Genomic DNA, 361,295 nt, shown 5'->3' with positions numbered 1-361,295 from the left:
CAGGTGGAACAACTCGCGTGTAGGGGCGACAGGTCATCCCGCAGTGCCGGGGGGCAGCGCGGGGTGGAATCCATGGGGTCGGCCAGACTACCACCGGTGCCGGGACCCGCCAACGATCCTGTGCATAAGATGTGGATGACAGGACGAACGGCAGCGCGGTCAGGCGGTTGCGGGGAGATCCACATCGAAAGCACGCGGGGAGTTGACCGTAAGCCGGCGGTTCCTATAGAATTTCCGGTTCTTTCCACCCGAACACGCCCGAGGGCCCCATGGCCACCAAGCGCACTTACCAACCCAGCAACCTCAAGCGCAAGCGCGACCATGGTTTCCGTGCCCGTATGGCCACGGCCGACGGTCGCAAGATCCTGGCCCGTCGCCGCGCCAAGGGCCGCAAGCGCCTGACCGCCTGATGGCCTGGCCGCATCGCGGCCATGCTTCCATGCGTTCCCTGCATCAAAAGGAGCCCGCCCGTTCACGAGCGGGCTTCTTGCTGAGATGAGCACGGCATTCCCGCGCAGCGCGCGGGTACGCGCGAGCGCCGACTATGCGCGCGTGTTCGAACAGGCGCGCCGCACCTCCGATCCGTTGATGAGCCTGCACTGGCTGCCGGGCGACGGGCCTGCGCGCCTGGGCCTGGCGGTGTCCCGCAAGGTCGATACGCGGGCGGTCGGCCGCAACCGCATCAAGCGCCAGCTGCGCGAACACTTCCGTCGCCTGCGCACCACGCTGCCCGGTGGCGACTATGTCGTGGTCGCGCGTCCGCCCGCGGCGAAAGCCGATTCCGGGCTGTTGCGCGCAACCTTCGAACGCGTGTTGCTGCGCGCTGGCGCATTGCCCGCACCGGCACCGGGCGGCACAATGCCGCCGGGCTTGAATTCCCCCGCGCCGCCTCCCACTCCTTCTTCTCCGACCAAACCGGTTTCCGACGCCGGTTGAGACTGCCTGCCTGATGAACCAGACCCGTGTATTCCTGATCTTCGCCTGGCTGATGGTGGCGACCCTGTTGTGGCTGGAGTGGAACAAGGACAAGGCGGCACCCGCCGCGCCCGCCGTTGCCGCGCAGACGGCCACGACGCCCGGCAGCACCGTGCCCGCCGCGGTCGTGCCGGCCTCGCCCTCGTCGGGTACTGTCCCCAGCGCGCCGACGGTCGCGCCGATGCCCGCTGCGTCCGCGAAGAACGCCGCGCCCGCGCGCGTCACCGTGAATACCGACGTGCTGAGCCTGGTGCTGGACGGCGGCAGCGTGCTGCAGGCCGACCTGCTCCACTATCCCCAGAGCAAGACGCCGGGCAGTGGTCCGGTCCGTCTCTTCAGTGAGGATCCGCAGCATTTCTATGCGGCGGAAAGCGGCTGGGTGAGCAGTGGCTCGAAGGCACCGGACCATCACGCCTTCGTTCCCGAGAACGGCGCCGGGGACGTGAGCCTTGCGCAGGGCGCCGACAGCGTCAGCGTACCGTTCGTGTGGCAGGGTCCGGATGGCGTCACCATCCGCCGCACCTATACCTTCAAGCGCGCCAGCTACGAGATCGAGGTAAGCGACCAGGTCGTCAACGCTGGCACGGGCACGTGGCAGGGCACGGTCTACCGCCAGCTGCTGCGCACGCCGCCGCAGGTCAAGAGCGGCATGACCAATCCGGAATCCTTCAGCTTCAACGGCGCCACCTGGTGGGACGGCAGCTACCAGCGCCGCAAGTTCAACGAGGATTATCTGGAAGACGGCCGCGTCAACGCGCAGGTGAAGGGTGGCTGGATCGCCATTCCGCAGCACCACTTCTTCAGTGCGTGGATTCCGCAGGCCGACGACACCACCACGATCTCGCTCGACAATCCGGACAACGGCACGCGCGCGCTGATCCGCGAAATGGGTCCGGGCGTCAACGTCGGCCCCGGCCAGCAGGCCACCACCACCGCGCGTCTGTGGGTGGGCCCGAAGCTGGTCGACAAGATCCATGCGATCAAGGCGCCGGGCATCGACCGCGTCGTCGACTACAGCCAGTTCGCCATTCTCGCGCTACTGGGCCAGGGCCTGTTCTGGGTGCTCAACTTCCTGCACGGCTTCATCGGCAACTGGGGCTGGTCGATCATCGGCCTGGTGATCCTGGTGAAGCTGGCGCTGTATCCGCTGTCGGCGGCGCAGTACAAGAGCTTCGCCAAGATGCGCAAGTTCCAGCCGCGCATCCAGCAGCTGAAGGAGCGCTACGGCGACGACAAGCAGAAGTTCCAGGTCGCCATGATGGAGCTGTACAAGAAGGAGAAGATCAACCCGATGGGCGGCTGTCTGCCGATCCTCGTGCAGATGCCGGTGTTCCTGGCGCTGTACTGGGTGCTGGTGGAAACCGTCGAGCTGCGCCAGGCGCCGTGGTTCGCGTGGATCCAGGACCTGACCGCGCGCGATCCGTACTTCATCCTGCCGGTGCTCAACATGCTGGTGATGTGGCTGACGCAGAAGCTGACGCCGGCGCCGGGCATGGATCCGATGCAGCAGAAGATGATGCAGTTCATGCCGCTGGTGTTCGGCGTGATGATGGCCTTCTTCCCGTCGGGCCTGGTGCTGTACTGGGTCACCAACGGCGCGCTGGGCCTGCTGCAGCAGTGGTGGATGACCAAGCGCCACGGCGAATCCGCCACGCCGCCGAAGACCGCGGTCGCGAAGTAATCCGCACCCACCGCGACGCCACGAAGCCCGCCCTCCGGCGGGCTTCGTGTTTCCGCTACGCTAAAAGCTCCTGCGAGCACTACCTCATGACGTCAGCCCACGACACCATGGTCGCGATCGCCACCGCACCCGGCGCCGGTGGCGTTGGCATCGTGCGCCTGTCCGGCCCGCGCTCGCAGGCGATAGCGGAGCAGATATGCATGCGTGCGCTGTCGCCGCGCCGCGCGCACCACGTCCATTTCCGCGACGCCGATGGCGACACGCTGGACGACGGCATTGCGCTGTCGTTCCCCGGCCCCGCGAGCTTCACCGGCGAGGACGTCGTCGAACTGCAGGCGCATGGTAGCCCCGTCGTGCTGCAGCAACTGGTCGCGCGTGCCTGCGCGCTCGGCGCGCGCATGGCGCGGCCGGGCGAATTCTCCGAACGCGCCTTCCTCAATCACAAGCTCGATCTCGCCCAGGCCGAGGCCATCGCCGACCTGATCGCCGCCGCCGATGCACGCGCGGCACGCGCGGCACGACGCTCGCTCGACGGCGTGTTCTCGGAACGCGTCGACAGCATCGGCCAATCGTTGCTGGGCTTGCGCGTGCACGTCGAAGCCGCGATCGACTTCGCCGACGAATCGATCGACACGCTGGGCGGCGAACAGGTGCGCGCGCGCCTGGCGGACGCGCGGCAACGCCTGGATGCGCTGATCGCCGATGCCGAACGCGGACGCAAGCTGCGCGATGGCGTGCACGCGGTGATCGTCGGTCCGCCGAACGCGGGCAAGAGCTCGCTGCTCAATGCGCTGGCCGGCAGCGACCGCGCCATCGTCACCGACGTCGCGGGCACCACGCGCGACACGCTGCGGGAAACGATCCGCCTCGATGGTCTGGAACTGCACCTGGTGGACACCGCCGGCCTGCGCGACGGCGGCGACGCGATAGAACGCGAGGGCATGCGGCGCGCGCGCGCGGAACTCGCACGCGCCGACGTGGCGCTGGCGGTCGTCGACGCGCGAGATCCGGAAGCGGGGCGTGCGGCGGTTGCCGACGGCATCGAGGGCGTGGGCACCATTCTGTGGATCCACAACAAGACCGACCTGCTGGCCGCCGTGCCGCCGGACGACGACGACCGCGTGTACGTGTCCGCGGCCCAAGGCATCGGCCTCGACCGCCTGCATGTACGGCTGCGAGCGCTCGCGACGGGATCCGCCAGCGATGGCGGCGATGGCGAGTTCTCGGCGCGTGCCCGCCATGTGGAGGCGCTGCGTCGCGCCGCGGCGCATGCCGCCACGGCCACCGACCAGCTGCGGTACGAACAGCTGGAACTGGCGGCCGAGGAACTCCGCCTGGCCCACGATGCGCTGGGCGAGATCACCGGCCGCCTGAGCGCGGACGACATGCTGGGCCACATCTTCTCCACGTTCTGCATCGGCAAATGACTGCGCCGCGGCGCAGTCCGCCAAAAGTGTGACAGACATCAAGTGTGGGTCCCGATGCGCCGACGTACTCTGGCGACCGGGTAGGGGTACCCGGAAGGCATCGCGCCATTCCAGCCCGGACGGGGCCTGGCAGGTTGCGGGTCCGTACTGATTCGCGACACCCGGCGCCGCGCTCACGCGCGGTCGACGGCGTGCCGACACCATTAGAAACGTACTTGGGGGAGTTGAAACGATGTCCTTGATCCAGACCACCGGGCGCCTGCGCTACGCCGCACCGCTGCTGCTGCTCGTCGCGCTGGCGGCGTGTTCCAAGCAGGACGAAGCCGCTGCGCCTGCCACCGCCCCCGCTGCCGCGCCTGCCGCACCACCGCCGCCGGCCGTGTCCGCCGAAGTCCAGGCCATGGATGCCGACAGCCTGCGCGACGCCGCCACCAAGGCCCTGCGCGAGAACCGCATCTATGCGCCGGGCGGCGACAACGCCATGGAGTACTACCTGGCCCTGCGCGACAAGCTGCCGAACGACCCGGGCGTCACCAGCGCGCTGACCGACCTGATGCCCTACACGCTGATCGCCGCCGAGCAGAGCATCGCGCGCGAGGAATTCACCGAGGCGCAACGCCTGTCGGCGATCATCCAGAAAGCCGATCCCAAGGCCCCTGCGTTGCCACGCCTGCAGCAGAGCATCGCCGCCGCGCAGCAGGCCGTCGCGCAGCGTGCCGTCACCGACGAGGCCGCCAAGACCAAGGCCGCCGAAGATGCACGCCTGAAGGAACAGCAGCGACTGACGCAGGTGGCGGAGCAGCAGCGCGCGACCGAAGCCGCCGCCGCCCAGCAGCTCGCCCAGCAGCAGGAAGCCGCCCGTGCGGAAGCCGCGCGCCAGGAAACCGAACGACAGGCCGCCGCCCAACGCGAGGCCGCGGAACGCCAGGCTGCGGCGGCCCGCGCCGCCGCTCCCGCCGCGGCGCCGTCGCAGGCCCTGCGCGCGGTGAGTACGCCTGCTCCACGGTACCCGCCGGAAGCCCTGCGCTCGGGGACCCAGGGCGAGGTGCTCGTCGAGATCACGGTCGGCACGGATGGCTCGGTCACCAACGCCCGCGTGGTGCGCGCGACGCCGGCGCGCGTGTTTGATCGCGAAGCCTTGAATGCCGTGCGCCGCTGGCGCTTCGAACCGGTGGATGCGCCGGTGACCACGCGCCGCACGATCGGCTTCAGCCCCGGCTGATCGCGGTCGCAGGGATGGCATGCGAAACGCCGGCCGCAGCCGGCGTTTCTTTTTTGCGTAAGGGATCTCGCCTAACAATAGAAGGCCAACGCTGGACCAGAACACGGACGACGATTACTGTGCCGCCGCCCGCATGACGGGCGCACATCACAACAACACGGAAGGATTCCATGAAGCGATTCACTGTTGCCGGCGCCGTTGCGCTGGCATGCCTCACCCTCTCGTCCACCGCCGCCGCCACCGAAGCGGGCCAGTGGTACGGACGCCTGGAGATCGGCCACAGCGACCTGAAGGTCGAGGTCGACAACCTGAGCGCCGACGACACCGATACCGTCTACGGCCTGCGCATCGGCCACTACTTCACCCCGAACGTGGCCGTCGAAGGGTTCTACTCGATCCTCGGCGACCGCTCCATCCAGGGCATTTCCTACGACATGGATGCGGTGGGCCTGGGCGTGGTGGGCAAGAAGGCGTTCGGCGCCGACAACACCGGCTTCTTCATCGCCGGTCGCGCCGGTGCGCAGAGCGTCAACACCAGGCTGAGCGCCGACGGTGTGTCGCTGCGCGACCGTTCCACCAAGCCGTACGTGGGCGTTGGCGTGGGCTACGACTTCGACCACAACAACGGCCTCAGCCTGAACTACGACTACAACACCGGCGACCTGTTCAACGCCGACGTCACCGCGCAGACGCTGACGCTGGGTTACGAATACCGCTTCTGAGGCGAAAAAAAACGGCCACCGCGAGGTGGCCGTTTCCGTTGCGGCAATCGAGGACGATCAGCCCGCGATGGCCAATTTCTCCTGGTGGTAGCGGCGCACCGCCGCGAACCACAGCAATGCCGCCACGCCGAACGCCGCAGCGATGTAGATACCCCAGGTCTGCGCGCCGATGTACTCGTTGCGGATGACCTTCAGCAGCAGCTGGTTCTGCGCCAGGAACGGCACGGCGAACTGCCAGGGCTGGCTCTTCAGCGGATTGGCCATCAGCGCGAAGGTCGGGATCATCGGCAGCAGCATCAGCCAGGTCATGTGGCTCTGCGCTTCCTTCATGCTCTTGGCCGAGGCCGCGAGATAGGTCAGCAGCGAGGTGCCGATGAACAGCATCGGCAGCAGGATCAGCAGCATCTTGCCCATCGACAGGAACGACACGTTCAACTGACGGCCCAGCGTGCCCGCGAACTGCGCACTGAACTTGAACGCGAGCAGCGTCAGCAGCAGTGTGGCCAGGCCGATCACGCAGGCGGCGGCGATCTTGCCGCTGACCACGGCGCTGCGTGGCGCCGGCGTGGCCAGCAAGGGCTCCAGCGATTGCCGCTCGCGTTCGCCCGCGGTGGCATCCAGGATCAGGTAGGCGCCGCCGATGAAGGACGTCAGGATCAGCAGGTAGGGCAGCAGTATCGACAACAGCATGCCCTGCTTCGCTTCCGGCGTGGCCAGGTCCTGCATACCCACGTTCACCGGCCGCGCGACCGACGCATCCACACCACGCGCAAGCAGGCGCAGCGCACCGACCTGCTGGCTGTACGCGGACAGCGCGGCGTTGACGCGTTGGGTGGGGATGTCGGCATCGCGGCGCGTGCTGTCGCGCAGGATCTCGACCAGTGCGGGACGGCCGTTGCGCCAGTCCTCGGCGTACGCGGGATCGATGCGCAGCGCCACGTCGATCTCCTGCGAGCGGATCGCGGCATCCAGGTTGTCCGGTGCCTTGCCGGCGGTGATGCCGTTGGTGGCGAGGAACTTCACCAGGTTAGGTGCGTGTTCCGCACCCACCATCGGGATCTCGAGCGTCTTGTCGACCTGGGTGCGGATGCGGTTCTCGGTCAGGTAGCCCATGCCCAGCATCAGCGTGGGATACAGCAGTGGGCCGAGGAACAGCGCCAGTGCCAGCGTGCGGCGGTCGCGCGACAGGTCGCGCAGTTCCTTGCGCATCACCGTGAAGACGGTACGGAACATGTTCATGCCAGCAGGCCCTCCTCCGAACCGATCACCTTGACGAAGGCGTCCTCCAGGTTGTCCTCGCCCGCCTGCGCACGCAGTTCGTCGGCAGTACCTGCGGCGACCACCGTGCCCTTGGCGATGATGACGATGCGGTCACACAGCGCGGCAACCTCCTGCATGATGTGGCTGGAGAAGATCACGCAGCGGCCTTCCTCGCGCAGCTGGCGCAGGAAGCCGCGCATCGCGCGCGTCGTCATCACGTCCAGGCCGTTGGTGGGCTCGTCGAGGATGACGTTGCGCGGGTCGTGCACCAGCGCGCGGGCGATTGCGGTCTTGGTGCGCTGGCCCTGGCTGAAGCCTTCGGTCTGGCGGTCGAGGATGTCGCCCATGTCCAGTGCCTCGGACAACGCTTTCGTGCGTTCGGCGATCTGCTTCGACGACAGCCCGTGCAGCTCGCCGAAGTAGGCGATGTTCTCTCGCGCGGTCAGGCGCTTGTACACGCCGCGCGCATCGGGCAGCACGCCGAGTGCGCGGCGCACCGCGACCGGATCGCGGGCCGTGTCCAGGCCGTCCACGCGGACTTCACCGCGGTCGGGCGTCATCAGCGTGTAGAGCATGCGCATGGTGGTGGTCTTGCCGGCGCCGTTGGGGCCGAGCAGGCCGGTGATCTGGCCGTCGTGGGCGGTGAAGCTGACGCCGTCCACGGCGGTGACCGTTCCGGTCTTGGTCTTGAAGGACTTGTGCAGGTCGTTGGCGATGATCATTCGGTCATGTCCATTGAAAGTGGCGGGCGCGCGGTGCGCGGCTCACGGCTCCCAGCCGTTGAAGCTGGTGAAGGGCGGCACGTAGTCCAGGCTGTCGAGGCAGGTCGCATCCAGATCCTTGGCGTTCGCGGTCTCCAGGAAGCGGCCCAGCAGCTTGGGCATGCAGCCGACGGCGAACGTGCCGTGGCCCTGGCCCTTCAGCGTGAGGTGGCGGCCGGCGGACAGTGTCTTCAGCACCTGCTCGCCGTAGCGCGGCGGCGTGACCGGGTCCAGCTCGCCCGACGTGATCAGGGTGGGAATGTCCGATGTCCATGCGGTGTGGAAGTCGGCAGGACGCTTGCCGGTGGGCCACGCACCGCATTGCGCCTTCAGGGTGTCGCCGAGCATGCTGCCCAGCACCGTGTCGGTATCACCGGGATCGGCCTTCAGCAGGTCCGCATCCTCGGCGCAGATCACCGACAGCTGCATGCCGTGCATGAACTGGTCGCCGACCTGCGTTTCCAGCATCTTCGACAGCGACATCAGCGAACCGTAGCGGCCCTGCTGCGCTTCGTTGAGGACCAGCGGCAGCAGGGCAGCACCCTGCGGGTAGTACGAGTACATGCGGGTGATGCCGGCGACCGCACCGGCCGTCGCTTCGCCGCTGAGCAGCTCGCCGGTCGACGGATCGCGGTAGTCGGTCTGCACAGGTGCTGCGGCGAGGCGTGTCATCAATGCGCGCAGCTGCCCGCGCAGGTCGTCGCCGAAGCGCGCCTTGCACGTCGGCGTCGCCTGGCAGCGCTGGAACTGCAGCGCCAGCGCAGCGTCCAGGTTGCGCGCATGCTCGCTGCCCAGCACCAGTTCGTTCGGCACCACGCCGTCGATCACCACGGCGCGGGTGCTGTCGGGATGGCGCATGGCGTACTGCTGCGCGACGCGCGTGCCGTACGAGCCGCCGACCAGGTTGATCTTCGCCGCACCCAGCGCCTTGCGCACGCTGTCCAGGTCGCGCACGGCATCGGTGGTGGTGTAGAAGCGCGGATCGGCCTGCAGCGACGCGGCGCAGTCGCGCGCGAACGCGACGGCCGCCTCCTCGCTCAGGTCTTCCGGGTCGCTGTAAGCGTTGCGGCCCTCGTCATCCTTGCAGGCCAGCGGGTTCGACTTGCCGGTGCCGCGCTGGTCGACCAGCACGATGTGCCGCGACTTGCGTACCTCGCGGAACGCCGCGTCGATGGCCGGCCAGACCTGTACCGCCGCCTGGCCCGGACCACCGGCGAGGAAGAACACCGGGTCGTCGGTCGCCGCGCCTTCGTTGGTGGCCGGCAGCCACGCGATATTCAAGGCGACCTTGCGGCCCTCGGGTTTCGCCGGGTCCTCGGCCACGTCGTAGGTCGCGCATTGCGCTTCCACCGTCGTCGTCAGGTAGGGCGCGGTCAGCGTGCAGGGCTTGAAGGCGATGTCGCCGTAATGCCGCACCGCCTGCTGGTCGGGGCCGGTGGCGGTGCCATTGCAGCCTGCCAGCAGCAGCGCGCCGAGGGCGGTCGCGAGTGATCGATGAAGAAGTGCCATGTATCAGTTCCGTTGGAGGCGGGTCCCAGCATGCCATGACGATGCGGCGGGACGGATGTGACCAACGATCTGTACGAGGCGGGCGTTACTTGCTCGAGACGTATTTCTCGCGCCGGATCTGCGGAATCGGCAGCCCATGTCCTTTCAGCGCGTCGAAGCAGGCATCGACCATGTCGGGGTTGCCGCACAGGTAGGCGATATCGCGCGCGGCATCGGGTGCGAATTCGGCCAGGTGTTGCTGCACATAGCCCTGGCGGACGTCGGGATGCGGATTGGCCGGCAGCTCGCGCGACAGGCACGGCACGTAGCGGAAGCCCGGATGCGCGTCGGCGAAGGCACGGAAGTCATCGCCGTACAGCAGCTCGGTCGGCGTGCGTGCGCCCTGCAGCAGCACGACCTCGACGCCGCGCTCGGCCATCAGCGCTTCCAGCTGCGGCAGCATCGAACGGTACGGCGTGACGCCGGTGCCGGTGGCGATCAGCAGGTAGCGTGCGTTGCGGTCGCCCGGCATCAGGCAGAAGCGGCCGAACGGGCCACTGGCCTCGACATGGCCGCCTTCCGGCAGGCCCTCGAACAGCGCGGTCGCCGCGCCACCGGGCACGTAGCTGACCGCGATCTCGACCGCTTCGCCCGGTCCCATCGCATGGTCGTGGATCGTGGCCAGCGAATAGCTGCGCTTGGTGGCCGTGCCGTCCGCGTAGCTGAAATGCACCTGGATGAACTGGCCGGGGATGAAGTCCAGCGGCTGGCCATCGTCGCGCACGAAGCTGTAGTGGCCCACGCTGGGCGCCAGCATGCGGCGGCCGACGAGCTTCAGGGGAAAGGGAGCGATGGCCAAAGCGGCTGGAACACTGTGTGGCCCGGGGCGGTCCCGGCGGGACGCCTATAATAAGCGTTCGCCCTCCCACCGCGCCCCGCGCGCATCGCAAGGCTCCCATGGCGTCTCCTTCCGCGGCCTCCGCCGCACCCCCCGCGCTGGCCATCACCGACCTGCGCAAGGTCTACGACACCGGCGTGCAGGCCCTCAAGGGCGTGTCGCTGCAGGTCGAACCCGGCGATTTCTTCGCCCTGCTCGGCCCCAACGGCGCCGGCAAGTCCACCCTGATCGGCATCGTCAGCTCGCTGGTCAACAAGAGCAGCGGCCAGGTCGGTGTGTTCGGCGTGGACATCGACCGCGACCGCGACGGCGCGATGCGCCTGCTGGGCCTGGTGCCGCAGGAAATCAACTTCAACATGTTCGAGAAGCCGCTCGACATCTGCGTGAACTACGCGGGGTTCTACGGCATCCCGCGCGCCGAGGCGCTGGTGCGCGCCGAAGAGGAACTCAAGCGCGCGCAGCTGTGGGAGAAGGCCAACGTCATGAGCCGCACGCTGTCCGGTGGCATGAAGCGCCGGCTGATGATCGCCCGCGCCATGATGACCCGGCCGAAGCTGCTGATCCTGGACGAGCCCACCGCCGGCGTCGACATCGAGATCCGCCGCGGCATGTGGAAGACGCTGAAGGACATCAACGCCGCCGGCACCACGATTATCCTCACCACGCATTACCTGGAAGAGGCCGAGAGCCTCTGCCGCAACCTGGCCATCATCGACCGCGGCGTGATCGTCGAGCAGGGCCCGATGCGCGCGCTGCTGGCCAAGCTGGACGTGGAAGGCTTCCTGTTCGACATCGACGGCGACCTGCCGGCGCAGCTGCCGGTGATCGAGGGCACCACCCTCGTCGCCACCGACGCGCACACGCTGGACCTGGACATGCCGCGCGCGATGGACCTCAACCGCGTGTTCGCCGCGCTCAACGACGCCGGCATCCGCGTGCGCTCGATGCGCACCAAGAGCAACCGGCTGGAGGAACTGTTCGTGCGCATGACCGGCAACGGCGACGGCGCCAAGGAGAAGGCGGCATGAGTCATCCGAACCTGGTCGCGCTGGGCACCATCGTCCGTCGCGAAGTCGCCCGCATCCTGCGCATCTGGGGCCAGACCCTGGTGCCGCCGGCCATCACCATGACGCTGTACTTCCTGATCTTCGGCGGCCTGATCGGCAGCCGCATCGGCGACATGGGCGGCTACAGCTACATGGAGTTCATCGTGCCGGGGCTGGTGATGATGAGCATCATCCAGAACAGCTACGGCAACATCTCGTCCTCGTTCTTCGGCGCCAAGTTCGGCCGCCATGTCGAGGAACTGCTGGTCAGCCCGATGCCGAACTGGGTGATCCTGCTCGGCTACGTGGCCGGTGCCGTGCTGCGTGGCCTGATGGTCGGCGCCATCGTGCTGGTCATCGCGATGTGCTTCACCAAGGTGCGCATACCGCACCCGCTGGTGACCATCACCACCGTGCTGCTGGGCGCGACGATCTTCTCGCTGGCCGGCTTCGTCAACGCGGCGTACGCGAAGAAGTTCGACGACATCGCCATCGTGCCGACCTTCATCCTGACCCCGCTGACCTACCTGGGCGGCGTGTTCTATTCGGTCAAGCTGCTGCCGCCGTGGGCCGAAGCCCTGACCCACGCCAACCCGATCTTCTACATGGTCAACGCCTTCCGCTACGGCCTGCTCGGCACCAGCGACGTCCCGCTGTGGATCGCCTACGCGCTGATGCTGGCGTTCGTATTCGGCCTGGCCGCGCTGGGTCTGTGGCTGTTGAAGAAGGGCGTGGGGCTGCGCAGCTGATGCGGCTGCTCGTGCTCGGCGCCGGCGGAACCGGCGGCTATTTCGGCGGTCGCCTGGCACAGGCCGGCATCGACGTCAGCTTCCTGGTGCGTCCCGCGCGCGCGGCACTGCTGCGTGAGCGTGGATTGCGCCTTCGCAGTCCGCTGGGCGACGCCGACGTAGCGGTGCAGGTGTTGACCGCGGACGACCTGTCGGCCGTCGTGCCGTTCGACCTGGTGCTGCTGAGCTGCAAGGCGTACGACCTGGACAGCGCGATGGATGCCATTGCACCGGCCGTGGCGTCCGGGGCTGCCGTGCTGCCGCTGCTCAATGGCCTGCGCCACTACGAAGCGCTGGATGCACGCTTCGGTTTCGACAAGATCCTGGGCGGCCTGTGCTTCATCAGTGCCACGCTGGGTGCCGATGGCGAGATCCTGCACCTGGGCAAGCCGGCGTCGACGACGTTCGGCGAACGCACCGGCCAGTCGCCGGATACTCGCCTGCAGGCATTGGCCGCCGCCTGCACGCAGGCGGGCGTCGATCACGCGCACACGCCCGACATCGCGCAGGCGCAATGGGTGAAGTACAGCTTCCTCACGGCCCTCGCGGCTGGCACGTGCCTGATGCGCGCGCCGATCGGCGAGATCGTGGCGGGCGAGGATGGCGTCGCGTTCATGGCCGGACTGTACGACGAATGCCTGGCCATCGCCGCGGCCTCGGGCCAGCCGATACCGGCCGCCGCGCAGGCGTCCGCGCGCGACACGCTGACCGCCGCCGGCTCGCCGATGAAGGCCTCGATGCTGCGCGATCTGGAATCCGGCCAGCGCGTCGAAGCCGCGCACATCGTCGGCGACATGGTGCATCGCGCGCACGCACACGGCGTCGATGTGCCGCGCCTGCAGGCTGCCTGGGTGCACCTGCAGGCTTACGAAGCGCAGCGCGCCGCGTGATGCCGGCTTTCACGCGGCCCTGACGCCGCGTGCCTCCATCCTGTGCCAGCTTTCCGGTGGCGCAGCCATGAAGCACCTGCACAAGATCTTCCTCGCCGGCCACCTGGCCATCATCGCCCTGTTCTTCGTCGCCGCCGTCGCGCTGATCGTGCTGGCCGCGAGCGAACTCTGGCATGGCGTCATGATCGCCGGCAGCGACCTCGGCCTGCGCAGCCGCTTCGACAACATACTCGAGAGCATCGGCATGCTGACCATCGGGCTGGTGGCGCTGGAGCTGGCGCAGACCGTGTTCGAGGAAGAGGTGCAACGCGACGTCAAGGTCAGCGGACCCACCCGAGTGCGCCGTTACCTGTCGCGCTTCCTCGTGGTCATCGTCATCGCGCTGTCGATCGAGACGCTGGTCGCGACGTTCGAACTGATGCACGAGGATCCGCGTCAGCTGCCGTACGTCATAGCGATAGGCGGCTCGGCCGCCTTGCTGCTGGTGGCCTGGGGCTTGTTCGTCCACCTCAACCGCAGTGCGGAAGAGCTCGAACCCGAGGCCATGCAGCAGGCCAAGTCCGAGGACAGCAAGGTCGAGTAAGTGCGCAGGGCTTCAGCCCGCCTCCGGCAACCGGAAGAACGCCCGTGCCGTCGCCGTCGTGGTGGCGGCGGTCACCTCGATGTCCTCGCCGCGGTCGCGCGCCAGCTCGGCGACGATGTGGGCCAGGTACATCGGCTCGTTGCGTCGGTGCGACGGCTGTGGCTTGACCGTGCGCGGCAGCAGGTAGGGCGCGTCGGTTTCGATCATCAGCCGGTTGGCCGGGATGTTCTTCACCAGTTCGCGCAGGTGCAGGCCGCGGCGTTCGTCGCACAGCCAGCCGGTGATGCCGATATGCCAGTCCTGGTCGAGGCAGTCGAACAGTTCCTTCTTCGTGCCGGTGAAACAGTGCACCACGGCCGGACCCAGCTTGCCGTCGAAGTTCTTCATCATCGCCACGAAGTCGTCGTGCGCGTCGCGCTGGTGCAGGAACAGCGGCTTGCCGGTGTCCACCGCGATCTGCAGCTGGCGCTCGAACGCCTTGCGCTGCGCGGGGCGCGGCGAGAAGTCGCGAAAGTAGTCCAGCCCGCATTCGCCCACCGCCACGACCTCCGGATGCGCATGCAGCGCACGCATCTCGGCATCGCACTCGTCGGTGTACTCGGTGGCGTGGTGCGGGTGCACACCAGCGGTGGCGAACAGCTCGCCCGCGTGTGCCTGCGCCAGCCGCAGCGCGGTCGGCGAGTGCTCGCGGCTGGCGCCCGTGACCACCTGCTGGACCACGCCGGCCTCGCGTGCGCGCTGCAGCACCGCGTTGCGGTCGTGGTCGAAGCTTTCGTGGGTGAGGTTGGCGCCGATGTCGATGAGATCCATGGTAGCCATTTTAGCCGGTGTAGGCGCCGGGTTCCGGGATGTGCGATGTGGGGTGTGGGAGCGACGTCAGTCGCGATGAACTACCGTGGAGGACACATCGCGACTTACGTCGCTCCCATATCCATGTGCATGAGTTCGACCGGGAAAGCCTTATCCTTCCCACCGCATGCCGTCTCCCACGTTCCCGATCACACCCCTGCTGCCGGACATCGTCCGCAGCCTGTCCGATCACACGCGCCTGGTGCTGGAAGCGCCGCCCGGCGCCGGCAAGACCACGCAGGTGCCGCTGGCGCTGCTGGACCAGCCGTGGCTGCAGGGTCGCAAGATCGTGATGCTGGAACCACGTCGCGTGGCCGCGCGCGCGGCCGCCGGGTTCATGGCGAAGCAGCGTGGCGAAACCGTCGGCGGCACGGTGGGCTACCGCATCCGTTTCGAGAACAAGGTCGGTCCCGATACGCGGATCGAGGTCGTCACCGAGGGCATCCTGACGCGGATGATCCAGGACGATCCGATGCTCGAGAACGTCGGTGCGATCCTGTTCGACGAATTCCACGAACGCCACCTCGCCGGCGACGTTGGCCTGGCGCTCGCGCTGGACGTGCAGGCGCAGCTGCGCGAGGACCTGCGCCTGGTCGTCATGTCGGCCACGCTCGATGGCGAGAAGCTGGCGCGCTTCCTCGATGCGCCACGGCTGAGCAGCGAGGGCCGCGGTTTCCCCGTGCAGGTGGCGCACTTCCCGGCACGCCGTGCCCTTCGACAGGCTCAGGGCGATCGGGACGAGCCGCTGGAACTGCATGCGAAGCGTGCGATCGAACACGCCCTCGCACAGCATCCCGGCGACGTGCTGGTGTTCCTGCCGGGCCAGCGCGAGATCGTGCGCGTGGAGGCGATGCTGGCGGACGTGCTGCCGCGCGACATCGTGGTGCTGGCGCTGCATGGCGAACTACCCGTCGAAAAACAGTCCGAGGCGCTGCAGCCCGATCCGCAGGGCCGGCGCCGCGTGGTGCTGGCGACCAACGTGGCCGAGTCGTCGGTCACCCTGCCTGGGGTGCGCGTGGTCGTCGACAGCGGCCTGGCGCGCGAGCCGTCCTACGATCCGAACAGCGGGTTCTCCCGGCTGGAAGTCGCGAGCATTTCGCAGGCGTCCGCCGACCAGCGCGCCGGTCGCGCCGGCCGTGTCGCCGATGGCTGGGCCTATCGCCTGTGGCCGCAGTCGCAGCGGTTGGACCCGCAACGCCGCCCGGAGATCGCGCTGGTCGAACTCGGGGCGCTGGCGCTGGAGTTGGCCGCGTGGGGCAGCGACGCATTGCGCTTCGTCGACGCACCGCCGCCGGGCGCCATGAACGCAGCCCGCGACCTGCTGCGCCGTCTTGGCGCGTTGACGGTGACGAATGCCATCACGCCGCTGGGCAAGCGCATGCTGGCGCTGGGCACGCATCCGCGCCTGGCCGCGATGCTGCTGTCGGCGGGCGAGGGCGAGGACCTTGCGCTCGCCTGCGATCTCGCCGCGCTGGTCGAAGCACGCGATCCGCTGCGGATGGGAGGCGATGCGCTGGCCGTGCGCTGGCGTGCGCTGGCGGCGTTCCGCAATGGCCGCGCACCGCAGGACGCGAACCGTTCGGGCCTGGCCGCGATCGACGCCGCCGCGAAGCAGTGGCGCCGCCGCGTACGTGAGAACGCAGCGCCGCCATCGTCCGTTGAAGCGCATCGCTTGGGCGACGTGCTGATGCACGCCTTCCCGGACCGCATCGGCTTCCAGCATCCGCAGGACGCGCGTCGCTACCTGCTGGCGAACGGGCGCAGTGCGCGGCTGTTCGACGACAGCGCGCTGGTCGGCGAACCGTGGATCGTCGTCAGCGAGCTGCGCCACGAGAACCGCGACGCGCTGGTGCAGCGCGGCGCGCCGGTGGACGAACGACGCCTGCGCCGCGATTTTGCCGACCGCTTCGTCACCGAAGACACCGTGCGCTGGGACGCGGCGCGGCGTGCGCTGTCCGCCCAGCGCGAATCGCGCTTCGACCAGATCGTGTTCGACGCGCGTCCCGCGGGCCGCGTCGATCCCGCGCTCGCTGCCGCGGCGCTGACCGACGCGGTGCGCGACCTCGGACTGGAGGCGCTGTCCTGGCCAGAATCGCTGCAGCAGTGGCGCGAACGCGTGCGCTGCCTGCGCGAGTGGATGCCGGATCTCGGCCTGCCCGACCTGTCGGACGACGCGCTGATGGCCACGCTCGACGACTGGCTGAAGCCCGCATTCGCCGGCAAGACCCGGCTCGACGCGCTGGGCGAGGACGACCTGGCGAACGCGCTGAAGTCCGGCATGGAATGGTCGCTGCGCCAACGCATCGACCAGCTGGCGCCGACCCGCATCACCGTGCCGTCCGGCATGGAGCGCCGCATCGACTACGCGCATGGCCAGCCGCCGGTGCTGGCGGTGAAGCTGCAGGAGCTGTTCGGCCTGGCCGACACCCCGCGCGTCGCCGATGGCCGCGTGCCGCTGCTGCTGCATCTGCTGTCGCCCGGCGGCAAGCCGCTGCAGGTGACCTCCGACCTGCGCAACTTCTGGAACGCGACCTATGCCGAGGTGAAGAAGGAAATGAAGGGGCGGTATCCGAAGCATCCGTGGCCCGACGATCCATGGAGCGCCCAGGCTACGCATCGGGCGAAGCCCCGCGGCACCTGACGTTTCGTTATCGCCTGCCGCGGCGGCGGCGCATGCTTCACGTCGCGGGGAGGTTCCACTCGGCGCGGCCCGACGCTCCGTGGAGCGCGCAGGCTACGCATCGGGCGAAGCCCCGCGGGACCTGATGTTTCGTTGTCGCCTGCCGCGACGACGGCGTATGCTTCACGTCGTGGGCAGGTTCCACTCGGCGCGGCCCGACGATCCGTGGAGCGCGCGGGCTACGCTGCCGTTCAGGTGCGGGGCGCCGAACTAACGCCGCGTAAACACCACCGCCAAGACACTGGCGGCCTACCCACTTCTTCCAGGGAAGACACATGAGCAAGCTGACCACCATCACCGACCGTGCACTGGAACTGGCGAGCCAGGCCGGCACCAGTCTCAAGCACGCTGTGCCGAGCGCGGACAAGCTGTTGCAGACGGGGGCGGCGCTGGGCGTCGCCAAGACCGGCGGGAAGCTCGCGGTGAACTTCGTGCGGCGCAATCCGGCCGTGGCGGTGGCGACGGGTATCGGCGTGGGCCTGCTCGCGCTGGTGGCCTACCGCAAGCGCAAGCAGGGTCAGGCAACCGGTGCGATCGAAGGCAAGTCGCGCCGGGTGGAAGCCCGCAAGGTCAACGGCAAGGCATCCACCGCGCGCAAGACCGGCACGCCGCGCAAGCCGCGCAGTACGGCCCGTTCCGCCGAGAGCTGATCGCCCGATACCGGCCGGCGCGCCTCGTCAGAGCGCGCGCCAGGCACCGGGCGCGAGGTCGCCCAATCGGGTGTCGCCCATGGCGACCCGCACCAGCCGCAGCGTCGGCAGGCCGACGGCTGCGGTCATCCGCCGGACCTGGCGGTTGCGTCCTTCGGTGATCGTCATCGACAACCAGGCGTCGGGCACGGACTTGCGGAAGCGGACCGGCGGATCACGTGGCCACAGGGTCGGTGCGGGCTCCAGCGGCTCCACACGCGCGGGCCGCGTCGGCCCGTCGTTCAACGCCACGCCACGCCGCAGCCGATCCAGTTGCTCGTCGGTCGGCGTGCCTTCCACCTGCACCCAATAGGTTTTCGGCTGCTTGTGGCGCGGATCGGTCAGCCGGTTCGCCAAAGCGCCGTCGTCCGTCAACAGCAGCAAGCCCTCGCTGTCGTAATCCAGCCGGCCGGCGGCGTACACGCGCGGCGGCAGGCCGAACTCGGCCAGCGTGCGCCGCGGCGGCTCGCTCCGGTCGGTGAACTGGCAAAGCACGTTGAACGGCTTGTTGAACGCGATGAGCATGGGGCGGCGGACTGCAACGCCGCGACCCGGTGAGGATCGCGGCATATCCAGCTGCGCAGGATCAGTGGTGCGGCTTCACGAACCGCAGCGTCATGCGGTCGCTTTCGCCGATGGCCTGGTACTTCGCGCGGTCGGCTTCCGGATGATTGTTGGACGGCGGCAGCGTCCACACGCCGTTCGGATGATCCTTCGTGTCCTTCGGATTGGCGTTGATCTCGCTCTTCCCGTCCAGCCGGAAACCCGCGGCCTCCGCCATCGCGATCACCTGCGCTTCGCCGACATAGCCGGTCTTGTCGTCGGCCGCGACGTCCTGGTTGGCGCGGTGCTCCACCACACCCAGCACGCCGCCCGGCTTCAGCACCGCGAAGAAGCCCTTGAACATGCCTTCGGCCTGGTTGGCGCTGCGCCAGTTGTGCACGTTGCGGAAGGTCAGCACCACATCGGCCGAGTCGGCCGCGCCGAATACCGGCTTGGCGGGGTCGTACTTCACCATCTTGGCCTTGTCGAACTGCGCCGGACCGTCGGTGAATTTCTTCTGCAGGCCATCCACGCTGCGCTGGTAGTAGCCGCGGCTCTTCTCGGACGCGGACGCCGGGTCGACCACGGCGGCGACGTAGTGGCCGCTCTTCTTCAGGTAAGGGCCCAGCACCTCCGCATACCAGCCGCCACCGGGCGTGATCTCCACCACGGTCTGCGTCGGCTTCACGCCGAAGAAGGCCAGCGTTTCCTGCGGGTGGCGATAGACATCGCGCGCGGTGTTCTCCGCATTGCGCCAGTCGCCTTTCAGGACGGCATCGAGCGCGGCGGCGTCGGCGGCGGCCAGGGTGGGCGATGCCTTGGCCGGCGTCGCCGGTGTTGCGGCTATCGTCGGCTGCGACGCGGCGAGGGCGGCGAGCAGCGCCAGGGAAAGCGGGACCATGCGGATCGTCATCGGAAAGACCTCCAGAAAGGTGCGCGGAGCCTAGCACGCGTCTTGTTCAGGCGGCATGGCGGTCGCCGCACGCAGGACACGCTTCACCGCATCCTCCCGCATGGTCGCTAGACTCGCCGCATCCACGCACCGGGAACCGCTTCGCCATGAACGACGACCGCAACACCCGTATCGTGCTGGCGGCGCGGCCGCAGGGCGAGCCGACCGCAGAGAACTTCCGCCTGGAGCACGCGCCGCTGCCCGCGCCCGCTGATGGCCAGGTGCTGCTGCGCAACCGCTACCTGTCGCTGGACCCATACATGCGTGGGCGCATGAATGCCGGGCGCTCCTACGCGAAGCCGGTGGAGATCGGTGAGGTGATGGACGGCGGCACGGTGTCGGAGGTGATCGAATCGCGCCATCCCGATCTGCAGGTCGGCGACGTCGTGCTGGCGCATGGCGGCTGGCAGACGCATGCCGTCGCCGACGGGCGGACGTTGAAGCGCAAGCTGGACGCGAACGTCGCGCCACTGACCACCGCACTGGGCGTCTACGGCATGCCCGGCTTCACCGCCTACGTGGGCCTGCACGAGATCGGCCAACCCAAGCCCGGCGAAACCGTCGTCGTCGCGGCGGCCAGCGGTCCCGTCGGCGCGACCGTCGGCCAGATCGCGAAACTGCAGGGCGCGCGCACGGTCGGCATCGCCGGCGGCGAACAGAAGCGCGCCTACCTGCGGGACGAACTCGGCTTCGACGTCGCACTCGATCATCGTGCGGCTGACTTCGCCGAACAACTGCGCTCGGCCTGTCCCGACGGCATCGACGTCTACTTCGAGAACGTCGGCGGCGCCGTGTTCGACGCCGTCGTCCCGCTGCTCAACGATTTCGCCCGCATTCCGGTCTGCGGCCTGGTCGCGCACTACAACGACAAGGCGCTGCCGTCCGGACCGGACCGCATGCCCTGGCTGATGAGCCAGATCCTCACCCGCCACCTGACCGTGCGCGGCTTCATCCAGCACGACTTCATCGCGCTGTATCCGCAGTTCCTGCGCGAGATGGGCGGCTGGCTGGCGGAAGGAAAGATCCGCTGGCGCGAGGACCTGATCGAAGGGTTGGAAAACGCACCGCGCGCGCTGATCGGCCTGCTGCGCGGGGAGAACTTCGGCAAGGTGGTGGTGAAGCTCTAGACCTTCGTCCCCGCGAAGGCGGGGACCCAGTGACGTTCCATGGATAAAGAAAGACACTGGATGATCGGCCATGCGGCCGCTGTGGAGCGCTTCCCGCCTTCGCGGGAAGACGATGGGCGTGAGTCGAAGCCGGACAGGCCGACATTCGTCAGCGCTCGATGCCGTTCTCGGCTTCGTACTTTTGCATCGTCGCGATCGCGTCCAGCATGTACGCGTACCATGCTTCTTCGATCTCTCCGATCTGTCCGATCAGGCGCTCAAAGTCGGGCGTCGATGCACCGCGCGCCAGTAACCGCTTGTAGGCCGAGGCATACCTGCCGTTCTCGTAGTGGAACAGGAAGTGGGTCAGGCCCCAGTAGTGCAGGTAATACAGATTGACGTGCCGGTCGATGCCGGGGCCGCGGCCCTCCAGCAACTCGCGCAATGGAATGAAGCGGACGGCGTCGACGTCTGCGTGCAGGCTGCCGGTCAGCTTCATCCGTGACAGCCACCAGATCGGGTAGGTGTCCGGGTCGCTGCGGCCCGGCGTCAGCACGCCGTCCTCGAGCCAGCTCGCGCCCAGATAGCCAGCGACGCCTTCATTGGCCCATGCGGGAAGTCGCCAGCCGGCGACTTCCGTGTTCAGTTGATGCACGGTCTCGTGCAGCATCCAGTGATGCGGGTTCTCCTTTCCGCCACCGTAGTAGGCGTAGCAGGCGGGCCGCAGGTAGTACGCCTCGGCCCATGGCCGACTTTGGTTGTTGCGCTGGAATTCCTCGCGGTCGGCGAAAAGCACGAGCGTCATTCGCCGAGAGGTTGGCTGGACGTGGGCGGCGAACAGTCCCATGTATGCCGCATGCAGGCTTTCCACCGCCTGCGCGACCTGCTGCGTCTGCGTCGCCGTGGCGGTGCTGTGGATGCGGTAGTGCGGTGTCTCCAGCAGTGTCGCGTTGGCGGGAATCCGTGCGACGGGTGTCGCCGCCGCCCCAGACACAGGCTCCGGCCGCGTCCGCTGCCATGCAACGAGGCCGACGGCCAGCGCCAGTGACGCCACGATGGCGGAGGTCAGGATGCTACGGCGTGTCATGTCGCCGGCGGCACCGGCAGGCTGACATGCATCAGCGTGGGATCGTCGGGATCCAGCTTGACCCGGAAGCCCAGGCTCTCGCACATGGCCAGCATGGTGCGGTTCTCGCGCAACACCTGGCCTTCGATTGTCTTCAGGCCCAGCCACTGTGCGTACTCGATCATGATCTGCATCAGTTTCCAGCCGATGCCGTGGCCCTTGAGGTCCGAGCGCACCAGGATGCCGTACTCGCCTGTTTCGTAGTTGGCATCGGCGTGCAGGCGCACTGCGCCGAGCATCTCGTGCGTGCCCGGATGCACCGCCACCAGCGCGATCGAGCGGGCGTAGTCGAGCTGGGTGAGGCGGGCGATGAACTCGTGGCTGAAATGGCGCACCGACTGGAAGAAGCGCAGGCGCAGGTCTTCGTCGGTGATGTGGGTGAAGAACGCGCGGAACATCGCGTCGTCTTCCGGCCGCACCGGTCGCACCAGCGCGGGCTGGCCGTCGGCGAGTTCGATGGTCCGTTCCCATTCGGTCGGATACGGGAAGATCGCGAAGCGGGGATGGCCGCGGCCCTTGTGCAGCGCGCGACCGCGCGCCACCGCGATGCGCGCATCGACCGCGACCACGCCATCGCGGTCGGCCAGCAGCGGATTGATGTCGAGCTGCTGGATCTCGGGAATATCCGCGGCCAGCTGCGCCAGCTTCACCAGCACGAGCGCGACCGCGCGCTCGTCGGCCGCCGGCACATCGCGGTACGCCTTCAGCACGCGCGACACGCGGGTGCGCGCGATCAGCTCGTGCGCCAGCCGCAGGTCCAATGGAGGGAGGGCGACGGCCTGGTCGTTGATGACCTCGACCGCCGTGCCGCCGCGCCCGAACGCGATGACCGGGCCGAACACGGGATCGTCGGCGATACCGGCGATCAGTTCGCGCGCCTTCGGCCGCAGCAGCGTGGGCTGCACCAGCACGCCTTCGATGCGCGCGTCCGGCCGACGTTCGCGCGCGCGCTGCAGGATGGTCGCCGCCGCCTCGCGGACGGCGTTCGCGTTGGGCAGGTTGAGGCGCACGCCGTCGACGTCGGACTTGTGCGGGATATCGGGCGACAGGATCTTCACCGCCACGGTCGCACCTTCGGCCAGCAAGGGCGCGGCGATGCGCGCCGCATCGTCGGGATCGACCGCGCGCCAGACCGGTGCCATCGGAATACCGTAGGCGGCCAACAGCTGGGTGGTGGCGAGGGGATCCAGCCAGGTCTGTCCGGCGTCCAGTGCGGCATCGACCAGCCTGCGTGCGGTGGCGAGGTCCGGACTGAAGTCCTCCGGCAGGCTGGGCGGCGTCTCCATCAGCGCGGCCTGCACCTCACGATGACGGACCAGGTGCATGAAACCGGCGACCGCGTCGGATTCGTTCGGATAGCGCGGGATCTGGGCGGCATCGAGCACGGCTTCGGCCTGCGGATCGTTGCCCAGCCAGACGGTGAAGACCGGCTTGCGCGCGCCGTGCGCGGGCCGCTGCGACAGCACCCGGGTGACCGCATGCGCGGCTTCCGACGAGGACGACAGCACGGTCGGCACGTTGACCGCGAGCAGTGCATCGTTCTCCGGATCGGCGAGCAGCGCCTCGATCGTGGCGGCATAGCGGTCGGCGTCGATGTCGGTCAGCAGGTCGACCGGATTGGTGCGCGACCAGCCCACGGGCAGGATGCGGTCCAGCGCATCGCGGGTGGTGTCCGACAGCGTCGCCAGCGTGCCGCCCTGTTCGTACAGGTGATCGACCGACAGCGCGCCGACGCCGCCGCCGTTGGTGAGGATCGCCAGGCGACGGCCCTGGAACGGCCGCACCTGACCCAGCGTGCGCGCGGCGGCGAACAGTTCGTGCAGCGAACGCACGCGCAGCAGGCCGGCACGGCGGAAGGCGGCGCCGTACACCGCATTCGGACGCGCCAGGTTCTGGGTATGCGTGCTGCCGGCGGGCGTGACCTGTGCGCGACCGCTGTGCCCTGACTTCACCACGACGACCGGCTTCGTGCGCGCCGCCGCACGCGCGGCCGACATGAACTTGCGGGCGTCGTGGATGGCTTCCACGTACAGCAGGATCGCGCGCGTGCGATGGTCCGTCGCGAAGTAGTCCAGCAGGTCGGCGAAGTCGACATCCAGCGCATCGCCCAGCGACACGACGGCCGAGAAGCCGACCGGCTGGCTCATGCTCCATTCGACCAGGCCGCCGGAGATGGCACCCGACTGCGAGATCAGCGCGAGGTCGCCGGCCTTCGGGAAGCGGCTGGCGAGGCTGGCGTTGAGGCGTGCATGCGGCGCGATCACGCCCAGGCAGTTCGGCCCGAGCACGCGCAGGCCCTTTTCGCGCGTCAGGGTTTCGAGCTGCACCGCGGGCGAGCCCGGACCGCTGCCCATCGCCGCGGTCAGCACGACCACGGCACCGGCGCCTTTCTCTGCGGCTTCCGCGGCGAGCTGCGGCACGGTCGCCGCGGGCGTAGCGATGACCACCAGGTCCGGTGTCCATGGCAGGTCGCGAAGCTGGCGCACGGTCGTCACGCCGTCCATCGGCGTCGGATGCTTGTTCACCAGTCCGATGTTTCCGTCGAAGCCGGCCGCCAGCAGGTTTTCGATCACCGCACGGCCGACCGAGCGCGGCCGCGACTGGCTGCCCACCACCGCGACGGCGCGAGGCCGGAAGATGGAATCGAGACGGTACGTGCTCATGACGGGACAGCGTCCTCCGGATGCCGGCAAGGGTAGCGCGACGCGCGTTGCGTCCGCATGCGCGCCATCACGCCAGCTTCAACGCATCCGGATACGGGGCAGTATCCGGGTATTCGCCGGCGGCGAGATGCGACTGGAGGTCGCGCCACCACGCCGGCCGGAACAGGTCGCCGTGCGCCGCCTTCAGTGCCTTCGCCTGCGCGTCGGGAAGGCCGAGGAACTGCGGGAAGCGTTCGGGGAAGACGTCGCCGGCATCCACGTGGAACCACGGGCCATCGGCCATCTGCTCCTCGTACGTGGTCGGTTGCGGCCAGTCGCGGAAGCGGCAGTCGGCGACCAGCCGCAGTTCGTCGTAGTCGTAGAACACCACGCGGCCGTGGCGCGACACGCCGAAGTTCTTCAGCAGCATGTCCCCGGGGAAGATGTTGTTGCGTGCCATGTCCTTGATCGCCTGGCCGTAGTCGAGCGCGGCGGTGCGTGCGGCCTCGGCCTTCTGCTCGCGCAGGTACAGGTTCAGCGGACGCAGACGCCGCTGCACGTAGCAGAGGTGGATCACCAGGTCGTCGCCGTCCTCGCTGAGGCTCTGCCCGCAGCTTTCGCGAAGTTCCCGCAGCAGCTCGGGCGAGAAGCGCGCGCGCGGGAAGCGCAGGAAGCGGAACGCCTGCGTGTCCAGCAGCCGGCCGACGCGGTCGAGGTGGAACACCAGATCGTACTTGTCCTCGACATCCTGTCGGCTCATCGCCTTCGGGTAGGCGAAGCGGTCGCGGATCACCTTGAACACCAGCGGGTAGCTGGGCAGGGTGAACACCGCCATCACCATGCCGGGCGTACCCTCGGCATGTACCAGCCGTTCGTCCGGATGCGCGTGGAAGTGGTGGAAGAAGGTGCGGTAGCGTTCGGTCTTGCCCTGCTTGGCGCGGCCGAGCACGGTGTAGATCTCGTCGATGGGCTTGCCCGGCAGCAGCGAACGCAGGAACACCACCGCATCGCCGACCGTCGACAGGTCGGCGTGGAAGTAGCTGCGCGAGGTACCGAACAGGTGCGCCACGTCGCCGCGATGGGTCAGCACCGCTTCTGCCTTCAGCTGGCCACCGTCGTTGACCAGGGCGATGACGCAGGGCGAGAACCGGTGTTCGCCGAACACACGGCCCACCAGGTAGGCGCGGCGCTCGCGGTAGAACACCGTGTCCAGCAGTTCTATGCCGCGGACGGGATTCGCGCCCCAGTGCGCCAGGTCGTCCTGCAGGCGCACGGCGATGGCCGCGGCGCAGCGGGTGCGGTGGGCATAGGGCACGTCGAACCCGTAATCGCCGAGCACGCGCGCGAACGTATCCGTCGGGCGCTGCTCGGACACGGCATAGCTGTGGCGCGCGACCGGATGGGTGATCGCATCGGTGGGTTCGACGTCCAGCGCGACGAACTCCAGCGCCGGGTCCACGCCGCGGATGCGCAGGAAACGGCGGCAGAGCGTGTTGTAGAACGTCTTGTACAACTCGCGGTCGATCTGTCCCGCGACCAGCGTCTCGAACGCCGCCCGTGCGGTGACCCATAGCGTCCGGTCGTGCGCCTGGCCCAGCAGCGCTGACTGCAGCCGCAGCGCGCATTCGGCGATGCACTGGTCGTACAGCTCGATGCGTTCGACGGCGTCGGCGCGCGCGCCGGCCCAGTCCATCGTCTCGAACCGGCGCTTCGCGCGCTGCGTGATCTCCGCGAATCGCGCGTGGTAGTCCGCGAAGGCGTCGTGGATCAGGCGGGCGATGGCATCGTCGTGGACCATGCGACCGATGTTAGCCGGCACGCGCTGGAGTCATCGCTCCACCGCGATGCCGGCCTGCTCCAGCAGCCAGGCGCGCACCTTGCCGAACCCGGGGTGCGAGAGGCTGCGTTCGGGATAGACCAGGTAGTGCGCGAAGTCGGCCTGCAGCCGCTGCTTCGTCAGCGTCACCAGGCGGCCGGCCTTCACCAGCGGCTCGGCCAGCGTCCAGCGCGCCAGCGCCACGCCGACGCCCTGCGCCGCGGCCTGGTGCAGCGTCTCGGTGTCGTCGAACTGGGCGACGTAACGCGCGGGCGGTTGGCCGCCGAAATGCTCGAACCAGTCCTTCCAGCGGTTGGCCGGATCGCCGAGCAGCGGAAGCTTGGCCATCTGGTCCGGCGACGGCTTGCCGTGCTGTTTCACCAGTGCGGGACTGGCCACGGGCGTGATCCATTCGTGGAAGAGGAACTCGGCGTGCACGTTCGGCCAGCGGCCGCCGCCGAGGCGCAGTGCCAGGTCCACCGGCTCGCGTTCGAAGTCGACCACGTGCGTGCTCGACTGCAGGTTGAGCCCCAGCTCGGGATGCGCCGCGAGGAACGCCGGCAGTCGCGGCACGAGCCAGGCGGTGGCCATCGATGGGATCAGGCTGAGCGTCACGGTGTGGTCGTTGCGCAGCGTAGCGCGCCGCAGTGCGTGCTCGATGGTGTCGAGCGGGCCCGAGATCGCATCGAACAGGCGCTGGCCGTCCGGCGTCAGTTCCACGCCGCGCGGGCCGCGCGCCAGCAGCTTGTGGCCCAGCCGCTGCTCCAGCAGCCGCATGCGGTGGCTCAACGCACTGACAGTGAGGTGCATGGCCTCCGCCGCACGCGTCAGGTTGCGCAGGCGGGCAGCGGTGACGAAGGCGTCCACCTGGTCCAGCGGCAGCCGGCTCATCTTGAATGCACCTCAAGGCTGGGTTGCGGAGCTTTCGCTTTTTCAGGGCAGATCATGCCCCTACCTTGGGAGTCCTTCAAGCCGGACACCGGCGCAACGGAGCAGTCCCATGCAGACCGAGACCAGGAAACAGTGGTGGCAGCAACTGGGTGGCATGAGCCAGGGCATGTTGTTCCTGCAAGGCCATGTCGCCCATCACGACAGCACTTGCCGGGTATCCGCCGAACGACCACACCATCAGCACGATGCCGCCGGCAAGGTGCGGCACCGTCGGGCCCTGGAACGTCTGAGCGCCCGTCGCCTGCGCGCGATGACGTCGCTGTCGTTGTTCCGGTAAGGCAGCGGTTCCCTCGTTCGTGGGAGCGACGTCAGTCGCGAACAGGCTGCCGCGGCGGTTCATCGCGACTGACGTCGCTCCCACACCGATTCCCACGCTGGCTTCAGGCCTTCACGTACACCCACGCATCGCGGCCGGATGTCAGGCGCACCTGCACGCGCACGTAGTCGGCGACTTCGTAGCGGTCCGCCGCTGCGAGTTCGTCGGCGGTGATGCGGAACACGGTGCCGCCGACTTCATCGGACGGATCGCCGCTGGGACTGACGATGGGATGGAAGCGTTCGCCGCTGGCGGCGAGCACGTCGGGATCGGTGATCTCCACCATCGTCCGCGCGTATCCGGTCATCGCATCGGGTTCGCCGTCGAGCCGGCGGCCGAACGAGGAGCGCTGCACGCTTTCCAGCTGCAGGGTGCCGTAGGAGAACAGCAGGATGTCGGTGGCGTCGGTCATGGCGGGAGGCATCGGATAGCGGCGGCACGCACGATGGTCGCCGAAAACACAACGCCCGGCACGAGGCCGGGCGTTGGAGTCGGCAGCAAAGCGATCAGCGTCAGGCCGACAGCGTCGCCAATGCGTCGTTGAACGTCTTGCTGGGACGCATCGCGGCGGAGGTCTTCGCCAGATCGGGGTGGTAGTAACCGCCGATGTCGAGTGCCTTGCCTTGCGCGCCGTTCAACTCGCCGAGGATGGTGGCTTCGTTGTCGGCCAGCACCTTCGCCAGCGGGGCGAACCTCGCCTTCAGCTCGGCGTTCTCATCCTGCGCGGCGAGTGCCTGCGCCCAGTACAGGGCCAGGTAGAAGTGGCTGCCGCGGTTGTCGAGTTCGCCAACCTTGCGCGCGGGCGAGCGGTTCTCGTCGAGGATGCGGCCGTTGGCCACGTCCAGCGCGTTGGCCAGCACCTTGGCCGGCGTGTTGAGGTAGCGCTGGCCCAGGTGCTCCAGTGATGCCGCCAACGCGAGGAACTCGCCCAGCGAATCCCAGCGCAGGTAGTCCTCTTCCAGGAACTGCTGCACGTGCTTCGGCGCGGAGCCGCCGGCGCCCGTCTCGAACAGGCCGCCACCGGCCATCAGCGGTACGATCGACAGCATCTTCGCGCTGGTGCCGAGCTCCATGATCGGGAACAGGTCGGTCAGGTAGTCGCGCAGCACGTTGCCGGTCACCGAGATGGTGTCCTCGCCCTTGCGGGTCCGCTCCAGCGACACCTTCATCGCCTCGACCGGTGGCAGGATGCGGATGTCGAGCGCATCGATCGTGTAGTCCTTCAGATACTGCTCGACCTTGGCGATCACCTGCGCATCGTGCGCACGGTCCTTGTCCAGCCAGAAGATCGCCGGCGTCTTGCTCAGGCGCGCGCGGCCGACGGCCAGCTTCACCCAGTCCTGGATCGGCGCGTCCTTGGTCTGGCACATGCGCCAGATGTCGCCGGCCTCGACCTGCTGCTCGAACACGACCTTGCCCGCATCGTCGCTGACGCGCACGCTGCCGTCTGCCGGAATCTGGAAGGTCTTGTCGTGGCTGCCGTACTCCTCGGCCTTCTGCGCCATCAGGCCGACGTTGGGCACGCTGCCCATGGTGGCCGGGTCGAACGCACCGTTCGCACGGCAGTCGTCGATCACCGCCTGGTAGATGCCGGCGTAGCAGCGATCCGGGATGACGGCCTTGGTGTCCTGCAGCTTGCCGTCGGCGTTCCACATCTTGCCGGAGTCGCGGATCATCGCCGGCATCGAGGCGTCGACGATCACGTCGCTCGGCACGTGCAGGTTGGTGATGCCCTTGTCGGAGTTCACCATCGCCACGGCGGCGCTGTCGGCGTAGACGGCCTGCAGATCGGCCTTGATGGCTTCCTGCTGGTCGGCCGGCAGCGTGCCGAGGCGTGCGTACAGGTCGCCGATGCCGTTGTTGGCGTCGAAGCCGATCTGCTCCAGCACGGCCGCATGCTTGGCCAGCGCGGCCTTGTAGTACTCGTTGACCACCACACCGAACATGATGGGGTCGGAGACCTTCATCATCGTGGCCTTGAGGTGCAGCGAGAACAGCACGCCCTTGGCCTTGGCATCGGCGATCTCGGCGGCGACGAACGTGGCCAGCGCCTTGCGGCTCATCGAGGCGGCGTCGACGATCTCGCCAGCCTTCACCTTCACCTTGTCTTTCAGCACGGTGACCGTGCCGTCGTTGGCGACCAGCTCGATCTTCAGCGCGCCGTCGGCCGCCAGCGTCGCCGACTGTTCGCTGCCGAAGAAGTCACCGGCGGTCATGTGGGCGACGTGCGACTTCGAGTCGGCACTCCATGCACCCATGCGGTGCGGATGCTTGCGGGCGAAGTTCTTCACCGACAGCGGGGCGCGACGGTCGGAGTTGCCTTCGCGCAGCACCGGGTTCACCGCGCTGCCCTTGACCTTGTCGTAGCGCGCCTTGGCGTCCTTCTCCCTGTCGTCCTTCGGTTCGTCCGGGTAGTCCGGCAATGGATAACCCTGCGCCTGCAGTTCCTTGATGGCGGCCTTCAGCTGCGGCACCGAGGCGCTGATGTTGGGCAGCTTGATGATGTTGGCTTCCGGCTGCGTCGCCAGCTGGCCCAGCTCGGCCAGGTCGTCGCTGATCTTCTGCGCGTCGCTCAGGTATTCCGGGAACTGCGAGAGCAGGCGGCCGGCCAGCGAGATGTCGCGGGTCTCCACGGCGATGCCGGCCGGCGCGGTGAACGCTTCGACGATCGGCAGCAGCGACTGGGTGGCGAGGAACGGGGCTTCATCGGTGAGGGTGTAGATGATGCGGGGCGTATCCGACATGGCGATCAGGACTCTCGACAAGGGGCGATGGGAATTCAGCGCGCCATTGTCGCGCGCCATCGCACGCAGGGCAAAACGAGGGGGTATGGATGCAGGTGCCCGCCCTGCGTTCCTGTCCCGGGACAGGGTCGCGGCGCCGTGCGTGCAGAGGGAACGATCCGGCGACGGATCACGCGCAAAAAAAAGCGGGCGTGGATCGCTCCACGCCCGAGCTTGCCCCACACACGTGGGAGAGAGCCTTGGTCTTGCGGGATTACTTGACTTCGATTTCCTGCGTCATGCCAACCGGCTGGCCGTTCAAGGTCACGTCGACCTTGTACTTGCCGGCAGGCCAGTTGGTCGCCTTGGTGAACTCGATGTTGGTGGTGTCGGCACCGCCGGCGACTACATTAGCGGTCTGCTGAGCGGCTACTTGGCCATCCTGGAACGTCAGCTTGGCGTCGATCGCGGCATTGGCCGGCGTCGCCGCATCGGTCTTCACCGACACGATGATCTTGTCCTTCACGCCGAACATGCCCACAGCAGCCACGGACTTATCGGCGGCGGCCGTATTGCCGACGGTGACGCTGGTAGCGCTTACCGGCATCGGGGCAGGTACGGGTTCAGCCGGCGCGGGTGCCGGCTCAACGGCGGCCGGCGGCGCGACAACGGGTTCTTCCTTCTTCTTGCAGCCGACGAGCGCGACGGTGCCGACGAGCGCGGCGGCCAGAGCGTATGAAATGCGGTTGTGCTTCATGGGTTCGATCCTTGTGGATGAGGTGGAGAGGCGATCAGGCGTCGGCAGGCTTGGGCGGCAGCTTGATGACCTGCCCCGGGAAAATGCGGTCGGGGTCGTCGATCGTGTCGCGATTGGCTTCGAAGATCTGCTTCCACGCATTGGCGCTGCCGTAGTGCGTCTTCGCGATCTTGGAAAGCGTGTCGCCCTTCTCGATGGTGTAGCTCTGCTCGCCGATGATCTCAGCAGTGCTGTCGACACGTGCAGTCACGTCGGAGAAGTCCGCAGCCTTCTCGGCAGTGGAATCCACCTTGGCTGTAACGTCCGAGAAGTCGGCCTTCTTTTCTGTACTCATTGCATCCACCCTTCCTGGCGGGCTGTGGGATGCGCAAAGCGTTGCACGCGCCCTGTTAAGAATCCATAGCGCGCGCGTGAAACGGATCTATTGTTACCTGAGTAACTTTATTGGCGCAGGTCGCGCTTCATGAGCGGGACATTCATGTCGGCCGTCGCGCGCCACGGATTGATGTCCAGGCCACCGCGACGCGTGTAGCGCGCCTCGACCGACAGTGAGGTCGGGCGGCAGTGCGCCAGCAGATCGTGAAAAATCCGTTCGACGCACTGCTCATGGAACTCGGCGTGGTCGCGGAAGCTGACCAGGTAGCGCAACAATTCCACGCGGTCGATGCGCGGGCCGCGGTAATGGATCACGACGGTCGCCCAGTCCGGCTGGCCGGTGACCGGGCAGTTGGACTTCAGCAGTTCGGACGACAGCACTTCCTCGACGCTCTCTTCCGGATCGGCGGCCAGGAACTCGGCACGCGGCGGACCGTAATGGTCGATTTCCACATCCAGTCCGTCGATCGACTCGCCTTCCGGCGTCTCCGCCATCGGCGGCAGACCGAACACCACCTGCACGTCCGCCCCGGCGCGCGCCGACAGGTCGGTGGCGATGCGTTCCAGCACGGCGGCATCGCTGTTGAAGCGCGTGCTGTTGAGCGAGTTGAGGTAGAGCTTGAGGGACTTCGATTCGATCAGGCAGGGTGACGTGCAGGGCACGGTCAGTGTGGCGGTCGCCACGCGTGGCTTGCCGCGGGCGTCCAGCCAGCTCAGCTCGTAGCCGTGCCAGCGGTCGTGTCCGATGAAGGGCAGGGCATCGGCGGCGATGCCGATCTCGTCGCGCGCGCCCTGGCGCGGGATCGGGAACAGCAGGGTCGGGTCGTAGTGCGCGGGATACGCGACCTCGCGACCCAGCGAGGAATCCTGGGGGGTGTTGTTCATGCCGCCATTTTACGGACGGGCCCTAAAGCCGGGGTGTATAACGGCGGCGTCTCCCGAGAGGACGCGACCATGCGATCACTGCTGCTGCCCGGCCTGTTCGTGCTGCTGTCGGCCTGCGCCAGCGACCCCGCCAGCGGCGGTGGTCCACCGCCGGCGACGTTGCCGGACGACGGGTTGGTCCGTCCGCAGGGCGAGGGGCCGGTATTGATGAAGGTCGGCCAGGTGTTCGAGATCGCGCTGATGTCCAACGCCAGCACCGGCTACCAGTGGGAATTCACCTCGGACGGCACGCCCGTGCTGTCGCGGACCACCGGTCCGGCCACGCCGCCGCCGATGGACACGCAACCGCCGATGCCGGGCGCGCCCTCGCTCGCGCGCTGGTGGTTCCGGGCGGAGACGCCGGGCGAGACCACCGTGCGGATGGTCTATCGGCGGTCGTGGGAAACGGTACCGCCGGTGGAGGTGGTGGAGTACCGCATCCAGGTCAAATGAGGATGGCGACAATGACGGCAGGAAAAGGACTTCTCATGGCGAGCTGCCTGCTTCTGGTGGCGCTGCCCGGAATCGCAGCCTCAGCTTCCGATCCGTCGGACGGGTGTGCAGAGCCGACGTTGCGTCGCGAACTCCTGCAGCGACGCGATGTCGACCAGTCGGCACGCAATGCATTGACGGCATCGCCGACATCGAAGGAGGCGCTGGACAGCGTGCTGAGCGTGGATGCAGACAATGCGCGATTCATGCGCGGCATCCTCGCCGCGTGCGGGTGGCCGAAGCGCTCGCTGGTAGGTGATGAGGCCGCGAAGGCGGCATGGCTGCTGACCCAGCACGCGGACATGGATCCGCAGTACCAAGTGCTGGCGGGCCAGCAGATGAAGCTGGCCGTGCTGGAAGGCGAGGCTGACGCCAGGCAACTGGCCTCGTTGGTGGACCGGAATCGGCGCCTCAATGATCAGCCTCAGGTGTACGGCATGCAGTACTTCGCCAGTGCGCAGGGCGTCATCGAGTTCTACGACATCGTGACGCCTGCGCAGTTGGATGAGCGGAGGCTGGAGATCGGACTGGAAAGCTTCTACTGCTGGGTCCAGCGGCTGTCATCCGGCAAGAAGGATGCGGCGTTGGTGTGGCCCGCTGGCGTCCTGTTCGTGCCCTCGACGTGCAAGGCCGATTGAAGCACGTTGCTCCCACAGGCATTCACCAGACAAGGGCCCGCCTGTGTTCGGCTTGGCTTCGCTGGCCCCGCAAGGCAAAGTGGCCGCTCCCCCGAAGGCCAGGGAGGCCGTCATGACCTCGCACGCATCCATTCTCTGGCTGGCGCTGATGGCCGCAGTCCCTGCCGTCGCGCAGACATCAGTCGCGCAAACACCATTGGCCGCACCTGCACCTGCACCTGCACCTGCACCTCCTGCCTCCGCAACACCGGTGCCCGATCCGGTGTTTGCTGCCTGCATGACCAGCCTGCGAAGCGTCGCCGAAAAGCAGGGCGTCACGACGGTCAGCTTCGACACGTACACGAAAGACCTGGCCGCCGACATGAGCGTGCTGGACCTGCTCGACGCGCAACCCGAATTCACCACGCCGCTGTGGGATTACCTGGCCGCACTGGTCGACGAGCAGCGTGTGGCAGATGGGCAGGCCATGCTGACGACGCATGCCGATCTGCTGGGCCGGGTATCGCAGGCCTACGGCGTGGACCCTGCCACAGTGGTCGCGGTGTGGGGCGTGGAGAGCGACTACGGACGCGTGTTCGGCAAGCGGCCGCTGCTGGTGTCGCTGTCCACGTTGTCGTGTTTCGGTCGGCGCCAGGCGTTCTTCCGCGGTGAATTCCTGACCACGCTGAAGCTGCTGCAGGCGGGCGACGTGCGCGTGGACGGCTTGAACGGGTCCTGGGCCGGCGCGTTCGGCCATACGCAGTTCATGCCCAGTACGTACCAGCGCATCGCGGTCGACTTCGATGGCGATGGGCGGCGCAACCTGATCGACAGCATTCCCGATGCGCTGGCCTCGACCGCGAACTACCTGGTGAAGTCCGGCTGGCGCACGGGTGAGCCGTGGGGCTACGAGGTGAAGTTGCCGGCCGGATTCAACCTCGCACAGGCCGGGCGCACCAACCGCAAGCCGCTGACCCAGTGGGTGTCGCAAGGCATCGCCCGCGTCGATGGCCAACCGTTGCCGGCCGACGACCGCAACGCCGCGGTGCTGGTGCCGACCGGCGTCAATGGTCCCGCCTTTGTCGTGTTCAAGAACTACGACGCGATCTATTCCTACAACGCCGCCGAGAGTTACGCCTTGGCCATCGCGCTGCTCGCGGATCGCCTGCGTGGCGGCACGGGGCTGGTCGTCGCCTGGCCGACCGACGATCCCGGGATCGGGCGCCCGCAGCGGCGCGAACTGCAGACCCTGCTGCTCGCCCGCGGCCACGCTATCGGCAGCGCCGACGGCATGATCGGAACGCAGACGCGGCGGGCCGTCGTCGTCGAACAACAGCGCCTGGGCCTGTTGCCGGCGGATGGCCGGGCCGGCACGAAGATCCTCGCGGCGTTGAAGGCGGAAGGTCCGCCGGTCGCGCCACCCGCGGCGGACAAGCCATGAATACGCTTCCCGACGGCGTCACCCGCGAAACCTGGCAGGGCATCGACGTGCTGCGCGTGGAGACGCCGTTCTCCGTCGCACGCATCAGCCTGCATGGCGGGCAGCTGCTGTCGTTCACCCCCAACGGCTTCGATGACCTGCTATGGGTGTCGCCGACGACATCGCTGCCACCGAAGGCTATCCGCGGCGGCGTGCCCGTCTGCTGGCCATACTTCGGCAAGCAGGGGCAACCGGACGGTGCCGTCCAGCACGGCCATGCACGCATCTCGCGCTGGCCGTTGACCGAGGTGAAGCGCGAGGCCGACGGCACCGCCGTGCTGAAACTCGCGCTGCCGCTGCGCGACGGCGTGCCGCTGGAATTGCAGATGTCGCTGCACATCGGCCGCGAACTGCGGCAGAGCATCGACACCCTGCATCGCGGCGACGCGCCGTACCGACTGACACAGGCGCTGCATACCTATTTCCGTGTCGCCGACGCCATGCAGGTACGGGTTACCGGGCTGGACGGCCTGCGCTACGACGACAAGTACGACGGCGGCACGCATGTGCAGTCTGGCGACTGGTCGCTGCACGATCCGCACGATTCCGGCCGCAGCGATCGCATCTATATCGGCACCGGGCATCGGTTCGACCTGCTGGATCCGGCGGGCGGTCGCCGGATCCGGCTGGACACCTTCGGCAGCCGCTCGCTGGTGGTCTGGAATCCGGGCGAGGCCGGCGCCGCGGCCATCGGCGACATGCCGGACGACGGCTGGCGGACCTTCGTTTGCCTGGAAGCCGCGAACGCCAGCGACGACGCTATCGAGCTGGAGCCGGGCCAGAGGCACCGGTTGAGCCAGGTGATCTCGGTGGCCGCGTTGTAGACCCGCCCTGTGGGAGCGACGTGAGTCGCGATCGCACGCGTGCCGCCATACACGGTGCCAACGGTGCGGAAGTGCTTCAGACATCGATACCGAACATCGAGGACCGCCATGGTCTGCGATCGCGACTGACGTCGCTCCCACAAAGAGACTCCACCACCGCGGTTGGCATGCCCTACACTTGCGCACCTCTCGCCGGTTCCGCCCGTGAACGCCGAAACTCCCGCATCCGCAGGCCGCCGCGCGGCCCTGTTCTTCATCTTCATCACGGTGCTGATCGACATCCTGTCGTTCGGCGTGATCATTCCGGTGCTGCCGGGGCTGGTGCGCGAGTTCACCGGCGGCGACTTCGTGCAGGCCGCGTGGTGGGTCGGGACGTTCGGCATGCTGTTCGCCGCCATCCAGCTCGTGTGCACGCCGATCCAGGGCGCGCTGTCGGACCGCTTTGGACGACGCCCGGTGATCCTGCTGTCGTGCCTGGGCCTGGGCATCGACTTCGTGTTGATGGCACTGGCGCAATCGCTGCCGTGGTTGCTGGTCGCGCGCATCTTCTCCGGCGTGTTCTCGGCCAGCTTCACCACGGCGAATGCCTACATCGCCGACATCACTGCGCCGGAGAAACGCGCGCAGGCGTTCGGCATGATCGGGGCGGCCTTCGGCGTGGGTTTCATCATCGGTCCGATCATCGGCGGCCAGCTCGGTGCCATCGACCTGCGGCTGCCGTTCTGGTTCGCCGCCGGGCTTGCGCTGCTGAACTTCCTGTACGGCTGGTTCGTGCTGCCGGAATCGCTGCCGAAGGCGCGTCGCACAGCGACGTTCGACTGGTCCCATGCCAATCCCATCGGTTCCATGGCGCTGCTGAAGCGCTATCCGCAGGTCTTTGGGCTGGCCGCGGTCGTGCTGATCGCCAACCTGGCGCACTACGTCTATCCGAGCGTGTTCGTGCTGTTCGCCGAGTACCAGTACCGCTGGAACGAGCAGCAAGTTGCGTGGGTGCTGGCGGCCGTCGGCGTATGCAGCGTGATCGTGCAGGCGGGCCTGGTCGGTCGCGTCGTGCCGCGATTCGGTGAACGCCGCACACTGCTGTTCGGGCTGGCGTGCGGCGTGGTCGGCTTCTGCATCTACGGCACCGCCGATGTCGGCTGGATGTTCCTGATCGGACTGCCGATCAGTGCGTTGTGGGGTCTCGCCGGTCCGGCGACGCAGGCACTGATCACGCAGCAGGTGGGCGCCGACGTGCAGGGCCGCGTGCAGGGCGCATTGATGAGCCTGGTCAGCCTGGCCGGCATCGTCGGCCCGATGATGTTCGCCGGTACGTTCGCACTGTTCATCGGCAAAGCCGCGCCGGCCCATGTGCCCGGCGCGCCGTGGTTGCTGGCGGCGGTGCTGCTGGCCATCGGCTGGCTGGTGGGATGGCGATTCGCACGACCACCGCAGGCATCGACAGCGGGATAGGAGAAGGCCGCCCGAGGGCGGCCTTCTTCATGGCATAGACGTAGTGGCGATCAATCGTTCTCGACGTGGATGATCTCGCCGGTGTTGGCGGCCAGGTGGATCTCGACATCGTTGCCGTCGGCACGCTCGGCTTCGGCCTTCCACACGCCGTCGTCAAAATCGACGTCATGGATCTTGGAGTAACCGGCGGCGGCCAGCTTCGCCTTGACGTCGTTTTCGCTGAGGTTGGACACCAGCTTCTCGGCCATCACGTCGCCGGTGGCCGGATTGATGCGGACGTCGACGCGGTCGCCGTTGGCACTGGTGGCGTCGGTTTCCCACATGCCGTCTTCGAAATCGAGATCGTCGATGTTGGTGTAACCCTTCTCGGCCAGCAGCGCGCGCACCTGCGGCTCCTTCATCGCGTCCTTGCCGGCGGTCGGCGCGGGCGCCTGCGCGAACGCGGCGCCGGACAGGGCGGCCAGCGTGGCCAGGGTCAACAGGCGATGGCGGAGGCGGATGGTCTGCATGGGAATCTCCTGCAAGGATGGAGCGCCGATCCTGCCGACGCCCGCATCACCGGTCGGTGAATCCCGCGCGTTGGAACTGAACGCTCCACACCGTGTTCACCTGCATGAGCAATGCATCAACGCGACTCAGCGGCGACGCAGCACCAGCAGCGTCACCACACCCGCGACCAGCCCCCAGAATGCCGACCCGATGCCGCCCAGCGACAGCCCGGAGGCAGTGACGAGGAAGGTCACCAGCGCCGGCTCGCGATCCGCTTCCTCGCGCAACGCGGCGGCCAGACTGTTGCCGATGGTGCCGAGCAGAGCGATGCCGGCGATGGCGAGGATCAGTTCCTTCGGGAACGCCGCGAACAACGCGGCCACCGTCGCACCGAACAGGCCGACGATCAGATAGAACACGCCGGCTGCCATCGCCGCGACGTAGCGACGCGATGCATCCTCGTGCGCCTCGCGGCCCATGCAGATCGCCGCGGTGATCGCCGCCAGGTTCAGCGCGAACGCACCGAACGGCGCCAGCAGCAGGTTGGTCACGCCGGTCCAACCGACAACGGGGGAGATCGGGATCGCGTAGCCCGAGGCCCGGATCACCGCCACGCCGGGCACGTTCTGCGAGGCCATGGTCACGATGAACAACGGCAGCGTGATGCCGACGATGGCGGCGAACGAGAAAGTCGGCGCGGTGAAGATCGGTTTCGCCAGTTGCAGCGACAGGCCGTCCACATGCAGCAGGCCGAGCGCTGCGGCGAAGACGATGCCGACCAAGAGCGTCAGGATCACCGCGTAGCGCGGCAGCAGCCGGCGGGCGAGCAGGTAGACAGCGAACATCGTCAGCACCATGCCGAGCTGCGTCTTCATCGCCGCGAAGGCATCGATGCCGAAGCGCAGCAGCACGCCGGCCAGCATGCCAGAGGCCAGCGACACCGGGATGCGGCTGATCATCCGCTCGAAGAAGCCCGAGAAACCGCACACCGCGATCAGCAACGCCGACAGCAGGAACGCACCGATGGCGTCCGACAGCGGCAGTCCGGCCGCACTGCTGATCAGCATGGCGGCGCCCGGTGTCGACCACGCGGTCACCACCGGCATGCGGTAGCGCAGCGACAGCCCGATGCAGGTCAGGCCCATGCCCAGGCCGAGTGCCCACATCCACGAACTGATCTCAGCCGGCGACGCGCCCAGAGACTGCGCCGCCTGGAATACGATCACCGCCGAACTGGCGAAGCCGACCAGCACGGTGACGAAGCCGGCTGCGATGGCGGAGAGCGAGAGGTCCTTGAGCAGATGGCGGGTTGGGATGGAATTCATGCGGTCATCCATGTCGTGGGAGCGACGTAAGTCGCGAACGCTTTCTCACCGAACTTCGATCGTCACTACCCTGATGGCCCCACCTTGGATCTTCGCGACTTACGTCGCTCCCACGACAGCAACACGTTTGCCGACCGCCTCGCACCAGCGGTGCGCGACCGCCAGCGACGTCGTGCACACCGCTTCATCGGTCACCGTCGTCACCGCGCGCTCCAGCAACTGGATGTCGGCTTCGTGCTGGCGCGCGACGTGCGGATCCTCGAAGAAGATCACCCGCTGGCAGCGGTGCTCCAGCACGCGGTCGGCGATCTGCGCGTCGCCGCCGAGCGGACCGCTCTGGAAGCGTTCCACCCAAGGCGTGTCCTGCGGCCAACCGCGGCTCCAGGCCAGCTCGTTGAGGCGCGCGCCGGTGGTGCCGGTAGCCATGCGATGCGCGAAACGCGACAGCACGTCGAAATGGGTATCGGCGAAGTCGAGCATCCGCGGCTTCATCGCATCGTGCGCGATCAGCGCCAGCGTCTGCGACTCCAGCGCATGGAAGCGGTCCGCGCCGCGGTCCGGCGCGAGGCCGGCATGGATGCGTTCCATCTCGACCCAGTCGCGCGCCGAGGCGACCGTCGACAGGAACGGTTTGCCGTGGATCACGCACTGGCGCTTCAAGGCAATCGCTTCGGGAAAGATCGAGGACGGATCGACCGGATCGATGAAGTAGATCGCCCCGTCCAGGCTGCGCTCCGCGCCTTCCAGCCCGACGACTTCCGCCACCAGTTTCATCAGACCGCCATCGCGGCCGTAGGGATAGCGCTTGAGCGGCTCGTAGCCGCGCAGCATCCCGGCGGCGGCGATGGCGTCGTGGGTGCGGCCCACCACGTGCAGACCCAGATCGAGCTCGCGGATGCCGGGTTCGCAGGCACGCAGCCAGCGGAACAGCGCGGCGTCCTCGGTGTGGTGGTGCAGGCGGTTGGCGGCCAGGCCCAGGCGCATGTTCGATCGGATGAGGGCGGAGCAACGAGTCTAGCGTAGAGCCGAGCTTGCCCGGCTCATGGAGATCGCCGAATCAAACGCAGCGGAGCAAGCTCCGCTCTACGAAAGCAAGAGCGTCGCGATGCTGCCTGCCGCGTCGCGCCCTTCCGCCACCGCGGTGACGACGAGGTCAGCGCCGCGCACGGCGTCGCCACCGGCGAACAGTTTCGGATGCGTGGTCTGGAACGGCAGGCGCTCGCCGCCGCCGGCGACGATGCGGCCGTTCGGCGTGCCTTCCACGCCGACCTCGGCCAGCCACGCCGGCACGGTGGGCGAAAAGCCGAACGCGATGATCACCACGTCCGCTTCGAGCACCGATTCGCTGCCTTCGATCGGCACCGCATTCTGGCGGCCACGCTCGTCGGGTTCGCCGAGCTTCGTTTCCACCACCTGCACGCCGGCCACGCGGCCGTCGTCGCCTGCCACGATGGCAAGCGGCTGGCGGTTGAACAGGAAGCGCACGCCTTCCTCGCGCGCGTTCGCCACTTCGCGCGCGGAGCCGGGCATGTTGGCTTCGTCGCGACGGTAGGCACAGGTGACCTTGGCCGCGCCCAGGCGGATCGCGCTGCGCACGCAGTCCATGCCGGTGTCGCCGCCGCCCAGCACGACCACGCGCTTGCCCTGCAGCTCGGGCAGCTGCAGCTTGTCTTCCCAGCCGGCGATCGCGCGACCCCAGGGATCGCTGCCGCTGACGATACGGCCGTTCTGCACCAGGAAGGGCAGGGCCGGCAGCACGCCGTCGAGATCCTGGCCGGGCAGGCCGCCGTCGGTGTAGCGGTAGGCGCCGGTGCCGAGGAAGACCGCGTCGTACTCCTCGAGCAGTTGCGCCAGCGTCAGGTCGCGGCCGATCTCCACGCCGAGGCGGAACTGCACGCCCATGCCTTCCAGCACCTCGCGGCGCTGCGCGATGACGCTCTTGTCGAGCTTGAAGCTGGGAATGCCGAACTGCAGCAGGCCACCGATCTGTTCGTAGCGGTCGTAGACCACCGCCTGGATGCCGGCGCGCGCCAGACGGTCCGCGCAGCCGAGGCCGGCGGGACCCGCGCCGATCACCGCCACGCGCTTGCCGGTCGGCTGCACGTCGCTGAGGTCGGGCCGCCAGCCGTTGGCCAGCGCGGTGTCGACGATGTACTTCTCCACCGCGCCGATGGTGACCGCGCCGAATTCCTCCAGCGTGCAGCTGCCTTCGCACAGGCGGTCCTGCGGGCAGACGCGGCCGCAGACTTCCGGCAGCGGGTTGGTGGAGTGGCACAGCGCGGCGGCTTCCTCGATGCGGTTCTCCTGCACCAGCTGCAGCCACTGCGGGATGGCGTTGTGCACCGGGCACTTCCAGCTGCAATAGGGATTGCCGCAGTCCAGGCAACGACCGGCCTGGTACTGCGCGTCGTCCTTGCCGAACTTGCCGTACAGCTCGCCCCAGTCGCCGCCCGTGCGCAGCTCCAGCGGAATGCGCTGCGGCATCGTCCGCGGCAGGTCGAGGAACTGGAATACCTGCTTCTTGCTCATGGGGACAGTACCTGCTTCCCCTCTCCCTTGATGGGAGAGGGTGGCCGAAGGCCGGGAGAGGGTGAGCCGGAGCCCGCTGCGGCGAAGCGCCACGTCATCGCATCGAGTGCATGGAAGCAACCGCACGCGTCGCTGCGCTCGCGCCCCCTCTCCTGCTCTGCGGGCATCCTCCCCCGCGAGGGGGGAGGAGAAAGGCGAAGCGCACTCATGCCGCGCGCCTCAACGTCTCGTTGAGCGAATCGATGCTCGCCGCCTTCGGCTTCACCAGCCAGAACTTGCCCACGTAGTCGCGGAACTCGTCGAGGATCTGCTGCGCCCAGATGCTGCCGGTCAGTTCGCGGTGCCGGCTGATCAGCGTGTGCAGGTGCTGGCGGTGGCTCTCGAAGCCTTCCGGGCTGATGCGGTGGATGTCGATCAGCTCGTGGTTGTAGCGGTCGACGAAATCGCGGTCCAGGTCGAGCACGTAGGCGAGGCCGCCGGTGAAGCCGGCGCCGAAGTTCAGGCCCACCCTGCCCAGCACCAGCACGATGCCGTCGGTCATGTATTCGCAGCAGTGGTCGCCGGCACCTTCGATGACGGCCAGCGCGCCGGAATTGCGCACGCCGAAGCGCTCGCCCGCGCGGCCGGCGGCGAACAGCTCGCCGCCCGTCGCGCCGTACAGGCAGGTGTTGCCGATGATCGGCGTGTTGCGCGCTTCGAAACGCGCACCGCGCGGCGGGCGCACTACCAGCCGGCCGCCGGCCATGCCCTTGCCGACGTAGTCGTTGGCTTCGCCTTCCAGCTCCATCTGCAGGCCGCCGGCGTTGAACGCGCCGAAGCTCTGGCCGGCGGTCCCGCGGAAGCGCAGGTTCAACGGCGCGTCGGCCATGCCCTGGTTGCCGTGCTGGCGCGCGATGGCGCCGGACAGGCGGGTGCCGATGCTGCGGTCGGTGTTGTGGATCAGGAAGCGGTGGTCGCCGCCGCTCTTCCTGCGGATCGGCTCGGCCAGCAGGCCGTCGAGCTGCGTGGCGAGACTGTCGGGCGATTCGTACAGGCGCTGCGCCGCGCAGGCGCTGCTGTCGAACTGCGCGCCCTTCAGCAGCCGCGAGAGGTCGACGCGAACGCCTTCGCGCGGCGATACGTCGATCTGCTGCAGCAGGTCGGTGCGGCCGACGATCTCGTCCAGCGAGCGTGCGCCCAGGTACGACAGCCACTGCCGGACTTCCTCGCTCAGCAGGCGGAAGAAGTTCTCCACGCGTTCCGGCAGGCCGGTGAAGTACTGCGTGCGCAGGCGCTCGTCCTGTGTGGCGACGCCGGTGGCGCAGTTGTTGAGGTGGCAGATGCGCAGGTACTTGCAGCCCAGCACGATCATCGGGCCGGTGCCGAAACCGAAACTGTCGGCGCCAAGCAGCGCCGCCTTCACCACATCGAGGCCGGTCTTCAGGCCGCCGTCGGTCTGCAGCACGGTGCGGTCGCGCAGCTGGTTCACGACGAGCGCGTGGTGCGCCTCGGCCACGCCGAGTTCCCACGGCACGCCGGCATAGCGGATCGAACTGACCGGGCTGGCGCCGGTGCCGCCGTCGTGGCCGGAGATGGTGATCAGGTCGGCGCCCGCCTTCACCACGCCGGCGGCGATGGTGCCGACACCCGCATGGCTGACCAGCTTCACCGAGACCAGCGCCTGCGGATTGACCTGCTTCAGATCGTAGATCAGCTGGGCGAGGTCTTCGATCGAATAGATGTCGTGGTGCGGCGGCGGCGAGATCAGGCCGATGCCGGGCTTGGCGTAGCGAAGCCGCGCGATCAGGTCGTTGACCTTGTGACCGGGCAGCTGGCCGCCTTCGCCGGGCTTGGCGCCCTGCGCGACCTTGATCTGCAGCACTTCCGCATTGACCAGGTACTCGGGCGTCACGCCGAAGCGGCCAGACGCGACCTGCTTGATCTTGCTGCGCTTCTCGGTGCCGTAGCGCGCAGGATCTTCGCCGCCTTCGCCCGAGTTGCTGCGCCCGCCCAGGCGATTCATCGCGATGGCCAGTGCCTCGTGCGCTTCCGGCGACAGCGCGCCCAGCGAAATCGCGGCGCTGTCGAAGCGGCGCAACAGGTCGGACGCATCGGCGACCTGGTCGAGCGGCGTCGGCACGTCGGCCTTCTTCAGCTGCAGCAGATCGCGCAGCGCGGACGGCGGACGCGTGTTCACCGCTTCCGCGTACGCCTGCCAATCGCGGGCGTCGCCGCTGCGCGTCGCGCGCTGCAGCGTCATCACCACGTCCGGGTTGTACATGTGGTACTCGCCGCCGTGCACGTATTTCAGCAGGCCGCCGACGTCCGGCGCCTCGCGGTCGTTCCACGCACGCGCGTCCAGCTGGCGCGCTTCCAGGTCGAGCCGTTCGAAGCCGACGCCGCCGATGCGCGACGGCGTCTCGGCGAAGCACAGGTCGACGACATCGGGGTCGAGGCCGACGATCTCGAACAGCTGCGCGCCGCGGTAGCTGCTGATGGTGCAGATGCCCATCTTCGAGATGATCTTCGACAGGCCCTTGTAGACGCCCTTGCGGTAGCTGCGGCCGATCTGCGCCTGCTCGCCGCCCTTCTTGATCTGCAGGATGCCGCGGCGGCCAAGGTCGAACAGCGTCTGGTAGGCCAGGTACGGATACACCGCCGTCGCGCCGACGCCGATCAGGCAGGCCATGTGGTGCGGGTCGCGCGCGGTGCCGGTCTCGACGATCAAGTTGGCGTCGCAGCGCAGGCCGACCCGGCACAGGTGGTGGTGCACCGCGCCGGTGGCGAGCAGCGCGTGCGCCATCGGCCGGCCCGGCTGCGGGTAGCGGTCCGACAGCAGCAGCATGACGTCGCCATCGCGCGCGGCCTGTTCGGCTTCGCGGCAGATCCGCTCCAGGCCGGCCTTGAGGCCTTCCTCGGGCGCGTACGACAGGTCGATCAGGCGGTTCTTCTCGACGTACTGCGGCATCTTCAGCAGCTGCCGCAGCTTGCGCTGGCTCAGCACCGGCGAGTTGAGGATGACGTGGTTCACCGTCTCCGCGCCGGCATGGAAGATGTTGGTCTCGCGGCCCAGCTGGGTGGTCAGCGACATCACGCAGTCTTCGCGCAGCGGATCGATCGGCGGGTTGGTGACCTGCGCGAACGCCTGGCGGAAGTAGTCGTACAGCGGACGCGTCTGCCGGCTCAGCACCGCCATCGGCGTGTCGTCGCCCATCGAGCCGGTGGCTTCCTGCTCGGTCTCCGCGAGCGGGCGCAGCACCTGCTCGACTTCCTCGGTCGTCAGCTGGAACAGCTTGTGGTAGCCGCGCAGCGTTTTTTCGTCGAACGGCTCCTCGACCAGCGACGGGTCGATCAGTTCGGTCTGCAGGTAGGTGACGCCCTGCTGCAGCCATTGCTTGTACGGCGCGCGGCCGCGGTTGATGCGGTCCACCGCCTCACTGTCGAGCAGGTCGCCACGGCGCAGGTCGATCGCCATCATCTCGCCGGGGCCGAGCTTGCCCTTGCGGGTCACGCGCTCGGCCGGCACTTCCCACACGCCGGCTTCGCTGGCGACGATGAAGTGGCGGTCGCTGGTCAGCATCCAGCGCGCGGGGCGCAGGCCGTTGCGGTCCAGCGTGCACGCCGCATAGCGCGCATCCATCGAGACGATGCCGGCCGGGCCGTCCCACGGTTCGGTGTTGAGGCCGTAGAACTCGTAGAACGCGGCGAGGTCGGCGTCCTTGAACTCCAGCGACTGCGTGGCCGGTGGCACCAGGATGCGCAACGCCTGGATCAGCTCCATGCCGCCAGCGACCAGCAGTTCCAGCATGTTGTCCAGGCTCTGCGAATCGGAGCCGTGCATCGAGATGACGGGGTCGAACTCGGCGATGTCGAAACGCGGCGTCTTCCACACCTTGCTGCGCGCCTGCGCCCAGCGGCGATTGCCTTCGATGGTGTTGATCTCGCCGTTGTGCGCCAGCAGGCGGAACGGATGCGCCAGCGGCCAGCGCGGCAGCGTATTGGTCGAGAAGCGCTGGTGGAACACCACCGCACTGCTGGCCAGCTCGGCACGTTGCAGGTCGGCGAAGAACACCGCCAGCTTGTCCGGCAGCACCATGCCCTTGTAGCCGATGGCATGCGGCGACAGCGTGACCACGTAGAAGTCGGGGACCGGCACGCGCAGCTGCTGTTCGCTGCGGCGGCGCGCGAGGAACAGCGCCAGCCCGAAGGCTTCGTCTTTCTGCTCATCGCCGGCGTCGACGAACACCTGTTCGATGCGCGGCAGCGTGTCCTTCGCCAGCTGGCCGCACACGCTGTCGTTGGTGGGCGGCGCGCGCCAGCCCTTCACGGTGACGCCGGTGCGGAACAGTTCGGCTTCCAGCGTGGCGCGGCACTGAGCGGCCTGCGCGTCGTCGTGTGGCAGGAACACCAGGCCGGAGGCGAAGCGTTCGCCCAGCGCGATGTTGGACTCCGCGGCGAGCGCGCGGAGGAAGGCATCGGGTTTGCGGATCAGCAGGCCGCAGCCATCGCCGGTGAGTCCGTCGGCGGCGACGCCACCGCGGTGGGTCATGCGCGAGAGCGCGGCAATGGCGGTATCGACCAGCGCGCGCGAGGGCTGGTCGTCGAGTTGCGCGATCATGCCGAAGCCGCAGGCGTCGCGCTCGTCGTTCGGATCGTACAGACCGTTGTCAAAGCCGCCTTGGCGATTGCGAGGGGCCATGTGTCGCCTCAAACCGGAGTGACGGCGACACCGTGCCCTGCCCACGCAGCGGCACTTCGAAATGTCACCGGAGCCCCGACTAGATCACAGTTGTTGCGATGCCGCAACAACACCTATTGCACGCCAGTGGTTGGTTGCAAAGGCAACTTTTTGCGGGGCGTGCAGTGCGATTCTTCATGCACGAAAAAGCCGCCTGTGCAGGCACAGGCGGCTCGTCGTCGCACCCTGTCGTGTGGCTGTCAGCCGCAGTTGACCGAGGTCGCCGCGCCCTTCTCGTCGAGGATGACGTTCAGGCGGTTCGGATTGAAGTCCATCGTCGCGGCATCGCCCGGCTTCAGTGCGCGCACGGCCTCGGACTTGCTGTCGGTCTTTGCCTGTTCGATCTCCTTCTCGCCGGCCGTCTTGCCGATGATCCACTGCGCCTGGGTATCGTCGCAGGTGCCGGCGAGTTCGGTCGGTGCCGGTTCCGCGGGCGCCGGCTCGGCGGCTTCGGTGGCGGCGGCCTGGGATTGTTCGGCGGCGGCGGTCTGCTCGTCGGCATCGGGCGCGGAACAGGCGGCAAGCGACAGGGTCAGCAACACGGCGGGAATCGCGGCTCGGATCATGCGGCACTCCGGAAGATGGGTCTGAAGCAGAGATTACGTATTGGACATTCGAGAGTCGTTAATCAGGGGCCGAACGGTGCCGCCGATCAGGCGCGACCGCCACGAACGGACCGGAAAGCCGGGCCTGCTCACGCCGCGATGGGACGCCGCCGTTCCAGCCACCACAGCAGACCCGCAGCGAACAGCCAACCGAGGAACCAGGGCCACGCAGGCCCACGGGGGCCTTCCGTTGCCGACGCGGCGGCGGCAGTCCGGGATCGCGATGCCAGCCGCTGGGTCTGTTCGCGCACCGCGGCCGCGTGCAGGTGCGGCGCATCGTCCTTCGCGCGGACGAAGAACGGAGCCGTCGTCCTGTCCGTTGCCAGATGGTGCCATCCCGCCGCGCGCGGCCAGTAGCCGCCGCAGCGGGTCGCGCCGGTGGCGGGATCGCGCTGCACTCGGGTGACGGTGCCATCCGGTGCGGTGACCCGGGCGTCGTCGGCGAGTCCGCATGGCGATACCCGCTGCGAAACACGCGCATCGTCGAGTGCGGCCAAGGTCGCGTCCGGGCTCGAACGTGCGAGCGTGCCCAACGCCTGCGACCACAGGGTGGCGTGCGTGTCGGCGTGGCCGGCCAGCGCCAGCGTGTAGGTATCCGTCGGCGTCCACGCACCGATGCGGCCGCGCCCTTCCGCGCGCCACCACGCGATCGGGGTGCCATCGGCCGTGCGCAGCAGCGGGATCGCGTCCGGCGACGCCGGGCGCAGCGCCTGCCGCGTCAGCGTCGGCAGTCCGGCAGGGACCGCATCCGCATCGACCGGCGCATCCGCCGTGCCGGCGCCGCGGCGCGCGCGCCAGGCATCGTCGTCAGGCGCGGGACGCGGCAGCTGGAATTCCGCTGCACCGTTGCCGGCCAGCGACACGCCGAGCAAGCGCTGCACGCCCGGCGCGAGTGCGCCATCGACGCGGACCAGTACGCCAAGGCCATCGCGCACGGCGGCGGCGAGTGCCGCGCGCTGCCCGTCGCCGAGCGCGGCGGCGCTGCGTGCGTCCAGCAGCACCAGGTCGAAGCGGCGCAGCGTGTCGGCCGTCATCGGCAGTGGCGCGTCGCCCAGCTGCAGGCCGCCGCCCAGGCTGACCTGCAGGTGCAGCGGAATGCCGGCGTCGGTCGCCCAGCGGCGCAGGTACTTCCATTCCGCATTCGGCGCACCGGCCAGCGCCCAGACGCGTGGCGCGGGTGTGGCCTGCGTCCATACCGGCACCGTCGCCGCATCCACCACCTTGCGCGTGGCATCCAGCACCTCGACGCGGAACGACGACGGCCCCGGCAGCCGTGCCAGTCCGTCGAGGCGGAAGCTGCCCTGGCGGTCGACGACGGTCGCGGCGATGCGCTGGCCGGCGGGATCGCGCAACACCACGGTCGCCTGCGGCACGCCATGCACGCGGCCCGTGACGGCGAAGGTGGCGCCCGGCACCACGACATCGACCGGCGCCAGCTGCACGATGCCCGTCGGCATCGGCGCCGCCGAAAAGGCGAGGTCGCGATCACCGACGGCGTCGCGATCGCGCGCTTCCAGCCCGGTGCCGACGACATGCAGCGCATGCGCTTCCGGATGCCGGCGCAGCGCCGTGCCGAGGTCGGGCACGCGCTCGGCATCGAGGCCTGCCGGTGCTTCGGGCAACGCGACGCGCGGCTGGCCTTGCAGCGTCGCCGGCAGGGCGACGCGGTCCGCCTGTGCGGTCATGACCACCAGCGTGCCGGTGGTGGCCGACTGGCGGGGCGGCAGCAGGGTGAAGTAGAGCAGCAGCGCGATCATCGGCTGCAGCAGGCACAGCAGCGCGAACCGCGTCGATGAACTGCGCCGGTCCTGCGGCGCGCTCTGCCGCCACAGCACGAGGCGCAGCCATGCCATCGCCACGGCGAGCGCCAGCAGCACGGCCAACAGCAAGGGCAACGACGCGGCGACGTTCATCGCGCCGGCTCCTGCCGCAGGGCATCCAGGTACCGGCGACCCGCGTCGTCCACCGCGCCACGCCGCGGTACCTGCGCCGGCGGTTGCGCGGACGCCGACCACAGGAGCGCACGTAGTCGCTGGCGGCAGGGCGCGCACGCCGGATCGCCGCGTACCTCGTCGATGGCGGCGAACAGGTCGAGCACGTCCGGAACGCGCGTCTCGTTGCTGCGCAGCCAGGCCTGCAGCGCATCGAGATCGGCGACGTCGGCCGGCACGCTGTCGTTCGCCAGCGCGGTCCAGGCGCGCGCCGGCGCCGGTGCTTCCTCGTCCTGCGCGCCCGCGAGCGGGCCGAGCGCGCGCGGCGCGATGCCTTTGCGGTCGCCGTCGAGTCGGCGCGTCTCGTCGATGGGCGGCAGTTCCGGCCCTACCCGCGCCAGGTAGATGCGCGTGGCCTGCTGCACCTGCTTGATATAGTCCAGCGCCTTGTAGGCGAACGGCAGCGCCCGGTCGGGATGGCCCTGGCGCAGGTGCAGTTCCGACTGCCACATCTGGTCCAGCGCCTTCTTCAGTGTCGCGCGCGTTTCCGGATCGAGCAGCGTCGCGGCCTCGGCGTGGTCGTGCGTGTGGCCGTAGGCTTCCAATACGTCGGCTTCGCGGCCGAAGCCAGCGCCGCTGGCCGACGTCGCCTGTCCGTGACCATGCCCGTCATCGGCCTGCGCGGTTTCGCCGGCATGGTCGTGGCCATCGTCGTCCGCATGCCCGTCGTCCGCATCGTTGGTCGGCGGCGGTTGCGGTTCGCCTTCGGCTTCCTCGCCGAGGAACTGGCCGTAGCGCAGGCGCAGGATGCGCTGGTCCACGCCGATCGCGTCGGAGCGCGTGACGAACGTGTCCGCCGGCAGGCTGCGCTTCTGCTTCTGCAACGCCTCCGCGTCGATGATGATCTGGCGCTGGCTGCGGAAGTACGCCGGCATCACCTTCTTCACCAGCCCTTCCAGGCCGGTGCTTTCCTGGCCGAGGTCCGCCGGCCAGCGCAGGATCAGGCCAGGACTCTGCGCGTGCTGCGGCGTGGGCGAACGCGTGTCCTGCACGGTGAGCTGCGCGATCAGGTCGTCGCCCACCGCCATGCCCAGCGCTTTCAGGTCCAGCGAGGCGCTGAAGCGGCGTGCCGTCGCCGGGCCGCTGCCGCGCAGCGTCATCACCTGTTCCTTGAACGCGATGTTCTCGCCGCTGCCCTGGGCGAGCGTCAGTTTCAGCGTGGCGGTCGGGGCGATGCCGTAGTCATCGCGCGCTTCGAAGGCGAGGGACCACTGCGTCTGTCCGACCGCCACCAGGCTGAGGCCGCGATCCGGTGCCAGCACCTTCACTTCCGGCGCACGGTCGGGGATCGCATCCAGACGGCGCAGCTTCGTCGGTGGCAGGCCTTCCGTGCCGGCCGCGACGACGCGATACAGCGTCGACTTCGCCAGCAGGTGCGCAGCACTCCAGGTATCTCCGTCGCGCGTCAGCGCGATCCGCTGGCCATCGTGGAAGACCAGCGTCGCCGCCGTCGGTTGCGGATCGAAGCGCAACGTCCAGGTCAGCCGCGAGCCGATCGGCGCCTTGGCATCCAGCGTCGCTTCCGCATGTGCGGCAATGCCGGTGTAGCCGGGGGGCGCGACATGCAGGCGTTGCGCGACGAGGTGCGGGATGCCGGGTGCGGCCGGCGCGGGTTCGTCCGACGGTGCGAGGGTGCCGGCGTCGTTCGTCAGTGCGGGCCACAGCAGCGTCGCTGCGATCACGACCGCGGCGGTGAGCCACAGCGCTGCCATGCGCGACCATGGCCACGGTGCGCGCAGGTCCGGCGCGGGCTGTGCGCGCAGCCGTTCGCGCACGCGCGCCTGCTGCAGCTGCTGCAACGGCGACGGGGAAACAGGCGGCGCCAGCAGCAGGTCGGTGCTGTCGTCCAGATCGGTGCGGCGCGCATCCAGCTGCCGCACCAGCCACGGCGTATCGAAGGCGCGCGTCCGTCGCCAGGCGAGGATGGCGAGCAGTGCGATCCCGACCAATGCCACCGCGACCGCGACGCCGGGCGATGCCGTGCGCCACAGCACCGCGCCGACGGCGACCGGAATCGCCGCGCCCAGCAACAGCTGGCCGAGCAACGCATGCCGGCGCGCCTGCGCGAGACGGTCGGTCGCCGACAGCGTCATGGCGCCACGCTCCGTGCACGTCGCGTCGCCATCCAGCGCTCGACCAACACCAGCAGTGCGATCAGCAAGGCCAGCCAGGGCTGCAGGTCGCGCGGCGCGACGGGATAGGTCGCGCCACCAGTCACCGGCGCGTAGTCGCTGGCGAGCACGCGCGCGGGGGCTGCGGCTGGCGCATCGAACAGGGCGCGCAGCTGCTGCGGGAAGTCGGCTTCGACCAGCGCCGGCATCGCATCCGGTCGCAACGGTCGGATGAAACGCAGCGCGCGACCCTTGCCGCGCGTCGCGAATTCGACCAGCGCGACGCCGTCGGCATCGCGCCACGGCGTCGCGTCGGCAGTGAAACCGTCGAGCGTGCTTTCGTTCGCCAGCAGTGCGGTGCCGCCGGATTCGATCCATTGCACGACCGCGGCGGGTAGCGGTCCCGGGACCAGCCACACTAGCGCGCGCGCGGACGCTGGCAGCGCTTCATCCTGCGTGCCGACCTGCAACCCCGATGGCGCGTCGACGCTCGGCTGCCAAGCAAGTACTGCTGCACGCAGGTAACGAAGTCCCGTGTCGTTGCCCGACGGGTGACGCACGACCAGCGACGGCGGTGGTAGCGCTGATGCCGACGCTACCGGCATCGCACCTTCGACCACGGTCCACGTCGCCGCACGCGACAGCACTGGGCGTTCGGCGTCCGCACCCTGCAGCGTGGCCGGTACCACCACGGTCAGCGGCGCACCTGCCGGCAGTTCGGCATCCAGCTGCCGCAGCAGGCTGGCGACGGCGGGTGTGCCTGCGGGTGCGGATTCGTCCAGCGACGGGAAGCCGGCCGCCAGCCAGTGCAGCTGCGCGTCGGTGTCTGTTGCCTGCGCACGCACCGCCGCCGCATCCACGCCCGGCACGGCGACGACCCGCGGGCGCGTGTCGTCCATGCCGGACAGCACCGGCTTCGCCAGCCACAGCGCCAGCAACGCGAGCAGCAGCAGGCGAAGCAGCAGCAGCGGCCACTCGTCGAAGCGGATCCGGTGGCGCGGCTTCGGCTTTTGCCGCAGCCAGCGCATCGCGGCGAAGTCGGTTGGCGTCTGTTCGTGGCGACGCGCCAGGTGCAACAGCAACGGCAACAGCAACGCCGCGAGTGCCGCGAGTCCCGCAGGCAGCAGCAGCGCAAGGTTCATGCGTACTCCGCTGCGTCGCGCGCACCGAACAGCCGCCGCAGCGGCAGGTCCAGCGGCTGGTCGGTGTAGTAGCGCGCGTGGCGGACGCCGCTGGCATCCAGCCGAGCATCGAGCAGGCGCTGCGCCTCGGAGAAGCGGGTCAGGTAATCCGCACGCAGCGCGACGGCGTCGCCCAACAGCTCCTCGCCTGTTTCCGGATCGCGGAAGCGGTGGCCGCCGGTGAACGGGAAGTCGCGCTCCTCCGCCGTCAGCAACTGGATCGCCAGCACCTCGCGGCGGGCAGCTGCAAGGCGTTCGATCAGCGCAACCATCGCCTCATCGAAGCCGTCGCTCAGCGCCATCACCAGGTCACCGGCACCGATGCGCTCCCACACCGGGGCCAGCTTGTCGGTCGCGGGAAACACGCCGCCAGCCGTCAGCCCATGCAGCGCCAGCAGCAACTGGTCGCGCTGGCGCGCGCCGTTCCCGGGCGACACCAGGCGCACGCCATCGCCGTGCAGCACCAGCAGGCCGAAACGATCGCCCTGGCGCAGCGCGAGTTCAGCGATGCAGGCGGTGAGCCGGCGCGCGGCATCGAAGCGCGTGCCGCGTTCGCCGTCGCGCTGGTTCATCGAGGCGGTGGCGTCGAGCACGATCCACACCGTCAGCGGACTCTCGCGCTCGGCTTCGCGTACGAAGAAGCGGTCCGAGCGTGCGTACAGCTTCCAGTCGATCTGGCGCAGTTCGTCGCCGGGCTCGTAGGCGCGGTACTGCGCGAATTCCAGGCCGGCGCCGCGGCTGCGGCTGTGGTGCACGCCAATCCCCTGCGCGCCGATGGCACGGCGCGCGGTCAGCCGCAGGTCCTTCAACCGGCTGCGGACGTCGGCGGGGATCAGGTCGTGCGCCACGGGCGGTCGATCAGCCGGCGAGCGGTACACCGCGCAGCAGCGCGGCGATCACATCGTCGGCACTCACCTGTTCGGCCTCGGCGGCGAACGACAGCAGCAGACGATGGCGCATCACCGGCTTCGCCAGTGCCGCGATGTCCTCGCGCGTCGCGGCCAGGCGGCCGTGCAGCAGTGCACGCGCCTTCGCCGCCAACACCAGCGACTGGCCGGCGCGAGGACCCGCGCCCCAGCGCACGTACTTGCGGATCTCCTCGGGCACGCCGTCGCCGGGACGGCTCGCGCGTACCAGTTTCGTGATCCAGCGCAGCAGGTCGTCACTGACGTGCACGTCGCGCACATGCTGCTGCAGCGCCAGCACCGCCTCGCCTTCCATCACCCGCGGCACCGCGCCGCCTGCACGGCCGGTGGTCTGCGCCAGGATGTCGTGCTCTTCCTGTTCGGTCGGGTAGTCGACGCGGATGTGCAGCAGGAAACGGTCAAGCTGCGCTTCCGGCAGCGGGTAGGTGCCGGCCTGCTCGAGCGGATTCTGCGTGGCCAGCACGAAGAACGGTGAGGGCAGGGCATGCGTGGTGCCGGCGTAGCTGACGGTGCGCTCCTGCATCGCTTCCAGCAGCGCGGCCTGCGTCTTCGGCGGCGTACGGTTCAGTTCGTCGGCGAGCAGCAGATTGGTGAAGATCGGACCGGGCTGGAAACGGAAATGGCGATGGCCGGTGCCATGGTCTTCCTCCAGCAGCTCGGTGCCGAGGATGTCGCTGGGCATCAGGTCCGGGGTGAACTGCACGCGGCGGAACTGCAGGTGCAGCGCCTCGCCCAGCGAGCGCACCAGCAGCGTCTTGCCGAGGCCAGGCACGCCTTCGAGCAGGCAGTGGCCGCCGGCGAGCAGGCCGATCAGCAGCTGCTCAACCACGTCCTGCTGGCCGACGATGGCCTGGCCGATGGCGGCGCGGAGTTCGCCCAGTTTGGAGAGCTGCTGCTGGAGGTCGGATTCGGTGATCGTGGTCATGGTGTTTCCTGGCTGACTCCAGTGCAGCGGGTCGCAGTAAGGATCGCCGTCATCCCAGCGAAAGCTGGGATCCATCGTGATCTTCGCGCTGAATGCGGACGGCCGGTGGAAGAGGCAAAGGCAAGATCAAACTGGATCCCGGCTTTCGCTGGGATGACGGCGGAGAGTGTCGGGTGGGCGGATACGGTCATGTCGTTAACGCATAGATCACGAGGTTGACGCCGAACTTCGTGTTGTCTTCGGCGAGGAAGCGCTTGTTGCGCCAGTCGTAGTCCCACTCGCAGCCGTAGTCCTTGTTGCTGTAGAGCACGCCGAGGCGGCCGTTGATCTCGATGCCCTGCAGGTACTCGTGCACCAGGTCGTCGCCCCAGCCGTTGAGTTCGAAGCTGGTCGCCGGCGGGCCGTCGAACTTGAAGAACGAGGAATAGATCGCGTGCGTGTTCGGCAGCTTCTTCATCGCCTTCGAGCCGAAGATGGCCGCCATCTGCGCTTCGAACGACTTGGCGAACAGGCCGTCGATATCGTGGTTGCAGTCGTCGACGAAGACGAAGCCGCCGTTTCGGACGTAGCGCTCGAAGTTGCGCTTCTCCGCAGGATTGAAGTCGACCAGCTTGTGCCCGGCCAGGTAGCAGAACGGCGCGGCCAGCATGCGCGGATCGGACAGTGCCAGCACATGCTCCTTCGGATCCACGCGCAGGCTGGTGTAATCGATCAGCGAGGTGATCAGGTTGGACGGCATGCGCGCGTCCACGTCCCAGTCGCCGGAGTCGTATTTCAGGCGGGTGAAGCGGAAGTCGTAGTTGCCCGATTGGGCGCGCGCCTGCCTGGGCAATGCAGCCGTCACCACGCCGCCGAGTATCAGGTGGAGGAACTGCGCACGCGTTAGCCGGGAGTGGAGCAAAGCCGGGGTCTCTGAAAGCCCCTCTCCCGACGGCGACCGCAGGAAGTCCCTGTGGGAGAGAGGGGTTGGGGAGAGGGGCGATGGTGTCCCGATGGTTCAGGCATCATGGACTGCGCTCGCCCCTCATCCGCCCTTCGGGCACCTTCTCCCGGGGGGAGAAGGAGAAGCGTTACACCGCATCCGACAGCGACGTGAAGGTGAAGTCGCGCAGCTTCATCGGCGGGATCATCATCACGAAGCTGGACTCGTCCCCGGCCACGCGCACCGGCTTGCCCAGTTCCTCGATGTTGTTGAGCATGATCACCGGCGATTCGTTGAAGCGGAAATTCTTCACCGGGTGCTTGATCTGGCCATTCTCGATGTAGAACGTGCCGTCGCGGGTCAGGCCGGTCAGCAGCACGGTCTGCGGGTCGACCATGCGGATGTACCACGTGCGCGTGACCAGGATGCCCTTCTGCGTACCCGCGACCAGCTCGGCGGTGGACTTGGTGCCGCCGGCGAACAGCAGGTTGCCCGGCGAACCGACCGCGCGCTTGCCCTGCTTCTGCGCCCAGAAGCGCGAGTACTCCAGGTTGACCACCTTGCCGTTCTCGACGATCGGCATCTGCTCGCGCGGCAGGCCTTCGTTGTCCCACGGCATCACTTCGGCGCCGGGGTGCCACGGATCGGCGCTGATGTTCACGCGCGGGTCGTAGACCTGTTCGCCCAGCTTGTTGCCGCCGCCCTTCTTCGACAGGAAGCTGCGGCCTTCGTCGGCCTGGCGCGCATCGAAGAAGTTCATCATGAAGGAGATCAAGCCGGCGGCCGCGGCGGGCTCCAGGATGACCGTGTACTTGCCCGGTTCCAGCGCCTTGGCCTCGGCCGATTCGCTGGCCTTGCGCATCGCGGTACGGATGTCGCTGTCGGCCTTGAACGCGTTCGCGTCCTTCAGATTGCGGCCGACCCAGCCGGAACCGCGGCCGTCCTCGGTGCGCACCGTGCAGGTGTAGTTGAACGCGGTGGCCTTCTGGTAGCCGAAGTTGCCCTTGCTGTTGGCGAAGGCGACGAAGCTCTGACCGTCTTCCAGAAAGCCGGCGGCGATCAGCTTCTCCGCCTTGCACGGCCCGATCGAATCGGCGGCGACCTGCGCGCGGAATTCCGGCGTGATGGCGGCGGTGGAATCGCTGAAGGTCGGCGAGGGCTTGTAGGTCTGCTTCTCGACGGCCGGCATGAACTCGGGGTTCTCCGGCGCCAGGCGGGCGAGGTCTTCGGCGCGGCGCACGACGCGCTCCAGTGCGGCGTCGTCGAACTCGTTGATGGTCGCCACGCCGGTGCGCTTGCCGAACGCGACCTGCACGGCCAGGTCGGTATTGCTGACGATGCCGCTAGTGGACACGTTGTTCAGCGCGAACCGGATGTTGCCTTCGATCGAACCGGTAAGGGAGGCGGTGCACTCGTCGGCGGTGGACAGCGCGAGGACCTTGTCCAGGATGGCTTTCGCCTGCGCTTCGGTGAGGATGCTCATGGAGTTTTTCCTTGTAGAGCGGAGCTCGCTCCGCTGCTCTTCGTTGTTTGGCAGGACCTACGATCCGGTGCAGCCGAGCAAGCTCGGCTCTACAGGTCTCATCCCAGGCTGCGGGCGGTGTTGATGACGTTCATGCCGTTGAAGCGCGCGGTCGAGGAACCGTGCGACACCGCGGACACCTGGCCGGGCTGGCCCTTGCCGTCGAAGAACGAGCCACCCAGGCGGTAGTCGCTCTCGTCGCAGATCGCGGTGCAGGCGTTCCAGAATTCCGGCGTGCGGATCTGGTAGGCCACGTCCTCGAGCTGCTGGGTGATCTTGCCGTTCTTGATCTCGTAGAACAGCTGGCCGCCGAACTGCGCGTTGTAGCGCTGCTGGTCGATCGAGAACGAGCCGTCGCCGATGATGTAGATGCCGTTCTCGACGTCCTTGATCATGTCGGCGACCGACAGCTTGGTCTTGCCAGGCGCCAGCGACACGTTGGCCATGCGCTGGAACTGCACGCTGCTCCACGAGTCGGCATAGCAGCAGCCGTCGGATTCATCCTTGCCCAGGATGTGGGCCTGATCGCGGATGGTCTGGTAGTCGACCAGCTTGCCTTCCTTCACCAGGTCCCAGCGCTTGGTCTTGACGCCTTCGTCGTCGTAGCCGACCGCACCCAGGCTGCCGGTCTGCACCTTGTCGGCGAACAGGTTGACGAGGCCGCTGCCGTACTGGAACGCCTCCTTGCGCTTGTCCAGCGTGGCGAAGCTGGTGCCGGCGTAGTTGGCTTCGTAGCCGAGCACGCGGTCCAGTTCGAGCGGATGGCCGACGTTCTCGTGGATGGTCAGCCACGTGTGCGAGGGATCCAGCACCAGGTCGTACTTGCCGGGCTTCACCGACGGCGCGGTCAGCTTGGCGCGCGCCTGCTTGGCGGACGCGATGGCGTCCTCCTTCATGTCGTAGGACAGGCCGTAGTTGATGACGCCGTTCGGCGTGGTGTACTTCTGCGACGCGTCGCCATCCAGGTACTCGTAGCCCATGCCGACCGGCGAGGACAGGCCGTCGCGGGTGCGGAACTTGCCGCTGGCCTTGTCGATGGCGGTGACCGTCATCGGCACCCAGATGCGGTGCACATCCTGGTCGATATAGGAGCCGTCGGTGCTGGCGAAGTACTTCTGCTCGTTGACCACGAACATCATCGAGTTGACGAAGTCGGCGCCGGCGTTGATCGCGGCGGCGTTGACGCCCAGCAGCAGGTCGACCTTCTCCTTGATCGGCACCTCCATGGCGTTCTTCCTGATCGGCGTCTTCCACGACACCTCGCCGAAGCCCGGCGCCTTGGCCAGCTGCACCGGCGCGGTCTGCGTCTTGCTGTTGGCGGTGGCGATCGCGGCGGCCTGGCGCGCGGCGGCGGCCACGCCCTCGGCGGTCAGCGTGTTGGTGGCGGCGAAGCCCCACGCACCGTTGGCGATCACGCGGATGCCGGCGCCGGTGGACTCGGTGTTCACCACGTTCTGCACCTTGTCTTCACGGGTGATCACGAACTGGCGCAGGTAGCGGCCGATGCGTACGTCGCAGTAGCTGGCGCCGGCCTGCTTGGCCGCAGCCAGCGCGGCGTCGGCCAGGCGCTTCTTGAACGCGATGTCGAGGGTGGACTGGAGCTGCTCGGCGGCGATCGCCTTGCCGAAGTAGGACGGCACCATCAGCCCGCCCACGGTGAGGCCGGTCAGGGCCAGGAAGTCACGACGTTGCAAGGCTGTTCTCCACCGTTGGGCCTGCACGGGGCAGGCGGGGACTGCGACGGACGCGTTGTGCCCGCGCCATGTGGGCCGCGCGGGTCGTCCCCGATTCTTGCGCCGGGGTGCAGACACCGTCAAATGACTTTCGGCATAGAAGGAGAGACGTCGCGCTCATCGCGGCGGGCAGGTTCAGTCCCGCCATCCCAGCGCACGCTGGGATCCATTGGCGCTTCGCTCTGGAGTGGGAATACAAAATCAGGAGCACGATGGGTCCCAGCGTGCGCTGGGACGACGGTCGATGGCCTATCCCAGGCTGCGTGCCGTGTTGATGATGTTGATGCCGTTGAAGCGCGTCGTCGCCGAACCATGCGAGACCGCCGAGACCTGGCTGGGCTGGCCCTTGCCGTCGAAGAACGAGCCGCCCAAGCGGAAGTCGCGGGCATCGCAGATCGCGGTGCAGGCGTTCCAGAACTCCGGCGTGCGGATCTGGTAGGCCGCATCCTCGATCTGGCGGGTGACCTGGCCGTTCCTGATCTCGAAATACAACTGGCCGCCGAACTGCGCGTTGTAGCGCTGCTGGTCGATCGAATACGAGCCGCGGCCGTGGATGTAGATGCCGTTCTCCACGTCCTTCACCATCTCCGCCACGGTCAGCGGCGCCTTGCCTGGCGCCAGCGACACGTTGGCCATGCGCTGGAACTGCACGCTGCTCCACGAGTCGGCGTAGCTGCAGCCGTGCGAAGCGTCTTCGCCGAGGATATGCACCTCATCGCGCGTGGCCTGGTAGTTGACCAGCACGCCGTCCTTGACCAGGTCCCAGCGGCGCGTCTTCACGCCTTCGTCGTCGTAGCCCACCGCGCCCAGGCTGCGCGGCTCGGTCTTGTCGGCGGTGAAGTTGACGATCGGGCTGCCCCACTGGAAGCGCTGCTCGCGCTTGTCCAGCGTGGCGAAGCTGGTACCGGCGTAGTTGGCCTCGTAGCCGAGCACGCGGTCCAGCTCCAGCGGGTGGCCGACGTTCTCGTGGATGGTCAGGAACAGGTTGGACGGGTCCAGCACCAGGTCGTACTTGCCGGGCTTCACCGACGGTGCGGTCAGCTTGGCGCGCGCCTGCTTCGCCGCCGCCACGATGTCCTCGCGCAGGTCGTAGGACGCGCCGTACGCCACCACCCCGCCGGGCAACGCGATCTTGTCGGCCGGGTTGGCGTCCAGGTACTCGTAGCCCATGCCCATCGGCGCGGACAGGCCGTCGCGGGTCTTGAACTTGCCGGTGGCCTGGTCCACCACCGTCACCGTGAAGGGCACCCAGATGCGGTGCACGTCCTGGTCGATGTACGAGCCATCGGTACTGGCGAAATACTTCTGTTCGTTGATGACGAACATGCGAGAGGCCGCGAAGCTGGCGCCGGCCGCCAGCGCGGTGGCGTTGGCGCCGAGCAGCAGATCCACTTTTTCCTTCACCGGTACCGCCATCGCGTTCTTGACGATCGGCGTCTTCCACGCGACCTCGCCCACGCCGGCCAGCGGTGCCAACTGCACCGGCTTGCCCTGGATGCGCGCATTGGCGCGGGCGATGGCAACCGCCTGCCGTGCCGCAGCCGCGACGCCGTCCGGCGTCTGGTCGTTGGTCGCCGCGAACCCCCAGGCACCCTGCGCGATCACGCGCACGCCGATGCCGGACGACTCGGTGTTCACCACGTTCTGCACCTTGTCCTCGCGCGTGATCAGCGACTGCCGCAGGTAGCGGCCGATGCGCACGTCGCAGTAGGTCGCGCCTGCAGCGGTGGCCGCTGCCAACGCCGCGTCGGCCAGACGCTTCTTTTTCGCCACGTCGCCGGGTTCCAGCAGGGCTTGGGCGGCGATGACGCGCGTGCCGGGCAGCGCCAGGCCGGCCAAGGTCAGGCCACCGAGGGCGAGGAAGTCGCGTCGTTGCATGTCGGGATCCTGGAGCGAAAGCCACCGGACTGTCGTCGGCATGCGGCGCAACGTCAAGTGACGCCGGTCATGCCACGGCGACGTAGTGCACAATGCGCCTCATCGCGCACAGGAGCCTCGCAGATGAAATCCCGTTCGGTCGCCCGGCCCGAGAACGACGACGAGCAGCCACGACTGGCGGTGCTGATCGACGCCGACAACGCGCAACCCGCCGTCATCGAAGGCCTGCTGGCGGAAACCGCCAAGTACGGCGTCGCCAGCGTCAAGCGCATCTACGGCGACTTCACCAGCACCCGCATGACCCAGTGGAAGCAGGCGCTGCTGAAGCACTCGATCAACCCGGTGCAGCAGTTCGCCTACACCAGCGGCAAGAACGCCACCGACAGTTCGCTGATCATCGATGCGATGGACCTGATGTACACGCGCCGGTTCGACGGCGTCTGCCTGGTCTCCAGCGACAGCGACTTCACCCGCCTGGCGCAGCGCCTGCGCGAGGAAGGGCTGACCGTCTACGGTTTCGGCGAGCGCAAGACGCCGGACGCCTTCGTGCAGGCGTGCGACAAGTTCATCTACGTCGAGGTGCTGCGGAGCGAGGCTTCCGCATCCAATATGCCGCCGTCGCCGCCGAAGCCTGCGAAGCCGGCCAGGAAGACCACCAAGTCCGCCGCGAAGAAGCCCGCCGGCCAGGCCGAGCCGACGGCAGCGCCGGTGGCGGAGGCCGGCAAGCAGGAATCGCTGCCGCTGCGGCTGATCCGCCAGGCCATCGAGGAAGCCAGCGACGACCAGGGGTGGGCTTTCCTGGGCGCCGTCGGCAGCTACCTCAACAAGGTGCGCCCCGATTTCGACAGCCGCCTGTACGGGCACAAGAAGCTCAGCGATCTGCTGAAGGCGCATCCCCGCCACTTCATCGTCGAGGAGCGGGCAGGCGACGGCGGCGCGAAGCGCTTCTATGTCCGGGCCGCGTAGCATGCGCCGTGCGCACGACCTCATGATGCTTCCGTCAACGCCTGGTCGTGCGCATGGCGCACGCTACGCATGACCAGACCATTCGCGCCATCATGCGAACGCAACCAGGGACCGATCCTTGAGGTCCTGCAGCGCCATCTCGCCGAGACCCGTTGCGTGCTCGAGATCGGCAGCGGCACCGGCCAGCATGCGGTGCACTTTGCGGCGGCGATGCCGTGGCTGACCTGGCAGAGCAGTGATCGCGCGGACAATCTGCCGGGCATCGCGGCGTGGCTGGACGAGGCGGCGTTGCCGAACACGCCGCCCGCCGTCGAACTCGATGTCGACGGACGCTGGCCCGCTGCCAGATTCGATGCCGTCTTCACCGCCAACAGCCTGCACATCATGGGCTGGCCGCAGGTCGAGGCGTTCTTCGCCGGTGTGGGCGGAATCCTTGAGCAGAACGGACTGCTGATCGTCTACGGCCCCTTCAACTACGGCGGCGACTTCACCAGCGACAGCAACCGCGCCTTCGAGCAGTGGTTGAAGGAGCGCGATCCCGCCTCCGGCATCCGCGATTTCGAAGCCGTCGATGCACTGGCGCGTGCGATTGGCTTGGCGCTCGTCGAGGACAACGCCATGCCGGCGAACAACCGCGCCCTGGTGTGGCAGAAGACCATCGAGAAGGAACAGGCAACGTAATCGCGGCGAAGGATGATCTTCAATGGTCGGCTGCCATGTCGCGCAATCTTTCGCTCGCGCGGCGAAGGCCGTCGAAGATGGTCTGCGCCACGACGCCAGGAAAATCCGCAGGCAGCCGTGCGGCGACCGACGCGATCACGGGTTCCACCTTCTCAAGAAGGTCTTGGATCCAGGGTTCGGCGCCATCGCGAACGCCGCACGCCCGAGCCGTCTCGTTCCAGTGGCGCCGGCGTACGTTCAGCAATTTCCGATGCTTGTTCTTGCCGACCACCGACATGGCAAGCGCAGCCTTGTGGGGATCCAGCTGTTGCGGACCATGGCCAAGAATGGGATACACGGACAACACATCGTAGAGGGGCGTCAGGCGGAATCGGCCTTGCGGCTCGATGTGCAGGCTGAAGTTCTTCGCGTGTCCGTCCGTTGCGGCGAGGAGCCAGAACAGGATCTGAGTCCTGAAGAAAGTCTCGCGGTCGCCGGGTTCGGCTGACTGACGCAACAGATCCATGATCTGCACGATTCCCGGCCCGCCATCGCTTTCGTACTTGCGCGAAGAAGGCAGGCCGAACACTTGGCAAAGGTCTTCCTGCGGCAAGCGGATCCACCAGGTGCCATCCTCGGACAATCGCCTGTCGAAACGCTCGACCACCAAGGCGCGCTGATCTTCGAACCTGCCGATGGACGTGTTTGCCACGGGCAGGCCGAACGCACGCAACAGTTGCATGCAAAGCCACTCGTTTTCCACCGACGAGGCCATGTCGGCGCGCATGTTGCCCACCAGTCCAAGCGGCAGTTTGAATATGTGCGTGCTGGGCGTGCTCCCCAGGGGAACGCACCATTGGCCGTTGTGTAACAGGAGCGCAGTCTTTTCCTGCGCGCCCGCCAGCGACAGTCGGAATTCATCGTCGTCGTGGTGTCCGGGCAGCGGAGGGGATGCCACGCCCCCGAGAAGGCGGGCGACACCAGATTCGTCCAGGGATCGGGCCTGGATGGTGCGTACTTCGTCCGGCGGGGTGTTCGCCGGCAATAGCTGGATGGCGCCTACGCAGTCACGGCCGATCTGTTCCAGCAGCGCGAAAGTGCTGTTGGAGGGAACAGTGAAGCGGTTTCGAAGGCGTGCACGGATGTTGGCGCTATCGGGCAGCAAGTTGTCGAAGTAGTGCTCCACCACATCGCCACGGTGCGACATGCCCTCCGGCAGCAGGGGCAGCGATAGGGACAAAGGGCGCGCCAACGGCGAGGCTAACCAACTGGAAGCGTACGTCAGGCGGGTCGGCTGGGCATCCTGCCAAGTGGCAGCCTCCACACCGTTCATCCATATCCGCAGCGCACCCATTGCCTACCACTCCACCGCGTCCAGCGAGGGCGAAGAGGGCGCGCGTGGCGCCAGCGACACTTGCAGGCCCAGCACAGCCCAGACTTTCATCAGGCGCTCGAATGTCGCGGCTTCCGGTCTGGCCTCCAGAGCGGTTACAGCTTGTCGTGTGATGCCGAGCTGATCGGCCAAGTCGGCCTGGGTCAAACCCTGCTTCTTGCGCAGGGCGCGCAACAAAGGGGCCAGCTGCTGAGGTGTCTGGATTGGATATTGGGCGGCAGTCATAGGTGTGCCCCTTTGAGTGGCATAGGCAACCTAACGTTTGCCTGTCCAAAATGCAAGCCATACATTGCATTTACCTTATGCAAGGCATAAGTTGCATTTTTACAGGACATACAAAGAAAAACCCCGCCGAAGCGGGGTTTCCTTTTTAAGCGGCCTGCACGATGTGCAGCGCCTTCGGGTTGCGCCACAGGCCGAGCAGTTCGGCCTCGCGCGCTTTCGCGGCGTGCAGGTGCTTTTCCTTGACGTGACCGTAGCCGCGGATGTGCTCGGGAATGCTCGCGATCTCCACGGCCAGGCCCAGCTTGCCGGCGTCCAGTGCGGCCAGCAGTTCGCCGGTGGTCTTCTCGTAGTCGGCGATCAGCTGGCGCTCGCCCTTGCGCTCGTCGGTGTAGCCGAACACGTCGAACGTGCCGCCGCGCAGGAAGCGCAGCTTCGCGAGCAGGCCGAACGCCTTGAACACCCACGGGCCGTATTCCTTCTTCATCAGGCGGCCGTGCGCGTCCTTCTTGGCGAACAGTGGCGGCGCGAGGTGGAAGTGCACCTCGTAGTCGCCGTCGAACTGCTGCTGCAGCCGGCGCTGGAACTCGCCGCTCGTATACAGGCGCGCGACTTCGTACTCGTCCTTGTAGGCCATCAGCTTGAAGAAGTAGCGGGCCACCGCTTCGGTCAGCGCGGTCGAGCCGGGCGCCCGGGTGTTCTCGGCGTTGCGCACCTGCGTGACCAGGTCGGTGTAGCGGCGCGCGTAGGCGGCATCCTGGTACTCGGTCAGGAACGCGGTGCGGCGCGCGATCAGTTCGTCCAGCGAGCGCGACAGGCGCAGGTCGTCCAGCGGCAGGAAGGCGACGTCCGCGTCGCCCGCGCCGTCTTCCGGCAGGCCGCGAAGCTCGCTCTCGTTGCCGGGATTGCGCGGTGCCGCGTTGGCGCCCCACTCGCTGCTCTCCCATTCGCCCGGCGGCAGCACCTGGAGGGCGCGCGGCGTGCGCTCGCTCTCGGTCTGCGTGTTGCGGATCAGGCCGGCGGCTTCCTGCACCGCCTGCGGATTCACCACGGCCAGGCGGCCCCAGGCGAAGGCGGTCTTGTTCATCTCGACGGCGGCGCCGTTGAGTTCGACCGCGCGCATGATCGCGTCGAACGAGATCGGCACCAGTCCCTGCTGCCAGGCGTAGCCCAGCATGAAGAGGTTGCTGCCGATGGCGTCGCCGATCAGCGCGGTGGCGATCTGCGTGGCATCGACCAGCATCGGCTCGCGGCCGCCCAGCGCGACCTTCACGCCGGCGATGATGTCGGTGGCCGGGAACTGCATATCCGGATGCGTGGTGAACGTGCCCGGCATCGCCTCGTAGGTGTTCAGCACCACCTGCGAGCGTTCACCGCGCACCTTCGACAGCACCCAGTAGTCGTTGACCACCACCATGTCGCAGCCCAGCACCAGGTCGGCCTCGCCGGCGGCGATGCGCACGGCGTGGATGTCTTCCGGCGTGCGCGCGATGCGGATGTGCGTGGTCACCGCGCCGCCCTTCTGCGCCAGGCCGGTCTGGTCGAGCACGCTGGCGCCCTTGCCTTCCAGGTGGCCGGCCATGCCGAGCAGCGCACCAATGGTCACCACACCCGTGCCGCCGACGCCGGTGATCAGGATGTTCCAGGGCTCGTCGAGGGAGGACTTGAATGCGGGCCCCGGCAGCGCAGCGAGCAGATCCGCGGCGTTCGCCTTCTTGCCCTTGCGCGGCGTGCCGCCGTGCACGGTGACGAAGCTGGGGCAGAAGCCGTCGACGCAGCGGAAGTCCTTGTTGCAGTTCGACTGGTCGATCTCGCGCTTGCGGCCGAACTCGGTCTCCTTCGGCAGCACCGACACGCAGAAGCTCTTCACGCCGCAGTCACCGCAGCCTTCGCAGACCAGCGTGTTGACCATCGTGCGCTTGGCGGGATCCGGCAGCTTGCCGCGCTTACGCCGGCGGCGCTTCTCGGTGGCGCAGACCTGATCGTAGATCAGGATGGAGACGCCCTTCACCTCGCGCAGGCGGCGCTGGACGTCGTCCAGTTCGGCACGGTCGAAGAACTCCACGCCGCTCGGGAACAGCTCGCGCTTGCTCCACTTGCGCACGTCGTCGCTGACCACGACGATCGTGTCCACGCCCTCGGACCGCATCATGTGCGCGATCTGCGGCACGGACAGCGTGCCGTCCACCGGCTGGCCGCCGGTCATCGCCACCGCGTCGTTGTAGAGGATCTTGTAGGTGATGTTCACCCCGGTGGCGACCGACTGGCGCACCGCCAGCGAGCCGGAGTGGAAGAACGTGCCGTCGCCGAGGTTCTGGAACACGTGTTCCGTCTCGGTGAACGGTGCCTGCCCGGACCACGTCACGCCTTCGCCGCCCATGTGGGTGAAGGTGTCGGTGTCGCGGTCCATCCACGTCACCATGTAGTGGCAGCCGATGCCGCCGAGCGCGCGCGAGCCTTCCGGCACCACCGTCGAGGTGTTGTGCGGGCAGCCGCTGCAGTAGTGCGGCACGCGCGGGAAGTTGGCGCGCGGCAGCGCCATCTCGGCTTCCTTCTCCTCCATCCAGCGCAGGCGCTGTTCGATGGATTCGGTCGTGAAGAAGCGCTGGATGCGCCGGCCGATCACGCCGGCGATCGTCGCCGGGGTCAACTCGCCGGTGGACGGCAGGATCCACTCGCCGCCCTCGTCGTACTTGCCGACGATGGACGGGCGCGTGCCGGCGCCGGCCGGCCAGTTGTAGAAGTACTCCTTCATCTGCCGCTCGATGAAGGCGCGCTTCTCCTCCACCACGACGATGTCTTCCAGGCCCTTGGCGAACTCGGTGATGCCCACCGGCTCCAGCGGCCAGGTCATGCCGACCTTGTAGACGCGGATGCCGATGTCGGCGCAGGCCTGTTCGTCCAGGCCCAGGTATTCCAGCGCCTGCAGCACGTCCAGGTAGCTCTTGCCGGTGGTGACGATGCCGAGGCGCGCGCGCGGCGAATCCAGCACGATGCGGTCGACCTTGTTCGCGCGCGCGAACGCCTGCGCCGCGGCGACCGCGTACTTGTGCAGGCGCATCTCCTGGTCGAGCGGAGGATTCGGCCAGCGGATGTTGAGGCCGCCGGCCGGCATGGCGAAGTCTTCCGGCAGGATGATCTCGCGCGCGAACGGATCCACCTGCACCGACGCCGACGATTCCACCGTCTCGGCGATCGTCTTGAAGCCGATCCAGCGGCCGGTGTAGCGGCTCATCGCCCAGCCCACCAGGCCCAGGTCGAGGATGTCCTGTACGCCGGCGGGGTTCAGGACCGGCATCATCGCGCTGACGAATTCGTCTTCCGAGCCGTGCGGCAGCGTCGAGCTGCGGCAGTTGTGGTCGTCCGCGGCCAGCGCCAGCACGCCGCCGAACTTCGAGGTGCCAGCCGCGTTGCCGTGCTTGAACACGTCGCCGCAGCGGTCCACGCCGGGACCCTTGCCGTACCACATCGAATACACGCCATCGACCTTGGCGCCAGGGAACAGGTTGGTCTGTTGCGTACCCCACACCATGGTCGCGCCCAGATCCTCGTTGAGGCCCGGGGTGAATTTCACGCCTGCCGTCTCCAGGTGCTTGCGCGCGCGCCACAGCTCCAGGTCGAAGCCGCCCAGCGGCGAGCCGCGGTAGCCGCTGATGAAGCCGGCGGTGTTCAGGCCGGCGGCCTGGTCGCGCAGCCGCTGCATCAGCGGCAGGCGGACCAGCGCCTGCACGCCGCTCAGGTAGATGCGCCCGTCGGTGCGCGTGTACTTGTGCTCCAGCGTGTAGTCGCTGTCGATCACCCCGATCTGCGGCAAGTTGGCGGACGAGGGCGAGGTGAGTTCGGCGGTGCTGGTCATGGCGGGCCCGTGAAAGCGGCTGGCGAGGCCCGAAAACCCCTCGGGCGTGAAGGCGCGCATTGTAACAGCGGCTTTTTCTGTGACGCGCATCACTGGGTTGTTGTGCGTTGCAGCGGTTAGGATGCGTCGGGGGGCTGTCGTAGTCCGGGGGAAACGTAGTGAGAGCAGGCAAACGCACACTGCTGGCCATCGTGCTGGCATCGGCGGTCTTTTCCGTGCAGGCACAGTCGGTGCCGAAGCCGAAAGAGTTCTACTTCGACGAAGACCGCGCGGCTGCGCCGGTCGTCGCCATCACCGGCGTGGAAGGCGACGCGCTGGTTGATCAGCTTGTGAAGGCGCGGGAACGCGGCCGCAAGACGGTCGAGGCCACCGCCCAGCTGGCGCATGTCGCGTTGAGCGATGGCCGCGCTGACCTGGGCCGACAGCTGTACCAGCAGGCGCTCGCCAGCACCCAGTCCGGTGGCGGACTGTGGCGTTCGATCAGCTGGAACTACGGTTGGGATCTCCATCGCCTCGGCGAACACCAGGCGGCCCTTGAGCAGTGGGTGCCGCTGATAGGCGCCGTGGGAGGTGCTTCCTGGGTGCCGCCGACCTTCGCACTGGTGCTCTGGAAACTGGGCCGCAAGGACGAGGCCGTGCAGTGGTACGGCGCTGCCGTGCGCACCGAGCCGCTGCTGTGGACCGATGCGCGCAACTACGCCTCGCTGTTGCCCGGCTGGCGCCAGGAAGACCGCGACACGCTGGCCGAAGTGCTCGGCGCCTGGCAGGCCAATCCGCCGGTCTGGCCGTAACGCGTAAGATCGGCGGATGAAGGCGCGCGTCGCGCGCCATCCTCAGTCCACGATGCGTACCCTTGCTTCGCTGTGCCTGGCGACGGCGCTGACCGCCGCCACCGGTATCCCCGCTTCCGCTGCCGACCGCATCACCGGTCGCGCCTTCGCCACCCGTTCCGACGTCATCGCACCGCACGCGATGGCGGCCACGTCGCATCCGCTGGCCACGCAGATCGCGCTGGACGTGATGAAGCAGGGCGGCACCGCGATGGACGCCGCCATCGCCGCCAATGCGGCGCTCGGCCTGATGGAACCCACCGGCAACGGCATCGGCGGCGACCTGTTCGCGATCGTGTGGGATCCGAAGACGAAGAAGCTGCACGGCTACAACGGCTCGGGCCGTTCGCCGAAATCGCTGACGCTCGACTACTTCAAGCAGCAGGGCATCACCGACATTCCCGCGCACGGCCCGTTGCCGGTCAGCGTGCCGGGTGCGGTCGATGGCTGGTTCGCGCTGCACGACCGCTTCGGCAAACTGCCGATGAAGGCCGTGCTGGCGCCGACCATCCGCTATGCGCGCGAGGGCCATCCGGTCCACCAGACCATCGCCTACTACTGGGAACGCTCGGTGCCGCGGCTGTCGAAGTTCCCCGGCTTCAAGGAACAGTTCACCGTCGGCGGCCGCGCGCCGCGCACCGGCGAGATGTGGAAGAACCCGTATCTTGCCGACACGCTGCAGAAGATCGCCGATGGCGGTCGCGACGCGTTCTACAAGGGCGACATTGCGCGCACCATCGATGCGTACTTCAAGGCCAGCGGCGGCTTCCTCTCGTACGAGGACATGGCGGCCCATCATGGCGAGTGGGTCGAGCCGGTCAGCACCAACTACCGTGGCTACGACGTGTGGGAACTGCCGCCGAACGGGCAGGGCATCGCCGCGCTGCAGATGCTCAACGTGCTGGAAGGCTACGACTTCAGCAGGATCCCCTACGGCAGCCCCGAGCACGTACACCTGCTGGTGGAAGCGAAGAAGCTGGCCTTCGCCGACCGCGCGCGCTGGTACGCCGATCCTGCGTTCCAGCCGTTGCCCGTCGCCCGCATGATCTCCAAGCCGTATGCACGCGAACGCGCGAAACTCATTTCGCCCGACAAGGTACTGCGCGAAGTGCAGCCCGGCACGCCGAAGGAGCTGGAAGAGGGCGACACCATCTACATGACCGTCGCCGACAAGGACGGGATGATGGTCTCGCTGATCCAGTCCAACTACCGCGGCATGGGCAGCGGCATGACGCCGACCGGCCTGGGCTTCATCCTGCAGGACCGCGGTGAGATGTTCGTGCTGAACGGTTGCGAGGGCGCCGCGCCGCATCCCAACTGCTACGCGCCGGGCAAGCGTCCGTTCCAGACCATCATCCCGGCCTTTATCACCAAGGACGGCAAGCCGTGGGTCAGCTTCGGCGTGATGGGTGGTGCGATGCAGCCGCAGGGCCACGTGCAGATCGTGATGAACCTGGTCGACTTCGGCATGACGTTGCAGGAAGCCGGCGACGCACCGCGCATCCAGCACGACGGTTCCACCGAACCGGTCGGCAGCGCCAAGGTCATGAGCGACGGCGGCGTGGTGCAGCTGGAATCCGGCTTCCCCTACGAAACCGTGCGCGCGTTGATGGACAAGGGCCACCACGTCGAATGGGCACTCGGCCCGTACGGCGGCTACCAGGCGATCAAGCGCGACCCGGACACCGGCGTGTACTACGGCGCTAGCGAGAGCCGCAAGGACGGGCAGGCGGCGGGGTATTGAGGGACTCTTTCGAGAGGTCTCATAGGTTGGCGTGAACGGAGCGAACCCCAACATCGCAGTGATGATGGGTCACCGTGTTGGGCTTCGCAGGCTCACGCCAACCTATCGCGCTGATGAGTGCCGCACGCGTACCGCACTGCCGGTAACATCCGGTCAACCAGGGAAGGGATCGGGCGCATGGAGCAGACACGGGTACCGGGATCCGAGCTGTCGTTGCTGGACGCCCTCGTCGTGTCCACGATCTGCTTCGGCCTGTTCATCGCGACGTCCTTCCAGGCCGTGGTGGGAGGCTATCCCGATGCCGAGTTTTCCGACGCCAGCAACGTCTACGGCATCCTGATCGAGTTGGTCCTCGCCCTCTGCGCGCTGCTGTACCTGCATGCCCGCCGTTTCGACCTGCGTCCTCTGTATCCCCATCCGCACCTGAGCGGCGCGTTGCAGGGCGTGGCGATCTACGTCGCGGCGGTCGTGCTCGCCTGGGTGGTGACGACGCCCTTCGTTGCGGACGACGGCTCGGTGCCGATCGTGGCGTTCTCGTTCGAGGGCGCGTCCCTCGCCTCGGTCGTCGCGTTCGCGATGGTCAACGGAACCTTCGAGGAGGTGTTCCTGCTCGGCGTGCTGGCGCGCGGGCTGAAAGGCCATGGCCTGCTGTTCGCGGGGGGGTTCTCGCTGCTGGTGCGCCTGCTGTACCACACGTACCAAGGGCCGGTGGGCGCCGTGTCGGTGCTCGCGTTCGGGCTGGTGCTGACCGTGTTCTATCTGCGCACGGGCCGCCTGTGGCCGGTGGTGTTCGCGCATATCCTCGGCGATATCGTTCCGGTCGTCTTCGGCGAGAGCTGAGCAATACGTAGGATGCATGGAGCGAAGCGGCTTTCAACGGCGAAGCCGGTCTACCCACCATTACCCTGCCAATTTTCGTTATGGAGCCCATGCGTCGCGATCCAGCCCTTCACCAACTGATTGCCGACCTCGCATCCGAACGCGGTCTGCGGGTCGAGTGCGACACGCACTACGATGCCTTCAACTGGGAAAACCGCTGGGGGACGGATGATGTACCGCATGTTCTGGATATCCAGCCGTATCCAGATGGGAGGATCGAGGTGTCTCGACGGCGTACACGCTATCCATTGCTATGGCGACTGATCGCGTGGGCAAGGAACGTCATTCCCATGCTTCCGGACCTGGGTCGGTCTACCCGTGAACCAGTAGCGACACTCAGGTGGCCTTCGGATCCCGCTTGCCTGCGCGATGTCATCGAGTCCGAGCTGGTGCAGGTAAGGTAACGTGGTTGCGGCTCAAGGCCTGCGGCGTGGATCATCGAATCCTTGCCGACAATTTCTTTTCGGCTGAAGGACAATCTCCGCCACGGTGGGCCAAGGCCCACCCTATGAATACGAGGCACCACCATGGCCACACTCCCCGCCATCCCCGAACTCACACCCGGCATATACCGCCACTACAAGGGCAACGATTACGAAGTTGTCGCGGTGGCGCGGCACAGCGAGACGCTGGAGCCGGTGGTGGTGTACCGCGCGCTCTACGGCGAAGGCGGCTTGTGGGTGCGGCCGTATGCGATGTTCTGCGAGGACGTCGTCGTCGATGGACACAAGGTGAGGCGGTTCGCGCTGGTGGAGTCTGCATGAAGCGTCTGTCCGTCGCGTGCGCATGCATCGCCTTGCTGCCGATGACGGCCAGCGCCATCTGCGTTATCGAGCCCCTGGAGTCCAAGTTGCAGGCGGCGGAGACGGTGTATGTCGGCACGGTGGTGAAATCGGCACTGGTCCCCAGGCTGGAACAGCTCCGAAGCGCAGCGACATCGAACGAGCGTCGGACGACGATCCGCCATACCGTGGAGCCGGAAATCGTCTTCAAAGGCGACCCGTCTACCGTGGGTGCTGTCATGTCGACATGGCACTACAGCGATCCCAATGCTGTCAGGCGTGCGGTCGTCTCCGAACTTACGACGCTTATGCCAGGCGATACGATCCTGGTTGTCGCCGAATCGAGCGGCCCGGCGCGCTACGAACTGTGCACGGCGAGCCGCATGTGGAGTACCGAAACCGAGAAGGCGGTTCGCGCCCATTTTTCGCCGAACCGCTGACTTACGTCCCGCGTCCGCTTGCATCGACACCACCAAAGCAACGACATGACGACCTACACCGCCCTGCTCCGCGGCATCAACGTCGGCAAAGCCAAGCGCATCGCCATGGCGGACCTGCGCGCGCTGCTGGAGGCGCTCGGCTACACCGACGTCGCTACGTTGCTCAATAGCGGCAACGTCGTCTTCAAGGCCGGCAAGGGAACGTCCGCAACGCTGGCGACCGACATCTCGAAGGCCATCGCCGATCGACTCGGCATCGAGGTGCCCGTCATCGTGAAATCCGCGAAGGATCTCGACGCCATCATGGCCGACAACCCCTTCGCCGACACCGCGACGGATCCGTCACGCCTGCTGGTCGCGTTCACGCCGGACGCCGCCACGTTGGCCAACCTCGACGCCATCGCGCCGCATGTAGTCGCGCCCGAAAAGTTCCTGGTCGGCACGCGCGCCGCTTACCTGCACTGCGCCAGCGGCATTCTGGAGAGCAAGGCCGCGGAAGCGATGCTGGGCAAGGCAGGCAAGGCCGCCACCACGCGCAACTGGGGTACCGTGCAGAAATTGCAGGCGCTGGTGGAGAAGATCGGCGGGTGACGTTTCCCGTCTCGTGGGAGCGACGTCAGTCGCGATGACCTACCGCGGAGGTGACAACGCGACTGACGTCGCTCCCACAGGAAAAGTGGCGACCTGCCGTCCCGCCTACAGATCGAAGCCCAGCAGCAGCGGGTCGTGGTCGGAACTGCGGAAAGGCACGCTGGCGTCGCCATCAGCGTAGCCTTGCGCGTCCTGTTCGTCGGCATTGATATGCCACTCCGCTGCACCGCGCAGCTGCTTCACCAGCGAGGGGCTGAGCAGGGCGTGGTCGAGGCGGCCGGTCAGGCCGTTGTAGACGTAGGAGTAAGGCTGCTCGACACCCGCCTGCTTGAACGCGTCGATCCAGCCGGCGTCGTCGCGCAGCCAGCGCACCGGGTCTTCCATCGCGTAGGCGTTGAAGTCGCCCAGCATCACCACGCGGTCGCTGCGCGTGCGGGTCGGGTCGGTCTTCAGCCATGCGTCCAGACGCTTCGACGAATCGAGGCGCAATGCATTCCAGCAGCCGGCGCCGTCCTTCTGGTCAGTGTCGGCGCCGGTGGCTTCCGAGCAGCCTTTCGACTTCAGGTGGTTGGCGACCACGACGAAGGGCTTGCCGTTGCCACGCACGAACGCTTGCGCCAGCGGGCTGCGGCTGCGTTCGCCGAACGGACCTTCCTGCAGCGTGGCGGGCTTGCCGCTGGGCCTCACCTTGTCGCTGCGGTAGATGAGGCCGACGCGGATGGTGTCGGGGCCGGGACCCTGCTTCGCGTCGACGAAGCGCCACGTGCCGCCGCCTTCATTCAGCGCGGCGACCAGCTGCGCCAGGCTGGAGTCGGCGCCGTAGCCGTCGTTCTCCAGTTCCATCAGCGCGGCGATGTCGGGGTCGAGCCCGCGGATGGTCGCGACCAGCTTGGCGATCTGCGCCTTCAACTGCTCGGACGTCTTGGCGCCGCGCTCGGTGGGAAAGCCGCCGCCCTTGCCGTCGCCGTTGAACAGGTTCTCCAGGTTGAACGCCGCCACGCGCACGTTGCCGGCGACCTGCGGTGCGGCCGGACGCTGCGGCGCGGCGATGGTCGGTGCGGCGGTGAGCTGCAGGCGCCAGCCACCGGCGCGCTGGTCGACGATGCCTTGCACGCCGGTCAGCACGGTGCTGGTGCGCAGCGGCTGGCCGTCCTTCACGTACCAGACGGTGGCGGGGTCGCGCTTGGCGCTGCCGTCGTCCAGCAGCAGGGTGCGGCGTGTGTTGTCGGACGCGAGGCGCTTGGCCTCCGCGCTGCCGGGCGTGGCGAGTTCGCTGGGTTGCCACAGGCGGCCGTCGAAGCTGGTGATCAATTCGCCGAAGCGTTCCAGCATGTGGGTGCCGCTGAGCGTGAGCGGGGCATCGATGCGGACGTGCATGCCTTCCAGTGCTTCCCAGTCGGTGGGCTGCGCGGTCAGCACCGTCGGTGCGACGTTGCCCTTGCCGCGCGGCTGGATCACCGGCGCATGCAGTGCGGTCAACGTGTCATCGTTGCCGGCTTTACGTTCGCCGACGATGCCGCGCACGCGCAGGCGGTCACCGACCGCAATCGTCGGTGGGGGCGCGCCTTCTTCCAGGGCGACGAAGAGGGCGTCGGAAGTCTTCGCATTGCCGTCGCCGGCATCCTGCACGAAGAAGCCGCCGAGGCCTTCAATGAACGCACCGGTGACGACGCCTTCGATGGTGACGGTCTGACCATCGAGCGGACTGCGTGCGCCTTCGCCCTGCACCTGGCCGATGGGAATGACGCGCGCCTTCGGCGTGGCCGCACAGGCAGGCAGCGACAGGGAGGCGAGCAGGGCGAGGCAGAGCATGGAGCGGGACGGCGTCATCGTGGGCAACCGGGAAAGCGAGGCGGCAAGGGTAAACGGATTGGGTGACGGAAGGTTTTCCATGCGAGGCGGACTGGCGCGCTTCCCCTCTCCCTGTGACAACGGGGAGAGGGTGCCCGGAGAGCCTGCCCCGTACTCGATACGGGGGCGGATGAGGGGCGAGCGCGGTACTAGCCCGTGCGCCGACGCATTCCCACTCCGCTCGCCCCTCACCCGCCTTCGGCACCCTTATCTCTTGCCGATCTGCCAGATTAGGTGCCGAGAGCCGGCGTGGTTGAGCGTCACACCTTGGGTGCTACGACCGCGGGAGAGCAAGCTCGCCACGCCGGAATCTCCCTGCACACGCCCGAACAGTTGCTCGAGTAGGCGCTCGTAACGATAAGGCTGGGCCGCAAGGGAGGACTCTCGACCCTGGCAGCTTACCGGAGATGGGCAATGGGATACGGCATAGGTCTTGATGTGTGCAAGGCATGGATCGACGCGCATGTGCACGGCATGGAGCGTCGGGCTCGATTTCCCAACACCGACACCGGGCTTGAGGCCCTGCGTCACTGGTTGGCCGAGGTGCCGGTACGCCAATGTGTGCTGGAAGCCACGGGAGGCTACGAGCAGCAGGCGCTGGATCGCCTGCATGCGGCCGGCGTGCCGATGGTGCGCATCAATCCCCGTCAGGGGCGTGACTTTGCCAAGGCCACCGGCCAGTTGGCCAAGACCGACGCGCTCGATGCCCAGATCCTGGCGCACATGGCGGCGGTGCTGGAACTGACGCCGTATCGCCCTGCACCGGCCTGGCAGCGCCGTCTGGCGCAATACCACCAGCGCCGCCTGGACGTGCAGCAGACCGTACAGCAGGAGCGCCAGCGACTGGAGCAGCTCACCGATCCCTGGCTGCGTCGGCAGACCTTGCTGGACCTGGGTCGTAGTGAAGCCATGCTCAAGGCGCTGGACGCTCGCATCGCTCAGCAGGTAGCCGAGCAGCCCGGCCTGGCCGTGCTGGGCCAGATCAAGGGCGTTGGGCCTGTGCTGCGCTCAGCCTTGGCCACGCAATTGCCCGAGCTGGGCCACCTCAGTGGCAAGGCCATCGCCAAGCTGGTGGGCGTGGCACCGCTGGCCTGCGACAGTGGCAACCTGCGCGGCGCACGCCGCATCTGGGGTGGCCGGGCAGGCCTTAGGGCCACGCTGTACATGGGCACGCTGACCGCCGTGCGCTACGAACCGACGCTGCGGTCCTTCTACCAATCGCTGCGCGATCGCGGCAAACCGGCCAAGGTCGCCTTGGTGGCCTCCATGCGCAAACTGCTGGTCATCCTCAACGCCCGCATGCGGGACCATCTGAACGCGTCCTGCTGCGCCTGAATCAAGACAGTTGCTCTCCCCGCACGCGGGGAGAAGGAAGCGGTCGTTTCGGGGTTGAAGCACCGCACAAACAAAACGCCGCCCGGAGGCGGCGTTCGTGGAAGGCCCGAAGCCTTACTTGCTGTTGGCCAGCATCCAGTCGACGGTGGCGTGGATCTGCTCTTCGGAGATGGCCGGGTTGCCGCCCTTCGGAGGCATGATGCCGCCGTCCGGACCGGTGAAGCCTTCGATGGCGTGCTTGTACAGGGTGTCGACGCCCTTGCTGGCGCGGGCGCCCATGCCGGCGGCGGTCAGCATCGGGGCCTTGCCCACGCCGTTGGTGTGGCAGGCGCCGCACAGGTTCTTGTAGATCTCGCCACCGTCCAGCGTGCCGCCGTAGGCGACCTGGGAAGCGGCGGCCGCCAGCGCGGCCTGGGCGGCGGCGGCCTGGGCGGCAGCACCGGTTTCGCCTGCATAGACAGCACCGGCCGGGGCGATGCGCGCCTCGGTGATCTGCACGGCCTTCGGGTTCACTTCCGGCGGAATGCTGTCGTGCAGGAAGTACGCGCCGACGATCAGGCCCGCGGTGACCAGCATCAGGAAGCCGATCACCATCGAGAAATGCTTGAGGAATTCGAGGTCGTAGTTACGCACTTTCCACCTTTGGCAGCACGGCCGTGGGCCGCGCATGGCTACGAAAACGGGGGTCGACGGGCACCGGGGTGCCGCGGACAAGACCACATTATAAGCAGGGCGGCCGGTTTTGCCTCAACACCGGCGCCGGGAGGCTCAGGCGGTCAGGTAGACCTGCAGTGGTGCGCGCAGCGCCTGCAGCACGTGGTGCATCGGGAACTGCGCCCCCGGGCCCTGGCCCGAGAGGGCCTGCTGGAGCACCTGCCGCTTTTCGCCGCCTTCGATATGCAGGTAGAGCCGGCCGGCATCGCGCAGGACGGGCAGGGTCAGGGTGATGCGGGGCTCGCCTGCGCCGGGTGCACGCATCGGCAGCACGGTGGTGCCGGTGGCCGTGTCCATCGCCTCGGCCAGGCGGTCGCCGCCCGGGAAGAACGAGGCGGTATGTCCGTCGCCGCCCATGCCCAGCACCACGACATCCAGCGTGGCCGGCAACCCTGCAGCGATGTCCTCCAGCACCTCGTCGGGCGTCGCCGCGGGCCGGTACAGGGGCACGAAGCGGGCGTCGGCGGCCGCGTTCTGCAGCAGGCACTCCTTCACCAGCCGCGCATTGGAGCGCTCATGGTCATCGGGCACCCAGCGCTCGTCCACCAGCGTCACGGTGACGTTCGCCCAGTCCAGTGCCTGCTGCGAGAGCGCCTGCAGGAAGCGGCGCGGGGTGGTGCCACCGGACAACGCCAGGCTGGCCTGGCCACGCTGGACGAGCGCGGCGCGCAGGTCGTCGGCCACGGCCTGCGCCAGGGCGGAGGCGACGGCGTCGCCATCGGGGAACGGGTGCAGCTGGATCTGCAGCGAGAGATCGGTGGGGGGCATGGCGGGTCTCGGGAGTGGGGGCTTCCCGGGGGAAGGCAGGTCGGCCGGCGGCCGGAATCAGGCCCCGCGTGTGCGGGGCCGGCAGCGTCAGACGGTGTCTTCGTGCCAAGTGCGGCCGTCGCGTTCGACCAGCGCCACGGCGGCGCTGGGGCCCCACGAACCGGCGGTGTACGGCTTGGGCGCGTCGCGCTGGGTCTCCCAGGCGGCGAGGATCGGGTCGATCCACGCCCAGGCGGCTTCGACCTCGTCGCGACGCATGAACAGGGTCTGGTTGCCGCGCACCACGTCCATCAGCAGGCGCTCGTAGGCTTCCGGCTGGTGCACACCGAACGCCTCGGCGAAGCTCATGTCCAGCGGCACGTGCTGCAGGCGCAGGCCGCCCGGGCCGGGGTCCTTGATCATCAGCCACAGCTTCACGCCTTCGTCCGGCTGCAGGCGCAGCACCAGCTTGTTGCCCATCACCGGGCCGGCGCTGTCTTCGAAGATGGAATGCGGGATCTGCTTGAAGGCGATGACGATCTCGGACACGCGCTCGGACAGGCGCTTGCCGGTACGCAGGTAGAACGGCACGCCGGCCCAGCGCCAGTTGTCGACTTCGGCCTTCAGCGCCACGAAGGTCTCGGTGCGCGAATCGGGCTTGCCGAGCTCTTCCAGGTAGCCGGGCACGGCCGCGCCGCTGCTGGCGCCGGCGCGGTACTGGCCGCGTACGGACAGGTGGGCGACGTCTTCGCCGCGCATCGGCTTGAGCGAGCGCAGCACCTTGAGCTTCTCGTCGCGCACGGCATCGGCCTGCAGCGCGGCCGGCGGTTCCATCGCCACCATGCACAGCAGCTGCAGCAGGTGGTTCTGCACCATGTCGCGCAACGCGCCGGAGGTGTCGTAGTAGCCGGCGCGCTTCTCCAGGCCGACGGTCTCGGCCACGGTGATCTGCACGTGGTCGATGCGGCTGGCGTTCCACAACGGCTCGAACAGGATGTTGGCGAAGCGCAGGGCCAGCAGGTTCTGGACCGTTTCCTTGCCCAGGTAGTGATCGATGCGGAAGATCTGGTTTTCGGCGAATGCGCTGCCGACGGCGTCGTTGATGACCGCGGCGCTGGCCGAATCGTGGCCGATCGGCTTCTCGATCACCACGCGGGCGTTGCCGGTGTTCAGGCCGTGCGCGCGCAGGCGGTCGCAGATGGCGACGAACAGGGTGGGGCTGGTGGACAGGTAGAACACGCGGATGCGGTCGCCGGTGGACTGCAGGCGGGTGGCGAACTCGTCCCAGCCTTCATCCTTGGTGGCGTCCAGCGCCAGGTAGCCGAGCTTCTGCAGGAAGGCGGGCAGCTTGGCCTTCAAGGTCTCGTCGCTGGCGGCGATGCGGGCCAGCGCTTCGCCGACCTTGGCCTGGTACTCGGCATCGCCCTGCTTGTCGCGGGCCACGCCGATGATGCGGCTGTCCTCGGGAATCTGGCCGTCGGCGTAGCGCCGCAGCAGGCCCGGCAGCAGCTTGCGCAGCGCCAGGTCGCCGGTGCCGCCGAAGATGACGAGATCGAAGGTGTCGACAGGCAGGGTCTTCGCGGTCACGGGCGTCTCGGTGCAACAGAAGTGAGTGTCCACAATACCACCAGGGTACCACGAGATGCCAACAGGTCCGCACTGCAACGGGATTGTTGCGATATTGGTACGGCACTGGTATCTTGATTCGCATGCAAACGAACCTGCTCGAGGAATACCAGCGGCTGCAGACCGGTGAATCCACCCGGGCCGTGGCTTACCTGCGCCTGCGCCGCGCGCTGCAGAACCTGATGGACGCCGGCGTGCTGCGGCCCGGACAGGCGCTTCCCAGCGAGCGCGACTTGGCGCAGCTGCTCGATCTCTCGCGGGTGACCATCCGCAAGGCGCTGGCCGGTCTGATCGAAAGTGGTCTGCTGGTGCAACGGCAGGGCGCCGGCACCTTCGTCGCCGAACGCATCCTTCGCCAGTTCTCGCGGCTGACCAGCTTCACCGACGACCTGCGCGAGCGCGGGTTGAACCCGCAGGTAAAGTTCCTGGAGCGTTCGGTCGGCGAAGTAACGCCGGAAGAGTCGATGGCGCTGAACCTCTCGCCCGGAAGTGGCGTGGTGCGCATGTACCGCCTCCGTCATGTGGACGGTTCGCCGATCGCGATCGAGCGGACGCTGGTGCCGTACGCGCTGCTGCCGGATCCCGACAGCGTGACCACTTCTTTATATGAGGCGCTGGACGCGTACGGTCATCGTCCACGCCGCGCCCTGCAGCGCCTGCGTGCCGTGGCCCTGGACGAGGAGGCGGCCCGCCACCTCGAGCTGCCGGTCGGAGCCCCGGGTCTGCTGGTCGAGCGCCGGGCGTTCCTGGAGGATGGCCGGGTCGTCGAATCCACCCGGTCGTACTATCGCGGCGACGCCTACGACTTCGTCGCCGAACTGCAGAGCGACTGATCGTCTGCCGGCCAAGCCGGCGCTTCCCCGCTGTTATCCCCTTCCACAGCCCCTGCCTGCCTGCACCCGGACCGGCGGGGTAACCGTCGTGGCCGGTCGATCCGCCGCCGCTGATCCGTCAGGACCGGCCTTCGGTCGGTCTTGGCGAGCTTTTGACGCCGCCTCGCTTCGCTTCTGTGATGAAGTTCACGTACTTACCTATTGACGTCAATGAGTTGACGTTAAATTAAAGTAAATGTGTAATAGGCATCTCACTTATTTGTGAGGGATGTCCGCTTCACCAAACGAAGTGCGATGTGTGACGTATGCCCGTGCAGGTTGGCCAATCGAGCCGCCGAGGGGTAATGCGACTTTCAAGACAGCCTTGGGGGAGGCAGTCCCGGCTGGCCGTTCTCCCGATCCAGCGTAAGGGACCACCGTGTACGTCTTCACTCACCTCCGTCGTTTGGCCCAGAAGAGCGCCTCCATTCTTGCGTTTGGAGCATTGGCTCTCTGCAGTGCGGCCGCGGCGCCGGTGCTGGCGCAGACCCAGGTCATCAACAGCGCCCGTGTGACGGTCCCCGTCGGCGTGGTGGATACGAACCCTGACAATAACGATGCAAGCGCTACGGTCAGGGTGGTGGTGCCGAACCTGTCGATCGCCAAGAGCGGTCCGGCGACGGCGGTGGTGGGCACGGCCTACAACTATGTGCTCACGGTGACCAACAACGGCACCGCGCCGACCACAAACATCGCCACGGTGGCCGATACGGTGCCGGCGGGGCTGACGATCAATTCGGCGGCCGGCTGCTCGATCAGTGGCCAGAACGTGTCCTGCCAAGTGTCGGCGGGTCTGACGAACGTGGCGCCGGGCAACACGGTGAGCTTCACGATCAACGTGACACCGGCGGCCTCGGCGGCACCCAGCGTGTCGAACACGGCGGTGGTGACCGGCGGTGGTGACCCGGACTGCGTGGGCACCGGTTGCACCACGCCGCCGGTAGTCACGACGGTGAGGCCGACCATCGACGCAGTGAACGATAGCTATAACGTTCCTGCCGCGGGTGGCACGACAGCCAGCGTCATCGCCAACGACACCACCAACAATGTGGCGGCGGTCATCGGCACCAATGTCACGCTGACGCCGGGTGCGGCGCCTGTTCCCGCGGTTGGCAGCATCACGATGAATGCCAATGGCACCATCACCGTGGTTGCGAACACCGCTGCGGGCAGCTACAGCTATCCCTACCAGATCTGCACCATTCCCGCGACGGTGCCCGTGACCTGCGACAGTGCCGTCGCGACCGTCGTCGTCGCCTCGGCGCCCGCGCTGACGATCGACAAGTCGGCTGGCGCGCCTAGCGGCGGCACAGTGGGCAGCACGATCGCCTATTCGTTCTTGGTGACCAACACCGGCAACACCCCCCTGACGGGCATCGTGATCAACGATCCGCTCCTGACGGCAGCAGCGGCGTGTGCGGTGACCACGCTGGCTCCGGGTGCGAGCACCACCTGTACGTCCAGTTATGCGATCACCCAGGCGAACATCGATGCCGGTGTGGTGAATAACAGCGCCACAGCCACGGGCACGCCTCCCTCCGGCCCGGCCGTGACCTCGCCGCCTGACACGACGACCACGCCGATCACGCAGAGCTCGGCTCTGACGGTGGCCAAGAGTGTGACCTCGACGGGTCCGTACGCGCTGGGCTCGACGATCAGCTACAGCGTGGTGGCGACCAACAGCGGCACGGTGACGCTGAACAACGTGGTGGTGAGCGATCCGCTGCTGGCGGCGCCGAACAGCACGACGTGCGCGACGCTGGCGCCGGGTGCGACGTGCACGCTGACGGGCAGCTATGCCGTGCAGCAGACGGACGTTGACGCGGGCCAGGTGGTGAACACGGCGACGGCGGACTCGAATGAGACCGATCCGGTGACCGGCACGACGACCACGCCGATCACGCAGACGCCGGGCCAGAGCCTGGTGAAGGCGCTGACCGGAGACAGCACCGGTGGTGCGGTCGCGGTGGGCGATGAGCTGACCTACACGATCACGCTGAGCAACACGGGCAACACGACGCTGACCGGCGTGGTGGTGAACGATGCGCTGATCACCCCGTCCAGCATCAGCTGCGCCAGCGTGGCGCCGGGTGCGACCTGCCAGCTGGTGGGTACGTACACGGTGACGCAGGCCGACGCCGATGCGGGCAACATCCGCAACACGGCGGTGGTGAGCAGTCCGGCCTGCCCGGCGGGCAGCACGAATGCGGGCTGCACGACCACGATCGACACCCCGGTGCCGCAGACGCCGGGCCAGAGCCTGGTGAAGGCGCTGACCGGAGACAGCACCGGTGGTGCGGTCGCGGTGGGCGATGAGCTGACCTACACGATCACGCTGAGCAACACGGGCAACACGACGCTGACCGGCGTGGTGGTGAACGATGCGCTGATCACCCCGTCCAGCATCAGCTGCGCCAGCGTGGCGCCGGGTGCGACCTGCCAGCTGGTGGGTACGTACACGGTGACGCAGGCCGACGCCGATGCGGGCAACATCCGCAACACGGCGGTGGTGAGCAGTCCGGCCTGCCCGGCGGGCAGCACGAATGCGGGCTGCACGACCACGATCGACACCCCGGTGCAGAACCCCTCGGTGACCTTCAGCAAGTCGGTCGTCCTCCCGGTAGGCCAGACCGAGGTCTCGGTGGGGGATACCCTCACCTACAACCTGCAGGTCGTGGTCGGCGATGCCGTGACCACGTCGCCGGTCACGCTGACCGACACGCTGGGCCAGGGCCTGACGCTGGGCACGGTGACGGCGGGCAGCCTGAGCTGCGGCGTGGGCAACCCGCTGGTGTGCACGCTGCCGGCGAATACGGCGCCGGGCACCTATCTGGTGACCTACACGGCCATCGTGAACGAGCTGGCGACCGGCTTCGTCCGCAACGTGGTGGTGGCGACGGGCGATGACGCCCCGACCTGCCAGGGCGCGTGCCAGACAGAAACCATCGTGACCGAGCCGTTGCCGGCCATCGTCAGCTACGGCAAGTCGGCCGTGCTGCCGGCAGGCAAGAACCGCGTGGTGGCGGGTGACGTGATCACCTATACGTTGACTGCGACGGTGGCGGCGGCACCGACCTCCAGCGTGATCACCCTGACCGACACGCTGGGCACAGGCCTGACGTTCGGTGCGGTGACCGCGGCGGGTGCCTACACCTGCGGCGCGACCAGTCCGCTGGTGTGCACGCTGCCGGAGGGCACGGTGCCGGGCGTCTACACGGTCACCTACACCGCGACGGTCAATGGCCAGGCAAGCGGCGTGGTACGCAATGCGGTGGTCGGTACGGGTACCGACAACCCGGTGTGCGCGAACGAGTGCGACGTCGAGACGCCGGTGGCGACGCCGACGGTGGTGGTGAACAAGAGCTCCGATCCCGCCAACGGCGCGACCGTGCAGCCTGGCCAGGTGATCACCTACACCTTGTCGGTGCAGGTTGGCCAGGCGGCCCTGGATTCCGCCGTGACCCTCGTGGACACGCCGGATCGCGGCTTGACGCTGGGCGCCATGCCGGCTGGTTGCGCCTACAACGGCACGACCATGACCTGCATCGTGCCGGCCGGTACGCCGGTGGGTACGCAGACGTTCACCTACACGGCCACCGTCAATGCCTCGGTGACGGGTCGCGTGACGAACGTGGTCGTAGCCAACAGCGCGGATCCGACCGATCCGCCGCCGACCTGTCAGACCTGCAGCACCGAGCACCTGGTCGGCCTGCCGGAGATCCGCCTGAGCAAGTCGGCCGGCGTGCGCGAAGTGCGCATCGGCGACCTGGTCCGCTACACACTGACGGTGGAGAACGTGGGCAGCACCGACCTGGTCAACGGCAGCATCGTGGACACGCCGGCGGCTGGCTTCAGCTATGTCGAAGGTTCGCTGCTGGCAGCCGATGCCGACCGGATGGTGACGGTCTCGGGTAACCGGCCGCTGCGCTTCGCTGGCGTGGACGTGCGTGCCGGCGAGACCGCCACGCTGGTCTACGTGCTGCGGGTGGGCGCGGGTGTCCGTCCGGGCGCCCACGTCAACCAAGCGCAGGTGCGTTCGTCGATCGATGAGCCGGTGTCGAACGTGGCCACGGCGGAAGTACTGCTGACCGCCGATGCGATGCTGGATGACAGCCTGCTGGTCGGCACGGTCTTCAACGACCGCGACGGCGACGGCTGGCAGGACAGCGCCACGCTGGGTGGCGTGAAGGTACAGGGCGGCTTCGCACCGGGTGCCTACATCGCCAACTCGACCACCGTCGACCACGGTGCGGGCCCGCAGCCCGAGCCGGATGCCAGCTCGCCGATGCTGCACGGCATCGCCGTCGGCACGATCAGCGGTCGCCAGTCGCCCGCGGATCCGGTGGATGCCCATGAAGTGGTCATCCGGCAGCGGTTGAGCGAACTGGCCTTCACCGACGACTTCGTGCTGACCAGCGACCAGGGCGTCACGGTGCGCATGGATGCCGTGGGCAACACGCGCGTCGAGCAGTCCGGCGATGCCGCCAAGGGCCTGACCGCGGCTGCACCGACCGTCGAGCGCCGCGTGGCGCAGGGCGAGGGCGGCTACGTGGTCGACTACGTCATCCGCAACACCGGCATCGACGAGCGTGGCATCCCTGGTGTGCGTATCGCATCGGTGGAAGGCCTGTTGATCGAAACCGACCAGTACGGGCGCTACCACCTGGCAGGCGTGTCGGGTGGCGCATGGGAGCGTGGCCGCAACTTCATCCTGAAGGTCGACCCGTCCACGCTGCCCTCCGGTGCCGAGTTCACCACCGACAACCCGCTGCTCCGCCGGATCACTCCCGGTGTGCCGGTCCGCTTCGACTTCGGCGTGAAGCTGCCGGAGCAGGTGATCGAGGGTGGCAGCGAGCAGGTGGAGCTGGAGCTGGGCGATGTGTTCTTCGCGCCCGGCAGCGCCGAGGTCCGCGCGCAGTACCGGCCGGTGATCGAAGCGATGGCGGCCCAGGTGCGCAAGCACGGGGGCGGCGAGGTGGTGATCAGCGCCAACGGCGATGCCGAGGCACTGGCGTTCGAACGTGCCAACGCCGTCAAGGCGGCGTTGCTGGAGACGCTGGAACCGGCCGTCGCGCAGGCGCTGGTGGTCAGTGCGCGCGGCAACGTCGACGACCCCGGTTCGCTGGTCGTCGGCGTGGATGAAGGCGGCGCGTTGCTGGGCACGGTGCTGTTCGATACCGACAAGGCAGCGATCCGCCCCGAGTTTGAGCCGTTGCTGGACAAGGTGGCGGCCGCACTGGAGAAGCGGGGCGGCGGCAGCATCGCCATCGTCGGCCACACCGACGTGCGGGGTTCGCATGCGTACAACACCGCCCTTGGCATGCGCCGCGCAAAAGCGGTCTACGAAGCCCTTGCCAAGCGACTGAGCCCGGAGGTGCGCGCACACGTTCGCGTGGAATCCAGTAACGATCCGACAGCCCCTGTCGGCGTGCGCAAGTGAAGGGGCGGATCATGAAGAAGCGTATGAAGATGAAGCTGCTGGACTACACGCTGATCGGCCTGTTGGCGGGTGCCGCTCCGGTCGCCGCCGCGCAGGCGCCCTCGCCGGCGCCGGTGAAGGCCGACGGTGCGGCGACGCCGGTGGAATGCGATGGCCAACAGTGCGCGGGCGAGGAGGGCCTGCTGTTCCGGCTGCGCACGCGCAGCTACGACAGGCCGGTCACCCAGGGCACCAATGAACAGTCCTCGTCCCCGGCCTTGCAGCCTGATCGCCGGGTCACTGTGGCTACCGAGCAGCCGGGCAAGGCGACGGCGATGGGCAAGTTCTCCATCGATCTGCCTGGCGGCGGCGCCATCTGGGCGACCGAGGATCCCACGCTCGGCCAGCCGGAACTGTCGGTGTCCGCGCCGACCATCGTGTCGTTCGACGGCCAGCGCATCACCAAGCCGGTGCAGTTCTACGTGCGTGGCAACTATCCGGCCTTCATCAAGCGCCTGGAGATCTCGATCTATCGAAGCAGCGATGCCGATCTGATCGAGCCGATCGCCACCGTACCGCTGGACGTGGCCGGCGTGACCCGGGCCGATTGGGATGGCGCCCTGCCGGCCAGGTATCCGTTCCGCAAGGGCGACGAGCTGGTCTATGTGCTGCGCGCCTACGGCGAGGGCGACAGCTTCGATGAGACGTATCCACGCACGCTGCAGCTGGTTTCTCCCGAAGAGGCTGAGCGCGGCGCCACCCTGCTGCGCGACAGCGCCGAGCGTGCCCTCGGCACATCGCTGTCGAGCGAGCAGGCGCAGGCGCAGCGCCAACTGGACGACGTGTTCGCCGGCAACGGGCTGCGCCAGCAGAACATCCCGATGTACGGCTCCCGCATCCGTATCCAGGGCCGCAACATCCCCGACGACGCGCAGCTGACCATCAACGGTGAGCAGTACCCGGTGGACCTGGAGCGCAAGTTCGTCGCCGAGTATCTGGTGCCGGTGGGTCGTCACCGCTTCGAGATCGGGGTGGGCGAAACCGGCGGTGGTAGTGATGACACGCGGCGTGCCGCGACGCATGCACTGGACGTGGACGTCACCGGCCGCTACTTCTTCGGCGTCGGCCTGGCCGACGTCACCGTCTCGCAGAACAAGGTCAGCGGCTCGGGCGCGGCGTTCGCCAACGACACGCGCTACCAGGACGACGTGATCAGCGACGGTCGCCTCGCGTTCTATGGCAAGGCCAAGTACGCGGGCAAGTACCTCGTCACCGCGCAGGCCGACACCACCCAGCGCGATCTCGAACGCCTGTTCGATGGCTTTACCCAGGCCGATCCGCAGGACATCTTCCGTCGCCTCGATCCGGACCTCTATTACCCGGTCTATGGCGACGACTCCACGACGTACCGCGACGTGGACACGATGGGCCGCTTCTACCTGCGCGTGGACTGGGACAAGAACCAGGCGCTGTGGGGCAACTACAGCACCGGTATTACCGGCACCGAGTACGCGCAGTACCAGCGCTCGCTGTACGGCGCGGCGCTGAACTGGCGCTCGAACGCGACCAACCGCTGGGGCGATCCCGGCACCGAACTGCGCGTGTTCGGCTCGCAGGCGGAAACCGCACCGGGCCACAACGAGTTCATCGGTACCGGCGGCAGCCTGTACTACCTGCGGCATACGGACTTGTTGCCGGGTTCGGACGTGGTGACACTCGAAATCCGCGATCTGACCACTGGCCGCACCGAAAAACGCGTGGTCCTGCAGCGCGGCACCGACTACGAGATCGACGAGTTGCAGGGTCGCGTGCTGCTGACGCGTCCGCTGTCGCAGATCACCCGCGAGAACACGCCCACGCTCACGCGCGACACTCCGCTGGACGGCTTCGAGCAGCGCCTGATCGTGGATTACGAATGGGTGCCGTCGGGCTTCGATGCCGACGATGTCACCGCAGGCTTCCGTGGCAAGCACTGGTTCGGCAACCATGTCGGCGTCGGCGCGACCTACGTGCAGGAGAACCGCGCGGGCGAGGATTACACGCTCGCCGCCGGCGACCTGACGCTGCAGGCCGGCAAGGGCACCTACGTCAAGGCCGAGTACGCGCAGACCGAGTCGTTCGGTGCGCCGGTGTTCTTCTCCGACAATGGCGGCTTGAGCTTCATCCAGCAGAACGACACCGCGCTGTTCCGCGAAGGCGAGGCCAAGTCACTCGAGGCCCGCGCCAACTTCAAGGAACTGGGCTGGACGGAGCAGGACTGGAGCGTGGGCGCCTGGTGGCGCAACACCAGCGCCGGCTACTCCATCTCGCGCTACGACACCGGCCGTCCGGTGACCGAATACGGCGCCGAGCTGCTCGGCCAGTTCACGCCCAACCTGGGTTTGTACACGCGCTACACCCGCGCCGAAAGCGGGGCGGAATCGCTGACGCAGGCACAGGCCACGCTGGAATGGCGCGTCGACGACGCCAGCACGTTCAGTGCGGAAGTCCGCCGCGTGGACCAGGAAGGCACCGCGGCCGACGCCGCCGGCACGTTGGGTGCATTGAAATACCTGCGCCGCCTCGGCAGCTCGCTGGAGCTCTACGGCATCGGGCAGGTGACGCTGGACGACGATGGCGGCCAGTACGCCGACAACAACGCACTGACCCTGGGTGGCAAGTACCTGTACGGCAACCAGTCGTCCGTGGGCGCCGAACTCACCACGGGCGACCGTGGCGAAGCCGCCACTGTCAACGCCGAGCATCGGCTGACCGCCGAACATTCGGTCTACGGCGCCTACACCTACTCGACCGATACCACCGACTACGATTCGGTGTTCAATCGCAGCGCCCAGAATGGCTGGACGCTGGGACAGCGCTGGCGCCTGTCCAACCAGGTGAACCTGTACAACGAGAGCCAGTTCCTGAAGGAGCGCAACGCCTCCGGCCTGGCGCACACCTTCGGCATGGATTTCTATCCGGCACAGGGCTGGAACATGGGGTTCACGCTCTCCGACGGCGAACTGACCAACACGGCCGGGGGCAACGTCGATCGCCGTGCGATCAGCGTCTCCGGTGGACGTACGTCGCCGGATACCGACTGGCAGAGCAAGCTGGAGTGGCGCGAGGACAACGGAGCCGAGCAGCGCGAGCAGTGGGTCAGCACCAACCGGCTGACGCACAAGTTCAACGAGAGCTGGCGCATCGCGGCGCGGTTGAACTACGCCGACACCGACGACCAGCTCGATCCGCTGGCCAGCGCCCGCTTCATCGAAGGCAACGTGGGCTTCGCTTACCGTCCCTGGGACAACCAGCGCTGGGGCCTGTTCGGCCGTTACACCCACCTGTACGACCTGGCAACGCTGGGACAGGTGGGTGGTGCGGACTACGACCAGAAGTCGCAGATCCTGTCGTTCGAAGGCGTGTACAAGCTGGACCAGCGCTGGGAATTCGCCGGCAAGCTGGCGCGTCGCGAAGGCGAAGTGCGCATGGGGCGCGGCACGGGCGTGTGGCTGGATTCGGCCACCACGTTCGGCGCGGCCCAGGTGCGGTACGACCTGCGGACGAAGTGGCACGCGATGGCGGAATACCGCTGGCTCGACGTGGACGATGGTGGCTCGAGGCAGGGCGTCCTGCTGGGCGTCGATCGCGACCTCAGCAAGAATTTCCGCATCGGCGTGGGCTACAACTTCACCGACTTCAGCGACGACCTGACCGACTTCGACTACGACCACAAGGGCTGGTTCCTGAACCTGGTCGGCACGTACTGACGCCAGGCCCGGCGCCACGGCGCAGGGCCTTCCGCGACGGGGCGTTACGGGGGCGATGATCGGGGCGCGGCGGCGGTAGCCTCGCCCGCCTCCGGCTGATAGTCCTGCACCAGCGTCGCGCGGATCGTGGTGGTGATGGCATGGCGCGCGCCGAAGTGCCGGCTCGCTTCCACCAGCGCGTCCTGCAGCAGGGTTTCGGCCTGGCGCCGATCCGCGACCGACGCCGGGCCGTCAAGGCGGGCGCGTTGCAGCAGCACCTGCGCCAGCAGGTGTCTGGCGCCGGGCGCGGGCCAGTGGCGCTGCCCGGTGGCATGGATGACTTCCTGCAGCAGCCCGGCTGCCTCGCGCAACGGCTGCGGGGCGGATGAGGCGGGCGCGCGGCTGGCGAACGCCAGCAATGCCATCGCCTGTTCCTCCTTCGCATCCAGCGTCACGGGATGACGCGGACCCAGCGTGCTCTCCAGCAACTGGACGGCCTGCCGCGCAAGCGACACGCCCATGCGTGCATCGTCGCGGGATGCGATGCGGGCCTCGAGCAGCAGCAACTGTGCGTACTCCGGATGCCGGGCACCATAGGTGGCGAGGATGGCGTCGCGTGCTGCCTGCACCGCGGTGGTCGCGAGGGGAGCGTTGCCGGGGGTTCGCGAGGCGACGTCGAGCTGCAGCCGCAGGCTGCGTGCCGTGTCGGGATGGTGCGGTCCCAGACGCTGGCGGCGCGCGTCGAGCAATGCGGTGGCCCGTTCGGACGCCTCCGCGTAACGCTCCTGCAGCATCAGCAGCGGAAGCCTGGCCTCGCTGACACTCTCTTGCACGGCCGGGGCACCGGCGGACGCCGCGCGGGCTGCGCTCCGCAGGTCGATGTCCGCGGCTGCCAGGTCCAGCAACTGGAGATGCCACTGTGCGCGCAGCACGAGCAGTTCCACCTGCATGTCGAGCGCCGCCGCCTGCGAGGATGTGCCGGCAGCGCTGCGCTGCGCGAATGCGAGCGCATCGAACGCGGCGTCGTGTTCCGACACTCCCCAGTGGGCGCGCGCGAGCTCGGCCAGCAGCGCGAGCGTGGACGGGTTCGCGTTCGTCTGCGTTGACGTCGAACGCTGCAGTCCCTGCGTGGCGACATCGCGCGCCTCTGCGTGACGCGCCTGCAGGTTGAGCAGCATCGCCAGCATGGCCCGGGTTTCGGTATCGCCCACCGTCTCGTTCGACAGCAGGCGATGGGCCTCGCCCGCCAGTGCCAGCGCATGCCGGTAGTCGCCCAGCGCTGCGTAGCTGCGCGCCAGTGACGCGAGCGCCCGGGCCTTGATGGCAGGGCTGGCATCCAGCGAGAGCGCACGCAGGCCTGCTTCGGTCCTTTCCAGCAGCGTGCGGGACGAAGGGCGCGTGTCCGCCAGTCCCGACAAGGTCGCGCTGCCGAGGGTCTGCTCGAACACGGAGGAGACCGCCTGGGTGTCGTGAAGCGTCTGCCGGTCCTGGCGATGCAGCCAGCCCAGCACACCGGCACCGGCGGCACCCACGACGAACACGCTCGCCGCCAGCGCGCTGGCGAGCGCGTTGCGTTGCAGGAAACGTCCGAGCACGTACGCACGCCGATGGCCGCGGGCGGTCACCGGATGCCGCGTGAGCCAGCGTTCCAGGTCGTCGATCAGCGCACCGACGCTGGCGTACCGGTCCTCCGGCTTCAACGCGACGGCCTTCAAGGCGATCGCGTCCAGATCGCCCTGCAGCCGCTTGCTCAGGTGGCGGAGGTCCTGACAGTCGCGCTTCACCGCCAGTTCCGGCGAGATCGACATCGCCAGCGCGGACGGAGCGCGGGCAGGTGCCACCGAAGGGCGTCCGATGAAGCTGGCGTGCAACGGAAGCAGGGGACGCGGCCAGTCGCCGACGAGCAACTGGTACAGCATCACGCCGAGCGAATAGAGGTCGCTGGCGACCGACGCCGCGCCGCCGGAAAGCACCTCCGGCGCGGTGTAGCCATTGGACACGGCGACCCGTGGGGCGACGGCGCCGTGCAGGCTGCCGGTCACCGCCGACAGACCGAAATCCACGAGGTGTACGCGGCCGTCGGTCGACACCAGCAGGTTGCCCGGCTTGATGTCCTGGTGCAGCACGCGGCGATCGTGTGCGTACCGCAGTGCCTGGCACGCCTGCAGCAGCAGGCGGATGCGTTCTTTGAGCCCCAGCCGCTGCTGGTCCGCCCACAGGTCCATGGCGGTGCCGTGCACGAGCCGCATCGCAAACCAGGGTCTGCCGTCGGCCTCGACGCCGCCGTCCAGCAATGGCGCGATATGCGGGTGATCGAGTTGCGCGAGATGGTTGCGCTCGCGCATGAACGCATCGATCAGCGCGGGCGACGACATCTCGGTGCGCATGCACTTCAGTGCGACCTGCTTCTCATATTGGCCGTCGGCACGACTGGCGCCGTATACGGTGCCCATGCCGCCCGATCCCAGCACGTGATCGATCCGCCACGGGCCCAGCCGGTTGCCGATGCGCGCCGACGCGTCGTCGGCATCGTCCTTCGTGGACACCTCGCCCAGGAGCTCGAACGCCGCGACTTCGAGCGGGTGTGTGGCCGCGTCGGCGGACAACAGGCGCAGCAACGCGTCGTGGAGCGCGGGTTCGCGATCCTTCAATCGTGCAAGAGCGGCGGAACGCTGCGACGGCGTGAGGTCGACGTACTTGTCGAACAGATCCAGCGCACGGGCTTCCAGGTCGGACATCGGCGACAGTCGGTCAAGGGCAGGACGTCGCGCGTACGGCAGGCGAGGCGGCCACGGACCCAGTGCCGCGAGGGTATCGCGCTTTCGCGACGGGATGGGCCCACCACGCAAAACGAGAGAAAAAGCCGGGAATTGTTGAGAGTGGCGCGATCCATCCCTAAGGCACTGAGATCAAAAGGGTTTGCCGAGATTACCAGCGTTGATTCAACCCGTGCGAAGCACTTCGGGTCCGCTTCAGGAGACAGAATCCGATGTCATTCCAGCCAACGAAACTTGTCTTGTGCAGTAGAGGATGACGTCGTGTCACGGAGAGAGGGTGATACGCTGGACCTGGTGCTTCATCAACCAGGAGTATCGAAGGATCCAACGTTCGTCCTGTCTTGCCGGGTGGCAGGCCGGCCCCTGCAAAGGACTGCAGACCATTAGGAAGCAGCACGCAATTGATTCCGGTGAGCTGAGCCTTACAGTGCTAGCGAAGCGGAGTCGCAGTCTTTCCTGTCGGTGCACCCGGTGCGGCTTTCGCAGCCCTGATCGTTAGTGGGTGTGAAGCGGAAGGGCAGCTTGGCGATAGCCGCAAGCCCAAGGTTTCGGATCGGCTACCGCGTATCGCCTTTTTTCACTTTCGCGGTGACGCCTGGGCCATTCGCTACCGATGAGCGTCGCACCAGTTGGTGGGGCAAGACGTGGTTGACAAGGATGCGGTCGGACGCGCCGCGCCTGATCTCGCGCAGAAGGATATCGATGGCCGTGTCCGCCATGGTGGCGACGGGCTGGTGGATGGTGGTCAGCTCGGGCCACACCATCGTCGCTGCGGAGGTATCGTCGAAGCCGACGACGGACAGGTCGCGGGGGACGTCCAGGCCCCGGCGATGGGCCACCGACACCACGGCGGATGCCATGTCATCGTTGCTGGCGAAGATGGCGCTGGGAGGACGACGCAGCGCGAGAAGGCGTTCTGCTGCGTCCAGGCCGGAGCGGTAAGTGAAGTGTCCGGGCTGGACCAGCTTGTCGTCGTACGCGATGCCCGCGTCGGCCAGTGCATCCCGATAGCCCTGCCAACGGTGCGCGCTCGCCGTCTGGTTGGGATCGCCCTTGATGTAGCCGATCCGCGTGTGGCCGTGTTCGATGAGGTGCGAGACCACCTCCCGGCTGGCGCAATAGTCGTCGATACGCACGCAGGAGATGGTGTCGCTGAAGTGGCCTGAGGCGATCGACACGACAGGCACGCCGGCCTGGGAGAACGCGGACACGATGGCCTTGGACTCGCACAGCGGAGGAGGGAGAACCACGCCCGCCACGCTGTTCGACAGCTGCCTGGCAGCGGCCAGGCATTCGGCGGCATCCAGGCCATCCCAGGTCGCGATCACCAGCTGCGCCGCCGCGCGGGCCGATCCACGCAGCGCGCCCACAAGCAGCTCGCGCAGGTAGCTGGAGCTTGGGTTGGTGTAGATGAGCGCGATGCAGGTGTGTTGCGCCGCCGCCAACGCGCTGGCGGCCATGTTGGGCCGGTAGCCGAGTTCGCGCACGCTGCGCATGACGCGATCGCGGTTGGCCTCGCGCACGCCTGCATGGCCATTGACGACGCGGGATACGGTCATCGGCGAGACGCCGGCGTGGTGCGCTACTTCATCGATGGTGACGGCCCCTCCCTTCCTGCGTATTGCCTTGTTGTTCTTCATGCCGATGCTTCCGAATGACGGGGCGAAATCGCGATTACTTGCGCATTGAAGCAGCGCGGAACAGGTTCAGTCCCCACCTTCGCCTGTTTACAGCGCCGCCATGGCGATTCGTAGGCGCTTTGTTGCGCTGCATGGTGACAAGCGAGAACACGCATGTTTAGTCTGCGCCCCAACGCAATGATAGCGCTACCACTCGATGTCGGCCAGTCAGGGGTGGCAGCCGTTTTCCATCGCGCGATCGTCGTCTTGCCACGCTTGAATCCGGAATGGGTAACGAGAGCCTTCGGGGGCAACTTACCGATCCGGCCTGGAAGACGGGCACTGCCCGTGGGCGCCCCCGGGAGGGGCGGTACATCACTAACGTATGCAGCGAAGGGGAAATCCATGACCGTGTGCAGTTTCCGTACCATCCCATACCCGAGGACACGTCAATGAGCCGGAAGTTGGCGAAATTCAGATCCCGGGCCATGTTCACCTTCGTCGGGGGCGTGCTGGTCATCAATCCCGCCTTCGGCCAGGACGCACCGGCGTCGGCACCTGCGACGCAGCAGGAGCAGGCCTCCTCGCAGGCCACCGATCTGGACACCGTCGTGGTGACGGGCATCCGCAACAGCCTCAGCCAGGCGATGGACATCAAGCGCGATTCGGCGGGTGTCGTCGATGCGATCAGCGCCGAGGACATCGGCAAGTTCCCCGACACCAACCTCGCCGAATCCTTGCAGCGCATCACCGGCATCTCGATCGAACGGCGCGACGGCGAGGGTGCGCAGGTCACCGCCCGCGGCTTCGGTCCGCAGTTCAACATGGTTACGCTCAACGGACGGCAGATGCCGGGCGCGGATGCGTTCGGCGCCTCCGGCCAGGTCGCCATCGGCGGCATCGATGGCGGCACGCGCGCCTTCAATTTCGCCCAGCTCGCGGCCGAGGCGATCAACGGCATCGAGGTCTACAAGACCAGCCAAGCCCAGGTGCCCAGCGGCGGCATCGGCGCCACCATCAACATCCTCACCGCGCGCCCGTTCAACTACGACGGCTTCGTCGCGAACGCGGGCGCCAAGGTGGTTTCCGACCGCAGCCAGCCGTTCGAGAACGACCTGACGCCCGAGTTGTCCGGCATCTTCAGCTACACCAATCCCGACAAGACGTTCGGCGTCAGCCTCAGCGCCAGCCAGCAGAAGCGCAAGGGCGGCTCGGTGCAGGCCACGGAAAACTACTGGAACGTCCAGCCGTGGACCGGGACCATGCCCGGCAACCCGACCGTGGTCAACGCGCCAGGCGTCGGCGACCTGTACGCGCGTCCCAACGACCTGCGCTACGCGTTCTCCGAGTTCGAGCGCGACCGCGTCAACGGCCAGGCGGTGGTGCAGTTCGCGCCGACCGACAGCCTGACCCTGACGCTGGACTACACCTATTCGACCAACGAGATCACGGAGAACCGTGGCGAACAGGCGATGTGGCTGCAGAACAGCAACTACACCAACGTCGAGTTCGACACCAGCGGCGCCGTCGCAACGCCGATCTACATCCGCGAGATCGCCGGCACCAAGGATTTCGGCCTCGAACAGCAGCGCAGCATGCAGAAGTACAAGCTGGGTTCGCTGGGCCTGAATGCGGTGTGGGACGTCAACGACCGCTTCCGCCTGAGCTTCGATGCGCACAACTCGAAGAACGAAAGCCGTCCGAACGATCCGCTGACCGGCGGCGGCTCGATCTTCATGAGCATCGCAGGCACCAACAACTGCACCACCGGTCCGCACTGCGGCGGTTCGTGGGTGCAGGAGCTGCGGTTCAACAACGGTCTGCCGGTCGGTACGCAGACGTGGTACCCGAGCACGGCGGATGCGATCGCCGGCACCAACGGCGTGGTCAATCCCGGATTCGTCGAAGGCGAGATCGGCTCGCAGGTGCTGCGCATCAATGCGCAGACCCAGGTCAGCGAGATCAAGCAGGCACGCATCGATGGCGAATGGAGCTTCGATAGCGGCCGCTTCCAGTTCGGCGTCGACAGTTCCAAGTCGTCGACGCACCGGCTGCAGGCCGCGGAGAACTACTCCACCCTGGGCGACTGGGGCGTGGGCAACGTCAACGGTGATGTCGCCGACGGGCTGATGGACCTGATCAGGCCGTACGACATCGCGGGGCTGTTCAAAGACTACAGCGTCGCGAGCAGCAATGGCGCATGGCGGGGCAATGCCGCCGAGCTGGCGCAGTGGGCCGCCGACAACTATGGCGCAGGCATTGGCGTGAGTCCGCAGCGCGCCGCCGACAACCGCGTTGAAGAGAAGACGCAGTCGGCCTACTTCCAGATCGAGCTGGACGGCGAACTGGGCGGCATGCGCACGAACACCCGTCTCGGCGTCCGCTACGAGACGACCGACGTCGTATCCACTTCGGTGATCGCCATTCCGGAGGCCATCGAATGGCAGGCCAACAACGATTTCCGGGTGGTGCTGTCCGACGAGCAGCAACCTTTCAGCGAACGGGCCAGCTACAGCTATATCCTGCCCAACCTTGACTTCAGTATCGACATCACTGATGAACTGAAGGGCCGCGCTTCGTTCGGCAAGAGCATCGCGCGGGCGCCGTACGGCAACCTGTATGCAGGCCCTGGTGCGCAGCAGCCGTTCGGTTCGGTCCTGATCGACCCATCGGTACGCGCGAGCGGCAATGCGCAGAATCCCAGCCTGAAGCCGCTTGAGTCCGACAATCTCGACCTGGCGCTCGAGTGGTACTTCGCCGACGCGAGCTACGTGTCGTTGACCTACTGGAACAAGTCGGTCGACAACTTCATCGGCAACACGGTCGGACAGGAGAGCCTGTACGGGCTGAGGGACCCCACGTCCGGTCCGGATGCGCAGACCGCGCTGGCATTCCTCACCAGTGCCGCCTGCGTCACCCAGGTCGGCGCGGCCAATGCGGCAGCATGCTCGGCCAACGACACCTCGCTGTTCACGGCGCTGGCGCTGCTGCGCAACAACCCGGCCGGACTGGCGGCATACAACGGCACCGATGCGCAGGTTCTGGCGACGGAGGCCGCCTACGACCTGTATGGCGAGGCCGACGATCCGCTGTACCTGTTCAACGTCAACCGTCCGATCAACCAGAACCAGTCCAAGCTGCACGGCTGGGAGATAGGCGGGCAGTACTTCTTCGGCGATAGCGGCTTCGGTGTCCTGGCCAACTACACCGTCGTGCGTGGCGATGTCGGCTACAACAATGGTGGCGATCCGGGCATCGACCAGTTCGCACTGACCGGCCTGAGCGATACCGCCAATGCCATGCTGATGTACGAAAAGTATGGCTGGTCGGTCCGGTTGGCGTGGAACTGGCGCGACGAGTACCTGATCCTCGCCAACCAGGGCGCCAGCCGCAATCCGTACTACGTGGAGGAGTACGAGCAGTGGGATCTGAGCGTGAACTACACGCTCAACGACCACTGGTCGTTCGGCCTGGAGGCGATCAACCTGACGGGCGAGGACGTGCGGTGGCATGCACGTACCGATCAGATGATCGTCAAGCTGGCCGACCAGAGCCCGCGCTACATGCTGGGCGTCCGCTACAAGTTCTGAGTTTGGCGGCGGACGACCTCTCCGTACGCCGCCGAGGGGACCGCTGCGCGAGCAGCGGTCCTTTTTTCCGGGCACAAGAGGGTTCCGTGCAGCGGCGCGGGCGGTAACATGACGGCGCACCTTGGGATGGGAATGCAGACGACGATGGCCCGGTACGAGCTCCTCAACAACGTCGCCCACCGCGACCTGCGCGTGGCGACCGGCTTCGGCCCCGAATTCGGCGACGACGTGGGCATGGTGCCGGCGTTTCCCAGCGAGTTCGCCGAACTGCAGCGCGAATATCCGATCTTCCTGCGCAAGGACGCCGCCACCGGTGAGTGGCAGTCCGTGGCGCTGCTGGGGTTCGAACAACGCGAGAATCTGTTTTTGCAGGACGGCGGATGGAATGCCACCTATCTGCCCGGTGCGGTGGCGAAGGGTCCGTTCCTGATCGGGTTCCAGGAGCAGCGCAGCGAGGGCGAGCTCCGACAGGAACCGGTGATGCACGTCGACCTCGAGCATCCGCGAGTGACGATGCGGAGCGGGGAACCGGTCTTCCTCCCCCAGGGCGGCACGACGCCCTATCTCGACCATATCGCGGGCGTCCTGCGTGGCGTCCATGAAGGCATCGCCTACGGTGCGGCGATGTTCGCGGCGCTCGACGCGGCCGGATTGATACAACCCGTGCAACTGGATGTGCAGGTGGATGAGCGGCACCGCGTCGCGGTCAACGGCCTGCACGGCATCGACCGCGAACGCCTGGCTGCGCTGGATGACGCGACGCTGTCGGCGCTGCATCGCGCCGGGTATCTGGAGGGCGTGTACCTGATGCTGGCATCGCTGCATAACGTGCGCCGCCTGATGGCCGAGAAGCAGCGTCGTCTGCGGCTACAGGATGCCGCCACGATGCCAGGCAAGGACTGACGCCGTGGCGGAGGGGACGCCGATACGCATCCTGGAGGGCATCCGCGCGGATGCGTTGCCACTGGAGATGCTGCTGGCGGAAGGCGAGCCGGTGGTGTTGAAGGGAATCGCGCGTGAGACGGGCCTCGTGCAGGCGGGCGCGCACTCCGTGCACGACGCGATGACCTATCTCCGCCGTTTCGACGCCGGCATGCCGGTGCAGTACTCCTTCGGCGGTCCCGGGATCGCGGGGCGCCCGTTCTACAGCGAAGATTTCACCCGCCTCAATTTCGAGGTGCGGCGTGCGCCGCTTGCCGAGGTGCTGGACGGGATCGCGGACCATCTCGAGGATCCCCATCCGCCGACGTATTACGTGGCCTCGCTGCTGGTCGAGCGTGCGCTGCCGGGCTTCGCACAGGACAACGGCCTGCCGCTGGCCGCGAACGGGATCGACGCGCCTGCGAGCATCTGGATCGGCAACCGGGTGGTGGCGTCCTGCCATTTCGATGCGCCCCAAAACCTCGCCTGCTGCCTGGTGGGGAGCCGACGCTTCACGCTGTTTCCGCCGGAGCAGATCGACAATCTCTACCCTGGCCCGTTCGATCCCACGCCCGGCGGGCAGGTCGTCAGCACGGTCGATTTCGAAGCGCCCGACTTCGATCGCCATCCGCGGTTCCGCGATGCGCTTGCGACCGCGCGCACCGCGCTGCTGGAGCCGGGCGATGCGATCTTCATTCCCAGCATGTGGTGGCACCACGTGCGCAGCCTGGCGCCCTTCAACGTGCTGCTGAACTACTGGTGGCGCAGCTCGCCCGCGTTCCTCTCATCGCCGTTGCCAGCGCTGCACCATGCGATGTGGACGCTGCGCGACCTGCCCGCCCGCGAGAAGCAGGCGTGGGCGAAGCTCTTCGAGTACTACGTGTTCGGCGACGCCGGTCAGGCCGGGGCGCATCTGCCGGAACAGGCGCGCGACCTGCTAGCGCCGATCGACGAAACGCAGGCGCGACGCATCCGCGCCATGCTGCTGAACCGACTCAACCGCTGACGGGGGCAACCGCATTGGATTCTGCAACCACACCAGAAGCACGCATCCGCAGGGTCGTGATCGCCGGCGGCGGAACCGCCGGTTGGTTGGCCGGGTGTGCGCTGTCGCACCAGTTCCGCGACCGGCTCGAGATCACCCTGGTCGAGTCCGAGCAGATCGGCACCGTCGGCGTGGGCGAATCCACCGTGCCGCCGATCCGTACGTTCCACCGCTTCCTGAAGATCGACGAGCAGGAGTTCCTGCGCGCCGTCGCGGGCACCTTCAAACTATCGATCTCGTTCGAAAACTGGCGCCGTCCCGGTGAACGCTACATCCATCCGTTCGGCATCACCGGGCAGGGCACGTGGGCGGCCGCATTCCACCATTTCTGGCTGGACAGCCTGCGCCGTGGCATGCCGTCGGAGTTGGGCGACTTCTGTCTGGAAACGCTGGCCTCGCGCGGCGACCAGTTCTCGTTGCAGACCCAGCCGCAGGTCAATTACGCGTACCACTTCGATGCCGGGTTGTATGCGAAGTTCCTGCGCCGCATCGCAGAGGGCCATGGCCTGCGGCGTGTGGAAGGCAAGATCCGCGAGGTCAGGCAGCATGCGGACGGCAACGTGCAGGCGCTTGAACTGGAGGACGGCCAGGTCATCGAAGGCGACCTGTTCATCGATTGCACCGGGTTCCGCGGGTTGCTGATCGAACAGACCCTGCATACCGGCTATGAAGACTGGAACGAATGGCTCCCGAGCGACCGCGCCGTTGCCGTGCAGACAGAATCGGTGGGCCCGCCGGTGCCGTACACCCGCGCCATCGCGCACGAGGCCGGCTGGCGCTGGCATATCCCGCTGCAGCATCGGGTGGGCTGCGGGCTGGTGTTCTCCAGCCGCCACATGTCCGACGACGAAGCGCGTGCCAAGCTGCTGCGCGATGTCGGCGCGCCCGCGTTGCGCGAGCCGTGGCTGGTGCCGTTCCGTACCGGGCGACGGTTGAAGGCATGGAACCGCAACGTGGTCGCGCTGGGCCTGGCCAGCGGTTTCATCGAGCCGTTGGAGTCGACCAGCATCCACCTGACGATCAGCGCCGTCGTGAGGCTGGTGCAACTGTTCCCGTTCGACGGTATCGCCTCGTCGCTGGCGGACCTGTTCAACGAGGTCAGCCGCGCAGAGATGGAGCACGTGCGCGATTTCATCATCCTGCATTACCACGCCACCCAGCGCGACGAGCCGATGTGGAAGGCCTGTCGCGAGATGGCGCTGCCGGATTCGCTGGAGATCCGCCTGCGCGCCTGGCGCGAGCGGGCGCACGCGTGGCAGGACCCGGACGAACTCTTCCGCGTGGATTCGTGGACCCACGTGCTGCTGGGGCAGGGCATCCAGCCCGGTCCGCCGCACCCGCTCGCACGCGGGCTGTCCGATGATGACCTGCGCACGTTGCTGGCCTCGATCCGCCAGCCCATCGAGCGCGCGGTCGCGCAGATGCCATCGCAGCAGGCGTTCATCGAGCAGTACTGCAAGGCCGCACCCGGCGTGTGGCCTTCGCGCCCGGTGCCGGCGTAGCGACCGACGACAGGCGCATGATCCTGACGCCGCATCCGGAGCTGCGGGTCCAGCATCGCGTCATCGGGCGCGAGCGTGCGCCGCTGCTGGTCGTCGACCATCTGGTGGCCGATCCCGATCGCCTGCTGCGCAAGGCCGCCAGCCGGTCGTTCGAGAAGATGCCGACCATGTTCCCCGGACTGCGTGCGCCGGCGCCGCCGTCGTACCAGCGGTTTCTGGAGACCGCATTGAACCCGCTGCTGCGCGAGGCGTTCGGCATGTCGCCGGGCCGCTTCGTGTTCCCCATGTGCCATTTCTCGCTGGTGACCCAGGCGCCCGAGAGCCTGCATTTCCTGCAGCGCGTGCCGCACATCGATTCGGTGAGCGGAGAGGGGTTGGCCACCGTGCATTACCTGTTCCGGACGCCGTGGGGTGGCACGGATTTCTACCGGCACCGGCGCAGCGGCTTCGAGTACATCGACGAGAGCCGGCACACGGCCTATTTCGCGTGCCTGTCGCAGGAGAGCCGCGAGGACGCCGCGCAGCGTGGTGGCTACATCGACGGCGATAGCCCGCTGTTCGAGCGCGTCGCCGACGTCGAAGGGGTCTTCAACCGGCTGGTGGTCTACCGGCGGAATTCGCTGCACTCGGGAAGGATCGGCAACGACCGGGCGCTTCCGACGGATCCGCTGCAGGGACGGCTGTCGATCAACAGTTTCATCGACGTTGTGCACTGACGCACGCGGCGGATGGCCGTGGGCCACGGCCGGTGGCGCGGCGCCGGCAGGCGGTTTTTGCGGCGCAGCAGGCTTTTTCCGCCGCTCGTGGTTACAGTGCGGCAACACGGCGCGGTCACCCCGCCGTGCGGGAGAAAAAGGGAGCGGCAGGTCGGTTCCCTTTTTTAAACGGCCAGAATGGTAGCGCTAACTTTTTGTGGGTCGGAGGCAGGTTCGATGGAGTTGGTCGCCGGTATCGACGCAGGCACGCAGAGCCTGAAGGTGGTGGTCTACGACCCGGCCACGCGCGGGCTCGTGGCGACGGCGAGCGTGCCGCTCGAGTTGATCAGTGGCGAGGACGGCCGCCGCGAGCAGCAACCGGCCGACTGGGTCGCCGCCATGCGGACCTGCTTCGACTGTATCGATCCCGCCGTGCGCGCGGGCGTCGTCGCGCTGGCGGTATCGGGCCAGCAGCACGGCTTCGTGCCTGTGGATGGACACGGCCAGGTGCTGGCCCCGGCAAAGCTGTGGTGCGATACCATCACCACGGCCGAGTGCACGCAGATCATGGACCGCCTTGGCGGTGCCGAACGCACCATCGAACTGGCCGGCAACCCGATCCTGGCCGGCTACACCGCCTCCAAGCTGCCGTGGACGAAGACGCACCGGCCCGAGGCCTACGCCCGGCTGGCGACCATCCTGCTGCCGCACGATTACCTGAACTTCGTGCTGACCGGCCAACGCTTCTGCGAGTGGGGCGATGCCTCCGGCACCGGCTGGCTCGACGTACGCACGCGCACGTGGTCGAAGGACCTGTTGCGTGCGACCGATGCGGACCGCGACCTGGCCGACTGCCTGCCGCCGATCGCCGCCCCGGACGCGCTGTTCGATATCGATCCGGCCATGGCGACGCAGCTCGGCCTGCCGGCCACGGTGAAGGTCGCCGTCGGTGGCGGCGACAACATGATGGCCGCCATCGGCACGGGGTGCGTGGAAGAAGGCCGCCTGGCGATGAGCCTGGGCACCTCGGGCACGCTGTTCGCCTATTCCGATACGCCGGTGGTCGATCCGGCCGGTGCCTGGGCCGCGTTCTGCTCCTCCACCGGTGGCTGGCTGCCGTTGATCTGCACGATGAACTGCACCGTGGCCACCGAGCAGGTGGCCAAGGCCTTCGGCTTCAGTACGCGCGAAGGCGATGCGCACCTGCACGCCACCTCGCCCGGCGCCGACGGGCTGGTGATGCTGCCCTTCCTCAACGGCGAGCGCACGCCCGACCTGCCGCTGGGCAAGGGCGTGCTGGCCGGGCTGGATCCGACGAACTTCTCGCCGGCGCATCTCTACCGCGCCGCGATGGAAGGGGCGACCTACAGCCTGAAGTACGGCTTCGATTCCTTCGTGCGGGCCGGCATGGCCTTCGATCGCATCGTGCTGACCGGCGGCGGCAGCAACAGCGCGGCCTGGCGCCAGCTGGTGGCCGATGTGTTCGGCCTGCCGGTCGATGTGCCGGCGCAGTCCGAAGGCGCGGCCTTCGGCGCGGCCTTGCAGGCGCTGTGGGCCATCGGACGCGCCGGTGGCGAGGGCGCGTCCATCGCCGATATCGCCCGCACCCACGTGGCCGTCGATCCCGCGTTGTCCACCACGCCCGATCCGTCCCGCGCACCGGCTTACGCGGCGGCCTATCGCCGCTTCCTCCAGTACCTCGATGCCGTCACCCCGCTGCAGCGCGGCTGACGTCCCCCACGCACACCCACAGGATTACGCACCATGAGCACCCAACCCTTCATCGGCGCCCAGGAATACTTCCCCGGCATCGGCCGCATTCCCTTCGAAGGGCGCGGCTCGGACAACCCACTGGCGTTCAAGGTCTACGACGCGCAGAAGAAGATCGGCGGCAAGACCATGCAGGAGCACCTGCGCTTCGCGGTCTGCTACTGGCACACCTTCTGCAATGCCGGCCACGACCCGTTCGGTCCGGGTACGCGCCACTTCCCCTGGGAAGCGGGCAGCCCGATGGCCACGGCCGAGGCCAAGGTCGATGCGGCCTTCGAGTTCTTCACCAAGCTGGGCGTGCCGTACTGGTGCTTCCACGACATCGACCTGGCGCCTGATGCCGAGGACATCGGCCAGTACCAGAAGAACCTCACGCACATGGTCGGCCTGGCCAAGGCGCGCCAGGACGCCACCGGCATCAAGCTGCTGTGGGGCACGGCCAACCTGTTCTCCCACCCGCGCTACATGAACGGTGCATCGACCAATCCCGACTTCGCCGTTGTGGCGCGTGCTGCCGTGCAGGTCAAGGCGGCACTGGAGGCCACGGTCGAGCTGGGTGGCGAGCATTACGTGTTCTGGGGCGGTCGCGAAGGCTATGCCTCGCTGGTCAACACCGACATGAAGCGCGAGGTCGCGCACTTCGCCCGCTTCCTGACCATGGCACGTGACTACGGTCGCAGCATCGGGCTGACCGGCAACTTCCTGATCGAGCCCAAGCCGATGGAGCCGATGAAGCACCAGTACGACTTCGACAGCGCCACCGTGGCCGGCTTCCTGAAGGAGCACGGGCTGGAGAAGGATTTCAAGCTCAACATCGAGGCCAACCACGCCACGCTGTCGGGCCATACCTTCGAGCACGACCTGCAGGTCGCGTCCGACCATGGGCTGCTGGGCAGCATCGACGCCAACCGCGGCAACGCGCAGAACGGCTGGGACACCGACCAGTTCCCCACCGACCTGTACGACACCGTCGGCGCGATGCTGGTCGTGCTGCGTCAGGGCGGGCTGGAAGGCGGCCTGAACTTCGATGCCAAGGTGCGCCGCGAGTCCACCGATCTGGAAGACCTGTTCATCGCCCACATCGGTGGCATGGACGCGTTCGCCCGCGGTCTGGAAGTGGCACATGCGCTGCTGACCGAGTCGCCGTGGGAGCAGTGGCGCCGCGAGCGCTATGCCAGCTTCGATACCGGCAAGGGCAGGGATTTCGAGACCGGCGCACTGGATCTGGCCGGCCTGGCCACGCTGGCCACGCAGCTGGGCGAGCCGACGCAGGTCAGCGGCAAGCAGGAGCGCTACGAGAACCTGCTCAACCAGTACCTGCTGCGCTGAGCGCGTGATGACGGCTTCCGCCCGCCTGATTCGGGCGGAGGCATTGGCAGCAGGTGGATTCGAAGCCTGGAGGGGCGCAACGAATGAACAGCACCACGCTTGAAGGCGGCCACGTCGCCGGTGGCGAGAACACCCGCTTCATCATCCTGATCAGCCTGGTGGCGACGATCGGGGGGTTCCTGTTCGGCTTCGACAGCGGGGTCATCAACGGCACGGTCGACGGACTCAAGGCGGCGTTCGGATCCGATGCGGCGGTGACCGGTTTCAACGTGGCGTCCATGTTGCTTGGCTGTGCGATCGGCGCCTGGTTCGCGGGTACGCTCGCCGATCGTTACGGACGGCGGACGATGCTGTTGTGGTCTGCGGTGTTCTTCCTCGTGTCGGCGTGGGGATCGGGCATCGCAACGTCATCGATCGAGTTCGTCGTGTACCGGGTCATCGGTGGCTTCGCCGTCGGTGGTGCCAGCGTGATGTCGCCCGCGTACATCAGTGAGGTTTCGCCCGCGCGTTACCGTGGCCGGCTGGCCACGGTGCAGCAGATTGCGATCATCTCGGGTCTGTTCGCGGCGTTCCTCAGCAATTACTTCCTGGCCAGGTTCGCCAGTTCCTCGCTGGCTCCGCTGTGGCTGGGCCATGAAGCGTGGCGCTGGATGTTCTGGGTGGAGATCCTGCCGGCCGGACTGTTCCTGGTGGCCCTGCTGTTCATTCCAGAGAGTCCGCGCTATCTCGTGGCCAAGGGCAGGCAGGCGCAGGCGCTGGCCGTACTGACACGGCTTTACGGTGGCGTCGATGGGCCGCGCAAGCAGGCCGAGATCGAAGCCTCGCTCGCGGCGGACCATCATGCACCGCGGCTGTCGGATCTGCTCAACAAGGCCACCGGCAAGGTGCGCCCGATTGTCTGGATCGGCATTGGCCTGGCGACGTTCCAGCAACTGGTCGGCATCAACGTCGTCTTCTACTACGGCGCGGTGCTGTGGCAGGCGGTCGGCTTCTCCGAGAGCGATGCGCTGCTCATCAATGTCATCTCCGGTGCACTGAGCATCGGCGCCTGCATCGTCTCGATGCTGCTGGTGGACAAGGTGGGACGCAAGCCGCTGCTTTGGGTCGGGTCGGCGGGCATGGCGGTGACGCTGGGCCTGGTGGCCTTCGCCTTCTCCACCGGCACCCTGGATGCGGCCGGCAAACTGCAGCTGTCCGACGACATGGGCGTGCTCGCGCTGGTGGCGGCCAACCTCTACGTGGTGTTCTTCAACCTGTCCTGGGGCCCGGTGATGTGGGTCATGCTCGGCGAGATGTTCCCCAACCAGATTCGCGGGTCGGGCCTGGCGGTAGCCGGCCTGGCGCAGTGGGGTGCGAACTTCCTGATCACCTGGACCTTCCCGATGCTCCTTACCGGCATCGGTCTGGCCGGCGCCTATGGCCTGTACACGCTGGCCGCTGCGACCTCGGTCGTCTTCGTCATGAAGTACGTGCACGAGACCAAGGGCAAGGAACTGGAGCAGATGGAAGGATGAAGACGATGACGAACCGGAGTTCCCTGCGCGTGCGCAGCGGTGTGCTGATCGCAGCGCTCGTGATCGCGCTCGGTGCGTGCAAGGGCGAGGACAAGGCAGCGGCTCCGGCGGCTGCGGATGCCAACCCATGGCCGCAGGTCGCCTGGCCGCTGGCCGAGGATGCCGCACTGGAGCAGCGCATCACCGAGCTGATGGCCACCATGACGGTGGAGGAGAAGGTCGGCCAGTTGGTGCAGGGCGACATAGCCAGCATCACGCCGGATGACATCCGCAAGTACCGCCTCGGCTCGATCCTGGCCGGCGGCAACTCCGACCCCGGTGGCCGCTACGACGCCTCGCCGGCCGAGTGGCTGGCACTGGCCGATGCGTTCTACGAGGCCTCGATGGACACCTCGCAGGGCGGCAAGGCCATCCCGATCATCTTCGGCATCGATGCCGTGCACGGGCAGAGCAACATCGTCGGCGCCACGCTGTTCCCGCACAACATCGGCCTGGGCGCGGCGCGCAATCCCGAGCTGCTGCGCCGGATCGGCGAGATCACCGCACTGGAGACGCGCGCCACCGGCATGGAGTGGACCTTCGCGCCCACCGTGGCGGTGCCGCAGGACGACCGCTGGGGCCGCACCTATGAGGGCTATTCCGAGTCGCCGGACGTGGTGGCCAGCTACTCGGCCGCCGTGGTCGAAGGCCTGCAGGGCAAGGTCGGCTCGCCGGACTTCCTCGATGGCCGCCACGTGATCGCCTCGGTCAAGCACTTCCTCGGCGACGGCGGCACCACGAACGGCAAGGACCAGGGCGATACGAAGATCAGCGAGGCCGAGCTGGTGCGCATCCACGCCGCCGGCTATCCGCCGGCCATCGCGGCCGGCGCGCAGACGGCGATGGCCTCGTTCAACAGCGTCAACGGCGAGAAGATGCATGGCCACAAGCCGTACCTGACCGACGCGCTGAAGGGCCGCATGGCCTTCGGCGGCTTCGTGGTCGGCGACTGGAACGGCCACGGCCAGGTGAAGGGCTGCACGAATACCGACTGTCCGGCCACCATCAACGCTGGCCTGGACATGGCGATGGCCTCGGACAGCTGGAAGGGCTTCTACGAGACCACGCTGGCGGCGGTGAAGGCCGGCACGATCAGCCAGGCACGGCTGGACGATGCGGTACGCCGGATCCTGCGGGTGAAGTTCCGCCTGGGGCTGTTCGAAGCGGGCAAGCCGTCCTCGCGTGCGGTGGGCGGGCAGTTCGCCCTGCTCGGTGCGCCGGAGCATCGCGCCATCGCACGCCAGGCCGTGCGCGAATCGCTGGTCCTGCTGAAGAACCAGGGCGGCGTGCTGCCGATCTCGCCCAAGCAGCGCATCCTGGTGGCCGGCGATGGCGCGAACGATGTCGGCAAGCAGGCCGGTGGCTGGACGCTCAACTGGCAGGGCACCGGCACCACGCGCAAGGACTTCCCCAACGCCGACACGATCTACGAGGGCATCGCGCAGCAGGCCAAGGCGGCCGGCGGCGAGGCGATCCTGTCCGTCGACGGCAAATACACGCAGAAGCCGGACGTGGCGGTGGTCGTGTTCGGCGAGAACCCGTATGCCGAGTTCCAGGGCGACCTGCAGACGCTGGCGTACAAGCCGGGCGACGAGGCCGACCTGGCGCTGCTCAAGCGCCTGAAGGCCGAGGGCATCCCGGTGGTCGCGGTGTTCCTGAGCGGTCGCCCGCTGTGGGTGAACCGCGAGATCAATGCGTCCGATGCGTTCCTGGCCGCCTGGCTGCCGGGCTCGGAAGGCGCGGGCATCGCCGACGTACTGCTGCGCAAGCCCGATGGCAGCGTGCAGCACGACTTCAAGGGCAAGCTCAGCTTCAGCTGGCCGCGCACGGCGGTGCAGTACGCCAACAACGTGGGGCAGGCGGGCTACGACCCGCTGTTCGCCTTCGGCTTCGGCCTGACCTATGCCGACAAGGGCGACCTGGCGGCGCTGCCGGAAGAGTCCGGCGTGACCGGCGACGAGGGCGCGAGCGGCGTGTTCTTCGCACGCGGCGATGCCGGGTCGGGCATGGCGCTGCGGCTGGAAACCGCCGATGGCCAGGGCGTGACGGTCACCAAGGTGCCGGACGCGCTGGACGGCGATCTGCTGAAGGTCACCGGCGTGGATCATCAGGCGCAGGAAGACGGACGTCGTCTGGCGTGGTCCGGCAAGGGCGAGGCGGTCGCGGCGCTGCAGTCGCATACGGCGCTGGACCTGCAGCGCGAGAGCAATGGCGATGTGATGCTGCTGACGACGCTGCGCGTGGACGCCGCCCCGACCGCCGAGGCCTGGCTGTCGGTCGGCTGCGGCACCGGCTGCACCGCGCGCGTGGCGCTGGCGCCGACGCTGGCCAAGCTGCCGGTCGGCCAGTGGACGCGTGTGGGCGTGCCGCTGAAGTGCCTGGCCAAGGCGGGTGCCGATGTCGCCAAGCTGGACCGTCCGTGGTCCATCGGTACGGCGGGCGCGATGACGGTCTCGGTGTCGCGCGTGGCGCTGGGTGCATTGAACGAAGCCGAGGCCACCGTCGCATGCCCGGACGCGTAACCACTGCGGCCTCGCCGTCCGCCCCTCATGTCCGCAGGGAGGGCTCGCGGTGATGACCCGTGGTGCGCTATCGGCGCTTCGGCGGCGCCGCCACCGAGTCGCGGGTGACCAGCCGGTGCGGCACCACGTGATCCATCAACACGCGCGTACTGTCGGACTTGCGCCGGATGCTGCGCAGCAGGATGTCGATGGCCGTATTCGCCATCGACGCGATCGGTTGGTGGATGGTGGTGAGTTCCGGCCAGACCGTGGTCGCGGCCGAGGTGTCGTCGAAGCCCACGACCGACAGGTCGCGCGGCACGTCCAGGCCACGCCGATGCGCCACCGAGATCGCCGCCGCGCCCATGTCGTCGTTGCTGGCGAAGATCGCGGTCGGCGGCTTGCGGTGCGCGAGCAGTTTCTCGGCGGCCTTCAGCCCGGAGCGGTAGGTGTAGTCGCCCTGCTGGACGAGGTCGCTATCCACTTCGAGTCCAGCCTCATGCAGCGCGGTGACGAAGCCATCGTAGCGGCGCGAACTGGCGCTCAGGTCGCTGCGTCCCCGGATGAAGCCGATGCGGCTGTGGCCCTGTTCGATGAGGTGTTCGGCCATCTCTCTGCCGGCGCGGAAGTCGTCGATCCGCACGCAGGAGATCTCGTCGCTGAAGCGGCCCGACGCGATGGCGACCACGGGAACACCGGCCTTCACCAGCTCCGTTACTGCTGCACGCGATTCGCACAGCGGCGGCGGCAGGATCACGCCGTCGACGCGCGCACCCAATGCATGGGCGGCCTTGCGCTCGGATTCGGTATCCAGGTCGTCCCAGTAGTCGACCACCAGCTGGATCGCGGTGCGGGACGCGACCCGCAGCAGGCCGACCAGCAGTTCGCGCAGGTAGGCGCCACTGGGGTTGGTATAGATCAGCGCGATGCGCGTGTGCTGCGCGGCGGCCAGCGAACTGGCCGCCAGGTTGGGCGTGTAGCCCAGCTCGCGCACGGCGCGCATGACGCGTTCGCGGGTGGCGTCGCGGACCTTGCCCTGGTTGTTGATCACCCGCGACACGGTCATGGGCGACACGCCGGCCCGGGCGGCCACCTCGTCGATCGTCACGCCGCTGGTCTTGCGGCGGATCGACTTCTTCGGCTTGTCCACTACACGTTCCCTTCTTCTACGGTGGCGCCGCCAGATGGCGGCCGGCCGGTCCGGCATCGGCATCTGGCGGGATGATGGAACAGTTCGCGCCCGCCTGTCCCCCGGACATTGGAATGTTACCGCTAACCTCCGGGTTGGGCGACCGGCGTCGAGGCTGGCGGCTGGCCATGGCATTGGCCCTGTGGGCATGCACCGGCACCGCATGGGCGGAAGACGGCTACGCGTTGTGGATGCGCTACGTGCCGGTCGACGCCACATCGGCGGGCGGGTATCGCGCCCACGCGAAGGAGATCGTCGCGCCCGACCGGACCGCTACCCAGCGCGTCGCGCGCGAGGAACTGGAGCGCGGTCTGGCCGGCCTGCTGGGCGTCACGCCCCGGTTGCGCACCACGCTTGGCGACGGTGGTGCGTTCGTCCTGGGCACGCCGCAGTCGTCGCCCTGGGTCGCACCGTTCCGTCGTGACCTTCAGGCACTGGGCGACCAGGGCTATCTGCTCCGGTCCGCACGGATCGGCGAACGCGATGTGATCGTCGTGGCTGCGCGCGACGACGTCGGCGTGCTGTACGGCGTCTTCCACCTGCTGCGCCTGATGCAGACGGGCGCGTCGCTCGATCGGCTGGAGGTACGCGAGTCGCCGGCGATCGCCCGACGCGTGCTCAACCATTGGGACAACCTCGACGGCTATGTGGAGCGCGGCTATGCCGGCGGCTCGCTGTGGGACTGGCATACGCTGCCGGACTGGCAGGACCCGCGCTACATCGACTACGCGCGGGCGAATGCCTCGCTCGGCATCAACGGCAGCGTCCTCAACAACGTCAATGCGAACGCGCTGAGCCTGTCGCCGGACTACCTGCGCAAGGCGGCGGCGCTGGCGGACGTGTTCCGCCCGTACGGGATACGCGTGTACCTGAGTGCGCGTTTCAGTGCACCCATCGAGATCGGCGGGCTCGCGACGGCCGATCCCCTCGATCCCGACGTGCAGCGCTGGTGGCGGAACAAGGCGGACGAGATCTACGCGTTCATTCCGGATTTCGGCGGCTTCCTGGTCAAGGCCAACTCGGAAGGCCAGCCCGGTCCGCAGGACTACGGACGTTCGCACGCCGACGGCGCCAACCTGCTGGCCGATGCGCTGGCGCCGCATGGTGGCGTGGTGATGTGGCGCGCCTTCGTCTACGCGCACGACGTGCCGGAGGACCGCGCCAGGCAGGCGTACAACGAGTTCGTCGGGCTGGACGGCGCCTTCCGCCGCAACGTGCTGCTGCAGGTGAAGAACGGGCCGATCGACTTCCAGCCGCGCGAGCCGTTCCACCCGCTGTTCGGCGCGATGCCGCGCACGCCGTTGATGATGGAGTTCCAGATCACCAAGGAATATCTCGGCTTCGCGACGCACCTGGTCTACCTGGGGCCGCTGTACGAAGAAGTCCTGCACGCCGACACCCATGCGCGCGGTCCCGGTTCGACCGTCGCGCGGGTGATCGACGGCTCGCTGGACGGCCATGCGCTGTCCGGCATCGCCGGCGTCGCCAACATCGGCGACGACCGTACCTGGAGCGGATCGCATTTCGACCAGGCGAACTGGTATGCGTTCGGCCGGCTGGCCTGGAATCCGCGGCAGTCGGCGCGCGACATCGCGGCCGACTGGGTAGCGATGACGTTCTCGCGCGATCCCGACGTGGTGGCGCCGGTCGTCGACATGATGATGGCCTCGCGCGAGGCGGCCGTGGACTACATGACGCCGCTGGGCCTGCACCACGTGATGGCGCGTGGCCACCACTACGGGCCGGGTCCGTGGGTCGATGGGGGACCGCGTGCGGACTGGACCTCGGTGTACTACCACCGTGCCGACCGCGACGGCATCGGCTTCGACCGCACGTCGCACGGCAGCGATGCCGTGGCGCAGTACGCGGCTGATGTGGCGGACGTGTTCGCCGACGTGGAGCGCGTGCCGGACTCGCTGCTGCTGTGGTTCCACCACGTGCCGTGGGAGCACCGTATGGGGTCCGGGCGTCCGCTGTGGGATGAACTGGTCCATCGCTACACGCGTGGTGTGCGCAGCGTCGAGGCGATGCAGGCGACATGGGACCGACTGCAGGGCCGGGTGGATGCCGAGCGCCACCGGCACGTCGCCGCCTTCCTGCGCATCCAGCGCAATGAGGCGCAGTGGTGGCGCGACGCCAGCGTCGCCTACTTCCAGTCGCTCAACGGACGCGCACTGCCGGCCGGGGAGGAGCCGCCCGCGCATCCGCTAGCGTACTACGAGTCGCTGCAGTTCCCGTTCGCGCCGGGGGATGGGCGATGAGTCGTGCTATCACGCTGGCAGGCAAGACCCTGGCGCTCGCGTTACTGTTCATCGGCGGTGGTGCACGCGCACAGGATGCGCCGCTGTTGCACGCGCTGTTCCAGGACCACGCGGTGCTGCAGCGGGAGCGCCCGATCCCGGTATGGGGTACCGCCGATGCAGGCGCAACGGTCAGCGTCACCCTTGCGCGCGAGACGGTCACGACGCAGGCCGGAACAGACGGTCGCTGGCGCGCGACACTGCGGCCGGCGGCGGCCGGTGGCCCCTACGAGCTCGTGGCCAGGGCAGGGCAGGCGATGCAGGTCGTGCGCGACGTGATGATCGGGGACGTGTGGCTGTGCTCGGGGCAGTCGAACATGGAACTTCCGGTCTGGCGGGCGCTCGACGCCAGCAGCGAGATCGCCTCGGCGTCGCACCCGCGGATCCGCTTGTTCACCGTGCCGCAGGTGGCGGCGGTGATGCCTCAGGCCACGTTCCCGAGTGCTACTGCGTGGAAGGTCGCATCGCCGGAGACGGTGCGCGACTTTTCCGCTGCCTGCTTCTACTTCGCACGCGAACTGCAGAAGACGGTCGATGTGCCGATGGGGCTCATCCAGGCCGCGTGGGGCGGGTCGCGCATCGAGGCCTGGACCGGTGCGGATGCTCTGCGGGCGGGCGGGGGCGCGGAGGAGGCGCTGGATGTGCTGGCGCTCTACGCACACGATCCCGCGGCGGCGCTGGCGCAATGGGGACGGCACTGGGAGCGCTGGTGGACCACGCGCCCCGGCGCCGTAGCCGGCGACAGGCCATGGCGGTCCGATGCCCCCGATGCCGGCTGGCGCGAGGCGCCAGCGTCGCTCGGCGCATGGGAGCGCTGGGGCGTCCCTGCGCTGGCGGACTACAACGGCATGGTCTGGTACCGCGCGCAGGTGACGCTGACGGCGGCGCAGGCCGCGACGTCCGCCACGCTGGAACTGGCGCCTGCCGACGAAACCGACATGACCTGGGTGAATGGCAGGGCGGTCGGCAGCGAGTACGGTGCGGGCGAGCCACGCCACTACCGGTTGCCTCCGGGTCTGCTGAAGGCGGGCGCCAACACGGTGGTGGTGAACGTGCTGGATACCTATCGCGATGGCGGACTTGCGGGGCCGGCGAGTGCGCACGCGTTGCGTTTCGACGACGGCACGCGCGTCGCCCTCGATGCGTCATGGCGCTACAAGCTCGCGCCCGGCGACGACGCGCCGCCCGGCGCGCCGTGGCAGGCCGCGAACGGCCTGTCGACGCTATACAACGGCATGATCGCGCCACTGGGCGACTACGGCCTGCGCGGCATGCTGTGGTACCAGGGCGAGTCCAACACCGGCGAGGGCGCCGCCTATGCCGCACGGTTGCGCACCTTGCGCGACGACTGGAGACGGCAGTTCGGTTCCCGCATGCCGCTGCTGGTCGTGCAACTGGCCGGCTATGGCATGCCGCCGAGCGCACCGGTCGACAGCGGCTGGGCGGAGCTGCGCGAGGCGCAGCGTCAGGTGGTCGCCGAAGACGCGCATTCGGGGCTGGTGGTCGCCATCGACATCGGTGATGCGTACGACATCCACCCCCCGAACAAGCAGGAACTGGGCCGACGCCTGGCACGCGTGGCGCGTCATGTCGTCTACGGCGAACGCGCGCTCGCGCCGTCCGGCCCGGTCGTGCATGAGGCGACGCGCGCCGCCGACGGCGTGCGTGTCGCGTTCGGCGGCGTCACCGGTGCGCTGACGACAACCGGCGCGAACGGCCCCATCGGCTTCGAACTCTGCGACGCGCAGGCGCGTTGCAGATACGCAGACGCCACGCTCGAAGGGAACACCGTCGTTCTGCGCGGCGCGGACCTAGTCGATGCGACGCGGGTGCGCTACTGCTGGGCGGACGGCCCGGTCTGCACGCTGCGCGACACCGCCGGACTGCCGGCCGGTCCTTTCGAACTCTCCCTCACGACGCCCGAGGTGCCCCGATGAAGCTGTTCTCCCTGCGCAAGCCACAGGACGACCACGGCGAGGCGCGCGCATGTCGCGGGCGTCACGTCGGTGCACGCGGCGTGCTGATCACGGCTCTGCTGTCGCTGGCCGCGCACGTACATGCACAGTCGCCCGCCGCGCCGCCGGTGTACTTCGACTGGTTCGAATACAGCGGTCGCGACAAGGCGTTCGAAGCGCCATTGCCCGCCGGCCACTACCGCAATCCGGTGCTGGCGGGTTTCCACGCCGATCCCAGCATCGTCGCGGCCAACGGCAAGTTCTATCTGGTCAACTCCAGCTTCACCTACTTCCCGGGCATTCCCGTGTTCGAGAGCACGGACCTGGTGCACTGGAAGCAGATCGGCAACGTCATCGACCGTCCCACCCAGCTGGACTTCGACGGACTGAGTGTGTCGCGCGGCATTTTCGCGCCCACCATCGAGTTCCACGACGGCGTGTTCTATGTGGTCACCACGGCCACCGACAGTGGCGGCAATTTCATCGCCACCGCGCGCGACCCCGCCGGCCCGTGGTCGGATCCGCACTGGCTGCCGACCATCGGCGGCATCGATCCGTCGCTGTTCTTCGACGACGACGGCAAGGTCTACCTGCTCAACAACGACGAGCCGCCGGGACCGGCGCGCTACGACGGCCACCGCGCCATCTGGATGCAGCAAATCGACCTGGCGCGCTTCCAGCCGATCGGTCCGCGCAAGGTGCTGATCGATGGCGGCGTGGAGCCGGAGAAGAATCCGATCTGGATCGAAGGTCCGCATATCTACAAGCGCCAGGGCTGGTACTACCTGTCCGATGCGGAAGGCGGTACCGGACCGCAGCATTCGCAGGTCGTCCTGCGCAGCCGTGAGGTATGGGGTCCTTACGTGCCGTATGCAGGCAATCCCATCCTGACGCAGCGCGACCTGCCCGCAGATCGACCGTTGCCGATCACCAATGCGGGGCACGCCGATCTGGTGGAAGGGCCGGATGGATCGTGGTGGGCGGTGTTCCTCGCCAGCCGCAACTACCAGCAGCGCCACTACAACACCGGGCGTGAAACCTATCTGCTGCCCGTGCAGTGGCGCAATGGCTGGCCGGAGATCCTGCCCGCCGACCAGACGATTCCCTATGTCGTGAAAGCGCCCTCGTGGATGCGCGGCGACGCCCCGCAGGCGCCGTCCACCGGCAACTTCGTACATCGCGACGAGTTCGATGGCCCGGCGCTCGCCTCCGACTGGCTGCGCGTGCGCGTGCCGAAGACCGCCTGGGCGGACCTTGCCGCGCGTCCCGGTTCGCTGGCGCTGACGCCGCTGGCGGAAGGCCTGGGCACGCTGCGCAACCCTGCGTTCCTTGGCCGTCGCCAGCAGCACCTGCGCTTCGAGGCCAGCACCGCGATGACAGCGCCTGTGCCCGGCGTGGCCGCGGGACTGGCCGCCTTCCAGAGCGAGGCCTACTGGTACTTCCTCGGGGTACGCCGCACGGCGGGCGATCGCATCGCCGTGTTCCTGGAAGCACGCGACGGCAGCGGCATCACGCGCACGCTGGCGACACACGAGGTCGGGGCCACCGGTGCGCTCCGCCTGAAGATCGAGGGCGACGAAGGCGACTACGGTTTCGCGTTCGATGCCGGCGATGGCCGCGGATGGCAGACGCTGGCCAGCCGGGTCGACGGCACCGTGCTGAGTACCGACCGTGCCGGCGGTTTCGTCGGTGCGCTGCTGGGACCGTACGCGCGCGACGAGCGCGCCCAGAGGAGCGAATGATGAAGACCATGATGTCCGTTTCCATCGCCCGGCGCGTCGCGCCGGTTCTGTGCGCGTTGGCACTGTGTGTGGCCACATGGATGGCACCGTCCGCGCACGCCGCCGACACGAAACCGTGGCTCGACACCTCGAACAGCTTCGAGGCGCGCGCCGCGGCGTTGGTCGCGCAGATGACGCTGGAGGAAAAGGCCGCGCAGATGCAGAACGCAGCGCCGGCCATCGAGCGGTTGGGCGTGCCGGCCTACGACTGGTGGAACGAAGCGCTGCATGGCGTGGCACGCGCCGGGCAGGCGACGGTGTTTCCGCAGGCCATCGGCCTGGCGGCCACCTTCGACGTGCCGCTGATGGGGGAGGTGGCCACCACGATCAGCGACGAAGCGCGCGCCAAGCACCACCAGTTCGTCCGCGACGGGCAGCACGGCCGTTACCAGGGGCTGACCTTCTGGTCGCCGAACATCAACATCTTCCGCGATCCGCGCTGGGGCAGGGGACAGGAGACCTATGGGGAAGATCCGTACCTCACCGCGCGCATGGGCGTCGCGTTCGTGCATGGCCTGCAGGGCGACGATCCCGTGTATCGCAAGCTGGACGCGACCGCGAAGCATCTCGCCGTCCACAGCGGTCCGGAGGCCGATCGCCACCACTTCGACGCGAAACCCAGCAAGCGCGACCTGTACGACACCTACCTGCCCGCGTTCGAAGCGCTGGTGAAGGAGGGCGACGTGGACGCGGTGATGGGCGCCTACAACCGCGTGTATGGCGAATCCGCCAGTGCCAGCAGGTTCCTGCTGCGCGACGTGCTGCGCCGTGACTGGGGCTTCAAGGGGTATGTAGTCTCCGACTGCTGGGCCATCGTCGACATCTGGAAGCACCACAAGATCGTCGCCACCCGCGAGGAAGCGGCGGCGCTGGCGGTGAAGAACGGCACCGAGCTGGAGTGCGGCGAGGAATACGCCACGCTGCCCGCCGCCGTACGCCAGGGGCTGATAAGCGAGGCCGAGATCGACGACGCGGTCACCCGCCTGTTCGCCGCGCGCATGCGGCTGGGCATGTTCGATCCGCCCGAGCGTGTGCGCTGGGCGCGCATTCCGTACTCGGTCAACCAGGCGCCGGCGCACGACGCACTGGCCTTGAAGGCGGCGCGCGAATCGCTGGTGCTGCTGAAGAACGACGGCCTGCTGCCGCTGTCGCGCGACCTGAAGCGCATCGCCGTGGTCGGCCCAACCGCCGACGACACCATGGCGCTGCTCGGCAACTACTTCGGTACGCCGGCCGCGCCGGTGACGATCCTGCAGGGCATCCGTGATGCCGCAAAGGGCGTCGAGGTGAGCTACGCCCGCGGCGTGGACCTGGTGGAGGGGCGCGACGATCCAGCGGCCACCCCCCTCATCGAGGCCGCCTACCTGCGGCCGTCGGCCGATTCTCCCGAGCGCGGGCTGCGCGGCGAATACTTCCGCACGCAGGACCTGTCCGGGCCGCCCGCCCTGGTACGCACCGATGCGCAGATCGGCTTCCGCTGGGATCGCGGTTCGCCGACCGACAACCTGCAGGCGCGTGGCGAGGCGGGTCCGGGGCAGGGCGTGCCGAGCGACCGCTTCAGCATCCGCTGGAGCGGGCAGCTGTTGCCGCCGGTGTCGGGCCGCTACCGGATCGAAGCGGCCGCGGATGACGGCTTCCGCCTGTACGTGGACGGCAAGCGCGTGCTCGACCATTGGACTAACAGCGATCGCCTGCGCAGCGATGACGTGGACCTGGACCTGGAAGCCGGACGCGCCTACGACCTGCGACTGGAGTACTACGACGCCGAGCGCGATGCCGGCGTGCGTCTGGCGTGGCGCATGCCGGGCGCCAAGCCGCCGTTCGAGGAGGCCCTCGACATCGCCCGCAACGCCGACGTGGTGGTCTTCGTGGGAGGCCTGACCGGCGACGTCGAAGGCGAGGAGATGACGGTCAACTATCCGGGCTTCGCCGGTGGCGACCGGACCGACCTGCGCCTGCCCGCCACGCAGCGCGCTCTGCTGGAAGCGCTGCATGCCACTGGCAAGCCGGTGGTGCTGGTACTGACCGGCGGTTCCGCGCTGGCGGTGGACTGGGCGCAGGCGAACCTGCCGGCCATCCTGATGGCCTGGTATCCAGGGCAGCGGGGTGGCACGGCGGTGGGCGAGACGCTGTTCGGCGATGCGAATCCCGCCGGCCGCCTGCCGGTGACGTTCTACACGGCGGACCAGGCGATGCCGGCGTTCGACGACTACACGATGGAAGGCCGCACCTACCGCTACTTCCGCGGCACGCCGCTGTATGCGTTCGGACACGGCCGGTCCTACACCCGCTTCGACTACCGCAACCTGCGCACCGATGCACGCACCGTCGCCGCAGACGGTCGCCTGCGCGTGCAGGTGGAGGTGGCGAACACGGGCAAGCGGACGGGCGATGAGGTGGTGCAGCTGTACGTCCGCCCGCTGACGGCCGGCCCCGACGATCCGCAGCAGGAGCTGCGCGGCTTCCAGCGCATCCACCTGGCGGCCGGCGAGCAGCGCACGGTCGTGTTCGAGCTTGAGCTGCAGCAGGCCCTGCGCCGCTACGACCAGGCGCGCGGCGCCTACACCGTGCCGCCGGGTCGCTACGAGGTGCGCGTGGGCGGATCCAGTGCCGATATCCGCGCGCATGCACCTTTCGAGGTCACCGCGCAATGAGCGAAACGCACCGCATAATCCCGCATTCTTTCTTTCCACGACGTCCAGGACAGCCGACGCATGGCCAGCACTGACCACACGCTATCGATCCGCGAAAAGCTGGGCTACAGCCTGGGCGACCTGGCGGCGAACCTGATCTTCCAGACGCTGATCACCTATCTCGCGTTCTTCTACACCGATGTCTACCGCCTGCCGGCGGCGACGGCCGCGACGATCATCTTCGTGGTCGGCCTGCTGGGCGCGTTCGTGTTCACGCCGTTGATCGGCATCGCCGCCGACCGCACGTCGACACGCTGGGGCAGGTTCCGGCCGTGGATCCTGTGGACGGCGGTGCCGTTCGGCGTGCTGTCGCTGCTGGCCTTCAGCACGCCGGACTTCAGCGAACGCGGGAAAGTCGCCTATGCGTTGATGACCTACAGCCTGCTGGTGCTCGTCTATGCGGCGAACAATCTGCCGTACTCCGCGCTCAGCGGCGTGCTGACCGGCAGCATGGCCCAGCGCAACAGCCTGTCCGCCTACCGGTTCGTGGCGGTGATGATCGCGCAGTTCATCATCCAGGTGCTGCTGATGCCGCTGGTGCTGATCCTCGGCGACGGCGACCGCGTGGTCGGCTTCGAGCGCGTGATGACCGTGTTCGCCGTGGTGGGTACGGCGTTCTTCCTGATCACCTTCGCCACCACGCGCGAACGCATCGTGCCGACGAAGGCGCAGTCCGGCGGGGTGATGCAGGACCTCGCGGACCTGGCGCGCAACCGCCCCTGGCAGGTGATGCTGGCCTTGACGGTGCTGGTGTTCATCAACCTGGCGCTGAAGGGCGGCACGTACATCTACTACTTCCAGTACTACATGCACGAAGCGGCGCTGGCGGGCTTCCTTGCCGACTCGGGATTCAACGGCTTCATCGCCGCCCTGAACGCGGCGCTGACCGGCGCGGGTCTGGCTGGCTTCACGTGGCCGGAAGATCCCGCCACCTCCACCTTCAGCCTGTTCAACGGCAGCGGCATCCTCTGCATGATTCTGGGCATCGGTGTATCGCGGAAACTGGCCGACCGCTTCGGCAAGCGTGACGTGTTCGGCGGTGCGTTATTCGTGTCGACGCTGTTCCTGCTCGCGTTCTATGTGTTCCCGCCCACCGCGGTCGCGCTGGCGTTCGGCGCCTTCATGCTGCATGGCTTCTGCTACGGCATCACCATCCCGCTGCTGTGGGCGATGATCGCCGACGTCGCCGACTACTCGGAGTGGAAGAACCACCGTCGCGCCACCGCCATCATCTTCTCCGCCATGCTGTGCGGCCTGAAGATCGGCCTGAGCGTCGGCGGTGCGCTGGTCGCCGGCATCCTGGCGCATTACGGCTACCAGGCCGGCGCCGACGAACAGTCGGCCGCGGTCGTCGATGGCATCCGCCTGACCGTCAGCGTCTACTGCTCCATTCCCTTCCTGGTCGCGGTGGCGCTGCTCTTCCTCTATCGGATCGACAAGCCGATGGAGACGCGCATCGAACACGAGCTCGACCAGCGCCGTCGCACCGCGGGCGCAGCCGCGTGACCTCCATGTCCTTGCCCATGAACGACACACCCGTCCACGACGACGCCACGCCGCGCGCCGTCGAACTCGACCGCCTCGCGGAACGCGCGATCTCCCGGCCGCTGGTCACCCACATCTACACCGCCGACCCGTCGGCGCACGTGTTCGAAGGGCGGCTCTACATCTATCCCTCGCACGACATCGACGGTGGCGGCGCCTTCGATGACGAAGGCGGGCACTTCGGCATGGAGGACTACCACGTGCTGCGCATGGAGTCGCCGGAGGGCGAGGTCACCGACTGCGGCGTCGCGCTGCATGTGCGCGACGTGCCATGGGCCGAGAAGCAGATGTGGGCACCGGATGCCGCGCATCGCGATGGCCGCTACTACCTCTACTTCCCCGCCAAGGACGGCGGTGGCCTGTTCCGCATCGGTGTGGCGGTCGCCGACCGGCCGGAAGGCCCGTTCGTCGCGGAGCCGGCGCCGATCGACGGCACGTACTCGATCGATCCTGCGGTGTTCGAGGATGACGACGGCGCGCACTACCTGTACTTCGGCGGCATCTGGGGTGGCCAGTTGCAGCGCTACCGCGACAACGCGTACGACACCGCGCATGAGGAGCCGACCGGCGACGCGCCCGCGCTCGGACCGCGTGTGGCGCGACTGGATGCCGGCATGAAGGCGCTGGCGGAGCCCACGCGGGAGATCGTGATCGTGGACGAGCAGGGCGTGCCGCTGCGTGCGGACGACCATGCCCGCCGCTTCTTCGAAGGCCCGTGGCTGCACAAGCACGAAGGTCGCTATTACCTGTCGTATTCCACCGGCAACACCCACCTGTTGTGCTATGCAGTAGGCGACAGTCCGTATGGCCCGTTTACCTACGGCGGCGTGATCCTGACGCCGGTGGTCGGCTGGACCACGCACCATTCCATCTGTGCCTTCGGCGGACAGTGGTATCTCTTCTATCACGATGCGTTGCACTCCGGCGGCGTGACGCACCTGCGCACGGCGAAGTGCACCGTGCTGCACCACGAGGCGGATGGCCGCATCCGCACGATCGATCCCTATGGCGGCTGATCCGCGTCACGCTGCCTGGGACGATGCGCTGGCACCGATGCCGGCAGGTCCGTTGCACTGGTTGCGCGCAGGGCGGCTGGAGGTCGCGCTTGCACCGGAAGCTGGCGGCCGCATCGCGCAGATCCGCCATGACGGCATGGACTGGCTGATCGGCCCCGATGACGGCTGGCCCGCGACCATCGCCTGGGGCTGCTATCCGATGGTGCCGTGGGTCGGACGCATACGCGCAGGACGTTTCGATCTCGACGGTCGCACCCATGCGTTGCCGGTGAACTTCGGCGGGCACGCGATCCATGGCATCGGCTTCTCGCGTCCGTGGCGGATCGAAACATTGGAGACGGACCACGCCACGCTGTCGCTGGCGCTTCCGCGCGATGGCTATTGGCCGTTCGGTGGCACCACGACACAGTCGATACGCGTGGAAGACCACCGCCTGCAACTGCAGCTCGCCGTGCAGGCGGACGATCAAGCGATGCCGGCGGTGCTGGGCTGGCATCCGTGGTTCCGCAAGCCCGACCGCCTGATCTTCGCCCCCACTGCGATGTATCCGCGCGACAGTGAGGGCATCGCGACGCTGCCCCGTGTGGCGCCCGTCCCCGGTCCGTGGGACGACTGCTTCGTGGCGGAGGGCGAGATCGCGCTGGCGCGTGATGGACAGCGTCTCGACCTGCGCGCCGATACCGATCACTGGGTTGTGTACGACGCCGCGGCGCATACGACCTGCGTCGAACCGCAGACCGGTCCGCCGGATGCCTTCTCGCTTGCGCCGCGCGTGCTCCAGCCCGGCCAACAGCATCGGCTTTCCTTCGAGCTCGCCTGGCGTACGGGCGGCGAATGACGGGAGCGGTGCCTGGTGAGCGTCACGCGGTTCGTTCCCGCCCCTGGAGAATAAAGATGCGCTCGAGTCAACCTCGCATGACCGCCTTCCGCGGCATGGCGCTCGCGGCGATCGCGTGGCTGGGCGCCACTCCGGTCCGTGCGCAGGGCGATGTCATGGTCGCCATCGCCACACCGGACCAGTCCACGAAGGGGGAAACACCATGAAGCCGCATCGCACCGCAGGCACGCTGTGCCTTTGCGCAGCGCTGATGCTGCCGTGGGCAGGGGAGTCGTGGGCGCAGGAGCCCACTTCGCCGACGCCACGGTCGAACCCGCTGATCCGCGACAAGTTCACCGCCGATCCGGCGCCGCTGGTGGTGGGTGATCGTCTGTACCTGTACGTCGGACACGACGAGGCGCAGCGCGACGAGATGTTCACCATGCGCGAGTGGCTGGTCTATTCGACGACGGACATGGCGACCTGGGTCGACCACGGTCCGATCATGCAGGTGGCCGACTTCGCCTGGGCCAAGGCCGATGCCTGGGCGTCACAGGCCATCGAGAAGGATGGCCGGTTCTGGTTCTACGCCGCGGTCGAACACGACGACACGCAGCCGGGCAAGGCCATCGCGGTCGCGGTGTCGAACCGCCCGACGGGACCGTTCGTCGATGCGAAGGGCGCGGCCCTCATCACTAATGCGATGACGCCCAAGGGCACGCACAGCTGGGAGGACATCGATCCGACGGTGTTCACCGACGACGATGGCACCACCTGGATCGCCTGGGGCAACCGGCATTGCTACATCGCCCGGCTGAAGCCGAACATGATCGAGATCGACGGCCCCATCACCGAGATCACGCCACCACACTTCGAGGAAGGCCCGTGGCTGCACAAGCGTGGCGATCTCTATTACCTCACCTATGCCTCGCTCGACCGTGCGACCCACCGCGACGAGAAGGTGTCCTACGCCACCGCCCCTTCCATCCAGGGGCCGTGGACGTATCGCGGCGAACTCACGGGTTCGGGGAAGTACAGCTTCACCATCCATCCCGGCATCGCCACGTTCAAGGGCAGGGACTATCTGTTCCTGCACAACGCCGCCCTCACCATCGGCGACCAGAACGGTGCCATCGGCAGGCGTGCGGTCACGGCCCACTACCTGCAGTACGACGAGGATGGAAGCATGAAGCCCGTGCTCCAGACCGACGAGGGAGTATCCGTAGTGCCTGAGCGGCAGCCTTCCGCTCGCTGAAGGGTGCGGCAAGCGAGTACGGGAGCGGGTCGCTGTCCGGATTCGTCTCTCGGGTGAGCGGGAAGCAACGACATACGGATGCGGTTCCGGCAGTATCCGGATTCATCCGTAGCCGCTGGACATCGGGAGTTCGCCAGAGAGCTCACGCCTCGCGTTCTTCCTGCTGAAGCCGCTTGAACCCCATGCGCCGGGCGATGAAATCGTCCCCTCTCGTCCACTGGTGGAACATCGCCGCGAGCATGTGGAGGCACACCAGTCCCAGCAGGATCCACGCACCGTACACATGCACGTACCAGGCGACGGCGCGTCCGGTTTCCTCGTCCGGCGGGACGAACAGCGCCGGCATCTCGAGACCGCCGAACAAGGTGCGATCCGCGCCCATCCATACCCAGATGACATGCCCGCTGAGCGGCAATGCCAGCACCAGCAGATAAAGCAGGCCATGGATCCAGGATCGCGCACGATGTAGGCCGGGTGGTTCCTCGGTGTCCACTGCCGGCATGGACATCACCAGGCGCAGACAGAGTCGTAGCACCGTCAGGCCCAGGATCAGCATGCCCAGCCGGAAATGCAGCCGCAGCAGTGCCTCCGACCACCGCACGACGCCGTACTCCGCCACGAAGCCGAGCGTGAACTGCACCGCCAGCAGCAGGGCGAGCAGCCAGTGCAGCACGCGCAGCGGCAAGGGATAGCGTTCCAACACGGGCTTTCTCACGGTGCGCATCCGGGATACCCCGGGATGTTCCGGCCCAGCACGATGTCGCGACGTGCGAGCCATCCTTCCGCGGTCCGCACCGGCGCCACGATGCCGCCACCCCCGCGTCCCTTGTTCGCCTTGCGTGCGGCCGAGGCCGTCAGGTGCGGGTCGTCGCGGAACAGCACGTCGTCGATGTAGTACAGCGCGCAGCCGGGCTCGATGACGTACAGGTGGATGTGCTGTGGCATGGTGCTGCCCGGGTAGCTGCCGGGACGGATTGTCAGGAAGGTGTACGTTCCGTCCGCATCGCTGGCGGCCCATGCGCGCAGGCGCCCGTGCTGGCGGATGCCTGCATCGCGGTCGCCCCCTTCGCCCGGGTAGAGGCCTTGCCGGTCCGTCTGGTGCGCGTACACCACCACGCCGCCGCGCGGCTTGCCTTCCGCATCAATCACCTGTCCGGTCAGGCGCAGGCGCTCGCCGGGTTCGTCGTCGGGTGCCAGTCGGGCGATGGCGGGCGGGTCCGGGGGCAGGCCGATCAAGGGGACGTCGCAGTCCTCGCAGGGCAGTCCGACGACGGGCGTCGCGGCGGTGTCCGGTGGTGCGCACGCGGCAACCAGCAACAGGACGCATGTGCGTGCGACACGCGGCAGGGCCAAGGGGGTGGAGCGCGACATGGGCGGTCTCCGGTGGGTGCAGAAGAGAAGAGCCGGCATCGCCACGCTCCGTTAACCGCGCCTGGCGTGTTAACACTTCCGCCCGGACCGCCCTCTGCTTCCACGCCACTCCGGACTCCATGGGCCATGAAGGCCACGATCGATCCCGCTGACATCGCCAGGCAGGTGCAGGACGCGCAGCGAGGCGCGCAGGCGGCGTTCGCGTGGCTCTACCGCACGTTCGCGCCACTGGTGCATGCCATCCACCTGGGCATGACCTCGCGCGCCAGGGCGGAAGAACTGACGCAGGAAACCTTCGTCATCGCGTTCGACCGGTTGGCGCAACTGCGCGATCCCGCGTCCTTCGGTGCGTGGATCGCGAAGATTGCCCGCCGGAACCGTCCGGTTTCCAGGGTCGAGGAACGGGTCCTTGCGGAAGCCGACGATCCTGCGTGGCCGGGTGCGGGTCCCGAATCTGTCGCCCAGGCGAACGAAGCCCTGCGTGCGATCCGGCGCTTGCCCGAGGCCTATCGCGAAACGCTGATGCTGCGACTGGTCGAAGGCCTGAGTGGTCCGGAGATCGCGAGCCTGACCGGGATGACGCCGGAGTCGGTCCGCGTGAACCTCCATCGCGGCATGGCCCGGCTGCGCGATGCGCTGGGCATGACCGCGCGGCACGAGGAGAGGGGTGATGACCGAACAACCTGATCCGCTGTGGGATCCGCAGCAGTCCGGCGACGAGACGCTGGCGCGCCTGACCTCGTTGCTGGGCCGGTATCGGCATGTGCCGGCACCCGAGCGCGTGTGGTCTGCGGGACCGCCGATCGTTCCGCGCAGGCGCACGCGCCGCGCCGTAATCGCAAGCGCCGTCGCGCTTGCGGCGTGCATGGCAGCCGTCGCCGTCTGGGTGCCCTGGCGCCTGCACTGGGACGAACGTCGGCAGTGGGCGGTCGACGCGGATGCCGGACCACTTCCGGCCACGCTGGGCGTCGGCAACATGCTGACGACCAGCGCCGGAGAATCGGCCACGGTCCGGGTGGCGCGCATCGGCCGCATGGACGTGCTGCCGGGAACGCGGATCCGGTTGCTGGACACGCGCGGTGGCCATCATCGTCTGGAACTGCTGGAAGGTCGCGTACGTGCGCGCATCTGGGCGCCTCCCGGGTACTTCGGCATTGCAGCGGGCGCCAGTGAAACCGTCGACCTGGGCTGCGAGTTCGAGATGAGCCGCAACCCGCAGGGCGAAGGGACGATCCACGTGACCAGTGGCTGGATCATGCATCGCGTGGACGGGCAGGAGACGCTGGTGCCTGCGGGATCGCGTCTGGACTTCGACGCGGCGCGCAGCGGCATTCCGCTCTCCACCATGTCGAGTCCCGCCTTCCGTGCCGCCGTCCAGCGACTGGACCTGGCGATGGCGGAGGGAAAGCGTCCGCCCGGGGCCGAGGAGGCCGTCGTCCGCGAGGCGACCGCATCAGACAGCTTCGCCTTGCTCAGCCTGCTGACGCGCTATCCCGCACTTGCCAGCGGCCCGGTCTATCCGAAGCTGGCAACGCTTCTCGACCTGCCGGTCGACGCCCCGCATCGGGACGCGTGGTCGCGTGGCAGCATGCACGCGATGAATCTGTGGTGGGAGCGTATTCCACGTCCCCCCAAGGCATGGTGGTTGAACTGGCAAGACGCGTTCCGGTAGTCGAGTCCGAGCATCGGAAAGGCGCCGGACCGGTCGGCCGGATGGTGATGGCGATACCTGGAGAATCCCTTTTGGATCTCATATCCCTCGGGTTCAAGATGGTCTGGGCGACGGTCGGACTCTTCTGGCTGTGGAGCGCCCGCGGCGTAAAGCGCTCCAGTCGTACCGAATCCCTGTTGCTCCAGCTTGTCGTCTACTGGGCACCCTTGCTCATGGCTTTCCTGCTGCTCGGGCCAAGCGACTGGTTCCAGGGCAGCTTCCTCAACGAGCGCTTCATTCCCAAGGCGTTGTGGACCAAAGGAGTGGGTCTCGCGCTCGCCGCCGCGGGTGCAATGCTGGCCTGCTGGTCGCGGCATATCCTGGGGCGCAACTGGAGCAGCGTCGTCCAGCTCAAGCAGGATCACGAGCTCATCGAGTCCGGCCCTTACCGGTACATCCGCCACCCCATCTACACCGGTCTTCTGCTCGCATTCCTGGGCACCGCGCTGAAGGTAGGCGACTGGCGGGGTCTCCTTGCCGTTGCGATCGTGCTGGCCTCCTTCTGGCGCAAACTCGGCGTGGAGGAGCGCTGGCTCAGCGAGGAATTCGGCGCTGCCTACGCGGCATACAGGCGGCGCACCAAGGCACTGGTTCCCGGGGTGATCTAGAGGCTGGCGTCGCAGTCGAAGCGAGCTTGCAGCGATCCGGCCGATGTCGGATTCCGACCGAGGCGGACGTCGTTCCGCGTCAGGCTCGGGCGATGGACGCGCCGCCGTCAACGAGAAAGGCCGTGCCGGTGATGAAGCTCGACGCATCCGATGCGAGATGCAGGACGGCGCGCGCAATCTCTTCCGGCGAGGCCATGCGTTTCAACGCATGAAGGCCCTCCACGAAGGCCAGCACCTCCGGCGTGGCGTCTGGCGCGTTGGTGATGCTGGCGGGCGTGTCGGTGCCTCCGGGGAGCACGGCATTCACACGGACCCCTTTCGCGCCGTACTCGGCCGCCAACGCCTTGACCAGGCCGATCTGGCCCGCCTTGCTGGCGGCATACGCCGCCATGCCGGGTAAGCCGGCCGTGTAGCCGACGAAGGAGGACGTGAAGATGAGCGAGCCTCCGCCGCGCGCCAGCATGGCCGGCACCTGGTACTTGGCGCCCAGGAACGCACTGGCAAGATTGGTGTCGAGCGTCTCGCGCCATTCGTCAAGCGACATCTCCGCGATGGGCTTCGTCTCTCCCACCACCCCCGCATTGTTGAACGCGACGTCAAGGCCACCGAAGCGGGTGACGGCCGCGTCGACCAGGGCCTTCGCCACTTCTTCGCGCCTGACGTCGCCCGCAACCGCGATGGCATGCCCGCCCGCCTCTTCGATTTCGCCGACGAGCGCGTCGAGTTCGGCGTGGCGGCGCCCACTCACCACGACGCTCGCGCCTTCTCTCGCGAATAGCCTGGCCGTCGCGCGTCCGATGCCGGAACTGGCGCCCGTGACGATGGCCACCTTCTTTGCCAATACATCCATCTGCAACTCCCGTCTCTTTGTGTCGGGAGAATCTATCGGCCCTTGTCGCCAGTCACTATCCGTTTCTTGCTTTCGTACCTTGCGGCGCAGCGTGATGTGCGATTTCGGGGCTGCTTGCGTCCGATGTGTCTGTTCCTGGCCGCGGATTCATATGATCGATGCAACACACGGATAGCTGCATAGGCAGTGGGAGTGTTGCAGATGAAGCGTAGGAAGAGGATCTACTACACCGACACCCAGAAGGCGCTGATGTGGAACCGTTGGCAGCAGGGCGAGTCGCTGCACCAGATCGCCTCCCTGTTTGACCGGCACCACAGCTCAGTGCGGAACATCTTGGCCGAGCACGGCGGCATTCGTCCGCCAGTGAGGCGTCGATCTCCGAGGGTGCTGAGCCTGGCCGAGCGCGAGGAGATCTCCCGCGGCTTGGCGGCGGGACGATCGATCCGCACGATTGCCGCATTGCTGGGGCGGGCGCCATCCACGATCAGTCGCGAGATCGATCGCAACGACGGCCCTGAAGGCTACCGCGCCAGCCAGGCCGACCATGCCGCCTGGGACCGGGCGCGGCGCCCCAAGCCCTGTAAGCTGGCGCTGCATCGAGCCTTGGCTGCTCGCGTGGCAGAGAAGATCCAGCGGCAGTGGTCGCCTGAGCAGGTGGCCGGCTGGCTCAAACGCACCTATCCCGATGATGCGAGCCGTCAAGTGTCCCACGAGGCCATCTATTGCACGCTCTATATCCAGTCGCGCGGGGCGCTGAAGCAGGAACTGCTCGTCCATCTGAGGCGCACGCGGGCGATGCGTCGATCACGACACCACACCCAGAAGACAGAGAACCACGGTCGGATTGCCGACACCGTCTCGATCAGCGAGCGGCCGGCAAGTGCCGAAGATCGGGCCGTGCCAGGACATTGGGAAGGCGACCTGCTGTTCGGTGACCGGAACAGTCAGATCGCCACGCTGGTGGAGCGACAGACGCGGTATCTGATGCTGGTGAAGGTGGCAGGCAAGGACACCGAGACCGTGGTCAATGCACTGATCAAGAATGCGCGCCGCCTGCCGAAGCAGCTGTACCGGTCGCTGACCTGGGATCGGGGCAAGGAAATGGCGGCGCACCGCCGCTTCACCTTGGCCACGGACATCCAGGTCTACTTCTGCGATCCGCATCATCCTTGGCAGCGCGGTACCAACGAGAACACCAACGGACTACTGCGGCAGTACTTCCCGAAGGGCATCAACCTGGCGAACGTCTCGCAGGCCAAGCTGGACGCCGTGGCGCGCCAGCTCAACGAGCGGCCACGCAAGACGCTGGACTACGAAACACCAGCAGAGCGATATCGAAAAACTGTTGCGTCGATCGGTTGAATCCAAGGCCGGAAGCAGACATAGGATCAAGTCTGAGTTGTAGGCGTGCGGATCACACCGGAATGCCGCTCAACAAGGTTTGCCACAACCATCCCACGCGCGCCACGCCGCCATCGCGCTACCGGGGAGGCTGTAGCTTGTGTTGGGGGTATAGCTCTCGCGGCCTGCGCAGTTGACCATCCGCGCCAAATTTGGATCGATTTAATGCGATGATCGCCGCCTGCGAATGATCACTGCCTGCAGGGGGAGCCATCAGTGGATGCCGTGCGGAGCCACGCCAAGGCCTGCCTTGTTGCCGACGTTGGCGGGACGAATGCAAGGTTGGGGTGGACCCGTGACGGTCAGGCGGTGCGGGACGTCGTGGTCTATCGCTGCAGGGACCATGTTTCACTGGCGCATATCCTGAACAAATATTTCAGCCGGATAGCAGGTGAACCAGGCGGAGAGACGGACTGGGATGCGGTCGTGGCCATTGCCGGATACCTGCACGGCGACCGCTTGGTCAACGCCAACCTGCCGTGGGAGGTCTCCGTCGTGGCAACCGCAGATGCTGCGCGGCTTGCTTCATTGGTCCTGATCAATGACTTCGGTGCAGTTGCCCATGCCCTTCCGGGGATCCAGCGGCACACGCTCGTTCCACTACTGCCGGGGCAGAGGGATGATGGCCTGCGGACACCCGCGCTGGTGCTCGGACCCGGCACCGGGCTCGGTGCCGCGATGTGCCTTGATCGCAGGGGCACAGAGGTGCTCTTGACCGAGTCGGGCCACGCCGCCCTGGCGGCGAATTCCCCGCTGGAGCTGGAGATCGTGCGCAGCCTCGCCGTGCGATGGCCGCACGTGGATACCGAGCGTGTGCTGTCGGGTACTGGGATGAAGAATCTGTACGAGGTCCTGGCTCGCATGCGAGGTGGGTCCCCGGCTCATCAGCACTCAGAACAGATTGTTGGCGCGGCGTTGGCCGGTGATGGGGTGGCTCGCGAGACGCTGGACGTTTTCTGCGCCTGGCTCGGCAGTTTTGTCGCAGACCTGGTACTGACGCTGGGAGCGCGCGAGGTCTATCTAGCAGGCGGTGTGACCACGCACATTGCCTCGTTTCTGCATGCCGGACCGTTCCAGCAACGCTACTCGACCAGATTCACGGCGGATCGGCTGTTGCCGCCCGTCTGGCGCATCGATCATGGGCAACTGGGCCTGGCGGGCGCCGCCATGTACTGGCGGGCGCATGCCTCGTCCCGCTATGGACATTCCATCGAGGAGCACGCATGAAGGGTAGGAGAAGGTTTCTGGGCCAGGTGGCCCTGTCGGCCGGGGCCATGGCGATGTCGCGGGCGACCGTCGCTGGAGCTGGCGATCGCGCCACCGTCGAGGGAGGGCGCGTGGTGTCCACGTGGGACTTCGGTGTTGGCGCCAATCAAGCGGCGTGGACGCGCCTGTCGGCGGGAGAAAGCGCACTGGACGCGGTCGAGCAGGGTGCACGGTGGGCCGAGACCGACCTGTGCAACCCGACGGTCGGACGCTGCGGCAATCCGGACCGGGACGGCGTGCTGACGCTGGACGCCAGCATCATGGATGGCGACGGACGCTGCGGTGCCGTGGCGGCGCTGGAGGACATCGACCATCCGATCAGCGTCGCGCGCCGGGTGATGGAGGAAACACCGCACGTGATGCTGGTCGGCGAAGGTGCGCAGCAGTTCGCCGTGTCGCAGGGCTTCAAGAAGCAGCGCCTGCTGACGCCTGAAGCGGAACATGCATGGAGGGAATGGCGCGGACGAGCGAAGTACGCACCCCAGATCAACGTCGAGCGGACCCTGAAGCCTGGCAACAAGGAAAATCACGACACGCTGGGCATGCTGGCGATCGACCGCACGGGCCGTCTCGCCGGTGCGTGCACGACCAGCGGCATGGCCTGGAAGATGCGCGGGCGTGTCGGCGACAGTCCTATCATCGGCGCAGGTCTGTACGTGGACAACGAAGTGGGCGCAGCGACGGCATCGGGCGTGGGTGAGGAAATGATCCGCAACGCGGCGAGCTTCCTGGTGGTGGAACTGATGCGCCAGGGCCGCACGCCGATGGACGCATGCCGCGAGGCCATCGAGAGGGTGGTACGTAAGCGTCCTGAAGCCAGCAAGTCGCTGCAGGTCTGCTTCCTCGCCATCAACCGGCATGGCGACGTAGGCGCCTACGCATTGCACGGTGGGTTCGTGTACGCGGTATGCGATGCGCGCAAGCAGGACGCTTTGTTGGCGTCGGACTCGGTCTACGGCGAGGGCGCGTGAACGTACTTGAGATAGCGGCAGGCTCGCTCGCCTCGGCTTTGGTCGCGCAGCATGCCGGTGCGGACCGTGTGGAACTGTGCGAAGGACTGGCATACGGCGGGACGACGCCGTCCTACGGCACGTTGGCGATCACGCGCGAGCGTCTGCGGATTCCCCTGTTCGTGCTCGTGCGGCCGCGCGCCGGCGATTTCCTATACGGCGCGCAGGAAGCCGAGGTGATGCTTCGGGACATCGAGAGCTGCGTCCGCCTGGGGTGCGATGGCATCGTGGTCGGTGCGCTCGATACCGATGGAAACGTCGATCTGTCCTTGTGCCGACAGCTTGTCTCCGCGGCGGGATCGCTGCCGGTCACGTTCCACCGTGCATTCGATGTCGCACGGAATCCTGCGGAAGCGCTGGAGCAGGTGATCGGGCTTGGCTTCGCACGGGTACTGACGTCGGGCGGATGCGCCACGGCCATGGAGGGCGCGGGGAATGTCGGCGCACGTGTGCGACAGGCGGCAGGGCGGATCGTGGTGATGCCGGGGGCAGGTATCGATGCCGGCAACGTCGCGGCGCTTGCGGTCGCCACAGGCGCCCATGAGTTCCATGCGTCCGCCAAGGCGCTACGGGTGTCGGCCATGCGCTTTCGCGCGACGGCGTTGGAGGGCTTGCCCTCCGACTGGACGGAAACCGATCCCGAACGCATCCGTGCCCTGCGCGCGGCGCTGGATGCCGGCGCGCAGCGGGGCTGAGCAGAATGCGCGGGTCTTATCGCGTCATCGAGTAAGGGGCTTGCAGCGCGGCACCCGTGCGCGCCTTGTCCGGCGCCGCCTGCATGGTGAAGCGCAGTTCGCCGCCCGCCAGGATCTCCGCGTGTTCCACATAGGTCCGGCCCAGCGGCTTGCCGTTGAGCGTCACGCTGCCCACGTAGGTGTGCGCAGCGTCGAGGCCGTCGGCGACGACGGTGAAGCGCTTGCCGTTGGGGAGATGCAGCGTGGCGCGAGGCAGGAACGGACGACCGAGCACGTACTGGTTGCTGCCCGGCGTGACCGGATAGAAGCCGAGCGCAGTGAACACGTACCAGGCCGACATCTGGCCGAGGTCGTCGTTGCCGGCCAGGCCGTCGGGCCGAGGCGCATACTGGGTGTCCATGATCTGCTTCAAGCGCGCCTGCGTGCGCCAAGGTTGCCCTGCATAGGCGTACAGGTAGGCGACATGGTGGCTGGGCTCGTTGCCATGCGCATACCAGCCGATCAGCCCGGTGATGTCTTCCATATGCTCGAACACAGACGGATCGACCTTGGCGTCGAACACGGCATCCAGCATGTTGAGCAACGCATCGCTGCCGCCATGCGCCGCCGCCAGTCCTGCGACGTCCTGGGGCACGTACCAGGAGTACTGCCAGGCATTGCCTTCCGTGTAGTCGGTGCCGTAGCCGCTGGCGGTCGGATCGAAGGGCTCGCGGAACGCACCATCGCGCTTGCGGGCGCGCATGAAGCCGGTGCCCGGATCGAACGCATGCTTCCAGTTGGCCGCGCGCCGGCTGAACTCCTCCGCCACATCGGCCTTGCCCATCGCCTGCGCCATCTGCGCGATGGTCCAGTCGTCGTAGGCGTACTCCAGCGTCTTGCTCGCAGCTTCGCCTTCTTCGTCGATCGGCACGTAGCCGAGTTCGCGATAGGCGGCGATGCCGTCGTAGGGGCCGTAGTTGGCGCTGGCGACCATGGCCTGCAGCGCTTCGTCGGCGTCGTAGCCGCGGATGCCCTTCATGTAGGCGTCCGCGATCACCGGGACGGCGTGATAGCCGATCATGCACCACGTTTCCAGACCGTGGAACGACCAGACAGGCAGCACCCCGTACGGACTTTCGCGGCGTGACGCCAGCAGCGAGTTGACGAAATCGTTGGTGCGTTGCTCCGGTTGGATCAACGTGGCAAGCGGATGCAGTGCACGATAGGTGTCCCACAGGGAGAAGGTGGAGTAGTTCGTCCAACCTTTCGCCTGATGCACGGCGTTGTCCGGGCCGCGGTAGCGGCCGTCGCTGTCCATGAAGAGCGTGGGGCCCAGCAGCGTGTGGTACAGCGCGGTGTAGAAACTGGTGCGCTGCGCGGCGTCACCCTTGGCTTCGACGGCGCCAAGTGCGTCGCTCCACTGCTGTTTCGCAGACGCGCGCATGCCGTCGAAATCCCAGTCCGGTGCTTCCGCATCGAGGTTGGCGATGGCGCCCTCTTCGCTGACCGGCGAGATGGCGACCTTCACCAGCAGCGGTTGGCCGGAAGCGGGTGCGATGTCGAACGCCGCCACCAACTGGCGCCCCTCGATCTGTGCGCGCTGGCCGGGATCCTTCTCGCCCGGCGGCGGGAACCCCTTGTAGGGAATGTCCTGTTCGGTGTTGTGCAGCTGGTGGCCGGTGATCGGCTGCGAGAAACGCATGGCGAAGTAGAGCTGTCGACCAGGTGCCCAGCCGCGCGTTTCGCGGAAGCCGGTCACCGTACCATCCGGCCGCACGCGCACCCGCGACCACGAGATCTTGCCGGGGTAGTCGTACATGCTGGTGCGCAGATCCAGCACCACATGGGCCGGCTTGTCCTTGGGAAACGTGTAGCGATGCATGCCGACGCGCAGGCTGGCGGTCAGTTCGGCGCGTACCTCGTGATCGTCCAACGTGACCGCGTAGTAGCCGGGCTGTGCGGTTTCGGTCGCATGGCGGAAGCGGGACGTGTAACCGCTGCGCGGCTTGTCAGGATCGCCCCGCTCGAGTTTCAGCTCGCCGGTGGTGGGCATCAGCAGCAGGTCGCCCAGGTCCGAGTGACCCGTGCCCGAGAAATGCGTGTGCGAGAAGCCGACGATGGTCGTGTCGTCGTAGCGATAGCCCGCTGCCCACCCGTAGCCATCCTTGCGCGGCTGGATACGCGTGTCCGGCGAGAGCTGGACCATGCCGTACGGCACGGTAGCGCCCGGGAAGGTGTGGCCTTCGCCGCCCGTGCCGATGAAGGGATCGACCGCCCGGTAGGCCGCATCGCCCACGCTGGATGGCGCCGCAAGTGCGTCGCCCGGCAGGAAAGTGGACGTTCCCGCGAGTCCCGCCAGTATCACCGCCGCCGCACCGAGCTGCTTCATCTCAACGCCTTTTGGATCGGTCGAATTGCGGGAAATTAGCATACGAAACCAAGGCCGGTGATCGAGAAAGGGCGGGAGCGCGCGCCCGATCATTCTTCCGGCGCGCTCCCTCGCTACTGCTGCGCAGCAGCATGCAAGATCCTGGATGGCGTGGTAAATCTGCACCGTAATTGGATCGATCCAAAACGCATCGCCCACGGCCGCGCCGGCCGTCGCCAGGGAACCCCGCATGCCTACCAGGTCCACGACGTCCTTCGCGGTAAGCCGGTTGGGTGCCCTCAGCGCCATCATGGCGCCGTGCTTTGTGATGGCGCTGATGATGCTGGCTGCCAGCGCCCACGCCATGGATCGCCGTGTCCTGCACGACGGCTGGGAATTCCGGCAGATGGCCCCGGCGACGGGCGACGCGGGTATCGGTTCTTCCTGGCGTGCCGCGAAGATGCCGGGCACCGTGCATACCGATCTGCTGGCGCATGGCCTGATCCCCGACCCCTATGTCGGTGCGCCCGAGGCCGGGCTGCAATGGATCGGCCTGGCCGACTGTGAGTACCGCACCACCTTCCAGGTGAGCGCCGGCGAGCGCGCTGCGGTGCGAAGTGAGTTGACGTTCGACGGCCTGGATACCTTCGCCGAGGTATTCCTCAATGATGAGAAGGTGCTGGATGCCGACAACGCCTTCCGCACCTGGCGCATTCCCGTGCAAGGGCGACTGCGCGAAGGTTCCAACGAGCTGCGTGTGGTACTGCGTTCGCCGATCCGACGCATGCTTCCGCACGTGCAGGCCATGTCGCAGCGCATCGCCGGCAACTATCCGTCCCCCTACGGCGATGAGCCGAAAGACGTCCTGACGGCCAACTTCGTGCGCAAGCCCGGGTACCACTATGGCTGGGACTGGGGGCCGCGCTACGTCACGGCCGGCATCTGGGGGTCCGTCCAGTTCACGAGCTGGAGCGCCGCGATGGTGGAAGACCTGCAGGTACGGCAGGATCGTGTGACGGCGTCCGTTGCGGAACTGACTGCGATTGCGACGGTGGACGCAGCACGCGCGGGCGACTACCAGGTGCGCCTGTGGAAGACCGGACCCGGTGGCGACAGGAAGGTCATGGCCACGCAACGGGTGACGCTGCCCCAAGGCAGAAGCCGTATCCCGCAGTCCTTCCGTATCGAGCGACCGCAGCGCTGGTATCCGACCGGGTATGGCGAGCAACCGCTGTACACGTTCGACGTGGAAATCGTGCAAGGAGCAGGTATCGTGGACGCGCGTCGCGTTCGCACAGGTTTGCGCAGCGTCGAGTTGCGACGCGAGCGGGATGCGGACGGCCGTGGTTTCGCCTTCATCGTCAACGATATTCCGGTGTTCGCCAAGGGCGCGAACTCCATTCCGTTCGACATGTTCCCGTCGCGCGTCACGCCGGCGCAGTTGAGGCGCGTCCTGCAATCGGCGGTCGACGCCAACATGAACATGGTGCGCAGTTGGGGCGGCGGCTACTACGAAAGCGATGCGTTCTACGACATCGCCGACGAACTGGGGCTGATGGTATGGCAGGACTTCATGTTCGGCGGCGGCATGCAGCCTGCCTACGATCCGGCCTTCCGCGCCAATGTGGTCGCCGAGGCGAAGGACCAGGTACAACGCTTGCGCAACCATCCCAGCATCGTCCTGTGGTGCGGCAACAACGAAGAAGAGATCACCTGGAAGTACTGGGGCCATGGCAAGACACTGAAGGAAGCCGATCCTGAGTTCGCGGCCAAGGTGTGGGACGGCTATGTGCAGCTGTTCGACCGTGACCTGCGCCGTGTGGTGGAAGAGGACGCGGGCGGGATCGCCTACTGGCCCAGTTCGCCCAGCGACGACATGGCCGAGGTGGCCAACACGCCCGCCAGCGGCGACATGCACTACTGGGAAGTCTGGGGGAACCCGGCGCACCCGCCATCGGCCTATCTCGGTGTCACGCCGCGTTTCATGTCCGAGTACGGGCTGCAGGCCTGGCCCGTGCGCAAGACCATCGACCACGCGATCGCACGGGACGAGCAGCGAATCGACTCGACCCAGGTCGAGGCGCACCAGAAATTCCTGGCCGGCAAGGGCAACGAGCGCCTGCTGCACTACATCCGCATGGAGTTCGGGGAACCGAGAGATTTCGACGCCTTCGTCTACCTGAGCCAGGTGATGCAGGCCGAGGGCATCGGGCTGGCGGCGCGGCACCATCGTGCCAGTCGTCCCCACACGATGGGCTCGCTGTACTGGCAGCTCAACGACGTGTGGCCCGGTGCGTCATGGTCGGGCATCGACTGGTTCGGGCGATGGAAGGCGATGCAGTTCCACGCACGACGATTCTTCGCTCCGGTCGCGCTGGCGGCACTGCGCAAGGACGGACGCACCACGGTGAGCGCAGTGTCGGACCGCACCACCTCGCGTAAGGGCGAGTGGCGGCTGCGGGTGATGGACCTGCATGGTCGTGTGCTGCGCGACGAGCGCACGCTGTTCGAGCTGCCGCCATTGTCGGCGGTGCGCCTGGCGACCTATCAGGATGCGGAGCTGCTCGGTGATGCCGACGCTGCGAAGACCGTGGCGGTCCTCGACATGAACGTGTCGGGTGAGCTCCCTGTGCGCGAAGTGGTCTACTTCACCGAAGCCAGGAACATCGCCTGGCCGGCGTCTCCCGTGCAGGCCGAACTGCGCCAGGGGCCGAAGGGCACCACGCTCGAACTCGGTGCCCATGCGATGGCGCGGGCCGTATGGGTCGACTTCGGGTCGCTGGACGCGGACATCGCCGACAACGCCCTCACGTTGTTGCCCGGCGAGCGCGTAACGCTGGGCGTCTCCTCGAGCGCCACGCCAGAAGCCCTCCGCACGGCGCTGCATGTCACTACCTTGGCGGACGTCCTGTCCGCACCTTCCTCTTCCCGGAGCACCGCGACCCCATGACCCCAAACGTCCCCGCACACGACGACTTCCGCAGCGAGCGTTTCCTGCGCGACCACATCCGTCGGACGATGGCCTTCTACCATCCGCGCTGCATCGATCCGGAGGGTGGTTTCTTCCACTATTTCAAGGACGATGGAAGCGTCTATGACGCGTCCCATCGTCATCTGGTCAGCAGCACGCGCTTCGTCTTCAACTACGCGACGGCGGCCCTGGAGTTCGGTGATGAGGATGGTGCACTGCGCGAGGACTACATGGCGGCGGTGCACCACGGACTCGCATTCCTGCGCGAGAGGCACCTGGATCCGGTGAGCGGCGGCTACTTCTGGACGCTGCGCGACGGCATGCCTGAGGACACGATGCAACATTGCTACGGTGCGGCGTTCGTCCTGCTGGCGTACTCCATCGCATTGAAGGCCGGCGTCGAAGTGTGCCGCGCGTGGATGGACGCACACTGGAACCTGCTCGAAACCCGCTACTGGCAGCCGGAGCACGGTCTGTACCGCGACGAGGCCACGCGAGACTGGCAGTTCAGCGATTACCGCGGGCAGAACGCCAACATGCACATGTGCGAGGCGATGCTCGCGGCCTACGAGGCGAGCGGCGAGATGCGCTACCTGCAGCGAGCCCTGCAGCTCGCCGACCACATGACGCGCCGTCAGGCAGCGCAGACCGAGGGGCTTGTCTGGGAGCACTACGGCGTGGACTGGCGCGTGGATACCGACTACCACCGCGACGATCCGAAACACCTGTTCCGTCCATGGGGATTCCAGCCGGGCCACCAGACCGAATGGGCCAAGCTGCTGCTGATCCTCGACGCCCACCTGCGCCATACGGGCGCTCCCGCTGACTGGCTGGTGCCGAAGGCGAGGGACCTGTTCGACCGATCGATGGAGGCGTCCTGGGACGCGGAGTCGGGCGGACTCGTGTACGGCTTCGCGCCGGAGTCGCTGCGCAAGGACATCGAGGGCCCGTCGCTCCCCGACGGACGTCACTTCATCTGCGACGACGACAAGTACTTCTGGGTACAGGCCGAGTCGCTGGCCTGTGCGGCCAGGCTGGCGGTCGCCACCGGCGACGAGAAGTACTGGCACTGGTATGACCAGCTGTGGAGCTACGCCTGGGCGCACATGATCGATCACGTCCACGGCGCCTGGTTCCGCATTCTCGACCGGCGCAACCGCAAGTACGACGACAACAAGAGCCCCGCGGGAAAGACCGACTATCACACCATGGGAGCCTGCCATGACGTCCTGTCCGTGCTGCGTTCGCATGCGTGATCGATCCCGCATCCGTGGCCGGTGCCTCCTTCCCGCCGCACTGACGCTGCTGCTGGCATCGAATGCGGCCTCCGCGCACGACACGCACTTCTCCACGTCGTTCGAAGCGAACGAGCCGGCGCCGCAGACCACCCGGACGACCGGCGCGCGGGTCGAGATCGGCGAGGGTCCTGCGCAACCCTATGCCGCCAAGGCGGCGAAAGGTTACACAGGTGATCGTGCACTCAACTACCGGGCCGATACCGTCGCGCACGTGCCGCTGTTCGCGGTCGACATCGAGGTCGAACGCGACACCGTGCTGTCATGGATGGTGCTGCCCGAGATCGTCGAAGGTGATGCGGCAGCTTCGACGGGTGTTTCGGTCGACCTGGTGTTCGATGATGGTAGTCGGCTGTCCGACCTCGCCGTCGTCGACCAGCATGGCGCACGCGTCACGGCGGACGGGCAGGCCAGTTCGATGACGCTGTATCCGCAGCAGTGGGCGCACAAGCAGGTGCGTGTTGGCGATGTGGCGGTGCTGCGAGGCAAGCGTATCCGTGCCATTGAGCTGCAACTCCGGCCCGGATCGCATGTTCCATCCGTCGGCTGGGTCGACGATATCCGTATCGACCGTCTTGCGGCCGTGGACAGGCGGCGCCCCAGCGACTACGTGCTCACCACGCGCGGAACACAGTCCAACAGCACCTTCTCGCGGGGGAACAACATCGCCGCGACGGCAATGCCCCATGGTTTCAACTTCTGGGTACCGGTCACGGATGCCGGTTCGCTGAGCTGGCTTTACCGCTGGAACGAGCACAACGGGCCGGACAACCGTCCACGCCTGCAGGCGCTGTCGATCAGCCATCAGCCCAGTCCCTGGATGGGCGACCGGCAGACCTTCCAGGTCATGCCGTCGACGGCCTCGGGAATACCCGAGGCGGATCGCTCGAAGCGTGCGCTTTCGTTCACGCACGACCGGGAAGAAGCCCGTCCCCATACCTACCGCGTGGACTTCGACAACGGCATCCGCACCGAGATCGCACCGACCGAGCGCGCGGCCATCTTCCGGTTCCGTTTCCCGGAAGGCGATGCCAACCTGCTGTTCGACAATGTCGATGCACGCGGCGGGCTGACGCTGGACGCCGCGACACAAACCCTGCACGGCTACACCGATACGCGTAGCGGCCTGTCCAACGGTGCGACGCGGATGTTCCTCTATGCACGGTTCGATCAGCCCTGGCGCGGGAGTGGTCCGATCGAGACCGGTCGCCCCACCGGGTACGTGAAGTTCTCGCCTGGAAGCAATGGCGAGGTGTCGATGCGCATCGCCACCTCGTTGATCTCGGTGGAGCAGGCGCGTCGCAACCTCGAGCAGGAGATCGGCAGCGCCGGCTTCGACACGATCCGCTCGCGAGCACAAGCGGCATGGGATGAACTGCTCGGCCGGGTCCAGGTGGATGGCGCCAGCGAAGACCAGCGGATAACGGTCTATTCCAACCTGTACCGGCTGTTCCTGTATCCGAATGTCGCGCACGAGAATGTCGGCAGCAATGAACAGCCTGATTGGCGTCACGCCGACCAGAACAGCTGGTCCAAGGACAACACATCAGGAGATGCGCTGCGTACATCCGCATCGGTGCGCGAAGGGAAGATCTACGTCAACAATGGGTTCTGGGATACGTTCCGCACGAGTTGGCCCGCCTACTCGTTGTTTGCACCCGAGCGCGCGGGAGAGATGATCGACGGCTTCCTTCAGCAGTACCGCGACGGTGGCTGGATCGCGCGATGGTCGTCGCCGGGCTACGCCGACCTGATGGTCGGCACCAGCTCGGACGTCGCGTTCACCGATGCATGGCTGAAGGGCGTGCGCGGCTTCGATGCGCATGAGGCGTATGAGGCCGCATTGCGCAATGCAACCGTGGTGCCGCCGGTGTCCAACGTGGGACGCAAAGGCCTGGCGCGTTCGATGTATCGCGGCTACGCCGACAACGGCGTACATGAAGGGCTGTCCTGGACGCTGGAGGGTGCACTCAATGACTTCGGCGTCGCCCAGCTTGGCCTCGCACTGGCCGTCGGAGAGAAGGACGAGGCGCGCGCACGCCGCTACCGGGAAGAGGCTGAGTACTTCCTGGGCCGTGCGACCGACTACGTGCACCTGTTCGATCCCGCCACGTTGTTCTTCCGGGGACGCAAGCCCGACGGCAACTGGCATACGCCGGCCGCCGGTTTCGATCCGCGTGTCTGGGGTGGCGATTACACCGAAGCCAATGCATGGACCTTCGCGTTCACTGCCCCCCACGATGGCGTAGGGCTGGCCTCGCTGTTCGGCGGCGAGGAGGCGCTCGCGGGTCGGCTGGACGCATTCTTCGCAACGCCGGAAACGGCGGATAAGCAGTTCTCCGGCTCCTACGGCAACGTCATCCACGAGATGACCGAGGCGCGCGACGTGCGCATGGGCATGTACGCCCACAGCAACCAGCCGTCGCATCACATCCCGTGGACGTACGTGGTGGCGGGACAGCCGTGGAAGACGCAGCGCATCACCCGCGACATCATGCGCCGGCTCTACCTCGGCAGCGAAATCGGTCAGGGCTACCCGGGCGACGAGGACAACGGCGAGATGTCGGCTTGGTACCTGTTCGGCATGCTGGGGTTGTATCCGCTGAGGATGGGCGCGCCGGAGTACATCATCGGTTCGCCCGCGTTCGAGCGTGCGCGGGTGGCGCTCGCGGACGGAAAGACGCTGACGGTCATCGCGCACAACAACAGCGCCGACAACGTGTACGTGCAGTCCTTGAAGGTCAATGGAAAGCCATGGGATCGGGCCTGGATACGCCACGAGGACATCGCAGGCGGCGCCACGCTCGAGTTCGTCATGGGCGATACGCCTTCCACCTGGGGTGACGGCGCCGCTGCGCTGCCACCATCCTTGACCGCCATGGGAGCGAAGCCACGCGGCCTGACCGACGTAACCAGCAAAGGCAGGATCGTGGTGCAGGGCAGCCTGCGCGCTGCGGCGTCGCTGGTCGACGACGATGCCGGCACCTCGGCCACACTGCCGCCCCAGGCGAGTGTCGGTTTCCGTCTCGGCGCGCCTGCCCGCGTCAGCCACTACACGCTCTCGAGCGCGGACAAGGCGATGACGGGCGTTTCGTGGAGCCTGGAAGGGCGCGGAAGCCAGGGGGCGTGGGTCGTGCTCGACCAGCGCCGCGACGAGTCGTTCCAGTGGACGCAACAACTCCGGCCTTTCCGGGTCGAGCGGCCGGGCGACTACGTCGAGTACCGGTTGCGGATCGACAGCGAGGGCGAGGTGACGCTGTCAGAGCTGGAACTGCTGCGGCCGGAGGAAAGGCTGCCTGCGCGCTGAGGAGCGCCCGATCCGGCGGTGGCGCGTTGCGCTGCCCTCGGACTTGCGGGGACCTGCCCGATTCGAGGTTCGGCCAGGGATGTTGCGAGGCAGCATGCATCCGGGAAAGTGCTGTGCTAATTATGCGCTCCGTCGAATTAGACCGATCTAATTCGATCCAGGGGCAAGGAGGAGGCGAGACTGTCGCGGAGTGCCGTTCCAGGAACCCGGATCGTCCCGCAGCAAGGGTCCTTTTTATTTTCCGAAAATTTAGATCGATATAAATCCATCGCGTCAGCAGCCGATCAATCTTGGGAGAGGGTGATTGAAATGAAATGCACGCCACACGCACGCAGCCGTAGTTCGTTGTATGTGGGCATCGCCATCGCGTTGTCCGCCGCCGCCGTTTCCGGCAACACGCTCGCCCAGCAAGCCGAGGGCACGCCGGCCGCCGCCTCGACCCAGGCCACGGATCTGGATACGGTGACGGTGAAGGGCTACCGCTATTCGATCGAGCAGAGCCTGGAGCAGAAGCGCAACGCCAATGCCGTGGTCGAAGTCATCACCGCCGAGGACGTCGGCAAGTTCCCCGACAAGAACGTGGCCGACGCGCTGCAGCGCGTGCCCGGCGTGCTCATCAGCCGCAACGGCGGCGAAGGCAAGAACGTCAGCGTGCGTGGCCTGTCATCGGAACTCGTGCTGACCCAGTTGAACGGCAATTACATCGCCAGCGCGGAATCGAACGGCGATCCGACCCGTTCGTTCAACTACACGTTGCTGCCGTCGAACATGCTGGGCAGCGCCGAACTGTTCAAGACGCCGGAGGCACGCATCGACGAAGGCGGCATCGGCGGCACCGTGATCCTGCATACCCGACGCCCGCTGGAGCTCGAGCCGAACTCGGGCTTCGCCAACATCGAAGGCACGTGGGCAGACACCACCAGGAAGACCGATGGGCAGTTCTCGGGCTCGTACTCCTGGCATGACAAGGAAGACCGGTTCGGCGTCTTCGTCGGCTACACCCAGCAGAAGCGCACCACGCGCACCATGGGTGCCAGCACCGAAAGCTGGCAGTGGTACGGTCGCGACGAAGGCGGCAACGCGGTCGACGTGAACGGCAGGCCTTCCGATTTCAATTCGAACTGGTGGGGCGGAACGGGCTTCTGGGACCAGAACGGCAACTACTACACCGGCTTCATGATGCCGACCTCGGTCAACTTCGCCGTCAAGGAGGAAGAACGCGAGCGCAAGGGCGGCCAGCTGACGTTCCAGTACAAGCCCACCGACAACCTGACCCTGACGGCCAACTACTTCCGGTTCGACCTGTCGCAGGATTCGCAGACGAACACGCTCAAAGTGCCGGAATGGAACATCGCCCGCTATTACGGTGATGGCAACTGGCGTGGGGGCCGCCTGCTCGACGGCCTGACCTTCGACCCCAGTGGCACCATCGTGACCGGAGCCGACTACAGCCTGCATCAGGGCAAAGCCTATTACTGTAGCGAGGAGGAAGCTGCTGCGGCCGGCATGGCCCCGGGTGGCTGGGGTTCGGACGATTGCACCGTGCCGACGCCGCAGATCACAGGCAGCTACAACATCGAGAAGTCGCTGTCGCAGACCGTCGACTTCGGCGGTGAGTGGCGCGGCGAGAAGCTGGACGTCTCCTTCAAGGCTGGCCGTACATGGGCCGAGGGTGGACCCAAACTGCAGTTCGCGCTGCCGATCAAGCCACGCCGCCAGAATGCGGACGGCAGCTGGACGAACGGCAACTATGCCAGCTCATGGGATCTGACCGGAACGCCGACAATGACGTTCTCGCCGGACCTGATGCAGAACCTGCAGAACGGCATCCTGCAGGTGGACCTGGGTTCGACCGGCTCATCGTGGACCCGTAACGACACCGAGCAGAACTACGCGCAGGTCGATGGTACCTGGCACTTCGACGGCGACTTCTTCGACTCGCTCCAGTTCGGCGTCAAGGGCCGGGACGGCGGCATCCACCGCAGCACCGGCAACAGCTACTGGGTATGCCCCGGCACTGATCCGAGCGATTACGACAACCGTTACTGGGCAGGTCGCTGCAACAGCGTCGCCACCCAGTTCTCTCCGGACCTCATCCGTCAGTTGAGCAACCTGCCGGGCGGCATCAGCGCCAGCGCATATCCGGCGATCAACTTCCCGGGCTACATCGCCTATCTGAACAGCACGTACGGTCCCATGCAGACCCGCGAGGAGGACAACTTCGTCTACAACGTCGACGAGAAGATCTACTCGACCTATCTGCAGGCCAACTTCCGTACCGACCGTCTGCGCGGCAATGTCGGCGTGCGTATCGCTCGCACCAAGCAGCATGCCGACTCGACGGACAAGATCACCTCGTACAACGACTACTTCTTCGACGGCGCCGATGGCAACCCGCTGGCGTGCGTGCAGGGCGCAGCGACGCCGGCTGGCGCGCCCGCCGACACGTACTGCGGCAGCGAAGGGTTCTGGAGGCTTCATGAGCGGGTGGCGCGGCCGGAGTCGTACGAGATTGCTGCGCTTGACCGTACCTACACCGACATCCTGCCGAGCTTCAACCTGGCCTACGACCTGACCGACAACCTGCTGCTGCGTGCGGCCGCCTCCAAGGTGATCTCGCGTCCCAGCTATGGCGACATCGCGGCGCCCGGCAGCCTGGAGTACTACAGTCAGGAATATGTCGACGACCGGCGGCTGACAGGTGGTGCGGGCGAGCTGGGCTGGTACGGCTCAGGCAGCAACAAGGGACTCGAGCCGTACAAGGCCACCCAGTTCGACCTGGGTCTGGAGTGGTACTTCCAGCCGGGCTCGGTCGCGGGCATTGGTCTGTTCCGCAAGAACGTGCAGAACTTCGCGGTGAACGTGATCACCGACGTCAGCATGATGGTCGGTGGCCAAACCGTCACCGTGCAGAACTACAGTACCCAAGCCGGCGGCCAGGACGCGGTGTCGCAGGGCGTCGAGCTGTATGCGCAGCACACGCTGGATTTCGGCCTGGGCTTCCAGTTCAACTACACCTACAACGACGCCAGCAAGGCGGCTGTGAGCCTCGAGGATGGCACCGAAGTCGGGAAGACCTCGATGCCCGGCAGCGCCAAGAACCAGACGAACTTCACCGTGTTCTACGAGACGGACAGCCTGTTGCTGCGCGCCTCGTACAACCGTCGTGGTGAAGTGGTGCAGGGCCTGGTCAATGGCCTGAACGTCTACGACGAGCCGTACTACCAGGTCGACCTCAATGCGGCGTACAACATCACGCCTGCGCTCAGCATCACGGCGTCGGTGCTGAACGTGACCGAGGAAGAGACGCGCTCGCACCTGGGCAACGACACCAAGGATCGCTTCTACACCAACAGCTATGCGGGCCGTATGGCCTATCTGGGCCTGACGTACAAGTTCTGAGGTCCTCCCGCGTGTCTGGCCCCATGCTTTCTCTCCCGCCCGGCGACGGGCGGCGTGGGGCCGACGGCCCGGCTACGGCCGGGCCACTTCTTCCCTCGCATGCGACGGCCCGTCCCGTCGTCGCATGCGGCACATCAAGACAGGTCCGGAACGCATGAAGCCACCCTCGCTCTCTTCCCTGTTGCGCGCGTTGCCGCTGCTGCTCGTGCTTGCGGCATCGGCGACTACGGCGACCGCACAGAAGCCGAGCGCGGAGGTCAATACGTTCATCGGCAGCAAGGACGACGGTAATACGTTCCCTGGCGCATCCGCGCCGTTCGGCATGATCCAGGTCAGCCCGATCGGTTCGCACTATTCGGGCTGGCGTTACGACGATCCGCAGATCCGGGGTTTCGGACACTCCTTCCTCTCCGGCGCAGGGTGCTGGGAGCAGGGCGGGCAGGTGTCGGTACTGCCGGTGACCGGGCGGATCGGTCCCGGTGGCGATTTCGATACGGCCGATCCCAAGGCGTTCGACCACAAGCGCTACGGATCGCGCTACCGGCACGACGGCGAGAACGGGCAGGCCGGCTATTACAAGGTGCGTCTGACCGACTACGGCGGCATCGACGCCGAAGCTACCGCGTTGACCCGTGCGGCGGCCGAACGGTACACGTTCACCGCGACGGACGAGGGTCATGTGCTGGTCAATATCGGGCAGGCCAACGAGCGGCACTCGGTGACGGGCAGCGCCCTGACCGTGCTGGGCGACCGCGCGGTGGAAGGCAAGCTGGTGACCAAGAGCTTCTGCGGCGGCCACCAGTACACGACGTGGTTCCGCCTGGAGTTCGATCGTCCGTTCAAAGCGTTCGGTACCTGGGGCGAAGGCGGTGGCCTGCCGGGTTCGCGCCATGGCATGGAAGGCGAGGGCAAGCCGAGCGGTGCGTGGCTGACCTTCGACCTGGGCAAGGGCCGCGCTGTTACCGCCATCTCGGCGATCTCGCATGTCGATGCGGAAGGCGCGCGCAACAACCTGCGCAGCGAGGGCATGGCCGGCGGACGGCTGCTCGGCTTCGATGCGATGCGCACGAAAGCGCAAGCCGTCTGGGACAAGGAGCTGTCCAGCGTGCGCGTGCAGGGCGGTAGTCGCGACGATCGCGTGGTGTTCTACACCGCGCTGTACCACGCGCTGTTGCAGCCGTTGACGGGCAGTGATGCCGATGGCCGCTACCGTGGCTACGACGACCTGATCCACCGTGCCGACGGCTGGACCTACTACGAGTACTTCTCGCTGTGGGATACCTATCGCTCGCAGAACCAGCTGATCGCGCTGCTGCGTCCGCAGCGCGCCGCCGACATCGCGCGCTCGCTGCTGGCCATCGACCAGCAGGGTGGCTGGCTGCCGCGCTGGGGCTATGCGAGCTTCGAGACCAATATCATGACCGGCGATCCGGTCACGCCGTTCCTGGTGGACCTGTGGCGCTTCGGCGCACTGAAGGGTCGCGAAGCGGAGGCCTATACCGCGCTGCGCCGCAACGCATTCGAGGTGCCGCCGCTGAACTCCCGGCATGCCGGTCGCTCGGGCAATCCCAGCTACCTCGCGCAGGGCTTCGTGCAGTACGACCGGGCATTCCCTTCCAAAGGTATGGACGTGGATCCGCACCATGGCGGCTCGGCGACGCTGGAGTACGCCTTGGCCGACTGCTCACTGTCGATGATGGCCGGGGCGTTGGGGCATGGCGACGATGCCGCCGTACTGAAGCGCCGTGGCCGCAACTGGCGCACGCTGTGGGACGCCGATGTGCGCGACAAGGAAACCGGCTTCAGCGGATTCCCTCGCCCGCGCACGGAGGATGGCCAGTGGTACACGCCGTCCGACGGCCACTACAGCCCGCGCTCGCACCATGGTTTCCACGAAGGCACCGCCTGGCAGTACCAGTGGCTGGCGCAGCAGGACGTACCCGGCCTGGTGCAGGCCATGCATGGTCCGCAGGAGGCCGCGCGCCGCCTGGACGACTTCTTCGCCTACGAGGCGTTGCTCGCCGACCCGGCCGGCGCGGCGCGCAAGGAATGGGTGGTGGGGCCTTACAGCTACTACAACCAGTTCCGCTACAACCCGAACAACGAGCCTGACCTGCATGTGCCGTGGATGTACACGCTGATCGGCCAGCCGTGGAAGACCTCCACGGTGCTCCACGCGGCGCAGCAGTTGTTCACCAATGCGCCCAACGGCGTGACCGGCAACGACGACCTGGGCACGATGTCGGCCTGGTATCTGTTCAGTGCGATGGGCCTGTATCCGGCGGTTCCGGGCACGGGGGAGTTCCTGCTGCACGCACCGCGCTTCTCCCGCATCGACATCGACCTGGGGTCGGGACGTTCGCTGCGCATCGAGGCGCCGCAGGCCGGCGACGGCAAGGCCCGTTACATCCAGGCCGTGTCGGTGGACGGCGATGCCCATGCGGCAGTGTGGCTGGATTGGGAGCGCCTGCAAAAGGGCGGGCACCTGCGCTTCGAACTCGCCGACGCGCCCCAGCCGGAGGGATGGGGTACGCGGCAGGCCGACCTGCCGGCATCACCCTGTGCGACCGATGCCGCCCTGGTGTCGGGGACAGGGCATTGAGTCCGCGCGCCGTGATGGCATGGAGGTCAACGTGATGGTTTACGCTGGACGCACCATCGCCATGGATCGATCCACATGAGCCCGAAACGCCCGCCCAAGCCGGGAACCGTACGTTCGCCCGCCGCCGCCAAAGCGGCCAAGGGGACGGGCACTGCATCCCCGGCCAAGGCAGGCAAGCCGGCCGCGACCGAGCGCAAGCGCGATCCGCAGCGCGTGGTCACCGTCACCGACATCGCGAATGCCATCGGCGTATCGCGCGCCACGGTATCGCTGGTCCTGCGCAACAGCCCGCTCGTGCACGCGGACACCCGCGCACGTGTCGAAGCCGAACTCAAGAAGCAGCGGTACGTCTACAACCGCGGTGCGGCCAACCTGCGCCGGCGCACATCGTCCAGCGTCGCACTGGTGATCAACGACCTGGCCAACCCGTTCTTCGCCGAGTTCGCGGCCGGGGTGGATGAAGCCCTGGGCGAGCGGGGGTTCGTGACCCTGCTGGGCAGCACGGGCGAATCGCCCGAGCGCCAGCAGGCGGTGTTGACCTCACTGATGGAACACACGCCGGCTGGCGTGATCCTGTCGCCGGCCGAGGGCAGCGACACGGTGCAGCTGCACAAGGTGCTGGACGCGCGCACCAACGTGCTGCTCTTCAATCGCGAACTGGCGGGGGCCGACGACTGGGGCTTCCTCGGACTGGACAACCAGAACGGCGCGCAGATCGCGACGGAACACCTGATCTCCCTCGGTCATCGGCGGATCGCATTCTTCGGTGGTCATGCCGATTCGAGCTCATGCAGGCAGCGACGCGCCGGGCATTCTCTGGCGATGAAGAAGGCAGGATTGCCGGTGGAATCCGCCTGGCTGATCGAGTCTGCGCCGAATCGCCTGGAAGCCGCCGCCCGCACCGGTGAGCTCTTCGGCGACACCGCATCACCCACTGCCGCCGTCTGCTACAACGATACGGTCGCGCTTGGCCTGATGCTCGGCCTGATCGCGCGCGGCATCCAGCCGGGCAAGGGTTTCGCCGTCACCGGCTTCGACGACATTCCCGAAGCGGCCGTCACCACGCCACCTCTGACGACACTGGTGGCGGATCCCCGCGAACGCGGACGGCAAGCGGCCAAGCTGGTACTGCACCAACTGGACCATCCCACGGCCGTTCCCGGCAAGACCATCGCGCCGGTCACCTTGTCGGTACGCGAGAGCAGCGGGGTGCGGTCGCGATGACTGCCGCTTTCGAAGCCCGCACACGATCCGCTCAACGCCTGCAAATTATTGCGTCTTGCCTGTTTTCCTTTGCCACTTCAATTTTCCGATGAATACGATAGCTTCGAATCTCCCTCGCTCCGGTGGCCCCCTTCCTCCCGTCATGGCGAATCCGCTGGGTGATGGCGCATGAGTTCCAGGACGAAGATCGTCTGCTTCGGCGAGGCGCTGATCGACATGCTGGCGCAGCCGCCCGCATCGCCTGGGGATCCGAGGCACTTCCTGCAGTACGCCGGTGGCGCGCCGGCGAATGTCGCGGTGGCGACTGCGCGCCTGGGCGCCGACGTCCATTTTGCCGGCATGCTGGGCGAGGACATGTTCGGCGACTTCCTGTTCGAGAGCCTGGCAGCGGCGGGAGTAACCATGGATTGCATCGTGCGCACGGCCGACGCGAAGACGGCGCTGGCCTTCGTCGCGTTGGACGAACATGGTGAGCGCAGCTTCAGTTTCTATCGGCCGCCAGCGGCCGACCTGCTGTTCCGCGCGGAAGACTTCACGCCTGCGTGCTTCGAGGGCACGGGTGTATTCCATGTCTGCTCCAATAGCTTGACGGAAGCGGGCGTCGCCGACGCCACCTATGAGGGCATGCGTCGTGCGCGCGACGGCGGTGCGATCGTCAGCATCGACCTGAACCTGCGCCCCGCGTTGTGGCCGCAGGGCGAAGATCCCTCGCCGCGACTGTGGCGGGCGCTGATCGAAGCCGATCTCGTGAAGCTCTCGCGCGAAGAGCTCGAGTATCTTGCGCGTTGGGTCGGTGGCGAGACGGCGGTCATGGAGCGTCTCTGGCAGCATCGCGCACAGATCGTGGTGGTGACGGACGGAGCACACCCGATCCGCTGGCTTACGCGCTCGGCCAACGGAACGACGGACACGTTTCAGGTCGTCGCGATGGACACGACGGCGGCAGGCGACGCCTTCGTGGGCGGGCTGCTGTTCCACCTGACCCGCCACGGCGTGGATCGGGATAGCTTTGCGGGCTTCCTTTCCGATCCGCGCAACGTAGTGGCGGCGCTCCGATTCGCCGCCGCCGTGGGGGCGCTGGCGGTCACGCGCAAGGGCGCGTTCGCCGCAATGCCGAGCTTCGACGAAGTAAACGCGTTGCTGTCGTAGAAGGCACCGGAAGACACGGGACAGGATCGCTCATGACGGCCAGCCACAACCGGATCAGGTCCGTCGTCGTCGTGGGCGGAGGCAGCGCAGGCTGGATGGCGGCGGCCGCGCTGGTGACCTATCTGGGCAAGCAGGCCACGGTTCGCCTCGTGGAATCCGAGGAGATCGGCATTGTCGGTGTCGGCGAGGCCAGCGTCCCGTACATGAAGCAGTTCAACAATGGCCTGCTCGGCATCGACGAGTTCGAGTTCGTCCGCCGTACGCAGGGCACGTTCAAGCTGGGCATCCAGTTCAACGATTGGGGTGCGCTCGGCGAAACCTACGTCCATGGCTTCGGCAAGATCGGCCAAGGCATCGGGCCGCTGCCGTTCCACCAGTTCTGGCTCAAGCTCTTCCTGGCCGGTCATGCTCGACCTCTCGGCGAATATTCGTTGCCCACCGCGGCCGCGCCGCTCGGGAAGTTCATGGCCAGCCCGGCCAATGCACCGCCCGACTCGCCGCTGGCCGACATCGCGTATGCCTACCACTTCGATGCCGCGCTCTACGCGGGTTTCCTGCGTGAGCTGTCGGAGCGCAGGGGCGTGCAGCGCATCGAGGGCAAGATCACCCACGCGGTCCAGCGTAGCGAAGACGGTTTCATCGAGGCCGTGGTGCTGGAAAGCGGAGACCGGGTGGAGGGCGACCTCTTCATCGACTGCTCCGGCTTCCGGGGCCTGTTGATCGAACAGACCCTGCAGACCGGTTATATCGATTGGACGCACTGGCTGCCGTGCAACCGCGCCATGGCCGTGCCATGCGCCAGCGTGGGCCCGCCGACGCCGTACACGCGGTCCACTGCGCTCAAGGCCGGCTGGCAGTGGCGCATTCCGTTGCAGAGCCGCGTCGGCAACGGTTACGTCTACTCCAGCGAGCACATCAGCGATGACGAGGCTGCGTCCACGCTGCTGGCGAACCTCGACGGACGCGCGCTCGCCGATCCGCGTCCGCTGCGCTTCATTACGGGCATGCGCAGGAAACTATGGAACGGGAACGTCGTTGCGCTCGGGCTCGCCAGCGGTTTCATGGAGCCGCTGGAGTCGACCAGCATCTACCTGGTGCAGTCTGGCATCCAGCGCCTGCTGGGCCTGTTCCCGGATCGGGACTTCGATCCGCAGCTCGAGCGCCAGTTCAACGAGGAGTCTGCTTTCGAGTACGAAAGCACACGCGACTTCCTGATCCTGCACTACTGTGCCACGCGGCGCAGCGACAGCACGTTATGGGACTACTGCCGCACGATGTCGATCCCTGACACCCTGCGGCGCAAGATCGAGATGTTCCGTCGTGGCGGTCGATACTTCCGTACGGGCGACGAGTTCTTCGCACTGCCGAGCTGGGTGCAGGTGATGATTGGTCAGGGCATCGTGCCTACTGGCTACCACCCCATTGTCGACGACATGCCGGAACAAGCGCTGGTGGAGCATGTTGCGCGCGTGCATCGCTCCATCGCGAGCGGGGCAAGGGCGATGCCGACGCACCAGGACTTCATCGATAGGCACTGCAGAGCGCAAGCGATGTGATCCGGTACCTGTGCCGGTCCGCTGTGCCAGGGCATCGGCGAGAGCTGGACTTGCGCTGCGCATAGAGGAGTAATGATGCCTATCGCAACGTTGTCCGTTTACTTCTTCTTGCAAGCGGCGGTGATCCTGTTCGCCTGTCGCCTGTTCGGACAGATTGCCAAGCGGATCGGCCAACCGCAGGTGGTTGGCGAGATGATCGCCGGTGTCACGCTTGGCCCCTCGCTGTTGGGCTGGGCGTCTCCCGACCTGCAGGCGGCGCTGTTTCCCCCGCAGACCCTGGACACGCTGTACGTACTTGCCCAGTTCGGTGTGGGGCTGTACATGTTCCTGATCGGCACCCAGTTCCGCAGTGACCATTTGAACTCGCGTCTCGGAGGTGCGTTCTCCGTATCGATCGCCGGCATTGCAGTGCCATTTGCGCTGGCATTTGCGATCGTGCCGTGGTTGGTGGGCGTTCCAGATCTGTTCGCCGACAGCGTGCAAGTTTTCGATGCTTCGCTGTTCCTGGGCGCTGCCATTGCGATCACGGCATTTCCGATGTTGGCTCGAATAATCCATGAGCGCGGCCTTGCAAACAGTCCATTGGGTACGCTCGCGCTCACCGCTGGCGCGGTCGACGATGCGGCGGCCTGGTGCATCTTGGCTGTGGTGCTGGCGAGATTCGGCGGCAGTTGGGAGAGCGCATGGTGGGCGATCAGTGGCGGCGTCGCCTACGCCGTATTCATGATGCTGGTGGGGCGTCGTTTGCTTCGTCAGATGGTCGACAAGGCCAAGCCAGATGCGCCGCTCAGCGATACGATGCTGGCTGTGTTGCTGATTCTGTTTTGCCTCAGCGCCTGGTCAATGGATGCGATCGGCGTGCATGCTGTCTTCGGCGGCTTCCTGTTGGGCGCATGCATGCCGAAGGGGGCGCTGGTAGAGAAGCTTCGCGAGATGGTGCAGCCGTTCGTTGTCGTGTTCTTCTTGCCAATGTTCTTCACCTTCTCGGGGGTGAAGACCGACCTCGGGATGGTGCTTGAGCCGCAGCTGCTGCCTGCGGCGATCGTGATTCTGGTCGCCTCGTTCGCTGGCAAGGGGATCGCCTGCTATGTGGCGGCGCGCCTGGCAGGTGAGAGTTCTCGCGACGCGAAGGCGATCGGTGCACTGATGAACGCGCGCGGTCTGATGGAACTCATTCTGATCAACATCGGCCTGCAGGCTGGGGTGATCAAGCAGGGCCTGTTCTCGATTCTGGTGCTGATGGCAATAGTCACGACGCTTATGGCCACACCTCTGTTCAACTGGATTATGCGACGCGATGAGGGAAAGGCGACCGCCATCGACAAAAGCTAAGCGACAACCTGTGGCTCGGCCATTGGCCAAGAGCAGGCATCGGCCGACATCTGCATGGGGCAATTCAGTTCGACGGAGTGGATCGCCCCGGTCAATGCGCCGGAGCTTTGTCATTTGAGATCTGCTCGCGCCACAAGGCCATTGCGCAGTCCGGGCTGCTGAAACCCTGGGTTGTGTCCCAAGTCCGGCACAGATTTTTCACGGGGGCGATGGCGCGCCTGGAGGGATTCGAACCCCCGACCAATGGCTTCGGAAGCCACTACTCTATCCGGCTGAGCTACAGGCGCGTTTTTAAAGGACTTTCTGCTTCGGGCCAGTCTCTTTTGAGTAACGGCCCGGTGACACTGCGGTTCCCGATTTTGGCCTATGAGCAGCGGCTTCGGAAGCCACGACTCTATCCGGCTGAGCTACGGGCGCGCGGGACCGGCATTCTAGCCGCAAACCGGCACGATGGCCCAGTTCCGGCCGCGCGACGCGGAATCGAGGTGCGCGAGCCGGCCTGTTACCCTTTTGCGCATGGGATACGAGCGTTACGACGAGGCCGGGGGGCCGCGCTGGCGGGAGCGTCTGGGCCAGTACTGGAAGCTGGTGCGTGGCGACCGCCCGATCGGGGTGCTGTTGCTGCTGTGGCCGACCTGGTGGGCGTTGTGGCTGGCCGCGGGCGGCATGCCGCCAGGGTGGACGCTGTTCGTCTTCACTGCCGGCGTCTGGCTGACACGATCGGCGGGATGCGTGATCAACGACTACGCGGACCGCTGGCTGGATCCGCAGGTGGAGCGCACGCGCGGGCGTCCGTTGGCGACGGGCGCGGTATCGGGACGCGAAGCGCTGGCCGTGTTCGCGGTGCTGATGCTGGTGGCGTTCGGTCTGGTGCTGACACTGAACCGGCTCACGGTCTGGCTGAGTGTCGTCGGCCTGTTCCTGGCGGCCAGCTACCCCTACCTCAAGCGCTACACCTACCTGCCCCAGGTGTACCTGGGGCTGGCCTTCGGCTGGGGTATCCCGATGGCGTTCGCGTCCGTGCAGGGCGAGGTGCCGACCGTCGCGTGGGTGCTGTACGGCGCCAACATCCTGTGGGCCACCGCCTACGACACCTGGTACGCGATGGTGGATCGTGAGGACGACCTGCGTGCCGGCTCGAAATCCACGGCCATCCTGTTCGGCGATCTCGACCTGATCATCCAGGGCGTGCTGTATGCCCTGGTGTTCGTCGCGTTGTATCTGGTTGGGCGGCAGGCAGGACTGGGCACGTATTACTGGGCGGGCGTCGGTACCGCCGCGTTGCTGGTCACCTCACAGTTCTGGATGGCCCGTCATCGGGAGCGTGCAGCGTGCTTCCGCGCGTTCCTGCACAACAACTGGGTGGGTGCGGCGATCTTCGTCGGACTGGCGTTGGATCTGGCCCGCCGAACGGCGTAGTGCATTCACGATGCGCGTGAGATAGCGTGATAGTGTTCACATTAATCAATGTGACAACGCACGCGCACGACATGGCAGAACATGACAGGGGATCGGGAATCGCAGGATTCCCTGGGGTGAAATGCGGCCGCTGGATGATCGGCATGGTGCTGGCGGCATGCCTCGGCAACGCCGCAGCGCAGACCGTACGGTGGGAGGATTACCGCGGCAACGACCGGGTCGGCACCGTGTACACCGGCCCGGCAGGCGCGCCGACGTTCGCCAACAACACCGGCACCGGCGCGGCCCGCCTGAACGCGCTACGGGCCATCGCCGCCAATCCGGCAAATGCCGTGCGCACCGGTACGGTGGCGGACATCAACTACCGCGCCGCGGCCAACAACCTCTGCAACATGGACACGCCGGCCACGAGCGTCGCGTCCTGCAACGTGCAGGCGATGGGGCGCGTGTCGTACGCGCTGATCCGGTTTCCGGCGGCGGGCACCTACAGCGTCAGCATCGCGCACGACGACAATGTCGAACTCGGCTTCTCCAGCGACTACGCCAATACCGCGTACCGCACGGCGTCGTACGACGTGCCGGTCGGCACGGTGAACGACTGGACCGCCAACGAGGACACCTACGTCAGCCTGGGCACGTTCACCGCTGCCAATGCCAACAGCTGCGCGCTGGTGCGCATGTACTGGCTCAACCATGGCGGCATCAACCATGCGCGCCTGCGCTGGACGCTGCCGGGCAGCGGTACGCCGGCGATCATTCCGTCGACGGCGTTCCGTGACCCCGCCGCGGCGGCCAGCGCGAACGGGTGCAACGGCTCGATCACCGGCAACGGCACCACCATCACGTTGAACAAGGTGCTGGGCGCGCCGCGCGCCGATGCGAGCGACCAGTTCACCGTGCAGATCGGCACCACATCGACCACCGGCACGGTGCGTGAAGCGACCACGTCCGGCGCCGGGGTGGGCCAGCAGGCCAGCACGGCGGCACTCGCGGTGACCACCGGCACCACCTACTACCTGCGCGACACCATGGCGGCCGGCAGCGCATCGACGCTCGCGGGCGCCTACACGGCGACCATCGCCTGCACCCGCAATGGCACGGCGTTCACCCCGGCCGGGGCGTCGCCGACGTGGAACGTCACGCCGGCCGCCAACGACCAGATCGTATGCGCGATCACCAACACCGCGCGCCCGATCCTGCGCCTGAGCAAGGAACTGCCCGATGGCCGCCTGCAGGCCGCGGACCAGTTCGCGCTCGCCATTGCAGGAACGGGTGCCGGCGCCGGCGCGTCGGTGACCACCACGGGCACGACCAACGCGCCGACGCAGGTCGCGATCGTCAGCCCGGCGACGGTCGGCGCCAGCTACACCTTCTCCGAGACCGGCGCAGGTGGCGCGAACCTGGCCGACTACACCACGACCTATGCCTGCACGAATGCACGCAGCGGCGGCTCGGCACCCACCGGCAATGGCGCGTCGTTCGCGTTCGCCCCGGCGGCGGGCGACCAGCTGAGTTGCGTCTTCCGCAACGTGCGCATCCCGAGGACCGACCTGTCGATCACCAAGGCGGCCAATCCCACCACTGCACTCTCCGGCAGCGTGGTGACCTACACGGTGACGGCCAACAATCCCGGCCCCAGTGCCGCAAACGGCACCGTCATCCGCGACACGCCGGGCGCCGGCCTGAACTGCACGGATCCCGTTGCCACCGCGGCGTGCGCGGCGTCCGGTGGCGCGAGTTGTCCGGGCGCCACCGTGCCGGTCGCCAGCCTGACCGGGGCGGGCGTGACGATTCCGGCGCTGCCTGCCGGCGGCCAGATCGTGCTGACGCTGCAGTGCCGCGTCACCGCCACGGGCCTCACGCCCTGAAGACGTGGTCGCGTGCCGTCATGGCACGCGGGCGCACACCCACGCATCCACGCGCCTGACGCCCGCGCCGAGCAGGACGCGGGCGGCCGCCTGCAGGGTGGCTCCGGTGGTCATCACGTCATCGACGAGTGCGACATGGCTTGGCATCGCAGCGTGCGGTGCGGCCCGGAAGGCACGGGCGACATTGCGCTGGCGCTGACCGGCATCGAGCTCGGATTGCGGCGCGGTCGCGCGGACGCGACGCAGCAGGTCGGACCGCAGGGGCAGGGCGAGCGCAGTGGCGAGGGGGCGCGCGAGTTCGAGCGCCTGGTCGTACCCGCGCTGTCGCATCCGATGCGGATGCAGGGGCACCGGCACGAGCGCGTCCGGTCGCGGCGCCAACGCCAGCGGGCCGGCCATCAGCTCCGCCATCAATTGTCCGGCGGCGAGGTCGCGATGGAACTTGAAGCGCGGCACCAGCCGGTCCAGCGGAAATCCGTAGACGAACACCGCCCGGGTATGGGTCAGTGCAGGAGGATGCAGCAGGCAGTCGCCGCACTCCCCGGCTACCGCCATCGGCAGCCCGCAGCGGCTGCAGCAGGCGGAGTTCCATGGCAGCTGTTCCATGCACGTTGAGCACAGATCGACGTCCATGTAGCCACGTTCGCGGCAGATCGTGCATCGCGGGGCAAACAGCAGGCGAGTGGCGTGGCGCCACCAGCCGTCAACTTTCAGCGCATCCATGCGGTTGACAGGGCCGGACCCGGTTTCCAGACTTCCCCGACTGTATTCCGCCGAGGCCGCAATGTCCGCTCACTTTTCTTCCGATGCGCCGGTCGTGCGCCACGACTGGCAGCGCGACGAGCTGCTGGCCCTGTTCGACCTGCCGTTCCCGGAGCTGCTGCATCGCGCTTCGGCCGTGCATCGCGTTCATTTCGACCCGGCCGAGGTCCAGGTCTCGACCCTGCTGTCGGTGAAGACGGGCGGCTGCCCGGAAGACTGCGCGTACTGCCCGCAGGCGCAGCGTTACGACACCGGCGTGTCCGCGCAGAAGCTGATGGACGCCGACGAGGTGCTCGCGAAGGCGGCGCAGGCCAAGGCGGCGGGCGCATCGCGCTTCTGCATGGGCGCGGCGTGGCGGTCGCCGAAGGACCGCGACATCCCGAAGGTCGCCGAGATGATCCGCGGTGTGAAGGCGATGGGGCTGGAGACCTGCGCCACGCTGGGCATGCTGAGCGGCGAACAGGCGCACGCGCTGAAGGACGCCGGGCTGGACTACTACAACCACAACCTCGACACCGCGCCCGACTTCTACGGCGACATCATCCATACCCGCCAGTACCAGGACCGCCTGGATACGCTGGAGCACGTCCGCGATGCCGGCATGAAGACCTGCTGCGGCGGCATCGTCGGCATGGGCGAATCGCGCGACCAGCGTGCCGGCCTGCTGCAGGCTTTGGCGAACCTGCCATCGCACCCGGACTCGGTGCCGATCAACCGGCTGGTGCAGGTGGCGGGCACGCCGCTGCATGGCACGACCGAACTGGACCCGTTCGAGTTCGTCCGCACCATCGCCGTCGCCCGCCTCGTCATGCCGGCCTCGATGGTGCGGCTGTCGGCCGGGCGCGAGGCGATGAGCGACGAACTGCAGGCGCTGTGCTTCCTGGCAGGCGCCAACTCGATCTTCTACGGCGAGAAGCTGCTGACCACCGGCAACCCGGACACCGGGCGCGATCAGGCCCTGTTCGCGCGCCTGGGCCTGCGGCCGATGGCCGTGCAGGTGGAAAACATGCACGACCATCACAGAACCGATGCCCCGGGCAGCGGTACGGTGCATGCCGACATCACCCGTTCCGAGCCGTCCTGCGGCCGGGCGGCATAAGTCGGGGCAACAGGGGGCAGCATCGGACGACGCACGCTGGCGCGGTAACGCGGCCGGCGCGTCGTCGTCGACGGTCTCCCGCTGACCCCCGGCGCCTTCATCCCCAGGCCACGCCGACATGACCCGCACCGACCTGCACGACCGCATCCTCGCCCAGCGCCAGCAGCGCATCGCCCTGGGCCGGCAGCGCACGCGCCGCACCGTCACGCGTCGCGACGGTGTGCGCGTCGAGGTCAACGGCCGCTGGCTGACCGAATTCAGCAGCAACGACTACCTGGGGCTGGCGCAGCAGTTCGAAGTGACCAATGCGCTGCAGGATGCCGCCGCGCGCGAGGGTGCCGGCGCCGGTGCCTCGCACCTGGTCAGTGGCCATCACGCCTCGCACGAAGCGCTTGAGCGCGACATCGCTGACTGGCTGGGCTATCCGCGGGCTCTCCTGTTCGGCAGCGGCTTCCTCGCCAACCTCGCCGTGCAGCAGGCGCTGCTCGAAGACGGCGACGTCTGCGTGCAGGACCGGCTCAACCACGCCAGCCTGCTCGACGCGACCCGCCTGGCCGGGGCGAAGCTGCGCCGCTATCCGCATCTCGACCCGGAAGGCGCGTTGCGCCAGCTGAAGCTGCAGCCGGAGGGTGCGGCGATGCTGGTCACCGACGGCGTCTTCAGCATGGACGGCGACACCGCGCCGTTGCGGTCGTTGAGCCTGGTGGCGCGCATGCAGCAGGCGCTGTTCTTCGTCGACGATGCGCATGGCGTCGGCGTGCGCGGCCCCGAAGGCCGTGGCAGCGTGGCGGAAGCGCGCATGGGCGTCGCGGACGTCCCGCTGCAGCTGGTCACGCTGGGCAAGGCATTGGGCGGTTACGGCGCCGTGGTGGTGGGCGAGGAGACGCTGATCCAGCACCTGACTGAAACCGCGCGCCCCTACATCTACACCACGGCGATGCCGCCCGCGCTGGCGGCGGCGACACGCGTCGCGGTGAAGCATGCGCGCCGCGACCAGTGGCGCCGCGAGAAGCTGCAGTCGCTGGTCGACCGCTTCCGCGGCGGCGCGCAGCGGGCTGGCCTGCAGTTGATGGCCTCGGATTCGCCGATCCAGCCGGTGCTGTGCGGCAGCGACGCGACCGCGCTCGCCCTGTCGGCCGCGCTCGACAGCGCGGGCTACCTGGTGCCGGCAATCCGTCCGCCGACGGTGCCCGACGGCAAGGCACGGCTGCGCGTGACGCTGTCGGCGCTGCATTCGTTGCAGGACGTGGACGGGCTGGTGACGACCCTGGCGCGCTCGTGGGATGCCGTGCAACGCGTGCACGGCGCCGTCGCCTGACAGCACGCCCCTGCGTGGTCCCGCATCGCGCGGGATCGGCGACAATACGCGGCATGCATATCGAAACCCTTGGCAGCGGCCCTTCGCTGGTGATGCTGCACGGTTGGGCCTTGCACGGTGGCGTGTTCGCCCCGCTGGTGCAGCGCCTGTCCGACCGCTACACGCTCCATCTCGTCGACCTGCCCGGGCATGGCCACAGTCGCGACAGTGAGGTCGCGCTGACGCTGGACGCCACCGTCGATGCCATTCTCGCGCACACACCGCCCGCCGCGTGGCTGGCCTGGTCGCTGGGTGGGCTGTTCGCACTGCATGCGGCCGCGACGTCGCCGCAGGTGCGCGGGCTGGCGATGATCGCGGCCACGCCGCGTTTCGTGCGCGGCGATGGCTGGCCGCATGCGGTGCTCCCCCGTGTGTTCGCGCAATTCGGCAGCGATCTGAGCGGCGACTACGGCGGCACCCTGGATCGCTTCCTGGCCTTGGACACGATGGGGTCCGAGCACGCACGCAGCGAATTGCGCACGCTGAAGCAGGATCTCTACGCACGCGGCGAACCGGCGCCAGCGGCGCTGCAGCGCGGGCTGCAACTGCTCGAACAGACCGACCTGCGGGAAACCCTGCCAGCGCTCTCCGTGCCCAGCCTCTGGCTCGGCGGCCGTCGTGATCTGCTGGTGCCATCGAAGGCGATGCGGGCGGCGGCGGAAGCGGCGCCCAACGCGCAATTCGTCGAGATCGCCGGTGGTGGGCATGCGCCGTTCCTCGGCCATGCCGACCTCGTGGCGGCGGCCGTCGACCGCTTCCTGCAGGCGCTGTCGCAGGATGTCGCGGCATGAGCACGTTCGACCAACGCCACATCCGCCGCGCGTTCTCGCGCTCCGCCGCCGGCTACGACGCCGCGGCGGCGCTGCAGCACGAAGTCGAAAAGCGGTTGATGGAGTCGCTGGACTACCTGACGTTGCGCCAGGGACAGGACGCGGTCGACCCGAAAGTCGTGCTCGATGTGGGCTGCGGCCCCGCGCACGCGGCCGCCGCCATGCGCAAGCGCTGGCCGAAGGCGCAGGTCATCGCGCTGGATCTCGCGTTGCCGATGTTGCGCGAGGCGAAGAAGCAGGCCGGCTGGTGGAAGCCGTTCCAGCGCGTCTGCGCCGACCTGCGCTCACTGCCGCTGGCAGAGGGCAGCGTCGACGTACTGTTCTGCAATCTCAGTCTGCAATGGGTCGACGACCTGCCGGCAGCGTTCAACGGTTTCCGTCGCGTGCTGAAGCCCGGCGGCCTGCTGGTGTGTTCGACCTTCGGGCCGGAGACCTTGCAGGAGCTTCGCGATGCGTTCGCGCACGCCGACGACACGCCGCACGTCAGTCCGTTCCCGCCGATCGCGCAGTTCGGCGACGCGTTGATGCTGGCGGGCTTCCGCGATCCGGTGCTCGACCGAGACCGCTTCACGCTGACCTACGACGACCTGCCCGCGCTGATGCGTGAACTGCGCGCGATGGGGGCAACCAATGCGTTGCAGCGTCGCCGACACACGCTGACCGGTCGCGCGCGCTTTGCCGCCGCTGCCGCGGCTTATGAGCCGCTTCGCCGCTCGGACGGCAAGCTGCCGAGCACGTGGGACGTCATCTACGCGCATGCCTGGGCACCGCCGCCGGGCGCACCGATCCGCGGGCAGGGCGAAGACATCGCGGCGGTGCCGCTGGCGAAGATCCCGATCCGACGACGCGGGGAGTAGATTCAAAGCCTTGGGTTCGCCACATGGACTCGCTGCGGCTCGTTATGCCTGGCGAAGGCTCAAGCGCTATCGCGGCGCACCTGCCGGATCCAGTCCTGCAGGTTGTAGTAGTTGGTGACGCGCGCGATGCGGTCGTCGCGGATGTCGAAGAACGCACCGCCCGGCAACACGTAGGCCTGCCCGTTCGCCGGCGGCAGGCCTTCGTCAGTGTTGAGGTATTCGCCGTGCACCATGTACTCCGCGGCCGCATGCTGGCCGTCCTGGGTCACCAGCACCACGATGTCGCGCAGCTGTTCGCGGTAGCTGGCGTTCATGCGCCCGAGGAACGCCGCGAACGCCTCGCGCCCGGTTTCGCGCGCGCCCTGGTTGAGGTCGTGCGCCACGTCGTCGGTCAGCAGGGCCAGCATGCCTTCCCAGTCGCCGCGGTTGAACGCGGCGTAGTAGGTGAGGACGAGTTCCGTGGCGCGGTCCTGCCGGCGCGTGCCGTCGATCTTCATGCGGATTCCCGTGGGGTGGGCGACGTCGCGATGATACGCCACGCATTCATCGCGGAAGCCGGTCGCGGTGGAAGAAATAGACTTCCTGCAGCAGGAAACGCCAGCGCGTGGCGAAACTGCGGAAGCGGCTGGTCGGCGTGGGCGATCCGACCGAACGGATGCCGAGGTCGCGGCTGATCCGCAGCGCGCGCGCCATGTGCAGCGGGTCGCTGACGATGATGACGCTGTGCAGCTTGTGCTGCTGCATCAGCACGCGCGCCTGCCGCAGGTTGTCGTGCGTGTTGCGCGACAGCGACTCGATCAGGATCGCCTTGTCCGGCACGCCCTGGCGCAGCGCGTAGCGGCGCGCGACCTGCGACTCGGAGAAGCGTGCACCGGTACCGCCATAGCCGCCGGTGAAGATCAGCGTCGGCGCCAGGCCGCGCTTGTACAGGTCGATGCCATGGCGAATGCGTTCCTCGAACACCGGCGACGGCTTGGCATCGTAGGCGGCGGCGCCCAGGACGATGATCGCGTCGGCGGGTGTGGCGTCGTCGCGCTGGCCGACCCAGATGATGTAGGCGGCCACGCCGGCCAGCCAGATCAGCGCCAGCATCATCAGACGGAACGCCCATCCGATGACGCCGCGCTTCGATTTCTTCCTGCGCGTACTCATGCGGCGCGGCCCCACGGCAGCGCATCGATATCGACATTGCCCCCGGACAGCACGATGCCGACCCGCTGTCCGGCAAAACGCTCGCGCTGCTGCAGGACGGCGGCCAGCGCGATGGCGGAGGAGGGTTCCACCAGCAGCTTCAGGCACTCCCAGATCAGGCGCATCGCGGCGAGGGTTCCGCTGTCGTGCACGGTGACCACCTCCACCCGGTGCGCACGCAGCAGGGCAAAGTTGGGCTCGCCGAGCGTGCCGCGCAGGCCGTCGCAGACGGTATCGGGTACAAAATCGATGCGGCGCTCGCCAGCGGCCTGCGACACGGCCGTATCGGCTGCACCCTCAGGCTCGGCCCCCATCACATGGCAACCCGGCGCCGTTGCCGCGGCGGCGATCGCGGAGCCCGACAGCAGGCCGCCACCACCGACAGGGGCCACGAGGACCTCCAGTGGCCCGTGCCCATTGAGCAGTTCCAGTGCGGCCGTGCCCTGGCCGGCGATCACATGCGGGTGGGTATACGGGTGGATCAGCGTGGCACCGGTGTCGGCCTGCACGCGGGCGGCGGCGGCTTCGCGCGCGTCGATGGTCGCGGCGCAGGTGTGCAGTTGCGCGCCGTAGCGGGCGATGTTCGCGAGTTTCGCCGCGTTCGCGCCCTCCGGCACCACCACATGGCAGGCGATGCCGCGGGTGCGCGCCGCCAGCGCCAGCGCCGCGCCATGGTTGCCCGACGAATGCGTCACCACGCCACGTGCCGCCGAGGCGTCGTCCAGTGCCCAGACCGCATTGCAGGCCCCGCGGAACTTGAACGCGCCGGTCCGCTGCAGCGGCTCGGCCTTGAAGAGCAGTTCGCAGCCGGCCAGCGCGTCCAGGGCGCGGGAACGCAGGACGGGCGTGGCATGGGCATGGGGGGCGATACGGGCGGCGGCGGCGAGGACGTCGTCGAAGGTGGGCAGGGGCATCGGCATGCGGAAAGGTTAGCGCATCGACCCCCGCTGAACCTCCGCCAGCGCACGCGCGGCGCATGCCGCGATGCCGGCGGGGTTAAGCACGGATTCAATGCCCCGGGCCGATCCTGCCCCTGCACAGTAACGGGGGTTCCGCCATGAAGCGCTCATCTCTTTTGACCATCGCCTTCGCCAGCCTGGCGCTGGGCGGCTGTGCGACTTACGACTACGTCGGCGATACCGCACCCGGCGGCTACTACCACGGCCGGCCGAGCACGCAATACTACGACCAGTACGGTGGTTACTACGGTGGCAGCGTCTATGGCAGCTATGGCCACGGCTACGGCGGTCCCTATCGTTACGGCAGCTACTACGGCTATCCGTATTACGGCTATTACGGGTCGCACTACCCGTATTACCCGCCCCGCCCCCCGCGGCCGGGCGACAACAATCCTCCCCCCAAGCCGCCGCCGACCAATGGGGGCGGCAATCGTCCGCCGCCGTGGCGCGACCCCACCGGTCGCTGGCGCGAAGGCGGCGCTCAGCCGATGGTCCCGGGCCGGCCGGCGCAGGTGACGCCGTCGCCGAGCCAACCGCGCGTGGGTGAAGGCGGCTACCGTCCGCCACGCGTGGCGCCGTCCCCGTCGATGCCGCGATCCGCTGAACGGCCGCAGCGGATGGAAAGGGCGGCGCCACCGCCGCGTGCCGAGCGATCCGCGCCGCCCCAGCGCATGGAGCGTCCCTCCCCACCGCCGCGTGCCACGCCGCGCGACAATGGCGGCACGCGCGAACTGGAGCGGTAATCCAAGCGGCGCGGCGGTGCCGTCCGTCGCCTGTCCCCCACCGCTGACGCGGTTTCGAACCTCGGTTGACCGGTTGCGTCGCTTTCTGACGTAAGCGGCAATTAAAGGTTCAATGTCGACGTCCGGTGGGGAAATCTGGATCCCCCCTGTTCCGGCCCCATCGGGCGTCGGCGCCTAACGAAAAGCCCGGCTTTGCCGGGCTTTTTTCTTGCTCTGGTATCCTGCGCGCATAAAAAGGGGCCGGTAGTCCCCCGACTACCGGCCCCCGGCATCCCCGGCGTGCGCATGGCTGGCCCCTGTTCCAATTACCAACCCGGCGCCCCTGGTCGCTTGCCACGACGGGTGCATGGGAATACAGCAGGAAGCGTGCCAACTTTGCCCGGTCGCCATGCCGGATCCCGTCTTCCGTACCTGCCCCGTCCACCGGCCTTCGTCATCGACTCCTTGCCATGAGCGCCAGCTTCCACCACTACGACGTCATCATCATCGGCGGCGGCCATGCCGGCACCGAGGCCGCGCTGGCGTCCGCGCGTGCCGGTGCGCGCACGCTGTTGCTGACGCACAACGTGGAAACCGTGGGCGCGATGAGCTGCAACCCGGCCATCGGTGGCATCGGCAAGGGCCATCTGGTGAAGGAGATCGATGCACTGGGCGGCGTGATGGCCTGGGCCGCCGATCGTGCGGGCATCCAGTGGCGCACGCTCAACGCCTCGAAGGGGCCGGCCGTGCGTGCGACGCGCTGCCAGGCCGACCGCGCGCTGTACCGCAGCGCCATCCGCCGGGCGGTGGAAGCGCAGCCGAACCTGACGCTGTTCCAGGCCGCCGTCGATGACCTGGTCATCGAGAACGGCACCGTTCGCGGCGCGGTCACCCAGACGGGTCTGACTTTCCATGCGCCCGCCGTGGTGCTGACGGCGGGCACCTTCCTCGCCGGCAAGATCCATGTCGGCGAGACGCAGTACGCCGCCGGTCGCGCCGGCGATCCGCCGGCGACCGTGCTGGCGCAGCGGCTGCGCGAGGGCGCGTTCGTTGTCGATCGCCTGAAGACCGGTACGCCGCCGCGCATCGATGGCCGTTCGCTCGACTATTCGGTGATGGAAGAGCAGCCCGGTGACGATCCGCTGCCGGTGATGTCGTTCATGGGTAACGTCGCCGACCATCCGCGCCAGGTGTCGTGCTGGATCACGCACACCAGCGAGCAGACGCACGAGATCATCCGCGGCGCACTGCATCGCTCGCCGATGTATTCCGGCCAGATCGAAGGCATCGGCCCGCGCTACTGCCCGTCCATCGAGGACAAGGTGGTGCGCTTTGCCGAGAAGGCCAGCCACCAGATCTTCGTCGAACCGGAAGGCCTCGACGTCGCCGAAATCTATCCGAACGGCATCTCCACCTCGCTGCCGTTCGACGTGCAGCTGGCGCTGGTGCGCAGCATCCGCGGCATGGAGAACGCGCACATCACGCGCCCGGGCTACGCCATCGAGTACGACTTCTTCGATCCGCGTGGGTTGAAGGCGTCGCTGGAAACCAAGGCCGTCGCCGGCCTGTTCTTCGCGGGCCAGATCAACGGCACCACCGGGTACGAGGAAGCTGCCGCGCAGGGCCTGCTCGCCGGGCTCAACGCCGCGCGCTTCGTGCAGCAGAAGGAGGCATGGTCGCCGCGCCGCGACGAGGCCTATCTCGGCGTGCTGGTCGACGACCTGATCACGCACGGCACCAGGGAGCCGTACCGCATGTTCACCAGCCGCGCCGAGTACCGGCTGCAGCTGCGCGAGGACAACGCCGACCTGCGTCTCACCGAAACCGGCCGCATGCTCGGCCTGGTCGACGACGCACGCTGGCAGCGCTTCGAGGCCAAGCGCGAAGCCATCGCGCGCGAGACCGGCCGCCTGCGCGCGCTGTGGGCCACACCCGCGAACGCGCTGGGCCGCGAGGTCGCCGACACGCTGGGCGTGCAGGTCAGTCGCGAAACCAACGTGCTCGACCTGATCAAGCGTCCGGAACTGGACTACGCCAAGCTGATGTCGGTGCCGTCCATCGGCCCCGCCGTGGACGATGCGCAGGTGGCGGAGCAGGTGGAGATCGGCGTGAAGTACGCCGGTTACCTCGACCGGCAGCGCGACGAGATCGAACGCCAGCAGCGCAACGAATCCACGCCGATCCCCGCCGGTTTCGATTTTTCCGGTGTGCGCGGCCTGTCGGCCGAAGTGCAGCAGAAACTCGAGCGCGTGCAGCCCGAAACCATCGGCCAGGCGCAACGCATCCCCGGCATGACACCCGCCGCCATTTCGCTGCTTCTGGTGCATCTGGAGCGTGCGCGGCGCATGCGCGTGGCGTAAGCCCTCCATCTTCAGTGCGATACTCCCTGTCCAGAATGGGGGGCATGAGATGGACATCCATCCTGTGGAACCGGAGAAGCGCACCGCGATCGAGCAGGCGCTGGCGAACATCGAGCGAGAGCACGACGTGCGCATCCTGTTCGCCTGCGAGTCGGGAAGCCGGGGCTGGGGATTCTCTTCGCCGGACAGCGACTACGACGCGCGTTTCGTCTACCTGCACCGCGCACCGTGGTACCTGAGCGTCAACGAGCGCACTGGGCCCGGCGAGCCGCAGCGTGATGTCATCGAGCTCCCTATCGAAACCGATCTGGACGTCAGCGGCTGGGACCTGCGGAAGGCATTGCGGTTGCTGTCGAAATCCAATCCCACCCTGCTGGAATGGATGCGTTCGCCCATCGTCTATCGCCGCGACGAACGGCTCGCTCCGATGCTCGAGGCGCTGGCGGCCCGCACGTACTCGCGGCGTGCAGGCTGGCACCACTACCTGAGCATGGCGTCCGCGACGTTCGACCATCATCTGCAGGACGAGCGCATCAGGACCAAGAAGTACCTGTACGCCATCCGACCCGTGCTGGCCTGCCTGTGGATCGAGGCGGACGAGCAGCCACCGCCGATGGCGTTCGAACGACTGCTGGATCGTCTGTATCCCGATGGGCCACTCCGTGAGGCCATCGATGCGCTGCTGGTGGTGAAGCGGGCCAGCAAGGAGGTCGCCGATGCACCGCGGATCCCGGCGATCAGCGACTTCCTGGCGGAGCAACTCGCGCGCATGCGATCGGCGCCACCTGACCTGCCTGGCCGCGAAGGCGGGGACGCGCCATTCGACGCCTTCCTTCGCGCGGCGCTGGGCGTCAGTTAGTCCGATACGTCGGGATGCCGCGCCTTCCACGCCGCCAGTTGCTCGCGGTAGTGCTGCAACTGCTCGGCATACAGGTCGTGTACGCAGATCGGGCAGCCGCTGTTGCAGCAGTCGCTGGGCAGCGGCGCTTCGGGCTCGAGGGGGCGCGGGTCGTCGTCGGGCGTCACGGCACGCCCATTTCCTTCAGCAGGTGCGGCGCCGGATACACCTTGCCCATCAGCCAGCGCAGGTAGCGCATGTCGACGTGGACGGCGCGCTTGTAGCGCGGGTCGAACATCCAGCTGGCGCTGACGGACTCCCAGTTGCTGTCGAAGTTCAGGCCGATCAGTTCGCCGCGCGCGTTGAGCACGGGCGAGCCGGAGTTGCCGCCGGTCGTGTCGAGGTTGGTGAGGAAATTGACCGTCTGCGTCTGCAACACGGGATCTTCCGTGCCGGCGAAGTCGCGCTTGGCGATGGCGTCCAGCAGCGGCTTCGGTGCGTCGAACGGCGCCGTACCGGTGTTCTTCTCGACGATGCCGGCCACCGTGGTCACCGGCGTGTACTGCACGCCGTCGCGTGGCGAGAAGCCGTCGACCTTGCCGAAGCTTACGCGCAGGGTGCCGTTGGCATCCGGGTACAGCGCGCGGCCCTGCTGCTGGCGCCAGGCGAACAGCGTGCGCATGTAAGCCGGGCGCAGGCGCAGCTGCTCGCCTTCGCGCGTCTTGCGTTCGTTCTCCAGCGCCAGTTGCACCGGCACCAGTGTCGCCGCCAGGTCGATCAGCGGATCGGCAGCCAGCGGCTTGCCTTCGCGAGCCGCCGCGAAGCGCGACAGGCGCTCGGCTTCGTCGCCGAGTTTCGTGCCAGCGTAGAGCGTGTCGAGGGCCTGCCTGAGCGTGGCAGGCGTGCGTCCGAACGCGGCATCGAAGGCGGGCAGGCGCTGCGCGTCGGGCAGCTGCTGGTAACGCGTCAGCAGGACGGTGAGTAAGGCCTTCTCCACGTCGGGCGAATAGCGGCGCTGCACCTGTTTCAGAATGCCTTCGAGCATGGCGTGGTCGCGCGCCTGGAAGCCGCTCTCGCGCTCGGCATCCGGCTTGGCCGATTCCATCCGCAGGCGCTCCAGCGTGATGGCCGTGCGCATCAGCTGGGACTGCGCGCCGAACAGGTTGAGCAGGAACTCCCGCTCGCGCATCGCGGAACCGCCGGCGATCGACGCGATGAGCGCATCGATGTCGGCGCGTTCCTTCGCAGCGGCCTCGGTGGCGAGCATGCCGCGCTCGTCTTCCGCGCGCACGCGCACGGCGTCGCTGCGGCGCAGGCCTTCCAGTTCGCCGGCGGCGCGCTTGCGCTGGTTCTTCAGCGACTGCAACTGGGCGGCATAGCGCGTCTTGGCGTCGGCATCCTTGGCGCCTGCCGCTTCCACCACCCCGATCAGCTGGTCGAACACCGCTACGCGGGAGGGCAGCGTCCAGGTGATCTGTTCTTCGAACTCGGCCGCCGTGCGATGGCGGTACGTGATGCCGGGGTAGCCGGCGAGCATGGCGTAGTCGCCGGCCTTCGGGCCGTCCTTCGCCAGTGCGAGGTGCGCCGGCGCGCGGTAGGGCACGTTGTCGGGGCTGTAGGCCGCGGGCTTGCCGTCCTTGCCGACGTAGGCGCGCAGCAGGGTGAAGTCGCCGGTGTGGCGCGGCCACATGAAGTTGTCGATCTCGTCGCCATAGTTGCCGATCGCGCGCGGCGGCGCATAGGCCAGGCGGATGTCGCGCAGCTCCAGCTGGGTGATGCGGTAGAAGTCGGTGCCGTAGTACATGTTGGCGACGCTGCAGCGCACGCCACCCTTGGCCTCGCATTCGGCGACGATGGCCTTGCTGGCGCGGTCCACCGCGTCGAAGTAGGCGCGTCCGGTCTTGCCTGCGGTCTCCTTCAACACCGTGTCGGTGACCCTGTCGTAGCCGACCGTGACCAGCACGCGGAAATCCGGATTGGCCGGCAGTTCGCCCGCACGGTCGGCGGCGATGAAGCCGTCGTCGATCAGGTTGTGCCCGGGCTTGCTGTTGTACTGGATCACGCCATAGGCGACGTGGTGGTTGGTCAGGATCAGGCCGTCCTTCGATACGAATGCGCCGGTGCCGCCGCCGGCGCGCACGACGGCGCTCAGCGGCGCGGCGGTGACGTCGGCCAAGGTCTTCGGATCGCCCTTGAAGCCGGCCTCGCGCAACGTCTTGCCCAGCTGCGGCAGTTGCGACGGCATCCACATGCCTTCGTCGGCGTGGGCGGGCAGGGACAGGGCGATGCCCAGGGCGAGGGCGGTCGTCGAACGTCGATGGCGCATGGTCGTAATCCTGCAAACGAGACGGAAACGATATCGGGCCTGTCCCGGTGCGGCAATGACGGCCTGTGTCGCCTCGTCAGTGCGGATCGCCGAGGAAGCGTCGCCAGTGCTGCACCGCGCGCTGGATACCGGCACGTTCAGCGTCGTCCAGCACGCGAAAAGGATCGAGTACGACATCGTCGTCCACCGCGCTGCCGCGCTTCCACGTCGCCGCCACACGTCCGCCGACGATCATCGTGGGCGCCACGAGTCCGTTGACGCTGAAGACGCGTCGCGTCTGCGCGGTATCCAGCACCGGCGTGCGGTCGCGGTAGCCGATCAGGTACTCGTCGAACGCGGGCAGCAGGTGCACCGCACGGGATCGCGACGGTGCAGGCGCGTCGGATCGCCACCACCATGTCGTGTCGTCATGCGTCTCCTGCTCGAGCGCGGATGAGGCCAACGTCAGCGCCAGCCGGGCATCCTTCTGCGTCAGTCCCGACCACCACGCGAGATCGGCGGCGGTCGCGGGCCCGTGGGCCTGCAGGTAGCGCAACGCGAGGCGATGCAGCGCTTCGTCGCGATCGAGTGCTGCGCTTGGCGGCACCCATGCGTCCATCAGCACGAACGTCGGTTGCTTGCCATGGCGGGGTCCGTGGCAGATCACGCTTTCGTGCGCCAGCCAGTTCAGCAGGTGCAGGCCGCGCTGGCTGGCACTGGCGATGCCGGCGGCATCCATGCGCGCGTACAGGTCGGAGCGCGGGACCGGAACGCTGGCGGCGAGCGCCTTTTCCACCACGCGTTGGCCACGGGCCAGCGTCGTCGCGTCCAGGCCCAGCTCGCGGGCGATGCGGCCGGCATTTGCGGCCTGCACGCGCGGGGCGAGCAGCGCGACCATCCAGCGCACGTCGTCACGTGCCAGCAGATGCAGCGTGCCGCGCATCGGCCAGGTGCGTACGATCTCGCCGCGCGCGATCGCGTCTTCGACCTGCGCCAACGTCGCCGTCTTTGTCCGCAGGCCGACCGCCCACAGCGCGGCGTGGTAGTCCTGCGCCTGCATGGCGGTCATGTGCCGCACCGCCTCGGCCGGCGAGGCCGCGACGGGTGCGCTGATGCCGTGTGCGCGCAAGCGCCGTGCCGTCAACGACGGCGGCACGGTTACTTTTCCTTGCGCCAGTTGATGGAGCCGCGCGTTTCGATGGTGCTCGACTCGATTTCCACGTCGAAGCCCTTGCGCAGCAGGTACTTCAGCGTCACTGCCGAACCGGAACCGACCATCGACACGCCGTAGCTGACGTACAGCTTGGGCGAGAGGTACTTGCCCACGCCGAATACGGAACCGCCGAGCGTGCGCGATTCCAGCACGCCGGCATCGTCCAGGCCGATCTTCGCGCCCAGCTGCGAGGCCAGCAGGCCGGCGCCGGCGCCGAGCGCGGACGAGGCCGCATTGATGCGCTGGCTTTCGTCGCTGCTGGCGGTGTTGAGCGAGCGTCCGAGCACCAGATAGGCGAGGGCTTCGGATTCGGACATCGACGGATTCGACCAGACGCGCGCGCGCGGCTGGCTGGCGCGGCCGGTGACGTCGATGCCGGCGGTGACACCCGCACTGACCACCTCGCGCTCGGCGCGGATGTTGATGCGCGGATCGGAGACGGCGTTGTTGCTCCACGTCAGCTCGCCGCGGGTGATGCGCAGCTTCTGCCCGTAGGCCTCGTATCGACCATCGACGTCGAGCCGGCCGGTCGCCAGCATTTCGCGGCCCGGCTGCGAGCGCACGTGCATGGTGCCCGCCAGCGTGCCTTCCAGACCGTAGCCCTTCAGTTCGACCTTGTCGCCGACCTTCAGGGCCAGATCGAGATCCAGCCGCGAACTGGGCGCGCGCTCCGGATCGACGGGGTCGAGGACCACCACGTCTTCCGATGCGGAGACGCCATCGTCTAGCTTCTCGACGTCGATCGTCGCCGACGGGATGCCGACCTCGCCGCGCACCTGGATGGTGTTGTCGGCGAAGCCCACCTGCAGGTTCGGCGACGCGACCGCGCGCAGGTCGGTGGTGTCGGAGACCAGCACGTTGTCGCCGCGCACCTGGAACTGCAGCGGCGTGGTGTCGTTGTTCCAGCCCAGCGTGCCGGTGACGTTGAGCACGCCACCGGTCCCGGTACCGCCCGTGGACGAGACCGTCTTCATGCTGCCGCTGATGCGTGCACTGCCGTCCGACAGCGCGACCAGTTCGGCGCCGCCATCGGCCAGCGACACGCCGAGCGCGGGCAGTTCGCCGGTGAACTCGGTCAACGTCGCTTCGCCGCTGAGCAGCGGGTGTCCGCGCGTGCCGGCGACGCCGATGTGGCCCGCCAGCTTGCCCTGCGGACGCACCAGGTCCGGCGAGAACAGTTCCAGCCAGAACAGGCGCGAGTTGTGGAAGTACAGGTCGCCCTTCAGCGGCGCGAACGCATCCCAGCCGGTGTTGAACGTGGCATCGACGTAACCGTCGCCCTTGAAGCCGGTGCCCAGGCGGCCCTGGATCCGCTGCGGGGTGAAGTCCACATCGAGGGTGAAGTTGTCGTAGCGGATGATCTCGCCACGCGCGGTCGTGCCCATCTTCAGGCCGCCGTCGAGTGAGGCCAGGTGCACTTCACCCTGCCACGCATTGCCGGCGGGACGCAGCGTCGCATCGAGGGTGAACTCGCCGCGCAGCGTCAGCGGGCGGCCGTCGCTGGGCGGCAGCCACGGTTGCACCAGGGCGAGCGACAACGCTTCGCCCCGGATCTCCAGCCCCTGCCGCGGCCAGTTGGCGCTGGCGCACAGCGCGCCGCCGATGTCCGAGCCGAGGCAGCTTTCCGACAGCGTCCAGTTGGCACCGTTCTGGGCGAAGCGTGCCGGTTGCCGCAGCGTCCACGGGCTGCCTTTCGACAGCGCGATGCGCAATGCATCCAGCGTGCCCTGCCAGTTGGCGCCACGTTTCTGCGCCGTGCCCGACAGCGCGACCGCGCCCATCGCATTGCGCGCGTCGCCGTCGAAGCGCAGGTCTTCCACTGCGCCGCGCGCCGTCACGCTGACGCTGTCCAGTACGGTACCGACGTCGATCGCGCTGCCCTGCAAGGCGAGGTTGCCCTCGCCGCTGCGCCACGGCAGACGCCCGCGCAGGCTGAGCGTACCGGCGCTCCAGTCGTTCCAGCGCAGGTTCTGGCCGCCGAGGTCGGCATCGACGTTCGGCGCGGTGCGGGCGCCGGTCAGGTTGACCGTGCCGGCCAGCGTGCCGCTGGCGTCCGGCAGCAGGTCCGCCAGGTTGAGCGGGTCGAACGCGGCGTCGATGTCGAGCGTATCGCCGACCTTGCCCTTGGCGGTGACGCGGCTGCCGCCGAGCGACAGCGCAAGATCGCCCGAGCCGTTGTTGCCATCGAGGGCGAACGTGCCGCGCGCATCCAGTGCGCGGTCGCGCAGGCGCCCGTTGAGCCTGGGGATGTCCAGCGTGCCCTGGAACAGTCCGTCTTCGCGCTGCTTGCCCTTCGATGCGAGCTGGCCGGACACGTTGCCGTTCCAGCCCGCGGCGAAGTAGCCGGGATCGAAGCCGGCCAGCGTGGCAGTGACGTCCCAGTCCAGTGCCGGCGACCAGCCGACGGTGCCGGTGGCATCCAGCGTGCCGGTCGGCATGGTGGCGCGCAGCGTCTTCAACTGCGCGCGCTCGGCGTTGCCGCTGCCATCGAATTCCAGCAGCGCGCTGTCGTCGCCGCGGGTCAGCGTCGCCTTGCCGATGGCGGCCCAGGCTTCCAGCTTGCCGGCCACGCCGAAGTCGCCTTCGGCGCCGATCATGCTGTCCGCGTCGCTGCCCCAGCGCAGGCCACGCGCGTTGACCGCGAAGCGGAACTCCGGATTCTCTGGCACGGTGAAATCGGCGCGGCCGCGCAGCGAGGCGTAGCCATCGAACGCGCGGATCGCCAGCGGTTCCACCGTCAGCACTTCGCCATCGATGCGCGCATGCGAGGGTTCGATCACCACCGCGATGTCGCCCTGCTGCACGGTGCCCTGCAGGTCGGCCGCGCCGCCGGCGCCCTTGGCGGCTAGGTCGAACGATACCGGCGTGCTGTCGTCCATCACGTCCAGCAACGAGAGATCCAGCGCTTCGGTCTTCGCCGCGAAGTTCCAGGTCGGCCTGGTCTCGCCGCGCAGCGTGAGCGTGGCGCGCAGCGGTGCCGGTGCGGCGCCGGACACGCCGACATTCATGCGCGCGCGGTTGCCGCGGGCTACCAGGCCGATGCGCGCCGGTGTGCGCCCGAGCGACGCGGGGAACACGCCGGTGGCCGTGAGATCGGTCGCGTAGCCATCGCGCGGGGCATAACTGCCATGCACGCCGAAGGCGCCGCGGTCGCTGGCGATGGCCAGCTTCCCGGCGTGCACGTAGCCGTTGCCGATGTCGAGGGCGCCGCTGGCGCGCGTGATGTCGATGACCGGCTGGCCACCCTGGCGGATCAGGAAGCGGTCGATCTCCAGTGCATCGGCCTGGATCGCCAACGGCATCTCGATCTGCGGCAGCACGTCCGGCCAGTGCGGCAGCTCGAACGGCTCATCGCTCTCGGGCACATCGAGCATCGCGCCGCGCAGCTTCAGCACGTCCAGGCGCAGGCGCTTGCCCAGCAGCGGACGCAGGTCCGGCTCCAGGTAGACCTCGTCGGCGGTGAAGTGGATCTTGTCCCAGCGGAAGTCCACGCCGCGCAGGGTCAGCGGGCCGGCGATCGGTCCTTCCACCTCGCGATAGTCCAACGACGCGTCCGCCGGCAGCCGCGCCTTGATCTGCGCCAGCAGCACGTCGCGGCCGGCGACGGTCTGCAGCAGCCAGTACAGGCCGATGCACAGCAGCACGGTGAGCACGCCGGTGCCGATCGCGCTGCGGATCGCCAGCGTGCGCATGCGTGCCTTGCGGCGCGCGCGCAGTTCGGCGATGCGCGCCTCGCGCTCTTCCGGCGTCAGGTCGTCGGGGAGCTTGTACTTCCTCACAGATCCGTCCCGATGTTGAGGTAGATCTGGAAGCTGGAGTCCGGATCGTTGAGGCCGTGCGCCACGTCCAGGCGTACCGGTCCGACCGGCGAACGCCAGCGGAAGCCCACGCCCACGCCGGTGCTCAGGTCCGGGCGTGTGCCGTCGAAGGCGCTGCCGGTATCGACGAACACCGCGCCGCCGTATGGACCGCCCTTCGGATAGAACTCGTACTCGACGCTGCTGGTCAGCACGTTCTTCGCGCCCAGCGCGTAGTCGCCGCGGCGCGGGCCGACCTCGCGCCACGCATAACCGCGGATGCTGCGGTCGCCGCCGGCGAAGAAGCGCAGCGACGGCGGCATCGCCACCAGCGAACTGGTGAAGGTGTGGCCGTATTCGCCGCGCACGATCAGCGCGCTGTTCGTCTTGTAGCGCTGCGACCAGCGTGCGCGCATGTGGAACTGCAGGAAGTTGGCATCGGAGCCCGCGCCATCCACGCCGCCGCGCAGCAGGATGGAACCGGCCAGCTGGTCGGGACGGTTCGAGCCCACCGGCGAGTTGGTGTAGTCGGCGCGCAGCGAGGGGTAGGTGAACGTGGCGTACTCGACGGTAGTGTCGGGCAGGCCGGTCAGCGGATCGTCCTCGACGTAGCGCCAGCGCTCGCGCAGCGCGTGGATCGACGCCACCGCCGTCCAGTCCTCGCTCACCTGGCCGCTGCGGCTGCCGGTGAATTCGACATGGCGCAGGTCGATGTAGTCGGTCTGCTCGTCGCTGGCCTGCACGCCGACGGTGTACCAGCCGTCCAGCCACTTGAACGCGGGAATACGGTACTGCGTGACCAGCGTCTTGCGCTTCTGCGCGTAGTCCAGGAACGTGGACAGCTTGTGCCCGCGCGAGTTGACGTAGCGGCGGTCCAGGCCCAGGCGGATACCGGGGCCGCTCTCGGTGCCGTACGCCAGGCCGGCGGTGTAGATGTCGCGCTTGGCCAGTTCCAGGTTCACGTCGATCGGCACGCGGCCGTCGACCGCCTTGTCGGGGTTGGCCTGGATGTCGATGCTGGAAAAATAGTCCAGGCCCGACAGCGATTCGCGCAGGCGGTCCAGCTTGCCCTGGTGGAAGTAGCTGCCTTCTTCCCAGTACACCAGCTTCTCCAGCAGGCCCGGGTCGAACTTGTCCTGGTGGAAGGTGGTGGCGCCCATGTCGTAGCGGATGCCGCTGACCCAGCCCAGCGCGATGTCGGCGGCGTGGTCGGCACGCGTGACCTCGACGCGGCGATGGGTGAAGTCGGCATCGAAGTAACCGCGGTCGGCCAGGCGCCGCACGATGGCCAGCTTGCTCGCTTCGTACGTGGTGTGGTCGAAGACGTCGCCGACGTTCGGCGCGAACGCTGCCAGGTCCTCCTTCAGGTAGCGGTCGTCGCCACCTTCGCCCTCGATGGACAGGTCGCGCCGCCGCACGCGCACCGGCTCGCCCAGTTGCACGCGCACGGTGACGGTCAGGCGTTCGTCTTCAGCGCTTTCAGTGCGAGGCGCGTCGAGGGTGACGGTGGGCGAGTAGTAGCCGAACGGCTCCAGCGCCTCGCGCGCCTCGGCCACGGCCTCGCCGAGCAGGTACTCCAGCCGCGACTCGCCGAGCCGCTTGCCCAGCGAGTCGTTCAGCGACAGCGCGGCGTTGATGTTTTCGATCATCAACTCGTCGTCCAGACCTTCGACCTGCACCTTGTCGACGATGGCGGCAGCCCAGGCCGGAGCCGTGGCGGCGAGCAGGACGACGAAGGTGGCGAGGCGGGGGAATCGACGCATGCGCGCAGGATACCCGGTGCGGGTTAAGCGGGGTGAAGGGTGGGCGCCATCAAGCGGAACATCGTTCACGCAAACATGTCGTCACCGCGATCTGCTCCTTCCCCCGCATGCGGGGGAAGGCTGGGATGGGGGCGAAAGCGATATGACACGGACGATGGTGATGCGAGCGGTCCACACATCGCGCTTTCCCCCACCCCAGCCCTCCCCCGCAAGCGGAGGGGGGCGCAATGCGAGGACGTCAGCCCGACAGATGCTCGATCGCCGCCACCGCCCGAAAGCGGTCGGCCAGGCGCTTGAGCAGCGCAAGGCGGTTGGCGCGCACGGCCGGGTCGTCGGCGTTGACCATCACGCCGTCGAAGAACGCGTCGACCTGCGGGCGCAGGCGGGCGAGGTGGTTCAGCACGGTCACGTAGTCGTGGTGGTGCAGGGCTTCGTCGGTCTCGCCGAGCACGGCTTCCACCGCTTCGGCCAGCGCGCTTTCGGCCGGGTCGGTCAGCAGCGCGCGGTCGATCGCGTGCGGGATGTCGATGTCGGCCTTCTTCAGGATGTTGCCGATGCGCTTGTTGGCGGCGGCCAGCGCGTCGGCTTCCGGCAGCGTGGCGAAGGTGCCGATGGCGTCCAGTCGCGTGTCGAAGTCGTACAGCGAGGCGGGCTTCAGTTCGGCGACGGCGTTGAAGTGTGCGGCGGGCACGCCCTTGTCGGCGTAGTAGCTGCGCAGGCGGTCGAGGATGAAGTCGTAGATTTCATGTCCAGCGACCTCGTCAAGCTTGATTGCATCCTTCCTGTGCTGCTGAATGTTGAGTTGAAGCGACGGCTTGGCGGGCACATTAGGTCCGACGGACGTGCTGCCTCCGCTCGTTATGGTTACCGATTGTTTAGCGATTCCATTCAGTGCTTTGTCGAGCAATGAATTTAAGTTGAGATCAAACCCACTCTCGATTACCGTCCTTGCCAACCCCAACGCATTGCGACGCAGCGCAAACGGATCCTTGTTGCCCGTGGGCTTCAAACCCGCGGCAAAGCCACCCGCCAGCGTGTCGAGCCGTTCCGCAATCGCCAGCACCTTGCCCAGCGGCGACAGTGCGATGTCGTCGCCGGCGAAGCGTGGCTGGTAAGCCTCGTCGATGGCCAGCGCGATCTCCTTCGGCTCACCGGCGGCGAGGGCGTAGTGACGGCCGGCGATGCCCTGCAGTTCCGGGAACTCGTTGACCATGCGCGACTGCAGGTCGTTCTTCGCCAGTTCGGCGGCGCGACGCGCCTGTGCCGGGTCGGCACCGACCTGCGCAGCGATGGTTTCCGCCAGTGCGGCCACACGCGCCACCTTGTCGGCGACGCTGCCCAGCTTGGCCTGGTAGGTGACGGTCTTCAGGCCATCGCCCATCGACGTCAGGCCCTGCTTCAGGTCCTCGTCGAAGAAGAACTTCGCATCGCTGAAGCGCGGACGGATCACGCGCTCGTAGCCCTTGCGCACTTCGTCGACGTTCTGCGACTCGATGTTGGCGATGCCGATGAAATGCTCAGTCAGCTTGCCGCCGTCGCTGAGCACCGGGAAGAACTTCTGGTTGATCTCCATGGTCTCGATCAGCGCTTCCTGCGGCACGGCCAGGAACGCGGATTCGAAACTGCACAGCACCGCCGCCGGCCATTCGGTCAGGCAGACCACCTGTTCCAGGTTGTCGTCGGTGATGCGTGCGCTGCCACCCGCCTGCTCGGCCGCCCTGTGCACTTCCGCCGCTATCCGTGCGCGGCGCGCGTCGGGATCGACCAGCACCTTCGCGCCTTCCAGGGCGATGACGTAGTCGTCGGGGCTATTGATCCATACCGCCTTGTCGTGTTCGAAGCGGTGGCCGCGGCTCATGCGGTCGGACGTCACGCCCAGCACATCGGCCGGCACCACATCGTTGCCGAGCAGCAGCACCAGCCAGTGCACCGGCCGCGCGAAAGCGTAATCGTGGTCGCCCCAGCGCATCGGCTTGGGAATCGGCATGCCGGCCAGCGCCTCGCGCACGATGTCGGCCAGCAGGTCGGCGGTCTTCGCGCCGGGCTTCACCGCGCGGTGGACGAAACGCTCGCCCTTGCCGTCGGTGGTGCGCTCCAGCTGCGTCCAGTCGATGCCGGCCTTCGCCGCGAAGCCTTCCAGCGCCTTGGTCGGCGCGCCATTCGCGTCCAGCGCGATGTTGAGGTACGGGCCGAGCACTTCGGACTTCTGCTCCGGCTGTTCCACGTCGACTGCCGGCAACAGCACCGCCAGGCGCCGCGGCGTGTACAGCGGCTTGGCGTCGCCGCGTTCGTAGCCGATGCCGCGCTTCTCCAGCGCCGCGATCACGCCATCGAAGAAGGCCTGCGCCAGGCCCGGCAGCGCCTTGACCGGCAGCTCTTCGGTACCCAGTTCGACCAGCAGGGATTTTTGTTCGCTCATGTGCATGCAACCTTGAGTTGTTCCCTTCTCCCTGCGGGAGAAGGTGCCCGAAGGGCGGATGAGGGTGCGGTGGAGTCCGTGGCGGTGAACCATCCGGATTCCGCCGGACCCTCTCCCCAACCCCTCTCTCCCACAGGGACTTCCTGCGGTCGCCGAGGGGAGAGGGGCTTCAAGCGGGTTCTTTCTTCAGTCCGGGAAAGCCCAGCTTCTCCCGCTGCGCGTAGTACGCCTCGGCCACTGCCTGCGCCAGCTTGCGCACGCGCAGGATGTAGCGTTGGCGCTCGGTGACGGAGATCGCGCGGCGCGCGTCCAGCAGGTTGAAGCTGTGGCTGGCCTTGGTGACCTGCTCGTACGCGGGCAGGGGCAGGCCGGCTTCCACGAGTTTGAAAGCTTCCGTTTCGTACGCGTCGAAGCGCTTGAACAGTTCTTCGACGTTGGCGTGTTCGAAGTTGTACGTGCTCTGCTCGACTTCGTTCTGGTGGTACACGTCGCCGTAGGTCACCACGCCCTGCGGACCGACCGTCCAGACGAGGTCGTAGACGTTGTCGACGTTCTGCAGGTACATGCAGAGGCGCTCGAGGCCGTAGGTGATCTCGCCCAGCACCGGGCGGCATTCCAGGCCGCCGGCCTGCTGGAAGTAGGTGAACTGGGTGACTTCCATGCCGTTCAACCAGACTTCCCAACCCAGGCCCCAGGCGCCGAGGGTCGGCGATTCCCAGTTGTCCTCGACGAAGCGCAGGTCGTGCACGCGAGGATCGATGCCCAGCGCCTTCAACGAGCCCAGATAGAGTTCCTGGATGTTGTCGGGGTTCGGCTTCATCACCACCTGGTACTGGTAGTAGCGCTGCAGGCGGTTGGGGTTTTCGCCGTAGCGGCCGTCGGTGGGGCGGCGGCTGGGCTGCACGTAGGCGGCATTCCACGGCTCGGGACCGAGGGCGCGCAGGAAGGTGGCGGGGTGGAAGGTGCCGGCGCCCACTTCGAGATCCAGCGGCTGGATCAGCACGCAGCCCTGCTCGGCCCAGTACTGGTTCAGGGTCTGGATCAGGGCCTGGAAACTGAGGCCCTGGAAGGTGGTTACCGGTGAAATGGTTTGTCCGGCCATCGCGTTATCGTGCACTGCGGAAAAGCGGGCTAGTATACGGGCAAGCCCTTGTCCTTCCGCCGCTTTTCGCCCGTTCGCCGCCGTCGTGGATACTTCCGTGAAAGCCCCCTTCCTCATCGTCGAAACCGGACAGCCGGTGCAGTCGATGCGGCGTTATGGCGGCTTCCCGCACTGGATCCGCGTGGCCGCCGGGCTGGAGGCGGACGAGACCGTGGTGGCGAACGTCGAACGCGGCGATGCGCTTCCTTCGCGCGAGGGGTTCGCCGGCGTCATCGTCAGCGGCTCCGCCGCGATGGTCACCGACCGCGCCGACTGGAGCGAGCGCAGCGCCGACTGGCTGCGCGACGCCGCCCACGAAGGCCTGCCGCTGCTGGGCATCTGCTACGGCCACCAGCTGCTGGCGCATGCGCTGGGCGGCGAAGTCGCCTACAACCCGGCCGGCCGCGAATCCGGCACCGTCCACATCGACCTGCACCCGCATGCGCAGGACGATCCGCTGTTCTCGGCGCTGCCGCTGAAGTTCACCGCGCATGCCACCCACGTGCAGACCGTGGCGCGGCCACCGGAAGGCGCCACCGTGCTGGCACGGTCGGAGCAGGACGACTGCCACGCGTTCCGCTGGCGCGATCGCGCCTGGGGCGTGCAGTTCCACCCCGAATTCGCCACCCACCACATGCGCGGTTACGTGCACGCGCGTGCCGACCACCTGCGCAGCGAGGGCCGCTGCCCGGGCACCATCGCCCGCAGCGTGACGGCGGCGCCGCAAGCCCGCAAACTATTGCGGCGGTTCGTCCGCCATGCGCGTGGCCTGCACGCGCGCTGAGCCTTCCTGCTGTACTTCTCCCAGAGAACCCCGATGTCGACGATCAACAAGGTGCCGGCCAGTGCCGGCGCAGAATGGCTGCTGGCGGGCTTCGCCCTGCTGAAGCGCGCACCGGTGCCGCTGGCGACGCTGGCGGTGCTGTGGGGCCTGCTGTCGATGGTCGTGGCGCTGGTGGCGGTGACGCTGCCGGCGATGACGCTGGCCATGCAGTTCCTGCTGGTGCTGGCCGGGCCGCTGTTCTTCGCGGGCATGCTGTGGGCCGTGCGCGAGGTGGACCAGGGTCGCGCGGCGCAGCCATCGCACCTGTTGCAGCCGGTCCGCGACGGCCATGCGCCGGCACTGTTGGCCACGCTGCTGCCGCAGCTGCTGGCTGCGCTGGTGATGGGCGCACTGCTGTTCGTGCTCGTCGGCACCGAACAGCTGCAGCACCTGGCCGATGTCTACCAGAAGATGCAGACCATCGCCGCTGCCGGTGGCCAGCCGGATCCTTCACTGGTCGAAGGCCTGCCTGCCGGCCGCCTGCTGCTGTGGCTGTTGCTGGTGACCGTCGTCTTCGTGGCGGTGAAGTGGATGACGTTCATCGCGTCGCCGCAGATCCTGTTCTCCGGCACGCACGTCATGGACGCCATGCGCAACAGCCTGCGCGCCTGCGTGCACAACTGGACCGCGATGCTGGTGTTCTACCTGCTGGCCGGCATCGCCATCTTCGCCGTGGGCATGGGCACGCTGCTGGTCGCCTCGATCCTGGCGCTGGTCGTGGGCGGCGCCATTGCCATGGGCCTGTGGCAGTTCACCCTGATGGCGCTGGTCATGCCGGTGCTGGCGGGCGCGGCGTATGCGGCGTGGCGGCAGATGCTGGGCGAGGCGTCGGCTGCGCCGGGTGGCTCTGTGGCGCCGACCCGGATCGAAGTCTGAGCGTCGGGCAGGGCAGACGGTGGGCCGAGGCCCACCTTACCAAGCGGGTCGTTCCTTCTGTTTGAGCGTGCCAGCCGAGACCGGCGCGGGCGCCGCATTCCGTAGAGTCGAGCTTGCTCGACTGAGCCGCGACCAAGGTCGGCCGCAGAGCAGCGGAGCAAGCTCCGCTCCACGGCAGGCGATCATCTGCGGTCGAGGCGTTCATGGTTTGCTGAGTCGCGCGACGACGGCTTGGGCGTCACGAGCGGTGGGCGAAGGCCTGCGCGGTGAGGCGATTGCGCGGCTGGCGCGCGATGGTTGGCCGTCCGGGCGCGCTGCGGCGCGTTCGGCGCACGATCGCTCAGGCGTTGTCGGCGCGCGCGCGCGGCTTGAGCCATCCCGCCGCGACGATGCCCAGTTCGTACAGCAGGCACATCGGGATGGCGAGCATCAGCTGCGACACCACGTCGGGCGGGGTGATCAGCGCGGCGATGACGAACACCCCGACGATGGCATAGCCGCGGCCCTCGCGCAGCTGCTGCGGCGTGACCCAGCCCAGCAACACCATGATCACCAGCGCCACCGGCAATTCGAAGCTCACGCCGAAGGCCAGGAAGATCACCATCACGAAGTCCAGGTACTTCGCCGGGTCCGGCGCCAGCGTCACGATGTCCGGCGTGAACACCGTGAGTGCATGGAACACACTGGGCAGCACCAGGAAGTAGGCGAACGCGCATCCCGCGTAGAACAGCAGGATGGCCGACACCAGCAGCGGCATCGCCAGCCGCTTCTCGTGCTTGTACAGGCCGGGTGCGACGAAGCTCCACGCCTGGAACAGCAGCCACGGCGAAGACAGGAACAGCGCCAGGAAGAACGCCAGCTTGATCGGCGCGAAGAATCCGGAGGTCGGATCGCTGGCGATCATCTGCGTGGCCTGGCCCGCGGGCAGCTGGGAAATCAGCGGCTGGGCAAGGCGGTCGTAGAGCTGGCGCACGAACGGCAGCAGCGCGAGCAGGATGATGCCGGTACCGGCCAGCCCGCGCATCAGCCGCGTGCGCAGCTCCAGCAGATGCTCCATCAGGCTGCTTTCGGCTTCCTGTTCCGGGGATGCGCGGTTCATCGTGCGTCCTTCGGCGGGAACAGGTCGGCGGTCGTGCCGGCCTCGGGCGCTGGCGTCGCGTCCTGCGGCGCATCGCCGTGCGCGTCGGTGGTCGAGGCGAGACGACCTTCGTCTTCCGTCACGGGATCAGCGGACTCCGGTGCGGGATCCGCCGCCGGTGGTTTCGCCAGTGCGGGAGGCGTGATGGCGGATTCCACGTCGTCGCGCAGCGCCTTCGCGTCGTCGCGCGTGGCCTGCCGCAGGTCCTCGAACTGGCGTTCGGTCTCGCGCGTGCTGTCGCGGATGCGCTGCTCGGTGTCGCGCAAGGCATCCTGGGCGTCCTTGAGGTTGCGCTTGAGTTCCTCGGAGGCGAGTTCGCGTTCCAGTTCGTCCTTCACCGAATACCACTGCGCGCGCGCGCGGCGTACCCACAGGCCGGCGAAGCGCGCCGCCTTGGGCAGGCGTTCGGGACCCAGCACGATCAGCGCGACGACCGCGATGACCAGCAGTTCACTGAAACCGATATCGAACATGGACGCGGACGCGATGCCGCGCGATCAGTTGGCGTCGCGGTCGCGCTCTTTGGCGGCGCTGGACTCATCGGTGCGCGACTGGTCGTTCAGCTGGCCAGCCGGCGCGTCGTCGTCCTTCATGCCCTTCTTGAAGCCCTTGACCGCCTCGCCCAGGTCCTGGCCGGCGTTGCGCAGGCGCTTGGTGCCGAAGACGAGCAACACGACCACCAGCACGATGATCCAATGCCAGATGCTCAAACCGCCCATGGTGTGCTCGCAGGAAAGTTGGGGCGCTCAGGATAGCGCAGGCGGACCGCCGGGATGGCGATCCACCGCCCATTACTTCCGTCAGGGTGTGCTGTCGAGCGGCTCGGTACGCACTTCGCCGTCCTGCACCGGCTCGAATCCCTGGGTCTGCGTGGGGGCCGGGGCTTCGACCACCACCGGCGCGACGGCCGGTGCCGGCGCGCGAGCCTGGGTGTGCGCGCCGCCGGTGCCCCGATTGCCGCGGGCGAGCTCGGTGACCTCTTCCAGTTCGTCGCGGAATCCGACCACCGCGCTCGACGGTTGGCCCGCACGACTCTCGAAAATCGCGCGCGGGGTGGCGGCGCTGCCGTAGACGGCGGTGTTCGCATCGTCGTCGATCTGCAGCACGGCACCGTCGAGCGCCACCCCGGCGAACAGGCCGCGCGCGCGCGACCACGACCAGATCTCCGCCTTCAGCTGGCCATCGGTGGACGCGCTGGCATTGCGGCCGACCGGGCCGGCCGCCACGCCGGCATCGGCGCCGAGGGTGAACTTGCCGTTGACGATGGAGTCGAGCGAGCGGTCGTTGCGGAACACCAGCACCACGTCGGACGACTGCACGCCGGCCTGGAAGCCGATGCTGCCGCCGGTGAGCTTGATGAAGACCGGCTGCGACCAGCTGCCGTCCGGATTCTTCACCGACATCAGGCCGTGGCCGCGACGGCCGCCGATCACCAGGCCGGCCTTCAGCGTATCGGGGATGACGACGATCGCCCGGCCTTCGTCCAGCAGCTTGTCGGGGATGCCGTTCTCGGGAATGCGCTGGATCTCGTTGAGCACGCGCACCGCGTTGGTGGCGCGCTCGTCCTCCTTCGGACCCGCGATGGCCTGGCCGGCGAACAGGGCGGCGGCCAGCGCGAGCGCGGTGGGCGGCAGCAGGCGACGGGAGGTGCGGTTCATGACGGCTCCATGGGGGGAATTGGCAGCGACACGCTGCAGCCGCCCGAAAGTAGGCGGGGTCGGATGAATCGGTGCTGACAGCAGGCGCCTATCGCGATCATGGATCGGATCGATTCGGCGCGCCGCAGGCGCTCTGACACAATACACGCATGCCTGACACGCCTCCCCCCGCTCTGCTTGTCGTCAACCTCGGCACGCCCGACGCGCCCACCCCGCGCGCGGTCCGCCGCTACCTGGCCGAATTCCTGCACGACCATCGCGTGGTGCAGCTGACGCGATGGCTGTGGTGCCCGCTGCTGCACTTCGTCATCCTGCCGCTGCGTGGACCGAAGGCGGCGGCCAAGTACGCCAGCATCTGGCTGCCCGACGGCTCGCCGCTCGCGGTGCATACGCGCCGGTTGGCCGCCGCCATGCAGGCACGGCTGCCGGACTGGCGCGTGCTCGACGCGATGCGCTACGGCCAACCGGCGCTGGCCGCGCGGCTGCGCGCGCTGCGGGCGGAGGGCATCCGAAGCGTGGTGGTGCTGCCGCTTTATCCGCAGTACTCCACCACGACCACCGAGTCGGTACGCGACGTGGTGCGGCGCGAGGCCGCCGGGCTCGAGGTGCAGTTCATCGAGCAGTACGCGACGGATCCGCAGTGGGTCGCGGCGGTCGTGGCCTCGGTCCGGCAATGGCGGGAACGCCACGAACCCGGCGAACACCTGCTGTTCTCGTACCACGGCCTGCCGCAGCGGCTGGCGCGCAACGGCGATCCGTATCCACAGCAGTGCGAGGCCAGCACGCGCGCCATCGTGCAGGCGCTGGGCCTGCGCGACTACGAATGGACGCTGACCTACCAGTCCCGCTTCGGCAAGGAGCGCTGGCTCGAGCCGGCCACCGACGCCACGCTGCAGGCGCTCGCCGTGCGCGGCGTGAAGCGGGTCGACGTGGTCTGCCCGGGTTTCGCGGTGGACTGCCTGGAGACGCTCGAAGAGATCGCCATGCAGAACGCCGAGCTTTTCCATGAGGCCGGCGGTGGCGAACTGCGGTACGTGCCCTGCCTCAACGACGATGCCCTGCACGCCGATGCATTGGCGGCGCTGGCGCGGCGGGTGGCGGGCGCCGGCGCATGACCCTGCGCGAGTTCGAGGTGGACATTCCGCTGGGGCGGATCGCCGGATTGCGGACGGACCACGGCGGTGCGCGCGTGCTCGCCTTGCACGGCTGGCTCGACAACGCGGCGAGCTTCGTGCCCTTGGCCGCCCATCTGCCGGGCGTGCAGCTGGTGGCGCCCGACCTGCCGGGCCATGGCCGCAGCGCGCATCTTGCGCCCGGCGCCGAGTACACCAGCGGGGTGGCGGTCAATGCGGTACTCGACATCGCCGATGCGCTGGGCTGGGACACGTTCTCGCTGCTCGGCCATTCGATGGGCGCCGGCATCGCCAGCCTGATGGCGGCGGCAGTACCGCAGCGCGTGCGGCGGCTGGTGGTGATCGAAGCGCTCGGCGGCCTGGCGGAAACCGTCGAGCGCACCGCCGATCGCTGGCGCGAGGCGATCGCGGCCGCGCGTGCGCTGCCCGGGAAGCCGCTGCGCGTGTTCGCCGATCTCGCCGCGCCGGTGCGCGCCCGCATGCTGGCCAACCAGTTGAGCGAGCCGGCGGCGCGGCTGCTGGTGGAGCGCGGCGTGCGGCCGCTGGAAGGCGGCTTCGTCTGGAGCAGCGATCAGCGGCTGACACTGCCCACGCCGCAACGGCTCGACGAGGCGCAGCTGTCGGCCCTGGTGGCCGGCATCACCTGTCCCACCACGGTGGTCTACGCCGATCCGCCGCAGCCCTACTTTCCCGAACCGCTGCGCTCGCAGCGTGCCGCGCGCCTGCCTGACGGCAGGCTGCATGTCATCGCCGGCACCCACCACCTGCACATGGAAGATCCCGCCGGCGTCGCCGCGGTGGTCTCAGGCTTCCTGGCGTCCTGATCCGCCGCGCTTGGCGGCATGGAAGTCCATGGCCAGCGCCACGTCGCCCTTCCGGATGGGCGCGCTGCTCCGCCACCAGGCGGTGGTGACCGCGTCCAGCTCGCCGTCCTGCTGCGCCAGGCGGCGCAGGAGTGCGATGTCTTCCGCACTGGCCAGTTGTTCGTTGGGCAGGTAGTAGTGCTCCAGCGGTGCGCGCGCCGCGGCCGGTGTCCGTGTCAGGCGGGCGATGAGTCCCGCAGCCGCCAGTCCCGACAGGATGTAGCCGGCGAGCAGCACGGGAATGGAATCGTGCGTGCTGCCGAGCCACGCCACGCTGGCGGCGGCGGGCAACAGCAGGGCGAGCAGTTTCCCGAGGCGGTCGAAGCGCTGGATGCGGCTGGCATCACGGCGTCGTTCGCGGGCGCGTGCGCCGGCTTCCTCGACCGACAGGCTCTTGCGGCTCATCAGCGCGCGGCGCGCGTTGAGGCTGGTCGCCGTTTCGCTGGCCGGGAGGTTGTACAGCGAGAACTCCCGCGAGGCGTTGCCGGCGCCGGGCGCGCGCGGAAGGGGCGCGACATTGGACGGGAAGGGCGTAGGTGGCGTGGGCGGACGCTGGGTCATGGCGGACAGGCGACGGAAGGAAGGGGCCGGCCGGCGGCCCGGCGCTCCCTGCTGGCCCGCCGGATCCGGCTTGCCCCTCAATTCGTGACGCGTGTCTCATTCAGGACATGGGCGGCGTGCGCTGCCCACCGGCGCCCTAGGGGGCGTTGAGGAGCCGGTGCAGCCGGGCTTTCAGCCGGCGTCCCTCGGCGTGGAACCACGCCCGCTCATCGCGCCAGGTGGGGAAGCGGATTTCGACCTCCCGCCAGAAGGCCGGCGAATGGTTGGCCTGCAGCAGGTGGCAGAGTTCATGGACCAGCACGTACTCGAACGCCGATGGTCGGCCCAGCACCAGCGCCAGGTCCAGCGTCAGCGTGCCGTCGGGCGCCAGCGAGCCCCATTGCGAGGACATCACCTTCAGGCGGATCTGGCGTGGCGCGCGGGGCAGGCCGGCGAGGTAGCCCGGCAGCCATCGTCCGATGTCGGCGCGCGCCTCGGCTTCGTAGAACGCGCGCAACGTCCGCCGCAGGGTGACGTCGCTGACGCGGGCAGGCAGGTGGACGTGGATGCCGTCATCCAGCCGCTCGATGCGGGCGAAGCGGCCTTCGTGCCACCGCAGGGGAACGTCCTCGCCGCGCAACGGCAGGTGGGTCGTCTCCCCCGGGACGAACGCGGGCGCATCGTCGTCCGGCGCGTGGCGCGCGAGCTGCTCGGCCAGCCATCCGCGATGCTGGTGCAGGAAGCGATCGCCCGACACCAGGCTGGCGCGCCACGGCAGCGTCAGCCGTGCGCCACGCTCGTCGATGCTGAGCTTCAAGCGCTTCGCCCGCGGATCGCGGACGCGCTGGATGTCGATCGTGCGACCGTCCTCCAGCTGCATCGTCACCGTGTCGCGCTCGACGCTGCGGGGCGTGCGGGTGATCAGGCGCTGGAGCAGGGACGGCATGGGGCGATGGTAGCGGATGGGCCGCCGTGGCCGCGTGCGCTCAGTCGGCCTTGCTGAGCTTGAGCGCGTGTTCCAGCACCAGGAACAGCCGCTTCAGCTCGCCCGCCATCAGCGCGAAGCGCGCATCCAGTTCGGCGCGCAGGTCGTCGTGCTCGGTGTTTTCCAACTGGTCGACCGCGCCGTCGAGGAACTTCAGCTTGCGCACGATCAGGTCCTCGCCGAGGACGAACGACACGTGGTCGTCCAGCACCAGCGCCAGTTTGGTGACCTGCTTGCCGGCCTCCAGGTGCTTGGCGATCTCGTCGCTCTGCAGCTCCTGGTTCTGGCACTTCACCACCGCGCCGCCTTCCATCGCGTCCTTCAGCTCGCATTCCTCGCCCAGCGACAGGCCTTCCGGCAGCGGCTCGCCGGCGATCCAGCCGGTCAGCACGTTGCGCGGCGCCACTTCGGCGTTGAGCGGCAGCGCCGGGAAGCTGCCGAGCGCGCGGCGCACTTCCGACACCACGTTCTCGCCGGTCTTGCGCGAGGACGCATCGACGGCGATGAAGCCCAGCTCCAGGTCGATCAGCGCATCGGTGCGCGACGGCTTCACGAACGCGCGCGGCAGCAGTTCGTGCAGCAGGTCGTCCTTCAGCCGCTTGCGGGTCTTGCCGCCGGGCTTGCGCCCTTCCTTCGCCTCGATCTCCAGCAGCTTCTTCTGCAGCAGGTCGTTGACCACGGCGCCGGGCAGGATCTTGTCCTCGCCGCCCACGCTCAGCCAGATGGCGTCGTTGATACGGTGGGACAGGGCCTCTTCGCCACGGCCGAACGGCGAGATGAAGCCGCGCGAGGACAGTTCCAGCGGACCGACGGGCTTGAGCGCGGCCTCGGGGAGGAGTTCATCGAGCTGGGAGAAATCGAGCGAGGTGGGGAAGCGGAACAGGGTCAGGTTGCGGAAGAACATGAAAGGACCGGGTTGGGAAGGGGTGGTTCGTGTTTGCTCGTCATTCCCGCGAAGGCGGGAACCCAGTGCCTTTCACGGGCGCCTGGGAATCTGTCGAACGTCGCTGGGTTCCCGCCTTCGCGGGAATGACGACGTTGGGTAAACGTGCGGTCAAGCGTCGTCGTCGGCCATCGCGTGCGGCTCGCCGGCCAGCCAGGCATGGGCGTTGGGCAATGCCGCGCCGTCGCGATGGCCCAGCGAGAGGAAATCGAACAGGTTCGGGTCGGAAAGCTGCGAGGGCCGGATGTCGCCCAGTGCGCGCGCGATGGTCTCGATGCGGCCGGGCGTCTCGCGTTCCCACGCATCCATCATCTTCTTGACCTGCTTGCGCTGCAGGTTCTCCTGGCTGCCGCACAGGTTGCAGGGAATGATGGGGAAGCCCTTGGCCTCGGCGTATTCGGCGATGTCGTCCTCGCGCACGTAGGCGAGCGGGCGGATCACCACGTGCTTGCCGTTGTCCGACAGCAGCTTGGGCGGCATGCCCGACAGCTTGGCGTGGAAGAACATGTTCAGGAAGAACGTCGCCACCAGGTCGTCCCGGTGGTGTCCCAGCGCGATCTTGGTGAAGCCGTTCTCTTCGGCGTAGCTGTACAGCGAGCCGCGGCGCAGGCGCGAGCACAGCGAGCACATCGTCTTGCCTTCCGGGATCACCCGGCTGACCACCGAATAGGTGTCCTGCTCGATGATGTGGAACGGCACGCCGACGCGTTCCAGGTACTCCGGCAGCACGTGCCCGGGAAACCCGGGCTGTTTCTGGTCCAGGTTCACCGCCACCAGCTCGAAGCGGACCGGCGCCTTCTTCTGCAGCTGCAGCAGGATGTCCAGCATCGTGTAGCTGTCCTTGCCGCCGGACAGGCACACCATCACCTTGTCGCCCTCCTCGATCATGCCGAAATCGGCGATCGCCTGGCCGACCTGGCGCCGCAGGCGCTTGGCCAGCTTGCCCTGCTCATGCGCGACACGGCGGGGGTCGACCGCCGGGCGGCGCAGGACGGGGTCGGGCAGGGGCAGGACGGTGCTCATGGCGCCATTGTACCGGGGTGCGGTGACGCCCTCGCCGCCGGCGGTGTACGCTCGCGGCGTGGACATCGACAACCCCGCCGACATCGCCGAGAAGATCGCCGCGCTCCGGGTGGAGCACCGCGACCTGGACGAAGCCATCGTGCGGCTGGTCGACGACGCGGACGCCGACGAGGTCGCGATCAAGCGCCTGAAGAAGCGCAAGCTGTGGCTGAAGGACTGCATCGCGCGGCTCGAGAGCGCGCAGATCCCGGACGAGCCCGCCTGATGGCAGGGAAAACGAAGGCCCGCCGGAGCGGGCCTTCAGGTGAGCGGACCGAAGGCCTATCGGTAGAGACGGACGACCTGTAGCGTCCAGTCGACTTCCTTGTCGCCGGCCCTGGCCTCCAGCGCGGCATGTTCCGCGGCAAGGAACGCATCGGCGGCATGCGAATCCAGGTCGCCGATGGCTTTCAGGGCCATGGCGCGGTCCTGCCAGAGCGTGCCGTCGCGGTAGATCGATGTCAGCAGCTCCAGCTGGTCGACCGCACCCAGCGTGCCCAGCGAGGAAATGGCTGCCAGACGGACGTACTCGTCCGGATCGCGCGCCAGCACCGCCATGGGGCCGATCGCCGTCGGGTTGTTGGTGAAACCGAGCGCGTACACGTCCAGATAACTGTCGTCGCCGCGCGTGCCGATCTTCTTCACCAGACGGTCCACATCGGCATCGCTGCTGCGCGCGCCATGCAGGCGGGCGGCGATCTTCGCCGCCAGTTCCTTGATGGCGAGCGACAGCGGCTGGTTGAACGTGGGCTCGACGACTTCATCGAAGCTCCAGACCGGGACCTTGCCGCGCTTCACGAACACGCCGAGGCGCTGTTTGCCTTCCGGCGTCACCAGCTCGCCACCCAGGAAGGTCAGCGTGACGAACGGGCTGAAGCCGTTGGCGCGATGGTTCTGCATGCGGAACGCCGTCAGTTCCAGCGTCGGCAGCGCCGTGCCCCCCAGCTCGACCTGCGTGGGCAGGCCGCGCGCCACCAGCTCGGCCTGCAGGTTGCTGGCCAGGTAGCCGGCGGCATCGAGCGGCGCGCCGTCCACCGTCAGGGCGGCAGGCAGGATGCCGCTGGAGAAGGCGCGGCCCGCGCCGGGACGGGCATCGACCAGGGCCAGCGTCGTGGCAGGCGCGGCAGTGCCGAAGACCAGCTGCTCGGACGGCGCCGGGTGACGGACGGAATACGACTTGGGTGCGCAGCCCGCGAGCAGCGCGAGCGCGGCCACGCATGCGGCCATGCGGGCGAAATGATGGACGTGCATTGAGATCCCCTGTGTGGTGTGACGTTCCTTGTGGCGCCCGGTCCCCACCGGATGCCGCGGGCGAGTATAGCCATGACGGCACGGCCGATACGCGGCTGCGCGATGTCCTTGTCGGGCGACGCAATCTGACGCAGCGCGTCACTCCGGCGCAGTCCCCTGCGCCACGGCCGGGGCCGCGCAATGCGCTGCAGACGCGTGGCGGCGGGCCACATGCGCGTGCAATCCACAGTTGGCCCGATGCTTGCTTGATAGCCCGCGTGGGGATCTCCCCTACCGACTGACCGTCTGCCGTCCTGCCGGCGCCGCGGTTCCCGAAGCACAGGCCTCGCGCGCTGCCGCGCCGTGGCGAGGGAGTGGCATGGAGCAGGACAAAACGTTCAACCACCGGGTGCCGATGTCCGCCCGCGAAGCGCGGATCGCGTCGGCGTCGGCCGAGGCGGCGCTGGCCGGCATCGGACTACGGATGCACCGCATCCAGCCCGGGGAGCCGCTGGGCGACGTGCCGCGCCTGCGCCGCGAGGTCTACTTCCACGAGCAGGGCCAGTTCGGCGACCGCAGCAAGCGCGTCACCGACGGACTGGACGATTGCGGCACCACGCTGGCGGTGGAGAAGGGCCAGCAGGCGATCGCGACGCTGCGCCTGCACGACTTCTCGCCGCTGGCGGTGCAGGTGGAGTACGGCAGCCTGTTCCGGATCGACGAGTTCGCGCGCACCTGGCCGTTGTCGCAGGTGGCGGTGGGCACGCGCTTCGCGGTGCAGGCCGACCAGCGCAGCAAGCCGGTGGTGGACCGGCTGATGGAAGAAGCGTATCGCTGGGCGCAGGAGTCGCGCATCCAGTTCTGCCTGCTGGCGTGCGAACCGTTCCTGCACGGCGTGTTCGAGCACTACGGATTCCGCGAATACCTGCCCCCGGCGATCCTGCCGGGCGGCGTGGACCTGTTGCGCATGGTGCTGGTGATGGAGGACGAACCGTACCTGTCCGAGTGCGGATCACCGTTGCACCGGTTGATCCGCGAACCCGCGCGCGCGCTGCCGTCGAAGGCGTGGCTGACGCGCCAGTTCCACGCGATGTCGTGAGTCTGAGCGCCGTCAGCAGACGGCGTTGAGCGCGGCGAGCAGCCGGACCAGCGCCGTCTGGCTGCGTTCGCCGGTCTTGTCGAACACCACCTTCAATCGTGTCTGTGCCGTCGACACCGCGATGCCGCAGGCCTGCGCCGCGAGTGCGAGGTCGGTATGCTGCAGCATCGCCACGGCAAGACGGCGCTCGGCATCAGTGAGGCCGAACAGGTGCTGCAGGGCCTGTTCCAGTCGCGCAGGGCTTGCCGACGCGGTGGGCTGCACGAAGACCAGCAATGCCGCATCGCCGGCCAGCAGCGGCGGCGCCAGCGGATGCGCGGTGATCGCCACGGCGCCGATGCCGGGCGCTTGCACCACCAGCTTCTCGACATCGCCCCCGCGGCCATCCGGTCGTGCCAGCGTGGCGCGCGCAAGCAGTTGTTGCAGGGCGGCATCCTGCCAGCCCGGCGCGGCCAACTGTCCTCCTCCCGTGCGCTGCAGGACGCCCAGGCCAAGCAGGTGTTCGCCAGCTCCATTCGCACGCAGCAGTTTGCGGTTGGCGGACAGTGTGAACATCGCCATCGGCGACTGCTCCAGCGCCATTTCCAGCGAATCGACGCGCCGCTGCAGCAGGTCGAGCCGCCGCATGATGGCGTAGGCGTTCACCCAGTGCGGTACCACGCGCTTGAACAGACCGAGCTCGTTGTCGTCGAACAGGCGGTGGCGGTCGTCGCGACAGATCGACAGCGTCATCGAGTTCACGCCGTCGTAGTGGCCCACTGCCGCGACCTGCTGCTCCACGCCGAATACGCGGTAATAGGCGTTGTATGCATCGGTGCGCCGCATCTTCGCGATCGGCAGCAGGTCTTCGGTATCGAACACGCGACCCGTGGCGAGGTGCGGCGTCGCACGGCTAACCCACGGATCGACATGCAGGTCGAGCGATTGCAGTTCCGTCGCCACCTGGACCGGGTCGGCGCCATGCAGACGCGCCACGCTGCCGCGGCCGCAGGCGACGTCGTGGCCAAGGATGCCGGTGAGATGGCTGCGCGTCGTCTGGCTGAGTTGCAGCGTGAAATCGTCGAGCCGATCCGGATCCAGGATCGATTCGTACAGCGGCTCCAGCACGCGCGCGAGGGCGTGGTCGTCGTTCATCGGCGTTCCCCTGTGGCGGCGCGAGGATCGTGTCCGACCCATCTCCGCCGCAGTTAATTACGAAATGCGCCCGGGCACAAGCCGAATCGTCCCCTTGCGTCAAGTCCGGAACGGGAGTGCGAGCGTCTGCCGCAGCTCGCTATCGTTGCGGGAGGGGGCGTGATCGCCGCAGGCGGCGGACCGCACGGAGCCATGGGGAGATGGCGACCGGGGGATGCGCGGACTCAAGGAAGACGAGCGAGGTGCCGATAAGGCTGCGAGGGAATGCGCCGTGGCACCGTGTGGCGCGATTGCACCCCGACCGTCCCGTCCGGAATCCGATCATGCCGCTGCTCCGCATCCTCGTCGTCCTCGCCTGCCTGATCATCGGCCTGCCCATCGCGCATGCGCAGGACCGGGCGCCGGATACAACCGCCGTCGACGCCGCTGCATGGGGCCCGTACGTGCGTCTGGTGGAGCGCAGCTGGCAGCTCGGCGACGGGTATCGCGTGGACTGGGAATGGCTGTCGCCGGGCGAGGAACTCCGCGAGCAGTGGGTCAATCCGCATGATGGCAAGGTGGTGCAGACCAACGTCATCCGGCCAGGGGATGCGCCGGGCCGACTGCTGCTGACCTCGTCGCTGCTCGGCATGAACCTGACGTGGCAAGGCCGTGTCGCTTCTGCGGACGAAGTGGTCTGGGCGCGCGAGGGCATGGTCAAGCTGCCGTATCGACTGCGCTTCGCCGGCGACGGCCAGGTGTTGTACGAAGGCGTCAAGCTCAAGGGCGAGCAGGTGACGGACGTGAAGTACACGCATGTGATGAAACCGATGGAAAGCAGCAGGCCGGCCTCAACCGCTGCGTCATCCGCCGTTGCCGCGGCGCCCGCGGTTCCGCCCGTCACCGAGTCGCCGATCGCCAGCCCGTCTGCACTTGTGATCGCGGCGAAGACGGAGCCGGCCATCGCGAAGACGCAGTCGCCCGCAGATCAGGCCGCGCAGAATTTCGGATCGCTGACGCGCTTCAATGGCATCCGCCTGGTGGGCGACGACGACATGCTCGAAGTCCAGGTGCTGGCGCCGGACACGCTTGCCATCCAGTTCTTCGGGCCTGACGGCAAGCCCTGGAATCGCTATCTGGTGAAGGCACGCGCCGACGGGTCGGGGAAACTCGACCTGCTGGAGACGGCGATCGCCAAGAACAGTCGACCGGATGCGAGCTTGGGATCCGACGACACGCTGTATGTGGAGTCGCAGGACGGCTGGTTCAGCGGATGGCGTTACGCCTACGCCTTCATGGCCAGTGGCAACAGCATCCGGGCGGTGAAGACCGTGGAGTTCATGAATGGCCTGCGCATCGCGTTGAATGATGGCGCCAGCACCACCCGGACGACCTATCGGCCGTTGACGCAGGAGCGCGTGGTGCAGGCGATGGAAACCTCGCGGCAGAACGCCGAGAACGAACGCATCGCGGCTGAGAACCGCCGCCGTGCGCAGGCCGAGCGCGAGGCGACGTGGAACGCGGCACTGCAGGGTTTCAGCCAGGGCATGGCGCAGGCACAGGCGGACCAGTACTACGCCCAGCAACAGCAGGATGCCTTCCTGGCCGAGACGGCCGCGCAGGCGCAGGCCACGGCTGCACGCGCGCAGCGCCAGCGCGACGAGGACGCACGCCGCGCGCAGGAACTGATCGCGGCCAGCCGACCGCAGACCGCCGCCGCGCCGACCCCGGTGTCGACATCTGGCGCAACGACCTCGCCATCGGGCGCAGCACCGGCCACTGCCGCGACGGCGTCGACCACGGCAGACAAGGCGACAGCGGACGCGGAGCGTCGCCGCCAGGCCGAACTGGCCGAACAGCAGCGCAAGCGCGACGCGGATGCCAAGAAGCTGGCCGACGAACAGGCGCGCCAGCGCCAGCAGCAGGAATGGCAACAGAGCCTGCAGCAGGCACGCAACAGCCTGCACCTTCGCGCGGACACCTGCCTCGGTGGCAGTGGCCGCTATTACGTCATCGGCCCGAAGACCAGCGTCAAGGGCTGCGCCACGGTGCACTACGAGGCACGGTGTCCGGGCGTCGCGCAAGGCGCGGGCGTGCAGGGCAGCCAGCACAACTACATCGGCGGCAGCTGCATGGGCGTGGGCGACGCGATCGCGATTCCTGGGTCGCCGCTGTCGTGCCCGGCGGAGCAGGTGATCGTACGCGTGACGGACGTGACGGGGTGCTGAGATGAGTGTACGGCTGTGATCCACCGGGCATGCAATCCATCCGCTGCCGCCCGACAGGAGGGGAGTCCGTGAGAGTCGCCAACAAGATCCTGGTACTCGCACTGCTGGCGGCACCGTACGTGGCCCACGCGCAGATCGGATTCTATCTTCCTTGCAGTGGAAGCAAGGCCCGCTCCGAAGGCCGGACGCGCGACATATCGGACGACTTGAAGGTCAACACCGTCGGCATGTTGATCGACGACATCGAGGATCGCTACTGCGTCACCCCCGCAAAGTGCGTTGCGCTGGGGTTCTGCAAGGCGAGCTCCCCCAAGGAGCAGGCCGCCGCCGACAGATCGAATCCCGAAGCTGCCGCAGAGCGTGCGCGACTCGAGCGGGAGCGGCAGCGAAGGGAGGCACAGGCCGAGCGCCAGCGACAGGCCGCCGAGGGCGAGCGCATTCGCAAGGCCGCGGAAGTGGCCAGCGAAACGCAACGCCTCGGCAGCCATCGCGAGGCGGAGGCGCGACGACTGGTGGAGATGCGTGAAGCGGCGGCGAAAGCGCGCGGTGGCGCGAGGCCGGCCGGTCCCGCGTTGTCGGGCCAACCGCCGGCAGGGCAGGATGATGCCGCGACCGCCGCACGCAAGCGACGCGAGGCGCTGGAAGCGGAACGAGCCGAGCGCGAAAGGGCCGAAGCCGAAGCGAAGAAGAAACGCGAAGAGGAGCTCCGCACGCACCTCGCGGCCGAGCGTGCCGGCATCCGCTTGCGTGCGCTCAAGTGCGGCGGGCAGGACACCGTCGCCGGCGTGCGTCCGGCCGTATCGCCCCGCATCGCCAACTGCATCTCCGTCCACTACGAAGCGCGCTGTCCAGGCGTGCCGCAAGGGCAGGGAATACAGCGGGTGTTCGCCAACTTCGTCGGAGGCGACTCCTGCTACGGAGACACGCAGAAACTGAGTCCACCGCTGGCCTGCAAACCGGAGAACGCGATCGTCGAGGTTCGTTCGGTGACGGTATGCGGATGGTGATCAAGCGATCCTCAAACCCCATCTTCGAGGTGTCCCATGAAGAAAACCGTGTTCGTCGCCGTGATCGGCCTGATGCCCTGCGTCACACTCCATGCGCAGGAGCAAACTGTCGAGAATGCGCAGAAATTCCTTTCTATCGTCTTGCCTGGCAACGGGTACATGGGCGGATCCATCCGGGAGACTCCGGGAAACGTCACGACGGCAATGAGGGAGGGAGACTCGCGTTACTTCTATGATGCGGATCTGCGCGGGGAGGCGAAGATCGTCGATGCCGGGCCTGTCTCGCGATGCGTGTCGAAACTGCTGGCGGACTATGCGGACGTCACCATCAGCGCCAATGTGCGCCGATATGCCGGCGGACCGGTCATCGACAGCATCTCCCGCGGGATCACCGAGGCGGGCACGTTCTCGGTCGGGGCCAACGGCCTTCGCACGATCGGCGGCAAGACGGACGGCTTTTCCTGGTCGGAGGTGAAATCGGTGCAGCAGTCCGGCGGCGACGTGAATCTGATGTTCGCCGGCAACAAGCATGTTGCGACGATCTACCTGCGCTCGGACGATCTGGCGAAGCGCGTGGCCTACGCCATCGAGTTCCTGCGCATGGAGTGCGATGCCGCCGCGGGAACGGGGTTCTGAGTTCGATGCGATCGGATGCCGCTGCCAGACAGCGGCCCATGCGCGTCAATCCTGCGGCGCCACCACGGGCTCGCCCGGCTTGGCGGCTTCCGGGCTGACCTTCTCGATGGTGTGGCGCAGTTCGCGGCCGAGGATGGCCTTGGCGTCGCGCGCCCACGCGTCCAGGCGTTCGTCGAACAGCAGTTTGCTGTTCTCGTCGGGCCAGACCAGCTTCAGTTCGCGCAGCTTCTGGATGAAGCCACGGAACAGCGTCTTGTCGAAGAACTCCGGCGCGGCCGGTGCGTACAGCAGGCTGAGGCGCTGCGCGGCCTGCTGGCAGAGGCTTTCCAGTTCGGCCGCGCCCAGCGTACCGGGGCCGTTCTTCACCAGCACCGAGATGGCGATGTAGTAGCGCTCGAACGCTTGCTGCAGCGAATGGCCGATCGCGCGCAGGCGGAACACCTCGTCGGTCTGGCCGGCGCTGCGCGCCAGGATCCCGCCGTCGTCGTCGTTGACCTGCTGCAGCAGGCCCTCGCGCACGAACACCTCGATGGTGCGCTCCATGCGCTCGGCGAACTCGTCCTCGGTCCATGGCAGGAACAGTTCGGCCTGCAGGAACGGGTACAGCGTGCGGCCCAGCCGCAGCACGCCGGCGCGGCTCATGCGGCGGTTGTTCTGGAAGCAGCAGGCGATCCACGACGACGCCGTGAACAGGTGCAGCACGTTGTTGCGGTAGTAGCTCAGCAGCACCGCGGTGTCATCGTCCACGCTCAGCACGTCGCCCAGCGGATGCTTGATCCGCTGCAGCATGTTGATCTCCTCGGCGTGGGAGATGATGCGGTCCGGCGAGTGCGGAGTGACCGTGACACGGTCGGAATACGGCAGTTCGGCCAGCAGCGTCTTCGACAGTTCGATCTGCGCGATCAGGTCGGCTTCGCCCATCGCGTGCTTCGGCGTGGACAGCAGCGCCAGCGCCAGCAGGTTGATCGGGTTCACGTCGGCGGCGCGATTGATGTTGACCTGGATCTGCTGCGCCAGCGCATCGACGATGTCGGACAACCAGGCCGGCTTCTCTTCTTCACCGACCGGCGCGCCGTCCCATTCCGGTGCGTGCCTGGCCAGCGCGTCGTTCAGCGGGATCGGCTCGCCGAAGTTCACCACCACCTGGCCGTAGTTCTGCCGCAGCACCTTGGGGATGCCCCACAGCACTGCCCAGATGGATTCCTTTTCCTTCGGCCGGCCGCTGAGTTCGTCCAGGTAGCTGGTGCCTTCCAGCAGCTTTTCGTAGCCGATGTAGACTGGCTGGAACAGCACCGGCTTGCGCGGCTGGCGCAGGAACGCGCGCAGCGTCATCGAGATCATGCCGCCCTTCGGCGGCAGCAGCCGGCCGGTGCGCGAGCGACCGCCTTCGATGAAGTACTCCAGCGAGTAGCCACCGGACACCAGCTGCGCCACATATTCGGTGAACACTGCCGAGTACAGCGGGTTGCCACGGAAGCTGCGGCGCATGAAGAACGCGCCGCCCTTGCGCAGCAGCGTGCCCACCACCGGCAGGTTGAGGTTGATGCCGGCCGCGATGTGCGGCGGCACGATGCCGCGTTCGTACAGCAGGTACGACAGCAGCAGGTAGTCCATGTGGCTGCGGTGGCAGGGCACGTAGACGACTTCGTGGCCGGGTGCGGCTTCCTTGAACTTGTCCAGGTGGTGGACCAGCACGCCGTCGTAGATCTGGTTCCACACATGGCTCAGCAGGAAGCTGGCCGAGCGCACCACCGGGTTGGAATAGTCGGCAGCGATTTCCCAGGCGTAGGCGTGCGCTTTCTTCCACGCGTCCTCGGGCTTGGACTTGTCGCGTCTGGCCTGTTCGGCGATGGCGTCCTTCACCGGCTCGGCGGCGAGCACCTGGTCGACCAGCAGGCGGCGCGTCGACAGATCGGGGCCGATGACGGCCTCACGGATGCGGTGGAAGTGCGTGCGCAGCACACGCGAGAGCTTGCGGACCGTGCGCTCGGGCTCCAGGCCTTCGTCGACGGTGCCGCGCAGCGAGACCGGCGGCGCGAAGCGCACGATGGTGCCGCGTCCGTTGAGCAGGATGGCGAGCAGGCGGCGGAAGCGGCCGACGATGGCCCAGTTTTCGGAGAACAGCACCGAGAACCAGCCGCTCTGCTTGTCGGGCGCGCGGCCGACGAAGATCGACACCGGCACCAGTTGCACGTCAAGGTCCGGCTGGGCGCGATGCGCCTGCAGCAGCTTGGCCAGCGAGCCGGAATGCGTCTTGGCGCTGACCTGGTCGGGAATCAACGTACTGGCGTTGCGGCGCGACAGCGCCACGTAGGCGCGCTTGCGGCCGAGCGGATTACCGCCGACCGGCAGCGGCACCAGCGGCGAGGGCAGACCGGCGTCGCGACAGGCGCGGTCGAGGATCAGCGCGTTCGACAGGCCGTAGTCTTCCAGCACGTAGCAGACCGGACGGCCGTCGAGCAGGTCGGCCGGCACGCCGGGCTCGATGTTCAACGCCAGCCACGGATCGGCCAGGCGACCCAGCAGCCGTGCCCACAGCGGGCGCTTGGCCTGGCGGGCGGCGGTGTACGGCGCCATCGGTACGCCCGCGGTCACCGGTGCATCGGCACCGGCCACGGGGTCGGCCGATGCGTCGGACGCAGGCGCATCCGTCGCCGCGGGTTTCTTCTCCGGCGGCGTCGGGGTCGGGCCGTCCGGGAACGGCAGGGAATTCTGTTCAGGCATCGGCCGCATTATGGCCCACGCCCGTGGCCGGCTGGAAAGCGGTTACAGCGTCCGCCGCCGCCCCTGTCGGCATTCCGGGCCTCCTCGGATGCCGGGAAGAAATCCTGCAAGTGCATGAAACACAAGGGTTTACCGGCCCCGGTATGGCTCGCAACCCACGCCATCGTTGTCGCGGTCCAGGTGCGGCCCGTAGCCGGGATCGCCCCGCCGTACCGGCGCTGCGCCGTGTGCGCGGGCTTCGTCGCAGTTGCGGAAGACGCGCCCTGGCCCTGCGCCGTCAAGGCGCGCGGGTCCGGAGGATGCGGGGGGTTGGTCGGGCGCGGGTGCGGTCAGCGCCGTGCGGGGCGGGGTGCCGCCGCGATGGCAGTGGTACTCGCCGGTCTGCCGGTTCGTATGACAACCATGCTTGTCGAGACCGCCCGGATGCGCATGCGTGGCGGACACGCTCGCCAGCAGCGTGGCCAGTGCCACGAGCGTAATCGCGCAGGGCCTCCGGTTCGTCACGGCGGGGATGGCGTCTCTTCTTCGGCGGGCGGCGCCGGCAGCGTGTCCGGCGCGGGCATCGCCGCCGCCAGTACCTCGTCGGCATGCCTGAGGTAGTCGCTGAGGTACCACTGGCCGTCGCGCCGGGTCAGGCTGACCACGGTATCGATCTCGCGTTCGCCCAGCGGGTAGTGGATGCGCACCGTGGCGGTGTCGCCCTTCTGTTCGACCAGGCCGGTGCGCAGGTCGGTGAAGGTGGCATCCAGCGGCAGCCCATAACGCGTGAACGTGGCCTTGGCCTCGATGAAGAACGGTGTCAGCCGTCGCAGGCTGTCGGTCATGCCGGCGTCGTTGAGCGCCTGTTCGGTGGTCAGCCCAGTGCGTCGCGCGGCCGGCGCGAGCCGCGCCAGCGTGGCCTTGGCCAGGGCGGGATCGCCGAGCGGCGCCTGCTGCGCCCAGTCGCCGAGGGCCGCGATCACCTGCGCGTAGTGGTCGCGTTCCTCCTGGGTGTAGTCGCCTTCGTTCTTCACGTATTGCACGCCGAACAGGCCCAGCGTGCGAGCGGCCTCCTTCAGGTCGCGGTCCTGGCGGGCGAACTGGCGGTCGAAGCTGCGTTGCAGGGTCTTCTCCGCGTCCTTCGCCGACAGCGCGGCCAGCATCGGCACCAGCTTGTCGTCCAGCGGCAGCTCGGTGAGCGGCCAGCGGCTGTGGCCGGTACGCCAGGCGGCGTCCAGTCGTGTGTGCACATCGGGCGGCACCGCATCGCGCGCGAAGCCGACCAGGTCGTTGCGCTGCAGGTGCGAGGCCAACTGGCGGACGGCCGCGGCCGGCTCGCTGGCGGCGCCGGCGAGTTCCACGGGTTCGCGCTTCTTGCAGGCGGCGATCAGCAGCAGCGACAGCCCGAGGGCTGCCAGCACGCGCAGGACGGACGCGGACGGCTTCGGCTTCATGCGGTGTGACTCCCCAGTCGCCCCGCATCTTCGCGGCCGGCGCGGGAGGCGGCAAGCATGGCCGTCGCAAGTTGCCGGTCGCCGGACCATAAAAAAGGAGGCCGGGCGTCTTGCGACGTCGCGACCTCCCGAAATCCGGTCGAAACCGGAGGACGAAGTGTTGTGGCACATCTCCGGCCCAGAGGCCGGATGCGCACAGACTACCCGCGCCCGAATGCTAAGGCAACACCTGAAATAGATATAGGTAAGCTATTGAATTAATTGATTACGCCAGCGATCTCATGCTGGATAGCTTCCGCCGCGGCACGTGGATCCTGCGCCTGGCTGATCGGCCGGCCGACCACGATGGCGTCGGCCCCCAGCGCGAAGGCCTCGGCCACGCCCACGGTGCGCTTCTGGTCGTCGCCGACCGGGCCGCCCGGGCGGATGCCGGGGCAGACGATGGAGAAGCCGGATCCGGCCGCGGCGCGGATCATGCCGGCCTCCTGGCCCGAGCAGATTACGCCATCGATGCCGGCGGTCTGCGCCGCCAGCGCACGTTGCACGACGATCTCGCCCGGTTCGTCGCCGTTGATGCCCATGGCCCGCAGATCGCTGCCATCCATCGAGGTCAGCACGGTCACCGCCAACAGGCGCAGCTCACCGGCGCGCGCCTCGGCCGCCGCTTCCATCATTCCCGCATGCCAGCCGTGGATGGTGGCGTAGGTCACCGGCCACCGCGACAGGCCGCGGATCACCCCGGCCACGGTGGCCGGGATGTCGAAGAACTTCAGGTCGACGAACACGCGCTTGTCGCGGCGCGCCAGTTCGTCCAGCACGGTGAAGTAGTCGCCGCTCGCCAGCAGCTCCATGCCGATCTTGTAGAACTGCACCGCATCGCCCAGCCGGTCGACCCATGCCAGCGCGTCGGCGCCGGACGGCGCGTCCAGCGCGAAGATCAGGCGCTCGCGCGCGCTGAGCGCGACGGGGCCGGCGGCACTCACGGTGCGTAGTCCAGCGCGTCGCGCTTGGCCTGCGTGCGTGCGGCGGGCGGCTGGTCCCAGGCGTTGTTGAACAGCGCCGGTTCCCACGAGCCATAGGTCGGGTTGGGCAGCATCCACCAGCGCTCGCCGAACCAGTCGTCGTATTCGTCGAACAGCGCCTGGCGGCCGTCGCGGGTGTTGGTCTCCACCTGCACGAAATCGCCGATCTGGTCACCGAACTGCATCAGCACGCGGTACTGCTGGCCGGCCAGGCGGCGACGGCAGTTCTTCTCGCTGCCGTTCTGCTCGCAGCCTTCCAGCACCGTGCCCAGGCCGAGGAACACGCTGTCGTCGGCGACCGGCAGGCCGGCATCGCGCAGGTTCGCCAGCGTGGCTTCCTTCAGGTGCACGGCGCGGTTGGAGATGTACAGGATGGTCACGCCCTTGGCGGCGGCGGCCTTGGCGAAATCCACCACGCCCGGCAGCGGCTTGGCCTTCTTCTCGGCCACCCACTGGTCCCAGCTGATCTCGTCGTATTCCTTGCCGTCGCGGATCAGGCGCGCCTGATAAGGCGAGTTGTCCAGGACGGTCTCGTCGACGTCCATCACCACGGCCGGTTTCAGGCCGGTGGCGGCGTTGCCGCGCTCGCTGGGTACCAGCGCGTCCCAGTGCTTTTCCCTCAGCGCGACGTCCAGGTGGTCGGCGGCGGCGCGGAAGGTCTGCGTGGTGATCGCACGGTACTCGACCGACGTCTGCACCCACGCCACGGCATTGAGGTTGTCGTGCGTACCGGTGGGCTTCGTTGTCGCGGCCGCGGCGGGAGCGGGAGCGGGAGCGGGCGCAGCGGCTTCGGCCGGTGCCGCCGCCGGTTCGGTGCGTTTGCAGGCGGCCAGGGTCAGCAACGACGCCGCCAGGCCGGCGGCAAGCAGGGAAACGCGCATGGAAGATCCCATTTCGAATGTGCGGGAATTCTAGCCGACCGCTGTTACACCCGTCGGTCCATGCCGGTGCGTGCGGGTTATCCTGCCCGCCCGTTCCAGTTCCCGATGCCTCCATGGAAGACACCGCGCCCGTCCTGAATGCCGCCGAGGCCCGCCTGCTGGGCTGCCTGATCGAGAAGGAGGCGACCACGCCGGAGACCTATCCGCTGACGGTCAACGCTGCGCAGGTCGCCGCCAACCAGAAGACCGCGCGCGAGCCGGTGATGGCGCTGGATCCGGGCGCGGTGAACCATGCGCTGCGCCAGCTCGAGCAGAAGGGCCTGGCGAAGCAGGTGTTCTCCTCGCGTGCCGAGCGCTACGAGCACCGTACCGCCGCGTTCTTCGGCATTCCACAGCAGCAGGCCGTGCTGCTGGGCCTGCTGATGCTGCGCGGCGCGCAGACCGTGCATGAGCTGCTCGCGCGCAGCGAGCGGTTGTTCAAGTTCAACGATGCGGACGATGTGCGCCACCACCTCGACCGCCTGATCCAGCGCGAGACCGCACTCGTCGTGCAGATCCCGCGTGGTCCGGGTCAGCGCGAGGACCGCTATGCGCATCTGTTGAGCGGGCCGGTGGATGTCGCGGCGATCGCCGCGCGTGCGCCGTCGGCGTCCGCGGGAGAATCCGCGTCGCCCGAACTCGAGGCTCGCATCGCGGCGCTGGAGGCGGACGTCGCCACGCTCCGCGCGCAGCTGGATGCCCTGCTCGCTGCGCGGGACGATTGAGCGTCAGCCCTCGTCGGGCACCAGCGCCAGCAGGTCGGTCACGCCCATGTCGACGCCCGCCTGCGACAGCAGCGTGGTGATCTGCCCGCGATGGTGGGTCTGGTGGTTGAACAGGTGCGTCGCCAGGCCCAGCACGCTGCGGGTGAAGGTCGTGCCCTTCGTGTTCGCATAGGTCAGCGACGCGCCCAGCCGTTCGGCCGTGAGCGTCGCCGCCCACTGCAGGATCAGCGCGTCCATCCACTCGCGTCGTTCGCGCAGCAGCGGCAACGTGGGATACAGGATGGCATCCAGCGCGGCCGGCATCGGTGTGCCGTCGAGCGCGGCGAGCACGCCGGGTGCATCCGGCGCGGCGGCGAAGCGCTTCAGCCAGATCGTATCGGTCACCACCAGGTGGTTCAGCGTGCCCAGGATGGAGCCGAAGAACGCGCCGCGATCCGACACGATCGCCTCGTGCGGCAAGGTCGCCACCGTGTCGTACAGACTTCGGTTCATCCACTGGTTGTACGACGCGAGCAGCGTGAATCGGGTATCGCCTGTCATGTTCCTGCGCGCTCCCGGCGCTGGTTCACATTGTGATGGATGGGGTCGCGGGCCATTCGCCGGCACGAAAACGCCACTACATGCGCTTACGCGCGGAGGGACGTTGCGCGCAGTGATCCCCCGCGCTACGTTCGCCTCGCCCCCGGCACGGAACGTTTTCATGGAACGACGCCTCATGCGGAGCATCGCCACCAGCGCGCTGATCTCCGTCGCCACGACAGGATGCCACGCCACCATGGCTCAATCGAGCTCAGACAGTCCTTCTTCCGCGCTGCCGGAAGGCCACTACACCAACTTCGGCGCCGAGTGGCCGCTTAAGTTCAGGGCGCATTATTTCGGTGCTCACTGCTTTGACACCCAATCGTGCGAAATCCTCTATCGGGGCTTCCGTCACGGCACGGAAGACAGGCCTTCGCCGTCGGTCGAATCGTATGGGCGACCGCTCGAAAAGCTGCTGAGTGCGGGCCGTGGCCCCATTCCGAACTTCCCGCCTCCCGCTCGCGTCACGTGGCGCTCGAAGGACGGAACGCCGCTCGAGGCTGAAATCGATATCGGAGAGATCTTCCGGGATGAGCTGATCCGGCACCAAGTCGCGCGTGAAGATGCTCTGGATCCTGCAACCAGCGGAACGCCGCGAATCATCGTCGAGGTCAATGATCGGACCATCAACGTCTACATGCGGGACATGATCGCGTTGAAGAAACCGCAGTTTCCGGATCGCCCGCACAGTGATTTCCGTGACGACCTGATCACTGTGTTCAGCCGCACCTACTGAGCAAGGAGCGCTCGCCATGCACTCGGTCAGTCTTCATATCCCAGAATCGGATCATTCGAACGTCGGTGCCGCGATAGCATGGGGTCAACAAGGGGTTGGGGTAGCGCCATGAATCGCAACAATCCCTGGACCATCGCCGGCAGCGCACTAGTCATCATCGCCACGACAGGATGCCACGCCACCATGGCCCCATCGACCTCACCCGGTTCTTCTTCCGCGCTGCCGGAAGGCCGCTACACCAACGTCGGCACCGAATGGCCGCTTAAGTTCAGTGCGCACTATTTCAGTGTCTCGACGTACAGCACGTACGACTGTCAAGTGGAATACGGTGGCAGACTGCGTGCTAACGATCCGGAGAACGAACTTCAATCATCATCCGAATCGCTGGGCTCCCGATACCCGGACAACATGACGGCGAGAATGGGGCCCATCGCAAATTTTCCGCCGCCTGCCAAGGTCGCGTGGCGATCACAGGATGGGGCACAACACCATGCCGAGATCGACATCGGCGAGATATTCAGCGACGGGCTGATCCGGCATCGTCTACGCCGCGACGAGATCTCAGAGGGGCGGGCAGGGCCCGGCGCATTGCCGGGAATCATTCTGGAAGTCAACGACCGCACGATCAATGTCTACATGCGGGCGCACATTTCAACAAAGGACTTGCAGGAACCCGGTAACCGATACAGTGACTTCCGCAATGACCTGATCAAGGTGTTCAGTCACACATATTGAGCAAGGAGCGCTCCAGAATGGATTCCGATTCCAGTTTGAACCGTAACGTTGATATTGAAGTCGAGCCTCCCGGCCATCTGGGATATCAGCGCTATAGACTTGATGAAAAGACGCTGTCGAAGCTACGCGTTCCGGTACTTTTGAGCTCGGATCGGTCGCATGAGCGGCTCTATGTTGCTGCGATGGACGGCACGGGCAACAGCATGTTCGATGACAAGCCTGAAAGCTGGAGCACGGTCGCAAAGCTTCATCTTGAAATCAGGAGTCTCGAGGATGCGGGCTTAACCCATATACGCTCGGACTACATCGAGGGAACTTACACGCAGGATGGGTTGCTGAAGATCCCAGCAAAGCTCGTTGATGGGCCATTCGGCCACACCTTTGATGAGCGGGTCGAGACGGCTTACTTCAAGTTCTGCGTGCAGGCCAAGGAATGGCTTAGGGAGGATCCCGAAGCGCAGATCCGCGTCGCAGGTATCGGATTCAGTCGTGGCGCGGAAGAGATAGCGGCGCTGGAGCGCATGATTCATGTGCGTGGGATACGCGATCCGGATGACGCGGACTATCGTGTGAATGGGGAGAACCTGATCACCCGCATCGAGTACGCCGACCGACCGCTGCTCGTGCAGCCAGGCCTGACGCCGCAAGTGGCGCTGCTGATCGATCCCGTTCAAACGGGCGTCGGGGAGCATGATCGCCGCTTGCCTCCCTCGACCCTGACAACGTTCCAGCTGACGGCAGAAAACGAGCGTCGTGATTTATTCAAGGTCACCCTGCACGTGCCGCTGGGGTTCAGTGAAGACGATCGCAGCCTCAACCTTGCCCGCCCCGGATCTCATGGAAACATGGCGGACACGCACTTGCGTAATGGATTAGGTATCGAGAACTACAATTTGAGCGTCGAGTTCCTCAACCGGCTCAGCGACACGCCCTATCTGGAGAAGCGTCCGCTTCCAACCGATCCCGAGCAATACGTCATCCACCGCTCCGACCAGCACATGGGTGGCTTGTACGGCACGCGCGGCTACGACCGCGACGGCATCCGCGACCAGGTGGACACACTGGCGCCGGAGCGGCTTTGCCGGCGTCTCGTGGTGGACGACTGCAATCGCAAGGAACCGATCGATGAAGCGCTCGACGCGCAATTCGAACGCCGCACCGGGGTATCGCCGCCGGCGCCGGACAAGGTGATGCAGCCCAATGCGGGAGACCGCTCCACGTGGCCCGGGCTCAACGATCTGGTGGAGCAAGCCTCGCGTGCGGCGGCGGTGAGGGGAAGCGATCCGATGTCTGCCGTTGTCTCGGAGTATCTGAGTGGTCCGTGGGCGCGTCAGTTCCAGGCCGATGTCGAGCGCGCGCTGGCGGCACGCGAAGGGCAGCCGTTGCACATGACGCCGCCGCAAGCATCACCTGCCGAGCCCGCGCGCGAGTCCCCCGTGCCGGTGCGCTGAGCGGACACGGGCACGCTACCGCTTCTCTTCCATCAATCCCACCAGGTTGCCATCCGGATCGCGCAGGAATCCGGTCCACAGTTCGTGGTCCGGCATGCGCGCCGCCAGTTGCGGCGGACGCTCCTCCGTGGCGCCGCGCGCGACCAGCGCGGCCTGCGTGGCGACGATGTCGTTCACGGTGAAGTAGAGGATCGAGTTCGCACCGACGGCGCCGGCGCCCTGCGGCGTGGTCAGCATCAGGCGCACGTCGCCGGCCTGCAGGAACGCGAGCGTCGGCGCGGGCTGGAACAGGAAAGTCAGTCCCAGTGCGTCCCGGTAGAACGCCAGCGCGGCATCGACATCGCCGACGGTGATGGCGATCTGGTGGATGTGGGACAGGCGGGGTTTCATGGTCTCGCTCCGGTCGATATGCATGCAGCTCAGCGCTCCGGCATTCGTTGGTCTCGTGGCGGCCTAGGACACCCAGCCGGGCAGTTCCTCTACGACACGCCAAGCCTCTCCTTTCCATTTCAGGCGAATGGTATTGCCCGACGCCCACAAGCCGTGATGGTAGGTTTCCAGGACGATCGTGGCGGAGGTCGGACCCACTGCCTTGAAGTCGAGCAGGTAGTAGAAGATGGCGGCTTGTCCTGTGCTCTTGTGGGTACTGCCTTCCCGCGGGTTCGCCACTGCCTTGCAGTCGGATGCCTTGAACAGCGGAAGTCCCAGGTGTCGCAAGGAATCGAGGACGCCGGAAGATGCGTCCCGGCCGTCGACGCCGAGGCAGTAGACGAAACGTCCCTGCTCTTTCGGCAGCGCATGTTCGAACACAACGATCTGGATGTCTCCGGGAATCGCCGCATGTGCCGCCTGCGACGCCAGTGCAGCGAAGGGCAGGAAATAGGCCAGCCACATCGTCGGACACATCATGGAAACGCGGGGGTTCACTTCGGGCGCCGGCTGCTGCGCAGCAGGAACAGGCTGCCGACGAGCATGCCGGCGAGTGACGCGCCGAGGCCGAGCCCGAACCCGACCACCACGTCCGCGACCGCCAGCCCGGGACCGGCGACGCCGCGCGCAGCATCCAGCGCGAGCCGCACGAGTACCGCGGCCGGCACCACCAGCGCGATCAGCAGCCACAGCGTCAGGAAACGTCCGGTGCCGAACGCCCGCATCAGCATCGCGATCACGCCGACGGCGACGAGTCCTGGGCCATAGAGTGCGCGCGGCAGGCCGGCCAGTTCCGGCGGCAGTTGCCAGTACGGAAAGCCAACGCCGACGAGGGCGATCAGGAAGCCGATCCACCGCCAAGCCTTGCTGTCGCGCGTCATGCCCAGGTCCACCGGAGTGCGATGCCGCGCAGCGTAGCGCAACCGCCGCCGTCGTGGGTCAGTCGAACATCGCCTGGATCGCCGCCAGGCCGGCGCTGGCGCGCTCCTTCTTGCGTTCCGCATCGGCGACCGGATCGGCGCCGTCGCGTTGCAGTTCGTCCGCCGGCAGCTCGTCGATGAAGCGGCTCGGCTGCAGGCGCATGCGCTCGCCGAAGCGGCGCGTCTCGCGGTTGTGGCTGAGCCACAGCTGTTCCTTCGCCCGGGTGATGCCCACGTACATCAGGCGCCGCTCTTCCTGCAGATTGCCTTCCTCGACGCTGGTCTCGTGCGGCAGCGTGCCGTCCTCGCAGCCCACGATGAAGACGTAGCGGAATTCCAGTCCCTTGGCCGCGTGCAGGCTCATCAGGCGCACCTGGTTGCCGCCGTCGTCCTTGTCGTTGCGCGACAGCAGCGCGAGTTGCGCGGCGAGGTCGCCGGCCGAGCTGCCACGCGGCCCGCCCTCGAACCAGTCGGCCAGTTCGTCGAGGTTGGCGCGACGGCGCTGGAACGAGGCCTCGTCCTTGCACTGCGAACGCAGGTCCGCCAGCAGGCCGGAGCGTTCGCTCAGGCGGCGGACCAGGTCGGCCGGCGGCAGCTCCTCCGCATGCCGGCGCAGGTCGCGCACGATGTCGACGAAGGCGCTGAGACCATTGGCCGCGCGCGGCGGCAGCGCCTTCAACGCGCCCATCGATTCGGCCGCGCGCGACAGCGGCAGGTGCGCGTGCTGGGCCATCTCGGCGAGCTTCGCCAGCGAGGTCGCGCCGACCTCACGTTTCGGCGACTGCACGGCGCGCAGGAAGGCCGCATCGTCGTCCGGGTTCACCAGCAGGCGCAGCCACGACATCGCGTCCTTCACTTCCTGGCGTTCCAGGAAGGCGGTGCCGCCGGTCAGGTGGTAGGGGATGCGCAGCAGCTGCAGCGCCTTCTCCAGCGCGCGCGACTGGTGGTTGCCGCGGAACAGGATGCAGAAGTCGCTCCAGGCCGCGCTCTTGGATACCTGCACGAACGCGATCTCGGCGGCGACCTTCTCCGCCTCGTGCTCGTTGTCGCGGCATTCCCACACGCGAATGCGCTCGCCGTCGGCCTGGTCGCTCCACAGCGCCTTCGGATGCTCGTGCGGGTTGTTGGCGATCAGGGCATTGGCCGCGCGCAGCACGCGGTTGCTGCAGCGGTAGTTCTGTTCCAGCTTGATGATCTGCAGCGCCGGATAATCCTTCGCCATCTGCAGCAGGTTGTCGGGATTCGCGCCGCGCCAGGCGTAGATGCTCTGGTCGTCGTCGCCCACGCAGGTGAAGTCGCCGCGCTCGCCGGCGATCGCCTTCAGCAGGCGGTACTGCGCATCGTTGGTGTCCTGGCATTCGTCGACCAGCAGGTAGCCGATGCGCTCACGCCACGTCGCGGTGATCTCAGGGTTGCCTTCCAGGATCTGCACCGGCAGCCGGATCAGGTCGTCGAAGTCCACCGCATTGAACGTGGTCAGGCGATCCTGGTAGCGCTGGTACAGCAGCGCCGCGTCCTTCTCGCGATTGGTGCGCGCTTCGGCGAGCGCCTCTTCGGGTGACAGTCCGGCATTCTTCGCGCGTGAGATCAGGTTCTTCGCCGCCTCGACGTCGTCGGGCTTGGCGCCGTACATCAGGTCCTTGACCTGCGCGTGGGCATCGTCGGCGTCGAAAATGGAGAAGCCGCGCTTCAGGCCGACCGCGGCGTGCTCGATCTGCAGGAATTTCAGCCCCAGCGCGTGGAAGGTGCAGATGGTCAGCCCTTCGGCCGCATCGCCCTTGATCCGCTTCGCCACGCGCTCGCGCATTTCCTTGGCGGACTTGTTGGTGAAGGTGATCGCCGCGATCCGGCGTGCCGGGAAGTGGTTGCCCGCGATCAGGTGCGCGATCTTTTCCACGATGACGCGCGTCTTGCCGCTGCCGGCACCGGCGAGCACCAGCAGGGGGCCCTTGCTGTGCAGGACGGCGGCGCGTTGGGGGGGGTTGAGACCGTGCATGGAGACTTCCGCTGGGTGGTCATTGTAGCCGGCCTTGCCATGGCCGGAGTGATTTACCATCGGCGCGCGCCCTCCACTCGGCATCCTGCTGGTCTTCGCTTCCGGCGCGTTGGCGTAGCGGAAGAACCATCAGAACAACCTGTTTTCCGTCGTGAGCGCGGAGGAATTCATGGCCTGCCATCCGGATCTGCGCTGGCGTCGTGACGGCCTGCTGGCCTACAACGGCGGAGATGATCCGGAAGCGTTGAGGCGACTGAAGAAGAGCGCCCGTTTCGACTACACGTCGCCGCAGGCGATGGTGGCCGACATGTGCTGGCGCGACATCGGCGTGGAGCAGGATCTACCGCTGGCGTATGCATGGATCGACCTGTCGGCTGAACGGCTCTGTCCGGACATGGTGGCGTTCCGGGAGCGCTAGTGGGTCGAACTGACCGAAAGCGAGCGCCGCGATGCACTGATGCGGGGCCGCGAGTTTATGGCGATACCATGGCGAAGCCGCGGCAGGCGATCCATCTGGGACGCGGCTTGCGCAAGATGAGCGTCAGCCGCACTGGTTTCGTGGGCAATCTCAGTATCAGGATGTGCCGGTCCGACGGTACCGGATTCGAGATGCGCGGAGAAGGAACCAACCTCTTTCACCAAAACGATTGCGGTTGCCCCGCCTGACACTTTTATGCTCTTGCTACCGATTGCTGACGACATGAGTCGGTCCGGGGCGTGCCAAGCAACCATGGGCCATGCCAGCCGGCTCAATGATCCTGATTGGCTGAAAACGTGAGCGATAGCGCCAACTGCTGGTATTTGGCCAGAGTTTCGGCATCACTTGTGCGCACCATGATGTGGATGACCCGTTGTTCACCGAGTTGGATCAGCGCCTCGCGGATCAGTAACGTCGGGTCGTTGGCTATCTCGCTGCGATACCACTGCACTTCCTTGCCGTCGAGCATGCCCCGCTCTGCGCGGTCGCGATCGCGCGGCCTGAGCGGAGATTCGGAACTGAACGTGAGCGCAAATGCTTCCGCGCCGTCTTCGGTCCGCATGGCGCGGCACATCAGTATGTTCGGTAACCGCAGCACTTCCCAGCGTAACGATTGCGCGACATACGACGGGAGCGCGGGGCATTCCCCGAGCGGGTAGGGAGCGGTCTGAGCGCTAGTTGGACCAGCCCAGGAAAGCGCGAGCAGGAGAAGCCGGGTCAAAGCCATCGATCTCATTTCAGCCATCTCCGTTGTTGAGTGCAGCCAAATCTTTCCGCGAGCGATATCGCCTTCATCGTGGCGTGCCGAGGAGCGGTACCCGCTCCTCAACCCTCTACAGGAAAGTGTGGCTTAGGATTACTAAACCCGGGTCCCTGGCGCGCCATCTCGATTACCCATTTCATTCGGGGTATCGATGGGGTACGGAACGGATGCCTTCTAGTGTGTCCGGGACTAACATCATATAAATCAATACCCTAGGAATATCCAGGTTGGCCAAGCTCTACTTCTACTACTCGGCGATGAACGCCGGAAAGACCACCACGCTGCTGCAGTCCGCGCACAACTACCGTGAGCGGGGGATGCGCGTGGCGATCCTGACGCCGCGGCTGGACGACCGTGCCGGAAGCGGCGTGGTGGCGTCGCGCATCGGGTTGCGCGCCGAAGCGGTGGCGTTCGACCGGCATGACGATCTGGAGCGGTGGGTGCGCGACGACATCGCCGTGCACGGCAAGCTCGACTGCGTGCTGGTGGACGAAGCGCAGTTCCTGACCCGCGCGCAGGTCTGGCAGCTCAGCGACGTGGTGGATGCGCTGCGCATTCCGGTGCTGTGTTATGGCCTGCGCACCGATTTCCGCGGCGAGCTGTTCGAGGGCAGCCAGTACCTGCTGGCCTGGGCCGACGAAATGAGCGAGATCAAGACGATCTGCCATACCGGCAAGAAGGCGACCATGACCGTGCGCGTCAACGAGCAGGGGCTGGCCGTACAGGACGGGCCGCAGGTGGAGATCGGCGGCAACGAGCGCTACGTGTCGGTCAGCCGCGCCGAGTTCAAGAAGATCGCGCGCGGGGAAGGCCGCATCGAGTCCCAGCAGCAGTCGCTGCCGCTGGCGTGAGCCGCCTCAGTGGCAGGCGGCGCGGATGTCGGCGGCTTCGCGGGGAATGACGCCGCCATCCGGCTGCGCTGCGCGCAGCTCGCCCACCAGGGCATCGAGTTCGTTGCGGCCACGGTCGCGTTCGCGCCCGCCGAGGCGGCAGTGCGCTTCGCCGAGATAGGCGCGCGCCTGCCAGCGCAGCTTCGGTGCCTCGCTGCCGCCGCCTTCGTGGCGGGCCAGCCGCTGCAGCGTGGCGAGGGCGTCCGCCGGCCGGCCCAGGCGGGTGAGGTGGCGCGCCATCGACAGTTCCGCGAACCAGGTGCGCGGGTGGTTCGGACCGAAGCCGACGCGGGTGAGCCGCACGGCGCGATCGAAATGCTCCGTCGCTGATTCCAGCTTGCCCTGCGCGGCCAGGACCTCGCCGATCATGCGATCGGTTTCGCCGACGAGCGCATGGCTGGCGCCGATCGTGCGGACGCGGATCCGGCGCGTCTCCTCCAGCGCGGCCAGCGCTTCGTCGTCGCGGCCGGCGCCGTGCAGCACCATGCCGTAATTGAACAGGCTGCTGGGCAGGAGCTGCTCGTTGTCCAGGCGGCGCAGGATATCGACGGCGTGACCGACGTCGCGCGTGGCGGCTTCGTAGTCGCCACGCTCCCACGCGATGATGCCCAGCGAGTTCCAGCTGGCCGCGGCATCGCGATGCTGCGGGCCCACCGTCTGCAGCGTCAGCGCGTGCAGTTCGCGCATTTCCGCCTCGGCGCGGTGCAGCTGCCCGAGATCGACATGGATGGCCGCCACTTGCCGGCGCACGGCCTGGGTGATCGGGTGTTGCGGTCCGTGGATGTCCTGCGCCAGGTCGCGCGCGCGCTCGAAATTCGCCAGCGCGGCGTCGGTCTCGCCGCGGTTGCGATAGAGGATGGCCAGGCTGCGCAGGATCTCCACGGCCAGCGGGTGCCGCGCGTGACCATGCGCCTGCAGGTGCGCGAGCGCCGCCCGGTAGCCGCGGGCACCGGCCTCGGCATTGCCCAGTTCCACATCGAGCTGCGCCAGGTCGCGCATGTTCTCGGCGACCCCGGCTTCGTCCTTCAGGCCACGACGGATCTCCAGCGAACGGTCGAACATCTGGCGCGCGACCTGCTTCTCGCCGGCATCCGCGCGGCAGCGCCCGTTCTGCGACTGGAACTCGGCCACGCGCAAGGGCAGCCGCGATTCGAGCGCGCCCAGGCGTGCCTCCATCGGGACCATAGCCTGCACGCACTGGCGCGAGCGGCCGAGCAGACGCAGCACGCGACCGTGCTGCGTGGCCGCCTGCAGGCGCAGGCTGTCGGGGACATCGTCGGTCGCCGCCAGCACGCGCGCCTGTTTCTCCAGCAGGGCGAGCGATTCGTGGTAATCGCCCAGGCCCAGCCGCAGGCGTGCGATCACGCCCAGCAGTTCCGCCTGCGCGCGCGGCTCGTTGGCCAGCTCGCGCTCGCCGCGGCGCTCACCCGCCGCCAGCAGTTCGCGCGCATCGAAGGTGCTGCCCTGCTGCGACGCGCTGGCGTTGTCGAACAGGCCGATCACGAAGTCCTGCATCGCCTGCGCGCGCGCGGTCTCGCGCATCGCCTGGCGTCCCTGCCACACGCTGGCCGCCAGCGCGGCGACCAGCACGGTGGTGGCCAGGCCGCCCGTCGCCAGCGCCCAGCGGTGGCGCACCAGGTACTTGTGCACGCGATAGCCCACGCTCTGCGGACGCGCGTGGACGGGGCGTCCTTCGATATGCCGCTGCAGGTCCAGCGACAGCGCCTCGACCGACGCGTAGCGTTGCTCCGGCGCCTTCTGCAGGGCCTTGAGCGTGATGTTGTCCAGGTCGCCCGCCAGCTTGCGCGCCGTGCGGCGCGCGTCCGGATCCTGGTTGCGGCTGCCGTCGGTGGTGCGCAGTGTGGCGACCGAGGGCTTGAGCGGTTCCACCGCCAGGATGGCCTGCTCCCATTCGGCGTCGGTCTGCCGGCGCAACCGGTACGGCTTGGTGCCGGCGATCAGTTCGTACAGCACCACGCCGAGCGAATACACGTCGGTCATGGTGGTGACGAGCTCGCCGCGCACCTGTTCCGGTGCCGCGTAGTGCAGGGTGAAGGCGCGCACCTCGGTGCGTGGATGCACCGCCACCGGCTCGGGGTCGTCGAGGAGCTTGGCGATGCCGAAGTCCAGCAGGCGCACGTCGCCGGTCGGTGTGACGAGGATATTGGACGGCTTGAGGTCGCGATGGACGATCAGGTTGGCGTGGGCGTGGCTGACCGCTTCGCAGACCTGCAGGAACAGCGCCAGCCGCGCTTCCAGCCCGATGTTGTTGGCCAGGCAGTAGTCGGTGATCGACACGCCTTCCACGTACTCCAGCGCCAGGTAGGGCTGGCCCTCGCTGCCGACGCCGGCATCGAGCAGGCGCGCGATGTTGGGGTGTTCCAGCCGCGCCAGGATTTCGCGTTCGCGGGTGAAGCGCAGGCGCAGGTTGGGGTCGGCCAGACCGGGGCGCAGCAGTTTCAGCGCGACGCGGCGCTGGTACAGGCCGTCCGCACGCGATGCCAGCCACACCATGCCCATGCCGCCTTCGCCGAGCAGCGATTCCAGCTGGTAGGGGCCGACGCGGGTACCTGGCTTCAGCTGGCCGGGCTTGTCGACCAGCGGCTGGTCGATGAAGCCGTCGCCTTCCTCCTCCAGCGCGAGCAGCTTCTCGAGTTCTTGAGCGGTGTCCGGATCATCCGCGCGCAGGATCTCGAGTTGTTCCGCACGCGCCTCGGGCTCCAGCTCCAGCAGGACGTCCAGCAGCGGGGACAGGCGTTTCCAGCGGTCGACGTCCATCGGCGCGGTGCGGGTGGAGCCGGCTCAGCTGTCCGCCATCGCCGACAGCAGGAACAGGCGGGCCTTCTGCCAGTCGCGGCGGATGCTGCGCTCGGAGCGCTGCAGCAGCTCGGCGATCTCCAGTTCCGACAGGCCGGCGAAATAGCGCATCTCCACCACCTGGGCCAGGCGCTCGTCGGCGGCGGCCAGCTTCTCCAGCGCGTCGTTCAGCGCCAGCATGTCCTCGTCCAGGCGCAGGTTGCCTTCGACTTCTTCCGGAATGTCGGCCACGCGCTTGAGGTCGCCACCGCGCTTGCGCGCCAGCCGGCTGCGGGCGTAGTCCACCACCACGCTGCGCATCGACGAGGCGGCATAGGCGAAGAAGTGGGCGCGGTCCTCGAACTTGGCCGTGCCGGTGGAACCGAGCAGCTTCAGGTAGGACTCGTGCACCAGCGCGGTCGCGTCCAGCGTGTAGCCGTGCTGTCCCGACAGCTGGCGGCGCGCCATGGTGTGCAGTTCCTGGTACAGCGTGGCCAGCACGCGGTCCAGCGCGGCGCGGTCGCCGCCACGGGCCGAATCCAGCCACAAGGTGATGTCAGGTGCGTCGGCCATCCGTCTTCCCCACGAGCCAAGGGCGGGAATATAACGTCATTTACCTCACATGACGTGAGGACGGGGCCGGCCCCTCAGGGAGTCAGCGCTGGCAATGCCCGCACCAGACCGTGGCCCGCTGGCCGATGCTGGCCTGCTTCATCGGCCGGCCGCAGCGCGGGCAGGGTTCGCCGCCCCGCCCGTACGCCGACAGCTCCTGCTCGAAGTAGCCCGGCGCCCCGTCCGGGCTCAGGAAGTCCCGCAGCGTGGTGCCGCCCCGGGTGATCGCGTACGCCAGGATGTCCTTCACTGCCGCCGCCAGCGCCACGTACCGGTCCCGCGAGACCTTGCCAGCCGCACGCAGCGGCGAAATGCCGGCGCGGAACAGGCTCTCGGCCGCATAGATGTTGCCCACGCCCACCACCACTGCCTGGTCCATCAGGAAGGTCTTCACCGGTGCCTTGCGGCCCCGGCTCAGCTCGAACAGGTAGTCGCCATCGAAGTCGTCCGACAGCGGCTCCGGTCCAAGCCCCTGCAGCAGCGGGTGGATCTCGCCGGGGGGCTGCCACAGCAGGCAGCCGAATCGGCGTGGATCGTTGAAGCGCAGCACGCGGTGTTCCTTGCCCTGCAGCGCGATGTCGACGTGGTCGTGTGCGGTCACCGGCGTGTCGGTCGGCAGCACGCGCAGGCTGCCGGACATGCCCAGGTGCAGCAGCGCGCTGCCGGCGGCCGTGTCCACCAGCAGGTACTTGGCACGCCGGCGCACGGCGTCGATGCGCTGGCCGGGCAGGTCCTGCACGATCTCCGCCGGGATCGGCCAGCGCAGGTCCGGGCGGCGCAGCGTCACCGCCTGGATGCGCCGGCCTTCGATGTGCGGCGCCAGGCCGCGGCGCGTGGTCTCGACCTCGGGCAGCTCAGGCATGACCGGGCACCGCGCTGTAGAAGCCGTCCTCGCAGCGCACGCGCACGGGTCCGCCGAACGCATGGCTGAGATGCGCATCGGTCAGCGTCGCCGCGCGGTCGCCGTCGGCGCAGACCGCGCCGTCGCGCAACAGCAGCACGCGGTCGATCTCGGGAATGATCTCTTCGATGTGGTGCGTCACCAGCACCAGGGTGATCCCGCGCTGCGCCAGCGACCGCATCAGCCCCAGGAAGTGCTGCCGCGCCACCAGGTCCAGGCCGGCGGTGGGTTCGTCCAGCAGCAGCGCCTGCGGTTCGTGCACCAGCGCGCGCGCGATCAGCACGCGCCGCATCTCGCCGGTGGACAGTTCCGCGACAGGGCGGTCGGCCAGCGTGGACGCACGCACCTGCTCCAGCGCATCGTGCGCCCGCGCGCGCATGCCGGCGTCGATCTGCCGGTGCGGCGGCACCACGAAGCTGGAGAAGAAGCCGGTGACCACCGCATCCTCCACGCGCAGGTAGGGCATCTGCTGCAGGTCGCGGGTCAGGTCGCTGGTCACCACGCCAAGGCGATTGCGCAGCTCGTTGACGTTCCAGCGGCGCAGGCCGAACACCTTCACCGGCGCATCGCCTTCGCGCGCCAGCGGATACAGCTCGCGGTTGATCAGCTTGATGAAGGTCGACTTGCCGCCGCCGTTCGGCCCGAGGATCGCCGTGTGCTGGCCCAGCGGAATGGTCAGCGACAGGTCGTGCAGCACGCGGGTGGCGCCGCGCACGACGGTGGCGCGGTCCAGTTCGAACAGGGGCGCGGTCGCCGCGGCCGTGGTAGGGGAGGCTGGCAGGTTCATCGGGGCGGGGAGGGCTCGGTGCACGTGCAGCGTACCCGAATCCTCCGGCGGGCCGAGGACGGGGCCGCGACAGGATCGACCGCATCACGCGGCCGGCGGCGGTCGCCCCTACAATGCCGGCATGCGCCGCCTTCTGCCCACGCTCTGCCTGTTCTGCATGCCACCGCTCGCGATGGCGCAGGTCAACGCCACCGGCGAGTACCTTGCACGCATGGACACCGACGGTGACGGCCGCGTCAGCCTGGCCGAATACCAGGCCTGGATGAGCTACGCCTTCGACGGCATGGACCGCAACCGTGATGGCGTGCTGTCCGTCGACGAGTTGCCCGGCGGGCGCGGCAAGCCGATCACCCGCGAGGCGCATCTCGCCCAGCTCGCGGCGCGCTTCACGCGGCAGGATGCCGACGGCGACGGCTTCCTCAGCGCGAAGGAACTGGCTGCGCCACCGCGCTGAGCGTCATGGCGCGTGGACCAGGCGTCCGCCCGCGAACGCCCAGTTCTCCCACGTGGTCTCCTTGAAGCAGACCATGACGTTCTCCGGATTCCTGCCCGCGGCGGACAGCCGCTGCATCAGGTCCGCGAGCAGCGCCTTCTTCACCTTCACGCTGCGACCGACGGACCACAGGATCTCGATCAGTGCGAAGTCGTCGTCGCGCGCGCCTGCCACGTCCGGATACGCCGGGTCGTAGCGGAAATCCTCCGCCGGCAGTTCCAGCACGCGCTGGAAGCGGTCGGTGGCCGGTACGCCGGACGCGACCAGCGCAGCGTGCACCGCATCGAGGATGGACGACTTGAAGGCATCGTCCTTCGGCGCACGGACGGTGAGGGTGATCAGCGGCATGACGATGGCCTCGTGCGATGGGTGGCCAGCGTATCGCGTGGCCGGTTCGGGCAAAAGAAAACGCCGGCCACGAAGGCCGGCGTCGGGGTTGCCGGCCCTTGAAGGGGCCGGCGGGGGAGGAACGGTTACTTCGTGATGTCGACGTTCTTCGTCTCGCGCAGGAAGAACGTGCCGATGATCAGCGTCATCACCGCGATGCCGATCGGGTACCACAGGCCGTAGTACAGGTTGCCGGTGGCCGCGACCAGTGCGAAGGAGATCGCCGGCAGGAAGCCGCCGAACCAGCCGTTGCCGATGTGGTACGGCAGCGACATCGAGGTGTAGCGGATCTGCGTGGGGAACAGCTCGACCAGGTAGGCGGCGATCGGGCCGTACACCATGGTCACGTAGATCACCAGGATCCACAGCAGCAGGATCGTCATCGGCTTGTTGATGCGATCCGTGTCCGCCTTCTCCGGATAGCCGGCCGTACCCAGCGCGGCCTTCAGTTCGCCGCCGAAGGCCGCGGTCTTGGCCTTCGCATCGTCGCCGGACAGGCCGGCGGCTTCGAACGAGGCGACCGAGGTGGCGCCCACATTGACCTTCGCCACCGAACCCACGGGAGCGGCCTGGACCGAGTAGGGAACACCGGCGCGGGCCAGTGCGGCCGTGGCGACGTCGCAGGAGCTCGTGAACTTGCGCACGCCGACCGGATCGAACTGGAACGAGCAGGTGTCCGGATCCGCCACCACGATCGCCGGCGAGGTACGGCTGGCCTCTTCCACGCCCGGATTGGCGAAGTGGGTGATGCCCTTGAAGATCGGGAAGTAGGTCACCGCAGCCAGCAGGCAGCCCGCCATGATGATCTTCTTGCGGCCGATGCGGTCCGACAGCCAGCCGAAGAACAGGAAGAACGGCGTGGCCAGCGCGAGGGCGGCGGCGATCAGCAGGTAGGCGACGGTGGAGTCGACCTTCAGGATGCTCTGCAGGTAGAACAGCGCGTAGAACTGGCCGGCGTACCACACCACGGCCTGGCCGGCGGTGGCGCCGAACAGCACCAGCAGCATCAGCTTCAGGTTGCCGCCCTTCAGCGAATCACGGAACGGCGTCTTCGAGCCCTTGCCTTCGGCCTTCATCTGCTGGAACAGCGGGGATTCGCTCAGCTGCAGGCGGATCCACACCGAAATGCCCAGCAAAATGATCGACGCCAGGAACGGAATGCGCCAGCCCCAGGCTTCGAACGCTTCGGTGCCCAGCGACAGGCGGCACGCCAGGATCACCAGCAGCGACAGGAACAGGCCCAGCGTGGCTGTGGTCTGGATGAAGGCCGTGTACAGGCCGCGCTTGCCGTCCGGCGCATGCTCGGCCACGTAGGTGGCCGCGCCGCCGTACTCGCCGCCCATCGCCAGGCCCTGGGCCAGTCGCAGCACGATGAGGATGACGGGTGCGGCCATGCCGATCGATGCGTAGTTGGGCAGCACGCCGACCAGGAAGGTCGAGATGCCCATGATCAGGATGGTGACCAGGAACGTGTACTTGCGGCCGATGCGGTCGCCCAGGCTGCCGAAGAAGGCCGCACCGAACGGACGCACGAAGAAGCCCGCCGCGAACGCCAGCAGCGCGAAGATCATGCCGGTGGTCGGATTGACGCCACTGAAGAACTGCTTGGCGATGATGGCCGCCAGCGATCCGTAGAGATAGAAGTCGTACCACTCGAACACGGTGCCTAGGCTGGAGGCGAAGATGACCTTCTTGTGGCCCTTCGTCAGCTCGCCCTTCGACGAATGCTGCACGGACGTGGAACTCATGTGGATTCCCCTCAGAATGTGTACTTGACGGTGGTGTGCAGACGCTTCAGGTCGCCTTCGCGGTCGTCCTCGAGCGAACGCTGCCCGTAGATGAGCTCCGCGCCGATGTCCAGTTTCGGGAACGGCGAATAGATCACGTTGGCGTGCATGGACTGCGTGCGCTCGGTGACGCCGAAGCCGGTGAGCGCGGCGTCGTTGTCGAAATGCGAGGCCGCATACATCAGGTTGGTACGGACTTTCGGACTGAACACGTGCCGCCAGGCGACGAAGCCGCCGTACCCGTCCAGCGCGTTGATGTCGCCATTGGCTTCGGTCACCACGTCGCTGCCCACGCCGAAGGCGAGGTAGCGGCCGATGCCCTGACCCGCGTTCACCGCATAACGGATGTCGTCGCTCTTGCCCAGGTTGAACTTGCCCGACACGCTGACGGAGGCGCCGGTATCGGTTTCGTCCAGTACCTTGAACTGGCGCACCATGCCGGCCACGGTGAAGTGGCCCCAGTCGCCCTTGGTCAGCCAGCGTGCGGTGACGTCCGGCGCGGCGTTGTCCCCGCTGTTGAAGCGCGCACCAGTGAGGTAGGGGGTGACGGTGGTCTGCGGGTTCTCGATCGAGAACGACCACGGACCCTTGGTGTAGCGCACCTGCGCCTGGCGCACGAAGACCGTGCCGTCGGTGGGGCCGACGAAGTCGACGGCGTCCGGCAGTGCCGCCACGTCCATGAAGTTGGACCACGTCTGGCCGGCCAGCCAGTTGTTCCAGCTCACGTAGGCGTGGCGCAGGCTGACGGCGTAGGTGTTGGTCGCGGTTTCGTTGCCGGCCAGCGCATTGCTGCCGCCGCCGAAGAAGTCCATCTCGACGAAACCCTTGAACTTGTCGCCGTTGTCGGTGACATGGTCCGCGCTCAGCCAGAAGCGCGAGAATTGCGCGTGGAAGTCGGTATACACATCGCCACCGTCGGCGGTCGGGCCACCGACCGGAATGGTGCTGGGCACGTAGAACAGGCGGCCGGAGTTGCCGTCGGCGATGCGACCGTCGCTGGTGTCGGTGACCATCGCGTCCATCTTGATGAAGCCGCCGTAGGAGAACGTGCTCCCCGGGTTGGACGCCGTCAGGATGGTGGTGTTCTGGATCGGCTGCTTGCCCGCGGGGACGGCGGCCGGTGCGGTGGCCTGCTTGGCCTGCACCTGCGTCACCTGTTCCTGCGTGGTGGTGATCTGGGTCTGCTGTTGCTGCTGCGCGGACAGCAGCAGTTGCACCTGCCGCTCCAGATCGGCCACGCGGGCTTCCAGCGCCTTCTCCTTGGCGGTCTGTGCGAACGCCATCCCCGGCGCGATCAAGGCGACGAACAGCGCGGCGGCCAGTGGCCGTCGCGCGAATGCGGAACGTTGGGTCATAACCCCTCCCGAAAGGTTGATGGCCGCGTTGCGCGGCTGGAGGGAGACTTGCGCCTGCATGCCGGCGACGCCTATTCGCCATTAGTCGTAACGGCGCTGCAGCAAAGACGAAGTGCCGGAAAAACAGGGGTGCGGCGTTCTGTCGCAGGCAGGCGGTGCGCGGACTTTAAGACCATCGTCTAAGTGGGATGCTGCAATGCCGCACGCCGGTATGCGTCAAACTCGATGCCCCGGATGCGCCTGCGTCGTCCCGCCGGACGCGCGCCTTCCGCCCCGCTTGCTTCAGAATCGACGCATCATTTGAACGTCCCGGGAGGACCTCATGACTGACCTGTATCCGGTCAAGCCGGAATTCGCCGCCAAGACCCGCATCACGCGCGAGCAGTACCTGCGCGACTACCAGGCCTCGATCGACGATCCCGACGCGTTCTGGGGCAAGGCCGCCGAGCGGCTGGACTGGTTCACCAAGCCGACCCAGGTGAAGGACGTCAACTACGCGCTGGACGACTTCCGCATCCGCTGGTTCGCCGACGGCGAGCTCAACGCCAGCGTCAACTGCCTGGACCGCCAGCTGGCCGAGCGCGGCGACAAGGTCGCCCTGCTGTTCGAAGCCGACAGTCCCGACACGCCGTCCTACGGCGTGACCTACCGCGAGCTCTATGAGCGCACCTGCAAGCTGGCCAACGCGCTGCGCGCGCTGGGCGTGCAGAAGGGCGACCGCGTCACCATCTATCTGCCGATGATTCCCGATGCCGCCGTCGCCATGCTGGCCTGCGCGCGCATCGGCGCCATCCACTCGGTGGTGTTCGGTGGCTTCGCGCCCAATTCCATCGCCGACCGCGTGTCCGACTGCGCCAGCAAACTCATCATCACCGCCGACGAAGGCCTGCGTGGCGGCAAGAAGGTACCGCTGAAGGCGAACGTCGACGCCGCGCTCAAGCTGCCCGGCACCAATTCGGTGGAAACGGTCCTGGTCGTGCGCCACACCGGCGGCGCGGTGGACATGCAGATGCCGCGCGACCGCTGGTTCGACGCCGTCGTCGATGCTCAGCCGGCCGAGTGCGAGCCGGAACGCATGAACGCCGAGGACCCGCTCTTCATCCTCTACACCTCCGGTTCCACCGGCAAGCCGAAGGGCGTGCTGCACACCACCGGCGGCTACCTGCTGTACGCCGCCTACACGCACGAGGCGGTGTTCGACCTGCGCGAGGACGACATCTACTGGTGCACGGCCGACGTGGGCTGGGTCACCGGGCACAGCTACATCGTCTACGGGCCGCTGGCCAACGGCGCCACGGCGGTGATGTTCGAAGGCGTGCCGAACTACCCCAGCGTGTCGCGCTTCTGGGAAGTGATCGACAAGCACAAGGTCACCATTTTCTACACCGCGCCCACCGCCATCCGCGCGCTGATGCGCGAGGGCGAAGCGCCGGTCAAGAAGACCTCGCGTGCCTCGCTGCGGCTGCTCGGCAGCGTCGGCGAGCCGATCAATCCGGAAGCCTGGCGCTGGTACTACGATGTGGTCGGCGACGGCCGTTGCCCGATCGTCGACACCTGGTGGCAGACCGAGACCGGCGGCATCCTCATCACCCCGCTGGCCGGCGCCATCGACCTCAAGCCCGGGTCGGCCACGCTGCCGTTCTTCGGCGTGAAGCCGGCGCTGGTCGACGCCAACGGCGAACAGCTCGATGGTGCCACCGAGGGCAACCTGGTGCTGCTGGATTCCTGGCCGGGCCAGATGCGCACCGTGTACGGCGACCACCAGCGGTTCATCGACACCTATTTCCGCACCTACCCGGGCACCTACTTCACCGGCGACGGCTGCCGCCGCGACGAGGATGGCTACTACTGGATCACCGGCCGCGTCGACGATGTCATCAACGTCTCCGGCCACCGCATCGGCACCGCCGAAGTGGAAAGCGCGCTGGTCGCGCATCCCAAGGTGGCCGAAGCGGCGGTGGTCGGCTTCCCGCACGACATCAAGGGCCAGGGCATCTACGCCTACGTCACCCTCAAGGCCGGCGAAGCGCAGAGCGACGAGCTGCTGAAGGAACTGGTGGCGTGGGTGCGCAAGGAGATCGGCCCGATCGCCACGCCCGACCACCTGCAGTGGGCGCCCGGCCTGCCGAAGACGCGCTCCGGCAAGATCATGCGTCGCATCCTGCGCAAGATCGCCGAGAATGCGCCCGAGCAGCTCGGCGACACCTCCACGCTGGCGGATCCGTCGGTGGTGGAATCGCTGGTCGCCGAACGCAAGGTGCGGTGAGGCAGGAGTGACATAAGAGGAGTGAGAAGTGAAAAAAGGCAGAAGCACGTTTGCTCGACTATCCTGACGCCGCACCTCTCACTCCTTACTCCCCCACTCACTCCTCGCTCCTCGCTCCTATGCCTACCCTGCTGATCGCCGACGACCACCCGCTGTTCCGCGAAGCCCTGCGCGGCGCCGTGCAACGGGTGATGCCGGGGGTGAAGCTGCACGAGGCCGACAGCGTCGACGCGCTGTACGTGCTGGTCGATGCGCATCCCGACGCCGACCTGCTGCTGATGGACCTCAACATGCCCGGCGCGCACGGCTTCAATGCGCTGGTGCACCTGCGTGCGCTGCATCCGCAGCTGCCTGTGGTCATCGTGTCGGCACGCGAGGAGCCGGCGGTGATGCGCCGCGCGCTGGACCACGGCGCGCTCGGCTTCATTCCCAAGTCCGCCGATTCGGACACCATCGGCCAGGCCATCGGCGCCGTGCTCGACGGCGAACGCTGGGTGCCCGACGAAGCGCACAGCGCACCGGCCACCAGCCGCGACGAGCAGGAAACCGCGCAGCGCCTGCGCGACCTCACCCCGCAGCAGTTCAAGGTGTTGCAGATGCTCGGGGCCGGCCGTCTCAACAAGCAGATCGCCTACGACCTGGGCGTGTCCGAAGCCACCATCAAGGCCCACGTCACCGCCATCCTGCGCAAGCTGCACGTCACCAACCGCACGCAGGCGGTGTTGGCCGCGGGTCGTCTGGCGGTGGACCCGGACGGCATCGTGTTGCCGCCGGAAGAAGCGGAGTAGGGCGTTCCGAAGGCCCTACCTGCGCGGCGCCACCGACACGCCGAACAGGCGCATCACCGGCCCGGTCAGCAGCGCACCGACGATGGCGCAGGGCGTGCCCCACAGCAGCACCGCGACGTAGATCATCGATGGGCCGCCGCCCTGGTAGGGCCGCACGCAGTCCGTGTAGTAGGCGAACACCAGCCAAGGGGCGAACAACAGGCAGGCGCCCACGGCGCGCAGCGGGTTGGCGGTGAACAGCGAAACGAAGGCGGGCAGCAATGGCACCATCAGGAACGTGCCCATCACCGCCAGGAACGTAGACAACGTGTGGTCGTAGCAGCCGACGCTGTTGAACGTCTGCAACGCAATGACGAAGACAATGGCGGCGATGCCACCGATCAACGCGTGCTTGCGGGACATCACCATCAGCGTCAGTTCCTCACCGGAAACACGGTAGACGGCATGGCATCGCCCGCGTTGTCCGCATGGCCATGTGCGGAATGCCTACTTGCCCCAGCGCCAGCGCGGCGGCTCGCCTTTCAGCCAGCAGACCGCAACCAGCGCCAGCAGCACAGCCCACGTGCCGATCAGAAAGGGCACGACGTTCCGGTGGGGAGGAAAGAACAGGAAAACCGAGACCAGCAGCACCAGTGCCACGCCGTAGACGACCCAACCCTGCCACCGCAACGGCAAGCCCCACCCCCACCCGTAGCGCTTCGCCTGGAACCAGTAGTCGTCCTTCTGCATGGAAAGCTCCCGTCGAGGTATCCGAAGTTCGCAACGACCGCGCGCTTCGCCTGGCACACCGGTATGCCGCTTCCCGACCTGAGACGGCAGGGAGCGCAAGCCGCTCAATCAGGATTCTACGCTGATGGGCGGTTGCTGCTTGTGTTGTTCATCGATAGGCGACCAATCATGTGGCTAGGGCAGTTCCTACGAAAAAGTGGACACCAATTCTCTAGCGGCACTGCTCGAACTCCACCGGTGATCGATAGCCCAGCGCCGAGTGCAGGCGCTGGTGGTTGTAGAACTGGATGTAGTCGTTGACGGCCATGCGCAGCGAGCGATCACTGTTGAAGCGGTGGCGATGATACATGTCCGACTTCATCGACTTGTTCCATGACTCCATGTGTGCGTTGTCGTTCATGCGGCGCGGCCGGTTGACCGACTGCACCAGCCCGGACCGTCTCAGTCGCTGCCTGAAGTCGTCGGCCATGAACTCGATGCCGCGGTCACTGTGGAACAGCGTATCGCAGGCCGGCGTGCGTGTGCGCAGGGCGGCAGTCAGGGCGCGACGGGTCAGCGAGGCCGTGCGTTCGGATCCCAGCGACCAGCCCAGCAGGCGGCGGGAGTAGCGATCCATCACGGTGGCCAGATACCGCCATTGGCCGGCGACCTTGAGGTAGGTGACATCGCCGACCCACACCTGATCCTGTCGTTGGCAGGGCTGCTCGTGCGCGCGGCTCGGGACGCTGTCCAGAAACCGCGCCAGGCCGGAGCGACGGCGGTACAGGCGGGCCGAACAGGCACGCACGCCTTCCTGCCGCATCAGCCTTTCGACCCGACGGCGTCCGATCGGCTCTCCCTGTCGCCGGAGGGCGGCATGCACCCGGGGACTGCCATAGGTCTGTCGGCTGGCCTCATGCACCTGGCGGATCTTCTCTATCAGCGAGGCGTCCTCGATCCGGCGATCACTCACCGGTCGCCGAGCCCAGGCGTAGTAGCCGGCGGCACTGACCCGGTAAAGGCGGCACATCGCCCTCACCGGACAGGTTTCCTTGTGGTGTTCGATGAAGGCGAAGATTTCGCTTTTCGATCGGAAGTGAACGCGATCGCTTTTTTTAAAAGGTCATGCTCGAGCTTGAGTTGCTCGTACTGCCGCTTGATCTTGCGCAGCGCCTTCAGCTCGGCTGCCGTCGACGGATCCACCGGTGCACCCTTGGTCACGATAACGCCCTCCCGCGCGAGTCTTCGCCAACGAGACAGCATGAAGGGATGGATGTAAAGCGACTGGGCGACATCGCCGACCCGTACGCCGGGCTGCTGGCTCAAACGCACGGCAGAGGCTTTGAAGGCATCGCTGTAGCGATGGATGGTTCTGGGGCCTGGCTTTGGCATTGGGACACTCCTGAGGGTTAGGTCGGGGTGTCCACTAAACCGTAGGAACTACCGGTTCGGCTTGAATGATTTGTTAGGCGCGGACCAGTCTTGCGCCACGGAAGTAGATTAAGGCAAAGCAAGTTGACGTGATCAAGAGCCCTGCGACTCCACCGACAAGCGCATCTTGATCGAAGATGGCTTGAAACGACGTAGCGCCAAGTATGGAGCCTGCGACCGGGAGCCAAGTGCCGAAGAGTAGGAGAACTAAGAAGCTAAGTGGTGAAGTGCTGATCTTTGAGTCGCAATGAGGGCACAGCATGCAGCGAGGGCCGCCAAGCCAAAGAAGTCGCCAGGGGCTAACCGCTGGCTTATTGCAGGTTGGGCAACTCCGGTTCATTGCATCCGCGCCTAACACCTTGAGTTAAGCCGACCCGCGAAGCGGGTTCGGCTTGAACGAACTGTTATGCAGCCTGGGTAGTAGGTGCCCCGGACTGCCGAAGCGATCTTAGCCGAGAACAGTAGGCGAAGAGGAAATCACTGGATGGAGCCGGGGACAGTGAGTGGCCCGCGCTTGTAAAGCCGAAGCCAGTGGTGCCGCCAATCCGAAGGTCATGAAGCCATCCTTTGCCGAGCGGCGCAGATGCAATGCGTCCGAAGCCGATTGAAGCGGAGCCGGGAATGCGGGCGACCGGACTAGATCAGCGACCGAACAACGCCGAAGCCATGAGCGGGTGAGAAAGCAGAACATCACCGAAGCCGACAACACCAACACACCAACCCACGCATAACACTTTGAGTTAAGCCGACCCGCGAAGCGGGTTCGGCTTGAACGAACTGTTATGCAGCCTAGGTAGTAGGCACCCCGGCCTGTGGAACCGATCTTAGCCGAGAAAGTTGGGCGAAGAGAAAATCACTGGATGGAGTGGGGGCAGAGAGTGGCCCGCGCTTCTACGGCCGAAGCCAACGGCGCCGCCAATCCGAAGGTCATGAAGCCATCCTTTGCCGAGCGGCGCAGATGCAATGCGTCCGAAGCCGATTGAAGCGGAGCCAGGAAGCACGAGCGATCGAGCTAGGTCAGCAACCGATCAATGCGGAAGCCAACGGCGCATCGGAAGTCAGTGCATCACCGAAGCCGACAACATCAACACGCCTGCCCACGCATAACACCTGAATTAAGCCGTGCCGCGAAGCGGCATCGGCTTGAATGAATTGTTAGGGGGCGACATGCAAAGCTGCGGCGAGCGCGCTCTTTGCCGACGACACTCCCTTCTTTGCACGCTCCAACTCTGCTTCCGCCGCCGCAAGCAATTGACGTGCCTCAGCAACTCGACTGCCGGGCAGCCAAGCCGCAACGACGGCTACTTGCTCGATATTGGAGCTTACAACCCCTTTTGATGAGCCGTCCAAGATGCCAAGCCTATGCTTGCAACTCTGGCGCGATTGCCCCGCAGGGCAGGAACAAGCAGCAGTGAACCCGCTGAGTCCGCGAGAAAAGGTAACAAGATAGGGCTCTTCAGCAGAGCCCTGAACTTGAAATGCGATGATCTCCATATCGCCCCCTAACACCAGAATTAAGCCGACCCGCGAAGCGGGTTCGGCTTGAATGACTTGTTAGGCCGCAGCGTAGTGATGCGGCACTGGGGCGAAACCTGAAGGTCTATGTCCCTGACGTACCCGGAGTCGGAGATGAGAACTTCGACGCCCGCCGAGGAAGGCCGCAGGGCAAGAACATAGACGCTCTCGTCTCCGGGCATGTCAATGTTGGGTACGAGCAACTGCGAGTCGTGCCCCTCAATGTCAAGGTATACCTCGTAGAAGTTCATTTGTCGGCCCTCTGCAACAACTGATACCGAGGGACAGGATGGTGAGTCGAGCCGAAGAGATGGCACCCGCTCTAGCGAGCAGCCCTGAAGGCAGGCTATAGCCACAAGGGCGGCTGTCAGTTGTTTGTGTGCGGTCACAGGACTTCTCTCATGCGGCCTAACACCGGAATTAAGCCGACCCGCGAAGCGGGTTCGGCTTGAATGAACTGTTAGGGGGCAGACTATGAAGTCCCATCGATCAGGACGCCGCCAACAAGCCAAGCCCCCACTATGCCGATCAGAGTAATCAGATGCGCGATGGATAGCCACTTGCTCCGGAGCGCCATAGCAGAAGGGGCTAGCAGCAGCAGAGGTATGGCCGAAGCCAGTGAGTGTAGCCAGAGAATTGAGTTAGAGACGGGTGGGGCTGACCAGTACGATGCTAGAAAAGTGGCGATGTAAACGGCAGAGCCGAACAAGCCGGGGGTAGCCGCTATGAGTTTACGATCTGTGCGGGCGCCGCGTAGCAGGAAGGGCACAGGAAACAGAAGGAATAGAAGGGGAATGAGCCACAGAGCCAAGCCGGAAATGGCATTGAGACCCATGGATGTATCTCTGCCCCCTAACACCTTGAGTTAAGCCGACCCGCGAAGCGGGTTCGGCTTGAACGAACTGTTATGCAGCCTGGGTAGTAGGTAGCCAGGACTGCCGAAGTGATCTTAGCTGAGAAAGCCGGGCGAAGAGAAAATCACTGGATGGAGTGGGGACAGTGAGTGGCCCGCGCTTTCGCGGCCGAAGCCAACGACGCCGCCTATCCAAAAGTCCTGAAGCCATCCTCGTGTCGAGCGGCGCGAACCTGCTGCATCCGAAGCCGATTGAAGCGAAGCCAGGAAGCACGGGCGATCGAGCTAGGTCAGCAACCGACCAACACCGAAGCCAATGACACGGCGGCATCCCGCGCATCACCGAAGCCGACAACACCAACACGCCTGCCCACGCATAACACCTGAGTTAAGCCGACCCGCGAAGCGGGTTCGGCTTGAATGAATTGTTAGGGCCCAAACCTCGGCACACAAAGTGCGTTGCCAATGCTACGACAGCGCCACAGATGATTGCCCAGAGGCCAAGATTTGGGTCCAGCGGAAGCGCAACAAGGCCAGGCAGGACGCCGAGCCCAAGGACGTAGTACCAACGAGCACGGCTTTTGCGAAGGAGGAGAACATAGCCAGGTGCGCCAACCAAAAGTGCCGGCAATGCGCCAAGAATGAGCGTGTAACCAAAAGTAACGGTGGCGGCCGACGTGGGACTGAGTAGTGCATTGTTGTTTGTTGCAGAGTCCACCGCAGCAACCGCCGCCATGAGTGCCGCGACTAGCAGCAATGCGGCGAGTGCCGTAGCCCCTACCACCATCAACTGACGCAATAGACTCATTTGGGCCCTAACACCTGAATTAAGCCGACCCGCGAAGCGGGTTCGGCTTGAATGAATTGTTAGGTTGCGTATCCATAGCCACCAAGACGCGTAATCGTGAACGCGATGTACTCACCAGTCAGCCCGGAATCATTGGATTGTACTGGACCCTCTACTTGCACCAGACCGCAATCAACCATGACCGGGTTGATTTGGGTGATTTGGCCGAAGGCCCGATAGCGCCAACCGCCAAGAGGCACCAAGTCTATTCTTTGCTCAGAGTTGCCGGAGAACATCTCCTCCCAAGTCTCGTCATCATCCAGAAGCGTAGTTAGCTCAAGGTCGAACTCACTGCCAATGTCCGGAGCGCTTGCAGCTGAAACAGTGAACTCATCCATGAGGCAAAGATCATGTCCATTGATGCGAACGATGGCCTCCAAATATGGGCCTTGAGTAGTGAGCAACTGTGCGCGGATCATAAGCAACCTAACGCCTGAATTAAGCCGCGCCGCGAAGCGGCGTCGGCTTGAATGAGTTGTTAGCCATCATGGCCCGAAACCTTTAAGCCAGCGGACGAAGAATGCAATGCTCAAGCCCGATAGAAGTGCCAGAGTCATTACTGCGATTAAAGGTAGTCTTTGGTCGTGACCAAGCAGGCCGACTATAAAACCGGCCGCCCCACCGAGACCGATAGCTAAGACCATGAGAGCTATACGGAGCCGCTTGGCTCTTTTACTATTTGAGGGTGGCTTGCCCGCAGTTGCGGCAGTCTTGCCGAAGCTGAGTAGCCAGCGGATATGGACAAGAGCACCACCAAGCAATCCTAGGATGGTGGCCAAGAGTACTGTTCCGGAATATGTGTCTACCACTGACCTCTCCCCTGATGGCTAACACCGGAATTAAGCCGACCCGCGAAGCGGGTTCGGCTTGAATGAATTGTTAGGGCGCTGCCTACTCACCCCGACCCCGCATATCAGATACCTCAACGATCTCGGTGATGTCCAGTACGTGCTGGCAACGGCCAAGCCCACCGTAACTGCCGCGAGGGCCTAACTTGCCGCGCACAACAACGCGAGAGGTGCCCCATTGACCATTTACGTCCTTGGCGGGAAGCATGGCGCGTCCCATCCGGCCCGCGTCAATGCACCAGGCCTCATTCTTGCCGTCTGGCGTGAGATAGGAACTCTCGAAGTTATAGAAGTACTCGCCGCTATAGAGCGGATCTTCTGGCGGGCTGGTAGCACAACCCGCCAGCAGCGCAAGAACAAAGGAGGCTGACGTGCAGAGTTTGCTCATTGCTGCGCCCTAACACCAGAATTAAGCCGACCCGCGAAGCGGGTTCGGCTTGAATGAATTGTTAGGGCTCACGCCCGTGTACGTGAACCTACACACATAGCCACCCTCCTCAGACTCAAGGTTATCCGATGTGTACGCCTCATAGGATCCCGGGCGACTGAAGATCAGCGCAAGTGGGCTATCCACTGAAGCGCGGCCTTTGGACGATAGTGGCACCTCGACCCGTGTGGCCAGGGCAAAGTCTTCAGGAGCCATCAGCTGTGGCTCACCCTCCGGAGGTGAGCCCACAACCAGGAAGTACCAAGAATTGTCAGAAACACGACGGATAGCTAGTTCGCGGCCGTGCCCGGGGCCCAACGTAAGTACGAGAGTCTGATTGGATTGAAGAGTTGCCGGCGAGCAGGCCAGTATGCGTGAGTTGGACGACCATACGGCAGGCTCGTATCCATCACTTGCAGCTGCGGCGCTAGAGATTAGGAGCACGGCGAAGAAGATGCTTTTCATGAGCCCTAACACCGGAGTTAAGCCGTGCCGCGAAGCGGCATCGGCTTGAATGAATTGTTAGAGGTGCGGCACGGATCTTGCCGCAACAACCATTACCGAGAGCACAGCTAACGGTGCAACATGGAGCTTGATTGAGAATGACTGCGTCTTGTGCAGATGCATAGCAGCCATAAGAAATAGAACAGCTACAGCAAATGTACCAAAGGAGATTAGGTAGCCAAAGGCAGCGGATGGGCCACCCTCCGGAGGAGTCCAAATTGTTGTGGCCAGGCCAACTGCAGCCATACCCAGCATGACTACGCCCAGTAAGTCCTCAACTCCGATCACTAGCTTCTTGAAGATGGGAAGCATGCTTACGCGCACCTCTAACGCCTGAATTAAGCCGACCCGCGAAGCGGGTTCGGCTTGAATGAATTGTTAGGCCCCAATCTCATGGCGCCCACTTGCGGATAAGTATGCCTCCGCAGGGATCCCAACAAGCGCCGGGCCAGAAACTTTAGCGCCTTGCACGGAGGCGCCTGAGTTAAGGACATTGTCCACGGCATTGACACATGAACTTTGCTCAGCAACTGCTTTAAACGGCACCTCGGGATCATGTGTGAGGGCGAGTGCTTGTGCGTAAAGGGGTTCCGCGGATAGCGGAAACTCATGCCACGTTCCGCTTCTGCTCTTGGCAGAGAACGTTGTGGGTAGATCAAGTCCCTCTATGCGACTGAGAGCAACGAGACCGAAAGCTTCAGGAAGCCAATCCAGTGCTCGATGGGCTAGCTCTTGCGATCCGGCAATGGAATGCGCGCGTGACTCACGCTCTAGCGCCGTGAGAGTGCGGTCGGCAACCAAACTAGCAATTGACTTGAGCTGATCTTGCGAGAGCGTGTCCATGGGGCCTAACACCTGAATTAAGCCGCGCCGCGAAGCGGCGGGCAGTTCCTACGAAAAAGTGGACACCAATTCTCTAGCGGCACTGCTCGAACTCCACCGGTGATCGATAGCCCAGCGCCGAGTGCAGGCGCTGGTGGTTGTAGAACTGGATGTAGTCGTTGATCGCCGAGCGGAGCGCGCGTTCACTGTCGAAGCGGTGGCGGTGATACATGTCCGACTTCATCGACTTGTTCCATGACTCCATGTGCGCGTTGTCGTTCATGCGACGCGGCCGGTTGACAGACTGCACCAGCCCGGACCGTCTCAGTCGCTGCCTGAAGTCGTTGGCCATGAACTCGATGCCGCGGTCACTGTGGAACAGCGTATCGCAGGCCGGCGTGCGTGTGCGCAGGGCGGCAGTCAGGGCGCGACGGGTCAGCGAGGCCGTGCGTTCGGATCCCAGCGACCAGCCCAGCAGGCGGCGGGAGTAGCGATCCATCACGGTGGCCAGATACCGCCATTGGCCGGCGACCTTGAGGTAGGTGACATCGCCGACCCACACCTGATCCTGTCGTTGGCAGGGCTGCTCGTGCGCGCGGCTCGGGACGCTGTCCAGAAACCGCGCCAGGCCGGGGCGACGGCGGTACAGGCGGGCCGAACAGGCACGCACGCCTTCCTGCCGCATCAGCCTTTCGACCCGGCGTCGTCCGATCGGCTCTCCCTGTCGCCGGAGGGCGGCATGCACCCGGGGACTGCCATAGGTCTGTCGGCTGGCCTCATGCACCTGGCGGATCTTCTCTATCAGCGAGGCGTCCTCGATCCGGCGATCACTCACCGGTCGCCGAGCCCAGGCGTAGTAGCCGGCGGCACTGACCCGGTAAAGGCGGCACATCGCCCTCACCGGACAGGTTTCCTTGTGGTGTTCGATGAAGGCGAAGATTTCGCTTTTCGATCGGAAGTGAACGCGATCGCTTTTTTTAAAAGGTCATGCTCGAGCTTGAGTTGCTCGTACTGCCGCTTGATCTTGCGCAGCGCCTTCAGCTCGGCTGCCGTCGACGGATCCACCGGTGCACCCTTGGTCACGATAACGCCCTCCCGCGCGAGTCTTCGCCAACGAGACAGCATGAAGGGATGGATGTAAAGCGACTGGGCGACATCGCCGACCCGTACGCCGGGCTGCTGGCTCAAACGCACGGCAGAGGCTTTGAAGGCATCGCTGTAGCGATGGATGGTTCTGGGGCCTGGCTTTGGCATTGGGACACTCCTGAGGGTTAGGTCGGGGTGTCCACTAAACCGTAGGAACTACCGCGTCGGCTTGAATGAATTGTTAGGCCGCAGTCTATGCGGGATTAGCCGAAATTGTCCCATGGCTTGTAACTAGGGTCACTTTTGATTGGTCCCTTATTCGCTGCACGAATTAGAAGCCCGAATCCAAGAAAGAAGAATCCGACAAGCAGCAGCCCTATGCCTCCGAACCGAACCGCAATTTGAATGGACTGGGCGGTCGACAACAGGAACGATAAGGCAATAGCCAGGCAGGAAACGATACAAAGTGCGGTTCCAGCGTAGAACGCGGGGGCGTAGAACTTGCTGTCGGTCAATGACATGGTGATTCTCCTGCGGCCTAACACCAGAATTAAGCCGACCCGCGAAGCGGGTTCGGCTTGAATGATTTGTTAGCGCTCATCCTAGCCATTCACCAAGCGCGTCGGTAGACGAATGTCCAATCAGCTCAACTCCATCCGGGCTATCCAAGTGCCCGTATGCGAGGGAGAACAGTCCGGTATCGGGATTGTATAAAAGGCACTGGTGAGTTCAACCCGTCAATGCAACATGATCAACAGTTGCACTGATAGGAGCGAACGATATGGCAAGGATGGGACGGCCCGGCATGTCTCGAGCCCAGAAGCGAGATCTATGGCGACGATGGAAGGGCGGCCAGTCGCTCAGCGACATTGCCCGCTTCTTTGACAAGAATCCGGGTTCGATTTTCGGGGTTCTGGCCGCGCAAGGCGGGATCGCGCCGAGGGAACGTCGCCGATCCGCCCGGTCGCTGAGCTTAATGGACCGCGAAGAGATATCTCGATGCCTAGCTTCTGGCCAGTCGTTTCGCCAGATTGCGCTCAGCCTAGGGCGGCCTACCTCGACGATTAGCCGGGAAGTGGCACGGCATGGTGGCCGTGACCGATATCGGGCCGCACATGCCGATGAGGCCGCTTGGGAGGCAGCCCGGAGGCCACAGTCTTGCCGGTTGGCCGATAACCCTCGTCTGCGCTGGTTGGTGGCTTGCAAGCTGGGCCAGCAGTGGTCGCCGGAACAGATCGCCGGCTGGCTTAAGCTGAGGTTCCCGCTCAACCAGGCACTGCAGGTGTCGCACGAAACGATCTACCGGAGCTTGTTCATCCAGGCGCGCGGCCTGCTCAAGAAGGAACTCCTGGCGCACCTGCGCACGCGTCGCCGTATGCGCCACTCAAAGCTGGCCACCGCGACGCCTCGCGGCGGGATTATCGACGCGGTATCGATTCGGGAGCGTCCGGCGGAGGTCGAAGATCGCGCCGTGCCAGGGCATTGGGAGGGTGATCTGATCACGGGCAGCAACAATTCCCACATCGCGACGCTTGTGGAACGGCACTCGCGCTTCGTGATGCTGGTGAAAGTGAAGGGTAAGGACACCAGCAGCGTCGTCTCGGCGCTGAGCCGGCAAGTGAAAACACTGCCAACCGCGCTGCGAAAATCGCTGACGTGGGATCGAGGCGGTGAGATGGCCAGCCACAAGAACTTCACCGTGGCGACCGACACGCAGGTCTACTTCTGCGATCCGCAAAGCCCTTGGCAGCGCGGTTCGAACGAAAACACCAATGGCCTTCTGCGGCAGTACTTCCCCGACGGCACGGATCTATCCCGCCATTCGCAGGCATTCTTGAACAAGATCGCCAGACGTCTCAACGAAAGACCTCGTAAGACCTTGGGCTTCCAGACGCCAGCCGCTAAGCTGAGCCAAGCCGTTGCGTCGACGGGTTGAACTCACCCTGACCAACTTTGCTATTGAAGTATGCAACGGCAATCATCCGATATGGATTGGCGCTCATGCCGCAGTACTGCTGAGCCCAACTTCCCGCGCGGGCCGTCACAACCACTGGCTCAACAACGCATACTCGTAGAGCTAAGCGCTGTTCTTGTAAATATGTCTCGCGATCCCCTTTGCCCAAGTTGGGCGTGGAGGACTCCATAGACAGTGATGTCTCCAGCGCTTGAATTGCGGCATTGCTGCTCATGAGCGCTAATACCGGAATTAAGCCGACCCGCGAAGCGGGTTCGGCTTGAATGAACTGTTAGAGGGCAATCCGTCCAAAATCGGCTGCCTGCTTTTGTGGCCTGACAACGTGCTTGGTGCTTAGCAGATCGCCATTACAAGAAAGAGAGACAACGTAAGCCTTGAGCGTTGGCGGAACCATGAAATTGACGGCAAATTCTCCTTGCACGGGCTTGGCATCTAGTGCGCGACTAGGATCTTCAGGACTCGAGAGGGATACAACGCAAGAAGCATCAGTCACAACCTCGCCGACTGCACGGACAATCCCATCTGCCGGGATGGAGACGCATGCAGTCAGTTGCATTGCAACCACTGCGAGAAGTGGGTAGCGCTTCATCTGCCCTCTAACACCTTGAGTTAAGCCGACCCGCGAAGCGGGTTCGGCTTGAACGAACTGTTATGCACCCTGGGTAGTAGGTAGCCAGGACTGCCGAAGCGATCTTAGCCGAGAAAGCGAGGCGAAGAGAAAATCACTCGATGGAGTGGGGACAGTGAGTGGCCCGCGCTTTATCGGCCGAAGCCAATGGCGCCGCCAATCCGAAAGTTCTGAAGCCATCCTCGTGTCGAGCGGCGTGAACCTGCTGCATCCGAAGCCGATTAAAGCGGAGCCGGGCAACGCAGGCGATCAGGCTACGTCAGCAACCGACCAACACCGAAGCTAATGGCGCAGCGGCATCCCGTACATCACCGAAGCCGACAACACCAACACACCAACCCACGCATAACACCAGAATTAAGCCGACCCGCGAAGCGGGTTCGGCTTGAATGAATTGTTAGGCATTGCTGCCTAGGACGCCAGCTCGATCGCGTAGCCAGCCGGTAGGCCCCTCTTCTTGTCGAATGAATCCATCGATATCTTGCTTGTCAGCAGGGGAAACCTCTGAAAGAAGCTGGTTGAAGACTCGGATTATCGACTCATCTTTTGTGCCGTACGCGTTGGCGATTGAGCCAACGAGATCTCCGGCACGATCCGGCAGGCCCTCAATTAGTCGAGGAAGCTCGTTGATTAGGGCTGTGCAGTACGAAATTTCACCAAACCGCCACGCGGCTCGGTCGGCTATCTGGTAAGCGCCGTAGTCATTCTCTGCCTTTAACGATTCAAACACTGCGAGGACATACTCAAATCCTTCCGATCCCTTGAGTGCATCGAGCATCTCAACGTAGCGATTGAAACGAGCTTGTCTTTCGCTCCATCCAATCGAGTCATCTCCGTCCTGCACGATGTTGCCTACGTGCAGAAGCTCCGCTCTCCATTCTTCAAAGCTCGCGGTCATAGTTAATGCAATGCCTAACACCTTGAGTTAAGCCGACCCGCGAAGCGGGTTCGGCTTGAACGAACTGTTATGCAGACCGGGTAGTAGGTGCCCCGGGCTGTTGAAGCGATCTTAGCCGAGAAAGTTGGGTGAAGAGAAAATCACTAGATGGAGTGGGGGCAGTGAGTGGTCCGCGCTTTTGTGGCCGGAGCCAAGTGTGCCGCCCCCCATGGAGTCAGCCCTGCATCCGTCAGCCGAGCGGCGCGAACCTGTTGCATCCGAAGCCGAGTGAAGCGAAGCCAGGAAACGCGCGCGACCAAGCCATGTCAGCAACCGATCAATGCCGAAGCCGCTGGCAAAAGAACGATCAGCGCATCACCGAAGCCGACAACATCAACACACCTGCCCACGCATAACACCGGAATTAAGCCGACCCGCGAAGCGGGTTCGGCTTGAATGATTTGTTAGGCCGCTGGCTTGGATGTTGCCGCCGAACGAGCCTGAAGGAATGCGAGAAGAAAAGGGGTTGCAAACGCTAGCGCCCACGCTACAGCAAGCACTAGAGCAAAAGCTATCTTGCCCGAGGTGGCTGAAACAATGGCAGGCGACAAAACGAGCAACAGCCCTAGCGCTTTGCGGCGGGTGATGGCGTAAGCACCTGCAGCTACGATCAACCAGAGAGCACAAGTGCTAGTTATGGTGAAAGTTGTGATGGACTGCTGGGCCATGCGTGCATAAATGGGGCCGACGAACGGGAAAGCGATGGCGCCCACCAGAGAGAAAGCGAGCAGAGGCCATGCGAGCAAGTCAGAGAAAGCGAACCAAAGCTTTGTGAGCCGTTGCATGCTGTTCCTGCGGCCTAACACCTTGAGTTAAGCCGACCCGCGAAGCGGGTTCGGCTTGAATGAATTGTTAGGCGGCATTGCGTGGATAGCTCCGAAAAGCTAGCCATGCCGCCAAGACGGTGCCAGCTAGCCAAGTGCCCAGCCACACCCAGAGCAAAATGGCGCCAATTGTGAGGTCAACCGGATCTAGATCGTTTGGGTAGTAATGCCGCCTGTAGAGAGTTGAACAGAACATGCCCGCGCCAAAGCCGACTACAGCAGCCAGACCACTACCGACGGAGGCCCGAAGAGCTCGCTTGGTTGCCCGTCCATCAGAGTGCTTGAGCGATGACCGTGGAGTGATGTCAGATCCGGGCGGCTTGTAAGGGTTGCGAGAACGCATGGTATGCCGCCTAACACCTTGAGTTAAGCCGACCCGCGAAGCGGGTTCGGCTTGAACGAACTGTTATGCAGCCTGGGTAGTAGGTACCCCCGGGCTGTTGAAGCGATCTTAGCCGGGAAAGCCGGGCGAAGGGACAATCACTGGATGGAGTGGGGGCAGTGAGTGGCCGGTGCTTGTACAGCCGAAGCCGATGGCGCCGCCTGCATGAGGTCAGTCCCGTATCGGGCAGCCGAGCGGCGCGAGCGTGTTGCATCCGAAGCCGATTGAAGCAAAGCCGGGAATGCGGCGACCGGACGAGATCAGCGACCGAACAACGCCGAAGCCATGAGCGGGTGAGAAAGCAGAACATCACCGAAGCCGACAACACCAACACACCCGCCCACGCATAACACCTTGAGTTAAGCCGACCCGCGAAGCGGGTTCGGCTTGAACGAACTGTTATGCAGTCTGGGTAGTAGGTACACCGTGCTGCCGAAGCGATCTTAGCCGAGAAATCCGGGCGAAGAGACAATCACTGGATGGAGTGGGGACAGTGAGTGGCCGGTGCTTGTACAGCCGAAGCCAATGGTGCCGCCAATCTGAAGGTCATGAAGCCATCCTTGTGCAGAGCGGCACGAACGTAGCGCGTACGAAGCCGAGTGAAGCGAAGTGCGGAAATACCAATGGTCCGGATGAGTCAGCGACCGACCAACGCCGAAGCCGTAGTGCAAGAAAGATCAGCGCGTCACCGAAGCCGACAACACCGACACACCAACCCACGCATAACACCTAGTAGACCCCATACATGGGGTGATAACGCCGAGTATTGAATCTTGGCGGAGGGTCGTCAATCGGGTGTTTCCTTTGTGACATCAACGTCTTGCGCCAGCGCGCTTCCGTATCGGCTGCTGATAGCCCGGGCGTTATCAGGCACTCGCCAAGAGGCGGGATTATCAGGGGCTCGATGGGGTGATAACGCTGACTGCGCCGGGAGTGCGGGTGCCCGGCGGAAGGTAGGTCCGTGTGTGGAAAACCTCACTCGGTGGGGGCGGGCATGGTGCTTGGCACGTGGTGGGCGGCCAGGAAGGCGCGCAGCGAGGCGGGCTTCACCGGCTTGGTCAGCAGGCGATAGCCCCGTTCCCGGGCTTCGCGCTTCAGCTCGTCGCGACCGTCGGCGGTGAGCAGGGCGCCGGCGATGGGGCCGGGGCTGGCGGCGCGCAGGGCGTCGAGCGTGGCCAGGCCGTCGAGGCGGTCGTGCAGGTGGTAGTCGACCAGCATCACCGCCGGGCCTTCGGCGATCTTCTCCAGCGCCTCGTCGACCGTCGTGGCGGTGATGACGTCCGCCTGCCAGCGGCCGAGCAGCGCCTGCATGCCGTCGATGATCTCGCGGTCGTTGTCGACACACAGCACGCGAAGGCCGGCGAGGGAGTCGGAGGACAGTGTGCGGCGCGGCGACGTCCGTCGCTCGATGGGCGCGGCGCCGCGCGGCACGACGATGGAGAACATGCTGCCGCGGTCCACCGTGCTGCGCGCATCCAGTTCGTGCTGCAGCAGGCGCGAGATCCGCTGGCAGATCGACAGGCCGAGGCCCAAGCCGCGCTCGCCCCAGTCGAACGGCTGCTGGTAGCGGTGGAACTCGTCGTAGATCTGCCGCATGTGGTTCTCGGGAATGCCGGGGCCGGTATCCCAGACCTGCAGCACGACGCGCTCGCCCCGCACGCGCATGCCGATCACGATGCGGCCTTCGCGCGTGTAGCGCAGCGCGTTGGCGAGGAAGTTCTGCAGCACGCGGCGCAGCAGGCGGCGGTCGCTGCGCACCGGTATCGCGCGTGCGTGCACGTGCAGTTTCAGGCCGCGGCCGGCGGCGACCGGCGCGTACTGCGCAGCGAGTTCGCGAAGCAGTTCGCCCGCATCGAAGTCGGTGATCTGCGTCTGCAGCCCGCCGGCATCCAGGCGCGAGACATCGAGCAGGCCGTCGAGCAGTTCCTCGGCCGCGCGCAGCGACGCGTCCACGCGTTCGGCCAGGTGCTTGCGCTCCTGCGCCTGGTCGTCGGCTCCTTGTTCGCTGTCGCGCAACGCACTGACGAACAGGCGCGCGGCATTGAGCGGTTGCAGCACGTCGTGGCTGATCGCCGCCAGGAAGCGCGTGCGCGACTGCTGCGCATGCTCGGCCGCCTCGCTGCGCTCGGCGACGCGCTGTTCCAGCGTCTCGTTGGTTTCCAGCAGCAGCGCTTCGGCATGCTTGAAGTCGGTGATGTCGTTGTAGCTGGTCACGTAACCGCCGCCCGGCAGCGGCTGGCCGCGCATTTCGATCACCTGGCCGTCCGCACGGACGCGCTCGAAGATGTGCGGCGAGCCGGCGCGCATGTAGCGGATGCGCTTGTTGATCTGCGCATCGATGTCGCCATCGCCGAGCTCGCCGCGCTCGGCGTTGTAACGGATCAGGTCGGCGACCGGGCGGCCCACGTACAGCATGCCGTCGGGATACCCGAACATCTGCTGGTAGCGGCGGTTCCATGCCACCAGGCGCATGTCCGGGTCGACCACGCTGACGCCGGCACTGATGTTCTCCAGCGTCGTGGACAGGATCTCGCGGTTGAAGCGCAGCTCCTGGCCGGCCTGGTCGAGTACCGCCACCACTTCGCCCAGTTCCATGCCCGAGCCGCGCAGCACGCTGGTCAGCACGATGCGCGCGGAGGCCGCACCGATCGCGGCGGCAAGCAGGCGCTCGGTGAACTGCACCCACGCGCGATCCGCCGGTGCATGGGGCTGGAATTCGCGTTCGAGCAGCTGCGCCTGCTCGGCGAACGCGCGGCGCGCGTGCCGCTCGCCGACCACGCGCTCGGCCAGCGTGCGCAGGTCACCGACGCGCACGCTGCCGGGCCATTCGCCCGCGACCAGCGCGGGGCGTTGCGCATAGGGGTCGAGGAACGGCGCGGCACGCAGGCGCTCGTCGACGCCGGGGCGCGAGCGCGCGGAGACGATCATCATGGCGCCGGTGTTCACCAGCAGCGACCAGAACGTGCCGTGCGTCAGTGTGTCCCAGCCGCTCAAGCCGAACAGCTGCTGCGGACGCAGCCAGCGGATCCCGAACGGGCCGTCGTGCAGCCACAGCAGGTCGAACCAGCCGGCCTGCGTCATCGTCGGCAGCAGCAGCGTGTAGATCCAGGTGGCGAAGCCCAGCACCATGCCGGCCTCCACGCCGCGCCGGCTGGCGCCGCGCCAGTACAGGCCGCCGATCAGGCCGGGCGCGAACTGCGCGACCGCCGCGAACGCCATCAGGCCGTACGACGCCAGCGTGCTGTCGTTGCTGCTGCTGCGGTAGTACGAGTACGCCGTCAGCGCCAGCAGCAGGATCGCCACGCGGCGGATCCACAGCACGCGCGAGGCGACGTCGGCTTCGGCATGGCGTTTGCCCCAGCCGCGTCGCAGCAGCACCGGCATGATCAGGTCGTTGCTGACCATGGTGGCCAGCGCGATGCTCGCCACGATCACCATGCCGGTGGCCGCGGAGAAGCCACCGATATAGGCGATGATCGCCAGGGCGGTGCGCCCTTCCGCCAGCGGCAACGCCAGCACGTAGCTGTCGTCGGCGACGGCGGTGCCGCCGAACAGCGACGCGCCCGCGGCCGCCACCGGCACCACCATCAGCGAGAACAGCGCGAGGTAACCGCCGAACAGCCAGCGCGCCTTGCGGATGTCGCCGACGTCGCTGCATTCGACCACGGCCACATGGAACTGGCGCGGCAGGCAGACGATGGCCAGGAAGCCGAGCAGCGTCTGCGCGATGAAGCCGACCGGCGGCGCGTTCTCGAACAGCGTGCGCGCCGAATCGGTGACGCGGAAGGCGTTGTCGTCCAGCCACAGATAGGCGAACACGCCCACCGCGATCATCGCCACCAGCTTGACCACCGACTCCAGCGAGATCGCCAGCATCATGCCGTGGTGATGCTCGGTCGCATCGACCTGGCGGGTGCCGAACAACGCGGCGAACAGCGCCATCAGCAGCGCGACATACAGGGCAGGATCGGTGAAGAAGCCGTGCGTGCTGTCGCCGCCGGCGCCACTGAGCACGCTCAGGCTCATCGCCACGGCCTTGTACTGCAGTGCCAGGTACGGCACCACGCCGATCAGCGCGATCACCGTGACCAATGCCGCCAGCCGACGCGAGCGGCCGTAGCGCGAGGAGATGAAGTCGGCGATGGAGACGGTGTTCTCGCTGCGCGCGATCAGCGCCAACCGCTCGATGATGCGCCAGCCGAACAGCAGCAGCAGAACCGGACCCAGGTAGATCGGCAGGTAGCCCAGGCCATTGCGCACCGCGCTGCCCACCGCGCCGTAGAACGTCCACGACGAGCAGTACACCGCCAGCGCCAGGCTGTAGACGACCGGACGCAGCCAGGGGCGGTCGGGATACATCGGGCGGCGGTCGCCCCACCACGCCACGCCGAACAGCAGCGCGGCGTAGCCGATCGACACCAACAGCAGGATCCAGCTGGAAACCAACGCCCTCTCCCGGCGCTCAACCCGTCGCCGAGTGTACCGGCTGCCGCAGGCCGCGGTGGCGGGTCAGGGCGCGGGGATCGCCAGCAGTTCGCGCACGGCCGTCTCAGCCTGGCCGCGCAGTTCGGGGATGGCGATGCTCTCCCACACGCAGCCGATGCGCAGGCTGCCGAGGATGAACACGCGCGGCTGCGCGGTGCCGTCGGCGTCGACCATGCGGCCGTCGCGTGCCGCCTTAAGACCGATGCCGTGCGGTCCCGGTTGCGCGTGGCCCTTGCCCAGCACGTCGTGCAGCAGCGGGTTGCGCATGGTCTGCGCGCGCATTTCCACACCGGTCGCATTGACCACGTAGTCGACGTCGAACTCGTCGGTGCGTCCGTCGCGAGTGTGCGTGGTCACGCGCAGGCGGCGGCCTTCGTTCATCACCGTGTCCAGCCGGCCGCGGTGCAGGCGCAGCTGCCCACGGTCGAGCATCGCCTGCAGCACGGCGTGCACTTCCGGCGCGATGCGGTGGCGATGCACGTCCCACTGGCGCACCACGTGGCGCAGGAATCGGCGCTGGTCGGCGATCGACAGCGATTGCCACAGCGCCTGCCCGTGTGGACGGATCCGTTCCATCGCCGCCTGCCACGGCAGGCCGCCGGCGACGGCCTGCTTCGCCGCGGCACGCAGGAAGCGCATGCGTGCGCGCAGACTCATCGACTGCAGGGGGGCCGGGTCGAACGTGGCGGCGGGACCATGGCAGTGCGGCAGCGGCAGCAGGGCATGGCGCGACAGCACATGGATGGCGCCGGTATGGCCGTTGTCGGCCAGGCTCAGCACGGTGTCCACCATGCTCAGGCCGGAACCGACGATGCACAATTCGGCGTCGGCGGGGATCGCCTTCACCGCATCGAAATCCCAGGCCGCCAGCGAGCGGCCTTCCGGCAGCTGCGGCGCGCCGCGCGCCGGCAGCGGCTTCGGCGTGTTGCCGACGGCGAGCACCACGCCCTTGGCCTCGAGCGGTCCGTGCGCCGCCAGATGCAGCGTCGCGCCGTCGTCGCGTGCGTCGAGTTCGGACACGCTGTCCTGCACGACCAGCAGCGACGCGGGACTGGCGGCGACGGCCTCCTGCAGGCGGATGCGCAGGTACTCGCCATACCGCCGGCGTTCGATGAAGGCATGCGCCAGCGTGTCGCGGTCGGGCCCACCCGGTGGCGTGGTGGCGACGACGTAGTCGAGGAAATCCGCGGGCCGGTCGTCGAACGCGCTCATGCGCGCGGCAGGCACGTTGAGGACGTGTTCGCCGTGCGTGGTCGCATAGGCCACGCCCTGCGCCAGCACGTCGCGCGGTTCGATCATCACGATGCGCAGCGGTCCGGTGGCCAGGCGCAGCGCCTGCATCGCCGCCAGTACGCCACCGGCGCCGCCGCCGATGATTGCGAGGTCGCAGGGCGGCAGGGGCGTCGGGGTCGCTTCGGTCATGCCGCCATTGTAGGCGAACGGGTCGGTGCATCCCTGCGACGCGATGCCGCTACATCAGCGAATCCGCCAGCCGCGCCACGCCTTCACGGCTGCGCTGCCAGCCGGGGCGCCGGCGCCAGGCGCCGCCGTCGACGTGGTCCGCGTGCGCCAGATAGTCGGCCTCGATCGCGCGGATGCGCGCGACCACGCCGGCGTCGTAGCAGACCAGGCCGATTTCCGCGTTGAGCGCGAACGAGCGGATGTCCAGGTTGATCGAGCCCACCAGCGCGATGTCGTCGTCCACCGTCAGGTGCTTGGCGTGCAGGAAATGCGGCCGGTACAGCGCGATCTTCACCCCGCAGGCGAGCAGTTCCTCGTAGTACGACTGCTGCGCCCAGGCGGTGAGCGTCTGGTTGCTGGTGGCCGACAGCACCAGCTGCACATCGACGCCGGACAGCGCGGCGATGCGCAGCGCGCTGAGGGTGGCGTCGTCGGGGACGAAGTACGGCGTGGTCAGCACGACCTTGCGGCGCGCGAGATGGACCAGCGCATTGACGGTGTCGCGCGCGTTCTCGAACGGATACGCCGGGCCGCTGGGAAGCAACTGCGCGGCGACGTCCTGCGACTGCACGCTGAGGTCCGGCTGCACGTCCAGGCGTTCGCCGGTCTCGATGTACCAGTCGCTGGCGAACACGCCTTCCAGGTGCGACACCACGGGGCCTTGCACGCGCGCCACGAGCTCGCGGTTCGGGTGGCCGGGCACGAACACGGCATCGGCCAGGTTCTGCGAACCCACGTAGCCGATACGGTTGTCGATCACCGCCACCTTGCGGTGGTTGCGCAGGTCCATGCGCCCGCTGCGCCGCCACTGCAGGCCACCGGGCAGCATCGCGTGCACCTGCACGCCCGCCGCACGCAAGCGCGGCGCGTACGCCCGCAGGCCGCGCTTGGCGCCGACGGCGTCGAGCAGCAGTCGGCACGTCACGCCACGCGCTGTGGCGCGACAAAGCGCGGCGGTGACGGCTTCGCCCACGGCGTCGTCGAACATCAGGTAGTACAGCAGGTGCACCTGCTGCGCGGCGCCGTCGATGTCGTCGATCAGCGCGCGCAGCGAGGCGTCGTACGCGTCGAGCAGCGCCACCGCGTTGCCGTGCGTGGGCATGAAGGCGCCCTGGCGTTCGATCAGCGGCGCCATTTCGGCGGCGGCGCCGTCGTACGGCGTCCAGCGCAGCGCACTGAGCGGACGCTGTTCCTCGCGGATCACGTCCGACGCCCGCGCCTGCCGCTCGATGCGCTCGCGCGACAGCCACGGATGCCCGAGCAGCAGGTACAGCGGCAGGCCCAGCAGCGGCACGAACCCGACCAGCAGCAGCCAGCTGCGTGCGGCGGCCGGCGTGGTGCGGCTGGGAATCCACCACAGCGCCGCCAGCCGGATCAGCCAGTCGACGATCAGCAGGGCGGTGCCGTAGGACCAGTCCATGCGGTGCGTCCGTCGGAGGGGGATGGATCGATTCTGCTGGCGGACGTGGGTAAAAGAAAACCCGTTTTCTCCTGCCGGCAGAAAGCCCGGTCTTTTTCCTTCTCCCCGCAAGCGGGGAGAAGGTGCCCGGAGGGCGGATGAGGGGCAGCTTCTCGCGTTTCACCGAAGCCGAAAAGCAGGAAACCCCGCCGAGGCGGGGTTTCCTGTAAGGCACTGGATCCCCGCTTTCGCGGGGATGACGCCATGACACCGGCGAACGCGCGAGCGCGTTCGCGTCATGGCGTCACTTGATCTTGCCTTCCTTGTAGATCACGTGCTTGCGCACGACCGGGTCGTACTTCTTGATTTCCATCTTGCCCGGGGTGTTCTTCTTGTTCTTGTCCGTCGTGTAGAAGTGGCCGGTGTTGGCCGAGGAGATCAGACGGATCTTGTCGCGCTTGGATGCCATGTGTAGTTACTCCTCAGACCTTTTCGCCGCGGGCGCGCAGCTCGGCCAGAACGGAGTCGATGCCGTTCTTGTCGATGGTGCGCAGGGCGTGCGCGGACACTTTCAGCTTGACCCAGCGGTTCTCGCTGGCGACCCAGAAGCGGCGCTCGTGCAGGTTGGGCAGGAAACGACGACGGGTCTTGTTGTTGGCGTGCGAGACGTTGTTACCGGTCTGCACACGCTTGCCGGTGACTTGGCATACGCGGGACATACGCACCTCGATAGGTAATTGTGTCGCCCATAGCCCGGGAGACGGCGGCCCGGCGGACGGCCTGCAGGGCAGGTCGGACACCACGCGATACGGTAGGAAAACCGCTGCGGACACAAGCCGGAATCGCGTTTCCGGCCGCAGATCCGGTCGGGCCGGACGCAGCGAGCCGCGCATTATGCCGAGGTTTCCCTTGTCCCGCAAGCACTTAGCACGGAAGCCGCGTAGAGCGGAGCTTGCTCCGCTGCTTTCCGGCCGGTCTCCCTGGGGCCGGATGGCGTACGGAGCCGAGCCAGCTCGGCTCTACGAGGGGTTTCGCCGCACCCGGGCGCAGGTCGGGTCTTGGCCCCACATCGCGGCGCCTCCGGAGTCCGGAAGGCCTGGCCGGCGCGGTAGGCTTGGGCCCACCCTACGGGATCACGGCGCGGCCGTGGCCGGCTTGGCCGGGCCCGCCTTGCTCGCCGCGATGAAGGCGCGAATCTGGCTTTCCAGCACCGGCAGGGTCACCGAGCCCTGCTTCAGCACGGCGTCGTGGAAGGCTTTCACGTCGAACTTGGGTCCCAGCGCCTGCTCGGCCTCGCCGCGCAGGCGGACGATGGCGATCTCGCCCAGCTTGTAGCTCAGTGCCTGGGCCGGCCAGGAGATGTAGCGGTCGACCTCGGTGGTGACCTCGTGCTCGGACAGGGCGGTGTGGTCGCGCAGGTAGGCCAGGGCCTGGTCGCGGGTCCAGCCCTTGTGGTGCACGCCGGTGTCGATGACCAGGCGCGCGGCGCGCCACATCTCGTAGGTCAGGCGCCCGAAGTCCTCGTAGGGTGTCTCGTAGATGCCCATCTCCTTGCCCAGCTTCTCGGTGTACAGCGCCCAGCCCTCGCCGTACGCGGAGATGTAGTTGTCGCGGCGGAAGGCGGGCTGTTCGCCCTGTTCCTGCGCCAGCGCGGCCTGCAGCGAATGGCCGGGCGAGGATTCGTGCAGGGTCAGCGCCGGCAGGTTGTACAGCGGGCGCGAGGGCAGGTCGTAGGTGTTCAGCCAGTAGGTGCCCAGGCCGCCGCGGCCGGCGGTCCAGAACGGCGCGATGTCGGCCGGCACCTCGACGATGGTGAAGCGCCCGCGCGGCAGCGTGCCGATGTATTTGCCGACCTCACCATCCACGCGCTTGGAGATCCACGCGGCGCGGTCGAGCAGCTGCTGCGGCGTCTTCGCGTAGAACTGCGGGTCGGTGCGCAGGAAGGTCAGGAACTCGGCGAACGTTCCCTTGAAGCCGGTCTGCTTGATGACCTCCTGCATCTCGGCCTGGATGCGGGCCACTTCCTTCAGGCCGATCTGGTGGATCTGCTCGGCGCTGAGGTCGAGCGTGGTGTACTCGCGGATCTGCTGCGCGTAGAACGCCTTGCCGCCCGGCATGGCTTCGGCGGCCAGCGTGGTGCGCGCCTGCGGCACGTATTCGCTGCGGAAGAAGGTCAGCAGCGTGCCGAACGCGGGCACCACCTGCTGGCTGATCGCCTCGTGGACTTCCTTGCGCAACGCCTCCTGCTCGGCCGCCGGGATGCTGGCGGGCATTTTCTTGTACGGGGTGTAGAACGTGGACTGCTCGGGATCCTTCAGATCGGCGACCGCGGCGATCGACACATCGCGTCCGTCCAGCACCGCGCGCGGCACGGTGAACCCGCGCTCCAGGCCACTGCGCATGTTGGCGATGTGCTGGTCGAAGTAGCGCGGCACGTCGCGCAGGCGCGCGGCGTAAGCGCGGTAGTCGTCGGCGTCCTTCATCGGGCGGCGCGCCATGAACGACAGGTTCGACCAGAACGAGGAGTCGGAATTGAACGGCATCTCGTAGGCGCCCAGGCGCACCTCGTCGGCCAGGTTCTCGACCTGCGGGCGGTAGATCGCCAGGTTGATGCGGTTCTCCGGCGAGAGCGCCTTGGCGTCGATGCCGTCGAGATCCTTCAGCACCTGCTCCCACACCTTCAGGCGCGCCTGCTGCGCCTCGGCGCCGACGTCCGGCAGGCGACGCTTGTCGCCGCTGGTGTCGGCGTCCTCGTCCGCCTGGCCGGTCTGTTCCTGCCGCCACTTCCATTCCTTCTCGTACAGCGCCTGGAAGCGCTTGTCGGCATCGGACGGGGCGAAGGCGAGCGCGTGCAGCGGTGCGCAGGCAAGCAGCAGGGCGGCGGTGCGGAGGTTCAAGGCAGGCATCCGGTGGAAGCGGAATCCGGATGGTAATGCAGCGGCGATGTGCCCGTCCGGGCGGCTATCCGCGTCTTTGTGGGAGCGACGTAAGTCGCGAGCTTTTCGCCTGTCGGTGAATCGGCCTCACCGCCATCGCGACTTACGTCGCTCCCACAACCAGCATCCTGCGGGCTTCAGCCCCTCGGGCGCAGGCGCTCGAGCACGCCATCCAGCGTGTCCAGGTCGGTGTACTGGATGATCAGCTTGCCCTTGCCGCCGCGACCGTGGGCGATGGTGACGCGGGTGCCCAGGCTCTCGGAGAGTTCGGTTTCCAGCGAGGCGATGTCGGGCTGCGGCGAGGCCTTGGTGGGTTTGGCCTTCTTGCCGGTGACCGGCACCTTGCCGGCGGCGAACTGCTGCGCGCGGTGTTCGACTTCGCGCACCGACCAGCCCTGTTCGGCGGCCTCGGAGGCGAGCTTGCTGGCCAGGTCCGGCGACAGCGTCAGCAATGCACGCGCATGGCCCATTTCCAGGCGGCGCGCTTCCAGCAGTGCGCGGATCGCCGGCGGCAGTTCCAGCAGGCGCAGCAGGTTGGACACCGCGGCGCGCGAGCGGCCGACGGCTTCGGCCGCTTCGGCGTGCGTCAGCGAGAATTCGTTGATCAGGCGCTGCAGCGACTGCGCTTCTTCCAGCGGATTGAGGTCTTCGCGCTGGATGTTCTCGATCAGCGCCATCGCGATGACGGTGCGGTCGTCCAGTTCGCGCACGACCACCGGCACTTCGGCCAGGCCGGCTTCCTGCGAGGCGCGCCAGCGGCGTTCGCCGGCGACGATCTCGAACTTCCCTGGCGACAGCTCGCGCACGACGATCGGCTGGATCACGCCCTGCGCCTTGATCGACTCCGCCAGCTCGGTGAGCTTGGACGCGTCCATCTGCATGCGCGGCTGGTACTTGCCCGGCTGAAGCTGCTGCACCGGCAACGTGCGCAGGGCTTCGCCCGGCTGGGCTTCCGGCGGCGGCGTCTCGGCGGCTTTCGGGCCGAGCAGGGCTTCCAGTCCGCGACCCAGGCCGCGCTTCTTCGGGGCGCTCATCACGCGTGCTCCATGTGCTGCTGTTGCTTCTTGCGGTCGGCCGCGCGGCGCAGGATCTCGCCGGCCAGGCCCAGGTAGGCGACGCCGCCGCGCGAGGCGCGGTCGTAGCCGACGATGCTCTGGCCATGGCTGGGCGCTTCGGCCACGCGCACGTTGCGCGGCACGATGGTGCGGAACACCTTGTCGCCGAAATGCGTGGTCAGCTCGCCGGAGACGGCGTTGGCCAGGTTGTTGCGGATGTCGAACATCGTGCGCAGCACGCCTTCGATCTCCAGGCCGGGATTCAGGCGCGCGCGCAGCGCATCGATGGTTTCCATCAGCGCCGACAAGCCCTCCAGCGCGTAGTACTCGCACTGCATCGGCACCAGCACCGAGTCGGCCGCGGTCAGCGCGTTGAGCGTCAGCAGCGACAGCGCCGGCGGGCAGTCGATGATGATGAAGTCGTAGTCGCCACGGATCGGCTGCAGCGCGCTCTTCAGGCGCTGCTCGCGGCCGTCGGATTCCATCAGCTGGATCTCCGCCGCGGTCAGGTCGATGTTGCCCGGCATCAGGTCGAAGCTTTCAGCGGTGGTCACCACGGCGGCCTTCGCGTCGACCTCGCCCAGCAGCACGTCGCAGGTCGAGGCTTCCACTTCACGCTTGTCCACGCCGCTGCCCATCGTCGCGTTGCCCTGCGCATCCAGGTCGACCAGCAGCACCCGCTGCGGCGCGCGTGCGAGCGCGGCGGCCAGGTTCACGGCGGTGGTGGTCTTGCCGACTCCGCCTTTCTGGTTGGCGACGGCGATGATGCGGGCCATGCGAGGGCGCCTTATCGAGTCCGGGGTGAGGGGGGATTATGCGGGCTGGGAGCGACCCTGCGAAATCACGGGAGCGAAACCCGCCTGCCGTACCAGGCGCCGGCACGGACGAGTGGGTCCACCCTCCGCTTGGCAGCGAGTCATATCAAGGGCTTAGCTGTTGCAAAGTCACTGATCGTCCATACAATGTACAGATGATCAAGTTCGACTGGGATCCGGCCAAGGCGGCCTCGAACCTCAGGAAGCATGGTGTTTCCTTCGAGGAAGCCCAATCCGTCTTCTACGACGAATTCGCCATCCAGTTCTACGATGAGCCTCACTCGTCCGACGAGGATCGCTTTCTCATGCTCGGCATGAGCAGTGGAGCCCACCTCCTCCTCGTTTGTCATTGCGAGCGCGATGACGGCGGCGTTGTCCGCATCATTTCGGCACGCAAAGCCACGAAACAAGAAAGCTCCTTTTACGGGCAATGACCGCCATGAAAGCCGAATACGACCTTTCCAAGATGAAGTCCCGCAAGAATCCCTATGCGGCCAAGCTGAAGAAGCCCGTCTCCATGCGTCTCTCGGAAGACGTGGTGGAATACTTCAAGAGCATGGCCAATGAGGCGGGTGTTCCCTATCAGAGCCTGATCAACCTGTACCTGCGCGACTGCGTCATGAAACATCGCAAGGTGCAGATCGCCTGGCCGAGCAGCAAGGCGTGATGGTTCATTCAAGCTGACGCCGCTCCGAGGGGCGGCTGGGTTCAGGAACTTCCGCTCAGCCGGGCCGGTCGCGGCGTACAACGACCATGTGGCGCTCCCCGACGAGGCCCGGCACCGCCAGCGGCTGGATCGTATCCACCGACCAGCCGGCCGGCAGGGCGGCGATCTCGTCGTCCGGGCGCACGCCCTTCATGGCGAGCAGCGCGCCACCGGGCTTCAGCAGGTGGCCACCGACCTCGATGATGCCGCTCAGCACGTCGAGCGCGCGCGCGGTAAGCGCGTCGTAGGCCTGCGGTTCGTCCAGCGCTTCGGCGCGCGATTCGGCGACGCGCGCGTTGTCGAGTTTCAGCGTGCGCACGGCCTCGCGCAGGAAGCGCGCCTTCTTGCCGTTGCTTTCGACCAGCGTCACCCGCAGGCCGGGCTTGGCGATGGCCAGCGGAATGCCGGGCAGGCCGGGGCCGGTCCCCAGGTCCGCCAGCGCGCCACCGTTCGCGGCCAGGTCGTCGACGAACGGATGCATCGCCAGCGAGTCCAGCAGGTGACGGGTGACCATCTCGCGCGGGTCGCGGATGGCGGTGAGGTTGTAGGTCCGGTTCCAGCGGTCGAGCAGGGCCAGGTAGGCGAGCAGGCGCGGCGCGAGCGCATCGGCATCGAGCCCCAGCGTGCCGAGGCCGCGATGGAACTCGTCGCGCAGGTCGGCGGGGAAGGCGGTGTCATTCATCGCGGCATTATCGCAGGCCGCCATGCGGCGCCGCGCGGATGCCAGGCCAGCGCCGCGCGATAGTCCGGCGCGGCGGCCCATTCGTGCAGGCGCCAGTCGTCGGCGCGGCCGAGCGCGGGGTCGCAGTCGGCCAGCCGTGCACCGTCGTCGTCGAGGCGGACATGGAAGCGGTGCAGGCCGAACGAGATGCCCTGGCCGTGCGCCTTCAGCACCGCCTCCTTGGCGCACCACAGGCGCACGAAGGCGAGCACGCGCGCATCGTCGTCCAGCGACTGCAGCCAGGCGGTCTCGTCGGGATGGTAGAAGCGGCGCGCCAGTTCCATCGCGCGCGGCCGAGGCCGCAGCCGCTCGATGTCCACGCCCAGTTCGACGTCTTCGCCCAGCGCCAGCAGGAGGGCTTCGCCGCTGTGGCTCCAGCCAGTCTCCAGGTGGTGCAGTGGCGCGATGAAGTGCGGGCGTCCCTGCGGATCGCGGGTGATCGGCAGCGCATGCGGCGCGACGTCCAGCACCTGTGCGAGCCGTTCGCGCGCGGCGGGCTCGCCGCGCTGGCGGGGCGCGTGCGGCAGCAACCACAGCGCGATGCCGTCCAGCCGCCAGTCGGCCGGCGCGTTGCGCCAGCTCACGTTATCGGCCCGCATGCGTGCTGCGGCACAGCGTGCAAGCCTGTGGCGTTGGCGCTATCAAACAGGTGCACGGAGGCTTCCCCCACAGGGTTAACGACGGTTTCACGAAGTGCGTTGGAGATTGAAGCGTGCCCCGCGCCAAGGGGTCCTGTCCATCGAGGGAGAAGCGACGCAATGAATTTTCTCATCTATCTGATCGTGGGTGGCATCGCCGGCTGGCTGGCGAGCATCGTCATGAAGCGCGACGGTTCGCAGGGCATCATCCTGAATGTCGTGGTTGGCATCATCGGCGGCTTCCTCGGCGGCTGGTTGCTGCCGACCCTGGGTCTGGGCCTGGGGGGCGGCTGGGTCGGCTTCCTGCTCACCGCCTTTATCGGCGCGGTCGTGCTGCTGCTCATCGTCAACCTGCTCACGCGCGGCCGCGCGAGGTAACGGTTCCGCTGCGGCCGCGTGCGCGTTTGAGACGCACCCAAGGCCCGTGGCAATGCAAAGGCCCGGCAACCGCCGGGCCTTTGCTTGTCCTTGCAGGGGGGCTTTGGCCCCGACCAGAATTCACTATTGCTTCGGGGAGGGAGCGTGCCGCGGAGTGGTCGTGGACGGACCGTTGCGGTCGGGGCTGAAGCCCCTCCTACCGCGTGACGTCAGCCGCCCAGCTGCACCCACGCCGGCGCGTGGTCGCTCGGGCGCTCCCAGGTGCGCGGTTCGCGGTCGATGCCGGATTGCACGGCGTTCGGGCGCAGCGCGTCGGACACCAGCGTCAGGTCGATGCGCAGGCCCAGGTTGCGGCGCAGGCCGCCCATCCGGTAATCCCACCAGCTGTAGACGTTGGCTTCGTCGCTGTGCAGACGGAACGCATCGTGCAGGCCCAGCGCGTACAGCCGCTGCAGGGCAGCGCGTTCGGCCGTGGAGGTCAGGATGTGGTCGTCGTTCCACACCTTGGGGTCGAAGACGTCGCGGTCGTCCGGCGCGATGTTGAAGTCGCCCATCACCACCAGTTTGGGGTGCGTCTGCAGCTCGCTGGCGATCCAGTCGTGCACTGCGTCCAGCCAGCGCAGCTTGTAGGCGTACTTGTCGGTGCCCACATCCTGGCCGTTGACCACGTACAGATTGATGATGCGCACCTCGCCGACAGTGGCGGCGATCACGCGCTTCTGCTCGTCCTCGAAGCCGGGAATGCCGACCTGCACCTCGCCGATCGGCTCGCGCGACAGCAATGCCACGCCGTTGTAGGTCTTCTGCCCGGCGAACACGCTGCGATAGCCCGCTTCCGCCAGCGCGGTGTCGGGAAACTTGTGATCCTCCAGCTTGGTTTCCTGCAGGCCCACGACATCCGGCGCGAACGCGCCCAGCCATTGCGTGAGGTGCGGCAGGCGCACGTTGAGCGAATTGACGTTCCAGCTGGCGATCTTCATGGCGGGGATTCTATGCGAGGAGGACGGTCACGCGCCCGCTGGGTCGTCGACGGTCGTCGTTGCGTGGCCGGCGCCCTCGCCGTCGCGCATCAGTCGCGCGGCCATCCAGGCGGCAATCAGCATCATCGCCATGCCGAACACGGCGATGGCGCGCATGGCATCGGTGAACGCGGTGCGCGCGGTATCAGCGATGGCCGCTCCCGCCGCGCCACCGACTTCGCCGGCGACGGTGACGGCACCACCCAGTGTCGACAGCGCACGTGTCGTGTCCGCATCGGGCAGCGTCGCCGGCAACGCCGGGTCCAGCCACAGCCGGTACGCCAGCATGCCCAGGCTGCCCAGCACGGCGATACCGAGCGCACCGCTGAGTTCGGCACTCGTCTCCGCCAGCGCCGACGCCGCGCCCGCGCGCTCCGGTGGTGCGGTAGTGATGATCAACTCGTTGCCGACGGTGAACACGGGCGCCATGCCCAGGCTCATCGCCAGCATGCCGGCGATCAGGATCCACAGGCCATGCGGCGGCGTGACCAGCGCGGTGATGCCGAAGCCGACCGCAGCGAACAGCAGGCCACGCACCATCACCCGCCGTGCGCCCCAGTGGCGCGCCAGCCGTGGCGCCAGCAGCGAGCCGACCGTGAAGCACACTGACCAGGGGATCGTCGCGACGCCGGCCTGCAGCGGCGTCAGCCCGAGCACCAGCTGCAGGTACTGGGTCATGAAGATGTACACGCCCATCATCGACAGGCCCGCCAGCGCATAGGCGACGATGGCGGCGGAGAACGCCGGCCGGCGGAACAGGGTGACATCCAGGAAGGGATACGCCAGGTGCTTCTGCCGGCGCACGAACAGCGCGCCCAATGCCACGCCCGCCAGCAGCACCGCGACGCCACGCGGATCCATGCCGTACTCGGCGATGCGCTTCAGCCCATAGACCACCGCCAGTACCGCGGACAGTGACTGCGCCATGCTGGCCGGGTCGAGTTTGCCGGCATCGGGATCGCGGTATTCGGGAAGCAGTTTCGGCCCCAGGACGAGCAGCAGCACCATCACCGGCACCGCTGCCAGGAACGCCGCGCCCCACCACCACCATTGCAGCAGCAGGCCGCCGACCAGCGGGCCGATGGCGCCACCGACCGAGAACGCCGCGATCCATACGCCGATCGCGAACTGGCGTTCGTGCTCGTCATGGAACATGTTGCGGATCAGCGACATCGTCGACGGCGCGAGCGTGGCGCCGGCGATGCCGAGCAGGGCGCGCATCGCGATCAGCATCTCCGCGCTGCGCGAGAAAGCCGCCAGCACCGAGGCCACCGCGAAGGCCGCTGCGCCGATCAGCAGCAGCTTGCGCCGCCCGATGCGGTCGCCCAGCGTGCCCATCGTCATCAGGAAGCCCGCGACCAGGAAGCCGTACACGTCGACGATCCACAACAGCTGGCTGGCGCTGGGGTCGAGCTCGGCGCTGATGGCCGGCAGCGCCAGGTTCAGCACGGTCAGATCCATCGCATAGACCATGCAGGGCAGGGCGATGATGGCCAGCCCGATCCATTCGCGGCGGGTGGCTTTGGTGGGTACGGGCGTGGTCGGCATGGCGGTCCGTCGATGGCGTGTCATCCCGTCCGACGAACGGGGATGGCGTATTTCGACGAAGGATACCGATCCGCGTCAGGCGCCTTCCACGTCCACCCGGATATGCGGGCAATGTCCCGCCAGGTCCCGCGCCCACTCGATGGCGTCGTAGGGTACGCCGCGTTCGGACGGGAAGCGCAGTGGTGCATCGTCGTGGTCGTACAGGAGAATCCGGTCGTCGCTCTCGTCCGCGCGCAGCACGCGGATCCGCGCGATCCGGTCCAGCGCGATCGCGTGTTCGCCGGGAGCGATCTCGTCGTCCCACCACCACAGCGTGCGCGCCTCCAGGTCCAGGCGGCTACCCCAGCGGCGCACGTGTACCAGCATCGCCAGCGCGGAACCGGCGAACACGACGCCCATGAAGAAAGCCACCGGCACCAGCCACGGCGCGCACTGCCGTCCGCTGGCATCGCAGTTGCTGGCCGGATCGAGGGTCAGTCCTGCGTACACGAACATCGCGCCGACCAGCAGCATGCCGTATACGCGGACGTCGCGACGGCTGTTGCTGGCCTGCCGGAGCTTGCGCATGCGGTACTAGCGGATGATGAAGTCGATGAACCGCGCGACCTTGGAGTACGGCGGCTTCAGCAGGTCGCTGCCGGCGCGGCGCGGCTGCCACAGCACCGGCAGCGCCTTGCTCATCGCGTCGAAGCCCGCACGGCCGTGGTAGGCACCCATGCCGCTGGGGCCGATGCCGCCGAACGGCAGCGCGTTGATGCCGAAATGCAGCACGGTGTCGTTGACCGTGACGCCGCCAGCCAGCGTCGTGCCGAGGATCTTTTCCACCCGCGCGCGGTCGTGGCTGAAGGGATACAGCGCCAGCGGCCGGTCGTGTGCGTTGACGTAGGCGATGGCCTCGTCCAGCGACTCGACGGTGCGGATCGGCAGGATGGGGCCGAAGATCTCGTCCTGCATGACCTTCGCATCGTCGCCTGGCTCGATGACGACCGTCGGTGCGAACAACCGCTGCGCGCGGTCGTGCTTCGGCGCCAGCGGAACGACCTCATGCCCGCGCTGACGGGCGTCGTCCAGATAGCCTTCCAGCCGTGCGAACTGGCTGTCGTTGATGATGCGGGTGAAGTCGCCGGCCTCGGACAGGTCGCCGTAGCGCGACGCGACCTGGTCGCGCAGCGCCTGCACCAGCGCATCACGGCGCTGGCGGCCGACCAGCAGCACGTAGTCGGGCGCAATGCAGGTCTGCCCGCCGTTGAACCATTTGCCGGTCGCCAGCCGCGCGGCCGCCTGGTCCACCGGGAAGTCGTCGCAGACGATGGCGGGCGACTTGCCGCCGAGCTCCAGCGTCAGCGGCGTCAGGTTCGGTGCGGCGGCGGCCATCACCTTGCGGCCCACCGCCGTGGAGCCGGTGAACACCAGATGGTCGAACGGGAGGGCAGCGAACGCGCCCGCCACCTCGGCACCGCCGGCGGCGACGCTGACGCGTTCCGGCGGGAACACCTCCGCCAGCAGCGAGCGCAGGAACGCGGTCGTGCGCGGCGTGTGTTCCGACGGTTTCAGGTACACGTGGTTGCCCGCGGCGATGGCGGTCGCCAGCGGAATCAGCGCCAGGTTGACCGGATAGTTCCACGGCGCGATCACGCCGACCACACCGACGGGTTCCTGCCGGATCTCCGCGCGCGCTGGCCAGAAGCGCCAGCCCACGCCGACCCGCTTCGGCTTCATCCAGCGGCGCAGGTGCGAGGCGAGGTGGTCGATCTCGTTGAGCACGGTCATGCCGTCGGCGATCAGCGATTCGTGCCGCGAGCGGTGGCCGAAATCGGCGGCGATGGTGTCCGCCATCTCCGGCAGCCGGCGCTTCAGTGCATCGCGCAGCCGCTGCAGGTCGTCGCGGCGCTGTGCGCAACCGGGCTTGCGTGCCTGCCAGGTCTCGCGCAACCGCTGCAGCGTGGGCGCGAGATCGCCGACCGGCGTATCGCCGTCGGGCATGCGTGCGTGGTGGCCTGGGGCAGGCGTCCCCCCTGAACTCGTGGCCGTGATCGCGGCATTGGCGGCGGTAATGGCCGCGTTCGCGGCGTTCGTGGCGGCATGCGGAGAGGTCGTCATGCCCCGAGTGTATGCCGTCGTTCCGGAGCCGGCGCACTACAATCGGGGCATGGACCCGAATCTGACCGCCCTGCGCCCCTACCTTGACCGCTTTCCCGTCCTCGGGCCGCGCGTCTACGTCGATCCCGCCGCCACGGTCATCGGCGATGTCGAACTGGCCGAGGATGTGTCCATCTGGCCGGGCACCATCCTGCGCGGCGACGTCAACTTCATCCGCGTCGGTGCGCGCACCAACGTGCAGGACGGCACCATCGTCCATGTCAGCCACCACAGTCCCTACAACAAGGCCGGCTATCCGACGCTGATCGGCGCCGACGTCACCATCGGCCACGGCACCATCATCCATGCCTGCACCATCGAGGACCTGTGCCTGATCGGCATGGGTGCCTGCATCCTCGACGGGGCGACGGTGAAGAAGCATGGCTTCCTCGGTGCCGGCGCGATCCTCGGGCCGGGCAAGGTGGTCGGCGAGGCCGAGCTGTGGCTGGGCAATCCAGCCCGCCTCGTGCGCGTGCTTTCGGACAAGGAGATCGAGAGCCTGCACTACTCGGCGGCGCACTACGTGAAGCTGAAGGACCGTTACCTGCAGCCGACACCGCCTGCGGCATGATGGCGCGCGGCGCGCTCCGCGCCGAAGACTGGGAGACCCGCATGGGCTGGAAACCGGACGGCTACACCTCGGTGGCCCCGTACCTCGTGGTCGATGGTGCGCAGCGCACGATCGATTTCCTTGTCACGGTGTTCGGAGCCGAACCGCTGCGCACGCATCCCATGGGTGAGCGGCTGGGCCATGGCGAAGTCCGCATCGACGATACCGTGCTGATGCTGGCTGACGGCATGGACGGGTGGCCGCCCATCGCCAGCCACGTGCATCTTTACGTGCCCGATGTCGATGCAACGTGGGCGCGTGCACTCGCGGCCGGCGCCGAGCCGGTGCAGGCACCGGAAGAGAAGGGCGATGGCGACCGTCGAGGTGGCTTCCGCGATGCCGGTGGCACCACGTGGTGGATCTCCACGCAGGTCGGATAGCGACGTCGGTCAGCGCGACGGCGGCAACCGGCGGTCGACCGCCAGGAACGCGAACGCCGTTGCCAGTGCCGCCACCAGGATGACGGCCACGGTGATGCTCACCTGTCCGTAGCCAAGGGTGTCGGCATTGAGGAACGGATACGGATACCAGCCCGTCATCGCGCCGTGCGCCATCGTGTAGGCCAGCCAGGCGACCGGCCAGACGAACGCCCACCGGATCGTGCGCCCGTCGATCCGTGGCCGTGGCCCGAACAGCAGCCAGCCGAGCAGCGCCCACACCGGTGAGAACTCGTGGAAGCCGGCATTGATCCAGATGCCAATGCCGCTGGGGTGCACCAGTCCGGACAGTAGCGTGGCGAACACCACGCCGGTGACCGTGATGCCGAGCAACGCATCGAGTCGCAGCACGCGCCACACCGGGCCGTCGCGGTCGGGCCTGATCGCCAGGCTGATCGCTGCCGCCAGCACCAGCAGGTTGCTCTGCACGGTGAAGTAGCTGAAGAACCGCAGCAGTTTCGTCGCCAACGGGACCGGCGCGGCTGGCGTCGTCGTATTCACGTCCTGTCCGCCGCTCACCAGCAGGAACAGCTGCGCGACCACCGTCGCGGACACCACCACGGCGAGGACCAGGTTCCAGACACGCTGCATGCGACGTCTCCTAGCTGAGGGGAAGCGTGATCGGTGCCGTTGCGCGCTCGAGTGCCGACAGCAGGGCCATCGCCTCGGCGCGACTGGCCCCGCACATGTCGGCGCCGGGCTTCAAAGTGCCGCAGAACGCGGGCCGGTCGGGGTGGCCGAACAGCCGGCAGCGCAGGGCGTCGTCCAGTTGCACGCACGGCACGCCGGCCGGCTTGCCCTGCGGCATGCACGGAATCGGCGAGGTGATCGAAGGCGCGGTGCAGCAGGCCGCGCACCCCGACCGGCAGGAGAAGACGGTATCCACGATGGCGCGAAGTGTAGGGCCTGGCTGGGCAAGGATGGCGCGTCCGGCTAAAGTCGCCTGGCATGGGGAAGGCGCATGGACAGCGGGACACACGGGTTTCACCACATCGATCCGGTCGCGGCCAGCGCGCTGCCATGGGGACGCTGCCCGTGGTGAGCGGCTGATGCTGGATACCTATCGCGAAGTCGTCACGCCCGAAGGCGTGGGCCTGCATCTGCCGGCGGCCGGCCCGGTGCCGCGCGCACTGGCGTGGGGCATCGACCTGGGCATCCGGCTCGGCATCGTCTTCGTCATGGCCACGCTGCTGGCGTTGTTCGGCGAGGCCGGTGCCGGCCTGAACCTGATCGTGATGTTCCTGGTGTTCTGGGCCTACCCGATCGTGCTGGAGTCGGCCTGGCGCGGGCAGACGCCCGGCAAGAAGGCGCTCGGCCTGCGCGTGGTCTCGGCCGACGGCGCGCCGGTGGGCTGGCTGGCGGCGATCACCCGCAACCTGCTGCGCATGGTCGACATGCTGCCGTTCGGGTATGCCACCGGCCTGGTCGCGTGCCTGGCCGATCCGCATGCGCGTCGCCTCGGCGACATGGTCGCCGGCACGCTGGTGGTCCACGCCGGTCGCGAGCGCAGCCATGTGCCCGCGCCGGTCAACACGGTGTTCGTGCCGCCGGCCCGGCTGCTGCCCGAAGAGCAGGGCGCGATCGTCGCGTTCGCCGAGCGCGCGCCGCAGCTGACACCTTCGCGGCAGGAGGAACTGGCCAACCTCGCCCAGCCCATCACCGCGGCGCAGGGACAGGCCGGTGTGCAGCGGCTGTACGGCATGGCCAACTGGCTGCTGGGGCGGCGATGAGGCAGGAGCAGTTCGTCGCCCGCCACCAGGCCGAATGGCTCGCCTTCGAGTCGTGGCTGCACGCGCGCGGCGGGAATGCGCGGCGGGCACGTGGCGAGCGCAACACCGGCGAGCTGACCGACGAGGATGTGCCGGCGCGGTACCGGCGCATCTGCCAGCACCTCGCGCTGGCGCGCCGGCGCGGCTACAGCCCGGTCGTCGTCGACCGCCTGCAGGCGCTGATGCAGCAGGGCCACGGCGTGCTGTACCGCACGCCGCCACCGCGCTGGCAGCGCGCGCTGCGTTTCCTGCTGGCGGAGTTCCCGCGGCTGGTGCGCAGCGAGGCCGGCTGCATGTGGGTGGCGGCGGTGGTGTTCGTGTTCCCGCTGGTGCTGATGTTCGTGTTGCTGCAGTTCCGGCCGGAGCTGGTGTACAGCATCGTCTCGCCCGAACAGGTGGCGATGTGGGAGCGCATGTACGACCCGAACGACGCGCGGCATGCGCTCGGCCGCGAAAGCGGAACCGACTGGCAGATGTTCGGCCACTACATCTGGAACAACATCGGCATCGGCCTGCGCACGTTCGCCGGCGGCCTGCTGGCCGGCGTGGGCGCGCTGTTCGTGCTGATCGTCAACGGCATCAGCATCGGCACGGTGTTCGGTCACCTGCAGCAGATCGGTTCCGGCGACCCGCTGTGGCGCTTCGTCTGCGGGCATGCGCCGTTCGAACTGACCGCCATCGTGCTGGCCGGCGGGGCGGGCCTGCGGCTCGGCCTGAGCCTGGTGGCGCCGGGACGGCATCGCCGCATCGATGCGCTGGCGCGTGCGGGCGCGAAGGGCGCACGGCTGTGCCTGGGCGTGGCGTTCATGCTGCTGGTGGCGGCCTTCATCGAAGCCTTCTGGTCGTCGACGCAATCCATCCCCGCCGTCGTGAAGTACAGCGTATCCGGCGTGCTGTGGACGCTGGTGGCGCTGTGGCTGGGACTGGGCGGGCGCGGGGTGGCCGATGAGGATTGAGCAGCTGACGGTCCGCCTGCGCGCACGCTCCGACTGGGAAGCCATCGAACTGGGCATGGCGCTGGTGCGCCGGCATGCCGGGGCGATCTGGAAACCCTGGCTCTGGCTGACGCTGCCGGTGTTCGCACTGCTGAACCTCGGCGCATGGTGGATCGACAAGTTCTGGTTGGCGGCGCTGCTGATGTGGTGGCTGAAGCCGGCCTTCGACCGCATCCCGCTGTACGTGATGTCGCGCGGGGTGTTCGGCAGCGTACCCGCGACGCGCGAGACGCTGCGCGCGCAGTTCCACTGGGGCACGCGCACGTTGCCGCACCTGCTCACGTGGCGCCGCCTCAGCCCGGTGCGCTCGCTGTACATGCCGATCGACCTGCTGGAGGGCGTGCAGGGCGACCGGCTGCGCCAGCGCCGTAGCGTGCTGGGCGGACAGGCCTATGGCACGGCGATCCTGCTGACCTGGATCTGCCTGGTGTTCCAGGGGGTGCTGGTGCTGGGCGGCATCCTCGCAGTCGTGATGTACCTGCCGCAGGACCTGCTGCCGGACAGCGTGCAGGCGGCGTTCCGTGTGGCGGCCATCGAATGGAACGCGTGGTTCAAGCTCGCCTGGAACGCCTTGCTGTGGGCGGCGATCAGCGTGATCGAACCCTTTTACGTCGGCGCAGGCTTCGGCCTGTACCTCAACCGCCGCACGCAGATCGAGGCGTGGGACCTGGAGATCGTGTTCCGCAAGCTGCGCGCACGGCTGGCGGCCGCCGCGCCGATGGTGCTGGTCGCGAGCCTGTGGCTGGGCATGGCCGGCACGGCCGGGGCACAGGAGCGGCATGGAGCGCCGCCGGTGGCCGCGGACGCGCCGGTCGCCACCGGCGAAGACGGCAAGCCGGTGCCGCCGACGCTGCCCATCGTGTTCGGCGACCAGCGCGTCGATGACCGCACGTTCCGCGAGGCGGCCGACCGGGCGTATCGCGATCCGCTGCTGGGCCGCCGCCAGGTGCAGTCCGGCTGGGAGCGGCGCAACCCGCAGGAAAGGGACACGAAGGAACCGCACGATCTCGACAGCGCCTGGCTTTCTGGCATCGGCAAGACGCTGGCCTTCGTCGGCGAGTGGGGCCTGTGGCTGGTGGCGGGCGTGCTGGTGCTGGTGGTGCTGGCGACGGTGCGCTACTGGTGGCCGTGGATGCGCGGCATCGCGAGATCGCCGGTGGCGCCTCCCGACGCACCGCAGTCCGATGCGCTGGTGTTGCCCGAGGCGCTGCCCGACGACATCGCCACGGCCGCGCGCGCGCTATGGCGCGACGGTCGTCGGCGCGATGCCCTGGCGCTGCTCTACCGCGCCAGCGTGGAAAGCATGAGCCAGCGCGTCGACCTCGTGCTGCCGCCGGGCGCCACCGAGGCCGAATGCCTGCGTGCCTCGCGGCGCCTGCCGCAGGCCGAGGACCGCCACGTGTTCGCGCGCATCGTGCGCACCTGGCAGTACGCCGCCTATGCCGAACGGCTGCCCGGCGAGGACGAGTTCGACGCCCTGGTCGGCGATCTGCAGCAGCGCTACGGGTGGGCGTCGTGACGTCCGCGCGCCGTAATGGCCGGGTGGCGGGTGCGACGCTGGTGGTCGTGCTGTTGCTGGCGGCGCTCGTGGGCCTGTGGTTCCGGCACACCTTCCATCGCGTCGAGAAGACCGTGTACCTGCCGCCGACCGGCGAGGCGGCGTACAACCCGCTGTACGCGCTGGCGAAGACGCTGGAAGCCGATGGCGTTAAGGTCGATGTGCGCCAGCGCCTGTTGCTGGACGACCACCCCATGGCGAGCCGCGACACGCTGCTGCTGTTCAACGATCCCCGCGTGCTGTCGCCGTCCGACGCCGAACGCCTGCTGGCGTGGGTGGAGGAAGGCGGCCATCTGCTGATCCGCACGCCGGCCTATTCGCCGGGCGACGCCACGACGGGACCGGATGCGCCGCAGGCCGCGATGCTGGACCAGCTGTCGGCCTGGCTGGTGGACGAAACCCCCTCGTGCGAAGACTTCCAGGTGGAAGGCGAGGGCCACCACGTGGAGTTCTGCCGCGGCTGGCGCTTCGCCTTCGACGACACCGTGCCCGAACTGGCGTGGGGCGACCTGAAGAACGGTTACGTGTACGCCCGCGTGGCAGCCGGCAAGGGGCACGTCGATGTGCTGGCCGATTTCGATTTCCTGACCAACACCGCCGAGCGCGGCTTCATGCAGGAGGCGCTCGACACACCGCCGGATGGCGGCCTGCGCGACGGTCCCCATCGCGCGCTGGCGCGGCAGGTGCTGGCGCCCAACTACCGCCAGGGCACCATGCACCTGGTCTACGCGGCGGAGATGCCGTCGCTGTGGCGCACGCTGTACCTGCAGGGCTGGATGGTGTGGGCGCCGCTGCTGCTCGCGCTGGCCGCCTGGCTGTGGATGCGCATGCAGCGCTTCGGCCCGCCGGTACCGTCGCCGGCCGGTGAACGCCGCTCGCTGCTCGAACACGTCCGCGCCAGCGGCGAACACCTCTACCGTTACGGTCGCGGCGTGATGCTGTACTCCGCGGTCCGGCAGGCGTTCCTGGCGCGCCTGCGCCGTCGCGATCCGGTCGCCGCCGCGCTCGCCGGCGAGGCGCAGGTCGCCGCCATCGCCGAGCGCACCGGCCAGCCGGCCGACCGCATCCGCACCGCCCTCAATGTCCCTGCCTCGCACGACCGGCAGGCCTTCCGTGACCGCATCGCCCTGTTGATCCAACTGAGAAACCGCCTATGAACGACGAGACCGCCGCCGCGCCGCCCGCGCTCCCGCCGACGCCGCGCAATGCCCTGTCCGAGCGCGTCGAGGCCGTGCGCGAGGAAGTGTCGCGCGCCTTCATCGGCCAGCCCGACGTGCTGGACCAGATCCTGATCGCGCTGCTCGCCGGCGGCCACGTGCTGATCGAGGGCGTGCCGGGCCTCGGCAAGACCCTGCTGGTGCGCGCGCTGGCGCAGGCGCTGGAGCTGACCTACGCGCGCGTGCAGTTCACGCCCGACCTGATGCCGAGCGACGTCAGCGGCCATGCCGTCTACGACCCGAAGACCGAGAGCTTCCAGGTCCGCCGCGGCCCGGTGTTCACCAACATCCTGCTGGCCGACGAGATCAACCGCGCGCCGGCCAAGACCCAGTCCGCGCTGCTGGAAGTGATGCAGGAAGGCCAGGTCACGATCGAAGGCACGTCGTTCCAGCTGTCGCCCCCCTTCATCGCGCTCGCCACGCAGAATCCGGTGGAGCAGGAAGGCACTTACCCGTTGCCGGAAGCGCAGCTGGACCGTTTCCTGCTGAAGGTGTTGATCGACTATCCGGCGCTGGAGGACGAGAAGCGCATGGTCGATGCCATCACCACCGGCCGCACCGCCGCCGACTTCGACCTCTCGCAGGTGAAGCGCGTGCTCGGCGCCGCCGACATCGCGGCGATGCAGCGCGAGACTGCTGCCGTGCGCGTGGATCCGGAAGTCGTCGACTACGCCGTGCGCATCGTCGCCGCCACCCGCAAGTGGCCCGGCATCGCGCTGGGCGCGGGGCCGCGCGGCAGCATCGCGCTGATCCGTGCGGCGCGCGCGCAGGCGGTACTGCAGGGTCGCGATTTCGTCACCCCCGACGACGTGCGCGACATCGCGCGTCCGGCGCTGCGTCACCGCATCACGCTGGCGCCCGAGTTGCAGATCGAAGGCCAGTCGCCCGATGACGCGTTGCGTGCGCTGCTGGCGAAAGTGGACGCGCCCAGGAAATGATCGTCGGCGCTGTCGCCACCGATCCCGTGATCCGCTCCCTCCCCCGCGTGCGGGGGAGGGCTGGGGTGGGGGCGCGCGACCAACGTGATGGTGTGCATACGCGTCCGTTCTCCGTTCGCCCCCATCCCGACCTTCCCCCGCAGGCGGGGGAAGGGGCGTGCCCATGAGGCCGGCGCCGCTGCTGATCCTGCTGATCGCCTGCTGGGGACTCGCCGGCCTGGCCGTGCCCTTCCTGGGATGGCCGCTGTGGCAGTGGCAGCTGGTGGGTGCCGTGATGCTCGTGGTCGCCGCACTGGATGCCTGGTGGCTGCGCGGCCGGCCCACGCCGGACACCGTGCGCGAGGTGCCCGAGGCGCTGCCGCTGGGCATCGAACGCGACGTCGCGCTGTCCTTCGAGTCGCGGGTGAAGCAGCGGCTGGAGGTGTTCGACCTGCATCCGGGCGGCTGGGCCTCGTCGGGCCTGCCGCGCCGGCTGACGCTGGCCCCGATGTCGGCCACCCGCATCACCTATCGCCTGCGTCCCGCGGCGCGTGGCGACGCGCACTTCGAGGGCGTGCAGGTGCGCCTGCGTTCCGCGCTGGCGCTGTGGCGGCAGTTGCGCGTGGCGGGCGCGCCGCAGCGGGTGCGCGTGTACCCGAACTTCGCACCGTTGACGCGCTTCGCATTGTTCAGCGCCGAACAGGCCTCGCGCCTGGTGGGCGCGCACCTAAAGCGGCGACGCGGCGAGGGCACCGATTTCCACCAGATGCGTGAGTACCGCGTCGGCGACAGCCTGCGTCAGGTCGACTGGAAGGCCACCGCGCGCTCGCGCAAGCTGATCTCGCGCGAGTACCAGGACGAGAAGAACCAGCAGCTGGTCATGCTGATCGACACCGGCCGGCGGATGATGGCGCGCGAGGACGAACTGGGCCACTTCGACCATGTGCTCAACGCGTCGCTGGTGGTGTCCTACCTGGCGTTGCGACAGGGCGACGGCGTCGGCCTGTTCGCCGCCGGCGGCGACAGCCGCTGGGTCGCGCCGCAACGCGGCATGGCCGCCATCGATACGCTGCTGCGCGCCAGCTACGACCTGCAGCCGCGCCCGGTCGCCACCGACTACCTGGCCGCCGCCACCGAACTCAGCCTGCGCCAGCGCCGCCGCGCGCTGGTGATGCTGGTGACCAACGTGCGCGACGAGGACATCGACGACCTGCTGGCCGCGGTGCGCCTGCTGCAGAAGCGGCACCTGGTCTGCGTGGCCAGCCTGCGCGAGACGTCGCTGGACGACGCCCTCGACGAAGAGGTGCACGACCTGCAGGGTGCCATCCACGCCGGCGCGGTCGCCCGCTACCGGGAGCAGCGCACGGCGGCGCACGATGCGCTTCGCAGTCATCGCGTCATGGTGCTGGATGTCACCAGCGACGAACTGCCGGCCGCGCTGGTGGAGCGCTACCTGGCGGTGAAGCGCGATGGTGTGCTGTAGTGGCGGCCATGCGCACGCTCGCCACGCCGCTCGTCCTCGTCTTGCTGTGCCTCGGTCCCCGACCATCGCATGCCGCGGATGTCGAACGCATCCGCCTGCAGTCGACCGAGGTGGTGGTCGAGATCACGCCGGCCTTGGGCGGCCGTGTGCTGCATGCCGGGCGCGTCGATCGTCCCAACCTGATCAAGATCGGCGAGCCCGTCGCGTCGCAACCGACGCCAGCCGTCTCGGCGGACGCGGACGACATCGGCTATCTCGGCCATGACGTCTGGCTCGGACCACAGAGCGGCTGGTGGTCCGACCAGCACGCGAATCCATCGCGTCGGGCGGCCAAGGCGGTGTGGCCGCCGGACCCGTACCTGACGTTCGCGGAGACGCGCGTGGTCGCGCGTTCGCCCGAGCGGCTGGTGCTGGAGGGCATCGACAGCCCCGTCACCGGCGTGCGGCTGCTGAAGTCGTTCGCGTTCGATCCGTCCGATCCGTCCACCCTCATCGTGACGGCGACCGCACGCAACATCCGCGGACGTCCTGTCGCGCGCGACCTGTGGTTCAACACGCGCACGTCCTCTGCGACGCGCGTCTACGTGCCGGTGGCCGATGCGCGCGACGTGCGCGTCGAAGGCGAGGACGGTGCCGTGCCTGCGTGGCGCATCGAGGGCGGCGTGTTCTCGTTCCTGCCCGCACCGTCGGACGTGCCGATGCGCCGCGGCAAGGTGCTCCTGCAGCCGTCCGCAGGCTGGATGGCGGGCTTCGCCAGTGGACAGGCGCTGGTGATCCGCTTCGACCACCAGCCCCGCGCCGCCATCCATCCCGAGCAGGGCCAGGTCGAGCTTTACCTGGACCATGCCGGCGACGTCCAGGCCGGCCTGCTGGAAATGGAAGTGCACGCGCCGTTCCGCACCCTCGCCGCCGGCGAGGCGATGCAGGCGCAGGAGCGCTGGACCCTGCTGGCGTACGACGGACCGGAGACGCAGGAGGCGCAGGTCGCCTTCCTGTGCGAACGCCTGGCGCTCTGCGTCGCGCCCGACTGACCGCCGCGCGTCAGCGCGATGCGTCGATGCCCTTGCCCGTCGCCGTCCACCAGAGGCCGCCGTACAGGTGTGCCAAGTACGACGGGTCGTCGTACAGCACCGGCGTGTGTCCCAGCGCGGTGACGAAGACGCGGCCGCCGTCGTAGGCGTGGTACCAGGCGACCGGGTGGTCCTTGCCCATGCCGCGGGCGGTCTGGCCGGGCCAGATGCGGGTCGGGTCATAGCTGGTTTCATCCACGCTGAGCACGGTGCGCAGGCCGCGCGTGACCGGAGCGTTGAACTCGTACCACTCGTCCGTCCACACCCAGCGCGACGGCAGGCCGAACGCGGCGGGGAACGCCGGATCTTCCACGCGCACGGTGGCGGTCTGCACCATCGGGTGGATGCGGAAGGTCCGGCCGATCAGGCGCTCGAACCACGGCCAGTCGCCGGGCGGATTGAAGATCAGCGCGCGGTGCACGGCCATCACGCCACCGCCGGTGCGGACGTAGGCTTCCAGTTTCGTGCGCTGTTCGCCCTTCAGCTCGTCGCCGGGCGTATTGAGCAGCACGATGGCGGCATACGGCGACAGGTTGCCATCGAAGGGCGTACTGTTCCACGACCAGGTCAGGTCGAAGCCATGCATCTGCGCCATGCGCTCGAACTGCGGCTTGGCGACCACGGCGTAGTCGTGGTGGTAGCGGTTGGGGATGGCGACCACCAGCACCTTGAACTGGCCCTGCGCGAACGCGGAGAGTGCCAGAGAGGCGAGGCAGAGGAGCGTCAGCAGCAGGAAGCGTTTCATCCGGCGATGCTAGCCCGCTCGCCTGCTGTCGGGTGTCGCCGCGCTATTCCGTTTTCAGCGGCGTCTATGCGGATATCGCCTAGGCCGTGCGCGTGGCCTGCATCGCCTTGCAGGCGCCCCAGGCCAGCATCACCAGGCCGGCTGCGGAGACGACACCGATCAGCATGCCGAAGGCGCTGAACAGGCCCATCATGCTGCTCACCGAGGCATAGCCGTCGGTGGCGTTGTTGATCACCCATGCCTGCCACACGCTCATCACGCCGCGCAGCAGGGTGGTCAGCAGCATCAGCGAAATGCCGGCCAGCGCCAGCTTGCGACCCGGCGCCGGCGGCGCCCACATCGCCAGCATCGCGGCGCCGGCCACGCAGGCCAGCAGTTCGGGCAACTGGTAGCCGAGCATCGTCAGCATCTGGGTGAGGAATCCGTCCATGCATGTTCTCCAAGAATGTTTCGTCGCAGCCTAGCCTACTAGATGGCGCCGCGTTGCTTCACATGGGCAATAGGGTCAACCAGAGGAAACAGCGCAGCCGGGGTGTATCTCCACTCGCATCCAGGGTGAGCTTCTCTAGCTGTACATCGGCTACGCGAAGGCGATGCCTGGCGAGGTCTTGCCGATACCCGGTAATCACGCGCGAATCCGAAACTGCCTGCAGGAATGGGCGCTGCAGCGCCAGCAACGCGGGATCGTCGTGATTGCCGGAAGACCCGATCGCATCATCAAGCTGCGATGGCGCCGAGGCCCGCAGGCGCAGGAAAAGCTCCTGCTGGAAGTCTGCTTCCAACAGCCGTTCGTGCAGCACGAGGATATCCAGCTCCGCGCTGCCGGCGTCGGTCAGGGCGAGCAGTGCGTCGTCCAGGTTTGGCATGCCGACATCGGACGCTGTGTCGTAACGCAGGCTCGAGGTGGCCGGCAGGGCGCCCGACGGTGCGCGCACGTCATGTATCCATCCCGCCTTGGCGTGCGGGACCAGACCAAGCATGAGGGCGACGCTTGAGGCGAGCCTGATGAGCATCGCGCTCAATCCGCCGTCACCAGCACCTTGTCCTTGCCGCGCAGCGCGGCATAGACGGCATCGGTTTCCGGTCGCACGCCATGCCAGTGCTCGAAGGCTTCGGCGGCCTGCTCCACCAGCATGCCCAGTCCGTCCACCGCGTCGTGGCAGCCGGCGGCGCGCGCCCAGGCGAGGAACGGGATCGCCGCTTCGCCATAGTTGAGGTCGACCGCCAGCGTGCGTGGCGTGGCGAGCGTGAAGGGCAGGGTGAACGCGCCCTGGTCCTGGCGCGCAGCGGACGTCGCGTTGACGATCAGCGAGAAGTCGCCGAGGTCGCGTAGGTCGTTCCAGTAGCGCGAGTGCGCGCGCTCCGGTTCGCCCAGCGCATCGGCCAGCGCATCCGCACGGTCCGCGGTGCGGTTGACGATGATCAGTTCGCTGATGCCGGCATCCAGCAGCGCGGGCGCCACGCCGCGCGCGGCGCCGCCGGCGCCGAGCAGCAGGGCGCGGCGCGCGCGCAGGTCCAGTCCATTGCGCTCCGTGAGATCGCGCACCAGCCCGGCACCGTCGGTGTTGTCGCCGTGCCACTGGCCGTCGTTGCGGGTGAGTGTATTGACCGCACCGGCACGTCGGGCGCGGTCGCTGGTCCGCGCGCAGATCGCGAACGCGGCTTCCTTCAACGGCAGGGTGACGTTCGCGCCCGCACCGCCGTCGCCGGCGAAACGGTCCAGTGTGGCGACGAAGTCGTGCGGCGCGGTGTCGATGGCCGTGTACTCCAGCGCGACGCCGACCTGCTGCGCGAACGCGCCATGGATGCGCGGCGACAGCGAGTGGGCGACGGGGTGTCCGAAGACGGCGTAGCGTTGACTCGACATGGCGCGGTACCCCGTCTGCTGGCGTTCGCCGCAGTCTACCCCGCGTCGCCGCCCGCTTGACAGGCTGCGCCCTGCGCTGCACTGTGCCGCCGCCGAAGGGGGCGTGCCAGGGAGCAAGGCGACAGGCGAACGGGCTGGGGAGTCCGACCGCCTTCCATCGAACTCTGCCACGGCGGGGACGCGTGTCGACCGGGAACGGAGCGACGCCACGTTCATGCATGCGCGCCCGTCGGCGTTGCCATCCGTACCACACCGATCCGCCCCGCCGGTACCGCAAGGACGCGGGGACGCCACCACCACCGAAAGGGGAAACACCATGAAGCCGTTGTTCCGCTATCTGCCGCTCGCACTGGCGGCCTTCGCCCTGCATGCGCAGGCGCAGTCCGTCTCGCCGGCCTACGAGGCATTCCGCAACAAGAGCGCCGCGCAGCCCGCGCCCACCCAGCCCGCGACGCCGGCGACCCAGCCGACTGCAGTCAGCCCCGCACCGCAGGCGCCCGCGCCTGCGCCGACCTATGCCGCACCGGCGCCTTATGTCGCGCCCGCCACCGCCCCCGAAGATGAGGAGGACGGCGGTTTCTTCGTCGGTGTGCAGGCGGGCCAGGGTTGGATCTACGAAGACGTCGAACAGGACGCCGTGGCCGTGAGCGCCGGTTACCGCTGGCAGGCGGGCCCGTGGACGCAGGTCGGCGTGGAACTGTCGGGTGGTCGCCTGGACAGCACCGATTACCGTGGAGTCGAAGTGCCGAAGGCCACCTACAAGGCCATCGGTGCGAACGCCCGCTTCAACTTCGGCAACAGTCCGTGGTTCGCCACGGTGCGCGGCGGCTACTTCGACGCCAAGCAGGACGGATACTACGGTGAACTCTCGACCGATGGCGGCTATGCAGGCGTGGCGATCGGCGTGGATATCAACCGCCACTTCAACATCCACCTGGGTTACACCGGCTTCGTCTACGCAGACGACTACAACGACTGCTATTACGACGATGACGACTATTGCGATTTCAGTCGTGCCGACACGGTGATGCTGGGCATCGAAGCCCGCTTCTGATGCAGGAACGAGAACGGGAGCCGACAGGCTCCCGTTCTCGTTGTGGTGCCAGCCTCTCCGGTCAGTCCGCCGGACGCCCCAGTTGCCTTACATAGACGTGCTGGGTCTTGGCCAGCGCGAAGCCGGCCGAGGGATAGAACGCGTGCGATTCCGGCCGCACCACATTGGAACGCACGAAGACGTCGTGGCCGCCCCGGTCGCGGATCCAGTCGCAGGCCGCGTCCACCAGGCGCTGGCCCAGGCCCAGGCGACGCGCCCGCGGATCGACGATCAGCGCGGTGATCTCGGCGCGGTGCCCGAACTCGATCATCAACCGCCACTCTGCGGCCACCATGCCCAGCAGATCGCCATCGTCGTTCGACGAGCCCGCCACCTTCACCGCGTGCGCGGGCGACGCCAGCAGGGTGGCCAGCCGCTCCTTCATGCTGCCGGCGTCCACCGGATAGGCGAGCAGCGTGCACAGGCGCGCCACTTCGGCGGCGTCGTCAAGCCGCGCATCGCGGATGCCGACGGCGTCCACGTCAGCCGTTCCGCAACCAGCGCGCCGCGTCCAGGGCGAAGTAGGTCAACACGCCATCGGCGCCGGCGCGCTTGAACGCGGTCAGTGCTTCCAGCGCGCAGGCCTTCTCTTCCAGCCAGCCGTTGGCGGCGGCCGCCTTGATCATCGCGTACTCGCCGCTGACCTGATACGCGAACGTCGGCACGCCGAATTCGTCCTTCACCCGGCGGATCACGTCCAGGTACGGCAGGCCCGGCTTGACCATCACCATGTCCGCGCCTTCTTCCAGGTCCAGCGCGATCTCGTGCAGGGCTTCGTTCGAGTTCGCCGGGTCCATCTGGTAGGTGAACTTGTTGCCCTTGCCGAGGTTGCCGGCGCTGCCCACCGCGCTGCGGAACGGGCCGTAGAACGCGCTGGCGTACTTGGCGGCGTACGACATGATGCGGGTGTTGATGTAGCCCGCGCTCTCCAGCGCCGCGCGGATCGCGCCGATGCGGCCGTCCATCATGTCGCTGGGCGAGAGGATGTCGACGCCCGCGGCGGCATGCGCCAGCGACTGCTTCACCAGCGCTTCGATCGTCTCGTCGTTGAGGATGTAGCCGGTGTCGTCGATCAAACCGTCCTGGCCGTGCGTGGTGTACGGGTCCAGCGCCTGGTCGCTCATCACGCCGAGTTCGGGGAAGCGCGCCTTCAGCGCGCGGATCGCGCGCGGGATGATGCCGTCCTCGTCCCAGGCGATGCGGCCGTCGGCGGTCTTCGCCGACGGATCCGGCACGCCGAACAGGTCGAGCACCGGCACGCCCAGTTCCAGCGCTTCTTCGCCGACGCGCAGCAGTTCGTCGATCGACAGGCGCTCGACGCCCGGCATCGACGCCACCGGCGAGCGACCCTTTTCCTCGTGCACGAACACGGGGTAGATCAGGTCGTTGGTGGTCAGCACGTGCTCGCGCATCAGGCGACGGGAGAAGTCGTCGCGGCGCATGCGGCGGGGGCGGATGTGGGGATAGGCCATCACGGGCTCCTGGCAGAGCGGCGAATGATACGCGGGTGGCCGGAGGGGTGGCCTGCGACAGGCGGTCGCAGCGCGGAACGCTGCGTCCGCCGCGGAATCAGATGAAGCCGCCGCCCAGCGACAGGCGGATGATGCCCACCACGATCACGATGCCGTTGAGCACCAGCCCGGCCTTCGCGCGACCCCGGTTTTCGGTGCGGGTGAACAGGATGCCGATGGCGGCGATGATCGCGCCGACCGCGGCGAACGGGATCAGGAACCAGTTGCCCCACCCGAGCAGCGGAATCAGCGCCAGCACCATCCACAGCATCGCCACGATGCCCCACAGCAGGCTGATCAGTCCCATCGAACGTTCTCCAAGGCGTGGCGCGCGGTACGGCGCCTCATGGCACCACTATGCGGATGCGCGACAGGTGCTTCAAGCACCCACGCCGTGCATGCCCTCGATCTCGACCAGCAGCTCGCGCCGGCAGACATCGGCATGCAGCATCAGCCACGGCACGCGCGTGCCGAGGCGCGCTTCCAGCTGCGCGGCGACGGCATCGGCGTCGGCCGCATCGCTGACATAGACCTTGAGGCGCGAGCTGGGATCGAGATGCGGCGGCAATCCCGGCGCATGCGTGCGCGCGGCGCCCAGCAGGCTGTCGAGGTTGGTCAGCGTCTCGTCGAGCTGCGCGCGCAACGAGTCCGCATGCTGCGATGCGTGGCCGACGATGCTGGCCGTACCGGAGAGCAGCAGCGGCATGCTCGTCGAGGGCGGCAGCAGGGCGCGCGCGAAACTGGGCGACTGCGGTCCGTACTCGCGGGGGTAGCGGTAGGCACTGACCTGGCGCGGATTTTCCAGCGGCAGGCCGGGCTCGCGTGCGGCCAGCCAGTACACCTGCAGCACGCGGCGTCCGTCGCGGCTGCGCGCTTCTCTGGATCCAATCGCGGTGGCGGCCGGCAGCACGCGCGTATCGACATCGCCCAGCCCCTGCACGCGGCCGACGCAGAACTGCCGGTAGCGCTCGGCATCGCCGTCGCCGTCGGTGATCGCGTCGAAGTAGTTCCAGATCCGCAGCAGGTGCGGGTATCCGCTGTCGCGCCAGAACGCCGCCATCGCGGCGTAGGCCTGGGCGCTGGCGTGCAGGATGCCGCCCTCCGGCTCCTCCCACTCCACCACGCCGAACAGCAGGGTGCCGTCGTGGCTGTAGCGCACGGCGCCGTCGCGTCCCGTCGTCACCGGTCCGCTCGCGCGCCAGACTTCGTATGGTGCGGCCGCTTCGCGCAGCGGCGACAGCGGCACGCGCAGGTACCGCGGATCGTCGATGGCGGTGGTCGACGGCGCCAGCGCGCCGAAGCCGAACACGGCCAGGGTTTCCGGCAGGCCCAGCAACGCCTGCGGCGTCGGGGCATGGATGTAGTCGACGGCCAGCCGCTGCGGTGCGGATGGATGGTCGGGAGCGGAGCTCATCGTGCAGGAAACGGGTGCATGGTCTGGGTGAAATGATAACCCGCCCATCCCATCACGCCGTCCGCCCGCAGGCTGTGCCAACATTCAGGCCATCCGGCGGAAGATCGCCGCAGGTCACCGGGAGAAGCCGTCATGACGTTCCGCATCGCCCCCGTCCTGGTCGCGGCCCTGCTCGCCGCAGGCTGTGCCAGCAGTTCCAAGGTCATGCTGGGCCAGGCACGCCCCGCGCTCGATCCCGCGCAGGTGCAGGTTTATCGCACGGCGCCGGCCGGGTCGCTGGAGATCGCGCAGCTCGAATCCAAGAGCGCGGTCGGTTTCGGCACCCAGGGCCAGACCGATGCCGCCGTGGCCCGCCTCAAGCGCGAAGCCGCCGCCCTCGGCGCCAACGGCATCGTGCTGCTGGGCGTCGGCTCCAGCGGCTCGCCGGTCGGCATGTCGGTGGGTGCCGGCAGCTACGGCCGCCACTCCGGCGGCGGCCTCAGCATGGGCATCCCGACCACGCAGAAGCAGGCGGCGGGCGTGGCGATCTACGTGCCGCCCGGCACGTCGGTCGATCCGTCGCTCGTGGTGCCGGACGCTGCACCGAAGCCTTGAGCAAACTTCAAGCGCGATAGCCCTCCGAAGGCGGCCGATGGCCGCCTTCGTCGTTGAGGACTCATCGCGCCGACGGCGGCTGGTTGTCTTCCAGCACGATGCGCTCGCCGCCCTCCACATTCACTGCCAGGGTTTCGTAGCGCCACTCACCGGCGCGCTTTTCGGCAACCACATACAACGTGCCCTCGGCGCGCGAGCCGATCAAAGGAATCGCGAGCTCGGCCTCGCCGCTCGCTCCGTTGGTGCTGGTCTTGCCCTGTACGAACCAGCCGGTGTGGACGGGCTCGCCGAGCGCGGCGATCACCGCAGGGTCCGCTTGCGCGCGTGCGACGGCCTGCGGGTACGGGGGCGTGGATCTGAGGATCCCGAAGATGAGAGCCGCAAATCCGATGATGCAGGCAATCAACAACGCAAAGAACAGCGCCGCCAGCACGGGCACGAACCACTTCCAGTTGCGTTGCCACCAGTTGGGTCGAGCGGGGACGTGCGTCGACATCATGGTGCTCCTGGCGGGTGTGGAATCAGGGCTTCAGGCAACGGGCGAAGAAATCCTCGGTCAGCCGGTAGCGGTGCAGCAGGTCGCTGCCGCGCAAGCCGTGCTTGGCACCGGGGTAGGTCATCAGCTCGAACGGCGTGCCGCGCTTCTGCAGGTCGCTCATCAGCTGCGTCGAGTTGGTGAACAGCACGTTGTCGTCGGCCATGCCGTGGATCAGCAGCAGCTTGGAGTGCAGGCCGTCCAGGTGGGTGAACACGCTGGCTTCGCGGTAGCCGGCCTCGTTCGCCTTGGGCAGGTCCATGTAGCGTTCGGTGTAGTGGGTGTCGTACAGCGCCCAGTCCGTGACCGGTGCGCCCGACACGCCGCAGGCGTAGGCCTCGCTGTGCTTGGCCAGCAGTATCAGCGTCATGTAGCCGCCGTTCGACCAGCCGTGCACGCCGATGCGCGCGGGATCGACGAAGGATTGCGATTTCAGCCATTCGACGCCGCGCAGCTGGTCGTCGACTTCCACCGTGCCCTGCTTGCCGTACAGTGCGCCACCGAAGGCCGCGCCGCGGCGCGGGGTGCCGCGGTTGTCCAGCGAAAACACCACATAGCCCTGCTGGGCCAGGTACTGGTTGAAGAACGCATCGCTGCGGCCCGGCCAGGCGCGAGTGACAGTCTGCGCGGCGGGGCCGCCGTAGACGAACACCACGACGGGGTACTTCTTCTTCGGGTCGAAGTTGGCGGGCTTGATCAGGCTGTAGTGCAGCGGCGTGGTGCCGTCGGCCGCCGTCAGCGTGCCGAAGGTGGTCGGCTGGTGCGCGGCGAGATACTTCGCGTAGGGATGTCCGGCGTCAGTCGCGTCGTTCCTGAGCAGCGTGGCCAGCTTGGTGCCGTCGGCCTTGAACAGTTCGATCTGCGGCAGCGTGGTGTCGCTGGACCAGCTGTCGACGAAGACGCTGGCATTTCGCGCGAAGCTGGCGGCGTGCATGCCGGGTGCCTGCGTAAGACGGCGCGGTTCGCCGCCGGCCAGCGGGACGGCATAGACATGCGTCTCGGTCGCCCCGTCGCGCGTGCCGCTGACGTAAGCCAGGCCACGGTCTTCGTCCACCGCCAGCAGGCCGTCCACGACCCAGTCGCCATGGGTCAGTTGCGACAGCATCGCCCCTTCTTCGGACACCAGATACAGATGCTCGAAGCCATGGCGTTCCGACGACCACAGGAAGCGTCCATCCTTCAGGAACCGCAGGTCGTTGTGCAGCGGCACCCACGTCGTCGACGTCTCGGTCACCAGCGTGCGCTGCTTGCCGGTCGCCAGCATGGTCTCGATCAGCTCGAGTGTCTTCTGGTCGCGCGACTGGCGCTGGAACGTCAGGCGCTGCGGATCGCGCCAGTCCACGCGGGCGAGATAGATGTCCTTCTCGGCGCCGAGGTCGATCCAGCGCGGCTTGGCGCCTGTCTTCGGCGCGATCGTGCCCAACTGCACCAGCACGTTGTCGTCGCCGGCCGCCGGATAGCGCTGCTCGATCACTTCCGTGCGGTCGGGATAGACCTCGTAGCGCTTCACCAGCGGTACCGGCGTTTCGTCGATGCGGGCGAAGGCGATGGACGAATCGTCCGGCGCCCACCAGTAGCCCGTATGGCGATCCATCTCCTCGTCGGCGACGAACTCGGCCACGCCGTTGCCGATGGTGTCGCTGCCGTCGCGCGTCAGCTGCACTTCCTTGCCGTCGGCCAGCGCGATGACCCACAGGTTGCGGTCGCGGATGAAACTGACGAAGCCACCCTTCGGCGAGATCTTCGGATCGGTGGCGAAGCCGCCGCCATGGGTCAGCTTGCGCACCGCGTCCTTGCCGGACCTGGCCAAGTCGTAGAAGTACAGTTCGCCGCCGAGCGGGAACAGCAGCGCCTTGCCGTCCGGCGACCACTGGTAGTCGACGATGCCCGACAGCGCGGCGATGCGCTGCCGCTCGCGGCGCGCTTTCTCCTCGTCGCTCAGCACCTCGTCGCCCGGCAGCACCACCGACGAGTCCACCAGCAGGCGTGTCTGCCCGCTGGCGATGTCGTATTCCCACAGGTCCAGCCGGTTGCGGTCGCTGTCCTTGCCGCGTAGGAAGGTCACCCGCGAGCCGTCCGGCGCCACCTGCGGTTTGGTCAGCGTGGGGCCGGACAGCGGTGCGCTGCCGGTGATCGCTTCCAGCGTGAGTTTTTCGGCGTGGGCGGGCAGGGCGGTGGCGAGGGTCATCAGGGCGAACAGGGCAAGGCGCATCGGATTTCTCGGGCGGCGGAGCCGGTCAGGCCCCGGATTATGCCGCGAACCCCCGGCGCCGGTGCCTCAGGCCTTGGGCGCGCCTTGGCCGAACAGGTGCTTGCGCTCCTCGTCGGTCAACGGTTTGCCGGCATCGGGATTCACCTGCGTCTTCAGCGCGTACGCACGCTGTACCGCAGGCCGTGCCGCGATCTCCGCCTGCCAGCGTTGCAGGTGCGGATACGGCGAGAGGTCCAGCGGCGCCTTGTCGTAGGCGTTGATCCACGGATGGATCGCCATGTCGGCGATGCTGTAGTCGTCGCCTGCCACATAGGCATGTGTCGCCAGCTGCGTGTCCAGCACGCCGAGCAGCCTCTGCACTTCGCGCGTGTAGCGGTCGATGGCGTAGGGGATCTTCTCCGGCGCATATACGGTGAAGTGGCCGTACTGCCCGCTCATCGGACCCAGGCCGCCCATCTGCCACATCAGCCACTGGTTCACCGCCACCTTGTGGCGCGTATCGGTGCCGAAGAAGCGGCCGGCCTTGTTGGCCAGGTAGAGCAGGATCGCGCCGGATTCGAACACGCTGATCGGCTCGCCGCCGTCGGCGGGCGCATGATCGATGATCGCCGGCATCTTGTTGTTGGGCGAGAACGCCAGGTACTCGGGTTTGAACTGGTCGCCCTTGCCGATGTTCACCGGCACGATGCGGTAGTCCAGCTTGATGCCGGCCTCGGCGAGTTCTTCCAGCAGCAGGGTGATCTTGTGGCCGTTGGGGGTGGGCCAGTAGTACAGGTCGATCATGGCATCGTCCGCAGCAGGGGTAGGCGGCCGAGTCTAGCGGCCCGGGCCGACTTGGCAGCGTCAAATCCGGCCGGTACCCTGCGCCATCCTTGGAAAAGACCGTTCCGACATGACCGACCCCAAATCCGCGCGTCTGGGCCCGTTGCCGGCCCTGATCTTCAGTTCGCGCTGGCTGCAGCTGCCGCTTTACCTGGGCCTGATCGTGGCGCAGGGCGTGTACGTCGTCCTGTTCCTGAAGGAGCTCTGGCATCTGGTGCATGGCGCTACCAGCCTCAGCGAACAGGACATCATGCTGCTGGTGCTGGGTCTGATCGACGTGGTGATGATCTCCAACCTGCTGATGATGGTCATCGTTGGCGGCTACGAAACCTTCGTCTCGCGCATGGGACTGGAGAAGCATCCCGACCAGCCGGAGTGGCTGAGCCACGTCAACGCCAGCGTGCTGAAAGTGAAGTTGGCCATGGCGATCATCGGCATCTCGTCCATCCACTTGCTGAAGACCTTCATCGGCGCCAGCACGCTGGGCGGCCTGCCGTTGTGCGGCACGCCCGCAGCGTTTGCAGCGGCGGAGGCGGCAAGGACGGCAGGCTGGCTGGCGAAGACGTGCAGCGATTTCACATCGACGGGCGTCATGTGGCAGACCATCATCCATGCCATCTTCATCCTGTCGGCCATCGGCATCGCTTACACCGACCGACTGATGAACAACGGTGCGCCCGCCAAGCACGCTGCACACTGATCCGTGCCGGCCGAACCCCTTATCCGAGACGCGCACGAGGGCGACTACGCCGCCATCGTCGCGCTGAACATATCCGAGGTCCGGCATACCAGCCCGATGGATGCGGACAGGCTGCGCCACTTGGCGTCCCTGTCCGCCTACCACCGCGTCGTGGTGCTGGAGGGGCGCGTGGTCGCCTTCCTGCTGGCGATGCGCGCCGGCGCCGACTACCGCAACGACAACTTCGCCTGGTTCGCCGCGCGCCATCCGGATTTTCTCTACGTGGACCGCGTCGTCGTGGACGCCGCCGTGCAGGGCCACCGCCTGGGCTCGAGGCTGTACGCCGACCTGTTCGCCTTCGCCCGTGAACACGGCATCCCGCGCATCACCTGCGAATTCAACGTGATGCCGCCGAACGAGCCCTCGCGCCGGTTCCATGAACGGCACGGCTTCGTCGAGACGGGCGGGCAGTGGCTCGATGAGGGCCGCAAGCAGGTCTCGATGCAGGTCGCCGAACTCGCCTGAATGGCTGCGTCTCAGGGTGTGGGCCGCCGCAGGCCGTAAAATGGACGGATGGATGTTTCCCACCTGCTCGATGATCTGAATCCCGCCCAGCGCGACGCCGTTTCCGCCGAACCCGGGCACTACCTGGTCCTGGCCGGCGCCGGCTCCGGCAAGACCCGCGTGCTGACCCACCGCATCGCCTGGCTCAACGAAGTCCATGGCGTGCCCACGCACGGCATCCTCGCAGTGACCTTCACCAACAAGGCCGCCGGCGAAATGCGCGCGCGCGCCGACGTGCAGCTGCGCAACGGCAGCCGCGGCATGTGGATCGGCACCTTCCACGGCCTGGCGCACCGCCTGCTGCGCCTGCACTGGCAGGAAGCGAAGCTGCCCGAGACCTTCCAGGTACTGGACAGCGACGACCAGCAGCGGCTGGTCAAGCGCGTGGTGCAGGCGATGGAACTGGACGAAGGCAAGTACCCGCCGAAGCAACTTACCTGGTGGATCAACGAGCAGAAGGACGAAGGCCGCCGGCCCGAGCACCTCCAGCCCGCGCCGAACGACGACTGGCTGGACGTGCGCCGGCAGGTCTACGCCGGCTACCAGGAGCGCTGCGACCGCGCCGGCCTGGTCGACTTCGCCGAGTTGCTGCTCCGCGCGCATGAACTGCTGCGCGATACGCCGGCGCTGCTGGCGCACTACCGCACGCGCTTCCGGCAGATCCTGGTGGACGAGTTCCAGGACACCAACGCCATCCAGTACGCCTTCATCCGCGTGATGGCGGGCGATACCGGGCATGTATTCGTCGTCGGCGACGACGACCAGAGCATCTACGGCTGGCGTGGCGCGAAGGTCGAGAACATGCAGCAGTTCCTGCGCGACTATCCGTCGGCACGGACCATCCGGCTGGAGCAGAACTACCGGTCCAGCGCCAACATCCTGGGTGCCGCCAACGCGGTGATCGCGCACAATCCGGCGCGTATCGGCAAGCAGTTGTGGACCGACACGGGCGACGGCGAGCCGATCGACCTGTACGCCGCCTACAACGAGATGGACGAAGCGCGCTTCGTCGTCGAACGCATCCGCCAATGGGTGCGTGACGGCGGCAGCCTGGGCGACGCCGCCATCCTCTACCGCAGCAATGCGCAATCGCGCGCGTTCGAAGAAGCGTTGCTTTCCGAGCAGGTGCCGTACCGTGTGTATGGCGGTATGCGCTTCTTCGAGCGTGCGGAAATCAAGGACGCACTGGCCTACCTTCGCCTGATGGCCAACCGCGCCGACGACGCCGCGTTCGAACGCGTGGTCAACACGCCGACGCGCGGCATCGGCGAGCGTACGCTGGACGAGGTCCGACGGTTGGCGCGCGGTGCGCGCGTATCGCTGTGGGGCGCCGCGTCGCTGGCGGCGCAGGGCAGCGAACTGGCGGGTCGTGCACGCAATGCGCTGGCGGGATTCGCCGCGCTGGTCGACCAGCTGGCCGAGGAAACCGAGGACATGACGCTGGCCGAGCGCGTCGACCACGTGCTCGCGCGCTCTGGCCTGCGCGAGCATTGGGCACGCGAAAGTCGGGGCGGGCTGGATTCTGAATCGCGCACCGAGAACCTCGACGAACTGGTGTCGGTCGCCTCGCGCTTCGTGCGCCGCGAAGACATCGCGGCCGAAGAGGATGGCCAGGAAGGCATGAGCGAGCTGGTTGCTTTCCTGTCGTATGCCGCGCTGGAGGCGGGCGAAGGCCAGGTCGAGGCCGGTGAGGATGGCGTGCAGCTGATGACGCTGCATTCGGCCAAGGGTCTGGAGTTCCCGCTGGTCTTCCTCGCCGGGCTGGAAGAAGGGCTGTTCCCCAGCAACCGTTCGCTGGACGAGAGCGGGCGGCTGGAAGAGGAGCGACGCCTCGCCTACGTCGGCATCACCCGCGCGCGCCAGAAGCTGGTGCTGAGCTATGCCGAGGCCCGTCGCCTGCACGGGCAGGACATGTACGGCATCCCGTCGCGCTTCCTGCGCGAGATCCCGGCCAACCTGCTCAACGAAGTGCGGCCGCGGGTGCAGGTCAGCCGGCCGGCCTCCGGCTTCGCCACCCGCGTGACGCCGGGTCATGCGAGCCTGGAGACGCCCGGTCTCAAGCTGGGCCAGACCGTGACGCATGCGAAGTTCGGCCCGGGGGTCGTCACCGACTACGAGGGCAGCGGTGCGCACGCACGCGTCCAGGTCAATTTCGACAGCGAAGGCAGCAAGTGGCTGGTGCTGGCCTATGCGAACCTGCAGGCCGTATAGGTGCGGCGATTGATCCAGATCACGGCGCCCTAAGCCCGGTGGGCGTGTAATGGCCTTACCCCATCAGCACGAGGTGCGGCGATGTACCGGCATATCCTTATCGCAACCGACGGCTCCGAGCGGGCCACCAAGGGCGTGCAACAGGGCCTGGCGCTGGCCGGCAGCCTGCAGGCCAAGGCCACCGTGTTGACCGTCAGCGAGCCCATCAGTACCGGCTTCGACGACGCATTGGGCTGGAGCGCGGTGGCGACCTCGCTGCCCGATTTCCAGAACGCCCGCGACGAGGCGGCGCGCAAGGTCCTGGACGGCGTCACCGCGCTCGCGTCGGCGGCCGGCATCGTCCCGCAACTGCTGCATGTGGCCGACCGTTACGCGGCCGAAGCGATCGTCGATACCGCCGAACAGCAGGGCTGCGACCTGATCGTCATGGCCTCGCACGGACGGCGCGCGCTGGGCCGGTTGCTGCTGGGCAGCCAGACCAGCGAGGTGCTGGCGCGCTGCGGCGTGCCGGTGCTGGTGATCCGTTGAGCGCGGGCGCTCACCAGCCGTAGAGCTTCCAGTACACCGGCGAGATGTCGCTGTTGTCCTTGCTCTTGTCCAGGCGGCCGTCGCCGTCGGAGTCGTACAGGTAATAGGGCGCGCCACGCGCGGGCGTGACCTTGACCATGCGCAGGTTGCCGGCCACGCGGTATTCCTCGATGGTGTCGCCGTTCTTCTCGGTACGCACGGCGACCTGCGCGTTGGCCAGGTCGACGTCGGCGGGATGGCTGCCCCCCGTGGTGGCACAACCGGCGAGTGCCAGCAGGCAGGACAACGGCAGGGCAAGGCACGTCGTGCGGTTCATGGGGGGCGTCCGGTCGGCGGGTGACGACCCGATTATGCGCCGAATGCGGAGTGCGCGCGTGACGTCCGACGAGGAGGTGCGGCGTAGAATGCCAGCATGACAAGACTCGTACTGATCGACGGCTCCAGCTACCTGTTCCGCGCGTTCCATGCGCTGCCTCCGCTGACCAATGCACAGGGCGAGCCGACCGGCGCGCTGTTCGGCGTGGTCAACATGTTGCGTGCCACGCTGAAGGAACGCCCCGACTACGTCGCCTTCGTGCTGGATGCGAGCGGCCCGACCTTCCGCGACGAGCTCTATCCGGACTACAAGGCCAACCGGCCGCCGATGCCGGAAGAACTGCGCGCCCAGGTCGAGCCGATGATCCGCATCGTGCAGGCACTGGGCTTCCCGCTGCTGCGCGTGGAGGGCGTGGAGGCCGACGACGTGATCGGCACGCTCGCGCTGCAGGGTGCCGCGCAGGGCATGGAGGTGACCATCTCCACCAGCGACAAGGATTTCGCCCAGCTGGTGCAGCCTGCGGCATCCGGCGGTGGTGCGATCGCACTGGTCAACACGATGAGCGGCAGCCGGCTGGATTCCGTCGAAGCGGTGGTGGAGAAATTCGGCGTTCGCCCCGAACAGATCGTCGATTTCCTCGCGCTGATGGGCGACGCCGTCGACAACGTGCCGGGCGTGGAGAAGTGCGGCCCCAAGACCGCCGCCAAGTGGCTGGGCGAGTACGGCACGCTCGACGCGATCATCGATAAGGCAGGCGAGATCAAGGGCAAGATCGGCGACAACCTGCGCGCTGCATTGCCACGCCTGCCGCTCAACCGCACGCTCGTCACCATCAAGACCGACGTGGCGCTGGAGGGCGGTCCGGACACGCTGCCGCTGCGCGACCGGCACGTCGATGAGCTGCGCGAACTGTATGCGCGCTACGGGTTCAACCAGGCGCTGAAGGAACTCGATGGCGGCGCGAGCGATGCGTCGTCCGTCGCCGAAAAGGAGCCCGGTCGCGCGCGCGGCACCGGCCGTGTGGCCACGGCCACCGTGGACGAGGGTGCGATGGATCCGTCGCTGGGTGTTGCCGGCGAGTACACCGCAGTGATGGAGCGGGCGCAGCTCGATGCACTGGTGACTCGCCTGCAGCAGGCGGACGAGTTCGCCTTCGACACCGAGACCGACAGCCTGGATCCGATGCAGGCCAATCTGGTCGGTCTGAGTTTTTCCACTGAACCCGGTCACGCCGTGTACGTGCCGGTCGGACACGACTATCCCGGCGCGCCGCCGCAGCTCGACCGTGCCGCAGTGCTCGCGGCCCTCGCGCCGGTGCTGGCCGATCCCGCCAAGCGCAAGTTGGGCCAGCACGGCAAGTACGACCTGCACGTGCTGCGCCGTCATGGCGTGGATGTGCAGGGCTATGCCGACGACACGATGCTGGAGAGCTTCGTGCTGAACGCCGGCAGCAACCGCCACGACATGGACAGCCTGGCCAAGCGTTACCTCGGCTACGACACGATCAAGTACGAGGACGTGGCCGGCAAAGGTGCGAAGCAGATTCCGTTCTCGCAGGTGGCGGTCGACGACGCCACCCGCTACGCCGCCGAAGATGCCGACATCACCCTGCGCCTGCATCGCACGCTGGCGCCGAAACTCGCGGCCGAGCCCGGTCTGGAAAGCGTCTACCGCGGCATCGAGATGCCGCTGGTGCCGGTGCTGGCGCGCATCGAGGCCAACGGCGTGAAGATCGATGGCGACGAACTGCGCCGGCAGAGCGCGGACCTGTCCAAGCGCATGCTGGCCGCGCAGCAGAAGGCCACCGAGCTGGCCGGCCGCACGTTCAACCTCGACTCGCCCAAGCAACTGCAGGCGCTGTTGTTCGAGGAGCTCAAGCTGCCGGTGCTGGTGAAGACGCCGACTGGACAGCCCAGCACCAACGAGGAAGCGCTGGAAGCCATCGCCGACCAGCACGAACTGCCGCGCGTGATCCTGGACTACCGCGGCCTGGCCAAGCTGCGCAGCACCTACACCGACAAGCTGCCCGAGATGGTCAATCCCGACACCGGCCGCGTGCACACCAGTTACCACCAGGCGGGTGCCGCGACCGGGCGGCTGTCGTCCACCGACCCGAACCTGCAGAACATCCCGATCCGCACCGACGACGGTCGCCGCATCCGCAAGGCCTTCGTCGCACCGGCCGGCCGCAAGCTGGTGGCCTGCGACTACTCGCAGATCGAACTGCGGATCATGGCGCACCTGTCGCAGGACCCCGGCCTGGTGCGTGCGTTCGAATCCGGTGCCGACATCCACAAGGCGACGGCGGCAGAGGTCTTCGGCCGCACGCTGGAGGACGTCACCGGCAACGAGCGTCGCGCGGCCAAGGCGATCAACTTCGGCCTGATGTATGGCATGAGCGCCTTCGGCCTGGCGCGGCAGCTGGGCATCGCGCGCGGCGAGGCGCAGGACTACATCGCGCTCTACTTCAGCCGGTATCCCGGCGTACGCGACTACATGGAGCGCACCCGCCAGCAGGCGCGCGAGCTTGGCTATGTCGAGACCGTGTTCGGCCGCCGCCTGTATCTGGAGTACATCAACAAGGGCACGCAGGGGCAGCGTGCCGGTGCCGAGCGCGCGGCGATCAACGCGCCCATGCAGGGCACGGCGGCGGACATCATCAAGCGCGCGATGATCGGCGTCGATGCGTGGCTGGCCGACCACCGCGAGCGTGCGATGATGATCCTGCAGGTGCACGACGAACTGGTGTTCGAAGCGGAGGCCGATTTCGTGCCGACGTTGCTGGAAGAGGCGTCGGCCCGCATGGCCGCCGCGGCGCAACTGAGCGTTCCGCTGGTGGTGGACAGTGGGGTCGGCGACAACTGGGAAGAGGCCCATTGAGCCGGCCTGAAAACGGTTTCCCTTCCGGAACATGGACTTGCGAAATGTTCGGGGAAACCCTGTCAGGTATATTTGTATACCGACCAGTTCAATAAAATGAATTCCTCCTGAATCTTACGGTTTTTTAACCGGAATCTTCACGAACCATCCATGTGCGGAGTGGTCATATAGTCCGTGACAGATGCAACGTCTGTCACTGATCTCTCCCATCCCCTGGAGCGATCTCCCCCGGAGCGAAGACCCCTCCCCAGGTCCCGCTCCCCTAGCCCCGCCGACCCCCCCCTGGTCTGCGGGGCTTTTTATTGCCTGTCGTCCGGCGGGGTACGTGCGCTACCGTGCGCGCTGTCTTCTTCCGCCGGGTGATGCATGAGCGCGACGTTCGCCGAGATGTTCGATCTGGCCATGCCCTGGTGGGCCTTCGTGCTGAGGGCCTGCGTGGTGTACTTCATCCTGCTGGCGATGATCCGCATGTCGGGCATGCGCACGATGGGCCAGTTCACGCCCTTCGACATGCTGCTGGTCGTGCTGCTCGGCAATGCCGTGCAGAACGCGTTGCTGGGCCAGGACACCTCGGTGGGCGGCGGCCTGCTGCTCGCGGCCACGCTGATCGCGTTGAACTGGATCGTGGGCCTGGCGTCGGCACGCTCGCCGAAGGTGGAGCGCTGGGTGGAAGGCTCGCCGGTGCTGCTGGCGCGCGAGGGGCAGGTCTACCGCGACGTGCTGCGGCGCGAGCTGATCAGCCATGAGGATTTCGAGAAGGCCATGCGCGAGGCGGGATGCCTCGACGTGGCCGACATCCAGCTGGCCGTGCTGGAGAACAATGGGCACATCACGGTGGTGACGCGGCAGTCCTGACGCTCCGGCAGGAGCGTTTGATACGCGTCAGTCAGGGCATCGCGCCCAGGGGGCGCTCCTACAAGCGCGCGAAGCTATTCGGCCAGCCAGTCGCGCGGCTTGAGATAGTCGAGCAGCCGCTGTTCGTCGCTGCCTTCCTCCGGCGCATAGCCGTACTCCCAGCGCACCAGCGGCGGCAGGCTCATCAGGATGGACTCGGCGCGTCCGCCGCTCTGCAGGCCGAACAGCGTGCCGCGGTCGTACACCAGATTGAATTCGACATAGCGGCCACGACGATAGAGCTGGAACTGCCGCTCGCGCTCGCCATACGGTGCGTCCTTGCGGCGTTCGACGATCGGCAGGTAGGCGTCGAGGAAACCGTCGCCCACCGCGCGCAGGTAACCGAAGTCGCGGTCGACGTCCTCGCTCAGGTCGTCGAAGAACAGCCCGCCCACGCCGCGGGTCTCGTTGCGGTGCTTGAGGAAGAAATATTCGTCGCACCAGCGCTTGTGCGCGTCGTAGCGTGCCTGCCCGCCGAACGGTTCGCACAGGTCGCGTGCCGTCCGGTGCCAGTGCCGGACGTCTTCGTCGACCGGATAGAACGGCGTCAGATCGAAGCCGCCGCCGAACCACCATGCGACGGTTTCGCCGTCGCGCTCGGCGCGGAAGTGGCGGACGTTGGCATGCGTGGTGGGCAGGTGGGGATTGCGCGGGTGGAAGACCAACGACACGCCGACGGCACGCCACGATGCGCCTGCCAGCTCCGGGCGATGCGCGGAGGCGGAGGGTGGCAGCCGGTCGCCGGACACATCGGAGAAGCCGATCCCCGCCTGTTCGAATACCGCGCCATCGCGCAGCACACGCGTGCGTCCGCCACCGCGGATCGGCGATGCGTCGCCCGGCGGGCGCGCCCACGCATCCTCGCGGAAGCGTGCACTGCCATCGGCGGCTTCGATGGCCGCGCAGATGCGGTCCTGCAGGTCGGTCAGATAATCGCGGACAGGCGTGATGTCGTTCATGCCACGCATTCTAGCGGGGCGGGCTGCGCATCCCGAACTCCGCCCGTACCGCCGGGCGGCACAACTGCCAGACGACCAGTCCGTGCAGCGCCGCGAAGAGAAAGGCGCTTACCCACAGCGTCGCCAGTGTCAGCAGGCGCAGCGAGGCGAACTCCGACCGCATCGGCTCCAGCGCTGGCTGGTGAGGCAAGGTCTGGATCCAGGAGAATGCGGCATCGATGGCGGCGATGCCGGCGAAGTTGGCTGCCGCGCCCGCCACCATGAACAGCACGAAGCCCCACCAGCCCCACAGGCGCCGGCGCAGCAGGCCGAACGACACCGCCAGGAACGCGGTGCAGACCGCCAGGAACGCGACGGCGAGGGCGGTCAGGTGGGTGAGTACCCAGGTCGCGGACGCAGGAACCGAGTGTGCTGCCAGGAAACCCAGCAGCGCGTCGGTATCCACCTGGCCCAGCACGACAGTCGCCGCGATGACCTGCACCCCGGCGTAGAGCACGGCGGCGATGCCGAGCACGATCGACACCTTCGCCGTGACGGTGACGAAGGCCGAGCCGGAAGTGCGGGTCACGGCGGACGCCATCGCCTTACTTCAGGTTCTGCTCGAACAGCTTGAGCACGCGCTTGTATTCGTCGAGCCACGAATCCGACCGCGTGAAGCCGTGCCGCTCCAGCGGGTAGGCCGCCAGTTCCCAGTTGTCCTTGCGCAGTTCGATCAGCTTCTGCGTCAGCACCACCGAGTCCTTGAAGAACACGTTGTCGTCGATCATGCCGTGCGCGATCAGCAGGTGGTCCTGCAGGCCGTCGGCGTACTCGATGGGCGACGAAGCGCGGTAGGCCTCCGGATCCAGCTCGGGCGTGTTGAGGATGTTGCTGGTGTACTCGTGGTTGTACTGCGTCCAGTCCACCACCGGGCGCAACGCGGCGCCGGCCTTGAACGTGCCGGGCGCGCGGAACAGCGCCATGAAGGTCATGAAGCCGCCGTAGCTGCCACCGTAGATGCCGGCGCGGTCGCGGTCGCCCTGCTTCTGCTCGACCAGCCAGTCCAGGCCGTCCAGGTAATCCTCCAGTTCCGGATGGCCCATGTTGCGGTAGATCGCGGTGCGCCAGTCGCGGCCGTAGCCTTCGCTGGCGCGGTAGTCCAGGTCGAGCACGATGTAGCCGCGTTCCACCAGCAGGTGGTGGAACATCTGCTCGCGGAAGTAGTTGGGATAGCGCGCGGTGACGTTCTGCAGGTAGCCCGCGCCGTGCACGAACATCACGATGGGGTAGCGCTTGCCCGGTTCCATCGTCTTCGGGCCGTAGTACTTGCCCCACACCACGCCGGCGCCATGCTTCGACGGTACCTGCACGTACTGCGGCTCGATCCACTCGCGCGCCTTGAATCCGGCGGTGCGGGTATCCGTCAGCTGCTTCGCTGCACCGCCCTCGATGCCCATCACCGACAGCTGCGCCGGCGTATAGCTGCGCGAGTGGCGCACCAGCAGCTGGCGTCCGTCAGGCGACGTGCTGAAACTCTCCACGCCGTCCAGCGAGGTCACTTCGCGCAGCGTGTTGCTGGCCAGGTCGAGCTTGCAGACTTCGTAGTCGCCCGGCCAGTCGCGGTTGCACAGGAAAAGGAAGCCGTTGCCGTCCGGCGCGATTTCCGGCTCGGACACTTCCCACTTGCCGGTGGTGCGCGCACGGAACTTCTCCGTGCCGGTCGCGGTGTAGAGGTGCGAATAGCCCGACTCTTCCGACAGCAGCCACAGCGTGCGGTTGTCCCGCAGCCAGCCGAACTCGTTGAAGCCCCAGTTGATCCACGCGGCATCGGTCAGGCGATGGCGCGGCACCAGCCTCGCGCCTGCCAGGTCGACCGTGGCGATCCAGCGGTCCTTGTTGTCGACGGCATGGAGCTGCACCGCGACCTGCGTGCCGTCGTTCGTCCAGGCCACGGCGTCGCCGCCGCGACCACCTTCCACGCGCACGTCGCGGTTGCCTTTCAGCGGCTCCTTGCCGGCGGCCTTGCGCAGGGATGCCAGCGGATCCTTGTCGATGCCGGGCAGCGGATCGAAGGCGAGCGGCTTCACGCTGCCGTCGGCCAGGTCGACGCGCCACAGCGCATGCGGCAGCGGGGCGTTGCGGCCCACGCGCGTGCGCACGTCCTGGAATTCCTCGTAACCGGATTCGGTGACGTACTTGGGCATCTTGCCGCCCTGTCCGGCGTCGGCGCCTTTCCTGCGCGTCACCACCAGCAGCCAGCGGCCGTTCGGCGACAGCGAACTGGATTCGATCTCCACCTCGGTGCCCAGGTAGATCGGCGCCGGCGCGCGCGTGGGATCGGCCTTGCGCCAGCTCTCGGCCTGCTTCTGCGCGGCCTCGCGCTGGGCGCGATCGTCGGCGAGCGTGCGGATCGTGCGCAGCTGCTGCTCGCGCAGCGCGTCGGCCTTGGGGGGAGCGAGTGGATCGCGTTCGGCCCTGAGCTCGGCGACGGTCGACGTGCCGGTGCCTGCCGTCCAGCGGTACCAGGTGGTGCCGGTGCGCCAGATGACCGCGCCGTCGTGGGCAAAACGGGCCTGCTGTTCCGCTTCGTTGGTTCGGGTGATCTGGGTCAGCGCACCGTTGCGCAGGTCGCGCACGAACAGGTCGCCGTTGCGCGACAGCAGCATGCGCTGGCGGCTTGCGTCGTATACCGGTTCCGCCGCATCCAGCCCGGCGCGCTGGTCGTCGCCGACACGTCGCGCGGCACTGCCGTCGAGGGCCTGCTCGAACGTGTCGCGCACCAGGCTCGCGTCGCGCTTGAGGTCGTATTGCACCTGCCTGCCGTCCCACGCCCACCAGGCACGCTCGACCGGCGGACCGATCCAGTCCGGTTCCGCCATCGCCTGTTCGATGGTCAACGGCGCGGACGTCTGGGCATGCGCCGGGGAAACGAGGGCGAGCGGCAGCAGCAAGGCGAGCAGGGCGGGGCGCATCGGGCATCCGTTAGTGCGAGGTGAAGAGGCCAAGAGTACCAGTCCCGCCGCGGCGTTCCGGCCGCCGATGGTCATGCGCGGCGTGAACGCCGTACGGGTTTCGCGTATAGGGCATTTCCCGCACAATCCCCGCTTGTCCACACGCGGGGCGCGACACGCGCGGATGCAAGCCTACGTCTACAAGAGCCAGCGCAAGGCCGACACCTTCGTCTACTTGGCGAAGCGCGATGATTTCTCGCTCTTGCCGGAACCGCTGCGCACGCAATTGGGCGACCTGTCGTTCGTGCTGGAAGTGGCGCTGACCCCGGAGCGCAAACTGGCGCGCGAAGACGCGGCCGTCGTGCGCGGGAATCTGTCGGCGCGCGGCTTCCATGTCCAGTTCCCGCCGCCGCCCGATCCGCGTGTCCGTCCCGATGCCTGAGTTGCGCCTGCAGACCCGCCCGATCGCCGTCGCTGCCCTGCTGGCAGGCCTGCTGCTGGCCGGCGTGGGGGGATGGGCCGGCGGCGTGCCTGCAGCAGTCGCCGCCTGCCTTGCGCAGCCGGCGGTCGCGCTGGGCGTGTCCTGGCTGCGCGGCACCCGCGTGCTGGCGCCGGCCCGCGCCTGGCGCGAGGACCTGCCAGCGCTGGTGCTGGCCTGGGTGGTCGCTTTCGCCGGCAGCGCTGCGCTGCTGGCCTGGCCGTTGGCTTCGCTGCACGACAGCGGCAGCCTGACGGCGGCGCTGGGCGTCAGTGCGGTGGTCGGCGCGGTGATCGTGGGACTGTGGCGGACCTGGCCGCTGTGGCACGGGCTGGAGCGCGATGGCGGGTCGCTCGCGGCGCATTGGCGCGGCTTGGCCGAGCGCGATTTCCATGCCTGGCGCGGTCTGGCCGTGGCGACCCTGCTGGCGCTCGCCGTCGGCGGCGGCCTGTGCCTCGCGTGGAGCGGACTGGTGCCGGACGCGCTCCGGGGCGGTGCTGCGATGGCGTACGCGCTGCTGCTGCCGGTCCTGCACTGGGGTGTCCAGCGGCTGGACGGCGCAGGTGTGCTGCCGGTGGTCGAGATGCCCGACAGCGAGGACGACGATGCCGTCCCGCTGGCGCATGTCGAACACAGTCCCGGCCAGGTTCTGGATCTGGAGCAGGCGCTGTTCGAGGCCGCACGCAGTGGCCGCGTCGACCGCGCACTGGAGTTCATCGAAGCCGGCGCGGACCCGCATGCGCTGCCGACCGAAGGCGCGCGCGACCAGCGCAGCCTGGGCGCACTGGCAGCGGTGCTGCCCGACCTGCGCCTGCTGCGCACCCTGATCGCGCACGGCGTCGACCTCAACCACGCGCACGCCGGCGTCACCCCGCTGCTCGCCGCCACGCGCGACAGCTGGCACGGCCGGCCCGATGCCGTCACCACGCTGCTGGCCAATGGCGCCGATCCACGCATCGCCGATGCCGATGGCAACACCCCGCTGCACCACGCCGCCCGCAGTTCCGATCCCGGCGTGGTCGCGCTGCTGCGCGATGCCGCGGCGGAACTGGACGCGCTGAACCATGACGGCCTCACCCCGCTGGGCGTGGCCTGCGTGGCCGGCAACTGGCGGCTGGCGAAGTTCCTGCTCGAGCGGGGCGCGCGTCCGGATCCGCAGGGTGGGCAGCCGGTGCTGCTGGCCGCCGCCTCGACGGAAGAGGACGATCCCGCCGGCGTGCAGTTGCTGCTCAAGCACAAGGCCAAGGTGGATGCGCGCGACGCGCAGCGTCGCAGTGCACTGCATGAAGCCGCCTTCGCCGGCCACGCGGAGATCGCCACCACCCTGCTTGCGGCCGGTGCCGACGTGCACGCGCGCGACGCGCAGCAGCGCACGCCGTGGCTGGATGCGGCGCGCGGTGCGCATCTGCAGGTGCTGGAAAAGCTGGCCGATGCCGGCGCCGACCGCCATGCGCTGGATGCCGAACGCCGTAGTGCGCTGATGCTGGCCTGCACGGCCGAACACGCTTCGCCGGCGCTGGTGCGCCGCTTGCTGGACTGGGGCGTGGATCCCGCCCTGGCCGATGCGCAGGACCGCCGTGCGGTCGACGTGGCCGCGGAAGCCGGGCGCTGGGCGCTGGTCTCCGCACTCGACCCCGGCTACGCGCTGCCGACGGCCGTGGCCGCGGCGGACGACGAAACCCCGCCCGACCGCGCACCCGCGGCGCTGCTGCGCGGCGGCCTGGCCAGCGGGCAGTTCGACGGACTCGATGCGCTCGCACGCCTGAGCTCGCGCGAAGAGCTCGGTGCGCTGCTGCACGACACCGACATGCAACGCCCGGCACGGCTGTCCTGGCTGCTGCGCCACGGCGCGGACGCGGAGAGCCGCAATGCGGCCGGCGACACCCTGCTGTTCGTGCTGCTCGCGCAGGGCCCGGCCGTGCAGCCGGCGCTGGCAACCCTGCTGGCGCGCGGCGTCACCCCGGCGGGCGCGGGTGGACTGGCGCGCTTCATGGCCGCCTGCGCAGCGGACGACCAGGCGGCGCGCGCGCTGGAATCCTGCGCGCTGGACCTGCTGGAACGTGGCGCCGACCCGTTCGCGCCGTCGCCGCAGGGCGACCCCGCGCTCTCGCTGGCGGTGCGCCTGGGATGGCAGCGCGTGCTCGACCGCCTGCTCGACATCGGCGTGGACCGCGAGGCGCGCGACAGCCACGGCATGACGGCTCTCCACCTGGCGGCGGTGCTGGGTCGCGAAACCGCACTGAAGCAGCTCGTCGCGAAAGGCGCCTCGCCGGATGCGCGAGCTGCCGACGGGCAGACACCGCTGGGCGTCGCCCTGGCGTGCGGACGCCGCGACCTGGCGGACTGGCTCGACTGGCGCATCTGGTCGTTGCCACGCCGTGCGCTGCGCCCGGCTGACCTGCCGGCCGCCGCGATGGCCGGCGACCGCGATGCCGTGCGGCGCCTGCTGGACCTGGGGTTCGATGTCGATTCGCCGGATGCCCAGGGTTGCACCGCGCTGCTGCGTGCGGCGGGCGGTGGCTTTGCGTCCACGGTCGAACTGCTGCTGGCGCGCGGGGCCGATCCGCAGCGCGCCGCCAACACCGGCGCCACGCCATTGTCGGCCGCGGTCAGCATGCGCCAGGTCGAGATCGTGGGCGCCCTGCTCGCCGCCGGCACCGACATCGAACACCGCCTGCCCGGCGGCGTCACCGTGCTGATGCTGGCGGCGGCACTGGGGCTGCCGGAAATCGCCGCGCGCCTGATCACCGCGGGCGCCAACGTGCATGCGGGCGATGCGCAGGGCCTCACGCCGCTGCATTGCGCGGCGCTCTACGGTTTCACCGCCCGCGAGAAGCCACGGCTGGTGGCGTTGCTGGACACGCTGCTGCTGTCCGGCGCCGAGTTCGAACAGGCTGCGGCCGGCGCGGTGACGCCGTTGCTGTTGCTGCTCGGTGCGCGCGCCGAGCCCGGGACCGCCTGCGACGAGGAGGTGGTGCTCGCCGGCCTGGAGCGCCTGCTCGACGAAGGCGTGTCGCTGGACGTGCAGGACCCGCGCGGATTCGGTCCACTGCACCTGGCGGCGCTGCATGGCCTGCTGCGCGTGGTCAGCCGCCTGCTGCGGGCCGGCGCGGATCCGGAACTGCGTGATGCATTGAACCGCACGCCGCGCGAGATCGCGGTGATGCGCGGCTTCATCGACGTGGCGGCGGAATTCGTGCCCGCCACGCCGGGCGCCGGCGCCTCGATGGCACGCTTCCTGCGCGACCGCGGCTGACGCAACGGCTCACGTCGTCCGCGGCGTGTCCTCGCCGGTGGCATCGGCTTCGAACAGTTTTTCCAGGTCGCTGACGGCATCGCGCGCGGTCTGTATCACGGCGCCATCGTCGTCGTAGACCAGGTACTGCGCACGCAGCAGCTTCTCGTCGTGCTGGCGGAAGCGGCGCGCGTGTTCCGCCGCGGTTTCCGGGGGCAGGCCGAGCTCCACCAGCACCTGCTGCGCCATCTCCAGGCTCGAACCCAGCGTCTCGCGATACGCCTCGGCACTCAGGTCCATCAGTCGCCACGCATGCTGGCGGTTGCGCGCGCGTGCCAGGACACGCGCTTCCGGATACATGCGGCGGATCAGGCGCGTCGCCTTGATGTTGGTATCGGGATCGTCCATCGCGATCACGAACACCTTCACGTGCTGCGCGCCGGCGGACCTCAGCAGGTCGGGCCGCGTCGGGTCGCCGTAGTACAGCCGGATGTTGCCGAAGCGGCGCAACGTGTCGACGGTATCCGGGCTGTGCTCCAGCGCGACGAAGGGAATGCGTTGCGCGGTGAGCAGGCGCGCGACGATCTGGCCGAACCGGCCCATGCCGGCGATCAGCACCTGCGGCTGTTCGTCCGGAATCTCGTCGAACGAGCGCGGCGCCGCGGAGGGTTTCGGCTTCACTTCCGCCAGCACGCGATGCAGCCCCAGCAACAGCAGCGGTGTCAGCGCCATCGACACGCCGACGATCGCCGTCAGCTGGTTGCGCAGTTCGGCGTCCATCAGCTTCACGCGCGCCGCTTCGCTGAAGACGACGAACGCGAACTCGCCACCCAGCCACAGCGTGCCGGCCAGCATCAGTGCGCCGCGGGGCTGCAGGCGCCCCGGCCAGCGCCCGATGCCGAACAGCAGCGCGAACTTCACCGTCAGCAGGGCCGCGACACCCGTCGCGACCAGTTCCGGCGCCTTCACCACCGCATCCAGGTCGATGTCCATGCCGACCGCGATGAAGAACAGGCCCAGCAGCAGGCCCTTGAACGGATCGATCTGCGATTCCAGTTCGTGGCGGAACTCCGAATCCGACAGCAGCACACCGGCGAGGAATGCGCCCAGGCCGGCGCTCAGGCCGGCCAGCTGCATGAACCAGGCGATGCCCAGGACGACCAGCAGCGCGGTGGCGGTGAACACCTCGGGCATGCGCGTGCGCGCGACGATGCGGAACAGCTGGCGCAGCACCAGCCGGCCACCCAGGATCACGATCGCGATGGCACCGACCGCATGCAGCACCATCGTCCAGGTCAGCGTCTCGTTCTTGGCGCCGCCGAGCAACGGGATGGCGGCGAGCAGCGGGATCGCCACCAGGTCCTGGAACAGCAGGATGGCGAAGCCGAGCCGGCCGTGTTCGCTGGTGAGTTCCTTGTGTTCGGAGAGCAGCTGCAGGCTGACCGCGGTGGACGACAGCGCCAGGCCCAGGCCGATCACCAGCGCGGTCTTCCAGTGGTGGTCGAACGCCAGCGCGATGCCGCCCAGCAGCAGCGCACTCAGCAGCACCTGCAGCCCGCCGGCGCCGAACACCGGCTTGCGCATCACCCGCAGGCGCGAGGGCGATAGTTCCAAGCCGATGACGAACAGCATCATCACCACGCCGATCTCGGCCGCATTGAGGATGCGGTCCGCATCCCGCACCAGCGCCAGCCCGTCCGGCCCCAGCACCACGCCGGCCACCAGATAGGCCAGCACCGCCCCCAGGCCGAAGCGCTTGAACACCGGCACCGCGATCACCGCGGCCAGCAGGAACACCAGCGCCAACTCCAGACCACTACCGTGCATGCATCACCTCGTGGGGATAGTATGCGGGCGACCGGGGCCTGGACGGGCCGCTTCCAGGGGGTGAGGGGGCATGATGAAGCAGGGAAAGGTATGCGTGATGTTGTTTCTGCTCGTCGCGCTGGGCATGGCGCAGGTCGCGGGCGCCCAAGGTGCGGCGGAGGTCCGCAAGCAGACCGAGGCCAGCCTCAGGGTAACGGGCGCGATCCATATCGCCACCGACGGCGTCGTCGAACAGGTAGTCCTCGACACGCCCGAGAAGTTGCCTGCGGGCATTGCCGATTTCGTCACCCGCAACGTCATGACCTGGCAATTCGAACCCACCGTCGTGGACGGCGAGCCTCGCCGGGCAATGACGCTGGTGAGCGCATTGCTGGTTGGCAAGTTGGTCGGTGACGGCAAGATGCAGGTTTCCATCCGCGCCGCCGACTTCAGCGATGGCAAGGCCGTGCCGCAGGACGAACAGATAACGGGTCGCGTGATGACGCCGCCGCGCTATCCGATGGGGCCGGCGCAGAGCGGCGCGCAGGGCACCGCCTACCTGCTGGTCCGGATCAAGCGGGACGGCACCGTGGACGACGTGGCTACCGAGCAGGTCAATCTCCGGATCGTCAGCAACGAAGCCCAGATGGCGCAATACCGCAAAAGATTCGCCGACGCGGCCATGGAGGCGGCTCGCAAGTGGAAATTCGTGCCGCCGACTGCGGGCGAGCAGGCCAACCAACCTTACTGGCTCGCCCGGGTGCCGGTGGATTTCGCGTTCCAGAACGCACAGCGCTACGGCAAGTGGGAGGTCTACATCCCGGGACCCCATACGCGGCCGGCGTGGGCAACCGATGAGGATGCGCCTGGATTCTCCCCGGATGCGCTGGCGGAGGGGGGCATACATCTGGCGGGCGAGAAACGCGGCCCGAAGTTGCTGACGCCGTTGGATGGGGCATGAGTATGCAGGTGCACCGCAGGTGGAGGTGGAGCGCAGGTCTAGTCGAGCGCATGATCCTGGCGGCTGCTGTTGTCTGCTTGTCCTGGCATGCCGATGCACAGCAGCGGGACGCCGCCATCAGGCTGGAGGTGGCGGGCACGGTGCGCTTGGCCGCCGATGGCGCGGTGATGCGGTTCGAGCCCGAGCCACAGGTCAGCGCGCCGGTGGCCGCGCAGGTCGCGAAAAGCGTGGGCGGGTGGCGACTTGCAGGTAAAGACGGCCAAACTGCCGAGGGCGAAACGCATGTACGAATGGCACTGGAGGCCGTCAGCCTTGAGCAGGGCTACGGCCTGCGCCTGACTGAAGTGTGGATCGGCGCGCCCTCACTGGCGCCGGGGACACCGCTTCCGGAATACCCGCGCGTCCTGCTCGAAGCCCGTGCCGGCTCGCGTGTGCTGCTACAGCTCGGGCTGGACGACGAGGGAAGCGTCGCGCATGCGACCGTCAAGCACATGGGCCTGCTGACCCACATCAAGGACGAGGCGATCCGTGCGAAATGGCGCGAGCGCTTCGGCCAGGCCAGTGTGGAGGCGGCGCGGCACTGGAAGCTGGTCGCCGGCTCACGCCAGGGTAGCCGCGCGGTGTTCCCGCGCGAGGTGCTGGTGCTGGTAACGTTCTGGCCGCGCGACCTGAAGGGCGACACCGACTACCGTCATATCGGCTGGCCGATGGCAACCTCTCCCTGGGCGATCCAGAACAGGACTACGCTGCCGCCCGGCAGCGTCCTCGTCGATCCTCGCGTCTTGCCGGTGGATTCCACGCTATCGCTGCAAGAGGATGTCGTCGGTTCAATGCTTTAGGGGGCGGGATCAAGATACCAGGCATGCGCGGAGCCAGGGAAAGCGGTGTCTGACCTGTCGGGGTCGCAATGAGCATGATCCTGAAGTGCCGGGAAACACCGGCTTCTCCATAAAGCCGTAGCACTACGATTCCAACAAAGGAGAAACCGCAATGCGCACGTGGATGGCAATGGGGCTTCTGTTGTTTTCGACTTGGGCGCACGCGCAGGGCGCTGGCTCGGTCCGCAAGCAACTGGAGGCCAGCCTGATGGTAGATGGCGAGATCACGGTGGACGAGAAGGGCGCCATCACTGAGTACTCGCTCAAGGATCCGGACAAGCTGCCGCCGGGTGTCGAAGCCTTCATCCGCAACAACCTCTCGGTGTGGACCTTCGAGCCACCTACGCTGGACGGCAAGCCCGTCCAGCTGCGCAACAACATGACGCTGATGCTGGTGGCGAAAAAAGTTGACGATGACAACTTCCTCATGCGCGTGCAGGCGACCAGCTTCTACCCGCAGTCCACGGAAGAGGGCTACGAGATCGCCAGCAGGAAGATGGAGCCGCCGCGTTATCCCCGGCCGGCCGCGATGGGCGGTGCGCAGGGGACGGTGTATCTGGTCGTCAAGGTCGGACGCGACGGTCGCGTGCAGGACGTCGTGGCAGAGCAGGTGAACCTCCGCGTCGTAACCACGGAAAACATGATGGGCAAGCTGCGCGACATGTTCGCCGATGCCTCGATCAGTGCGGCCCGGAAATGGGAATTCACGCCCCCTGCTCGAGGCGATGACGTGGATGCCGAATACTGGTCGGTCCGTGTGCCGGTGGATTTCACCATGGGGACGTCCCGTCCGCGCTACGGCCGCTGGGTCGGCTACATTCCCGGTCCACGGCATAAGGCTCCCTGGGTGGATCCCGATCTCGTCGACAGTTCGCCCGAGGCGATGGCGGCTGGCCAGCCGCGCCAGCTGGGCAAGGAAGGTTTGCGCCTGCTGACGCCGTTGTCGCCGAGGGGCTGATCCACCAACAAAAACGCCCCGCAATGCGGGGCGTTTTCTTTGCCTCTCCGTCGCCGGATCAGCGCTTCATCGAGCTGAAGAACTCGTCGTTGGACTTGGTGTTCTTCATCTTGTCGAGCAGGAACTCCATCGCCGCGATCTCGTCCATCGGGTGCAGCAGCTTGCGCAGGATCCAGATCTTCTGCAGCAGCTCCGGTTCGATCAGCAAGTCCTCGCGGCGGGTGCCGGAGCGGTTGATGTCGATGGCCGGGTAGACGCGCTTCTCGGTGATGCGACGGTTGAGGTGCACTTCACTGTTGCCGGTGCCCTTGAACTCTTCGTAGATCACCTCGTCCATCTTGCTGCCGGTCTCGACCAGCGCGGTGGCGATGATGGTCAGCGAGCCGCCTTCTTCGACGTTGCGCGCGGCGCCGAAGAAGCGCTTCGGGCGGTGCAGGGCGTTGGCATCCACGCCGCCCGTCAGCACCTTGCCGGAGCTGGGCACGACGTTGTTGTAGGCGCGGGCCAGGCGGGTGATCGAGTCGAGCATGATCACCACGTCCTTCTTGTGCTCGACCAGGCGCTTGGCGCGCTCGATCACCATCTCGGCGACCTGCACGTGGCGCGCGGCGGGTTCGTCGAACGTCGAGCTGACCACTTCGCCGCGCACGGTGCGCTGCATTTCGGTCACTTCTTCCGGACGCTCGTCCACCAGCAGCACGATCAGGTGCACGTCCGGGTGGTTGGTCGTGATGGCGGTGGCGATCTGCTGCATCATGATCGTCTTGCCGGCCTTGGGCGGCGACACGATCAGCGCGCGCTGACCCTTGCCCTGCGGCGCCATCAGGTCGAGGATGCGGCCGGCGATGTCTTCCGACGAGCCGTTGCCGCGCTCCAGGGTGAAGCGGCGGCGCGGGAACAGCGGCGTCAGGTTCTCGAACAGCACCTTGTTCTTCGACGCTTCCAGCGGCTCGCCATTGATGGTGTCGATGGTCGACAGCGCGAAGTAGCGCTCGCCGTCCTTCGGCCAGCGGATGCGACCGGCCAGATGGTCGCCGGTACGCAGGTTGAAGCGGCGGATCTGGCTGGGGCTGATGTACACGTCGTCCGGGCCGGCCAGGTAGCTGGCTTCGGCGGCGCGCAGGAAGCCGAAGCCGTCCGGCAGGATTTCCAGCACGCCGTCGGCGGCGACGCCTTCGCCGTGTCGGGTCAGCACCTTCAGCAGCGCGAAGATCACGTCCTGCTTGCGGGCGCGGGCGACGCCTTCCTGGATGTTCAGCTGCTCGGCGATGTCCAGCAGCTTGGGCGCGGGCATGCGCTTGAGGTCGCCCAGCGAGTATTGCGGGAAGCCCTCCGGCACGCTCGGCGGCTGCCGCGGCACGTAGTTGTCCTGCTGGCCACCGTTGCCGCCGTCCTGCGGCATGCCGTCGTTGCCATGGCGCTCGCGGTTGCGTTCGCGGCGGTTGCGGAAGCGGTCGCGGCGATTGTTGTTGAAGCGGTTGCCGTCGCGCTGGTCGCCGCCTTCCTGCTGGCCGCTACCTTCGTGTTGCTGGCTGCCGCCCGCCTGCGCCTGCGGAGCGGGCGCATCGCCACCGCCGTCATGGGACGGCGCGGGTGCTGCGGGAGCGGGTGCGCGTTCGGCCGCGGCGGGCGGCGGAAGCGGAAGCTGGGGGGCCGGGTCGGACGCGCGCTCGGTCGGCGCGGCGGGGGTGTCGGCGGACGGGGTTTTCGGAGCACGGGCTTTGCGCACGCGCTTCTCGGCGGGGGCGCCGGTTTCGTTGCTGCTGTCGGACAAGTTGCGAATCCTCGCTAGGTGGCGAGCGCCGGCGTTGCGGCGGCGGGGTGAAGTGAAGAGTGGGTATTCAGATGGGTGCGGCGCATCCCCTGCGCCGGATTTCGGGGCCGACACTACCACCGGGCCCGGGGTAGCGGCAAGCCGCTGGGAGCGGCGGGTTCAAGCGGATTCAGCCTGCGCCCCCGCGGTGGCGGGGGCGTGGCGAGGGCGTCAGGCGGCCTGGGAGCCCAGCGCCTTGTCGATCATCTGGGTCAGCTGGCCCTTGCCCACGGCGCCGATCTGGGTGGCCTGGATCTGGCCGTCCTTGAACAGCAGCAGCATCGGGATGGAGCGGACGTGGTACTTGATGGCGGTGGCGCGGTTCTCGTCCACGTTGACCTTGGCGACCTTCAGCTTGCCGCCGTAGGTCTCGGCCAGTTCGTCGAGGACCGGCGAAATCATCTTGCACGGGCCGCACCATTCGGCCCAGAAGTCCACCAGCACCGGCTCGCCGGACTGCAGCACGGCAGCATCGAAATCGGCATCGCCGACGTGGGTCACTTTGTCGCTCACGGGGATCTCCTGCGGGGTCCGCGGAAGGGCGCGGACGGGTTCGGGCCGGGACGGCCACCACGATTGGGGTAAACTGGGGCGTTCCGCGACCTTTATCAAGGGTTCCCAGGTGGTCGCGCAACCCGGCACAGGGGGCGCAGTGTGCGACGCCGGTCAGGCCGTTGCAAGCACACCCACCGCATTCATACGAGACGCGCGCGGAACACAGCGACGCAAAGAAGAAGGCATGAGCGACAAACCGTTAACCGACATCACGTTCTCCTCGTTCGACCTGCATCCGGCGCTGCTCGCCGGGTTGGAAGGCGCAGGTTTCTCCCGTTGCACACCGATCCAGGCGATGACACTGCCGGTCGCCCTGAAGGGCGGCGATGTCGCCGGCCAGGCGCAGACCGGTACCGGCAAGACGCTGGCCTTCCTGGTCGCGGTGATGAACCGCCTGTTGACCCGCCCGGCGCTGGCCGAGCGCAAGCCGGAAGATCCGCGCGCGCTGATCCTGGCGCCGACCCGTGAACTGGCCATCCAGATCCACAAGGATGCGGTGAAGTTCGGCGCCGACCTCGGCCTGCGCTTCGCGCTGGTCTACGGCGGTGTGGACTACGACAAGCAGCGTGAACTGCTGCAGCAGGGCGTCGACGTCATCATCGCCACCCCGGGTCGCCTGATCGACTACGTCAAGCAGCACAAGGTGGTCAGCCTGCACGCGTGCGAGATGTGCGTGCTGGACGAAGCCGACCGCATGTTCGACCTCGGCTTCATCAAGGACATCCGCTTCCTGCTGCGCCGCATGCCCGAGCGCACCACGCGGCAGACGCTGCTGTTCTCGGCCACGCTGTCGCACCGCGTACTGGAGCTGGCGTACGAGCACATGAACGAGCCGGAGAAGCTCGTCGTCGAGACCGAGTTCATCACCGCGGCCAAGGTGCGGCAGAAGCTGTACTACCCGGCCGACGAAGAGAAGATCCCGCTGCTGATCGGCCTGCTGTCGCGCAGCGAAGGCGCGCGCACGATGGTGTTCGTCAACACCAAGGCGTTCGTCGAACGCGTGGCGCGTGCGCTGGAACGCGCGGGCTACCGCGTCGGCGTGCTGTCGGGCGACGTGCCGCAGAAGAAGCGCGAGTCGCTGCTGAAGCGCTTCCAGGCGGGCCAGCTGGAACTGCTGGTGGCGACCGACGTGGCCGCGCGCGGCCTGCACATCGACGGCGTGTCGCACGTGTTCAACTACGACCTGCCGTTCGATGCCGAGGACTACGTGCACCGCATCGGCCGCACCGCGCGCCTCGGCGCCGAGGGCGACGCGATCAGCTTTGCCTGCGAGCGCTATGCGATGTCGCTGCCCGACATCGAGGCCTACATCGAGCAGAAGATTCCGTCCGAGCCGGTCACGGCCGAACTGCTGACCGCGCTGCCGCGTCCGGAACGTCCGAAGCCGGTCGCCGGTGAGGGCGACGAGGAAGAAGAGAGCGTCAGCCAGATCTTCCGCGAGGCACGCGAGCAGAAAGCCGCCGACGAGGAACGTCGTGGCGGTGGTCGCAAGCCGGGTGGATCCGGTGGTGCCGGTCGTCGCGACGGTGGCCGTCGCGAGGGCGGTCGCCGCGACGGTCCGCGTTCGGCCGACGGCAAGCCGCGTCCGCCGCGCGCGCCGCGTCCGGAAGGCGAAGCGCCGAAGCCGCAGGCGCCGCGGCCGGCGAACGACGAAGTCCGTGCCGACGCGGCCGCGTTGCCGGAAGGCGAGCGCAAGCCGCGCAAGCGCCGTCGTCGTCGCCATGGCCGTCCGCTCGAGGGTGCCGAAGGCGCCGTGGCGAATGCCGCGCCGGTCGCCGCGAAGCCGGCGGCTGCGCCCAAGCCGGCCGACGACAATGCGGGCTTCCTGACCAAGCTGGGCCGCAAGATCCGTTCGCTGGTGTCCGGCGGCTGAGCCCTGTCATCGTGCGTATCGAGGAGAAGCCGGGCATGTCCCGGCTTTTTCTTTGCGCGGCGCCATCGCCAGCGTCGCGACCGCTCCGGCATAATCGACGCACATGAGCGTCCTTCGATTCGAAAACGTCAGCAAGCAGTACCCCGGCGGCCACGCGGCGCTGGAGGACGTCAGCTTCGAGGTAGCCGAGGGCGAGATGCTGTTCGTCACCGGCCACTCCGGTGCCGGCAAGAGCACGCTGTTGAAGCTGATCCACCTGAGCGAGCGTCCCAGTCGCGGCGCCGTCGTGTTCGGTGGCAGGAACCTGCTGAAGGTGCGCGGCGGGCGCATTCCGCTGCATCGCCGCGAGGTCGGTGCGGTCTACCAGGACCATCGCCTGCTGACCGACCGCACGGTGATGGAGAACGTCTCGCTGCCGCTGATCCTGCGCGGCGACCGCCGCGGCGACATCGGCAAGCGCGTGCGCGAAGTGCTGGCGCGGCTGGGCCTGGGCCATCGCGAGAGCGCGCTGCCCACGCAGCTGTCCGCCGGCGAGCAGCAGCGCGTCGGTATCGCGCGCGCCATCGTTGCCGAGCCGCGCCTGCTGGTGGCGGACGAGCCGACCGGCAACCTCGATCCGACGCTGGCGGCGGAGATCATGTCGCTGTTCGCCTCCATGCCCGAGCGCGGCACCAGCGTGCTGGTGGTCAGCCATGACCTGTCGCTGCTGAAGCGCATGAAGAAGCGCGTGCTGATCCTCGACCACGGCAAGCTGGTCGACGACATTTCCCCGGCGGACCTGGCCGAATGAGCGACGCGAAGAACAGCCGCGCGCAGGCGCGCTCCGGGTTCGGCATCTGGCTGGACCAGCATCTCTACAGTTTCGTTTCCAGCCTGGGACGCACGGTGCGTCGTCCGTGGGCCACGCTGCTGACGATCGGCGTGATGGCGGTCGCATTCGTGTTGCCGCTCGGCCTGTGGCTGGCGCTGCAGAACGTCGGCCATTTCGCCGGCGACGTGCAGCAGTCGCGCGAGATCGACCTGTTCCTGACGCCGGAGACGCCGGTCGCGCGGGCGCAGGCGCTGGCGGAATCGCTGCGCAGTCGCGACGATGTCGCGCGCGTGGACCTGCGCACGCCCGAGCAGGGGCTGGCGGAATTCCGCGAGCGCAGCGGGCTGGCCGGTTCGCTGGACCTGCTGGATGGCAATCCGCTGCCCAGCCTGCTGGTGGTGGTGCCGGAAGGCGACGACGCACGCCTCGTCGCCGCGCTCGAGGCGCTGCCGGAAACCGACCTGCTGCAGCACGACGCCGCCTGGCGCGAACGCCTCGCCGGCTGGATGGAGTTCGGCAAGCGGCTGGTGTGGGTGCTTGCCGCGCTGTTCGGCCTGGGTGCGCTGCTGGTGGTCGGCAACACCGTGCGCCTGGACATCCAGTCGCGGCGCGAGGAAATCGGCGTGCTGCAGTTGCTGGGCGCGAGCGATGGCTTCATTCGCCGACCCTTCATCTACCTCGGTGCGTGGTACGGGCTGGCGGCCGGTACGCTGGCGCTCGGCCTGCTGACGCTGGCGGCGCTGGCGTTGCGCGCGCCGCTCGCCGCATTGGCGCGCAGCTACGGCAGTCCGTTCGTGCTGGTGGGGCTGGACCCGGCCGGTGCGACGGTCGTCGTCGCGGCGGCCACGGTGATCGGCTGGCTGGGGGCATGGCTGGTGACCGGCCACTTCTTGCGTCAGACTCGCCCGACTGCCACCTGACACCTCCCGCACCTTCATGGCCCAAGAGCTCCGGCATCTGATCAGCGACGCGCCCCGCGTGATGGTGGTGGACGGGTCGAAGCTGGTCCGCAAGCTGATCGCCGATGTGCTGCAGCGGGAACTGCCGGGCGTGCAGGTGATCGGCTGCGCCAGCATCGCCGAGGCGCGCGACGCGCTGGCGGCGGGCGAAGTTCACCTGGTCACCACCGCGCTGGCGCTGCCCGACGGCGACGGCATGGAGATCGCGCGCAGCGTGCGCGAGGCCGCGGGGCAGGCCTACGTGCCGGTGATCGTCGTGTCCGGCGATGCGCAGCAGCACCTGGAAGAACGCCGCTTCACCGAATTCGTCACCGACTATTTCGACAAGGCGCTGGGCCACGAAGCGCTGGCGACCTTCATCCGCGGCTACGTGCAGCCCGAGCCGGTGGTCGGCGCCACCATCCTCTACATCGAGGACAGCCGCGTCGTCGCCGAGACCACCAAGCGCATGCTGGAGCGGCAGGCGCTCAACGTTGTGCACGTGATGAAGGCCGAGGATGCCTTCGCGCTGCTCACCGCCGAATCGCTGGGCCTGTCCACGCACAAGTTCGACCTGGTGCTGACCGACGTGATCCTGAAGGGCGAGCTGAGCGGGCGCGACATCGTGCAGCGCATCCGCGTGGATTTCGCCTACGGCAAGCGGCGCCTGCCGATCCTGGTGATGACCGGTGACAGCAACCGCGACAACCAGGCCGAACTGCTGCAGGCCGGCGCCAATGATCTGGTGCTCAAGCCGATCGCCGAACGCCTGCTGGTCACGAAGGTGCTGTTCCAGTTGCGCCTGGCGCGCATGGACGAAACGCGCAGCCTGGTCTGAGCGCATGACGGACGACGACCGCGTCAAGCTTGAGCCTTCCTGGAAGGCGCACATCGGCGAATGGCTGCAGCGGCCGGACATGCGCGAGCTGTCGGCGTTCCTGCGTCAGCGCAAGGCCGCCGGGGCGCGCATCTATCCGCCGGGACCGCAGATCTTCGCCGCGTTCGATGCCACGCCGTTCGACGCGGTGAAGGTGGTGATCCTGGGGCAGGATCCGTACCACGGGCCGGGGCAGGCGCATGGCCTGTGCTTCTCGGTGTTGCCGGGGGTGCCGGTGCCGCCGTCGCTGGTGAACATCTACAAGGAAATCAATGCCGACCTCGGCATCGCGCCGCCGGACCATGGCTGCCTGCTGCCGTGGGCGCGGCAGGGCGTGTTGCTGCTCAATGCCGTGCTGACGGTGGAAGAGGGCAAAGCCGGCGCGCACCAGGGCAAGGGTTGGGAGGGCTTCACCGACCACGCCATCGAGACGCTGGCGCGCGAGCGCGAGGGCCTGGTGTTCCTGCTGTGGGGCAGCTATGCGCAGGCCAAGGGCAAGGTCATCGACACGCGCCGCCACCGCGTGCTGCGCGCACCGCATCCGTCGCCGTTGTCGGCGCATCGCGGATTCCTGGGGTGCGGGCATTTCAGCGCGACCAACCAGTACCTCGCGCAGAAGGGCCAAACGCCGATCGACTGGCGATTGCCGCCGCGGGAGCAGTTGGCAACGTAGCGTGCGCCATGCGCACGACGCTTGATGCATCAATACCGGGTGTGGGAGCGACGTAAGTCGCGATAGTCCACCGGTAACGCTTCATCGCGACTTACGTCGCTCCCACAATCGCATGAGCCTGCGGCGCGTCTCGTTCCGAGATCGTGCGCGCAGCGCACGCTACCTGGTGCGGCGCCGCTTCTGCGGCGGCGAGACCGGCGGCGGTGGCGTGACCGGGATGTTCCTGATCTCGCCCTGCAGTTCTTCCAGCATCGGCACCATCTTCAGCTGCACGGCGCTCAAGATGTTCTGCATCAGCGCAGGATTCTTGTCGAGCATGCGCTGGCCGGCCGCGCTCTCGTAGAACTTGGTGATCGCGCGCACGTCTTCGCGGGTGTAGGTCTTCTTGTAGACGTCCAGGTAGACCGGACGCATCTGTTCCCACGACAGCGCCTTGCGGACGATTTCCTGCGTCTTGGCCTCGATGCGCGCCACTTCGGCCTTCTGCTCCTCGGTCATCGTCTGGCCGGCGAAATGCTTGTCGAACTCCTGCTGCTGCACGGCTTCCATCTGCGGCACCATGCCGGCCAGCAGGCTCTCGGCGCGCGAGGCCTTCAACAGGCGGTCGATGTCGGCGTCGGTGGGCTCAGCCGCGAAGGCGGTGCTGGCGCAGGCCAGCGCGACGGTGACGAGGAGAAGGCGGCAAAGCCGGCGGGCCGCGGTCAGCGAAGCAGGAATCATGCGGTGCGGGTGGCGTGGAACGGGGGCACAGGGTGCCTGCCGGGGAGTAAATCTGGCGTTAACTGGCGCCGATCCTGCGCCAGTACGCTACGAACCGACGCCTATCCTGACTACAATCCGCCGCATGGGGAGCACCGCACTCGCGATCACGCCGACGCTGGCGATTCCGGACGACGAACTCGTCGAGCGCTTCGTGCGCGCGAGCGGCGCCGGCGGCCAGAACGTCAACAAGGTGGCGACCGCGGTGGAGCTGCGCTTCGACGTGGCCGGTTCACCGTCGCTGCCGGAGCCGCTGCGCGAGCGCCTGCTGACTAGGCGCGATCGCCGCCTCACCGACGAGGGCGTGCTGGTGATCGACGCGCAGCGCTTCCGCACGCAGGACCGCAACCGCCAGGACGCACGCGAGCGGCTGGCCGCGATCATTGCCGCCGCGCTGGTGGTGCCGAAGAAGCGCGTCGCCACCAAGCCGTCGCGTGCGGCGAAGGCGCGTCGTCTGGACGCCAAGCGCGAGCGCAGCCAGGTCAAGCGCGGCCGCTCGCAGAAGAATCAATGGGAGTAACCGTTTGAGCCACGACATCGTTCCGCGCATCCCGCCCAACATGCCGCAGGTGCCGCCCAACCGCTTCACCCGCTGGATGGGGCGCACCTTCCTGCGAGTGTTCGGCTGGCGGATCGAGGGCACGCTGCCGGATCTGCCCAAGCTGGTGATGATCGTCGCGCCGCATTCGTCGAACTGGGACGGTATCTGGGGCATGGCAGCCAAGATCGCGATGGGCTTCCAGGTGCGCGTGCTGGGCAAGGCGCAACTGTTCTGGTGGCCGCTGTCGCCGCTGCTGCGCAAGCTGGGCGTGGTGCCGGTGGACCGCAGCTCGCCGCAGGGCACGGTGGAGCAGGCGGTCCGGATGATCCGCACGTCCGACAGGATGTGGTTCGCGCTGACGCCGGAAGGCACGCGCAAGCGCGTGGACAAGTGGAAGGGCGGCTTCCTCAAGATCGCCCAGCAGGCGCAGGTGCCGATCCTGATGGCGTACTTCCATTACCCCGAAAAGATCATCGGCATCGGCGACGTGTATTACCCGACCGGCAACATGGAGGTCGACATGGCGGCCATCCGTGAGTGGTACCGGCCGTGGCAGGGGAAGAACCGCGGGACGGTGTGAGGCGCGGATCGACGCAGCAAGAGCCCATGGATCCCAGCATGCGCTGGGATGACGGGATCGGGTTATCCGGCGAGCGGTACGCGTAGTACTTGGCTCACGCGTGACGCGGGAGATCGCCCTATACCTCGACGGCACACGCCGTCGTCCCAGCGAACGCTGGGACCCATCTTGATCCTGCCTCGCGCGCACGCGTGCACTGAATGGAAGGCTCTTGCGGTACCAAGCCGAAACAAGCTCGATCCCGGCATGCGCCGAGCGGTGAAAAGGGGGCGCCAGCGCTGGCGCCCCATCGCATACCCGAAAGAAAAAGCCCGCCTTGCGGCGGGCTCTGTTCCTGTGCGTCGCGATCCAAGGCTCAGAGCGCTTTGCCGCCCAGCTTCCAGGTGACCTGCAGGAAGTAGGCACGCCCCACGCTGTCGAACCAGGCCGTGTCGTAGTACGGATAATTCGACCAGGTCGGATCCTTCGGCGGCATCTTGTCGAGCAGGTTGTTGACCGTCAGCGAAATACGCAGGTGATCGTTGATGTCGTAGCGCGCGCCGGCATTGAAGCGCCATGAATCGGGCATCCAGGCATCGTCCGCGTAGTTCGGCACGCGGCCCAGGTAGTTGCCGAACAGGCTGGCGCCGAACGCACCCTTGTCCCAGCTCACGCCCAGATTGCCCTTGCGGCGAGGCAGTGCAGGGCTGTAGGTCTCGTAATTCAGCATGTCGAGCGTCGGGTCGCCCGGGTACTGCTGGCTCTCGTGGCGATGCACCCAGGTGTAGCTGCCGGTGAAGCGGAAGTCGCCGGCCTGCTCGGTCTGCAGGCGGTAGCTGACGCTGGTGTCGATGCCCGAGGTCTCTTCGCTGGCGATGTTGATCGGGCTGAAGCGCACGCTGGTGATCACGCCATCGCTGTCGCGGATGACGCGGGCGATCGCGTCCTGGCAAGTGGCCGAGTTGATGTCGACCGGCGTGCCGTTGTCGGTGACGCCCAGGCGGCAGCTCGCTTCATCGCGACGGATCCGCTCGCGATCCTGCGTCTGCACCTGGTTCATCACCTTGATCTTGTAGTAGTCCATCGACAGGTCGAAGCCGCTGAACGGCGACCACACGAAGCCGGCGGAGAACGACTTGCTGGTCTCCACGTTGAGGTCCATGTTGCCGCTGTAGACGTCGAACGTGCTGACATCGTAGCTGCCGTCGTCGTAGCAGTAGTCGTTGGTGGCGTCCGGCTCGGCGGTACGGCAATCGTAGTAGTCGGTCGCGAAGCGCGTGCGGTAGTAGTCGTTGCCGGCGAAGAGGTAATGCATGTCCGGCGCGCGGAAGCCGGTGCCGTACGAACCGCGGACCAGCAGCGTGTCCAGCGGACGCCACTCCAGGCCGGCGCTGTAGGTGAACTTGCCGGGATTCTTGTTGCCGTACTCGTAGCGGTCGTAACGACTGGCCAGGCTGGCTTCCAGCGTGGACAGTAGCGGCAGGCGCAACTCGCCTGCCACGCTCCACCGGTCGCGGTCGCCACGGCCATCACCGTAGCGCGGGCCGTAGTAGGCGTCTTCGGTCAGTGCCAACGGATCGGGATTGATGCGATAGGACTGGCTGCCGTATTCCACCGCGCCGGCGAAGCCCACGTCGCCGGCCGGCAGCGTGAACAGGGCGGTGTTGTCGACGGTGAAGCTGAGGTTGTCGTTCTTGGCCACCGGGCGGAACGTGGACATGGTCGAGATGGACGCGAATTCCGCCGGCGTCAGTGGCGTGAACAGGCGGTTCGGATCCGGTGCGTAGATGGCATAGCCACGGCTGGTGTAGCCGAGCCGCTCGCCCAGGAACAGACGATTGGCCGCATCCGCCTTGATGCGGGGCATCTCCACGTCGGCCTTGTACTGCGAGTGGTTGTAGGCGCCTTCCCAGTTCCAGTCCTGGCCGAACTGGCCCTTGAAGCCGGTGGTCAGCGCAAACGTCTTCTGCACGGTGGTGTTCATGCGGTTGCGCAGGCCGCCGATTTCCTCGGGCGAGAACTGGCGCGTCCAGATCTCGCGCTGGTCGGTGAGCGCGTTGTAGAACACCTTGTCGCGGTAGTTGTTGGTCGACGCCGGGTCGTGGAATTCCCAGCCCATGTGGTCGCTCGCCACATCGTTGCCGTTGGTGCCGGTCAGCAGCCGCACGGTCTGGTGGCCGAACTGCGCGTCGGCGAACCAGGAGAGCGTGTCGGAAATGCGGTATTCGAACGCGCCGAACACATTGCCGCCCTTGCGCTCGTTGGTGATCGTGCGATACGCGATGGCGCGCTCGCTGCCGCAGTAGGGCTCGCCGAAACGGTCGTCCGCCAATACGGTCGTGCCCTCGTTCAAGCCGGCCATGGCCGCGCATCCATCGGCGGGCGCGATGTTGGTGTCGTCCTCCCAGTTGAGGATCTGCGCGGTCAGGCGCGGCAGCTGACGGCGCGCCAGCGGGGAGTCCAGCGTGGAATCCTGGTTGCGACGCTCGTAGCCCCACAGCGGGCGCTTGTCGAGCAGTTCCACGCCGACGATGCCGCTGAAGTCGCCACGCTCGAAACCAGTGGTCACGGTCAGCCGGTGCGACTCGCCGCCGCCTCGCTCGGTGTCGCCGTAGCGGTAGTCGAAGATGGTGCCGTCGACCGACTTCTTGAGGATGAAGTTGATGACGCCGGCCATCGCGTCTGAGCCGTAGACCGCGGAGGCGCTGCCGGTCAGCACTTCCACGCGGTCGATCATGCCGAGCGGGATGTTGCCGATGTCGGTGAAGTTGCTGCGGCCGTTGAGCGGCAGCGGAAAGTCGGCGATGCGGCGGCCGTTGATCAGCACCAGCGTGTGGTTCGGGCCGAGGCCGCGCAGGTCGACCGCCTGCGCGCCCGGCGTGGACTGGGCGCTGGTGGTGTTCTGCTGGCCCTGCACCGTGCCGCTGTTCTGGCTGAGCGAGCGCAGCACGTCGGGCACGGAGGTGAAGCCGGCGGCCTGGATCTGTTCGGCCGTCACCACCGTGATCGGTGCGGGACCCTCGATCTGCGCGCGCGGGATGCGCGAGCCGGTGACCTGCAGGGTTTCCAGCTGGGTCACGGGTTCTTCGGCTTGCGCGGCGCCGCCACCGGGAGGCGCCTCCTGGGGTGCGGGGCGGGGTGCCGGCGCGCGGCGCGGGGTGGCATCGGCCTGCACGATCAACACGGCGCCGGAGGCATCGCGCTTGGCCTGGAAGCCGCTGCCCTGCAGCAGGCGATCGAGCGCCTGGTCGGGGGTGGCGGCGCCTTGCACCCCGCTGGTGCGTCGGCCCTTCAGCTGGTCGGCGCGGTAGACGAGCTGCGTACCGGACTGCTTGGCGAGCGTGTTGAGCGCCGTGGTCAGTTCGCCCGCAGGCAGATCGATGCGGCCGGGGGCCGCTTGGGCCTGCGCGGCAAGCGCCGCACTGCAGGCCGCACTCAACAACAGCATGCGCACTGGATACCGCATCGACTTCTCCCCGGGGGCGCTCGGAATGGCGCCTGTTGGCTATCAGGACGAACGAACCGCGCAAATCCCCCCATGACCTTCGTCGTGGCGTGCGCGGCCTAGCGTGTATGCAGGACGATGCGGTCCGCATGCCGCTCGGCGCGCACCGGGAATCCCTGTTCCAGCAGGTGGGCAAAGCCCTCGGCGTTGGACCAGCGGAAGTTGCCGCCCACCCGCAGGTCGGCGACGGCGTCGTCGCCCAGCTCCAGCTTGCGGGTGTTGAAGCGGTTGAACTCGGCGGCGGCCGCGGCCAGCGAGGTATCGTCGAAGGTGAGGAAGCCGTCGCGCCATTCCAGGTACCGTTCCGCTTCCGCCACCGGCAGCGAACGCACCAGCACGCCGTTGCGGCCGGCGGTCGCCACGCTGCCCGCCGGCAACAGCGACACCGGCTGCGCGGTGCCGTCGGGGCCGGCGCGGCTCTCCAGTCGCACCTTGCCTTCGGTCACCACCACGCGGATCTCCTCCGGATCGCGTCGCACGGAGAAGCGCGTGCCCACCGCGGCCACGCGGCGACCGTCGGTCTCGACCACGAACGGGCGGCGCGTGTCGTGGGCGACGTCGAAGAACGCTTCGCCCTTCGCCAGTGCCACGTGCCGCTCGCCGCGGCTGAGGGTGACGTCCAGACGGCTGTCGCTGCTCAGCGTGGCGGTGGAGCCATCCGGCAGCGTGATGGTCTGGATCTGGCCGACCGTGCTGGCATAGCTCGCCTGTTCGCGGCCGCTCAGCTGCCAGCTGCCCCACGCGACCGGGCCGAGCACGAGCAGGGCCAGCGCAGCGGCCAGGCCGTGCTGCCAGCCACGACGACGGTGGCCGCCGCGGTCGCGGGGAGCGAAGGTCAGGCCGCGCAGATCCGGGCGCGCGTCCGCCCTGGCTTCGCCACCATCGGCCATCGCGCTGCTGCGGGGCGGCAGCGTGCCGGCGGGCAGGCCGGCGGCCAGCGCCTGCAGGCGGCCGGCTTCGGCCCATGCGGACTGCAGGCGGAGGAACTCGACCTTGTGCCGCGCGGATGCGGCCAGCCACGCGTCCAGCCGGCGCTGTTCGTCCGCCGTCCAGTCGTCCGCATCGCGGCGGGCCAGCCAGTCGGCGGCGAGCGCCTCAATCTGTCTGCTGTCGGCCATGCGCATCGTCCTCGTCCATGATGGGCCGGGCACGATGCCCGTCCAGCGCAGGCACGGCGTCGCCGCCGTACAGGTGGTCGGCGATCAGGCGCATCCCTTTGGCCAAATGCTTTTCCACGGTCTTCTCGCTGATGCCCAGTCGGGAGGCGACGTCCTTCTGCGGCAGTTCCTCCACGCGCCGCAGCCACACCACCTCGCGGCAACGGTCGGGGAGCCGGTCCAGGGCCTCGACCACGCGCTTGAGCGCCTGCCGGGTCCCGGTCCACCGCTCGGGCGACACCTCGTCGATCAGGTAGACGTTCGAGGACTCGAAATCACCCACTGGCTCGATCGACACTACCCGGCTGCGGCGCAGGCGGTCGGTCATCAGGTGGCGCGCGGTGGCGAACAGGAAGGCCTTGGGCGCATCCGGACGCGTCCGTCCCGCCGCTTCGTACACGCGCGCGTAGACCTCCTGGCGCAGGTCGTGCCATTCGTCGCGGTGCGGCCAGCTGCGCTGCAGGAACAGCGACAGCGCGCGCTCGTGGACAAGCACTTCGCGGACGAACCAGTCGTCGAATTCGGTGGCCATGGCCGCACTCTAGCCCAAGCCCGCGCGCTTCCGCATGGGGGAAGCGTGCCGCCGGTTCGTCTCCCTTCGTCATCGGCGCGTGGCATCCTGCCGCGACCTTCGACCTGGGAGTACGACGGCATGGTGTCAGTCTTCGGCATGTTGCAGCGCGGTGCGATCTGCGTGGTGGCGCTCGCCTTGTCCCTGCCGGCGTGGGCCGCCAAGCCGGCGCACTACGTGCTCGGCGACACCAACGCGAAGACGCCGGGGCAGGTGCAGCCCGGCCTGCTGCTGATGGGCGGCGGCGACCGCAACTTCGACGCGATGCACTGGTTCATGAAGAAGGCCGGCAACGGCCACATCGTCGTGCTGCGCGCGTCGCAGGCCGGCGAGATCGGCGAAGAGTTCTTCAACGAGGTCGGCGGCATCGTATCCGTTGAAACCTATGTGTTCAGCGACCGCGAAAGCGCGAGCGATCCCGCCGTGCTGCGCAGCCTGAAGCGCGCGGACGGTATCTTCCTCGCCGGTGGCGACCAGTCGCGCTACGTGCGCTTCTGGCGCGGCACGCCGGTGGGCGCCGCGCTGGACGCGCACGTGCGTGCCGGCAAGCCGCTGGGTGGTACCAGCGCCGGCCTGGCCATGCAGGGCGAGTACCTGTACGGTGCGATGGACGGCGGCAGCATCATCAGCCCGCGCGCGCTGGCCGATCCGCTGGGTGCGGACAACACCATCGAGACCGGTTTCCTGCAACTGGCGCTGTTGAAAGGCGTGATCACCGATACGCACTTCAGCGAGCGCAACCGGCTGGGCCGGCTGATCGCCTTCGTCGCCAAGGCCGAGTCGCTGGCAGGCCGCCCGATCCTGGGATTGGGCGTGGACGAGGATGCCGCGGTCGCGGTGGAAGGCGACGGCAGCGCGCGCGTGTACGCCACCGCGCCGGGCGCCGGCGCCACGGTGGTGAAGGGTGGCTTCGCGCAGAAGCAGGTGGAAGACGAAGCGATGAACCTCGATCGCGTCGACACCGTCATCGCCGGCGTCGATTCCGTGCTGCACCTGCCGAGCGGTCGCGTCGACAAGCCGGCCGCCGAGCGCCACTACGCCGTGCGCAACGGCGTGCTGGTGGCATTGGATTCACCGTTGCTGGTGATCCACGGCGGCGCCGGCGTCGAACGCGCCGGCATGACGCCGGCCGACGAGGACGCGGCGCGCAAGGCGCTGGAAGCCGCGCTGCGCGCCGGTCATGCGCAACTCACTGCGGGCAAGCCTGCGCTGGAGGCGGTGTCCGCCGCGATCACCGTGCTGGAAGACGCGCCGCAGTTCAACGCCGCGCGCGGCGCGGTGTTCACCCACGACGGCAAGAACGAACTCGATGCCTCGATCATGGACGGCGCCACCGGCAAGGCCGGCGCCGTCGCCGGCGTACACCGGGTCAAGAACCCGATCACGCTCGCGCGCGCGGTGATGGAGAAGTCGCGCCACGTGATGATGGTCGGTGCTGGCGCGGAAGCCTTCGCGAAGGAGCAGGGCGTGACGTTGGTCGATCCGTCGTACTTCCGCACCGAGAAACGCTGGCAGCAGCTGCAGAACGCGTTGAAGGAAGAAAAGCAGGCGCAGGCGAGCAACACGCCGCTCGCGCTGCCGGGCAAGGCCTATTTCGGCACGGTCGGCGCGCTGGCGCTGGACGCGAAGGGCCAGCTGGCCGCGGGCACCTCGACCGGCGGCATGACCAACAAGCGCTACGGCCGCGTCGGCGACTCGCCGATCATCGGCGCGGGCACGTGGGCCGACGATCGCTGCGCGTTCTCGGGCACCGGCTGGGGCGAGTACTACATCCGCGCCGCCGCCGCGCACGAGGTCTGCGCGCGCGTGCGCCTGGCCGGGCACAGCATCGCGCGTGCGTCCGAGGGCGTGATCAACCGCGACATCCCCAAGGCCGGCGGCGACGGCGGTGCCATCGCGCTGGGCGCCGACGGCAGCATGGCGTTCCCGTTCAACACCGAGGGCATGTACCGGGGCTGGATCGGCGCCGACGGCGTGCCGCATGTGGCGATCTACAAGGAAGACCCGCTGCCCGCGCGTTGAGGCGCCGCAGCGGCTATGCTCGGCCCTCCATCACGGAGGGTCGGGCATGAAGGGGATGCTGTTTGTCGGCCTGCTGGCTTTCGCGTCGGCAGCGTGGGCGGGGGATGCAACGGATCAGGTGGTCAGGTTCCAGGCCAACGCGCGCGTGGTGCTGGATGCGGAAGGCGTGCCGCAGCAGGTGCAGGCCAACGAAAAGTTGCCGCCGGCCGTGCGTAGCGCTGTCGAGCAGCGTGTGATGCAGTGGCGCTTCGAGCCGGCCCGGATCGGGGGCGTGGCCAAGCCAGGCGTCACCCACGTGTCGCTCGACGCCTGCGCTGTTCCCGCGCCCGACGGCACCATGCGCATGGCGATGGACTACCGGTCCAACGGTCCCGGTCTGGCGGGCGGCGCGATGATGGTGGCCCCGCCGAGGTATCCGGTGGAGGCGGCGCGCAATGGGCGGGAGGGCAGTTTCAATGTCTTCATGCGTATCGGCGCCGACGGGCGCGCCTCGGTCGAGCGGATCGAAAAGGTGTCCGGGACCGTGAAGCCCTTCGAAAAGACGCTGCAGGAGTGGGTAGCCGCCATGCGTTATGTCCCCGAAGAAGTGGATGCAGCGCCGATCAGTACCCAGATGTCGATGCTGGTGGACTTCGAAATGGGGGGCGGCAGCTTGAAGGAGTTGGCGCGCGAAAAAAACGAACGGGACGCGCAGTCCATCGGATGCCGACGGGCGGCGGAGGGTGCAGCGCAGGATCCTCGCCATCCTGTCGTACTGGACTCGCCGTTCAAGCCGATCACGACGAGCTGATTCCGGAACGTAGGCCTGCCTGGGGAGAAGGTCGTGAAGAAGTGGAGCGTTTTGTGTCTCCTGCTGTGCGTGGGTGCGGCACAGGCGGAGGGCGCGAAGGAACCGGTGCGTTTTCCGGCGACCGCGCGGATCGCCCTGGATGCCGAGGGCGTCCCGCAGGACGTGCAGGCCAATCCCAGACTGCCTGTGCCGGTGCGCGAGGCGATCGAGGCGCGTGTGAAGCAGTGGCGTTTCGAGCCCGCGCTGGTCGATGGCGTGGCCCGGCCGGGCATCACCCATGTCCGGCTGCAGGCCTGTGCGATCCCGCAGCCGGATGGCAGCCTGCGGGTCGGCATGGACTACCGGGGCAACGGGCCCGGCTATGCCGATGACGCCCTGCGACTGCCCCGTCTGCCGTATCCGCCCGCGGCGATGCGGGCGGCGGCGCAGGCCAACGTCGACCTGATCGTGGCGATCGGCGAAGACGGCCGGGCGACGGTGCAGTCGATGAAGGCCCGGCGCGGGTCGTTGAAGGAGTTCAAGGCGAGCCTGGAGGCATGGGTGGCGGCGCTGCGGTACGTGCCGGAGGAAGTGGACGGCCGGCGCATCGCGACCCGGATGCGCATCCCGGTCGAGTTCCATTTCACGGAGCGCTCCAAGCGGCAGGACCCGACGGCCGCCGCGATGCGGGCGCCCGAGTGCGCGGCAGCGGCGGGGCAGCCGGACGATCCGCTGAACCCGGTCGTGCTGGACTCCCCCTTCCGGCCGCGCGAAACCGGTTGAAGCCGGCGCCCCTGGGCCGGGGCGCGCCACGCCACGCGGCGGCCTGCCTCCTCTGTCCTGCCGCCGCGATGGCGGCAGGCGCCTTCAGTGTGACCCGTGTCGCAAATGTGACGACTGTAAGTTAGGATACACGTCACATTTCGGCCGGCCCCTCCTCGCCTGGAAGGCGTCTTGGGTCGGCTTGCCACAGGGGGCAAGCGGTAAGGGTCCGTTGTCGGATGGACCTGGGGAGCGCCTCTTCCACAGAAGCGTCAGGGGATCCGTTCGTCGATGTCGTACCGCGCTATTGATGCCTTGCACCCGCAGGGCGCACGTTCTGCACGCCTGTCCGTTTCCCCCGTCTCCCGCATCGCCGGCGCCCCCGGCGGCTGGCGTCGTCGCCTCTCCCAGGCGGCCCTGCTGTCCATGGGCCTGCTGCTCGCAGGGTCGGCACTGGCATTGATCACCGGCAGCTGGACGACCAGCGGCACCGCGTCGGCCAACACCACCGTCAACGGCATCACGGTGACCTTCACCGGTACTGCCGACGAGGCCTATTCGAACGGCACCTTCAACACCACCAACCGGTGGAGCGATCCGTACGGCGGCACGGTGAGTGGCGGCGCATCGCTGACCATGGTCTTCGACAGCGCCGGCGCGCGGAACTACGTGGTCACCTTCAGCAAGCCGGTCGACAATCCGGTGCTGCACATCGACCGCATCGGCGGCTTCTACAACAACAACCTGCCCAACAGCACCCGCTGGGAACTGGCGACGTTCAGTGCGCAAAGCGGTGCGGTGACGCTGGAAAAGCTGGCCGGCAACAACCAGTTCGTCGTCGATCCTGCGCAGTCGCGCTTCTATCGCGCCACCGGCACCGGCTTCAACGGCACTGGCAGTTCCGATTGCAGCACCAACAACACCGGCACCGGTTGCGGCTCGGTGCGGTTCAACGGCACCGGCATCACCAGCCTGACCTTCCGGGTCGACATGATCGGCTCGCGTGGCGACGGCGACGAACTGGAAATGCGCTGGAGCTTCCCGGGTTCCAGCGTGATCGTGCGCAAGCAGTCCGTCGGAGGCACCGGCACGTTCCCGTTCACCACCAGCGGCGCGCTGACGCCCTCGTTCACCCTGGCGACCACGGCACAGAACACGCCCGTCTCGTCCACGACGTATCCCATCACCAACCACGCCGCCGCGATCACGCTGAGCGAGTCCACGCCGCCCGCCGGTTACGTGATGACCGCCGGCAGCTGCGTCGACCAGACCGGCGCCGCGGTGCCGGCGACCGTGAATACGGCGACGCGCCAGATCGCCATCGCACCTGCCAGCTACGGCACCAGCCAGACCATCACCTGCACGTTCACCAACAGCGCGACGGCGACGCTGGCACTGGCCAAGACCTGGGTCAACGCCGCCATCAACGACACCGCGGCGCTGTCGGCGACCGGCGGTGCCAACACCGCCACGCTGGCGTCCACCGCCAACAGCGCCTCCGAGACCGATACCGGCGCGGCCGTGCAGGTCGTCCCGGGCAACGTGATCACGCTGGCCGAGACCCTCGGTGCGGGCAATGCACGGACCTACACCGCGAGTGCGTGGTCGTGCAGCGGTGGCAGCCTGAGCGGCAACACGCTGACGCTGACCGCGGCGCATGCGGGGCAGGCGATCGTCTGTACCGTCACCAACAGCGCTCGCGTGGCGGACGTGTCGGTGGTGAAGTCGACGGCTGCGGGCCCTGCCGTCAGCGGGCAGGTGCGGAACTTCACCGTGACCGTCTCCAATGCCGGTCCCTCGGCCGCCGACGGCGCCGTGGTCAGCGACACGCCCGGCGCGGGACTCGCGTGCCCGGCGTCCGGCAACCCCATCAGCTGCACCGCCAGCGGCGGCGCGGCTTGCCCCGGCGCAGCGGCGTTGCCGACGTTGGTGAGCGGCGGCGTGGCCGTGCCGACGCTGCCGTCGGGCGGCACCGTGACCTTCACCGTGCCCTGTCAGGTGACGGCGACGGGTCTGTGAGGCGGCGGGCGCGCTTCCCAAGCGCGCGCCGAGTCCCCATGATGCGGCTCCGTTCTTCGCCGCGTTGATGCAATGAGCCGTACCGCCTGGCTGTGGGTGGTGGTGATCCTGACCGCCATCGCCCTGGCCGCGACCTTCCTGGTCACGCCGCGTTTTCCCGTCCCTGTGCCCGATGCCGGTCCGCCGGTCACGCCGTTCGGCTGGACCGGGCAGTTGTCACTGGTTGCCGGCGACGGCGTGCGCGGCACGCAGGAAGGCGCGGGCCCGCAGGCGCGCTTCGACGATCCCTGGGGCATCGTCGTGATGGAGGACGGCACGCGCTACGTCGCCGATGCGGGCGACAACAACCGCATCCGCCGCATCACGCGCGAGGGCATGGTCACGACACTGGCGGGCGGTCGCGAAGGCTTCGCCGATGGAACGGGTCCGGCCGCGGCCTTCCACACGCCGTCCGCGCTGGCCCGCGATGCCGGAGGCAACCTCTACGTCGCCGACACCGGCAACCATGCGATCCGCAAGGTGACGCCCCAGGGCGTCGTGAGCACGGTCGCCGGTACCGGCGAAGCGGGTTTCCGCGATGGCGCCGCGGCGCAGGCGCAGTTCAACGGGCCCATCGGCATCGCCGTGGATGGTGCCGGGCGCATCTACGTGGCGGATACCTACAACGACCGCATCCGCCTGATCGACCGCGATGGCCAGGTCAGCACCCTGGCCGGCGGCGACATGCCCGGTTTCGTCGACGGCACCGGTGGCGAAGCGCGCTTCGATACGCCGACCGGCATCGCCGTCGATGCCACCGGCGTGGTCTGGGTGGCCGACCTGCGCAACGATGCCCTCCGCCGTATCGGGCCGCAGGGCGGCGTCAGCACCTTGCCGATGCAGGCCGACCTGCCGGACCAGGCGGGGCCGCGCCGCCCCTTGTCGCTGGCGCTGACGCACGATGGCCACCTGTATGTCGGCGAGCTGTTCAGCGGCCGGGTGATGCAGGTGATGCGCGATGGCCGCTGGCGGGCCCTCGCGGGGCATCTGCCGGGGCAACGCCTCTCGCGCGCGGCGGGCCTGGCTGTCGACGCCGCCGGTGACGTGCACTTCACCGATGCCGGCAGCCATCGCGTGCATCGCATTGCGCCGCTGGCGGCCGGCAACGCGCCTGCTCCCGTGGCGGTCGGTCCGTCGCAGGACGACCCGCTGCCGCAGACAGCGGGGCGCTGGCCGCTGGCGCCGCAGGACGGCTGGCACGAGGTGGTCGGTACGTTGGGCGAAGTGCGTGGCGATTACAGCGGCGAGAGCCGGCACCACCTGCATGGCGGTCTCGACATCCGTGGCGATGTCGGCGCGACCGTGCTGGCCATCGCCGATGGCAAGGTGAGCAGTCCGTCCGCGGCATGGAACTTCAACGGCCTCAGCGAAGGGCTGGGCCTGGGGCCGCTGGACTACATCCACATGCGCGTCGGCCGCACGCCACGCGGCGATCTGCTCGATCCCGCGCGTTTCCAGTTGCTGCGCGACCTGAGCGGTGATCCCAGCCGCATCCGCGTGCGCCGCGGCGCCCGCTTCGCCGCGGGCGATGCGCTGGGCACGGTCAACCGCATGGCGCACGTGCACCTGTCGATCGGACCGTCGGGCTACGAGCGCAACGCGATCGCGCTGGGCTTCACCGGGTTCACCGATACGTATCCGCCGCGGATCGACGAGGTCGCCCTGTTCGATACGCTGGACCAGCCCATCGACCAGCGCCAGGACGGACGCGTCCTGGTGCCGCGCGACCTGCAGGGAGTACGCATCGTCGTGGATGCGTGGGACCAGGTCGACCGCAACCTGCCGCGCCGCCGTCTGGGCCTGTACGCGCTGGGTTACCAGCTGCTGCACGACGACGGCACGCCGGTCACCGGCTTCGAGTCGCCGCGCATGACGCTCGACTTCCAGCGCCTGCCATCCGACGAGGCGGTACAGATCGCCTACGCGCCGGGCAGCGGCATCACCGTGCACGGCAGTGCGGTCACGCGGTTCAAGTACAGCGTCACCAACACGGTACGCGACGGCAGGTGGAGCGAGGGCACGTGGCAGGCGGGCGCGCTGCCGCCGGGCGACTACACCCTCCGGATCACTGCCCGCGATTACCACGGCAATGAAGCACAGGGCCGTCGCGACCTGAAACTGCGCCTCCCGTAGGGGGGCTCAAGCACGCCGGCCTCTGCCGCGCGATACCGTGTCGATCCGCGCCACGGCCGTTCGTCGCAATCCTGAAAGCGGCCGGAGCGACCGGTCCGCACGACAGGAGATCGCAATGCGCGTCATGGTCATCGTGAAGGCCAGTGCAGAGTCGGAAGCCGGGAAGATGCCGGACACCGGACTGCTCGAGGAGATGGGCAAGTTCAACGAAGCACTGGTCAAGGCCGGCATCATGCTGGCCGGTGAGGGACTGCATCCCACCTCGCGCGGCGCACGCGTGCGCTTCGACGGCAGGCAGCGGACGGTCATCGACGGCCCCTTCGGCGAGACGAAGGAACTGGTCGCCGGTTTCTGGCTGTGGCAGGTGCGCAATTTCGACGAGGCGATCGAGTGGATCAAGCGCGCGCCATTCGATGGCGGCGAGGAGATCGAGCTGCGCCGGGTGTTCGAGGCCGAGGACTTCGGCGACGAACTGACGCCGGAATTGCGCGAGCAGGAAGCGCGCCTCGCCGCGCAGATCCAGTCGCAGACACAGGCCTGAGGGAGCGATCATGACCACCCAGATCTTCGTCAACCTGCCGGTCCGCGACCTGGACAGGTCCAAGGCGTTCTTCACGGCGCTCGGCTACGCGAACAACCCGCAGTTCACCGACGAGAACGCCGCCTGCATCGTCATCAGCGACACCATCTACGTGATGCTGCTGGTGGAGCCGTTCTTCCAGGGCTTCACCCGCAAGACGATCTGCGATGCGCGCACGCACACGGAAGCGATCCTCTGCCTGTCGGCCGAGTCGCGCGCCGGCGTCGATGCGCTGGCGGACAAGGCGATCGCCGCCGGCGGCAGCGAAACGCTCGAAGCGAAGGACTACGGTTTCATGTACCAGCGCAGCTTCCAGGATCCCGACGGTCACCAGTGGGAAGTCGTGCATATGGACGATGTCGCGACGCCGTCGGATTGAGGTACATGAATGTAGGCGGCGCCACCCTGGCGTTTCCGTAGTGAGCGCTTGCGTGCGTGGCGCTTCTGTCGTACAGAAGACGTCACGCAAGACGCGCGAGGCCTATCCGATGCAGGGCAGGAAGCCATCACTCCGTCGAGGTTCGCCGTGCCATGCACTCTCGCTGGTACTGGTCTCGGCGATGATCCTTTCAACTTCAGGATGCCAAGGCATGGTGATGACGCAGGAATCGGGCAGCCCAAAGACCGTCGGCAAGGTCGACAACACGGTGGCCGACTGGCCGTTGACGTTCGTGCAGCACAACTTCGGTGCGCACTGTTTCGACACCATCGGCTGCAGGATCACCTACGCGGGCTTCACGCATGGCGTCGAGGGCTCGGAAGAGGTCAGCCCCCCCTTGGTGTCCCGTCGCGGAACGCGCGAGCAGATTCTGCGGGCAGGACACCTTGCGCGGCGGAACTTTCCGCCGCCGGCCCATGTGGTCTGGCGATCGAAGGACGGCCAACCGCATGAGGCCGACATCGACATCGGCGAGATCTTCCGTGATCAGAAGATCGTCCATCGGGTGCCGCGTGAAGATATCCGCGAAGGCGTCTCCATTACCGATCCCGATATCGTGCTGGAAGTCGAGGACCGGACGATTACGGTGTACATGCGGGCTTTCATCCCGACCAAAGAGCTGCAGGTTCCCGGTAACCCTTACAGCGGCCATCGCGACGATCTGGTGCGCGTATGGAGCAGGACCTACTGAAACGATAGTCCAGGGAGCAGGACATGGGCGGAGAGCGGCACCCCGATGGCGTGAGCACGATACCGGCAACGGCCTCGGACCTGGCGAGCTTTGACCGCGCCAGTGGACAGCTGGCGACATTCGCCGCGCCTGTCCTCCACGACAGTGGCAAACCAGACGATCGTCTGTTCGTCGCGGCGTTCGACGGCACCGGCAACAGCGTGGTCAAGGACGCGCCGGAGAATCACACGAACGTTGCGCGCATCGCCAGGCAGATCGAGTCCCTGGGCGATCCCGCCATCGCGCAAGGCTATGTGGAAGGCCCGGGCACGCAAGGGGGATTCGACGGTGGCCTGGACCTTATCAGGGGGCATACCTACGAGTCGCGCATGGAGGACATGTACCTGCAGTTCGTGAAGCAATCCGCCGCGTGGTTGAAGGAGAACCCGGATGCGGACATCCGCATCGCCGCCATCGGCTTCAGTCGTGGCGCGGAACAGGCGGCCGGCTTCACGCGGATGGTAGAAGAGCGTGGCATCCGGAATCCGGAAGGTGCGCAGGTCACGCGCGACGGCGATGGTCGGATCCTGCACGTCGACTACATCGGTCCACCGCTACGCGAACCCGGCACCGTCATCCAGGCCGTCGGCCTGTTCGACCCCGTCGGCACGGGTGAGCCGCGCGATCACGACCGCCGTCTGCCACCGTCGGTGGTGTCGGGTTTCCAGATCACCGCCGACGATGAGCGGCGCAACCTGTTCCAGTCCACCCGCGTGATGGATCCTGGCGTGACCGATGGCGGGCGCTTCCTCAACGTCACCGTCGCCGGTGCGCACAGCGACATCGGCGGTGGCTATACGCAGGATGGCATCCCGATCCGCAGCGGCAACCTGATGATCGACTACCTCAACGGCCTGAGCGACCGGCCATTCCTGGACAAGCGTGAAGAACCGTCCGATCCCGCTCGAAACGTGATCCATCGCTCCGAGGAACACCGGTTCTTCTACCGCACCTCGATCTACGACAAGGCGGGAACGCGCGGGATGCAGGAGGAACTCGCGCCGTCGAACCTCTGCAGGATCGACTGCCTCGATGCGCAACCCCGCAATGAAGCGCTCGCGCGCGAGCTGGCCTGGCAACCCGTCAAGATCGGACCGGTCCCGGTCGGCGCGGAGGTGTCGCGGTCGGGCGGCATGGTCGAGCGTCTGTTGCAGGCGGCCAAACAGGGCGACGGTGGTGCCGTCGAGCGCATCTCGCGTGAATACCTGCACACAGACGCCGGGCAGGCGTGGCTGCAGGCAGGCCAGCAGCGGCTCGACGCCGCCTCCATCACGCAGGCACCACCGGTGGAACGCCTGCAGGAGCCGGCCGCGCTCGCGCGCTGACGCCGGCATCGCGTGGCGTGATCGCCTGCGTTTGTCTGTGGCCGTCGGGCTGCGTTCTAATCCGTGCGGGGACACGCGATGCCACGGGAGGCGTCCATGAGGTGGGGAGCACGGAATGCGGGCATCCTGCTGGGATGCCTGCTGGCGCCGCTGGCGCACGCACAGGTGGATCTGGAGCCGTTCCTGAAGCGGGACGTGCTGCAGACGCTCAGGATCTCGCCGACCGGCGCCTACTACGCCATGACGGTCCCGATGGAGGACCAGACCGTGCTGGCCGTGGTACGTCGTGCCGACAGGCAGGTGACGTCGAAGATCCACGCCGGCAGCGACAGCGTCATCAGCAACGTGTGGTGGGTCAGCGACGAGCGCGTGGTGGTGTCGGTGGCGAAGAAGTACGGCTCCCGCGACCAGCCCTATCCCACCGGCGAGCTTTACGCCACCGATGCGGACGGCACGAAGCGGCGCCAGATCTTCGCGCGTTACGGACTGGACGGCACGCAACTCCAGCCCCGCGCCGCGTCCCTGATCGACACGCTGCCCGACGATCCGCGCAAGGTGCTGATCAGCATGTACGCGCTGGATACGTCGACACCCAACACGCGGGTGGAGCGGCTGGACGTATTCAACGGCACCATGGACACCGTCGCCACGGCACCGGTGCGCCGCGCCAGCTTCACCGTCGACGCGGCGCGGCGCGTGCGGTTCGCGCACGGATCGGGCGACGACAACGTCAGCAAGCTCTACCACCGCGCCGACGACACGTCGCCCTGGACGCTGGTCAACGATGAAGCCAGGACCGGCTTCGTGGAGTGGCCGCTCGGCCTGTCCGCCGACGGACGGACCGCCTACCTGCAGGTGCAGCAGGCGACGGGGCCGGATGCGATCGTGGCGTTCGACACGGTCACTGGCGCGCGCAAGGAGGTGATGCGCGATCCGGTGGTCGATCCGCACGAGATCATCTATGCCGACGACCACCGCACGCCGGTCGGCACTTTCTTCATGCACGACAGGCTGCGTGCCGCGTTCTTCGACGAGAAGTCGCCGACCGCGCGCCTTTACCGCAAGCTGGAGCGCGCGTTTCCCGGCGCGTCGGTCGACGTCACGTCGGGGACGCGCGATGGCCGGCTGAAGGTGGTGTACGTCTGGAGCGATACCAGCCCCGGCGACTTCTACCTGTTCGATACCACCACCAATGCCGCGGACCTGATCTTCAGCCGGCGCAGCTGGCTGGATCCGGCGATGCTGGCGCCGAGCGAGCTGGTCACGTTGCGCGCGCGCGACGGACTGGCGCTGCACGGCTACCTGACCCGGCCGCGCGAGGTGCGCGACGGGCCGGTGCCGCTGGTGGTGATGCCGCATGGCGGGCCGTTCGGCGTCTTCGACGGTTGGGAGGTCAACGACGAGGCCGAGATGCTGGCGCGCGCGGGCTACGCGGTGCTGCGCCTGAACTATCGCGGCTCCGGCAACTACGGCAGGAGTTTCCGCCACGCGGGAGCGCGGCAGTGGGGGAGGACGATGCAGGACGACCTCACCGACGCCACGCGCTGGGCGATCGGGCAGAAGATCGCCGATCCCAAGCGGATCTGCCTGTATGGCGCCAGCTACGGCGCCTACGCATCGCTGATGGGCGTGGCGAAGGAGCCGGACCTGTACCGTTGCGCCGCGGGCTACGTCGGCGTCTACGACCTGGCGCTGATGCACAAGCAGGATTCACGGGACAGCCGGTCGATGCGCAACTGGGCGGACGACTGGATCAGCGACCATCGCGCCAGCCTGGCGGAGGTGTCGCCCAACCTGCTGGCGCAGCGCATCCGCGTGCCGGTGTTCCTGGCGGCCGGCGGAAAGGACGAGATCGCCCCGCAGGCGCACAGCGAGCGCATGGAGAAGGCGCTGAAGGCGGCAGGCGTGCCGGTGGAAACGCTGTACGTGCGCACCGAAGGTCATGGCTTCTACGCCGAAGCCAACCAGCGCGCGTACTACACCCGCCTGCTGGATTTCCTGTCGCGCCACCTGGGCGGCGCGAAGGCGAAGTAGCTCAGGCGCCGACGCGGCGCCTGACTTCGTCGAAGTCGCGCACCGGCCGCACTTCGATGCTGCCGGTGCCGATCCACGGGAATTCCTGTGCGATCTTCACCGCGTCCTCGAGGCTGTCGGCCTCGATGAGGTTGTAGCCGCCGAGGATTTCCTTCGTCTCGGCGAACGGGCCGTCGACGATGCTGGTCCTGCCGTTGCGCACGCGCACGGTGCGCGCGGTGCTGCCGTGCTCGAGCTGCTGCGATTCGATCAGCGTGCCCTGCGCCTTCAGTTCGTCGGCGTGGGTGATGCAGCCGTGCATCATCTGGTCGAAGGCGCCTTCCGGCAGTGATTCGAGCAGGGAATCGTCCGTGTAGATCATCAGCAGGAATTTCATGCGCCCTCCCGGCGTGCAGTGCAGGCCGGGATTGTGCCACGCGGGTGTTCAGACCATGTGTCGTGGCCGCGCCGCGTCACTCGGCCGCGGGCGAGCGATACCAGGCCTCGACCGTGCCCTTGACCTTCATCGTCATCGGATTGCCGCGGCGGTCCTTCGACTTGCCCACCGGCACGCGCACCCAGCCTTCGCTGATGCAGTACTCCTCCACGTTGTCGCGCTCCACGCCGTTGAAGCGGATGCCCACGCCGCGGTCCATCGCCACGGCATCGTGGAACGGGCTGCGCGGATCGGAGGAAAGACGGTCGGGAGGTGTATCGGACATGGGAAGGCGGTATGCGGAGAACGGGTGGGCAAGGATACCCGAAGCGCCCCGCTCACCAGGCCACGCGGTGGCGGCTGCACGCCAGCGTGGCCCGCAGCGTCAGCCGTCCGCGCCGCGGATCCGCGCTGAGCCGGGCGGGGTCGGCGATGGCGGGCGCGCGGAACGCGGCGCCGTCGTGGATCAGCAGGCGATTCCAGCGCGCCGGCACCGTCAGTGCATGGGTGAAGCTGGCGCTTGAGGCCTGCGGATAGCCGGCGGCGATCGCGTGGCGCAGGGAGAAGTCCTCCGGCAGCAAGGCTTCGGCGTCGTGTTCGAGCTGTTCGACCTGCTGTGGCGAAACGCGGGGCAGGAAGAAGTGGGTGCCGCCCAGGGTGGGGTCGTGGAAAAGGAACAGTTCCGCCAGCACCAGGCACTGGTCCGGTTCGAAGGCGCGTTGCCGGCGCGGCAGCCAATGCGCCGGCGCGAGCGCGGGCGGCGACGTGGTCACCAGCGACAAGCGGCTGGCGCTGCGCAGTACGCGGCGTACGCCGAGGGCCTGGCGTGCGTGGTCGCGGACGACGTCGTGCAGCAATGCCGTGAAGTCCTCTGGCATGGGCAGGTGCAGGCCGGGGAACACGGCCGCGGGCGCCGGCTGGAAGTCCTCGCGGTAGGCCTCCGCGAACGCGGGCAGCCGCTCCGGCGCCAGCAGGGCGTCGTCGATCACGATGCAGGCATGGCCGTGGCCGATGGGCATCTGCCGGACCACGGGACGCGGATTGAACATGGCGGGTCTTCTCCGGCGCACCGGCGTGAAGCCGATGCCGCCACGATAGACCCCGCGCGTGGCAGAGACAAAGAACGCCGGGGCGGCCCACCACGACCGCCCCGGCGTGTGCTGCCGTCGAGGAATTACGGCATCAGCACCTTGTCGACCACATGGATCACGCCGTTGCTCGCCTTCAGGTCGGCGGTGGTGACCTTGGCGACATTGCCCTTGGCGTCGGTCAGCGTCACGCCGCCATCCACCACCTGGGCCTTCAGCTCGCCGCCCTGCACGGTCTTGAGCGTGGCGGTGCCGCCGCTGGCCTGGATCTGCTGGGTGAGGGTGGCGGCATCCACCGCCCCCGGCACCACGTGGTAGGTCAGCACGGAGGTCAGGTCGGCCTTGCTTTCCGGCTTCAGCAGCGTATCGACGGTACCGGCGGGCAGTGCGTCGAAGGCGGCGTTGGTCGGCGCGAACACGGTGAACGGACCGGCGCCCTTCAGCGTGTCCACCAGGCCGGCAGCCTGCACGGCGCTGACCAGCGTGGTGTGGTCGGGCGAAGCGATCGCGGTGTCCACCACGTCCTTCTGCCCGGCCGGCGTCGCGGTGTTGTCGGCCGGCATCGGATCGCTGGCCTCGGCCACGGGCATGGGCGCGCTGCCGGCATCGGCTTCGGCGGTCTTGGGCGAGCACGCCGCGGCGGTGAAGGCGGCGAGCAGGGCCACGGAAAGGACGGTGCGGTTCATGGGTATCTCCTGAAGTGAGGGGGTGTCGTTGCTGCGCTTGTGCCGACCTCTACGCCGACCCCTCCACACGCGGATGCATCACGTGGCTTTAATATTCAGCCAACCTTGACATCGTCCCGCCGCGCCACGTCGCGGCACTGCCACGAAGACGCCCCATGACCCTGCCCGATCACGAATTCGATCCCGACGACAACTTCCGCTATGCCTTCGACGACGAAGACGACATGGACCTGGACGACACCGAGGCGCTGGTCTGGAACCTGCTGGTGCTCATCAACCCCGGCGACGAGGAAACCGCGCTGCGCCAGTTCGCCGCCTACCGCGACGCCAGCGGCGAAGAGGGCGCGGAACCGGACCAGGTGCTGTGGACGCTGAAGGATGCCATCGACTGGACGTCCGGCTTCCATGTCGACTGGAAGGACACGGAGTCCTTCATCGACTGCGTCAACCAGCTGGCCGCGCGCTACGCCATCGAGATCGACTGGGGTGGCGACACCAGCGATGAGGACTTCCTCGACGGCACCGACGTGCCGGCGTTGATGGCGACCGCCTACGACCGCCTGCGCGAGCACGGCTACACGCTGTGGAACTGGAACACCGACAGCGATGCCTACGCCGGCTGGATGGCGCTGCGCCGCGACGATGAAGGCATGCAGCAGCTGGCCGCGGTGATGGGCGTGGAGATCCGGCCGGGCAGCGACGCGTTCTGATCGCCGTCCAGCGACGTCGCACGCGCTAGACTCGCGGCGTCGCCCCGTTCCGAGATCGTCCGTCATGCGCGTGCTGCTGGCCTGCCTTGCCTGCCTGGTGCTGTCGGTGGCCAATGCCGCGACGGCGCAGGACGTCACCACGCTGCTGTCGCCTTCCAAGCCGAAGGCGCCCGAAGCGATCGCGCTGGCCGACATCCCCGGTCGCGCCGATGCGGACGAACGCTATGCGGAGGAAGTGTCGCTGCGCGCGGAGCGTGCCGATCCGCTCGGCCGGCTGGTGCCGCGGCTGGCGACCATCGAGACGTCGGTGGCGGAGAAGAACGGCCTGTTCGCCTACGGTGAGCTGCGCACGCTGCCCGTGCTGCGGCTGGAAAGCATGGAGCGCCACTGGAAGTTCGACGCGCGCCAGTACGCGCGCTGGCGCGGCGACATGCAGGCGTCGGTGGCGCCGTACGCGCAGGATGCGGCGGAACTGGCGCTGCGCCGCGCCGACTGGGAGCTCACCCGGCAGGGCATGGCGGCGGACGGCACGCCGGATGCGCTGCGCGCGCGCGTGGAGGGCGTATCCGCGCGGCTGCAGGCGGCCGAGCAGGCGCTGTCCACGCCACTGGCGGGGCAGATCCGCCTGGGGCAACGCGCCAACCTGCTCGCCGCGCGCATCCAGGCCGGGCAGCAGGCGGTGGACGATGCCATCGCGTACTCGGACCGGCGCCTGTTCCGCCTGGATGCGCCGCCGTTGTGGCGCGTGCAGGACCGCACGGTCCTGCGGCAGGACGTGGCGGACAGCCTGAAGCGCGAGGTCCAGCAGGAGAACAGCTTCGTCGCCCAGTACGCGGCGGCGGATGTCGGCAACCAGCGGCTGCTGCATGTGCTGCAGTTGATGTTGCTGCCGGTGCTGCTGTGGATCGCGTGGCGGCACCGACGCCGCCGCCTCGATCCGACCGCGGTGCTGGCGACGGACGCCGAGTCGCGCGTGGTGGGGCGTCCTTTCTCCACCTGGCTGCTGCTGTCCATGATCGGCGTGCTGCTGTTCGAGCCGAACGCGCCGTTGTTCCTGCACCAGTTGGCGATGCTGGTCGCGCTGGTGCCGGTGCTGCGCCTGATGCCGCAGCAGGGGCGCCGGCTGCTGGGGCCGTGGCCCTACCTGGCGACGGCGTTCTACCTGCTGCAGCATCTGGCCGTGCTGCTGGTGGCCAGCGATTACCTGTACCGGCTCTACTACCTGGGACTGTCCACGCTGGCGCTCGCGGCGACCGGCTGGCTGCTGTGGCGTTCGCGCGGCGAGCGCTATGCGGGCGTGGCCGGCCGCGCCGGTCGACTCGTGCATGGCCTGGCCTGGGGCGGTGTCGCGATCCTGTCGGCGGCGATCGTCGCGAACGTGCTGGGCAACGTGTCGCTGGCGGAAATGCTGACCGCCGGCATCATCGAAAGCGGCTACTTCGCGCTGGTCCTGTATGCGGCGGTGACGGTGCTGGAAGCCCTGTTGCGCCGGCTGGGCGCGCGCCCCGAGGTGCGTCGGCTGTGGTTGATGCGCCGGCATGGCGGCCACCTGCTCGATACGCTCGCGCGCTGGGCGCGCGTGGCGGCGGTGATCGGCTGGATCGTCTACACGATGAACCGCTTCCGCATCTTCCGGCCGGTCTACGACGTGGCGAAGGCGATCGTGACGCACCGGTTCGAATACGGCGAGCTGTCGATCAGCTTGGGCCATGTGCTGGTGTTCTGCATCGGCGTGGTGCTGGCGGTCTGGGTGGCGCGGACGCTGCGCGCACTGCTGCGCGAGGAAGTGCTGCCGCGCATGTCGCTGCCGCGCGGCGTGGACAACAGCGTCGCCTCGCTCAGCTATTACGTGCTGCTGTTGCTGGGCCTGCTGGCGGCGCTGTCGGCGGCGGGCTTCAAGATCGGCCAACTGGCCTTCATGTTCGGCGCGCTGGGCGTGGGCATCGGCCTGGGCCTGCAGGACGTGGTGAAGAATTTCGTCTCCGGACTGATCCTGATGTTCGAGCGCCCGGTAAAGCCGGGCGACGCGGTCGACATCAGCGGTACCGCAGGCCGCGTGCGCACCATCGGCATGCGCGCCACCACGGTGCGCACGTTCGAGGGCGCAGACGTGGTGGTGCCGAACGGCCTGCTGCTGTCGGACAAGGTGACCAACTGGACGCTGGTCGACCAGAACCGCCGCGTCGACGTCGACCTCGGCGTCGCCTACGGCTCCGACGTGACGCGGGTGATGCAACTGCTGCAGGAAACCACGCGGACCACGCCCGGCATCGCCGACGATCCCGCCCCCGCCGTGCTGTTCACCGGTTTCGGCGCCAGCTCGCTGGATTTCGCCATCCGCGCCTGGAGCCGTCGCTACGACGACTGGTCGGCGATCCGCAGCGACCTGATGACGCGATTGCACGCGGCGCTGGGCGAGGCCGGCATCGAGATTCCGTTCCCGCAGCAGGATGTCCATGTCCGCTCGGTGTCGGAGGATCTGCTGCGGTCCTTGGCGCAGCGGTCGCCGTCGTCGGGGGATACGACGCCGACATGATGGCGGTGGGGGGGTGTCGATCCATGCGCCGGTCGCTCGTCGCATGGGAAAGGCCAGGAGTTTTCCCGATGACACGCCCCTTCGACGTCCAGCGCATCGACCATCTCGTCCTGCGCGTGCGCGACCTGTCCCGCAGCATCGTCTTCTACGGCGATGTGCTGGGGTGCCAGGTGGTACGCACGCGCGAACACCTCGGCCTGGTACACCTGCGGGCCGGCGCGTCGATGATCGATCTGGTCGCCATCGACGGGACGCTCGGTGCGCGCGGCGGCGCGCCAGCAGGCGCCGAAGGCCGCAACGTCGACCATCTCTGCCTGCGCATCGAACCGTTCGACGAATCCGCGCTGGTCGCGCATCTCGCCGGCGTCGGCATCGTGCCGGACGGTCCGGCGGAGATGAACTTCGGCGCCGAAGGCGATGGCCTGTCGCTCTACTTCAGGGATCCCGACGGCAACACGATCGAGCTGAAGGGGCCTGCCGGCGGCGCTTGACTCAGCGCGGCCGGTCTCAGGGCTCCGCCGTCGTGTGCGGCGCGGCGGGCGCGGTCAGCGCCACGGCTGCTGTCGTATCGACGGGCGGATTCGGCATGGCGACATCGGCATCCGGCAACGGCGCGCCGGGCGCCAGCAGGCGGCCTTCGCCCTGCAGCGCGTCTTCGGCCGCCTTGGTCATCACCACGATGCTGATGCGCCGGTTGATCGGATTCTGCGGGTTCTGCTTGTCGAACAGCACCGACGAAGACAGGCCGACGACGCGCGACACCTTGTCCTCGTGCATGCCGCCCAGCACCAGCGCGCGGCGGGCGGCGTTGGCGCGTTCCGCGCTGAGTTCCCAGTTGGTGTAGCCGCGGTTGGACGTGTACTGGGTGACGTCGGTATGCCCGGTGATGCTGATGTGGTTGGGCACCTGGTTGATGAAGGTGGCCAGTTCCGCGAGGATCGTCTGCGTGTAGGGCTTCAGCACCGTGCCGCCCAGGTCGAACATGGGCCGGTTCTGCTGGTCGACGATCTGGATGCGCAGGCCTTCCGGCGTCAGGTCGAGCAGCAGCTGGTCCTTGAACGGTTCCAGCGCCTGGCTCTTGCCGATCGCCTCTTCCAGCGCCTGCATCAGCGATTCCAGGCGCTGCTTCTCTTCCGCCTTCCGCTGTTCCTCGGACACCTGGTCAGCATCGCCCGGGGGCTTGTCGAACGGGTTGTCGCTCTCGCCCTTCGGCAGTTCCATCGTGCCGCCGAGCTTGATCATCGAGGTGCTGGCGCCGCCGGGGCCGGCAGGACCGGGTGCGGGCGAGAAGCTCTTGCCGCTCAGCGGGCTGGGATTGCGGAAGTATTCCGAGATCGCCGCGCGTTCCTTGTTGGTGGTGGCGCCCATCAGCCACATCACCAGGAAGAACGCCATCATCGCGGTGACGAAGTCGGCGTAGGCGACTTTCCACGAGCCGCCGTGATGGCCGCCGCCGGCGACCTTCTTGACGCGGCGGACGATGATGGTGGGGCGCTGCTCGCTCATCGCCGTGGCTTACTTGTTGGCCTTCAGGTGCGCTTCGAACTCGGCGAACGGCGGGCGCACGTCCGAGGGCAGCGTCTTGCGCGCGAACTCCAGCGCCACCGCCGGGTTGTAGCCGCGCAGGCAGGCGAGCAGGGCGGTCTTCACCGATTCGTACATGCGGCTGTCCTGTTCCACCTGCGCCTCGATGGCGGCGGCCAGCGGCGAGACGAAACCGTAAGCCAGCAGGATGCCGAGGAAGGTGCCGACCAGCGCGGCGGCGACGTGCGCGCCGACCGCGGCGATGTCGCCACCGATCGAGCCCATCGTCACGATGATGCCGAGCACCGCCGCCACGATGCCGAAGCCGGGCAGGCCATCGGACACTTTCTGCAGCGCGTGCGCGGGCGCCATCGCTTCGTGGTGGTGCTTTTCCAGTTCCAGTTCGAGCAGCGGTTCCAGCTCGTGCGGTTCGATGTTGCTGCCCACCATCAGGCGCAGGCACTCGGTGAGGAAGTCGAGCAGGTGGTGGTCGGCGAGGATCTTGGGGTACTTCTGGAACAGCGGGCTGTTGGTCGGGTTCTCGATGTGTTCTTCGAGCGACATGAAGCCATCGCGGCGCGCCTTGTTGAGCATCTCGTGGATCAGCGTCAGCACGTCCAGGTAGTCGGACGACTTGTACTTCGCGCCCTTGAACACCGACAGCGTCGCCGAGATCGTGCCCTTGACCACCTTGGTCGGATTGCTGGCCATGAACGCGCCCAGCGCGGCGCCGCCGATGATGACCAGTTCGAAGGGCTGCCACAGCGCGCCGAGCTTGCCGTGCGAGCCGAGATAGCCGCCAAGCACGCTGAGCGTGACGATGATGAAGCCGACGATGATGAGCATGGCGACACGGCCGCAGGGTGGGGTCACCCAAGGATCGGCCCGACGGACCGTTTCTTGAGCCGCGAACGTTCGTCGGCCGGCGGCGGGGAGTGACCTTCGGCAGGGTTGACTACAGTTGTCGTCACGGGCATGTTGACGACAACTGTAGTCACGAGGCGATCCCATGCCCGGCAAGGCCCGCAAGTCCATCGGCGACCAGGAACTGGCGCTGCTCCAGCATCTGTCCACGCACGGCGAAGCCAGCGTCGGCGAGGTCGCCGCCGCCTTCGGCGAGGCGCGCGGACTGGCCCGGTCCACGGTCCTGACGATGATGGAGCGGCTGCGCGCGAAAGCCTTCCTGCGCCGCCGCCAGGTCGACGGCGTGTACCGCTATGCCCCGGTCGCCCAGCACGACGACGTGATGCGCAGTGCGGTGGGCAGCTTCGTGGAGAAGACGCTGCAGGGCTCGCTGTCCCCGTTCGTCGCCTGGATGTCGCAGCGCACCGAAGTCAGCGACGACGAACTGGCCGAACTGGAAGCGCTGGTCGCCAACCTGCAGTCGAAGCGGAAGGAGGGTTGAGATGGACCTTATCGCCCTTGCCGACGCCATGATCGACCGCGTGCTCGCGGTCGGCCTGCAGTCGCTTCTCCTCGCCGCGCTGGTCTGGGCGCTGTGCCGTTACCTGCCACGCCTGGATGCGCGCACCCGTGCTTGGCTGTGGTGGCTGGTCGCTACGCAGATGGTGGTGGGGCTTGTCTGGCATGCGCCGGTCGTGTTGCCGCTGTTGCCTGCGACACCAGCCGCCGCGCCCGTCGTCGTGGCGATGGCCGCGGACGCGTCGACGTCTGCCGCATCCACGATGGCGGTCATGCCGGCGCCAGCGACGCAAGCGTCGCGGATCGATACCGGTGTGCTGCTGCTCGCCGCCTGGCTCGCCGGCATCGCCGTGATGTTGGCCAACACGCTGCGCCACGCTTGGCGCCTGCGGGGGCAGATCGAACGCGCACGTCCGTGCCGCGATCGTCGCGTTCGCCGCGTGTACCAGACGTTGACGCAGCGGCTTGGCATTGCGCATGTGCCGGCACTGCTGGCCAGCGACGAGATCGATTCGCCGATGCTGGCCCGCCCCTGGCGTCCGGTACTGATGCTGCCGGCCGACCGCATCGCGGCGATGGGCGACGACGACCTGCACATGGCGCTGCACCACGAACTCGCGCACCTGCAACGCCGCGATCTGTGGTGGGCGTGGATGCCGGCGCTCGCGCAGCACCTGTTCTTCTTCCACCCGGTGGCGCACCTGGCCGCACGCGAATACGCCTTCGCCCGCGAGGTCGCCTGCGACGCGGCCGTGCTCGAGGACGAGCACCACGCCGCCCACGACTACGGACGCCTGCTGGTGAAGCTGGGCGTTTCCACCACCCCGGCGCCGGCGTTGGCTGGCGCGTCCCCCACGTTCCGCATTCTCAAGAGGAGACTGTTGATGTTGCAGCAGACCGCTTCCCCCCTGCGTGCCGGCGCGCTCGCGCTGACCGTTGGCATCGTCGCGCTGGCCGCCATGCCCTACCGCGTCACCGCCCGCACCTCGCCCGTCGCAGCACCGGTGGTAGCACCGGTGGTCGCACCGGCTGCGGCACCTGTCGCCACGCCTGCCGCAGCGGCATCGCCCGCAGTGTCGCCGCGTGCGGTCGTCGTTGCCGCTGCGCGCGACCTGCCGGCGCCGCCTCCGCCGCCGGCGCCGCCCGCACCGCCGAAGGTCGCACCGCCCGCACCGCCGCCGCCCCCTCCGGCTCCGCGCGTCTACACCAGTTCCAGCACGCACGCGGTCAACATCGGCCACCAGCGCAATGGCGATGCGTACGTGCTCATCGACGGCGACGACGTATCGATGGCGGGCCACAGCGACGACATCCGCACCGCCCAGCGCCTGCAGCAGGGCAACGCCCCGTTGCTGTGGGTGCGGAAGAACGGCAAGCAGTACGTGGTGCGCGATGCCGCCACGGTGCAGCGGATGAAAGCCGCGCATGCACCGGTCCAGGCGTTGGGTGAGCAGCAGGGCAAGCTCGGCGAACAGCAGGGTGCGCTCGGCGAACGCCAGGGCGAGCTGGGCTCGAAGCAGGGCGAGCTGGGCGTGAAGATGTCGGAGATCGCCCAGCACCAGGCGGCTGCCGCGCTGCGCGGCGCCGACACCCGCGAAGCCGCCAACGACCGCCGCATGAAGGCGCTGCAGGACGAGCAGGATGCCTTGGCCCGCCAGCAGGAAGTCCTCGCCCGCCAGCAGGAGCCCCTCGCGCGGCAGCAGGAAGCGTTGGCGCGCAAGCAGATGGCGGCGACGGACAAGCTGCATCGGGACGTCGATCGCCTGCTGGACGAGGCGATCCGCAGCGGCAAGGCGCAACAGCTCTGAGTTGCGCGTAGAGCGGAGCTTGCTCCGCTGCTCTCCGGCCCACCGATCAGGGATTGGAAGACGATGGAGCCGAGCAAGCTCGGCTCTACGGCGTCAGGATTCTGCCGTGTGTCCGCTCCATTGCGCGCGTGCGATGCGGATGATCGCGCGGACCTGTTCGCGGTCGCGGTGGCGGGAAATGGCGATGGCGCCGAGCCGCAATGCCTCGTCGCGCAAGGCTTCGTTCACGTCGTAATGCGCGCCGCTGCGCTTGTCCTGGAACGCGCGGCGCGGCATCCCGAGTCGTGCGGCCATCGCATGCAGCTCGTCCAGCGTGTCGGCCATCAGGTGCGCCCAGCGCTGTCCGCGCCACAGCGTCACCGGATCGTCCACGTAGACGCTCATCGCGGTGCGGTGGCCTTCGGCGGTCGCACCATGCGGTCCATCAGGTGCTCCAGCGTCGCGGGCAGGTCGCCGCAGCGGCCCATGTGCACGGGCGAGGTCTGGATGATGGAACTGCGCTTGGCGGTCAGCCAGTGGAAACGCGCCCGCGTCGGCAGCAGGCCGATCGGCGCAGCGGCTTCGCCGCCGCGGCAGATCGCGGGAATGGTGTCCAGGTGGCGGCGCAGCGAGTCGAGGTCCAGCGTGGGATCGAGCGCGCGCAGGCGGGCCTCGTCCAGCTCGATGCGGGCCTCCAGGAATCCCGCGCGCTCGCACGACAGGATGATGCCGACGTTGGTGAACTCCTCGCGCTCCACGCGCGGGACCACGCGGATCACCGCGTAGTCGTAGGTATCAGGCGCGCACACGGATCGCCTCCTGCACGAACGCTTCGCGCCGCGCCACGCGCTGCGTCAGATAGGCCACGTACGCGGCGCGCTGCGTCGCCGGATCGCCGAAGGTGTCCGGCCCCTGCAACCATGCGTCCGGCACGTCGGCGACGATGCCGGCGATCACGTCGTCGGAGAGGCGCGACGCCAGTTCCGCATCGACCTCGGCGACACGCGACGCCCAGCGCAGCAGCACGTGGTCGCGGATCAGCGGGAACGGCTTGCCCGCACCCGACGCGTCGCCGTCCCAGCCGTGGTGGAAGTACAGCGCCGCGCCATGGTCGATCAGGTACAGGCGGCGATGCCACATCAGCAGGTTGGTATTGCGCGCGGTGCGGTCGACATTGCTGATGAAGGCGTCGAACCAGACAATTCGCGAGGCGAGATCGGCGTCCGGTTGCTCGGCGACCGGGTCGAAGTTCACCGCGCCGGGCAGGTAATCCATCGCCAGGTTGAGCCCGGCGCTGGCCTTGATCAGGTCCTGGATCTCGGGGTCGCCTTCGGTGCGCGCGAGGTCGGCATCCAGCTCCATCAGCGCCAGGTCGGGCATCGGCAGGTCCAGTGCCTTTGCGAGCCCGCCACAGATCAGCTCGGCGACCAGCGCCTTCGGCCCCTGGCCGGCGCCGCGGAACTTGAGGACGTACAGGCCGTCGTCGTCGGCTTCGACCACGGCGGGCATCGAGCCGCCTTCGCGCAGCGGGGTGACGTAACGGGTGGCAGTGCGGAGCGGGAGCGTCATCAGGCGATCAGGATACCGCGCCCGATGCAGGAGGAGCGTCGGCACCGATCGTACGGACATGGCGCGGCCGAGCATGGTGACTTGTCCTGTGACCATGGTGGTCGGGGCTGAAGCCCCTCCTACGGTTACGTGGAGCGCGACACGCCCATCCGCCGCAGCGCCAGGTACACCACCACACTCGATGCCGCGCCCAGCAGCAGGGCGAAGGCGAGGCCGTGCGTGCTGTGGGCGAACGGCAGTCCCGGCAAGTTCATGCCGAACAGGCCGGCGACCAGGCTGGGCGGCAGCAGCAACGCGGTGACCATCGACAGCACGTACAGGTGCCGGTTGGTGCGTTCGGCCAGCTTCGCCGCGACTTCGTCCTGCAGCAGGCGCGCGCGTTCCTGCAAGGTGCCGACGTCGCCATCGAGATCGTCGAAGCGCTGGTTGAGGCGGGATACCGCTGCGAGCAAGTCGTCGCCATCCTCGGCAGCGTGGCGCTGCTCGAACTGCTTGAGCACGCGGCGCATCGCGGTGAGTGGGCGATGCAGGCGCACCGTCTGGTGCCGCAACTGGGCCAGGTCGCGTCGTTCCTCGCCGATGCTGTCGGCGAGCACACGGTCCTCGATGCGGTCCAGCCGCACCGACAGGCTGTCGCTGCTGCGCTCCACCGTGTCGGCGAAGCGCTCCACGATGGCCTCCAGCAGGCGCACGGGCGACCCGACGCGCGTCTGTCCGGCGATGCCGCGGCGTGCGGCCTCCACCGACCGCAGGGGCTGGCGGCGTGCGGTGACCAGCAATGTCGGTGTCAATGCAAAGTGCAGCCAGCCGATGCCGTCGTCGTTGCGCAACTGCCCTTCGGCCGCGGGATCGACGCCGCGCTGGTGCGTCCAGTCCACGAAGACGCCCTGGGCAACGTCATCTTCGCGCTGCAGGTTGACGTAGGTGTCCGGCGACAGCAGGACGGCACGCGCTTCGCCGGGAATGGGCAACGTGGCCGCACACTGCGCGCTGCGCGTATCGCTCAGGTCCAGATGGAGCCAGTGCCAGGTATCCGATGCCTCCCGCACGGCATCCACGGGTTGGGCGCGTCCCTCCGCGTCGAAGCGGTACAGCCACAACGCGCCGGGCAGCCCGGTGAGCGGTGGGACGGACACAGGGGGCGTGACAGGCGGCAACATGTTGCAGGCGTGCGGCAGCCACAGGTCAGGGAAATGACGTTCAGGCTACCGCCGTCATGTGCCGGTCTTATGACAGCCCGGACGCGAGCCTATCCGGCCGGCTGCGCTTCCGGACCGCCGCGGTGCAGGGGATCGGGCAAGGCGTCGCCGTTCGGGGTGAAGGCCAGCGACACCGAATTCAGGCAGTGGCGCTCGCCGGTCGGCGGCGGGCCGTCCGGGAACACGTGGCCCAGGTGCGACTGGCAGCGCGCGCAGACGATCTCGGTGCGGATCATCCCGTAGCTGCTGTCGCGGATGCGGCCGACATGGGCCTCGTCGACGGGCTGGAAAAAGCTCGGCCAGCCGGTGCCCGAATCGAACTTGGCGCTGGAACGGAACAGCGGCAATCCGCACAGGCGGCAGGTGTAGACGCCGTCCAGCTTGTTGTCCAGGAACACGCCGCAGAACGGCGCCTCGGTGCCATGGTGCAGCAGCACGCGGCGCTCTTCCTCGCTCAGTCCCGCGATCAGGGTCTCGCGCTGCGCATCGGTGGGCGGGGTGAGATCGAAGACGGTCATTAGCGAGCTCCGCGGAAGGGATGCGTCCGATATGGTGTCTGCGCCAGCACGCCACAACCCTGGTTTACCATCGGCGCACTTCCAGGGAGAGCAGCACGGATGCGACGGATACTGGCCATGTGGGCGCTGGCCCTGCCGCTGACCGCGGCCCACGCGCAGACGCCTGCGCCGACGCCGCGCATCCCGCCCGCCCCCGGTTGCCTAGATGCCCGCCAGATGGACGAAGTGCGCCAAGTGTCGCCCGCTCTGCTCGCCGTGCAGGGCCGCGACGGCCAGCGTTTCCGCATCGATCTGGCGGAAGGCTGCCCGGGCGCCAGCCAGGCGCAGGCGGTGCTGCTGGCACGCGAGGGCTGGGTGTGCGGCACCGGGCGGGAATACGTGCGTATCGGCGATGCCACGTGCGCGGTGGCCGCCATCGCCACCGTCGATGCGCGCGAGTACGCGGCGCTCGCCCGCGCCTCGCAGGTGTCGGACGACGGCGTGACCACGCTGGACACCGTGCAGGTACGCGCGCCGCGCCGACACGGCTTCGCTGGCTCGTCGAACTTCTGCTTCAACCCCCGTTACCTGCGCGCCTGGTCGGAAGACAAGCAGGGCATGCTGGTGGAGCTGTCGCCGAAGCGTTCTGGCGGGCACCGCTACTACCGTGTCGAACTCGCGCAGTCGTGCCCGGACCTGGATTCGGCGCCTGCGATCACGTTCCGTTCGGGCGTGGGCATCGGACTCATTTGCGGCAATCCCGGCGACCGGGTGGTGGCACAGGATAGCGGCGGCAACAGCGTCTTCGATTCGGGCAACGCGGACGCCTTGATACCCGGTGACGAGCGACGCTGGTCGCGCCGCGGCATCCGCATCCAGTGCACCGTCTCGGCGGTCTACCCGCACGAATCGGACGACGGAAACGGACAGGCCCCGCGGTGAGCGGGGCCTGCATGTCGCGGAACACCAGTGGATATCAGGGCGTCGAGGTCAGGGCTGCGCCGCTGCGGAATTCCTTGCGCAGCCAGTCGTCGATCAGCCGCTTCTCGTAGCGCAGGTTGTCGTTGTTGTTGATCTGCGTGCCCATCAGGAACGCGTGGTCGACCAGCTTGCGTTCGCCCTCGGCCACGACCTGTCCATCCGCGCCCTTCAGCGTGAAGTTGAGCGTCATGCGCGGCGGGTAGAGGTCCTTCACGATGCGGATGTCGTTCATGCCGGCGCGCACCGTCGGCTCGTAACGGCCGGCACGGTCGATGTCGGAGATCGTGACGTCCAAGGTCTGGCCGCGGGCGAGGCGCTGGCCGGCCTCGTCGCGCAGGTAGGTGGCCAACTGGGTGACCCAGCTGCCGCGCTCGGCTTCCCAGCGGTTGCCGCTGTACTTGATCTCGCTGAACTGCGCGGGGTCGGTCCAGCTGACGCTGACCGCGCCACCGTCGGCGGGCACGCTGCGCGGCAGGGTCGGATCGGTGACGGTCTTGGGGGCCGCCACGGCGGGCGCGGCAACGGCGAGCGCGACCAGGGCGGTGAGCAGCAGGGCAGGCGCCTTCATGGCGGGTCCTCCGTGGATGTCACATGAAGTGTGCGCCCGCAACCGGGGCCGGACAACCACGCATGCCGTCCCGTGCCGCCTGGCGTTCAGTCCATGTTTCCACGCCGTTCAGAGGTTGCGCAGCCGCTCGACATCGCGCACCGGTGGCGCGCCGAACATGCGGCTGTATTCGCGGCTGAACTGCGACGGGCTTTCGTAGCCGACGCGATGGCCGGCGCTCGCCGCATCCAGCACTTCGCTGAGCATCAGCCGGCGAGCTTCCTGCAGGCGCAGCTGCTTCTGGTACTGCAGCGGGCTCATCGCGGTGACGGCCTTGAAGTGGTGGTGCAGCGCCGAGGCGCTCATGTGCACTTCGCGGGCGATGTGGTCGATGCGCAGCGGCTTGGCGTAGTGCTCGCGCAGCCAGTGGATCGCCTTCGCGACACGCTGGCCCTGGCTGTCGGCGATGCCGATATGACGCAGCATCGCGCCCTGCGGGCTGCACAGCACGCGGTAGAGGATTTCGCGTTCCACCAGCGGCGCCAGCAGCGGGATGTCGCGCGGTGTGTCCAGCAGCTTCACCAGCCGGATCGCCGCATCCAGCATTTCCACGCTGCTCGGCTGCAGGAACAGGCCGCGCGACGGCGGCGGCAGCGGTGCCTTGGCCGATTCGGCCTCGGTGACCATCTCGGCGATGGTCGCGGCCGAGAGCTTCAGGATCAGGCAGAGATAAGGCGCTTCTGCCGAGGCTTCGGTCACCTGGCCGGTCACCGGCAGGTCCACCGAGGCGACCACGAAGCGGCTGGCGTCGTAGTCGTAGACCTCGTCGGCCAGGATCGCGCGCTTGGCGCCCTGCACGATCAGGCAGAGCGCCGCTTCCTGCACGCCGCGCATCGGCAACTCCATCGGGGCGCTCAGCCGCGAGAAGTTCAGCGCCGGGATCGCCGTGGTGTGGAAGCCGTCCTTGCCGGTGGATCGTTCAATCAGACCGGCCAGTTCGTGGACGCGGTCGCCAAGGGGAGGGGGAGTGTGGGGCATGGGGCCTGCCTGTGGAACGGGCGAAGAGGATGGAAACGAGTCTACGCAGCGGGCGCGCGGATGGAACGGCTTGTGGCTGGCCTTGGCAGGATCGGGCAAGGATCGACGAGGAACCGGATATCGAGGCCGCGGGCCCGGCGCCCAGACTGCGCTCCGTGCCGGCGCACCCCGCGCCGCGCTTCCCCCAACGAGGTGTCCCATGTCCGGAATCGAAGGAAAAGTCATCGCCATCACCGGTGCCAGCAGCGGCATCGGCGAAGCCGCCGCCCGCGAACTCGCCCGCCGCGGCGCGAAGGTCGTGCTCGGCGCACGCCGCACCGACCGGCTCGAGCAGCTGGTCGCCGGGATCGAAGCCGCCGGCGGTACCGCCCGCCAGCGTGCGCTCGACGTCACCCGTCTCGACGACGTGCAGGCCTTCGTCGACTTCGCCCGCAACGAGTTCGGCCGGCTCGACGTGATCGTCAACAATGCAGGCGTGATGCCGCTGTCGCCGCTGGCTGCACTGAAGATCGACGAATGGAACCAGATGATCGACGTCAACCTCCGCGGCGTGCTGCACGGCATCGCCGCCGCGCTGCCGGTGATGCAGGCCCAGCGCGGCGGCCAGATCATCAACGTCGCCTCCACCGCCGGCCATCGCGTGTGGCCCAGCGCTGCGGTGTACTGCGCCACCAAGCATGCCGTGATCGCGCTGTCCGAAGGACTGCGGCAGGAACACGACAACCTGCGTGTCACCGTCGTCTCGCCGGGCGTGACCACCAGCGAACTGGCGGAGACCACCAGCGACACCGGCATCAAGGCATGGCTCGAGGACTTCCGCCAGGTCGCGATTCCCGCCGAGGCGATCGCGCGCGCCATCGCCTATGCGGTGGAGCAACCCGACGACGTGGATGTGAGCGAAGTCATCGTGCGACCGGCGGCGAGCGCGAACTAAGCGTTCCATCGCGAGGGGTTGCCGTCGCGACGACGGGGGAGTGCAATGGCGCACTCCCCCGTTTCAGGATCCCTCCCATGGAATACCGCTACCTCGGCGCATCCGGCTTCCGCGTGCCCGTCCTCTCCTTCGGCACAGGCACCTTCGGCGGGCAGGGGGCGTTGTTCAGCGCATGGGGGAGCACCGACGTCGCCGAGGCACGCCGCCTGGTCGACGTCTGCCTCGATGCCGGCCTCAACATGTTCGACAGCGCCGACGTCTATTCGAAGGGCGCGGCCGAGGAGATCCTCGGCGAAGCCATCAAGGGCAGGCCGCGCGACGCGCTGATCATTTCCACCAAGGCGACCTTCCGCTTCGGCGACGGCGAAAACCAGGTCGGCTCCTCACGCCACCACCTGATCAATGCCGTCGATGCCGCGCTGAAGCGGCTCGGTACCGACTACATCGACCTGTTCCAGCTGCATGGCTTCGACGCGCGCCCGCCGGTGGAGGAAGTACTGTCCACGCTGGATACGCTGGTGAAGGCCGGCAAGATCCGCTACCTCGGCGTCTCCAACTTCTCCGGCTGGCACCTGATGAAGTCGCTCGCCGCCGCCGACCGCCATGGCTGGACGCGCTACGTCGCGCACCAGGCCTACTACTCGCTGGTCGGCCGCGACTACGAGCACGAACTGATGCCGCTCGCCGCCGACCAGGGCGTCGGCGCCGTGGTGTGGAGCCCGCTGGGCTGGGGCCGCCTGACCGGCAAGATTCGCCGCGGCCAGCCGCTGCCGGAGACCAGCCGCCTGCAGTCGCAGACCGCGCAGGACGCCGGCCCGCAGGTCGATCTCGAGTACCTGTACGACGTGGTCGATGCACTGGACGAGATCGCGCAGGAAACCGGCAAGTCGATCCCGCAGGTCGCGCTGAACTGGCTGCTGCAGCGGCCGACCGTCAGCACCGTGGTGATCGGTGCGCGCAACGAGGACCAACTGAAGCAGAACCTCGGTGCGGTCGGCTGGAACCTGACCGCGGAGCACGTGGCGAAGCTGGATGCTGCCAGCCAGCGTCCGAAACCGTATCCGTACTGGCACCAGGCCGGCTTCGCCTACCGCAATCCCACCCCGGTCTGACGGCCACGTCGCACGATCCGTCGGCCTCGTGATCCTGTAGGAGCGCCCCATGGGCGCGATGCGCTGGGTGAAATCGCGAGAACAGCATCGCGCCCAAGGGGCGCTCCTACAAAATCAGCTGTCGAGGCCGACCCTCCCAAGCGGGAGGAATTGCTAGAGTCACGCCTCCTTGTCAGTCCCGGAGTTCCGATGCGCCTGCACGCCCGTGTGGTGAATGTCCTCGCCGCCGTCCTGTCCGTCGCCTGCGCGCCCGCGTTCGCGGCGACGACCTACGTCAAGGCGGGCCGCCTGCTGGATGTCGAATCGGGTCGCGTGCTGACCGATCAGGCCATCGTCATCGAGGACGCGCGCATCACCGCCATCGGCCCGGCCGCGAGCACGCCCGTACCGGCCGGCGCGACGGTGCACGACCTGTCGACGAAGACCGTGCTGCCCGGGTTGATGGATGCGCACGTGCACCTGCATGGCGATGCCGACCTGCAGGGCTATCGTCGCCTGGCGATCTCGCTGCCGGCCGCCGCCATCAAGGGTGCGAAGAACGCACGCACCACGCTGCTCGCCGGCTTCACCACCGTGCGCGTGCCGGGATCGCCGGGCTACGCGGACGTGGCGCTGCGCGATGCGATCGCGAACGGTGAGGTGGAGGGGCCGCGCATCCTGGCGGGAGGCATCGCCATCGGCATCACCGGCGGCCACTGCAGCGACAACAACCTGCTGCCTGCCGAATACAAGGCGGTGGGCGAGGGCGTGGCCGACGGCCCGTGGGCCGTGCGCCAGAAGGTGCGGCAGGACGTGAAGTTCGGCGCCGACTTCATCAAGACGTGCTCGACCGGCGGCGTGCTGTCCAAGGGCACCGAAGTCGGCGCGCCCCAGTATTCGCTGGAAGAACTGAAGGCCCTCGTCGACGAAGCGCATGCGCTGGGCCGCAAGGTCGCCTCGCATGCGCACGGCGCCACCGGCATCCGCAATGCGCTGCTGGCCGGCGTGGACTCCATCGAGCACGCCAGCTTCATCGACGACGAAGGCATCGCGCTGGCGAAGAAGCACGGCGCCGTGCTGGTGATGGATATCTACAACACCGAGTACATCCTCGGCGAAGGCGAGAAGGCCGGCTTCCTGCCGGAGTCGCTGGAGAAGGAGCGCCGCGTCGGCGCCACCCAGCGCGAGAACTTCCGCAAGGCGCACCAGGCCGGCGCCATCATGGGCTTCGGCACCGATGGCGGCGTCTATCCGCATGGCCTCAATGCGCGTCAGTTCTCGCGCATGGTGCAGTTCGGCATGACCCCTCTGCAGGCCATCCGGTCGGCCACAGTGGTCAACGCGCGCCTGTTCGGCATCGACAAGGACGTGGGCGTGCTGAAGCCGGGCTACTCCGCCGACCTGATCGCCGTCGACGGCGATCCGCTGCAGGATGTCGCCGTGCTGGAGAACGTCGGCTTCGTGATGAAGCAGGGCCGCGTCTACAAGAACACCGCGAAGGAATGAGGCGCAGCGCATGTCCAAGCCTGTGAAGATCGATTTCGTCTCCGACGTCGCCTGTCCCTGGTGCGCGATCGGCTTGGCGGCGCTGGAGCGCGCCATCGCCAGCGTGGGTGGCGACCTGCAGGTGGAGCTGCACTTTCAGCCGTTCGAACTGAACCCCGACATGGTCGCCGAGGGCGAGTCCATCGCGGACCACCTCGGTCGCAAGTACGGGCTAAGCGCGGAGCAGCTGGCGCAGAACGGCGAAGCGCTGCGACAGCGTGGCGAAGCGCTCGGGGTGCGCATCGATCTGCAGAAGCGCGACCGCATCTACAACACCTTCGACGCGCACCGTCTGCTGCACTGGGCGGGCGAGCTCGGCGCGGCGCAGCAGCAGGCGCTCAAGCGCGCGCTGCTGCAGGCCTACCATGGCGACGGGCGCAACGTGTCCGACCGCGACACGCTGGTGGACATCGCCGCGGCGGTCGGCCTGGATGCCGGCGAAGCGCGGCGCATCCTGGAGACGGACACCTATGCCGCCCAGGTTCGCGAACGCGAGCACTTCTACCAGCAGCACGGCATCCGCGCGGTGCCGTCGGTGATCTTCAATGATCGCCACCTGGTGCAGGGCGGCCAGCCACCCGAGGTGTTCGAACAGGCGCTTCGGCAGCTGGCCGGGATCAGCGGCTGACCCGGGTGTAGCGCGTCTCCACCGCCCGCATCTCCTCGCCCTGCGGGGTGATGTTGAACATGCTGATGACCAGCGTGTCCGGGTCGGGCTGATCCAGCGTCGTGCGCCAGCCCCAACGCGGGCCGCCCTGTCCGTCGCCATAACTGCCGAGTACATCGGCGCAAGGGGCACGGCCGCTGCCGGTCGAGAACATGATGCCGGTGCCGGTGCCGAAGCTTTCCACCCAGGCGGATTCCCAGTTCCCTTCGTCCAGGTGGTAGCCGTACATCACGACGCCCTCGACAGGTTCGTCGTTGTAGCGGGCTTCGTATTCGTGGATCAGGAAGCGTCCGCCCAGCACGCTGCGGATGCGCCCGCGCTGCGGCGCTTCGCAGGCCAGTAGGTCAGGCGAGAACCACAAGCGGAAGCGGCCTTCCCAGTCGCCAGCCATCTGCGCGAGTTGCCGGTGCCGGCCGGTCGCCAGCGATGCTTCGAATGCCTGTTTGCCCATGACGCCCATCCTGGCGTGGAGGAGCGGGCATCATGCCATCGGCGGTCCCGGCCATGGACGTTCTCCGTGGTGCGTGGAGTGAGGTGGCGTTCGTGCCCGCAGGCTTTAGGCCACCGCTGCCGCATGACGAAACTGTAATCCACCGGCAAGACCGCCGTGAGGCGGCGAGGCGCAGAGTGGCGCCACGGTGGGAATTGGCCCACCGCATCACGCCCTATCGAGGAACATTCCCATGAAGCTGCGCTATTCCCTGATGACTCTCGCCCTGTCGCTGGTAGGCGCCACCGCGTTCGCCGCCACGCCGGCACCGTCCATCGCGCCGGGCGCCAAGACCACGGCCGCCAAGCCTGCCCACGCCACCAAGTGCGCCGAACACCAGAAGCAGGACAAGCAGGGCCGCTGCGAGGACGCCAAGGCCGCCGCGAAGAAGAGCTGAACCACTGCACCGGGTGGCCCGCCGCCTGCGTGCGGCGGCGCTACCATGGGCATCCACGGGAGGCACGATGCGCGCCTTGTTGATCGAGGATGACCCCCATACCGCGGCCTTCGTCTGCAAGGCGATGCGCGAGGAAGGGCACGTACCCGACCACGTCGACAACGGTCGCGACGGCCTGTTCCTGGCCACGACAGAGCGCTACGACGTGCTGGTCATCGACCGCATGGTGCCGGTGCTGGACGGCCTGAGCCTGTTGCGGGCCTTGCGCGCGGCGGGCAATGCGACGCCGGCGATCCTGCTGACGGCGCTGTCCGACGTCGACCACCGGGTGGAAGGGCTGAAGGCGGGCGCCGACGACTACCTCGCCAAACCGTTCGCCTACGCCGAACTCAGTGCCCGCATGGACAACGTCAGGCGGCGCGGCGGAAGCGAGGCGCCCACGACACGCCTGCGCGTGGCCGACCTTGAGCTGGACCTGCTGTCGCGGCGTGCGACCCGCGGCGAACGGCGCATCGACCTGCAACCGCGCGAGTTCCGCCTGCTCGAATACCTGATGCGGCAAGCCGGCAGCGTGGTCACACGGACCATGCTGCTGGAAGCCGTGTGGGACTACCACTTCGACCCGCAGACCAATGTCATCGACGTGCATGTCAGCCGGCTGCGCCAGAAGCTCGAAGGCCCCGGCGAGCCGTCGCTGCTGCACACGGTCAGGGGCGCGGGCTACCGCCTCGGCGGATGAAGCGTCCGCGCCCATCGCTGCGATCGACCACCGCACGACTCGCGTGGGGTGCCGCGGCGGCGTTTCTCGCAGGCTTCTGGCTGCTGTCGGCCGTGGCCTACGTCACGCTTTCATCGCTGCTGGAATACGACGCCCGCGAGCGCGCAATGGCCGACGCCGGCGGGCTGGCCGATCTGTACCGGCGCGACGGGCGCGAGGTGCTGGTGTCGGAGGTGCGCCAGCGCGTGGCCGACGGCATCGATCCCGATGCCCTGTACGCCGTCATCGATGCGCGCACGGGTGCATTGCTGGCAGGCAACCTGCGGGACATGCCGCCGTCCGCGTTGCGGACAGGGTGGCTGTCGTTGGCGGACGAACCGGAAGGTACGCCACGACGCGTGCATGTCAGCAGGCTCGATGGAGGCATCTACCTGGCGGCGGGTCTGAGGATGCGGGCCGCGGCTGGCTTCAACACACTGGCGGTGCGCACGGTGTTGATGGCGACGGTGTTCGCGTTGCTGCTCGGCGCGCTGCTGGGCCACCTGATCGCGCGCTAGTGACGCACCGCCTGCGCCGCCTCGAGGAAACGGCGGCGCAGGTCGGCGACGGCGAAATCGACCGTCGGGTACCGCTCGACGGAAGCGATGACGCCTTCGAACGATTGGCGATGCGCTTCAATGCGATGCTGGATCGTATCGGCGGGCTGCTGACCGGCGTGCGCGACGCCACGGACCACATCGCGCACGATCTGCGCACGCCGTTGACGCGACTGCGCAGTCGGCTGGAAGGGCTGCGCATGGAGACATTGGACGAAGAACAAGCCATCGCGCTCGATGCGGCGGTCGGCGAAGTCGACCAGTTGCTCTCGTCATCCAATGCATTGCTGCGACTGGCGCGTGTGCAGTCGCAGCCCAGGGTGGACGACGATCCGCTGGTGGCGCTGGACAGGATCGCGCGCGATGCCATCGACCTCTACGAACCGATCGCTGTCGAGCGCGGGATCCGGATGGATGCGACGTCCATCGGACCGGTATCGGTCCGCGGCGACGCCGACCAGCTCTTCCAGGCCACGGCGAACCTGCTGGACAACGCCATCAAGTATTCGCCCGGCGATGGCGCGGTTGGGGTCGTGGTGCAGGCCTCGATGACGGAGGCGATCATCGTCGTGTCGGATGAGGGCGAAGGCATTCCCGTCGCGGAACGTGCCCGGGTGTTCGATCGCTACTACCGGCTGGAGCGGCATCGGCGCTCGCCGGGTACCGGACTGGGGCTGAGCCTGGTGCAGGCGGTGGTACACCGCCACGGCGGCCAGATCCACCTGGACGATCATCGGCCAGGGTTGCGGGTGACGGTGCGTCTGCCGTTGCCGGGCGAGGCCGGTGTCGTCGATCCGGTGACTGACCCGCCCTAGCCGTGGCGCGCCAGCAGGATGGCTTCGTTGCTGGGCATCTCGACCACCACGGCGGTCTGTATGCCATGGTGCTGGTGCAGGGTGGCGGCCAGCAGTTTGGCGCTTTCGCGCGCATCGCCGAGGTTGTCGAACCAGTCGCGACCGTACTGGCCTTCGTAAAGTTGCCAGCCTTTGTCGTTGGCGGCGATGGTGAACAGCAGGCGGGGCATGACGGACTCCAGTCAACACGCCGGGCAGGGAACCGGCGTGGGAACTGTGCGCGAATGTGTCACTTATCACATTCGGCGGACGCCCCGGATGTGCGTAGGAAAAATCCTACGCGGCTGTAGGACTGGTCCGTGGCGTCAGCGCAGGAGGGGCTCGAGGGCCTTCCACACGTGGTCGCGCAGTTTGGGTTGCGCACTGGCGACCGGGTGCAGGTTGTCGGCCTGGTAGGCACTGCGGTCGAGCGCGATGGGTTCCAGCAGGAACGGGAGCAGGGCGGTGTCGTACTGCTTGGCGAGTGCGCTGAAGTTCTGCTCGAATCCGCGCGTGTAGTCGGGCCCGTAGTTCGGCGGCATGCGCATGCCGACCAGCAGCACCTTCGCCTTGCCGGCCTGCGCGGCCTTGATCATCTTCTCGAGGTTGGCGCGCGTCTGCGCCAGCGGCAGCCCCCGCAGACCATCGTTGGCGCCGAGCGCGATGACGACCACCGCAGGCGTGTGCCGCTGCAGTTCCGCCGCTATGCGCGACGCACCGCCGGCGGTGGTCTCGCCGCTGATGCTCGCGTTGACGACGCGCCAGCCCGGCCTCGTCTTGCCGATGCGGTCCGCCATGAGCGATACCCAGCCCTGGTTCGGCGCGAGCCCGTAGGCCGCGGACAGCGAATCGCCCATTACCAGGATGGTGCGCACGCCCTTGGCCGGCGCGGCCGATGCCGTCTGCGCTGCGACGGGCCGTGCGAACAACGCGACGAGCAGCAGCAGCGACAGGCTCGCCAGCCATTGCATGCATGCGCGACGGGCCCCATACCTGTTCAAATTAAGAAACATTTAATCCGTGCTCCCGATGATCCACGAAATGACCGACGAGACGATCATGGCTGACGCCAGCAGACTCCCCACTGAAGCCGCCACCCGCCACGCCGTCCTGGACGTGCAGGGCCTCGGCAAGCATGTTCCGCTGCCTGATGGTGACCTGACGATACTCGACGACATCGGCTTCCGCATCGAACACGGCGACACGGTCGCCATCGTCGGTGCCTCTGGCTCGGGCAAGAGCACGCTGCTGTCGCTGCTGGCCGGCCTCGACGTGCCCAGCACGGGCGCGGTGACGCTGGACGGGGAGCGCCTGTCCGATCTGGATGAAGACGGCCGGGCGCGCGTGCGCGGCGACAAGGTCGGCTTCGTGTTCCAGAGCTTCCAGCTGCTGCCGTCGCTGACCGCGCTGGAGAACGTCATGCTGCCGCTGGAGTTGCGTGGCGATACCGATGTCGAAGGGCCGGCGCGGCAGATCCTGGAGAAGGTTGGTCTCGGCCAGCGCCTCGGTCATTACCCGCGCCAGCTGTCCGGTGGCGAACAGCAGCGCGTCGCGCTGGCGCGCGCGTTCGTCACCCGGCCGTCGCTGCTGTTCGCGGACGAGCCCACCGGCAATCTCGATACGCATACCGGCCAGGCGATCATCGAACTGCTGTTCGCGCTGAATGCCGATGCCGGTACCACGCTGGTGCTGGTCACGCATGACGACCACCTCGCGGCAAGATGCCGGCGCCTCATCCGGCTGGATGCCGGTCGCCTGCAAGGCGCCGCCGCATGAGGACGCTGGCGCTGGCATGGCGCCAGTTGCGGCGCGACCTCGCCGCGGGGGATGTGCGCATCCTGTTCGCGGCGCTGGTGCTGGCCGTCGTCGCGGTGACTTCGGTCGGCTTCGTCACCGATCGCGCGGAACGTGCGCTGGCGATCGAGGCGAATCGTTTGCTCGGCGGCGACGTGGTCGTGCGCGGCGATGCGCCGCCGACAGATGCCTTGCGCGCGCTGGCCGCGGCGCCGGGCCTGCGCGCGACCGAGACGCAGGAGTTGCAGAGCATGATCCGCGCAGGCGAATCGCTCTCGCTGGGCGACTTGCGTGCACTGGGCGACGGCTTCCCGCTGCGCGGCAGCTTCCGCGTGGTCGACCACACCGGCGGCGTCGAACGCGATGCCGGTGGCATTCCCGCGCCGGGTACGCTGTGGATCAGCCAGGCGGGCGCGGAGACGTTGGGCGCCAGGCCGGGCGACGAGATCGGCATCGGTACGCGCACGCTGAAACTGGCGGCGCTGGTGACGCAGGAGCCGGATGCGGCGCTCGATTACTTCAACGTCGCGCCGAAGGTGTTCCTCAATCTCGCCGATCTGCCGTCCACCGGCCTGGTGCAGGAAGGCAGCCGCCTGCGCTACCGCCTGGTCGTCGCCGGCGATGCCGCGGCCGTCGAGACCTTCACAGCGGGGGTCAAGCCACAGCTGGCGCGCGGCCAGCGCATGGAGACCATCCAGGATGCGCGGCCGGAAGTCCGCTCGGCGCTGGATCGCGCCAGCCGCTTCCTCGGCCTCGCCGCGCTGGTGTCGGTCGTGCTGGCGGCCGTCGCGGTGGCGATGGCCGCGCGCCGGCACAGCGAGCGGCATCTGTCCGGCACCGCGGTGATGCGCTGCCTGGGCGCGCAGCAGCGCACGCTGGTCGGCATCCATGTCGGTGAGCTGGTGCTGCTCGGGCTCGCTGCCTGTACGGTCGGCGTGCTGATCGCGTTCGGCCTGCAATGGGGCATCGGCAGTTGGCTGCAGCGATCGCTGGAGATCGATATTCCGCCGGCGGGGCTGATGCCCGCGCTGCAGGGCTATGGCGTGGGCATGATCGTGCTGCTCGCCTTCGGCGCGCCGCCGGTGCTGGCGCTGCGTCGCGTACCGGCGTTGCGCGTGCTGCGCCGCGACCTCGATCGTACCGAGCCGAGTGCGTGGCTGGTCGCGTTGACCGGTTTCATCGGCCTCGGCGCGCTGCTGTGGTGGAAGGCGGGCTCGCCGACGCTGGGCACGGCGATGCTGGTCGGCATCGCCGGCACGCTCGCGGTCCTCGCACTGCTGGCGTGGGCGCTGATCCTGCTGGTGCGGCGCGTGCGCTCGCGCCTGCGCGGCAGCCTGCGCTACGGCCTGGCGAACGTCAGTCGTCGCGCGGGCACGTCGATCGCGCAGGTGTCGGCGCTGGGCCTGGGCCTGATGGCGCTGCTGCTGCTGACCTTCGTGCGCACCGACCTGCTCGACCGCTGGCAGCTCGCGCTGTCGGCGAATGCGCCGAACCGTTTCATCATCAACGTGCAGCCGGACCAGGTGGATCCGGTAAAGAGCTTCATGCAGGGCCGTGGCCTGTCGGCGGTCGATCTCTACCCGATGATCCGTGGCCGCCTGGTCGAGCTCAACGGCAAGCCCACCAGTGGCGCCGACTACGAGGACGCCGACGAGCGCACCCAGCGCCGGGCCGACCGCGAGTTCAACCTGTCGATGGCGGCGACGCTGCGCGACGACAACAAGGTGACCGCCGGCGAATTCTGGACAGGTCGCACGCCAGCGTCGCCGGAGCTGTCGGTGGAGGAAGGTTTCGCCGACGGGTTGGGATGGAAACTTGGCGACCAGGTGGCCTTCGACATCGCCGGGCAGCGTTTCGAGGGTCGCATCACCAGCCTGCGCAGCGTGGACTGGGAAAGCTTCCGGCCGAACTTCTTCGTCGTCGCCTCACCGGGCGCACTCGATGGCTATTCGGCCAGCTACATCACTGCCGTCAGTGTGCCGACGGGCGATACCGCGTTCACCCGCGAACTGGTCAACCAGTTCCCCAATCTGTCGGTGATCGACGTCGAGGCCGTGCTGAAGCAGGTGCGCAGCACGGCCGAGCAGGTCTCGCAGGTGGTGCAGGTGGTGTTCTGGTTCTCGTTGGCCGCCGGCCTGCTGGTGCTGATGGCGGCCGTGAGCGCGAGCCAGGACGAGCGGTTGCTGGAGGGCGGCGTGATGCGCGTGCTCGGCGGCAGCCGTCGCCAGCTGCGCCTGGCGCAGGCATCGGAGTTCGCCGCCATCGGCCTGCTGGCCGGGCTGGTCGCGGCGATCGCCGCGTCCGTGCTGTCGGGCGTGGTCGCCACGCAGGTGTTCGAGCTGCCGTGGAAGGCGAACTGGCAGCTGGCTGCGATCGGCGGCGGCCTCGGCATGTTGGCCGCGCTGGCTGCAGGTCTGTTCGCGACGAGAAAAGTGCTGGATGCGCCGCCGTCGGTGACGCTGCGCGAGTTGCAGGGTTGACGCATCCACTCTCGTGGGAGCGACGCAAGTCGCGATGAAGCGTTACCGGTAACCCATCGCGACTTGCGTCGCTCCCACAACAGCAAAAGCAAAAAAGGGGCGAGCCGAAGCTCACCCCTTGATGCACACCGCCTGACGCAGCGTGTGGACGACTTCCACCAGGTCGGACTGCGCGGCCATCACGGCGTCGATGTCCTTGTAGGCAGCCGGCGATTCGTCGATCACGCCGGCGTCCTTGCGGCATTCGACATGCGCCGTCGCCTCGCGGTGCTGCGACAGTGTGATCTGCTGGCGCGCGGCGGTACGGCTCATCACGCGGCCGGCGCCGTGGCTGCAGCTGTGGAAGCTGTCCGCATTGCCCTTGCCGCGCACGATGAAGCTCTTCGCACCCATGCTGCCGGGAATGATCCCCAGCTCGCCGGCACGCGCGCTCACCGCACCCTTGCGGGTCACCAGCAGGTCCATGCCACCGTGCGTCTCCTTCTGCACGTAGTTGTGGTGGCAGTTGACCGCCATCTTCTCCAGCTGGAACTTCGGCAAGCGGTGGCGCATCTCGGCCAGCACGCGCGACATCATCGCTTCGCGGTTCTCGCGGGCGTAGTCCTGCGCCCACGACACCGCTTCCACGTAGTCGTCGAACAACGGTTCGCCTTCCATGAAGAACGCGAGGTCCTTGTCCGGAAGGTGGAAGCCGAGCACGCGATGCTCAAGTTGCTTGCGTGCCTGTTCGATGAAGTACGTGCCGATCAGGTTGCCGGTGCCACGCGAGCCGCTGTGCAGCATCACCCAGACGGCATCGCTTTCGTCGAGGCAGAGCTCGATGAAGTGGTTGCCGCCACCCAGCGTGCCGATCTGGCAGCCAAGCTTGTCGGTGCGCACCTTGCGGTGCTTCTGCTTGATGACGTCCAGCCGCTCGACCAGTCCCGACTGCGCGATGCGCGTGCCGATGCTGTCGGGCAGCTTCCAGTGCTCTCCGCCACGGCCGTTGCCGACCGGCACGCTGCGCTCGATGCCGGAACGTAGTTGCGCCAGGCTGTCGGGCAGATCCTTCGCGCGCAGCGTGGTCCGCACCGCGGCCATGCCGCAGCCGATGTCCACGCCGACCGCCGCCGGGATGATGGCGCCGCGGGTCGGGATGACCGAGCCCACCGTCGCGCCCTTGCCCAGGTGCACGTCGGGCATCACCGCGACCCACGGCCCGACGAACGGGACGGACGCAATGTTCTGCAATTGCTCGTGGGCCTGCTGCTCCAGCGGCACGCCGCGCACCCAGCCCTTGATCGGCGTGGTGCTGCCCTCGGCGTGCAGCAGTTCGAATTGGGTTTGCATGTTCATGTGATGTCCTTGTCCTAAATCTTTGTAGGAGCGCCCCATGGGCGCGATGCTCCTGCTTTCGCTTCTTCCCTGAAAAGCATCGCGCCCCTGGGGCGCTCCTACAGAAAGCCTGTCGCGGCGGATCCGTCCACCGCACAGGGCCTTGCTACTTCAATGTCACCAATTGCTTCAGCACGCCGTCCAGGCCGCCGAACACGGTGAGCTTGTCGATCTTCTCGGTGACCTTTTCCAAGGCCTCCAATTCCTTCAGGCGCATCAGCACCGGGGACTCGTCGATCAGCTTCGCGGTGTTGAGCAGGGAACGCGTGGCGTTCGCCTCCTCGCGACGACGGATCACGTTGGCTTGCGCCTGCTTCTCCGCCTGCACCACCGCGTTGAGGATCTCCTTCATCTCGCCCGGCAGGATCACGTCCTTCACGCCAACGCCCAGCACTTCCACGCCGAGACCGGTCAACTGGCCACGCACGTGCGCGAAGATGTCGGCGTCCAGCGAGGCCTTGTCGCCCAGCAGTTCGTCCAGTGTCTTGGCGGAAACCGCCTTGCGCAGGCCGTACTGCAGTTCGCGGTAGACGAAGTCACCGATCTTCGCGACCTTGGTGCGTGCGGCTACCACGTCGGTGACGCGGGTGCTGGCGGCCAGGTTCACGCGCAGGCTGACCTTGTCGCGGGTCAACAGCTCCTGGCCCGATACTTCGATCGTCTGCACGCGCAGGTCGACCACATCCACCGCCACGTTCTTCTGGAAATTCCAGAACGCGTAGGCACCGGGTGCGAGCGTGCGCTCGAGCTTGCCGTCGACGAACACCACGCCGGCGGACTCCGCCGGTACGTCGGCCACCACCGCCAGCTTCGACAGCGTGCCCAGCTGGCGCAGGCGCCGCGCGACGGCAGCGTCCACCTCCAGCGACGCCAGCGTCACCGCCTGCACTTCGACCTTCACCAGGCCGATCCAATACAGGCGCCGCGAACCGGGCGGCAGCACTTCTTCCAGCTTGCCGTTCTTCAGCACCAGGCCGACCTGGTCCACCCCGATATCGGCGTGCACGAAGGTCTCGCCCAGGCGGTTGCTCAGGCCGACGATCAGTGCGTCGACGTCGTGGCCCGCGTATTCCGGCACGGCGATGTTGAAGGTGCGCACCTCGGTCCGACCCATCGGGTCGAACCAGCGGTACACGCCGGGTGCGAGCACGCGCTCGAACCGACGGTTGCGATACACCAGGCCGCGCTCGCCGTCACCGATCACGACCCTCTTGGTCCAGAACATGGCGTTGTTCTCCTTGTTGGCTCTGGTGGTTCGATCCTGTTGTGGAACACCGTCGCGGAGGATCGAATGCCGCAGCGGTGGGGTGTCAACGGCACGTGCCGTCGACGGAAGAAGGCGGAAACGCCCCTGGACGGAGGCGGTGCGGACAGCCGGCGCTGTCGGCGGAGGCGTCGCCACGTTGCAGCGATCCGGAGATCGCAGCGACCGTGGCGTGCCTCCGCGTCGAGGGCGCGGTGCCGGCACCGTCCCCGCTGCGGTGCGCTGCGTTCCTGCATTCCATCGCGGAAAGGCGAGGCGCCGCACGGGGCGTTCCCTGGTGGAACTTTCGTTCCGGTTTCCAGATTTACAGTCTGGTGTTGGAGCGGGAGTCGAACCCGCGACACTCGGTATCTAAAACCGATGCTCTAACCGTCTGAGCTATCCAGAGGTGACGTACCGGAATCGAACCGGCTCACCAGCGTGAGCTGATGCCATGCCAATAGGCCGTCGTCGAGGAACACCTTCTCCCACGCTTCGGCATACGCCACGGCAGCGCCGCGCGCACCGGACGGGACACGAGCCCGTACCGCTGTAGCGTGTTCGATCGATGTTCCGCATTGCCGGCTGTCGCCAACCGGCAATCCGTTCGGGCGCGATGCGCCCTTGTGGTGTCCATTCCCCGCGCCGCTCGCGTCGAAGCATCACAACGCAGCGCACATGCGCCGGTCGCAGCCGCGCCCCTGCCTCGGGGCGCGCGGACGCGCTACCCGGATGCTCCAGGGCGGAAAGAAACTTCCGTGGTGGAATGGAGGGAACCTGGTCGATGCATGCGCATCCTCCGCGAACGCTGGAAACAAAACGCCCCCGGGACGTGCGACCCGAGGGCGTTCGCGTTCCTCGGGAGATCGGGGTGACCGATCTCCCAGGGAGTCAGTCGGATGTCAGAAGCGCAGGCACTGCGCGCGTTCGCTATCGCGCAGATAGCCGCCGTTCGCGTGCAGCACCATGCCGCAGCGCGATGGCTGCAGGGCGGGCTTGCTGTCGAAGGAATGGGCGGGCTTCATGAGAAAATTCGCTTGGTGAAAAAACGGCCACGAGGCCGACGGGCGCGGACAATACGCCGCTTGTTTGCGAAGCGCAACACTTTTTTAATTTTATTTTCGATGGCCGACCGGCGGCACCGGAAGGAAGCACCAGTGGCTGCCGCTAGAATGACGCACCTCCTCCCATCGCGCCTCGCACCGTGGCCTCAAAATTTTCCGACCCCGCGCTCGACGCGCTGATGCTGCCCTTTGCGCAGGGCCAACTCGCCTGGCCTGACGGACCGGTGCTGTTCCTGCGCGCACGCGACGGCGCCGCGTTGCGTCAGTTCCCGCTGGCGCAGCTGGTGTGCGAACAGAGCTTCCGCCCCGATGCCGAACTGCTGGAGCGCGCGGGGCTGCGCGTGGTGGCCGATGCCGCCAACGATGGCGCGCGCTATCCGCTGGTGCTGGTGCTACCGCCGCGTCAGCGCGAGGAAGCGCGCGCGTTGCTGGCACGCGCTGTGCAACTCGTCGCGCCCGGCGGCATCGTCGTCGCGGCGATGACTAACAACGAAGGCGCGAAATCGGGCGAGGCGGATCTGAAGCAGCTCACGGGTATCGCGGGCAGCTTGACCAAGTTCCATTGCCGCACGTTCTGGACGCGGCCGCTCGGCGAGACCGTCGACAGCGCCTTGCTGGCGCCGTGGTCGTCGCTGGACGCGCCGCGCCGGATCGAGGGCGGACGCTATCTCAGCCGCCCCGGTGTATTCGCCTGGAACCGCATCGACCCGGCGTCCGCCCTGCTGGTGGAATGCCTGCCGACCGATATCGCCGGTCACGGCGCGGACCTCGGTGCCGGATGGGGCTTCCTGTCGCTGTCGCTGCTCGAGCGTTGCCCGGGCATCACCGCGCTGGATCTCTACGAGGCCGAGGCACGCGCGCTTACGCTGGCGAAGGGCAATCTGGGCAGCGTCACATCGTCTGCGCGCCTCGATTTCCGCTGGCACGACGTCACGGCCGGCCTGCCGGAACGCTACGACTTCATCGTCAGCAATCCGCCGTTCCATACGCAGAGCCGCGCGGATCGTCCGGACATCGGCCAGCGCTTCATCACCGCTGCGGCCGCCGCACTGAAGCCGGGCGGGCGCCTGTGGTTGGTGGCCAACCGCCATCTGCCGTACGAGCAGACCTTGAACGAAAGTTTCGGCGAGGTACGCGTGGCCGGCGAGCGCGACGGCTTCAAGGTCATCGCCGCGATCAAGGCGAGGCGCTGAGCATGAAGATCGTCAAGCACATCGCCAACCTGGGTTACGGCAGCCGCAAGCAGGTGCAGTGGATGTTCCGCGAGGGGCGCATCACCGATGCCGATGGCGAGGTGCTGTATGCCGACGATCCGGTGGACCACGACAACATCCGGGTGGACGGCGAACCGCTGGATCCGGCGCCCGGCGTGGCGATCCTGCTGCACAAGCCGGTGGGTTACACCTGTTCGACCAAGGACACGGGCCGCATCGTCTACGACCTGTTTCCCTCGCGTTTCCGCGAGCGCTCGCCGGTGCTGTCCACGGTCGGCCGCCTGGATCGCGAAACCAGCGGCCTGTTGCTGTTGACCGATGACGGTGGCCTGCTGCACCGGATTATTTCGCCGAAGGCCAACCTGCCGAAGGTATACGACGCGACCCTGGCGGAAGACCTGCGCGGAGACGAGGCGGCGCTCTTCGCCAGCGGGACGATGATGCTGGAGTCGGAGCAGACGCCGCTCGCACCGGCGCAGCTGCATGTGATCGATCCGCGCCATGCACAGCTGATGCTCACCGAAGGCCGTTACCACCAGGTACGCCGCATGTTCGCCGCGGTCGGCAACCATGTGCAGGCGCTGCATCGCAGTCGCGTGGGTGGCCTGACGCTGGATGGACTGCCGGAGGGGCAGTGGCGGATCCTCGATGAAGGCGATCTGCGCCGGTTGTTCGGAGCAGGCGAATGACAGCACGGGGACTGCCGTTCACGCCTGCGGCAGTGATCTTCGACATGGATGGGCTGATGCTGGACAGCGAGCGCGCCATCATCGGCTGTCTGGCCGAAGCGGCGCGCGAAGCCGGCCACGACCTGCCCGAGGTGCTGTGGCTGTCGATGGTCGGCCACAGTGAAGCGGTATGCCGGCATCTGCTGGACGAAGCGGTCGGCGAGGCGCAACGCGAGCTCATCCTGCAGCGCTCGCATGTGCTGTACGACGCCGTCGTCGCGGCAGGCGTGCCGCATCGTCCGGGCATCATCGCGATGCTGGATTTCCTGCAGACGCGCGGCATTCCCCGTGCCGTCGCCACGTCCACCCGGCGTCCGCTGGCACTGAAGAAGCTCGCGGCGTCTGGCTTGCTGACCCGTTTCGATGCGGTATGCACCAGCAGCGATGTCGAACACCCCAAGCCCGCTCCCGACGTCTACCTGCTGGCTGCGCATTCGCTGGGCATCGAACCGGCGCGGTGCCTGGTGCTGGAGGATTCACCGACCGGCGTGCGTGCCGCACTGGCGGCCGGCATGTATCCGATCCAGATCCCGGACTTGCTCGAACCCGATGATGCGGCGCGGGCGCTGGGTCACGTCATCCTGCCGTCGCTGGATGATGCGCGATTGTTGCTGGAGCAGCGGTTGGCGTTGGCCCAGGCTGTCTGACGTGGGAGCGACGTAAGTCGCGAAGCTTTTCAGCAGAACTCCGACACGCCACCGGGTGATCCGCTCATGGCGGTTGTCGCAGTGCTTGCCATGCTCGTTGCTCCTCAGGAGCACTGACATGTCGGGATACTCGGATCTCAGGAAAGGGCGCGTCTCGCAACCCGGCCAAATCTACCTGGTGACATTCGCAACGATGGACCGCCGGCCGCTGTTTGCGAGTCCGGAGCGTGCCATGGTGGCGTGCCAGGCCATGACAGCGGCGCGACTGTGGTACCGCTCGAGGCTGTTGTGCTGGGTACTCATACCCGACCACTGGCATGGGGTGATAGAGCTCGGTGCATTGGACAGCCTGTCTACGCTCGTCCAGCGTCTGAAATGCAATAGCGCCAGGACGATCCGTTCGAGCCATCCCGACACGGGGAATGTCTGGGAGAAGGGATTCCACGACCGCGCGCTGCGCGATGCGACCGCAGTGCTGACGACCGCGCGCTACGTCGTGGCGAATCCGCTTCGCGCCGGATTGTCGCGTCGTGTGGGGGAGTACGCCTGGTGGGATGCTGTCTGGTTATGCGGATAGCGCATCGTCGAGATGTGGAGAGTGTCGGGAAAGCATCGCGACTTACGTCGCTCCCACGTCAGCCTTCGTCATTCACGCCGGCCCGAATTGCGTTGTCACTCCACGAACAGCTTCGCCCACCCCGCATGCCCCAGCGCATCCAGCGTCGTCACGTTGCGCTCGACGATGACGTCGGGGTCCGGGAAGGCTTCGACCGCGCGGTCGATGCTGGCTTCGCGCAGCAGGTGCAGGGTGGGGTAGGGCGAGCGGTTGGTGTAGTTGCTGATGTCGTCGGGGGCGGTGCCGGCGAACTGGTAGTCGGGATGGAAGCTGGCGACCTGGATCTCGCCCTGCAGGTCGAGCGCCTCGACCGCCGCATCGGCGTTGTCGAGGAAGTCGTTGTAGTCCAGGAAATCGGTCAGCACGTCCGGATGCACGATCAGCGTGGTGTCGACCTGCTCCGGATCGGTGTCGCGTAGCAGCACCAGTTCTTCCGCCAGTTCTTCC

The 361,295-nt window shown here is 67.5% G+C and carries 308 protein-coding genes, 1 tRNA gene and 2 pseudogenes (1 of these 311 running past the window's edge); 156 read left to right on the top strand and 155 right to left on the bottom strand.

Translation table 11 applies throughout. From position 1 onward, the window contains the following. Positions 1-269: 269 nt before the first annotated feature. From rpmH to ACGHX3_RS19415, 6 genes are all read left to right on the top strand, one after another. Positions 270-410, top strand: a complete 141-nt coding sequence (rpmH, locus tag ACGHX3_RS19440; protein ID WP_027083663.1) for a 50S ribosomal protein L34 — start codon at positions 270-272, stop codon at positions 408-410. Positions 411-495: 85 nt separating this feature from the next. Then, entirely contained in the window at positions 496-936 is a 441-nt protein-coding gene (gene rnpA / locus ACGHX3_RS19435; protein ID WP_162338334.1) for a ribonuclease P protein component, read from the top strand. Positions 937-949: 13 nt separating this feature from the next. Continuing rightward, entirely contained in the window at positions 950-2,656 is a 1,707-nt protein-coding gene (gene yidC, locus ACGHX3_RS19430; protein ID WP_394695935.1) for a membrane protein insertase YidC, read from the top strand. An 86-nt stretch (positions 2,657-2,742) separates the two neighbouring features. Beyond that, positions 2,743-4,083 (top strand): tRNA uridine-5-carboxymethylaminomethyl(34) synthesis GTPase MnmE, encoded by a 1,341-nt coding sequence (gene mnmE, locus ACGHX3_RS19425; protein WP_394695934.1) that lies wholly within the window; start codon positions 2,743-2,745, stop codon positions 4,081-4,083. Between the two features lie 232 nt (positions 4,084-4,315). After that, complete coding sequence (locus tag ACGHX3_RS19420) at positions 4,316-5,305, top strand: energy transducer TonB (protein ID WP_394695933.1); 990 nt, start codon at positions 4,316-4,318, stop codon at positions 5,303-5,305. A gap of 170 nt (positions 5,306-5,475) precedes the next feature. Further along, positions 5,476-6,027: a porin family protein gene (locus ACGHX3_RS19415; protein ID WP_162338329.1), complete on the top strand. Its 552-nt coding sequence runs from the start codon at positions 5,476-5,478 to the stop codon at positions 6,025-6,027. A 57-nt stretch (positions 6,028-6,084) separates the two neighbouring features. Here ACGHX3_RS19415 and ACGHX3_RS19410 read toward each other — a convergent pair whose 3' ends face one another. The 4 genes from ACGHX3_RS19410 to ACGHX3_RS19395 form a co-directional block, all read right to left on the bottom strand. Continuing rightward, positions 6,085-7,266: an ABC transporter permease gene (locus ACGHX3_RS19410; protein ID WP_394695932.1), complete on the bottom strand. Its 1,182-nt coding sequence runs from the start codon at positions 7,264-7,266 to the stop codon at positions 6,085-6,087. Then, entirely contained in the window at positions 7,263-8,009 is a 747-nt protein-coding gene (locus ACGHX3_RS19405) for an ATP-binding cassette domain-containing protein (RefSeq protein WP_394695931.1), read from the bottom strand. Before ACGHX3_RS19405 ends, ACGHX3_RS19410 begins: the two co-directional genes overlap by 4 nt. 42 nt (positions 8,010-8,051) lie before the next feature. Then, positions 8,052-9,557 (bottom strand): alpha/beta fold hydrolase, encoded by a 1,506-nt coding sequence (locus tag ACGHX3_RS19400; protein WP_394695930.1) that lies wholly within the window; start codon positions 9,555-9,557, stop codon positions 8,052-8,054. Between the two features lie 85 nt (positions 9,558-9,642). Then, positions 9,643-10,353 (bottom strand): ferredoxin--NADP reductase, encoded by a 711-nt coding sequence (locus ACGHX3_RS19395; protein WP_394695929.1) that lies wholly within the window; start codon positions 10,351-10,353, stop codon positions 9,643-9,645. Positions 10,354-10,493: 140 nt separating this feature from the next. Between ACGHX3_RS19395 and ACGHX3_RS19390 the strand changes: the two genes are divergently transcribed. The 4 genes from ACGHX3_RS19390 to ACGHX3_RS19375 all read left to right on the top strand — a co-directional run bounded on the left by ACGHX3_RS19390 (position 10,494) and on the right by ACGHX3_RS19375 (position 13,741). Continuing rightward, positions 10,494-11,462, top strand: coding sequence for an ABC transporter ATP-binding protein (locus ACGHX3_RS19390; RefSeq protein WP_394695928.1), 969 nt, complete (start codon positions 10,494-10,496; stop codon positions 11,460-11,462). Beyond that, positions 11,459-12,229: an ABC transporter permease gene (locus ACGHX3_RS19385; protein ID WP_162338323.1), complete on the top strand. Its 771-nt coding sequence runs from the start codon at positions 11,459-11,461 to the stop codon at positions 12,227-12,229. Before ACGHX3_RS19390 ends, ACGHX3_RS19385 begins: the two co-directional genes overlap by 4 nt. Continuing rightward, positions 12,229-13,158 (top strand): 2-dehydropantoate 2-reductase, encoded by a 930-nt coding sequence (gene panE, locus ACGHX3_RS19380; RefSeq protein ID WP_394695927.1) that lies wholly within the window; start codon positions 12,229-12,231, stop codon positions 13,156-13,158. Before ACGHX3_RS19385 ends, panE begins: the two co-directional genes overlap by 1 nt. A 67-nt stretch (positions 13,159-13,225) precedes the next feature. Further along, positions 13,226-13,741, top strand: a complete 516-nt coding sequence (locus ACGHX3_RS19375) for a hypothetical protein (RefSeq protein ID WP_313927947.1) — start codon at positions 13,226-13,228, stop codon at positions 13,739-13,741. 12 nt (positions 13,742-13,753) lie between these two features. Here the strand turns inward: ACGHX3_RS19375 and ACGHX3_RS19370 are convergent, their stop codons facing one another. Next, on the bottom strand, positions 13,754-14,551 hold the full coding sequence (locus tag ACGHX3_RS19370) for a TatD family hydrolase (RefSeq protein ID WP_394695926.1): 798 nt from the start codon (positions 14,549-14,551) through the stop codon (positions 13,754-13,756). Positions 14,552-14,717: 166 nt separating this feature from the next. On the opposite strand from ACGHX3_RS19370, the gene hrpB reads away from it, so the two are divergent. After that, on the top strand, positions 14,718-17,231 hold the full coding sequence (gene hrpB / locus ACGHX3_RS19365; protein ID WP_394695925.1) for an ATP-dependent helicase HrpB: 2,514 nt from the start codon (positions 14,718-14,720) through the stop codon (positions 17,229-17,231). Between the two features lie 314 nt (positions 17,232-17,545). Continuing rightward, on the top strand, positions 17,546-17,920 hold the full coding sequence (locus ACGHX3_RS19360) for a hypothetical protein (protein WP_249720284.1): 375 nt from the start codon (positions 17,546-17,548) through the stop codon (positions 17,918-17,920). Positions 17,921-17,947: 27 nt separating this feature from the next. On the opposite strand, the gene ACGHX3_RS19355 is transcribed toward ACGHX3_RS19360, so the two are convergent. Both ACGHX3_RS19355 and ACGHX3_RS19350 read right to left on the bottom strand, forming a co-directional pair. Continuing rightward, entirely contained in the window at positions 17,948-18,484 is a 537-nt protein-coding gene (locus ACGHX3_RS19355; protein WP_162338318.1) for a pseudouridine synthase, read from the bottom strand. A 61-nt stretch (positions 18,485-18,545) separates the two neighbouring features. Further along, a complete protein-coding gene (locus ACGHX3_RS19350) occupies positions 18,546-19,415 on the bottom strand; it encodes a class I SAM-dependent methyltransferase (protein ID WP_394695924.1) in 870 nt (289 codons plus the stop codon). Positions 19,416-19,561: 146 nt separating this feature from the next. Between ACGHX3_RS19350 and ACGHX3_RS19345 the strand changes: the two genes are divergently transcribed. Then, positions 19,562-20,581 (top strand): NADP-dependent oxidoreductase, encoded by a 1,020-nt coding sequence (locus ACGHX3_RS19345; protein WP_394695923.1) that lies wholly within the window; start codon positions 19,562-19,564, stop codon positions 20,579-20,581. 148 nt (positions 20,582-20,729) lie between these two features. On the opposite strand, the gene ACGHX3_RS19340 is transcribed toward ACGHX3_RS19345, so the two are convergent. The 4 genes and pseudogenes from ACGHX3_RS19340 to ACGHX3_RS19325 form a co-directional block, all read right to left on the bottom strand. Further along, complete coding sequence (locus tag ACGHX3_RS19340; protein WP_394695922.1) at positions 20,730-21,647, bottom strand: hypothetical protein; 918 nt, start codon at positions 21,645-21,647, stop codon at positions 20,730-20,732. Continuing rightward, entirely contained in the window at positions 21,644-24,349 is a 2,706-nt protein-coding gene (locus ACGHX3_RS19335) for a GNAT family N-acetyltransferase (RefSeq protein ID WP_394695921.1), read from the bottom strand. Before ACGHX3_RS19335 ends, ACGHX3_RS19340 begins: the two co-directional genes overlap by 4 nt. A gap of 67 nt (positions 24,350-24,416) precedes the next feature. Beyond that, a pseudogene (aceK, locus tag ACGHX3_RS19330) lies at positions 24,417-26,087 on the bottom strand (bifunctional isocitrate dehydrogenase kinase/phosphatase); the annotation flags it as partial. Positions 26,088-26,156: 69 nt separating this feature from the next. Next, positions 26,157-27,035: a LysR substrate-binding domain-containing protein gene (locus ACGHX3_RS19325; RefSeq protein ID WP_394695920.1), complete on the bottom strand. Its 879-nt coding sequence runs from the start codon at positions 27,033-27,035 to the stop codon at positions 26,157-26,159. A gap of 109 nt (positions 27,036-27,144) precedes the next feature. Here ACGHX3_RS19325 and ACGHX3_RS19320 point away from each other — a divergent pair, with 109 nt between their 5' ends. Then, positions 27,145-27,372, top strand: a complete 228-nt coding sequence (locus tag ACGHX3_RS19320; RefSeq protein WP_394695919.1) for a hypothetical protein — start codon at positions 27,145-27,147, stop codon at positions 27,370-27,372. 103 nt (positions 27,373-27,475) lie between these two features. On the opposite strand, the gene ACGHX3_RS19315 is transcribed toward ACGHX3_RS19320, so the two are convergent. The 5 genes from ACGHX3_RS19315 to queF form a co-directional block, all read right to left on the bottom strand. Beyond that, complete coding sequence (locus ACGHX3_RS19315) at positions 27,476-27,823, bottom strand: gamma-glutamylcyclotransferase family protein (protein ID WP_394695918.1); 348 nt, start codon at positions 27,821-27,823, stop codon at positions 27,476-27,478. Between the two features lie 100 nt (positions 27,824-27,923). Further along, entirely contained in the window at positions 27,924-30,155 is a 2,232-nt protein-coding gene (locus ACGHX3_RS19310) for an NADP-dependent isocitrate dehydrogenase (RefSeq protein WP_394695917.1), read from the bottom strand. Between the two features lie 253 nt (positions 30,156-30,408). Further along, complete coding sequence (locus ACGHX3_RS19305) at positions 30,409-30,891, bottom strand: hypothetical protein (RefSeq protein WP_394695916.1); 483 nt, start codon at positions 30,889-30,891, stop codon at positions 30,409-30,411. A gap of 34 nt (positions 30,892-30,925) precedes the next feature. After that, positions 30,926-31,225, bottom strand: a complete 300-nt coding sequence (locus ACGHX3_RS19300) for a LysM peptidoglycan-binding domain-containing protein (RefSeq protein ID WP_162338308.1) — start codon at positions 31,223-31,225, stop codon at positions 30,926-30,928. Positions 31,226-31,332: 107 nt separating this feature from the next. Continuing rightward, on the bottom strand, positions 31,333-32,151 hold the full coding sequence (gene queF, locus ACGHX3_RS19295; protein WP_213602295.1) for an NADPH-dependent 7-cyano-7-deazaguanine reductase QueF: 819 nt from the start codon (positions 32,149-32,151) through the stop codon (positions 31,333-31,335). A gap of 69 nt (positions 32,152-32,220) precedes the next feature. Here queF and ACGHX3_RS19290 point away from each other — a divergent pair, with 69 nt between their 5' ends. From ACGHX3_RS19290 to ACGHX3_RS19270, 5 genes are all read left to right on the top strand, one after another. Beyond that, positions 32,221-32,643: a protease inhibitor I42 family protein gene (locus tag ACGHX3_RS19290; RefSeq protein ID WP_394695915.1), complete on the top strand. Its 423-nt coding sequence runs from the start codon at positions 32,221-32,223 to the stop codon at positions 32,641-32,643. Positions 32,644-32,762: 119 nt separating this feature from the next. Further along, entirely contained in the window at positions 32,763-33,320 is a 558-nt protein-coding gene (locus tag ACGHX3_RS19285; RefSeq protein WP_394695914.1) for a DUF6624 domain-containing protein, read from the top strand. Positions 33,321-33,468: 148 nt separating this feature from the next. Further along, positions 33,469-34,740 carry a lytic murein transglycosylase gene (locus ACGHX3_RS19280; protein ID WP_394697334.1) on the top strand — a complete coding sequence of 424 codons (1,272 nt, stop codon included), beginning with the start codon at positions 33,469-33,471 and terminating at the stop codon, positions 34,738-34,740. Next, entirely contained in the window at positions 34,737-35,603 is an 867-nt protein-coding gene (locus tag ACGHX3_RS19275) for a D-hexose-6-phosphate mutarotase (RefSeq protein WP_394695913.1), read from the top strand. Before ACGHX3_RS19280 ends, ACGHX3_RS19275 begins: the two co-directional genes overlap by 4 nt. Positions 35,604-35,807: 204 nt before the next feature. After that, positions 35,808-37,055 (top strand): TCR/Tet family MFS transporter, encoded by a 1,248-nt coding sequence (locus tag ACGHX3_RS19270; protein WP_394695912.1) that lies wholly within the window; start codon positions 35,808-35,810, stop codon positions 37,053-37,055. A 50-nt stretch (positions 37,056-37,105) separates the two neighbouring features. Here the strand turns inward: ACGHX3_RS19270 and ACGHX3_RS19265 are convergent, their stop codons facing one another. The 15 genes from ACGHX3_RS19265 to ACGHX3_RS19195 form a co-directional block, all read right to left on the bottom strand. After that, the gene (locus tag ACGHX3_RS19265) at positions 37,106-37,564 is read right to left on the bottom strand and encodes a PepSY domain-containing protein (protein WP_213602303.1); all 459 of its coding nucleotides are present in this window, start codon (positions 37,562-37,564) and stop codon (positions 37,106-37,108) included. Between the two features lie 126 nt (positions 37,565-37,690). Next, a complete protein-coding gene (locus ACGHX3_RS19260) occupies positions 37,691-38,869 on the bottom strand; it encodes a benzoate/H(+) symporter BenE family transporter (protein ID WP_394695911.1) in 1,179 nt (392 codons plus the stop codon). 99 nt (positions 38,870-38,968) lie between these two features. Next, positions 38,969-39,853, bottom strand: coding sequence for a methylglyoxal synthase (locus ACGHX3_RS19255; RefSeq protein WP_213602306.1), 885 nt, complete (start codon positions 39,851-39,853; stop codon positions 38,969-38,971). 99 nt (positions 39,854-39,952) lie between these two features. Then, the gene (locus ACGHX3_RS19250) at positions 39,953-41,398 is read right to left on the bottom strand and encodes an FAD-dependent oxidoreductase (RefSeq protein WP_394695910.1); all 1,446 of its coding nucleotides are present in this window, start codon (positions 41,396-41,398) and stop codon (positions 39,953-39,955) included. A 205-nt stretch (positions 41,399-41,603) separates the two neighbouring features. Next, positions 41,604-46,076, bottom strand: a complete 4,473-nt coding sequence (gltB, locus tag ACGHX3_RS19245; RefSeq protein ID WP_394695909.1) for a glutamate synthase large subunit — start codon at positions 46,074-46,076, stop codon at positions 41,604-41,606. 239 nt (positions 46,077-46,315) lie between these two features. Next, a complete protein-coding gene (locus ACGHX3_RS19240) occupies positions 46,316-46,681 on the bottom strand; it encodes an I78 family peptidase inhibitor (protein WP_394695908.1) in 366 nt (121 codons plus the stop codon). 128 nt (positions 46,682-46,809) lie between these two features. Continuing rightward, positions 46,810-48,633, bottom strand: a complete 1,824-nt coding sequence (locus ACGHX3_RS19235; protein ID WP_394695907.1) for a carboxypeptidase regulatory-like domain-containing protein — start codon at positions 48,631-48,633, stop codon at positions 46,810-46,812. After that, positions 48,630-50,804, bottom strand: a complete 2,175-nt coding sequence (locus ACGHX3_RS19230) for a hypothetical protein (protein ID WP_394695906.1) — start codon at positions 50,802-50,804, stop codon at positions 48,630-48,632. The genes ACGHX3_RS19235 and ACGHX3_RS19230 overlap by 4 nt, the downstream gene beginning before the upstream one ends. Beyond that, entirely contained in the window at positions 50,801-51,964 is a 1,164-nt protein-coding gene (locus ACGHX3_RS19225; RefSeq protein ID WP_394695905.1) for a BatA domain-containing protein, read from the bottom strand. Before ACGHX3_RS19225 ends, ACGHX3_RS19230 begins: the two co-directional genes overlap by 4 nt. Further along, the gene (locus ACGHX3_RS19220) at positions 51,961-52,851 is read right to left on the bottom strand and encodes a DUF58 domain-containing protein (protein ID WP_394695904.1); all 891 of its coding nucleotides are present in this window, start codon (positions 52,849-52,851) and stop codon (positions 51,961-51,963) included. Before ACGHX3_RS19220 ends, ACGHX3_RS19225 begins: the two co-directional genes overlap by 4 nt. A 10-nt stretch (positions 52,852-52,861) precedes the next feature. Further along, on the bottom strand, positions 52,862-53,854 hold the full coding sequence (locus ACGHX3_RS19215; protein ID WP_394695903.1) for an AAA family ATPase: 993 nt from the start codon (positions 53,852-53,854) through the stop codon (positions 52,862-52,864). A gap of 187 nt (positions 53,855-54,041) precedes the next feature. Next, entirely contained in the window at positions 54,042-54,755 is a 714-nt protein-coding gene (locus tag ACGHX3_RS19210) for a DUF4159 domain-containing protein (RefSeq protein WP_238391276.1), read from the bottom strand. 169 nt (positions 54,756-54,924) lie between these two features. Further along, positions 54,925-56,259 (bottom strand): TldD/PmbA family protein, encoded by a 1,335-nt coding sequence (locus ACGHX3_RS19205; protein ID WP_394695902.1) that lies wholly within the window; start codon positions 56,257-56,259, stop codon positions 54,925-54,927. 98 nt (positions 56,260-56,357) lie between these two features. Continuing rightward, positions 56,358-57,992 (bottom strand): TldD/PmbA family protein, encoded by a 1,635-nt coding sequence (locus ACGHX3_RS19200; RefSeq protein ID WP_394695901.1) that lies wholly within the window; start codon positions 57,990-57,992, stop codon positions 56,358-56,360. Between the two features lie 288 nt (positions 57,993-58,280). After that, positions 58,281-59,909, bottom strand: a complete 1,629-nt coding sequence (locus ACGHX3_RS19195) for a TldD/PmbA family protein (protein WP_394695900.1) — start codon at positions 59,907-59,909, stop codon at positions 58,281-58,283. A 123-nt stretch (positions 59,910-60,032) separates the two neighbouring features. Between ACGHX3_RS19195 and ACGHX3_RS19190 the strand changes: the two genes are divergently transcribed. Both ACGHX3_RS19190 and ACGHX3_RS19185 read left to right on the top strand, forming a co-directional pair. Continuing rightward, on the top strand, positions 60,033-60,875 hold the full coding sequence (locus tag ACGHX3_RS19190; RefSeq protein WP_394695899.1) for an NYN domain-containing protein: 843 nt from the start codon (positions 60,033-60,035) through the stop codon (positions 60,873-60,875). A 69-nt stretch (positions 60,876-60,944) separates the two neighbouring features. Further along, on the top strand, positions 60,945-61,556 hold the full coding sequence (locus ACGHX3_RS19185; protein WP_394695898.1) for a DUF938 domain-containing protein: 612 nt from the start codon (positions 60,945-60,947) through the stop codon (positions 61,554-61,556). Positions 61,557-61,575: 19 nt separating this feature from the next. Here the strand turns inward: ACGHX3_RS19185 and ACGHX3_RS19180 are convergent, their stop codons facing one another. The 3 genes from ACGHX3_RS19180 to ACGHX3_RS19170 all read right to left on the bottom strand — a co-directional run bounded on the left by ACGHX3_RS19180 (position 61,576) and on the right by ACGHX3_RS19170 (position 67,006). After that, positions 61,576-62,889 (bottom strand): type II toxin-antitoxin system HipA family toxin, encoded by a 1,314-nt coding sequence (locus ACGHX3_RS19180; RefSeq protein WP_394695897.1) that lies wholly within the window; start codon positions 62,887-62,889, stop codon positions 61,576-61,578. Positions 62,890-62,892: 3 nt separating this feature from the next. Continuing rightward, on the bottom strand, positions 62,893-63,153 hold the full coding sequence (locus ACGHX3_RS19175; protein ID WP_056879891.1) for a helix-turn-helix domain-containing protein: 261 nt from the start codon (positions 63,151-63,153) through the stop codon (positions 62,893-62,895). A gap of 145 nt (positions 63,154-63,298) precedes the next feature. Then, positions 63,299-67,006, bottom strand: coding sequence for an indolepyruvate ferredoxin oxidoreductase family protein (locus ACGHX3_RS19170; RefSeq protein WP_394695896.1), 3,708 nt, complete (start codon positions 67,004-67,006; stop codon positions 63,299-63,301). Between the two features lie 158 nt (positions 67,007-67,164). Between ACGHX3_RS19170 and ACGHX3_RS19165 the strand changes: the two genes are divergently transcribed. The 6 genes from ACGHX3_RS19165 to ACGHX3_RS19140 all read left to right on the top strand — a co-directional run bounded on the left by ACGHX3_RS19165 (position 67,165) and on the right by ACGHX3_RS19140 (position 72,272). After that, complete coding sequence (locus ACGHX3_RS19165) at positions 67,165-67,797, top strand: tetratricopeptide repeat protein (protein WP_394695895.1); 633 nt, start codon at positions 67,165-67,167, stop codon at positions 67,795-67,797. A gap of 52 nt (positions 67,798-67,849) precedes the next feature. After that, positions 67,850-69,580 carry a gamma-glutamyltransferase gene (gene ggt / locus ACGHX3_RS19160; protein ID WP_394695894.1) on the top strand — a complete coding sequence of 577 codons (1,731 nt, stop codon included), beginning with the start codon at positions 67,850-67,852 and terminating at the stop codon, positions 69,578-69,580. 177 nt (positions 69,581-69,757) lie between these two features. Next, complete coding sequence (locus ACGHX3_RS19155) at positions 69,758-70,420, top strand: CPBP family intramembrane glutamic endopeptidase (RefSeq protein WP_394695893.1); 663 nt, start codon at positions 69,758-69,760, stop codon at positions 70,418-70,420. 566 nt (positions 70,421-70,986) lie between these two features. Further along, entirely contained in the window at positions 70,987-71,223 is a 237-nt protein-coding gene (locus ACGHX3_RS19150) for a DUF1653 domain-containing protein (RefSeq protein WP_394695892.1), read from the top strand. Next, positions 71,220-71,681 (top strand): hypothetical protein, encoded by a 462-nt coding sequence (locus ACGHX3_RS19145; RefSeq protein WP_394695891.1) that lies wholly within the window; start codon positions 71,220-71,222, stop codon positions 71,679-71,681. The genes ACGHX3_RS19150 and ACGHX3_RS19145 overlap by 4 nt, the downstream gene beginning before the upstream one ends. Positions 71,682-71,726: 45 nt before the next feature. After that, positions 71,727-72,272: a DUF1697 domain-containing protein gene (locus tag ACGHX3_RS19140; protein WP_394695890.1), complete on the top strand. Its 546-nt coding sequence runs from the start codon at positions 71,727-71,729 to the stop codon at positions 72,270-72,272. 105 nt (positions 72,273-72,377) lie between these two features. On the opposite strand, the gene ACGHX3_RS19135 is transcribed toward ACGHX3_RS19140, so the two are convergent. Further along, entirely contained in the window at positions 72,378-74,102 is a 1,725-nt protein-coding gene (locus tag ACGHX3_RS19135; RefSeq protein WP_394695889.1) for an ExeM/NucH family extracellular endonuclease, read from the bottom strand. 435 nt (positions 74,103-74,537) lie between these two features. Between ACGHX3_RS19135 and ACGHX3_RS19130 the strand changes: the two genes are divergently transcribed. Beyond that, positions 74,538-75,458: an IS110 family transposase gene (locus tag ACGHX3_RS19130; protein ID WP_394695888.1), complete on the top strand. Its 921-nt coding sequence runs from the start codon at positions 74,538-74,540 to the stop codon at positions 75,456-75,458. 114 nt (positions 75,459-75,572) lie between these two features. Here the strand turns inward: ACGHX3_RS19130 and ACGHX3_RS19125 are convergent, their stop codons facing one another. From ACGHX3_RS19125 to zwf, 3 genes are all read right to left on the bottom strand, one after another. Continuing rightward, entirely contained in the window at positions 75,573-76,091 is a 519-nt protein-coding gene (locus tag ACGHX3_RS19125) for a cytochrome c5 family protein (protein WP_162338276.1), read from the bottom strand. Between the two features lie 135 nt (positions 76,092-76,226). Further along, positions 76,227-76,940, bottom strand: a complete 714-nt coding sequence (gene pgl / locus ACGHX3_RS19120; RefSeq protein ID WP_162338275.1) for a 6-phosphogluconolactonase — start codon at positions 76,938-76,940, stop codon at positions 76,227-76,229. An 87-nt stretch (positions 76,941-77,027) separates the two neighbouring features. Continuing rightward, positions 77,028-78,506 carry a glucose-6-phosphate dehydrogenase gene (gene zwf, locus ACGHX3_RS19115; RefSeq protein WP_192273980.1) on the bottom strand — a complete coding sequence of 493 codons (1,479 nt, stop codon included), beginning with the start codon at positions 78,504-78,506 and terminating at the stop codon, positions 77,028-77,030. A gap of 122 nt (positions 78,507-78,628) precedes the next feature. Here zwf and ACGHX3_RS19110 point away from each other — a divergent pair, with 122 nt between their 5' ends. From ACGHX3_RS19110 to ACGHX3_RS19100, 3 genes are all read left to right on the top strand, one after another. After that, positions 78,629-79,378, top strand: coding sequence for a GntR family transcriptional regulator (locus ACGHX3_RS19110; RefSeq protein WP_162338810.1), 750 nt, complete (start codon positions 78,629-78,631; stop codon positions 79,376-79,378). Between the two features lie 484 nt (positions 79,379-79,862). Continuing rightward, a complete protein-coding gene (locus ACGHX3_RS19105; RefSeq protein WP_394695887.1) occupies positions 79,863-84,857 on the top strand; it encodes an OmpA family protein in 4,995 nt (1,664 codons plus the stop codon). Positions 84,858-84,868: 11 nt separating this feature from the next. Continuing rightward, positions 84,869-88,585 (top strand): hypothetical protein, encoded by a 3,717-nt coding sequence (locus tag ACGHX3_RS19100; RefSeq protein WP_394695886.1) that lies wholly within the window; start codon positions 84,869-84,871, stop codon positions 88,583-88,585. Between the two features lie 44 nt (positions 88,586-88,629). On the opposite strand, the gene ACGHX3_RS19095 is transcribed toward ACGHX3_RS19100, so the two are convergent. Beyond that, a complete protein-coding gene (locus tag ACGHX3_RS19095) occupies positions 88,630-91,302 on the bottom strand; it encodes a protein kinase (protein WP_394695885.1) in 2,673 nt (890 codons plus the stop codon). 596 nt (positions 91,303-91,898) lie between these two features. After that, on the bottom strand, positions 91,899-92,981 hold the full coding sequence (locus ACGHX3_RS19090) for a LacI family DNA-binding transcriptional regulator (protein WP_394695884.1): 1,083 nt from the start codon (positions 92,979-92,981) through the stop codon (positions 91,899-91,901). 431 nt (positions 92,982-93,412) lie between these two features. Between ACGHX3_RS19090 and ACGHX3_RS19085 the strand changes: the two genes are divergently transcribed. From ACGHX3_RS19085 to ACGHX3_RS19045, 9 genes are all read left to right on the top strand, one after another. Continuing rightward, complete coding sequence (locus ACGHX3_RS19085) at positions 93,413-96,550, top strand: TonB-dependent receptor (protein WP_394695883.1); 3,138 nt, start codon at positions 93,413-93,415, stop codon at positions 96,548-96,550. A gap of 144 nt (positions 96,551-96,694) precedes the next feature. Next, a complete protein-coding gene (locus ACGHX3_RS19080; protein WP_394695882.1) occupies positions 96,695-97,453 on the top strand; it encodes a SapC family protein in 759 nt (252 codons plus the stop codon). Further along, on the top strand, positions 97,425-98,477 hold the full coding sequence (locus ACGHX3_RS19075; RefSeq protein ID WP_394695881.1) for a cupin-like domain-containing protein: 1,053 nt from the start codon (positions 97,425-97,427) through the stop codon (positions 98,475-98,477). Before ACGHX3_RS19080 ends, ACGHX3_RS19075 begins: the two co-directional genes overlap by 29 nt. 14 nt (positions 98,478-98,491) lie before the next feature. Continuing rightward, positions 98,492-100,018, top strand: coding sequence for a tryptophan halogenase family protein (locus ACGHX3_RS19070; RefSeq protein ID WP_394695880.1), 1,527 nt, complete (start codon positions 98,492-98,494; stop codon positions 100,016-100,018). Positions 100,019-100,035: 17 nt separating this feature from the next. Next, a complete protein-coding gene (locus ACGHX3_RS19065) occupies positions 100,036-100,734 on the top strand; it encodes a DUF6445 family protein (RefSeq protein WP_394695879.1) in 699 nt (232 codons plus the stop codon). A 216-nt stretch (positions 100,735-100,950) separates the two neighbouring features. Continuing rightward, positions 100,951-102,444, top strand: a complete 1,494-nt coding sequence (gene xylB, locus ACGHX3_RS19060) for a xylulokinase (RefSeq protein WP_394695878.1) — start codon at positions 100,951-100,953, stop codon at positions 102,442-102,444. A gap of 33 nt (positions 102,445-102,477) precedes the next feature. After that, a complete protein-coding gene (gene xylA, locus ACGHX3_RS19055; protein WP_394695877.1) occupies positions 102,478-103,812 on the top strand; it encodes a xylose isomerase in 1,335 nt (444 codons plus the stop codon). Positions 103,813-103,895: 83 nt separating this feature from the next. Beyond that, positions 103,896-105,326, top strand: coding sequence for a sugar porter family MFS transporter (locus ACGHX3_RS19050; protein ID WP_394695876.1), 1,431 nt, complete (start codon positions 103,896-103,898; stop codon positions 105,324-105,326). Further along, positions 105,323-107,887, top strand: coding sequence for a glycoside hydrolase family 3 protein (locus tag ACGHX3_RS19045; RefSeq protein WP_394695875.1), 2,565 nt, complete (start codon positions 105,323-105,325; stop codon positions 107,885-107,887). Before ACGHX3_RS19050 ends, ACGHX3_RS19045 begins: the two co-directional genes overlap by 4 nt. Before the next feature lie 67 nt (positions 107,888-107,954). Here the strand turns inward: ACGHX3_RS19045 and ACGHX3_RS19040 are convergent, their stop codons facing one another. Further along, the gene (locus ACGHX3_RS19040; protein WP_394695874.1) at positions 107,955-109,016 is read right to left on the bottom strand and encodes a LacI family DNA-binding transcriptional regulator; all 1,062 of its coding nucleotides are present in this window, start codon (positions 109,014-109,016) and stop codon (positions 107,955-107,957) included. 113 nt (positions 109,017-109,129) lie between these two features. Between ACGHX3_RS19040 and ACGHX3_RS19035 the strand changes: the two genes are divergently transcribed. The 9 genes from ACGHX3_RS19035 to ACGHX3_RS18995 all read left to right on the top strand — a co-directional run bounded on the left by ACGHX3_RS19035 (position 109,130) and on the right by ACGHX3_RS18995 (position 122,417). Beyond that, positions 109,130-111,316, top strand: coding sequence for an alpha-glucuronidase family glycosyl hydrolase (locus ACGHX3_RS19035; protein WP_394695873.1), 2,187 nt, complete (start codon positions 109,130-109,132; stop codon positions 111,314-111,316). Continuing rightward, positions 111,313-113,292 carry a sialate O-acetylesterase gene (locus ACGHX3_RS19030; RefSeq protein WP_394695872.1) on the top strand — a complete coding sequence of 660 codons (1,980 nt, stop codon included), beginning with the start codon at positions 111,313-111,315 and terminating at the stop codon, positions 113,290-113,292. The genes ACGHX3_RS19035 and ACGHX3_RS19030 overlap by 4 nt, the downstream gene beginning before the upstream one ends. After that, positions 113,289-115,052 carry a glycoside hydrolase family 43 protein gene (locus ACGHX3_RS19025; protein ID WP_394695871.1) on the top strand — a complete coding sequence of 588 codons (1,764 nt, stop codon included), beginning with the start codon at positions 113,289-113,291 and terminating at the stop codon, positions 115,050-115,052. Before ACGHX3_RS19030 ends, ACGHX3_RS19025 begins: the two co-directional genes overlap by 4 nt. Before the next feature lie 80 nt (positions 115,053-115,132). Next, positions 115,133-117,745 carry a glycoside hydrolase family 3 C-terminal domain-containing protein gene (locus ACGHX3_RS19020; RefSeq protein WP_394697333.1) on the top strand — a complete coding sequence of 871 codons (2,613 nt, stop codon included), beginning with the start codon at positions 115,133-115,135 and terminating at the stop codon, positions 117,743-117,745. A gap of 60 nt (positions 117,746-117,805) precedes the next feature. Beyond that, positions 117,806-119,290 carry an MFS transporter gene (locus ACGHX3_RS19015; RefSeq protein ID WP_394695870.1) on the top strand — a complete coding sequence of 495 codons (1,485 nt, stop codon included), beginning with the start codon at positions 117,806-117,808 and terminating at the stop codon, positions 119,288-119,290. Between the two features lie 17 nt (positions 119,291-119,307). Beyond that, positions 119,308-120,345 carry a glycoside hydrolase family 43 protein gene (locus tag ACGHX3_RS19010; RefSeq protein WP_394695869.1) on the top strand — a complete coding sequence of 346 codons (1,038 nt, stop codon included), beginning with the start codon at positions 119,308-119,310 and terminating at the stop codon, positions 120,343-120,345. Beyond that, entirely contained in the window at positions 120,335-121,183 is an 849-nt protein-coding gene (locus tag ACGHX3_RS19005) for an aldose 1-epimerase (protein WP_394695868.1), read from the top strand. The genes ACGHX3_RS19010 and ACGHX3_RS19005 overlap by 11 nt, the downstream gene beginning before the upstream one ends. Positions 121,184-121,260: 77 nt before the next feature. Further along, positions 121,261-121,389 carry a hypothetical protein gene (locus tag ACGHX3_RS19000; protein ID WP_394695867.1) on the top strand — a complete coding sequence of 43 codons (129 nt, stop codon included), beginning with the start codon at positions 121,261-121,263 and terminating at the stop codon, positions 121,387-121,389. Then, the gene (locus ACGHX3_RS18995; RefSeq protein ID WP_394695866.1) at positions 121,386-122,417 is read left to right on the top strand and encodes a glycoside hydrolase family 43 protein; all 1,032 of its coding nucleotides are present in this window, start codon (positions 121,386-121,388) and stop codon (positions 122,415-122,417) included. Before ACGHX3_RS19000 ends, ACGHX3_RS18995 begins: the two co-directional genes overlap by 4 nt. Positions 122,418-122,559: 142 nt before the next feature. Here the strand turns inward: ACGHX3_RS18995 and ACGHX3_RS18990 are convergent, their stop codons facing one another. Both ACGHX3_RS18990 and ACGHX3_RS18985 read right to left on the bottom strand, forming a co-directional pair. Next, the gene (locus ACGHX3_RS18990) at positions 122,560-123,132 is read right to left on the bottom strand and encodes a cytochrome b (RefSeq protein WP_394695865.1); all 573 of its coding nucleotides are present in this window, start codon (positions 123,130-123,132) and stop codon (positions 122,560-122,562) included. Then, entirely contained in the window at positions 123,129-123,788 is a 660-nt protein-coding gene (locus tag ACGHX3_RS18985) for a hypothetical protein (RefSeq protein ID WP_394695864.1), read from the bottom strand. The genes ACGHX3_RS18990 and ACGHX3_RS18985 overlap by 4 nt, the downstream gene beginning before the upstream one ends. A 126-nt stretch (positions 123,789-123,914) precedes the next feature. Here ACGHX3_RS18985 and ACGHX3_RS18980 point away from each other — a divergent pair, with 126 nt between their 5' ends. The 3 genes from ACGHX3_RS18980 to ACGHX3_RS18970 are packed head-to-tail and all read left to right on the top strand — an operon-like array spanning position 123,915 to position 126,107. Next, positions 123,915-124,475, top strand: coding sequence for an RNA polymerase sigma factor (locus ACGHX3_RS18980; protein ID WP_394695863.1), 561 nt, complete (start codon positions 123,915-123,917; stop codon positions 124,473-124,475). Continuing rightward, the gene (locus tag ACGHX3_RS18975) at positions 124,459-125,460 is read left to right on the top strand and encodes a hypothetical protein (RefSeq protein WP_394695862.1); all 1,002 of its coding nucleotides are present in this window, start codon (positions 124,459-124,461) and stop codon (positions 125,458-125,460) included. The genes ACGHX3_RS18980 and ACGHX3_RS18975 overlap by 17 nt, the downstream gene beginning before the upstream one ends. Continuing rightward, positions 125,427-126,107 carry a methyltransferase family protein gene (locus tag ACGHX3_RS18970; protein WP_394695861.1) on the top strand — a complete coding sequence of 227 codons (681 nt, stop codon included), beginning with the start codon at positions 125,427-125,429 and terminating at the stop codon, positions 126,105-126,107. Before ACGHX3_RS18975 ends, ACGHX3_RS18970 begins: the two co-directional genes overlap by 34 nt. 79 nt (positions 126,108-126,186) lie before the next feature. Here the strand turns inward: ACGHX3_RS18970 and ACGHX3_RS18965 are convergent, their stop codons facing one another. Then, the gene (locus tag ACGHX3_RS18965) at positions 126,187-126,957 is read right to left on the bottom strand and encodes an SDR family oxidoreductase (protein ID WP_394695860.1); all 771 of its coding nucleotides are present in this window, start codon (positions 126,955-126,957) and stop codon (positions 126,187-126,189) included. A gap of 201 nt (positions 126,958-127,158) precedes the next feature. Here ACGHX3_RS18965 and ACGHX3_RS18960 point away from each other — a divergent pair, with 201 nt between their 5' ends. The 4 genes from ACGHX3_RS18960 (at position 127,159) to ACGHX3_RS18945 (ending at position 131,329) form a co-directional block, all read left to right on the top strand. After that, positions 127,159-128,319 carry an IS30 family transposase gene (locus ACGHX3_RS18960; protein ID WP_394695859.1) on the top strand — a complete coding sequence of 387 codons (1,161 nt, stop codon included), beginning with the start codon at positions 127,159-127,161 and terminating at the stop codon, positions 128,317-128,319. A gap of 321 nt (positions 128,320-128,640) precedes the next feature. After that, positions 128,641-129,585: a glucokinase gene (locus ACGHX3_RS18955; protein ID WP_394695858.1), complete on the top strand. Its 945-nt coding sequence runs from the start codon at positions 128,641-128,643 to the stop codon at positions 129,583-129,585. After that, positions 129,582-130,595, top strand: a complete 1,014-nt coding sequence (locus tag ACGHX3_RS18950) for a N(4)-(beta-N-acetylglucosaminyl)-L-asparaginase (RefSeq protein WP_394695857.1) — start codon at positions 129,582-129,584, stop codon at positions 130,593-130,595. Before ACGHX3_RS18955 ends, ACGHX3_RS18950 begins: the two co-directional genes overlap by 4 nt. Next, a complete protein-coding gene (locus ACGHX3_RS18945) occupies positions 130,592-131,329 on the top strand; it encodes a copper homeostasis protein CutC (RefSeq protein ID WP_394695856.1) in 738 nt (245 codons plus the stop codon). The genes ACGHX3_RS18950 and ACGHX3_RS18945 overlap by 4 nt, the downstream gene beginning before the upstream one ends. Positions 131,330-131,345: 16 nt before the next feature. Here ACGHX3_RS18945 and ACGHX3_RS18940 read toward each other — a convergent pair whose 3' ends face one another. Then, complete coding sequence (locus ACGHX3_RS18940) at positions 131,346-133,697, bottom strand: GH92 family glycosyl hydrolase (RefSeq protein WP_394695855.1); 2,352 nt, start codon at positions 133,695-133,697, stop codon at positions 131,346-131,348. A 229-nt stretch (positions 133,698-133,926) separates the two neighbouring features. Between ACGHX3_RS18940 and ACGHX3_RS18935 the strand changes: the two genes are divergently transcribed. The 9 genes from ACGHX3_RS18935 to ACGHX3_RS18895 all read left to right on the top strand — a co-directional run bounded on the left by ACGHX3_RS18935 (position 133,927) and on the right by ACGHX3_RS18895 (position 152,514). Next, on the top strand, positions 133,927-136,626 hold the full coding sequence (locus tag ACGHX3_RS18935; protein ID WP_394695854.1) for a glycosyl hydrolase 2 galactose-binding domain-containing protein: 2,700 nt from the start codon (positions 133,927-133,929) through the stop codon (positions 136,624-136,626). Continuing rightward, positions 136,623-137,903, top strand: coding sequence for an AGE family epimerase/isomerase (locus ACGHX3_RS18930; RefSeq protein ID WP_394695853.1), 1,281 nt, complete (start codon positions 136,623-136,625; stop codon positions 137,901-137,903). Before ACGHX3_RS18935 ends, ACGHX3_RS18930 begins: the two co-directional genes overlap by 4 nt. Beyond that, positions 137,896-141,249, top strand: a complete 3,354-nt coding sequence (locus ACGHX3_RS18925) for a GH92 family glycosyl hydrolase (RefSeq protein WP_394695852.1) — start codon at positions 137,896-137,898, stop codon at positions 141,247-141,249. Before ACGHX3_RS18930 ends, ACGHX3_RS18925 begins: the two co-directional genes overlap by 8 nt. A 309-nt stretch (positions 141,250-141,558) precedes the next feature. Beyond that, positions 141,559-144,651, top strand: coding sequence for a TonB-dependent receptor (locus ACGHX3_RS18920; protein WP_394695851.1), 3,093 nt, complete (start codon positions 141,559-141,561; stop codon positions 144,649-144,651). A 154-nt stretch (positions 144,652-144,805) separates the two neighbouring features. Next, the gene (locus ACGHX3_RS18915) at positions 144,806-147,253 is read left to right on the top strand and encodes a GH92 family glycosyl hydrolase (RefSeq protein WP_394695850.1); all 2,448 of its coding nucleotides are present in this window, start codon (positions 144,806-144,808) and stop codon (positions 147,251-147,253) included. A gap of 75 nt (positions 147,254-147,328) precedes the next feature. Next, positions 147,329-148,477: a LacI family DNA-binding transcriptional regulator gene (locus ACGHX3_RS18910; protein WP_394695849.1), complete on the top strand. Its 1,149-nt coding sequence runs from the start codon at positions 147,329-147,331 to the stop codon at positions 148,475-148,477. 168 nt (positions 148,478-148,645) lie between these two features. Beyond that, positions 148,646-149,626, top strand: a complete 981-nt coding sequence (locus tag ACGHX3_RS18905) for a carbohydrate kinase (protein WP_394695848.1) — start codon at positions 148,646-148,648, stop codon at positions 149,624-149,626. Between the two features lie 32 nt (positions 149,627-149,658). Continuing rightward, a complete protein-coding gene (locus ACGHX3_RS18900) occupies positions 149,659-151,182 on the top strand; it encodes a tryptophan halogenase family protein (protein ID WP_394695847.1) in 1,524 nt (507 codons plus the stop codon). A 75-nt stretch (positions 151,183-151,257) separates the two neighbouring features. Then, positions 151,258-152,514: a cation:proton antiporter gene (locus ACGHX3_RS18895; RefSeq protein WP_394695846.1), complete on the top strand. Its 1,257-nt coding sequence runs from the start codon at positions 151,258-151,260 to the stop codon at positions 152,512-152,514. A gap of 210 nt (positions 152,515-152,724) precedes the next feature. On the opposite strand, the gene ACGHX3_RS18890 is transcribed toward ACGHX3_RS18895, so the two are convergent. Further along, positions 152,725-152,801: transfer RNA gene (locus ACGHX3_RS18890), tRNA-Arg, on the bottom strand. A gap of 229 nt (positions 152,802-153,030) precedes the next feature. Between ACGHX3_RS18890 and ubiA the strand changes: the two genes are divergently transcribed. Together ubiA and ACGHX3_RS18880 are read left to right on the top strand one after the other, a co-directional pair. Continuing rightward, a complete protein-coding gene (ubiA, locus tag ACGHX3_RS18885) occupies positions 153,031-153,933 on the top strand; it encodes a 4-hydroxybenzoate octaprenyltransferase (protein WP_394695845.1) in 903 nt (300 codons plus the stop codon). A 116-nt stretch (positions 153,934-154,049) separates the two neighbouring features. Next, on the top strand, positions 154,050-155,801 hold the full coding sequence (locus tag ACGHX3_RS18880) for a hypothetical protein (protein WP_394695844.1): 1,752 nt from the start codon (positions 154,050-154,052) through the stop codon (positions 155,799-155,801). An 18-nt stretch (positions 155,802-155,819) separates the two neighbouring features. On the opposite strand, the gene ACGHX3_RS18875 is transcribed toward ACGHX3_RS18880, so the two are convergent. Next, complete coding sequence (locus ACGHX3_RS18875) at positions 155,820-156,524, bottom strand: ComF family protein (protein ID WP_394695843.1); 705 nt, start codon at positions 156,522-156,524, stop codon at positions 155,820-155,822. Between the two features lie 61 nt (positions 156,525-156,585). Between ACGHX3_RS18875 and bioB the strand changes: the two genes are divergently transcribed. From bioB to bioC, 4 genes are all read left to right on the top strand, one after another. Next, positions 156,586-157,662: a biotin synthase BioB gene (gene bioB / locus ACGHX3_RS18870; RefSeq protein WP_394695842.1), complete on the top strand. Its 1,077-nt coding sequence runs from the start codon at positions 156,586-156,588 to the stop codon at positions 157,660-157,662. 118 nt (positions 157,663-157,780) lie between these two features. Then, positions 157,781-158,980, top strand: a complete 1,200-nt coding sequence (gene bioF / locus ACGHX3_RS18865; protein ID WP_313929129.1) for an 8-amino-7-oxononanoate synthase — start codon at positions 157,781-157,783, stop codon at positions 158,978-158,980. A 53-nt stretch (positions 158,981-159,033) separates the two neighbouring features. After that, a complete protein-coding gene (gene bioH, locus ACGHX3_RS18860) occupies positions 159,034-159,810 on the top strand; it encodes a pimeloyl-ACP methyl ester esterase BioH (protein ID WP_394695841.1) in 777 nt (258 codons plus the stop codon). Continuing rightward, complete coding sequence (gene bioC, locus ACGHX3_RS18855; protein WP_394695840.1) at positions 159,807-160,706, top strand: malonyl-ACP O-methyltransferase BioC; 900 nt, start codon at positions 159,807-159,809, stop codon at positions 160,704-160,706. Before bioH ends, bioC begins: the two co-directional genes overlap by 4 nt. Before the next feature lie 59 nt (positions 160,707-160,765). On the opposite strand, the gene ACGHX3_RS18850 is transcribed toward bioC, so the two are convergent. Genes ACGHX3_RS18850 through ACGHX3_RS18840 form a run of 3 tightly spaced genes read right to left on the bottom strand, consistent with a single transcriptional unit; the run spans position 160,766 to position 162,817 of the window. Next, positions 160,766-161,203 (bottom strand): ketosteroid isomerase-related protein, encoded by a 438-nt coding sequence (locus tag ACGHX3_RS18850; RefSeq protein ID WP_394695839.1) that lies wholly within the window; start codon positions 161,201-161,203, stop codon positions 160,766-160,768. Between the two features lie 46 nt (positions 161,204-161,249). Beyond that, on the bottom strand, positions 161,250-161,858 hold the full coding sequence (locus ACGHX3_RS18845; RefSeq protein WP_394695838.1) for a YdcF family protein: 609 nt from the start codon (positions 161,856-161,858) through the stop codon (positions 161,250-161,252). Next, a complete protein-coding gene (locus ACGHX3_RS18840; RefSeq protein WP_394695837.1) occupies positions 161,855-162,817 on the bottom strand; it encodes a pyridoxal-phosphate dependent enzyme in 963 nt (320 codons plus the stop codon). Before ACGHX3_RS18840 ends, ACGHX3_RS18845 begins: the two co-directional genes overlap by 4 nt. 137 nt (positions 162,818-162,954) lie before the next feature. Here ACGHX3_RS18840 and ACGHX3_RS18835 point away from each other — a divergent pair, with 137 nt between their 5' ends. The 3 genes from ACGHX3_RS18835 to ACGHX3_RS18825 all read left to right on the top strand — a co-directional run bounded on the left by ACGHX3_RS18835 (position 162,955) and on the right by ACGHX3_RS18825 (position 166,797). After that, a complete protein-coding gene (locus ACGHX3_RS18835; RefSeq protein ID WP_394695836.1) occupies positions 162,955-163,599 on the top strand; it encodes a hypothetical protein in 645 nt (214 codons plus the stop codon). A 449-nt stretch (positions 163,600-164,048) separates the two neighbouring features. Next, positions 164,049-165,938: a tRNA uridine-5-carboxymethylaminomethyl(34) synthesis enzyme MnmG gene (gene mnmG, locus ACGHX3_RS18830; RefSeq protein ID WP_394695835.1), complete on the top strand. Its 1,890-nt coding sequence runs from the start codon at positions 164,049-164,051 to the stop codon at positions 165,936-165,938. A 49-nt stretch (positions 165,939-165,987) separates the two neighbouring features. Then, complete coding sequence (locus ACGHX3_RS18825; protein WP_394695834.1) at positions 165,988-166,797, top strand: nucleotidyltransferase domain-containing protein; 810 nt, start codon at positions 165,988-165,990, stop codon at positions 166,795-166,797. Here the strand turns inward: ACGHX3_RS18825 and ACGHX3_RS18820 are convergent. The 7 genes from ACGHX3_RS18820 to glyQ form a co-directional block, all read right to left on the bottom strand. After that, positions 166,794-166,964: an oxidoreductase-like domain-containing protein gene (locus ACGHX3_RS18820; protein WP_394695833.1), complete on the bottom strand. Its 171-nt coding sequence runs from the start codon at positions 166,962-166,964 to the stop codon at positions 166,794-166,796. The genes ACGHX3_RS18825 and ACGHX3_RS18820 overlap by 4 nt on opposite strands. Beyond that, the gene (locus tag ACGHX3_RS18815; protein ID WP_394695832.1) at positions 166,961-169,102 is read right to left on the bottom strand and encodes a S46 family peptidase; all 2,142 of its coding nucleotides are present in this window, start codon (positions 169,100-169,102) and stop codon (positions 166,961-166,963) included. Before ACGHX3_RS18815 ends, ACGHX3_RS18820 begins: the two co-directional genes overlap by 4 nt. A 76-nt stretch (positions 169,103-169,178) precedes the next feature. Continuing rightward, positions 169,179-170,237: a winged helix DNA-binding domain-containing protein gene (locus ACGHX3_RS18810; RefSeq protein WP_394695831.1), complete on the bottom strand. Its 1,059-nt coding sequence runs from the start codon at positions 170,235-170,237 to the stop codon at positions 169,179-169,181. A gap of 2 nt (positions 170,238-170,239) precedes the next feature. Beyond that, positions 170,240-173,986, bottom strand: a complete 3,747-nt coding sequence (locus ACGHX3_RS18805; protein ID WP_394697332.1) for a translocation/assembly module TamB domain-containing protein — start codon at positions 173,984-173,986, stop codon at positions 170,240-170,242. An 83-nt stretch (positions 173,987-174,069) separates the two neighbouring features. Then, positions 174,070-175,854: an autotransporter assembly complex family protein gene (locus ACGHX3_RS18800; RefSeq protein ID WP_162338910.1), complete on the bottom strand. Its 1,785-nt coding sequence runs from the start codon at positions 175,852-175,854 to the stop codon at positions 174,070-174,072. 238 nt (positions 175,855-176,092) lie between these two features. After that, positions 176,093-178,273 (bottom strand): glycine--tRNA ligase subunit beta, encoded by a 2,181-nt coding sequence (gene glyS / locus ACGHX3_RS18795; RefSeq protein ID WP_394695830.1) that lies wholly within the window; start codon positions 178,271-178,273, stop codon positions 176,093-176,095. A gap of 169 nt (positions 178,274-178,442) precedes the next feature. Further along, positions 178,443-179,375, bottom strand: coding sequence for a glycine--tRNA ligase subunit alpha (gene glyQ, locus ACGHX3_RS18790; protein WP_394695829.1), 933 nt, complete (start codon positions 179,373-179,375; stop codon positions 178,443-178,445). A gap of 145 nt (positions 179,376-179,520) precedes the next feature. Here glyQ and ACGHX3_RS18785 point away from each other — a divergent pair, with 145 nt between their 5' ends. Further along, entirely contained in the window at positions 179,521-180,198 is a 678-nt protein-coding gene (locus tag ACGHX3_RS18785; protein ID WP_238391320.1) for a glutamine amidotransferase, read from the top strand. Positions 180,199-180,231: 33 nt separating this feature from the next. Continuing rightward, positions 180,232-181,113 (top strand): BPSS1780 family membrane protein, encoded by an 882-nt coding sequence (locus ACGHX3_RS18780; RefSeq protein ID WP_394695828.1) that lies wholly within the window; start codon positions 180,232-180,234, stop codon positions 181,111-181,113. Between the two features lie 340 nt (positions 181,114-181,453). On the opposite strand, the gene tatC is transcribed toward ACGHX3_RS18780, so the two are convergent. From tatC to ACGHX3_RS18760, 4 genes are all read right to left on the bottom strand, one after another. Further along, positions 181,454-182,212, bottom strand: coding sequence for a twin-arginine translocase subunit TatC (gene tatC, locus ACGHX3_RS18775; protein WP_313928521.1), 759 nt, complete (start codon positions 182,210-182,212; stop codon positions 181,454-181,456). Next, on the bottom strand, positions 182,209-182,724 hold the full coding sequence (tatB, locus tag ACGHX3_RS18770; RefSeq protein WP_394695827.1) for a Sec-independent protein translocase protein TatB: 516 nt from the start codon (positions 182,722-182,724) through the stop codon (positions 182,209-182,211). The genes tatC and tatB overlap by 4 nt, the downstream gene beginning before the upstream one ends. Before the next feature lie 24 nt (positions 182,725-182,748). After that, the gene (tatA, locus tag ACGHX3_RS18765) at positions 182,749-182,970 is read right to left on the bottom strand and encodes a Sec-independent protein translocase subunit TatA (protein WP_162338917.1); all 222 of its coding nucleotides are present in this window, start codon (positions 182,968-182,970) and stop codon (positions 182,749-182,751) included. Positions 182,971-183,051: 81 nt separating this feature from the next. Next, positions 183,052-183,909 (bottom strand): lipid-binding SYLF domain-containing protein, encoded by an 858-nt coding sequence (locus ACGHX3_RS18760; RefSeq protein ID WP_162338918.1) that lies wholly within the window; start codon positions 183,907-183,909, stop codon positions 183,052-183,054. A gap of 149 nt (positions 183,910-184,058) precedes the next feature. Between ACGHX3_RS18760 and hemH the strand changes: the two genes are divergently transcribed. After that, complete coding sequence (hemH, locus tag ACGHX3_RS18755; RefSeq protein WP_394695826.1) at positions 184,059-185,024, top strand: ferrochelatase; 966 nt, start codon at positions 184,059-184,061, stop codon at positions 185,022-185,024. Continuing rightward, complete coding sequence (locus ACGHX3_RS18750; protein ID WP_394695825.1) at positions 185,021-185,866, top strand: alpha/beta fold hydrolase; 846 nt, start codon at positions 185,021-185,023, stop codon at positions 185,864-185,866. Before hemH ends, ACGHX3_RS18750 begins: the two co-directional genes overlap by 4 nt. Here ACGHX3_RS18750 and ACGHX3_RS18745 read toward each other — a convergent pair. The 4 genes from ACGHX3_RS18745 to ttcA form a co-directional block, all read right to left on the bottom strand. After that, complete coding sequence (locus ACGHX3_RS18745) at positions 185,846-186,466, bottom strand: hypothetical protein (protein ID WP_313928526.1); 621 nt, start codon at positions 186,464-186,466, stop codon at positions 185,846-185,848. The two genes, ACGHX3_RS18750 and ACGHX3_RS18745, sit on opposite strands and share 21 nt — an antisense overlap. 136 nt (positions 186,467-186,602) lie before the next feature. Then, complete coding sequence (locus ACGHX3_RS18740) at positions 186,603-187,391, bottom strand: M48 family metallopeptidase (RefSeq protein ID WP_394695824.1); 789 nt, start codon at positions 187,389-187,391, stop codon at positions 186,603-186,605. Between the two features lie 40 nt (positions 187,392-187,431). After that, entirely contained in the window at positions 187,432-188,334 is a 903-nt protein-coding gene (locus ACGHX3_RS18735) for a recombination-associated protein RdgC (RefSeq protein WP_394695823.1), read from the bottom strand. A 150-nt stretch (positions 188,335-188,484) separates the two neighbouring features. Then, positions 188,485-189,396 (bottom strand): tRNA 2-thiocytidine(32) synthetase TtcA, encoded by a 912-nt coding sequence (gene ttcA, locus ACGHX3_RS18730; RefSeq protein WP_394695822.1) that lies wholly within the window; start codon positions 189,394-189,396, stop codon positions 188,485-188,487. Here ttcA and ACGHX3_RS18725 point away from each other — a divergent pair. Beyond that, positions 189,395-189,661 carry a YdcH family protein gene (locus ACGHX3_RS18725; RefSeq protein WP_202924203.1) on the top strand — a complete coding sequence of 89 codons (267 nt, stop codon included), beginning with the start codon at positions 189,395-189,397 and terminating at the stop codon, positions 189,659-189,661. The two genes, ttcA and ACGHX3_RS18725, sit on opposite strands and share 2 nt — an antisense overlap. A gap of 56 nt (positions 189,662-189,717) precedes the next feature. Here ACGHX3_RS18725 and ACGHX3_RS18720 read toward each other — a convergent pair whose 3' ends face one another. Further along, a complete protein-coding gene (locus ACGHX3_RS18720; RefSeq protein ID WP_394695821.1) occupies positions 189,718-190,686 on the bottom strand; it encodes a HEAT repeat domain-containing protein in 969 nt (322 codons plus the stop codon). A 358-nt stretch (positions 190,687-191,044) separates the two neighbouring features. Between ACGHX3_RS18720 and ACGHX3_RS18715 the strand changes: the two genes are divergently transcribed. Beyond that, positions 191,045-191,764, top strand: coding sequence for a GNAT family N-acyltransferase (locus ACGHX3_RS18715; RefSeq protein WP_162338926.1), 720 nt, complete (start codon positions 191,045-191,047; stop codon positions 191,762-191,764). A gap of 12 nt (positions 191,765-191,776) precedes the next feature. Here the strand turns inward: ACGHX3_RS18715 and ACGHX3_RS18710 are convergent, their stop codons facing one another. Continuing rightward, positions 191,777-192,898, bottom strand: coding sequence for a helix-turn-helix transcriptional regulator (locus ACGHX3_RS18710; protein ID WP_394695820.1), 1,122 nt, complete (start codon positions 192,896-192,898; stop codon positions 191,777-191,779). 323 nt (positions 192,899-193,221) lie between these two features. Here ACGHX3_RS18710 and ACGHX3_RS18705 point away from each other — a divergent pair, with 323 nt between their 5' ends. The 3 genes from ACGHX3_RS18705 to ACGHX3_RS18695 are packed head-to-tail and all read left to right on the top strand — an operon-like array spanning position 193,222 to position 196,748. Then, positions 193,222-195,105, top strand: a complete 1,884-nt coding sequence (locus tag ACGHX3_RS18705) for a hypothetical protein (RefSeq protein WP_394695819.1) — start codon at positions 193,222-193,224, stop codon at positions 195,103-195,105. Positions 195,106-195,134: 29 nt separating this feature from the next. Then, complete coding sequence (locus ACGHX3_RS18700) at positions 195,135-196,112, top strand: hypothetical protein (RefSeq protein ID WP_394695818.1); 978 nt, start codon at positions 195,135-195,137, stop codon at positions 196,110-196,112. Between the two features lie 36 nt (positions 196,113-196,148). Next, positions 196,149-196,748, top strand: a complete 600-nt coding sequence (locus ACGHX3_RS18695) for a hypothetical protein (protein ID WP_394695817.1) — start codon at positions 196,149-196,151, stop codon at positions 196,746-196,748. 45 nt (positions 196,749-196,793) lie between these two features. Here the strand turns inward: ACGHX3_RS18695 and plsB are convergent, their stop codons facing one another. The 5 genes from plsB to ACGHX3_RS18670 all read right to left on the bottom strand — a co-directional run bounded on the left by plsB (position 196,794) and on the right by ACGHX3_RS18670 (position 202,808). After that, the gene (gene plsB / locus ACGHX3_RS18690) at positions 196,794-199,472 is read right to left on the bottom strand and encodes a glycerol-3-phosphate 1-O-acyltransferase PlsB (RefSeq protein ID WP_394695816.1); all 2,679 of its coding nucleotides are present in this window, start codon (positions 199,470-199,472) and stop codon (positions 196,794-196,796) included. A 129-nt stretch (positions 199,473-199,601) separates the two neighbouring features. Then, on the bottom strand, positions 199,602-199,916 hold the full coding sequence (locus ACGHX3_RS18685; RefSeq protein ID WP_394697331.1) for an excalibur calcium-binding domain-containing protein: 315 nt from the start codon (positions 199,914-199,916) through the stop codon (positions 199,602-199,604). Positions 199,917-199,972: 56 nt separating this feature from the next. Further along, complete coding sequence (locus tag ACGHX3_RS18680; RefSeq protein WP_394695815.1) at positions 199,973-200,905, bottom strand: hypothetical protein; 933 nt, start codon at positions 200,903-200,905, stop codon at positions 199,973-199,975. A gap of 257 nt (positions 200,906-201,162) precedes the next feature. After that, positions 201,163-201,888: an orotidine-5'-phosphate decarboxylase gene (gene pyrF, locus ACGHX3_RS18675; RefSeq protein ID WP_394695814.1), complete on the bottom strand. Its 726-nt coding sequence runs from the start codon at positions 201,886-201,888 to the stop codon at positions 201,163-201,165. Beyond that, the gene (locus ACGHX3_RS18670; RefSeq protein ID WP_394695813.1) at positions 201,885-202,808 is read right to left on the bottom strand and encodes a 5'-nucleotidase, lipoprotein e(P4) family; all 924 of its coding nucleotides are present in this window, start codon (positions 202,806-202,808) and stop codon (positions 201,885-201,887) included. Before ACGHX3_RS18670 ends, pyrF begins: the two co-directional genes overlap by 4 nt. Before the next feature lie 113 nt (positions 202,809-202,921). On the opposite strand from ACGHX3_RS18670, the gene ACGHX3_RS18665 reads away from it, so the two are divergent. Next, positions 202,922-203,572, top strand: a complete 651-nt coding sequence (locus tag ACGHX3_RS18665) for a YceH family protein (protein WP_394695812.1) — start codon at positions 202,922-202,924, stop codon at positions 203,570-203,572. A gap of 3 nt (positions 203,573-203,575) precedes the next feature. On the opposite strand, the gene ACGHX3_RS18660 is transcribed toward ACGHX3_RS18665, so the two are convergent. Then, complete coding sequence (locus ACGHX3_RS18660) at positions 203,576-204,112, bottom strand: DinB family protein (RefSeq protein ID WP_394695811.1); 537 nt, start codon at positions 204,110-204,112, stop codon at positions 203,576-203,578. Positions 204,113-204,272: 160 nt separating this feature from the next. Between ACGHX3_RS18660 and ACGHX3_RS18655 the strand changes: the two genes are divergently transcribed. The 3 genes from ACGHX3_RS18655 (at position 204,273) to ACGHX3_RS18645 (ending at position 207,073) form a co-directional block, all read left to right on the top strand. Next, positions 204,273-204,887: a hypothetical protein gene (locus ACGHX3_RS18655; RefSeq protein ID WP_394695810.1), complete on the top strand. Its 615-nt coding sequence runs from the start codon at positions 204,273-204,275 to the stop codon at positions 204,885-204,887. 108 nt (positions 204,888-204,995) lie between these two features. Next, on the top strand, positions 204,996-205,622 hold the full coding sequence (locus tag ACGHX3_RS18650) for a hypothetical protein (protein ID WP_394695809.1): 627 nt from the start codon (positions 204,996-204,998) through the stop codon (positions 205,620-205,622). A 17-nt stretch (positions 205,623-205,639) separates the two neighbouring features. After that, on the top strand, positions 205,640-207,073 hold the full coding sequence (locus ACGHX3_RS18645; RefSeq protein WP_394695808.1) for a phospholipase effector Tle1 domain-containing protein: 1,434 nt from the start codon (positions 205,640-205,642) through the stop codon (positions 207,071-207,073). A 15-nt stretch (positions 207,074-207,088) separates the two neighbouring features. Here the strand turns inward: ACGHX3_RS18645 and ACGHX3_RS18640 are convergent, their stop codons facing one another. The 4 genes from ACGHX3_RS18640 to ACGHX3_RS18625 form a co-directional block, all read right to left on the bottom strand. Continuing rightward, positions 207,089-207,463 (bottom strand): VOC family protein, encoded by a 375-nt coding sequence (locus tag ACGHX3_RS18640; protein ID WP_394695807.1) that lies wholly within the window; start codon positions 207,461-207,463, stop codon positions 207,089-207,091. A 63-nt stretch (positions 207,464-207,526) separates the two neighbouring features. Continuing rightward, on the bottom strand, positions 207,527-207,967 hold the full coding sequence (locus tag ACGHX3_RS18635) for a hypothetical protein (RefSeq protein ID WP_394695806.1): 441 nt from the start codon (positions 207,965-207,967) through the stop codon (positions 207,527-207,529). A 29-nt stretch (positions 207,968-207,996) separates the two neighbouring features. Next, a complete protein-coding gene (locus tag ACGHX3_RS18630) occupies positions 207,997-208,383 on the bottom strand; it encodes a hypothetical protein (protein WP_394695805.1) in 387 nt (128 codons plus the stop codon). 58 nt (positions 208,384-208,441) lie between these two features. After that, complete coding sequence (locus ACGHX3_RS18625; protein ID WP_394695804.1) at positions 208,442-210,418, bottom strand: UvrD-helicase domain-containing protein; 1,977 nt, start codon at positions 210,416-210,418, stop codon at positions 208,442-208,444. 169 nt (positions 210,419-210,587) lie between these two features. Between ACGHX3_RS18625 and ACGHX3_RS18620 the strand changes: the two genes are divergently transcribed. Beyond that, positions 210,588-210,836: a hypothetical protein gene (locus ACGHX3_RS18620; protein WP_394695803.1), complete on the top strand. Its 249-nt coding sequence runs from the start codon at positions 210,588-210,590 to the stop codon at positions 210,834-210,836. A gap of 331 nt (positions 210,837-211,167) precedes the next feature. Here the strand turns inward: ACGHX3_RS18620 and ACGHX3_RS18615 are convergent, their stop codons facing one another. Next, positions 211,168-211,458: a hypothetical protein gene (locus ACGHX3_RS18615; RefSeq protein ID WP_394695802.1), complete on the bottom strand. Its 291-nt coding sequence runs from the start codon at positions 211,456-211,458 to the stop codon at positions 211,168-211,170. 428 nt (positions 211,459-211,886) lie between these two features. On the opposite strand from ACGHX3_RS18615, the gene ACGHX3_RS18610 reads away from it, so the two are divergent. Further along, the gene (locus ACGHX3_RS18610) at positions 211,887-212,510 is read left to right on the top strand and encodes a thymidine kinase (RefSeq protein ID WP_394695801.1); all 624 of its coding nucleotides are present in this window, start codon (positions 211,887-211,889) and stop codon (positions 212,508-212,510) included. A 6-nt stretch (positions 212,511-212,516) separates the two neighbouring features. Here the strand turns inward: ACGHX3_RS18610 and ACGHX3_RS18605 are convergent, their stop codons facing one another. The 4 genes from ACGHX3_RS18605 to ACGHX3_RS18590 form a co-directional block, all read right to left on the bottom strand. Beyond that, complete coding sequence (locus ACGHX3_RS18605) at positions 212,517-215,327, bottom strand: tetratricopeptide repeat protein (protein WP_394695800.1); 2,811 nt, start codon at positions 215,325-215,327, stop codon at positions 212,517-212,519. A gap of 24 nt (positions 215,328-215,351) precedes the next feature. After that, complete coding sequence (locus ACGHX3_RS18600; RefSeq protein ID WP_162338950.1) at positions 215,352-215,918, bottom strand: ECF-type sigma factor; 567 nt, start codon at positions 215,916-215,918, stop codon at positions 215,352-215,354. 82 nt (positions 215,919-216,000) lie between these two features. Then, the gene (mutM, locus tag ACGHX3_RS18595) at positions 216,001-216,819 is read right to left on the bottom strand and encodes a bifunctional DNA-formamidopyrimidine glycosylase/DNA-(apurinic or apyrimidinic site) lyase (RefSeq protein WP_394695799.1); all 819 of its coding nucleotides are present in this window, start codon (positions 216,817-216,819) and stop codon (positions 216,001-216,003) included. Continuing rightward, positions 216,812-217,645: an ABC transporter ATP-binding protein gene (locus ACGHX3_RS18590; protein WP_394695798.1), complete on the bottom strand. Its 834-nt coding sequence runs from the start codon at positions 217,643-217,645 to the stop codon at positions 216,812-216,814. Before ACGHX3_RS18590 ends, mutM begins: the two co-directional genes overlap by 8 nt. A 121-nt stretch (positions 217,646-217,766) precedes the next feature. On the opposite strand from ACGHX3_RS18590, the gene ACGHX3_RS18585 reads away from it, so the two are divergent. Next, the gene (locus ACGHX3_RS18585; protein ID WP_394695797.1) at positions 217,767-218,099 is read left to right on the top strand and encodes an EF-hand domain-containing protein; all 333 of its coding nucleotides are present in this window, start codon (positions 217,767-217,769) and stop codon (positions 218,097-218,099) included. Positions 218,100-218,102: 3 nt separating this feature from the next. On the opposite strand, the gene ACGHX3_RS18580 is transcribed toward ACGHX3_RS18585, so the two are convergent. The 3 genes from ACGHX3_RS18580 to ACGHX3_RS18570 all read right to left on the bottom strand — a co-directional run bounded on the left by ACGHX3_RS18580 (position 218,103) and on the right by ACGHX3_RS18570 (position 221,667). Next, complete coding sequence (locus ACGHX3_RS18580; protein ID WP_394695796.1) at positions 218,103-218,486, bottom strand: tautomerase family protein; 384 nt, start codon at positions 218,484-218,486, stop codon at positions 218,103-218,105. Between the two features lie 125 nt (positions 218,487-218,611). Continuing rightward, positions 218,612-220,273, bottom strand: coding sequence for an MFS transporter (locus ACGHX3_RS18575; protein ID WP_394695795.1), 1,662 nt, complete (start codon positions 220,271-220,273; stop codon positions 218,612-218,614). An 11-nt stretch (positions 220,274-220,284) separates the two neighbouring features. Beyond that, positions 220,285-221,667: a DcaP family trimeric outer membrane transporter gene (locus ACGHX3_RS18570; protein ID WP_162339340.1), complete on the bottom strand. Its 1,383-nt coding sequence runs from the start codon at positions 221,665-221,667 to the stop codon at positions 220,285-220,287. A gap of 322 nt (positions 221,668-221,989) precedes the next feature. Here ACGHX3_RS18570 and acs point away from each other — a divergent pair, with 322 nt between their 5' ends. Beyond that, positions 221,990-223,933, top strand: a complete 1,944-nt coding sequence (gene acs, locus ACGHX3_RS18565) for an acetate--CoA ligase (protein ID WP_394695794.1) — start codon at positions 221,990-221,992, stop codon at positions 223,931-223,933. Between the two features lie 119 nt (positions 223,934-224,052). After that, positions 224,053-224,721, top strand: a complete 669-nt coding sequence (locus ACGHX3_RS18560; protein ID WP_162339342.1) for a response regulator transcription factor — start codon at positions 224,053-224,055, stop codon at positions 224,719-224,721. Positions 224,722-224,736: 15 nt separating this feature from the next. Here ACGHX3_RS18560 and ACGHX3_RS18555 read toward each other — a convergent pair whose 3' ends face one another. The 11 genes from ACGHX3_RS18555 to ACGHX3_RS18505 form a co-directional block, all read right to left on the bottom strand. Further along, positions 224,737-225,129 carry a Na+:solute symporter gene (locus ACGHX3_RS18555; protein WP_394695793.1) on the bottom strand — a complete coding sequence of 131 codons (393 nt, stop codon included), beginning with the start codon at positions 225,127-225,129 and terminating at the stop codon, positions 224,737-224,739. 78 nt (positions 225,130-225,207) lie between these two features. Then, positions 225,208-225,450 (bottom strand): hypothetical protein, encoded by a 243-nt coding sequence (locus ACGHX3_RS18550; RefSeq protein WP_394695792.1) that lies wholly within the window; start codon positions 225,448-225,450, stop codon positions 225,208-225,210. 211 nt (positions 225,451-225,661) lie between these two features. After that, a complete protein-coding gene (locus ACGHX3_RS18545; protein WP_394697330.1) occupies positions 225,662-226,495 on the bottom strand; it encodes an IS3 family transposase in 834 nt (277 codons plus the stop codon). Next, complete coding sequence (locus tag ACGHX3_RS18540; protein ID WP_213605476.1) at positions 226,465-226,821, bottom strand: transposase; 357 nt, start codon at positions 226,819-226,821, stop codon at positions 226,465-226,467. Before ACGHX3_RS18540 ends, ACGHX3_RS18545 begins: the two co-directional genes overlap by 31 nt. Before the next feature lie 1,194 nt (positions 226,822-228,015). Further along, positions 228,016-228,354, bottom strand: coding sequence for a hypothetical protein (locus tag ACGHX3_RS18535; RefSeq protein ID WP_394695791.1), 339 nt, complete (start codon positions 228,352-228,354; stop codon positions 228,016-228,018). 1,741 nt (positions 228,355-230,095) lie between these two features. Continuing rightward, positions 230,096-230,494 (bottom strand): hypothetical protein, encoded by a 399-nt coding sequence (locus ACGHX3_RS18530; protein WP_394695790.1) that lies wholly within the window; start codon positions 230,492-230,494, stop codon positions 230,096-230,098. Positions 230,495-230,966: 472 nt separating this feature from the next. After that, complete coding sequence (locus ACGHX3_RS18525; protein ID WP_394695789.1) at positions 230,967-231,311, bottom strand: hypothetical protein; 345 nt, start codon at positions 231,309-231,311, stop codon at positions 230,967-230,969. A 561-nt stretch (positions 231,312-231,872) separates the two neighbouring features. Beyond that, on the bottom strand, positions 231,873-232,166 hold the full coding sequence (locus tag ACGHX3_RS18520) for a hypothetical protein (protein WP_394695788.1): 294 nt from the start codon (positions 232,164-232,166) through the stop codon (positions 231,873-231,875). A 604-nt stretch (positions 232,167-232,770) separates the two neighbouring features. After that, entirely contained in the window at positions 232,771-233,604 is an 834-nt protein-coding gene (locus ACGHX3_RS18515; protein WP_394697279.1) for an IS3 family transposase, read from the bottom strand. After that, on the bottom strand, positions 233,574-233,930 hold the full coding sequence (locus tag ACGHX3_RS18510; RefSeq protein WP_213605476.1) for a transposase: 357 nt from the start codon (positions 233,928-233,930) through the stop codon (positions 233,574-233,576). Before ACGHX3_RS18510 ends, ACGHX3_RS18515 begins: the two co-directional genes overlap by 31 nt. Positions 233,931-234,025: 95 nt before the next feature. Then, on the bottom strand, positions 234,026-234,283 hold the full coding sequence (locus tag ACGHX3_RS18505) for a hypothetical protein (RefSeq protein ID WP_394695787.1): 258 nt from the start codon (positions 234,281-234,283) through the stop codon (positions 234,026-234,028). A 260-nt stretch (positions 234,284-234,543) separates the two neighbouring features. On the opposite strand from ACGHX3_RS18505, the gene ACGHX3_RS18500 reads away from it, so the two are divergent. After that, the gene (locus tag ACGHX3_RS18500; RefSeq protein ID WP_054663587.1) at positions 234,544-235,698 is read left to right on the top strand and encodes an IS30 family transposase; all 1,155 of its coding nucleotides are present in this window, start codon (positions 234,544-234,546) and stop codon (positions 235,696-235,698) included. Between the two features lie 1,064 nt (positions 235,699-236,762). Here the strand turns inward: ACGHX3_RS18500 and ACGHX3_RS18495 are convergent. The 9 genes from ACGHX3_RS18495 to ACGHX3_RS18455 form a co-directional block, all read right to left on the bottom strand. Continuing rightward, a complete protein-coding gene (locus ACGHX3_RS18495; RefSeq protein ID WP_394695786.1) occupies positions 236,763-237,263 on the bottom strand; it encodes a hypothetical protein in 501 nt (166 codons plus the stop codon). Between the two features lie 2,220 nt (positions 237,264-239,483). After that, positions 239,484-242,954, bottom strand: coding sequence for a NahK/ErcS family hybrid sensor histidine kinase/response regulator (locus ACGHX3_RS18490; protein WP_394695785.1), 3,471 nt, complete (start codon positions 242,952-242,954; stop codon positions 239,484-239,486). Between the two features lie 63 nt (positions 242,955-243,017). Next, positions 243,018-244,415: an FAD/NAD(P)-binding protein gene (locus tag ACGHX3_RS18485; RefSeq protein WP_394695784.1), complete on the bottom strand. Its 1,398-nt coding sequence runs from the start codon at positions 244,413-244,415 to the stop codon at positions 243,018-243,020. Between the two features lie 49 nt (positions 244,416-244,464). Then, positions 244,465-245,874, bottom strand: coding sequence for a cardiolipin synthase (cls, locus tag ACGHX3_RS18480; RefSeq protein ID WP_213603743.1), 1,410 nt, complete (start codon positions 245,872-245,874; stop codon positions 244,465-244,467). 283 nt (positions 245,875-246,157) lie between these two features. Next, positions 246,158-246,322 carry a 50S ribosomal protein L33 gene (gene rpmG, locus ACGHX3_RS18475; RefSeq protein WP_027070918.1) on the bottom strand — a complete coding sequence of 55 codons (165 nt, stop codon included), beginning with the start codon at positions 246,320-246,322 and terminating at the stop codon, positions 246,158-246,160. Between the two features lie 13 nt (positions 246,323-246,335). Beyond that, a complete protein-coding gene (gene rpmB, locus ACGHX3_RS18470; RefSeq protein ID WP_093489741.1) occupies positions 246,336-246,572 on the bottom strand; it encodes a 50S ribosomal protein L28 in 237 nt (78 codons plus the stop codon). Between the two features lie 414 nt (positions 246,573-246,986). After that, positions 246,987-248,759 (bottom strand): DUF885 family protein, encoded by a 1,773-nt coding sequence (locus ACGHX3_RS18465; protein ID WP_213603741.1) that lies wholly within the window; start codon positions 248,757-248,759, stop codon positions 246,987-246,989. 167 nt (positions 248,760-248,926) lie between these two features. Further along, a complete protein-coding gene (locus ACGHX3_RS18460) occupies positions 248,927-249,823 on the bottom strand; it encodes a ParB/RepB/Spo0J family partition protein (RefSeq protein WP_213603739.1) in 897 nt (298 codons plus the stop codon). Beyond that, positions 249,823-250,620: a ParA family protein gene (locus tag ACGHX3_RS18455; RefSeq protein ID WP_213603737.1), complete on the bottom strand. Its 798-nt coding sequence runs from the start codon at positions 250,618-250,620 to the stop codon at positions 249,823-249,825. Before ACGHX3_RS18455 ends, ACGHX3_RS18460 begins: the two co-directional genes overlap by 1 nt. A gap of 194 nt (positions 250,621-250,814) precedes the next feature. Here ACGHX3_RS18455 and ACGHX3_RS18450 point away from each other — a divergent pair, with 194 nt between their 5' ends. Both ACGHX3_RS18450 and ACGHX3_RS18445 read left to right on the top strand, forming a co-directional pair. Then, the gene (locus tag ACGHX3_RS18450; RefSeq protein WP_213603735.1) at positions 250,815-251,093 is read left to right on the top strand and encodes a BrnT family toxin; all 279 of its coding nucleotides are present in this window, start codon (positions 250,815-250,817) and stop codon (positions 251,091-251,093) included. Positions 251,094-251,098: 5 nt separating this feature from the next. After that, a complete protein-coding gene (locus ACGHX3_RS18445) occupies positions 251,099-251,326 on the top strand; it encodes a CopG family antitoxin (RefSeq protein WP_283771854.1) in 228 nt (75 codons plus the stop codon). A gap of 55 nt (positions 251,327-251,381) precedes the next feature. Here ACGHX3_RS18445 and rsmG read toward each other — a convergent pair whose 3' ends face one another. Together rsmG and ACGHX3_RS18435 are read right to left on the bottom strand one after the other, a co-directional pair. Further along, entirely contained in the window at positions 251,382-252,047 is a 666-nt protein-coding gene (gene rsmG, locus ACGHX3_RS18440; protein ID WP_213603731.1) for a 16S rRNA (guanine(527)-N(7))-methyltransferase RsmG, read from the bottom strand. Next, a complete protein-coding gene (locus tag ACGHX3_RS18435; RefSeq protein WP_213603729.1) occupies positions 252,044-252,685 on the bottom strand; it encodes a 4'-phosphopantetheinyl transferase superfamily protein in 642 nt (213 codons plus the stop codon). The genes rsmG and ACGHX3_RS18435 overlap by 4 nt, the downstream gene beginning before the upstream one ends. A 159-nt stretch (positions 252,686-252,844) precedes the next feature. On the opposite strand from ACGHX3_RS18435, the gene ACGHX3_RS18430 reads away from it, so the two are divergent. Further along, positions 252,845-253,102, top strand: coding sequence for a GlsB/YeaQ/YmgE family stress response membrane protein (locus ACGHX3_RS18430; protein WP_162338966.1), 258 nt, complete (start codon positions 252,845-252,847; stop codon positions 253,100-253,102). A gap of 209 nt (positions 253,103-253,311) precedes the next feature. On the opposite strand, the gene xth is transcribed toward ACGHX3_RS18430, so the two are convergent. The 4 genes from xth to ACGHX3_RS18410 all read right to left on the bottom strand — a co-directional run bounded on the left by xth (position 253,312) and on the right by ACGHX3_RS18410 (position 257,652). Next, the gene (xth, locus tag ACGHX3_RS18425; protein ID WP_213603720.1) at positions 253,312-254,082 is read right to left on the bottom strand and encodes an exodeoxyribonuclease III; all 771 of its coding nucleotides are present in this window, start codon (positions 254,080-254,082) and stop codon (positions 253,312-253,314) included. 27 nt (positions 254,083-254,109) lie between these two features. Further along, positions 254,110-255,669: an MFS transporter gene (locus ACGHX3_RS18420; RefSeq protein ID WP_213603718.1), complete on the bottom strand. Its 1,560-nt coding sequence runs from the start codon at positions 255,667-255,669 to the stop codon at positions 254,110-254,112. Positions 255,670-255,744: 75 nt separating this feature from the next. After that, on the bottom strand, positions 255,745-256,236 hold the full coding sequence (locus ACGHX3_RS18415; RefSeq protein WP_213603710.1) for a hypothetical protein: 492 nt from the start codon (positions 256,234-256,236) through the stop codon (positions 255,745-255,747). A gap of 6 nt (positions 256,237-256,242) precedes the next feature. Then, on the bottom strand, positions 256,243-257,652 hold the full coding sequence (locus tag ACGHX3_RS18410) for a coniferyl aldehyde dehydrogenase (protein ID WP_249720410.1): 1,410 nt from the start codon (positions 257,650-257,652) through the stop codon (positions 256,243-256,245). A 166-nt stretch (positions 257,653-257,818) separates the two neighbouring features. On the opposite strand from ACGHX3_RS18410, the gene ACGHX3_RS18405 reads away from it, so the two are divergent. Then, positions 257,819-258,379 (top strand): gamma carbonic anhydrase family protein, encoded by a 561-nt coding sequence (locus ACGHX3_RS18405; protein WP_394695783.1) that lies wholly within the window; start codon positions 257,819-257,821, stop codon positions 258,377-258,379. 41 nt (positions 258,380-258,420) lie between these two features. After that, positions 258,421-258,798 (top strand): VOC family protein, encoded by a 378-nt coding sequence (locus tag ACGHX3_RS18400; RefSeq protein ID WP_213603706.1) that lies wholly within the window; start codon positions 258,421-258,423, stop codon positions 258,796-258,798. A gap of 9 nt (positions 258,799-258,807) precedes the next feature. Here ACGHX3_RS18400 and ACGHX3_RS18395 read toward each other — a convergent pair whose 3' ends face one another. After that, positions 258,808-259,446, bottom strand: a complete 639-nt coding sequence (locus ACGHX3_RS18395; protein ID WP_213603704.1) for a Pr6Pr family membrane protein — start codon at positions 259,444-259,446, stop codon at positions 258,808-258,810. Positions 259,447-259,456: 10 nt separating this feature from the next. Beyond that, positions 259,457-259,741: a YkgJ family cysteine cluster protein gene (locus ACGHX3_RS18390; RefSeq protein WP_213603702.1), complete on the bottom strand. Its 285-nt coding sequence runs from the start codon at positions 259,739-259,741 to the stop codon at positions 259,457-259,459. A 163-nt stretch (positions 259,742-259,904) separates the two neighbouring features. On the opposite strand from ACGHX3_RS18390, the gene ACGHX3_RS18385 reads away from it, so the two are divergent. The 7 genes from ACGHX3_RS18385 to ACGHX3_RS18355 all read left to right on the top strand — a co-directional run bounded on the left by ACGHX3_RS18385 (position 259,905) and on the right by ACGHX3_RS18355 (position 267,825). Continuing rightward, complete coding sequence (locus ACGHX3_RS18385) at positions 259,905-260,585, top strand: RDD family protein (protein WP_213603700.1); 681 nt, start codon at positions 259,905-259,907, stop codon at positions 260,583-260,585. Further along, a complete protein-coding gene (locus tag ACGHX3_RS18380; protein ID WP_213603698.1) occupies positions 260,582-261,580 on the top strand; it encodes a stage II sporulation protein M in 999 nt (332 codons plus the stop codon). The genes ACGHX3_RS18385 and ACGHX3_RS18380 overlap by 4 nt, the downstream gene beginning before the upstream one ends. Further along, positions 261,570-263,138 (top strand): DUF4129 domain-containing protein, encoded by a 1,569-nt coding sequence (locus ACGHX3_RS18375; RefSeq protein WP_213603696.1) that lies wholly within the window; start codon positions 261,570-261,572, stop codon positions 263,136-263,138. Before ACGHX3_RS18380 ends, ACGHX3_RS18375 begins: the two co-directional genes overlap by 11 nt. Beyond that, positions 263,135-264,334: a DUF4350 domain-containing protein gene (locus ACGHX3_RS18370; RefSeq protein WP_213603694.1), complete on the top strand. Its 1,200-nt coding sequence runs from the start codon at positions 263,135-263,137 to the stop codon at positions 264,332-264,334. The genes ACGHX3_RS18375 and ACGHX3_RS18370 overlap by 4 nt, the downstream gene beginning before the upstream one ends. Further along, on the top strand, positions 264,331-265,332 hold the full coding sequence (locus tag ACGHX3_RS18365) for a MoxR family ATPase (protein ID WP_213603692.1): 1,002 nt from the start codon (positions 264,331-264,333) through the stop codon (positions 265,330-265,332). Before ACGHX3_RS18370 ends, ACGHX3_RS18365 begins: the two co-directional genes overlap by 4 nt. A 163-nt stretch (positions 265,333-265,495) precedes the next feature. Next, entirely contained in the window at positions 265,496-266,794 is a 1,299-nt protein-coding gene (locus ACGHX3_RS18360) for a DUF58 domain-containing protein (RefSeq protein ID WP_213603690.1), read from the top strand. An 8-nt stretch (positions 266,795-266,802) separates the two neighbouring features. Next, positions 266,803-267,825: a DUF4380 domain-containing protein gene (locus ACGHX3_RS18355; protein WP_213603689.1), complete on the top strand. Its 1,023-nt coding sequence runs from the start codon at positions 266,803-266,805 to the stop codon at positions 267,823-267,825. A gap of 10 nt (positions 267,826-267,835) precedes the next feature. Here ACGHX3_RS18355 and ACGHX3_RS18350 read toward each other — a convergent pair whose 3' ends face one another. The 4 genes from ACGHX3_RS18350 to aroE form a co-directional block, all read right to left on the bottom strand. Beyond that, positions 267,836-268,609 carry a ThuA domain-containing protein gene (locus tag ACGHX3_RS18350; RefSeq protein ID WP_213603687.1) on the bottom strand — a complete coding sequence of 258 codons (774 nt, stop codon included), beginning with the start codon at positions 268,607-268,609 and terminating at the stop codon, positions 267,836-267,838. Positions 268,610-268,688: 79 nt separating this feature from the next. Next, a complete protein-coding gene (locus ACGHX3_RS18345; RefSeq protein ID WP_213603685.1) occupies positions 268,689-269,039 on the bottom strand; it encodes a hypothetical protein in 351 nt (116 codons plus the stop codon). Between the two features lie 58 nt (positions 269,040-269,097). Further along, entirely contained in the window at positions 269,098-269,622 is a 525-nt protein-coding gene (locus ACGHX3_RS18340; protein WP_213603683.1) for a hypothetical protein, read from the bottom strand. A gap of 5 nt (positions 269,623-269,627) precedes the next feature. Beyond that, a complete protein-coding gene (gene aroE / locus ACGHX3_RS18335; protein WP_213603681.1) occupies positions 269,628-270,476 on the bottom strand; it encodes a shikimate dehydrogenase in 849 nt (282 codons plus the stop codon). Positions 270,477-270,792: 316 nt separating this feature from the next. Here aroE and ACGHX3_RS18330 point away from each other — a divergent pair, with 316 nt between their 5' ends. Continuing rightward, the gene (locus ACGHX3_RS18330; RefSeq protein WP_192273839.1) at positions 270,793-271,530 is read left to right on the top strand and encodes an outer membrane beta-barrel protein; all 738 of its coding nucleotides are present in this window, start codon (positions 270,793-270,795) and stop codon (positions 271,528-271,530) included. A gap of 61 nt (positions 271,531-271,591) precedes the next feature. On the opposite strand, the gene ACGHX3_RS18325 is transcribed toward ACGHX3_RS18330, so the two are convergent. From ACGHX3_RS18325 to ACGHX3_RS18310, 4 genes are all read right to left on the bottom strand, one after another. Then, the gene (locus ACGHX3_RS18325) at positions 271,592-272,050 is read right to left on the bottom strand and encodes a GNAT family N-acetyltransferase (protein ID WP_213603679.1); all 459 of its coding nucleotides are present in this window, start codon (positions 272,048-272,050) and stop codon (positions 271,592-271,594) included. A 1-nt stretch (position 272,051) separates the two neighbouring features. After that, positions 272,052-273,041, bottom strand: a complete 990-nt coding sequence (gene hemB / locus ACGHX3_RS18320) for a porphobilinogen synthase (protein ID WP_213603678.1) — start codon at positions 273,039-273,041, stop codon at positions 272,052-272,054. Positions 273,042-273,138: 97 nt separating this feature from the next. Continuing rightward, positions 273,139-273,387 carry a hypothetical protein gene (locus ACGHX3_RS18315; RefSeq protein WP_162338986.1) on the bottom strand — a complete coding sequence of 83 codons (249 nt, stop codon included), beginning with the start codon at positions 273,385-273,387 and terminating at the stop codon, positions 273,139-273,141. 72 nt (positions 273,388-273,459) lie between these two features. Next, positions 273,460-274,494 (bottom strand): pteridine-dependent deoxygenase, encoded by a 1,035-nt coding sequence (locus ACGHX3_RS18310; protein ID WP_213603676.1) that lies wholly within the window; start codon positions 274,492-274,494, stop codon positions 273,460-273,462. A gap of 132 nt (positions 274,495-274,626) precedes the next feature. Here ACGHX3_RS18310 and ACGHX3_RS18305 point away from each other — a divergent pair, with 132 nt between their 5' ends. After that, positions 274,627-275,088, top strand: coding sequence for a hypothetical protein (locus ACGHX3_RS18305; protein ID WP_162338988.1), 462 nt, complete (start codon positions 274,627-274,629; stop codon positions 275,086-275,088). A 61-nt stretch (positions 275,089-275,149) separates the two neighbouring features. Here ACGHX3_RS18305 and ACGHX3_RS18300 read toward each other — a convergent pair whose 3' ends face one another. The 3 genes from ACGHX3_RS18300 to ACGHX3_RS18290 form a co-directional block, all read right to left on the bottom strand. Then, positions 275,150-275,584 (bottom strand): cytochrome c oxidase assembly factor Coa1 family protein, encoded by a 435-nt coding sequence (locus tag ACGHX3_RS18300; protein ID WP_213603674.1) that lies wholly within the window; start codon positions 275,582-275,584, stop codon positions 275,150-275,152. A gap of 25 nt (positions 275,585-275,609) precedes the next feature. Beyond that, a complete protein-coding gene (locus ACGHX3_RS18295; protein WP_394695782.1) occupies positions 275,610-277,835 on the bottom strand; it encodes a DPP IV N-terminal domain-containing protein in 2,226 nt (741 codons plus the stop codon). 66 nt (positions 277,836-277,901) lie between these two features. Then, a complete protein-coding gene (locus tag ACGHX3_RS18290) occupies positions 277,902-278,618 on the bottom strand; it encodes a glutathione binding-like protein (protein WP_394695781.1) in 717 nt (238 codons plus the stop codon). A 109-nt stretch (positions 278,619-278,727) separates the two neighbouring features. Between ACGHX3_RS18290 and ACGHX3_RS18285 the strand changes: the two genes are divergently transcribed. From ACGHX3_RS18285 to ACGHX3_RS18270, 4 genes are all read left to right on the top strand, one after another. After that, a complete protein-coding gene (locus ACGHX3_RS18285) occupies positions 278,728-279,357 on the top strand; it encodes a TIGR00645 family protein (RefSeq protein ID WP_394695780.1) in 630 nt (209 codons plus the stop codon). Positions 279,358-279,360: 3 nt separating this feature from the next. Then, entirely contained in the window at positions 279,361-279,861 is a 501-nt protein-coding gene (locus ACGHX3_RS18280; protein WP_394695779.1) for a GNAT family N-acetyltransferase, read from the top strand. A 48-nt stretch (positions 279,862-279,909) separates the two neighbouring features. Beyond that, entirely contained in the window at positions 279,910-282,111 is a 2,202-nt protein-coding gene (gene uvrD / locus ACGHX3_RS18275) for a DNA helicase II (protein WP_394695778.1), read from the top strand. 81 nt (positions 282,112-282,192) lie between these two features. Continuing rightward, positions 282,193-282,639: a universal stress protein gene (locus tag ACGHX3_RS18270; protein WP_162338994.1), complete on the top strand. Its 447-nt coding sequence runs from the start codon at positions 282,193-282,195 to the stop codon at positions 282,637-282,639. A gap of 10 nt (positions 282,640-282,649) precedes the next feature. Here ACGHX3_RS18270 and ACGHX3_RS18265 read toward each other — a convergent pair whose 3' ends face one another. Then, positions 282,650-282,955, bottom strand: a complete 306-nt coding sequence (locus tag ACGHX3_RS18265; RefSeq protein WP_162338995.1) for a DUF2782 domain-containing protein — start codon at positions 282,953-282,955, stop codon at positions 282,650-282,652. 96 nt (positions 282,956-283,051) lie between these two features. On the opposite strand from ACGHX3_RS18265, the gene polA reads away from it, so the two are divergent. Together polA and ACGHX3_RS18255 are read left to right on the top strand one after the other, a co-directional pair. Beyond that, positions 283,052-285,835 (top strand): DNA polymerase I, encoded by a 2,784-nt coding sequence (gene polA, locus ACGHX3_RS18260; RefSeq protein ID WP_394695777.1) that lies wholly within the window; start codon positions 283,052-283,054, stop codon positions 285,833-285,835. A 366-nt stretch (positions 285,836-286,201) separates the two neighbouring features. Continuing rightward, positions 286,202-286,690 (top strand): DUF421 domain-containing protein, encoded by a 489-nt coding sequence (locus tag ACGHX3_RS18255; RefSeq protein WP_394695776.1) that lies wholly within the window; start codon positions 286,202-286,204, stop codon positions 286,688-286,690. A gap of 74 nt (positions 286,691-286,764) precedes the next feature. On the opposite strand, the gene hemF is transcribed toward ACGHX3_RS18255, so the two are convergent. From hemF to ACGHX3_RS18240, 3 genes are read right to left on the bottom strand one after another with little or no spacing between them, the layout of a single operon-like run. Next, a complete protein-coding gene (gene hemF, locus ACGHX3_RS18250; RefSeq protein ID WP_213603655.1) occupies positions 286,765-287,688 on the bottom strand; it encodes an oxygen-dependent coproporphyrinogen oxidase in 924 nt (307 codons plus the stop codon). A 10-nt stretch (positions 287,689-287,698) separates the two neighbouring features. After that, a complete protein-coding gene (locus tag ACGHX3_RS18245; protein ID WP_394695775.1) occupies positions 287,699-288,256 on the bottom strand; it encodes a hypothetical protein in 558 nt (185 codons plus the stop codon). Between the two features lie 16 nt (positions 288,257-288,272). Further along, on the bottom strand, positions 288,273-290,639 hold the full coding sequence (locus ACGHX3_RS18240) for a prolyl oligopeptidase family serine peptidase (protein ID WP_394695774.1): 2,367 nt from the start codon (positions 290,637-290,639) through the stop codon (positions 288,273-288,275). 163 nt (positions 290,640-290,802) lie between these two features. Between ACGHX3_RS18240 and ACGHX3_RS18235 the strand changes: the two genes are divergently transcribed. Together ACGHX3_RS18235 and ACGHX3_RS18230 are read left to right on the top strand one after the other, a co-directional pair. Continuing rightward, on the top strand, positions 290,803-291,060 hold the full coding sequence (locus tag ACGHX3_RS18235) for a YcgL domain-containing protein (RefSeq protein WP_162338761.1): 258 nt from the start codon (positions 290,803-290,805) through the stop codon (positions 291,058-291,060). After that, positions 291,041-294,352: an ankyrin repeat domain-containing protein gene (locus ACGHX3_RS18230; protein WP_394697329.1), complete on the top strand. Its 3,312-nt coding sequence runs from the start codon at positions 291,041-291,043 to the stop codon at positions 294,350-294,352. Before ACGHX3_RS18235 ends, ACGHX3_RS18230 begins: the two co-directional genes overlap by 20 nt. A gap of 9 nt (positions 294,353-294,361) precedes the next feature. On the opposite strand, the gene ACGHX3_RS18225 is transcribed toward ACGHX3_RS18230, so the two are convergent. After that, entirely contained in the window at positions 294,362-296,158 is a 1,797-nt protein-coding gene (locus ACGHX3_RS18225; RefSeq protein WP_213603643.1) for a monovalent cation:proton antiporter-2 (CPA2) family protein, read from the bottom strand. 70 nt (positions 296,159-296,228) lie between these two features. Between ACGHX3_RS18225 and ACGHX3_RS18220 the strand changes: the two genes are divergently transcribed. The 3 genes from ACGHX3_RS18220 to ACGHX3_RS18210 all read left to right on the top strand — a co-directional run bounded on the left by ACGHX3_RS18220 (position 296,229) and on the right by ACGHX3_RS18210 (position 298,934). Next, the gene (locus ACGHX3_RS18220; protein WP_213603641.1) at positions 296,229-297,098 is read left to right on the top strand and encodes an energy transducer TonB; all 870 of its coding nucleotides are present in this window, start codon (positions 296,229-296,231) and stop codon (positions 297,096-297,098) included. A gap of 50 nt (positions 297,099-297,148) precedes the next feature. Continuing rightward, complete coding sequence (locus ACGHX3_RS18215) at positions 297,149-297,937, top strand: hypothetical protein (RefSeq protein WP_213603639.1); 789 nt, start codon at positions 297,149-297,151, stop codon at positions 297,935-297,937. Between the two features lie 151 nt (positions 297,938-298,088). Further along, a complete protein-coding gene (locus ACGHX3_RS18210) occupies positions 298,089-298,934 on the top strand; it encodes an energy transducer TonB (RefSeq protein ID WP_213603637.1) in 846 nt (281 codons plus the stop codon). A 58-nt stretch (positions 298,935-298,992) separates the two neighbouring features. Here the strand turns inward: ACGHX3_RS18210 and rho are convergent, their stop codons facing one another. Then, positions 298,993-300,708, bottom strand: coding sequence for a transcription termination factor Rho (gene rho / locus ACGHX3_RS18205; protein ID WP_213603635.1), 1,716 nt, complete (start codon positions 300,706-300,708; stop codon positions 298,993-298,995). Positions 300,709-300,918: 210 nt separating this feature from the next. Beyond that, entirely contained in the window at positions 300,919-301,260 is a 342-nt protein-coding gene (gene trxA, locus ACGHX3_RS18200) for a thioredoxin TrxA (protein ID WP_062350453.1), read from the bottom strand. Between the two features lie 226 nt (positions 301,261-301,486). On the opposite strand from trxA, the gene rhlB reads away from it, so the two are divergent. The 5 genes from rhlB (at position 301,487) to ung (ending at position 306,474) form a co-directional block, all read left to right on the top strand. Then, positions 301,487-303,175: an ATP-dependent RNA helicase RhlB gene (rhlB, locus tag ACGHX3_RS18195; protein WP_213603633.1), complete on the top strand. Its 1,689-nt coding sequence runs from the start codon at positions 301,487-301,489 to the stop codon at positions 303,173-303,175. A gap of 103 nt (positions 303,176-303,278) precedes the next feature. Continuing rightward, complete coding sequence (gene ftsE, locus ACGHX3_RS18190) at positions 303,279-303,965, top strand: cell division ATP-binding protein FtsE (protein WP_213603631.1); 687 nt, start codon at positions 303,279-303,281, stop codon at positions 303,963-303,965. Continuing rightward, positions 303,962-304,906, top strand: coding sequence for a permease-like cell division protein FtsX (ftsX, locus tag ACGHX3_RS18185; RefSeq protein ID WP_213603629.1), 945 nt, complete (start codon positions 303,962-303,964; stop codon positions 304,904-304,906). Before ftsE ends, ftsX begins: the two co-directional genes overlap by 4 nt. A 16-nt stretch (positions 304,907-304,922) precedes the next feature. After that, positions 304,923-305,762, top strand: a complete 840-nt coding sequence (locus ACGHX3_RS18180; RefSeq protein WP_162338769.1) for a response regulator — start codon at positions 304,923-304,925, stop codon at positions 305,760-305,762. 4 nt (positions 305,763-305,766) lie between these two features. Further along, on the top strand, positions 305,767-306,474 hold the full coding sequence (gene ung, locus ACGHX3_RS18175; protein ID WP_213603627.1) for a uracil-DNA glycosylase: 708 nt from the start codon (positions 305,767-305,769) through the stop codon (positions 306,472-306,474). A gap of 159 nt (positions 306,475-306,633) precedes the next feature. Here ung and ACGHX3_RS18170 read toward each other — a convergent pair whose 3' ends face one another. Further along, entirely contained in the window at positions 306,634-307,194 is a 561-nt protein-coding gene (locus tag ACGHX3_RS18170; protein ID WP_213603626.1) for a DUF2059 domain-containing protein, read from the bottom strand. Positions 307,195-307,318: 124 nt separating this feature from the next. Between ACGHX3_RS18170 and arfB the strand changes: the two genes are divergently transcribed. Further along, positions 307,319-307,753 (top strand): alternative ribosome rescue aminoacyl-tRNA hydrolase ArfB, encoded by a 435-nt coding sequence (arfB, locus tag ACGHX3_RS18165; RefSeq protein ID WP_213603624.1) that lies wholly within the window; start codon positions 307,319-307,321, stop codon positions 307,751-307,753. Positions 307,754-307,793: 40 nt separating this feature from the next. Further along, on the top strand, positions 307,794-308,354 hold the full coding sequence (locus ACGHX3_RS18160; RefSeq protein ID WP_162338805.1) for a lysophospholipid acyltransferase family protein: 561 nt from the start codon (positions 307,794-307,796) through the stop codon (positions 308,352-308,354). A gap of 355 nt (positions 308,355-308,709) precedes the next feature. On the opposite strand, the gene ACGHX3_RS18155 is transcribed toward ACGHX3_RS18160, so the two are convergent. The 3 genes from ACGHX3_RS18155 to ACGHX3_RS18145 all read right to left on the bottom strand — a co-directional run bounded on the left by ACGHX3_RS18155 (position 308,710) and on the right by ACGHX3_RS18145 (position 313,527). Then, on the bottom strand, positions 308,710-311,799 hold the full coding sequence (locus ACGHX3_RS18155; RefSeq protein WP_213603622.1) for a TonB-dependent receptor: 3,090 nt from the start codon (positions 311,797-311,799) through the stop codon (positions 308,710-308,712). Between the two features lie 98 nt (positions 311,800-311,897). Next, positions 311,898-312,956 carry a FecR domain-containing protein gene (locus ACGHX3_RS18150; RefSeq protein WP_213603620.1) on the bottom strand — a complete coding sequence of 353 codons (1,059 nt, stop codon included), beginning with the start codon at positions 312,954-312,956 and terminating at the stop codon, positions 311,898-311,900. Continuing rightward, a complete protein-coding gene (locus ACGHX3_RS18145) occupies positions 312,934-313,527 on the bottom strand; it encodes an RNA polymerase sigma factor (RefSeq protein WP_162338775.1) in 594 nt (197 codons plus the stop codon). Before ACGHX3_RS18145 ends, ACGHX3_RS18150 begins: the two co-directional genes overlap by 23 nt. A 120-nt stretch (positions 313,528-313,647) precedes the next feature. Between ACGHX3_RS18145 and ACGHX3_RS18140 the strand changes: the two are divergent. From ACGHX3_RS18140 to ACGHX3_RS18090, 11 genes and pseudogenes are all read left to right on the top strand, one after another. Next, positions 313,648-314,358 (top strand): annotated as a pseudogene (locus tag ACGHX3_RS18140) (cyanophycinase); the annotation flags it as partial. Between the two features lie 249 nt (positions 314,359-314,607). Beyond that, entirely contained in the window at positions 314,608-315,588 is a 981-nt protein-coding gene (locus ACGHX3_RS18135; RefSeq protein ID WP_249720408.1) for an isoaspartyl peptidase/L-asparaginase family protein, read from the top strand. A 46-nt stretch (positions 315,589-315,634) separates the two neighbouring features. Next, positions 315,635-316,378, top strand: a complete 744-nt coding sequence (locus ACGHX3_RS18130; protein ID WP_213603618.1) for an energy transducer TonB — start codon at positions 315,635-315,637, stop codon at positions 316,376-316,378. Between the two features lie 33 nt (positions 316,379-316,411). After that, positions 316,412-317,140, top strand: a complete 729-nt coding sequence (locus ACGHX3_RS18125; protein WP_213603616.1) for an energy transducer TonB — start codon at positions 316,412-316,414, stop codon at positions 317,138-317,140. A gap of 270 nt (positions 317,141-317,410) precedes the next feature. Then, on the top strand, positions 317,411-319,138 hold the full coding sequence (locus ACGHX3_RS18120; RefSeq protein ID WP_213603614.1) for a DUF11 domain-containing protein: 1,728 nt from the start codon (positions 317,411-317,413) through the stop codon (positions 319,136-319,138). A gap of 72 nt (positions 319,139-319,210) precedes the next feature. Next, positions 319,211-321,310, top strand: coding sequence for an SMP-30/gluconolactonase/LRE family protein (locus ACGHX3_RS18115; RefSeq protein ID WP_213603612.1), 2,100 nt, complete (start codon positions 319,211-319,213; stop codon positions 321,308-321,310). A 115-nt stretch (positions 321,311-321,425) separates the two neighbouring features. Next, the gene (locus ACGHX3_RS18110) at positions 321,426-321,851 is read left to right on the top strand and encodes a YciI family protein (RefSeq protein WP_213603610.1); all 426 of its coding nucleotides are present in this window, start codon (positions 321,426-321,428) and stop codon (positions 321,849-321,851) included. A gap of 10 nt (positions 321,852-321,861) precedes the next feature. After that, a complete protein-coding gene (locus ACGHX3_RS18105; protein WP_213603608.1) occupies positions 321,862-322,269 on the top strand; it encodes a VOC family protein in 408 nt (135 codons plus the stop codon). A 211-nt stretch (positions 322,270-322,480) separates the two neighbouring features. Next, positions 322,481-323,020: a hypothetical protein gene (locus ACGHX3_RS18100; RefSeq protein WP_394695773.1), complete on the top strand. Its 540-nt coding sequence runs from the start codon at positions 322,481-322,483 to the stop codon at positions 323,018-323,020. 23 nt (positions 323,021-323,043) lie between these two features. Beyond that, complete coding sequence (locus tag ACGHX3_RS18095) at positions 323,044-324,384, top strand: phospholipase effector Tle1 domain-containing protein (RefSeq protein WP_394695772.1); 1,341 nt, start codon at positions 323,044-323,046, stop codon at positions 324,382-324,384. 96 nt (positions 324,385-324,480) lie between these two features. Next, positions 324,481-326,418, top strand: a complete 1,938-nt coding sequence (locus ACGHX3_RS18090) for a S9 family peptidase (protein WP_213603596.1) — start codon at positions 324,481-324,483, stop codon at positions 326,416-326,418. 1 nt (position 326,419) lies between these two features. On the opposite strand, the gene ACGHX3_RS18085 is transcribed toward ACGHX3_RS18090, so the two are convergent. From ACGHX3_RS18085 to ACGHX3_RS18070, 4 genes are all read right to left on the bottom strand, one after another. Continuing rightward, the gene (locus ACGHX3_RS18085; protein ID WP_213603594.1) at positions 326,420-326,794 is read right to left on the bottom strand and encodes a YciI family protein; all 375 of its coding nucleotides are present in this window, start codon (positions 326,792-326,794) and stop codon (positions 326,420-326,422) included. 76 nt (positions 326,795-326,870) lie between these two features. Further along, the gene (locus ACGHX3_RS18080; RefSeq protein ID WP_162338785.1) at positions 326,871-327,119 is read right to left on the bottom strand and encodes a DUF3297 family protein; all 249 of its coding nucleotides are present in this window, start codon (positions 327,117-327,119) and stop codon (positions 326,871-326,873) included. 52 nt (positions 327,120-327,171) lie between these two features. Further along, positions 327,172-327,882, bottom strand: a complete 711-nt coding sequence (locus ACGHX3_RS18075) for a DUF6445 family protein (protein ID WP_213603592.1) — start codon at positions 327,880-327,882, stop codon at positions 327,172-327,174. Positions 327,883-328,007: 125 nt separating this feature from the next. Continuing rightward, positions 328,008-328,511: a fasciclin domain-containing protein gene (locus tag ACGHX3_RS18070; protein ID WP_394697328.1), complete on the bottom strand. Its 504-nt coding sequence runs from the start codon at positions 328,509-328,511 to the stop codon at positions 328,008-328,010. 257 nt (positions 328,512-328,768) lie between these two features. Here ACGHX3_RS18070 and ACGHX3_RS18065 point away from each other — a divergent pair, with 257 nt between their 5' ends. The 3 genes from ACGHX3_RS18065 (at position 328,769) to ACGHX3_RS18055 (ending at position 332,344) form a co-directional block, all read left to right on the top strand. Beyond that, positions 328,769-329,317, top strand: a complete 549-nt coding sequence (locus tag ACGHX3_RS18065; RefSeq protein ID WP_213603775.1) for a hypothetical protein — start codon at positions 328,769-328,771, stop codon at positions 329,315-329,317. A gap of 64 nt (positions 329,318-329,381) precedes the next feature. Then, a complete protein-coding gene (locus ACGHX3_RS18060) occupies positions 329,382-331,853 on the top strand; it encodes a mechanosensitive ion channel family protein (protein WP_213603588.1) in 2,472 nt (823 codons plus the stop codon). A gap of 68 nt (positions 331,854-331,921) precedes the next feature. Next, positions 331,922-332,344 (top strand): VOC family protein, encoded by a 423-nt coding sequence (locus ACGHX3_RS18055; RefSeq protein WP_213603586.1) that lies wholly within the window; start codon positions 331,922-331,924, stop codon positions 332,342-332,344. Between the two features lie 16 nt (positions 332,345-332,360). Here ACGHX3_RS18055 and motB read toward each other — a convergent pair whose 3' ends face one another. After that, positions 332,361-333,359 carry a flagellar motor protein MotB gene (gene motB / locus ACGHX3_RS18050; RefSeq protein ID WP_213603584.1) on the bottom strand — a complete coding sequence of 333 codons (999 nt, stop codon included), beginning with the start codon at positions 333,357-333,359 and terminating at the stop codon, positions 332,361-332,363. Between the two features lie 9 nt (positions 333,360-333,368). Beyond that, positions 333,369-334,223, bottom strand: coding sequence for a flagellar motor stator protein MotA (gene motA, locus ACGHX3_RS18045; RefSeq protein WP_162338808.1), 855 nt, complete (start codon positions 334,221-334,223; stop codon positions 333,369-333,371). 163 nt (positions 334,224-334,386) lie between these two features. Between motA and ACGHX3_RS18040 the strand changes: the two genes are divergently transcribed. Beyond that, complete coding sequence (locus tag ACGHX3_RS18040; protein ID WP_162338794.1) at positions 334,387-334,782, top strand: BlaI/MecI/CopY family transcriptional regulator; 396 nt, start codon at positions 334,387-334,389, stop codon at positions 334,780-334,782. Position 334,783: 1 nt separating this feature from the next. Next, positions 334,784-336,607: a M56 family metallopeptidase gene (locus tag ACGHX3_RS18035; protein ID WP_394695771.1), complete on the top strand. Its 1,824-nt coding sequence runs from the start codon at positions 334,784-334,786 to the stop codon at positions 336,605-336,607. A 93-nt stretch (positions 336,608-336,700) separates the two neighbouring features. Here the strand turns inward: ACGHX3_RS18035 and ACGHX3_RS18030 are convergent, their stop codons facing one another. The 5 genes from ACGHX3_RS18030 to msrB all read right to left on the bottom strand — a co-directional run bounded on the left by ACGHX3_RS18030 (position 336,701) and on the right by msrB (position 339,872). Further along, positions 336,701-336,991: a DUF4031 domain-containing protein gene (locus ACGHX3_RS18030; RefSeq protein WP_213603580.1), complete on the bottom strand. Its 291-nt coding sequence runs from the start codon at positions 336,989-336,991 to the stop codon at positions 336,701-336,703. After that, positions 336,988-337,395, bottom strand: coding sequence for a DUF3037 domain-containing protein (locus ACGHX3_RS18025; protein ID WP_213603578.1), 408 nt, complete (start codon positions 337,393-337,395; stop codon positions 336,988-336,990). Before ACGHX3_RS18025 ends, ACGHX3_RS18030 begins: the two co-directional genes overlap by 4 nt. Then, positions 337,382-338,155, bottom strand: a complete 774-nt coding sequence (locus ACGHX3_RS18020) for a HipA family kinase (protein WP_213603576.1) — start codon at positions 338,153-338,155, stop codon at positions 337,382-337,384. The genes ACGHX3_RS18025 and ACGHX3_RS18020 overlap by 14 nt, the downstream gene beginning before the upstream one ends. Before the next feature lie 125 nt (positions 338,156-338,280). Beyond that, positions 338,281-339,315: a CorA family divalent cation transporter gene (locus ACGHX3_RS18015; RefSeq protein WP_394695770.1), complete on the bottom strand. Its 1,035-nt coding sequence runs from the start codon at positions 339,313-339,315 to the stop codon at positions 338,281-338,283. 89 nt (positions 339,316-339,404) lie between these two features. Beyond that, on the bottom strand, positions 339,405-339,872 hold the full coding sequence (msrB, locus tag ACGHX3_RS18010) for a peptide-methionine (R)-S-oxide reductase MsrB (protein WP_394695769.1): 468 nt from the start codon (positions 339,870-339,872) through the stop codon (positions 339,405-339,407). Between the two features lie 117 nt (positions 339,873-339,989). On the opposite strand from msrB, the gene ACGHX3_RS18005 reads away from it, so the two are divergent. Then, on the top strand, positions 339,990-340,793 hold the full coding sequence (locus ACGHX3_RS18005; protein ID WP_238391310.1) for a hypothetical protein: 804 nt from the start codon (positions 339,990-339,992) through the stop codon (positions 340,791-340,793). Positions 340,794-340,827: 34 nt separating this feature from the next. On the opposite strand, the gene ACGHX3_RS18000 is transcribed toward ACGHX3_RS18005, so the two are convergent. After that, a complete protein-coding gene (locus ACGHX3_RS18000) occupies positions 340,828-341,400 on the bottom strand; it encodes a DUF3016 domain-containing protein (RefSeq protein WP_162338801.1) in 573 nt (190 codons plus the stop codon). Between the two features lie 108 nt (positions 341,401-341,508). Continuing rightward, positions 341,509-342,417: an AraC family transcriptional regulator gene (locus tag ACGHX3_RS17995; RefSeq protein ID WP_394695768.1), complete on the bottom strand. Its 909-nt coding sequence runs from the start codon at positions 342,415-342,417 to the stop codon at positions 341,509-341,511. Positions 342,418-342,616: 199 nt separating this feature from the next. Here ACGHX3_RS17995 and ACGHX3_RS17990 point away from each other — a divergent pair, with 199 nt between their 5' ends. The 4 genes from ACGHX3_RS17990 (at position 342,617) to ACGHX3_RS17975 (ending at position 346,615) form a co-directional block, all read left to right on the top strand. Beyond that, a complete protein-coding gene (locus tag ACGHX3_RS17990) occupies positions 342,617-343,351 on the top strand; it encodes an SDR family oxidoreductase (RefSeq protein ID WP_394695767.1) in 735 nt (244 codons plus the stop codon). Between the two features lie 77 nt (positions 343,352-343,428). Next, positions 343,429-344,463, top strand: coding sequence for an aldo/keto reductase (locus ACGHX3_RS17985; protein WP_394695766.1), 1,035 nt, complete (start codon positions 343,429-343,431; stop codon positions 344,461-344,463). A gap of 189 nt (positions 344,464-344,652) precedes the next feature. After that, complete coding sequence (locus tag ACGHX3_RS17980) at positions 344,653-345,948, top strand: amidohydrolase family protein (RefSeq protein WP_394695765.1); 1,296 nt, start codon at positions 344,653-344,655, stop codon at positions 345,946-345,948. A 10-nt stretch (positions 345,949-345,958) separates the two neighbouring features. Continuing rightward, on the top strand, positions 345,959-346,615 hold the full coding sequence (locus ACGHX3_RS17975; protein ID WP_394695764.1) for a DsbA family oxidoreductase: 657 nt from the start codon (positions 345,959-345,961) through the stop codon (positions 346,613-346,615). Here ACGHX3_RS17975 and ACGHX3_RS17970 read toward each other — a convergent pair. Next, entirely contained in the window at positions 346,605-347,105 is a 501-nt protein-coding gene (locus ACGHX3_RS17970) for a DUF1579 domain-containing protein (protein WP_394695763.1), read from the bottom strand. The genes ACGHX3_RS17975 and ACGHX3_RS17970 overlap by 11 nt on opposite strands. A 232-nt stretch (positions 347,106-347,337) precedes the next feature. Here ACGHX3_RS17970 and ACGHX3_RS17965 point away from each other — a divergent pair, with 232 nt between their 5' ends. From ACGHX3_RS17965 to ACGHX3_RS17950, 4 genes are all read left to right on the top strand, one after another. Beyond that, positions 347,338-347,541 (top strand): hypothetical protein, encoded by a 204-nt coding sequence (locus ACGHX3_RS17965; protein WP_394695762.1) that lies wholly within the window; start codon positions 347,338-347,340, stop codon positions 347,539-347,541. Positions 347,542-347,608: 67 nt separating this feature from the next. Continuing rightward, the gene (locus ACGHX3_RS17960) at positions 347,609-348,280 is read left to right on the top strand and encodes a response regulator transcription factor (RefSeq protein WP_313929195.1); all 672 of its coding nucleotides are present in this window, start codon (positions 347,609-347,611) and stop codon (positions 348,278-348,280) included. Further along, the gene (locus tag ACGHX3_RS17955; protein ID WP_394695761.1) at positions 348,277-348,816 is read left to right on the top strand and encodes a hypothetical protein; all 540 of its coding nucleotides are present in this window, start codon (positions 348,277-348,279) and stop codon (positions 348,814-348,816) included. The genes ACGHX3_RS17960 and ACGHX3_RS17955 overlap by 4 nt, the downstream gene beginning before the upstream one ends. Further along, positions 348,816-349,670, top strand: coding sequence for an ATP-binding protein (locus ACGHX3_RS17950; RefSeq protein ID WP_394695760.1), 855 nt, complete (start codon positions 348,816-348,818; stop codon positions 349,668-349,670). Before ACGHX3_RS17955 ends, ACGHX3_RS17950 begins: the two co-directional genes overlap by 1 nt. Here the strand turns inward: ACGHX3_RS17950 and ACGHX3_RS17945 are convergent. Both ACGHX3_RS17945 and ACGHX3_RS17940 read right to left on the bottom strand, forming a co-directional pair. Continuing rightward, entirely contained in the window at positions 349,667-349,879 is a 213-nt protein-coding gene (locus ACGHX3_RS17945; protein WP_162338044.1) for a hypothetical protein, read from the bottom strand. The genes ACGHX3_RS17950 and ACGHX3_RS17945 overlap by 4 nt on opposite strands. A gap of 135 nt (positions 349,880-350,014) precedes the next feature. Next, a complete protein-coding gene (locus ACGHX3_RS17940; protein ID WP_394695759.1) occupies positions 350,015-350,659 on the bottom strand; it encodes an arylesterase in 645 nt (214 codons plus the stop codon). Between the two features lie 88 nt (positions 350,660-350,747). Here ACGHX3_RS17940 and ACGHX3_RS17935 point away from each other — a divergent pair, with 88 nt between their 5' ends. Then, positions 350,748-351,464, top strand: a complete 717-nt coding sequence (locus ACGHX3_RS17935) for an ABC transporter ATP-binding protein (RefSeq protein ID WP_394695758.1) — start codon at positions 350,748-350,750, stop codon at positions 351,462-351,464. Continuing rightward, complete coding sequence (locus tag ACGHX3_RS17930) at positions 351,461-353,962, top strand: ABC transporter permease (RefSeq protein WP_394695757.1); 2,502 nt, start codon at positions 351,461-351,463, stop codon at positions 353,960-353,962. Before ACGHX3_RS17935 ends, ACGHX3_RS17930 begins: the two co-directional genes overlap by 4 nt. Positions 353,963-354,073: 111 nt before the next feature. Here ACGHX3_RS17930 and ACGHX3_RS17925 read toward each other — a convergent pair whose 3' ends face one another. From ACGHX3_RS17925 to ACGHX3_RS17915, 3 genes are all read right to left on the bottom strand, one after another. Then, the gene (locus ACGHX3_RS17925; protein WP_394695756.1) at positions 354,074-355,297 is read right to left on the bottom strand and encodes an RtcB family protein; all 1,224 of its coding nucleotides are present in this window, start codon (positions 355,295-355,297) and stop codon (positions 354,074-354,076) included. A gap of 145 nt (positions 355,298-355,442) precedes the next feature. Beyond that, positions 355,443-356,561: a slipin family protein gene (locus ACGHX3_RS17920; protein WP_394695755.1), complete on the bottom strand. Its 1,119-nt coding sequence runs from the start codon at positions 356,559-356,561 to the stop codon at positions 355,443-355,445. 920 nt (positions 356,562-357,481) lie between these two features. Further along, positions 357,482-357,604, bottom strand: coding sequence for a hypothetical protein (locus tag ACGHX3_RS17915; protein ID WP_283771853.1), 123 nt, complete (start codon positions 357,602-357,604; stop codon positions 357,482-357,484). Between the two features lie 218 nt (positions 357,605-357,822). On the opposite strand from ACGHX3_RS17915, the gene ACGHX3_RS17910 reads away from it, so the two are divergent. The 4 genes from ACGHX3_RS17910 (at position 357,823) to ACGHX3_RS17895 (ending at position 360,809) form a co-directional block, all read left to right on the top strand. Beyond that, positions 357,823-358,836: a class I SAM-dependent methyltransferase gene (locus tag ACGHX3_RS17910; protein WP_394695754.1), complete on the top strand. Its 1,014-nt coding sequence runs from the start codon at positions 357,823-357,825 to the stop codon at positions 358,834-358,836. A gap of 2 nt (positions 358,837-358,838) precedes the next feature. Continuing rightward, positions 358,839-359,546: a pseudouridine synthase gene (locus ACGHX3_RS17905; RefSeq protein ID WP_394695753.1), complete on the top strand. Its 708-nt coding sequence runs from the start codon at positions 358,839-358,841 to the stop codon at positions 359,544-359,546. After that, positions 359,543-360,232 (top strand): HAD family hydrolase, encoded by a 690-nt coding sequence (locus ACGHX3_RS17900; RefSeq protein WP_394695752.1) that lies wholly within the window; start codon positions 359,543-359,545, stop codon positions 360,230-360,232. Before ACGHX3_RS17905 ends, ACGHX3_RS17900 begins: the two co-directional genes overlap by 4 nt. Before the next feature lie 118 nt (positions 360,233-360,350). Next, on the top strand, positions 360,351-360,809 hold the full coding sequence (locus tag ACGHX3_RS17895; RefSeq protein ID WP_394695751.1) for an REP-associated tyrosine transposase: 459 nt from the start codon (positions 360,351-360,353) through the stop codon (positions 360,807-360,809). Positions 360,810-360,904: 95 nt separating this feature from the next. Here the strand turns inward: ACGHX3_RS17895 and ACGHX3_RS17890 are convergent, their stop codons facing one another. Then, positions 360,905-361,295, bottom strand: partial view of a DUF1415 domain-containing protein gene (locus tag ACGHX3_RS17890; protein WP_394697327.1) — the 3' portion only. 143 nt of this gene lie beyond the right edge of the window; only the last 391 of its 534 coding nucleotides appear in the window; its start codon lies beyond the right edge, outside the window — the gene reads right to left on this strand; it ends in the stop codon at positions 360,905-360,907.

It is taken from the genome of Pseudoxanthomonas japonensis, assembly GCF_043632995.1.
Lineage (GTDB): Bacteria > Pseudomonadota > Gammaproteobacteria > Xanthomonadales > Xanthomonadaceae > Pseudoxanthomonas_A > Pseudoxanthomonas_A japonensis.
This window is presented reverse-complemented; position numbering and strand designations above follow the sequence as displayed.

What these genes read in the sequence shown, in the direction of transcription:
- rpmH (WP_027083663.1), top strand. Translation starts at nt 270, where the DNA reads ATGGCCACCAAGCGCACTTACCAACCCAGCAACCTCAAGCGCAAGCGC.
- rnpA (WP_162338334.1), top strand. Translation starts at nt 496, where the DNA reads ATGAGCACGGCATTCCCGCGCAGCGCGCGGGTACGCGCGAGCGCCGAC.
- yidC (WP_394695935.1), top strand. Translation starts at nt 950, where the DNA reads ATGAACCAGACCCGTGTATTCCTGATCTTCGCCTGGCTGATGGTGGCG.
- mnmE (WP_394695934.1), top strand. Translation starts at nt 2,743, where the DNA reads ATGACGTCAGCCCACGACACCATGGTCGCGATCGCCACCGCACCCGGC.
- ACGHX3_RS19420 (WP_394695933.1), top strand. Translation starts at nt 4,316, where the DNA reads ATGTCCTTGATCCAGACCACCGGGCGCCTGCGCTACGCCGCACCGCTG.
- ACGHX3_RS19415 (WP_162338329.1), top strand. Translation starts at nt 5,476, where the DNA reads ATGAAGCGATTCACTGTTGCCGGCGCCGTTGCGCTGGCATGCCTCACC.
- ACGHX3_RS19410 (WP_394695932.1), bottom strand. Translation starts at nt 7,266, where the DNA reads ATGAACATGTTCCGTACCGTCTTCACGGTGATGCGCAAGGAACTGCGC.
- ACGHX3_RS19405 (WP_394695931.1), bottom strand. Translation starts at nt 8,009, where the DNA reads ATGATCATCGCCAACGACCTGCACAAGTCCTTCAAGACCAAGACCGGA.
- ACGHX3_RS19400 (WP_394695930.1), bottom strand. Translation starts at nt 9,557, where the DNA reads ATGGCACTTCTTCATCGATCACTCGCGACCGCCCTCGGCGCGCTGCTG.
- ACGHX3_RS19395 (WP_394695929.1), bottom strand. Translation starts at nt 10,353, where the DNA reads ATGCTGGCGCCCAGCGTGGGCCACTACAGCTTCGTGCGCGACGATGGC.
- ACGHX3_RS19390 (WP_394695928.1), top strand. Translation starts at nt 10,494, where the DNA reads ATGGCGTCTCCTTCCGCGGCCTCCGCCGCACCCCCCGCGCTGGCCATC.
- ACGHX3_RS19385 (WP_162338323.1), top strand. Translation starts at nt 11,459, where the DNA reads ATGAGTCATCCGAACCTGGTCGCGCTGGGCACCATCGTCCGTCGCGAA.
- panE (WP_394695927.1), top strand. Translation starts at nt 12,229, where the DNA reads ATGCGGCTGCTCGTGCTCGGCGCCGGCGGAACCGGCGGCTATTTCGGC.
- ACGHX3_RS19375 (WP_313927947.1), top strand. Translation starts at nt 13,226, where the DNA reads ATGAAGCACCTGCACAAGATCTTCCTCGCCGGCCACCTGGCCATCATC.
- ACGHX3_RS19370 (WP_394695926.1), bottom strand. Translation starts at nt 14,551, where the DNA reads ATGGATCTCATCGACATCGGCGCCAACCTCACCCACGAAAGCTTCGAC.
- hrpB (WP_394695925.1), top strand. Translation starts at nt 14,718, where the DNA reads ATGCCGTCTCCCACGTTCCCGATCACACCCCTGCTGCCGGACATCGTC.
- ACGHX3_RS19360 (WP_249720284.1), top strand. Translation starts at nt 17,546, where the DNA reads ATGAGCAAGCTGACCACCATCACCGACCGTGCACTGGAACTGGCGAGC.
- ACGHX3_RS19355 (WP_162338318.1), bottom strand. Translation starts at nt 18,484, where the DNA reads ATGCTCATCGCGTTCAACAAGCCGTTCAACGTGCTTTGCCAGTTCACC.
- ACGHX3_RS19350 (WP_394695924.1), bottom strand. Translation starts at nt 19,415, where the DNA reads ATGACGATCCGCATGGTCCCGCTTTCCCTGGCGCTGCTCGCCGCCCTC.
- ACGHX3_RS19345 (WP_394695923.1), top strand. Translation starts at nt 19,562, where the DNA reads ATGAACGACGACCGCAACACCCGTATCGTGCTGGCGGCGCGGCCGCAG.
- ACGHX3_RS19340 (WP_394695922.1), bottom strand. Translation starts at nt 21,647, where the DNA reads ATGACACGCCGTAGCATCCTGACCTCCGCCATCGTGGCGTCACTGGCG.
- ACGHX3_RS19335 (WP_394695921.1), bottom strand. Translation starts at nt 24,349, where the DNA reads ATGAGCACGTACCGTCTCGATTCCATCTTCCGGCCTCGCGCCGTCGCG.
- ACGHX3_RS19325 (WP_394695920.1), bottom strand. Translation starts at nt 27,035, where the DNA reads ATGAGCCGGCTGCCGCTGGACCAGGTGGACGCCTTCGTCACCGCTGCC.
- ACGHX3_RS19320 (WP_394695919.1), top strand. Translation starts at nt 27,145, where the DNA reads ATGCAGACCGAGACCAGGAAACAGTGGTGGCAGCAACTGGGTGGCATG.
- ACGHX3_RS19315 (WP_394695918.1), bottom strand. Translation starts at nt 27,823, where the DNA reads ATGACCGACGCCACCGACATCCTGCTGTTCTCCTACGGCACCCTGCAG.
- ACGHX3_RS19310 (WP_394695917.1), bottom strand. Translation starts at nt 30,155, where the DNA reads ATGTCGGATACGCCCCGCATCATCTACACCCTCACCGATGAAGCCCCG.
- ACGHX3_RS19305 (WP_394695916.1), bottom strand. Translation starts at nt 30,891, where the DNA reads ATGAAGCACAACCGCATTTCATACGCTCTGGCCGCCGCGCTCGTCGGC.
- ACGHX3_RS19300 (WP_162338308.1), bottom strand. Translation starts at nt 31,225, where the DNA reads ATGAGTACAGAAAAGAAGGCCGACTTCTCGGACGTTACAGCCAAGGTG.
- queF (WP_213602295.1), bottom strand. Translation starts at nt 32,151, where the DNA reads ATGAACAACACCCCCCAGGATTCCTCGCTGGGTCGCGAGGTCGCGTAT.
- ACGHX3_RS19290 (WP_394695915.1), top strand. Translation starts at nt 32,221, where the DNA reads ATGCGATCACTGCTGCTGCCCGGCCTGTTCGTGCTGCTGTCGGCCTGC.
- ACGHX3_RS19280 (WP_394697334.1), top strand. Translation starts at nt 33,469, where the DNA reads ATGGCCGCAGTCCCTGCCGTCGCGCAGACATCAGTCGCGCAAACACCA.
- ACGHX3_RS19275 (WP_394695913.1), top strand. Translation starts at nt 34,737, where the DNA reads ATGAATACGCTTCCCGACGGCGTCACCCGCGAAACCTGGCAGGGCATC.
- ACGHX3_RS19265 (WP_213602303.1), bottom strand. Translation starts at nt 37,564, where the DNA reads ATGCAGACCATCCGCCTCCGCCATCGCCTGTTGACCCTGGCCACGCTG.
- ACGHX3_RS19260 (WP_394695911.1), bottom strand. Translation starts at nt 38,869, where the DNA reads ATGAATTCCATCCCAACCCGCCATCTGCTCAAGGACCTCTCGCTCTCC.
- ACGHX3_RS19255 (WP_213602306.1), bottom strand. Translation starts at nt 39,853, where the DNA reads ATGCGCCTGGGCCTGGCCGCCAACCGCCTGCACCACCACACCGAGGAC.
- ACGHX3_RS19250 (WP_394695910.1), bottom strand. Translation starts at nt 41,398, where the DNA reads ATGAGCAAGAAGCAGGTATTCCAGTTCCTCGACCTGCCGCGGACGATG.
- gltB (WP_394695909.1), bottom strand. Translation starts at nt 46,076, where the DNA reads ATGGCCCCTCGCAATCGCCAAGGCGGCTTTGACAACGGTCTGTACGAT.
- ACGHX3_RS19240 (WP_394695908.1), bottom strand. Translation starts at nt 46,681, where the DNA reads ATGATCCGAGCCGCGATTCCCGCCGTGTTGCTGACCCTGTCGCTTGCC.
- ACGHX3_RS19235 (WP_394695907.1), bottom strand. Translation starts at nt 48,633, where the DNA reads ATGAACGTCGCCGCGTCGTTGCCCTTGCTGTTGGCCGTGCTGCTGGCG.
- ACGHX3_RS19230 (WP_394695906.1), bottom strand. Translation starts at nt 50,804, where the DNA reads ATGACGCTGTCGGCGACCGACCGTCTCGCGCAGGCGCGCCGGCATGCG.
- ACGHX3_RS19225 (WP_394695905.1), bottom strand. Translation starts at nt 51,964, where the DNA reads ATGAACCTTGCGCTGCTGCTGCCTGCGGGACTCGCGGCACTCGCGGCG.
- ACGHX3_RS19215 (WP_394695903.1), bottom strand. Translation starts at nt 53,854, where the DNA reads ATGACCACGATCACCGAATCCGACCTCCAGCAGCAGCTCTCCAAACTG.
- ACGHX3_RS19205 (WP_394695902.1), bottom strand. Translation starts at nt 56,259, where the DNA reads ATGAGCATCCTCACCGAAGCGCAGGCGAAAGCCATCCTGGACAAGGTC.
- ACGHX3_RS19195 (WP_394695900.1), bottom strand. Translation starts at nt 59,909, where the DNA reads ATGCAACGACGCGACTTCCTCGCCCTCGGTGGCCTGACCTTGGCCGGC.
- ACGHX3_RS19190 (WP_394695899.1), top strand. Translation starts at nt 60,033, where the DNA reads ATGAAATCCCGTTCGGTCGCCCGGCCCGAGAACGACGACGAGCAGCCA.
- ACGHX3_RS19185 (WP_394695898.1), top strand. Translation starts at nt 60,945, where the DNA reads ATGACCAGACCATTCGCGCCATCATGCGAACGCAACCAGGGACCGATC.
- ACGHX3_RS19180 (WP_394695897.1), bottom strand. Translation starts at nt 62,889, where the DNA reads ATGGGTGCGCTGCGGATATGGATGAACGGTGTGGAGGCTGCCACTTGG.
- ACGHX3_RS19175 (WP_056879891.1), bottom strand. Translation starts at nt 63,153, where the DNA reads ATGACTGCCGCCCAATATCCAATCCAGACACCTCAGCAGCTGGCCCCT.
- ACGHX3_RS19170 (WP_394695896.1), bottom strand. Translation starts at nt 67,006, where the DNA reads ATGACCAGCACCGCCGAACTCACCTCGCCCTCGTCCGCCAACTTGCCG.
- ggt (WP_394695894.1), top strand. Translation starts at nt 67,850, where the DNA reads ATGCGTACCCTTGCTTCGCTGTGCCTGGCGACGGCGCTGACCGCCGCC.
- ACGHX3_RS19155 (WP_394695893.1), top strand. Translation starts at nt 69,758, where the DNA reads ATGGAGCAGACACGGGTACCGGGATCCGAGCTGTCGTTGCTGGACGCC.
- ACGHX3_RS19150 (WP_394695892.1), top strand. Translation starts at nt 70,987, where the DNA reads ATGGCCACACTCCCCGCCATCCCCGAACTCACACCCGGCATATACCGC.
- ACGHX3_RS19145 (WP_394695891.1), top strand. Translation starts at nt 71,220, where the DNA reads ATGAAGCGTCTGTCCGTCGCGTGCGCATGCATCGCCTTGCTGCCGATG.
- ACGHX3_RS19140 (WP_394695890.1), top strand. Translation starts at nt 71,727, where the DNA reads ATGACGACCTACACCGCCCTGCTCCGCGGCATCAACGTCGGCAAAGCC.
- ACGHX3_RS19135 (WP_394695889.1), bottom strand. Translation starts at nt 74,102, where the DNA reads ATGACGCCGTCCCGCTCCATGCTCTGCCTCGCCCTGCTCGCCTCCCTG.
- ACGHX3_RS19130 (WP_394695888.1), top strand. Translation starts at nt 74,538, where the DNA reads ATGGGATACGGCATAGGTCTTGATGTGTGCAAGGCATGGATCGACGCG.
- pgl (WP_162338275.1), bottom strand. Translation starts at nt 76,940, where the DNA reads ATGCCCCCCACCGATCTCTCGCTGCAGATCCAGCTGCACCCGTTCCCC.
- ACGHX3_RS19110 (WP_162338810.1), top strand. Translation starts at nt 78,629, where the DNA reads ATGCAAACGAACCTGCTCGAGGAATACCAGCGGCTGCAGACCGGTGAA.
- ACGHX3_RS19100 (WP_394695886.1), top strand. Translation starts at nt 84,869, where the DNA reads ATGAAGAAGCGTATGAAGATGAAGCTGCTGGACTACACGCTGATCGGC.
- ACGHX3_RS19095 (WP_394695885.1), bottom strand. Translation starts at nt 91,302, where the DNA reads ATGTCCGACCTGGAAGCCCGTGCGCTGGATCTGTTCGACAAGTACGTC.
- ACGHX3_RS19090 (WP_394695884.1), bottom strand. Translation starts at nt 92,981, where the DNA reads ATGAAGAACAACAAGGCAATACGCAGGAAGGGAGGGGCCGTCACCATC.
- ACGHX3_RS19085 (WP_394695883.1), top strand. Translation starts at nt 93,413, where the DNA reads ATGAGCCGGAAGTTGGCGAAATTCAGATCCCGGGCCATGTTCACCTTC.
- ACGHX3_RS19080 (WP_394695882.1), top strand. Translation starts at nt 96,695, where the DNA reads ATGGCCCGGTACGAGCTCCTCAACAACGTCGCCCACCGCGACCTGCGC.
- ACGHX3_RS19075 (WP_394695881.1), top strand. Translation starts at nt 97,425, where the DNA reads ATGCCGCCACGATGCCAGGCAAGGACTGACGCCGTGGCGGAGGGGACG.
- ACGHX3_RS19065 (WP_394695879.1), top strand. Translation starts at nt 100,036, where the DNA reads ATGATCCTGACGCCGCATCCGGAGCTGCGGGTCCAGCATCGCGTCATC.
- xylB (WP_394695878.1), top strand. Translation starts at nt 100,951, where the DNA reads ATGGAGTTGGTCGCCGGTATCGACGCAGGCACGCAGAGCCTGAAGGTG.
- xylA (WP_394695877.1), top strand. Translation starts at nt 102,478, where the DNA reads ATGAGCACCCAACCCTTCATCGGCGCCCAGGAATACTTCCCCGGCATC.
- ACGHX3_RS19050 (WP_394695876.1), top strand. Translation starts at nt 103,896, where the DNA reads ATGAACAGCACCACGCTTGAAGGCGGCCACGTCGCCGGTGGCGAGAAC.
- ACGHX3_RS19045 (WP_394695875.1), top strand. Translation starts at nt 105,323, where the DNA reads ATGAAGACGATGACGAACCGGAGTTCCCTGCGCGTGCGCAGCGGTGTG.
- ACGHX3_RS19035 (WP_394695873.1), top strand. Translation starts at nt 109,130, where the DNA reads ATGTTACCGCTAACCTCCGGGTTGGGCGACCGGCGTCGAGGCTGGCGG.
- ACGHX3_RS19030 (WP_394695872.1), top strand. Translation starts at nt 111,313, where the DNA reads ATGAGTCGTGCTATCACGCTGGCAGGCAAGACCCTGGCGCTCGCGTTA.
- ACGHX3_RS19025 (WP_394695871.1), top strand. Translation starts at nt 113,289, where the DNA reads ATGAAGCTGTTCTCCCTGCGCAAGCCACAGGACGACCACGGCGAGGCG.
- ACGHX3_RS19020 (WP_394697333.1), top strand. Translation starts at nt 115,133, where the DNA reads ATGGCACCGTCCGCGCACGCCGCCGACACGAAACCGTGGCTCGACACC.
- ACGHX3_RS19015 (WP_394695870.1), top strand. Translation starts at nt 117,806, where the DNA reads ATGGCCAGCACTGACCACACGCTATCGATCCGCGAAAAGCTGGGCTAC.
- ACGHX3_RS19010 (WP_394695869.1), top strand. Translation starts at nt 119,308, where the DNA reads ATGAACGACACACCCGTCCACGACGACGCCACGCCGCGCGCCGTCGAA.
- ACGHX3_RS19005 (WP_394695868.1), top strand. Translation starts at nt 120,335, where the DNA reads ATGGCGGCTGATCCGCGTCACGCTGCCTGGGACGATGCGCTGGCACCG.
- ACGHX3_RS19000 (WP_394695867.1), top strand. Translation starts at nt 121,261, where the DNA reads ATGACCGCCTTCCGCGGCATGGCGCTCGCGGCGATCGCGTGGCTGGGC.
- ACGHX3_RS18995 (WP_394695866.1), top strand. Translation starts at nt 121,386, where the DNA reads ATGAAGCCGCATCGCACCGCAGGCACGCTGTGCCTTTGCGCAGCGCTG.
- ACGHX3_RS18985 (WP_394695864.1), bottom strand. Translation starts at nt 123,788, where the DNA reads ATGTCGCGCTCCACCCCCTTGGCCCTGCCGCGTGTCGCACGCACATGC.
- ACGHX3_RS18980 (WP_394695863.1), top strand. Translation starts at nt 123,915, where the DNA reads ATGAAGGCCACGATCGATCCCGCTGACATCGCCAGGCAGGTGCAGGAC.
- ACGHX3_RS18975 (WP_394695862.1), top strand. Translation starts at nt 124,459, where the DNA reads ATGACCGAACAACCTGATCCGCTGTGGGATCCGCAGCAGTCCGGCGAC.
- ACGHX3_RS18970 (WP_394695861.1), top strand. Translation starts at nt 125,427, where the DNA reads ATGGTGGTTGAACTGGCAAGACGCGTTCCGGTAGTCGAGTCCGAGCAT.
- ACGHX3_RS18965 (WP_394695860.1), bottom strand. Translation starts at nt 126,957, where the DNA reads ATGGATGTATTGGCAAAGAAGGTGGCCATCGTCACGGGCGCCAGTTCC.
- ACGHX3_RS18960 (WP_394695859.1), top strand. Translation starts at nt 127,159, where the DNA reads ATGAAGCGTAGGAAGAGGATCTACTACACCGACACCCAGAAGGCGCTG.
- ACGHX3_RS18950 (WP_394695857.1), top strand. Translation starts at nt 129,582, where the DNA reads ATGAAGGGTAGGAGAAGGTTTCTGGGCCAGGTGGCCCTGTCGGCCGGG.
- ACGHX3_RS18940 (WP_394695855.1), bottom strand. Translation starts at nt 133,697, where the DNA reads ATGAAGCAGCTCGGTGCGGCGGCGGTGATACTGGCGGGACTCGCGGGA.
- ACGHX3_RS18935 (WP_394695854.1), top strand. Translation starts at nt 133,927, where the DNA reads ATGCCTACCAGGTCCACGACGTCCTTCGCGGTAAGCCGGTTGGGTGCC.
- ACGHX3_RS18930 (WP_394695853.1), top strand. Translation starts at nt 136,623, where the DNA reads ATGACCCCAAACGTCCCCGCACACGACGACTTCCGCAGCGAGCGTTTC.
- ACGHX3_RS18925 (WP_394695852.1), top strand. Translation starts at nt 137,896, where the DNA reads ATGCGTGATCGATCCCGCATCCGTGGCCGGTGCCTCCTTCCCGCCGCA.
- ACGHX3_RS18920 (WP_394695851.1), top strand. Translation starts at nt 141,559, where the DNA reads ATGAAATGCACGCCACACGCACGCAGCCGTAGTTCGTTGTATGTGGGC.
- ACGHX3_RS18915 (WP_394695850.1), top strand. Translation starts at nt 144,806, where the DNA reads ATGAAGCCACCCTCGCTCTCTTCCCTGTTGCGCGCGTTGCCGCTGCTG.
- ACGHX3_RS18910 (WP_394695849.1), top strand. Translation starts at nt 147,329, where the DNA reads ATGAGCCCGAAACGCCCGCCCAAGCCGGGAACCGTACGTTCGCCCGCC.
- ACGHX3_RS18905 (WP_394695848.1), top strand. Translation starts at nt 148,646, where the DNA reads ATGAGTTCCAGGACGAAGATCGTCTGCTTCGGCGAGGCGCTGATCGAC.
- ACGHX3_RS18900 (WP_394695847.1), top strand. Translation starts at nt 149,659, where the DNA reads ATGACGGCCAGCCACAACCGGATCAGGTCCGTCGTCGTCGTGGGCGGA.
- ACGHX3_RS18895 (WP_394695846.1), top strand. Translation starts at nt 151,258, where the DNA reads ATGCCTATCGCAACGTTGTCCGTTTACTTCTTCTTGCAAGCGGCGGTG.
- ubiA (WP_394695845.1), top strand. Translation starts at nt 153,031, where the DNA reads ATGGGATACGAGCGTTACGACGAGGCCGGGGGGCCGCGCTGGCGGGAG.
- ACGHX3_RS18875 (WP_394695843.1), bottom strand. Translation starts at nt 156,524, where the DNA reads ATGGATGCGCTGAAAGTTGACGGCTGGTGGCGCCACGCCACTCGCCTG.
- bioB (WP_394695842.1), top strand. Translation starts at nt 156,586, where the DNA reads ATGTCCGCTCACTTTTCTTCCGATGCGCCGGTCGTGCGCCACGACTGG.
- bioF (WP_313929129.1), top strand. Translation starts at nt 157,781, where the DNA reads ATGACCCGCACCGACCTGCACGACCGCATCCTCGCCCAGCGCCAGCAG.
- bioH (WP_394695841.1), top strand. Translation starts at nt 159,034, where the DNA reads ATGCATATCGAAACCCTTGGCAGCGGCCCTTCGCTGGTGATGCTGCAC.
- bioC (WP_394695840.1), top strand. Translation starts at nt 159,807, where the DNA reads ATGAGCACGTTCGACCAACGCCACATCCGCCGCGCGTTCTCGCGCTCC.
- ACGHX3_RS18850 (WP_394695839.1), bottom strand. Translation starts at nt 161,203, where the DNA reads ATGAAGATCGACGGCACGCGCCGGCAGGACCGCGCCACGGAACTCGTC.
- ACGHX3_RS18845 (WP_394695838.1), bottom strand. Translation starts at nt 161,858, where the DNA reads ATGAGTACGCGCAGGAAGAAATCGAAGCGCGGCGTCATCGGATGGGCG.
- ACGHX3_RS18840 (WP_394695837.1), bottom strand. Translation starts at nt 162,817, where the DNA reads ATGCCGATGCCCCTGCCCACCTTCGACGACGTCCTCGCCGCCGCCGCC.
- ACGHX3_RS18835 (WP_394695836.1), top strand. Translation starts at nt 162,955, where the DNA reads ATGAAGCGCTCATCTCTTTTGACCATCGCCTTCGCCAGCCTGGCGCTG.
- mnmG (WP_394695835.1), top strand. Translation starts at nt 164,049, where the DNA reads ATGAGCGCCAGCTTCCACCACTACGACGTCATCATCATCGGCGGCGGC.
- ACGHX3_RS18825 (WP_394695834.1), top strand. Translation starts at nt 165,988, where the DNA reads ATGGACATCCATCCTGTGGAACCGGAGAAGCGCACCGCGATCGAGCAG.
- ACGHX3_RS18815 (WP_394695832.1), bottom strand. Translation starts at nt 169,102, where the DNA reads ATGCGCCATCGACGTTCGACGACCGCCCTCGCCCTGGGCATCGCCCTG.
- ACGHX3_RS18805 (WP_394697332.1), bottom strand. Translation starts at nt 173,986, where the DNA reads ATGCGCACGCTGGCGATCCGCAGCGCGATCGGCACCGGCGTGCTCACC.
- ACGHX3_RS18800 (WP_162338910.1), bottom strand. Translation starts at nt 175,854, where the DNA reads ATGCGTCGATTCCCCCGCCTCGCCACCTTCGTCGTCCTGCTCGCCGCC.
- glyS (WP_394695830.1), bottom strand. Translation starts at nt 178,273, where the DNA reads ATGAGCGAACAAAAATCCCTGCTGGTCGAACTGGGTACCGAAGAGCTG.
- glyQ (WP_394695829.1), bottom strand. Translation starts at nt 179,375, where the DNA reads ATGGCCGGACAAACCATTTCACCGGTAACCACCTTCCAGGGCCTCAGT.
- ACGHX3_RS18785 (WP_238391320.1), top strand. Translation starts at nt 179,521, where the DNA reads ATGCGGCGTTATGGCGGCTTCCCGCACTGGATCCGCGTGGCCGCCGGG.
- ACGHX3_RS18780 (WP_394695828.1), top strand. Translation starts at nt 180,232, where the DNA reads ATGTCGACGATCAACAAGGTGCCGGCCAGTGCCGGCGCAGAATGGCTG.
- tatC (WP_313928521.1), bottom strand. Translation starts at nt 182,212, where the DNA reads ATGAACCGCGCATCCCCGGAACAGGAAGCCGAAAGCAGCCTGATGGAG.
- tatB (WP_394695827.1), bottom strand. Translation starts at nt 182,724, where the DNA reads ATGTTCGATATCGGTTTCAGTGAACTGCTGGTCATCGCGGTCGTCGCG.
- tatA (WP_162338917.1), bottom strand. Translation starts at nt 182,970, where the DNA reads ATGGGCGGTTTGAGCATCTGGCATTGGATCATCGTGCTGGTGGTCGTG.
- ACGHX3_RS18760 (WP_162338918.1), bottom strand. Translation starts at nt 183,909, where the DNA reads ATGAACCGCACCTCCCGTCGCCTGCTGCCGCCCACCGCGCTCGCGCTG.
- hemH (WP_394695826.1), top strand. Translation starts at nt 184,059, where the DNA reads ATGCCTGACACGCCTCCCCCCGCTCTGCTTGTCGTCAACCTCGGCACG.
- ACGHX3_RS18750 (WP_394695825.1), top strand. Translation starts at nt 185,021, where the DNA reads ATGACCCTGCGCGAGTTCGAGGTGGACATTCCGCTGGGGCGGATCGCC.
- ACGHX3_RS18745 (WP_313928526.1), bottom strand. Translation starts at nt 186,466, where the DNA reads ATGACCCAGCGTCCGCCCACGCCACCTACGCCCTTCCCGTCCAATGTC.
- ACGHX3_RS18740 (WP_394695824.1), bottom strand. Translation starts at nt 187,391, where the DNA reads ATGCCGTCCCTGCTCCAGCGCCTGATCACCCGCACGCCCCGCAGCGTC.
- ACGHX3_RS18735 (WP_394695823.1), bottom strand. Translation starts at nt 188,334, where the DNA reads ATGTTCTTCCGCAACCTGACCCTGTTCCGCTTCCCCACCTCGCTCGAT.
- ACGHX3_RS18725 (WP_202924203.1), top strand. Translation starts at nt 189,395, where the DNA reads ATGGCGCCATTGTACCGGGGTGCGGTGACGCCCTCGCCGCCGGCGGTG.
- ttcA (WP_394695822.1), bottom strand. Translation starts at nt 189,396, where the DNA reads ATGAGCACCGTCCTGCCCCTGCCCGACCCCGTCCTGCGCCGCCCGGCG.
- ACGHX3_RS18720 (WP_394695821.1), bottom strand. Translation starts at nt 190,686, where the DNA reads ATGCACGTCCATCATTTCGCCCGCATGGCCGCATGCGTGGCCGCGCTC.
- ACGHX3_RS18715 (WP_162338926.1), top strand. Translation starts at nt 191,045, where the DNA reads ATGGAGCAGGACAAAACGTTCAACCACCGGGTGCCGATGTCCGCCCGC.
- ACGHX3_RS18710 (WP_394695820.1), bottom strand. Translation starts at nt 192,898, where the DNA reads ATGAACGACGACCACGCCCTCGCGCGCGTGCTGGAGCCGCTGTACGAA.
- ACGHX3_RS18705 (WP_394695819.1), top strand. Translation starts at nt 193,222, where the DNA reads ATGCCGCTGCTCCGCATCCTCGTCGTCCTCGCCTGCCTGATCATCGGC.
- ACGHX3_RS18700 (WP_394695818.1), top strand. Translation starts at nt 195,135, where the DNA reads ATGCAATCCATCCGCTGCCGCCCGACAGGAGGGGAGTCCGTGAGAGTC.
- ACGHX3_RS18695 (WP_394695817.1), top strand. Translation starts at nt 196,149, where the DNA reads ATGAAGAAAACCGTGTTCGTCGCCGTGATCGGCCTGATGCCCTGCGTC.
- plsB (WP_394695816.1), bottom strand. Translation starts at nt 199,472, where the DNA reads ATGCCTGAACAGAATTCCCTGCCGTTCCCGGACGGCCCGACCCCGACG.
- ACGHX3_RS18680 (WP_394695815.1), bottom strand. Translation starts at nt 200,905, where the DNA reads ATGAAGCCGAAGCCGTCCGCGTCCGTCCTGCGCGTGCTGGCAGCCCTC.
- ACGHX3_RS18670 (WP_394695813.1), bottom strand. Translation starts at nt 202,808, where the DNA reads ATGCGCGTTTCCCTGCTTGCCGCCGGCCTGGCGGCGTCGTTGCTGACC.
- ACGHX3_RS18665 (WP_394695812.1), top strand. Translation starts at nt 202,922, where the DNA reads ATGGAAGACACCGCGCCCGTCCTGAATGCCGCCGAGGCCCGCCTGCTG.
- ACGHX3_RS18660 (WP_394695811.1), bottom strand. Translation starts at nt 204,112, where the DNA reads ATGACAGGCGATACCCGATTCACGCTGCTCGCGTCGTACAACCAGTGG.
- ACGHX3_RS18655 (WP_394695810.1), top strand. Translation starts at nt 204,273, where the DNA reads ATGGAACGACGCCTCATGCGGAGCATCGCCACCAGCGCGCTGATCTCC.
- ACGHX3_RS18650 (WP_394695809.1), top strand. Translation starts at nt 204,996, where the DNA reads ATGAATCGCAACAATCCCTGGACCATCGCCGGCAGCGCACTAGTCATC.
- ACGHX3_RS18645 (WP_394695808.1), top strand. Translation starts at nt 205,640, where the DNA reads ATGGATTCCGATTCCAGTTTGAACCGTAACGTTGATATTGAAGTCGAG.
- ACGHX3_RS18640 (WP_394695807.1), bottom strand. Translation starts at nt 207,463, where the DNA reads ATGAAACCCCGCCTGTCCCACATCCACCAGATCGCCATCACCGTCGGC.
- ACGHX3_RS18635 (WP_394695806.1), bottom strand. Translation starts at nt 207,967, where the DNA reads ATGTGGCTGGCCTATTTCCTGCCCTTCGCTGCACTGGCGTCGCAGGCG.
- ACGHX3_RS18630 (WP_394695805.1), bottom strand. Translation starts at nt 208,383, where the DNA reads ATGACGCGCGACAGCAAGGCTTGGCGGTGGATCGGCTTCCTGATCGCC.
- ACGHX3_RS18625 (WP_394695804.1), bottom strand. Translation starts at nt 210,418, where the DNA reads ATGCACGGTCTCAACCCCCCCCAACGCGCCGCCGTCCTGCACAGCAAG.
- ACGHX3_RS18620 (WP_394695803.1), top strand. Translation starts at nt 210,588, where the DNA reads ATGGCCTGCCATCCGGATCTGCGCTGGCGTCGTGACGGCCTGCTGGCC.
- ACGHX3_RS18615 (WP_394695802.1), bottom strand. Translation starts at nt 211,458, where the DNA reads ATGCGGACCGAAGACGGCGCGGAAGCATTTGCGCTCACGTTCAGTTCC.
- ACGHX3_RS18605 (WP_394695800.1), bottom strand. Translation starts at nt 215,327, where the DNA reads ATGGACGTCGACCGCTGGAAACGCCTGTCCCCGCTGCTGGACGTCCTG.
- ACGHX3_RS18600 (WP_162338950.1), bottom strand. Translation starts at nt 215,918, where the DNA reads ATGGCCGACGCACCTGACATCACCTTGTGGCTGGATTCGGCCCGTGGC.
- mutM (WP_394695799.1), bottom strand. Translation starts at nt 216,819, where the DNA reads ATGCCTGAGCTGCCCGAGGTCGAGACCACGCGCCGCGGCCTGGCGCCG.
- ACGHX3_RS18590 (WP_394695798.1), bottom strand. Translation starts at nt 217,645, where the DNA reads ATGAACCTGCCAGCCTCCCCTACCACGGCCGCGGCGACCGCGCCCCTG.
- ACGHX3_RS18585 (WP_394695797.1), top strand. Translation starts at nt 217,767, where the DNA reads ATGCGCCGCCTTCTGCCCACGCTCTGCCTGTTCTGCATGCCACCGCTC.
- ACGHX3_RS18580 (WP_394695796.1), bottom strand. Translation starts at nt 218,486, where the DNA reads ATGCCGCTGATCACCCTCACCGTCCGTGCGCCGAAGGACGATGCCTTC.
- ACGHX3_RS18575 (WP_394695795.1), bottom strand. Translation starts at nt 220,273, where the DNA reads ATGAGTTCCACGTCCGTGCAGCATTCGTCGAAGGGCGAGCTGACGAAG.
- ACGHX3_RS18570 (WP_162339340.1), bottom strand. Translation starts at nt 221,667, where the DNA reads ATGACCCAACGTTCCGCATTCGCGCGACGGCCACTGGCCGCCGCGCTG.
- acs (WP_394695794.1), top strand. Translation starts at nt 221,990, where the DNA reads ATGACTGACCTGTATCCGGTCAAGCCGGAATTCGCCGCCAAGACCCGC.
- ACGHX3_RS18560 (WP_162339342.1), top strand. Translation starts at nt 224,053, where the DNA reads ATGCCTACCCTGCTGATCGCCGACGACCACCCGCTGTTCCGCGAAGCC.
- ACGHX3_RS18555 (WP_394695793.1), bottom strand. Translation starts at nt 225,129, where the DNA reads ATGGTGATGTCCCGCAAGCACGCGTTGATCGGTGGCATCGCCGCCATT.
- ACGHX3_RS18550 (WP_394695792.1), bottom strand. Translation starts at nt 225,450, where the DNA reads ATGCAGAAGGACGACTACTGGTTCCAGGCGAAGCGCTACGGGTGGGGG.
- ACGHX3_RS18540 (WP_213605476.1), bottom strand. Translation starts at nt 226,821, where the DNA reads ATGCCAAAGCCAGGCCCCAGAACCATCCATCGCTACAGCGATGCCTTC.
- ACGHX3_RS18535 (WP_394695791.1), bottom strand. Translation starts at nt 228,354, where the DNA reads ATGGAGATCATCGCATTTCAAGTTCAGGGCTCTGCTGAAGAGCCCTAT.
- ACGHX3_RS18530 (WP_394695790.1), bottom strand. Translation starts at nt 230,494, where the DNA reads ATGATCCGCGCACAGTTGCTCACTACTCAAGGCCCATATTTGGAGGCC.
- ACGHX3_RS18525 (WP_394695789.1), bottom strand. Translation starts at nt 231,311, where the DNA reads ATGAGCAAACTCTGCACGTCAGCCTCCTTTGTTCTTGCGCTGCTGGCG.
- ACGHX3_RS18520 (WP_394695788.1), bottom strand. Translation starts at nt 232,166, where the DNA reads ATGCTTCCCATCTTCAAGAAGCTAGTGATCGGAGTTGAGGACTTACTG.
- ACGHX3_RS18510 (WP_213605476.1), bottom strand. Translation starts at nt 233,930, where the DNA reads ATGCCAAAGCCAGGCCCCAGAACCATCCATCGCTACAGCGATGCCTTC.
- ACGHX3_RS18505 (WP_394695787.1), bottom strand. Translation starts at nt 234,283, where the DNA reads ATGTCATTGACCGACAGCAAGTTCTACGCCCCCGCGTTCTACGCTGGA.
- ACGHX3_RS18500 (WP_054663587.1), top strand. Translation starts at nt 234,544, where the DNA reads ATGGCAAGGATGGGACGGCCCGGCATGTCTCGAGCCCAGAAGCGAGAT.
- ACGHX3_RS18495 (WP_394695786.1), bottom strand. Translation starts at nt 237,263, where the DNA reads ATGACCGCGAGCTTTGAAGAATGGAGAGCGGAGCTTCTGCACGTAGGC.
- ACGHX3_RS18485 (WP_394695784.1), bottom strand. Translation starts at nt 244,415, where the DNA reads ATGACCGAAGCGACCCCGACGCCCCTGCCGCCCTGCGACCTCGCAATC.
- cls (WP_213603743.1), bottom strand. Translation starts at nt 245,874, where the DNA reads ATGGACTGGTCCTACGGCACCGCCCTGCTGATCGTCGACTGGCTGATC.
- rpmG (WP_027070918.1), bottom strand. Translation starts at nt 246,322, where the DNA reads ATGGCATCCAAGCGCGACAAGATCCGTCTGATCTCCTCGGCCAACACC.
- rpmB (WP_093489741.1), bottom strand. Translation starts at nt 246,572, where the DNA reads ATGTCCCGCGTATGCCAAGTCACCGGCAAGCGTGTGCAGACCGGTAAC.
- ACGHX3_RS18465 (WP_213603741.1), bottom strand. Translation starts at nt 248,759, where the DNA reads ATGCCTGCCTTGAACCTCCGCACCGCCGCCCTGCTGCTTGCCTGCGCA.
- ACGHX3_RS18460 (WP_213603739.1), bottom strand. Translation starts at nt 249,823, where the DNA reads ATGAGCGCCCCGAAGAAGCGCGGCCTGGGTCGCGGACTGGAAGCCCTG.
- ACGHX3_RS18455 (WP_213603737.1), bottom strand. Translation starts at nt 250,620, where the DNA reads ATGGCCCGCATCATCGCCGTCGCCAACCAGAAAGGCGGAGTCGGCAAG.
- ACGHX3_RS18450 (WP_213603735.1), top strand. Translation starts at nt 250,815, where the DNA reads ATGATCAAGTTCGACTGGGATCCGGCCAAGGCGGCCTCGAACCTCAGG.
- ACGHX3_RS18445 (WP_283771854.1), top strand. Translation starts at nt 251,099, where the DNA reads ATGAAAGCCGAATACGACCTTTCCAAGATGAAGTCCCGCAAGAATCCC.
- rsmG (WP_213603731.1), bottom strand. Translation starts at nt 252,047, where the DNA reads ATGAATGACACCGCCTTCCCCGCCGACCTGCGCGACGAGTTCCATCGC.
- ACGHX3_RS18435 (WP_213603729.1), bottom strand. Translation starts at nt 252,685, where the DNA reads ATGCGGGCCGATAACGTGAGCTGGCGCAACGCGCCGGCCGACTGGCGG.
- ACGHX3_RS18430 (WP_162338966.1), top strand. Translation starts at nt 252,845, where the DNA reads ATGAATTTTCTCATCTATCTGATCGTGGGTGGCATCGCCGGCTGGCTG.
- xth (WP_213603720.1), bottom strand. Translation starts at nt 254,082, where the DNA reads ATGAAGATCGCCAGCTGGAACGTCAATTCGCTCAACGTGCGCCTGCCG.
- ACGHX3_RS18420 (WP_213603718.1), bottom strand. Translation starts at nt 255,669, where the DNA reads ATGCCGACCACGCCCGTACCCACCAAAGCCACCCGCCGCGAATGGATC.
- ACGHX3_RS18415 (WP_213603710.1), bottom strand. Translation starts at nt 256,236, where the DNA reads ATGCGCAAGCTCCGGCAGGCCAGCAACAGCCGTCGCGACGTCCGCGTA.
- ACGHX3_RS18410 (WP_249720410.1), bottom strand. Translation starts at nt 257,652, where the DNA reads ATGCCCGACGGCGATACGCCGGTCGGCGATCTCGCGCCCACGCTGCAG.
- ACGHX3_RS18405 (WP_394695783.1), top strand. Translation starts at nt 257,819, where the DNA reads ATGGACCCGAATCTGACCGCCCTGCGCCCCTACCTTGACCGCTTTCCC.
- ACGHX3_RS18400 (WP_213603706.1), top strand. Translation starts at nt 258,421, where the DNA reads ATGGGCTGGAAACCGGACGGCTACACCTCGGTGGCCCCGTACCTCGTG.
- ACGHX3_RS18395 (WP_213603704.1), bottom strand. Translation starts at nt 259,446, where the DNA reads ATGCAGCGTGTCTGGAACCTGGTCCTCGCCGTGGTGGTGTCCGCGACG.
- ACGHX3_RS18385 (WP_213603700.1), top strand. Translation starts at nt 259,905, where the DNA reads ATGCTGGATACCTATCGCGAAGTCGTCACGCCCGAAGGCGTGGGCCTG.
- ACGHX3_RS18380 (WP_213603698.1), top strand. Translation starts at nt 260,582, where the DNA reads ATGAGGCAGGAGCAGTTCGTCGCCCGCCACCAGGCCGAATGGCTCGCC.
- ACGHX3_RS18375 (WP_213603696.1), top strand. Translation starts at nt 261,570, where the DNA reads ATGAGGATTGAGCAGCTGACGGTCCGCCTGCGCGCACGCTCCGACTGG.
- ACGHX3_RS18365 (WP_213603692.1), top strand. Translation starts at nt 264,331, where the DNA reads ATGAACGACGAGACCGCCGCCGCGCCGCCCGCGCTCCCGCCGACGCCG.
- ACGHX3_RS18360 (WP_213603690.1), top strand. Translation starts at nt 265,496, where the DNA reads ATGAGGCCGGCGCCGCTGCTGATCCTGCTGATCGCCTGCTGGGGACTC.
- ACGHX3_RS18355 (WP_213603689.1), top strand. Translation starts at nt 266,803, where the DNA reads ATGCGCACGCTCGCCACGCCGCTCGTCCTCGTCTTGCTGTGCCTCGGT.
- ACGHX3_RS18350 (WP_213603687.1), bottom strand. Translation starts at nt 268,609, where the DNA reads ATGAAACGCTTCCTGCTGCTGACGCTCCTCTGCCTCGCCTCTCTGGCA.
- ACGHX3_RS18345 (WP_213603685.1), bottom strand. Translation starts at nt 269,039, where the DNA reads ATGGACGGATTCCTCACCCAGATGCTGACGATGCTCGGCTACCAGTTG.
- ACGHX3_RS18340 (WP_213603683.1), bottom strand. Translation starts at nt 269,622, where the DNA reads ATGCTCATCAGGCTCGCCTCAAGCGTCGCCCTCATGCTTGGTCTGGTC.
- aroE (WP_213603681.1), bottom strand. Translation starts at nt 270,476, where the DNA reads ATGTCGAGTCAACGCTACGCCGTCTTCGGACACCCCGTCGCCCACTCG.
- ACGHX3_RS18330 (WP_192273839.1), top strand. Translation starts at nt 270,793, where the DNA reads ATGAAGCCGTTGTTCCGCTATCTGCCGCTCGCACTGGCGGCCTTCGCC.
- hemB (WP_213603678.1), bottom strand. Translation starts at nt 273,041, where the DNA reads ATGGCCTATCCCCACATCCGCCCCCGCCGCATGCGCCGCGACGACTTC.
- ACGHX3_RS18315 (WP_162338986.1), bottom strand. Translation starts at nt 273,387, where the DNA reads ATGGGACTGATCAGCCTGCTGTGGGGCATCGTGGCGATGCTGTGGATG.
- ACGHX3_RS18310 (WP_213603676.1), bottom strand. Translation starts at nt 274,494, where the DNA reads ATGAGCTCCGCTCCCGACCATCCATCCGCACCGCAGCGGCTGGCCGTC.
- ACGHX3_RS18305 (WP_162338988.1), top strand. Translation starts at nt 274,627, where the DNA reads ATGACGTTCCGCATCGCCCCCGTCCTGGTCGCGGCCCTGCTCGCCGCA.
- ACGHX3_RS18300 (WP_213603674.1), bottom strand. Translation starts at nt 275,584, where the DNA reads ATGTCGACGCACGTCCCCGCTCGACCCAACTGGTGGCAACGCAACTGG.
- ACGHX3_RS18295 (WP_394695782.1), bottom strand. Translation starts at nt 277,835, where the DNA reads ATGCGCCTTGCCCTGTTCGCCCTGATGACCCTCGCCACCGCCCTGCCC.
- ACGHX3_RS18290 (WP_394695781.1), bottom strand. Translation starts at nt 278,618, where the DNA reads ATGATCGACCTGTACTACTGGCCCACCCCCAACGGCCACAAGATCACC.
- ACGHX3_RS18285 (WP_394695780.1), top strand. Translation starts at nt 278,728, where the DNA reads ATGACCGACCCCAAATCCGCGCGTCTGGGCCCGTTGCCGGCCCTGATC.
- uvrD (WP_394695778.1), top strand. Translation starts at nt 279,910, where the DNA reads ATGGATGTTTCCCACCTGCTCGATGATCTGAATCCCGCCCAGCGCGAC.
- ACGHX3_RS18270 (WP_162338994.1), top strand. Translation starts at nt 282,193, where the DNA reads ATGTACCGGCATATCCTTATCGCAACCGACGGCTCCGAGCGGGCCACC.
- ACGHX3_RS18265 (WP_162338995.1), bottom strand. Translation starts at nt 282,955, where the DNA reads ATGAACCGCACGACGTGCCTTGCCCTGCCGTTGTCCTGCCTGCTGGCA.
- polA (WP_394695777.1), top strand. Translation starts at nt 283,052, where the DNA reads ATGACAAGACTCGTACTGATCGACGGCTCCAGCTACCTGTTCCGCGCG.
- ACGHX3_RS18255 (WP_394695776.1), top strand. Translation starts at nt 286,202, where the DNA reads ATGAGCGCGACGTTCGCCGAGATGTTCGATCTGGCCATGCCCTGGTGG.
- hemF (WP_213603655.1), bottom strand. Translation starts at nt 287,688, where the DNA reads ATGAACGACATCACGCCTGTCCGCGATTATCTGACCGACCTGCAGGAC.
- ACGHX3_RS18240 (WP_394695774.1), bottom strand. Translation starts at nt 290,639, where the DNA reads ATGCGCCCCGCCCTGCTCGCCTTGCTGCTGCCGCTCGCCCTCGTTTCC.
- ACGHX3_RS18235 (WP_162338761.1), top strand. Translation starts at nt 290,803, where the DNA reads ATGCAAGCCTACGTCTACAAGAGCCAGCGCAAGGCCGACACCTTCGTC.
- ACGHX3_RS18225 (WP_213603643.1), bottom strand. Translation starts at nt 296,158, where the DNA reads ATGCACGGTAGTGGTCTGGAGTTGGCGCTGGTGTTCCTGCTGGCCGCG.
- ACGHX3_RS18220 (WP_213603641.1), top strand. Translation starts at nt 296,229, where the DNA reads ATGATGAAGCAGGGAAAGGTATGCGTGATGTTGTTTCTGCTCGTCGCG.
- ACGHX3_RS18215 (WP_213603639.1), top strand. Translation starts at nt 297,149, where the DNA reads ATGATCCTGGCGGCTGCTGTTGTCTGCTTGTCCTGGCATGCCGATGCA.
- ACGHX3_RS18210 (WP_213603637.1), top strand. Translation starts at nt 298,089, where the DNA reads ATGCGCACGTGGATGGCAATGGGGCTTCTGTTGTTTTCGACTTGGGCG.
- rhlB (WP_213603633.1), top strand. Translation starts at nt 301,487, where the DNA reads ATGAGCGACAAACCGTTAACCGACATCACGTTCTCCTCGTTCGACCTG.
- ftsE (WP_213603631.1), top strand. Translation starts at nt 303,279, where the DNA reads ATGAGCGTCCTTCGATTCGAAAACGTCAGCAAGCAGTACCCCGGCGGC.
- ftsX (WP_213603629.1), top strand. Translation starts at nt 303,962, where the DNA reads ATGAGCGACGCGAAGAACAGCCGCGCGCAGGCGCGCTCCGGGTTCGGC.
- ACGHX3_RS18180 (WP_162338769.1), top strand. Translation starts at nt 304,923, where the DNA reads ATGGCCCAAGAGCTCCGGCATCTGATCAGCGACGCGCCCCGCGTGATG.
- ung (WP_213603627.1), top strand. Translation starts at nt 305,767, where the DNA reads ATGACGGACGACGACCGCGTCAAGCTTGAGCCTTCCTGGAAGGCGCAC.
- ACGHX3_RS18170 (WP_213603626.1), bottom strand. Translation starts at nt 307,194, where the DNA reads ATGATTCCTGCTTCGCTGACCGCGGCCCGCCGGCTTTGCCGCCTTCTC.
- arfB (WP_213603624.1), top strand. Translation starts at nt 307,319, where the DNA reads ATGGGGAGCACCGCACTCGCGATCACGCCGACGCTGGCGATTCCGGAC.
- ACGHX3_RS18160 (WP_162338805.1), top strand. Translation starts at nt 307,794, where the DNA reads ATGCCGCAGGTGCCGCCCAACCGCTTCACCCGCTGGATGGGGCGCACC.
- ACGHX3_RS18155 (WP_213603622.1), bottom strand. Translation starts at nt 311,799, where the DNA reads ATGCGGTATCCAGTGCGCATGCTGTTGTTGAGTGCGGCCTGCAGTGCG.
- ACGHX3_RS18150 (WP_213603620.1), bottom strand. Translation starts at nt 312,956, where the DNA reads ATGGCCGACAGCAGACAGATTGAGGCGCTCGCCGCCGACTGGCTGGCC.
- ACGHX3_RS18145 (WP_162338775.1), bottom strand. Translation starts at nt 313,527, where the DNA reads ATGGCCACCGAATTCGACGACTGGTTCGTCCGCGAAGTGCTTGTCCAC.
- ACGHX3_RS18130 (WP_213603618.1), top strand. Translation starts at nt 315,635, where the DNA reads ATGAAGGGGATGCTGTTTGTCGGCCTGCTGGCTTTCGCGTCGGCAGCG.
- ACGHX3_RS18120 (WP_213603614.1), top strand. Translation starts at nt 317,411, where the DNA reads ATGTCGTACCGCGCTATTGATGCCTTGCACCCGCAGGGCGCACGTTCT.
- ACGHX3_RS18115 (WP_213603612.1), top strand. Translation starts at nt 319,211, where the DNA reads ATGAGCCGTACCGCCTGGCTGTGGGTGGTGGTGATCCTGACCGCCATC.
- ACGHX3_RS18110 (WP_213603610.1), top strand. Translation starts at nt 321,426, where the DNA reads ATGCGCGTCATGGTCATCGTGAAGGCCAGTGCAGAGTCGGAAGCCGGG.
- ACGHX3_RS18105 (WP_213603608.1), top strand. Translation starts at nt 321,862, where the DNA reads ATGACCACCCAGATCTTCGTCAACCTGCCGGTCCGCGACCTGGACAGG.
- ACGHX3_RS18100 (WP_394695773.1), top strand. Translation starts at nt 322,481, where the DNA reads ATGGTGATGACGCAGGAATCGGGCAGCCCAAAGACCGTCGGCAAGGTC.
- ACGHX3_RS18095 (WP_394695772.1), top strand. Translation starts at nt 323,044, where the DNA reads ATGGGCGGAGAGCGGCACCCCGATGGCGTGAGCACGATACCGGCAACG.
- ACGHX3_RS18090 (WP_213603596.1), top strand. Translation starts at nt 324,481, where the DNA reads ATGAGGTGGGGAGCACGGAATGCGGGCATCCTGCTGGGATGCCTGCTG.
- ACGHX3_RS18085 (WP_213603594.1), bottom strand. Translation starts at nt 326,794, where the DNA reads ATGAAATTCCTGCTGATGATCTACACGGACGATTCCCTGCTCGAATCA.
- ACGHX3_RS18080 (WP_162338785.1), bottom strand. Translation starts at nt 327,119, where the DNA reads ATGTCCGATACACCTCCCGACCGTCTTTCCTCCGATCCGCGCAGCCCG.
- ACGHX3_RS18075 (WP_213603592.1), bottom strand. Translation starts at nt 327,882, where the DNA reads ATGTTCAATCCGCGTCCCGTGGTCCGGCAGATGCCCATCGGCCACGGC.
- ACGHX3_RS18070 (WP_394697328.1), bottom strand. Translation starts at nt 328,511, where the DNA reads ATGCCCGTGGCCGAGGCCAGCGATCCGATGCCGGCCGACAACACCGCG.
- ACGHX3_RS18060 (WP_213603588.1), top strand. Translation starts at nt 329,382, where the DNA reads ATGCGCGTGCTGCTGGCCTGCCTTGCCTGCCTGGTGCTGTCGGTGGCC.
- ACGHX3_RS18055 (WP_213603586.1), top strand. Translation starts at nt 331,922, where the DNA reads ATGACACGCCCCTTCGACGTCCAGCGCATCGACCATCTCGTCCTGCGC.
- motB (WP_213603584.1), bottom strand. Translation starts at nt 333,359, where the DNA reads ATGAGCGAGCAGCGCCCCACCATCATCGTCCGCCGCGTCAAGAAGGTC.
- motA (WP_162338808.1), bottom strand. Translation starts at nt 334,223, where the DNA reads ATGCTCATCATCGTCGGCTTCATCATCGTCACGCTCAGCGTGCTTGGC.
- ACGHX3_RS18040 (WP_162338794.1), top strand. Translation starts at nt 334,387, where the DNA reads ATGCCCGGCAAGGCCCGCAAGTCCATCGGCGACCAGGAACTGGCGCTG.
- ACGHX3_RS18035 (WP_394695771.1), top strand. Translation starts at nt 334,784, where the DNA reads ATGGACCTTATCGCCCTTGCCGACGCCATGATCGACCGCGTGCTCGCG.
- ACGHX3_RS18030 (WP_213603580.1), bottom strand. Translation starts at nt 336,991, where the DNA reads ATGAGCGTCTACGTGGACGATCCGGTGACGCTGTGGCGCGGACAGCGC.
- ACGHX3_RS18020 (WP_213603576.1), bottom strand. Translation starts at nt 338,155, where the DNA reads ATGACGCTCCCGCTCCGCACTGCCACCCGTTACGTCACCCCGCTGCGC.
- ACGHX3_RS18015 (WP_394695770.1), bottom strand. Translation starts at nt 339,315, where the DNA reads ATGTTGCCGCCTGTCACGCCCCCTGTGTCCGTCCCACCGCTCACCGGG.
- msrB (WP_394695769.1), bottom strand. Translation starts at nt 339,872, where the DNA reads ATGACCGTCTTCGATCTCACCCCGCCCACCGATGCGCAGCGCGAGACC.
- ACGHX3_RS18005 (WP_238391310.1), top strand. Translation starts at nt 339,990, where the DNA reads ATGTGGGCGCTGGCCCTGCCGCTGACCGCGGCCCACGCGCAGACGCCT.
- ACGHX3_RS18000 (WP_162338801.1), bottom strand. Translation starts at nt 341,400, where the DNA reads ATGAAGGCGCCTGCCCTGCTGCTCACCGCCCTGGTCGCGCTCGCCGTT.
- ACGHX3_RS17995 (WP_394695768.1), bottom strand. Translation starts at nt 342,417, where the DNA reads ATGCCCCACACTCCCCCTCCCCTTGGCGACCGCGTCCACGAACTGGCC.
- ACGHX3_RS17990 (WP_394695767.1), top strand. Translation starts at nt 342,617, where the DNA reads ATGTCCGGAATCGAAGGAAAAGTCATCGCCATCACCGGTGCCAGCAGC.
- ACGHX3_RS17985 (WP_394695766.1), top strand. Translation starts at nt 343,429, where the DNA reads ATGGAATACCGCTACCTCGGCGCATCCGGCTTCCGCGTGCCCGTCCTC.
- ACGHX3_RS17980 (WP_394695765.1), top strand. Translation starts at nt 344,653, where the DNA reads ATGCGCCTGCACGCCCGTGTGGTGAATGTCCTCGCCGCCGTCCTGTCC.
- ACGHX3_RS17975 (WP_394695764.1), top strand. Translation starts at nt 345,959, where the DNA reads ATGTCCAAGCCTGTGAAGATCGATTTCGTCTCCGACGTCGCCTGTCCC.
- ACGHX3_RS17970 (WP_394695763.1), bottom strand. Translation starts at nt 347,105, where the DNA reads ATGGGCAAACAGGCATTCGAAGCATCGCTGGCGACCGGCCGGCACCGG.
- ACGHX3_RS17965 (WP_394695762.1), top strand. Translation starts at nt 347,338, where the DNA reads ATGAAGCTGCGCTATTCCCTGATGACTCTCGCCCTGTCGCTGGTAGGC.
- ACGHX3_RS17960 (WP_313929195.1), top strand. Translation starts at nt 347,609, where the DNA reads ATGCGCGCCTTGTTGATCGAGGATGACCCCCATACCGCGGCCTTCGTC.
- ACGHX3_RS17955 (WP_394695761.1), top strand. Translation starts at nt 348,277, where the DNA reads ATGAAGCGTCCGCGCCCATCGCTGCGATCGACCACCGCACGACTCGCG.
- ACGHX3_RS17945 (WP_162338044.1), bottom strand. Translation starts at nt 349,879, where the DNA reads ATGCCCCGCCTGCTGTTCACCATCGCCGCCAACGACAAAGGCTGGCAA.
- ACGHX3_RS17940 (WP_394695759.1), bottom strand. Translation starts at nt 350,659, where the DNA reads ATGCAATGGCTGGCGAGCCTGTCGCTGCTGCTGCTCGTCGCGTTGTTC.
- ACGHX3_RS17935 (WP_394695758.1), top strand. Translation starts at nt 350,748, where the DNA reads ATGGCTGACGCCAGCAGACTCCCCACTGAAGCCGCCACCCGCCACGCC.
- ACGHX3_RS17930 (WP_394695757.1), top strand. Translation starts at nt 351,461, where the DNA reads ATGAGGACGCTGGCGCTGGCATGGCGCCAGTTGCGGCGCGACCTCGCC.
- ACGHX3_RS17925 (WP_394695756.1), bottom strand. Translation starts at nt 355,297, where the DNA reads ATGAACATGCAAACCCAATTCGAACTGCTGCACGCCGAGGGCAGCACC.
- ACGHX3_RS17920 (WP_394695755.1), bottom strand. Translation starts at nt 356,561, where the DNA reads ATGTTCTGGACCAAGAGGGTCGTGATCGGTGACGGCGAGCGCGGCCTG.
- ACGHX3_RS17915 (WP_283771853.1), bottom strand. Translation starts at nt 357,604, where the DNA reads ATGAAGCCCGCCCATTCCTTCGACAGCAAGCCCGCCCTGCAGCCATCG.
- ACGHX3_RS17910 (WP_394695754.1), top strand. Translation starts at nt 357,823, where the DNA reads ATGCTGCCCTTTGCGCAGGGCCAACTCGCCTGGCCTGACGGACCGGTG.
- ACGHX3_RS17905 (WP_394695753.1), top strand. Translation starts at nt 358,839, where the DNA reads ATGAAGATCGTCAAGCACATCGCCAACCTGGGTTACGGCAGCCGCAAG.
- ACGHX3_RS17900 (WP_394695752.1), top strand. Translation starts at nt 359,543, where the DNA reads ATGACAGCACGGGGACTGCCGTTCACGCCTGCGGCAGTGATCTTCGAC.
- ACGHX3_RS17895 (WP_394695751.1), top strand. Translation starts at nt 360,351, where the DNA reads ATGTCGGGATACTCGGATCTCAGGAAAGGGCGCGTCTCGCAACCCGGC.